The organism is Campylobacter porcelli (genome assembly GCF_002139855.1).
Classification (GTDB): Bacteria; Campylobacterota; Campylobacteria; order Campylobacterales; family Campylobacteraceae; genus Campylobacter; species Campylobacter porcelli.
The window spans coordinates 980,270-1,441,642 of record NZ_CP018789.1 but is presented as its reverse complement, the minus strand read 5'-3'; the positions used below and the strand labels follow the sequence as shown (position 1 = coordinate 1,441,642).

Here is a 461,373-nt window from a genome sequence, read left to right as displayed (position 1 = left end):
ATTATGGTTAAAAATATTGCTAAAGCCTTTGTGATATAGGGTAAAAATAGTAAGCTAAAAATAAAAACTACAAGAGAGAAAAATAGCACCGGCAAAGATAGTAATAAAATGGCATTATCTGTAAAGCCTACGCTATCAAAGGCAAATTCGAAAAATTTATAATTTAACGCTGTGATAAATAGTGCAAAATATATGATAAATTTATTTGAGCTCATTTAAATTTCCTTTAAAATAAAAGTTGGAATTATAAGCTTAGATTGTAATTTTATGATAAAGATATAGTTAATGATTGGAAAATATTTTAAATTTTGGATTATAATGGGATTAAAAAAGGGTGAAATGTGAAACTGATTTCGTGGAATGTAAATGGACTTAGGGCGGTTATAAATAAAGATGCTTTTTCGTGGCTTAGTGAGTATAAGCCAGATTTTCTAGCTCTTCAAGAGATAAAGGCAAGCGAGGATAAAATCCCAGCTCAAATATACAATCTAGGATTTGAAAATATATCTGTAAATTCAGCCAAAAGGGCTGGGTATTCAGGCGTGATGAGCTTGTCGAATTTAAAATCAACTAATCTAAAATCGCAGTTTTTTGATGATGATGAGGGTAGGGTTTTAGAGCATAGATTTGATAATATCCATCTTTTTAATATATATTTTCCAAATGGTCAGCAAGGCGATGAGAGACTAGCGTATAAGATGGATTTTTATGATAAATTTCTAGCTTATATCAAGGCTTTGGTTGGTGATGGTAAGGGGGTGATATTTTGTGGCGATGTAAATACCGCTCACAGAGAAATTGATCTAAAAAACCCAAAGGCTAACTCTAAAACAAGCGGATTTTTGCCATGTGAAAGGGAGTGGATAGATAGGGTTTTAGACGCTGGATTTATCGATACTTTTAGGTTTATAAATGGCGATAAGAAGGATGTGTATTCTTGGTGGAGCTATAGGTTTAATTCAAGGGCTAAAAATGTAGGTTGGCGGATTGATTATTTTTTCATCAGTTCAAATTTAAAAGATAAGCTAAAAGATGCTTTTATACTTGATGGTATAGAGGGTAGCGATCACGCCCCTGTAGGCATCGAGATAGATTTGTAAAATAAAGGGGAATTTATGGATAGTGTAGTTGTAGTAATAGATATGCAAACTAAGCTTTTAAATGTGATGAGTGATAAAAATTTGGTGGCTAATAGCGTTAAATTTCTAAAAATAGCAAATGAATTAGGGCTAAAAATAATCGCTACGCAGCAGTATAAAAAAGGTCTTGGCGACAGTGATGAGCAGATACTAAATTTAATAAACTCTAAGATATTTGATAAGTTAGAATTCTCAGCTTTTAACTCTATAAAAGATGAAATCTTAGGCTATAAAAGTGTGATTTTAATCGGCGTAGAGGCTCATATCTGCGTGTATCAAACGGCTTTAGATCTTATCAAAAACGGCTTTAGCGTAACGCTGATTGATGAGTGTATAGGAAGTAGAGATCCGCAAAATAAGGTTTTAGCCTATTTGAATTTAAAAGAAGCCAAGGTAAAATCAATTGAGATGGTAGCCTTTGAATTACTCCAAAGTGCCACTCACCCAAGCTTTAAGGCTATTTCAAATTTAATAAAATAGCCTTACTCCATATCGTAGCTATCCTCTTCGTCCTCATCATCGTATGAGTAGTCGTTTTCATCATAGTTGTAGCTACGAGATCTATCCTTGTAGCTATCTTCGTAATCATCGTAATTGAGATTTTCATCTAGTTCATCATCATATATATCAGACACTTTTTTCTCCTTTGTGAATTTGAATTTCTGGTATGGATTCTATATATAAACTTCTGCTTGGGAAGGCAAAGCTCGCATCATCATATCGCTCTATTATCTCTATTATTTTAAGCATTACATCCTCTTTGGTGGCTAAGTATTCGCCCCAAATCACGCTTTTGCTAAAGCAGTATATCAAGATATTTATGGAGTTATCGCCAAATTCATCAAGCACGACAAAAAGATTACTTTTATACCCATCTAAGTCATCTACAGAGACCATATTTTGGCGATATTTTATCCGTGCGTCATTGCTATTTAAGGCACTATCTATACCGCTTTTAGCGATTCCTTCGTGGTTTAAAAGCATATTTCTTATATCATTTATGCAGTTTTGAATGCTTTGTTTGGAAGTTGTGTAGCTTAGACCTACTTGCATTTTGATCTGGCGGCCTATCTTTCTGCGATTCCAGTTTTTGATACTTTCGCTCATAATTTTGGAATTTGGCACAAATACTAAAGCATTGTCAAATGTCCTAATAGTTGTCTTTCTAAGCCCTATCTCAACCACCGTTCCTTCAATCCCACCACAAACAATCCAATCTCCTTGACTAAATGAGCTATCAAAAAGAAGCAAAATAGAGGCAAAAAAGTTGGCTATTATATCTTTTGTTGCTAATGCTACAGCTAGTCCGCCAATACCAAGAGAGGCGATAATCGTGCTAATATCAAAGCCAATTTTGCTTAAAATTACCAAAATTGTAATGATAATTACGATGAAATATAAGACTTTAATTATGAGATTTACCACCTCTTTGCGACCTGATTTTTGGGCGATTTTTGATAAGATGATAATCCCATACCCATCAAGTACTCCTATCACAAACCACGCTATAACCATGCTATAAGCAATATCAAAGTAGTTTTTCATCTCTATGCTTATGGTGGAAGGATAGTAGGCGATGATGAGAGATAAATTTAGTGCATATATGATAAAAAATATCACAACAGGTAGCTTGATGGCTGCTACGAATTGCTCTTTGAGCTCATTATTTGCATTTCTTGATCGAGATAAGATAGCGATAAGTATCCTATAAAGCAAAAGCGAAGCCACCCTTGGTAAGAGTATAAAAAATATACAAACTAAGGATATAATAGTGATTTTGCCTATATTTATGGATTTGGATTGTAAATTTACAGCCATATTTATCTTGTTGATTATATTTTGTAAATTTAGGCTAGTTAGCACAAAATTGCTATCAAAAAGCTCAGAATTATCTTTTAAATAATTTAGTATTTCGCTATATGTTTGACGCTTTATCTCAAGCGTGGTTAGCTCATTGGCGATATTTTGGCTATTTGGATCTTGGCTTATTGATTTTAACTCTTGATAGTTGGAGATTTGAATTTGAGTTATGGCATCGATTATGGCCTCATCTGGGGTTTTGCTATAATCTTTAAAAGCTTGAGATATTTGCGATAGCGACCAGTAGTAAATTTTATCTAAATTAGCAGAGGCTAGTGATATTTGCGTTTGAATGAAGTGAGTAGAGTTAGCTTGGTATCTTTTTAACTCCTCATTTAGTGCTCTTATGTATGAATTTATGTGGGTTTGATTAAAATCATTGCTACTAGTGATGAGTGCTGGCAAGCTTTTGATTAGGCTATTTTTCTCATTTTCTAGGATTGAAATCTCATCATTTGTGCTAGCATTTTGCTCTTTTATTATGGTTAATTGCGAATTTAGCGATATAATCTTATTGTTTACATCACTTAGCTGATTTGCAAGTAAAAGATTGCAAAATAAATTAAAAATCAGTAAAAATTTGAGAGTAAATTTCTTCATAGTTTATGCTCTTTTCTAATAGTTTAAAGCTTTTTGTAGCGTCATCGTAGTTGTATAATTCCCCAGTTTCTATGATATAGTGCCAGCCATATAGCTTTAACTCTTTAGCTTTTAGCTTATCTATCACGCCTGGGAAGGTCATAATATTTTGGAGTGAGTTTATGATATTTAGCCTTTCAGTTACCCAAGCTCTTTTGGCTGGAGTTATATCTTTATCTTTTAAAACCTCTTTTTTAATATCCTCAATTATCAAAAGCCACTTTTTAACAACTGGCGTACTCTTTAATTTATCATCGCTTTGATATAGTGCTTCGCAGCCACCGCAGTTGCTATGACCGCATACTATTATATTTTTAATCCCTAAAGTATTTATAGCATACTCAATGGCCGCTGTAGTGGCTAAAAACTCATCTACTAGCCTATATTGTGGGACGATATTTGCGATATTTCGCACGACAAATAGCTCACCTGGCAAGGTGTTGGTGATTAAATTTGGTACCACTCTAGAGTCAGAACATCCGATAAATAGCGTATGTGGCGTCTGCTTATTACCTAGATGTTCAAATAGCTCTTTATGCTCTATGAAGTTTTCTTCCATAAATTTAACTGCGCCATTTATTATATTATTATGCAAATTTACTCCTATTATTCTATATTATTTGGCAATACTGGTCTAGCTAGTAAGTAGCCTTGTGCGTAGTCTATACCAACTTCTTTGATAATGTCTAAGATTTGTGGAGTAGAGACAAACTCAGCCACGGTCTCATAGCCTTGCCTTTTGGCAAATTCGACAATGGTTGTTACGATACTTTTGGCATTTTTATCAAATGGCAATTTAGAGATGATAGAGCCATCAATTTTGATATAATCTATATTTAATTCAAGCATTCTATAGTAGTTTGAGTATCCACTACCAAAGTCATCAAGGCTAAGTTTGCAACCATAATTTTTAATCTCTTGGATAAATGGATTTATAGCATTATAGTCATCTATGCCTTCGCTTTCTAAGATTTCTATAGTGAGATTTTGCGGGTTTTGGCATAGGCTAAGCTTTTGTAAAAATAGATTTTTAATCGGCTCATTTAGTATATCTACACTTGAGAGATTTATAGAAAATCTCTTTTTATCGCCAAATCTCTCTAATAGCTCAAAAGCTCTATTAATAACTTGCTTTGTAAGTGCTAGATATAGCGAAGTTAGCTTGGCTACGCTTAAAAATTCATTTGGGTAGTGGATTTGATTTTGCTGGTCTAAAATACGGATTAAAATCTCATATGAGCTAATTGTAGGCTTGGAATTTCTAATATCAAAAATCCCTTGACACTCGACAATTACTCTATTTTCATTTAATGCATATTGGATTAATCTTGTTATTGTGGCGTTTTTTTGATAGCTTTTTTCTATTATATTATCATGGTTGTAAAAGCTAAAGCTTAGCTCTTTTTCTTTTGCTTCTTGTGCGGCTAGAATGCCTTGGGTTAGTCTGGTTAAATTTGGTTTATCGCTGTTAGAGCTTATACCCATTGTGATTGAGATATTTGGTAAGATTTCAAATCCACCATCTGTTTGGATTGTAATGTTTTTGGATTTAAAATACTCTAAAATATATTTTATATCTTTTTTGATATTATCGCCCTTATACCATATGCAAAACTCATCAAGTTGCATTCTATAGGCTATAGCGTCAATTTTATATGTGCTAATGGCAAGTTTTATAGAGTTTGCAATGGCTATAAATATCATATCGATAAAGTCTGAACGATAAAAAAATCTTAAATTTGCAAAGTCTGTAATCATCATATAAATCAATACACCATCTTGATTATTTTTGATAGCGTCATTTAGTGCAGAGAGGTTTTTTAATCCAGTTAGATTATCTATAATTGAGCTTTCTTGAAGCTGTGAATTTCTAAAATTTAGCTCTTTTTTTATCAGTCTTTCTTTGGTTATATCTTGTTTTAAAATTATAGCGCCATTTATATCATTAAATTCATCTAGCATTGGGATTGCGACTATATTTTCATAGATTAGTATCCCATCATTTGATTTGCTGACAAACTCATCATAGCATTTGATCTCTTTACTTTGGCTAACTTCATCAAATATATCAATCCCTTGCATATTCATATTTAGTGAGCTTAGCTCCTTGCCAATTATGCTTTGAGCACTAAAGCTAGAGGCATTTACAAATGCATTATTAACGCTAGAGATTTTGCCGAATTTATCTAGGATTATTACTTGATTTGGATTGCTATCAATTAGATGTCTTAGCTGTTTTAATTTGAGTTTATTCTCTTTATTTTGTAGGTTTAAAACCCCATTTTTAGCCACTGCGAGTATAACTATGATAAGTAAAAATACCGAGCTACCAATGAGAGCATATAAAGCAGAATTGAAATACTCAATTGAGATTTTTATAAGCTCTTGAATTTGTCTTTGAATATGCATATTATAATTTTGAATTTGTAAATTTGGAATGGTGATTAGATTATCATTGACATGTTGGATCATGCTTAAAAATTGATAATCAAATGGCGATTGCTCTTGAGCGATTAGTTTAGTTAGATATATATCAAACGAATCTCTATCAAATTCATCTATAAATCTTGAGTTCATCAGCAACGCGTAGGCATTACTCATCTCTTTGATATTTGTAGTTTTTGATAAATTTTGATTTAGCTCTATTAAGCATTTAGATATATCTTGACGGATTACATAGTAGTTTCTGATTATATCGGTTTGCTTTTTGATTTTGGCGTTTAAATTCTCTAAAAACAATATATGATCTAGCTTATAAAATAGTTTTGTGGTGATAAAATTTGAGCTGATTTTATCTAATATTGCATTGATTTTGGTAATGCTATCTTCGCTTTCTTCTATGGTTGTGTGAATGCTTTGTAGGTCAATTTGTAAAAATAGCTCTTGATTTAGCCTTTTAAGCTCGGCAAAATCATATAATCTCTCCTCTGTTTTGAGTAAAACTCTACCAGTTTCTATAATAAAATATAGACACGCAAGTGCGAAAAATAGCATTATAAATTTTAAAATATTTACCTTCAAAATACCATAACTTTCACGCAAGTAGTGATATTTTCAGTGATTTCATCACCATTTGCTAGGTTTTTTATCTTATTTTTTATCTCATCTTTTGTGTAATTTTGTCTGCTTATTTCTAAATGCCAAGCTAGATTTTCTACCATATCGTCTATGCTTCTTGTTACACTTCTATTTTCATTTATGATTTTGGATTTAAATTTAATATTTTTAGAGATTAAAAACTGCTCTAATATAGCCATAGGCGTTGCCATATCAGCTTTACAATCCATAAAAAGCTCTAATAAATTTGATCTTCTAGGCTTTAGCCAATTCATATATATATGCTTATTAGCAAGGTTATAAAATATCTCAAAATCCTCATAGCTTTTAAGTGCTGGGGACATAGTCAAAAATCCTATATCAAATTTACTATTTTTAATATCATTTATCGTGCCATTAAGGGTTTGAATATTGGATATATTATGCTCTTTAGCACTTAATATTAAAATCTCTAGCATCGCATCACTAATATCTAATGCCAAAACGCTTTTACACATTTTAGCTAAATGCAAGCTATACACTCCAGTTCCAGCACCTATATCTATAACGCTCTTGCTGCTAAAATCCACGCCACACTCATTTAAAAAGGCGAAAAATTCAGCCTCAAATGGACGCATAATAGGGCTAAACCTAGGATATGTTTTGGACTTTTTATTCCAAATATCTTGCATATATACTACCTTGGGATTATTTTACTAAATTCTATCAAGTTTTTCTTTAAATAAATTTAAGTCAAATCAGATATAATTTTAAACTCAAATTTCTAGGAGAAATGTAAAATTGCTTATCTTAAAAGTGCATTTATGAAAATCAAAATTGAAAACTTAAGCTTTGGCTATGATGATGGCTATATATTTGAGAATTTAAATTTTAGCTACGATAGTAAAGATTTTTTAGCTATTATTGGCCCTAATGGCGGTGGAAAAAGCACCCTTTTGCGTCTAATGCTTGGCATTTTAGAGCCTAAATCTGGCAAGATTAGCATAGATTCAAAGCCACCAAAATTAGCAAAAGAGCTAATAGGCTATGTCCCGCAATACATACCGGTAAATAAGAGCTTTCCGATGAGCGTTTTGGAGGTGGTATTAATGGGAAGGCTAAGTGGTGGATTGTTTAAATTTTACTCAAAAGCTGATAAAAATATGGCTATACAGGCTTTGGATATGGTCGGTATGAGGGAGTTTAGCTCTAGGGGCATTGGTGCATTAAGTGGGGGGCAAAGACAAAGAGTATATATAGCAAGAGCTTTGGTAAGTGGGGCTAGAATTTTAATGCTAGATGAGCCAACAGCTAGTATAGATACGCAAGGTCAGGCTCAAATTTACACCGCATTAAAAGAGATAAATCAAGCAAATGTCGGCGTTATCGCCATCAGCCACGATATTAATATGGCTATTAATTTTGCTTCTAAGGTCGCTTATATAAATAGCGGTAGCGTCGTGCTTCATGATATTTCAAATTTAGATAATAGAGATTTTATAAGCCATCTTAGCAAGGATCATACGCATTTTTGTGATGTTGAGCTAGCGCTTAATAGCTGTGGTTGTGCTTCGCATAAGGATTGATGGTGGAAATTTTAAGCTTTAGTTTTATGCAAAATGCCTTATGGGCTGGAGTTTTAGTTAGTGTAGCTTGTGGGGTGATTGGCTCATTAATTGTGATAAATAAGATGACATTTATCGCTGGAGGTGTGGCTCATGGGGCTTATGGCGGGATAGGTATCGCATTTTTCTTAGGTGCTTCTCCGCTTTTTGGTGCGGCTGGATTTGCTGTGGCTATAGGGCTTTTAATAGCCTTTATCAGCGGACAAAATCGTGATAGGATAGATAGCGTAATTGGTGCTATTTGGGCGTTTGGTATGGCTGTGGGGATTATTTTTGTAGATCTTAGCCCTGGGTATAATGCTGATTTGATGAGCTATTTGTTTGGTTCTATTTTGGCTGTAAGCACAGAAGATCTTATATTTATGAGTGTTTTGGATACTGTTTTTGTATTATTTGCACTGCTTTTTTATACTCAAATTTGTGCTTTTTGTTTTGATAGTGAATTTGCTAAGCTTCGTGGGGTAAATGTCAGCTTCTTATACTATTTGATGAGTGCTCTTATCGCACTTTGCGTGGTTAGTACTATTAGGGTTGTGGGGCTGATTTTGGTGATTGCTTTGCTTAGCATTCCGCCATATATAGCTGAGAAATTTAGCCCAAATTTGGCTATAATGATGATTTTATCAGCTATTTTATCAGCTATTTTTATATTTTGCGGATTGATACTTAGCTACTATTTTAACCTAACAAGTGGAGCTAGTATAATCGCAGTTGCTACCATAATATTTTTTATTGTGGAGCTTTGTAAAAGAAGATAGATTATATCTTCTCTATCATCTCTTTTAGTGATTTATCATCTAGCCACTGGGCGTTATTATCAGAGCGATACTCAAATTCGCTACTAACTCTATAGCCTTTTTCTCCAAGTTTATTAATAGCAAAATTAGCCTGTTTATCATAGAATTTAATAGAAGGCGTGATAACATAGTGATCGCTAAATTCCAAGCTATGCAAGGCATCATCAGCGCTTATCATCATCTCATGGAGCTTCTCTCCTGGTCTAATGCCAATTATATTAATTGGCAAATTTGGCGCTAAAGTGGCAGCTAAATCTGTGATTTTCATAGATGGAATTTTAGGGATAAATAGCTCCCCACCTTGCATTCTAGCAAAGTTTTTAAGGACAAATTTAACCCCATCTTCAAGCGTAATCCAAAATCTAGTCATTCTCTCATCAGTAATTGGCAGCTCTTTTGCCCCATTTGCTATTAATTTTTTAAATAGCGGCACCACCGAGCCTCTAGAGCCAACGACATTACCATATCTAACGACGCTAAATCTAGTTGGCCCTGGACCTACTATATTATTTGCCGCTATAAATAGCTTATCGCTAGCTAGTTTGGTAGCACCATATAAATTTACAGGATTACACGCTTTATCGGTGCTTAGTGCAATTACCTTTTCTACTCCATTTTTAAGGGCGGCATTTATGACATTTTGTGCGCCGTGGATATTGGTTTTTATACACTCCATTGGGTTATACTCAGCTATTGGCACATGCTTCATAGCAGCGGCATGGATTACAAAATCAACCCCATTCATAGCAGTGTTTAATCTACTCTCATCTCTTACATCGCCGATGAAATAACGCATGGATGGGCTATTAAATTCCTGAGCCATCTCATATTGTTTTAACTCATCTCGTGAGTAGATTATTATCTTATTTGGCTTGTAATTTTCTAATAAAATTTTAGTATATTTTTTGCCAAAACTGCCCGTTCCACCGGTTATTAGAATGTTTTTATTATTAAACACAGCTTAGCTCCAAATTAATGCATTTTAATAGGTATAACTTTTTTAACTGGGATATTTTTTAATTCATATGTTTTGCCATCGCTAAAAGTTAAATTTAAATCGACATTTCCATCATTTATATCTCTTTTTAAGCCCAAAAACATAACATGCAAACCACCTGGTTTTAGCTCAACTTTAGAGTTAGCTGGTATCTTAATGCTTGGGATTTGAATCATCTTTTTCATGCCATCTTCTGTGATATGAGTGTGAAGCTCGGTAGCTTTGCTTATATTGCTACTAGCTGAAATTAGCTCAATATCTTTTGAATCTTGATTTTCTATGCTCATAAAAGCGGCACTATTTTTCGCATTCGGCGGGGTATCTTTGATATATGAATTGGTAATTAAAATTTGAGCATTTACGCTAAGTGCAACTAGAGTTGAGGTAAATAAATATTTAAACATATTTTATCCTTTTTTGATTGAAGTGAGCTAAATTATACAAGAATTTAAATTAATTTTCAACCGATTTTGATATAATTTCAAGCTTAAAGATTTAATTAATTAAGGTTAAAATAGTGAAAAAATTACTCTTTTTATTGGTAGTATCAACATCTTTATTTAGCGGGGAGCTAGAGGAGTTATATCTTAAAGGTGGTATATCAGCAGTCCAAGATAAGATAGAGAAGAACTTACAAAGTGTGGAGTATTGGAGCGATAGCTTAAAAAATAAAGAGCTAAAATATGGCTATCACGATGATAAAAGCAGATTAATCATAGTAGCTGATAAAACTGCTAAGAATATATCTGTAAATCAATATGAAGATGGTAAATTAAAAGAGGTTAAAAATAGCGAGATAATCACTGGTTTAATGGGCGAAAAGCTATTAGAAGGGGATCTGAAAACCCCAGTTGGTGTATATGATATAACACGCAGATTTACTCCGCCTACTACATATTATGGGCCGGTTGCTTTTAGCTTATCTTACCCAAATTTATATGATAAACTTCGCAAAAGAACAGGCTATGGCATATGGATTCATGGCTATCCTATGGAGAGCGATGTAAGGGAAAATGAGCTAGAGACCAAAGGCTGTATCGCTATGAAAAATGATATTTTAGAATCTTTTGAAGATATAGTGCAAAATAATTCAGCTATCGTGATAATAAGCGAAGATGGCAAACCAAAATCTAGCAGTCTTGATATAGCTGTGATATTTGCCCAGCTTTTTGCGTGGAAAGATGCTTGGACTAAGAGCGATTTGGATAGATATATGAGCTTTTATCATAATGATTTTCGACGCTTTGATGGTATGAAAATTGCAGAATTTACGCAGATGAAAAAGAGAGTATTTAGCAAAAATGAGAGCAAAATAATTGAATTTAAAAATTTCAATATAACACCATATCCAAACATAGATGGCAAGAATATATATCGCGTAAATTTTGATGAGAAATATAGAGCAGCCTCATATAATTTTGATGGGGATAAAACCTTATATGTAGAAGTGGCTGATAATAAGATGAAAATTTTAGTAGAGGAGTAGCTATGAGTGATGAAAAAGAGCTTGTAAAAAAGCAAATTGAGGAGTTTTTGGCCGCTAGGGGGAGATTTTTTGATGTTTTAGATGCAAGTGTGCCAAAGCAAGGCAATAGCACAGCCTTTGACTTTGATGCTTGTAAAGAGCCAAGCTTAAAAGCCTTATATAAAGAGTTTTACGCATATGATTATGCAGTAAGAAAGATGCTACCACATATATATAAAAAATTTGATTTGAGCTTTAATGTCTGAGATTTTACTCTCAAAAAGTGCTTATGAGCATAATTTAACTCAAATAGCCAAAAAAGTAGGCTCTAAAAAGCGAATTATCGCCGTTTTAAAAGATAACGCATATGGTCATGGGGCGCTCCTAATGGGCAAGATCGCTAGTGAATTTGGCATTGAAATAGCGTGTGTTAAAAGTGAGCTTGAAGCAAGGGAACTATCTAGATTATTTAAGAGCATTATAGTGCTTTCGCATTTACCAACTGGTGCTGAGAATGGCGAGTTTATCTATGCTATTAATGAGCTTAGGGCTTTAGAAAAGATAAGACCAAATAGCCAAATTCATCTTGCCATCGATACTTTAATGCATAGAAATGGTATAGACATTACTGAGATTGAAACTGCTATTAATATTATTAAAAAACGAAATTTGATATTAAAGGGTGCTTTTACTCATTTTAGAGCTAGCGATGAGCATAGTGGGGATTACTTTGTTCAAAAAGAGAATTTCAAACAAGCTAAAGATAAGATTAAAGAATTTTTTGATGGCGAGCTTATATTTCACTCTCACAACTCAGCTGCGATTGAGAGAAGCTCAGATATAGGTGATGAGTATGTGCGTGCTGGTATGGCTCAATTTGGATATTTTGGGTTTAATGAGAGCCTAGAGCTTAAAAAAGTCTTAAAGCTTTATGCCGATCGTGTAAGCTCAAGAGTCTTATATGCTGGTCAAAGTGTAGGTTATGGTGGCGCATTTACTGCTAAATATGATATGAATATCGCTACATATGATCTTGGCTATGGCGATGGGTTATTGCGATATAATGGCAATGGAGAGCTAAAATTAGCCAATGGAAATCCAATTTTAGGCAAAATGTCTATGGATAGCTTTAGCTCAATTGATGGTGGAGAGCGGATATGTGTATTAGATAATGCTGATATTTGGGCTGAGTTTTTTGGGACTATTAATTATGATATTTTAGTTAAGCTTAGTCCTATAATTAGTAGAAGGGTAGTGGAGTAAAATTAAAAATAATTAAATTGATTAAATTCTAGCCGACATTAAGTCGGCTAAATTCTATTATACATATCCTTGATCTATCATTGCATCAGCAACTTTTCTAAATCCAGCGATATTTGCTCCTAGAACAAGATTGCCTGGCACTCCAAATTCAACAGAAGTCTCATAACTAGCTTCAAAGATATTTGTCATAATGCGGTGAAGTTTGCTATCTACTTCATCAAAAGTCCATTTTTGCATACTTGCGTTTTGTGCCATCTCTAGCCCACTAGTAGCCACGCCACCAGCGTTTGCAGCCTTAGCTGGACCAAATAAGAAGTCTTTTTTGCTTAGCATAAAATCAATAGCTTCAAGTGTGCTAGGCATATTAGCACCTTCGCAAACCAAGCGACAACCATTATTATAAAGCGTTTTAATATCTTCTAAATTTAGCTCATTTTGAGTAGCACTTGGGAAGGCAGCATCACATGGAACGCTCCAAATACCATTTGTTCCAGCTTTATACTCGCTAACTGGAGTAAATTTCGCACTTGGTTTAGCAGCCGCATACTCGATAAGACCTTTTCTCTCTACCTCTTTAATGCGTTTTAATAGCTCGACATCTATACCTTCGCTATCATATATAAAGCCAGTTGAATCGCTTACTGTTATAGGAAGTGCGCCAAGTTGATATAGCTTTTGAGCTGTGTATATAGCCACATTTCCAGCACCACTTATTGAGCATTTTTTGCCCTCTAGGCTGCTATTTTGTTTTTTAAGCATCTCTTGAGCAAAATATACTGAGCCATATCCAGTAGCCTCTACCCTTACTAAGCTACCGCCCCAGTCTAGACCTTTACCAGTCAAAGCACCATCAAAGCGATTTGTTAATTTTTTATATTGACCAAACATATAGCCGATCTCACGACCACCAACGCCAATATCGCCAGCTGGGACATCTTTTACATCGCCGATTAATTTATATAATTCATTCATAAAAGCTTGACAAAATCTCATAATCTCGCCATCGCTTTTGCCTTTAGGGTCGAAATTAGCACCACCTTTGCCGCCACCCATATTAAGTCCAGTAAGCGAATTTTTAAAAATTTGCTCAAAACCAAGAAATTTGATTATATCTAAGCATACTGAAGGATGAAATCTCAAACCACCTTTATACGGGCCAAGAGCAGAGTTAAACTCTACACGATACCCAAAGTGTGAGCAAGGTTCATTTTTGTCATTCATGTATGTTACACGAAACATCGTAGTTCTCTCAGGCATTACAATGCGATCTATAATTTTGTGATCAAGATACTTTTTTTCTTTTTCTAAAAGTGGCTCTAAAGTATGTAAAACCTCTGTTGCTGCTTGTAAAAATGTTGTTTGACCAGGACTTGACTTTTTGATATTTTCAAGTGTTTGGTTGATATACTCATGTACTGACATCGTAACTCCTATTGTGAAAATGTTTGTAGTTGGATTATATTTAATTTATCTTAAATTTAATCTTAATATAGAAAAAGTTAGGATATTTTTTGTCTGTATTGTTACAAATTTACTCACTTTATGGCTGAAAATTATACTTTTTTGCTAGTGAAATAAACTTTTTTAGTGCTCGTTTTTCCTTAAATTTTATATTATAGCTAATATGCTCTAAATACCATAAAATCATATTTGGAGCGATATTTCTACTTTTTGAATATTCGTTGAGTATGTATTTTGGTATCTTTATTTTTTGCTTTAAGAATTGATTAATAATTTTTTTATACAAATTTTGATTTTTATTACAACAAAATAGCCCAAAAACAAAAGGCAATCCAGTTTTTTGCTGCCAAATCTCACCCATATCATAAAATTTATCCCTACCATCTTTTATATATTGCCTTAATGCTTCATCGCCTATTATCACCTCTCCATCTAGCTCTAAAATTTTGCTTAGCATATTTGAGCTTTTTGAAGCTGGATCTAGCATTTTAGCGCTATTTTTACGCACCAAAACGGATTTTACCGCACCATTAGAGCATATACCTAAATTTAGCTTTTTATATTTTGGATTTCTGCTTTCTATACTTGAGATGATGGCTGCGTCAATCTGCCTTTTATTTAAGGCTTGAGAGAGTTTAGCGGGGGTTCCTTTTTTAAATTCAATTGATTTTTTTACTTGATTGCTTAATGGATAGCGTTTTAAAAATACATGAAATGGGAGTAAATTTAGATAATCAATCTTGCCAAATAGCATATTTATACCTTTTATAATTTCTTGTATCTCCAGTGTTTTAAGCTCTGGATATAGCCTTTATGGCTTAAATTTTTATTAAATATATTGATTATACTCTAAATTCGCTTAATTTTAGAGTTTTAATCAAATAACTTCATTATAAAATATACTAAAAATATATTAAAATAATTTAATAGTTGCCGATTTACAAACAATATCTAAAATTCAAAAATAGTAGATAATCTAATTACTAAAGTAAATGCTATGTAGGATTTTTGGGATTCTAAGATATATATTATCAATAGAGCTATGTATCAAAGTGATATGTCGCTTGTTATAGATGGAAATTTGATAAATAAAATACTTTCAGATCTGTCTGGTGCTACAAATTATTTTGATAATGGTGAACTTAGAGTTTATGTAGATGGCAATAATAATGTTATAGTTGCCGATATTAGGGCATATTAATTAACTTTGGGCGATTAATTCGCCTAAAGCTTAACGCAAGAAAGGTTATAAAATGAATATTAGCTCACTATCATCAAATACATTTCAAATTCAAATTAATCAAAAATTGCCAAAAATAGAGCTAAATTTCGCTCAAACAGAGCAAATAAAACAAGATGAAAACACTGATAGATTTGGTAGAAAAATAGAGTATTATGATTATCATGCAGGATCTTACGGAGACATAAATATAGTCCAAAAATATCACACAAAAACACATACCAAAGAAGCAGCATTAGATGAATTTATCGCTAGACAAACAAAGAGTATTTTAGATGGTGCTTTGTATAATTCAACATTTGGTGTGTCAGATATAAAAGGTATATCAGAAGCAAAAGAACACACTGCGACCATAGAGAATGTTGAGTATCCAACATTTGATAGTGGATATTTTTTTAATGATAATTATTATAGATATGGTAAAATCCCACAAGAGTACTACCTAAACTCCTACGCAAACTCAAATTTAATTGATACTAAATTTGGTAAAGCAGAGCTATTTTTAGATTTAGCTGGAGATAATGATAGATTAGGGGTTGGAAGCTTTAGCTCAAATTCACAACTTTTTAGATTTGATAGTGATGGAAATGGATTTGTAGATAAAAATGATGACTACTTCGATAAATTAAAAATAAGAGCTTATGATAAAGATGGAAATGAGATTATCAAAAAACTCAGCGAAGTAGTTGATAGTATAAATTTAAAAGATTTTATAGATAGCAAGAGCAATGCCTTAAAAAAACTTGAAGCTCAAAAAGATAATTATGGAACGATAGAAGGTTATGAACGCTCTTTAGAATTGCTAAAAGATTATAATCCATACTCTATTTTTAAAGCTGAAGTAAGATATGAGAGCCTTACTCAAAATGACTTAAACGAGCTTTCAAAACTAGCTGATGAAGATGGCTGGATAGATATAAATTCAAATTCAGGAGCTTTTAATGGATTACTTGGGATTGCTTATGCTAAGCAAGGGGTTGATGGGAATTATAGACTAGAAGAGTTATCTAGCTATCCACACACTACAAATTTTGGTTTTAATAATGTATTTGATAAAACAACCAAAGAGTACTATTGGCGAGATAGCGATAAAAACTCTTATCAAAATCAACAATACACTAGATTTATACAAAATAAGGATAATTTAATAGATGATAAAGATAAATTTTACCCAAAACCGCTTAGAATTTGGGCGTAAAATGGCTTTAGTATCTATTTACTATAAAAAAGTATTATTATAAAGATAAAAAATCCAAAAGGAAAAAAGATGAAAAAATATATATTTGCTCTTGCTTTGGCTCTACCTATGTTGGCACAAGATAAGGTAATTGATGTTTATAAGTCTCCAGTTTGTGGTTGTTGTGAGCTTTGGGAGAGCTATATGGAGAAAAATGGCTATAAAATCAACTCTTATGCTAAAGAGGATTTTATGAAAATCAAAGAGAGTCTAGATATCAAATCTCAGTATCAAAGTTGTCATACCGGCGTTATCGATGGCTATGCTATTGAGGGTCATGTGCCTAGTAGTGCTGTGGCTTGGCTACTAGAAAATAAACCTGATGGCGTGATAGGAATTTCAGCCCCTGGTATGCCTATGGGAAGTCCTGGAATGGAGCAAGGAGCACCAGAGAAATATCCAGTAATTTTAATGAAAAAAGATGGCTCAAGTGAGCTTTTTGGTTATTATATAGGCGATAAAAAGATTTAAATTTTTAGCAAATTTAAAGGCTTAAATATCAGTTATTTAAATGCTATTGATTTACTAAAAAGCCGATAAAAGCTATAAATTAGTAATTTAAATTGTATAAATTTGATTTTATTTTGAGTATAGCCATCAAATTTAGATGGCTATTATTAATTTTTTAATTAAAATAATTTTTTAAGCTTTTGTATGTAAGAGGCCTCATCAAACTCTTTTACCAATGCCACCCCATCTTCTACGGCAGCTTTTGCTACAGCTGGAGCAACTGTGAATAAAACTCTAGGATCAAATGGTTTTGGGATTATATAATCTTTGCCAAATTTAATTTCGCTTACATTATAGGCTTTACAAACTTCGCTAGAAACGCTCTCTTTAGCTAGTTTAGCTAGGGCTTGTGCGGCGGCAATTTTCATATTTTCAGTAATTTTTGTCGCTCTTACATCAAGTGCGCCACGAAAGATAAATGGAAAGCCTAAGACATTATTTACCTGATTTGGGTAGTCGCTTCTTCCTGTGCCTATTATAATATCATCTCTTATCGCATAGGCTACTTCTGGTCTAATTTCAGGTTCTGGATTAGCTAGAGCAAATATGATTGGGTTACTAGCCATGCTTTTTACCATATCGTGGCTTAGAAGTTTGGCTTTTGAAAGACCTAAAAACATATCAGCACCCCTTAATGCGTCGCTTAAAGTTCTATCATCTGTATCTATGGCAAATTCTCTTTTTTGCTCGGTTAAATCATCTCTTTTTGAGTGTATAACCCCCTTGCTATCGCACATAATTATATTTTTAACCCCTACGCTTTGATACATTTTCGCACACGCTATTCCGGCTGCTCCGCTACCGCTTACTACAACTTTAATCTTAGATATATCTTTTCCATTTATCTCTAAAGCATTAAGCAAGCCAGCAGTAGTGATGATGGCAGTGCCGTGCTGATCATCGTGCATAACTGGGATATTTACGCTCTCTTGGAGCTTTTTTTCTATATAAAAGCACTTTGGCGCAGCTATATCTTCTAAATTTATACCGCCAAAAGTTGGGGCTAGGGCTTTGCAGATTTCAACTATTTTATCTGGGTCTTTCTCACCAAGTTCAATATCAAAAGCATCTACATTGGCAAATTTTTTAAACAAAACAGATTTGCCCTCCATTACAGGCTTTCCAGCTACTGCACCGATATCGCCAAGGCCTAAAACCGCCGTGCTATCGGTGATTACTGCTACTAGGTTGCCTTTGTTTGTGTATTTATAGGATAGTTCGTTATCGTTATTTATCTCCATGCAAGGCTCAGCCACCCCTGGAGAGTATGCAAGGCTTAAATCTTCAGCGCTAACGCAAGGTTTTTTGACATTGATTTCTATCTTGCCACCTATATGATAGTCAAGAGCTTTTTGCTTTAAACTCATGGTATTTCCTTAAATTTAACTTTAAATTTTTAAATAATATTTAATTATAACCTAAATTTATTTGATAGGAGGTAAATACTTTAATAATAGATAAAATTTATTATTTAGGTGTTACTTTTTGTAAATTAAGCGGTAAATTTGGCTATTTTTAAAAAGCTAGAGCTTTTAACTCTAGCTTTGTCTATAGTGATTTTAGGAAGTTTTGTATTCTTAATTTTAACTCATCGAGTCCGATAAATTCAATAACTTCAAATATACTAGGGCTTACTGCACCGCCTGTTATTGCGATTCTGATTGGCTGGGCTAGATCTTTTAATTTTCTCTCTTTTTTGGCTAAAAATTCATTTACCATCTCTTCTATAGCCTTAGCGTCCATCTCTTGGCTTTTAATAAAATCAGCAAATTGGCTTAAAAGTAATTTATTATCATCATTTATAAATTTTTTCACAGCATTTTGGTCATAATCTGTTGGTTGATTGATGATAGCAAGAGCCGAAGCTTTTAGTTCTAAGAGAGTTTTTGAACGCTCCCTTAGCAAATCTAGGAGCATTTGACCTTTATCAATAGCTCTAAAATCTATCCCAAAATATAGCATATCATCTGCAAGTCTCTCAAATGGCAATGATTTTATATAGTGCGCATTTAGCCACTCTAATTTTGATTGATTGTATGTAGAGGCTGATTTGCTAAGATTATATGGGTCAAATAGCTCTATCATTTGGTGTAAGCTAAATATCTCATCATCGCCGTGGCTCCAGCCTAAACGCACAAGGAAATTTAAAAGTGCTTCAGGCAAATAACCCATATTTTTATACTCCATAACATCAGTAGCCCCGTGCCTTTTGCTTAGTTTAGCCCCATCACTTCCATTTATCATAGCCACATGGAAAAACTGCGGAATTTCAAACCCAAGAGCCTCATATAAGATAATTTGCTTTGGAGTGTTGCTTAGATGATCGTCCCCCCTAATGATATGCGAAACCCCCATAAGTGCATCATCTATAACTACACAAAAATTATATGTAGGCGACCCATCACTTCTAGCGATGATAAAATCATCTAGTATATCGCTACAATTAAATTTAATATCCCCTTTAACTCCATCTTTAAACTCAATCACTCCATCAAGCGGAGCCTTTATGCGAATTACAGGCTCAATTCCTTGTGGTGGAGTGCCAGTAAAATCTCTATATCTTCCATCATATTTTGGTCTTAATTTCTTAGCTTCAGCATCAGCTCTCATCTTTGCTAACTCATCTTGAGTTGTGTAGCATTTATAGGCTTTGCCACTTTCTAATAGTTGATTAATATATTTTTTATAAATATCAAATCTTTTTGATTGATACTCTACGCTTCCATCATAATCTAGCCCACACCAATTAAACGCCTCTCTAATAGCGATTGTAGCCTCTTGCGAGTTTCGCTTAAGATCGGTATCTTCAATGCGAAGAAGAAATTTGCCACCATTTTTACGAGCGTAAAGATAGTTATATAGTGCCGTTCTAAGTCCGCCAATGTGTAAAAATCCAGTTGGAGATGGAGCAAATCTTGTAGTTATCATTATGATTATCCTATTATTTATTGAAATTTGGATATAATTTTAGCTCAAATTTGCTTTAATAAAGGTTTGATTATGATAAAAAATTTAATTTTTGCTTTGCTATTTTTAGCCCTTAATGCTAGTGCTAGATATGTAGGTGGGCTAGTTGCGACTGTGGATAATGAGCCAATTACTACCTATGAGCTAAATAGCGTGATGAATAAAACAAAATTAAATAAAGATGAGGCGTTAAATTTATTAATAAGAGATAAGTTAGAGATAGCTCAAGTAAAAAAATTAAATATCACTGTGAGCGAATTTGAAATAGATCAAAAAATTGCTCAATTAGCCGCAGCTAATAATATGAGTGTTAATAGCTTTAAATCTGTGGTAAAATCAAGAGGCACGAGCGATGAGCAGCTTAGAGAGGATATGCAAATTTCGATAAAAAAAGAGAAGCTTTATGCGAGTATTTTAAATGCTCCAAACCAAAATATCACCCCACAAAACGCTAGGAGATTTTATGAGAATAATGCGGGGATGTTTTTGCGTTTTGATAGTATTAGCTTGATTCGCTATATCTCTAATGATAATGAAGCGTTAAATTTACAAGCTAAGGATTATAAAGCAGATATTAAAGGGGTGAAAAAGGAGCATTTAAATTTAAGCTCATCTAAGATCGCTCCAAATCTTATATATATCTTTAATAACACTCAAAATGGCGAATTTACCCCTATTTTAGAAAGCCCTGTTGGGTTAGAGAGATTTTATATCATATCTAAAAACGGATCAGTTTTACCGCCATTTGAAGCTGTGGAACAAGCCGTGGTAAATGCGATGATAGAGCAAGAAAGAGAGGCTGCTATGATGGATTATTTTAACAAGTTAAAGGCAAAAGCAAATATAAAATATATCCAAAAATAGTCTTAAATTTGTGTTTTCATTATATTTATTTTAGAGCTATTTTTGATCTTGCTATCATCTTTGAAAATAGCTCTTACTCTATCCATTCCAGTGTAAAACTCCTTCATCAAGCTAAGCCACAAATATCTGCCAAATTGGGTTGATTGGATTATATTATTTTGAATTTTAATAGCTTTAATTAGTTTTAATAATTTTAATTCTATATTTAGCATTTTTAAAAGATCTGTATTGTTTGTTTGATTAAATTTTGAAATATCGATAAAACCGCTAAAAATTTCAGTTAAAAATAGATATTTTATCCGCTCTTTTTTATTAAATTTACAATTTGCGATTATGGAGCTTTGGTGGTTTTGAATTTTGCTATTATACTCATTTAGGTTAAAAGCATTTATAAAAAGCTCCCCATTAAGAAAGCTAAATCCACCACTTCCTATCCCTAGATACTCGTGCTTTGAGCTGACATACTCATCATTTAAGGCTAATTTCTTTTTAGCATATGACCACGCATTACTCTTATAATAATCTTTAAAACTCTCTTCTATAATGGTGTAAAACTCATACTCATTGTCATTTTTACTTAGGCCAAGAGCAGAGGCGATTTTGTCTTTTGTAAGACTAGATTTCATCAGTGGGTAGAATGTGATTTGGTCTGCGTCAATGCTTTTGGCTAAATTTATATCATTAATTAACATATCTTTTGTTTGATTTGGGAAGTTAAATATCAGATCAATGCTAGTAATTGGCAATACATTAATAGCGTTTTTTAGCTTTGTGATTAGAGTTTGGCTTGAGCCAAATTTATCATACCTTCCAACTTTTTTTAAAATCTCATCATTAAAGCTTTGCACCCCAATACTTAGACGCTTAATTAACCCTTTAAAACGATTGAGATTTTGAATTTCAATGTGATTTGGGTCGCTTTCGCATGAAATTTCATCTATATTAAATAGCTTTTTGGCTAGCTCAAGTGTTTTTATAAGCTCACTTTCGTTTATTAAAGTTGTCCCGCCACCTACATACATAGAGTTGAATTTGTATCCTAATTTATAAATTTGCTCCATCTCTAAACGCAAATTTTTAAAATACTCCTTAGCCAAGCTCTCATCATAAGCGTATTTGTGAAATGAGCAATATGGACAAAAAGTATGGCAAAATGGCACATGAGCATATAGCATATAGTTTATATTTGGGTCTGGGGTTTTGGTCTGGTAATTTGGTAAAAGATCTAAATTTAGTTGAGATTTTAAGGATTTATTTAGAGAAAATTTAGCATATTTGATAGCTAAATTTTGGATTAAAAATAGAGATTTCATCTGCTATAACTCTTTAAATTTATTTAAACTGCAAATTATAGCAGAGATTTAAAAATTTAATACTATTTTAGCTTGATTATTTCAGAGATTATCTCTACTAGCTCCTCTTGACTATTTACATGTTCGATATTGATTAAGTATTTGCCATTTACTACAAAGCCTGGAGTTCCACTGATTTTAGCCACTTCTAGAGCTTGAGAGGTTAGCTTGGCATAGGCTTTGCCATCTTTTGAGTTAGCGTAGTCTATTATGGTTTTTACACTAGCATTTTGGACGCCATTTGCTTTTAGGATACTTGCGGCTCTTTGATAGAATTCTTCGCCATTTTTATATGATTTTTTATTTACAAAAGCATCTTCAAAAAAGCCTTTTAAAACTTGGTGAAAATTTGATTTTGCACTTAGAGTGCTTAGGTCATTTTTCTCATCTAGGCTTTTAGCATAGCCTAAAACATTGCTCATCTCAAAGCCAAATACACCCATTTGATGCACTTGCCACTCATCATATTTAAGATCTGGTAACATTTCAGATACAAATTTAAGCGTGCCATTTTTGAAGTGATTATAGCAGTGAATGCACCCATAGCTAAAGATCTCAATAACGCTATTTTGTGCATTATTAAATTCAGCCTGTTTTGGTAGTTTTATATACTCTTTGCCTTCAGTAATTGCGTTTGCACCAACAGCAAGTAGCAAAGAAAATGCTAAGAAAAGTTTTTTAAATTTCATTATTTACTCCTTTATTTTAGATTTTTAAAGCTTAGTGGAAGCTCTAAATTTAGCTCTTTTACAAGCTTAATTGTATTTTGTAACTCATCAATTGATTTGCTAACAACCCTAATCTCATCACCTCTAATAGACGCATTTACTTTGATTTTAGAATCTTTTATGGCTTTTGTGATCTTTTTAGCGTTATCGCTATCAAGGGTATCATTTAGCTTTAAAATAGATTTAATATTACCACCACTTGCGTTTTCTACGCTCTTTTGGCTTAGTGCAACTGGCGGAATTTCTCGCTTTATAAGTTTGCTTATTACAATATCTTTTAACGCTTCAATTTTAGAATCGCTTGAGCTAATGAGAGTTATGGTTTTATCCTTTTCATTTAGCTCAATTTCAGCCTTTAAACCCTTAAAGTCAAATCTATTAGCCACCTCTTTTTTAGCCGTTTCGAGGGCATTTTTGACTTCCATCATATTGACACTTGCACTTATATCAAAGCTATGCTCATCAGCCATTTTCACCCCTTTAAGAAATCTTCTATATTTTTAGCACTTAGCTCAATTAGTTTTTTTCTAGCCTCCACACTAGCCCAAGCAATATGCGGAGTAATCATCAATCTATCTTTATTTTTGACTTTTAATAAAGGGTGATTAGCTCTAATTGGCTCTTTTTCAAGCACATCAGTGATAAAATAAATCTTACGCTCATCGATTAAATTTGCGATTTTTTCCTCATCAACGATCCCGCCACGACCGCTATTTACGAGCATTGCTCCATCTTTTAACTCATCTAAAGCCTTAGCATTAAAAAGATTTTTTGTATTCTCATTAAGTGGTGCGTGAATGCTGATTATATCGCATTTTAAAACCTCTTCAAAGCTAACTCTTTTGAAATTTGGATTTGAGTTATTATTGCTTGTTGAGTAGTAGCAGACTTCACAACCAAAGGCTTGTGCTACCTTAGCCACTTCAAGACCAATCGTTCCAAGACCAACAACGCAAAATTTCTTATTACTAAGCTCAAATATCGGTCTATCTAAATTTACAAATATCGGACTTTTAGCCCAGCCATCGCTACTTTTACCATAATTTTCATAGTAGCTTGTGCTATTTCTAATGGCTAAAATATTAGCAAAAGTTTGTTGGACTACGCTATTAGTGGAGTAGCCAGCGACATTTTTTACTACTATATTTGCATTTTTAGCCGCTTCTAAATCTATATTATTTACACCAGTTGCCGTAACGCAAATTAATTTTAAATTTGTTTTTGCAATTACATCTTTTGTGATTAAAACCTTATTTGTTAGCACAATATCAGCACCTTGAAGTCTATCTATAGTCTGATTTTCATCAGTCATATCATAGCTGATAAACTCCCCAAATTTGCCAAATATGCTCTTTAAATCCACATCATTACCCAAGGTATTAGCATCTAAACATACTATTTTCATATTTTTCCTTTTAATGAGTTGGCATAAATATTAACATTTTTTTATTAATTAATAGCTATATTTATTGTTTAAATTTGCAAATATTATTAAATTTGCCGATTTACTTGGTAAAATATGCAAAATAAAAAAGGAAAATTATGGCAATCAGCCCCATCTCAAATGCGATTTATGTCAATCAAAATACTCCCGCAGCAGCTTCAGTTCAAAGTGATTTCCAATCAAAATTAGATATGCAAATGGCGATGAATGCCGCAGCTTCGGCTGAAAAGAAAAAAGAGGTAGAAGAGACTCGCCCCACTGAAGAGACCTATAAAATTGATCCAGAAAATGAGCATGAAAAGCAGACGCAAAAAGAGGATTTAAACGAGCAAAATCATAAGCGTAAACGCAGCGATGATGAGGTAGATGATGATAGCGAAGATGTTAAATTTCAAAAGCTTGATATAGTGGTGTGAGATGAGAATTTTTATTTTAGCGATTTTTTGTGTGGTTTTAAACGCAGGGAGTATCTCTAAGATTGATATAGTGGTCGCAAAGCGTGGAGCAATGGGGGCTTATATATATGGAAGTGATACAAATAGCGTTCAAGTAAGCTTTGAAGGGCAGATTATAAATAGTTGCCGTATAGATGGGATAAAAAACCCTTTAGATAGAGTGGTGCGTCAATGGGCGTTGCAGTGTAGGCTGCCAAATATGGCTGGAAAGGTGGAGATAAAATATTTTGATCTACATAATAAGCGTCAAAGTGTTTTTAAATTTATAGAATAAATTTGGTTTAATTTTAGCTAAAATTAGATAAAATCACAGCTTTTAAGGAAGGTTTTATGAGAAATAGAATTATGGTTGGCATAGCCTTATTTGTGGCGTTTTTGGTTATAGCGGTGCTAGATATTTTTTGGCTCAATTTCATAATTTTTGGTGCTATTTTAGCTTTAGCGGTGCTAGAGAGCTTAAATCTTTATAATCTTAAACAAAAATCTATAGTTGTGATTGCGGTGGTGTTTTTTACCTTACTTCCATTTGTTGGTGGGATACAAGATGTTTTTAAGATTATTATCTTAAATTTAGTTGTGGTAGCTAGTGTTTTAGCATATTCTAAAAATGAGAATTTAAAGCTTATTTTGCCTTTCATCTATCCAGTTGCGCCTATTTTTATACTATTTGCGATATATCAAAGTTATGGTGTTTCGGCGTTATTTTGGCTGATTTTTACTATTATTGCTAGTGATAGTGGGGCGTATTTTGTGGGAAAATTTTTTGGTAAGAGAAGTTTTAGCCCATCAAGCCCAAATAAGACGCTTGAGGGGGTATGTGGCGGATTGATTATAGGTATAATTTTTGGGATAATATCTGGGCTATTTTTAATGGATATTGCTTTTATTATCGTTGTTTTATGTAGTGTTGGGGTTGTGATTTTTGGTATATTTGGCGATCTGTTTGAGAGCTATTTAAAGCGTTTAGCTGGCGTTAAAGATAGCGGAGTGCTACTTGGAGAGCAAGGTGGAATTTTAGATAGAATTGATGGATATTTATTTGGCGTTTTAGCGATGTATATGGTGCTTATATGATAGTTCTTGGTAGTAGCGGGAGTATTGGTTTAAATGCTTTGAGATTAGCTAGAGAGCATAATTTAAAAGTAGAAGCCTTAGCTTGTAAAAGTAATTTAAAGGTTTTAAATTCGCAAATTAAAGAGTTTGCTCCAAAATTAGTATATATAGATGATGATAGCTTAAAACCTTTGGTTAATCATAAATTTGTCTTTAGCAAAAATGATGGAATAGAGAGCTTTTTAAAGGCGTGTAGTGATGAAATTGGAAGCACAAAGCTTATAAATGCTTTTGTAGGATTTGATGGATTAACTCCTAGTGTGCTAGGTTTAAAGCTTGGATTTGATTTAGCCTTAGCAAATAAAGAGAGCCTTGTAGTAGGTGGGCAATTTTTAGATTGTGCAAAAATCACTCCAATTGATAGTGAGCATTTTGGGCTTAAATTTCTATTAAAAGATCGCCCTAAAATCCATAGATTGATTATCACAGCAAGTGGTGGGGCGTTTTATAATCGCGATATTACTACCTTAAAAGATGTAAGTGTAGAAGATGCCCTAAAGCACCCAAATTGGAATATGGGGGCAAAGATTACCATCGATAGTGCCACGATGGTAAATAAGCTATTTGAGGTTATTGAGGCATTTTGGCTTTATGGATGTAAAAATATAGACGCCTATATAGAGACAAAATCTCTAATCCACGCATTAATCGAGTTCAAAGATGGCTCCACGACAGCTCATATCTCAAAGCCAGATATGAGATTAGCCATAGCTCATGCCATTGGTCTTGGCAATCAAAGGATAATTGAGAATTTAGATATTAAATTATTACAAAATATAACTTTTGAACTGGTTGATTTAGATAGATATAGGGCATTTAGCCTAAAAGATGAGTTATTAAAAAATCCTAAAATTGGTGCTATTATAAATGCGGCTAATGATGAGATTGTGGCTGGATTTTTGAGTAAGAAGGTTAAATTTAACTCCATTAGCGATGCGATTTTTGATGCTTTGGATAAATTTAGTAGCTTTAGATTAGATAGCTTAGAGAGCGTAGTTGAGATAAATAAAAAGGTAAAAGATTATATCAAAATTAGATATAATACCTAGATTTTACCAATTCTTAACAAAAAATTATTAAAATTATGAGAAAATTATAAGGAAATTGTATTGCGTAATCTTACTATATTTTTGACCATTTTTATCTTTTCTAGTTATGCTTATGGCGAGTTTTCTTTGATAAAACTTGGGGTTGATGATAATAATACCGTGCTTGTAACTGGCGGAATTCAAGGCGATGAGCCAGGTGGTTTTATGTCAGCGAATTTACTTGCTAGAAAATATGAGATTATATCTGGCTCTTTATATGTAGTCCCAAATTTAAATATGCCAAGTATTTTGAAAAAATCTCGCGGTGTAAATGGGGATATGAATAGAAAATTTGATAAAATTTCAGATAAAGATCCAGAAAAAGATGTTGTAGAGCAGATTAAATCCTTAGTCTTACAACCAAATATTAGTATGCTTGTGAATTTACATGATGGAAGTGGATTTTATCGCCCAAAATATATAAACCAAATGATGAATCCAAATCGCTGGGGAAATATAGTTATTATCGATCAATCTACCCTTGATGGTGCGTTATATGGCGATTTAGAACAAAATGCCAATAAAGTAGTAGATAGATTAAATAGCAAGATTTTAGACCCTAAGCATAAGTATCATCTTCGCAACACCCGCACCTCTGATGGGGATAAAGAGATGTTAAAGAGCTTATCATATTTTGCGATAAAAAATGGCAAATCCGCATATGCAAATGAGGCCAGTAAGAGCTTGCCAATTAATGAGAGGGTATATTATCATTTAATCGCAGTTGAGGAGTATTTAAAGTTAGCTGGGATAGAGTTTAAACGCGATTTTGAGCTAACCCCACAAGGAGTTAAAAAGGCCTTAGATGAGGATTTATCCGTGCTTGTGTGCGGTAAATTTCTATTTTATTTGCCAAAATCTAGGCTAGGATATATCCCGCTTTCTAGCGATGGTAAGCTTGATTTTGATTGTGATAATGCTCTTGTAGCACTTACAAAAACTCAAGGTATTTATAATATCCACTATGGCAATAATATTATCACTAGATTTACTCCTGAGTTTTTTGAATACTCAAATTTGATTGATGAGATTGGCATTAGAATTGATGATGATGAGCCTAAATTTGTTAAACTTGGTCAAAAAATTGTAGTCGATAGTAGTTTTATGATTATGCCAAAAGATGGAGTAAGGGCAAATATAATCGGATATGGCACCACTATATCAGATGAAAGCGGTATTAAAATAACCAAAGATATGATAAAATCACGCTTTTCAATGGATAAAAAGGAGCAAATTTATAGGGTTGAATTCTATGAAATGTGCGATGGTAAAGATAAATTTATTGGTATGATTTTAGTGGAGTTTGCTAAGTGATATTAGGGATTGAAAGTAGCTGTGATGATAGCTCTATAGCGCTTATGGGGTTGAATTTAGATCTTATTTATCATAAAAAGATAACCCAAGAGTTAGAACATAGCAAATATGGCGGTGTGGTTCCTGAATTAGCTGCAAGACTTCATACTGCTGCTTTACCAAATTTAATTAAAGAGATTAAGCCATATTTTAAGGATATTAAAGCCATTGCTGTAACAAATAGCCCAGGGCTTAGCGTTAGCCTTGTTAGCGGTGTTAGCGTGGCGAAGGCTTTAAGTATCGCTTTGAAGCTACCGCTTATTGAGATAAATCACCTAGTTGGTCATATATACTCGCTATTTTTAAACTCTCCTGCAAGGTTGCCTCTTGGAGTGCTTTTAGTAAGTGGTGGTCATACTATGGTTTTAGATATCAATGAAAATGGCGATATCGCTGTGCTTGTAGAAACTAGCGATGATAGTTTTGGCGAGAGCTTTGATAAGGTGGCTAAGATGATGGGGCTTGGCTATCCTGGTGGGGTGGCTATAGAGAATTTAGCTACAAAATCCACTAAAGATAGATATAAATTTACTATTCCATTAAAGGGGGATAGCCGTTTGGAATATAGCTTTTCTGGGTTGAAAAATCAAGTTAGAATAGAGATAGAAAAAAGCTTAACAAATGGCAATAAGGATTTTGCTGATATAGCATTTGGGTTTCAAAGGGCTGCTTGTGAGCATATAATAGATAAGCTTAGTAAGATTTGTAATCAAAGAAAATTTAGTAGCTTAGGCGTTGTAGGTGGGGCGAGTGCAAATAAATATTTAAGAGGTAGATTGCTTGAGATTTGTGATAAATTTGATATGAGTTTGCTCCTTGCTCCTATGGAGTTTTGTAGCGATAACGCAGTTATGATAGCAAGGGCTGGTGTAGAAAAATACCAAAAGGGAAATTTTATAAATTTAAATGATTTAAAAATCAGCCCACGCTCGAGTCTAAGCTCAATTTATTTATGATATAATTAAAGTTATGAGATATTTAGTTTTTTTCATATTTTTTTGCTCTTGTTTAAATGCCTTTACATTTAGCATTAATAGTGGAAAGCATAGTGGCAATCCCTACTATATAATACATCTTCAAGATGATAAGGAGATGATATGTGATGAGCGTAATAGCGAAGAGAATAAGATATATAGTTGTAAGGTATTTACTAAATTAAATCAGAATTTAAAAAACCAAGATTTGCCATTTGCTAAGATTAGCTTTCATCCTTTAGATGATGGATTTGTGGTAATAATTGAGCCTAAAATCACTTCTAGAATATTTAATGCTAATAATAGACTTTTTGACTCACAAAACTCTAAAGCCAATAAATCTAATCGCTCTAAGCACTTTACAATCAATATAAATAAGCAGTTAAATGAGCTAGATACAAGTTATATTAATGGGATTGAGTTTCCTATCAAATATCCAAATTTACTTCGCCCAAGCGTCGGTGCGTTGGATTTAAATAAAGAGCCAATTACTTATAATGAAAATGGGGATATGGGTATCTATCTTTTGATAAAGAGAAACTATGAACGGCAAAATTATAAAGAGGTGATATTTGAGAGTCAAAAAGCTATGAAATCCCACCCTGATAGTATATTTTTAGGGGAGTTTTTATTATACCAAATTCGCTCTATGGATAAGCTAATCAAAGAAGAAACCCAGTATCAAGCTATACAAAAGATGAACTCAAATATAATTGAATTAGCTAAGGTTTGGATGAGATTTAATGGCTCAGATAGGAATTATCCAGAAATTTTATATATTAATATGATGGCAAATCTTAGTAGCGATCTATTTGATGATGCGGAGTATATATTAGATATTTTAATAACCGAACACAGCAATGATACATGGACAAATCGTGCTATAATAGGCTATGCTGATCATCTAGTATCTCGTGGCAAATTAAATGACGCAATGAGATTTTACGAAGATGTTTTATATAGCTCAAATGATGTTGATGTGGCTAGTGAGGCATCATTTAAATTAGTTAAAATTTACCTATCGCAACAAAGATTTTCTGAAGCAGCCCAGTATATAGACAAGGTCGTAGTGGCAAATCCCAAATATATTATAAACGATAAGGGCTATAGTATGGAGGTTGCTGATGAGCTAAGGGTGAATAATCTATTTGATACAGCGGCTAAGATTTATAAAGTAGTTTTTGATGATTCTCATCTTCATGATGGATATTATGAGATTAGCCTTAGACGCCTTGGGACTACGCTAGTGCGTGGAGTAGAACCAGTAAGCTCATATGAGTATTTACAAAAGTATAAGCAAGAATTCCCAGATAATGAATTTAGTAGCGAGATAGAGTATGCACTTGATCGTCTGTTTTTTGATATGCCAGATATGAGTAGCGATGAGAAGCATGCGCATTATAATAAATTATTAGATAAATACCAAGGACAAGAACTAGCCAAAATAGCTCTCATCGCAGAAGTAAAGCTTAGCTTTGATGAGAAAAGATATAATGATATTTTAAATTTAAATAGCCTAATAGTTGATTTAAATCAAAGTGATATTACTGATATGATGAATACTTCTGCTTTAAATCTAGCAAATAGATATAACCAAAATTTGGATTGTTTAGATGTGGTTGGTTTAGTAGATAAGTATGAAATAGAGAATCAAATAGTAGATAAATTCAAATTATTTAACTGCTATTATAGAACAAAACGATACACGCAAGCCTATAACTTAGCTAATGAAAATATAAATGATCCAAATTTAAATAATAGAGTTGTTTGGCTAAATAATTTAACTAAGATTAATTATAAACTATCTCAATTTATTGCTGCTATAGATAGTAGTTTTAAGGCTGTAGAGCTTGCTAGTAAGGTGCCATATAGCGATCCAAGCGAGGCTATAATATATAGATTTTACTCACTTTTAAAATTAGATAGATTTGATGAAGCCACCTTGGCATTAAGGGCTGTGGAGGATAATAAGGGTATTGATATTATGCTGATTGAAGCTTATGACGCTGCTATGATTTATGCTAATGATAAGGGTAATAAACTAGCTAAAAACTACTCAAAAAAAGTTTTGGATCTACAAACTAAGTTAAATATCGATACATTTAGCCCAGAGGCAAATTTTATATATATTGATAATTTAGTGGCGGACTCGGAGCTATTAGAGGCTAAAAATATGGTTTTAGATCTCTTAAATAGAAATTTAAAACCACAAAATAGAGCTAGAGCCTTGCATACAATTGCGCAAATAGAGATCTCGCAAAACAACCCAAAAGCCGCTACCCCCTATATAAATGAGTGTTTAAATATCGCTCAAGATAGTCAGTGGAAAGCCCTATGTAATGAGCAAAAAAGATTAGTTGATGGAATTTGATATTTGAGCTAAAAAATTATCTAAATTTAAATTTTTACCATCAATTTTTATAGAGTTAAAGCTTTTATTAAAAGTTCTTTGTCGTTTGGCTAATTGCGTTGTGTGGATTGTGATTAAATTGCTAAGCTCATCTATATCTATTTTTCCATCAAGATACTCTTTAGTCTCTTTAAGACCTATGGAATTTAGCGGTTTTAACGCACTATTATAGCGTTTAAATAGATCCTTTGCCTCATCTATTAAGCCATTTTTAAGCATATTTTTGGTGCGAATTTTTATGCGTTCTATTAACTCAAATTTATCCCATACAAGCTCAAAAATAGTTAAATTTTTAATAACTGGCTCACCAGTATTAAGGCGTAGCCATTGAGATGGAATATTGCTAGTTTGAGCGTAAATTTGATACCATTTGCGTAGTCTAAATTTATCATTTTTGCTAAATTTAGCATAAAATTCCCCATCAATTTTCATTGCCAAATCCCAAATTTCATCATCACTTATCTCAATCTTTATTGGCTCAATTTTTGGTGCTAAGCCACTTAACATAGATTTGAGATAAAATCCACTTCCGCCGGTTATGATAAGTGGGATATTTTGGCTTTTTGCATAGGCTAAAGCGTGATTATACTCATTGATAAAATCCCCCACGCAAAACTCCATATCAGGGCTAACAAGATCAATCCCAAAGTGCCTTATAAGCTCTAATTCATCTTTTTTAGGCTTAGCACTTGCTATATCTATCTCTTTGTATAAACATAAAGAATCAAGGCTTAAAATCACCGCATTTAATCTCTGTGCTACATTGATAGCTAGGTCGCTTTTACCACTTGCGGTGGTGCCTATGATGGCAAATTGATAAAACATTTCACACTCTTTAATTTTTGATATTTTATCCAAACCAATGCCCTAATATGCTTAAAATCACTATTTTATCAATCAAAATTTAGATAAATTTCGCTAAAATACAAACCTTAAAAGGAAAAATATGGCAAAATTTATACAAATTTTAAAAGATATTAATGAATTAATCGTGTTTAAGCACTCTATTTTTGCCTTGCCGTTTATATTTGTAGCGATGATTGTGGCATCTAAAAGTGCGAATGACTCAATATGGTTTGGCTGGGAGCTATTGATTTTAGGTCTTTTGTGTGCTGTGAGTGCTAGGAATTTTGCTATGGCAGCAAACCGATATCTAGATAGAGATATTGATAAAGATAATCCCAGATGCGCCTCTCGCCCAAGCGTAGATGGTAGAATTGGTAGTGGGAATTTATTGATTTTTATCTGGATTAATGCTCTTATTTTTGTGATTGTGGCGTATTTTATCAATTCTCTTGCTTTTTGGCTTAGCTTTGTGATTTTAGCACTTCTTGGTGTTTATTCATATTTTAAGAGATTTTCAGCTTTAGCGCATATTATGCTTGGAGTTTGCCTTGGACTTTCGCCGATTGCTGGGGCGATTACTGTGTTGGCTGAAGTGCCTTTGTGGGCGCTTTTGATCTCATTTGGGGTTGTATTTTGGGTGGCTGGATTTGATATTTTATACTCACTTCAAGATATGGAGTATGATAAAAAGATGGGATTATTTAGCATTCCTAGCATTTATGGAGCAAAGGCCTCTATGTTTATTTGTGGGATTTTTCATTTTTTAACTATACTTTTTTGGTTGCTATTTGTAATTAGTGCTAATCTTGGATTTATAGCATTTTTAGGCGTGGTTGTAAGTGGGGTGATTTTATACTTTGAGCATAGGATTGTTAGGCGTGATTTTAGTAAGATAGATAGGGCATTTTTTACTCTTAATGGCTATTTGGGGATAATATTTTTTATTTTTGTATTGGTGAGTTTATGGTAGATTTTAGATTAATTAATGGGAGAGTTGAGATTAGCTTTGAGCCTGATGAAGAGTATGGATACGAGGCTGAATTTAACCAAAGTAGAAGTAGTATAGATGAGTGGCTTAGCCATGAAAAGGTGCGTGGAGAAGGTGAGAATAGCGATCCGCTTACAATAAAATTGCTTGTGGAGCTTTATAAAAAAGTAGATGAATTGTCAAATATTATTAAAAATCAGCATAATCCACCAAAGCCACTTAAATTTCACCACCAAACAAGCAAGATTGGGTATGAGGGATTTGAGTTTGATGATGAGTGTTTAGAAGTTGGGGTGATTTACTTCGCTAGAGTGAATTTACCACTATTTATAAAGCGTGAAGTTTTGATATATTTTAAAGCCGTTACGCCAAAATGTGCAAAAATTTTAAAAGTATCAAGAGGGAATGAAAAAGAGTGGAATGCCTTTGTGGCTGAGAGTGATAGATTAGAGATAAGAAAGGCAAAAAATAGTGAGCAATGAGATATTACTTTACATCGCTTTTATACTGCTTTTAGGCGTTTTTGGGGCAATTTTTTGGCTAAGGGATAAGCAGATAAATGCGAAATTTTCTAAATTTGAGTTGGCTATAGAGGGGCTTATTAAGGAGAATTATCAGCTAAAAAGGCAGATAAAAGAGATCCCAACCGCTGGGCCAATTATACAAAATGAGATAGATATGAATGAGATAAATAGCCAAATTGAGCTAAAAATCAGCGAAGGATTAACGCAGAAAATCTCCCCAATCTTACAAAATGTCCATATCATAGAACAAGCCGTAAATGAGATAAAAGATGAGCAACAAGAGAGACTTTATAGCTTAGAAGAACGCACTAAAAGCATAGGCAAGATCACTCCGCCAAGCTTTGAGGCAAATAATGAAAATAGGGTTGTTGAGATGTTTAGAGCTGGTAAGACTCCAGAGGCCATAGCTAGGGATTTGCAGCTTGGGGTAGGGCAGGTGACTATGATTTTGAAATTTAAAAAAGAGATATGATGTTAGTAGATAAATTTGGCAGAGTGATTGATTATTTGCGAATTTCAGTAACCCAGCTTTGTAATTTTAAGTGTAGATATTGTATGCCTGAAGATGGTGAGTTTAATAATATTGGAAGAAGCAATATTTTAAGCTATGAAGAGATGTTTGATTTTGTTAAAATTTGCCTTGATAATGGAGTTAAAAAGATTAGATTAACTGGCGGAGAGCCTTTAGTAAGAAGAGATATAGAGAAATTTGTAAAAATGATAAATGATTATAAGCCAGATCTTGATCTAGCAATGACGACAAATGGATACTATCTAAAACAAAAAGCTAAGGTGCTAAGAGAATCTGGATTAAAAAGATTAAATATCTCTCTTGATACTTTAGATGAGAAAAAGGCAAATTTCATAGCTAGAAAAGATGTTTTAAATCAAGTTTTAGATGGAATTAATGAGGCTGTAAAAGAGGGGTTTGGGATAAAGCTAAATAGCGTTGTGCTTAAAGGGATAAATGATAATGAGATTATAGATCTTTTGGAGTTTGCTAGGAGTAAAAACGCACAAATTAGATATATTGAATTTATGGAAAATACTCACGCAAGTAGTGATTTAAAAGGGCTTAGAAAGGATGATATTTTAGATATTTTATCTAAAAAATATAGCATAAAAGAGATCACCAAAAGCCCAAATAGCCCATCAAGCCTATTTGAGACTAGCGATGGGTATAAATTTGGCATTATAGATCCGCATAAGCATGATTTTTGTGCTAGTTGTAATAGGCTTAGATTAAGTGCTGATGGGCTTTTGATACCATGTTTATACTATGAAGATGGAAAGAGTATAAAAGAGGCTATGAGAAGTGGAGATTATGATAAGGCTAAGCAAATTTTAAAAGATGTCTTAGAGGCAAAGCCAGAGAAGAATAAATGGGAAAATGATGGCAAAGGTGAGATCTCAAGTAGGGCATTTTATCAAACTGGTGGTTAGAGATGGTTGAGGTTGTCGAGTATTTTAACTCTATTCAAGGAGAGGGTAAATTCCAAGGCAAAAACGCCTTTTTTATCCGTCTTGGTGGTTGTAATCTAAAATGTCAAGGCTTTGGCTCTAAGCTTATATCGCCTAAGAGTGGAGAGATTTTGCTAGGTTGTGATACCATTAGAGCAGCGCAATCATCGCATTTTGATTATGAGAAATTTGATTTTGAGCGTTTAAGTAGTCTTCTTTTTAGCCTAAAGCATAAGCCTTTGATCGTTATAACTGGCGGAGAGCCACTTTTATACCATAGTGATAGAGATCTGCTAAAATTTCTTGAATATGCTTTTAGCGTTGGATTTAGCATTCAGTTTGAGACAAATGGCACGATTGAGATTGATTTTACTAAATTTCCAATTTATAAAAAATGCACCTTCGCAGTGAGCGTAAAGCTATCTATAAGCGGTGAGCCACTACACAAAAGGGTTAATAAAAAGGCATTAAAATCGCTATTTAATAATGCTGATTGCTTTTATAAATTTGTAAGCACATCTAGGGATTTAGCTGAGATTAAAGATATTTTATCTATTCAAAATGGCGAAGTTTGGTGTATGCCACTGGCTAAAAACCAAGATGAATTAAACCAAAATGCCAAAAGTGTGGCGAGTTTTGCCATAGAAAATGGATTTAACTATAGCGATAGGTTGCATATTAGAATTTGGAATGATTTAGATGGAGTTTAGAGTATGATAATTAGGAAAATTTATGATTTTGAAAATGCTCATATAGTTAGATTTTGCAGCTCCAAGCGGTGCAAAGAGAGTATCCACGGCCATAGCTACAGGTGCGAGGTACTGCTTAAATCTGACTATTTAGACGCTGCTGGAATGGTGTATGATTTTGGTCTGATGAAGCAGCATATTAGAATGATTATTGATAGCTTTGATCATACTACCACGCTTTATGCTAATGATAATACTCAGTATAAAAATGATATGAAAAGGCACTCTAAGCGTTGGATAGAACTACCTTATAATCCAAGTGCTGAACATTTTAGCCGTGTGTTTTTTGTGCTTATTGATAGATTGCTTAATCAGTGCGTAATGCAAAATGGCGAAAAAGGCGTGGAGCTATATAGCATTATCGTTCATGAGACCGCTACAGGCTACGCACAATGCTTTAAAGAGGATGCTTATAGCCATAAAATGGGGATAATAAATTTAGATGATATAATCTTTAGCGATGGGATTAAGGCTGAATGGAGTGATTTTGACTTTTACGAAAAGCTCAAAAATGGTAGCAAATTTATAAATCCAAAGGAGTGCTAGTGAGAAGATTGGCTTTAATATCTTTGATAATTTTTAGTTTTTATGGTTGTGACAAAAAAGAGGTAAAAGAGAATTCAAATAACGCAATAGAGATCCCGCCACCAGATGTCCCAATAGCCAAAAGCGATGGCAACGCAAGTATAGATAGTGATTTCCCCCCTATGCCGGTGGTAGAATGATAGAGACATATGATATGAGCATTAGCTTGCATCTTGGATTTATCAAGATACTTTTGGGGCTATTGGTGCTTCATTTTGGGCTTGTATTTATCGGCGATACGACTAAATTTAGCTATATTAAGCGGCTTATGTATTTTTTACCCACATACTATCTATTTATGGCGTCTATATTTTTTACAGGTATGCTTAATTTGGCATTTTTACACTTTTCTATGAGCTTATCAATTTGGATAATGATTATCTGCTGGATAGCGCTCATTCCACTTGGGGCGATTGGATTTAGGAGATTAAAAGCAGTTAGGATAAGCAAGGAATTTGGTAAATTTAAGAGATTTATGGCTATTAAAATAGTTTGCGAGATAGTAATTGTTAGCTTTGGAACTTATATTGGGATTGTGCTATGAAATTTATCTATCACAAGGGTGCTGGGAGCGAAAATCTTAAGATTGATGGCGATGGATTTAGCCATTTAAAGGCTCTTAGATTGAGCGAGGGCAAGAGAGTTGATGTTAGAAATTTAAAAGATGGCTATAGCTATATCTATGAAATTTCTACTATAGATAGGCATGTGGCTACTCTCTTGCTGATTTTTAAATCTCTTATTTTGCCTATGGAGCATAAATTTGAACTAGCCTGGGCTGTTGTCGATAGTAGCGTGATAGAAAAGAGTTTGCCAAGCTTAAATGAGCTAGGTGTGGGGCGATTGAATTTAGTATATTGTGAGTTTTCTCAAAGAAATATTAAGTTAAATTTGGAGCGATTTGAGCGGATTTTAATCAGTAGCTCACAGCAGTGCGGTAGAAACTATTTGATGGAAATTTCAATTTTTCATAGCGTTGATGAGCTTTTGAGTTATAAAAAAGATATTGCGTTGATTGATTTTGGTGGGGAAAATTTAGATAATTATAAGATGGATTATATGCTTTTTGTAGGGCCTGAGGGTGGATTTAGCCAAAGCGAAAGGGAGAAAATAACTATGAAATTCGCATTAAATTCTCCATATATTCTTCGCTCAAATACCGCTATTGTTAGCGTTGCAAGTAGGTTTTTAATATAAATGGAAATTATAATAGTATTAATAATTAGTTTAGTGCGTGCCATTATCTGTGCTTTACTAGGCTTTATAATCGGGTTTTTTTATGATATACAAAGGTGGAAAAAGTGGATATTTTTAGTTTGTGCGACTATTTTTAGTATCTATCTACTATCTACAAGATCTAATGATATTGGATTTTGGGGGCTTGTGGTTGGATTTTTAGAGGATTTTGGCGGAATTTATATTGGTATTTTTATTCTAATTGGATTTAGAAATATGGCTCAAAGATTTGGAATTTGTAAAATTTGTGATAAATTTAGGAGAAAGCGTGAAGACTCTGACGATAATTGATACTTTTGGATTTTTTTTTCGTCTTTATTATGCGATGAGTGGGCTAAAAAACGCAGATGGCAAACCAAGTGGAATGGTGCATGGATTTGCTAATTTCATAGCAAATTTAAAGCAGGAATTTCATAGTGATTATATAGTTTTTGCCCTTGATAGCGGTGGGAAGACCTTTAGAAATGATATAGATCCAAACTACAAAGCCAACCGCACAGAAGCACCAAAGGAGCTTAAAGAGCAGCTACCAATCTGTATTGATATGATCGAAAAGATGGGATTGTGTAGCTTAAGGGTTGAAGGATATGAGGCTGATGATATAATAGCAAGCTTTATCAAAAATAACCCACAAGAAGATCTATTTATCAAAGTTGTAACTCATGATAAGGATCTATATCAGCTAATTAATAATAGAGTAAGCATATATAGCCCAGCTAAAAAGGAGCTATATGATAGAGATGGTTGCTATGAGAAATATGGCGTGTATCCAGAGCAAATTCGTGATTTCTTAGCTCTTACAGGAGATAGTGCTGATAATATCCCAGGGGTTAAGGGCATTGGCGATAAGGGGGCTAAAAAGCTCTTAGATGAGTTTGGTAATATTGAGAATTTATATGAAAATTTAAATCAAGTCCGCAATGAAAGAACTAAAAATTTGCTATTTGAGGGCAAGGAAAATGCCATTATATCTAAAAAATTAGCCACCTTATACGATGGCCTTGAGACTCCAAATTTACAAAATGCCAAATTCCCAGCAGATAATCCGCTAATTAAAATCCAAGATATATTAAAAGAGTATTCGCTAAATAGGCTTTTAGCCACTCTTGATATTGATAATACGCAAAAAAATTTAAGCTTTGAGCCTATTTTGATAACTGATGAGAGTAAGCTTGAAGAAATTTTACAAAATATCGATGGTGATACCATTATCGCATTTGATACTGAGACAACTAGCGTAAATGCAAGGGAGGCTAAGATAGTTGGATTTAGCTTTTGCTTTAATGAGCAAAAGAGCTATTATGTCCCTATAAACCATAGCTACTTAGGTGTCCCAAATATGGTAAGTCACAAGGCGGCTTTGTGGGCTATAAAGCGGATTTATTCAGCCTTTGTGATAGGCCATAATCTAAAATATGATTTTAAAATTGTATTAAATAATTTTAACTTAAATCCGCCAAAAAATTATGCTGATACGATGATAATGGCGTGGTTAGATAATCCTGTAGCTAGTGTGGGTATGGATACTTTAGCTAAAACGCTTTATGATTATGATACGATTAAATTTGAAAATGTGGTAAAAAAGGGAGATAATTTTGCTAGTGTGGAGCTAGAGAGTGCGGCAAAATATGCGGCTGAAGATGCTTGGATAACTTTGAAATTTTACAAAACGCTTAGTAAAAAACTAAGCAGCGATATGCTAAAAATTGCTTATGATGTGGAGTTTAAATTTATCCTGACCTTGCTTGATATGGAAGATAACGGCATAGCCATAAATAGAGCAAAATTAAGGGATTTAATAAACCAAAATGAGATCACGCTTGATATGATTAAAAGCGAAATTTATAAGCTTTGTGAGATGAAATTTAATATCAACTCCACAAAGCAACTTGGCGAAGTGCTATTTAATGAGTTAAAACTCCCAAGTAAAAAAAGTACCAAAACAGGATATAGCACCGATGAAAGCGTGCTTAAAGAGCTTATTGACGCTCACCCATCTATAGCTAAAATTTTAGAATACAGAGAGCTTTATAAGCTCCAAAGCACATATTGTGAGCCTATTTTAAATTTAGCCTTAAATGATGAAAATAGCAGGGTTTATACTAGTTTTATCCACACTGGCACAGCCACTGGACGCCTAGCTAGTAAAAATCCAAATTTACAAAATATCCCCGCTCGTGGAAATTACGCTAAGCTATTTAGATCTGTTTTTGAAGCAGCAGATGGATATACTCTTTTAAGCTTGGATTACTCTCAAATCGAGCTTAGACTTTTGGCTCATTTTAGTGGTGATAGTGCCTTAATATCGGCTTTTAAAAGTGGCAAGGATATACACGCCCAATCAGCAATCAATATATTTGGCGAGTTAAATGATACAAACCGAAGTATCGCAAAATCCATAAATTTTGGTTTGATTTATGGAATGGGGGTTAATAAATTAAGTGGTGATTTAGGTATAGATAAAAAGGCTGCTAAGGAGTATATCGCTAGATATTTTGAAGCTTTTAGTAGTGTTAAGGATTATTTACAAAGTATTAAAGATCAAGCCAAAAGCGATGGATTTGTCCAAACCTTGCTTGGCAGAAGAAGGTATTTTGACTTCTCTAGTGCTTCGGCCATGCAGCTTGCAATGTATGAAAGGGAGGCTGTGAATACTAAATTTCAAGGCAGTGCGGCTGATATTATCAAGCTTGCAATGCTAAAAATTATGGAAGTTTTAAATGAAGAGAAGTTGCTTTTACAAATTCATGATGAGTTAATCTTTGAGGTTAAAGATGAAAATGTAGATGAATTTAGCGCCAAGGTGGCAAATATTATGAGTAGTATAGTTAGCTTAAATGTGCCTTTGGTGGTAAATTATAATGCGGCTAAAAACTGGGGCGAACTTAAATAATTTGCCAAATTCAGTTAAATTTTGGTTACTTTATGTAATAATTTAATATTTTTTTTAAATGGGGTTTTTATGGATCTTTCTACTATTTTAGGAATGGTGCTTGCTATTACGAGTATATCTGTGGGCGATATTTTAGAAGGTGGCAATCCTTTACATGTTTTACATATTAGTTCTGTTCTTATCGTTATTCCTACGGCTCTATTCTCAGCTATGACTGCAACAAATAAGAAATATATCAAAGCAGCTTTTAAGGAGCTTAAAGTTGCTTTTAAAGGCTCTGGAGTGGATATGGGTGCTAGGATTACTGAGCTTGTGGAGTATAGCACTTTAGCTAGGAAAAATGGAATTCTCTCACTAGAGCAAAAAGCTGCTACAATAGATGATGAATTTTTAAAAACCGGTCTTAGCATGCTAGTAGATGGTCAGCCTATTGATGAGGTTAAGGAGCATTTGGAGCTATCTATTGAGACAACTGAGGAGTATTATCATGAGTGTGGGCACTTTTGGATACGCACAGGTGAGAGTTGTCCGACATTTGGGCTAGTTGGTGCGGTTATGGGGCTTATGCTTGCACTTCAATTATTAGATAATCCTGCAGCTATGGCAGCTGGTATCGCTGGGGCATTTACAGCGACCGTTACGGGAATTATGGGGGCATACGCATTTTTTGGGCCTTGGGGAATGAAGATAATGGGAAATGCAAAGGATATAGTAAAAGAAAAAGTTATGATTTTAGAAGCGTTAGTAGGCATTGCTGAAGGGGCAAATCCAAGGAGCTTAGAGGCAAAATTATTTAACTTTTTAGACAAAAACGAACCAAGAAATTCACAATTTAATTAAGGTAAAATATGGCGAAGAAGAAAAAATGTCCAGAGTGTCCAGCAGGTGAGAAGTGGGCTGTGCCTTATGCAGATTTTCTCTCTTTGCTTTTGGCTCTTTTCATCGCACTTTATGCGATTTCAGCGGTGAATAAGGCTAAGGTTGAAGCACTTAAAACAGAGTTTATAAAGATATTTGAATTTCCAGATACCAAATCTCTTAAAGAAAGCAGCAAAACATCAAATAGCAGCAAGGAGTTTGATAGCCCTAGTATAGCGGTGCAGGCGCAAAATCAAACATCTGTAAATGTAAATTTAAATAATGAAAGATATAAAGTTACGCTAGATCAAGCTGAAAATCAAGTGGCAATTGATTTGCCAGCGAGTATTAAATTTGATTACCAAAGCTCCAAAATTTATAATCCAGATATGATAAACTTTATCAATATTGTAGCTATGATTATTAATAAAATTCCAGAATCGGTAGTGGTGGATATTAGAGGATATGCTGATGATTTTGGCGATTATGAGACTGATTATAGGCTAGGAATCGAGCGTGCTTATAGCGTATTTACAATGCTTGCAAATGGTGGTGTGGAGAGCAAGAGAATGAGAATTACATCATTTGGAGATAGTGTAAATATAATAAATAGTGATTTAAAAATTGCTAAAATATATTTTAAAATAGATGTTAAAGATAAGGCTTTGCAAAAATCAGTTTTAGATATACTTAGTGAGCTTAAGTAATAATCATTATCATTTCATATTAAGTTATATATAAGTTTAAATTTGATAACCTACCGCCCAGATCTATTTAAATTTAAGGAGAGTAAGATGGCGGTAAAAATTACTGATATTTGTATTAGTTGTGGTTCTTGTATTGATGAGTGCCCAGTAGGTGCAATTGTAGATGATGCAGATAACCCAACTGGCGAAGATGCGTATTATGTATATGCTGATAAATGCGTTGAGTGTGTAGGTCATAATGATGAGCCAGCCTGTGCAAACGCCTGTCCAACTGATGGTTGTATCGTGTGGAGCGGGGTGGTTTCAGGACAGCCAAGCAGAAGTGATATCGGCGAAGAGTTAAGAGATGGCACAAACGCGGTAGTAGCTTAATTTAATTTAAATTATAAAGATTACTATTTTTTTAAGTTTAGTTTTGATATAATCACGCTTTTAAAAAACCTTATTGTAGGAGATCTATATGGAAAAAACTCTATCGATAATCAAGCCTGACGCAACCAAAAAGGGTGTAATAGGTAAAATTATAGATAGATTCGAAAGCAATGGGCTTAGAATCGCAGCAGTTAAAAAACTGCAATTAAGCGTAGAAAACGCTAAAAAATTTTATGAAGTGCATGCTAGCAGACCATTTTATAATGACTTAGTTGAGTTTATGACTAGTGGTCCAGTAGTTGTAATGGTGCTTGAGGGCGAAAATGCAGTGCTTAAAAATAGGGAATTAATGGGTGCTACAAACCCTAAAGAGGCTGCACCTGGGACTATTAGAGCTGATTTTGCAGATAGCATTGATGCAAATGCAGTTCATGGTAGCGATAGCTTAGAAAATGCTAAAATCGAAATTGCGTTTTTCTTTGCTAATACAGAGATCCTTTAAGGTTTAATATTGAAAATTCGCTTTGATAGGCTAAGCAATACACCTGTTAATTTTCAAAGCAGTATTGATATGGTTGAATTTAGTGGAAGTATCAAAAAATCTTCCCTAAATTTGGCTAAATGTAGCGGAAAACTCAGTGGTAAATTAGAGCATATTTGCGATCGTTGTGGAGCTGATATAGTTTTAAATTTAGATGAAGAGTTAAACCTAAATTTAAGCGATGGCATATATAAAGATATTGATAATGAACTAAGCAATACTATTGAATTTTACGACGGACAGATTGATACTGATGAAATTTTAATTAGTGAGTTAGAAGCCTTTAAAAGCGACTATTTTTATTGTGATAATTGTAAAATTTTAGAAGGAGAGTAAAATGGCAGTACCTAAGCGTAGAGTGAGTCATACTAGAGCAGCAAAACGCAGAACTCACTATAAAGTTACATTACCTATGCCTGTAAAAGACAAAGATGGCAGCTGGAAAATGCCTCATCGTGTAAATAGAACAACTGGCGAGTATTAATATAGATAATGACAAAAATAGCAATTGACGCTATGGGCGGGGATTTTGGTGCTGAGCCGATTATAGCTGGAGTGATTGAGGCTTTAAAGCTAAGAGAATTTCAAGCTTATTTAGTTGGAGATGAAGCTAAGCTAAGATCCCTTATACCACAGAAGTATTTGAAATTTATAACCTTTATTCAATCTAGTGAAATCTTTGCTATGGATGAGAGTGCAACTGATGTGCTAAAACGCAAAGATAGTAGCATATATAAGGCCGTTGAGTTAGTGCGAAATAGTGAGTGCAAAGCCGTTGTATCTGCTGGTCATAGTGGTGCTAGTATGAGCTTAGCTACTTTGCGTATAGGAAGGCTTAAAGGTATTAGCAGGCCTGCTATTGCTACTTTAATGCCTACAACACAAACTAATAAAAAAACTCTTGTTTTAGATGTGGGCGCAAATGTAGATTGCAAGGCGGAAAATTTATTTGAATTTGCTATTATGGGTTATGCTTATGCTAAGGAGATTATGAAAATCAATAATCCCAAAATAGGCCTACTTAGTAATGGCGAAGAGGATTGTAAAGGAAATGAGATCACAAAAGAGGCATTTGATATGCTTAAAAAACTCGATAGTTTCATCGGAAATGTAGAGGGTAATCAAATTTTTGATGGGAGTGTTGATGTTATTATATGTGATGGTTTTGTCGGTAATATACTATTAAAAACTAGCGAAGGCGTAGCTAGTGCGATTACTAAAATTATTAAGCAGAATATCAAAAAGTCGCTACTTGCTATTTTTGGTGCGACGCTTATGAAGGGCGTTTTTAAAAGGCTTAAAAATCAGATTGATTATGATGAATATGGTGGTGCACCACTTTTGGGGGTTAAGGAGTGTGTGATTATAAGTCATGGCAAATCTAACCCAAAAGCCATAAAAAATGCAATTTTTCAAGCCCTAAAATTCTCAGAATCAAATATAAATAAGGTAATTTTAGATGAGCTTACAAAGTTTGAAAAATGATTAAAGCTTCATTAATATCTATTGGAGCTTATGCTCCTGAGAATATTCTTACAAATTTCGATCTAGAAAAGATGGTAGATACTAGCGATGAGTGGATTAGAAAACGCACCGGTATCCAAGAGCGACGAATTGCTAAGGATGAATTTACAAGCGATCTTGGCTATAAAGCAGCTTTACAAGCTTTGGAGCGTTCAAATTTGGATAAAAGTGATATTGATGCTATTGTTTGTGCTACTATTACTCCAGATTATTTTTGTATGCCATCTACTGCGTGTGTGATTGCTAATAAGCTTGGATTAAAAGATATAACCGCATTTGATATAAGTGCGGCTTGTACGGGCTTTATCTATCTTTTAGACCTTGCTAAATCCATGATAGAAAGCGGCGCAAAGAAAAATATTTTAATAGTAGGTGCTGAAAAGACTAGCACTATTATGGATTGGAGCGATAGGAGTATTTGTATATTGTTTGGCGATGGTGCGGGGGCTGCTGTGATAAGTGCTTCTAACATTAATCCAATTATTGATGTTCATACCTCTAGCGATGGGAGTAAGGGAGATCTGCTTATAACTCCTGGGTGTGCTATAGTAAATCCAGCAAATAGCCATACTATTGATAATAAATTAAATTTTATGAAAATGTCTGGCAATGATGTCTTTAAAATTGCCGTAAATACCCTAACAAAAGATGTAGTTGATATTTTAGAAAAAAATCAAATTTCCCCTGATAGAGTTGATCTTTTTATTCCTCATCAAGCAAATTTAAGGATAATAGAAGCTGTGAAGCAAAGGTTAAATTTTAGTGATTCTAAGTGCGTTGTAACTGTGCAAAAATATGGCAATACAAGCTCGGCTTCTATACCTATGGCGATGAATGAGGCCTATGAGAGCGGTAGATTAAAAAATGGTTCATTAATGCTGCTTGATGCTTTTGGTGGTGGATTTACTTGGGGTTCAGCGTTACTTCATTTTGGTGGAGAGTAATATGAATGAGAATTTAATAGCCTATTTATTGGCTTATTTAATTGGGGCGGTGCCTTTTGGACTGCTTTTTGGACTGCTTTTTGGTGGTGTAAATATCAAAAAAAGCGGTAGTAAGAGCATAGGCGCGACAAATGTTTTAAGAGTGATAAAGCAAGATAACCCAACTTTAGCTAAAAAGCTTGCTATTTTGACTATTATTTGTGATGCTCTAAAGGGGATATTGCCGATTTTAATAGGGCAATTTGTATTTAATCTTGATATTTCTACTCTTTGGGCGATGGGGGTTTTGGCTGTTGTGGGCCACTGCTTTTCGCCTTATTTGATGTTTGAAGGTGGCAAGGGGATTGCTACTGGGGCTGGAGTTTTGGCATATTTTTTACCAGTTGAGCTTATAATCGCAGTTACTGTATGGTTTATAACTGGTAAAGTGCTTAAAATATCTAGCTTAGCCTCGCTTTTTGCCCTACTAGCTATGGTGGTTTCATCATTTATATTGCATTATGATATGCCACATATCAATACTCATGCTCCAGTTTTGATAATTGCGTTTGTAGTGGTTTATAAGCATTTGCCAAATATTAAGCGTCTTCTTAGCGGTGCTGAAAGTAAGGTTATTTGATTAGCGTTTTTGTTGATGAGCTTGAATTTGATACTATAATTGGTCTTTTGGATTTTGAAAGAGTAAGTTTACAAAAGATCTGCGTTAGTATGGAATTTCAAGCTAGTGAATTTGTGGATTATGCAGTTGTTTGTAAGATTACCCAAGAAGAGTTTAACCATCAAAAATTTTATAAGGTAGAAGATGCGCTTGAGTATTTTTCTACTAAATTTAAAGACCTTTATCCTACTTTAAAAAAATTTTATATGAAAATTTCAAAGATTAATATCATTTCAAATGCTGTAGTCGGAGCAAAAATAGTAAAGAATTATTAAAAATTGTTTAAATTTTCTTGAATTTTGGCTTAAATTTTGCTATAATTTCGCATTAAATTTTTTACTTTTAAGGAAAAGCTAATGAGAATTTTGATAGTAGAAGATGAGACAACGCTAGGTAAAACTATAGCTGAAGGCTTACAGGAGTTTGGTTATCAAACAGATAATTCAGAAAATTTTAATGACGCAGAGTATTTCATCGGTATTCGCAATTACGATCTTGTGCTTAGTGATCTTATGCTTCCAGATGGAGATGGTATTGATTTAATCAATGTTATTAAACAAAAATCTCCACGCACATCTGTGGTGATCATCTCAGCAAAAGATGATAAAGAGAGTGAAATCAAAGCATTTAAAGCTGGCGCTGATGACTATATCAAAAAGCCTTTTGATTTTGATATTTTAGTTGCTAGATTAGAAGCAAGACTTCGCTTTGGCGGGACAAATGTGATTAAAATAGACGACCTTACCATAGATCCAGATGAGGAAAAGATCACATATCAAGGAACAGAGATCGAGCTTAAAGGAAAGCCATTTGAGGTATTAACTCATCTAGCTAGACATAGCGATCAAATTGTGAGTAAAGAGCAGCTTTTGGATGCTATTTGGGAGGAGCCAGAGCTTGTAACTCCAAATGTAATTGAGGTAGCAATAAATCAAATTCGCCAAAAAATGGATAAACCGCTAAATATTTCGACAATAGAAACAGTAAGACGCCGCGGATATAGATTTTGTTTTCCCAAAAAAGCTTAAGAGCTAAATTCGCTCTGCAATTAGCATCTGCTTCTACGATGCTAATTGTCATATTTTCGGTAATGCTTTATCACTATATCAAGATTACAATTTTTGAAAATGTAGTTCAAAGCCTAACACTTGAGGCTAAAAATATTTCAGCAAGATTAGATATCTTTAGTCTAGAGTATAAAAATAAAAATTTTGATCTTATAGAGATTGTGCCTAATGATAGCAATCTAACTAGAGCTGAATTTATCACTACAAAAGATGATAATGCCACCTATCTTACTTTGTATTATCCATATCAAAGTCATCTTTTAATACTTACAAAAGATACTAGCGAGTATAGTTTGATTGTGGAGCAAATTTTGGTTGATATTTTGATTATTAATGCAACGGCGATATTCTTAATACTATTTTATGCTCTATTTTTATCTAGAATGCTACTTGCTCCACTCCGCTCTTTTTGCTTAAAGCTTGGAGAGTTAAATGAGAGATTTTTACAAGAGGTGGAGACTAGTGAATTGCCGATTGAATTTAAGCCTTTAGACGATGGGGTAAATAGGCTAATTGGCAGAATTTTGACATTTGTTCAGTATCAAAAAGAGCTTTTTATAGGAGTTGCGCATGAGCTTAAGACGCCACTTTCTGTGATGAAAACTAAAAATGAAGTTACGCTAATTAAAGAAAGAGACACTCAAAAATATATTGAAACGCTAAAAAATAATAATGAAGCCATCAATCAGATGAATAAGATGATTAGCTCTATTTTAGAAATTGGTAGGCAAGAGGGTGCACAGTTTGAGCAGCCGGTGATGACTGATATGATAGCTTATATTAATGAAATTGGCAATAACTTCTTGATTCTTGCAAAGGGCGATGATAAAAATATTAAGATGAGTTTAAGACCGCATAGTTTAAGGATAATGATTCAGCCTACTCTATTTTTACATGTATTGCAAAATTTTGTCCAAAATGCTATTAAATTCTCTCCAAAAGGAGCTACTATTGATATAAATTCTACGCTGATTAATGGGGAATTTATAGTTAAAGTGATTGATGAGGGCATAGGAATTGATGAGAGTAAGGATCTATTTGCGCCATTTAAGCGTTATGGCAATAGCAGTGGTGCTGGATTAGGGCTATTTCTAGCTAAGGGTGCTGCTCAGGCTCTTGGTGGTAATATAGAGCTTCGAAATCGCACAGATAGAAGTGGGACTATAGCTACATTTATCTTGCCAATTAGAAATAATAAGTATAAAAAATAAAAGAGATTTAATGTCAAAAAGAGTTGCAGTCATCGATTTGGGATCAAATTCAGCTAGAATGGCTATATTTGAGCGGACAAGTAGGCTTGGATTTTTCATACTTCGTGAGTATAAGGTTAAGGTTAGACTAGGGGAAGGTGCATATGAAAAAGGCGGAGTCTTACAAGATGAGGCTATGAGTAATGTCTTAAATGCTTTTAGGGAATTTAAATATTTTTTAAATATTTATAAGGTTAGCAAGATTTTATGCACTGGCACATCGGCCCTAAGAGACGCACCAAATTCAAATACATTTATAAATTTAGTAAAAAGAGAATTAGGCTTTAATCTACGCGTGATAAGTGGCGATATGGAGGCATTTTATGGCGGTATAGCTGCTTTGAATTTGCTTAGTCCGCTTGATGAGGCTACTACTATTGATATTGGCGGTGGCTCGACAGAGCTTGCTAAAATTAGTAATGGTAGGATTGTTGATCTTATATCTTTAGATGTGGGTACAGTAAGGCTTAAGGAGCTATTTTTTGATAAAGATGATATAGACGGGGCTTTGAGATTTACCCAAGATATAATTAATAAAATTCCACCGCATTTTGCTAGTAGGGATTTGATCGCTATAGGTGGAAGTCTAAGGGCGATATCTAGCTCAATTATGCAGCTACAAAATCATCAAATCAGATTAGTTCATAATTTTACCTATAAGTATAGTGATTACGCAAATTTAATTAGTAAAATAGCTACCGATAAAGAGCTGGATTTAAAGAGCATAGCCATTAAAAAAGATCGCTTTGATACCATTAGACAAGGTGCGATGATATTTTCTAATGCGGCTAAAATTTTAAAAGCTAAGACGATTTATACAAGTGGAGTAGGGATTAGAGAGGGTGTCTTTTTAGTTAATTTGCTTGGTCCAAATTTAAAATCTAAAGATTTAATCAAGATGCCTCAAGAGCATAAAATAGCTTTCCCAAAAGGTTTTAATCCAAGTCTTAGAAGTATTCAAGATAGATTTGCTAAACGAGATAATAGCACAACTACAAGGCACGCAAAGGCTCTATTTGAGGTTTTAGCCCCACTCCATAAGCTAAAACCGAGCTATTTAAATGAGCTTATAGTAGCCTCAAAGCTTTATAATATTGGGCGAAGTATTGGATTTTATTCAGAAAATGCCCATAGTGGGTATTTGGTTAAAAATGCGTTGAATTACGGCTACACTCACCAGCAAAAGGCCTTGATAGCTGCTATGATAGAGTATCAAGGCAAGGCTATAAACACTCTGGGAGAAAATTTACTTCCAGATATTGATACCCTTAGGTGGCTTAGCTTTTTGCTTGGTCTTGCTGGTGCTTTGAGTTTAAGTCCAAATATAAGCTTTGATTTCTTTTCTAACACGCTATATATAAAAGGTGCAAAAAATTTCTTTATGTTAAAAGATGAGATAAGAAAGTTGATTAAACCAGCGATTTTTGCTATTTCGTTTGAGTAGATTGAATTTGGCTAGAGCCAAATTCAACTAAAATCTCCTACCGATTGTAAATTCAAAGCTACTAGTATCATCTCCTTGTTTATCATCAAGAGCTTGAGCGTAGAATAGTTGTAGCGGCCCAATAGGCGTCATCCACTCTATCCCAGCCCCTGCACTAGAGCGCTTAATCTCATTTATATCGCTGTGACCTATCATACCATAATCATAAAATAAAACCCCACGCATTTTAAGGCGATTGATTATAGGAAAGCTTAGCTCAAATGAGTTATTAAAGCTGATTTTACCGCCAGTTTCTATGATTTTACAACCAGGTATTATCCCGCCACTATTTGATTTAGGATTACAAATATTTTTCTTAGGAGTAACAGATCTGCTATCGTAGCCTCTAATAGAGTTAATTCCACCTAAAAATAGCTTTTCGTTGATTGGAAGCTTGGAGCTATCATCATTAAATATATATCCAAATCCAGATTTATATCTAAAGATAAGATCCATATTTATATAATCTTGCAAGCCTTGATATATGTTAAATGTAGTTCTATTTTTAAAAAATTCCATATCTCCACCAAGCCCAGCATACTCTAGGCTAGTTGAAGCGATTATACCACTTCTTGGGATATAGTAATCATCTGTGTTATTAAATGATATGCTTGGAGTTATCGCACTTTTTATATTTATACCATTTTTGTATCCAGCATCTCTGTAAAATTCATCTAGTCCATCTATTTGGCTACGCTCTATTTGATAGCTTATATATGCATTGATGTATCTACCAATTTGCCTACCAGCTACGATATTAGCACCATAATTTCGCTCATCATACTCATCCCAGTTGTAATCATTAGCAAATATCCCTCCACCAAGGCTATATAAAGAGTCATTAACTCTTGGATTGGTTAAATTTATATTTCCGCTTAAGGTATCATCACTCTTATCTACCATAATGCTACCTTTATATCCAGTCCCAAAGATATTTGAGTCGCTCACTCCAGCATTTAATAAAAGCCCATCGCTACTTCCATATCCTATACCACCAACTATACTACCTGTATTCGTCTCTTTAACTGCTACTTCTAAATCTATTTGATCTTTGCTTACTCTTTTTTCTATTATTTGGACATCTTCGAAATATCCAGTTCGCTTAAGTGCATTTTTAGAATCCATTAAGTCAGTTTTATTATATAAATTTCCTTCAGTTAGGTATAATTCACGCCTAATAATGCGATCTGCTGTTCGGTCATTTCCACTGATTACAACCTCTCTTATATATACCTTTTCTTCAGGAATCACCTCATAGATTATATCTGCTGTATAGTCGCTATTTTTATTTGTTCTTGGATAGACTTTTGCATAAGCAAAACCTTTATTTGCCACTAAATCTTCAAGCTTTTGAGCGTCTAATTTCATCTTGGATGAATTTAAAATATCCCCTTTTTGCAGCTTAAAATCGCTAATTATATTTTCAGTATCAAGCTCTAAAAATTCAGGAGCATTAATTGAGATATTACCAGTTTTATAAATTTCACCCTCGCTAATATAATATGAGAGATCAGCCTTATAATTATCAAAATGGGTATTTAGGCTAGGTGCCGATACGATCGCATCTAAATAGCCCTTCTTTGAATACTCATCTTGGATTTTTTCGCTATCACTTGGGAGCTCATAAATTTTTGCTTTACCATCGTTTAATCCCCACATCCAGCCCATAAATTCACGGCTTTTATTTGCTACTACTGGTTCTATATCTGAGTAATCTAAAGCATTAGAGCCGATTAAATGGACATTTTCAATGGTAATATTCTCACCACGATTGACTATTAGAGTTATGTGAAGTGAGTTTTCATTCTCATTAATTGGAGATATATCTGTAGTTACTACGGTATCAAAATACCCACGAGCTTCATAGAATTGGCGAATTCTAATCTTAGTATTGTTTAGGGCAAACTCATCATACATTTGACCTTTTTTAATATCAATGATCTGCTCAATTGCCTTTTGGTCATTTGTAACAACGCCATTTATATCTATTTTTGCAATTACTGGCTTTTCTGTTAAATTTACTACGACATTACCATCATTTTCTTCTATATATATATTTTGAAAATAACCTTGTTTGTATAAATTTATAATAGCTCTATTGGCAATTTCATCGCTGAATTCACTACCAACCTTAAGTCCGCTAATCTCAGAGGCACTCTCATCTGATAGGTGTAAAAGACCATTAAATTTAACACTTTGGATTGGCATAGCATTTATCGAAGTGGCTATAATAAAGCTTGAAAGTATTGCTTTTTTCATATAAATTTACCTATTTATAAAATTATCGCCAAAATAGTATCATAAATTGATAAACATTTGAATTATTAAGTAGTATTTTTGGCTAAATTTGATATAATTCTGGGCTAAAAATCAAGGAAGTATTATGAATGTGGGTATTATTGGACTTGGGCTTATTGGTGGCTCTTTGGGTCTAGCCTTAAAAGATATGAAGTTAATCTCCAAAGTAAGTGGCTATGATCTAAATAAAGATAATGAAAAGGACGCCTTAGATCTAGGATTAGTAGATGAGATAATTAGCTTTGAGAGTATGAAAAAGAGCTGTGATATGATATTTTTAGCCATTCCAGTTGAGGCAATTATCAAGGTAATGCAAAATTTAAAAGATATACCATCAAGCACTACAATTGTAGATTTAGGATCTACAAAGGCTGAGATTCTCCGCTCGTGTCCGCTTGAAATTCGTAATAATTTTGTAGCGGCTCATCCGATGGCAGGGACTGAAAACTCAGGGCCAAAATCAGCTTTTAAAACCTTATTAAATGGTGCTGTGGTCGTGGTTTGCGATGATAAAAATGCTAGTGAATTTCATGTTAAAAGAGCTGTGGAGATCTTAAGCCATGCTGGAATGAAAATAGTATTTATGGATTCAAAAAGCCACGATCATCATGTAGGCATAATCTCTCATCTTCCCCATGTCATTAGCTATAGTTTGGTAAATTCAACCTTAAAAGAGGAGGATAAGCGAAATATCTTGCTTTTAGCTGGCGGGAGTTTTAGCGGTATGGCAAGGATAGCAAAATCCAATCCACAAATGTGGAGCGATATTTTCAAACAAAATAAAGATAATCTTTTGAGTGCAATTACCTCTTTTAAAAATGAGCTTGAAATTTGTGAAAATATGATTAAAAATGAGAAGTGGAATGAGCTAAAAGGGTGGATGGAAACCGCAAGTGGCTTAAGAGAGATATTATAAAATACCATTTATTGAATTTTTTTAGGTAGAATTCAAGCGTTTATTTAAATTTAAGGATAAAGCGTGAGAGACTCAAAGATTAAAACTTTTATATTTACTATCATTTTTATCGGATTGATATTTGGCGTTATAGGTCTGTTTAACTCCGATTCTATGGATAATCAAGCACCAACCATATCTATAAGCGATGAAATTTACTGGAATCAAAAAAGTCCAATTGATCTAAACATATCAGACAACTCATCTTTACAATCAATTAAGGCTATAATATCAGATTCTAATACATCTATTGTGATTTTAGATAAAAAAATTGATGAGCCAAAAAGTAGCTTGGAGCTGAGTTTAGAGCTACCAAAGGGTATGATTTTACAAAGAGATAAAAGCTATAAGCTCACCATTGAGGCTAGGGATTTTAGTCTATTTGGTGCAAATGTAGCCTCAAAGAGCGTGGATTTAATAATTGATAATAAAAATCCACAAATTCAAATAATAAATCAATCATATAAGATTACTAAAGGCGGCTCAGCCGTTGTAGTTTTTAAGGCTACTGATGAAAATTTACAAAATTTATATATAGAGAGCGATGGGTATATTTTTAAACCAACCAAATTTGTAAAAGATGGATATTGGGCGTCGCTTGTAGCGTGGGATATACAAAATCCAAATTTTAAAGCTAGGATTGTAGCTATAGATAAAGCTGGAAATAAAGCTGTATCAAATATCGGATTTTACCTACAAGATCGCAAATATAAAGAGTCAAGAATTACTTTAAGTGATAAATTTTTAGATGGCAAGATAGATGAGTTAGCTAGTCAATATGCAAAAAATTACTCCCAGCTTGATAGATTAGCAAAATTTAAATTTGTCAATGAAACGCTAAGAGCCTCAAATGAGGATATTATCCGCAAGGTTACTTCTACTGTGCCTGAAGAGATGATAGATAGCTTTTATATAGAGCCATTTTATCCGCTTAGAAATGGTGCTGCTGTAGCGAGCTTTGGCGATCATAGATTTTTTATTTATGATAATCAAGAAGTAAGCCAAAGCTGGCATATGGGGCTTGATCTAGCTAGCACGGCTATGGCTGTGATGACTACTAATAACCCTGCATTTGTGGCTTTTAATGATTTAAATGGAATATATGGAGAGAATATAATTTTATATCATGGATTTGGACTTTATACGCTTTATGGCCATTGTAATGAAACATCAGTAAAAGCTGGAGAGCATATCGGTCCAAAGCATATAATAGGCAAAACCGGAACAACCGGTCTAGCCTTAGGCGATCACTTGCATTTTGGGGTTTTAGTCCAAGGTATTGAGGTAAGACCTGAGGAGTGGATGGATAAAAAGTGGATGAAAGATAATATATATGATGTATTAAATTCAGCCAAAAAAGCGATAAAAGGTTAATTAAATTTAAGGAATATCGTGAAACAAAGAACTATAGGAAAAAGAGTAGAAGGGGTCGGTATAGGACTTCATAAAGGTGAGCCAATTAAACTAATTTTGGAGCCTTTAGAAGCTGATAGTGGTGTTGTTTTTTATAGAAGTGATAAGGCAACGAGTTTTAAGGCTGAGCCAAGTAGTGTGCTAAATACGCAGATGGCAACGGTAATTGGCAATGATAAAGCTACAGTATCTACTATAGAGCACTTAATGAGTGCGATAAATAGCTATGGAATTGATAATATTAGAATCACCCTTGATGCTAATGAAGTGCCAGTTATGGATGGTAGTGCTATTAGCTTTTGTATGATGCTTGATGAGGCCGGAGTAGTCGAGCTTGAAGCTGATAAAAAAGTAATAGTCGTAAAGCGTGAAGTGGAGGTAAGAGAAGGGGATAAATATGTCAAGCTTGCCCCATCGAGTAATCCTAAATTTCGCTATACGATTAAATTCGAAAATCCAGTAATTGGCTTACAAAGCTACACTTTTGAGTTTAGCAAGGAGAATTTTATAAATCAAATTGCAAGGGCTAGGACATTTGGCTTTTTAAAAGATGTCCAAAAGCTAAATTCAATGGGATTAGCTCTTGGTGGTAGCCTTGATAATGCAGTAGTGATCGATGGTGCTAAGATTTTAAATCCTGAAGGATTGAGATTTGATGATGAGTTTGTCCGCCACAAAATTTTAGATGCGATTGGGGATATTAGTCTGCTTGGATCGCCTATGGTTGGGGATTATGAGGCGTATGCTGGAAGCCATGATCTAAATCACAAGCTAACTTTAGCACTCTTAAGCGATGAGAGAAATTATGAGATAGTAACTCTAAGCCAAGAGGCGCAAAAAGAGTATGAAAAGGCATTTGCATAAAAAAGATTGATATATTGGTAATTTGCCTTAGTTCGCCATTAGTTATTGGTGTATATTTTGAAGGAAATTTGATTGAGAAGATAATCAGCGATGATAAGGCGAGTGAGGCTTTAGGGCAGATTATAAGCGATTTAGATAGTAGGTATGAGATTGATAGGATTATCTATGCTAATGGCCCTGGAAGCTTTATGGGATTAAAGGTTGCTTACCTTACTCTTTGCGTGTTTTGCGTAGTTCGTAATATCAAATTTTATGGTATTGATGGATTTAGCTTAAATGGCTTTAAGCCAATTAGAGCCAATAAAAATATGAGCTTTGTGCTTAAAGATGGTAAGATAAATTTAGAGAAAATCGAGCATTGTGAGCTTGAGCTACCATCAAATTTAGATGGATTTGATTTGATTGTTGATGCGTTGCCAAATTATGTTATAGATGCGGTTTAGGAGATTATGATGAGGATATTTACGCCTGCTACTAGTGCGAATTTAGGCCCTGGATTTGACTCTTTGGGTTTGGCACTGAAGCTTTATAATGAAGTTAGTATCACAGAGCAAAAGATCAGCTCTATTAACATAATAGGCGAAGGAAGCGATAAGATTGCCTTAAAGAAAAATAATACATTTGTAAATATTTTTAATGAGACAATAGCCTTATTAAATGGGAAAAATTTGAATTATAAATTTAATTTTGTTAATAATATTCCATTTTCAAGGGGGCTTGGTAGCTCTAGCTCGGTAATTGTAGGTGCTATTGCTGCGGCGTATCATATGGCTGGATTTAAGGTAGATCGTAGCGTGATCTTAGATAGGGCATTAAAGTATGAAAATCACCCTGATAATATATCACCAGCTGTTTGGGGTGGATTTACTGCTAATATTGTAAGTAACTCATCAGTCTATACCCAAAAGTGCGATATAGATCCAAATTTAAAAGCTGTGGTGGTGATACCAGATGAGCCGATGAATACCAAGCAAAGTCGTGGCAAATTACCTTTAAACTACACAATGAGCGAATGCGTAAGCAATCTTAGCCACGCAGCGTATCTAAGTAGCTGTTTTATTAAAAAAGATTATGATAATTTGCGTGTAGCTAGTATTGATATGATGCACGAAGAGCGTAGAATGAGTGCTTTGCCAGAGCTTTTTAGGGTTAGAGAGATTGCCTATGCTAATGGTGCCTTGATGAGCACACTCTCAGGGAGTGGCTCAAGCTTTCTAAATTTAACTTATCAAGATAGAGCCAAAAATTTAGCTGAAATTTTAGAAAAAGAGTTTCCAAAATTTAAGGTAAAAATTTTGGATATTGATAATGATGGATTTAGCATAAAAAGCTAAAAATAAAGAAAACTAAGATATAATAGTGAGAAAATTTCATAAACCTATTAGAATGTGTGTGGTTTGTAAGGGTAGATTTCATCAAAAAGAGCTTTATAAATTCCGATCATTAAATGGCGAAATAGTAAGAAATTTAGGCAGTGCTAGATCATTTTATATTTGCATAAATTGCATTAATAAAGATCCAAAAGATCTAAAAAAACCACTTGCAAAATTTGGCAAAAATAGTATAAATTTAAAGGAGATAATAGTCAATGGCAAAGATTAGAATTCACGAAATAGCAAAAGAGCTAGGCTCATCATCTAAAAAAATTTTAGAGAAGGCAAAAGAGCTAGGCTTTGCAGTGACTACGGTCTCAAGTGCTGTAAGCCCAGAAGATGCTGCAAAGCTATATGATTATGTCCAATCTGGCATAACCCCAGAGACAAAACCAGCTAAAAAATCCTCTCCAAAGCAACTAGTAAAAGAAGAAGCACCAGCATCTGTAGCTCAAGATGAGTCAGCTAAAATCTCTAAACCGCAGATAAAAGCTAAAGAGCCAGAGCCAAAAGAGCAGACTTTGGCAAATTCAAGTCTAAATAAACGAAGAGGGCTAGTGATTGTCAAAAAGAAAAAAGATGAACAACCACAACCAAAAGATGAAAAACCAAGCTCTTTAGTAGTTAATAATAAAACTTTAGAATCTATGTTTGGCAGTAGCGATGAGAGCTTAAAAAAGAAGAAAAAAGATAAAAAGCAGTTTCAAGCAACCAAGAAAGAGAGCTCATCAAAGCTTGATTTAATGGGGCTTAGCGAATTTGGTGATGATATTGTAATTGATGATGAGAATGTGGTTGTATTGCCTGATTTGACTCTAAAACCAATCGAAGTAGAGAGACAATCAACTACCAAAAAGCCATTAAATATCTATAAACAATCGCAAAATAGTGGATTTAATTTTGAAGGCGGAATTCAAAGAAGTAGCCGTAAAAAGCATAAAAAAGTGGTAAAAGATAGCCAAAATGAGAGCGTAACAAGCGTAGATATACCAAAAGAGATTAGGGTATATGAATTTGCTGATAAGATTAAAAAATCCCCAAGCGAGATTATCAGTAAGCTATTTATGCTTGGTAAAATGACTACTAAAAATGATTTTTTAGAAGAAGATGAGATTGAGATTTTGGGTGCTGAGTTTGATATTGAGATTAATATCGTAGATACTCAAGGGGAATTTGACTATGTCAAAGCCTATGAAGATGGCGATGATACGCATTTTGAGCCTAGGGCGCCTGTGGTTACTATTATGGGGCATGTCGATCATGGTAAGACAAGTTTGCTTGATTATATCCAAAATTCCAGAGTAGCAAGTGAAGAAGCTGGTGGCATCACTCAGCATGTTGGTGCTTATATGGTGGAAAAAAATGGCAAAAATATAACCTTTATAGATACTCCAGGGCATGAGGCATTTACGGCTATGCGTGCTAGGGGTGCTAGTGTTACTGATATTGTTATTATCGTAGTTGCCGCTGATGATGGTGTAAAACCACAAACCAAAGAGGCTATAGCTCACGCTAAAGCTGCTGGCGTGCCAATTATCATTGCTATAAATAAAATGGATAAAGAGAGTGCTAATCCTGATTTAGTAAAAACTGGACTTGCTGAGCTTGAGATTATGCCTACAGAGTGGGGTGGTAGTCATGAGTTTGTCCCAGTTTCAGCAAAGACTGGTATGGGTATAGAGGATTTGCTTGAGATAGTGCTTTTACAGGCTGAAATTTTAGAGCTAAAAGCAAACCCAAATAGAGAGGCCAAAGCTACAATTATCGAGAGTTCATTACAAAAGGGTCGAGGTCCAGTAGCTACTGTGATTGTTGAAAACGGCACATTAAAAGTAGGCGATACTATCGTAGCTGGCGTGGCATATGGCAAAGTAAGAGCTTTAAGTGATGATAAGGGTAGAAGCTTAAAGGCTATTAAGCCTGGAGAGTGTGGGGTGCTTATAGGTTTAAGCGAAGTGCCTGAGGCTGGAGAGACGCTAATTAGCGTAAAAAGCGATAAAGAAGCACGAGAATACGCACAGAAAAAATATGAGTATCTACGCCAAAAAGAGCTAAGCAAATCTACAAAGGTTACAATCGATGAATTAAGTGCTAAGATCGCAGAAGGGGAGTTAAAAAACCTACCTGTGATAATCAAAGCCGATGTCCAAGGCTCACTTGAGGCCATTAAAGCAAGTCTTGAGAAGCTTAGAAATGATGAGATTAAGGTTAATATCATACACTCAGGCGTAGGCGGCATAACTCAAAGTGATATATCACTAGCTAGTGCTAGTCAAAATTGCGTTATACTAGGATTTAATATCAGACCAACTGGAGAGATCAAAGAAAAAGCTAAAGAAAAAGGCGTAGAGATCAAAACCTATAATGTAATCTACAATCTTTTAGATGATGTTAAAGCACTATTAAGTGGTCTTATGAGTCCAGTTATCACTGAAGAAGATTTAGGTCAAGCAGTCATTAGACAAGTTATTAATGTTCCAAAAGTCGGTCAAATCGCTGGCTGTATGGTAACTGAAGGCATTATAAGCAGAGGTGCTAAAATTCGTGTTATTCGTGATGGCGTAGTGGTATTTGAAGGCAATATCAGCTCACTAAAACGCTTTAAAGATGATGCTAAAGAGGTTGCTAAAGGCTATGAGTGCGGTGTAGGAATAGAGGGTTATAATGATATGCGCCAGGGAGATTATATCGAAAGCTATAAAGAAGTAGAAAATAGGGCTCAGATATGAATCCAGCTGAGCTAAAAAGACTTCGCACTCAAAGCATATTAAAAGAGTTAATCCCAGAGGCCTTAAGCACTCTTGAAGATGAGTATTTAAAGGGGCTTTGCGTAACTGATGTAGAGTGTAAAAAGGGCAGATATGATGCCTTTGTCTATTTAGATAAGATGGGTTTTGATGAGAAAGAGCAGGCCTATATCCTCTCTCATCTTAAAAAAGTCAGTCGCCATATACAAAATCACTGCATGGCAGTTGAGGGCTGGTATAGGGCTCCAAATTTACATTTTATATTTGATGATAGATTAAAATACCAAAACCATATAGATGCCTTATTTGCTAAGGTTGCAGATGAGTTACAAAAGGGCAAGAAGTGAATTTAGAAGAGTTAGAAAAGTTATTACAAGGTTGTGGTGTATCCCTATATGATACAGAGATAGCAAACGAAAATGGGCGTCAAATTTATAGAGTTTATATAACTAAAAGCGGTGGAGTAAGCTTAGATGATTGCGAAGTAGTTAGTAAGCTTTTATCGCCTATTTATGATGTTATGCCGCCAGTTAGTTGGGATTGGGTTTTAGAAGTTTCTAGCCCAGGGCTTGAGAGAAAACTTAGTAAAATAGATCACTTTGCTAAAAGCATTGGCGAGATGGCAAAGATAACTTTAAATGATAAAAGTCAAATTATTGGTAAAATAACTAGCGTAAATGGCGATGATATAGCACTTAGTAGCGATGAAAGGAGCTTGAGTTTAAATTTTAATGATATTAAAAAAGCCAAAACTTTTATCCAGTGGTAGCCATGAGTGATGAGTTTTATCTATCCTTAGCTATTGATAAAGCGTGGAATTATCAGCTTTTAACCTATCCTAATCCAGCTGTTGGGGCTGTGATTTTAGATGAGAATGGCAAGATTTTATCTATTTGCGCTCATCAAAAAGCAGGGGAGGCTCACGCTGAGCTAAATGCGACTAAAGAGGCCTTAGTGGCTAAAGATTATAGGCTAAAATCGCTTTTTGATACTACAAAAGATCCAAATGAGCTATATAGCCTAATCATTCAAAATCATCAAAATTTACTTCGCAATTCTACTTATTATGTTACGCTAGAGCCTTGCGCTCATCAAGGCAAGACCCCAGCTTGTGCTAATTTACTCCTTGCTGTAGGGGCAAAACGGGTTGTGATTGGCTCAAGGGATTTTGGCGAGCATGCTAAGGGCGGAGCTAAGCTCTTATCGGATAATGGCTTGGAGGTAGTTTATGGAGTTTGCGCTAAGGAGTGCGATGAGCTACTTGAGCCATTTCTTAGGTGGCAAAGTGAGAATTTTACATTTTTTAAAATCGCCTTAACGCAAAACGCGGTAGCAACTGGTGGAGTAATATCAAATTTAGCCAGCCGCACTCATACTCATCAAATTCGCTCTTTAGTTGATCTTATGGTTGTTGGTGGTAATACAGTTCGCACAGACAGACCGATTTTAGATGCTAGATTAGCTAGTGATAAATCTCCAAATATCTTAATATACTCATCTAAAGATAAATTTGATAGTCAAATTCCGCTTTTTAATGTGCCAAACAGGGAGGTTTATATCTCAAATTCATTAGAATTTGCTTTTAAGCAAAGATTTGTAATGGTTGAAGGTGGGGAGAATTTCTTAAAAAATTTGGATTTTAGGATAGATTGGATTTTGATATATCGCTCAAATGAGTTTAAAATTGGTAGTAGTTTGAGTTTAAATTTAAAATTAAAAATTATACATAGAACTACTCTTGATGATGGGGAGTTGCTTTGGTGTAAAAGGGTAAATTGAGGATAATTGATGAAATATATAACAATTTTTGGCTCATCTAGAATTAGCAGTGATAGTGATTATTATAAAAAATCATATGAGATCGCCACTACTCTATCAAAGGCTGGTTATGGCATTATCACTGGCGGTGGTGGCGGTATTATGGAAGCGGCAAATAAAGGGGCATTTGAAGCTAAAGGGGAAAGTATAGGGATAAATGTGATTTTGCCTAATGAACAACGGCTAAATCCATATTGCACCAAATCATTAACTCTAACTAGCCTAAGTGAGCGTAAAAATGCTCTAATCAAAGATAGCTTTGCTTTTATTGTTTTACCTGGTGGATTTGGGACTTTAGATGAGGTTTTTGAGGTGATGACCTTAGCACAAGCTAGGGTAAAAAGATATAAAATTATATTTGTAGATAGTCAATTTTGGTCGCCACTTTTTGAATTTTTTAAGCAGTTGCTAGATGGTGGATTGATAGAGGCTAATAGCGATTTTTATAAATTATTAGATAGTATAGACGATATTCTAAACTTTTTAGATACTTAATAGCAAAGGCAGTGCCATGAATTTGGCTTGAAATATTTGAATTTAAAAGGATTAAAAATGACAAAAATAGGTAAAAATTATAAGATGATCTCATCGCAAAACGCTCCTAGAAGCGAGTTTCACGATGAGTTAAGCTTAACAGGCTGTGAAGTATCCATAAACCACTTAAAAGCTGGAGAGAGTGTGCCTTTTGTCCATTCTCATAAGCAAAATGAAGAAGTTTATGTGGTGATTGAAGGGAGTGGAGTTTTGTATATAGATGGCGAGGAGTTTGAAGTTAGCGCTGGTGATATTTTGCGTATAGATCCAGATGGTAAAAGATGCTTTAAAGCAAGTTCTAATAGCGATTTAAAATATATCTGTATCCAATGTAAAGCTAGTAGCCTAGAGCAATTTAGCGATGGTGATGGCATATTAAATACAGAAAAACCAAGCTGGCTTTAAATCAGTAGATCTCTTGCTTTTAACGCAAGAGATGATCCTAAATCACTCTTTTAAAAATTCACTAAAATCATTATATATACTTAGCAAGGTATACTATAAAATTTACACTAAATTTTATAGTATACTATTTTAATATACTATAAAAGAATTTTTCATTTTATTCTATTGTGTTAATAATTATCTTGTATAATTTGCTAAAAATATTGATAAAAGGATAATCGTGAAAGTTCTAATGGCATTAAGCGGTGGAGTAGATAGTTCAATGAGTGCGAAATTTCTACAAGATCAAGGCTATAGTGTAGTAGGTTGCTATATGATGTTACATGGCAGAGAGGATTATCATAAAAAAAATATTGAAAATGTAAAAAAGGTAGGCGAGTTTTTAGGTATTGATACCCATGTGCTTGATCTGCAAGATACATTTAAAAAAGAGGTTTATGATCTATTTGTAAATTCATATAAAGATGGAATCACCCCAAATCCTTGTGCTCATTGTAATAGGCTTATTAAATTTGGAGCCCTTTGGGAGTTTGCTAAGAGTCTTGGCTGCGATAAGATCGCTACTGGGCACTACGCTAGAATCGATAATGGCTTGATAAAATCAGCAGCCGATGAGAGTAAAGATCAAAGCTATTTTTTAGCCAATTTAGATCCAAAAATTCTATCTTATATAATATTTCCTCTTGGGGATAAATTTAAAGTTGATATAAAAGCCGCCGCTGCTCAAATACCGCAAATATCATCACTAGCTACGCAAAAAGAGAGTAGTGAAATATGCTTTGTTGAAACCACCTATATAGATGTATTAAAACAGCATTATAATACCAATTTACCAGGTATAGTGCGCAATGCAAATGGCGAAGCCATCGGTACGCATGAGGGCTATATGCACTATACGATTGGCAAACGAAAGGGCTTTAAAATCACAGGAGCACACGATCCACACTATGTAACAGCCATCAATGCTAGTGCTAATGAGATTATAGTAGGTAAAAAAGATGATTTAGAGTGCTATAGCTTTAAAACTCGCAATTTTAATAATTTTACGCAACAAAACGATTTTGACGCATTAGTCAAAATCAGATATAGATCTAAGCCGATACCATGTGTAGTCCATGAGAGCAATGGCGTTGCAACTGTGGAGCTAAAAGATAATGCTGGAGCCGTCGCAAGCGGTCAATTGGCAGTCTTTTATGATGATAATCAAAGAGTATTGGCAAGTGGATTTATAGCCTAATCCACTTTTATGCGTTAAATTTCAAAGATTTGCTAGATCACTTTTATTAGGAGTTTATCTCCTAATAATTTTTATCTTTTTACCGGTATGGAAAATAATTCATTTTAAAATATTGCTTGACTTTCTTATTAATATAAATTCACGCTTAGAAATATTAGATAAATTAAATTTAATTATATAAATATTACATTTTAATATCATAGCTAAATCATCTAAAATTTTTTAAATTCCAACTCAATATAAATCTATCGAATTTCCTTAAAATAAGTTAAATTTAATCTTATTTTTATAAAACAGCCTAAAAATTCCAAAATTTAACTAAAAAAATATCAAAATACCCCCCCCCACAATATAAACAAATTTAATATTCTATGCGATATAATAATGTTAGATAATCAAGGATCAAATTTAAGTAGTATTTGGCTTTTAAAGAGCAAAGATGAGTTTTAGGATTAATACCAATATAGCGGCTATGAATGCCCACGCCAACTCTATTGTCAATGATAGGAAGCTTACTAGCTCACTAGGTCGCCTTAGCTCTGGTCTTAGGATACAAAGTGCAGCTGATGACGCTTCAGGGCTAGTTATTGCTGATAATCTAAAGAGCCAAGCAAGCTCTCTAGGTCAAGCCATCTCTAATGGCAATGACGCTATCGGTATAGTCCAAACAGCCGATAAGGCTATGGATGAGCAGATTAAAATCCTTGATACTATTAAAACCAAAGCCATTCAAGCAGCCAATGATAGCCAAAACGCAGACTCAAGAAGAGCTATCCAAAATGATATTTCTAGGCTCGTTGATGAGCTTGATAATATCGCAAATACCACAAGCTTCAATGGTCAAAATCTACTAAATGGCAACTTCTCAAATAAAAATTTTCAAATCGGAGCTAGTAGTAATCAAACAGCTAAGGTAAGTATAGAAAATACCAACTCAAAAGCTATAGGCCACACTCACTATCTATCTACTACGCCAATAGTCCTTGATAATAAAAATTTTGGCACCGCCAAATTCGAAATGACACTAAACGCCGTGCCAAATCATATAAATGGGATTAAATTTGATACTATCTCTGGTCAAGAGATACTAGATAATGGGTTAGGAGTTATCGTTGATAAGATAAATTCTTATAGTGATGAGACTGGGGTAAAGGCTAGTGTGAAGAATGAATTTATTAGTGATGCTAGAATATTCGGAACAACTTTTTTTCCAGGAACTATTTCAAAATTAAGTATAAATGGAGTGGAAATAGGGACAAATATACATTTTAATGTAGGAGATCCATCAAATGTCTTAATAGACGCTATAAATTCTAAAAGCGATATAACTGGAGTTACGGCCTCTAATACTGGAGAGCGTCTATCAATGAGCTCAAGCAATGGTAGGCCAATGCTAATTGAAGTAGGAAGCGTGGATGATGCTAAGGCTATGGGTCTATCAATGAAAGATGGCAATGGGGCAGATAGCACAAGTGTATTGATTCTAGGTGAGTTATACCTACAATCAAACAACGGCTCACCACCATCTTTGGATCTGCAAGAAACTACTGGTAATATAAAAGGTGCTGAAGTTGGTGGCTTAAATGCTAAAGCAGCTGATTTAAAAGATATAATAGGCTCTCAAATAAGAGAACAAGTATCTCTTAGCTTAAGCGATATAGTAAGAAATAAGCTAGATGAGCGTATTTTAAGGGCTATGGGTAAGGTAGAACTATTAAATCCGATTTTGGAGTTGCCAGCTGGGGCAAATACCTATGTAGGCGCTCAAGCTTTGATAGATATATCCTTAAATGCACTTAAGAAACTAGATAAACTAAGAGCAGATCTAGGCTCAGTCCAAAACCAATTAGTAGCTACGATTAATAATATCACAGTTACCCAAGTCAATGTCAAATCAGCTGAAAGCCAGATAAGGGATGTGGATTTTGCTAGTGAGAGTGCGAATTTCTCTAAATTTAATATCCTAGCTCAAAGTGGTAGCTATGCTATGAGCCAAGCTAACGCCGTCCAACAAAATATATTAAGATTGTTACAATAGTTTAAGCTATTTTAATTTCTTGCAATGATACTGTGAATTATTTTCTTATAAACTTTTTTGTCATTAGTCTATGAATGGACGCATCATACCAGCTTCGCATATAGAGGCTCAAAGTGGGGCTATACAAAACGCTAAAAATATCGCCCAGAAAAAAGCAACTGCTACTTGGCGAAATGGTGCGTTTTATGGTAAAATTTTGCCTAAGAATTTTGGACTTCCGCCATATCATTTTAGATGCAAAACTGAGATTGCGCCTGTGTGGATTGATGAAGAGGTGATAGATGGTAAAATCACTAAAAATACAAGCCCAAAAGCAAAAGATGAGCTTTTTAGACATATTGATAGTATGGGTTATGAAAGAGTTGCTAAAAGCGATATTTACACGCACGGATAAAGCGGATATATTAAACCTAGTAAAACAGAGCTAATATCTGCTATGAATAACATCAGTGATATTAAAACTAGCATACATAATTCAGCAAGGCAAGTAGCAATAAGCGGTAAAACTATTATCATTTATCCAAGATGATAAGGTTTGGACTGTCATTAAAAAGCATAGCCAAAATTCGGCAAAACAATACTTTAAAAATAACACGGAGAATAAAATATGGAAAAGCGAAAATTATATATTTTCATCGATGAAAAAGGCTGGCATATTAGAGACGATAATGAAAAAATAGTTGGCTAAATGATGATGAGCTAGATACAAATTTTGCCGAAGTATTTGGCATAAATGGCAAAATAGGTTTTTTAGGAGAATGGACTTGGAGCGATAATTTCCTTAAGTTAAAGAGCGATAAATTAAATGAAATTTGCGACTTTGAAGTATTAGCAAATGGATATAAATTCACTGGCTCATTCATAGATGCACTAGAGTATATAAAAGCAAATTTTAAAGCGATTTAAATAGTCTTTAAAGCCATTTAAAAAAGCTTAATTTAAATAGATTGTGGTAGAATAAAGCTTAAAATATAAAAGGTTATTTATGTATAAAACATTTTTTAAGTTTATTGTTGATAAAATTTTTGCCACTGGGCTTAATAGCTACGGCTATTAAAGGGGTCTCTAAATTTTAGGGGCTCTCTTATTTAGAAAATTATTATATTATGCTACTTTGTGGTATAATGCGTAGCATATTAATAAAAGTAGATGTAATGATACAAAGCAATTTATCAAACAAAATTATAAGAAAAGCTGGGAATAATTTAAAGCTAAATCAAGCTAAAAAAGATGATTTAGATATTATCTCTACATTTAGATCAAATCATGTTCAGTTAATGAAAATGCTAGTTAAAACCATATCTAAAAAATTACCTAAACCACTTTTTATAGCCAGAAGGTTGAAGCGTTTAAGCTCTATACAAGCAAAACTGCAACGCTTTGATGGTATGTGTTTAGATAGGATGCAAGATATCGGCGGAGTTAGAGCTGTGTTTAAAAACAATAATGAAGTAAAGCAATTTGTAAAAAGAATTCAAAGTGTTTATTATGGTAAGAGAAGTGTTTTTAAGATAGTTAAGGAAAACGACTACATAAGCAATCCTAAAGATGATGGATATAGAAGCTATCATATTGTTTTTAAATATAATGGGAAAATAAATGAAGTAAATGGATATCATATTGAGCTGCAACTTAGAGACTCATTGCAACACTACTGGGCTACAGCAGTTGAAATTTTAGCACTACGAAGTAGCACAAATATTAAAGCAGGTTATGGCGATGAATGCTTTAAACGCTTTTTTTGGCTATGCGCTGAACTTTTAGCTGGTAATAACAACTATAAAGAAGAGATTAAAAAACTTGATGAAAAATATCAAATTCTAGCCTTGCTAAGCGGTTTAAATGTAGTGTGCGACAATATAGAGAAAAAAGAAAAAGCTGATAATTTGTATCTTATGGTGCTAGATACAAAAGATGGAATATTGAAACTATCTGCCTTTGGCAAAGGTCAGCTTGAATTGGCTAAAAACATATACCAAAGCTTAGAGACTAATGATAGCACCCAAAGCGTTTTAGTAAGTGTAGATAGTGTTAAAAAACTTAAAAGAGCTTATCCAAACTATTTTTTAGATGCTAAACATTTTATTAAAGAAGTAAGAGAAAGAACAAAATAGCTAATTAATCACCAGTTAAAATCCCTTTAAATAGGCTTTTGATACTTTTTAATAATACTTAAAAGCTCATCTAAGGTTTTGCCTTCAAATTTGAAACAACAGCAAACTCGCATGATTTTTTGGTAAAAATTTGGAGAGTATAAAGCACGAGAGATAAGGCAAAAAAGAGTGAGAGTGGCTACATTTTAGCCACTATTTATAATTAGTTTAATTGATACATATAAGCATCATCATACACCCCTTTTAAGCGAGCAGTTATGCTATCTTTCCACGCATCTCGTATCTGTGTATTTTGAAGTTTGGGGATTAGATTTAAATTTTCTTTTGGAGCCAAAAATAGCATATTTAGCTCCATTATACTTAGCTTATTAGGATTACAATTAGTAATTTTGATGGTATCACCGCTATTAATTATCCCAGGCTTTAAAACCTTATAATACCACCCACTAAGCCCACTTTCAAAGATAAATTTAGTCATACCAGCGGCTATAATTTTGCTTAGTTTCACACAAGGCTTTCTAGGCTCACTTACTTGTAAAATCGCAGAGCCTATATGATGAATATCGCCTATATACACGCTTTTTTCATCAAGGTCTAAAATGCTTAAATTCTCCCCCATTTGACCTAGCTTTAAATCCTTATTAGCAAATTTGCTAAATGCCAAGTAGTTGCTAACAGCATTAGCAAAAACTGCCTTATATTCGCCGCCATGGTGGATTGTATCGCTTATACTATCCCCATTTATCCCATTAAAATCGCAAAATCCGCTATCGATATGCCCCTTATCCATAGCGCTACAAAATCCACCATAATCCTTTATAACGCCTATATTTAGGGACTTTACCACTGCCATAATATATTCTTTTGATTTAGTGAGTTTATGATTAAATTTGAGCTTTGCTTAGCAATCCCACTCATAAAACGCTCTATTACTGGGGCTTCATACCACATCTCTATCTCCACTTGGCTAAGCTCTTTTAGCCTAGATTTTGCTTCATCGTAGGTTGAAATCTTATCTATTAGACCTAAATCTAGAGCTTCACTGGCTAAAAATATTCTAGCATTTGCCCATATGCTGGCTTGATTTATATCTAAATTTCTAGCATTTGCCACATCTGTGGTAAATAGCTCATAGCTCTTATCTACCAATCTTTGTAGTTCATCTCTTTCGCTTTGGCTCCACTTTCTAGTATAAGTGCCAGACTCTTTATACTCTCCAGCCTTAACCACTTGAGAGCTAATGCCTATTTTATCCGCTAACTTCTCTATATTAGGGGCTTGTAAAATAACGCCAATTGAGCCTATGAAACTTCCACGATTAGCATAAATTTCATCTGCACCAATGGCTGCGTAGTAGCCACCACTAGTCATTGTCCCACTAGCATAAGCTAGCACCGGCTTTAATTCATTAAGTGATTTTATAGCATCGCTAATTGCCACGCTTGAGCTCATATCCCCACCAGGGCTATTGATATTGATTAGCACCCCTTTTATGGCTGGATCTTTGGCTAATTCTATTTGAGATAAGAGATCTTTTTCATCTGTGATAGCCCCATTTAGCGATATTTCCATTAAATTTGCTCTATTTGTGCTAGAGCCACTTAAGATAATCAAAACTACAATAAGCACAAAAATCATACTCTTAAAGTAGGTATTGATAAAATTTAAAAGCCCTTTAATAGGCGACAAAAGTAAATTTAAAATTCGCATTTTTCTCCTTTAATATATAGTGATTTAGCAGTTTTAGTATGAAGTATCATTTGAGTGCAAAGCTGATTAATATCACTGATATTAAATCCATCAAAGATAGCTATATCAGCGATATTTCCAGCTTTTAACTCACCTAAATTTAGGTTTAGTGCTTTGGCTGGATTAGATGTGATGGATTTTATGGCAAATTTAGCAAATTCATTTAAATCCATATAGCTATGAGCCATCATAGCAGCCCTTAGCTCGTCCCAAATATTTAGACTTATATTTGAGCTTAATCCATCTGTGGCTATAGATATATTTATGCCGTTTTCAAGGGCATTTGCTAGGTCAAATCTAGCACTTAATAATCTATTAGATACCGGACAAGTAGCGATAGAGTGAAGCGATTTATCCATTAAATTTAGATAATTTTTAGCAAAAATAGAGTGGATAAATAGAGTGCGAACCCCACTAAAAAGCTCTATAAATGAGCTTGGGGAGTAAAATGGCTTGGAGTTTTTATTAAATTCTTTAAAAAACTCACTAAATCCACCGCTACCATCTTCTAGCCACCGCTTTTCATCTAGGCTCTCCATAAAATGCGTAGAGAGCATCATATCTGATTTTTTGGCTAGATTTATAGCACTTTTAGCTAATTCTATATGGGTAGAGTATGGAGAATGCACACTAATAGCTGGGATAAATAGATCGCTTTTTAATTCATTTGCAGCATTAAAACGCTTTAAAAATCCGCTCCATTGCTCTTCTAAAATGGCTGAATTTGAGCCTAAAATTTCGCTAAAATATATCGTTCTAATAGGGGAATTAGCGCACAAATTAGCGCTAAGCCCAAAGCTAGAAATCTCTCCAATAGTGCTTACTCCAGCTCTTAATTGCTCATAGATGGCTTGATTTATCGCACTATTTTTATCGCTATTTTTAAATTTAGCACCATTTGCGATTACGCTTTTTAACCATAGTAAAAAATCCCCATAACTAAATGTAGTTTTATTGCTACTATACTCAAGATGGATATGGGAATTTATAAGAGCTGGCATAGCGATACTATCGCTAAAATCTAAAATTTGAGCCTCTTTAAATTCGGTTATAAGCTCATCAAATTTGGCTATTTTTTCAATTTTATGATCAAAAGCGATGGCTTGATTTTGTAAAATATCAAAATTGTCATTACATAAAATGATAAATTTAGCTTTTAATATTTTCATAAATTTCCTTAAAAAGCAGATATTATAGCCAAAATTTAGCCAATATTTTGTAAAATATTTGCTAAATAATTTTTTATCGGAGAAAAATATGAAAATAATGGTAATCCAAGGCCCAAATATCAATATGCTTGGCAAGAGAGAACGCAGAATATATGGCGTGATGACTATGAGCGATATACATGAGCAGATGAAGGCAGTAGCCGATCAAGCTGAGGTTGGGATTGAGTTTTTTCAAAGCAATTTTGAAGGCGAGATAGTTGATAAAATTCAAGAGTGCTTGGGTGAATTTGATGGCATTATCATCAATCCAGCTGCTTATACTCACACTTCAATTGCGATTAGAGATGCGATTGCGTCTGTGAGGCTGCCTACTATTGAGGTACATATTAGTAATATTTATCAAAGAGAGGAGTTTCGCCATAAGAGCTTAGTTGCTCCAGTTTGTTCTGGCCATATCGCTGGATTTGGACCCATTGGCTATCATTTAGCGATCATTGGAATGCTTCAAATTTTTGATCAGATAAAGCGTATGGAGACAGCTTCTAAAGATGCTTAATTATATCTTAAAAGATGAAAATGCCGTATATTTTGAGTGCGGTTATAGCTGTGATAATGAGATTTTTATCAAGTTTAAAGATGAGAGCTTTTTTATTACTGATGCTAGATATGCTATTGAGGCTAAGAGCGTTATCAAAAATAGCCAAGTGATTGAGTCAAAGGATATAAATAAAAGCGCAAGATTGCTATTAAGAAGTCTTGGGGTGCGTGATATAATCTTTAATCCAAGCGATTTTAGCTACTTTGATTTTCAAAGCTTAAGCCGAGATTTACATATAAATTTTGTAGCAAAAAATGAATTTTCAAAGCTTAAAAGGCAGATAAAAAGTAGTTTTGAGATCGAAATTTTAAAAGAAGCAGCAAGGCTTGGGGCGAGTAAATTTGATGAGTTATCAAGTGTTATAAGCGATGGTATGAGCGAGAAAATGATAAATTTCAAGGCTGAAAATATCCTAAGAGATGGTGGAAATTTAGCCCTAAGTTTTGATCCAATCACAGCTATAAATGCAAACGCTGCTAAGGCTCATGCTTTGCCACTTGATGAGCGTATAAAGAGCGCAGATTTGCTACTAGTAGATGCTGGGGTAAAATATCAAAGATACTGCTCAGATCGCACTAGAACGGCGGAATTTCAAGATGGATTTAAATTCACTAAAGAGCAGAAATTTTCAAATTCAAAGCAAAATGAGATCTATCAAATAGTAAAAGAGGCGCAAAATCTAGCCATAAAAGCAGTCAAGCCAGGAGTTAGGGCTTGTGATATAGACTCAGCAGCTAGGGATTTCATAGCTAAAAATGGATATGGGGATAAATTCTTTCACTCCACCGGTCATGGAGTAGGGCTTGATATACATGAATTTCCGATAATTAGCCCAAGAAGCACGACTATTATAGAGCCTGGAATGGTATTTAGCATTGAGCCTGGAATTTACTTAGAGAATGAATTTGGCATAAGAATAGAAGATGTTGTGGTGGTAACTAATAGCGGGTGCGAAGTGCTTTGATGGAGAGAATTTATATTAACGGGGCTAGAATGCTACTTAGAAGTAGGTATTTCCCAAAAGAATTTAGACTAAAAGCTAAGCATAAATATACCGCTATTATCGGTCTTGGGGGAAATATCGGCAATACTGCAAGGCTCTTTGATAGGTTTTTAAATTTAATTTTAAAAGATAGGAGATTTGCTATTATGCAAAGTTCGCCAATGCTTGTAAATAAGGCGTTTGGTTATGCTAGTAGGGATTATATAAATGCTGTGATAATCCTTAAAACCTCTTTGTATGCTAAGGAAATTTTAAAAATTATGCAGCATTTTGAGAAGAGATTTAAGCGAGTTAGAGAGTTTAGGAATTCGCCTAGAACTTTGGATTTGGATATACTATATTTTAGTGCTAAAAGTTATAATGATAATGTTTTAACCCTGCCTCATCCAGGGGCTAATATCAGACCAAGTGTATTTATCCCATTAGGTCTTATGAAAGGAGTGTGATGGCTACAGTTTTAAAGACTTTTACAGGAGAGAGTGCGATAGAAGCACTAAAAAAAGCCAAAGAGGAGTGCGGTGAGAGTGCAATGCTAGTAACTACTAAGCAAATTCAGCCTAAAACCTTAAATAAAAAACCGCTATATGAAATTTTAGTAAGCGTAGAAGAAAATAGTGCCACGCAAAATCCAGCATCGCAAAATAAGCAAACTCAAATAAATCAAATTCAAAAGCAAATTTCAGCCTATACACTAGGCTCAACGTCAAATACCAAACCAAGCACATTTAACTCAGATAGTGATAATAAAGATAGCAATGATATACTACTTAATATCTCACAAGCTGCAAAGGAGATTAGCAAAGTAGCTGGCATTAGTAGTGAAATAAGCGAATTTAAGAGCGTGGAGTATGATAAAAAGATAGATGAGGTGGCAAAAGAGGTAAATAAACTCAATCAAAAAATATCCATGATAGCTGATATGATTTGGGATGATAGGTCTGAAAATCGTGATGATATTATCATTCCGCCTGAATTTTCTACCATATATAAATTAGCCAAGCAAAGCGGTATGAAAAGCGAACATTTAAAAGGAATAATGCAAGCTACAATCGAAAATATGCCCTCATCTATGAAGAGCAATCCAGCTACAGTTAAGCGATATTTCTACTCACTTTTGCGTAATATGCTACCTTGTAGAAGTGAGAGCTTTGATAGTAAAAAGCAAAGAATTATGATGCTTGTAGGGCCTACTGGTGTAGGCAAGACTACAACGCTTTCAAAATTAGCTTATAAATTTGCTCACGGGGATCAAATCAGATATAAAACTGGGATTATAACCCTTGATACATATAGGCTTGGTGCGGTTGAGCAGCTATTTCAATATGCTAAGATTATGAATATACCGATACTTGATGCAATTGAGCCTGATGATTTTAGATCTGCTATTAAGAGCTTATCAAATTGCGATTTAATCTTGGTTGATACGATGGGAAGCAGTCAGTATGATAGGGAGAAGCTCATTCGTCTTCATACATTTTTAAAAGAGTGTGGTAGTAAGGTGGATGTGAGCTTGGTAGTATCAGCTGGGTCAAAGATTGAAGATTTGCTAGAGATTTATAATAACTTTTCAGCTTTGGATATTGATACTTTGATAATTACCAAATTTGATGAGACAAAGATATTTGGTAATATTTTTTCTCTTATTTATGAAACTGGCGTTCCAGTTAGTTTCTTTTCAACCGGACAAAATGTCCCAGATGATATTATGGAGGCTAAAAGCGAGTTTTTAGTCAGCTGTGTTTTAGATGGATTTAAAGGAGATGAGTGATGGATCAAGCAGATAAATTAAGAGAGCTAATGATAGCTCAAAAGATCAAAAAATCAACCCATTTCATAGCCATCACTAGCGGTAAAGGAGGCGTGGGTAAATCCACAGTTAGTGCGAATTTAGCCAATCTTTTATCATCTAATGGCTATAAAATTGTGCTATTTGATGCTGATATTGGACTTGCAAATTTAGATGTTTTATTAAATGTTAAAATCAATAAAAATATGCTAGATGTATTAAAAGGAGAGTGTCCGCTTGAGGAGATTTTGATTAAAGTTAAGCCAAATTTAACCCTAATTCCAGGTGAGAGCGGAGATGAGATTTTTAAATTTAATGACCAATTTTTATATGAGAAGTTTTTAAATCAAGCATCAATTTTAAAAGATGTTGATTTTGTCATCATTGATACTGGGGCTGGGATTGGCTCTAGCACTCAAGTTTTTTTAGAAGCGTGTGATGAGATTATCGTTGTTACCGTGCCTGATCCTGCTGCTATTACTGATGCTTATGCTACGATTAAGGTTATCTCAAAGATGAAAAGCGATGTTTTTATGCTTATTAACCAAGCAAAAGGCGAAGATGAAGCACAAAAGATATTTCAAACCATCAAAACCGTAGCTGATAAAAATATCACTCATCAGCTAAATTTAAGTCTATTAGGCTGGCTTCCAAGCGATAAGGTAGTTTCAAGAAGCATTAAGCAAAGAACGCTATTTACTAGTGATGCACCACACTCTCTTGCTACGCTACAGCTTAAAAAGGCTGCGAACAACCTTCTTGAGAAATTGGAACAAAAAGTGCTTGACACCAGCGAAGATAGAAGTTTTGCTGGCTTTTTCAAGCGTTTAATAGAGCAGTTTTAAAGGAATATTGTGAGAGCAGATAATTATATAGCATTTTTTACAGTATGTGGGTTTTTTGTGGGTCTTATGTTTGTTATAATAAAGATTGAAGAGCCTGTGGAGATTGTTATATATACTTTGCTTATTACATTTTTTTTCTATATTGTTATTCATATTGTTGTGATGAATTATATAGATGCTAAAAAAATTGGTCTAAGGATATTTAACAAAGAGCATTATGAAGAGATAAATGACTATCTTGTTACCGAGCTTGCTATTAGGGAGCGTAAGCTTGATGGTATTATCCAGCATTTAGACCAAAAGCTCAAAAAATCAGGTAAAAAGCATGAATTACGCAAAGCAAAAGCAGCTTGATAGCTATAAATCTCAGATAAAAAAAGAGCAAGATGATTTAGTGATCGCCTATATGCCAGCTTTGAAAGCTATGGCTCATAGGCTTAGATCTCGCTTACCAAGCTCAGTAGAAGTGGGCGATTTAATCAGCGTAGGAACTGAAGCTATGGTAAGACTTAGCCATACCTATGATAAGAGCCAAAATGACAATTTTTGGGGTTATGTTAAACAAAGAGTATATGGCTCAATGCTTGATTATTTGCGTAGTCTTGATACTATAAGTAGAAATAGTCGCAAATTAGTCAAAGATGTAGATCGTTTGATAGATGAGTATTACAATAAACATCAGTGTGAGCCAAGTGATGAGTATTTAGCAAAAGAGCTAAATGAAGATATAAATAGAATTAAAGAGGCGAAGAATTTAAGTGAGATAACATCAGTTTTACGCTTAGAAGATCAATATGAGTTATTAAGTGAGTATAGCACCGAAGAGCAGATAGAAAAAGATGAATTAATAGAGCATATTAAGCATATTTTATCCCAATTCAATCAGCGTGATCAGCTGATAATCCAGCTTTATTATTATGAAGAGTTAAATTTAAAAGAGATAAGTGAAATTTTAAATATCACAGAGTCTAGAATTAGTCAAATTCACAAAAGACTTATAACTAAAATCAGAGAAAGGCTAGGCTTTTAATGGCAGATATTTTAAGTCAAGAAGAGATAGATGCACTTTTACAAGTTGTAGATGATGATGGAGCTGGGCAGGTCGCTGATCTCCCAGAGCATATAGAAGAGCCAAAGCAAGTTGTCATATATGACTTTAAGCGTCCAAATAGGGTTAGCAAAGAGCAGCTAAGAGCCGTTAAGGGAATTCACGATAAATTAGCCAGAAATCTTGCTTCTCAAATTTCAAGTATTATGCGTAGTATCGTTGAGATTAGACTTCACTCAGTTGATCAGATGACCTATGGTGAGTTTTTGATGAGTTTGCCAAGTCCAACTAGCTTTAATGTATTTTCTATCAAGCCACTTGATGGAAACTGCGTCTTAGAGATCAATCCTAGTATCGCATTTCCTATGATAGATAGACTTCTTGGTGGCAATGGCGATGGATTTGATAGTAATAATAGAGAGCTAACTGATATTGAGGTTAATCTTTTGGATGCGATTTTGCGTATTATTATGCAACGGCTTAAAGAGTCGTGGTCTATGATTACAGATATGTATCCAAATGTAGAGGCTAAGGAGTCTAGCCCAAATGTCGTCCAAATCGTTAGCCAAAACGAGATTGTTATTATGGTTGTTATGGAGATTATTATTGGAAATTCGAGTGGTATGATAAATTTATGCTATCCAGTCATATATCTTGAGCCGATTTTAAGTCGCCTTGCTAATCGTGATATTATGTTAGGTGAAACCAGTGCTAAAAAGAGCCGTAATAAGGAGCTCAAAACCTTAATTGGTCGTGCTGAGGTGCTTTATGAAGCGATTTTAGGTAAGACCATAATTAGTGTAAATGAGTTTTTAAATTTAGAAGTTGGCGATATATTAAGACTTGATCGCAATGCTGATGATAGGGCTATAGTTTGTATAGATAAAAAAGAGGTATTCTTAGCTCAAATTGGCATTCATCGCTTTAGCAAATCAATTAAGCTAGAAGAGCTTATCAAAACTGATCGTGATGAGATAAAAGCGATTTTAGAGCAGTATGAAGAGGATAGAAAAGCTAAACTAATGGCATATGAAGAGCCTAAAGACGATAATGAAGAAGAAAGTGATGATGAGGAAGAATACGATGACTAGATTTTTTGAACTTTTTAAAAACGAGCTAAGTGCAACTATAGAGGGATTAACTGGTGCTACACCGCAAATATCAGATGCGGCTGAATATGATGCTCCAACTCAAAATGGCATAAAAACCCCCGTTATAATGGCTAGTTTGACATTAAGTGGGGATATAAATGGCAAGATGAATATTGTCTCTTCTGTGCTTTTGATTACAGCTATTAATGATTTAATGCTAGGAGAAGAAGAGCCAACTGGCAATACCACAATCAGCGATGATGAGCTAGATGCGAGCAAGGAGATATTCTCAAATTTGCTAAGTGCGGTTAGCACATCTTTGGGTGCGGCTAAAGATATGCCAAAGGTGAATTTCGCTATTAATACAGTAAAGTATATTGATGAAAATCAAATTTTGGATTTTACCTCATTTGAGAAGTTATTTTTATATCAAATTGGCATTGCGAATTTAAATGAGTTGCTTGGCGTTTGTATTGATTATCCATTTTATAAATTTTTCAATAAAACCACAGAGAGTAATACTAATAAAGAAAGCAAATCATCTGAAAAGCACGATATTAGCGATGAAATTAGAAATATCGGGCTTATTATGGATGTCAGGCTGCCAATCCGTGTGCGTATTGGCTCTAAAAAAATGCTATTAAAAGATGTATTATCTATGGATATTGGCTCGGTTATTGAACTAAATCAACTAGCCAATGATCCGTTAGAAGTCTTAATAGGAGATAAACCAGTCGCACTTGGTGAAGTGGTTATCGTAGATGGAAATTTCGGCGTGCAAATCACTGAAATCGGCACCAAAAAAGAGCGTCTAGAGCAACTTAAATAACCATTATTTAAATTTTAATTTATAATAACAAATTTACACTACCTATAGAGTATTAATTTTTATTATTATGATAAATTAATATGGCATAGAGTTAAGAGAAATAATTATAAATAAACTAAATAAAAAGTGGAGATTGCCACTTTTTATTAAAAATATAAGATGAGTAGATAAAATTTAAACTAAATAAACTAACTAAATAAATAAAAATAAACTAAACTGAAAAATATAAACCAACTAAGCCAGATAATAACAGTCAAATAACAACATCTGCTTTTATAGATTTGATCAGTATCAAATCTAATCAAGCGGTTGTAAAATAGCAGCCTCTCTAATCTCAGGCATTATAGCCCAAAGCTTTGGCAAATCTACACCAAATCCCTCTCTTAATTCACATTTTAATATTCCCACTCTTTGCCATGGCTCTAAATTAGGATTAAAAAATGTGCTTATACACTCCTTACCACCTAAGACTAAAGATCTTATCTCCACAGCATCACTTAAAAGTGGTATTAACTGAAATACGGTCTCAAATTTCTTTTTATTTAAATCTGCAAAGCAGTTTTTTAGCATAAAAAATCCACTCTCATCAATTCCTAAGCACTCATTTATATCATTAGCTGATACAAACTGAATATACTCAAGGCTTAAATGTGCAAAGCTATCAACCCTTTTAATATCACTAATTACACTTGGTTCAAATGCTTTAACCTCTCTTAGGTTATAATTAAAGGTCTCATCTGATTTACCTAAATTTACCACCAAAGGCATACCTGTATCAAGGGATCTTAGGCTTAAAGGCAAAGTAAATGGATCAAAGCCATCTTGATTATTTGATGAGCTAGTTAAGATTGGTGTTTTTATTTTATCATTTAATAATGGAGCTCTATCTGGGGCTCTTTTTTCATCTGGGGCTTTGCTTATATCTCCAGCAAAGCCTTGTGAGCCATCAAGCTTTAAAAATGTCTTATTTGGCGTTGAGGCACAACTAACGATAAATATAGATATTAGAGTTATTAAAGATAGAGTTTTTATCATGGAAATCTCCTAAATGTTACAGGGAAGTGGTCACTTGCTATGTGAGTTCTAAATCCACTAAAGAATGTGCTAGCTGATATTGGTGGTAATGGAGCTGGAAACACTGCACGATTGGAGTTACCTACTACAGCGTAATCTAGAGTTCTTCTAGCACTTATTTGAGTGATGGCGTTATTTGTAATTATTCTAGTTCTAAGTCTTAACTCAAGCTCAAATGAGCTAAGTAGCTCTCCTGGCTCTCTATTAAAATCTCCCATTATAATCCAGTTAGTGCTAGCTAGAGTTGGGGATCTTTGAAAGAATAGATCTATATTATGAACTATAGCTGAAGCATCAGCTCCACCATTTGCTAAAGCGTGAATGCTAAAGAAAGCATCATTATTTATCCTAATGCCAATCATAGGTCTTGAGACTGTAGTTGGAGGTGGAAGTAAGAATACTTCATCAGCCTGTCTTCTACTAGCTAGAGCTAAATTTACTCTATTACCACCCTCATCAGTCCTAGCAAAATATACAAATATTAGATCTGGTCTAAGCCTAGAGCCTATATTCCACACATGCTCAGTTACTACTACACTAGTGCCAAATGCTCTAAACTCCCTTCCAGTTGGCTCAGCTGTGGCTGGGAGAGTGCCAGCTTCTTGAATAGCTAAGACATCAATGGAGTTTTGACCAGAGAACATTTGAGTTACGCTAATGCTCCATTTAGCCTCACTACTAGCACTTGAGCCTTGCATATTCCAAGTAGCTGTTTTAAAGTCATCTATATTAGCAAATAGGCTTATAAAGCTAAATAATAAGATTAATATATTTTTCATTGTTGGTATCCTAATAGTACTTCAGTTGGTAAAGCTTTAGGGATAAATACCCATTGTTGATTAAAATTTGGCTTAAAATTACAATCTCTCATAGCAAGACTATAGTAGCTACCAGTTTGGACTAGCGAGCCAAGATCTGTTGTTATACATTTATTTGAAGCTGTGGATTTAAGCTGAATGGCTCCATTATCCATAGCAAAGAGCTGCCATTGCTGGGATTTATTATTTGGGTCGCATCTGCGGTGAGTTATACCACTGCCTTCATCGTGAATGCATGTATTTGTAAGGAAATTTGATATTAAAGCTATATCATTACCTAGATTTATAACTTGCCAAAATCTAGCCGCTCCAAAATCCTTTGAGTTATCTAAGGTGTAGCCCCATAGCCAATTTCCCTCAGCTAAAGCCCAAATGGTTATAGATGAGCCGCCCATTGGGTTTATTATAGTTAGTGCAGCTGATTTAGAACCAAGGCTTGGAGATGCGGATAGATTTAATAGCGGGGCACCATTTGGAGTGCTTAAGTTACTATCTACATCAGCTCTATTAGATACTAAAGATTTCATAGGGTTTGTAGTTAAATTATCATCTATTACAGGTGGTGCGTATGGGGATTTACCAGAACCACAAGATATAAAAAATAGAGATATTATAAGTGGAAATATCACTCTTTTCATCTAATTCCTTTTAATAAGTAGTTTAGTGGATTAATATTGATAATTAATCTTAATTATCTTAGCATAATTTTACTTAATGGGGTATTAATAATAAACTTAAAAAATAATTTAAATCTATACCAAAATCCTTTTTTAACTAAATTATTACTTAATAAGCTAAAATAATAAGAAAAAGCATAATCTTTACATTCTAAATAATCCAAAAAAAAGTTAATTATATTTAAATCTTCTATATTTATATTATCTTTATTTAACGATTTTAAACACATAGCTTTACCTGTATTTAAAAATGGCAATCCTCTATATTTATTTTTTTCTAATTTTAATATATTATTATTACTAGTATTATCAAGGTGGATGCGGTATTGAACTAATGGTTCATTTAATGTAATTCTTTTTCCGTATATTTCATTAATAACTGCCAAGTAATAGTCGTGAAATTCTATATTAGCACTAAAAGGTAAAGCAATATTTTTTAAATTCTTATTCATTAAAATTGTATTTCCCATTACTCCACATGGTCCTAAAATTTGCCCTAAATCTTTGCTATGAGAAAGACTATAACCCTTTTTTTTTAAAAATGATTTACAAATTTGATTTTCATCTGAGTCAATTATTTCTAAATCGCTATGAACCATAATAGCCAAATTTGGATTATCTTTTTCTATCTCCATCATAGCTTTTAATTCTTTTTCTAATTTATTTGGCTTCCAAATATCATCTTGGTCGCTAATGGCTATATAATCATAATCCACTTCACTCAATAAAAGCTCAAAATTTTTTACAAAACCTAAATTTTGTTTATTTTTATTTATAATAAACTTATGGCTGTATTTCTGTTTATATTTACTTATAATATCCATAGTATTATCACTAGAACAATCATCTCTAATATAAATTACAATATTAGAATAAGTTTGAGCCAATATAGAATCTAGTTGTTTAGATATATATTTTTGACCATTATAGGTTGCCATTATAACAGCAATAGTTGGCGTATGCATTATAAGCTATACCTTTTTAAATACCAGTCTATAGTCTTTATAATTCCACTATCAAAATTCTCATCAGCCTTCCAGCCAAGCTTAGTTTCTATTTTAGTAGCATCAATTGCATATCGTCTATCATGTCCTGCGCGGTCTAAGACAAAAGTGATTTGATTTTTATAGCTAGTGGGTTTTGGTAATTTAAATATAAAAATTAATAGGTACATTTATTAGATTGCTTAGGAGAATCAAGATATAATATTGCTATTAAATATTAAAGGAGAAAAAAATGACAGTTATAAAAAGAGATTTTGTACCGGAGAATACAAAATCATATTATTATACTCGACCGTTGAGTTCAGGAAAAGCTTACTTCTTAGAAGATGCAAATGGAAAAATTTTTTATGCAAGTAAAAATTATATCGATGAACATTTAAAAGTAGATTTATCAAAGATACCGGACTTTACAATTTCTTTAATATCTATGCGATCATATGAAAATTCTAGAAATAGATCTTGTTCTAAAAATAAAACTCATATCAACTATGATAAGTCATATGCTATTGCATATATAACTCTTAGGGAAGAAAAGCTTATTGAATACAAAAATATATCCTATGAGCCACTTAAGAATTATTATGATAAATATATGAGAGATAGAGATCTTGCGGATGAAGATATAAAACGCATAATCAATATAGAGCAAAGCTAAGGAACGCAATATTAGACTATCTTTAAATAACCTGTTAACGTGTTATGCTTATGAGTTTAAATTGAAGCGGATATTAAACTGCTTAAAACAAAATAAAGAAGGAATTGATTTTATTAATAGCCTATTATCTTATTTGAAAAACAATTATATGTTAAGTGACAAACAGATTAAAGGATTAGCAAAATGGACACAATATTTGCCACAAAAAGATTTAAGAGAATCAAAAATAATGAAATTTAAAAACTAAATAAATCATATAAGTAAGACTAAACCTTGAAATATTTTAGAAGTCAGTCTCATTTTATATAATTGTTGCTAATCTCCATAAACCACATTTCAATTCTCTTTAGTATGTTTTTGCATCTTTCGCCTTTGAGAAAATCTTTGGCGGTAGATTATCAAAAAAATGAAATTATAATAAATATAGATTTCTTTAGTCTATAAAATTTTATAGACTAAATATGCTTTTGACTATTGATCTCTTAATTTTTTAAGCGTTTCATTTAAGATTGTAGAGCTAGTGCCTTTGGTATATGGAAAATATACAACCCTAACGCCAACTTCATTGAATTTCGTCTCCATTTCTCTCCAGCTTGGCGCATTAAACCAATCATCACCTACAAATAACACATCAAAATTTAGCTTTTCCCACATTTTAAATTTATCCAGCTCCTCTTGCGGTATAGCAGCATCTACATATTTTATATTTCTTACTATTTCTATCCTTTCTTCAAAAGGAATTACTGATCGTTTATTTTTATACTCCACTAGCTTATCTACAGTTACGCCTACGACTAATTTATCGCACAAACCTTTGGCATTTTTAAGTAAATTTAGATGTCCGATATGAAATAAATCATAAACTCCAGTAGTATATCCTATAACCATTTTTGGCATTACAGCTCTCCTTTATCATGCATATTTAAAAACTGCTCTAAACACCAGCAAAGCCACTTTTGATCACCTGTCATATCTTGAGCGCAATTTTCGATAAATTCTGATCTTGTTGGAATATATTCTTTCAGCCATTGATTCATTGCTCTTGGCATTGGAATTTTGGTTGGGGTTTCAATATTTGGATATCGCTTGGCAAATAACTCTCTCACCATATATTTAGGTTCGCCATTTCTAACTCTATTTAAATTTAGTGGTCGTGCCATTTTCATAAATGAGTATGGATCTAAATATTCTACTCCTCCTAGCTCAAAGGCGTGCATATAAGATGTATATGATTCAATATCCATATAATCTTTTAAAAAGGCTTGAAAATCTATCAAGTCTAAACTTTTGCGATATGGCTCATAGATCTCTTTTACACTGATTGAATTTTTCAAAACTTTGCTTGGCTCGATAGAATTATATCTTTCAACAAATTCGTCAAATTTCCAAGTCTTAGATAAAATCTTATCCATCCCACCAAAAACATAATCAGCAGCATCGCCATATATGATTTTTTCAATACCTTGAGATTTTGCGTGCTTTGCAGCTTTTAATAATTGAACTTCAATCGAATGAAAAGGGACTCCATCTGCTTTAAGAATTTCAGGAGTTAATTCTTCAAAATCTGACCAATTCATCTCAATTATTTCGTGGTCTAGCCCATAAATATCACAATATTTTTTAGCTTGGGCTGTTTCATCTATGGCATTAGGAGCAATACACTTAAAAGTATATGCTTTTGTACCTTTTGGCAAATACGAAGCTAAAATGGCACTATCTATACCACCAGATAATAAAATAGCAGTTTTATTTGGAACATAAAATTCGCTAATCTTATCTTTAATAATTCTATCCATCTCGTCTATGGTAGATACGGGCGTAATCTCCTTTTCATCGCGAGGCTTAAACACAGTATGATTAAGTCCATCAAAGAAATTAATATTTTCATCTTTAATAAACCTAAAGGCTAAGTAGTGGCTCATGCAATATAGTTTGTCAGTCATTAGTTCTCCTTTAATAAATTTGTTATATACTCATATATATTTTTTGCCGAAGTTTTATTATTTGGCGATCTTAGATAATTATTAATAAATATCGCCCTATCTGACTTTTTATAATCATTTTCATTTAAAACAATATCTTCTATAAAATTAATAATATCTTTTTTTAAATCAAATGTATGGTATAAATTGGCATAAACTTTATTGCCAAATTCATCAAAATCTAAAATATTTTTTTTACCTTTTGTAAATAATGCTGGCTTTCCAGTAACCATATATTCAGCCATGAATGATATTGAATCAAATATCATCGCATCAGATGTCAAGAATAAATCTTCAAATCTATTATTTTCAAATTGACAATTTTCTATTGTTGACCATTTTTGATAATATTCATTAATTTGTTTTATTGTCCACTTTTGTCCATTAACTGGTCTAGACTGCAAAGCTTTATAAAGCATTGGGTGAGGCTTAAAAGCAAATTGAATTTCATCTTTATATTTATCTGCAACATATAACATAAAATCATAAATTTCAGCAAATGTGCTAGTAGAATATAATGTCGCTGCATCATATAGCCAGTGTGGTGCCCAAATAACTTTCTTTTTAGATTTATTTTGTTTCTTCCAGACATCTTTTGGTTGATAATTTTGATCAAAAAAAATATCTAACTTAGGATATCCTAAAAAAACACAATTTTTACCTTTTATTTTTGAAATTTCACGAGCCATCTTTAAATGTTCTATAGATGGCACAAAATATGTATCGCAAAGCCAATGACTATCTAAATTAAAGTGACCATCCGGATTTTTGGCGCCAGAAATTCCATATTCAATTAAGTAGTTAAGCGACTGTGGGAAATTCGTTAAATGGTACTGTTGTGGTAAATGCTTCCACCAAGATTTATTATGAAAAATAATATCAGGTTTAAGTTCTTTTCTAATATCTAAATATGTGTCAGTTGTTTCATTGTATGCCTTAATAACATCGTACCCTAATTTCCTTAATTGTTCATATGCCGTTGTGGAATATTTAATCATTTCTTCTTTGCCTGTGTAACAAAATGGAACTACACAAATTTTGACATTAAAAATTGGATTTTCTCTAAAAATTTTGTATAAATTTTCCCAAATAAAACAACTAATTCTTGAAACAAAAAATAAAACTACTATTTTTTCATTATTTTTATATTTTCTTCGAACTTTTCTTAATGTATTAAAATGTTTTAACCTAAAAAAGTTTGATTTGGGATTTAAAATTTCATATGGAACATCTCTACATTCAATTTTTAAGAATGGAAGTATATAAAAAAGTTTAATATATAAATTGTCATATATATTATTAATCTTAAAAAAGTACTTTAAAAAAATAAATTTATTAAAATATTTTTTATTTAAAGTTAATAATTTTAATTTAAATATATAAATATATATTTTTTCTTTTATCAATTCAAAATTAAATATTTTTATTTTATAAAATAAAAATACCCTATTATATTTTTTTATTTGCATAGTGCACCTTTTTACCCATAGAATTTGGAAATTTATATGGTATATATTCTTTATATGAAATAATTTTTATTCCAAATAAATAATATTTATTAATTCCATTTCGTCTATTTATCCTAAAATATCTAATGCCAAATATATAAAAATCCGTTCTTACAACAAAATCTATTTTTTTAAATAGCTTTAATCCTAATATAGATAGCCTGATAACTTTTATAAGAGAATAAGGTGTATATCTTATAACTCTCTTTAACTTATCAAAAGTTAAAGAACTATTAATTATCTGTTCTAAAAAAATAGAGGCTAACTTGTTAATATTGCCATGATTATTTTTATAATATTGATAGCACTTATTACCAATATTTCTTTTACCATTTTTTAATAAAATAGTTTCTACGCTATTAGCAATTGAGATATATTTTATATTAAAATCTTTTTTTTGATCAACTGTAATCCCAGTACAATAGCAATTCGTGTCAAAATACCAATACACTTGATTATCTTGAATTTCGTTAGTGTTCATTAATAAAACTGCCGAAGGTATTCTAAGAGCTGATGCTTCAATGACGCAAGTACCAACTCCATATAATAGATCTATATTGTTAATTAAATATTCATCTAATTGATTATATGCTATAGATCCGGTATATAAAATATCTATTTTATCACCATATTTCATTAATTCTTGTTCAACTTTTTTTCTATATACTCCATCGCCAATAATATGAAGTCTAATTTTTTTACTAATATTAATTTCGTATAGATTTTTTGCCAAATAAAATAAACTTTGTATTTTATCTGCTGATAATCTAGATAGAAAACCAATATTGATATAATCTATATCTAATAATTCTTTAGGAGCTTTAAGAGTTTTATTTGGTACTGTTAAATAATAAAAATCATTATTATAAATATTTGCATTACTATACCTATTTATCGAATCCATGCTAGACCAATCATGAAACATTATAGCTCTAGAATGTTTAATTAAATTAAAAAATTTTAATGTTTCATTGTTTAAAAACAACAAATCCCAAGCACAAGGATTAGTTTCATTATGCCAAAAAATAATTTTATTATCTTTATGCATATTTTTAAGTAATATTACTCTTGTGCTTGTAGCAAATATAACACACTTTTTATTCAATGGGAACAATTCCGAATTTGGATCATATGGTATAAAATTTATATTTTTAATATTTTTTATAAGCGTTCTAGGGTGTCCATCTATTAAATCGCAAAAATATATATTTAAATTTGTATTATTAGCTAAATATTCAGCCATTTGAACCTTGCAAGTTGTAGCGCCAGTTATAGCATGAACCGGTTGAAAAAAACATATATTTTCATATCCTTGTGATTTTATAATTTCCGTTAGCTTTAATAATCTAGAATGCATATATTTATCCACCTTAACTTTTTCAATTAATAATTTATATTTTTATGATTTGCTTTCAATCAATTCTATTATAAACATGTTATTTAAAACCACAAAGCAAATTCTTTTACCAAAAAATTGAGATATTTTCATTGGAGATATAATTTTTGCTCCTAGCTTAACTGTAAAAATTTCAAATGCTTTATCAATATCGCTAACCATATATCCAAAATGATATAACTTAATACCTTGTTTTAGCCAATAATCCAATGTGCTTGAACCTTCTAAATTTTCCAATAATTCCAATCTTGGTTGATTTTTTGCCGTTATAAAAAGACCTTTTACCCCTTGATTAATATCACCATCAAAGAAGGCTTCTTTGGTATATCCAAGCATAGCATAAGTTTTGAATTCCTTTTCAATATTTTTAGTTGCTATGCCTATATGGTGAAATTCAAAATTTCCTAATGCTACTTTTAAATTTCTTTGAAATATTTTTATAGATTTCTCTTCTAAGCCAAAACTAACACATGAAAAATAATTATCTCTATCAATAAATTGCCATACTGCATTATAGCTTTGCCCATCTATTTCGAATTCATTAATTAAAATTTTTCTAGTTTTAGCTCCAATTGATTTATGAAATTCTACAACCAATACATTATCTTCTATTGTTTTGGTGTATATTTCCGCTAAATTTAATCTTTTAAAAGCAAATTTATATGCCAATTGTATACTTTCAATTGTAGCCATTGAACCTTTTTTTACAACCCAACGACCTAATTCTGCAACTCTATCCTTTATATTATAAATACCAATTAAACCTTCTTTTTCTCCAGTTAAGTTATTTTCAACTACAAAATAATAATCATCAGGTGATTTAAAATATTTGTTTAGCCAATTAATTTGTAATTTTAAATCTCTAGAGATTTTATGTATATATTTATTACGCTCAGAATCTTCTAGTCTTATATCAATAATAAACTGAGCATCATCTAGTGTCACTGGTCTAATAGAATATGCAAAACCTTTCTCTTTAAAGCTATGAAACATCTATTGTGCTTTCGTTTTTATTAAGTCAATAATTTTTCTAACGGTAGTTGTATCACCAATCTCTTCTTGGGTAAAGACAATATCAAATTCTTCTTCTAAAGCTATAATAATCTCAACATGAACTATTGACTCCCACAATTTCTCAATATCTATTTTTTCTATTAATTGATCTCTATTAATTTTCGCAATTGTAGAAATTATTTCAATAATTTTATTGTCCATATTTACTCCTCTATTATAATTGACACTAAATCTTGATTAATGTCTTTATTAAATTTAGAACTAGCATTAATAAAATCAAATAAATTTTCTACTAAAAAATTCTCAGCAGGTTTATTTCTTTCACCCTTTATAAAATTAATTTTAAACTCAGAACGACCAAATTTATCAAGAGCTAATTGTATAGGATAAAGTACAATGCTATTATCAATACCTCTACCTAATGCTCGGCAACTAATAAAACACTCTTCCATTTCTAAATATCTATTTTTATCTCTAAATACACAAACTCCAATGATGCCGCTATTAGATAACTTATCTTCCAATTTAATAGTGATTACCATACAATTCTTATCGTTCATTAATTCCTTAACTTCAGTTTCGCTATATCTCTTATATCCACAAATAAATTGGTTAGTTTTATTAGCTAATTCAGAAATTCTAGGAATTTGCTTATTGTTATTTATTGAATATGTCAATTTAATATCTAAACTTTTTATATAATCTGCTTTAGATAAAGTTTTTTGTAAAAACTCTCTTTGCTTATTAGCTTGAGTATCTTTAGAGCGTATTTTATCTTCATCTTTTATATTTAACTTCAACATTCTAGGATAATTTTTTAAAACATTAAGCGTTATATCTGCTTTATTTTTAGCCACGATATATTTTATACTTGGATAATCATTTAACATAGAAATTATTTCACCCATATTATCATCAATAAATAAAACGCTATCAATGCCAATATTGAGAAATTTAATAATTTCACTTACTGCTTTGGATTTTTCTTTCCAAGATATATAGTATTTTGTAATATGCTCTAGTTGGAGTGGAAAATCTTTTCTAGTTTTAAACATTTCAATAACATCTTGCTCTTCATTTTTAGATGCTAAACAAATAAAAAAACCCTGTTTAGATAATTCTACAATATGTTCTTGAAGTAATTTATGAGCATTAGTTAGTTCTAACCCATATATTTTATCTTCCCCCAATACGCCTTTATATAGCGTATTATCTAAATCAAAAATCAATGCCTTAATATTAGGTAAAAGTATAGAAGGTATATAATTTAACCCTAAATCTTTAGAAATCTCAATTAAAGCTTTGGAACTTAGCTTGGTTCCAGAAAATTTTTCCAATCTTAGATCTAAATAGTCATCATTTAAAAAATGCTTAATTTTATTAAGATTATAAACAACTACGCTACTGTTTTCAATAGTTAAATTTGTTTCAAAAGGAATAATAAGTATTTTTTTAGAATAAATTTTGGTTAAATATTCAATTCTGTCAATAATAAATTTATTAAAATCAATATTTTGATATCTTGTAGAATCTATCCAAAGTATCAATAAATCAGAATTTTGATCTAAATTTAAAAAGGATAACGAATCATCATAATCACTATAGCTAAATTCTATACTGATTTGAGCATAATCTAAAAAAGGCTTTAATGAATTTTCTATAAGCTCAAAAGAGTGGTTTCTATAAACATTAATTCTAAACCTTGCAAGATTTGCTAGTGAAGACGAATAAGATAATATTTTACTTCTAGTTAATTTATTTTCAAATATAAAATCTTGTAAATCACTTATCATAAATAACAAACCTCTTTCAAATTTTATTTGAAATAATAATTTTGTTTTGAAGATTATAGTTTTCAATACTAGTTGGATGGTTGTGTGGTTTGGTGTTGTTAAATTTGTATTTGTTTTTAGCTGAATAAATTTAAATTTTATATATTTTTTATATTTTATTTAAATAAATTGTGATATGATTTCAAATCAGATTTTATTTAGGATTTTAAGAAAAATATGAGTGGCAAGAGTGTTGGTGTGATTATCCCTATTTATAATACTAGCAAATATTTGGATAAGTGTTTAAACTATATTTATTCGCAGACCTATCAAAATATCAAGATAATGCTTATAAATGATGGCAGCACCGATAAAAAAGTGGATGAAGTTATGGAAGATTATGCAAATTATGATGATTATATAGAAGCAAACCATCCAACTAGTATTGAAAACTATAATCTTCAAAACAAAATTATTATTTCAAATAAAGAGTGGTCAGAGTTAAGTTTAAAGCAGAGCAATACTCTCTTAGTCGATACAAACTTGCAAACTATAAGTATTTTAACGCAAAAATTTTTATCAATTAGACACTTGCTAAGGTATTGGTAAATTTATGGAAGAATTATTCAAAGGTAAAGTAGATGATTAGAATTCTATTTCTTTCAGCTGGAACTAATGCGGCTTACCATTGTATAAAAATATTAAAGGAAAAATTTAGTAATAATTTTTATATAGTTGGAGTAGATATTAATGAAAAATATTTAGTAGCATCTTGTAATTATTTAGATAATTTTTATAAAGTGCCAAGGTCGGATTCTATGGGCTATTATGATATAATTTTAGAAATTTTAGCACAAGAAAATATAGATTTTTTATTTACAATCTTAGATGTTGATCAAGGTTTTTTTAGTTCCGATAATAAAGACTTAGAAAATATAGGAGTTAGAACTTTTTCTGTGGATTCAAAGCTTTGGCGTAGCTACAAATCAAAAGATACAATGAATAATCTTTTAAATTTACATGGCTTTTTAACTCCAAAACTATATAATTTGAATGAAATAGAACTAAATAGAAAATATTTTATAAAGTCTAAAAAAGGTTTTGGATCTATAGGAGCAAGAATTGCTACGGGCAAAGATATTCACAACATAAATAATGTAGATGATTATTTAATACAAGAGATTTGTATAGGGCCTGAGTATACTGTTGAGTGCTTTAAATATCATAATACAATAAGAACCGTAACTAGAGAAAGAATTGAAACAAAAGCTGGGGTATGCACAAAAACTAAAGTTTTTAATAATCTAGAACTTGAACATATAGCAAGAGAATTTGCGAAAAAAATTGATTGTCCACATTGCTTCAATTTACAATTTATGAAAAATTCTATAGATCAATTTGTTATAACAGATGTTAATTTTAGATTTGCCGGCGGAATGAGTTTAGCATATGCTGCTGGTTGGGATGAAGTATCGGCATTAGCTGAAATAATGCTTAATAAATCAGAAAATGAAATTTTGGCCACTGTACCAGATAAAATTCAACCCCAATACATAGTAAGAGCTTATAATGATGTAGTGACTAAGATTGATAGATCTATTGTTGCTTTTGATTTTGATGGAACACTTTTAGATAGCAGAAAAAGGCATATTGTTGTTCTCGATGATATTTTAAAACAATTTGATATTAATTTAGATACAACGGATTTAATTGATTTCAAACGAAACAACAAAAACAATGTTGATTATTTAATTTCAAAAGGCATAAATGAAAATCTTGCAAAAGAAATTCAAGCAAAATGGATTGAAAACATTGAAAAAGAAGAATATTTGGCACTTGACACATTATACTCTGCAACAATCAAAGTACTTGAAGAATATTCTAAAGAAAATGATTTAATCTTAGTTACTGCAAGAAATAATAAAGTTGGTTTGCAAAATCAAATTGATAGATTTGATTTAAGAAAATATTTTAAAGAAATTTATGTTGTAAATTCTAACAAAGATATATCAACAAATAAAGCACAAATTTTAAAAAATGAAAATGTGGCTAAATTTTTTGGAGATACATTAAGCGATAAAAAAGCTGCTGATTTGGCTGGGATAGAATTTATTTATTGTGAAAATGGATTCTATAAATTAATACAATAAGGGGAATAAGTGAATTTACACGAAGAAATTAGAAAAATAATAAATGAAATAAAATTACAAGGTTATAATAATATTTGCATATGGGCACCAGCACTAAATGTTGGTGGCGGTACATATGTATATTGTAATTTTGTTAATTATTTAACTCAAAATACAGATTTAAATGTTTATTATATGGATTATTTAGATAGTTATGCTAGGCATCTTTTAAAGAATAATAAAAAGGTTAAATTTTTAACTTATGATGAAAAAAATCCTAATTTCCCTTTAAAAGATAAAACTATAATTTTAGTCAATAGTACTAGAATAGTGCAACTAACCAATATGAATCCGGATAATAAAGTACTTTTTTGGCATTATGAGACTATAAAATGTGGTTGGGATTTAGTATTGATTGATAATGAAACTAAAAAATATTTTAAACTTGCTAAAGATAATAATGCTATGATATATCATGATTGGTCTGGTAGATATAGTCTTAATATGACTTATAATGTTGGATTTAAAAATAAGGATTATTTTTATATAACCTTACCACCAGTTAGTACATTTTGTGATAAAAAATATACAGATCAAAATAGTATAAATATTGCTTTTTTAAGCAGATTGTATCCAGATAAAATTCAAAGTTTATTTTATTTGATAGATAATTTTTCCAAGTATCAATCTGATAAAAAAAGACGATTACATATTATAGGTGATGGTAAATCAAAAAAAGATGTACTAGAATTTTGCAAAAAATATGAAGATAATATAGAGTTTATATTTACTGGGACAATTTCAAGGAATAATTTAGATTCTTATCTTATTGATAATATTGATATTTTATTTGCGATTGGAACCAGTGTGCTAGAGGGTGCCAAACTAAAACTTCCTTCTGTAATGTTATTTACTGGTATTAATAAACCAATTAAAAGTAACGAGGCTATATGGATATATAATTCAAAAGAACATACTGTAGCAATAGTAGAAGAATCAAAGCAAGCATTTGGCGTTAAATGTGATACATTCAATGATATTATTGATTCGGTATATCAAAATAAAAATGGAAAAAGAGACCAAGGCAGAAAATGTTATAAATATTATTTAGATAACCATAGCAGTTATGATGAAATGGTCATAGGACTTTTAAATGCACTTAAAAATACTACTTTAACATTTAGAAAAATACAAAAATGCATTCGGTATATTCCTTATACTTGTATGAAGATAACTATTTATAGATTTTTTGGATTTAATTTGATTAAAAAATATAGCATATTAAATAGAGTAAAAGTTAAATTGTTAATGTGGTCTATCTATAGAAGCAAGATAAAACCAAATTTAGAAATATATCATATTTTGGGAATTAAGTTTTTAGAAAAAAGAATTATGAATGTTAATTTGGTGACATATCATATTTTGGGAATTAAGGTTTTTAGTAGGCAAATAAAATCAGTATTTAAATTTCCAGCGACTTTATTTAAAGATGATTATAAATAAAAATTAAAAAATAAACCAGGAGATATTATGGAAAATCAAGAATCTATATTAGAGATATTTGGTATAAAAATATTGACAATTAGAAATATAAATATTGGTGCCAAGAACATTTATTTATTTTTCATTCCATTTTTATCTATTAGAAAATCAAACAATATTACAAAGATAAATTTACTTATATTGCATAGACTGCATATAAAAATTAAAAATAACTATACTTTATGGTCTAAAAAAAGAACAGTAGATAATATTATAAAAAGAAATAAGAAAAAACGAAAAGATATTATAAAAAGATTTAAAAAAGGTGAAAAGATTAAAATTTGTTTAATGGTTCAAAGACCTGGTATTTGGCATTTTGACGATTTATATAATATATTTAATAAAAATTCTCAATTTGAATTTTTTGCTTTTATTGCTCCCGAAAAATCATATACTCGCCTTATTCAAGAAAAGTATATGACAGAAATTGAAAATGAACTTAAAAGTAGAAATATTGTTTATTATAAAGGATATGATTATAATAGAAATAAATTTATAGATCTAAAAACAGAGTATAATCCAGATATTATCATAAATACTGATTTTTGCAAGTTTCATTTTCATGAAAAATATTATATTGATAATTTTCAAGATAAAATTAATTGCTTAAATGAATATGGATTTTCAGTAATGCAAGATGAAATGACTTCAGATTTTGATTTAAATAATAGAGTAGATTTATATTTTAGACCTACATATATTCATTATAATATGGCTAAACAATATATGAAGAATAAAGCAATTAATGTTAAAGTTACTGGTAGTCCAAAACTAGATAAAAGATTTGAAGCAGATTTTAAGCCAGTAGATATATGGAAGTTACAAGATAGGCCTAAAAAAAGAATTATATGGGCCCCACATAGATCTGATAGATATCCAAAAAATATGTATCAATATAATGGGTTTTATATTTTGTATGATTTTATGCTTAAATTAGCACAAAAATATAAAGATGAAGTACAGTTTGCCTTTAGACCGCATCCTGTATTAAAATCAGATTTATATCATATACGATGGGGTATCAAGCAAACTGAAGAATACTATAAAAAATGGGACGAGTTGGATAATACACAATTATTTGAAGGTAATTTTATTGATTTATTTGCTACTTCCGACGCAATGATAACTGATTCATGTTCATTTTTGGCAGAATATACATCTTTTAATAAACCTATTTTTCATACCGTTACTCCAACATCTAGAACAAAATTAAACGAGTTCGGAGAAGAATTATATAATTTTTTTTATAGACCAAGCGGCACTAAAAATGGGGATCTAGAAAAAGCTGTAGAAGATTATATTGTTAATATTATTATAAAAAATAATGATTATAAAAAAGAGCAACGAACAGAATTTGTAAAGCAGTATTTTGGAAAAATTAATGGCAAAACCGCTTCGGAAAATATATATGATGAGATTATAAAATTTTTAAAAAAAGGAGATGTTTAATATGGCAATCATAGGGTTAATTATAGCAGGTGGAGTAGGTGCTAGAATGCAACAAGCAATTCCTAAGCAATTTTTGACAGTTTATGATAAGCCAATCATTGCATACACTATGGAAAAATTCGAAAATCATCCCGCAGTAGATATTATAGCTGTTGTATGTCTTGATGGATGGGAACATATATTAGAAAGCTACGCTAAGCAATATAAAATTACAAAGTTAAAACATATATTTCCAGCTGGTGCAGTGGGTCAAGAATCTATCAAAAATGGTATTATGGGTTTGACAGAATTTTATAATGATGATTCAATTGTGTTAATTCATGATGCTATTAGACCAAATTTATCTGAAGATATTATTTCAGATTGTATTTGCTCAATTAAAAAGAATGGTTTTACGGTTGTTGTTGTTCCTTGCAATGAGGCAATGATGGAGACTTATAATTTTGAAAGTTCAGAAAAATCCTTCCCAAGAGATAATTTAAAACGAACTCAAACCCCGCAAGGTGCAAGACTAGGTCAACTTGTTGAATTGCATAAAAAAGCAAAAGAAAAAGGAATAATAAATTCAGTTGCAACATGCACATTAGTAACTGAAACTGGAAGCACAATATACTTTTCGACCGGTTCTAGTAAAAACATTAAAATTACAACACAAGAAGATATAGATATCTTTAAAGCACTATTAAAACAAGGTAAATGATGTATATTAATAATAAACTTTATCAAGAGGATATAAAAAAAATCATTATTGAAGATTTTATTTTTTTAAAAAATAAATCAATATTAATTACTGGAGCAAGCGGACTTATAGGCTCATGTATTGTTGATATTTTAATGTTTTTAAATAAAAAATTTGATTTTAATATAAACATTTTTGCAATTTTTTCCAATATTGAAAACTTCGAAAAAAGATTTCCAAGCTATAAAAACAATAAACATTTTAATATCCTAGTTCAAGATATTGCAAATTTATTTGATTATAATTTTTATGTTGATTATATAATTCATGCAGCAAGCAATACTCATCCGCATTTATACGGGACAAAGCCCGTTGAAACAATTAAATTAAATATTATAGGAACTTTAAATGTTTTTAATTTTGCAAAGAAAAATAAAAATTCAAAAAGTATATTTTTATCTACAATGGAAGTTTATGGTTCTAATTATAATATAAAAGCCTTTAAAGAGAATGATATTGGTTTTGTAAATTTTATGAAATCGAGAGCTTGTTATCCTGAAAGTAAAAGAACTTGTGAAACTTTATGCCATTCATATATTGAAGAATATGATCTAGACATTGTAATTGCTAGGCTTGGTTATATTTATGGTCCAACAGTAAAAATGGATAGCACAAAAGCAGATGTTCAGTTTTTAGCTAAAGCATTAAATAACGAAAATATTATTATAAAAAGTGAGGGACTTCAAAAACGCTCTTATTTGTATGTTTTAGATGCCGCTGCGGGATTATTAACAATTCTTTTAAAAGGTAAAAAGGGTGAAACATACAATGTCGCAGCAAAATCTGGAAATGTTTTATTAAGAGATTATGCCAAACAATTAGCTCAAATTGCCAATGTTAGAATTGTTTTTGAGAACGCTACAGAACAAGAACAAAAAGGATTTTCGACTGTTTTAAATTCGACTTTAAATGATGAAAAAATTAAATCTTTAGGTTGGAATGAAAAATTCACATTTAATGAGGCAATAGAACATACCTTTAAAATAAAAAAGGAGCTAATAAATGCTTAAAGAGCTTAAAGAACAAGTTTTTAAAGCCAACTTAGAACTTGTGAAATATAATCTTGTAATATTTACTTGGGGAAATGTATCAGCTAGAGATGGAGATTACATTATTATTAAGCCTTCTGGTGTAGAGTATGATAAAATGAAAGCCGATGATATGGTTGTTTTAGATTTAGATGGAAATAAAATTGATGGGAAATATAATCCATCTTCTGATACTTTGACTCATTTAGAATTATATAAGGCTTTTCCAAATATTAAAGGCATCACGCACACACACTCCAACTATGCTACCTCATTTGCCCAAGCTGGTTGCGAAATAGTAGCCCTAGGCACCACTCATGCTGATTATTTTTATGGAGCAATCCCCATTACACGTCATTTAGATGAAATAGAAGTAGTAGAAAATTACGAAAAAAATACTGGAAAAGTAATAATAGAAGCTTTTAAAGGTATTGATTATATGGCAATTCCAGGAGTATTGGTAAGAAGTCATGGGGTGTTTGCTTGGGGTAAGAGTGCTGGCGACTCTATACATAATGCTGTCGTGATAGAGGAGCTAGCTAAAATGAATTATCAATCTATACAATTAAATCCAGATATAAAAAATTTTCCAAAATATATCTTGGATAAGCATTATAGCAGAAAACATGGTAAAAATGCGTATTATGGACAAAAGCATATTTAGTCTATAAAATTTTATAGACTAAACTATATTTATTATAATTTCATTTTTTTTTTTTTTGATAATCTACCGCCAAAGATTTTCTCAAAGGCGAAAGATGCAAAAACATACTAAAGAGAATGGAAATGTGGTTTATGGAGATCTTTCTAGGCAGGTAAATTTAAAACTAGATTTTAAAGGTAAGAATAATATTATATTTTTTGCTGGAGGTAGTAAAAATATAAATATTTGCTTTTATGGAAACAATGCGCTGGCATTCATAGGTAATAATACAATTATTTCAGGTCAACAAACCGCCATGAGTAGTGATAGTGTTTTATTTGTTGATGACAATTCTAGTTTTGGTGGAGTGACAATAAGACCTTTTGAAGCAAAAAACATAATATTTGGCAGAGATTGTATGTTTTCTTGGAGTACAGTAGTTACATCCACAGATCATCATTTGATTATGGATTGCAATACAAATAATAGAGTTAATTATTCTAAAAGTGTATATATTGGAGATCATGTTTGGTGTGGAATGGAGGCGACGATTTATAAAGGTTCATTTGTAGCATCTGGAGCCATTATAGGTACTAAAAGTTTAGCTACTAAGATATTCTATTCTAATACTGCAAATGCTGGCATTCCGGCTAAAGAGATAAAAAATGAGCTATTTTGGCTTAGGGATAGTCCATTTGCTGGTCAATGGACAAAAGAACAAACTTTAAAACATTCAAATATACCAAATGATGATTTTAAATTTACCTATAACAAAGCCGAGTTTTTATCCCCAAAAGCTATTGAAGAAAAACTTGATAGTCTTAAAACCGCATTTGAAAAGCTTGAATTTATCTATGATGCGATTTATTGTAATAAAAATAAAAATCGCTTTGCCTATTTTAAAGATATGCCTTATGATATTCCATTGCCAAAATATGAAAACAAATTTAAACTTTTAAAATTTGAAGAGATAAAACCTACTTTAACTACCCAATCAAAGTCAGTTGCTTCGCAACCTTCTCAGCCATCTTCATTAGAATTAGAAATAAAAATTCTAAAAGACAAACTTATATCTAAAGAACAAGAAATTAAAAATATGAAAGATAAAATTGAGAAACAAAATGCAAATATGCACAATTTAGAGAATAATTATCAAAAAGCTTTAAGAGCTAAAAGTCATCTAAGTTATAAACTCGGTCAAGCTCTTATAAAAGCTGATAAAAATCGTTATAAAGGCGGGTATATTAAATTTATTTTTGAAGCTATGAAAATCAAGAGAGAACATAAATATAACTAGCAATAGCAAAATCATATTTATAAAAAATCTTAATATTTGAGATAAGTAGTTGCATATAATTCTTAAAGTTAAGATTGTTACGGTGTTTATTGATATTAATTATGGCAAGGTTATTAAATAAATTTTTACAAAAAGTATAGTATAATTCCATAGCTTAAGTTATTTTTAGGTAGGAGATTATCCATTATGAAAGGTATCATATTAGCAGGTGGTAGTGGAACTAGGTTATATCCAATCACAAAAGGTGCAAGTAAGCAAATTTTACCTGTTTATGATAAACCTATGATATATTATCCGCTTTCTGTGCTAATGTTAGCAGGCATTAGAGATATGCTTATAATTTCCACGCCACGAGATTTGCCTAGATTTGAAGAGTTATTGGGTAATGGGGCAAATTTGGGAATAAAGCTTTCTTATGCTGCTCAGCCAAGTCCAGATGGATTAGCTCAAGCTTTTTTGATTGGTGAAGAATTTTTAGACGGAAGTAGTGCTTGTTTGATTTTAGGTGATAACATATATTATGGTCATGGGCTAAGAAATTTATTATTCAAAGCCAAAGAGGCTATCAAACAAAATTATGCTACAGTATTTGGGTATTATGTTAATGATCCTGAGAGATATGGCGTTGTTGAATTCGATAAAAATGGCAAAGCAGTAAGCATAGAAGAAAAACCAGCTAATCCAAAAAGTTACTATGCAGTTACAGGATTGTATTTTTATCCAAATGATGTGGTAGAAAAAGCCAAATTGGTTAGACCATCCAATAGAGGAGAATTAGAGATTACCACGCTTAATCAATTTTATTTAGATGAAAACAGGTTAAATGTGGAAGTTATGAACAGAGGATTTGCTTGGCTAGATACTGGAACCCATAGCTCTCTTTTAGAAGCAAGTATTTTTGTTAAAACAATTGAAGATAGACAATCTTTAAAAATAGCATGTTTAGAAGAGATAGCTTATGATTTAGGATATATTAATAAACAGCAGTTGTTAAAAATGGCTGAACCTTTGAAAAAAAATCAATATGGTCAGTATTTGCTTAAACGAGCTAATGAAATTTCTGAAAAATAAAATGAAATTTACTAGATTATCAATACCAGATATTGTCTTAATCGAACCAAATATATATCAAGATGATAGAGGTTATTTTTTAGAAAGTTTTAGATTGGATAAAATTAGGGAATTTCTAGGCTATAATATTGACTTTGTTCAAGATAATGAAAGTAAATCAAATTTGTGGGTATTTAGAGGGTTACATTATCAAAAACCTCCATTTACTCAAGCAAAATTAGTAAGAGTTATTTCTGGTTCAATATGTGATATAGTTGTGGATATTCGTAAGAATAGCCCAAATTTTGGACAATATCTAAAAATAAATTTAGATGGAATATCAAAGAAGATGCTTTTTATACCAAAGGGTTTTGCTCATGGTTTTTTAACCTTAGAAAACAATACAATCATTAGTTATAAAACTGACAACTATTATAGTTTTGAACATGATAGTGGAATTGCTTATAACGATCCACAAATCGGAATTGATCTGGAATTTGATGAAAATAAATTGATTTTAAGCGATAAAGATAAGACTCAGCCGATGTTATCAGATATAATTAGTCCATTTGATTTTTAAGTATAAAACTATGGAAAGAATTTTAGTTTTTGGTGCTTATGGGCAGCTTGGTAGCGAGTTTCGATATTTGTCAAATAGGTACTCAAATTTTTCTTTTATGTTTCTTGGCAAAAATGATATTGATATTATAAACTTTAATGAAACTAAAGAATTTATCAAATCTAAGAGTTTTACTGTTATTATAAATTGTGCCGCATATACTAATGTAGATAAGGCTGAGGAAGAATTTGAATATGCTAAATTAGTTAATTATAAAGCTGTAGAAAATTTAGGTAAAATAGCTCATGATAATAATATTAAATTTATACATATCTCTACTGATTATGTTTTTAATGGTAATCATTGTTCTCCATATTGCGAATTTGATCAAGCCTTTCCAATTAATAAATATGGTCTTAGTAAATTAATGGGAGAACAAATACTTATTAATATGCAAATAAAAAAATGCATAATCATAAGAACATCATGGCTATATGGATATTATGGTAAAAATTTTGTATATACTATATTAAATGCTATTAAAGCCAATAATCCATTATCAGTGGTATCTGATCAAATAGGAACTCCAACAAATTCTAGAGATTTAGCTACTACAATTTTAAATATAGTTCCATTAATTAACAACGATAAACCGCAAATATATCATTATAGCAATGAAGGAGTAGCTAGTTGGTATGATTTTGCCAATGCTATAACTAGTATTAGTAAGATAAAGTGTCAAATATTTCCCATTGAGAGCAAGGATTACCCTACAATTGCAGTTAGACCATTATATTCTGTATTAAATAAATCTAAAATAAAGCAAGATTTTGGAGTAGCTATCCCATATTGGAGAGATAGCTTAGTAGAATTTATAAAAAGTATTAAGGAGTTATAATAATGAAATCAATACTACTTACTGGCACAGCTGGTTTTATAGGTTCAAATTTTGTAGAATATTTTTTAAATAAATATGAAAATTACATATTAATCAATCTTGATTTATTAACATACGCTGGAAATCTAAATAATCTTAATAAATGTTTTAATAATCATAGATTTAAATTTATTAAAGGCGATATTTGCAATAGAGAATTAGTGGAGTTTATATTTAAAGAGTATGATATTAAAGGGGTTATACACTTTGCAGCAGAATCTCATGTGGATAATTCGATTAAAAATCCGGGCGTATTTATTCATACCAATGTTAATGGTACCTTTACTTTAGTTGATGTGGCATATAAATATTGGATGGATAGCCCATTTAATTATAAAAATAAATATGATGGTTGTAGATTTCATCATATTAGCACAGATGAAGTATATGGAACACTAGGAGATATAGGATTATTTACCGAAACAACTCCATACGCACCAAATTCGCCATACTCGGCAAGCAAGGCAAGTTCTGATATGATTATTAGAGCTTATGTGGAGACTTATGGGTTAAATGCAGTTATTACAAATTGCTCAAATAACTATGGCCCAAAACAACACGATGAAAAGTTAATTCCTACTATAATTCGCAATGCCTTGCAAGGAAAAAATATTCCCATATATGGCGATGGTAAAAATATTCGCGATTGGCTATATGTACTAGATCACTGCAAAGGCATAGATTTAGTTTATCATAATGGAGTAAGAGGCAATACTTATAATATTGGCGGCCGAAATGAAAGAACAAATTTAGAGATAGCTAACACAATTTGTGAAATATTGGATAAGAGATTACCAAAACCCACTAGCTATAAAAATCAAATCACTTTTGTCTTAGACCGCGCAGGACATGATAGACGATATGCAATTGATGCTACTAAAATAGAAACTAAGCTTGGCTGGAAGGCTGATGAGAATTTTGATAGTGGAATTATAAAGACTATAGACTGGTATTTAAAAAGGTATAGCTTATAATGCATACGCCAACTATTGCTGTTATAATGGCAACCTATAATGGTCAAAAATATATATCTAAACAACTAGATTCTATATTGGCTCAAACTTATTCTAATATTGTAATTTATATTAGAGATGATTGTTCTAGTGATAATACTATGGATATTATAAGTAAATATAAACAGAAATACAGCCATAAGTTTATTATAAATAAAAATAAACAAAATTTAGGTTTTGTAAAAAATTTTGAGCTTTTATTGAGTGAAGTGGATTATGATTATATAGCCATTAGCGACCAAGATGATATTTGGAAGCCAAATAAATTAGAAAAAGAATTAAAAGCTATGATGGAGATAGAAAAAGATAATCCAAATTTGGCTATTATGGTTCATAGCGATTTAGAAATAATTGACTCAGATGAAAATCAAATTTGTAAATCATTTTTAAAAAAAAAGGGTTATAGTCTTTCTCATAGCAAAGATTTAGGGCAAATTTTAGGACCATGTGGAGTAATGGGAAATACAATTTTAATGAATAAGAATTTAAAAAATATTGCTTTACCTTTTAGTGCTAATATAGAATTTCACGACTATTACTTGGCAGTTATTAATGAAATATACGGAAAAAGAATTACATTAAATGAACCATTAGTTCAATACCGCATCCACCTTGATAATACTAGTAATAATAATATATTAAAATTAGAAAAAAATAAATATAGAGGATTGCCATTTTTAAATACAGGTAAAGCTATGTGTTTAAAATCGTTAAATAAAGATAATATAAATATAGAAGATTTAAATATAATTAACTTTTTTTTGGATTATTTAGAATGTAAAGATTATGCTTTTTCTTATTATTTTAGCTTATTAAGTAATAATTTAGTTAAAAAAGGATTTTGGTATAGATTTAAATTATTTTTTAAGTTTATTATTAATACCCCATTAAGTAAAATTATGCTAAGATAATTAAGATTAATTATCAATATTAATCCACTAAACTACTTATTAAAAGGAATTAGATGAAAAGAGTGATATTTCCACTTATAATATCTCTATTTTTTATATCTTGTGGTTCTGGTAAATCCCCATACGCACCACCTGTAATAGATGATAATTTAACTACAAACCCTATGAAATCTTTAGTATCTAATAGAGCTGATGTAGATAGTAACTTAAGCACTCCAAATGGTGCCCCGCTATTAAATCTATCCGCATCTCCAAGCCTTGGTTCTAAATCAGCTGCACTAACTATAATAAACCCAATGGGCGGCTCATCTATAACCATTTGGGCTTTAGCTGAGGGAAATTGGCTATGGGGCTACACCTTAGATAACTCAAAGGATTTTGGAGCGGCTAGATTTTGGCAAGTTATAAATCTAGGTAATGATATAGCTTTAATATCAAATTTCCTTACAAATACATGCATTCACGATGAAGGCAGTGGTATAACTCACCGCAGATGCGACCCAAATAATAAATCCCAGCAATGGCAGCTCTTTGCTATGGATAATGGAGCCATTCAGCTTAAATCCACAGCTTCAAATAAATGTATAACAACAGATCTTGGCTCGCTAGTCCAAACTGGTAGCTACTATAGTCTTGCTATGAGAGATTGTAATTTTAAGCCAAATTTTAATCAACAATGGGTATTTATCCCTAAAGCTTTACCAACTGAAGTACTATTAGGATACCAACAATGAAAAATATATTAATCTTATTATTTAGCTTTATAAGCCTATTTGCTAATATAGATGACTTTAAAACAGCTACTTGGAATATGCAAGGCTCAAGTGCTAGTAGTGAGGCTAAATGGAGCATTAGCGTAACTCAAATGTTCTCTGGTCAAAACTCCATTGATGTCTTAGCTATTCAAGAAGCTGGCACTCTCCCAGCCACAGCTGAGCCAACTGGAAGGGAGTTTAGAGCATTTGGCACTAGTGTAGTAGTAACTGAGCATGTGTGGAATATAGGCTCTAGGCTTAGACCAGATCTAATATTTGTATATTTTGCTAGGACTGATGAGGGTGGTAATAGAGTAAATTTAGCTCTAGCTAGTAGAAGACAGGCTGATGAAGTATTCTTACTTCCACCTCCAACTACAGTCTCAAGACCTATGATTGGCATTAGGATAAATAATGATGCTTTCTTTAGCATTCACGCTTTAGCAAATGGTGGAGCTGATGCTTCAGCTATAGTTCATAATATAGATCTATTCTTTCAAAGATCCCCAACTCTAGCTAGCACTAACTGGATTATAATGGGAGATTTTAATAGAGAGCCAGGAGAGCTACTTAGCTCATTTGAGCTTGAGTTAAGACTTAGAACTAGAATAATTACAAATAACGCCATCACTCAAATAAGTGCTAGAAGAACTCTAGATTACGCTGTAGTAGGTAACTCCAATCGTGCAGTGTTTCCAGCTCCATTACCACCAATATCAGCTAGCACATTCTTTAGTGGATTTAGAACTCACATAGCAAGTGACCACTTCCCTGTAACATTTAGGAGATTTCCATGATAAAAACTCTATCTTTAATAACTCTAATATCTATATTTATCGTTAGTTGTGCCTCAACGCCAAATAAGACATTTTTAAAGCTTGATGGCTCACAAGGCTTTGCTGGAGATATAAGCAAAGCCCCAGATGAAAAAAGAGCCCCAGATAGAGCTCCATTATTAAATGATAAAATAAAAACACCAATCTTAACTAGCTCATCAAATAATCAAGATGGCTTTGATCCATTTACTTTGCCTTTAAGCCTAAGATCCCTTGATACAGGTATGCCTTTGGTGGTAAATTTAGGTAAATCAGATGAGACCTTTAATTATAACCTAAGAGAGGTTAAAGCATTTGAACCAAGTGTAATTAGTGATATTAAAAGGGTTGATAGCTTTGCACATTTAAGCCTTGAGTATATTCAGTTTGTATCAGCTAATGATATAAATGAGTGCTTAGGAATTGATGAGAGTGGATTTTTTATGCTAAAAAACTGCTTTGCAGATTTAAATAAAAAGAAATTTGAGACCGTATTTCAGTTAATACCACTTTTAAGTGATGCTGTGGAGATAAGATCTTTAGTCTTAGGTGGTAAGGAGTGTATAAGCACATTTTTTAATCCTAATTTAGAGCCATGGCAAAGAGTGGGAATATTAAAATGTGAATTAAGAGAGGGATTTGGTGTAGATTTGCCAAAGCTTTGGGCTATAATGCCTGAGATTAGAGAGGCTGCTATTTTACAACCGCTTGATTAGATTTGATACTGATCAAATCTATAAAAGCAGATGTTGTTATTTGACTGTTATTATCTGGCTTAGTTGGTTTATATTTTTCAGTTTAGTTTATTTTTATTTATTTAGTTAGTTTATTTAGTTTAAATTTTATCTACTCATCTTATATTTTTAATAAAAAGTGGCAATCTCCACTTTTTATTTAGTTTATTTATAATTATTTCTCTTAACTCTATGCCATATTAATTTATCATAATAATAAAAATTAATACTCTATAGGTAGTGTAAATTTGTTATTATAAATTAAAATTTAAATAATGGTTATTTAAGTTGCTCTAGACGCTCTTTTTTGGTGCCGATTTCAGTGATTTGCACGCCGAAATTTCCATCTACGATAACCACTTCACCAAGTGCGACTGGTTTATCTCCTATTAAGACTTCTAACGGATCATTGGCTAGTTGATTTAGTTCAATAACCGAGCCAATATCCATAGATAATACATCTTTTAATAGCATTTTTTTAGAGCCAAATTTTTATAATTTAAAAATATTAAACATAATCTATTTTTTTAAAAATATATAGTTTTTTATTATAAATTTAATTCTTTGGTAAAACTCATATCTTTTTGTCTTTATAACTTTAATTCTATTTAATTTTTTATTCTTTATTGTATTATATGAATGCCAACGATAAGAAAATAACACCTCGTCTATAAATTTATATTTACCCATCTTAGAAAGCTGTAAATGCATATACCAATCCTCTAATGGAGCTTTATTTGTAAACCGATCAATATTTTTAAGTGCGTCACTTCTTATTAGAGCCCCATTAGGGATATAATTTCCTTTTAATAATGTTCTATAAGCACCAAAAAAATCTAAATTTTTATCTATTGCTCTTAGTCTTGGATGTTTAGCTACGAAATATTGCCAAAATGTTACATATCCCTTGTCTAGATCAACTGGATTTTGAGCAATATCCCATGCTATTTGATTTGAATTATCATCAATTATCTCACTATCTCCTACGGCTACCACTAAATTATAATCGCTTTCTAATTTAGTACATAATATTTCTATAGAATTTGGCTTAGCTATATCATCAGAGGCAATGAAATATATATACTTTCCGCTTGATAAACTTACAAGTTTATTAAGCGTGTCATATATACCTCGATTTATTTGTGTTGCAAGTTTAACTTCTACAAATCTACCTATACACTTCTTTTCTAAGCTTTTAATTACTTCCCAAGTATTATCTTTAGATCCATCATTAATAATTATAAATTCTATGTTTTTATATGTTTGATTAATTATAGATTCTATGCTTTGTGCAATATATCTCTCATGATTATAAGCAGGCATTAAAACAGATACTAATGGCTTCATTTATGGCTATTTATTATCTCTACTACTTTTCTCATTTCATCATCACTCATCACAGGTGAAATCGGAATGCTAATAATATCATTGTGAATTTGCTCGGTTATTTTAAAGCTAAGATGATTTAGCTCTTTATAACACTCTTGCTTGTGTGGCGGGATTGGGTAGTGGATTATGGTTTGGATATCATTATCATCTAAATATCGTTTAAATCTTTCACGCTCTTTAACCCTAATAGCAAAAACATGCCACACATGGGAATTTTCGCTGTAAGTTTGCGGCAATTTAATTAATGAATTTTTAATATTTGTTAAATAATATTGAGCTATCTCTTTGCGTCTAGCATTATCATTATCTAAATATTTTAATTTTACATCTAAAACAGCCGCTTGGATCTCATCTAGCCTAGAATTTAAGCCTTGATAGATATTTTCATACTTTTTATGCGAACCATAGTTAGCTAAGGCTCGAATTTTTTGCGCTAACTCTTCATCATTTGTAGTCACAGCACCACCATCGCCTAATGCGCCTAAATTCTTACCAGGATAGAATGAAAATCCACTAGCATCGCCTAAATTCCCAACTCTTTTATCATTATAATAGGCACCATGAGCTTGAGCTGAGTCTTCGATGATTTTGAGATTATATTTTTTAGCTAAAGCCCAGATTTTTTCCATCTTAACAGCCTGTCCATATAGATGAACGACCAAAATAGCTTTAGTTTTATCAGTTATTTTGGCTTCTATTAAATCTGGATTTATGTTATATGTATTTAAATCTGGCTCTACTAGCACGGGAGTGCATTCATTATCAGTAATAGCTAAAATGCTGGCTATATAGGTATTTGCCGGAGCTATAATCTCATCTCCTTTGCCAAATCCATAAGCTTTGATAATCAGTCTTAAAGCGTCCAAGCCATTAGCGCAACCTACGCAATATTTCGCTCCACAATACGCAGCAAAATTGCTCTCAAACTGCTTATTTTGTTCACCTAGCAAATACCAACCACTATCTAGTACCTTATCAATTCTAGCTTTTATCTCATCTTTATATTTAGCATTTATTGCTTTTAAATCTAAAAATTTAATCACTTTACCACCTTTAAAAACTCATTATAATCTCTTATATACTCACTCTCGTTATAATAATCACTAGCTAAAACCATTAGCCTACAATTATTAGAAAAATTACGCATAATCCGCCATATATTTACCCCGATGTATAAACCAACATTAGGCGAATTTAGCTTAATTATCTCCTTATTCTTTCCATCATCTAGCTCAAATTCACAACTCCCAGCAAGTGCCACCACAACTTGCTCAAGTCTAGTATGAGCGTGAAAGCCCCTAGGCTCAGCATTTGTATCATAGATATAATAGACTCTTTTAATATCAAATGGAATATTTTTAAAAGACTCCAAGCTTACTAATTTACCACGCTCATCGCCTATTACATTAAAATTTAAGATTTTATAGTTCATTATGCCGCTAAAAGGGCATTTTTATAATCCCCCCCCCATACATAATTTTGCAATATTCATCATAATTATCAATATATTCATTTTTATCATAATAGCAATCGCTTAAAACAAGCAACACGCAATCTGGTGAAAAATCATACATTTTTTTCCATATCATCTTATCTAGATATAAGCCTTGTTTGGGATCTTTAAGCGTAAATTCTGTTTGTGTAAAAGAGTTATCTAGCATAATTTTACAACTCCCGCTTAAAGCTATAAATAGAAATTTAGAATTTTTATTTGCGTGATTGCCTCTTATCGTGCCGCTTGGAACATTAAAAATATAAAATGCCCTTTTAATATCAAATGGAGAGTTAGCTTGATTTTCTAAAGCCACTAAAGTAGAACTCTTATCATCAAAATATTTAAAATTAATTAATTTATGCATACGGTTGCCTATATTTATCATATATCTTTAGAAAAATAAAATTTCTAGAGTATTATAGCAAATATTAAAAAATATTTACTTAAATTTAATATAAAACATATAAATATTAATCTATTTATAAAATATTTAATACCCCATTAAGTAAAATTATGCTAAGATAATTAAGATTAATTATCAATATTAATCCACTAAACTACTTATTAAAAGGAATTAGATGAAAAGAGTGATATTTCCACTTATAATATCTCTATTTTTTATATCTTGTGGTTCTGGTAAATCCCCATACGCACCACCTGTAATAGATGATAATTTAACTACAAACCCTATGAAATCTTTAGTATCTAATAGAGCTGATGTAGATAGTAACTTAAGCACTCCAAATGGTGCCCCGCTATTAAATCTATCCGCATCTCCAAGCCTTGGTTCTAAATCAGCTGCACTAACTATAATAAACCCAATGGGCGGCTCATCTATAACCATTTGGGCTTTAGCTGAGGGAAATTGGCTATGGGGCTACACCTTAGATAACTCAAAGGATTTTGGAGCGGCTAGATTTTGGCAAGTTATAAATCTAGGTAATGATATAGCTTTAATATCAAATTTCCTTACAAATACATGCATTCACGATGAAGGCAGTGGTATAACTCACCGCAGATGCGACCCAAATAATAAATCCCAGCAATGGCAGCTCTTTGCTATGGATAATGGAGCCATTCAGCTTAAATCCACAGCTTCAAATAAATGTATAACAACAGATCTTGGCTCGCTAGTCCAAACTGGTAGCTACTATAGTCTTGCTATGAGAGATTGTAATTTTAAGCCAAATTTTAATCAACAATGGGTATTTATCCCTAAAGCTTTACCAACTGAAGTACTATTAGGATACCAACAATGAAAAATATATTAATCTTATTATTTAGCTTTATAAGCCTATTTGCTAATATAGATGACTTTAAAACAGCTACTTGGAATATGCAAGGCTCAAGTGCTAGTAGTGAGGCTAAATGGAGCATTAGCGTAACTCAAATGTTCTCTGGTCAAAACTCCATTGATGTCTTAGCTATTCAAGAAGCTGGCACTCTCCCAGCCACAGCTGAGCCAACTGGAAGGGAGTTTAGAGCATTTGGCACTAGTGTAGTAGTAACTGAGCATGTGTGGAATATAGGCTCTAGGCTTAGACCAGATCTAATATTTGTATATTTTGCTAGGACTGATGAGGGTGGTAATAGAGTAAATTTAGCTCTAGCTAGTAGAAGACAGGCTGATGAAGTATTCTTACTTCCACCTCCAACTACAGTCTCAAGACCTATGATTGGCATTAGGATAAATAATGATGCTTTCTTTAGCATTCACGCTTTAGCAAATGGTGGAGCTGATGCTTCAGCTATAGTTCATAATATAGATCTATTCTTTCAAAGATCCCCAACTCTAGCTAGCACTAACTGGATTATAATGGGAGATTTTAATAGAGAGCCAGGAGAGCTACTTAGCTCATTTGAGCTTGAGTTAAGACTTAGAACTAGAATAATTACAAATAACGCCATCACTCAAATAAGTGCTAGAAGAACTCTAGATTACGCTGTAGTAGGTAACTCCAATCGTGCAGTGTTTCCAGCTCCATTACCACCAATATCAGCTAGCACATTCTTTAGTGGATTTAGAACTCACATAGCAAGTGACCACTTCCCTGTAACATTTAGGAGATTTCCATGATAAAAACTCTATCTTTAATAACTCTAATATCTATATTTATCGTTAGTTGTGCCTCAACGCCAAATAAGACATTTTTAAAGCTTGATGGCTCACAAGGCTTTGCTGGAGATATAAGCAAAGCCCCAGATGAAAAAAGAGCCCCAGATAGAGCTCCATTATTAAATGATAAAATAAAAACACCAATCTTAACTAGCTCATCAAATAATCAAGATGGCTTTGATCCATTTACTTTGCCTTTAAGCCTAAGATCCCTTGATACAGGTATGCCTTTGGTGGTAAATTTAGGTAAATCAGATGAGACCTTTAATTATAACCTAAGAGAGGTTAAAGCATTTGAACCAAGTGTAATTAGTGATATTAAAAGGGTTGATAGCTTTGCACATTTAAGCCTTGAGTATATTCAGTTTGTATCAGCTAATGATATAAATGAGTGCTTAGGAATTGATGAGAGTGGATTTTTTATGCTAAAAAACTGCTTTGCAGATTTAAATAAAAAGAAATTTGAGACCGTATTTCAGTTAATACCACTTTTAAGTGATGCTGTGGAGATAAGATCTTTAGTCTTAGGTGGTAAGGAGTGTATAAGCACATTTTTTAATCCTAATTTAGAGCCATGGCAAAGAGTGGGAATATTAAAATGTGAATTAAGAGAGGGATTTGGTGTAGATTTGCCAAAGCTTTGGGCTATAATGCCTGAGATTAGAGAGGCTGCTATTTTACAACCGCTTGATTAGATTTGATACTGATCAAATCTATAAAAGCAGATGTTGTTATTTGACTGTTATTATCTGGCTTAGTTGGTTTATATTTTTCAGTTTAGTTTATTTTTATTTATTTAGTTAGTTTATTTAGTTTAAATTTTATCTACTCATCTTATATTTTTAATAAAAAGTGGCAATCTCCACTTTTTATTTAGTTTATTTATAATTATTTCTCTTAACTCTATGCCATATTAATTTATCATAATAATAAAAATTAATACTCTATAGGTAGTGTAAATTTGTTATTATAAATTAAAATTTAAATAATGGTTATTTAAGTTGCTTTTGTTAAATAATTAGATATAATAAACCATAGTATTAACTGTTTAAATTTAGACTATAAATTGGATTTTTATGAAAATAGCTTTAATTGCCGATAAGTTTACTATGAGTTCTTTGATGGCAGAGGATAATATTAGCGTAACCAATATAACAAAATATAATTATAAAAATGTACTTCGACAGTGGAAGCCAGATATTTTATTTGTAGAGTCTGCCTGGAATGGTTATAATGATTTATGGAAATATAAAATAGCCTCATATTCCAATTCCTTAAAATACAATAAGATACAATTACGATTTATTCTAAACTATATTAAAAAAAGAATAGTGCGCAATAATAAGCAGTTAAAGGCGGTGTACAATATGCTAAAGATTTAAAAATTTCTACTGTTTTTTGGAATAAAGAAGATGGAGTGCATTTTGATAGATTTATAGATAGTGCAAAATTATTTGATCATATTTTTACTGTAGATCAAAATTGTATTCCAAAATATAGGGCTGTTGTAGATAGTAATGTTGCTGTTAATACTTTAATATTTGCAGTTCAATCTAAGTTTCATAATTTCTCTGGATTTGAATATAAATTCAAAAAAGCAAATTTTGTAGGAAGCTATTCTACTCATATACATGATAAACGGAGATATTGGCAAGATATGATGTTTAAGCTATCATCTCAAATATTAGGTCTAGATATTTATGATAGAAATTCAGAAAGAAAATCTGATATGTATAGATACCCAAATATCTATTGTGCCAATATTTTTCCATCTATAGAATATCATAAAACTGCAGATGTCTATAAAAACTATTTAGTATCTTTAAATGTAAATACTATTGAGAATTCTCCTACTATGTTTTCAAGGAGATTAATTGAGATATTAGCATGTGGCAGAATAGCAGTTACTAATGATACACCGGCTATTAAAAATTACTTTAAGGATTATCTATACTCTTTTAGAGATGAATATGAATTAGAGGATATATTGTATAAGATTAATAAATTTGGTATGGATAAAATTACTAAGGATAAGTTAAAATCTGCAGCAGAATATATAGCCAATAATCATACTTGGTCGCATAGAATTGAGTATATAAAAGAGATTGTTGGTATAAAATAATATTAATATATTTGGTATAAGTTTAATGTTTGAAGCTCTATATCTCAAAATAAATCAGTATTAATTATTTTATCTGCTTATGTAAAAGCATCAACCTAGGATAGACCTAGGGTTATTGTATTATTTTTTACCGATAAATATAAAATGTCGTGAGCTACCTTCAAAATTGTATAGATTAATTGGTGTGTAATCTCCCCAATAAAGTGGCTCAAATAGCTTAAAATCATCTTTTAACTGCTCTATATCATCAGTAAATCTTATATATGAGTTTTCACTCATTCTTCCTGTTGGAGTTCCTTGGATATGGGTCAGGCCATTTGAGAGTGGTTTGGATTTTTGATACATATCATAGCATTCACTAGCCATCATAGTTGCAAAGATTATAGCCCCATCATTACAAAGATCATAAAGCTCTTTTAAAGTGGTATTAAAATCATTTTTAGTAAGATAATATAAGCTTTGATTAGCAAATATAAAATCCATTTTTTGACTAAATAGATGAGAAAATGAGCTATTAGGCTCGATGATGTGAAAATTCTCTTGGCAAATTAGCGGGTCGTTATGCCAAATTTGCTTTAAGCTTGGCACAATATCTATGCCAAATGGCCTTATACCCCCCCCTGAACGCTTAGCAAAATATTTAGAATGAACCCCATTACCACAACCAAAATCTAATAGATTTCCACTAGTTTTATTAAGAGCGAAATTTAAAATTCTCTCATAAAATCTAATCACATGCCCATCTGGAAAATGTAGCCCATAGCCTTGTTTGTCATACTTTGTGATGTATGCTGATAGTGAATTATCCATTTTTCTCCTTTTAAATTTGTTTAATTATAGCTAAATTTAACTCTATAAGCAAAAGCCATCATCAATTATGATATTTTGCCCGTTTATAAACTGACTATAATCACTAAGCAAAAATATCAAAGCTCCGCAAATATCGCTAGGATCGAGCATTCCCTTGCTTAGGCAGACATCTTTATATTGTTTTAAGAATATCTCATTTTGATTATCCAAAATTCCCCCTGGGCTTATACAATTGACCCTAATGTTGCTCCCTTTTAGGTATTTAGCTAGGTAGCGGCTTAGGTGTAATACCCCAGCTTTAATAGCGCTATAAGCTACTGGTGAGCTCATTTGTGTGCCTTCATATGTTTGGAATTTAGGAGCTACCACGCCTTGTATAGATGAGAGTGTGATTATATTGCCATAACCTTGAGTTTTAAAGTATTTAGCAAATCTTTGCATTACTAAAAATGCCCCGCCAAGCTGGAGATTTGTATTGATACAAAAATCATCATAATCCACATCAAAAAAGTGATTTGAAAAGCTTTTGGTTCTAGGATAGGCTGAATTTACCACAGCATCTATCTTGCCATATTTTTGGCTAACTTGCTCTATGAGGCTATCAAGCGAGTTTTGCTTGGTTATATCTGTATTTATAAATTCGCATTTTTGCTCTATATTTGGCTTTGTTAAATCAGCATTGATCGCTATAGCGTGATTTTTGATGGTGGAATTTATAAAAGCTTTACCGATTAATCCTGAGCCTCCAATGATGATAACTACCTTATCTTTAAGCATTTTGACTCCTTAAAATATGCTCTACAATCATAAAATCCAGCTCATCATCAATATCAATGCTACGATTTTGAGGCATTATATATAGTCCAGTTTTAGGCAAAAATAGCTCATCGTGATTTAATAAAATTTGAGATTTCCATATATAGATTGAGGCGTTCATATCGTAGGTTTGGGGTGCGTCTTGTCTGCGTAGTATCGCCTTTGGCAATGGTTTGCTTAAATTTATTGAGCCATCGCTTTGTCTTTCTATAAGGTTAAAGTATGGGCTGCGGCGACTAGGTGTGGCTGTGATTAAAATATCATTATCATCATCTATAAACTGCTTAAAAGCTGCTTTGATATCACTAGCTAATCTAAGTGGCGAAGTGGCATCAAGGTCTATTATATAAGGAAATTCACGCTTATAATGCTCTTGCGATCTAATGAGCGCATCACGGATAGCAGGGATCTTGCCGGCGCTATCGCTAGCTAGGCTTGATTCTCGCTTGAAAAATACTTCACCGCCATAATTTTGAGCCACACTAGCTATCTCATCGCTATCTGTGCTGATAACTATGTGATCAAATAGTCCACACTCTCTAGCTTGATTTATCGTGTGAGCAATTAGCGCAAGACCAGCAATTTGGCGGATATTTTTATTCTTAACTCCCTTGCTACCGCCCCTAGCACAGATGGTACATAGTATATCACTCATCTATTATCCTTTTGAATTTGATCTATTAATCTCATTGTATCTAGAGCTTCACTCAATTTACATATATATTTTTGCAGGCCCAAAGCATCGGCGTGCATAGCCATAAATAGAGCATTTCTATCTAAATTTGGCTCATTGATTAGCGTGGTTAATCTATCTTTATTAGTGATTTTAAGCTCATTTGCTATAAGATCAAGATGATAGCTATTATCATTTGTTTCAACGAAAATTTGGCGATTAGGCATTTTGCTTAGGTAGTTTAGGCTAATATTGATTAAAGCACCATTAGAGCGAGCTAATATCATTGATATATCATCGCTTGTGATGTTTAAATTTGAAATTTTATCTTGAACGCCTTTGATTAATTCTAGCTTAAATCCACATAAAAATCTGATATAATCAATCTCGTGGCTAAGATCTAGCAAAACCCCACCACCACGCTCTTTATAAGCACTATATGATTTGGTATAATCCCTTTTTCGCCAAGAAGGTAGATATTGACCGCATCGTGCCTCAATGGATAGAATTTTTTCATTTTTTAGCATATCTTTTAGCTTTAATATCAAAGGGTGAAATCTAAGATTATAGCCAATTAGAATTTGATTATTTGGGCTAAATGGCTTCAATTTATCAAATAACGGCTTTTCGCAAAGTATGATTTTGCCAGATGCTTTAGAGTCAATATAGCTTAAATGCTCATAGTGCAGATGCGTCGCAGAAGCGATGATAAAATAGTCATATATCTCTAAATTTACCTCATGTAAATCTTTGTAAATAGTGATATTTTCTATATTTTGCGATGATATGGCGTGGGCTTTTATCCCCATTTTGCTTAGCACTTCATAGTGTCTAAGCCCGATTGAACCCATAGAGATGATGAGTGCTTTCATGAGAAAAACTCATTATAAATTTCATTTGCGGTATTATACTCCTCGATTCTACCTATATCTAGCCACTTTTCGCTAATTGGATAGGCCTTTGGGTTAAGGCCTTTAGCGGCTAGTTGATTAAATAGATCTGGCATATCAAGATAGCTATTTTTATCTATTAAATCCAAAATTTGTGGCTTTAGCATATATATTCCAGCACTTACATGAAATTTGGATTTTGGCTTTTCTGTGATGGATTTTATGGTGTTATCATCTAAATTTACAACCCCATAAGGCACTTGCATCTCATACTCTCGCACGCACATTGTGGCTATGGATTTATGAGCGTTGTGATAGTCGTGAAGCTTGCTAAAATCAGCGTTAGTTAGCAGATCAGCATTCATCACGAAAAACTCATCTTGTGGTCTATCAATAAGGCTTAAAGCCCCAGCCGTTCCTAGCCGTTTGCTCTCGTGAATGTAGCTGATATTTATACCAAATTTATCCCCATTGCCAAAATACTCTTTGATAATCTCTGAGCGGTAATTAACGCATATTGTAAAATTTAGGTATCCATAAGAAGTAAAGCTTTCGATTATGGTTTGTAAAATGGGCTTTGGCCCTACATGGAGCATTGGCTTTGGGATTTTGCTAGTAAGTGGGCGAAGTCTCATACCAAGTCCGCCTGCCATCAATACCACTTGATTTGGCTTTGTTTTGTTTGATTCATAGATATTTTTGATCGCTATTGCTATGCCATTTTGATCTATAATTGGTATGTAGCGGATATTTTTGGCTTTTGCTTTTGTTAGGATAGAAGCTGGGATTATGGGGGAATTTGAGATGATCGGCGTGCGGTAGTATAGGCTCTCAATGCTACTAGTAAGCTCCATTGAATTTAGTAGTCCACGCCTGATATCTCCATCGCTTATCGTGCCTAGGAGCGCTCCATTTTCATCTACGACCAAAGCCATTTGTAAAGCACCATTGTTTATTATCTTTAATGCCTCTTTGATCGTGCTATTTGGGCTTAGTTTTATAGAGTTTATATCCATAATATACCCTTTTTGCTCATAGGGCAATACCCCCCCCAATCTCTCATACTATATCCTTAAATTTTTTTACTGTTATGCCTTTTAAATTTATATTTTTTAGCACCTTTATTATGGCTTTGCTAGGTTTTGAGTTGCCATATGGATTTTGCTTTTTTTGGACTATTTTTTGAAATTTTGAAGTGTAGGCTAGTTTTATCGCTTTTAAAATTTGAGATTTAATCGGCTTAGTATCGATGACGCTTAAAGCCTTTAATCTACCATCTTGCCTAGAGCCTACATTTATAGTAGCAACCCCTAAGCTTGGGGCTTCTAAAAGACCGCTTGAGCTATTGCCTAAGATTATATCTACATATTTTAAAGCACTTAAATACCTTAAGCTACCCAAAGAGGCAAAGGCGATGGAGTTTGGGTGGGATTTGACATACTCATCTATCATTTTATTTATAGCCATTCCACCAGCATCGCTATTGGCTTTGGTAAAGATGATATTTGTATCTTTTAGCTCACTTAGGGCTTTTAAAATCTCTTTAAAGTCATCTTGACTATCCTTTTTTGTAGTGAGTGGATGGTATGTAACTAAGATATTTTTCTTATTTAATTTAAATTTGATTGAGTCTTGAAATTTTCTTTTGCTTAAAAGCTTTAATCTTTTGATATTTTCAATCCCCATTCCACCGACATTAAATATAAATTTAGGATCCTCTCCTAGCTGAGCCACCCTTTTAGCATACTCTTTGGTTGCGGTAAAATGGATATTTGCCATCTTAGTAATGCTATGTCTAAACGCTTCATCTATCGCTCCAGCACTTAGCTCACCACCATGAATATGAGCTATAGGAATTCCAAGTACCAAAGCAGCCGCCGCAGCACAAAATATCTCATATCTATCACCCAAAACAACCACAATATCAGGGCTAAGCTCACTTAAGGCTTTGCCAATTTTGCTAATAGCTTCACCCATTGATTTACACACGCCAAGAGCGTCATTGGAGAAATTTAATATATCTACTTTTTTATCGATATTAAACTCATTTTGAATTTCTAAATATGTATTGCCATATTCGCTTCTTAGATGGCTACCTGTAACTACTAGCTGAAGTCTTAGACTATCACTAATGCTAAGCTCACTAATAAGCCAATATAATAGCCCATACTCAGCCCTAGAGCCTGTAATTACACAAATTTTTCTCATATTATCTCATCTTTTTTATAATCTTTTTTAGCTATTTGCCCTATGACTTTATCCCATTTCATCGGACTTATGCCAATTAGAAGGCTTCTTTTGGTGGTGATATTTTGCTCATTTAAAATTTCCCCCTTAATAATATCACGCTTTGCTACTATGGATTTTCTAACGATATTGATATTTTCAATCTCGCTTGGGCTTGGACGCTTGATACCATCGCCTAAAGAGGCCTCCATAGCCCTAATCCCATCTACCATCATTTTTAGCTCATTTGGCTCTGAACTAGCTTTGTGATCTGGGCCATTTTGAGTTTTATCAAGTGTGAAGTGCTTCTCTATCACGCTAGCGCCAAGGGCAACAGCCCCAATAGGCACATAAATCCCCAAAGTGTGATCGCTATAGCCAAATTTAACCCCAAATTCCGCCCCAATGCTATTCATCGCTTTTAAATTCACATCACAAAATGGGGTTGGATACTGCGTATTGGCGTGTAAAATCGTGATATTTTCTAGCTTTGTATATTGCGTAAGAATGCTTAAAGCATCGCCTATTTCACTCATTGTCGCCATACCAGTTGAGAGAATTATCGGTTTTTGAAATTTAGCTATGGTGCGAAGTAGGGGTAAATTTGTAATCTCCCCACTTGGAATTTTAAAACTCTTAATCCCAAGCTCATAGAGCATATTAGCTGAGTCTATATCAAAAGCCGTAGATAAAAAGTCAATCCCAAGGCTTTTAGCGTGTGAGATTAGCTCAACATGGTCATCATAGCTTAGCTCAAGGGCTTTTAGCATATCATATTGACTTTGGTTGGCATTTGTAGTTTGCTTTTGATAACTAGCTTTTAAAGCCGTTTTACTAGCTAAATTCTCAGCCTTAAAAGTTTGAAATTTCACCGCATCTGCTCCAGCCCTGTAAGCCTCATCTATCAAGGCTTTAGCGATATCTAAACTGCCATTGTGATTTACCCCTGCTTCAGCTATTATATATACTTTTTGCATAGTTTTACTCAAAATCGCTAAATTCTAAAGGCTTGGCAAATTTAAGATCTTTTGTGGCTCTTTTGCCTATTACTTCATCATAATATTTAGGGTGTAAGCCTTGAGCTGGGCGAATGGAGCGTATATTTTGTGGGGTTAAAATTTCCCCTTTTTTAATATCTTTTGTTACAAAAAGCGATCTAGCATATTTGCGATTTTTCTCATCAAAGCTATAATCTACCTTGCCTAGAGCCTTATAGGCATTTTTGACTGCTTTTGCCATGGCGCTAAACTCATCATAATTAAGAGAAAATCCGCTATCTTCACCGCCTAAGGCTCTATCAAGTGTGAAGTGCTTCTCTATCACACTAGCCCCAAGGGCAACAGCGCAAATTGGCACCTCTAGGCTCATTGAGTGATCGCTTAGACCAACTTTAACGCCAAGTGGGCTAAATCTAGCTACCATATCAGCTATGGTGGCAATATTCATATCCTCTATCTTAGCTGGATAATCAGAAGTGCATTTAAGAATGGTTATATCATTGTTTCCGACACTTTTACAAGCTTCAATTGCCTCATAAATTTCTTCAATTTCAGATACCCCAGTTGAGATAATCATAGGCTTTTTATGCTTTGCTGCGTAGCGAATAAGCGGATAATCCATCGCTTCAAATGAGGCTATTTTATACCTACTTACATTGATACTTTCTAAAAAATCAACAGCACTAAAATCAAATGGAGTGCTAAAAAACTCAATCCCAATCTCATCAGCATAAGCCTTAAGCTCGCCTTGCCACTCCCAAGGGGTATAGGCCTTTTGATAAAGCTCATACAGGCTCTGCCCAGCCCAAAGCTCATCATCTCTAGTCATGAAAATCTCATCCCTAGAATCAATCGTGATGGTATCGGCGGTGTAGGTTTGAACTTTGATAGCATCGGCACCTGCATCTTTAGCGGCTTTTATGATTTTAAAGGCTAAATTCTTATCACCGCAGTGGTTTGCTGACATTTCAGCTATAACAAATGGATTCATATCAACTCCAAATTTAATTTTATAGATTTTATCCAAAAAATCCAAAATTATAGCTTGTAAGCCAAAATAATACCAAATTTAAATAGTATTTTGATTTTTGGCTATTTGGATGGGAGTTTAGGGGTGAATTTATGATATTTTATAGACTAATGGAATTTGAATTTCTATGGTTTTATCATATTTTGGAAAGTGCTTTGACGCATCTAAAATAGTGGTTAATGCGGCGTCGTTTAATATCTCATATGGTGAGCCTTTTATAATTTTAAGAAATTTAAGCTTCATATCCTTAGTCCATGTGAATTTCACCACAACTTCGCCTTGCTGTCTTAATTTTCTAGCCATTCTAGGATATCTATGCTCTTTATCAATTGCCGATTTTATCGCAGCTAAGAATGGATGATTGGTTGAATTTGAGATATTAAAGCTCTCTATTTGCTCGGCTGAATTAACTTGAGCCAAAGGGGCTTGAGAGTTAGCACTTGTCGTAGCCATCTGTGCTACTTGCTCTGGTATTGGCTGTGTAGCTGGTTTTATAGCTTGTTTTGGTCTGTGTCTTGGCTTTTTTATTGGTGGCTTTTTGATTGCTTCAAGTGGCTTAGTAATTGGCTCTATTATAGGCTTGATATTGTGAGTTGGGGCGGGACTGGCTTGTTTGGATGGGGCTTGGATAATCTGGCTTAAAGATATGCTATTATCATTGCTAATAGATGGAGTAATGGGCTTTAATAGATTTAACCCAAGCCAAAGAAACGGCAAAAACAGTATAGTAGTTAGACAAAATGATTGTGTTTTGGTTGAATTTAAGATATATCTCATTATTGCGCTCTTTCTGTGATGATAGCGAAATTTTCGTGATGATTTAATTTTAATATATCTATGACTTTGACAAAACTATCAAATTTCGCCTCTTTATCGCTTTTTAGCTCTACTATTGTATCCTTTGGCGTGATTGATATTTTATTGCTTAGTTCATCAATGCTAATTTGCGTATCATCAATATAAAATTTATCATCTTGGTCTATTATGATGGTTAATTTCTCCTTAGACTCAAGCGGTTTAGCAGAGCTAGCACTTGGCAAATCTACTTTGATTTTACCACTTGCGATAAAGGTTGAGATGCTTAAAACCATCGCTAAGACAACTAAGATAATATCGATAAATGGGATGATATTTAGCCCTTCGTTTTTAGGTAATTTAATCAAGATTCTATCCTATTTTGATATTTGCTAGATATCAAATTCACACCTCGCAAAAGATAGTTATAAGCTATCAAGCTAGGAATTGCTACTAATAGTCCAAGCGCAGTTGCTTTAAGCGCTAACGAAAGACCCAAAACCACACTTTTAACATCAATAGTAGCTGAAATGCTCATATCATAAAAGCTAATCATAATCCCAATAACGGTGCCTAAAAGTCCGACATATGGGGCATTTGAGTAGATTATATATAGAGTAGTGAGATTGTAGCTTAGGGCGTTATCTAGCTCGGTTTGATTTTGATAATTATCTATATCAACTCTTTTTAAAAACAAAACTCTCTCAATAACACACCAACACGCCACAAAAGCCATAATCCCAAGCGTGGCAAATATTATATGATCTATATACTCTTTTAAAAATTCCATTTAAATCTCCAATTTTTTTGATAATTATACTCAAAATAACTTTAAATTAATATTATAAAAATAGGAGATTTAAGCGATAAGATATATAAAAAATATTAAAAATTTTCTTTAATTATTTAATAATTATTATCAAATATTTACTACTTCTAAATTTAATATCATTGCTTAATAGCTACCAAATCACTATTTAATCGCATCTCTAGCAACTTTTAATATAATAAAAATTATAAAGAGCGGATTATTTTAATAAATTTTGATAATATGAAATTAACCAAGGAGTATTTAAAATCTTATGAGCCTTTTACAAGCAGAGCAACACATATGAGTATGGACTTTAAAAGATGGAGCGACATTATGGTTTGAATAGATATTTTAAATCAAATTCAAACTTTTGTATAATTTCTCCATAAAAGGAGATATTATATATTTAAGAATTGTATTTATCGTAATTATACTACTTTGTATCATTGCTATAACGCCTTGTCATTAAAATTCGCAATAATATTTTTTAAATAGTTTGAATCTTTGATGAAATCATCTAAATTCTCTTTACTATCTTTGATTGTCTCAATGGCTAAAAACTCCCCACCAACCAAAAGAGATAAAACCCTATCAAGCTCGATATTTCCATCTCCAAAATGCAAATGAGCATCAAATTTAGACTTCACATCATTATCGCTAATATGATAAATTCTAGGCTTTAGCTCGTTTAATTTAGCGATATAATCATATGGATTTAACCCTTGAAAATTCGCACTACAAAGCGCATGTCCCGCATCAAGACAAAAATCACACCCAACTTCATCTAAAATACGCTTAATACTATCAAAATCCGCCCCAACGCAAAAGGCAGTTCCACCCTCCATTGGCACGATATATGGTTTATTTTCTATAGCAAATTTGAGATCTTTTATCATTTTCATCTGCCTTATACTCTCTAAAAGCTCTCCACCAATACCTGGATGAAATATCGTATATAGGGCTTCAAGCTCATTACTATATATCTTGACCTCTTCGCATAAATTTAAATTATAATTAAGCTTATTAGGATTAGAAAAATCAAGCCCACTACTAAAATGCGGAGCGTGAATGGCAAATTTAACCCCACAATTCCTAGCTAGGCTCTTCCACTTTGCTATCATATCAAGGCTATTTGGCACAGCGTAAAGCTCGATATAATCATATACTCCACGCTCAAATAGCTCTTTGGCTGGTGATATATAATTCTCATTTAAACTCCAAAGTTTTAAGCCGATTTTATAACTCATTTTTAACCTTAAATTTGATTTGTGCCATATTCCAATCCTCCATTGTATCAATATCTTGAGCTAGGGATTCATCTATTATGTATGGCATGATATTATCGCTATTAATATTTGAAGTTTTATGGAAATAAAACATACCCGCATCGTGATACATAGGCTCTAAATCCTGACTTCTTTTTAAAGCATTTTGTGGCTCATTATAGCGTAAAAAGCCATCTACAATTCTAAATGCCCTTTGGATAGGAAAGCTAAATTTAACCACTGGAGTAAGCCCATCAGCACCGCTAGATATAAATTTATCATACGCATCACGCAAAATATCCCCATTTAAAAATGGCACACAAGGATAGACGCAGCATATCACGCTTGGATTTTTGCCAAGACTCCTATACTTATCAACCACCTCTATTAAGACATCATTTGTAGTGGCGTAATCATCTGAGTTTTTAATCGATCTCATAAATGGCACTTTAGCACCAAGATTTTTGGCTATACTTGCTATCTCATCATCATCTGTTGAGACCATAATCTCATCGAAGATATTTGCTTTTATACAAGCATCTATGGCATAAGCTATCATTGGCTTACCCATAAATTCCTTAATATTCTTGCGTGGAATTCGCTTTGAGCCGCCTCGTGCGGTAATTATGGCTAGATTTTTCATTTTCTTTCTTTTATATAAATTTTTGATTTATAGCCCTAAATCTTTTTCATCTATTAGCGTAGGCACGCCACGCACAGCACCAGTAGCATAAATTTTATCTACTTGAGATTTAAATTGGCTCACCCTTTTATCGCTGATATTTTGTGGCTCTTTTGCATCAGGCAAGAAGTATTTTCTTAATATTGCGATCTTGCTTGCGTCATCTTTAGCATCTTTAACTTCATCTAAGATAGCGATTGATTTTTTAATAGCTGGTATCCCATGCGATGCTACCGGTGCTAGAATAACTTTTAAATTTGAGTTTTTAAGTTTATTTTCTATTAATTCTAAATCTTGACGACAATATGGACAATCAGGATCGGTAAATAGATATTTAACTTCTTTATCTTTATCATTTCCAAGAGTGATAATGCTATCTTTTGGCAGTGATTTTATCACTTTTCCAAGAGATTTGCTAGCCTCTTTTAGAGCGATTTTATTTTGTTCGTTTTCAAAATTTGCCAGATAACTAAACCTATTTTTGACATCTATAATATCAGGAAAAATATATTTTCCATCGCTATAAAGTGCCGTATAAACGCTATTTTTTCCATCGCTCATTTTAATTTTGATCTCTTCGTAATTTGTATTTGGTAGATTTTTGCGTGATTCAATAGAGTATTTTAAATTGCTATTGCCGCCTTTGACAATCTCTAAAATTTCAGACTCGCTTAAAGCACCAAATAGCAAACTAGAGCTTAAAACCGATGTTATGGCTATCTTTTTCATTGTGATATATCCTTATATAAAATTGATAATAATTATATGGTTAAATTTTAAATAAAAATCAACAATTTTTAGCATAATTTTTTAAGAATTAACTCTTCATAATGTGAAATTTTATTACTTTTTGTAACACTTATTTAAAATTTTTTTGGAATTTTTATATAAAATTTTATTATAAATTTAACTATTTATATTAATCATATTTTCGTTTAAATAGCTTTTAAACCCCATTCTATCATTTAAAAAAGATTAAAATTATCTTAAATAAAATAAGTAAATTTTATATTTAATAAAAATAATTGTAAATGAGTGATTTTATCAAGTTAAAAAATTTATTTTTTATTTACTTTCAATTACTATATTACTCATCGCAAACTAAATTTTGTAAGGAGTTTTTTATGAAAGGTACATTACTTTTAGGTTCTGTATTAGTTGCTACATCTGTATTTGCAGCTAGCGATGCTGATCTTTTAAAAGCTGCTAAGGATGCTGGTTTAAGAGCACTTCCAACCACACAAGCGCAAGTTGATGAGTTGCTAAAAGAGATAGGTGTAAAGCCAAATAAATTTAGCGAAGCAAAAGCTGAACTTGGTAAAAAGCTATATTTTGAACCACGCCTATCAAAAAGCGGTATAATCAGCTGTAATACATGCCACAACCTAGGTCTAGGTGGAACTGATGGTATTGCTGCTGCTGTAGGCCACAAATGGACGATAAATCCGCATCATCTAAATAGCCCAACAGTTTATAACTCTGTGCTAAATACAACTCAATTTTGGGATGGTCGTGCTATGACTTTAGTAGATCAAGCCAAAGGTCCTATCGAGGCTGAACCAGAGATGGCAACTCCAGCTAAATTAGCTGTAGAGAGAATTAGCTCACTTCCTGAATATCAAGCTGAATTTAAAAAAATATACAAAGATGGTATAACATTTGATAATATAGCTGATGCGATTGCAAGTTTTGAAAGAACCCTTCTTACTCCATCTAAATTTGATAAATTTATGAATGGCAACTTAAAAGCTCTAAATAAAGCTGAAAAACAAGGCTTACAAACTTTCATTGATAAAGGCTGTGTTACTTGTCATACTGGCGTAAATCTAGGTGGCTCTATGCAAGCATTTGAAGTAGCTGGTAAATATAAATTTGCTAATGTTGGCGACTTTAAAGGTGATGCAAATGGTATGGTTAAAACTCCTACTTTAAGAAATGTAACAGAGACTGCTCCATACTTCCACAATGGTGCTATTTGGAAGCTTGAAGAGGCTGTAAAAGAGATGGGAAGCGTCCAATTGGGTATAGAAATTAGCGATGCTGAAGCAAAAAGCATTATTACTTTCTTAAATGCTCTAACAGGCGAAAAACCAAAAGTTATCTATCCACAATTCCCAGCAAGCACAGAAGCTACTCCAAAACCAGAGCTATAAATAATTCATTCGCTCCATATTTTGGAGCGAACCATATAAATTTACCTCTTATTATTAAAATTTTGTAATTTAATTAATTTATTGTTTATATATTAAAAAATTTAATTAATTTTTTAATATATAAACAATTAAGTTTATTATAGATATAATCAAAATCACTTTAATATTTTAGGAGAATTTACCATGTATAAAAAACTATTTTTGGCTACAGTTATGAGCGTTGCTACAACACTTTGTGCTCATCAGGTTGTTACTCAAAATGTAGGCACAAATAAATTTGAAGTAAAATTTTGGGCTCACGGAGATTTCTCTCCATATAAATCAAATCAGCTAATAGATGCTAAAGCATATGATGAGAGCTTAAAAGAGATTAAAACTGGTATTAATTATCATTTTGGAGAAAATAAAACTCCAGAAGTACTTACCGCTGCAAAGCCAGCTATAATAGCAAGTGCATTTGATGCTGGATACTGGGTGGAAAGTGATAAAGGCGGAGACTTTATAGATGGTGGAAAAAACTCAGTAAAAGGCGTAGTATTTTCAACTTCTAGGAGTGTTAAATTAGGTAAAACATATTTTTCATGGAATCAAAATTTAGTATCCCCAATTGGGTTAAAATTAGAAGTTATAGCTTTAAGCAATCCATTTAAATTAAAAATTGGAGATTATCTTCCTGTGCTTGTATTAAAAAATGGAGAGCCTATAGAGGGTATTGGTTTTGAAGTTGGCAAAGAGAAGAGCAAGAGTGTTACGAATAAATTTGGCATAGCTCAAATCGAGATAAAAGAAAAAGGACTAAATGTAATTGCAGCTATAGATAGCGAACAAGAGTTAAATGATCCAAATGCAAATACCTTGCTTTTACAAAGTTCTATATCCTTTGAGTTAAAATAATGAAATTTATATTATTAATATTTCTATGTGTTATTTTTGGCTTTGCCCACGGTGTTAGTTATACTGTTAATGATGGTAAAGCCATCATAATATCAGCAAATTTTACTCAAAATACTCCAGTTGCGTATGGTAAAATAGATATTTACGAAGGTGATTCGGCTATAGCCTTACTTCATGGTCAAACTGATTCTTATGGCAAATTTGCATTTTTACCACCAAAATCTGGGATTTATCGTATAGAACTTACTGCTTTTAGTGATCATGGCGAACATAAGAGTGAGTTTAGTGTGACTGTGAATGATGATTTTAGTGTGGAAAAATACGATGAATTAGCTTATGTAAAATATCAAGGAGTATTAAGCGTTATAGGGGTTTTGTTTGGCATATTTGGAATTTTAGTATTGGTAAAACATAGAAAATTTAAAAAATTAGATAAAGTTAATATTTCTTGATTAACCAATGAGTAGGTTTTGATTTTAAATTTATTTTTCAGCTTGAATTTATATAGTTTAAAGTATAATCACGCCTTACAACCAAATAAGCCCCATAAATTTCTTTAGCAAATTTAGCCTAAGAATGCTTATTGGTCTTACCAAAATATAAAGGATAGTTTGATGTATGCAATTATCAAACACGGCTCAAAACAGTATAAAGTTAGTGAAGGCGACTTCCTAAATTTAGATCATTTTGAAGCTGAAGCAAAGTCAATTGTTGAAATCACTGAGGTTTTAGCAGTTAATGATGGCAATTTAAAGGTAGGTGCGCCGTTTGTAAGTGGTGCAAAAGTTGTTTTAGAAGTAGTATGCGAAGGTAAAGATAAAAAAGTTGTTATCTATAAAAAACGCAGAAGAAAAGACTCAAAATTAAAACGCGGTTTTAGAAGAGAATATACTCGCGTAAAAGTTACAAGTATCAAAGCCTAAGGAGTAAAGTATGGCACACAAAAAAGGTCAAGGCTCAACCCAAAATAACCGTGATAGTATCGGTCGTCGTTTAGGTGTTAAAAAATTTGGTGGCGAGTTCGTAAGAGCTGGAAATATCATCATTCGCCAAAGAGGCACTGCTACTCATCCAGGCAATAATGTAGGTATGGGTAAAGATCACACTATATTTGCATTAGTTGATGGCTTTGTAAAATTTGAAAGAAAAGATAAAGATAGAAAAAAAGTTTCTGTCTATCCAGCCGCATAATTTAAGCCCCAAATTTGGGGCTTTTCTTTTTAATTTTCTTCTTATTAACCTTGAAATAAAGGGATATTCAAATGTTTATAGATAGCGTAAATTTTAGCGTAAGTAGTGGCAAAGGTGGTGCTGGATGTGCTAGTTTTCGCCGTGAAAAGCATGTTTTATTAGGTGGGCCAGATGGTGGCGATGGCGGAAATGGTGGAGATGTATATTTCATAGTTGATAATAATACCCACACACTAGCTAATTATAAGGGCAAAAGGGTTTTAAAAGCTCAAAATGGTCAGCCTGGACTTCCTAGAAATATGAGTGGTAAAAAGGGGCAAAGCCTTGAATTAATCGTTCCACCTGGGACTATTGTCTATGATAATGATAGTGGCGAGATGTTGCTAGATTTAACAACGCAAGGTCAAAAAGAGCTATTTTTGGTAGGTGGAAAGGGCGGACTTGGAAATGTTCATTTTAAAACAAGCGTAAATCAAGCTCCGACAAAGGCTCAGCCAGGACTTGCAGGTCAGATGAGAAATATCCGCTTAGAGCTAAAGCTAATAGCCGATGTTGGTTTAGTAGGATTTCCAAATGTAGGCAAATCTACGCTAATCTCAACCATATCAAATGCAAAACCGCAAGTAGCAAATTATGAATTTACCACCCTTACTCCAAAGCTAGGTCTTGTAGAAGTTGATGAATTTAATGGATTTGTGATGGCTGATATACCAGGGATTATAGAGGGTGCTAGCGATGGTAGAGGGCTTGGGATACAATTTTTAAAGCATATTGAAAGAACAAAAATTTTGCTTTATATGATAGATTTAGCAAATTATCGCTCACTCAAAGAGCAGTTTGAAACCCTAAGAGCTGAAATAGAGAAATTCTCACCACTTCTAGCTAAAAAAAGCTACGCCATAGCCTTGACAAGGGCTGATGTGGCCTACGATATTGATGAGAAAATTCAAGATTTTATGAGTGAGTTTGGTTTTATGGCTAAGCAAGATGGCTATAAAATCGATATTTCTCTTCCATATTTTGTAATGCCAATTTCAAGTGTGAGTAATGAGAATATAAAAGAGCTTAAATTTAGGCTTTTAGAGATGCTTGATTTGAAATTTAGTTAATTTTATTCTAAAAAATAGTAGTGATAAATTTGTTTTAGTAAATTTTGTATTTTGTAAAGAAATATAAAATATGATATTTTGGTATAAAAGCGGTATTTACTGCTTTTATTCTCTAACCAAATTTTTAAGCCAAAAATAGTATAATCACGAAATTTATTTTTGAATTTAAGGCAATAATTGATGAAAAGAGTGGTTATAAAAGTAGGCTCCCATGTCTTAAGCGATGAGGGTTCAATCAATCAAAATAGGATAGATAATCTTTGCCAATTTCTAAGCGATTTAAGTGATAAATTTGAGGTAATACTAGTTAGTAGCGGTGCAATTAGTGCTGGTCAAGCTAAATTTAATCTACCAAGAACAAGTGTTGTAAATAAGCAAATTTTGTCTAGTTTAGGGCAGCCATATCTAATGGAAATTTACTCTAAATCGCTATCAAAATATGGTAAAATGGCGGCTCAAATTTTGCTTACTGCTGGGGATTTTGACTCTAGAAAGATTACAAATCATGCCAAAAATGTCATCAATGGCTTGCTTGAAAATAAAATTTTACCAATTATAAATGAGAATGACTCCACAGGGATTAGCGAGATAGTTTATGGCGATAATGATAGGCTCTCAAGTGCGGTGGCGTATTATTTTGACGCTGATTTATTGGTGATATTAAGCGATATAGATGGATATTATACAGCCGATCCAAGCATGGATAAGAGTGCGACAATTCGCCAAGTTGTAAATAATATAGATGAATCAGAGCTAATCAAAATTTCTCAAACAGGCTCAAAGCACGGCACCGGTGGGATAACCACAAAGCTTTTAGCGGCTGATTTTTTGATGAAAAATGGAAAAGATATGTTTTTAGCTAGTGGATTTGATCTTAGCGTGGCTAGGGAGTTTCTTTTAAATTCAAATCAAATTGGTGGGACAATTTTTAAGGCAAAAATATGAAAAATATCGTTTTTATGGGAACCCCAAGTTATGCTAGTAGAATTTTAAATGAAATTTATAAAGCTAGATTTAATATCCTTGCTATCTATACTCAACCAGATAAGCCAGTTGGTAGAAGTGGGAGCTTAACTCCGCCAGATGTGAAAAAATTGGCTATAAATTTAGGGCTTGATAGCGTAGTTTATCAGCCAAATTCGCTTAGAGATGATGGGGTAAAAGAGCATATTGAGTCGCTAAAGCCAGATTTTATAGTTGTAGCAGCTTATGGGCAGATTTTGCCAAAAGAAATTTTAGATATTTCGCCTTGTATAAATCTTCACGCTTCTTTACTTCCAGATTATCGTGGTGCCTCGCCTATACAATCAGCAATTTTAAACAAGCAAAGCCTAAGTGGCGTAACGGCTATGAAGATGGATATAGGGCTTGATAGTGGGGATATTTTGGCCTATAGTATTCTTGATATAGGGCAGATGAACTCATATGAATTGTTTGAAAAATTAAGCGATATGGCAGCAAATTTAACTATTAAAGTATTAAATGAGTATGATAATATCAAACCAATTAGCCAGTTTAATGCCCTTAGTTCGAAGTGTAAAAAGATCAAAAAAGATGATGGATTAGTAAATTTAGAGGTTGAAACTGCTAGTGAGATTTGGGCAAAATTTTTAGCATATTATGGTTGGCCAGGAATTTTTACTAAAGATGGAGTTAAGATTTTAGATATGGAAATTTCTAGCTTAAATGGTGAAGTTGGAGAAATTTTAAGCTTAAATGATGATGGATTTGTGCTTGGGGTAAATGGCGGTAGCATATTTATCAAGACTTTACAAGCTGCTAGTAAGAAGCCAGTAAATGCAAGAAGCTATTTAAATGGTAAAAGGATTGGTCTTGGAGATAGAGTATCTTTGTGAGTGTGAATCTACTCAAACTTATTTAATTGATGGGATAAAATCGCTTAAAATATCTCCACCATATGCTATTGTCGCAGATAGACAAAGCCAAGGTATAGGCAGTAGGGCAAATAGCTGGGAGAGTCCAAAGGGCAATTTATATCTAAGTTTTGCTATAGATGAGAGTGAGCTTGTAGATGATCTAGAGCCTGCATCAGCTAGTATATATTTTGCTTTTATTTTAGTTTTAGCCCTAAGGGATAGAGGCTCAAAGCTTTGGCTAAAGTGGCCAAATGATATTTACCTTGGTAGTCGCAAAATAGCAGGTATCATCACTACTAAGATTAATAGCATCTACATATGCGGTATAGGTTTAAATTTAAAATACTCTCCACACTACGCAGATTGCCTAGATATAGCACTTGATAGAGATGATATAATAGATTTATACTTTAAATTTTTAAGTGCCAAGCCAAAATGGAAGCAAATTTTTAGCAAATATTTGGTAGAATTTGAGTTATCAAAGAGTTTTTACATACATTTAGATGATAAGCAAGTAAGCTTAAGTGAGGCCAAGCTACAAAGTGATGGCTCAATAATAATAAATGATAAAAAGGTATATTCAGCAAGATGAGTGAGATTATAACCATTGCTAATCAAAAAGGCGGGGTAGGTAAAACTACTACTGCTGTGAATTTGGCGGCCTCTTTGGCTGTAGCCGAAAAGAGAGTTTTGCTACTTGATATTGACCCACAAGCCAATGCGACAACTGGCTTGGGATTTAAAAGAAGTGATTATGAGTTTAATATCTACCATGTATTAACAGGTAGAAAAAATATAAATGATATAGTTTTAAAAACAGAGCTAAAAATGCTTGATATCGCCCCATCAAATATTGGTTTAGTAGGGATTGAGCAAGAATTTAGCGAACAAAATAGAGATTATAAAACCATATTAAAAAATAAGCTTGCCGCAATCCGTGATAGCTATGATTATATAATAATTGATAGCCCGCCAACTCTTGGGATTTTGACTATTAATGCGCTTACTGCAAGTGATAGCGTTATTATCCCAATTCAGTGTGAATTCTACGCTATGGAGGGCTTAGCTCAAATTTTTAACACCGTAAAAGTAATAAAAGAGACGATAAATCCAAAGCTAACAATAAAAGGATTTTTGCCTACAATGTATAGCGCGCAAAATAATCTCTCTAAGGAGACTGTGGCTGATCTTAAAAAGCACTTTAGAAATAAATTATTTAAGGCTGAAAATTGCGAAGATGGGTTTGTCATTATCCCTAGAAATGTCAAATTAGCCGAGAGCCCAAGCTTTGGTAAGCCAGTGATTTTGTATGATATTAAATCAAGTGGCTCACAAGCTTATCAAAATTTAGCTCACTCTATAATGGGGTAGATTATGGCACTTGGTAGGGGACTAGATTCTATTTTAGGTGATGTAGAACAGGCGTATAATAAGGAGTTAAATAAAGAGTTAGTAGCTGAGATTGATATTGATAAAATCAAGCCAAATCCATTTCAGCCTAGAAAAAACTTTAGCGATGAAGCCTTAAAAGAGCTTAGCCAAAGCATTGAAAGACATGGATTAATACAGCCTATAATCGTCATTAGAGATGGTGATGATTTTACGCTAATTGCTGGGGAGAGACGCCTAAGGGCTAGCAAGTTACTTGGACTTAGCAAGATTAAGGCAATTGTAGCTAGTATTGCAGATAAAAATTTAAGAGAATTAGCACTAATTGAGAATATCCAAAGAGAAAATCTAAGCCCAATAGAGTTAGCCAACTCATATCAAGAGCTAATTAATGATTATAAAATCACTCAAGAGGCACTTTCAACTATAGTTAAAAAGAGCCGAACGCAAATTACAAATACTCTTAGACTTTTAGGGCTTGATGAATATACAAAAAAATTGATAGATGATGGCAAAATCACTCAAGGTCACGCTAAGATAATGGTAGGCCTTAATAGCGATAATCAAAAGCTAGTTGCTGATACTATCATGGGACAAAAATTAAGCGTAAGAGATACTGAAAATTTAGTAAAACGACTAAAAACAACCACTCAAAACAAAAAGATAAAAAGCGATTTAAAAGATGTAGAAAATTTAAATTTACTCAAAGATTTAATAGAAAATTTTGGTATAAAATGTAAGATAAATGGTCAAAAATTGATATTAAATTTAAATGATAGTAAAAAAATAGATAATATGATAAAAATAATTCAAAAAATTCAGTAGAATTTATTTTTTAATATTGTAAAATATCGGACTAGTTTTAATGAAATTACATAAGGAGAAGTGATGCTACAGATAGATCCGCCGTTGTTGCTGATTACTTTAGTAATCTTTTTAGGGCTTATCTTTGTGCTAAATTCTATTCTCTACAAGCCATTGCTTGGTTTCATTGATGATAGAAATAGATCTATCAAAAATGATGAAGAGAGCGTTAGTAAAAATGCTAGCGATGTTGGAAATTATGAAGCTCAGATAGATAAGATACTAAATGACGCTAGGGCAGAAGCACAAGCCAAAAAGCATGCTGCTTTAAGCGAAGCTAAAGAGAAAGCTGCTACAAAAATCGCTATCAAAAAAGAGAGCTTAGAAGCTGATTATAATAGCTTTATAGCAGGATTGATTGATAGAAAGGCTGAGTTAAAATCAAATTTAACTACCAAAATACCAGAGTTAAAAAGTGCCCTTGCTGGTTCTTTATCAAAAATATAGGAGTTTTATATGAATATTAAATTTATTCTATTATTAATAGCTCCGATATTTGCCTTTGGTGCTAGTAGCGGAAGTGGAGAATATGATATTGTCCCTAGAGTAATTAACTTTGTTATATTCTTTTCTATTCTATATTACTTGATAGCTAAACCTATAAAAGCTGCGTATAATGCTAGGATTAACTCTATTGCAAATAGATTAAATGCTATTCAAGAGAAGCTAAAAGCATCAAATGCTAAAAGAGAAGAAGCCGCTAAAAGGGTAGAAAATGCTAAAGTTATGGCAAGCGAGCTTTCTGAAGCTATCAAAAAAGAGATAGAGATTATGCTTGCTAAGATAGAAAAAGATACTCAAAATGAGATCCATATCTTAGAAAAGAGTTATGAAGAGCAAAAAGAATTTGAAGAGAGAAAGCTTGTTAGAGCAGTAGTGAGCGAAGTTTTAGATGAGCTATTTGCAAGTGAAGCTATAAAAATTGATCAAAACGAGCTTGTTAATCTTATTATTAAGAAGGTGAGTTAATGAGAGAAGTAGTAGCTAAAAAATATGTAAAAGCATTGATTCTTACTTTAGATGCTAATGAATTTGATAAAGCAAGTGTGGAATTTAGAAAATTAGCATCTGCATTTTCTATATCTAAATTTAACTTTATAATAGACTCTCCTATGATTGATGCAAAGTCTAAATCTGATTTTCTACTATCTTTAATAGATGATAATTCAAATAGCAAATTGGGTAGATTTCTAATGCTTTTAAGTCAAAAACATAGATTGCATTTAATACCAGAAATTTCAAAAGAATTTGAGTATCAAAAGGCTATAAGAGATTCTAAATTTAAAGGCTTAATATCTGGAAATATAGATATAACTCCAGCACAAAAAAGTGAGTTAGAGAGTAAATTTTCTAATAAGTTTGATGTGAAGGTTGAATTTGAGACTATTAAAAATGATTTTAATGGTATTAAAATTGAGCTTGATGATTTAGGTGTGGAAGTTAGTTTTTCAATTGATAGATTAAGGGCTCAAATGAGCGAATATATATTAAAAGCAATTTAATAAGGAGTAAAAGCGTGAGTGTTAAGTTAAAAGCTGATGAGATTAGCAGTATCATCAAAGAACGCATAGAAAACTTTGATCTTAGCGTTAATATTGAAGAGACTGGCAAAGTTATATCAGTCGCAGATGGTGTGGCAAATGTTTATGGTCTTAAGAATGTCATGGCTGGCGAGATGGTTGAATTTGAAAATGGTCAAAAAGGTATGGCATTAAACCTAGAAGAGAGCAGTGTAGGGGTTGTTGTCTTAGGTAGTTGTAATGATATTAAAGAAGGAAGTAGCGTAAAGAGACTTGCTAGACTTCTTAGAGTGCCAGTTGGTGATGCGTTAATTGGTCGTGTTGTAAATGCTCTTGGCGAACCAATAGATGGCAAAGGTGCTATCGATGCTACAGAAAGTAGATTTATCGAAGAAAAAGCCAAAGGAATTATGGCTAGAAAATCTGTCCATGAGCCGCTACAAACAGGTATTAAAGCTATTGATGGTCTTGTGCCAATTGGTAGAGGTCAAAGGGAGCTTATTATTGGAGACCGCCAAACTGGTAAAACTACAGTCGCTACTGATACAATCATTAATCAAAAAGGTCAAGATGTTATATGTATTTATGTAGCTATCGGTCAAAAGCAATCAACCGTAGCACAAGTTGTCAAAAAGCTTGAAGAGTATGGTGCTATGGATTATACAATTGTTGTAAATGCAAGTGCAAGCGATGCAGCAGCCTTACAATATCTAGCTCCATATGCAGGTGTAACAATGGGAGAGTATTTCCGTGATAACTCTCGCCACGCTCTTATCATCTATGATGATTTAAGCAAACACGCTGTGGCTTATCGTGAGATGTCGCTTATCCTTCGCCGCCCACCAGGTCGCGAGGCTTATCCAGGAGATGTATTTTATCTACACTCAAGACTACTTGAAAGAGCAAGTAAGCTAAGTGATAAGCTAGGAGCAGGAAGCTTAACAGCTTTACCTATTATCGAAACTCAAGCAGGCGATGTTTCGGCTTATATCCCAACAAATGTTATCTCCATTACAGATGGTCAAATTTTCCTTGAGAGCGATCTATTTAACTCAGGTATCCGCCCAGCTATCAATGTTGGTCTATCTGTATCCCGTGTTGGCGGTGCAGCACAGATAAAAGCTATCAAAAAAGTCTCTGGAACGCTAAGACTTGATCTAGCTCAATATAGGGAACTTCAAGCATTTGCTCAATTTGCAAGTGATCTTGATGAGAGCAGTAGAAAGCAACTTGAAAGAGGTCAAAGAATGGTTGAAGTGTTAAAACAACCACCATATAGCCCACTTCCAGTTGAAAATCAAGTTGTTATTATATTTGCAGGTAGTAATGGATATTTAGATGATATTCCAGTATCGGCAGTTACTAAATTTGAAGCTGAGCTCTATCCGTATATTGAGGCTAAATACCCAGATATTTTTGAGCAAATTCGTAACAAAAAAGCACTTGATAAAGATATTGAAGAAGCACTAGATAAAGCATTAAATGAATTTAAAGCAATATTTAGCGCTGAATAAGGCTAAAATATGTCAAATTTAAAGGATATTAAAAGAAAGATTAAGAGCGTTCAAAATACGCAAAAGACTACAAAGGCGATGAAGCTAGTCTCTACTGCTAAACTCAAAAAAGCAGAAGAGGCAGCTCGCCATTCGCGTGTTTATGCTCTAAAGATCAATGAGGTCTTAAGCGAGATTGCTTACGAAATTAATAAATTTAAGATCGTTGGTGAAGGAAATAAATTTTTTGACACAGAGGCCAAGCTAGAGAAAGTTGATATAATTTTTGTTACTGCTGATAAGGGTCTTTGTGGTGGTTTTAATATCGCAACTATCAAAACAATAAGAAATATGATAGATGAGTATAAGGCTAAAAAAATCAAAGTTCGCTTAAGGGCTGTGGGTAAAAAAGGTATTGAATTTTTCAATTTTCAAGGTATTGAAATTTTAGAAAGTTATCGCGGTGTTAGCTCAGCACCTACATATGAAAAAGCTCAAGAGGTGATAAGAGCAGCTATTAATGATTTTACATCTGGTGTAACTGATAAGGTTGTATTAGTTCATAATGGTTATAAAAATATGATCTCTCAAGAGATTAGGGTTAATACCATAGTGCCAGTTGAACCTCCAAAAATTCAAGATGATAATCAAAATGACTCATTGATGGATTTTGAGCCAGAGCATGATGATAGAATACTTGATGAGCTTATGAGAAAATATTTTGAGTATAGTATGTATTATGCTCTTATAGACTCTTTGGCTGCTGAACATAGTGCTAGAATGCAAGCTATGGATAATGCCACAAATAACGCAAAAGAGAGAGTAAGAGAGTTAAATCTTGCTTATAATAAGGCAAGACAAGAAAGCATTACAACAGAGCTTATAGAGATTATAAGTGGCGTTGAGAGTATGAAGTAAATTTATAAGGAGTGATGATGAAAGGTGTAATTAGCCAAGTTATGGGTCCTGTAGTTGATGTTGATTTCACAGACTACTTGCCTAAAATTAACGAAGCTATTGAAGTAAATTTTACTGTTGAAGGCAATAGACATAGATTAGTATTAGAGACTGCTGCACATCTTGGCGATAATAGAGTAAGAACAATTGCTATGGATATGAGCGAAGGTCTTACTCGCGGTTTAGAAGCTACAGCTCTTGGTACGCCTATTAGTGTTCCAGTTGGCGAAAAGGTTTTGGGTAGAATTTTTAATGTTGTAGGCGACTTAATAGATGAGGGTACTGAAGAAAATTTTGATAAAAAATGGTCTATTCATAGAGATCCACCACCATTTGAAGAGCAAAGCACAAAGAGTGAAATTTTTGAAACTGGTATTAAAGTAGTTGATCTTTTAGCCCCATATGCAAAAGGTGGTAAAGTAGGGCTATTTGGTGGTGCTGGTGTTGGCAAAACGGTTATTATAATGGAGCTTATCCATAATGTAGCGTTTAAACATAGCGGTTACTCTGTATTTGCTGGTGTTGGTGAAAGAACAAGAGAGGGTAATGACCTTTATAATGAGATGAAAGAATCTGGTGTTTTAGATAAAGTTGCCCTATGCTATGGACAGATGAATGAGCCACCAGGGGCAAGAAATCGTATAGCACTTACTGGTCTTACAATGGCTGAGTATTTCCGTGATGAGATGGGGCTAGATGTTCTTATGTTTATTGATAATATCTTTAGATTTTCTCAATCAGGCTCAGAGATGTCAGCACTTCTTGGGCGTATTCCTAGTGCTGTTGGTTATCAGCCTACGCTAGCTAGTGAGATGGGGAAACTTCAAGAGAGAATTACATCGACTAAAAAAGGCTCAATCACATCTGTTCAAGCTGTATATGTGCCAGCTGATGACCTTACTGACCCAGCACCGGCTACTGTTTTTGCTCACCTTGATGCCACAACAGTTCTTAATCGTGCCATTGCTGAAAAAGGTATCTATCCAGCGGTTGATCCACTAGATTCAACTTCAAGAATGCTTGATCCGCAAATTTTAGGCGAAGAGCACTATAAAATTGCTCGTGGTGTTCAAGCTGTGCTTCAAAAATACAAAGATTTACAAGATATTATTGCGATTCTTGGTATGGATGAGCTTAGCGAAGAAGATAAACTTACAGTTGATAGAGCTAGAAAGATAGAAAAATACCTATCTCAACCATTCTTCGTAGCTGAAGTTTTCACAGGTAGCCCTGGTAAATATGTAAGCCTTGAAGAGACAATTGCAGGGTTTAAAGGTATTTTAGAGGGTAAATATGACCACCTACCAGAAAATGCGTTCTATATGGTAGGAAATATTGATGAGGCGATCGCTAAAGCTGAAAAAATGAAAGCGTAAGCCAAAAGGAAGCTATATGAATACAATACATTTAGAAATAGTCACCCCAGAAGGGCTAATATTTTCTAATGATGCTAAAATGGTAGTCCTTCCTGGTAGCGATGGTGAATTTGGTGTTTTGCCAGGTCATGCTTCTTTAGTTTCACTACTTCAAATTGGAGTAGTGGATATTGAGAATTTAGATGGAAGTCATGATGCCGTTGCTATTGATTGGGGTTATGCTAAGATTGATAAGAATAAAATTACTATTTTGGTTGATGGTGCTGTGTATGTAAGCGGTAATAGTGAGAGCGATATTGCCAAATCTATAGAAAATGCTAAAAATCTTGTTAGAAAAATGCATGATAGTAATGGAATTTTAGCTACTGCATTGGCTAAGATAGAGAACTCTGCAAGGGTTAGATAAGTGGAATCTATAGAGCTTTTTATAAGTTATCTATCTAAAAGTAGTTTAGTGACAATCATTGTCCTTTCATGGTTGTCGCTATATTTTATTATTAGTTTTACAATTTTATTCTCACGATATAGTGGCCTTAATAACTGGATTAAGAGAGAAAAACAAGCTTTAGAAGCTATCTTGCTTGGCAAAAGGCTTGAGACTACTGACTCATCTTTAAACAAGTGTTCGCAAGACAATTTAAGTAAAGAGCGTTTAGAGGTTTTTATCTCATTAGCTCAAACCAATTCTACTAGCGGCTTAACAACTCTATCTATAATAGCATCTACCTCGCCATTTATTGGTTTGTTTGGAACGGTTATTAGCATACTAGAGACATTTGCAGCACTTGGTCAAGGTGGAGGCTCGGCCTCTTTATCTGTGATTGCACCAGCAATTTCTGAAGCTCTTGTCGCTACTGGTTGTGGAATTTTTGTAGCGATTCCTGCTTATAGTTTTAATCTCTTAATAAAGCGTAAAGCTTATGAGCTAATAAGCCTTATTCAAAGAGAATCAAATTTATTGCTTAGTAGTAAATAGATGATAAATTTTGATGAAAATCCAGAGCTAAATATAACACCTTTGGTTGATATTATGCTGGTTTTGTTAGCTATTTTGATGGTTACAACTCCAGCTATTATCTATGAAGAGCAAATTACTTTACCAGATGGCTCAAAGTCTAAAGCACTATCTCAAGAGATTAAGAGCTTAACAGTTAGAATAGATCACCAAAGACAGGTATATATAGATCAGTCTAAAATGTCTTTAAATGAGTTAGGCGATAATCTAATCTTAATATCTAAAAAATATGATAAAAATTCTCCAGTATATATCAAGGCTGATAAGAGACTAATTTATGATGATGTGATGTTTGTTTTAAAGAGTATGAAAAATGCAGGTTTTTCTAAGGTTGCTTTAGAGACAAATGGCTGATGAGTAGTAAATTTGGTATCTCATATAATACTACAACTGCTTTTTGGCTTTCAGTAGTTTTATATCTTTTTATTATATTTTTTATATTTTTCAAGCTTAGTAGATATGAAGAGAGTATAAAATATACAAATGATTTAGATGCTTTTATGGATGTTTATGTAGTTGATACAAATTTAGCTCAAAATATAGTATCGCCAGAGCAAAAAGATAAAAAAATAGATGAGAAAAAAGTAGAAGATGAGATGCAATCTCCTACACAAATAGCACAAAAAACAACAAATAAAGATCTCCCACCCCCAGAGCCAGATAAGCCAAATTTAAATTTCAGCGATCTTTTTAGCCAAGCTGCACCTATAGAAATTACACCAAATACAACCCAAGCTATCCAAAGTAATGCTAAAAGCGATTTAGAAACAAATTTAAAAACCGCAGCTGATATTATCGCTTCTTTACAAAAAGATATAAATACTAAAGCTCCAAAATCATCTATGACAGGGGTGTATAATAAATATATGGGAGATATAGTTGAGATTATCCAAAGCAGATGGATTGCATATAGAGCCGATACAAATAATCAAGCAAAAGTAAAAGTCATTATAGATGAATTTGGAAAATTAAGCTATAGTATCGATGAGTATTCACTAAATAGTGCTTTTAATAGTAAGGTGCGAGAGTATTTAGAACGCCTAAAGGATTTGGAATTTCCAATCCCGCCTAGTAAAAACAGCATAGTGATAAATGTAAATTTAATTGATCAAATAGAAACGGAGTTAGAGTGAAAAAGCTATTTTTGTTGTTAATTATCTGCTTGGGATTATCCGCTGCAGATGCTACCATAGATGTAGTAAATAAGGGGCTTGTGCTACCTAAGATTATAGTCCAAGATGCTACAACTGATTTTGCTAATAGAGCAATGCAAGATAAATTTTTTAAGCTTGTTGTTGGTGATTTAAAGGTTGGATCGGCATTTGAGGTATCTGATAGGTATTATACTAGCAAATTTGATGATAGTGCGATAATAAGTGCTGATGAGAGAGCTGATCTTATATATAGATATGCTTTGACACAGCTAGGAGATAGGGTAAATTTAAAGCTTAAAGTCCTTAATGTAAAGACAAATAAGGAACATTTTAGCAGTGAATATACCCAAAGTGCTGATAAATTTGTATTTTTAGCACACAAAAGTATGGTTGATATGGCTAGAAATTTAAATTTACCACCTATAGATTGGATGGATAAATCCATAATATTCTCTCAATACACAGCCCCTGGAAAGAGTAATATTGTGGTTGCTGATTACACGCTTACATATCAAAAAGTCGTAGTAAGCGGCGGATTAAATATATTTCCTAAATGGGCCAATAAAGACCAAAGTGCATTCTACTACACTTCATATATCAAATCAGTCCCAACCTTATATAAATTTGATCTAAAAAGCAACAACAAGAGCAAAATTCTTCAAAGTGGCGGAATGATAGTAGCAAGCGATGTTAGCCAAGATGGCACTAAACTCCTTCTAACCATGGCTCCAAATGACCAAAGTGACATATATCTATATGATATTATAAGCAAAAATTTAAAAAGAATTACCACATTTAGCGGAATTGATGTCAATGGTAATTTTGTAGATAATGATACAAAAGTGGTATTTGTAAGTGATAGATTGGGGTATCCTAACATATTTGCTACTAGTATAGATGGTGGGGCGGTTGAACAGATGGTATTTCATGGCAAGAATAACAACTCAATTAGCACTTTTGAAAACTATGTAGTCTATTCTAGTCGAGAAAGTATTAATGAGTATGCTCAAAAAACATTTAATCTCTATTTAATCTCTACTAAAAGTGACTATGTAAGACAGCTTACTGCTGGCGGAGTAAATACATATCCTAGATTTTCTAGCGATGGGGGGAGTATTATTTTTATCAAAAGCCTAGGGGTTAGTAGTGCAGTTGGGATTATAAGAGTTAATGAAAATCGTAGTTTTCAGTTTCCATTAAGAATTGGAAAGCTTCAATCAATTGATTGGTAAAAACCATTATTTTATATCTTAAATTCCAAATAATTATGATATAATATAGCCCAAATTTTCAATAAAAGGAATAAAATGAAAAAGTTAGTTTTAGTTTCGACTGTTGCTGCGGCTCTATTTATGGCTGGTTGTAGCTCAAAATCTCCAGAGGTAGATATGAGTGCAGATGCAAATAAGGCTGGCCAACAAGGCGCTATGAGCGATGCTGAGAGATTAAACTCGCTACAAGCTCAAGTTCAAAATGTATATTTTGATTTCGATAAATTTAATATCCGCCCAGATATGCAAAGTAGAATTAATCAAAACGCTTCTATATTTAATCAAGCTGGTAATTTTAAAATCATGATAGAAGGCAACTGCGATGAATGGGGTAGCGATGAGTATAACTATGCTCTAGGTGTAAAAAGAGCAAAAGCTGGAAAAGATGCTCTAATAGCTCAAGGTATAGCAGCTGATAGAATCGAAATCACAAGTAATGGCGAGAGCAAACCTGTATGTACTGACAAAACAAAAGATTGCGATGCTCAAAATCGTCGTGATGAATTTAGATTGCTTCCATAATTTAAAATCAATATATGAAAAAAATATTTTATTTTGCAGCCATTGTGGCTGCAACTTCTATGTTTGCTGAAGTTTCAGTATTTGATGCAGGTAATATAAATAAAGAGAATCCATATGGTCTTACTGAGAATGAAAAAGTCTTGCTAAATAATAAAAAAAAAGTAGATAGACTAGACCAAAATATCGGCTCTATGCAATCTGATGTATCATTAGTCCAAGAGAATATTGAGGGCGTTAAGAGTCTTTTAGATGGTATAAATAAGAGAATTTTGGCTATAGAGACTAGGGTAAATGAGTTAGAAAATAATCTAAATTTACAAAAGACTACAAGCACTAAAGATATTGCAAATTTAAAATCACAGATTAAGGCAAATCAAGCCCAACAAGATAAAGATATTAAAAAGATCACAACAGCACTTAGTGAGCTAACTTCTCTTATTAGTAGTAAGAGTGTTGAAACCACAGATGCTAAATCTACAAATTCAGAGTCTAATGATAAAAAGAGTGATACTAAAGAAAAGAGATCAGATAGTCTTAAACTAGATGATATGCCTGGGGCTGAAGTGCTTGCTATGGCAGATAAAGCCTATAAATCTAAAGAGTATTTAAAGGCTAGTGAGTGCTTTGAGCATTTGATTAAAAAGAACTATAAACCAGCTTATTCAAATTTTATGCTTGGGGAGATTTCATATTTTAATAAAGATTACAAATCTGCCATACCATATTATGAAAAGAGTGTTGCGATAAGCCAAAAGGGCAATTATATGCCAAAGCTTTTATATCATACGGCTATTAGTTTTGATAAGATAGGGGATACCAAAAGTGCTAATAAATTTTATAAAGCACTAAAACAAGCATACCCAGATAGCCAAGAAGCTAAGACGGCACCTGATAGAAAATAAATTTTAGGAGAGAGTTATGTCAAAAGTTATAAAGATGTTTTACGAGCTTAAAGATGCTAGTAGTGGCGAGATTTTAGAGTCAAATATCGGCGGTCAAGAGATCGCTTTTGTAAGTGGTAAAAACCAAGTTTTAGAAGCTTTAGAAAGCGGAGTTATAAATTTAAGCGTAGGCCAGAAGGCTACTATTAAAATCCTAGCTAGTGAGGGTGTGGGCGAGTATGATGAAAACGCTCTTCAAACCTTGCCTAAAGAGCAGTTTGCTGGTATTGATTTAAAAGTCGGTATGGAGCTTTTTGGCGAGGGTGAAGATGGCAGCACTGTTAGAGTAAGCGTCAAAGCCATTGGCGAAAATGATGTTACTGTGGATTTTAACCACCCATATGCTGGTAGGGATTTGGAATTTAATGTTCAAATTACAGAAAATAGGGACGCTGATGCTGATGAGGAGCTAACAGGCGTTGTAGCTATGCCTCATGTGTGTGGTTGCGGTGGTCATGATCATGGACATGGACATCACCATAGCCATGGTGGTTGCGGTAGTCATGGCGGTGGCTGTGGTAGCCATCATCACGATGATAGCGATGAGTGTTGTAATGGTGCTCACCACGATGAAAATGGTGGCGGCTGCTGCGGCAAACACCACTAAGAGTTTGATATGAGAGTTGGGTTTATTTTTCCAGGTCAAGGCTCACAAAGCGTTGGTATGGGGCAAGAGATATATGGCGAGTTTAAGGCTGCTAAAGAGCTATTAGATAGTGCTAGTGAGTATTGTGATATTGATTTTAAATCACTGTTATTTGAAGAAAATGATAAGCTAGGTCAGTCTGAATTTACTCAACCAGCTATCGTGCTAAATTCGCTAATGTGCTTTGAAGCACTTAAACATAGCTTGGATTTACAAGCACAAATTAGCTTTGGTCACTCTTTGGGTGAGTTTAGCGCTCTTAGCGTAAGTGGCGCTATTAAGCCACTTGAAGTTATTAAATTGGTAAATTTGCGTGGTAAATTTATGATGCAAGATTGTTTAGGCATTGGTGCTGGAATGATGGTTGTGCTAGGTCTTAGCAATGAAAAAGTAGAAGAGATTTGTAAAAATAGCAATAGACAAATTTGGCCAGCAAACTACAATTGCGATGGTCAAATCGTGGTAGCTGGTATTAGAAGTGATCTTGAGTTAAGTGCGGGTGAGTTTAAATCTGCTGGGGCTAAGAGAGCTATGCTGCTTGATATGAGCGTAGCAAGCCATTGCCCACTTCTTCAAAATGCTAGCATTAAGCTTGCTAATGAGCTAGAGGGTCTATTGAGTGATGAGTTTTCGCCGGTGGTTTCAAATGTAACTGCTAAGATCTACTCTACTAAAAAAGAGGCCTTAGAGCTATTAAAGCTACAATTAGTTAGTCCAGTGCTATATCAAAATAGTGTTGAAAATTATGCTAATAGCGTTGATTGTTTTATTGAATTTGGTGCGAGTGTGCTAAAGGGAATGAATAAAAAAATCTGCGATAAACCAACATACAGCATTACGAATTTAAGCTCACTTAAGGAAACTTTAGAGGCTTTAAGATGAAGATTGCCATACTTGGAGCTATGAGCGAGGAGATCGAGCTTTTGCTAGGAGCAGTTGGCGAATATGATAAGATTGATTATGCTAAAAATCTATTTTATAAAGTTAATTATTTTGGTCATGATCTCGTGATAGCCTACTCTAAAATTGGCAAAGTAAATGCGGCCTTAACTGCTGCTATTTTGATAGAGAAATTTGGCTGTGAGAAGCTGATATTTACCGGTGTGGCTGGGGCTTTAAATGAGAATTTAAAAATAGGGGATATGCTCTATACCACCAGCACCGCTCAGCATGATTTGGATATAACGGCTTTTGGTCATCCGCATGGGTATGTGCCTGGGATTAATATTTTTGAAAATAGCGATGATATGCTAAATGATGTCGCTAAAAAGGTAGCTGACTCTTTGGGTGTGAATTTGCTTAGTGGGGTGGTGGCTACTGGGGATCAATTTATCTGTAATGATGATAAAAAAGAGTGGATAAAATCAACCTTTCAAGCTGACGCAGTAGAGATGGAAGGAGCTAGTGTAGCTCAGGTTTGTGCTGCTCTTGGGGTTGGATTTTGCATGCTTAGGGCTATTAGCGATGAAGCTGGTGGCAAAGCGGAGATTGACTTTGATAAATTTCTAATAGAAGCTGCTGATAAATCTGCTAAATTTGTCTTAGAAATGGTAAAAAATATATGATAGAATTAAGCAAAAAGCTAATTAGACAAGTCGGTCAAACTAATGCTAAGTATAAAATGTTTGAAAAGGGCGATAGAATTTTGCTAGGTTTAAGCGGTGGTAAAGATAGTTTAAGCTTAGCTCACATTCTTAAGCATTTTCAAAATGTTACACCAGATAAATTTGAATTCCAAGCAGTAACCCTTAGCTATGGAATGGGTGAGAATTACGACTATCTTACTAGGCATTGCGAGGATCATGGGATTAAGCATAGTGTGATTGATAGCTCTATATTTGAAATTAGCAAGGATAAAATTCGTAAAAACTCAAGCTTTTGTAGCTTTTTTAGTCGTATGAGGCGTGGGTATCTATATACTTATGCTTTGGCTAATGGGTTTAATAAGCTTGCTATTGGTCATCATTTAGATGATGCGGTTGAGAGCTTTTTTATGAATTTTACATATAATGGAGCATTAAGAACCTTAGCGCCAAAATACACGGCTAAAAATGGCTTAGTGGTTATAAGACCGCTTATTAATGTGCGTGAGCGTCAATTGCGTGATAATGCTATTAGAAATGAGCTTAAAGTAATTGGCGATGAGGCTTGTCCGGCTATGAGATTTGATGTCAAAATGCCACACGCTAGAGCTGAGACTAAAGAGCTTTTAGCATCCCTTGAAAAGCAAAATCCAAAGCTATTTGTGAGTTTGCAAGCGGCTTTTGAAAATATACATTTGGATACATTTTTTAAGGTTGATTAATTTAGTCAAATAGCCAAATGGCTATTTGGTCTATTAGGTTAAAATCAGATTTTAAGATTAAAATCTATATAAATTCCAAGTTGCTTATCCCCATCATATAACTCCAATCTATAATTCATAACTTCAACTACGCATGAGCTTAGCACCACTGAGCCTATGTAGAGACTACCTCTATTTTCTAAATTTGCCTTTATCGTTCCCATATCCATATTTAGCCCATAAATTCGAGCATTTAAATTTTTATAATTATGCTTTAATCCATCTACTTTTAGCGTAAGTGGCACCATAGCCTCAAGTGGTCTTGGATAAAATGAGAAGCTAATTTGATCTCCATTATGCTCTATGGAGCAGTTTTGAGTGTTTAAATCACAAGTTATATTTGATTGGTCTGATATTTTTTGTGTATTATCACTTGGAAGATTCATTAAAAAAGCAAGTAAGCCACCAGCGATAATTGCAATTAAAATATATAAAATTTTTTTCATTTTTAGACCTTAATTTAAGTAATCAATCAATTTTTTATTAATTTTGCTAAATTCAAAAATCCTACTAGCTGAAGTTTTATCAGCAAATTCCTTAGCATCATCATAACTTCTAAATGGTATAAGGTCATCACCGCTAAAGCTTACTATACGACTACCAAATACATAAAACGCATCAGTTGCCTCTATTAGCTCCTTGGTTTTGTAATCAGTAACATATAGCTTTTTAAGGGGGACTACCTCCTTTGGCTTACTAGTATAAATATAGTAAAACATCTGTTTAGCCGAGCTAAAAAGCACTTTTTTGCCATTTTTGTATTCAACTGCTGCTATCCAATCAGGATATTTAAAGACATCTATAAATTTAATAGGGCAGGTTGAATTTACATCTTTAAAAAATTGGCTATTTTTTAGATTTTGGCTAAAGCCAACGCACACACAAAGAGCTAAAAATATTAGCCTTCTCATACTAAATCTCTCCTAGAAAATGATATATACCCAGCTACTAGGCATATTATACCAAGTAAAGTTGGATACACCGCTGAATATATCAAAAAATTAACCCTACCAAAACCATCTAAAATAAAATAAGCAGCAGGCCCAATCACGGCTAAATTTGGATCAAATAAGCTAATGGCCGCTATCCTAAATATCTGTATGGGGTTAGCTAGTGATATGGCGTAGATGATGTTTTCATTTACTAAGCTTTGCATCATTATGCCTATTAATGCTAGGTCTAAAAATGCCAATAAAAATAGCCAAAATAAGAATGAAAATCCAAGCCCAAGCTCACTATTTTTAATAATACTTGAGATTAAAAATCCAAATGATAAAAATACAAAAGATAATACTAAAAGCAGTAAAGTATAGTAAAAAAATAGCCCCCAAGGTATGGCAGTATCCTTAAATATCGCTATAAAAAGTGATAATATAAGAGCTAAGAGTATGGGTAAAAATATAGTAAAAGCCCTACCCAAAGCCTTGCCAAAATAGTATTCTTTAAGCGAAATTGGAAAGCTAAGTAGATACTCTAATGCTCCAACTTCTCTATTGGAATTTATACTTCGCACGGTTGTGATGAGAATGAATATTGGTAAAATTATTATACAAATTTGTATAAATAGCAATAGCATTCTAGTAAGACCGCTAAATCCAGCAACTCTACTATCTACAACACCTGTAACAAAAAATATCGCAATAAGCCCAGCAAACGTAATTAAATAAAATAAAAACCATTTTGAAGCGAAGGTCTCTTTTATATCAATTTTTGCTATTAAGATTAAATTACTCATTATTTGCCTTATTATCTTTAATTATATTGCCTAAATCCATCTCTACAATGCGATTTACTATACCCTTAACTTCGCTTACTCTGTGAGAGATGAAAATTAGCGTATGGGATTGAAATTTGGAATTTAAAATATCCATAAATTTTTCTCTAGCCTTAGGGTCGAGATTAGCAGTTGGCTCATCAAACATTATAGTTTTTGACTCTCTTGCTAGTGCTAGAGCTATTAATACCTTTTGTTTCATACCGCCTGATAGCTTATAAAATGGCTTTTTATACTCTTTTTTATACTCTAAATCTAGCTCTTTTAAATATGATATTATATCATTTAAGTTAGCTTTTGTTGAGCTAACGCAGTAGTGGCACAAATCGCTTACGCTAAGTCTAAGTGGTGGCGGGGTTTGTGGGACGAAGCTTAGATATTTTAGGGCGTTTTTTCTATCTTTGATTGGGTCAATGCCATCTATGGATATAGAGCCATTATCACAGATTATTTCGCCTAAAATTACCTTCATCAAGGTGGATTTACCAGCTCCATTTTGCCCCATTATTAGGAGTTTTTGGCTATCTTGGATATTTAAATTTATATTATTTAATATGATTTGAGAGCCAAATTTTTTAGTAATATTTTCTATTTTTATCAATATTAAATCCTTATAAAAGTTTTTTTAGCATATTATCATAGCTTAAAGCATCTTGATGGCATACATCAATGCACCTACCGCACATGGTGCAATCTCCACTTACTATGCTAAATTTATCATTTGGCTTATCTATATTTTTAGCTTTTGTGATCTCTAGAACTTTTGGAGTGATACAGACATCCATGCATACAGCACAGTGATCGCATCTATTTTTATCCCAGCTGACTTTTATAGCTCTAAATCTAGATAGCAATGAGTATAGAGTTCCAATAGGGCAGATATATCTACACCAAAATCTCCTACTAAAGAATACTTCGGCCAAAAATACTAAAATCACCCACCATATAGCAGCACTATAGCCATAGATTATAAATCTTGATACTATACCTACAACATTGAAAATTTCAAATATCAAATACCCACTAACAAGGCTTAAAATAGCAAAAAATAGCAAAAATATATATCTGATTTTTGTATCAAATTCTCTTTTTTTAATTATCTTTTTGCTAATTAATTTAGCATTTAATCTCTCAGCAAATTCGCTAAAAAAGTTATACGGGCAGACCCAAGAGCAAAAGGCACGCCCAGCAAAAAATATATAAAATGCCAAAATTGTAAAAGCACCAATGAGTAAATTTATCGGCAGTTCGCCCCTACTAAGCGTGATTTGAGCGGTGATAAATGGATCAGCTAGATGAAATCCTACCATTCTAGACCCAGTAATATCGCCTTCAATTATCTGAATATCTGCTATAAATGATAGCACAAATAAAAGATGGATTAGCACCATAGAGCAATATCTATAAAATCTTATACTAGGACGCTTTTTACCACTTTTTGTAATGGTTATAAAGGTAGAGAAAAAACCAGCATTAGCGATGGTTTGACGGCTTTTATATTTATCCATAATGCTATTTAAATTTAGATATTTCTTCAGCTAAAATTGTTAAATTTTCATCGCTGACATTATCTAAAAGTCCTTTCATCAAGCTATTTGGTATATTTCCAGATTTATACTCATTTAATCTAGCTAAAATTTCAGCCTTGCTCTTTCCGATTATTGATGGGGCGATAATTCCAGAGCCATCTTTAGCGTGGCATGGAGCACAGCTTTGTAAGTATATTTTGCTTACGCCATCACTGCTGATTGATACGCTTTGTTTGAGCTCTTTAATCTTATTTAACTCATCGTTTGTTTGAAATTCACTTTTTGAGCTAAAAATATTTTGCGTTTGCTTTGAGGTGGTTGCTACCATCTCTTGTGTTTGTAAATTATCAGAGCTAAAAGCCATAAAAAGCATTAAAATTACAATTAAACAGCTTAATAATAGGGCTAAAATTTTGCCTAAATTCATTTTTGACTCCTAAATTGTTTATTAAATTCACTAATCTCATTAGCAATATCCTTTATCTCTTTATCGCTCATGGCTTTTACAAGGTCGCTCATTAGGATATTTGTCTTGGTTTTGGTGCGATAAGCAATTATCATATTATATATTTGCTCGTTTGATTTATCTAGCAAAGATGGCCCGATAATTCCATTAGCATAATCATCATGACAAGCTGAGCATTTGGTGATAAAATTCTTACTCAATTGCCCTTTTAATAGAGCTTTATTAATGCTTTGCAGCGGGGCTCTAGTAAGAGCAATGGCACCAATTGATTTGGTAGTTTGGTTTGATTCACCAACTCCAAATTTGATATTTTTAGCCCCATCTATATCATAGACTACCCAATTATCAGCTCTGTTTTGAGCAGTTTTATCTCCTTTTTTGATTGTGATTGAGGTTGTACTTTGCTCTTGTGGTTGATTTTTAGGATTTTGCTCGTTTTGACACCCTAAAAATATCATAGCACTAAGTAGTAGTATAATTGATTTTTGCATTTTAATCTCCATATATATCCTTATAGCTTTTATTTGGTAAAATTTCTATTACATTAGCAAAGCAGACTTCTTGGCAAACGCCACATCCAACGCAATTTGGCTCTATTTTTATAGCTGGTTTATCGCTGATTTTTACAAGGCTTATAGCACCTTGAACTGGGCATGAGCTGATGCATAGATGGCAGGTTTTAGAGATATTATCTTCTATAATTTTTTTAGCTTCATTCTCTCTTTGATTGTAGGTTTTACGCTTTAGCAAGGTGCTAACATCGCTTTTGCTTACGCTTTTATCTAGGGTTGCGTAGCATTTTTGCATATCTTTGATGATGGCAACTCCCATTTTGACATCTTTGATTGAATTTATATTGTGATCTAATGCCCCGCTAGGACAGGCTAGAACGCAAGGGAAGAGATCGCATAGATAGCACCCTCTTTTGCTTGGGTCTATGTAGGCTGTGGCTAGATTTATCCCATCATCAAAGCCAAGTAAATTTATACTATGATATGGGCAGACTTGGACGCATTGACCGCATTTGATACATAAAGACTCGAAATTTTTAGCACTTCCTGGCGGTCTAAGATGGAGCTTTGGCTTATAAAATTTATTTATCACTATCCCACCACCAATGGCACCCCCAAGCGTAATAAGGCTAAAAATGCTAAATTCTCTCCTATTCATGATATGGCTCCATTTTTGGGTTTGGGTCTGTTATTAAGAGTTGTGGCTCAGAAAATGGGGCGAGTTTAGAGATGAAATTTAATATACTCATAATTGCACTTCCATAAAATAGTCTTAAATTTGGATAGTATTGCCATAGTGAGTCAAGATAGGTAAAATTCTTATACTCTATATCGCCAATTCCATCTTTATCTCTATCAAATCCAGCATAGTCATCAAAATAATTTTGGCTCCAATCATTTATATCTATTTTTGACCCAGGGGTATCATTAATGGCTACTTCCATATTTCCTATGAAATTATTGTGATTAAATATGCTTTTGTGTAAGGTAGCGTGAAATTGAACTCCAATTGTGTTATATAATATCTTATTATTTTCATATATATTTGTGGTGCCTGGCTGAAATGGGGATTGGTCAAGGTATAATCCCCTAGCGTTGTAGGCTAGAGTGTTATTTTCAATGATAAAATCACTTGTATCTTTCATACCAATACCTACCCCAAAAGCTCCAGTAGAGCTTAGAATTTGATTTCTCCTAGCAGTTGTCCCAGAAGAGAACATAAAAAATATACCAACGGAGTTGTATTTAAAAATATTATCTTCGACCAAATTTTTACCAGCATACATAAAGTGAAGTGAGTATCTACCATATTCTCCATAGTTTTTGCGAATTTGGTTATTACTAGAGTACCATACTACCATATCTCGGCTCTTGTGTAGATGGTTGTTTTCTACTATATTATCATGGCTATACCATAGGCGAATTCCATCTCCCCTAAGACCTAAATCAATAGGCTTTGAAGTGATAAAATTATTAACTATCTTAGAGTCATTACACTGCTTGAAATTTACCCCAAAAAGTGAGTTTTGAATAGTGTTATTGATGATTTCAACTCTACTTGCTCCATCGCAGCTTATGGCTGAATCAATGGTATTATGAGAGTTTCCGCTATTTTCGATGGTTAAATTTAAAAGCCTTACGCCAGAGCTATTTATCTTTATCACATCGCCTGTGCCATTGCCTTTTATAATGGCACTTCTATCTTTGCCATCAATGGTTATTGGCTTATTTATAGTGATATTGCCACTGTAAATTCCACTACCAAGCTCTATTATATCACCGCTATTTGCGCTATCTATAGCATTTTGAAGCTCATTGGCAAAAATATAGCTAGATATTAGGGCAATTAAGCAGAGTTTTCTCACGCATTTTCCTTAAGGTGTTTATTTTTAGAAAATATCGCCAAAATAGATAAAATACTCATAGCAATCATCACCCAAAAGCCTATGGCTGGATATGAATGGGTGGTAAATTGAGCCACTTTACCATCGCCTAGAGCTGTTGGCATAAATGGCTTTATTTTAAATGCACCCCACTCTTGCATATTGTGTCCATACCAGTATAGCCACCCTACAAATGCACTCATAAATAAAATAGGCGCTATAATCGTAGGGATTAATAAAAGTGAATTTCCCTTGCCGTTATAATAAAGATATAAAAGCATAAAGATTGTAGCAATAAGCAAATAGTATGGTGCGATGGCTCTTTCTACATTGCCGCCATACTCCATAGGATACATTCCGATATAGTGATTTATGGTATTCATCTCATGGACATCACCACTATAGCCATCTACATGAAAATATACTGGAATTCCATCTGGAAAGGCCTCTTTAGGGTAGTTTGGAGCCTCAAGTGAGACATACCAAACAGGCAGACTTGGCACTCCGATTTCAGCCCTTGTCTCAATCATTTTAGCTAGATTATCTCTAACTTCTGGTGCCATTAGATGATTTTTGTATTGAATTTTTGTATAAAGATTGTATATTGGATATACATAGCTTGGGATTTGTGCGTTATTTTTAATCTTATTAGCTACCCCATGATATGCAATAACAGGAATAGTAAATCCTATAGTCATTAAAATCAAAGCCAGTAAAGTGTAGAGTTGGTATTTTTTCATCTTTATCCTTTAATTAAATTTAATATCAGTCCATTTGGGCGGATATTAAATTTAATCAGCGAGGCGGAAATCTCCGCCCCATTTATTTTAATACAACCCAGCGTTCTCATCAATCCATTTTAGATACTCTATAATATCTTTGATCTCTTGATCGCTCATATGTTGATTTGGCATTCTTAGATTAAAGAAGTTAATCATAGCTTTTACATAATCCTCTTCATATTTACTAGCTGGATCTTTAATGAATTCAAATACCCATTTTTCGGCATTTTCATGTCTTAGTAAAACTCCAGTTAGATCTGGACCTGAGCTTACTTGACCGATTACATGGCAGCCATTACATCCGCCTTTTAGATACGCCTCTTCCCCGCGAGCTTGCACGGCAGTCATAGGCGTAGCTAGTGCTTTTGTCAGATTATTTTTAGCTCTTAAGCCAACATCGGCAGTTTTAACCATATATTGCCATACTTGATACTCCCAAAGGATAGCACCATTTATATCGCCTTTTTTGTAGGCTTCATCGGCTTTTGCTTTAACTTCAGGGATTTTGCCATATTGATCTAGGGCATCTTCGACAAGTTGTTTGACTTTTGGATACTTCTCAAAGTGTTTCTCTTTTAGAAATTTAACAACACTTTGGATAACATCATCTGTAGCCTTGTTTGTAGCAATAACCTTATTATACTCAGCTTGTAGCTGGGCTGGGCTAAGCTCTTTTAATTTAGCTTGTTTGATGGCTTCATACTTTTTCTTTGGATCTTTGACATATAGATACCCCATCATCTCAAGGTGTAAAGCAGAGCAAAACTCAGTACAATAATAAGGGAATACACCCTCCATATCAGCTATGAAATTTACACTAGCAGTCTTGCCAGGCTCAATTGAGGCATGGACATTGTATAGATCTATAGCAAAGCCGTGAGTCTCATCTTGGGCTCTTTCAAGGTTGGTTAGATAGATAGTTACATTATCATCTTTATTTACCTCTATATGCTCTGGATTTATGTGGCTTCTTACTAAAGTTGCATATACGGTTACATTTTTGCCATTTCTCTCAACCCTCTCTTGACCAGCTAGAGTCATACCCACTGATTGCTGGCCTGTTCTTGAGTTGGTTCCCATTTTGTATGTCATGGCTGGTTTTAACTTACTAGCACTGATTGAGACAACATCGTGAGGCTCACCTAAAGGTATAGGCATATCATAGATAAGCTCCATTTTTGCCCCAGTTATATCTATAAGCTGATGATTTTGTGGATGAAGTGGGCCAACAGGATTAAATCTATCAATTGAGAGTTTATCAAGTGCTAGGGCATATTTGCCAATAGGTTTAGCTGATTTACCCTCCATAGTATCAAGGTGGCCTATATTATAATGGACATTTACTCTATCTAGGGTTTTTAAATTTTTGTAATCCCATTTTACGATTTGACTATCTACATATAGCGAGGTATAAACCACTCCATCTTTAGCATCAAAAGCGTTGTGAAGTGGCCCAAGACCTAACTCTACTTGTCCGTGAAGGGATTTTTGCATATCTAGGATTGGAATTCCAAATGGATCTTTACTTGCAAATTCCTTTTTATCTATTAATGCTTTTATCTTTTTAAAGTCATAGACACTAGCGTGGGTATCTAGCTTACCACCTACTAGGATATATCTACCATCTGGGCTAACATCTACGCCGTGTGGGGATTTTGGCTCAGGGATCAAAAATAGAGCGTTATTAGCCACAGCTACGCTAATAGGGATAACTTTGTGGTTATTGATTATCTTGTAGTTTTTAGGATCTTTTGCTAATTTTTCTAAAATTTGCCAGTTATACATATGCAAATAATCAGTATCATTTCTACTCATACCAGCTTCAAATGGTGGAAGACCCTTTTCTATCCCACCAGTATACATCTCTGAGTTAAAGCTATTTGTAAATGCCCAACCCATAGACTCGCCTTTACCAGCATCACTTAGATCTTGCATATATGGAGGGAGTTCTAGTGAGAATGAGGCTTTCTCATCTATTTTGCCTTTTGGATAATCAAATTTCCAAAATGTAATTGCCCCTCTATAGACAGATTCATACTCTTCAATTGGGTGGTAGTTATTATCTAGCGGAGCTGCGTATTGACTAGCTTCGATGATATACTCGGTATTTGGGGTTACAAAGCTACCGCCGTGTTCGCTTTTCATAATTGGATTTACCACAATTTGAGTAGTTTCAAAGTCGCTAAGGTTGATTACAGCCGTTCTTGGATTGGCTTTATCATTGATAAATAGATAATCCCCCACATATTCGCCATTTTTTTCGGTGAAATTTGGGTGGTGAGTATCGCCCCAGCTTATCTCCTTACCCCTTATAGCACCGCTTTTTAATATCGCCTTACTCTCACTATCATAGCCATAGCCTTGCCACGGCTCGGGAGTAAATACACCTATGTATTTGTAAATTCTCATCGATGGAACGCCATAGACGATTACTTGACCGCTTTGACCGCCAGAACTAAAGACGATATACTCATCTTTACGACCGCTTGGTTGATAGGTTTTAGCCGCAGCTAAGACATCTTTTTCGCTTAAGTTACGCTCTTTCATGATAGTTTCAAGCTCGCTAGCACCAAAAAGGCTAGATAGGCTTAAGCATAAGCCAGCACTAAAGAGTAGTGGCTTTTTGATAAAACTATACATAAAACTCTCCTTTTATAAAATTTGTATCAATTACTCAATACCAAAATTACAAGAAAAAATAGCAGAATTCCATAAAATTATTTGGCTATTTTTATCAATAAACATATCCAAAATTGCATCATTGCCAACTTTTATGCTATTTTTTAAATTTAGATTTAAATCATAAATATATAGATTTGAACTCCAATCGCTAATATAAATAGTATTTTTGTATATTTTTATTTTGCTTATTTGGTTGTTTGAAATTTGATAAATTTGATTTTTGTATATTATTTTGCCATCGATTAATCCAATTATTATCTCATCATCTATGCTGCTAATGGCAGTTGGGATATTTGGCATTTGTGAAATTTTATTTAATTTAAAGTTATCTAGATTTAATTCATAAAGATTTCTATTAAAAGTGGTTATGTAGAGTATATTATTGATTATATGTGTATTTGTGATTTTGGAATTTAGATTTAAATTTGATTTTTTATATATGCTATTTATCGTATCGTATATTACTATATATTTGGTGCTAAGAGTAAATATTATCTTATCTTTTATGATATTTATAGAAGTTATGCCATCTATGATTTTTGTCTTTACTGGATCTAATAAAATTTGCTTATCGCCTTTTGGGTTGATTTGTATAGCATATCCGCTATCTAATCCAGCTATGAGATTTGAATTATGAAATTTAATTATATTGATTTTATCTGATTTTGCCTCTATAGTGGATGTGATTTTATAATTTTTATCCATTAGATATAGGTTTTTACCATCGCTATATGAGATTTTATCTTGGCTAAAATCTGCAATATTTATATTTATATTTGAATTTAGCATTGGTTGGCACTTAGCAAAAACCATCAAAACAAATGAAAAAATACAAAGCAAAAACTTCATATCTAAATCTCTTTATATATTATTTCTTATAATTGATATTATTTATATAATGTTTAATTATACCATATTATCTTTTTATTTAATATTAAAATTAAAATAATTTTATTAAATTTCTAAATTTATTAATTTTTAAAATAGTAAGTTGCGAATGGATTAGCTAGGCGAAATTGCCTAGCTAAGGTTTTATAAGCTTATTTTAAATACTGCAGTTGTAAGGAATATGACTGTTAGCGTGATTAAGAATATACCAATGATATTTAGCCATAAACCAGCTTTAATCATATTATTGATTTTTACATATCCAGAGCCATAAGCAATAGCATTTGGCGGAGTGGCAACTGGTAGCATAAACGCACAAGTTGCCGCAAGAGCTACAGGAATTGTAAATATCATTATATTTTGACCCTCATATCCTAAGCCAATTGCCACCCCAGCTATAACTGGTAAGAATGCGGCTGCGGTAGCTGTATTTGATGTGATCTCTGTTAGGAATATTACTAGAGCAGTTACAATCAATATAATAAGTATAATTGGCATAAATCCAAGTGCTGATACTTGGTGTCCTATCCATAGTGATAAGCCAGTTTTGCTAAATTGAGCTGAAAGTGCAAGACCGCCACCAAATAAGATTAGAATATCCCATGGGAGTTTTTTAGCCGTATCCCAATCAATTAGTCTTTCGCCATTTGAATTTGCTGGAATTATAAATAACAACACAGCAACGCTCATCGCAATAACTGAATCTAAGCTAGCGACCTTGATTCCATAGTGTTTAAAGATAAATCCAAGGAATATCCAACAAAGTGCCGCTAAAACAAACACGCCACCCACTAGCCACTCAGCTCTACTCATTGAACCTAGCTTTTTATACTCATTATGAATAACCTCTTTGCCACCTGGAATTTCACTAATTTCAGGCTTAAATAGCACATAAACTAAAAGTGCCCAACAAGCAATTAGCATAACAATCGATAGCGGAACGCCCATTAACATCCACTCACCAAATCCAATCTCAATACCAAATTCATTTTTCATATGAGCTACTAAAAGTGCATTTGGCGGGGTCCCAATGATAGTCCCAAGAGAGCCTACAGAAGCAGCATATGCGATACCAAGCATTAGAGCGATGCCGAAATTTGAGGTGTAGGCTTTGGTTTTATCTTTGATTTCGCTTACTACATCTTTGCCTTTATGGATAACGGCACTTGCAAATCCGCCTTGAGTGCCTTGACGACTGATTTCATCCATATGATTTGTATCGACTTGCTTTAGCTCATTATCTTTGCCAGTTAATTTGCTAACTAGATGAAGCACAGATAGGCCAACTGGTAGCATCATAACCGCAGTTGCGGTATTGCTAACCCACATAGACATAAAGCCAGTAGCTATCATAAATCCAGCTACAAGCCTTCTAGGACTAGTGCCTACAAGAAGGACAATCCCAAGGGCTATGCGAGTGTGGAGATTCCATTTTTGCATAGCAAGGGCTAGAACGAAGCCACCCATAAATAGATATATAGTATCACTAGCGTATGGAGTAGCGGCATTTTTAAATGTATCCACGCCAAGAATAGGGAATAAAACCATAGGAAGTAAAGCCGTAGCTAGTAGGGCTATTGCTTCAGTCATCCACCATATACCCATAAGAACCGCAACAGCAGCTACTATGGGAAGAGCATTAACATTTAGAGTTTTACCATTTGCAGCTGCGGTGGCTATCTCACCAGCATTGCTTGGCATAATGTAATAAACAAGCATAGCTGCCAAAATACCGCCAAAAAGACCGATGATTTGAACAGCATTTGTCTGTTTATCAACAGGAATATTTGGATTTGCCATTTATTAACCTTTATTGTAGAATTATTTAAGATTACATTATATCAGTAATTTTTTGAATTTGACAAAATTTATTTTAAATTTGGTAAAATTTTTATAAATATGTGTAAATATGTAACATATTATTATAATTTAAATTTAAAATTCTCTTTTTAAATTTATTTAAATTTATCTATTTAAAAATGGTAAATTTAGTAGATTAATAGAAATTAATAACCATTATCATTTATTTATCATTTACTTTATGTCGCTATTATTTCGCAATCAAAATTATAAAATTTAGGAGAAAATATGAGAAAGGTTATCATCACTGCACTGCTTAGTGCATCGGCTTTGATAGGTGCTGAGCTTAATATATATTCAGCTAGACACTATGATGCAGATTTTGAGATATATAAAAAATTCGAAGCTCAAACTGGTATCAAAATAAACCACACAACAGCAAAAGCTCCAGAGCTTATAAAAAGACTTCAACTAGAGGGCAAAAACTCTCCAGCTGATATATTTATCACTGCCGATGTATCAAATTTAACTGAAGCTAAAAATGCAAATGTATTAGCCCCTGTGAATTCTAAGGTTTTAAAAGATATAATTCCAGCAAATTTAAGAGATAAAGATGATATGTGGTTTGCCATTACTAAAAGGGCTAGGATTATAGCTTATAATAAAAATGCTAATGTTGATTTAAATTTAGTTAAAAATTATGAAGATTTAGCTAAGCCAGAGCTAAAGGGTAAGGTATTAATGAGAAGTGCGACTGCACCATACTCTAAAACACTTCTAGCCTCAATAATTGCAAATGATGGCAAAGATGAGGCTAAAAAATGGGCAAAAGGGGTGCTAGATAATCTAGCTATGGCTCCAAAAGGTGGCGATAGAGATCAAGCAAGACAGATGATAGCTGGAGTGGCTCCGTATGCTGTTATGAATACATATTATATAGGACTTCTTAGAACTTCTAAAAATCCAAAAGATGTAGAAGTAGGCAACTCAATTGGAGTGATATTCCCAAATCAAGATGGTCGTGGAGCTCATATAAATGTAAGCGGTATAGCTATGACTGCATCTAGCAAAAACCAAGACGCAGCTAAGAAATTTATGGAGTTTATGCTTAGCAAAGAGGTGCAAACAATGCTTACAAATATCAATTATGAATTTCCAGTTCGCCTAGATGTAGAACCTTCAGATATTGTAAAGGATTTTGGCAAATTTAAAGAAGATAGTATAGCCGTATCGAAGATTGCTGATAATGTCAAAGACGCTGTGCTTATATATGATGAAGTAGGATTTAGATGAGAAAACGCACAAAAGCTATAAAATTCCTAGGGATTTTACTAGCTTTTTTGGTGATTATCCCTGTTATTAGTATTTTTATTGAATTTGGCACATATCTATATCAAGCCTTTGCTGGTAGTGATCTAGCAAGGCTTGAAGAGGTCTCTAAAAATTTAAATCACTTTTTTGATTTTCTATTTTTAAGATTTGTCAAAGATACATTTATAGTAGCATTTTTTGTGCTTGTGATTTGCTATATTTTGGGTGTTTCTACGGCTTATTTGGTTAGTAATTATAACTTTTATCTATCTAAAATTTTAGAAAATTTACTTATATTGCCACTTGCTATTCCAGCTTATATTTTAGCTTTTGTCTATGTGGGGATTATGGATTATGGTGGGGAATTTCAAAGCATTTTTGGCTTTAGGATTGATATTTTTAATATTTATGGCGTTATTTTTGTGCTTAGCATATCTTTATACCCATATGTATATTTATTAGCCAAATCAGCCTTTAAGAGCGAATCTATGGCGATTTATGAGGTTGGTAAAATTCACGGCTATAGCGAATTTAGTATATTTTTTAAAGTTAGCATTAAGATAGCTATGCCAAGTATTATTGCTGGGCTTATGCTAGTTTTAATGGAGGTTTTAAGCGACTATGGAGCTAGTGCGTATCTTGGTGTTGATACTTTTAGTGCTGGAATTTTTAAGACTTGGTATGACCTTGGAGATCCATACTCATCAAGTGCGTTATCTGCGATTTTGATGTTTTGTGTTTTTGGACTTATGTATGTAGAGTATAGGGAGCGTCAAAAGAGTAAATTTAGCTTCAATCAAGATATTAGCGATTTTATCAAAAAAAGAGATTTGAGTAAATTTAAATCTACAATGGCTACGCTTTATTGCCTTATAATCTTATTTGTTGGCTTTATATTGCCACTTTTATGGCTTGGATATTGGGGTTTAAGGGATTATAAGCTTTTTGAGATTGAGTTTTATATGCTTAGTTTAAATTCGCTTATTTTAGCTGGGGTTACTGGGGTTATCACAACTATTTTGGCATTTGTTTTATGCTTTGTAGCTAGGGTTAGTAAGGATAGTAAATTTAGCTTTTGGATACTTAAGGCTAGCTCTATTGGATATGCTATTCCTGGGGCTGCTATTGGGGTGAGCTTGATGATAGCAGCGGCGTTTATCGGTAATATATTTGGTGTGGCTATTTTGGGGGTATCATTTAGCGTATTGATATTTGCTTATGTAGTTAGATTTTTAGCTACTGCTATATACTCAATTGATGGGGGATTTGCTAAAATTCACTCATCAATTGATGAGGTTGGATATATGCTAAGACCAAGCTATTTTATATTGATGATTAAGCTATATATGCCACTTTTAAAGCAGTTTTTCTTGCTTTCATTTTTAGTAGTTTTTATAGATACTATAAAGGAGTTGCCGCTTACTAGAATGCTATCGCCATTTAGCTTTGAGACCTTAAGCGTAAAGGCGTTTTGGTATGCTACTGATGAGAGAATTTATGATAGTGCGTTGCCATCTTTGATGATTGTGATATTATCGCTATTTGTATTGATTTTTACCCATATATTTATAAAGGCAAAAAATGCTAAAGATTAAAAATTTGCGTAAAAAATTTGGTCAAAATGAAGTTTTAAAAGGGATTGATTTAACGCTTAAAGATAATGAAATTCTATCTATTTTAGGTAGTAGTGGTAGTGGTAAAAGCACACTTTTGCGTTGTATCGCTGGCTTAGAAAGTAGTCAATATGATGAGCTTAGTTGCGATTTAAATATTGGATTTATGTTTCAAAATTATGCTCTTTTTCCTCATCTTAGTGTATATGATAATATAGCTTTTGCTCTAAATAAATTAAATAAAAATGAGATGAATTTAAGGATAAAAGAGCTTTTGGTTAAATTTGGCATAGAGGAGCTAAAGGATAAAAAGCCAGATCAAATCTCAGGCGGACAGGCTCAAAGGGTGGCTTTTGCTAGGGCTATTGCAGCTGGTGCGAAACTCTTGCTTTTAGATGAGCCATTTTCAAATTTAGATCAAGGATTAAAAGAGAGCTTAAGAGCGGAGTTAAAAGATATGATTTTAAAGGAGGGTTTATCAGCTATTTTGGTAACTCATGATATTGATGATGCCTATTATTTAAGTGATAAAATTGCTCTGTTTGATGGGGGCGAGATATTAGATATTGGGGCTCCTAAGGAGCTATTTTATAGCGTAAAAAATCCAAAAAGCATTCAAATGCTAGGCAATCTAAATCATATTAATTTAAATTTACCAAGTGGAGATAAATTTTTTGATTGGATTAAATCACGCAATAATATATTTGCCTATTCTGAAATTTATATGGGTGGGGAGTTTGAAGCAGATGTGATTGATAAGAGCTTTATTGGGCTATTTTATAAGGTTGAATTAGAGTATAAAGGGGTTAGATTTTATGCTCTTTGGCCATCATGCCTTAGGGTTGAAAATAGGGTTAAATTTGGATTTTACGATTAATCTTATATCTCATTATTAAATTTTAGATATAATCCAAGATTTTATTAAAAGTATGGATTGGATATGAGTGAGATTATTAAAATTCGAGGTGCTAAAGAGCATAATCTAAAAAATATTAATTTAGATATTCCAAAGAATAAATTAGTTGTATTTACAGGTCTTAGCGGTAGTGGTAAGAGCACTTTGGCTTTTGATACTTTATATGCTGAAGGGCAAAGAAGATATATAGAATCGCTCTCAAGCTATGCTAGGCAATTTCTTGATAGGGTAGCAAAGCCTGATGTAGATCATATCGATGGGCTTACTCCAGCTATTGCAATTGACCAAAAAAGCACTAGTAAAAATCCACGCTCCACAGTGGGGACGATAACTGAAATTTATGATTATTTAAGATTATTATATGCTAGGATTGGTATTCAGCACTGCCCAAAATGCAATCAAGTAGTATCTAAAATGAGTGCAAATGATATAATAGAGCAAATTTTAAAACTCCCACAAGGTGCTAAAATCACGATTTTATCCCCAATTGTAAGAGAGAAAAAAGGTAGCTTTGCTGATACATTAGAGAGCCTAGCAAATAAGGGTTTTATAAGAGCGATGATAGATGGCGTGATGGTGCGTTTAGATGAAGATATAGAGCTATCAAAGACCAAAAAGCACACCATAAAAGCCATTATAGATAGGGTTGTAGTAAATAGTGATAATGCCTCTAGAATCGCTGATGATGTCCAAAAGGCTCTTCATGAGAGTTTTGGTGAGCTTGAGATTGAGATAGCAAATGCCAATGAGCTTGGTATAGATAATTCACATATACACTTTAGCGAACATAATGCTTGTTTTGATTGTAAAATTAGTTTTAATACCCTTGAGCCACTTAGCTTTAGCTTTAACTCTCCTAAGGGCGCTTGTCCTAGCTGCGATGGGCTTGGAATTCGCTTTAGCTTGGATTTAAATAAGATAATTGATGATAGCTTAAGCATTGAAGATGGAGCTATAAAGGTTATGTATGGCTTTAATAAGAGTTATTATTATAAATTTTTAATCGCATTTTGCGAACAAAATGGTATTAATATCAAAACTCCATACTCACAGCTTGATGATGATGCTAAAAGGCTTATACTATATGGCAATGCTAAGGGGATTGAGTTTTTATGGAAGCGACATAGGATTAATAAGCATTTTGAAGGGGTTTTAAAAGTCGCATATGAAATTTTAAAAGATGATAAAGATTTTGGCGAGTATATGATTGAGAAGGTTTGTGAGAGTTGCGGGGGCGATAGATTGTGTAGCGATAGCTTAGCTGTTAGAGTAGCCTCTAAATCAATTGGTGATATTATTAATATGAGTATAGAAGATGCTACTAAATTCTTTAGCGATAAAGATAAATTTGAATATTTAAATAGCCAACAAACCTTAATCGCAACGCCGATTTTAAAAGAGATTAATGAGAGATTATTTTTCTTATATGATGTAGGGCTTGGATATATTAGCCTTGGTAGGGATGCTAGGACTATTAGCGGTGGAGAAGCTCAACGCATAAGGATTGCTAGTCAGATAGGGAGTGGATTAAGCGGGGTAATGTATGTGCTAGATGAGCCAAGCATTGGATTACATGAAAGGGATACTCTAAAGCTTATTAAAACCTTAAGAAATTTACAAGAAAAGGGCAATACCGTAATTGTCGTAGAGCATGATAAAAAGACCATTGAAGCAGCTGATTATATAGTAGATATTGGTCCTGGGGCTGGGGTTTATGGCGGTGAAGTGGTATTTAAAGGCACATATAAGGAGCTATTAAATTCCAAAACCCAAACAGCACAATATCTAAATGGTAAAAAAGAGATTAACTACTATCAAGGCAGAAAGCAAAAAAAATGGCTAAATTTAAGCGGTATAACAATAAATAATATCTCAAATTTAAGCGTTAAATTCCCACTTAGCAATCTTGTAGGCGTTACTGGTGTAAGTGGAAGTGGTAAAAGCTCATTAGTGCTTAAAGCGCTACTTCCAGCAGCTGAAATAGAGCTAAATAGAGCTAGAAAATTCCAAACACTAAAAGGGGCAAAGATAGAAGGATTAGAGCAGTTAGATAAGGTTATATACCTAGATCAAAGCCCAATAGGTAGAACCCCACGCTCAAATCCAGCTACTTATACAGGGGTAATGGATGAGATAAGAGCTCTATTTGCCGCAACTAAAGAGGCTCAAATAAGAGGGTATAAAATCGGACGCTTTAGCTTTAATGTCAAAGGCGGTAGATGCGAAAAGTGTAGCGGAGAAGGGGAGATAAAGGTTGAAATGCACTTTTTGCCTGATATTAGCGTGGTTTGTGATGCGTGTAAGGGAACTCGCTATAATTCTCAAACTCTAGAGGTAAGATATAAAGGCAAGAATATATCTGAAGTATTATCGATGAGCGCTGATGATGCTTTGGAATTTTTTGCTAAGGTGCCTAAAATTCACTCTAAGCTTAAAACTATTTGCTCAGTTGGTCTTGGCTATCTTACGCTAGGGCAGCCAGCTACTACGCTAAGTGGTGGGGAAGCTCAACGCATCAAACTAGCCAAAGAGCTTAGTCGCACTGATACTGGCTCTACGCTTTATATCTTAGATGAGCCTACAACTGGATTGCATTTTAGCGATGTAGATAGGCTAACTGGCGTATTACACCATCTGGTGGAGCTAGGAAATTCAGTCGTGGTAATAGAGCATAATTTAGATGTGATTAAAAATTGCGATTATATCATAGATATGGGGCCAGAAGGTGGAGCAGGTGGTGGAAAAGTAGTCGCCAAAGGTAGCCCAGTAGAACTAGCTAAAGGCTATAAAAAAAGCAGATCGCATACAGGAAAATTTCTAGCTTTAGAGTTTGGTATGGAGTGAAATTTAGTTAAATTTTAAGATTTTTACAAGCCTTATTTCAAGGCTTGTAACTTCATCAAAGATCTCCAAATAGGGCTTTTAGATTTTTTAATCCCTCTTCGTTATTTATCTGATTTGATTGGCTTGTAGCGCTTAACTCTTGTAATTCAATCTCATATTTTGTTAGCATGCTTGCTAGTCTAATATTTATACCACTAGCACCAATTGCTTTTGATTTTTGCTCTGGCACTAAAGAGACAATGGCCTTTTCTCCATCTATTTTCACAGAGCTTACTATGGCTGGAGCTAATGCACGAGCTACGAAGATGGCTGGCTCATTGCTATACTCAATTGCATCGATATTTTCGCCATTTAACTCATTGCTAACAGCATTAATCCTTACGCCCTTTACCCCTACTGTGGCACCGACTGCATCGATATTTGGAGTGGTTGAGTATAGGGCGATTTTAGCTTTTTTGCCTGGAATTCTAGCACTATTTTGAATGATTACTCCGCCATCTTTTATCTCAGGGACTTCAGCTTTTAAGAGTGCTTCAAGAAATTTAGGTGAGGTGCGAGATAGCTCGACTTTAATGCCATCTTTTTTATCCAATTTTACGCTTTTTATAACGCATTTTACCACATCGCCTACTTTAAATTTCTCATCTTTAATGCGATTTTTCATACTCATCACAGCTCTAATCTCATCAATCTCTATAAAGGTATTTTCATCATTATCAACCCTTGTAACAGAGCCAAAGACAAGTGAGCCGACCTTGGCATTGTATTTTTCAAAAATTTTCTCCTCTATAAGGCGTTGAATGTGATACTCTATCTCACGCCCCAATACCCCAGCCGCACTGCGACCTAAATCCTCAATATTTATCTCATAATTTAAGCTATCTCCTATCTCAAGGCTCTTATCAAACTCATGAGCCTTAGCAAGACTTATAAAATGCTCATCATCTAAACGCTTATCATCATCTTCTACAACTAAAATTTTTTGGTATAAAACTATATTTTTAGTAGTTGGATTTATCGTTGCTTCATACTCACACTGGGTGCCATATAGCTTCTTAGCAGCTGATTCGAAAGCCTTTAAAATTCTAGCTTTCACATCTTCGATGCTTAAATTTTTCTCATGAGCGATTGACTCGATTATATCTGATATTTTCTCCATAAAATTGCCTTCTTGTGATTATTTATTAAATAATATTAGGATTTGAATTGTAAGGTTGGTATTTTATCTTATATTAGCTTTTATAATCTTTAAATTTATTTATATTTAGTAATTTAAACGAAATTTTATAGCAAATTTGATATACTCATCGGTTAAAATCACTCAAAAAGGATAGATTATGGAGTTAAAACTAGCTAGGGCTGAATTGGACGCAAAACCAAAAACAATTAGCTTAGAAAAGATCGAAAGCGCTGCATTAAAAGATGGTGGAAAGATATTTTACTTTGATCGTGATAACTCACATAAGCAACTTATTGCTTTAGTTGAATATTTCGAAAATAAGGGTTTGAGCGTATATCATCGCACCGTTAAATATGGCTTAGATGAGAATGATTATATGTATGAGGTGCATATACTTTGAGTGCTGAATTTAACAAAAAAAAGCTCTTTATAGAGACTTTAGGATGCGCTATGAATGTCCGTGATAGCGAGCATATCATAGCTGAACTTAGTGATGAGTATGAGGCTACTAGTAAAATTGATGAAGCGGATTTGATACTTATAAATACTTGCTCAGTGCGTGAAAAGCCAGTCCATAAGCTTTTTAGCGAGGTTGGTGGATTTGAGAAGGTCAAAAAGCCAGGGGCTAAAATTGGGGTATGTGGATGTACGGCTAGTCATTTAGGATCAGATGTATTTAAGCGTGCGCCGTATGTGGATTTTGTCCTTGGTGCTAGAAATGTATCAAAGATTAAAACCGCGGTTAAAACGCCTAAATTTGTAAGTGTGGATATAAATCATGATGAGAGCCAGTATGCATTTGGCGAGTTTCGCACCAGTCCATATAAGAGCTTTGTAAATATCATGATAGGGTGCGACAAGAAATGCACCTACTGCATTGTCCCACACACTAGGGGCGATGAGCTAAGCATTCCAAAAGATATAATTTTAAATGAGATTAAAAAAGCCGCTAATAATGGAGCTAAAGAGATATTTTTGCTCGGGCAAAATGTCAATAACTATGGCAAAAGATTTAGCAATTCTAATGGCCAAAAGATAGATTTTAGTGATCTTTTAAATATGATTAGCCAGATTGATGGCGTGGAGAGAATTCGCTTTACTAGTCCGCATCCACTTCATATGGATGATAAATTTTTAAATGAATTTAGCTCAAATTCTAAAATTTGTAAATCCATGCATATGCCTTTACAAAGCGGAAGTAGTGCGATCTTAAAGGCTATGAAGCGTGGATATACTAAAGAGTGGTTTTTAGATAGGGCAAACAAGCTTAGATCGCTCTGTCCTAGCGTGAGTATATCTACTGATATTATAGTTGGATTTCCTGGTGAGAGTGAAGCTGATTTTGAAGATACGATGGATGTTTTAGAAAAAGTTAGATTTGAGCAAGTTTTTTCGTTTAAATACTCGGCCCGCCCGCTAACTCCAGCAGCAACTATGCCAAATCAGATTGATGATGCTATAGCCGGTGCTAGACTTACTAGATTACAAAATAGACATAATGAAATTTTAGATGAGATTGTAGCTACCAAGATGGGTGAAATATATAGGGTATATTTCGAAGAGCTTAGGGCTGATGGGATGATAGCGGGTCGCACGGATAATAACTTTTTAGTCCAAATTAAAGGTAGCGAGGAGCTACTAGGCAAATTTGCTAAAGTTCAGATCACTCAGCCAAGACGAATGGTATTAAATGGGCAGATTGTTTAAGTCTAAATTTATTATTAAAATCATAGAGAATTTATTAGTTTTTTTAATGAGGCTTATATATCTAACTTGCAAGAAAGAATTTATTAACAATACCTTGTCAAATAAGCCAGTTATTATTCTTTTTTGGCACGAAAAACTTGCATTTATGCCATTTATATTTAGCAAGTGTTGGCAAGGTAGAAAAGCAAATGTGATAATATCAGATCACAAAGATGGTCAAATAATATCTGATATTATCTCTCATTTTGGCATTGGCTCTATTAGAGGAAGTTCATCAAAGGGTGCTTTAAAGGCATTTTTATCTGCTATAAAATCAATAAATAATGGAGTAGATGTAGCCATAACTCCAGATGGTCCAAGGGGTCCAAGGCATAGTATTAGCGATGGTTCAGTTACAATATCACAAAAAACTGGGGCAAATATAGTTATTTTAAGCTATACAGCTACTAGATTTTGGCAGTTTAATAGCTGGGATAAGATGATTTTGCCAAAGCCTTTTAGCAAAATAACCTATTATGTAAGTAGGGAATTTAACCTTGAAGGATTAGATATGCAAGAGGCTAAAGCTTTGATAGCAAGAAAATTTGATGAGGTGGATGGTATAATCTAAATTTAAAGCTAATTTGGCTAAAATTTTTAAAATTTAAGGTTTGATATGTCTGGTTTAATCTCTTGGATTCGTGGATTTTTAACTACTTTATACATTAGTGTTATCATAAAAGATAATAAATGCCATCTTTTTTCTCGTGCTATTAAAGGTGATAAGATTATAAATAGCGGCGAGGCTGTATTTGATATAAATAATGGAGTGGTTGATTCTAAATTTACAGATTATCTTAAAAAAAGAGCTAGGCAGTATCACACCATCTATTTAGCCGCTATGCTAAATAGCCCTAAGCAGTGGGCTTTACCAGCGGTAGGGGCTAGTGAATTTGAGAAGTTTAATATAGAGTATAATTTGGTTGATAAGGTTAAACTAGATGGCTGGAGTATTGTAGTGCCAGATAATGAGTTGGAGCTTTTTGAAAATTCTTTATCTGTAAAGCCAGATTTAATTTATTCTCCATTTGCCATTTTACACTCTTTGATAAAAGAATCCCCAAGTGATGGTAAAATTCTATATCTATTAAATATGGAAGATAGCAATACTATTATGATATTTGATGGGGATAAGATGAAATTTGGTGCCTATTTTGATAATAGAAAAGAGATTGATACTTTTGACTATTATGATAAAGCTGTAACCAAAGAGGAGAGTGCGGATTTAGATAATGTAATCGAAGAGGAGGAAGATAGATTAAGCCAACTTGATAATTTAGGCGATATTGGCTCATTTGATTCTTTTGATGATGGAGATTTAGATAAGAGTGATTTTGAGGATATTCGCCAAGAGAATATAGGTGGAATTGATAAGAAATTAGAAGATAGTGTAAGGGATATTGGCGAGGAGATTACGCTTATTAGTAATATCAAACTTGCAATTAATGAGTATTATCATAATGAAATTTATGGTGGGGATTTTATCAAAGAGGTAGTGATATTTGATGGGCTTAGCTTGGATAATGAGTTTTTAGTGATGGCTGAAAATGACTTGATGATAGAGTGTAAGGTCGTAAAATACGATATTGATAAGATATTAAATAATATAATGATAAAAGAGATTTGCGATGAGTTATAGTTTTATACAGCCAAAAATCAAGCCGTTACTATCTATTTTTACCAAAATTTGGCTTTGGGCTATGCTTATTCTTACGCTTTTATTTATTATTGGGGCTATGCTACTTAGTGTGAAAATTTATCTTATAAACTCTAACTCTATAGAGTTACAAGAGAAGTATAATGAGACATTTCAAGCTATTAAAAACATAGAGGATAAAACTAAAACCACTTTGATAAAAAGAGATATGACTTTAGATATTTATAATAAAAATTTGATTTTAAATCAGAGTTTGATGAATTTATTTAATCTTGTGCCAGATGGTGTTACTTTAACTAGCATATATTTAGAAGATGGCTCTTTGAAAATCAAGGGTATAACGCCTACTAAAGATCACTTTAAATTGCTCTTTGAAGCACCGCTAAAATCTATATTTGCTATATCTAACACTACATTTTACCAACTTCCAAATGGGTGGTATAATTTTGTTAGTATTAATAAGATAGATATTGCACAGATGGAGAGCTTGAGCGATGAGAACAGATAGAAGTTTAGATAGTATTGATTTAACAAAATTAACAATTTTTAGTATGATTTTTATCTTTTTTATGCTTGTTATGGTGTTTTTTGTAGCGCTCCCAGTCATTGATAGATACAAGCAAGCTGTAGAGATAAATAACGAAAAAGATGTAAATTTAGCCAAGATAGAGCAGATTTATAATGAGAATTTAGCTACATATGAGAATTTAAATTTACAAAATAAAAAGGCTTTGGATTCATTAAAAAATAGTTTTAATGAGATGAAATTTATCAGTTTAGCTGGGAAATATTTTAGCAATTTATATCTCTCAAGGGCTAATATCATTGATAGTGATCCTAGATATATCATTAGCCAAATAAACCTTACTGCTACAATGAAAAGCCCACAAAATCTATATGATTTTATAATGGATAGTAAGAATTATGATAATCTTATTAAGATTGATTTTCCTATAGAGATGAGCTCAAAAGATGATTATATAGAGACTAGCTTTATGATAAAAATTTATCAAGAGCGTTGAGTTTATGCGAATTTAGCGATAGATACGGGCGAAGTAGGGCTGGTATTTTAAGAATTCTAAATTTATCCTTGATATTCTTATCCATTTTGGTTTTAATGTATGGAGCGATGAAGTAGTAGCTTTGATTTGATGTGATGGTAACTTTATGCGAGACTACGCAATCATTTTGAACACACAGCTCTCTTGTTTTTTGACTCATCAAAACTCCTAGCTTTTTACAGGCTTGGTCTATTAGATTTATTGAATTTGGCAGTTTTTTAACGATAAAAAGCTCCCCATCTTCATACTCAAACTCTCCTAGTAAGATGATCGCATCACCCCTTAAAAGCTCAAAGCTTCTCTTTACTCCACTAGCAAATTGCGATATAAATTTATCGCTAAATTCCGCTCTAATCCTATTGCGTTTAAATTTAATATCTTGATTGGATAAATCAACGAAATACTCTATATTTTGACTTTGTAAATACTTTAAAATTTCATCTTTACTCACTCCTAGAAGTGGGCGAAATATCTCTATATTTTTAGTTATATTTTGAAATTTAATCCTTTTTTTGCTTCTAGGCATCATTCCAGCTAGTCCCACAGCGCCACTACCTTTGCTTAGTTGCATTAGTAGCCACTCTAGTGCGTCATTTAGCTGATGAGCTAAAATAAGTGCGTCATAATCATACTCACACATAATCTTATCAAAAAACTCATATCTAATATCTCGAGCAATTTTTTCAAAATTTGAGTTAGATAGATTTAAATTGGCTTTATGGATAAATATTTTTTTGTTAAATTTTTTACAAAGCTCCCTTGCACTTATCTCCTCTGCTAAGGAGCTTGGGCGAGTTTGGTAATTTACCATAGCACAATCAAAGCTCACCCCAGCACTATTTAAAAGATAAAAAAGTGCCGTGCTATCTACTCCGTGCGAGAATGCTAGTAGGGATTTTTTGTTTTTTAGATAGTCAAGCTTTAGTTGCAAACAATCTGCCCAATCAATTTATCTTTGGCGTATTTGGTGATTTGACAATCATAAATTTGCCCAACTTTAGGATTTTGGATTTGGCTATCATTTATTAGAATTTCCCCATCAATATCCCTATCCCAAACCACAGCCTTAGCACCATAAAACATCTCCCCTTCGCTACTAACGCCATTAATTTGAGCTTTAATAGACTTTCCAACTAAGCTTTTAAAGCTCTCATCAATTGTAGATTTTATGATTTTTTCAATCTTATTTAGTCTTTGAGTGATGATTTTTGGCTCTATTTGTTCCATATCGTAAGCTAGAGTATCCTCTTCTTTAGAGTATGCAAAAGCACTAATTCTATCAAATTTAAACTCACGCAAAAATTCACAAAGCTCATCAAAATAGCTATATTTTTCGCCTGGATGACCTATTATAATCCCCGTTCGTAAAAAGCTATTTGGCGCATCTCTCATCATCTTTAAAAGTTGGATAATCTTATCTTTATTAGCTCCCCTTCGCATTATCTTTAGCATCTCATCATTTATATGCTGAATAGGCATATCAAAGTAATTAGCAAATACCTTTGAATCTATAATTTTTTGTATCAATTTTGCATTGGTACTAGTAGGGTATAGGTATAAAATTCTAGCGACATCTACGCCATCTATCTTTTCAACTGCGTCAATTAAAGAGATTAAGCCATCGCTCTTGCCACAATCACGCAAAAATGAGCTACTATCTTGAGCGATAAAGCTAAAATCCCTATAGCCTACGCTTACTAACTCTTTAATCTCATCTACTATGCTATCTATATCTCTGCTTTTTAATTTACCTTTAAAGCTTGGAATAGCGCAAAAGCTACATTTTTGATTACACCCTTCAGAGATTTTGATATAGGCGTGGTAGCTTGAGCCAGTAATCACTCTTTTGGTATTTTTAGGTTGTAAATATGTATCTGGGCTAAATAAATTTTGCTTTTTAAGGATTATCTCATCGATCTTATCATAATCCCCAACACCAGTAAATATATCAACCTCAGGAAGCTCTCGCATAAGCTCATCACGGTATCTTTGCATTAAGCACCCTGTGACTACTAGGACTGAATTTGGCTTTTTAAAACTAGCTAATTCTAAAATCGCACTTATGCTCTCGCTCTTTGCATCTTCTATAAATCCACAGGTATTTACTATCATCACATCAGCAATTGATGGATCATCTACTATATCATACGCACCAAGCCTACCAAGCATAATCTCGCTATCGACTAGATTTTTATTACATCCAAGTGAAACTAAATATAAATTTGCCACATTACACCCACAAATTATCAATTAAACGCGTATTTTTGACATACACAGCGACTAAAATAATGCTATTGCCAAGCTCGATTTTATCAACCGGATTTAAATTCTTATCCACAATGGCTATATAATCAACCCTTAAAGGCTCTAAGATACTACTCATCGCTTTTTTGATCTCTATTGAGCTTAGCTCGCCAGCTTTTATAAGATTACTAGCTTTCATTAGCGACCTTGAAATTTTAAGAGCTTGAGCTAGCTCATCATCATTTAGATATGAATTTCGGCTTGATAGAGCTAGTCCATCGCTAGATCTTACTATATCAATTGGCACTATATTGACATTCATAAATAGCGATTTTACCATATTTTCAATGATTATAAGCTGCTGAGCGTCCTTTTTACCAAAATAGGCATTTGTAGGATTTATAATGTTAAAAAATTTAGTTAAAATAGTACAAACCCCATCAAAATGCCCCGGTCTAGTAACGCCTTCTAGAGTGTTAGATAGCTCCTTAGGTGCTAGAATTTTAATCTCATTTTGATTATAAATTTCATCAACTTCAGGCATAAATACCGCATCAGCTTGACACAACTGGCAAATTTTAATATCAGCCTCAGGCGTTCTTGGGTATCGGCTTAGGTCTTCTCCTGGTAAAAATTGCGTTGGATTGACAAAAATGCTTACTATTGTATGATTATTTTGTGATACAGAGGATTTGATTAGTTGGGCATGACCTGCGTGTAAAGCCCCCATCGTCGCTACAAAGCCTACATCGCCACTGCATTTAGCACGAAAATCTCGTAGCTCTTGTATGGTTTTTAATATCTGCATTATACTCTCTTTTTGGAATTTTTAATCTGTAATTTTAGCATAAATTTCTAAAAATATTTACTTTAAATAATTAAATTTTAACCATATTTTAGATAATATTTTGCTAAAAATTTACGAGGTAGAACTTTGGATAATTATGAATATAGCGAACTTTTAAAGGGTTTAAAAATCAAAATTGACAATATTGCTAAGGTTATAAATCCAGAATTTATACAAACTAGGCTTAAAGAGATTGAATATCTAGAGCAAGACCCTAGCTTTTGGTCTAATGTGCAAATGAGTAGCCAAATAGGAAAAGAAAAAACCAAGCTAAACTCTATGCTAAGCAAATTTAAAAACGCTCAAAATGCCCTAAATGACGCTGTGGAGCTATTTGATTTAGCAAATTTAGAAAATGATATTGATACTATAAATTCGCTATTTGAAGATTCAGAGAATTTAGAAGAGGTCATTACAAATTTAGAGGTCTCTATGATGCTTAGCGGTGAAGATGATAGCAAAAACGCCATTATTAGCATTCATCCAGGAGCTGGTGGGACTGAGAGTAATGACTGGGCGAGTATGCTTTATAGAATGTATCTAAGATTTTGCGAAAGAGAGGGGTTTAAAGTTGAGACTTTAGACTTCCAAGAGGGCGATGAAGCTGGATTAAAAGATGTAAGCTTTATTGTAAAAGGTGAGAATGCTTATGGATACTTAAAGGCTGAAAATGGCATTCATCGCCTTGTTAGAACTAGTCCATTTGATAGTGCTGGTAGGCGTCATACGAGCTTTTCAAGCGTGATGGTAAGCCCTGAAGTTGATGATGATATTGAGATAGAGATAGAAGATAAGGATTTAAGATTAGATTATTACAGAGCTAGTGGGGCAGGCGGACAACATGTAAATAAAACTGAGAGTGCAGTAAGGATAACTCACATACCAACAGGCATTGTAGTGCAGTGTCAAAATGACAGAAGTCAGCATAAAAACAAAGCCACAGCAATGAAAATGCTAAAATCAAGATTATATGAGCTAGAATTAGACAGACAAAGAGCCGCTAGCGACTCAGTAGAAAAGAGCCAAATGGGTTGGGGGCATCAAATTCGCTCATATGTCTTATTCCCATATAAACAAGTAAAGGATAATAGAAGCAATATCGCATACTCACAAGCTGATGCTGTGCTAGATGGGGATATTAAAAAGATTATAGAAGCGGTTTTAATCAGTCAAAAATCAAATAATCAGGAGTGATAATGAGTTTAGAATTAGTATTAACAGGGCTTGGATACAATGTGAATAATTCGCTTTTAGAGCAGGTTAAAAGGGTCTTATCGGCCTGCGATTTTGATGAGAAAGAGATAGAGCATATCATAAATTTACATGAAAAGATCAAGCATCTTGATGGATTTGTGGCTTTATCAAATAGCGAAGATAAATTTAAAATCAAATGCGAAAGCCAAATACCGCAAATAATAGATGAATTTAATGAAATTGTGCCATTATGGGCTAGTAAATATAAAATTATAATAGAAAAATTACCAAATAAACAAACCTATTATATAGTAAGGAGAGAGAGTTGAGATCAGCAGTTGTAGCCATTTTGGCTGGGTTTATCCTAGCTGGTTGTTTGCAAAAATTCCCAGCTCCAATCACCACAAAACCAGATCAAATAGAGGTAACTCAAGATGAGATAGAGGCTAAAATTAATATTTTTTATAATGATTGCACCAACTTAAAAGAGCCATCAAAATGTAAAAGACTCGCTGATGGAATTTATAAAAGTGGGGATTTTAAGAGTGCGGCTATAGCTTATGATATGATATGCTATGGATTTCAGTATATCCCTGCGTGTAAGCAGCTTGCGGATATGTTCGTATATGGTGATGGAGTTACAAAAGATATAGATACGGCTATTACAATCTATCAAATCGCTTGTAATAATGGAGATAATAACTCTTGTGATTTAGCCAAAAATCTAAGAGTGCAAAATGGCAAAAAGTGAATTTAGGCGATTTATTTGATTAATGATTTTACCGGTAGAGCTTTTTAAGCAAGGCTATTTAATGCTTTGCTTGAAAAGATTAATACCCTTGGCGAGCCCTTGATAACTTATAGTGTAGTAAATTTCGTATGAAATGAGTATAGTGTAATTAATCAAACTGATTAGAAAAACACACCTACCTTACCCTTCCTTACTTTTTTACATTCTAAATTTATAATAATAATTTTTTAGAAAATTTAAATATCAAAAAATTCTTTTTTCTTTTTAAGTGGGAAGAGGGACTCTTTTTGCAGATGAGTAGTGCAAACTTTTTTTAAATTCTTTTCTTTAAGGGACAGGAGAAACTATTTTGGCTTTCTCTTATTTTTTAAACCTCCAAACTAGCTAGAAAGAAATTATCTTTAATTTCTTTCTAGTAATTTTTAGAATCTATACTTGATTCCCACATTTCCACTTAAGTAAGTTTCATTTTTAGAATCTACTTTTCCTGCTAAGATCTGTTTAGCTCCAATCCCTACATCTAAACTTAGGCTATCATTGAAAGAGATATTTCCTCCTACAATTAATTGTCCATAAGTCTTTTTCTTATCTTCTCCTTTAATAGAAAAAGAGGTATTAGAACCTACAAAGCTAGCTACATAATCATCTCCATTATTAACTACATATTGTTCAATCTTTGGAGTTATAAATAAATAAGAACTTTCATCAAAATATTTTCTAGCTTCTAATCCTGATTCTAAACTCAAAGAGTTATTAGTATTAGATTCTACCTTTCTTGCTAAGCTACCTTTTTCATCATAGCTTGGTGTATGGCTATAATAATAATTCACTCCTACAAAGGGCTTTAAAAATAGATCACTTTCTAAATTAAATACTTTACCTATACTTGTATTTAATCCTACAAATCTTCTATTAAAATCAGCATTATTTAAACTTCCTGCTAAATTAATATCTTGCTTTGTATCTCCTATTTGTCCATAGAGTTTAGAATTTAATTCCCAAGAATAATTAAATCTATAAGAGCTATAAATACCTATTTGATAATTATCTGATTCTTGAACGCTTAGCTTATCTTTGATTTTAGAATTTGCATAAGTGGCATAGATTCCTAAAAGTAAATTTTCATTAACTTCTTTATCTGCACCTATGCTTATTCCATACAATCCTCCACTTTCTCCATCGATTATATTTGCTCCACCAAAAGTATTTGCCCATACACTATTTTTATAAGTTTTTGTGCCATAATAGTCATAGATAGCGTCACTTGCTATATTTGTGCTGTTTGCCAAAAGGCTAGATTTAAGCACATTAGCAAATCTTACTTCACTATATGGATTATTAATTCTAGCTATTCTGTCACCTAGAGCCATATCATTAGAGATATTTATAGCACCATTTGCAGAACTAGTGTTATTTAGAATATCTGTGCTATTTTTTGCACTTTCTCTTACATCTTTAAAGAAGTCTTTATTTGTGATTGCATCTATACCCACTTTAGCATTAATATTAGAGTTAATCAAACTATCAAAGATACCTTGTGCTTCGTTTAGGTTGCCAGAAGTTTGCATAGAATCTGCTGTTTTAGCAGTGTTTGTAGCACCACCCATAATGCCTGTTGTGAGAAGAAATTTATAGTTATCTGCTTGTGCGCCGTTAAGGTTGGATACTTTTTCAAAAATGTGTTTGGTAGTATTTGTAATTTCAATACCCATTGCACCCATTTTATCTTCAGTGCTTAGCGATTCTTCGTCACTAGAATTAATCTTATTAAGAATTTCCTCTCTTTTTGCAATTTGTGCTTGTAAATCTTTTAAGATAGCTTGTTTAACCGGATTTTGTGAGTTTGCTAAATCTTCTATTCGTATGATTTTCTCTAAATGTTCTTTTTCAAATGCTGAAATTTCTCTTGCGCTGTTGATTTTTGTAGAATTTACTCCACCATTTACAATTAAGTATTCTTTGTCGCTACCTTTTTCCACGCTTAATTTGTAATTTACAAAATCTCCCACATCCATAGGGGTAAGGTAAACATTTCCCTCTATTTCTATGAATTGGTTTGCAAGATTCTCATCACTCACGATATCGTAAATGCTGTTAAGAATGCTTGCACCTGCGGTATTGCTAGTGGTTACATCGCTATTAAAGCTATTTGCACTTGCAAAAACAAATCTATCTAAAATGAGATTATTAAAGCTTGTAGAAATCACAGAAAAATTCGATTCTTTAATATTTGCATTGCCTTTAATATCAAAGTTTAAGGAACCATTGCCAACACCTTCAAATCTAGTTTTAGTTGCCTCCAAATTCCCCCAAATTGTTAAGCCACCATTATAATCAACTTTGTCAAGCCCACCGCTAACAATCCGTACAGTAGAGCCAAAATCATCAGAATCAGCTGGTAATCGTGTTCCTGTTAGTTTTACATTTCCGCTTAATGTGCTTTCTTGCCTAAAATATTCTAAATTCATATCAGCCACATTGATTTGTGAGGCAGTAATATCTGCATTGATTAAATGGGAATTTTTCTCAATTCCATTGCCATTTTGAACATTTATTAAATCAAGCACTCCATTACCTAAATCAATAGTTACAAATGTATTTTCTCTATTTACGCTATTTGGAACAAAATCTTCTAAAGCACTATTAATTTGTAAATTTGTATCTTTGTATCCCTCTTTAAAAACGAGATTTGCAGCATCGCGGCTTGAATCTATTTCTATATCAAAGTAGTCTTTCAATTGGCTTTCATAAGAAATTGCGATTGGGTTGTTATTTTGTGATACTTGTCCCGCATTAATTTCTTGTGTTTGTGTTGTTAGCTCTTGTGCGCAAATACTCACACTCCCTAAAATTCCTAAACCTAATATTGCTCTTGATGCAATAAGAGATAATTTCATTTTGTCTCCTTAAAAATTAAATAAACCGCCTATTTTACCCCCCCCCTTTTTTTTTTATTTTTTGCTTAAATATGATTTTATTAAAGATAATAAGGATTATTTGGTGCTTTTTGTCGCTTTAAATTTGATTTTTACTCCAAATTTTCGCCATAAAACAACCATTTAGGTTGTTTTACTTTTGCGAAAATTTTCCCGTGTGAAGTGAAAAATAGCAATAATTTTGCTTTTAAGATATGTATAAACCTCAATATATGCAAGAATAAATCTTGCATATATTTAAGGAGTAAAATGTGAGTGTGAAATTAGAATTTTTTCTTTTTAACTTCAGCTACTACAGCATCAGCTATGCTATCAACTTCATTAGCTACTATATTGCTGTTTTGAGCGATTTGTGTGTTTTGTCTCGTTAAGCCATCTACATTTACTATAGCTTCATTTATCTGATTTATAGCTTGAGTTTGCTCGCTTATGCTTTGGCTCATCTCATTTATACTTTGGCTTAGGATATTTACATTTGCCTCTATTTCGCCTAGTGATTTTTGAGTTCTCTCAGCTAGCTTTCTGACCTCATCAGCCACCACGGCAAATCCCCTACCATGCTCTCCAGCACGAGCCGCTTCAATAGCTGCATTTAGTGCTAGTAGATTTGTTTGGTCTGCTATATCTCTGATTATTGTAATTATGTTTTTAATATCTTCGCTTTGTTTGATTACTTCACTAGCTCTATCATTTATAGAGTTCATTGAGCTACTCATCTCTTCTACGGCTGCGGCGCTTTCTTGAAGTGATTCGCTTTGAGATTTGGCACCTTCATTTAGTGAAGTTACAAAGCCTTTTAGCTCATCGGCTTTATTTTGTAGGTTACTAGCTTGTTCTAAATTTGCTTTTAGCATTTTAGTTACTTCATCGCCTAGAAGGTTAGTTACCATCTCTACTTCACCTTTTGGATTATCTATCCTTACGGTGAAATCTAGCTGTTTGAATTTATCAAATACACCTTGGATAGCATTTATATCGCTACCTACTTTTTGCTCTAGGACATCAAGCATTTTATTTAGGACATTTTTGAGCTGTAGTAGCTCTGGAGAAGCTGGGTTTAAAGTGATTCTAGCAGTTAGATTGCCTTTTTCTACTTCGTTTGCTTTTTGGAGTGATTCTTCAACGGCCTTTGAGTCTTTATCTAAATTTGATTTTATGATTATGATATTATCATTTATAGCCTTTGCCATTTGGCTGATTTCATCATTATTTGTAATAACCGCAAGGCGTGCATCTGCTCTTTTGTGATTTAAAAAATCAAAAAATTCTGATAGTAAAATTCTAATATTTTCAATTCTGTGAATTAACATATTTGTAGCAAAGAATAGGAAAAATCCGCCGATTATAGCTACGACTATGCCTACGATTATTAGCCCATTTCTAGCTGATGCTACTTGAGTAAATATCTCATTGGTTGGCACAAGTGTGGCAAGACTCCAAGGCTCATTTATATAATTTATATTAACTTTAGCTAAATTAAAATGGACATTTTGATTTAGAGTTTTGCTATCAGCTGTTACTGTGGCATAGCTATTTTGATTGCTATTAATTACTGGGAATAATTGGGCTAAATTTGGATTTACTTGTTGGACTGGTAGGCCTCTTATTTCTGGATTGGAGTTGGCTACCATTATACCTTTATTTGATAGCAAAAAGCTTGTATCTGTTTTATATAGTTTGATCTCTTTTAGTCTATCAATAAAGAAATTTTCTATGTTTAAATCAGCACCGATTATACCTATAGTTTTTCCTTTATATTTTACTGGGAAGGTCATTGAAGACATAACTATTTGATTGCCCTCTATATGGTCTTTAAATGGCTCAGATAGTCTAGGCTTCTCAAGACCATTTATATAGTAGTCTTTGCTTTTGTAGTTGTCCTCGATACGCTCAAGTCTGCCATGATAATTTACATAGATTGCTAAATCCCCAGCATTAGTATATCGTGGGTCGTTGGAATTTGGATTTTTAGCGTAGATACTATCATCTGTAGTATAAAAGAATATACCAGCGGCTAATTTACTCTCTTTTAGGGCATCATCTAGCATATTGCTTATGATATTAACAGGCATAGCTATATTAGAATCTAGTGTTGATTCCATAGCGATTTTATAGGCATGTAAGCTATCAGCTAGTCTATTAAACTCAGCCGCAACTAAATTTGCATTTGATTTAGAGCTAGCCTCCATAAAGGCATTAGCATTATCTTCAGCCATACTTGAGGCTCGGTAAATGGCGATACCAGCAACTATGGCAACTATAAACCCGGTAAATATAAAACCTACAATCGCAAGTTTTACAGAGAGTTTCATATTTTTCAACATATTTATCCTTTGTTTTAGAATTATTTTATTAATATTTTATCCTATTATATATTTATAATAACTTAAAATATAAAAAGTAGAATTATAAGTAAATTATATAATTTGAATAAGCTAAATTTAGCTTATTTGCAATCTAGTGTATATTTTGTGCTGTGATTATTGAAGTGGGCTGGGTATGGCATAGTAAAGCCAAAGCTTTTTTGGTCGCCACTTGGTAGGTCTTTGACTATTAAAAATTCAGCCTTTATCGAGCTTTTTTGGTTATTTGAGCTACCTAGGTAGGTCTGGAAAAATCCACGCTCTTCAAAGGCACTAGCCTCTAGCTTTTTAACTGGAGCATTGATGAGTTCTATCTCCATAGTACATGAATTGATATAGCCATATCCGATATTTCTAACTACGCCTGTGTAGGTGATGGTCTCATTGATTAGAGTTCTTTTGCCTTGGAAGCTCTCTATAACTGCCACTTTGGTGTATCTATCGATAAGCATCATGGAGATGATGGCAATACAGCTCATAATAGTAACATTAGCTATCAAAAGGCTGATGGCAGCTTTTACTCTTTTTTCTTTTAGTATGATAAAGTAGGTAAAACCACCAAAAAGGGCTATGATGATAATGATGGCTAGAATGTGAAATAGGTTAAAATAGCTCATTAGAAACACTCCGAATTCAATATAGTATTATAATTTTGCGGACGAAAATCTTTTATAGTAAATTTAATCTCTTTTGTTTGACCTGGCTCAACTCCTTGTATTATGGCTATTTGGGTGCGAAAAGGGGTCAATCTAAATTTGAGATTTTGAATGCTGTTTTTGCCAATATTATGAAAGCTTAGCTTTACTCTACATTTTTTAAAAATCTTTTTAGAAGTATTGGTGATATTGATATCAGCTATCATAATATCGGCGTAGTATAGCTGTCTAAGCGGAGCCATAATTAGCTCCCTTGGGCGTATGGTATTATCTATAAATTTAAGTGAATAAAATAGCCCCGCACCAAGTCCGCCAAAGTCAAAAAAAAGTATAAATAGAGCAAGCATAGGTTTTTTAAATAGCATATAAAGTGCCAAAACCAGTAGAGCAAAAAATAGCAAAACCACCCACGAAATAGCTATATAGTCATAAAATCCAAAGTTATTAATATAGAATTTAATGGTATCTAAAATACTATTTATCACGGGAGTTTTTCTCTACTATTCCGCTTATGCCTTCTCGGCGTTTTAACTCATCTAGGATTGCGCTTGGATGAATATCATAATCAGCCAACGCTACAATCATATGAAAGATCACATCAGCAGCCTCATATATGACATCGTATTTTGGCTCATTCTCTCTATGCTCTCCAAAATTCTCAAGATTTAAATTTGAGTATAGCTTAAATCTTTGAAGATCTTTTATAGCCAAATTTAGTTCGCAACTCTCTTCGGCTATCTTTTTTAGGTAGTTATTAGGCGATTTGGAGTAGAGTTTGGATATGTATGAGTCTTTGCTTGGGTTTAGCTTTCTATCTAGGGCTATATGGTATAGATGGTCTAATATATCATATTTAATGGTTTTTTCAAGATCTAAATCATCTTTTTTTTCTAAATTTAAATGGTTAAAAAAGCACGATTTTGCCCCTGTATGACAAGCGGCGTTGCCTATTTGCTCGACTTTTAATAGTAAGGCATCGTTATCGCAATCTAAGGATATAGATTTTACTATTTGAAAATTACCGCTCTCTTGACCTTTTTTCCAAATTTGAGATTTTGTGCGTGAGTAGTAGTGGGCAAGACTGCTACTTTGAGTTAGCTCAAAGGCCTCTTTATTCATATATGCTAGCATTAGCACATCGCCACTTTCATACTCTTGGACTACTACTGGAAGTAATCCATCGATCTTATCCCAATTCACACTCACGCCCATTTAATACCCCTAATTTTGTGCTGAAATTTGCTTTTGTTTATCTTTGGTATCAACCCAGATATTTGGGACAGCCCCGCCAGGAGTTAAGAAAATTTTCGCATCTTGATTGGTTTTTAAAGCTTCATTAAACCCTTTTTGAGTCTCAATTTGTTTGAGTTCTAAAAGATTATTTGTTAAGCTTCTTGCGATTTGCGAATTTGAGTAAGCTTGTGCATCAGCTTCGATTTTAACGGCATCTGCTCTACCTTGAGCTTCGATTTTAACAGCTTCGGCTGTTCCTTTAGCAAGGGCTGCTTTTTTAAGTGCTTCTTGATTTGCTCTTTCAACCTCATATTTAGTTCTTTCGGCTTCTTGTTTGGCTATTTGGACTCTTTCTATTTGCTCTTTTACCTTTGGTGGAAGGATAATCTCTCTAAGCTGCACGCTAGCAAGCTCTACAGGCTGGTTTGGTTGCTTATCAATATCAGAGCGAATTCCCATATCGATAGCTGCAGCAATATCATTTCTACGCTCTGGTAGCTCTTCTGCTGTGTATTTACCTGTTACATTCCTAACAACATTTCTAACTACTGGGTCAATTATCTTGTTTTCCCAGCTAAATCCCCATGCGGCTATGGTTTGCGGTGCGTTTTGTGGATTTAGGCGGTATTGGACGGTAATGTCCATGCTAACTGGAAGTCCGCGTGAGTCAAGGACTGAAATTGTATCTTTGGTCTCTATACCGCTACCACGATAGTTTGCTTCGTTTCTACCCTCGCTTGAAGTGTAGTTGATTTGACGCACTTTGGTATCAACTACTCTAACTTCTTGTATGAAAGGCAAGAAGAAGTGAAAGCCAGGTTGAAGTGGATTTGGGTCAAATTTACCAGCAGTGGATTTGATGCCCACTTCACCAGAGTTTATCACTACAAAAGGCTTAGCAACGGCTAAAACTACAATTATCGCTATCAAAGCGTAGATTATACCACTAAATTTACCTAATCCTCCACTGAAATTTGGCACATTTGGCTTTTTAAAATTGAAATTTGGCTTTTTCTCATCGCTATTTGAGTTGCCATTTTTTTTATTAAAATAGTCGTTTAAATCTGCAGGCAATTTCTATCCTTTAATTTATGTAAGTAATTAGATTTTCATATTTTACATTTCTACCCATCACAACCTCAAAATATGCGTCTTGAAGTTCTTTTGAGACCTTGCCTCTTTTGCCACTACCTATAATGCGGCTATCTATTTGGCTAATTGGAGTAACCTCCGCAGCAGTGCCAGTAAAGAAAGCTTCATCGGCGTTATAAGCCTCATCTCTTGTGATTCTTTGGCGTAGGACTTCGTATCCTAAATCTTTTGCGATTTGGATTACATTTTTTTGTGTGATACTCTCTAGGCTAGTATCATTTGGTGGGGTGATTATTACGCCATCTTTTACTATAAAGAAGCATTCGCCACTTCCTTCAGCTATAAAACCTTGTGGATCAAGAAGTAGGGCTTCATCGCAACCAGCTTCGTGTGCTTCGAAATTTGCCATTTGAGAGTTGAAGTAGTTTGCACTTGCTTTGGCCTTTGCCATCATGGAAAATGGAGCTGGCTTCATCCAAGAAGCGATCTTGACTTTTATCCCATTTTGGAGTGCTTCTTCACCCATATATGCACCCCATTGCCATGCTGCTATAGCTACATTTACAGGGCAGCCAATGTGGCTTACACCCATCTTGCCATATCCTAAGAATACAAGCGGGCGGATATAGACATTATCTGTGTAGGTATTGCTTTTTAGTAAATCTATGTGAGCTTGATTTATCTCTTCTTGAGTAAATGGAATTTTAATCCCGCAAGCCTTAGCTGATTCAAATAGCCTTTTAGTATGAGCTTTAAGGCAAAATATCGCTAGTCCCTTTGGTGTCATATATGCTCTAACGCCTTCAAATACGGCATTTCCGTAGTGTAGTGAGTGGGTTAAAACATGAGTCGTAGCCTCGTGCCATTTGACTAATTTACCATCATACCATATATGTTCTGCTTCTGGTAGTGCCATAGTAACCTCTTTGTGAAAAATTTTTAGGCAATATTTTAGCTAAATTTACTTAATATCTTTTGAATAGTGTAAAATTTAATCCATACTTTAAAACCTAGTAATTTAATATAGCTTAAATTTAAAGCTTTTGATATTTTGTGAATATGGTTTAAGAAATTGCAGTTTTACCCAATATAATTTATAGTTTCAATTTATTGATATATAAATTTATTTTTAAGAATATGAGAATTTATATAAATTTTTTATTTATATTTGGTAAATTTATCCCATTTTTATAATAGATAAATTCTATTATTCATCTATGAAATACCTACATAAGCACTCTTAAAATTTAATTATTTTGATAGTGATTTTAAAGGTGTTTTAATATTAAAAATTTATTAAATTAACTTTTAAAGATAGGTTAGGGTACTACAAAGGATAAAATTAACATTTTAAGCATTGTAAAGAGATAAATTTAATGAAATTTAGCCAATAGATTTGGCTAAAATATTGATTATTCGTAAGCCCCAATTGAGAGAATTTTTTCCATTCTAGCACTTACAACTTCATCTATTGATAATCTGTCTAGCTCATCTAATTTAGTTCTAATATACTCACCAACTGCTGATATAGCGCCATCTTTGTCTCTGTGAGCACCCATTATAGGCTCATCTATAACATCATCAATTAAATTTAACTCTTTTAAGTCATCAGCTGTAATTTTCATAGCCTTTGTTGCAGCTTCGCTTTTGCTAGGGTCATTCCATAAGATGGCAGCACAACCCTCTGGCGAAATAACAGAGAATACAGAGTTTTTCATCATTGCCAATTTGTCAGCTACACCAATGGCGAGTGCCCCACCACTACCACCTTCGCCGATAACTATGGCAATTGTACGTGTTTTAAGCTCACTAAGCTCAAACAGATTTCTTGCAATTGCTTCGCTTTGACCGCGTTCTTCAGCTCCAACTCCTGGATAAGCTCCTGGAGTATCTATCAAAAATATCACTGGAATTTCAAATTTCTCAGCAAGTCTAGCTACACGCAAAGCCTTTCTATAGCCTTCAGGATGTGGCATACCGAAATTTCTCATAATTTTATACTTTGTTCCACGACCCTTTTGCTCGGCTATAACTATAACTTTTTTATTGCCTATATAGCCACTATAGCAGACTATCGATGGATCATCGGCATAGGCTCTATCGCCGTGAATCTCATAACTATTAGTCAGAAGTGCTCTGATATAATCAAGCGCATAAGGTCGATCTGGATGTCTGGCTAAATTTAAGCGTTGAAATTCATTTAAATTCTTATATGTTTTGCTTATCTCTTTTTCTAAATTTTTACTTAAGATCTCTATAGCATGTTCATCGCCTCTAATCTTAGCATTAGCTATATCTTCATCGATTTGCTGAATACCTTTTTCAAAATCAAGATAGCTAGCCATTATTTTAGCCTTTTAAAGATTACTGAGCCATTTGTCCCACCAAAACCAAATGAGTTACTCATAACAGCGTTTAATTCGCAATTTCTAGCAGAATTTGGAGTATAGTCTAAATCGCACTCAGGAGCTCTATCGGTTTGGTTAATAGTAGGTGGAATAATGCCTTGTTGCATTGCCATTACTGAGATTACGGCTTCTATAGCACCAGCAGCACCTAGGCAGTGACCTGTCTGACCTTTTGTAGAGCTTATCGCTGGAATATCACTGCCAAATACGGCTTTTATGGCTGCCGTTTCATTGGCGTCGTTTGCCGCTGTTGATGTGCCATGAGCATTGATATAATCAATTTTAATATTTCCTGCCATTTCTAGGGCCTTACTCATTGCTCTTTGTGGGCCATCTAAGCTAGGACTTGTGATATGATGAGCGTCACTACTTTCGCCAAATCCGACTATTTCAGCATAGATTCTAGCTCCTCTAGCCACTGCACTTTCATACTCTTCTAATATTAATGCTCCAGCACCTTCACCCATTACAAATCCATCTCTATTTGCATCAAATGGTCTTGAAGCGGCCGCTGGATCATCGTTTCTTGTAGATAGTGCTTTCATAGCAGCAAATCCACCTATACCCACAGGGCAAATAGCAGATTCAGCACCGACTACTAGCATAGCTTTTGCTTCGCCAATCATAATGCTTTTGACAGCTTCGCATATGGCGTGAGTTGAGGCGGCACAAGCTGTAACGCTAGATACATTTGGACCTTTTAGATTGTGAGCTATGCTGACTAATCCACCTAGCATATTTACCAAAGCAGAAGGGATAAAAAACGGAGATATTTTTCTAGGGCCTTTTTCTAAACATATATTTGAGTTTTTCTCGATATTAGGTAGGCCACCAATACCAGCTGCTGAGCTAACGCCAAATTCGTTTGGATCAAAATCTTTAAAATTCGCATCAATCATGGCATCTTTAGCGGCTTTTAGTCCTAATTGAATAAATCTATCTACCTTTTTTATCTCTTTTGCTTCCATTACACTAGCTGGGTCAAAATCATCTATTTGAGCCGCTATTTGCACTGGAAAATCAGTAGCATCAAATAGGGTTATCTTTTTTACTCCTGTTTTGCCATCGCAAATATTTTTAAAAGATATATCTTTATCAAGACCTAGTGCATTTATCATGCCTAAACCAGTTACTACCACTCTTTTCAATGCTACTTCTCCTAAAATTTAAATTTTTAACCATTATGGCTAATTATTTTTTTAAACCTTCAACATAATTTACAACATCTGCAATGCTAATTAATTTTTCAGCTTCACTATCTGGAATTTCAACATCAAATTTCTCTTCTAAAGCCATAACTAGCTCAACAACATCTAATGAATCAGCACCTAAATCTTCAATAATTTTTGACTCCATTTTTACAGCATCAGCTGCAACGCTTAGTTGTTCTACAACAACATCTCTAACTTCGTCAAATACTGCCATAATTTTCTCCTAAAATAAAAATGAGTGTAATCTTACTATAATTTGCCTTAAAGTTTGCTACATATATAATCCGCCGTTGATTTTAAGCGTATCACCTGTGATGTAGCTTGAATAATCGCTTAATAAAAACGCCACCGCTGTAGCTACTTCTTTTGCTTCGCCTAATCTTTTAAGTGGGATATTTGCCAAATAATTTGCCTTAATTTCATCGCTTAATGAATCTGTCATATCTGTAGCTATAAAGCCAGGAGTTACGCTATTAAAGCGGATATTTCTACTAGCTCCTTCTTTGGCAAAGCTCTTACTCATAGCTATCATACCGCCTTTGCTTGCAGCATAGTTTGTTTGACCTGCGTTACCCATTTCGCCTACGATTGAAGCGACATTTACCACTGAGCCAAAGCGTTTTTTGCTCATTACTTTTAATGCTTCACGAGAGCCTATAAATGCACTTTTTAAATTTGCGTCTATTACGCTATTAAAGTCATCTAGGCTCATTCTAATTGCTAATTTATCATTTGTAATTCCAGCATTATTTACAAGATAGCTTAGCTCTCCATCGCTTTGGACTATTAAATTTATAGCTTCGGCAAATTCTGCCTCATTTGTAGCGTCAAATTTAATCACAGCAGCGTTGTCGCCATCATTTTGTATTTGAGCTTTTAGAGCATCAGCAAGATCTGGATTTGATCTATAATTTATCCAAACTTTAAGCCCAAAATTAGCCAAAACTTTGCAAATTTCAGCTCCAATTCCACGGCTACCGCCAGTAACTAAAACATTTTTTCCGCTAAATTTCATTATTTATCCTTTTAAAATAGTGGTTTATCCATAACTTTTGGAATTTCTATATCCATTAGTTTTAATATTGTTGGGGCTACATTGCTTAACCCACCATACTCTATATTGGTTACTCCATCAGCAATTAGATAGCTGAATACATCAAATGTAGTGTGATTTGTAAGAAGTTCGCCACTACTATCTTGCATAGCTTCGCAGTTGCCGTGGTCGCTGATTTGCATATATGAGTATCCATTTTCTAAGGCTTTTTTAATCACCTTACCAAGGCACTCATCTACAGCTTCAACTGCTCTTATAGCGGCATTATAATTGCCAGTATGGCCGACCATATCGCCATTAGCGTAATTGACAACGATAAAATCAACCCCATTTTCAATCCCTTTAAGCACAGCTTGAGTAACTTCATATGCGCTCATTTGTGGCTTTTCATCATATGTTTTTACCTTTGGGCTAGGGATTAAAATCCTAGTTTCATTCTCCACTAAATCCTCTTTTCCGCCATTGAAAAAGAATGTAACATGGGCGTATTTTTCAGTCTCAGCAGTGTGGAGCTGACTAAGACCATTTTTGGCTATTACTTCAGCTAAAGTATCCTTAATATCATCATTTTCAAACATTATAGGAAAGTTAAATTTATCATCGTAATTTGTCATTGTGACTAGATTTTCGCAGATATTTTCACGATCAAATTCATTAAAATCCTTACTGGCTAAAGCAGCACAAATCTCCCTTGCTCTATCATTTCTAAAGTTGATAAATACTATACCATCACTAGCTTGAATTCCGCCAAAATCCATAAAGCTAGCTGGCTCTATAAACTCATCAAAAACGCCATTATTATATGAATTTTGTATATATTCATCTGGCTTTATACTTTGGATATTTTGGTTTTTGGCTATTACTTCATATGCTTTTTGAACTCTCTCCCATCTATTATCCCTATCCATAGCATAAAATCTACCGCTTATGGTGGCGATATTAAATTTATCTTGTAAGGATTTAATGAAATTTAAGCCACTTTTTGGGCTTACATCTCGTCCATCTATTATTGGGTGAGTATAGACGATTTTGCCTTCATCTAGGCAAATTTGAGCCACAGCGTCAAAATGATTTAGGTGAGAATGCACGCCACCATCGCTATATAATCCTATTATATGCACCCTTTTTACTCTATTTAATAGCTCTTTTAATGCTTTATTATCTTTTAACTCATTGCTATTTATAGCTTTATCAATTTTAACCAAATTTTGATATAAAATTCTACCGCTTCCTATAGTCATATGTCCAACTTCGCTATTTCCCATCTGGCCATCTGGTAATCCAACTGCTAAGCCGCTAGTTTTTAGATAATTTTTAGCCGCATTTTTCTCTAGCCACTCATATGTAGGCTTTTTGGCTGCGTTAAAAGCGTTAAATTTATCACTAGGATTATATCCGATTCCATCGGTTATAACCAATATAGATTTTTTACCCATTAACTTTAACTCCTCGGTATTTTAAGGCAAATATATAAATTTACTCGCAATTTTATCAGTAAATTATAAATATATATAAATTTTTATTTTTTTATCCATGATTTACCGATTTTTTATCAAAAAATTTATATAATTTTATCCTTAAAAATTAATATGGAATTTAGGAAAATTTAGTGCTTTACTATATTTATGATTTTTTCGGTGTGAATTTTTTTAGCTATTTGACCGTTCGTGCTCAAATAAGCTTCTTTTTAGCTTTTATTCTTACTCTTATTTTTATGCCTAAATTTATAGCTTGGGCTAGGGCTAAAAATGCCAATCAGCCAATTTATGAATTAGCCCCACAAGCTCATCAGCAAAAAAGGAAAACCCCTACAATGGGTGGCGTGGTTTTTATAATTTGTGCCATTGTAGCTACCATATTTAGCGCAAATTTAAATAACGCTTTTGTTTTGATTGGGCTTTTTGTTTTGGGTGGATTTTGTCTGCTTGGATTTTATGATGATTATAGCAAGATAGTAGGTAAGCAAAATCACGCAGGGCTTAGTGCTAGAGTGAAGTTTGTATTTCAAATTTTATTAGGAGTGGCTACTGCTGTTTTTTTATATTTTTTTAGCTCACTAGATGCGATGTTTTATATACCATTTTATAAATATCCTATTTGCGATATATCCATATTTGCCGTTGTTTTGTGGATTTTGGTGCTTACTTCTGCTTCTAATGCTGTGAATTTAACCGATGGATTAGATGGTCTTGCTAGTGTGCCTTCAATTTTAGGGCTTTTGACTTTGGGGATTTTTGCTTATTTGATGGGGCATGCGGTTTATAGCTCATATTTACTGCTACCAAAGGTGGTAAATTTGGGCGAGATAGTTATTTTAGTTACGGCTTTAATAGGTGCTTTGCTTGGATTTTTGTGGTTTAATTGCTATCCAGCTGAAGTCTTTATGGGAGATAGCGGAAGCCTTAGCATTGGGGCGTTTATCGGCTATATGGGGATTGTGACTAAAAATGAGCTTTTGCTTATCATAATAGGCTTTGTATTTGTGGTGGAGACTCTATCTGTGATTTTGCAAGTTAGTAGCTTTAAAATCAGGAAAAAGCGTATATTTTTAATGGCTCCTTTACACCATCATTTTGAGATGAAAGGGTGGAGTGAAAATAAGATTATCGTGCGGTTTTGGATGATAGCTTTGGTGGCAAATTTGATTGCTTTAATAGCATTAAAACTAAGGTAAAACTATGATAAAATCACTATTTGGTTACGCAGGAACGACAAAATCAATCGCTAGAAGTGGCGGCTGGAATATTTATGATGATAAATTTGAAGTAGTTAGTAGCGACGAGCATGGAAATGCTTTGTTGCCAGTAGATAAATTTAATCCTAATCTAAGTAAGCTTGAGATTCCAAGTCCTGGATTTCCGCCATACCATAAGCTTATAAAATCAGCTAAAAATATAATTAGTGAGTATGATTATTTTAGAAATTATACGCCAAAGAGTATTTGGATTAGCGGTACAAATGGCAAGACTACAACGACTAAAATGACAGAGCATCTCTTAAGAAATAGGGGCGCTATAATGGGTGGCAATGTGGGAATTCCGCTTGGGGATTTGGTGGATAAAAAGGCTAAAATTTGGATCTTAGAAACTAGCTCTTTTACTATGCATTATACTAAATTCGCAAGTCCTGATATATATGTGCTTTTACCTATTAGCGATGATCATATAAGTTGGCATGGTAGTGCTAAAGAGTATGAAAAGGCTAAGCTAAAACCACTATCTATGATGAGAGAAGGGGGCGTGGCTATAGTGCCAAAATGCTATGAAAATATCAGATCTAATGCTAAAATTATAGGCTATGAAGATGAGATTGATCTGGCTAATAAATTTAGTATTGATATTGGTAGGATTGATTTTAGGGTGCCATTTTTGATGGATGCGATTATGGCATTAGCTATTGAGAATATCATATTTAGCTCATTGAGTATAGATCTGCTTAATAAATTTATAATTGAGCCTCATAAACTTGAGGAGTTAAGAGATGGTAAAGGCAGATTGTGGGTAAATGATACTAAGGCTACAAATATTGATGCGACGCTTCAAGCTTTAGCAAGATATAGTGGCTTAAAAATACATATTATACTTGGTGGAGATGATAAGGGTGTAAGCATTCAAAAGGCCGTTGCTACTGCGGCTAGGCAAGGTGCTTTAATCTATGCTATAGGCTCAAATTGCGATGAGATAACCAAGATGGCTTGTGGGCTAAATGCAGATGTGTATAATGCCAAAACATTAGAGAATGCTGTAAATTTGATAGATAAGGCTATGGGTAGAGATGATGTGGCTTTGCTTAGTCCAGCTTGTGCTAGTTTAGATCAATTTAGCTCATATGCCCAGCGTGGGGATAAGTTTAAAGAGTATATATCGCAGATTTTGTAATTTTGATTTTTGAGTTGAATTTTATTTGATTTTAAGCTTTATTTTAATATAATTTCAACTCCTTTTTAAGGTGGTTGGATAGCTCAGTCGGTAGAGCAGCAGACTGAAAATCTGCGTGTCGGCAGTTCGATTCTGCCTCTAACCACCATTTTTATTCTATATATCATTTTGTGTATTCAAATAATGCGTGTCTTGATTATATTGCTTTTTAATATTAATTGATATAAATTTTTTAATTTAAGCCTTTTAAATTATTAATTTGGAGAAATAATGTCAAGACAAAATAAGAACATCTTGTGGTGGTGGCGTAAATAGGTAATATAAATACACTTCTAGCTAAGACTTTGGGAATTGTGTATTTTATACTATATTCTAATATAAATAAAAATATTTTGAATATGGAGATGAAATTGGTGCGATAATATAGCAAAAATTAATGACTAGATACTATAATATGCAAGCTTTAAAAAAAGTCATACTAAGGATTATTTGCGTATAAAACATAACTCGATTATAGAAAAGATTGTATTATGGTTAGGTTTGATTGTATCTGTAATAAATAGGGCTTCTTAGTATAAGAACTTTTAGTGTCGGAACATTTTTTCTTGGTTTGTTTCTTATTTTAGTTATAATACTTTGTATTTGGATCTTACCAAAAATTAAAGCATTTACAAAACTTCTTAAATTCATAGATAAATACAAAAGTGATTTACCTATAAATAATTATTAAATATAAAAATATTTGAATTAAGAGGATTTTCTTACATAAATTTCAGAAAACTTAATTGGGTATTAAATATTTTATAAATAGATTAATATTTATATGTTTTATATTAAATTTAATTATGTTAGCTATATTTTATAATGATATTTAAGTAGCATAAGGCTACTTAAATGAGGGTTGATTTACATCAATACTAAATTTACAAAATCAAAGCTAAGTTATTTATCATTAATTTTACAATTTTTATGCTCTTTGGTGATTTGTTTGCATTTAAACCATAACCATAGATAACCAAGCTTAAATTTAGATTTATCAGCATTTATTAAGGCTTCTCCAAGCTTATAGCTTAAATGATTTTTACATTTTATAGCTTCTTTATAATCAGGATAGGTTTCAAGAGGTGGAAGCTTAAGGCTTGGATTATTTTTAATCTTTTCTTGATAGATTTTTTGCTCTTTTTGGTGGGTATCTTTGATATAGCTTAGGATAAATGGCATTTTAATATAGCCTAATAAGCTTTTAGAATTATCGATTATAGCTTGACCTAATTTACAAGAAAGCTGGTTTTTAATGCGGAATTTGGCGGTTAGGTTGGTGGAGGTATTATCGCCAATTTTTATAATTTTATCAATTTTTATTTTTTGTTTTTGACAATATCTATCTATATGCCTAGCTTCATTTGATGGTTGTGGATAATTTGCTTTTATTAATTTAAAAAAATCTATAATTTTATAAACGATATCTTTAGTTAATATATTATTTATTTCTAAATTTTTACAATCTAAAATTACTTCTTCTGATACATCTGGAACACAAAATCCAGTAGATGCAGTAGTATGATGTATCTGATCAGAGGTTATTGGCTCCGTGATGCGATATCCAAGGAGAGTTATATATTTATAAGCTATTTCATGCGGATCAGCCCAATTAAAAATAAATTTATTATTTTTCAGTTGATCTAAATTTTCATATAGACTTGTATAATTTTTTACAGCTTCTCTGTATCCTGCAAAACAAGTTCTTCCACTCCCCCATGTAGTGTAATATTCTGTAATTTCATCATGTCTAATGTTTGTTATCTTACGATAGTCAACAGGATATGGTTTAATATCAACTCTACTCATTATTACAATATCATATAGTGACTTAACTTGATGTTCGTAAGCCTCCATTACTTTAAAAGTCCTATTTTGACTGTAGTGTAATTTAGAACAACCAATATTTTCTCCAAAAGATTCCTGATTTTCTAATTCATAACGTTTGATATTTGGATTTGATTTAATAAAAGCATTAAAATCATCTAAGTTAATTTTTATATTGTATTCATAATTTAATTTTTCATATGTTAAAGGCATATATTTTGCTAATGATTCTTTTAATTGTATCTCTTTTGGTGCAACATTAAGAAAATTAGGTGTTAGCAATCTTTTTACCCAATTATGACCACCGGTCAATGATGGCCATTCTTGATATTCATCCCATGAAAATAAAAAGCAATCAGCATTAAGAGGTTTTGCCATTACATCTATAATTTCTTGCAAATTTTCCTTCCAGGCTCCACGTAATATTCCAAAGAAACATATTGCAATTTTTTTAGGTGCTATATTAAGCGATTTTGTTAAAATATTTTGAGATATAAAATGATATTTATCCCAATAATATCTATTACCAATTGATTTAATTTTTGAATGTAAAAAATATAAGAATATATAATGATAGTTATTTTGATATCTGTTAAGAGAGATAAAAAATTTCTCTTTTTCCTCTTCATCTGTTAAGGCAAAGTAGTCAATGATTAATGCTGCTATATAACTTTTCAATATAATATTTTGACTACTAAATATATGATCTTTAAATGTTTGTAAGGCAAATTCGGATTTTAAAGTGCCACTATTTACTTCTTGAAGTATAATAAAAGCATAAGCTATATCGTTGGCAAATAATTCTTTTACACTGCTTTTTTTATCATCTGAACTCATTAGACTGCATAAATTATCTTTTAAAATTTTAAAGGATATATCTAAATCTAGCCACCAATTAGGTTTATCATTATAATTATCTAATATATTATATAATTTCTCAAGCTGACTAGTGTTATATAAAAAGTTTATATATTCCATCTTTATATCATCAAAAATATCAAAATTATTTTGATATAATCTTTCAGCCATTGAAAAATTCCACATATCTATTGCTTTTTGTATTTGATTTTTAATTGATAGTAATTGCATGTTATCTCCCAATATACTTTTCTAGGTCAGATGGCGTACCAATACCATGCATCTCATCAAATTCCATCAAAAAGCAACCAATTTTAGCTCCATTTTTAATAGCATAGTTATATGCTAGAGCTGTGTAAAACTCATTATTTACCCTATCATTTCTAGCGATCATATCTATTGCTGAATCTACAAATAATCTCCCCTTGGAAAATAGGTAAATTCCAACTGTAGCAATATCCGATATAACCTCTTTTTCTTTTACTTCTACGATTAGATCGCCATTCATTTTTACAAAAGACCATTTTGGGTTTTCTTCTTTATCTTTAAAACATAAAATTGAGCCATCTAGATGCCTATTTTTACAATCATTTATAAAATTGGCTATATCAATATCGACAATTTGATCGGAGTTTGCTATCATTAGTGGAGTATCATTATTTATAAGCTCTCTAGCATGTAATACTGAACAAGCAGTCCCTTCTGTAAGAGATTCTACACCAACGAAGCTAACATTGTAATCTTTGGCTATTACATTACATAACTCTTTTTCTTTTTCTAAATGGGCTTTTTGTAATATAATTATATAGTGTGCATCATCAACGCTTAAATTTTCCAAAACTCTTACTATCATAGGCTTACCAAGAACATCAATAAATGGTTTTGGCTTAGCATATCCCTCTTTAGCAAAGCGACTTCCAGCGCCTGCTGCTGGTATTAAAATATTTATTTTACTCATTATTTTCTCCATATTTTCCTAAATATTTATCATTTTTTGCTGCAGGAATTTTGACTACAACATTTTGCGAGTCTTCCAAAGCCTCAAAATCCGTATCTTCAAATGGGGCTATAGTGATAATATCTCCTTCTTTATAGACTACGCCATTCATTTTAACCACTCCTTTAGTAATCACCGTAATTTCAGTAGCGATTTTATGATAATGCCTTTCTTCATAATCGCCTTTTTTATAGCTTTTAACACCTACTTCTACTTGTTCTGTTTTAAATATATTTGGTTCAAAATCTCCTACAAACCAACCACGAATCATATCTTTTAAATTACCAATTTTCATTTTTTTGCCTTTTTAAATTCTTTTATTATGCGTCTAATTTCAAATAGCAGCCATATACCCCCCCCAGATATAAAGCCGATATTATTAGCTTTTATTAGAGCTTCTCCAAGTTTATAGCTTAGATCATTTTTTATTTTGATGGCTTCATTGTAATCAGGGTAGGATTCAAGTGGAGCTAGTTTTAAATTTGGATGTTGTTTGATAATTTTTTCATAAGATTTTTGTTCATTAATATGCTCTTTTTTAATTGAATACAATTTAAAAGGCATTTTTACATATCCAAAGATGCTTTTTGAGTTTTCTATCATAGCTTGACCCAATTTATAAGAAAGCTGGTACTTTATTATTTGAGTAGCTATATTGGATTGTATATATCTAAAATTATGCATCCTATCTAAATGTATTAGGCAAAATACGCTATTTCTATTTTTTATGTGCAAGGAATTTGGATTACTATGATAAAATTTTATAGAAAATACTTTTTTACTATATGGAGCTATGGTATTATGCTCTATCGCACCCCAATCGGCTAAGCACTCTAAATCTAAAATTTTAAATTTTTGATATGCAATAAGATAAAATCCAAATACCATATAATCAAAACTACAATAGCTAATTTTAGAAAAGTCATTTCTAGCAAAATCGTTATCTAATCCACTTTTATCAAAAAAATCTTCAAGAAATTGGCAAGGATAGATACATAACTGATTAAACCAAAAATATAGTTCTTGCGGGGGCTTTTTATCAAAAAATTTTACAGATTCTTGATATATACCACTCCAATCAGCCTGTGTTTGATTACCATATAGTAGTTTATTTTTTTGAAATTCCTTACACATTTTCATTAAGTTGATATTTTTTATAATCACAGACTCATCATCTAGTATAATAATATACTCATAATCCTTTTGTAAAAGCCATAAACTATATAGTTTCTTAATATTAATTATGCCGTCGCTTAAATTTTTTAATTCATTTTCTAAAACAATACTTCTAAATTCTCCACCATATCTTGCAAGGAAAGCAATCTCATCGTTATAGCTGCTAAATACAAAACACAAATCTGCTTGTTTATTTAATTCACAATCTATAAAGCTACGCATAAATTTGTATGCGTTTTCAAATCTAGGAAGATGTGTGGGTATTAAAAAACAAATTTTATTCATCTTTTGTTCCCTTTGTGTCTAGATACGCCCTAAGCTCGACTATCTTTTCACCTTTCCACTCTATAATATCTACACCTTCTAGTTTTAAACCATCTAAAATTAAGATGAATTCGATAAAAGTTGCATTTTTATCTTGATATATATTTTTTGCGTTAAAACTTAACTTATTTGCACTTTTAAATATATCTTCTATAGCATTTAAACACTTATTTTTGCCAGATATTTTTCTTACCACTGGATCTTGTAGGATAAAGCTCTCATCAAGCAATTTGGCTATTTCATCTAAATTTTTATTATTAAAAGCTTTAATATACTGCTTTGTTAGCATTTTAATCATTTTTTATCCTTTCATATTCGCTGATTTTAGCGTGTGAGTAAAATGTAAAATATCTATCTTTATCAATTTGTAAATTTTTAACAACTTTACCTTGCAAAATAAGCTCATTTAAAACAGGGGCCACATAAAATTTACCATCTAAATTAATATCTTTTTTATCATATTTTTTGCTGCAAGTATAAAATCACTCCCTTTTTTAAAATAGTAAAATCCAGCAATTGCATTTTTACTAATTTGCTTTTTCTCAGAAGCTTGTACAATATTGTCAAATTCATCGCATTTAATATATGAAAATCTTGGATGTATATTTTCAAAACTCAAAACACCAGCGTCAAAATTTGATAATCTTTCAATATCTAAATTTAAATCAAGTTCAAAAATTTGATCCATATTGGCAATGATTAATGGCGTATCATTATCTATAAACTCAGTTGCCATTAGGGCAGAACAAGCCATTCCCGCCGTTTGATTTTTCAAAACAAGCACTTGGCTTTTATTATTTGTAAGCACATTTATCGCATCTTCTAAACCAAATTTTCTATTTTCATCATCTTGAATTATAAATATGAAGCGTTTGTTATCTATATTTTGATAGTTTAAAATAAAATGTTCAAGCATTGTTTTACCGCAAATTTCAATAAACGGCTTAGGAAATCCATCTTGTTTATCATCAAAAAAATAGCTCTTACCAGCCATAGGCACAAGGATATTTATCATTTATCTTCCTTTTTATATAGATCTATATGGGCTTTTATATTGTCGTAATTTACTTCGCTTACTATCATAACATTAGCTCCACTTGCTCTTGCTGCTTTTATGCCATTTTCATTATCTTCAACGATCAAACACTCTTTTGGGCTTAAACCAAATCTTGCTATAGCTTTGTTATACATTTCTGGATCTGGTTTGCCTTTTGTAACATCTTGATTAGATATATAAAAATCCAAGTAGCCATCTAATGCTGCTTTTTGCATCATTACTTCGATTGTGTTTTTTATCGAATTTGAGCAAACTGCCATTTTGTAACCTTCGCTTTTTAGCTTTGAAAGTGCGTATTCATGGCAAAATGTAGGCTTACAAAGAGTATGAACTAGCTCCATTGTGTAAAGTTGCTTTAGCTCATTTAAAAACGAGTGTAATCCCTGCGGCAAGCCTTTTGTGATTGTTAGCATTTTTAGTTTATCTTTTGTTGGAAGTCCATCAAATGTAGTTAAATGCTCATAGCGTGAAATTTCCATACCAAAAATCTTTAAAGCCTTATTTAATGCTTCATAATGCCAATCTTTAGCTTCTATTAAAACTCCATCCATATCAAAAATTACTGCTTTTATTTTACTCATTAAAAAACCTCCTAGCTTCTTCTACTTTATCAGTGCAAAGCATTAAATTTGAATTGTTTAATTTAGCTTCAATTTGCTTATACTCTTGCCACTCTTTTAGATAATCTCTACTATGTAAATCAGGAGAGACAATACAAATTTGTTTATTATTTTCCAAATGCGTTTTTATGATTTTTTCATCTATCCAATGTGTGTTAAATTCATCTAGCCAAACACCTATAGCTTCTTGATAAAATGATGGAGTAGTCTCATATTCACTTTGGCGTGTAAATACATTTAATCCATATTTTATATATCCCAAGGCATCTGGAACTGACATATCAAAGAAAAAATAATTAGATATTTTATATTTTTGAAGTATTGATTTAAGCTCTATTTGTAAGCCATCTGATTTGATATTTAGAGCTAGGGTTGAATTTGAATAGATATTACAATTAGAATATAAGGATAAAAGCTCATCTAAGCTTAAAGAGTCTTTTGTAGGAATATCATGAGAGATTACGAGATGACCATTATAATCTCTAATATCAGTCTCTACCCCCCCCCATATATTTGCCGATTTGTTCATTTAAAGCTTTTTGGCAAAACTTGAATTCTCTTTGAAATGCTATCATTTGATTCTTTTCACTGCTATCTTGCCACCAGCCACGATGAGATAATATATGCATAAGTTATCCTTTTTAAATAGTTTGTTGGTTATTAATATGCTCCATTATAAATATTTACAATAAAACATATTAAAATTTATAACTTACGCCCAGATATGCTGATGTATCAAGCTGTTTTAGCCTAAATGGCTTATTTTCTATCTCGTAGGTTGCGCCACCATAATCAAAGCTCAAATTTAAATCTTTACTTTTATACATTGTGTGCATAATTCTCGCACCAAATTCTATATTCCATTTATCATCTACTTCATACAAGGCACCTAATTTAGCTCCATAGCTAAATCCATCAAGAAAGTTAGGAATAGCTGGGGCTATATCTTGTATTAAGCTATTTTCTACATCAAATTCGCCCAAAGAGTATCCTACAAATACGCCTATATCAGCCCTTAAATTTGGTTGTATTAATGGAGTGTAGTCATATCCTAATAAAAATCTATGAGAGGTAAATTTATATTTTTCCCACTCATTTGCTATAACTACGCCGCCTATTTCGATATTGTAGCTTCTGCTGCCGATTGATTTGCCACCATATTCATATGATAGAGAGTATCTATGCGTATCATCTACTTGATAGCCAAATTTAGGTGATAATAAGAGATTATTATCTGATATTAAGTCATAGTTATCCTCATCTACTGAGCTATGATTAAATCCACCACTAAATCCGATAAAATACCCATCAGCTAGAGCAAATGTGGCGCTTAAAGATAGTATGAGAACTGTAGATTTTAATTTAAACATATTTATCCTATTTATTTTTGATTTAAAGAATTATAGTGATGCTTTTATAAAATATTGCTTAATTTGGTTAGCAAATCTAGATAATTGGATATATTTTGTATTAAATTTATTTATATTTATTTTATCCTTTATTGGGTATAATCTTCGGATTTTATTGGCTGGGTTTAAAATGAGATTTGATGGTTATAGTAAATCTATAAAATTGATAAAAAATATAAAATATTTTTATAAGCTTAGGCGATATTTTAAATTTGCATTCATAGGTGAAAATAGCAAATTTTATGGCTGGGGGCGTAAAAAATCTGGCTATGATGCTATCGATTTAGCAGATAAATTAAGTGGTGAGTTTCGCCTTTTAGAAGATGGTTTTATCCGCTCGGTTGGGCTAGGGGTTGATGGTGCTAGATTGCTTAGTGTAGTTGAAGATGATATAGGGATATACTATGATGCCACTAGACCAAGCAGATTAGAGATGATTTTATCAAATTATGAATTTAGCGATGAGCTATTACAAGATGCTAGGTGGTGCATGGATTACATCATCACGCATAATATTTCAAAATACAATAACGCCCCAAATATCACTCAAGAATTGGTAGAAAAATATGAGCTAAATAGAGGCAAAAATATCCTTATAATAGCTCAAACTAGTGGCGATGCGTCGTTAGTTTATAGTTTTAGTGATAAATTTAGCACCAATGAGATTGTAAGTTTAGCTATAGATGAAAATCCTGGCGCAAATGTGCTTTTAAAAATCCATCCAGATGCCCTAAGTGGCAAGAAAAAATCCGATATAGATATATCAAATTTACCCCCGCAAATCAAAATCATCACTCAAGATATAAATCCAATCTCGCTTTTAAAACACATAGATAAAGTCTATACCAAAAGCTCTGGCATGGGATTTGAAGCTTTGATATGTGGGTGTGAGTGCGTGTGTTTTGGGGTGCCATTTTATGCTGGCTGGGGGCTAAGTGATGATAGGGTAAAAGCACCAAATAGACGCAATAAAAAGCTAGCCATAGAGCAGTTATTTGCTGGGGCGTATATGATTTATGCTAAGTATATAGACCCATACACAGGGCAAAATACCACGCTAAAAAGGCTATTGCCACAGATTAATACTATAAAAAATGCTAGGTTAAATGAGAGCGATAAAGTAAAATTTTTATTTGGATTTTCTATTTGGAAGCGTAAATTTATACTTCCATTTTTGGGTAAAAATTTGAAATTCATAAGCACATTTAGTAAAGATCCGCTTAAAATAGCCTTAAAAAATGGGTTAGATAATAATTCGCTAGTTTATATCTGGGGTAAAAAAGAGTATCCAAAACTGCAAAAATGGTGCGATGAAAACGGAGTTTTGATAACTAGAGTAGAAGATGGCTTTATCCGCTCAGTTGGGCTTGGGAGTGATCTTACAAGACCATACTCTTTGGTCTTTGATGATTTGGGGATATACTTTGATACTAGGTTTGAAAGTAGGCTAGAGCACATACTAAACTACCATAAATTTAGTCAGTATGAGCTTGAATTTGCGAAAAAGTTAAGGGAAATTTTAATAAATAGTAAAATTTCGAAGTATAATGATGATAAAGATGGTATAATTGCGTCTCAAAATGGCAAAAAAATTGCTCTAGTTATCGGTCAAGTCGAAGATGACGCTAGTGTAAAAATCGGTGCTGATGGAATGAAAAATATAGAGCTAATCAAACAAGCAAGGTTAAACTCGCCTAAGGCTCATATCATCTATAAGCCTCACCCAGATGTGCTAAGTGGTAATAGAATAGGCAAAGTAGATGAAAAAGAGGCGTTAAAATATTGCGATGAGATAGTAGCTGGAGTGAGTATGCCTGTGCTACTTGATTTAGCTGATGAGATACATACGATGACATCTACTAGCGGATTGGAAGCTATTTTGCGTGGTAAAAAAGTCATTTGCTATGGTAGGCCATTTTGGGCTGGCTGGGGACTAAGTGATGATAAAAAATCACTTCCTAGGCGTTATAGAAATTTAAGTATAGATGAGTTAATAGCTGGGGCGTATATAATCTATCCAAGATATATTCATCCTGTAAATTTAGAGCCTTGCAATGCTAGTGATTTAATATTTGCTTTGCAAAAGCAAAAAGTGATATTAAATAATAATAATATGGTAATGAAATTTAAATATAAAATTTATTTAATTTTAATTAGAGTTGGACAAAAGATATTGCGCAACTATTTGGTAAAAAAATGAGATTAGAAGATAGAATTACTGATATTAAAGGCAAAAATATCTTGCTTTTACAAGGTCCTATGGGGGATTTTTTCAATAAGCTTGATAATATTTGCACGCAAAATGGTGCTTTTGTTACAAGAATTGGCTTTAATGCTGGCGATGCGTATTTTTCTAAAACCAAGAGTTATTTTGCCTATAAAGGCAGACCAAAGCAGTGGGCTAAATTTATTAATAAATTCTATCAAGATAATAATATTGATATTGTTTTTTTATTTGGGGATTGTAGATTTTATCACAAGATTGCTATTAAGATAGCAAAGGGGTTGGGAATTGATGTTTATGTATTTGAAGAGGGGTATTTGCGTCCTGGATTTATCACAATGGAGTATTATGGGGTAAATAACCACTCTAGAATGCCTAGAGATAGGGAGTTTTATGATAATTATAACCCAAAGACCAAGCCATTTTCAGCCAAATCAACCTCTACTTATGGCTTGATGGCGTGGTGGGCGACGCAGTATTATTTGGTATCAAATATTTTCTATTTTCTATACCCACATTATATCCATCATCGTGATTTTTCACCTATTAAAGAGGGTTTTTATGGAATAAGAAATTTAATTAGAAAGATTAAATATAAATTTACTGAAAGAGATTTAAATGGGCGTTTCGAAGGGGAGTTAAGCGAAAAATACTATTTTGTAGCACTTCAAACTCACGATGATTTCCAAGTTAGAACGCACTCTAGATTTAGAACTATGGAGAGTTTTATTGAGTATATTATCTCATCATTTTCTAGATACGCCCCTAAGGATACAATCTTGATTTTTAAGCACCATCCTATGGATAGAGGCAAGAAAAATTATAGCTCATACATTAGATATTTAGCCAAAATTTATAGGGTTGATGGCCGCATAATGGCTGTGTTTGATGCTCATCTGCCTACAATTATTAAAAATTCAAAAGCCGTAATACTCATAAATAGCACTGTTGGATTAAATGCTCTAAGCTACTCTAAGCCCGTAATTTGCCTTGGCAAATCTATGTATGATATTAAGGGACTTACTACTAAGGATTTAAATTTGGATAAATTTTGGAGCATTCAATCCCCAGTAGATAAGGAGCTTTATTCTAAATTTAGAGCCTATCTAATAGACAATACGCAAATAACTGGAAGCTACTATTTAAAAGATGGAGTAGAATTTAAATAGATTTTGAGTTGATTTGTAACCTTATTTTGATATAATTTTTTAAAACAGCTTTGTGGAGGATATAGTGCTAAATGTTATAAGAGCGCTATTTTTTAGAGAGTTAAAGACTAGATTTGGTAAAAATAGGCATCTAGGTTACTTTTGGGTAGTTGGAGAGCCTTTAATACAGATATTAGTAATTACCACTGTAGTAACCTTAATTCGCGAGAATATCACTCATTTAGTTGTCCCTGGTGGCACCCCTGTTTTTATGTTTTTAGCTTGTGGGGTTATCCCATTTTTTATGTTTAGAAATATTGTTACGCAGCTTATGGGTGGGATAGCTGGAAATTTATCTTTATTTTTTTATAAGCCCGTTAGACCAATTCATGTATTTTTAGCTAGAGCTTTGCTTGAGTTTTATATGCACTCTTTGATATTTTTATGCGTGATGATTTTGGCTGGGTGGTTTATAGGTTATAATGTAGTGCCTAGGGATTTTTTAGCTATGTTTATTAGCGTTCTATTGATGGTGCTATCTGGATTTAGCCTTGGTGTGATTTTTGCGATTATTACGCATTTTATTGAGCCGCTTAAGACTATTTTTACATATTTTACAGTTGCTTTATATATACTATCTTGCGTTGTTTTTCCTATTTGGATTATCCCATCTGATATATTAAAATATATGCTTTATAATCCTATGCTACATATTTGTGAGAGTATAAAGCACTACTATTTTGATGGTTATCCGCTAGTTGATGGGGTAAATTTAGCATATCCTTTGGTTTGTAATATCATAATGCTATTTATAGGATTTTGGTTTTACTACTATAAACGAAGAGAACTTGTAGCGAGCAGACCATGATAAAATTAGATAATTTAACTAAATTTTACCCACTAAGCAATGGCGATAAGCACTTTGTATTTCGTGAATTTACCTTTACTTTTCCAGATGATTGTAGTATAGGCTTAATTGGTAGAAATGGAGCTGGTAAATCCACTCTTATGCGATTATTAAGTGGGGCTGATATTCCAAATGCTGGTAGAGTCATCACTGATAAGAAAATCTCATGGCCTGTTGGTCTAGCTGGGGGATTTCAACACGCACTTTCAGCTAGGGATAATGTCAAATTTGTAGCTAGAGTTTATGGATATAAAGGCGAGGCTTTAGAAGAAAAAGTGCGATATATAGAGGAGTTTGCAGAGATTGGCAAATACTTTGATGAGCCGATGAATACATACTCTTCAGGTATGAGATCGCGAATTGGTTTTGGGCTTAGTATGGCTTTTGATTTTGATTATTATCTCATAGATGAAGCTGGTGCTGTGGGAGATGCTAAATTTAAGCAAAAAAGCGATGCAATTTATAAAGAAAAATTAAGCAATTCTAAGGTAATAATGGTCTCTCACGATATGAGCGAGATAGAGCAGTGGTGCGATAAGGTGATCTTGGTAAATTGTGGTATGACTACGGTTTATGATGATGTCAAAGAGGGGATTGAGATGTATAAAAGGATATGCAGTTGAATAAAAGAGCTATGATTTTAAGATCAATTAAGGATATAAAACAGCATAAAGAGTGTCTAAATAGACTTGATAGTTTTAAAACTGTGATTTATATAATGGTCGTGGTAATATTTTATTATGTATTTATTGCAGCTGATAGATATGTAAGCGAGGTATCATTGACCGTTAAATCTACAGATGGAAGCTCCCAGGTTGCACTTAGTGGGATAGAGAGTTTAGTTGGCATTCCATCTAGTTCAACTGAGGATATTAAGCATTTACAAGAGTATATTAAATCCCTTGATATGCTCCAAAAACTTGATGAAAAGATAAATTTAAGATCGCTTTATGAGAAGCAAAAGCTAGATCTATTTTTCCGTATCTATTCATCAACTAGCAAAGAGAGTTATTTACAGTATTATAGAAATAGAATTCACATACTATTTGATGATGCTACTGGGCTTTTAAATGTTGCTGTGGAGGGCTTTAGCCCTGAAGATGCTCGCACTATTTCAGCTGCTATTTTAGAAGAGTGTGAGAGATTTATAAATGAAATTTCACACAATATTGCTAGAGAGCAGTTACGATTTGCTCAAGGTGAGTTAGAAAATGCTAAGCAAAAATATAAAGATGCTAAAAATGAGCTTTTAGCTTTTCAAAATCAATATGGTATCTTCGATCCGCAAAGTTTGGTACAAACCAAGGCTGGATTTATCACAGATATAGAGTTGCAAATTTCTAAAAAAGAGACCGAGCTAAATACAATGAGAAGCTATCTAAATGAGAATGCGCCTGAAATTTTAGCGTTGAAAGCTGAATTAAGAGCGCATAAAGAGCAGTTAGAAAAAGAAAAACGCAAGGTAGCATCAAATGTATCGCAAAATCGATTAAATGATGTTGTGGCACAATTTGAAGCTTTATATCTAAATTTAAACTTTGCTGAAGATGTCTATAAAACGGCTATTAAGGCAGTTGAGACAACTAGAATTGGGATAGGCAGAAAGGCTAAGCAACTAGTGGTAATCCAAAGTCCATATGAGCCACAAAGTGCCAAATATCCAGATAAAATGTATAATATTATCACAATTTTTATAATTTTGACATTGATATTTGGTATTGTTAGGCTTATTCGTGCTATTATCGATGAGCATAGATATTAATCTATGAAAAAACCATATAAAAGCGGTATTTTATTAGCAGCAACTAATAATTCCGCCTTTGCCATTGGGGCAATGGTAGCTAATATCACTGAGGTGATGAGTGGCGAGGTGGATGTATTTTATATTGTTCATGATGGATTTACTCAAAGTGAGATGGAGGCATTTTGTAGGCTTTGCGATGGTATAAAAATCAAATTTATTAGCTTTACTAAGGATGATTTCATCACTAAAATTCAAGCTTTTGGCGATAAAAATAGCGCTAATTTAAATTCCCCATTTCTCTCTCGTTGGACGCATATGGCTTATGGAATGTTTGAGCCGCTTTTGCTACTTGATGAGTGTGAGTGTATAATATATCTTGATTTTGATATTATGCTGCTTAAGGGGATTGGCAAGCTTTTTAAATTTAAAAATTACCATTTTGGAGCGCACCGAGGCAAAAGCTTATTAAACCCAACGCTTAAAGATTATAATGGTAAATTTAGAAGCTATAGGGTCTATAGAAGCGGTATTGTAGCCTACTATGATACAATACCAAATCCAAAAGAGTGTTATAAGCAAATTTATAATTACAGCACCAAATATGGAGTAAATGACCAAGGGGTGCTTAGTCTATTAATATTAAATAGTAATTTTAAAGTCAAAGAGCTAGGCTATGAATATACAGGTAGCACATATTGGCGTAAAAGTATCGGATATAGTATTATTCACGCTTGGGGAAGAGATGGGAGATTTTGGAATAATGAGCTAGTTTATCAATTTTGGGGAGAAATTTGGAATAGCTATTATCAAAAATGGTTAAAATATGGCGGTAGCGAGTATAAAGGTGGCTTTATTTGCAAGGCAAATTACGCTATAGAGCGAATAAGATATCATCTAGCTTACAAGCTTGGGTATGCAATGGTACAAAATTACTATAGTATATTTGGAAAATTTAAACTACCTTTTATTTTATTAGCTATTTATTTAAGGCATAGATGCGAACAAAAAGAGTATTTTAAGATAATCCAAAACAAACCACACCTCAAAGTCCCACCGATAGAGCATTATGAGGATTATAAATCCGCCTTAAAAGAAAGGCAAAGCATACCATATAAACTTGGCTTAGCCTTGATAAAAGCTACTAAAAACTGGCATAAAGGTGGATTTGTAAAATTATATTTTGATATTAAAAATATTAAAAATGAGTATAATCAGTAAGATTAGTGAATGATATAAGCAAATAAATAGCTGATTTTAGGGCTAAATTTAGCAGTGTAGTTATAAGCTAGTATGAATGATTTAAAAGAGGCAGTTTGCTCATACTCTCAATACTACAAAATTAGCTAGATAATTTCATCTGTATAAGCCAAGTAGCCCAGCACTATCCCCATTAAAACAAATCCAAATAATATTGAAGTTATGTTTATAGAAGATGAGTAAGATAGTTAAAATTTATTAGCTAGAAAAAGAGTTATATTTAGAGCAAATGCGGTTCATATCCCTAAAATTTATCAAGATATTTTTAAAGCTTTTAAGGCTAAAAATGAGATTTATAGCGTAATTTTAAGCTTGAATTTACTAAGGCGTTATTTGGCTTTAGTAAGGCGTATGATATTAATGAAGATTAGATCACTCTAGCAGTGGCTAATTATAGATGAGTTGAGCTTAAAGTGTTACTAAATTATAGCAACACTTTAATATATTAATAAAACAAGCTATTTACGCTCTCATCGTGATATACTCTACGGATTACTTCGCCAAATAGCGGAGCAGTGCTTAAAACCTTGATATACGGGCTTTGCTCTTTAAGTGGGATGGTATCAGTCGTTACTAGCTCATCTAATGCCCCGCTATTTATCCTATCATATGCTGGGCCACTTAAAACAGGATGAGTACAAAATGCCATTACGCTTGTGGCGCCATTTTTCTTAAATACCTCAGCAGCCTTTACTATAGTTCCAGCTGTATCTATCATATCATCTATTAAAATCACATCCTTGCCATTTACATCGCCTATTATATTCATAACTTCGCTTTCATTGGCCTTTTCTCGGCGTTTATCTACTATTACCATATCTAAATTTAAGCTCTTAGCAAGACTTCTAGCACGAGCTACGCCACCTACATCAGGGCTTGCGACAATAGGATTTTTAAGATTTTTACTTTTTACATAGTCTAAAAATACGATCGTTCCATATAGATTATCAACTGGAATATCAAAAAAGCCTTGAATTTGCCCAGCGTGAAGATCCATAGTAACTACTCTATCGATCCCAGCAGTTTGCATCATATTTGCTACTAGTTTGGCTGTGATTGGTACTCTTGGAGCGGCTTTTCTATCTTGTCTAGCATAGCCAAAATATGGCACAACCGCAGTTATAGAGCTAGCACTTGAGCGTTTTAGAGCGTCTGTTAAGATTAAAAGCTCCATCAAATTTATATTAGCTGGCGCACAGGTTGGCTGAATGATAAAGACATCTTTACCACGCACACTCTCACCGATTTGGACACTAATCTCACCATCGCTAAAACGCTTTATACTTGCTTCACTTAATGGAATTCCCAAATATTTTGCTACCATTTTAGAAAATTCCACATTTGCTGTCCCAGAAAAAATCTTATATCCACGCATTTTTATCCCTTAAAATAGTTAAAAAATTTAATTCTATCCTAAATTTGCTTAAAAATTTAAATATTAATCGCAAAATAAATTTAAGTTTCTGAGCCATATGTAAGCAAATTTATTATAAAATCCTATAAAAATTTAGGGTTGGTATGGGAAATTTTATCTGTTTGCACTGCAAGGGCGAGTTTGACAAAAGTGCGATAATCACTGATGAGAGCGGACATGAGTTTTGCTGTAATGGGTGTAAGAGCGTATATAATTTTTTAAATTCCCATAATTTAGGCGAATTTTATGATAAATTAGGCAATCAAAAACACTTCAAAGCACCAAATTTGGCCAAAATTGATAGCGAGGCATTTTATAAAAATTATGTTAGAAATAGCGATGGATTTTGCGAAATTTATCTTATAATTGATGGAATTCACTGCTCAGCTTGCGTATGGCTAAATGAAAAGGTGCTTATATCAAGCGATGGGGTTGTTGATTTTAGCTTAAATTCAGCTACACATAAGGCCTATATAAAGTGGGATGATAGCGTAATAAAATTAGATGAAATCCTACGCAAAATTAACTCCATAGGCTACATACCAATCCCATACGATCCTAAAAAAGCAGATTTAAGAGCGAGTCAAAAACGGCGAGAATTTTACTCTAAGATGCTTGTTGGGCTCTTTTGTACTATGAATATTATGTGGGTGGCGGTGGCTTTGTATGGTGGGTATTTCAGCGGAATGAGCGATGATATCAAGGATATTTTACATTTTGCTGAGTTTGTTTTGGCCTCTCCTGTGCTGTTTTATACAGGAAGTGAGTTTTACAAAGGGGCGTATCTTGCCATTAAAAATCGCCAAGCTAATATGGATTTAAGCATTTGTGCTGGAGCTAGTATAGCGTATTTTTACTCAGTTTATGCGATGTTAAGCAGGAGTGGCGAAGTATATTTTGACTCTGTGGCTATGATTATTACCTTTGTATTTATAGGCAAATTTCTTGAAGTAATTAGCAAGAAAAAATCCATTGATACTATTGACTCTCTTGGAACTCTTTTGGTAAATCAAATTTATGTAAAATCCAAAGATAAATTTGAGCTAAAAGATGTAAATGATATTAAGCCAGGAGAGATTATCAAGGTGCGTAGTGGTGAGCGAGTGATGATAGATGGGGTCGTGGCTAGTGGGGCTGGGAGCTTTGATCTATCTAGCATTACAGGGGAGAGCTTACCAGTTACAATTAGCAGCGGTCAAAGCATTATAAGTGGAGCTGTGTGCGTAGATGGAAGTGTGGAATATAGGGCTAGCGAGATATTTAAAAGCTCAATTCTTAGCAAAATAATTGATCTATTAAATAAAGCAAGTTTTAAGAAGCCAAAAATTGAGCTTTTAGCTAATCAAATTTCAGCTAAATTCTCTCTAACTATCCTCTTGCTAGGGATTTTGACATTTGCGATTTGGCTTTTTAATAGCGGAGAGATTAGCAAAGGGGTGATAGTAGCTGTAAGCGTGATTATAATCGCTTGTCCGTGTGCTTTAAGCCTTGCTACTCCGGTGGCTACGCTAATAGCCTTAGGTAGTGCGATGCGTGGCGGGATAATATTTAAAGAAGCTAGGATAATTGAGAATTTAGCTAAGTGCGGTTGCGTGGTATTTGATAAAACTGGCACACTATCAAAATCCAAGCTTAAGGTGGTTAAAGCTACAAAATTTAAAGAGTATAATCAAGATTTATTATACTCATTAGCCATCTCTTCCATCCATCCAGTAAGCGTGGCAATTAGGGATTTTAGCCTAGGAGAGCAGCTAAATTTAAGCGATATAACCAATCACAATGGACTAGGAATGAGCGCAAAATATGGTGATTTAAATATTTATGGCGGTAGTGCGAAATTTATGAATTATATGGGGTTTGGAGAGTTTGAGGCTAGTGGGCTTAGCTACTATTTTGCTGTGGATAAAGAGGTGGTGGCTAAATTTGAGCTTGAAGATGAGCTAAGAGAGGAATCCAAAGCTATAATTAATGAGCTAAAAAATGATGGATATAAGGTAGTAATGCTAACAGGCGATAATGAACTCACGGCCTCTAAAATCGCTAACACTCTTGGAATTAGTGAATTTTATGCTAGTCAAAATCCTATTGAAAAATCGCAAATAATACAGAGACTAAACTCAAAAACCCCAGTTGTGATGGTAGGCGATGGCATTAATGACGCAGTGGCGTTAAGTATGGCAAGTGTGGGGATATGTATGGGAAGTGGAGCACAAATTAGCATAGAAAAAAGCGATGTGGTGCTATTAAATGATGATTTAAATTCGCTCCTAAAAGCGTTAAAATTATCAAAGCTTACATTTAGGACTATTAAGCAAAATTTAGGATTTACTCTATTTTATAATGCTTTAACCATACCACTTGCTATGATGGGCTATATAATACCGCTATTTGCAGCAATTTCTATGTCTTTAAGCTCTATAATTGTGGTTTTAAACTCAACCAAAATACGATTAAAAGGATAAAAATGGGTGGCGTAATAGCTATAATGCTTGGAATATCAACTTTACTTGGTGCGTTGGCACTTTTTGGGCTTTTATGGGGTGTAAAAACCAAGCAATTTGATGACTATTCTAAGTTTTTAGATGGGACTAAATTTGATAGTGAAGATGCACTAAATGACGCTGTAAATTTAGAAAATCGTAAAAAAGAGCTAATGAAAAATAAGGGATATAGACCGCCAGATTAAGAAGATCTAGCTAGGAAAACCTAGCTAGAAGTGGGGTTATTTAAGAGTTGAGATGTAGTTGCTTACAGCTTCCATATCAGCATCGCTTAGAGTTGCCATTTGACCTTTCATGATAGCACCCATATTGATTTTACCTTTACCATCATTTAATGTACCAGCTTTGTAAGCTTTCATATCAGCTAATCTTTGAACTGGATCTGTATCAACTAGAGCTGGAACTTTATTTAAATATTTTTTTTCAGCTTTAGCACCATGACAAACTGCACATTTTTTGTATATTGCAGCACCATCAGCAGCGAATGCACCAACACAGGCTAATGCAACCAATAGAACTATTTTTTTCATTTTTTATCCTTTTGAAAGATTTAATATGAGTATTATAGTGCCAATATTCTGAAATTTAGATTAAATATTATAATTAAATTTTAATTTAGAGATATTAATTATCCAAAAATTTATGATTATTAAGTGAATTTAAACTAAAATATAGATAAAATCAGCCTATGGAAAAGATTAAAGCACTATTTTTAGATCGTGATGGGGTGATAAATAAAGACCCAGGATATGTTTATCGCATAGAGGATTTTGAGTTTATGCCTGGAATTTTTGAGGCTTTAAGTGGTTTTATGGCACTTGGATTTGAAATTTTTGTAGTTACAAATCAGTCAGGAATAGGTCGTAAATACTATACCCAAGCTGATTTTGATAATCTTAGTTACTATATGATTAGTGAGTTTAAAAAAAGAGGCGTAAGTATCAAAAAGATATATTATTGCCCTCACACTCCAGATGATAATTGTAGTTGTAGAAAGCCAAAATCTGGTATGTTTTTACAAGCTTTGAGTGAGTTTGATATAGATATGAAAAGCTCAATTATGATAGGGGATAAAAAAAGCGATATAGAGGCTGCTAGCGGTGCTGGAGTTGGCAAGAGCTTTTTGATTGATGGGGATAAATTTAGTAGTGTTTTAGATATTTTAGAGTGTGTAAAGGGATATGAATGAGAGTATTGATAACTGGCGGAGCGGGATTTATAGGCTCGAATTTGGCTAAGCATTTTATGAGTGAGAATGAGGTTTTGGTGGTGGATAAATTCCGCTCTAATGAGACTTTTAGCAATGGAAATTTAAAAAGCTTTGGCCATTATAAAAATTTAATTGGCTTTAGGGGCCAAATTCATTGCGGAGATATATGCGATAGAGATACTATTAAAAAAATGCGTGATTTTGCTCCAGATGTGATATATCATCAGGCCGCTATCTCTGATACTACGGTGGCTGAACAAGATGAGATTATGAGAGTGAATTTAAATTCATTTAAAAGCATTCTTGATATAGCATATGAAAATGGCTCTAAAGTGATATACGCTAGTAGCGGTGCGACATATGGAAATGCTCCAAGCCCACAAAGCGTAGGCGTGGGCGAAAATCCTGGTAATGTCTATGGATTTAGTAAGCTTATGATGGACGAAATGGGGCGTGAGTATCATGCTAAAACAAGGCTTCATATAGTTGGGCTTAGATATTTTAATGTATATGGAGATGGGGAGTTTTTTAAAAACAAAACCGCTTCTATGGTTTTACAATTTGGCTTACAAATTTTAAGCGGCAACGCCCCAAGACTCTTTGAAGAAAGTGATAAGATAAAAAGGGATTTTGTATATATAAAAGATATAATCTTAGCCAATGAACTAGCTATAAATGGCGATAGCGGAGTCTATAATGTCGGCACAGGCAATGCTAGAAGCTTTCAAGATATCGCTGATATCTTACAGCGAGAAATCGGCGTAAGCTTAGGCAATGAATATATCAAAAATCCATTTGCATCACAATATCAATACTTCACTCAAGCTGATATATCGCTTACAAAAATTGGCTTAAAATATGAGCCAAAATATAGCCTTGAAGATGGGATAAGAGAGTATTTGCCAGCGATAAAGCGAATTTATAATAGCGAGTTTAGAAAATGAGTAGAGTGTTGGTAGTTGGGGATTTGATGATTGATCACTATATATGGGGGAGTTGTGATCGCATAAGCCCAGAAGCCCCAGTTCAAGTAGTAAATATAAAAAATGAGACCAAAAGATTAGGCGGTTGTGGGAATGTAGTTTCGAATTTAATCGCTCTTGGGGCTGAAGTTGGCGTAATAAGCGTAGTTGGCGATGATGAGTTAGGTAGTGAAATTTTAAAGCTTTTAAAAGATCGTGGCGCAAAAGCTGAGCTAGTGATCGCACAAAAAGGACGCAAATCTAGCCAAAAAAGCCGTGTAATGGTAACTCATCAACAGGTTCTTAGGCTAGATACAGAGAGCACTAGCGATATTGATTGTGCTGATGAGATAGTGGGTAAATTCCAAGGCATTTTGGATAGTTATGATATTGTTTTGTTAAGTGATTATGGCAAGGGGGTTTTGAGTGATTATCTAACAAAACAGATAATCTCAATTACCAAAAACAGCTCCAAAATGGTCTTAGTAGATCCTAAAGGGAAAGATTATAGCAAATACAAGGGCGCAACACTTCTAACGCCGAATAAAAAAGAGGCAAGCGAGGCTTTGGGGTTTGTGATTGATAGTGATGAGAAATTGGAATTAGCTCTAAAAACTATGAAGATGAATTACGAGCTTGAGTATTCTTTGATCACTTTAAGCGAAGATGGGATAGGGCTTTTGGCTCAAAAGATGGTTAAATTCCCAGCTTTAGCAAAAGAGGTTTTTGATGTTACGGGTGCGGGGGATAGTGTCTTGGCTACTTTGGGGTATTGCCTAGCTAGTAAGATGAGTATCGAAGATGCTATAGATAATGCGAATTTAGCCGCAGCCGTGGTGGTAGGAAAGGTAGGAAGTGCGGACGCTAGTTGGGGAGAGATAGAGAGCTTAAAGAGCAAAAAGATAGGTTTTGAGCGAAAATTAGTAAAACTTGATGAGCTTTTGAAAGTTGATAGAAGTGGCAAGAGCTTGGTATTTACAAATGGGTGCTTTGATATTTTACATTTTGGGCATATTAGCTATTTACAAAAGGCTAAGATGCTTGGCGATATATTGGTTGTTGGGTTGAATTCAGATAGTTCAGTTAGGGGCTTAAAAGGTGATAGCAGACCGGTAAATACGCAGTTTGATAGGGCGGCTATGCTGTGTGCTATGGAATTTGTGGATTTTGTAGTGATATTTGATGATGATACGCCTTATGAGATGATTAAGGCTATTGGGCCTGATGTGCTAGTTAAGGGTGCTGATTATGAAGGCAAGGTGGTTGTAGGTAGTGATTTTGCTAAAAGAGTTGAGTTGATTGAATTTGTAGAGGGCAAGAGTACTACAAATATAATAGAAAAAATAAGAAATTAAAGGGTGATTATGAGTATATTTAGTGATGAGTTAAGGTCGCATTTAGAGGTGGCGAATTCGGTTTTGTCTGTGGAAGAGCAAGTGATGAAGGTGGCAAATATCGTTACAGATACGCTTAAAAATGGTAATAAAATAATCATTTGTGGCAATGGTGGAAGTGCAGCTGATGCTCAACATTTTGCCGCTGAGCTTACAGGTAGATACAAAAGCGAGAGAGCTTCTCTAGGGGCTATAGCACTTAGTACCGATACATCTGCGATTACTGCTATTGGCAATGACTATGGATATGATATGGTATTTTCAAGGCAACTTAGCGGAGTTGGTAGGGCTGGGGATTTGCTAGTTGCGATTAGCACTAGTGGAAATAGTCAAAATGTCTTAAAAGCTATCCAAGTAGCTAAGGAAAATGGGATAAAAAGCGTTGGATTAAGTGGCAAGGGCGGTGGAGCGATGAATGATGCGTGTGATATAAATATCGTAGTTCCATCTAATGACACGGCTAGAATTCAAGAGATGCATATTTTGATAATTCATACGATTTGCGCAGCTGTGGATGGGGCGTTTAGTTAAGCTCATTAATTAAATTTAAAACCACATCAGGTTTTAGTGCCTTCATACACTCATGAGTGCCAAGAGGGCATACTCTTTTCATACATGGCATACAATCTAAGCTTAGATGAGCTAGTCTAGCATTTGGGTTATTATATGGGCTAGTGCGAGTAAAATTAGTCGGCCCAAATAGTGCTATGGTAGGAGTTTTGAAAGCTGCGGCTATATGCATGGGGCCACTATCATTAGTGATAAAGAGCTTAAGCCCAGCTATATAACTAGCTAGTTCGCTGATAGTTGTCTTGCCACAGAGATTTTGGTGGGGGACGCTATTTGTAGATAGAATTTCACTAATTTGATGGCAAATTTCACTTTCTCCGATCCCGCCAAATATCACAATATCAAATTTATCGCTTAATTCAGTCGCCACCTCGGCAAAGTAGCTTGGATACCATCTTTTGGCACTTCCATAGGTAGCACCTGGATTTATACCTAGGGTTGGCTTAGGGTATTTAACTGGGGTAAAATCAAGCTCTAATTTATTAGTTAAAATATCTATATTTAGGGCTTTGGAGCTGAAATTTAAATAGTCAATTACAAGATGATCTTTTGGATTTATTGTTTTATAGATGGCGCTTTTTTTAGCGCCTATAAAAAACGCTAAAGCCTTAGAGGCAAGGTGGCTTCTAAAACTGATGAAAGCATCAAATTTCGGTAGGGATTTGGCGAATTTATATAGATAGAGTAGGCGGAATTTGGATTTTTTGGATCTGTCTATGATGATATTTCCGCTCTTTTCAAATAGAGCCGTTGAGGCGTGTGAGCCAAAAAATGTAAAATCCACATCTTTGAAATTCGCTCTTATATTGGCTATTGCAGCACTACTCATAACTCCATCGCCAAGCCAAGTTGGCAACTCAATGAATATTTTCACTAATGACCTTTATTATTTGATTTAGGCTTTTATCTGTTGTAAAATCCTTGGCTAATTCAATATTTTTAGCTGATATTTCAACCATTAAATCGTGATTATTTAAAAGCTCATCAATATATTTTGCTGTATCATCAGTAGATTTTATGATAAACTCATCGCCTAATATCTCACTAGCTCCGTTATTAGCAGTAGTAAAACATATGGAGCCATAGCTTAACGCTTCTAAAATTTGGGTGCTAAATGGGTTATAAAGCGATGGTAAAACAAATATATCAGCTGCTTCGTAGTATCGATTTAGCGTTTTTGGTGGTTGCTTGAAAATTGCTCTAACTCCAAGCTTTTTAGCCATTTTTCTATATTTTGGAGCGGATTTATCGCTACTTATGATTATAGCATTTATCTTGTTTTGAATTTGGCTTAATAGCTTGATAAACTCAGCCACTCCATCGTTTTTTAAATTATTAGATATAAATAGGATAATTGAGAACTCCATATCCAGGCTAAGCTCTTTGCATAGTTGCATTTTAGCACTGCCTTTTTGCACCTGGGTTGGTAGGTTAATTCCAGGGTAGATTGTGCTAATTTTATTTGGTTTTATATCATAAATCGTCTCTAATTGATAGCGTGTTAGGTTTGAGTTTGTTATGATTTTTGCGGAGTTGTTTATGCAGTTTTTCTCAATTTTACTTCTAATAAGACTTAATGGATTTAAAAACCAAAATTTATCTAGTCTTTTATATATCTTTTGTACTCCATCACTAGCTAGATATATATCAGCACTATCAAATCTATCTAAGCATACATATAGCTCATCACTCTTTTGCTTTTTGGCAAGTTTGTTTATTTTTAATAGTTTTATGATGGGATTTTTACCCTTTATATTATCATAATTTCTACTTGTGGGATTAAAGCCTTTTGAGCTTAAAGCTGATTTTAACCTCTCTAAAAATCTTTGGTTTTTATTTGTAGAGTTTATTTCTAGGATTGTTATATTTTTCATATTTTCATTTTATCATATTTAGGCTTATAAATTGGTTTAATTAGTTTGAATTTGTATTATAAAGCTATTTTTTATCTCATTTTTAATCCAGTTTATATCAAGAGTGTTTAAGCAATCGCTAATTTGTGAGCCATTACACCCTTCATTTCCGCATGGGACGCACTTTAGAGTGCTTTGAATGACTGTGTGCTTACCCATTTTTTGAATTCCATTTGTATCTTTATAGTAGCTTTTGGATTTGGAGTTATCCCACGGCCCCCAAGCACTAGTATAGCTAGGGCCAAATAACGCTATACAAGGCACATCATTTGCTGCTGCTATGTGCATTATGGCTGTATCTGTGCCTATGTAGAGTTGTGATTTTGAGCTTAAAAATGCCACTTGATCTAGAGTTAAATTCCCCATAAATACAATTGGCTTAGATTTGCAAAGAGATAGGATATTTTTCATTTTATCAATCTCATTTTGACTCTTATCACAGGTTAGAACCACTCTTTTATCAAGCTCAATCTCGCAAAAGTCAATTATTTTAGCCATTATCTCATCGCTTACACATTTATAATTAAATCTAGCCATTGGGTGAATATGGATAAAATTATTTGGCAAATTTAGATTATACTCATTAAAATATAGGCTAACTTTCGTGCTTTTAATCTCCTTATTTAGGGCGTTTATAGCAGATAAATTTTGCATTACTATATGGCCGCTTGGTTTTGAGATATGGGTTATAAATTTATTTAAAATTCCATTTTTCCCTTTAGGTGATACTATGGTTTTAGCTCCGATAAATTTGGCTAAAAATAGCCCCCTATCGCTCATTTCTGTATTTATCACAATATCAAATTTCTCTTTTTTTAATCCCAAGGCATACCTTAGCTCTAGATAAATTTTTTTAAATATATTTGCTTTTTTGATTATCCCACGCTCATAAATGTGAATTTTCTCAATTTGCGGATTATTTTGTAGTGGTGCTTGTGTGCCGCTATTTACCGCATAATGTATAGAGGCATTAGGATAGTGAGCCTTAAGATTTGAGATTAGCGGTGTAGTTAGTAATACATCGCCGATAAATCTAAATTTTATAATTAATATTTTCATTTATATATCTCTGGGTAGAAGTGTTTAAATTTCTTATGCATCCAAAAATACTCATCTGGTTTGGAGCTTATAACCATCTGCGTAGCGTCGCTTTGAAGCTGGGTGGCTATCTTAATCTTATCGCCATTTATTAAGTTAATATCAATTGGATCATAAAAGCTAATTAAATTTTTACTACCAACTCTTTGGATAAAAGCTGGGATTATCACCGCATTTAGCTTAGAGGCAAATATACTAGCTGCGTGCGTGTGAGCTATTTTATTAGAGAAAAACTCACACTCTAGCCCATCTTTAATATCTATATTTTGATCGACTAAAATCCCAAGAAGACGCCTTTTTTGTAGTGCTTTGATAATCATCTTTGCTCCACCGCTTTTTGGTATTACTTTGATATTAAATTGACTTCGATTTTTGCTTAAAATTTTATCCATCACAGGGCTATCAAGATTTCTGCCTACTATGCTTACAGGGCCAAATTTCGCCGCCATCGCAAGGCTAAAAAGCTCCCAATTCCCATAATGTGCTGTGGTGATTATGATGGGGCGATCTTTAAATTTATCCAAAATTTTTTCATTTTTAAAATCAACTTTAGCTAAAATCTGCTCTTTTGTGCTATTTTGATTACGCAAAAACTCCATACCAAAATATGCAAAATTTCGGTAAGTGTTTAAGATAATCTCCTCTATATTATCAAATTTACACATTTTAAGGTTAATTCTCATTATATTAGTGTGCTTTTTATCAAATTTATAAAATAGCTTTGCAAGCGCGTTTAAAAATGGCCGTTGGAGATTTTGCGGGGTGTAAATCGCAATAGCTCTAAAAATATAATAAAGCCCCAAATATAGATAATCAACCATTTAAATTCTCCAAATTTAAAATCTCTCTTGCCAAATTTGCTACGCTAATTGCTGGTATATCATGGATACAATAATCACTCTTATTGATATTTCTAGCATCAATTTTCTTGCCTGTATCAATGGTGCGATTTATGGGCGTAGCAAAGCTATTTCTATGGCTTGGGCGGTTGCCAAATAGCGTGATACTAGCTACATTTTGTGCCCAAGCAAGATGAGTAATACCGCTATCATTGCCAATTACCAATCCAACTTTACAAATAAAATTTACAACTTCAGCTAAGCTCATTGGATTTAGCACCTTAGCGTGGGTATTTTGTGCGATTAATCTTGCTTGTTGTAGCTCTTTTTGGTTGCCAGAAATTATATTTATCTCATAATCTTTTAGCAAATTTATAAGATCTTTAAATTTATTATAGCACTTGCTTGGTTCGCTTGCAAATGGTGCTATTAAGATGGTTTGTGATGGTTTTGGCTCTTTAGTTGAGCTAAAACAAGCAGATTTGTGGGTAATCTCATCATCGCTAAAATTAAAGCCTAAAGCCTTGCTAGCAAGAGTTAGATTTCTTCTTATAATATTTTCATTATAATCAATACTAAATTTGCTTTTATAAAATATTGAAGCTAGTGGCTCTTTTATGCTATTTTTATCAAATCCAGCGATATTTTTGCCTAAAATTCTAGCTATAATTGCTGATTTTATAAGCCCTTGAAAGTCAATGATAATATCAAATTTACCGCTAAATTGCCTAAGAATTTTATAACTTTTATAAAATTTTTTACTCTTTAAAGGCACAGAAACGACATTAATATTATCTATAAGCTCTAAAATTGAGCTAAATTTCTCATCGACAAACCAAGTAATATCTGCGTTTTTAAAATGCTTTTTAATGAATTGTATCACGATGCTAGTATGAATTATATCCCCAAGGGCTGATAATCTAATAATTGCTATTTTCAACTAATTTTCCAAGATTTTTTGCTATTATTCTATCCAAATTTGATTAAAAGTTGGTAATCTATGAGCGGATATATCTGTGTTTTTGATTGTGAAACTGTGCCAGATAGCGACTCTTTAAGGGCAGCTTATGGCTATGAAGGCGATGATGAGAGCGTGGCAAAGATAGCACTAAAAGCGCAAAAAGAGCAAAGTGGGAATGAGTTTTTACCTGTTTGCTTTCATAAAGTTGTTACAATTAGTGCGGTAATTGCTGATGAATTTGGTAGATTTAAGCGAGTATCTACAATTGCAGGTAGTAGCGAAAAAGAGAAAATATCTGAATTTATCAAATTTATCAACGAGCATAATCCAAGATTGATTAGCTATAATGGCAGGGGATTTGACCTACCTATGCTGATGATTAGAGCTATGCGGTATAATATCGATGCTAGCGAGTATTTTAGCACTAATGATAGAGTTAGTGGCAAGGATAAGTGGTGTAATTATAGAAGTCGTTATGATGGGGTTTTTCACCTAGATTTGCTAGATCACATTAGTGATTTTAAGGCTGTAAGTGGGCTAAAGCTTGATCTGCTTTGTGCTAGTTTAAATTTGCCCGGTAAATATGATGTTTGTGGCGATGAGGTGATGAGCTTGTATTATGGCAATAAGCAAGATAAGATTGATGAGTATTGTGAGTCTGATACGCTAAATACATATTGGCTGTTTTTGAAGTATGAGTTACTCCGAGGAAAGCTAAATATAGATGATTATATAGATTATTTAAGCATAATGAGCCACTATCTAAACACACAAAAACCGGATATGAGCTATACTTCTGTATTTTGTGAATATATAGAAAATGAACTTAATAGAATGAGGTAGAGTTGATTAGATTTTTAATACTATTTTGGCTATTTTGTGCTATCTCTTTTGGGGAGGTTATGCTACTTAAAGAGTATAAAGATGAGAATTTAAGTGGTTGGGTAATGAGCCAAAAGTATGATGGTGTGCGTGCTATTTGGGATGGCAAAGAGCTAAAAAGCCGTAATGGAAACACTATCAATGCTCCAGATAAATTTATAAAAGCTCTACCAGATTTTGCCCTTGATGGAGAGCTGTGGAGTGGGGTGGGTGAATTTGAGTTTATCGCCTCAGCTGTATTGGATGAAATCCCAGATGATAAGGCATGGGAGAGAATTAAATATATGGTATTTGATCTGCCTAGATTTGATGGGAATTTATATCAAAAAATGGATTATTTAAATAGCTTTTTAAGCTCAAACCCAAGTGAGTTTATAAGCGCTATTAAGCAGATTGAAATTAAGGATAATAATCACGCTTTTGCCTTTTTGGATATGGTAGTAGCAAATGGTGGAGAGGGTATAGTGGTGCGTGATCCAAATGCTAAATATACTAGCGGTCGTAGCTCATCAATCTTAAAGATAAAAAAATGGCGTGATAGCGAGTGCGAAATAGTAGCTATAAATGGCGGAAAAGGGAGATTAGAAGGCAAGATGGGATCTCTTGAATGCGTGGATATATTTAGTAAGGTTGCGTTTAAAATCGGCTCTGGATTTAGCGATGAAATAAGAACAAATCCGCCAAAGATAGGCACCATAATCACATATAAATTTCAAAATTTAACTAAAAATAATAAACCAAGATTTCCAATATTTCTAAGGGTTAAAAGGGGCGAATAGATGAGAAAAATAGCGATATTATGCCTAATATCAGTAGCATTAAATGCGATAATTTTTCACAAACCAAAGACAAAAGAGCAAAAAGAGAGCTATAGATATGGCAAGACAATGCGAATGCTGGGCATGGAAAAATGGGAGTGTAATAAATTTAAAAATATCGATGATATTAAATTTGAGTGGTGCGAGTATGGCTGGATCGATAAAAGTGAGGAGATAGATGCTAGAAAAGAGCGTGATTAATAAAGTAGAGTTATTAAATTTCAAAGATTTTAATAACTCTCAAATAGAGCTAGTATATAAGTGGAGAAATGATCCTAAAATCGCACAATATATGATAAATAAAAGCATAAAATGGGACGAACATCTAAATTTCATAAATTCATTAAAAAATAGTAGCGATAAACTATATTTTTTGGTATATCAAGATAGTGAGCCAATCGGAGTTATCTCATTTATAAATATAGATAGTCGAAAATGCGAATTTGGCCTTTATGCTAACCCAAATTTACGCAAAATGGGGGATATTTTGATGAGTAGTATAGTTGATTACGCTTTTAATCATTTAAAGGTTAAAGAGATTTTAGCTAAAGCTTATGCTAATAACCCAAAAGCTATTAATTTATACCAAAAATTTGGATTTGAGATATATAAAAAGAGCGATTTGATGATATATTTTAGTCGTAAATTTTAGAATTTAGCTATTTTGGCGAAGTAATCTGTAGAGTATATCACGATGAGAGTGTAAATAGCTTGTTTTATTAAGCTTTTTACTCTTGATAGATTTTATAAACTCTTAAAGTGGTTATATGTTCTTTTAAGAGTTTAATTTTACAGAAACTATATATAAATTTATCAAAGATTTTTATCTTGCTTTTTAAATTTTTTTACTATAATTTATAATCAAATTTAAAAGGCATAAAATGGCAAAAAGCATAGAAGAAAAAATCGAAGACCACGCAAAAGCTGAGCTTAAAAAGCTAAATTTAAAATACTACACAAAAACTGAAATCATAAATGAAAGCATTGATGAAGCTTTAAATAAAGCCCCAAGCAAAAAAGGTGGCGATGGCGTAAATCGCCCAGATATTAAGCTTTTTATCCAGACAGCAACGCTCAAAAATCTACCTGTAATGATAGAAGTCAAAGGCACAAAAGGCGACCTTGCAAAATTTGACGATGAAGGAAATATCGCAAACCAAAACTCAAAAAACGAGCCAAATTACTCAAATATAAGCAAATACGCACTAAATGGCGCTATTCATTACGCAGATGCCGTAACTTTTTATAGCGATTTTGCAGATTGTATCGCTATTGGTATAAATGGCTATGAAAATTCAGGAAAAATCACCATAGAATACGCCGTTTATCTCGTCTCAAACCCAAAAATTTACAAAAAGCTTGGCGATTTTAGTGATTTAAGCTTTTTAGCAAGTAGCGATTTAGATGATCTTATTAAAAACTGCGAACTCTCACAAGAAGAGATCGAAGCCAAAACTGCCCAGATAGAAAACGAAATGGAAGTTCGCCTTAAAAATTTAAATGAGACCATACACCACACTTATGGCGTTGCTGTTCAATATAGAGTAGAAATAGTAGTCGGTATAATCATGGCAAATTTAGGCATTGCTAATCACATTTCACCACTTGCCTTAAATGACTTAAAAGGCGAAAATACCCCAAATTCAAACGATGGCAAAATTATTCTTAACAAAATTAGCGACTACCTAGAACACAAAAATCTAAACTCAACTAAAAAAGATATGATTTTACGCGAACTTACAAAAGTTTTTATAGATACAAATTTATGGAAAAGCCAAAACGGCCAAAGCAGATTAAAGCAAATTTATAAAATCGTGCTTGAAAATGTAATGCCATATCTTAAAAACAACAAATACCATTTGGATTTTACCGGTCAGCTTTTCAATGTCTTAAACCGCTATGTAGATATCCCAGATGGCGAGAAAAACGATGTTGTCCTAACTCCACGCTATGTAACCGATCTCATGGCAAAACTTTGTGAAGTAAATAAAGATAGCTTTGTTTGGGACTATGCGATGGGAAGTGGTGGATTTTTGATTTCGTCTTTGAAATTAATGTTAGCCGATGCGAAAAATAGCATAAATTCAAGCAGTGAGCTTGAGGATAAGCTTTTTCATATCAAGTCTAAACAGCTTTTAGGTGTTGAGCTTCGCCCTGATATTTGTCTTCTTGCTATTTTAAATATGATTTTAATGGGCGATGGCTCAGCAAATGTGATAAATACAGATAGTTTGATAAACTACGAAGGGAATTACCAAGACCAATCCACCCCATTCCCAGCAAATGTATTTTTGCTAAATCCGCCTTATTCAGCAGACGGAAAAGGCTTTAACTTTGTAGAAAAAGCCCTAAGCAAAATGAAAAGCGGAAAAGCAGCCGTCTTGATACAAGAAAACGCAGGAAGCGGAAACGGCTTGCCATATACAAAAGAAATTTTAAAACACTCAACACTAAAAGCAAGTATAAAAATGAGCGATATTTTCTGCGGAAAAGCTGGAGTTCAGACTGCTATTTATCTTTTTGAAGTAGGCAGACCACACAATGAAAAATCCATAGTAAAATTTATCGATTTTAGTAATGACGGCTACTCTCGCCAAAACCGCAAAAAAAGCGGTCTAAATGTAAATTTAAAAGACGCTGACAACGCTGAATTAAGATACGCCGAAATCGTAGATATAGTCTTAGACCGCAAAAAATCAAGCGATTTTTATAACGAAGCTAATGGCACTTTGATTTTAGATACGATTAGTTTAAATGGCAAGGATTGGACCTTTGGACAGCATAAAAAGATAGATACCAAGCCAACTTTAAACGACTTTAAAAAATGCGTGAGTGATTATCTAGCGTGGGAAGTAGCTCAAATTCTTAAAAAGGATAGTCCCAGTAGCGTAAATTCTATGCTTATTAATAAACATAATTCTATAAAATGGCAAGAATTTGAAATTAAAAAATTATTTGAAAGCTTTAATGGCAATTTTGATATTAAAAAAGAGCATATTAATGGACTTGGAGAATATGTTATAACAGCAGGACTTGGCGAAAATGGGATTTTGGGAAAAACCGATATAAAAGCTAAAATTTTTGATGAAAATACAATTACGATTGATATGTTTGGAAACGCTTTTTATCGCAATTTTAAATATAAAATGGTAACACACGCAAGAGTTTTTTGTTTAAAACCGCTATTTGAAATAACACCAAAACAAGGACTTTTTATAGCAAATTCATTTCACTTTTTAAAGTATAAATTTGGCTACGAAAATATGTGTTCTTGGGCTAAAATCAAAAACGAAAAAATCCTTTTACCAACCAAAAATGGCGAGATAGATTTTGATTTTATGGAGAATTTTATAGCGGAGCTAGAAGCGGAGCGTGTGCGTGAGCTAGAAGCCTATCTAAAAGCCACTGGCTTAAAAGATTATGAGCTAACCCAAAACGAAAAGGACGCCCTAGCTAAATTTGATGAATTTAGCAAATGGGGGGGGGTAGAGCGTGAATTTAAAATCGGCGATTTGTTTGATAAATTATCAGCAAAATTTTTAGGTAAAGGCGATAAATTCAAAGCAGTTTCAAAAATAAAAACAACTGAGTTTTTTGTGCCAGTAGTTTATTGTAAATTTGGAGATAATGGCATAATGTATTGGGCTAAAAAAGATGATTTTGAAACTTATAAAAATGTTATCTCAATAGTGTATAATGGTGTTATTGCTACTGGTAAGGTTTATGCTCAACAACACGAAACTGGGATATTGGCTGAAAGTTATTTTATAAAATTTAAAAATTGTGAAATAGATTTTAAGATCAATTTATTTTTTCAATGTGTTTTAGAAAAAGTTCTTTATCCTAAATATTCTAGGGATTTTTTGGCTACCTGGAACGACAAAGTAGAAAATGATGTTATTTCACTACCAATAACCGCTAACGGTGAAATAGATTTTGATTTTATGGAGAATTTTATTAAAGCCATTCAAAAGCTAATTATAAAAGATCTTGTGATATGGAGTCAAAAAAAGATAGAAGCCACAAAGCAAGTAGTAGGCTTATAAATTAAATTTAACTTTATTTGAGCTATTAATACTAAGTTTATTCTAACTTTGATAAAATATCGCTACTAATTATCAAGGGAAAGATTATGGCTAGAGTCTTTTTAAGCGCACCTTATATGGGTGGTAATGAGCAGAAGTATGTCAATGAAGCATTTAAAAGTAATTATATAGCACCACTTGGAGAATTTGTAGATAGGTTTGAAAATAGCATTAAAGAGTATTGTAAGGTTTCAAATGCTCTAGCGTTAAATTCAGCCACAGCAGGACTTCATCTAGCACTTCGCACATTTGGGATTAAAGATGGCGATATAGTGCTAGCCTCTACCTTTACATTTGCAGCAAGCGTAAATCCTATAATGTATGAAAGATGCCAGCCACTCTTTATAGATAGCGATGAGAGCTGGAATTTAAGCCCAAGATTATTAAAAGAAGCGATTTTTAAAAGTGATAAAAAGCCAAAAGCCCTTATCTTAACCCATCTTTATGGACAGGCTGCTAAGATAGATGAAATTTTAGAAATTTGCAAAAATGAGAGTATAAAAGTTATAGAAGATGCGGCTGAAGCTCTTGGTGGATTTTATAGTGATAAGGCTCTTGGGACATTTGGCGATGCTGGAGTTTATAGCTTTAATGGTAATAAAATAATAACTACAAGTGGCGGGGGAATGCTAGTAAGTAGCGATTCTGATTTTATCGCAAAAGCAAGGTATTATAGCACTCAAGCAAGGGAGCCGCTACTTCATTATGAGCATTTAGATTATGGGTATAACTATAGATTAAGCAATGTCTTAGGTGCTATTGGTGTAGGGCAGATGGAGGTCTTACAAAGTAGAGTAGAGCGAAAAAGGCAGATATTTAAAATATACTCAAATTTACTTGGTGATGTGGCTGAATTTATGCCTGAAATTCCAAATTCAAAAGGAAATCGCTGGCTAACTACGCTTTTATTTAAAGAGAAAAATAGCCACTTGAAAGTTATAGAAGCCTTAAATAAAAATGATATAGAGAGCAGACCGCTATGGAAGCCTATGCATATTCAACCTGTGTTTAAAGGTGCTAAATGCTTTATTGATGGCACGAGTGAAGAGTATTTTTCAAGGGGAATTTGCCTTCCTAGTGGGGCTGATATGAGTGATGAGCTGGTTGAAAAAATTGCTAGTATCGTTAGGAGTGCGTTGTGATTAGGGCGACTAAAAGGCGTAGAGTAGCCTTTTTTCTCTTATGCGATATTTTTATATTTACCCTTAGCATATATTTTGCTTTTTTGCTTAGATTTAGCGGGGATATTCCAGAGATTTTTATCCCTGGAATGATATATAGTGGGATTATTTTAGCTATTATAAAAATCGCATTATTGTGGGCATTTCGAATTTACCGCGTTCCGTGGAGATTTTTTGGTTTAAATGAGTCTAGGAAGATTACTTTGGCTTGTCTGCTTTGTGCTGGGATATTTTTTTGTATATTTTTATCTTATGAGGAGATTTTTGCTCCATTTCCAAGAAGTGTTATTATCATAGATGCACTTCTATCAGCTATAATGGTTGGTAGCTTAAGGATTTCAAAGCGAGTTTTACTAGATTTTAAAAAGAGCAAAAATGGCAATCCGTGCGTGATTATTGGCTCTACTTCTAAGACTTTACAAATTTTAAAAGGATTAAAAAGCGGTTATGCTAACTACTATGCAGTTGGGGTCGTAGATGGTAGGAAGGATTTAGTAGGGACATATTGCGATGGGTATAAAGTAGGTCATAAAGATGAGTTAAAAAGCTATGTAGATGATGGCGTAAAGAGTGCTATAATCGCTTTAAAACTTATGCCAAATGAGCTTAAAGAGCTATATGATGAGCTAGATGCTTTAGGCTTTAAGGATATTAAGATATTTTCTCTAATTGGGCAAAATAATCAAGGAATTACTGATATTAGCATTGAAGACTTACTAGCTAGAAAGCCAAAAGACCTTGATAGTAGCGTGGTTGAGAGTTTTATCGGTGGTAAGAGCGTTATGGTTACTGGTGCTGGTGGAACTATAGGTAGTGAGATATGTAAGCAGTGTTTGAAATTTGGTGCGAAAGAGATAATAATGGTAGATCACAGCGAGTATAATCTCTACCAAATAAATGAAGCTACAAACGCCGATGATCGTAACCGCTTAGTGATGTTAAATATCACGCATAAAAGCGAATTTGAGAGCGTATTCGCTAAGTTTAAGCCATATATTGTCATTCACGCCGCGGCGTATAAGCATGTGCCACTATGCGAGTTTAACCCCTTAGTTGCAGTGCAAAATAATATCTTAGGGACTAAAAATGTGGTAGATTTAGCTAAAAAATATAATACCCAAAAAGTAGTATTGATCTCTACAGATAAGGCCGTTAGACCAACTAACATTATGGGCGCTACTAAAAGAGTATGTGAGTTATATGCGTTAAATTCAAATACCAGCTCCACTGAGATAGTGGCAGTAAGATTTGGTAATGTGCTTGGTAGTAGCGGTAGCGTAATCCCTAAATTCAAAGCCCAAATCGCAGCCAATGAGCCATTAAGTGTAACTCACCCTGAGATCACAAGATATTTTATGCTAGTTAGCGAGGCTTGTCAGCTAGTACTTCAAGCAGCTAGTATAGCTAAGGGCGGGGAGCTTTTTGTTTTAAATATGGGCAAGCCAGTCAAAATAGCTGATATGGCACAAAGAATGTTAAAATTAAGCTCCAAAGAGCATTTGGGTATTAAATTTGTAGGTCTTCGACCAGGTGAGAAGCTATATGAGGAGCTACTAATTGACCCAAGCGATGTAGCGACTAAATTTGAGAGTATATTTGTAACTAAGAGTAAGCCATATGATATTGATAAATTAAATTTACAAATTTCAAATTTATTAAATAGTCAAAGCCAGCAAGATATAGAGGATAATCTAAAAGCTATAGTTACAGAATTTAACCATAATAAAAATAGGAATTAATGTGACATTTAAAGAGATTGAAGAATTTAGCCAAATACGCTATAAAGCTAGAGCCTATCTATGTTATCTATTTAATAGAAATATCCCAAATAATCTACCAGGAGTTAGTGCTCAAAATATCAAAGATGGTTTTGATAAGATCGCTCATGAAGTTGATGGATTTGATGCTTTTTATATACTAGATAAAAATGGAATTCAGCTAGAAGACACCATAAGCTTAGATCCTAAAAATACAATTGGCAAAGGTGCTAATAGAAGTAATAAGGCTTATTATTATAGAAGTGTGCGTGAGAGGCGTTGTGTATTAACAGATCCATACCCTTCAAGCCTTACTAATCGTCTTTGCGTTACAGCATCTATGCCTATTTATAATGAGAATAAAGAGCTAGTTTATGTAGCTTGTATGGATATTGGTCTAAGTGAGCTTTTAGCTATTATTAGCCCTGGGTCGGTTGATGGTATATTTGGTAAATTTACAAAGCTTATATACTCAGTTTTCTCCATTGCGTTATTTGTAATTTCGCTTGTTTTATTTATTTATGGGATAAAGGGCTTTGTGCTAAAGAGCTTTAATGAGATTAATATTAGCGAGGTTTTTGAATCCACTATTGTGCTGACTTTAGCACTTGCGATATTTGATCTTGTTAAGGCTATTTTTGAATCTGAAGTTTTAGGCAGACCAAATCATCATCAAAATGGCGGAAGCAGAACGATGGTAAGATTTATAGGTAGCATTATTATAGCCTTAGCTATTGAGTCATTAATGCTTGTTTTTAAATTTGCTATTACCGATCCAAGCCAGATATTTTATGCTATCTATCTCATTGGTGGGGTTGGATTTTTGATGATTGCGCTTAGTTGCTATTTGTTTGTTTTAAGAAGGAGTAGTATTGATAGGGATTATTGATTATGGTGCTGGGAATATTAGAAGTGTGCAAAATGCGCTTGAGTTTGTAGGTGCTAAGAGTGAGCTAGTTAGCGATGCTGATCGTTTAAAGGAGTATGATAGACTTCTTTTACCTGGAGTTGGTGCTTTTGGCAAGGCGATGGAAGAGCTAAAATCTCGTGGCTTAGATAGTGCGATTTTAGAGTTTATATCCAGTGGTAAGCCATTTCTTGGGATATGCCTTGGAATGCAACTTTTGTTTGATAAAAGCTATGAATTTGGTGAGCATAGTGGTTTAGGTGTGATTAAAGGGAGCATTGTAGAGTTTGACAAAACTAAATTTAAAGAGCCATTAAAAGTTCCGCATATGGGCTGGAATATGGCTAAATTTACAAAACAAAGCAAGATTATAAAAGGTCTTAAAGATAGTGCTTATCTATATTTTGTGCATTCATATCATGCTATTTGTGATAGCAAATTTGCACTAGCTTATACAGATTATGGATATGAATTTGTCAGTGCTGTAGAGTATGAAAATGTCTATGGCTTTCAGCCTCATCCTGAGAAATCTCACGATAATGGGCTAAGAATTATTAAGAATTTTATGGAGCTATAATGGAAAAATATATGGCAATAGACCTAAAAGATGGCAAGGTAGTAAGGCTATCAAAGGGGGTTATGGATAGTGCGAAAATTTACTCTAATGAGCCTTGGGAGCTAGCTAAGAGATTTAGCGATGCTGGGGCAAAGTGGCTACATATTGTAGATTTAGATGGGGCTTTTGCTGGAGATGCGTTAAATTTAAAAACCATAGAAAAGATAGTGAGTGCGACGAATTTAAATATACAAATTGGCGGTGGAGTTCGTAATGAAGAGCGTATAAAGAGCTATTTAAGCTCAGGTGTAACTAGATTGATCTTAGGCTCAGTGGCACTTAAAAATCCTGAATTTGTAAAAGAGATGGCAAAAAAGTATAGAATAGTTGTAGGCATTGATGCTAAAGATGGCTTTGTAGCGGTTGAAGGCTGGGCTGAAGTTAGCAAGATGGAGGCCACTCATTTAGCTAAATTATACGCAGATGCTGGAGTAGAGGCGATAATAGCTACTGATATTAATAATGATGGTATGCTTTGTGGGTTAAATTTAGATTTTACCACTTCTATCGCAAAGGCTAGTGGCATTGCCACAATCGCAAGTGGAGGAGTAGCAAATTTAGCTGATTTAGAGGCTGCAAGCAAGGCTAAAGGGGTATCTGGAGTTATAATCGGAAAGGCGTATTATGAAGGCAAAATAGGGCTTAATGATATTTTTGGAAATAATTTTTAGTTATTAAAGTTATTTTAAAAGTAATTTTAGATAAAATACCGCCAAAGTTGTGAAAGGATAGTTATTGAAGTTATTAGTTGTTGATGATAGCTCTACTATGAGAAGAATTATAAAAAATACATTAGAAAGACTTGGTCACAAAGATGTATTACAAGCAGAGCACGGCGTGGAAGCTTGGGATTTACTTTGCCAAAATCCAGATATTGGTGTTTTGATTACTGATTGGAATATGCCTGAAATGAATGGTTTGGAGCTTGTCAAAAAGGTAAGAGCAGAGTCAAAATATGAAAATATGCCTATTATAATGGTAACTACAGAAGGTGGTAAAGCTGAGGTTATCACAGCGTTAAAAGCTGGCGTAAATAACTATATAGTCAAGCCATTCACCCCTCAAGTTCTTAAAGAGAAGCTTGAAGATGTCCTTGGGTAATGAAAGATAAATATTACGAATTAAAAGTCTTATCTTCGCAAATAGAGCTATTAAAAGATCTTGTATTTGAATTTGGATTTACCTGTATAGAAGAGATCGATAATGGCTTTATCATTAGAGATGAACATAATTTAAATGATATTAAATGGGGACTTGAAGAGTTTGCTAATCGCCTTGAGTATGATATAAAGAGCGATTTGCAGCTTAAAGATAATAAAGATTGGATTGATGAGTATAAAAAGGGTGTAGCCCCTATCGTGGCTGGTGATTTTTATATTAGACCTAGTTGGGAGCAGCCAAAAGATGGGTTGATAGACATTATCATTGACCCAGCTCTTGCCTTTGGATCAGGGCATCATGAGAGCACAAATTCATGCCTAAAGCTAATCTCAAAATATGCTAAAGATTATAATGAAGCCTTAGATGTAGGCTGTGGTAGCGGTATTTTAAGCATAGCTATGGCAAAGCTAGGTTTGAGCGTGGATAGCTGTGATACAGATGAATTGGCAGTTAAAAGCACGATTGATAACGCTCAAAAAAATAGCATAAATATACACAAGGTCTGGACTGGCTCAGTGATAAATAGCGACCAATGCTACGATTTAGTGGTGGCTAATATTATCGCTGATGTTATACTATTTCTTGCAAATGACCTAAAATCTAAAGTCAAAAATAGTGGTATTATCATACTATCTGGAATTCTAACAAAATATAAAAGCAGAGTTATCAACGCCTTTAGTGAATTTGAGTTAGTGGAAAATTTAACTCAAAATGAGTGGGAGAGCTTTGTATTTAAAAATCAAGGAAAATAATGGAAAATAAAAATCAATCAAATGGAAATAATAATAGTTTTTTTAACAAAAATCCTATTTTAGTATTTGCGATTTTTGCTGTGGTGATGGTGCTTATATTTCGCAGTATAAGCCCTGATGAGATGGGGATTTCTAGTGGAAATTCTAAAAATATCAGCTACTCAGAGTTAAAATCACTCATTAAATCAAAGCAGATAAATGAAGTTGTGATTGGTCAAACCACAATCAAAGCAAGTGGAAATTCTCAAACATATGTGGTTAAAAAGGTTGCAAACGACCAGACTTTAGTTCCGCTTTTAGAAGAGAATAATATCAGTTATGGTGCATATAGCGAGAGTAATTGGCTAAGCGATATGCTATTTTCTTGGGTTATTCCTGTGTTTATATTTTTTGCTATTTGGATGTTTCTTGCTAGTAGAATGCAAAAAAATATGGGTAGCGGAATTTTGGGTATGGGAAGCAGTAAAAAGCTAATTAATAGCGAAAAGCCAAAGGTTAAATTTGATGATGTTGCTGGAGTTGAAGAGGCTAAAGATGAGGTTAAGGAGATTGTAGATTTTCTTAAAAATCCTGAGCGATATATCCGCCTTGGGGCTAAGATACCAAAAGGGGTATTATTAGTAGGGCCTCCAGGAACTGGTAAAACCTTACTTGCTAAAGCTGTGGCCGGTGAAGCTGAAGTGCCATTTTTTTCAGTTTCAGGATCTAGCTTTATAGAGATGTTTGTTGGCGTTGGTGCAAGTAGGGTTAGAGATCTTTTTGAAAATGCTAAAAAAGAAGCCCCAGCTATTGTCTTTATCGATGAGATTGACGCCATTGGTAAAAGTAGAGCCGCTGGATCTATGATGGGCGGCAATGATGAGAGAGAGCAGACTTTAAATCAGCTTTTGGCTGAAATGGATGGCTTTGATAGTGATAAAAGTCCGGTAATTGTCCTAGCAGCGACTAACCGCCCAGAGGTTTTAGATGCGGCACTTTTAAGACCAGGTAGATTTGATCGCCAAGTTTTGGTTGATAAACCTGATTTTAAAGGTCGTGTGGATATATTAAAGGTGCATAGTAAAGAGGTTAAACTCTCAAATGATGTCAATATGGATGAGATTGGTCGTTTGACTGCTGGGCTTGCTGGGGCGGATTTAGCTAATATTATAAATGAAGCCGCTCTTTTGGCTGGTCGATCTAATAAGGCTAAGATTGACCAACAAGATTTAGTTGAAGCGGTTGAGAGAGCTATTGCAGGGCTTGAGAAAAAATCTCGCCGAATAAATCCAAAAGAGAAAAAGATAGTTACATATCACGAGTGCGGACATGCCCTTATAGCTGAAACTACTAAAGGTGCTGATAAGGTTACTAAGGTTTCAGTTATCCCAAGGGGGATAGCAGCTTTGGGCTATACTCTAAATGCCCCAGAAGAGAATAAATTCTTAATGCAAAAGCATGAGCTTATAGCAAAAGTTGATGTTCTCTTAGGTGGTAGGGCAGCAGAGCAAGTATTTATCAAAGAGATTAGCACAGGTGCTAGTAACGACCTTGAGCGTGCTACTGATATTATTAAAGCTATGGTTTCAATGTATGGAATGACTGATGTAGCAGGGCTTATGGTGCTTGAAAAGCAAAGAAATGTATTCTTAAATGGTGGTCAAACCTTAAAAGATTATAGTGATGATATGGCAAAAAAATTAGATGAATTTGTAAAAAATTTCTTAAATGAGAGATTTGAAGCAGTTGTAGCTACACTTGAGCTATATCGTGGTGCTATAGAGAAGATGGTAGAGTCTTTATATGAAGAAGAGACTATAGAAGGAGCTAAGGTAAGGGCAATTATTAGGGAGTTTGAAGAGGCTAATGGATTGCCTACTCGTTTGGTTGATATCGAAGATGAGAATTCAGATATTAAAAAGGCAAAAGAGAATTAAAATAGATGGATAATCTAGGAATTATAAGCAAATATGGCTATAAATGCGTTTTAATATCGGGATTGATTTTTATACTATCTTGGATTTTTGATATTTGGTTTTGGCTTTTTGCTGCTTTATTTATTGCTACTTTATGGGTATATAGAAACCCTGAGAGACTACCACAAAGTGAAGAAGCAAAGGCCATTTTATCACCAATTGATGGGATCGTAGATAGTATAAAAAAGTGTAATTATAATGGACGAAGCTATAGCCAAATTGTGATTCGCAATAGAATTTTTGATTCTGGGGTTTTGCGTGCCGTTTGCGATGTTGATGAGTTGATTATCAAAAAACGAAGCGGTCTTAATATACATAGTAGCGATTCAAATCTAAATTTACTTAGTAACCGAGTTACTATAATGTCAAAAAAAGAGGATATTATAATCCGTATTAGCACTTCAGCGTTTAGCTCTAAAATATATTTAGAAAATTTCACTCATATGAAATCTGGTCGTAGAATTGGTTTTTTAAAAGATGGCAAAGTCGTAGTTTTAATGCCGTTAAATACGAGAATATCTTATTCCAAAGGGGATAAAATTAAAGCTTGTAATGTTATAGGTTATATAGATGAATAATAATAAATTTATATACATACTTCCAAATTTATTTACAGCCGGTAGTGCATTTACGGGTATTATTAGTATTTTAGCAAGTGCAAATGGTGAGTTTGGTAAGGCTATTTTTTATATTGTAGTCTCACTTGTGCTTGATGGTTTAGATGGTAGAGTGGCAAGACTTACAAAGACTACTTCTAAATTCGGGGTAGAATTTGATAGTTTGGCTGATTTAGTAGCTTTTGGAGTGGCTCCTGCTATGCTATTTTATTTTAGTATTGCAGATGAATTTGGTAGATTTGGCTCACTTATTACGGCGATGTTTGTGGTATTTGGTGCGATTAGACTAGCTAGATTTAATGTTACAACCAATGAAAATGAGCCAAATATATTTATCGGTTTGCCTATTCCAACTGCTGCTATAGTGGCTGGATTTTGGATTGGAATTTATAATAAATATGAGATTATGCAAGGATATGAGTTTGCGTTTCTTATTTTAATGTGTCTGCTTTCTATATTGATGGTTTCTAATGTGAGGTATCCAAGCTTTAAAAAAGTGGATTTTAGTCGCGCAAATTACATTAAAGCTCTTGTTATATTGGTAATTATATTCTCTTTTTTATATTTATACCCATTAGAATCAGCCACTGCTTTGATTTCTATTTATACTATATATGGTATAATTCGCGCTATTTGGGCAATGTTTTTTGCCAAAAATATAAAGATAAAGGAGCAAAAATGATAGCAAATGGTAAAAAAATTTATATATTTATTTATAAACTCTCTTTGTTAAATCTGCTCTGTAGCTCTTTTTAATTCAAATTCATGCGTAATACGCTATAAAATATTTTAAATTTAAGGATAATAAAATGGATAAGATTATAATTTTTGATACGACTTTAAGAGATGGTGAGCAAAGCCCTGGTGCATCTATGAATACTGAAGAGAAAATTCAAATAGCACTTCAGTTGGAGCGTCTTGGGGTTAATGTTATGGAGGCTGGATTTGCCGCTGCTAGTCCTGGGGATTTTGATGCGATTAATCAGATTGCTAAACAGGTAGAAAATATTAAGGTAGCTAGCCTTTCAAGAGCTCTTGAGCGCGATATTAAGGCGGCTGCAGATGCCATTGCACCGGCTAAAAATAAAAGAATTCACACATTTATAGCCACTAGCCCAATCCATATGGAACACAAGCTTAAAATGAAGCCAGATGAAGTTATCAAAAGAGCAGTTGAAGCGGTTAAATACGCTAAAAGCTTTGTAGATGATGTTGAATTTAGCTGTGAAGATGCTGGAAGAAGCGATATATCATTCTTAAAAGAGATTTGCGATGCGGTGGTAAATGCTGGAGCTAGAACCTTAAATTTACCTGATACGGTGGGTTTTAGATTGCCTTATGAGATAGCTGATATGGTTAGAATCATGAGTGAATATATCGGCAATAGAGCTATTATCTCAGTTCATAATCACAACGATCTTGGCCTAGCTGTAGCAAATACTTTAGCAAGTATAAAAGCTGGAGCTAGACAGGTGGAATGCACCATAAATGGACTTGGAGAGAGAGCAGGTAATGCTGCTTTAGAAGAGATCGTTATGGCGATTAAAACAAGAAGCGATGAATTTAGTGGATTATATACTGATATTGTTACAAAAGAGATCTACCCTACAAGTCGCCTAGTAGCTAGTATCACTGGTATTGAGCCTCAGCCAAATAAGGCAATTGTAGGTAAAAACGCCTTTGCTCACGAAAGTGGCATTCATCAAGATGGTATATTAAAATGTGCTCAAACATATGAAATAATCAAAGCTGAAGATATAGGTGCTAAGAGAAATACTCTAGTTTTAGGTAAGCATAGTGGCAGACACGCTTTTAAAGATAAGCTTATAAATTTGGGTTTTGATCTTGATGATGATGAGATTAATGAAGCTTTTGGTAAATTTAAAATACTTTGCGATAAGAAAAAAGAGATTTTTGATGATGATATTAGAGCGCTTGTAAGCGATGAGATTATTAAAATTCCTGAAATTTATACTATTGAGGCCTTAAGCACCAACTCTTGTAATTTAGGCCACGCAAGTGCGGCAATTAGTATTAAATTTAATGATGATATTATCAGTGATGCAGCTCTTGGCAATGGCACAGCCGATGCGATATTTAAAGTGATAGATAGAATTAGCAAGGTTGCTGGTGAGTTAAAAGATTATAAGGTCTCAGCAGTATCACAGGGCAAAGACGCTCTTGCGAAAGTTACGGTTAAAGTGGCATTTGGCTCTGGTGAGCCTCCATTTATCGGGCATGGGCTTGATATAGATACTATGATGGCAAGTGCAAAAGCATATGTAAGTGCGTTAAATAGCTATTTAAGTATGAAAAAATAATAATATGAATTTGGCTATTTATAGCCAAATTTGCTTAGCACATTTTACACTCATAAGGTCAAAATATTTTTTTAAAAAATCCGATATATGGATAAAGGAGATAAAATGCAAGTAAATAACACAAATAGCTTAGATTTTCTAAGTATCAATCCAAATTCCCAAACCAATATCGACAAAATCAAAGAGTCTGCAAGCAAAGTAAATGCAAACGAGCTAACAAGAGGCTATTATATGCAGTTTATGCAGCAAACTCTTGATTATTCAAATGGCAATTTTAATATGCAAATAGGTCTTACTAGCCTTAGCTTTACTAATCAGGGTAGTAGCGCAAGCGATTTCACTCAAGGATTAAAAGATCTATTAAACCAAAATATAAATATCACTGGCTACAATGGCAAACCAATTGGCGATCTAAGCTCGCAAGAAGCAAGTAATCTAATAAGTGATAATGGATACTTTGGTATTAATAATACCGCAAATCGCATAGCTGATTTTGTCATAAATGGAGCTGGTGGCGATGTAGATAAGCTAAGAAGCGGTCTAGAAGGGGTCAAAAATGGCTTTTCTCAAGCTGAAGCCCTATGGGGACAATCCTTGCCAGATATATCGCAACAAACAATGGGAAAAACGCTAGATAGATTAAATCAAGCTATTATGGAGCTTAGCGGTAATGCTATCAATGTTACTGCATAGTGTATTTTTGATTATTTTTACGCTTTTAGTGGCTGGGTGCGTAGCTACTAAAAGCACACAAGAATTAGTTAAAAATAACTATATAAAAGGCACTATAACCTCCATTAGTAAGGTAAATGGTGGCTATGTCTATACCATCACATCAACTGATACAAGCAATGGTAAGCTCTCATCAGCACAAGGATTTAGCACGAAACCTTGCAATGTAGGGGATTTAGTTTATGCGAGATTAAATGGAGCTAAATTTGATTATTTTGCTATTTTAATCCAAGGCTATGAAAGCATAAAAGAGCCAGCCATAATCAAAAGTTACCATCGCAGCAAGAAAAATCTCACAGCAGATAAAATTCCAGTAGCCGAAAGCATAGAGTTTTAATATCATAATAAGAAATTTATTTACGCTTTTTATACAGATATATAAGATATATATAAATACTAGCTTTGTATATAAAATTTGGCTAAACAAGGCTAAATTTTACTATTTTTCTTTTTAGCCACTTCGCTTTATTATAATTCACCATATTTTTTGGCTTACGGTTAAATTGAATAATTATAATTTCATAATAAAATTTCGCTCCACTTCTTACGCGGAATTTTTACTAATCCATTGGCGAAAATTTAAAATGCAACCATTGACCCTTCATTCTTGTGCTTTGCACTCTCTTTGAGAAAGTCCCTATTTTTAACTTCGCAGACTAGCCAAGCTAGTCTTTTCGACCAAAGGGGAGCCTTTGGAAACCCCTAAAGTCTCTACTCCGTAGGGTGACCCTATTAAAATCTGAGCTAACGCTCAGCTTTTATAAAATAAAAAAGCCAAACTGGGAAGGGGTTGGGATTTTAAGGGATAGGGGAACCCATTTTTACCTACTTTTAACGCACGAACAAAGTCCGTGCTAAAGTAGCAAATACTAAAGCCCCATAAATGGGGTACCCCACTTGTGGGGGCTTTAGGTGGGTCAAGGGAGTGTAGCTCCTTGTCGCAAAGGTCGGCTTTGCTGACCTGCGAAGTTAAAAATGGACAGGGGAAACTGTTTTGGCTTTCAAATTTTAGTTTCCCCTGTCCCTTAAAGAAAAGAATTTAAAAAATCTTTTATCGCAAAGAAATTCTTTTTCTTTTAAGGGGGAAGGGGGACGCTTTTTTGGCAGATGAGTGGTGCAATAGTCAAACGATACTAACTATCGTTTGACGGCACTACGAAACATAAGAGCAAAGCTACCTTACCCTCCCCCCCCCCTTTTTTTTAACAACCCCCAACCCCTTGAAAAAGCCTTTCAAGGTTGTCAAGCTATCGCTTGACTATTTTTACTATTTTATTTTTCATCACTATTAGTAATGCTTTTAATCAAACTCCCAACTTAAAATAAAATTCACCTTCCCAAATTTAATTATAAAACCATTACAAATTTATCTCACAGCCTAAATTTATAAATTTTCTTAAATTTTCATCTGGTTAATATCTAGAGTAATTTATTAAATTTAAGCCAAATTTAATGAAAATTTGAAAAATTTATATTAAATTTGCACTTTTTTTAAAAAAAGTGTTAAATTCCCCCCCCCCCATATAAACAATTTAATCTACCTTGCGATATAATCAAATAAGCCTAAGCAAAGGATTAAGCTTAAGGCAAATTTCTTTTAAAAGGATATAATATGAGTTTTAGAATAAACACCAACATAGCAGCTATGAATGCTCATGCTAACTCAGTAGTAAATGATAGAGCTCTTAGTAGCTCACTAGGTCGCCTTAGCTCTGGTCTTAGGATACAAACAGCAGCTGATGATGCCTCAGGGCTTGTTATAGCTGATAGCTTAAAATCTCAAGCAAATTCTCTAGGTCAGGCTATATCTAATGGTAATGACGCTATAGGTATAGTCCAAACAGCTGATAAGGCTATGGATGAGCAGATTAAAATACTTGATACTATTAAAACTAAAGCTATCCAAGCAGCTCAAGATGGACAAAATAGTGATTCAAGAAGAGCTTTACAAAACGATATATCAAGACTACTTGAAGAGCTTGATATGATAGCTACTACTACAAGCTTTAATGGACAACAACTATTAAATGGTAACTTCTCAAACAAAAACTTCCAAATAGGTGCTTATAGCAATGAGACTGCTAAGGTAAGTATAGGGGCTACAAATTCAAATACTATAGGGCATACGAGGTTTGAGACTACGAATAATGGTATATTCTCTGTCGTTTCTGGTGCGTTTTCAGATGGCGTTCAAGTAAAATTAAGCGGTATAGATGGTTTTCCTAATGGTTATGAATTTCAAAAAATAGAAGCCAGTACTTTATACACTGATGGCTACAAAGCCGTAGCTGAAATGATGAATGGAGTTTCAGATAAAACTGGTGTAAAAGTAAATGTAAACAATACTCAAATTATGTCTACTGCAGTTCAAGCTGGAACAGTAAAAGGACTTCAAATAAATGGTGTTATTATAGGAAATATAGAAGTTAAAGCCAACGATAGCGATAACACACTAATTGGAGCTATCAATGCTAAAAAAGATGAAACTGGTGTAGAAGCAAGTTTAGATAATGGTCGTTTAGTATTAGCTGCTAAAGATGGTAGAGCTATTAGAATAGGAACAATATCTACAAGTTACAGCAAATTAGGTGGTAGATTGTCTGGAGCCTCAGCTGCTTCTGGTCAAGGTGCTGCTTCTTTAGGTGTTGTATTAATGGGTCAGATAACCTTTGTTCGCCAAGACGCTAGAGATATTAAAGTAGGATTAAATGGTATGTCAGCTATTAGCGGTATGACGGCAGCAGCCATTACTGAGGCTTCAATTGCTACGGCAACTTATAATCAAGCTTCAATTAACCTTAAATATATGAATTCAGGAACAATTGATTTTTCAATTGCTAAAGCAATGGGGTATTTCGATGGCGGTTTCTCAAATGTATATAGCGAAGCAGATCAAGCCGGTGGCGTAAATACCTATGGTGGAGCTCAAGCTATGGTAGATGTAGCTGAGAGTGCTAGAAAAACACTAGATAAACTAAGAGCAGATCTAGGCTCAGTCCAAAACCAATTAGTAGCTACGATAAACAATATCACAGTTACTCAAGTCAATGTCAAATCAGCTGAAAGCCAGATAAGGGATGTGGATTTTGCTAGTGAGAGTGCGAATTTCTCTAAATTTAATATCCTAGCTCAAAGTGGTAGTTATGCTATGAGCCAAGCTAATGCAGTTCAACAAAATATATTAAGATTGTTACAGTAAATTAAATTTTAAACTTCTATAAAAGCTGAGCTACGCTCAGATTTTATAAGGGGAACAACCCCACGAAGTGGGGACTTTAGGGGTTTCCAAAACCAGCGAATGCGACGGCTTTAGCCGAGGTTTCTGTGAAAGGCTCCCCCCCCCCCTTTTTTTTTTGGTCGCAAAGTGGAGCTTAGCTCCACTGCGAAGTAAAAAATAATACAAAACAACCATATAATTATTGATAACAAATATATTTTTATTAAATTGATTTTTTAATAATAAATATTTATTCAATGATTATGATAGTGCTTTATTAGAAATATTAATTTATGTTATGCTTTATTGCTAATTTAAGTAGAGTGATTTATGATTAAATGGATAAATTTATGAAAGATTAAACCAAATTTATATATAATTCCGAGTTTTGAATTTTAAGTAGGGATTTTATCCGAACTAGTTCAAACAATAATTTTTTAAGGAAATTTTATGAAAAAAATTCTTTTTCTACTTGTAGCCTTAACAGGCTTGGCATTTGGTGCTGATGGCGAACAAATCAAAGCATTCTCAGTTGTAGCTGCTGGTATCGGTCTTGGTGTGGCTGCTCTTGGTGGAGCTATCGGTATGGGTCATACTGCTGCTGCTACTATTTTAGGTACAGCTAGAAATCCAGGTCTTGGCGGAAAACTTCTTACTACAATGTTTATCGCTCTTGCGATGATCGAAGCACAAGTTATTTACGCACTTGTTATCGCTCTTATCGCACTTTATGCTAACCCATTTTTAGGTTAATTTTCAGCCCCTAAATGGGGCTTTGCGATCATGGTGGAATGGTAGACACGCTATCTTGAGGGGGTAGTGCCGCTACGGTGTGCGAGTTCAAGTCTCGCTGATCGCACCATTGAAGTAAAATATGGCTTTTATCTAGTTTAATTTTTAATATTAGTTCATACTTTTTGAAAAATCTGTTTTTAAATATAATTATTTTCGAAATATATTGTTGATAAAATTTTATAAAATACTTAAAAATTTAGCTGTTTTAATTAATAAGCTAAATTTATCATTTAGTAGATATAATTTTAAAAGGTTAAGATAGAGATGAGAGTTATATTTTTATTTATTTTTTGCGTGATGAGTTTGGTGGCAGATTGTGATATATCCAAGGTTATTACCATAGAGCATAATGGTGACGATATTAATACATCAATTGTAAGTCAAAATACAAAAGAACATTATAAGATTAAATCAACCAAAATTGAAGCAAATAAGCAAGTTGCGATATCGATAACGGCGCAATTTGATACCTTAGTTAGCGTTAGTTTTGCTAGTGCCACAATGGCGAAATTTAGTTTTCAAATCTCAAATTCTAAGCAAAATAGCCATCTTATTTGTAATAATTCTTATTTAATCGATGGTTATGAGTATCAAGATATTAGGCTAAAAAGCGGTCAAAATCTATTAATAATCTTTGGTGTGGCTGATATCGGAGCTGATAAATATGAGTTTGAGTCTAATATTGTATTTGAGAGAGTTTTGTTAAATTCCAATCAAAATATAGATATTGGTTTTGGAGATATTTATACGCAGATTATTGGGCGTGAGTTTGATATTGAGTTTTATAGTAATGAGATGATAAGCGATCTTGAGATAAGGCTAAATAATGGTTATGAAATTTATAGATCTAGTAACTTTGATGGAGGGAAAATCAAAGCGATAATCCCAAATTTAGCTAATTTAAACTATAAAAATTTATATTTTTTAGCTAGATTTAAGGATCAAAAAGGTGCGCTAAGAGAGGTAAAATCGCAAAATTTCAATGCCAGAGTGGCTGAGTTTAAGCTAGAAAAAGTTTTGCAAAATCCAAAAGGCGGGGTGAAATATAAGGATTTTAGACTTCTTGCGCTTGATTATAGTGGTGCTAGGATTGTTGGGTATAATGCTAGTTTTAGTGGAGATTTTATAAAGCACACTTTGCCAAGTTGCTTAGCAAATATGGCTGATGAGACTATAGAATTTAGAGGTGGGGTAGGCGAGATTAGAACAGATCAAGATGGATTTGTTTATCCTGATATGGGAGTGGCTAGGCTTGAATTTGCTGATTTTGATAATAGCGATAAGGGTCGTGATGCTTGTTTGATAAATAGCTTTACAAATGAGCCAAATAAAGATGGTAAAATCGGCTGCTATACTAAAATCGCTCAAGATATTGGATATTTTGATTATGATAAAATCGCTCATATAAAGAGCGATTTTCACTCTAAATTTGGATTATTTGGCGTAGTTGAAGTTAATATTACTCAAGCTCAATATGATGATTTTATGGGAGTTGAGGCTGGGCTGGAGTTTGAAGCTAAGCTATTTGATAATAGCACGGCTAAGCTTTTTAGTGCTAATTGCTACGCTAATAGTGTAAGCTTTAGCAATTCTAGTAAGCTAATTATGAGTGCTCCAAATGAGCCAAAAGATCAAAATGGAATTTATCAAAGCGGTATTAATACCTATATTATCAGTAAAAATAGCTTTAAAAATGGCGTTGGTAAGGGTCTTGTAAAGCTATCATTGCCAAGAGATAGAGCACAAAATCCTTATAAAATCACACCAAATGATATAGATACAAATTTAACAATAAAATCAAATTTAGATCAAAATAAAAATTATAGCTATTTATATTATGCTAAGGCGTATGGTCAAAAGCTAACTCAAGCAACGAGCTATCCGCATATGGCTAATATTTATTTTGCTATTTATTGTGATAATGAGTGTCAAAATATAGCTAGAAATAGCGGCGAATATAGCCCTATTTTAGATAATAATATGAGCGTTATACCTGAGCTAAAAGAGCATTTTATCTTTAAAGATTTTAACGCTTCAAGCAAGATTGTGGAGTTAAAATCTAGTCTAAATTCTCCTAGCGATGTGATTGGTGGGGTGATGGATGTGCAAGTAGATAATGAGCAAAAGATTGAGTTTGAGATTAAAAATACGCATTTTTATGGCAGTGATTTTATTTTGGTTAGATTATTTAGGGATACTCCTTGGGTTGGGGTGGGGGATTATGGCGAGGTGATGGGGATACAAAAAGGTCAAAAAATTCGCTATAATCGTGCCATTGAGTGGTAAATATTAATTATTTTGAAATACAATTACTTAAATTTAGCCAAAGGATAGTAATGAAAAAAGTTGTGATTTTACTAAATATGGGGGGCGTAGATGAGCTAAGCCAAGTCAAGATATTTTTGACAAATATGTTTAATGACCCATATATTTTAGGGATTAAAAATCGTTATTTAAGGGCTTTTGTGGCATGGATAATAACAATGATGAGATTAAAACCAGCTACACAAAATTATATTAAACTAGGCGGAAAGTCCGCTCTAGGCGATATCACACGCTCATTAATAAATAAGCTAAATACTAAATTTGGCTCAGATAGCTTGGTTTTTGATTATGCTATGAATTACACTCCGCCTTTTGCTATTGATACTTTATCTAAGTATAAAGATGCTGATGAGATAGTGCTATTTCCGCTATACCCACACCATTCAGCAACGACAATTACTTCTAGTTTAGAAGGGGCAAATAAGGCGATTAAACAGCTTGGGATTGGCGCTAAAGTGAGAGTTGTAGAGCATTTTTATAGTAATATTGAATTTAATAATATCATATCCAATCATATCTCTAAATGTTTGGGTGATGATGATGCTAGTAAGATTGATTTGATATTTTCAGCTCACTCACTTCCGCAAAAGATTATTGATAATGGGGATTTGTATGAGAGGCATTTAAAGGGGCATTTGGAGATTTTAAAGGATATTTTAAGCAAAGATGGAATGAAATTTAAAAGCTTAACTTTAGCATATCAGTCTCGTCTTGGGCCTGTGAAGTGGCTAGAGCCAAATTTAAGCGAAGTATTGCCAAATTTAACTAGCAAAAGGGCGATGATATATCCAATTAGTTTTTGTATTGATAATTCTGAGACTGATTTTGAGCTAGCAATTGAGTATAAGCATATCGCAGATGAGAATAAATTTGAGTATTACAAGGTAGTTAAAGCCCCAAATGATAGCGATGAATTTGCTGATTTCATCGCTAATAATATTTAGTTTAACTCTGGATAGGTGCGCAGTAGCAGCGTGTAGGCGTGTAGGACGCTTTGAGCTCTTATGTAGTCTCTATCGCCACTTAGTAGTAGTCTAGATGAGATAGTGCCGCTAGTGGAAGCAACTGCTATAAATACCGTTCCTACGGGCTTTTGCTCGCTACCACCATCTGGACCAGCTATCCCGCTAATAGCAATGGCATAATCAGCACCATTTAGCTTCATAGCGCCATTTGCCATCGCTTCTACGCATTGAGCGCTAACGGCTCCAAAGCTATCTAATATCTCGTTATCGACCTTTATCCAGTGGTTTTTAATATTATTTGAGTATGTTACAAGTGAGCCATCAAAGATAGCACTAACCCCAGGAGTATTGCCAAGTGTCGCAGCACACATTCCAGCGGTACAAGACTCTGCAAATGTTATTTTTTTATTATTTTGGATTAGCTTTTTAGCGATAAATTCAACTATATTGTCTGAAGGAATAATTTTACCGATAAATAAATTTGCCACACTATCAATAAAGCTATCTATATGGCCGTATTTGCTGGTGCTAACCTTAATTTTAGTTAAGCCATCTATGACTTGAGTAAGGGCGATATTGACATTATAAGTGGTGGTAAGTGGCTCTAGCAGTATTTGAGCGCTCTCTTTATCAATATCAATTATATGAAATACCTTTGAGTTGTGGTTATCTTGGGTGAGAATTTCTGGCAACTCTTTGGTTGGCTCAGCTTTGATTAAGTTTATTTTGGAGTTATTTATATCTATTAAGAAGCTATTTTTGCTAAATTTAACTACTTGAGATGGCATAAGCGTGTCAGATTTAAGCTCTATTGTATCAGTTGTAAGCGTGGCTAGGATTCTACTAAGCGTATAAAATCCATTTTCATTAGCACATATTGTTATATTATCATAATTTTTAGTGGCATTTTCTATATAAAATGGTAGCTCTTTGTTATTATTTTGTATGTATTTTATAGAGGCAAGTGAGTCAAATTTCTTTTTATAGCAAGAGAAAAAATAGTCTAAAAATGGGTGATTTATCTGTAAATCTTCACCTAGAATTATAATTAAATTTTTCATATCGACCCTTTAGTAGTTGATTTTAAATTTAGTATAAAAATTATCGCTACTTTGAGTATTATAAAGCGATAAATCTATATGTATATTTTTATAAATTTGGGTATTTATGTAGTAATTTGCATTGTATTTGCTACTATCATCTTGGTAGAGTAGGGTGCCAATTTTGGTGTTTTTAAATATTTGAGCACTAATATCAGATGAGTGCGTACATGTGGTTTTGCTCTTAATATCATATATTGTGTTTATGGAGTTGGTGAATGTGAATATGTTTAAATTTAGATTATGCGATGCTGAATATATACCATATAAATTATAATCTTTATCATTTTTATTTAGCGTTTGGGTTATATTAAAACTAATATCTTTTGTAGTCCAGTGGTTAAATTTAAGCGATTCAATATCAATAAAATCAATATTGTTTAGCCCATTGTTGTCTTTATTATTAAGGGTGTAATGCGATGTTAATATTTTGAATTTTTGTGTATTTAAGTTTTTAATCATATCATCATTTAAATTTACTGGCGAAAGTGAGAGCTTAGTGCTATCCCTATCTATTTGCTCGCTACTAAGCTCAAAGCTATTTAAGAGCATATAGAATAAAGAAAGTAGGATAATTACTCTCAAATTTAATCCTTAATTTTAAATATTTTAATAAATTTAAAACCTTAACGATATGGCGTAAGAGAGCTTTATACTCTCTTATGGATACTAATTTGTAGATCTAGACTTAGATAGTATCATCGCGTCAAATATATCAAATAGCTTGAGTGAATACTCTTCTGAAGTTTTAAATTCTTTAACAATCATTGAAGCGTTGCTGGTGAAATCTTTACCCGCAAGGCTGATGGCAGAATTGATATATTTATGAACCATACTATGAGGCTCAAGTATTTGACCAAATTCAGGAAGATTGCCAAATATAGCCTTACCGCGATCTTCGCACCATTTGCCAAGACGACACATTGTGTGATCTAGCATTTGCTCATAATTTTTAGTATAGATTTGGTTATATCCATTTGTTTTAAATAGCATATGATCGATCTTAACAAGGCTTGTAAATATATCATATGAAATTAATTTAGCATTATCTTCTATATCTTTTGTATTGCTTATTAGTAGATCAAATTTGGTTATAAAGCCTTCGATATGTTTATTTGATTCGATTGAAATATTCTCTACTTCTTCGCTTTGAGCAAACATATCGCTAGCATTTTGTTTTAATAGATTTATATTCATCTCTACTTCTGCTGTGGCTTTTTGTGTTCTTTCAGCTAGTTTTCTTACCTCATCTGCGACAACAGCAAATCCCCTACCATGCTCTCCAGCTCTAGCTGCTTCAATGGCGGCATTGAGCGCTAGAAGGTTTGTTTGGTCTGATATATCTTTAATTAGGTTGATTACATTTGTGATCTCATCGACACTTTTGTGTAGATTTTCAGCTGCTATGCGAGTTTTATTACTTGAGCTTGTAATCTCATTTAGAGAGTCGATTAGCTTATTGCTAGATTGGCTTAGTTCAGCTATGTTATTTAGATTGAATTCGATTTTATCGATAGAGGCACGAGATAGCTCTAAATTCTTTTCAATGCCAGATTGGATATTTTTTGAATTTGCTTTGACGCCTTCAATCATATTTTTGGCTATTTCAGTTATTATTTCGCACTCTTTTAGGTTGCTTTGAGAAGATGATAGCTCCTTTATTTCAGCACGAAGTTTGCTATTTTCAGCATTTCTTGCTTCTAGCTCTTTTTTTAGAGCGACGATTTGTTCCTCATAATGAGAGATTTTTTTAGATGAACTAAACATATATTTTCCTTTTTAAATATTAACTATATCCAAACTTATATAATTTACAAGCCAAGATAAATAATTTGATTTTTCTATTCATTATTATATTATAAAAAGATTTAAATATAGATAAAAAATTGAATTTGAATGAAGTAATATTATGATAAGAGAAATTAAGTATATTATTTATTAAAATTTTTTATAGGTAACTTTGGGCTTTAAGCCCAAAAATTTACTCACTCTCTTTTGATTTTTTGTATTCCATTAAAATGTGATAAGCTTCATCTTTGAGTCTTAATTTCTCTTTTTTAAGAGTTTCTAGCTCAAATTGATCCATATGCTCACGACCCTCTTCTACATCTAAAATTTTTTGGTCTAAGTCATTGTGTTTGTTAAATACAGCATCAAAGTGGGCGTTTTTGCCTTTTAATTCTGTGATTAGATCTCTATATTCATGTAGCATTTATACTCCTTTTGAATTTAAAATTTCGACATTATACAAAAAAGATACTTAAAACAAGCCAACTATGATCTATAATCAGCATTGATTTTTACATATGTATGCCCTAAATCGCATCCATAAGCGGTAAATTCGCCATTGCCAATACCTAAATCACAAGTGATATGGTAGCTATCTTGTTGCATTACTTTGTGTGCTTTTTGCTCTCTAATTTCATCAAGTTCAGGATGATCTATATCATAGACTAGCACATCATCATAGTGTATAATAAGCTTGTTAGCATCACAACTAACTCCGCTAGCACCTATTGTAGAGGCGATTCTACCCCAGTTTGGATCCTCGCCAAAAATTGCCGTTTTGACTAGGAGCGAATTTGAAAGAGCTTTTGCGGCTTTGATGGCTTCATCGGTATTTAAAGCACCTTTAACCTTAAAAGCTACAACCTTAGTGCTACCTTCACCATCTTTTACCAAATTTAATGCCATTTCTAAGGTTATTTTATCAAGTGCGAATTTAAAAGCCTCTTTATCATATACGCCACTTTTGGCTGAGCTAAGTAGCATTAGAGTATCATTAGTGCTAGTATCGCCATCAACGCTAATGGCATCAAAGCTATTTTTAGTAGTAGAATTTAGTAGTTTATCCATATCATCTTGAGGGATATCAGCATCAGTAAGAATAAAGCAAAGCATGGTAGCAAACGCTGGATTTATCATACCTGCACCCTTACAAATAGCAGCGATATTAAAGCTTTTATTATTATCTAGCTCAACCCTAAAAGCGATCTCTTTTTTAAAGCTATCAGTTGTCATAATTGCCCTAGCAACGCCATCGCTATCTCTTTGGTTTAGATTAAATTTATCAAATCCTAATTTTATCTTCTCTTGATTTAATCTATAGCCAATTACGCCAGTGGAACTCATAATAGGATTTATTAGATGGGTTTTAGAGTTTAGAGTTTTAAATATCTCATCAATATCATTTACGCCATTTTGTCCTGTCATGGCGTTGGCATTTTTGGAATTTAGTAGTAAGAAATTTGATTTAAAAGCCTTTGGATAGCGTTTGAAATGAAGAATCGGTGCGGCTTGAAATTTATTTGATGTAAATTTAGCCGAGAGCATAAACGGCTCATTTGACCTTATAAATCCCAAATCATTATCGCCATTTGCCTTTAGTCCAGTGCTAACACCGCCAAAGAAAAATCCGTTTACATTCTCAAGGCCATTTTTAAGGCTTATTAGATTAAACATATTTTAACTCCTCTGGTTTGTATTTGCTAAAGATTAGGCGTTTTGTAGATCTAATACTCTCAGCTGTGCCGATAACTAGGAGCTTTGAGCCAGTTCCGATTAGCGTATCGCCATTTGGCATTGGGCTAAATTTACCATTTTGATCTGTTATACCTACAATATCAGCATTTGTTAATTTTCTCAAATGCGTCTCTTTGATCCGCTTAAACCTAATCCAAGAAGCCTCTGGAACCTTGATCTCTTCTATGTCTATTGGGGAATTTTTCTTATACAAAAATTGCTCTAGTATATTCTCCATATCTGGTCGCACACTTATAGCAGATATTCTTTGTGCTACTAGCTTAGATGGGCTTACGACAGAGTCAGCACCTAGCTTGATGAGTTTATCAGTATCGCTATCATTATCTGAGTTTGTCATAATGAAATATGGCTTTACTCTACCAAGCTCTTTTTCATATAATCTAACAGTGGCTATCAAAGCGATATTATCAGCAATATTTGGGCTAAGGGTGATTAATCCTTTAGCGCTTGAGAGATGAGATTTTAAAATAGCTGATTGTGTGTGTGGCTCATCAATTATGTAGTATGGATATTTATATGTTTCAGCTATTTGAGCTAAATTCTCATTGCTATCTATAACCACAAATGGAATATGATTTTCTCTAAATTGCCTTGATAGCTCAATAGTATAGAGATTGTGGTAGCAGATAACGAAGTGATTTTTAAGTCTTGCGATCTTATATATCATGCTTCTCTCCTTTAATATCCTAGTTAAAACACCTTTTTTGACAACTTCAATTATAAGACCCAAAGAGAATGTAAATAATCCAAATCCTATGAGTATAAATAATATGGTAAAAAGGCGTCCGGCGGTATTTATATGTGAAACTTCGGTAAAGCCAACTGTGGTAAATGTCATTCCAGCTTGATATATTGCATCAACAAGCGTAAATCCAGTAGTAATCATATAGCCAAGTGTGCCAAATAGCATCATTAAAACTACAAAGATAATTGGAAGACGAAAGGCTTTTAATTGTTGGTATAATTCAGTATTTAAATCATATTCAGGTTTGGACTCATCAGTCCAATTGAGGAATTTTTTAATCTTTTTTATCAAAGACATAAATCCCTCTTTATATGGTTATTTTGATTGTTTTTTCATTGTTCTTAAAGTAGAAGCTGCGACTTTAATTTTTCTAGTTGTGCCATCTTCTAGTGTTACTCTTACAGTGCGAAGGTTTGGCATAAATCTTCTTTTTGTTTTGTTGTTAGCGTGGCTTACATTGTTTCCGACCATAGGGCCTTTGCCAGTAATTGCACATTTTTTTGACATTTTATATCCTTAGTTTATAAAAATTTGGGGTTAATTATATCTAAAATAACCCCAAAATTAGCTTAAAAACAAATTTAGAATGCTGGAACTATAGAGCCTTTATATTTGTTGGCTATAAAATCTTTAACAGCTTGACTTTGAAGTGCTTTTCCAAGAGCTTTTATCTCATCTTTATCTTGATTGCCATCTTTAACAACTAAGATATTTACATATGGACTCTCCTTAGATTCTATAATCAAAGCATCTTGAGTAGGATTTAAATTAGCATTCATTGCAAAATTTGTATTTATAACCGCAATATCAACATCGTTTAAAGTGCGTGGCAAAGTGGCCGCTTCTATCTCTTTAAATTTTAGATTTTTAGGATTTTTGGTAATATCTAATGGAGTGCGTAGTTGTGCGTTTGGATCTAACTCAATTAACTTAGCAGAAGCTAACACATCTAGGGCACGGCTCTCATTTGTAGGGTCGTTTGGAATGCTTACTATAGCGCCGTTTTTTAGCTCATTTATGGATTTTATCTTTTTGCTATATACTCCCATTGGCTCTAAATGCACGCCAATAGTTTTTACTAGATGAGTGCCTTTATTTTTGTTAAATTCATTTAAATAAGGGATATGTTGGAAGAAATTAGCATCTAGATCGCCATCTTCAACGGCAATATTTGGGATAACATAATCATTAAATATTTTAATCTCTAAATTTATTCCAGATTTTTTTAGCTCTGGTGCGATGAATTCGAGTATCTCAGCGTGTGGAACTGGAGTGGCGCCAACTTTTAGAGTTTGTGCAAAAGCAGAGGTGATAAGCCCAGCAGCGACTATACTTAAAGCTAGTAGTTTTTTCATATTTTATCCTTAAGTGTTAAATTTGATCTGCTATTATACAAAATAGATTATAAATTTAAAATAATAAGGAAAAATATAATGAAAAAAGTGCTATCCATAGCAGGTTCTGATCCATCTGGTGGGGCTGGAATTCAAGCTGATATTAAAACCATAACCGCCCATAAGCTTTATGCGATGGCTGTTATAGTCTCCTTGACTGCACAAAATACAAAAGAAGTAAGCGGGGTTTTTGATTGTCCAATTGAGTTTATTAAAGCACAGATGGATTCTGTATTAAGCGATATTACTCCAGATTCAATCAAGCTAGGAATGCTTTCAAATTCTAATATAATGCGTATAATAGCAAAGGCGTTAAGGCAATATGATTGTAAAAATATAGTTTTAGACCCAGTGATGGTAGCTACAAGCGGTACTAGGCTCATGGATAAAGACGCTTTAAATGTTTATATTGATGAGCTTTTTGGTATGGCAAAAATCGTAACGCCAAATTTACCCGAGGCTAGTATATTAAGTGGTATAAAGATAAAAAATATAGATGATATGGAGCGAGCAGCTATCAAGATTAGTAGCTATGGGTGCGATAGTGTGCTTATCAAAGGTGGGCATTTTTCTAGTGATGCTACTGATTTGCTCTATAAAGATGGAGAAATCAGCCTATTTCATGCTACTAGAATAGATACTAAAAATACCCATGGCACGGGATGTACTCTCTCATCTGCTATTGCGTGTAATATCGCTAATGGATTAAGTATAGAAGATTCAATCCAAAAAGCAAAAGATTATGTAAGAAATGCTATCAATAGCAATTTATCCATAGGGCATGGAAATGGACCGATCAATCACTGCTGGAATTTATAAATTTAGTTTAAAGAGATTTTATCAAGAGGCTAAAGCCCCTTGATGATTAAGCGTATATATCTAATCTACCGGCTTTAGCGGCTTCATTTTGAACAAATTGCGTAGGATTAGTAACCGCTAAAGGTGCGTTGCTAGCTGGTGTTTGCATATTTGCACCGACTATGCCATTTAGGATATTACTCATCGCAGTTTTCTCTACATCCATTGATTTTTTAAGCGCCATAGTGCTTGCTGCTAATTGGGCATCGGCATTTACACTTGATACCATATCAAACTCCTTGATTTATTTATAAATAAAATCGGCTAAAATTTAAATTTAATTACTTTTTAACAATTTTATATAGTAAATTTCCGCTACTTTGTATTATTTGAACCATTATGATTAAAATAATAACAGTATAAGCCATAATATCTGGGCGAAATCTTTGGAAGCCATATCTCATAGCTACATCGCCAAGTCCGCCACCGCCAACCGCACCAGCCATCGCTGTAAAGCCAACAACTACTATTAATGTAAGGGTTATGGCATTTATGATGCTTGGCAGTGCCTCTACAAATATAACCTTAAATATTATTTGAGTTTTAGTGGCTCCATAGCTTAGCGCAGCTTCAATTATACCGCTATCTACTTCATTCATTGCATTTTCAATTAGCCTAGCTATAAAGGGTGCTGAACCAATAGTAAGCGGAACGATAGCCGCTGTGGTGCCAATACTTGTCCCAACAATAAATTTGGTAAATGGAAATAATACAATTATAAGAATAATAAATGGAAAACTTCTAAGAGTATTTACTATTATATCTAATGAATTGTAGATTGCTCTATTTGGTTTTAGGCCATTTTTGCTAGTTATGACTAATATAATGGCTAAGACTAATCCAATGATAAAGGCTAAAAATGTAGAGACAAAGCTCATATATAAAGTGTCTAAAGTCGCTTCAAAAAGTAGTTTTGCTATCATTTTTTCTCCTTTAAAATTTCATATAAAGCCCCTTGACTTTTTATAAATTCCTCCACTCTAAGCTCATCTTTTGGCTTTACATTTATAACTAGACTTCCAAGGACGCTACCACCTAGCTTTTCTAATTTGCCCCAAACTATGTTAAAATCAATATCAAGCCTTCTAGCCATAGATGTGATAATGCTATTCATCGCTACATTTGGTGGGAAAAATATCTTTATATTTACCCCAGTATCTGGTAAAATTTCATCTTCTCCAAGGAAGTTTTTCATATTTTCATCTGGATTTAAAAATAGCTCTACAATTGATCCGAAGTTGGTTATCACGCCACTTTGGAGTAAAATAGCTCTATTTGCTATGTTTTTTACCACCTCCATTTCGTGTGTGACTAGCACTATTGTGATACCAAGCTTCTCATTTATCTCTTTAAGTAGGCTTAAAATTTGCTTTGTTGTGTTTGGATCAAGCGCGCTCGTAGCCTCATCGCTAAGTAAGATTTTAGGATTAAGTGCTAGAGCCCTAGCAATGGCAACTCTCTGCTTTTGACCCCCACTTAGCTGACTTGGGTAACTTCTAGCCTTATCTTTTAATCCTACAAGCTCTAAAAGCTCATCAACACGGGCTTTTATAGCCTTTTCATCATAGCCCCACACACGCAAAGGCATAGCGATATTTTCAAAAGCTGTTTTTCTACTCATTAAAGCAAAATGCTGAAATATCATGCCTATATCTCGCCTAAGATCTCTTAATCCATTTTCATTTAACGATTTTATCTCACGCCCTAGCACTTTTAGACTGCCATTTTGATAGCTTTCAAGCCCATTTATACAGCGTAAAAGCGTGCTTTTACCAGCACCACTGTGACCAACGATAGCAAATATTTCACCCTTATTTATCTCGCAACTAACATTATTTATGATGAGATTTTTGCCATAATATTTTTTTAAATTTGAGATTTTTATCATATTTTAACCTATTTTTTTGAAAAAATCGAGATCTAACTCAATACAACCATTGTTATCACATTCCACTTCTTTTGGTATTAAGGAAGAATTTTTTGTATCCATATTTGTTGGAGATTTTTCAGAGATTGCTCTTTTTGGATATAGATAAATGAATTGTTTATTTTCAAAATTTAAATTTGCTGATTTGTGTAAATTATAAGCACTATATAAATAATCGAATAGAAGTTGACTATTTTTGCATTGTTTTAAAGCTTTATCACGTGGATTTTCATCATTATTATATATTGTATCGCCTGAGGTGGATTTTAGCTCTACAAAATATACTTTATCATAACTAACTACTATAAAATCGCAAGATGGAATAGCATCTTTAAATAGTTCAGCTTTAAATTGATCTTTTTGTTTTAGAACAAAAAAACTTCCATTTTTTTCTATACTAACTTTCTTGATATAACTTTTATTATTTATTTCTTCTATTATATAATATTTCCCATCCCCGCATTTTAAATTATCGCTTAAAAAACTATAAAAATTTTGTAATTCTTTTTTCATAATCGGCTCTTTAAAATTTGCTCATAAATTTTATCTTGAGCTATGTTTTGCATATTTATCACTTCATTAAAAGTTTTCATAAAAATACCATCATCTTGAGTAATTTTAACACTTTCAGTAGTTATTTCATCTCTAATTTTTATAGTTTGATAAGCTCTTACTTTATTAGCGTCTAATTGCATTTGTTTTGAATACTCTTCTAAATTTTTCAAATTTTCATCGCTAATATTTTTTAGGCAAATACATGAACTAAACTCACGCAAAATATAATCGCTATGAGTGCTGATAAACACCTTTATGCCGATATTTACCAACATAACTAAAAGCCTAGCTAGTAGAATTTGATTTTTTGGATGCAGGTTTAATTCTGGTTCATCTATAATTAAAATATCATTTTTTTGTGCTTGAAATCTAATATATAAATCTAATAAAAATAAAGATTTAACAGAGCTAGAAGTTTGCTGGATATTTATAGTTTTGTGTTTTTGGAGTATTTTTTGTTTTGCACCAGTCGCAAATTGTAATCCATAATCATTTATTATATATTTTCCGCCAACTATCTGCCAAAGCAAATCTAAAATTTCATTATTTTTACTTTCAGCGATAAAGCTTTTTTGATTAGTAACATTTGATATATCATTTATAAGAGATATATTGTCAGTAATTGGCAAAGGATAGCGAGAGGTAGCTTTTTGTATATAGTTATTTATATTATCGATGATATCTCCTTGATTATTTTGGGTTAGACCTGCTAGGATGTTATTTCTGCTTATATTTAACTCACTATAAAACATAGCAATACCTGTGCGTTCTACACTAATAATATTTATTTGATGTCTATAAAATAATCTGCTTATTATAAGATAAACTAAAAATAAATGTATATTTTGAGATGATAAATCATCTCTATCAAAAAATTCAAATATTATATTTTCATCTGCTTTATAAACATTAAAGAAAGAATTTTGCTGTTTAAAAATCTTTTCGTAATTTAAAATTTCAAAACTTAATTCAAATTTAGCATCTTTGTAAATATCTGCATTGCCTCCTAAAACTTTTACAAGTTTATTTTTGTATAGCTTATTCATTTCGTTTTTTAGATTTGCGTGAATTTGGATAAATTTTGTTTCTTCAATAGCGATAATATTTTTTTCTTTTTGTATAAAACTATCTTTATGCCTTAAAATAAGCTCATTAATATTTTCAGGTAATAATCTCCAAAAACCATAAAAAGCATAAACAGCATAGGTTTTACCACTATTATTTTCACCGCAAAGAATGGTTAAGTCGCCAATTTCTATCTCCGCTTGATTTAAAAGTCCTAGATTTTTAACCTTAAAATTCATTATTTATCCTTATATTTCTCCAAAATTTCTCAGCTCACTACACACTTTTTCAAATTTCTCCTTAGCAGTTACTAGACCATCTTTATTGGTTTGTAGCACGGCTTGTGGAGCATTTGCTACAAATTTTTCATTATTTAGCATATTTTCAAGCTTAGCTATCTCTTTTTCAAGCTTGGTTTTTTGCGAATTTAGCCGTGCGATGATGGCAGTCGTATCCACTCCTGAAAGCGGGATAAAGCTCTCTAAATTCTTACTTACATCTCTAGCTGAGTTTGGCACTATCTCATCTGTAAGCTCTATCTCTTCGCATTTGGCTAGGAGTTTGATGAAATTTAGATATTGGTTTATATTTAAGTTTTTGTTTATCCTTATGAAGGCTTTTGAAATTTTAGCATTTCCTTGGTCGATTGTAGCCTTAGCACGGCGAATGCTTATAATGGCTTCGATAATTAGCTCAAATTTAGCTACGATCTCCTCATCTATTGAGCTAGATTTTGGGTATTTCATCACCATTATGGAGGTAGAATTCTCTAAATTTGTGCCACTTAACTCGTGATACAAATACTCGCTTATAAAAGGCATAAACGGACTTAATAGCTTCATACTCTCTTTAAAAATAGAGCCAAGCTCGATAATCGCACTCTTATTAGCTTTTGATAGTTCAATTCCCCAATCACAAAACTCATCCCACAAAAATTTATACACCCTATCTGCTGCATCATTAAATCTATAGCTATCAAGAGCCTTTCTAGTCTCATTTGTAGCTATTTTAAATCGGCTTAGTATGTATTTTCCAAGCTCTGAATGCACAGCATTTTCATCAAAATCTGGGAATTTATCTGCATTTAGCATTAGGAATTTACTTGCGTTGTAAAGCTTGTTTGTAAAATTCCTTACTAGCACCATCTTCTCTTCACTTAGCCTTATATCTCGACCAGCAACGCAAAGTAAAGTAAGGGTAAAACGCAAAATATCAGCTGAATATTCATCTATTTTTTCTAGTGGGTCTATCACATTTCCACTTGATTTACTCATCTTTTTGCCATCTTTATCCTTTACAAGTGCGTGAAGATAAATATCTTTAAAAGGTAGTTTTTCTGTGGCATTTTCGCACTGAAACATCATTCTAGCAACCCAGAAAAAGAGTATATCAAAGCCAGTAATTAGCATAGTATTTGGGTAAAATTCGCTCAAATCGCCATCAAACCATTTATCATTTTTCAGCGCATCTCCATTTCCCCAGCCAAGCGTAGAAATAGGCCAAAGCCCACTAGAAAACCAAGTATCAAGCACATCAGGATCTTGAGTGAATTTAACTCCACCACATTTTGGACATTTTAGCGATTTTTCACTCTCATCAGCCCACTCATATCCGCACTCGCAGTAAAATACTGGAATTTGATGCCCCCACCATAGTTGGCGACTAATACACCAATCTTTTAGCTCTCTCATCCACGCATTAAAGCTATTTATCCAGTGCGATGGGTAGAATTTAGCTCCGCCATCATTTACATCTTCTATGGCTTGTTTTGCGATATTGGCTTTTACAAACCACTGCTTACTTATATATGGCTCAACTACATTTTTACAGCGGTAGCAATATCCTACTTGATTTTCATAATCTTCGATTTTTTCTACAAAGCCCTTGCTTTCTAGCTCATTTATGATTTTTTCTCTAGCTTCTAATCTCTCTAATCCTTGAAATTCCCCACAATGCTCGTTTAAAATTCCCTTTTCATCAAAGATAGTTATAAATTCCAAATTATGCCGTTTACCCACTTCGTAGTCGTTTGTATCGTGAGCTGGAGTTACTTTCACCACGCCAGTTCCAAAGCTTATATCAACATGACTATCAGCAATAATCTTGATTTTACGATTTAGTAGCGGTAGCTCTACGCTTTTACCAATTAAGCTTTTATATCTCTCATCATCTGGATTTACCATCACAGCAGTATCGCCAAAGTAGGTTTCAGGTCTAGTAGTAGCCACCACGATATAGGGACGCTTGCTCGCATCTTTAGCGGAGCTTGAATTTTGCTCGCTTGATGAATTATTTATTCTATCTGCACTCGCAAAATTCTGCGCAACCCCCAAATCCGCTTCGCAATCGCCACCTATCTGGCTATGGTTTGAACAACTATTTTCACATAAAAAATATCTCAAATGATATAATTTGCCTTTATTTGCCCTATGCTCGACCTCTACATCGCTTAAGGCTCCATCGTGAGTACACCAATTTACCATATAGTTTCCGCGGACTATCAAGCCCTTATTATATAAATTTACAAAGGCTTTTCGCACGGCGTTTTTTAGCCCCTCATCCATAGTAAATCGCTCTCTACTCCACGCTGGAGTTATACCAAGGCGACGCATTTGGTGGAGTATTATGCCACCGCTTTTTTCCTTCCATTCCCAAGTTTTTTTAAGGAATTCATCTCTTCCAATTTGCTCTTTTGTAAGCCCACTAGCTAAAAGTTGTTTTTCAACCACATTTTGAGTAGCAATTCCAGCGTGATCAAGCCCTGGTTGCCATAGAGTTTTATACCCATCCATTCTTTTATATCTTGTTATTATATCTTGTAAGGTAAAGGTAAGCGCATGCCCTATATGAAGCACTCCAGTAACATTTGGGGGCGGCATCATAATGCAAAAAGTTTTATTGTCTTCTTGAATATTTTTGTTTCCATCTATCTCAAAATATCCACGATTTTCACAAATTTTATAAAATTTCTCTTCTACCATTTTCGCATCATAAAATTCAGCCATTTTTTGCCTTTAATGAAATATAAAAAATATGCGATTTTAGCTAAATTTATATAAATAAATAATAAAATTTATGAAGCTGTAAGCCATTTTAATGGATAATAGCGACTTTAGACTTCTAAATTATGAAAGGATTAAAATGGATTTTCGTATAGAAAAAGACACAATGGGCGAGATTAAGGTGCCAAATGATAAGTATTGGGGAGCTCAAACTGAAAGAAGTTTAGAGAACTTTAAGATCGGTAAAGGCACTATGCCAAGTGAGGTTATAGAGGGTTTTGCGTATCTTAAAAAGGCTTGCGCTATCGTAAATAATAAGCTTGGTCGCTTAGATGAAGCTAAGACAAAAGCTATTTCTCAAGCTTGCGATGAGGTATTAGCTGGTAAATTAGATGGAAATTTCCCACTTGTAGTATGGCAAACAGGTAGCGGAACTCAGTCAAATATGAACTTAAATGAGGTTATAGCTAACCGAGCTACTGAGATTTTGGGCGAGGATTTTAGAAGTAAAAAGCTAATCCATCCAAATGATGATGTAAATAAGGGTCAAAGCTCAAATGATACCTATCCAACTGCTATGAGAATTGCTTTTGTCTTAGAGATTGCTAAGCAGCTACTTCCAGCTATTGATAAGCTTTTATCTACGCTTGAAGCAAAGAGCAAAGAGTTTGCAAATATCGTAAAAATCGGTCGCACTCACTTACAAGATGCTACACCTTTAACCTTAGGTCAAGAGTTTAGTGGATATGCCCATATGCTAAAAGCTAGTAAAAATCAAATTCTAGCTACAATTCCATTTTTAGAAGAGCTTGCTATCGGTGGGACAGCTGTGGGAACTGGATTAAATAGCCATCCTGATTTTAGCCCTATGGTTAGTGAGGTCTTAAATGAGATAACTAAAACTGAGTTTAAATTTAAATCTCATCCAAATAAATTCCACGGATTAACAAGCCATGACGCTGAAGTTTTCTTAAGCGGTGCTTTAAATGGTCTTGGATCAAATTTAATGAAAATAGCAAATGATATAAGATGGTTAGCAAGCGGTCCAAGATGTGGTATTGGCGAGATAAATATCCCTGAAAATGAACCAGGAAGCTCTATTATGCCAGGTAAGGTAAATCCTACTCAATGCGAAGCCGTAACAATGGTAGCTGTCCAAGTAGCAGGCAACCATGTAAGTGTGGCTATGGGGGCATCTCAAGGAAATTTTGAGCTAAATGTATTTAAGCCAGTTATAGCTCACAATATTTTAGAGAGCATTAGATTATTAAGCGATTCTATGATTAGCTTTAATGACCATTGCGCGGTGGGAATTACTGCAAATGAAGCTAAAATCGATAAACTTCTTCACGAAAGCCTTATGCTTGTAACTGCTTTAAATCCACATATTGGATATGAAAATGCAGCAAAAATAGCAAAAACAGCTCATAAAAATGGCACAACCTTAAAAGAAGAAGCTATAAATTTAGGTCTTTTGACAGCGGCTCAGTTTGATGAGTGGGTAAAACCTGAAGATATGACCGCTCCTAAAAAGTAAATTTTTAAAATCGCATTGCCTATTTTGGCAGTGCGTTTGACTTATGAATCTTAAATTTAAAATATTTCAATCCACAATTGCTGTTATGATGGGTTACGCATCACTTGGCTTTGCCTTTGGGCTATATGGTGCTAGTATGGGTATGCCAAGCTGGATAATGGGCATTACAAGCGTGATGGTTTATGCTGGTAGTGTGGAGTTTTTGTTTGTTGCTTTTATCGTAAGTGGAGCGAATTTGTGGGGAGTATTTTTTATCTCATTTTTGCTAAATTTTAGACATTTTTTCTACACTTTAGGACTTTTAGAGGAGATTAAAAAGCTTAAATTTAGATATTATTTTATCTATGCTTTAAGCGATGAGACTTATGCTTTGATTAAATCACGCAATGATATTGATGACACAAATAGGGATTTGATATTTAATTTTACCGCTTTTTTAAACCAAATTTACTGGGTATTTAGCGTAATCTTAGGTAGTATTTTGGGCTCAAATTTAAATTTAAATTATAAGGGGATTGAGTTTAGCTTGGCTGCTTTGTTTGGTGTGCTTTCATATGAGGTTTTTAAACGAGATAAAAATAATCGTGTGGCTATGCTTGGATTTGGCGTGGGGATTTTGGGGCTATTTTTATTTCCTTTGCACTACTATCTATTTTGCTCACTTATTTTGGTTATGCTTATTTTGATAATTTTTAAAAGGCTGTTTTAATGGAGTATTTGCCATATATTTTAGCTGGTTGTGTAGCAACCTTACTTTGTAGATTTTTGCCTTATTTTTTGTTTAAAAAACGAAGTAATGGGGAGGTGCTTAAATATTTAGAGCGTAGAAGCACTTTAGTGATTATGATTATTTTGACGATTTATGCAATCGCTAGTATGAAATTTGATAATATTTGGCTTGGTGCGTGTGCGGTGGCTTGTCTATTTTTGGCTATTACTTTACAAATTTGGAGAAAAAATAGCCTAATAAGCATAGCTGTGCCTACGATTTTATATATTTATATTGCTAATTTTAGCGGTTTGTAATTTTTAAATAAATTAATTTTTTTGCTTAAATTTAACTAAGATAAAATAAGTATTATTAATCTTTTATTTTTAAAATTTATTCTAATAATTTAAATTTAATAAAACAAATATAACATAATATCGGTTTATAGTAGCTTATAATTAAAATATCTTTAAAATATAAATTTAATTTTTATTTATCAATTTTATCAAGTTAAATGATAGTAAAATAACGGGTAAAGAATTTATTTTAAGATAAATTTAATCTCAATTAAGGAGAAATTATGGTAGATAATCACAATGTAACCACCATACAAAATAGACTATCAGAGTTAGCCAAGCTTCCAAAAATGAAGTCAAATAGCTCTATTATGGAGGTTTTAAATGAGCATGGATTTACTCGCCGTGACTTTATGAAGTGGGCTGGAGCGATGACGGCTCTTATGGCTTTGCCAGCTAGTTTTGCACCTATGGTGGCTCAAGCTGCTGAGCTTAGCGATAGATTGCCTGTGATTTGGCTACATATGGCTGAATGTACTGGCTGTAGCGAAAGTCTTTTAAGGAGCGATACGCCTACAATTGATAGCTTGATATTTGATTATATTAGCTTAGAATATCACGAGACAGTTATGGCCGCTTCTGGCTGGCAAGCTGAAGAGAATTTAGAACAAGCCATAGAAAAATATAAAGGCAAATATGTTTTAATGGTAGAAGGTGGAATTCCAGATGGCGATAGTGCATTTTATCTAACAGTAGGACCAAAGGGCACAACAGGTAGAGAACACGCCATTCATGCTAGTGATAATGCTCTTGCTATCTTTGCCATAGGGACTTGCTCTAGCTTTGGCGGTATTCAAGCTGCAGCACCAAATCCTACAAACGCTCAGCCACTTCACAAAATTACCAATAAACCAGTAATAAATGTCCCAGGCTGTCCTCCAAGTGAGAAAAATATCGTTGGAAATGTTTTAAATTTCTTACTATTTGGCACACTTCCAGCTCTTGATGTTTATAATAGACCAAAGTGGGCTTATGGGCTTAGAATTCACGATCTTTGCGAAAGACGCGGTCGTTTTGACGCTGGTGAGTTCGTGCAAGAATTTGGCGATGAAGGTGCTAAAAAGGGCTATTGCTTATATAAAGTTGGCTGTAAAGGGCCATATACATTTAATAACTGCTCTAGAGAGAGATTTAATCAACATACTAGCTGGCCTATTCAAGCTGGACATGGATGTATTGGCTGCTCTGAGCCGGATTTTTGGGATCAGATGGGGCCATTTGAGGTGCCACTAGGCGATAGATTGTATAATACCGTATTTGATGGGCTTGGAGCGGACGCTATAAGCGATAAGATCGGTATAGGTGTATTAGCCATCACAGGTGTAGCTGTAGCGGCTCATGCACTTATCGCTACTGCAACAAAAGAGAAGGAGTAAAATATGAGCGGACAAAGAATAGTAGTTGATCCTATTACAAGAATCGAAGGTCACCTTCGTGTGGAGGTAGTTGTAGATGAGAATAATGTAGTTAAAGAGGCTTATAGTGGCTCAACTCTTTGGCGTGGTATTGAAGTGATTGTAAAGGGTAGAGATCCAAGAGATGCTGGATTTATGACTCAAAGAATTTGTGGAGTGTGTACATTTTCTCACTATAGAGCAGGTATTGAAGCTGTAGAAAATGCTCTTGGTATCGTTCCTCCACTTAATGCAAAATTAACTAGAACTCTTATGAATGCAGCTCTATTTTTACACGATCATCCGGTGCATTTTTATCAACTCCACGCACTTGACTTTGTCGATGTGGTAAGTGCTCTTAGTGCTGATCCTAAAAAGGCTAGTGAAGAAGCATTTAAATACTGCGATACCCCATATGCTTGTGGTGCAGACCAGCTAAAATTAGTCCAAGATAAGGTGAAAAAATTTGTAGAAAAAGGCAATCTTGGGCCATTTGCTAATGCCTATTGGGGGCACTCTACTTATAAATTTACTCCAGAGCAAAATCTAATAGCCCTTAGCCACTATCTAGAGTGCTTAAGACTTCAAAGAACAATTGCTCAAGCTATGGCGGTATTTGGTGCTAAACAGCCTCATCCGCAAAGCCTTACAGTTGGTGGGGTAACTTGTGTAATGGATTTACAAAGTCCAGCAAGACTTGGCGAATATATGGTTAAATTCCAAGAGATGGCTGATTTTGTCAATCGTGCTTACTGGCCTGATCTTGTAATGGCAGCTAAGGCTTATGCTAATGAGCCAAGCGTGGTAAATGATGTTGGAACTCCAAATTTACTAACATATCAAGATTTTCAAATTGGTGCTAATGAGTATCTATTTGATGGTGGATATATATTAAATTGCGATATATCTAAGGTGTTTGAAGTAGATGAGAGCAAAATTACTGAAGAGGCTACTCGCTCATGGTATAAAAATAATTCTCCACTTCACCCATACGATGGCGATACTACGCCAAATTATACAGGCTTTAAAGATGCTAAAACTCTTAATGCTAAAGGGGAGATGGAAGATACAAAAGTATTTGATATAGATGGCAAATATAGCTGGATTAAAGCTCCAAGGTATGACTCGCTTCCAATGCAAGTTGGCCCACTAGCAAATATAGTTGTAAATTATGTAAAAGGCAATAAAAATGTAGTGCCAGTAGTGGATAAATTCCTAGCTGAGACTGGACTACCTGTGAGTGCTGTATTATCAACTTTAGGTAGAACTGCGTGCAGAATGATCGAAGCAAAAATTATCGCTGATAATACCTTAAAAGCTCTAAATAATCTAATTGAGAATTTAAAAATAGATGATAGCACATGTGCTAAATACCAAATAGATCCAACAAAAGAGTATAAAGGTAGATTTATCGGTAATGTGCCTCGTGGTATGCTAAGCCACTGGTGTAGGATCAAAAATGGCGTTATAGAAAACTGGCAAGCAGTCGTCCCATCTACTTGGAATGCAAGTCCAAAAGATGCTAAAGGTCAAATGGGTAGCTATGAGGCTTGTTTAATAGGGTTAAAAATCGCTGATTTAAAACAGCCTTTAGAGATAATACGCAAAATTCACTCATATGATCCTTGTATAGCTTGTGCAGTTCATGTGATGGATACAAAAGGCAATGAATTAAGTAGCTATAAAGTCAATCCGAATTTAATCTAAGGGAGCAGATATGAAAAGTAGTAAAAAACATATCGCTGAGTATGAATTTAGCATAGGCTTACGCCTTACACATTGGATTAGAGCTATATCTATTGTGGTTTTAAGTATAAGTGGATTTTATATCGCTTATGTTTTTGTAAGTCCAGCTATCACAGGTGAGCCTATAAATTTTATGAATGCTAAATGGCGTGCCGTGCATCAGGTGGCTGGATTTATATTAATAGGTTGTTTTATATTTAAGACATATCTATTTTTCTTTGATAAACAAAGCCATATAGAAAGGGTGAGTGTAAAAAATGTTTTAAGCCCAAAAATTTGGATAGAGCAGATCAAATACTATCTATTTTTAGGTAAGCACCCACATATACAAGGGACATATAATCCACTCCAATTTGCCTCTTATATATTCTTTTATATTGTGCTTTTTGTTATATGCCTTACTGGCTTGATTTTATATGTAAATGTATATCACGAAGGGCTTGGTGGGTTGCTTTATACGCCTATGAGAGCTATCGAGGCTTGGATGGGTGGGCTTGCTAATGTGCGTCAAATTCACCACATTGCTATGTGGATTATCTTTATCTTTATGGTAGTTCATATATATATGGCTATATTTAATGCTATAAAAGGCAAAGATGGTGCTATGGATGCTATAATTAGTGGCTATAAATTCCCAAAAGAGAAGTAGATGCGTGTCCTAGTTTTAGGCATAGGAAATGTAATGTTCGCCGATGAGGGAGTCGGCGTTCATTTTGTTAAGATGATAGAGAATAACTTTAAATTCACTTCAGATAAGCATAGCTTAAAATTTATAGATGGTGGCACCTTGGCTAATTATCTAACGCCGATAATGGCTGATAGTGATTATCTTATTGTTGTTGATTGTATCGATGCTGATGGAGGGCAGATTGGCGATGTATATTTTTTTGATTTTGAGGATATGCCAAAAAGTATAAATTGGTCTGGATCAGCCCATGAAGTAGAGATGCTTCAAACTATAGAAATGATGGATTTAGTGGGCGATAGACCAAAAACTAAGATAATTGGGGTGGTGCCAAAAAGGATTGAGCCAATGAGTTTTGAGCTAAGTAGTGAGATTTTAGCCTCATCTGATTTGATGAGTAAGATAATCTTAAAAGAGTTAAAATCAATTGGTTTTGAGTATAATCAAATAGATAATAAAAATTTACAAGATATAGCAAATGAGTGGAAGAAGGAGCAGTTTTGATACTTTGCTTTGAATTTAGCTGCTCAAATGATGGGGCTATATTAGCATTTTTTTTAGATTTTTGGGCTAAAAAAAGTGCTTTAAAATACTCCATAACAAAAGAGCAAAAATATATTAAGCTATACATAGAAGGCGACGAAAATGAGCTTGGCAAATTTAGTGATGAGTTTATATCCAAGGTTCCTAGCTCGATTTTTATCGAAGAAACCAAGGTTGTGCTAGGTGAGAAGCTGCCTATTAATAGTGAGTTTGAGTTTAATTTTAGCTATAAAAATATCACGCCATATACTTTAGAAAGTGGGATAAATGAGTTTGGATTTACTATAGATAATGAGCTTATAAATAGAGGTATAAAAGATATTTTAGATGGCAAAAAATTCATTTATGATGGCTATGAGATAACTAAATTTGATGGTTTTAATGCTGATTATTTAGTGCCTACTAATCTTAAAAATGCTGCGAAAATTTTTGTTTGCGATGAGAAGAGTTTGATCGCTTTGGCTAGTTTTGAAAAGCCTATAATGAGTCTTAGAGTTAATGCGATATACCGCACAAATCATAAAGACGCACCACTATATTTTGATCTTAGAAGTGCTTGGGATATTAATATTTATGAGATTGCTAAGGGTTTAAATGAAAAAGGGGTTAAATTTTTAGCTGTGAAAAGCTCTAAGAGTGATATGAAAATTTCAATCTTAGATGAGAGAATTTTGATTATTAATAGCGGAGAGTTTTTAGGTGCGAAAAGTAGTGAGTTTATAAACTCTTTTAGTGATAAAAATTATGCTCTTTTTGGGCTTTGTGTAAGTGAGTTTGGTCTAGCAAATTCCACCATAACAAGGGTATTTTTAAGCAAAAAAAATAGCGATTTTATCAAAGTGTATAAAGAAAATGATGAGTTTGATATGTTTAAAATAGAGCTACCAAAAAGCTTTGAAGAGATTTGGGATAAGATTGCTGAATTTGATGGCGGGGATAGATTATTAGCAAATTTCCAAAAAGAAAATAGATTGCCACAAGGCAGGATTGATCTGCCTAATAACTTCTATAGCCTATTTATGATTATTGATAAGATATTAGGCTACAATACTCAAATTCTAAATTATGCTAGAGATTATAGCGGACTTAAGGGCGTTAGGATTGATTTTAAGATGAGTAGTAAAAGTGAATTTGACTGGGCTAGAGCCATTAGAAGCACTATGAGCTTTAAACTAGCTGGAGCTGATCCTAAGAATATTTCTTTTGGGTGCTTGGAGAGCTTGGCATTTTTCTTAAGCGATTTTGGCGATATACTCAAAGATGAGCTAGGCGCTACAAATATGATTTTTAGCGGTGCCTTATTTGAAAATCCAGTAATTGCAAATTTGGCCTTAAAGTTTTGTAACTCTAATTATCAAAGCAGATTTAGCGGATGTTATCCACTTGAGATTAGTTAAGATTGAAATTTATGGATTAGTTCAAGGGGTTGGTTTTCGCCCTTTTGTATATCAGCTTGCTACAAATTTAGGCTTAAATGGCATTGTATTAAATGATTCTAGCGGTGTAAAAATAGAGCTAAGTGGCGAGTTAGGCTTAATTGATGAGTTTATAAAATCCCTTAAAACTAAGCTACCTCCACTTGCTAGAATTGATAAAATTGTAGTGAGTGATGGCTGTAATATATATAGTGATTTTAAGATTATTAGCTCTAAAGATAGTTATAAATTCTCACCCATTTTACCTGATTTTGCAATTTGTGATGAGTGTAAAAATGAGCTTTTAGATAGTAGCAATTATAGATATAACCATCCATTTATTAACTGCACAAATTGCGGACCAAGATTTTCTTTGATTAAAGGCTTACCTTATGATAGGGCAAATACCACGATGGGTAAATTTAAAATGTGTAATAAGTGTAAAGCTGAGTATAAAGATCCGCTTAATCGCCGCTATCACGCTCAGCCCATAGCTTGTAAGAATTGTGGGCCAAGTCTAAGCTATAAAGATATGAGTGGTAATATTTTAAGCACCTACGAAAATGGGCTAAAAGATTGTGTAAATGCGATTAAAGATGGTAAAATCGTAGCGATTAAGGGAGTTGGCGGATTTCATCTAGTATGCGATGCCTTAAATCATCAAGCCATATCTACTCTAAGAGCTAGAAAAAACCGCCCTGATAAGCCATTTGCCATAATGTGTAAAGATATGGATATGGCAAAAAAATATGCCTATATAGATGAGAGTGAAGCTAGGATTTTAAACTCAAATTTAAAGCCAATAGTTTTATTAAATTCCAAAGATAAACTCCCAGATATAATCGCTAAAGATATCGGTAAAATAGGGATATTCTTGCCACCAACTCCGCTACATATCCTGCTTTTAAATATGCTAAATTCCCCAGTAATAGCCACAAGTGCAAATTTAAGCAAAGAGCCAATTATAAAAGATTATGAAACGCTTAAAGATAAATTGCGTAGGGTGTGTGATTTTGCTTTGGATAATGATAGGCAAATAGTAAATCCAAGCGATGATAGCATATGCTTTGCCCTAGATGAAAAGGCGATATATCTGCGAACTTCAAGAGGGTTAAAGCCATCTATTTTGCCACTAAATTTAAATGGCGACGCCCCTAAGGGCTGCTTTTTAGCACTTGGTGCCTTGATGAAAAATCAATTTGCTATTTATAAAAATGGATTGATATTTAGCTCTGTTTATATCGGCGATATGGGAAGTGTAGCGACAAAATTAAGATTTGATGAGTTACTAGAGAGCTTTAAGAGTATATATGGGTTTGAGTTTGATTTTGTTTTAGGGGACGCTCATCCGCATTTTGGATTTATAGATGATTTTGCGAAAAGTTATGAAATTCACAGAGTCTATCACCATCATGCTCACGCCTTAAGCGTTATGCTAGAAAATGGCATTAGTAACGATGTGATAGCGCTTAGCTTTGATGGGACTGGGTATGGGAGGGACTCTACGATTTGGGGCGGAGAGATTTTGAGATGCTCTAAGGGCGAATTTGATAGGATAATGCATTTTGATAGCTTTGATCTAATTGGCGGGGATAAGGCTATTAAAAATATATACTACCTAGCCTACGCAATAGCTAAAAAATACTCTTTAAATTCGCCAAAATTGGATAGATTAATACCTGAAATTCAAAAAGATAATCTAGATAAGATATTAAAAAATCAGATAAATACCATAAAATGTAGCTCTTTGGGTAGGATTTTTGACGCTTTTGCTTCTATAATTTTTGGGCTAAAATCTGTAAGCTATGACGCACAAGCTCCTATGATGGTTGAGGCTTTGTATGATGAGAGCTTGGATTTGGCTTATGAATTTAGTATAAATGATGGGATTATCAGTTATGAAAATGCCTTTAAAAAAGCCTTGGTAGATGAGCCTAGAATCGCAGCTACGGCATTTATAAATGGCTTAGCAAATTTATCCTTAGAGATAGCTAGTAGCTATAATCTACCTATTGTGCTTTGTGGTGGAGTATGGCAAAATAGGGCTTTACTTAAAAAAACAATAGATAAATTTAAAGTAAATCAGATAGAGTATTATCTACCTATTAATGAGCCTATGAATGATTCAGCCATAGCGATGGGGCAAATTTACTTTGGTTTAAATATGCTTAGATATAATGATAAATTCTAAAATCAAAAGGAGAGAATATGTGTAAAGATTGCGGTTGTAGTATGGGTGGATCGCATCATCATAGTCACGATGATCATCATAATCATCACCATCACGGTCATCACGACCATCCTGTTTTAAATGAAAAAAAGACGATAGAAGTAGTAGAAAAGATATTAAAAGATAATGATTATGAAGCAGAGCATAATAGGGCTCACTTAGATGAATGTGGGTTGCTTTGTATAAATTTGATGAGTAGCCCAGGTGCTGGAAAGACTACGCTTTTAGAGGCTACTATAAAGGCAAGTGGGCTTAGGATTGGTGTGGTTGAAGGGGATTTAGAGACTAATATGGACGCTAATCGCATTATAAATGCCGGTGGTAAGGCGTATCAGATCAGCACAGGGCAAACTTGTCATTTAGATGCTTTTATGGTTCATAATGGCTTACATCACTTGCCACTTAAAGAGCTTGATTTGGTATTTGTAGAAAATGTAGGTAATCTTGTTTGCCCAGCAAGTTATGATGTCGGTGCCCACATAAATGCTGTTTTAATCAGCGTGCCAGAAGGGAGCGATAAAATAGCAAAATATCCTGTTATGTTTAGGGCTGCTGATATAGTTATTATCACTAAAACTTCGCTTTTAGAGCATTTTGATTTTAATATTGACGAGGTTAAAAAAGAAGCTAGAAAGCTAAATCCAAAGGTTGATATTATAGAAGTAGATAGCAAGAGCGGGGCTGGAGTTGATAAATGGATAAATTATATTAAATTTAAAAAAGAGATTAGATAATGTGTCTTAGCATACCATCAAAAGTAATATCAATAGATGAGAATAATTTTGCCATAGTTGATACTATGGGAGTTAGGCGTGGAGTGAGTTTGGACTTGATAGCTGAGCCTGTATCGGTGGGGGATTATGTGCTTATACATGTGGGATTTGCGATGGAAAAGATCGATACTAAATATGCTTTAGAGAGCTTGGAGATTTATAAACAAATCGCAGATGATATGAGTAGTGGTAAAATATCAGCCGATGAAGGCGATATGGGCTTAGCAGCGTTGAAAGATTAAATTTAATAATTAGGCAGATAATGGATTTAATAAATAGTTTTAGAGATAAAGATAAGATTTTAGCCTTAAGCAAGATAATTAAACAAAGAAGTAAAAAGCCATTAAATATTATGGAGATTTGTGGCGGTCATACTCATAGTATAATGAAATTTGGTTTGCCTCAATTAGTAGGAGAGCATATCAATTTCATTCACGGCCCAGGATGTCCGGTGTGTATAATGCCTAGAAGTCGCATTGATGAGGCTATAGCAATTGCTAGTATAGATGGGGTGATATTTTGCACTTTAGCTGATATGTTAAGAGTGCCCGGAAGTAAGGGCTCTTTAGCTGAGCTTAGGGCTGGTGGGGCTGATATTAGGGCTTTATACTCTCCACTTGATACAATCACAATAGCCAAAGAAAACCTAGATAAAAAAGTTGTATTTTTTGCTATTGGATTTGAGACTACTACTCCTATGAGTGCTGTGGTGGTAGAACAAGCCATAAATTTAAATTTACAAAATCTATTTATACATTTAAATCATGTAACAGTCCCAGCTCCAGTAAGGGCTATAATGAGCGATAAAGATGTGAAAATTGATGCATTTTTAGGGCCAAGCCATGTAAGCGTGATTACTGGTAGTAAGATATATGAAGAGCTTGCTAATGAGTTTAAGACCCCAATTGCCGTAAGTGGCTTTGAGCCTTTAGATTTGATGGATAGTATATTAAATTTAGTAAATCAACACCAAAACGGCACCTATAAAGTCTATAATGAGTATGCTAGAGTAGTTACCAAAGATGGTAATCAAAAGGCTAAAGAGCTGATAAATAGGTATTTTGAGCCGTGTGATTTTGAGTGGAGAGGGCTAGGCGTTATCAAAGATAGTGGATTAAGGTTAAGAGATGAGTTTGATTATTTAGATGCTAAAAAATATTTTAATATAGAAGTAGGCGAGTCTAAAGAATCCAAAGCCTGTATTTGTGGTGAAATTTTGCGTGGTAAGGCTAAGCCATATGATTGTAAGGTCTTTGGCAAGGTGTGTAATCCGCAAAATCCTATTGGTAGCTGTATGGTAAGCGGCGAGGGTGCTTGTGCGGCGTATTATAAATATAGTAAAAGAGGGTAGATGCAAAAGATAATGTTAGCTCATGGTGGTGGTGGGCAAGAGATGAATGATCTTATTAATGGGTTGATTTTTAAGATTTTTAATAATGAAATTTTATCGCAAAATAATGATAGTGCGATTTTAAATTTAAGCGGAAAACTAGCATTTAGCACTGATAGCTTTGTGGTAAGTCCTACTAAATTTTCAGGTGGAGATATTGGTAAAATTGCAGTTTGCGGGACGGCAAATGACCTAGCTATGGTAGGAGCCAAGCCTAGATATATTAGTTGTGCTTTAATCATAGAAGAGGGGCTTGATATAAATGAGCTTAAAGATATTTTATCTAGTATGAAAAGCACAGCTGATGAGGCTGGAGTAGCTATAGTTTGTGGCGATACTAAGGTTGTTAGCAAGGGAAGTTGTGATAAAATTTTTATCAATACCTCAGGCGTGGGAGAGATAATCAAAGAAGTTAGAATAGAGAATTTAAAAAGTGGCGCTAGAGTTCTATTAAGTGGCGATGTCGGCAGACATGGTGCGGTGGTATTAGCAAGTAGAAATGAGCTAAGATTACAAAGCCATTTACAAAGCGATTGTAAGCCTTTATACAAAATTGTAGAAGCACTTTTAAATGCTGGTATCACCCCTCTTGCTATGAGAGATGCTACTCGTGGCGGACTCTCGGCTGTATTAAATGAGTGGGCGAAGGCTTGTAAGCGAGATATTAAAATTAGCGAAGATAGTATCGCTGTGAGTGATGAGGTGATGGGGATTTGCGAAATTCTTGGCTTTGAGCCTTATGAGCTAGCTAATGAGGGAACCTTTGTTTTAGCTGTTGAGCCTAAAGATGAGATTAAAGCGGTTGAGATTTTAAGAGAATTTAACTCAAACGCAAATAGCATTGGCGAGATTTTAGATAGTAATAAATCAAATGTAATTATACAAAATAGCTATGGAGCCACTAGATTTATGGAGCCACCAAAGGGCGAGTTGCTACCTAGAATTTGCTAAAGGAGATATTATGCATGAATTAGCCATAGTTCAAGATCTGTTTAAGCTTTGCGAGACAAATGCGATGAAACATAATGCTACAAAGATAAGTAAAGTAGAGGTTGAGATAGGTAGATTAAGTGGAGTAGAAGCCCACTATTTACAAAGTGCGTTTGATGCTTTTAAAGCTGATACGATATGCTCAGGTGCCACACTCATAATCCATCCTAAAGATATTACCGTTAAATGTAATGAGTGTAGTGCTCAAAGTATCCTTGTAGAAAATGAATTTCTCTGTCCTAAATGCGGATCAAACTCCTTAGAGGTCATTAGTGGGGAGGATATGTATCTTATGCGTTTGGAGATGGAGTAGGGGGGGGTATTTTATAATCTCAAATAACTCATCGGCAGTATAAGGCTGATGTAAGGTCGCATCGCCAAGACTACTAGCTATTTTATCATAATTAGAATTATCGCTTATGGTGATAATCTTAAATTTTTTGATTTTTTGCCACTCTTTGATTAAATTTATCTCACTATATGGCAGATTTTTGACTATTTTTGCTTGAATAAATAGAAAATCTGGCTTATATAGCATATCCATTATATGGTTTTTTACGCTCTCCCAGCTAGGATTTGGCTGGGTGGAGATACCATAAACACTAAGCTCTGCTACAAGCGTGAAAAATTCAGTTTGGCTCTCATATGCTATTAGGGCATTTTTTTGCATTACTGATTTTATATTTAATGGATTATTTAATTTATGCATTGTTATATTAAATGAAAAAATAGAGCTATTTGGCTTTGAGCTAAATTCAATCTTAGATCCAATTAAATTGGCATAATTTGAGGCGATATGGAGATATTTGTAGTTTATATTTTTATTATTATCATCAAGTGCGGTTTGGATTTCGTTGCTATTTATATTGGCTGATGTTTTGATTGAAATTTGATATTCATCTTTTGTTTTGGTTGGTTTTATGGATAATAAAATCGAGCTATTACTTACACTTTTATTGACAAAGCATATGAGATTGTGCGTTATATTGGTGATGGCTTTAAAATTTGCACTAAAATATCTAGCCTGTCTTGGAGAGTAATTAAAGATTATTGAGTTATTATTTTGTGCGGCTTTTGTGTGAAGCACTTTAAAAAACAGCCCCAAACGCTTTATTATATCCCCGTTTTCTACCTTATTTTGGAAAAATACTAAATTTAATTTAGCTAAGTTTTTATTTTGTGTGTAGATTAGTTTTTGATTTCTATTTTTTACAGGGCGTCTATTGATAACTATTAATATTATGATTAATAAAAGTAAAATGCTAAAGGCTATATGCTCATTTGTCCCAATTGTCTGACTTGCCATTAAAATATCTGCTATAAAAAGTATAAATAATCTCATCATATCACCAACATTGCATCGCCATAAGAGTAGAATTTATATCCCCTATCTATGGCTTGTTTATAAATTTCTTTGACATTTTCTAAACCGACGAAACTCGCTACTAACATAATTAGCGTTGATTTTGGTAAATGGAAATTTGTTAGTAGATAGTTTTGTCTTTGCGGTGGATTTGCTGGATGTAAAAATAGATCGCACAAACCATCTTTTATACCGCTTTTATAAAAATACTCAACGCACCTAGTAACCGTAGTCCCAACGCCAAGAATTGCTCTATGGCTATTTATGGATTTTATAGCTTGATCGCTTATGGAGTAAATTTCACTATGAATTTTATGATCTCTGATATCGCTAGTTTCAACTGATTTAAATGTCCCAGCACCAACATGGAGAGTGATATATGAGATGTTGTGTTTGGTTTGTAGATTTTGTATCATCTCATCACTAAAATGCAAGCTCGCAGTAGGAGCGGCTACGGCGCCATCATTTTTGGCAAATACGCTTTGATACCATACTTCATCACTTTTTTCATCATCTCTTTTGATATAAGGTGGCAAGGGGATATGACCTATTTGATTTAGAATTTTATATAGTTTTGGGGTGTCTAAAAGCTCTTGATTTTGATAAAATTTGACAATTCTATACTCATCTAAAATCTCTATAACTTCACAGCTTAATCCCTTGTCAAATTCCAAAATTGCCCCAACTTTTATGCGACCTTTGATTAGAGTGCTAAATTTGCCATCACCCAAAGGCTGATTAAGTAGCAATTCTACGGCTCCACCACTGCTTTTTTTGCCATAAATTCTAGCTTTTACCACCTTTGTATCATTAAATATAATATCGCAATCTGGCAAAAAGTCCATCAAATCACCAAATTTAGCATGGGTTATTTTAGAGTTGTTTCGCTCATAAACAAGCAGATTCGCACTCTCTTTTGGCTTAGTAGGAGAGGTGGCGATGAGATGAGATGGTAGCTCGTAATCATAGCTACTTAACGCAAATATATCACTCATCATCGCTATTTTCTTCATCATCGGATTTTGGCGCTGGATTTACTAATTTGGCAATTAAAATTGATAAAGAGTAAAGCCCGATTAAAGGGATAGCAAGCATAAATTGGCTAAGCACATCAGGCGGGGTCATAATGGCTGCAAAAACGAATATCCCAACTATAGCGTATCTAAAAAATCTCTTCAAGCTATCATCTGTGATAACTCCGATTTTAGCTAGGAAAAATGTAACAACTGGAAGCTCAAAGCTAATCCCAAATGCCACTACAATTTTTGTAAAAAATCCCACATAATCCCCTATGCTAGGAAGTGCTTGAAATAGCGTTCCACCGAAATTTATAAGAAACGCAAAGCCAACAGGCACCACAAAATAGTAGCAAAATGCAGCCCCTACAATAAACATAATTGTAGCGCTTAAAACAAATGGAATTACATATTTTTTCTCATTTTCATATAGTCCTGGAGCGACAAATAGCCAAAATTGCCAAAAGATAATAGGTAAAGCAAGCAAAAGTCCAGCAAAAAATGCCACCTTCATCGCTGTAAAAAATGGCTCCGCAACTTGAGTGAAGATAATATTGCTACCATTTGGCAGTGCAGCCTTAAGCGGTGCGGTCATAAAATCAAGCAAAGGAGCCCAAAAGTTAAAACATATAATAAAGCAGATTATTACAGATATAGCACTAATTAATAGGCGTTTTCTAAGCTCGATTAAATGTGGTCTTAAATCTTCAAACATTATGCCTCTTTTGCTTTTTGAATTTCATCTGGTTTATCTATTTTATTATCTATATCATCTGGGTTATTTGCTACTATATTTTTGGGCGGTTGTGAAGAGCTATCTTGATCTAGCTCCAATCCGGCATTTAATTTATTAATCGGATTGAGATTTGAGATTTCATTTTGAATATCAGCTAGGGATTTTTGCGTTGAGTTGTTAATGCTATTTATATTGCTTTTTAGCTCATCAAGCTCTTCAAATGTGAGCTTTTTCCTTACTCCATCTATACCGTTAGCTAGGCTATCTTTATATTTTTTGGCATCTTCTTTTAGTTCAGCGATCTTTATCTCTTGCTCAAAAGTGCTTTTAGCTCCGTTAATAGTCTGTTTAAAAACCTTAAAAAATTTAGCTATATTTACCATTGCACTTGGTAGTTTATCAGGACCTAAGACTATGACAGCGACAACGGCGATTATTATTATTTCGCTGATTCCCATTCCAAACATAAAAATTCCTAAATTTAAATTTGGCGAGTATTTTACAATTTTTTTGCTTAATAGATATTGATTTTATTTGGATGGATAGTAAAGCCCCTTTGGGGCTTTGGATTATTTATCTCTTAGACCTAGCTCAGCTATTAGCTTAGTGTAAGTTTCATATTTAGTAGCTTTAAGATATTTTAGTAATCTCTTGCGGCGACCAACTAATTTTAATAGACCTAGTCTTGAGCTAAAATCTTTTTTATTTACTTTTAGATGTTCTGTAAGCTCTGCTATTCTTGTAGTAAGAAGTGCTATTTGAACTTCTGAAGAGCCTGTATCTCCACTTTTTCTAGCAAATTTTGCAACTATTTGAGCTTTCTTAGCCGTATCTAAAGCCATATTTGACCTCCTGAGCGGTATATAAAATTGAGTGGCAATTATAGCATAATAACCCAAAAATTTGCTTAAAAATCATTTTTGATTTATAAATTAAAATTATGAAATTTAGCTATATTAAATTTTGAAATTTTTACTTAAGTTTTATTTATTTTTTGCTAAAATCAAAAAATTTTTATCACTAAAGGTATTATTATGGATTATAAAGATACTCTTTTATTACCAGTAACTGAATTTGCTATGCGGGGTAATTTACCGCAAAATGAGCCAAAAAGATATGCTAAATGGGATGAGAATAGAGTCTATGAAAAGATGAAAAAATCTAGACAAAACGCCCCTATAAACTTCAATATCCACGATGGTCCTCCATATGCTAATGGTCATCTTCATATCGGTCATGCTTTAAATAAAATTTTAAAAGATATAATAGTCAAAACTCACTATTTTTTTGGAGAGAGTGTCAGATTTACTCCAGGATGGGATTGTCATGGATTGCCAATAGAACAGCAAGTAGAGATAAAGCTTGGGGATAAAAAAAAGAGTATGGATACAGCCGCTATTAGAAGTGAATGTAGGAAGTGGGCTGCTGAATTTATAGATATTCAAAGGGCTGAGTTTAAATCTCTTGGGGTAGTTGGGGATTGGGAAAATCCATATATGACTATGAAGTATAAATTTGAAGCTAATATATATAGAACCCTGTGCGAAGTGGCTAAAAAGGGGCTTTTAATAGAAAGAGGTAAGCCGGTATTTTGGAGCTGGGCAGCTAGGAGTGCTCTTGCTGAGGCTGAAGTGGAGTATGCTAATAAGGAAGATTATAGCTTATATCTAGCATTTAAATTAAGCCAAGAAGCCGCTAAAGCAATTGGGGTTGAAGATGCAAAGGCAGTTATATGGACTACCACTCCATGGACACTAGTGGCTAATCAAGCAATTAGTTTAAATCCAAATGAAATTTATTGCGTTACTAGCGAAAAGCTTATTTTTGCTAAGCCTTTGCTTGAAGCATTAGTAGCTCAAGGCATTACAAATGGGGAGATAATCAAAGAATTTAAGCCACAAATACTAGAGAATTTAACCGCTATAAATCCGCTAAATGGTAGAAAATCCATATTTATCCTTGGAGAGCATGTCTTGATGGATGGCGGGACTGGGCTAGTTCATACCGCACCTGGTCATGGCGAGGATGACTATTTTGCTAGTCTTAGATATGGTATAGAGGTTATTATGCCTGTTGATGAGGCTGGACTTTATGATGAGACTTTAAGACATAAAGGATTATTACCAAAAGATATAGTAGATGAGTTTGTAGGTTTGCATATCTTTAAAGCAAATGATAAGATTATCGAGCTTTTGGGTGATTGGGTTATAAAAGTTAGTAAATTTACCCATAGTTATCCATTTTGTTGGAGAACTCACAAGCCTGTAATTTATAGAGCAACTAAGCAGTGGTTTATAGCTATGGATGAGCCAAAATTAGGCGGTAAAACCTTGCGTCAGATCGCACTTGAGGCTTTAAATAGCGTTAAATTTTATCCAGAAGCTGGTATAAAAAGAATAACTTCAATGATAGAAAATCGCCCAGATTGGTGCATTTCTCGTCAAAGAGATTGGGGTGTGCCGATTGCATTTTTTAGGCTTAAATCTACTAAAGAGGTTATTTTTGATAGTGAAATTTTAGAGCATATTGCTAAGATTTTTGATGAAAATGGAGCCGATGCTTGGTGGAGTATGAGTATTGATGAGTTGCTACCAAGTGGAGCTAAATTTAAGGCTGATGAGCTAGAGAAAGTTAGCGATATTTTAGATGTTTGGTTTGATAGTGGCTCTACTTGGAATGCTGTGCTAAATAGCGATGATTACGACGCTGGAGAGTATAGTGCTAATATGTATCTAGAAGGTAGCGATCAGCATCGTGGGTGGTTTCAAAGCTCTTTATTGCTAAGTTGTGCAGTAAATGAAAAAGCCCCATATAGAAGTGTTTTAACGCATGGATTTACTGTGGATAAAAATGGTGAAAAGATGAGTAAATCCAAAGGCAATGTCATAGCCCCGGATGCGGTAGCCAAGGAATTTGGGGTGGAAATTTTGCGTTTATGGGTAAGTTTAAGTGATTACTCAAGCGATTTAAAAATTGGCAATGATATATTAAAGCAAGTTGCTGAGCAGTATAGAAAAATTCGAAATACCATAAGATTTTTACTAGCAAATGTGAGTGATTTAAAAGAGTTAAATTACGAATTTGGCTTACTTGATAGATGGATTTTAGGCAAAGCTAGTAGCTGTTTTAAAGAAGTAAGTAGCTGTTTTAAAAACTATGAATACTCTAAAGGATTTAATATTTTATTAAATTTCTTAAGTGGTGATTTGAGTGGAATTTACCTAGATGTCTGTAAAGATAGATTATATTGCGATTCTTTAAATAGCACTAAAAGAGCTAGCTCACAAACTGCTATGGTGATTATTACTAAGGCGCTTTTACCGCTGATTGCACCGACTCTTACATATACAGTTGATGAGGTTATGGAGTATGCACCTAGCATTATAAAAGCTCAAGCTAATGATGTTTTTGATCTAGTTTATGAAGAGCTTGAATTTGAGCTTGAAGTAGATGATGAGCTATTAAAACAGAGCAAAGAGAAATTTAATGAGATAATAGATAATCTCAAAAAAGATAAACTCATAAAATCAACTCTAGAGTTAGAAATCCAAACTAATAGCGACTATATTTTGTCTTTAAATAGCGATGAAGTTGCGGATTGGTATATGGTAAGCAAGGTTGGAGGCTTTAGGATTGGTAGTGAGATTTTGGCTGAATTTATAGTAGGAGACCATAGATTTATCATAGCCAAATCAGATGGATATAAATGTCCAAGATGCTGGAAATTTAGCGCTATTAGCGATAATTGCTTGTGTGATAGATGTTCTGAGGTGATGAGTGTTAAGTGAGCCAGTAGGAGCGGTAACTATAGTTGCTACTATAGCGGTTTTGCTGATTATCACAGCAGTTGGGGTAGTTTTGGTTAATAAGTATAAGGAGAAAGAGTGATAAGTTTAAAAGAGGCTATAAAATTAAATTCTAACGAGCTAAATACACTTCGTAAAGAGCTGATTGAAAAGATAAAAGCAACCAAAGAGATAGGTGCTTATATCGAGCAGCTCACAAATAGCGATATTGATGAGAGCTTTGCTGGTGTGCCAATTGCTATAAAGGATAATATACAAGTTAAAAATTGGAGCATTACTAGCTGCTCAAAGATCTTACAAGGGTATAAAGCGCCATATAACGCAACGGTTATAAATAAGCTAATTGCTTCTAGTCTAGCGCCATTTGGTAGGACTAATATGGATGAATTTGCCATGGGTAGCACTACTGAAAGCTCATATTATGGTAAAACGCTAAATCCGCTTGATCACACTAGAGTACCAGGTGGAAGTAGTGGCGGGAGTGCGGCTGCTGTGGCTGCTGGAATAGCGATAGCAGCGCTTGGTAGCGATACTGGTGGTAGCATACGCCAGCCGGCTGCGTTTTGTGGTTGCGTGGGATTTAAGCCTACATATGGTAGGGTAAGTAGATATGGTTTGGCTGCTTACTCTAGTAGCTTAGATCAGATTGGGCCAATTACACAAAATGTAGAAGATGCTGCGATTTTGTATGATATTATCGCTGGATATGATAAATTAGATAGCACAAGTGCGAATTTGGATTTTAGTCCAGTTACGCCAAATTTAAATCCAAATAGAAAATTAAAAATCGCAGTGATTAAAAATTATATAGATGAGGCTAGTAAGCCTGTGAGAGATGCTTTAAATTTGACTATAGAGAAGCTTAAAAACGCTGGTCATGATATATGCTATAAGGATTTAGCAAATTCCAAGTATAATATAGCAGCATACTATATAATTGCTACGGCTGAAGCTAGTGCGAATTTAAGTCGCTATGATGGCGTAAGATATGGCAATAGAGCCTCGGCTGATACTTTAGGGCAGATGTATGCTAATACTAGAGGCGAGGGCTTTGGTGTTGAAGTTCAGCGAAGAATGCTACTTGGGACATTTGTTTTAAGTAGTGGGTATTATGATGCTTACTATATCAAAGCACAAAAGGCAAGGGCTTTTATCAAGCGTGAATATGATGAGATTTTAAGCGAGGCAGATATAATCTTAATGCCAGTAGCTCCATCTGTAGCATATAAATTTGGCGAATTAAAAAACCCTTTGAGTGCGTATCTAAGCGATATATATACAATTGGAGTAAATTTAGCAGGGTTGCCAGCTATTACTGTGCCAGTAGCAAGTGATGAAAATGGGCTAAATATATCAGCTCAATTAATAGGCGCAGCGTGGCAAGAGCAGGTGGTTTTAGATGCGGCTTTAAATTTAGAGAATATAGTAAAAGGAAATTAAGATGAAAATCATAAAAAGAGCCTTGACATTTGAAGATGTTTTGTTAGTGCCTCAATACTCAGATATTTTACCAAAACAAGTAGATATAAAATCTAAATTTAGCAAAAATATTGAGCTAAACATACCTGTAGTTTCAGCTGCGATGGATACGGTTACTGAGCATAGAACGGCTATTATGATGGCTAGGCTTGGGGGCATTGGGGTTATACATAAAAATATGGATTTAGAGTCTCAAGTAAAAGAGGTTAAAAAGGTCAAAAAAAGCGAAAGTGGCGTTATCATGGATCCTATATCCATCACAGCTGAAGCTAGTATTAAAGAGGCTTTGGAGCTAATGAGTGATTATAGAATTTCAGGTGTGCCAGTAATTGATGAAAATAGGGTATTAATAGGGATTTTGACAAATCGTGATTTAAGATTTGAGAATGACTATAGTAAAAAAGTAGGCGAGGTCATGACTAAAGCCCCGCTCATCACAGCACCATCAGGATGCACGCTAGATGATGCACAAAAGATATTTTCAACCAACAAAGTAGAAAAGCTCCCTATAGTTGATGATAGCGGTAAATTAGAGGGTTTAATAACCATTAAAGATCTTAAAAAACGAAAAGAGTATCCAAATGCTAATAAAGATAAATTTGGTCGCCTTAGAGTAGCTGCGGCCATTGGAGTTGGGCAGATAGATAGAGCAAAAGCTTTAGCTGAAGCTGGAGTTGATGCTTTAGTAATGGACTCAGCTCATGGTCATAGCAAAGGGATTATAGATACTCTAAAAGAGATTAAATCCCTAATAAGTGGAGTAGATATAGTAGTAGGCAATGTAGCTAACCCAAAAGCGGTAATTGATCTGATAAAAGCTGGAGCTGATGGGGTAAAAGTTGGCATAGGTCCAGGCTCGATATGCACTACTAGAATTGTAGCTGGAGTTGGGGTGCCTCAAATTACGGCTATTAGTGATTGTGCTGATGCGGCTAAGGAATTTAATATCCCAATCATCGCTGATGGTGGTATAAAATATAGTGGCGATTTTGCCAAGGCTTTAGCAGCTGGTGCTAGCTGCATTATGGTAGGAAGCTTGCTTGCAGGGTGCGATGAGAGTCCAGGTGAGTTAGTAACCTTCCAAGGGCGTCAATATAAGAGCTATAGAGGTATGGGAAGTATCGGAGCTATGACAAGAGGAAGTAGCGATAGATATTTTCAAGAAGGCACCGCTCAAGATAAGCTAGTGCCAGAAGGGATAGAGGGTCGTGTGCCATATGCTGGGACAATCCGTGATGTGATCCATCAGTTAATTGGTGGGCTAAGAAGCTCAATGGGGTATTGTGGTAGTAAGGATATTAAAACCTTTCAAGATAAGGCTGAGTTCGTAGAGATCACAAGTGCAGGGCTAAAAGAGAGCCACGCTCATGATGTTATAATAACTCAAGAAGCACCAAATTATAGAGTAAATTAGTGGAAATATATAGAGCTGTAGAGCATTTTGATGAGCCGTTGCATTTAGAGAGTGGGCGAATTTTAAGTGAATTTGATCTAGCTTATGAGTGCTATGGCAAGTTAAATGATGATAAGGGCAATGTTATAGTAGTTTGCCACGCACTTACTGGATCAGCTCACGCTGCTGGTATCCATAAGGGAGATAGAAAGCCTGGTTGGTGGGATGGCGTAATAGGCGATAATAAGACGATTGATACTACTAAATATTTTGTGATTTGTGTAAATATTTTGGGTAGTTCATTTGGCTCTACTAATCCTTTAAGCATAGAGCCAAGCACAAAAAAAGAGTATAGACTTCGCTTTCCTGTCCTTGTAATTAGCGATGTGGTTAGGGCGCAGATGAGGTTATTTGATAGGCTAGGAATTAAAGAGGTGTATGCGGTTATAGGTGGGAGCCTTGGGGGTATGCAAGCTTTGTGCTTTGCTATAGAGTTTCCAAATTTTGCCAAAAGAGTAATAATGCTAGCGACTACTTATGCTACTAAGGCTTGGGCTATTGCTTTTAATAAAATTGCGATTGAAGGCATAGTAAAAGATCCAAATTTTAAAGGCGGATACTATGATAAAGATGATATAGAGGCAAATGGCTTAATAGGAATGGCACTTGGTAGAATGGCTGGGCATATTAGCTTTTTAAGTCCTGCTACGATGGATAAAAAATTTGGTAGAAAATATGTAGAAACAGATGGATTATATGAGCTTTTAGGAAGGTTTGAAGTCGATAGATACATGGAGTATAATGGCAATAACTTCCCTAAAAGATTTGATCCACTATCATATCTATATGTTATAAAGATGATGAATAACTTTGATTGCACTAGGCATTATGGCTCACTTAATGAGGCTTTAATGCTTACTCGTGCTAGACTTACATTTATCTCATTTAGCGGAGATATTTTATTTCCACCAAATTTAATGCTTGAGATGTATGAGGCTTTAGTTAGTATAGGACAAGGGCATAGAGGTAGATATATATGCGTTGAGAGTGATTATGGGCATGATTCATTTTTAGTAGAGATAGATAAGATAGAAGAGCATATTAAAAGGGCGTTAGATGAGTGAAAATTTTGAAAGTAAGATTGAGAAAATTGAGAAGCTTTTAGAGAGTTTAAATGATGAGAATTTAACTCTTAGCGATAGCGTGAAGTTATATAAAGATGGATTGAAATTAGTTAATGAAGCAAGGGCTATGCTAGAAAATGCTAAGCTTGAGATTACTCAAATAGGAGAAGAGAGTGAGTAGGGTTGCGGCTTTACAGCTACACACTTTGGCTATGAGTGATTCTAGGATTGATCACTACTTAAGCTTAGCGGCAAAGGGTGGGGCTAGTGTGGTTGTGCTTGGTGAGTATGTGATAAATTCATTTTTTAATGATATTATCAAAATGCCTAAATCTATGATAAAAGAGCAAAGTGAGCAAAAAAAGAGTAGTCTTCTAGCTATGGCAAATAGATATAATCTAACGATAATCGCTCCACTTTTACAAGTTAAAGGCAAAGAGTGTAAAAAGGTAGTAGCGAAATTTAGCCCACAAAGCACAAAATATGAAGAGCAAAATATCTTAATAGATTATCCGCACTGGAATGAAGCGAAATTTTATTCTAAAAAAGAGAGTTTTGGGATAATGAGCTTTAGCGTTGATAGGATTAAATTTGGCGTTATTTTTGGATTTGAGGCGCATTTTGATCGTATTTGGGCTGAGATTGTGGCTAAAAAGATTGATTGCGTTTTATTACCAAGTGCTTGTGCTTTAAACTCAAGTAGTCGCTGGAATGAGCTTTTAAAGATGAGAGCATTTACAAATAATGTATATATTGTCCGTGTAAATAGACTAGGTAAGACTAAATTTGATGATATTGAGAGTGAGTTTTATGGGCAAAGTATGCTTATCAATCCGCATGGAGAGATTGAAAATAGCTTAGATTCAAATGAGGGAATGCTAATGTGTGATATTGATAAAAAGCTGATTTTACAAGCTCGTTCAATATGGAAATTTAGACAAAAAGCTGAAGCTTTATTAGGATTAAATATATGAAAAAGGTGCATTTTATCGGTATTGGTGGGATTGGGATTTCAGCTATTGCTAGATTTTTAAAAGAGCGTAATTTTATAATTAGTGGCTCTGATATAGCTGATAGTCCCACTACTAAAGAGCTTAGAGCTAGTGGTATGAAGATTACCGTCCCACACTGCGAAAGTGCTATAGATGATCCTGATTTTGTCGTTTATAGTGCAGCTATTAAAAGTGATAATGTGGAGCTTGTAGAGGCTAGGAAGCGTGGTATTGAGTGCTTATCTAGAAAGGAGGCTTTGCCATTTATTTTAGAGGGCAAAAGAGTATTTGCCGTAGCTGGAGCGCATGGTAAAAGCACCACTTCAGCTATGCTAGCTTCTCTTATGAAAGGTAGCGCTATAATAGGTGCTATAAGTAAAGAATTTGGCTCAAATATGAAGTATGAAGCTAGTGAGGATCTGATATTTGAAGCTGATGAGAGCGATAGTAGCTTTTTAAATTCAAATCCATTTTTAGCCGTTGTTACGAATGCTGAGCCAGAGCATATGGAGCATTATGATAATGATATGGATAAATTTTACGCTGCTTATAAGGGCTTTTTAGAGCGTGCTAAGATTAGGGTTATTAATGCTGAAGATAGCTTTTTAAGCACGATTAAGATGGACGCAATTAGATTAGAAAAAGGCGATATAACCAATCTTCAAATGGTGCTTAGAAATTATGAGCCATATACTAGTTTTCATCTTAAAGGTCTTGGTAAATTTGAAGCTTGGGGTATGGGGGAGCATATTGCTATTGATGCTAGTCTTGCTATTTTGGCTGCTAATTCTATAATTGGTCTTGAAGAGATTAGAGAAAATCTTAAGAAATTTAAAGGGATTAAAAAGCGATTTGATATATTAGTAGCTAATGAGAAATTCGCTCTAATAGATGACTATGGTCATCATCCAACCGAGATTAAAGCGACTTTAAAGAGTGCTAAGGAGTATGCGAAACTACTTGGGCTTGAGAGTATCACAGCGATATTTCAGCCACATAGATACTCAAGGTTATTAGCAAATTTAGATGGATTTAAAGAGTGTTTTGATGAAGTTGATGAGCTTGTGGTATTGCCTGTTTATGCTGCTGGAGAGGAACCAAATAATATAGATTTAAAGAGCGAATTTAAGGGTGCTTTATTTGCTGATACTATCAAACGAAATGGCGATAGTATCGAGTTTTTTGATAATTTTGGTGTAAAGCATAGTTTAGCTAGTGGGTTGGTTATTGGATTTGGTGCTGGTGATATCAGCTATCAGCTTAGGGGAGACAGATGAGAATTTTACTTTTTTTAGTGCTTATCATTGCTATTTTAATTCTTCTTGCTATATCTAATGATAAATTAAATTTAAAATCCAAAATATCTATTTTAGTAGTTTGTGTAGTTGTATTTTTAGCTGGTTTTATATATAACCAAAATGATAATAAAAGAAGCAATGATATAAAGGAGCTTTTGTATAAATTCAACGCAAATGAGAGTATAAAATGTGGGGATTATAATATCACTAATTCTAAATTTAATTATGAATTTGGCACTAGTAGCTTTGTCTCAAAAGAGCAAAATGGTATCATAATACCTATAGAAAAATGTTTAAAGGAGAACTAATGTCTATTTTATTTGAACCTATTAAAGTTGGGAATTTTACACTACCAAATCGTATAGCTATGCCACCAATGTGCGTTTATAAAGCAAGGGATTATAGCGGATTGCCACGATGTTTTCATAGATTACACTATCCGGCTAGATCGCTTGGCGGAGTGGGATTTATCATAGTTGAGGCTACGGCTGTATCGCCAGAGGGTTGTATATCTAAAAATGATTTAGGTCTATGGAGTGATAATCAGATAGAAGCACACGCTAAATTAAACTATGAAATTAAAAAATATACCACTCAAACCACAGCCATTCAGCTAGGACACGCTGGAGCTAAGGGAACTTGCGATAATATACTAAGCCCTAGCGGTATATGCTTTAGCCCTGAATATGACCGCCCAAAGGAGCTAACTACTCAAGAGATTTATGAGATTGTAACGAAATTTAAAGATGCTGCCATAAGGGCTAAGGCTGCTAATTATGATATTGTGGAGATTCACGCAGCTCATGGGTATTTGATTAGCGAGTTTTTAAGCCCATTAACCAATAAAAGAGATGATGACTTTGGTGGAAGTATTGAAAATAGAATGCGACTTTTAAGCCTAATTTCTCAAGAGATAGCTCCTATTATCCCATTTGGCGTGCGCATTAGTGCTGATGATTGGGAAGTAGGTGGTAATACTATAGAAGATAGCAAAATAGTAGCTAAAAAGTGTGCTGATTTAGGTGCGTGCTATATCAGCGTATCAGCTGGTGGAGTGGTATCTAAGCCAAGTTTATTGCCAGAGATTAAGCCCCTTTATCAGGCTAATTACGCTAAGGCTATTAAAGAGGTTGTGGGTATCCCTGTTATTGGAGTGGGGTTGATTACCACAAAAGAGCAAGGCGAGGAGATGATCGAGGGTGGATATTGTGATATTGTAGCTTATGGTAGAGAGCTTTTACGCAATCCAAATTTCGCACTATACGCAGCTGCTAGTGAGGGCAAAAGTGAGCTTATAGACTTCTCATACCAAAGGGCATTTTAAAATTAAGTTTTGTCAAATTTATCCAAATTTGACAAAACTATTTAAATAGACAATACAAATTAAATAGACAATACAAAAAGGAAAACAATGGAAAACCACCTAATAAACGATATTAAAGAGCATTTTAGCACTCTTATAACTGCTAGAAGTCTAGCAGTGAGTAATGATAAGAGAGTTTTGGAGTTTTTGCTAGAAAAATCAAGCTTTAAAGATGAGTATAAAAAGAGATTTTTTGACTCTGCGTATGGGGCTTTAATCTTTAAAAAAGATGATTTTTTAAATTTTTTAGATTTGAGATTGCTTAGTGCTAGTTATACAAGTTTTTCAAATAAAATTGGTCTTGGGGTAGCAGAGAAAAAATTTCTTAAAAATAGCCAAGATATCGTGCTAAATTTCCCTTTTAAAGATTGTGTATTAAAAGGCGGACAAAGCAAAGATGAGGATAAAAGCACGGAGCTATTTTTTAATAATATCTTAGCTAAAAGTGAGATTGATGTGTTATTTAGCCCAAAAGTGTTAAATAACTTTGAGCTTATAGGGGGGGGGCAGAACGATACCTTAGAAAATGTGCTTAAAAACAAGCCAAATTTACTTATAAAAGGCAATAATCTAATCGCCCTACACACTCTAAAAGAGTATTTTCGCCACCAAAGCGAACAAAACAAAGTAAAACTAATCTACATAGACCCACCTTATAACACTGGAAACGACAGCTTTAACTATAACGATAGATTTAATCACAGCACTTATTTAACTTTTATGAAAAACCGCCTAGAAATTGCAAGAGAGCTTTTAAGAGATGATGGGGTGATATTCGTCCAATGCGATGATAACGAACAAGCCTATTTAAAAGTGCTAATGGATGAGATTTTTGGGCGGGAGAATTTTGTTTGTAATGTAGTTTATGAAAAAAAATATTCTCCACAAAATGACGCAAAATGGTTAAGCGATAATCACGACTTTATAGTTATATATGCGAAAAATAAAACTATTTGGAGACCAAATTTATTACCACGCACAAAAGAAATGAACGCTAGATATAAAAACCCAGACAATGACCCAAGAGGCGACTGGAAAAATAGTGATTGCCTTGTAAAAACTTATTCAGCAAATTATGACTATCCTATACAAACTCCAAGCGGTAGAATTGTTAATTCGCCAAAAGGTCGTTGCTGGATGACTTCAAAAGAGAATTTTCAAAAACTTATAGACGATAATAGAATATATTTTGGTAAAGATGGCGATAATGTCCCTTGTTTAAAAAGATTTTTATCAGAAGTTAAACAAGGAGTTACACCACTAACTATATGGAAATATACAGAAGTTGGGCACAATCAAGATGCCCTAAGAGAAGTTTTAGCTTTGTTTGGCAATGAAAAAGTTTTTGCTACACCAAAGGGAGAAAAATTACTTCAAAGAATTCTAGAAATCTCTACAAACGAAAACGACTTAGTCTTAGATTTTTTTGCTGGAAGTGGGACGACTCTAGCAGTAGCGCATAAGATGAAAAGACGCTATATAGGCATAGAGCAAATGGAGTATATAGAGAGTATCACAAAAGAGAGATTAAAAAAGGTGATTGAGGGCGAACAAGGCGGTATAAGCAAAGCTGTAAATTGGCAAGGCGGTGGAAATTTAATTTACTGTGAATTAGCTAGTTTAAATGCTAAATTTATAGAAAAAATAGAAAATTCAAGCGATGAAAATGAGCTAAATCAAATTTATGAAAATTTACAAAAATTAGCTTTTATTGATTATAGAGTGGATATAAAAAATGATTTAAAAGATATGGAATTTTCAAATTTAGATTTTATAGACAAAAAGAGAATTCTAAAAAACTGCCTAGATAGAAATATGGATTATATCCCTTATGCTGATATAGATGATGGAGAGTATAAAATAGATGAGCAAACTAGAATTCTAAATGGCATTTTCTACAAAGGTGGCAATGATGAGTAAGCTATATGAAGAAATAATCGCCGAATTTGGCAAAAAGCCTTTAAGAGATATGGAAATTCCTATACATATAACGCAAAATCTAAGCAAAGAGCTAAGAGAGTATCAAGTAGATGCCATAAAATACTATCTAGCAAACAAAGAGACATTAAAGAAAAATCATCTAATGTTTAACATGGCTACAGGCAGTGGCAAAACGCTTGTAATGGCAGCTTTAATGCTTGAGTGCTATAAAAGTGGGTATAGGAATTTTATATTTTTTGTAAATAGCACGGCGATTTTAGAAAAGACAAAAGCGAATTTTTGCGATACTTTCTCATCTAAATATCTCTTTGCTAATGAGATAAACATTGATGGCAAAAGGGTGGAGATAAAAGCGGTTAGTAGCTTTGGTGGGAGCGATGAAAATGCTATAAATATATATTTTAGCACTATTCAAGGGCTTTTTTCTTTGTTTAAAGAAGAAAAAGAGAACTCACTAACGCTTGAAGATTTACAAAATCATAAGATAGTATTTTTAGCAGATGAAGCTCACCACTTAAATAGCGAAACCAAAAAGAGTTTAAACAAAAGCGAACAAGATGATAAAGATGGTTGGGAGAGCATTATAAATAAAGCCTTTAATAGCCATGTAGATAATCTAATGCTTGAATTTAGTGCTACAATTCCAAATGACAAAAAAGTCTTAGCAAAATATGAAGATAAGATTGTCTATGAGTATGCTTTAAGAAAGTTTTGCTTAGATGGATACTCAAAGAGAATTTTTCTAGTCAAATATGATGATACAGAGCTAAAAGCAAGATTTTTAGGGGCTTGTTTGCTTAGTGTCTATAGAGAAGTTTTAGCAAGGGAAAATGATATAGAGCTAAAGCCAGTAGTGCTATTTAAAAGCGAAAGTATAAATCTCTCAAAAGAAAATCAGAATTTATTTAATGAGATACTTCAAGAGTTAAATGGTGATGATATAAGTGAATTTTATAATAATATAGATGATGGCGATGAGCTATTTAAATATAGCTTGGAGTTTTTTATAAGGCAGTTTGGAGAAAACTACACAAATGTTTTAGCAGAGCATATAAAAAATGCTTTTAAAGAGATTTATCAGCTAAACGCAAACGATAATAAAGAAGTAGAAGACTATCAAATAAAGCTAAATACACTTGAAGATAAAGAAAATGTAATAAGAGTAATTTTTGCGGTAGATAAGCTAAATGAGGGCTGGGATGTGCTAAATCTATTTGATATAGTAAGGCTTAGCTCAGCAGTAGCTAAAAATACAGCAAAAACAACTACAAAAGAAGCTCAGTTAATAGGTCGTGGTGCTAGATATTTTCCATTTGGCTGTGGAGATGAAAAATATAAGCGCAAATATGATAGGGGGATTTCAAATCAGCTTACAATGCTAGAACGCCTTAGCTATCACGCATTAAATGATGTAGAGTATATTAGCAATATAAAAAAAGAGCTAAAAGACCAAGGTGCATTATTTGATGAAGCAGAAGGTATTTTAGAGCTTAATCCTAGCCAAAAAGCCAAAGAAATTACAAACAAAAACGAGATTTTTTATGTAAGCAACAAAAAGATAATGCTAGGCAAAGATTATATTTTTGATGCTAGTAAAACAAAAAGAGCTTTGGAGTGTATAGAAATACCATACACAGAGCATAAAATAAGCAATAGCGAAGAAAAATTTGATGATGAAAATAGCTCAAATATAGCTTATAAAACATTATATAAAGTGGGTGAAAAAATAGAATACAAAATCTTTGCTAAGGCTATGAATATCTTAAAAATCAACATAGATAAAATAAAAATCTATAATGAAGAGTTAGAAAGCAAAAAAGATTTTTATGATAAAGTTATTGCGCCACTAAATTTGCTATTTCATAAAAATCAAAAATTTAACGACCCAGTAATAAGGCTAGATATAGCAAAATATATCCTTACTCATTACAAAGAACAGCTAAATAAAGATAGTGTAAAATTTGAAGTTACTGATTTTACAACCAAAAAGCTAGTTGATATAGGCAGCAGAAAAATCATCAAAAATGGCAATTGTAGTGAAGATGGGGAGCTTATCTTTAAAGGCGTAGAAAATAGTCCTTATGAGTGGCTGTATTATGATAAATTTTCTACCGATAGCGGTTTAGAAAAAGAGTTTTTAGATTTTATAGAGGAAAATAAAGAGATAATTGATAGGAAATTTAGCGAGTGGATAATTATGCGAAATGAGGGTTTTAGTGAGTTTAAAATTTATGATAATAGAAAAGTGGCGACTTATGGCGAGGGTTTTGAGCCAGATTTTATATTTTTTGGTAAGCCAAAAGAAGGGGCGGATTTAGGTTATTTATCAGTGGAAATGATAATAGAAAGCAAGGGAGCGGGATTTTATCTAAAAGATGAGTGGAAAGAAGATTTGATTTTAGATGAGAGTATTTTAAATAAAAAAGTATTTACATGCACTAGCAGCAAAAACATAGATGAAAAAATCGAATTTAATCTATATGCCTTGCCGTTTTTCTTTGGTAAAAATGAAGCAAATAGCCAAGAATTCAAAAAGCAATTTTATGAATTTTTTTAAATTGAGATATTAAATTTAATTAAAAATATTTATATTTTATTTAATTATTATAGGGGGCAATGAATATAAATAAAAAATAGTAATTTTAGTTGTAGCTACTATATTTTTGTATTGCTAATAACTCAAACACAAAAATAAAAATAGATAAAATTACTGATAAAATGAGTGATAAGGTTATTAAAAAGAGCTATCTAGATAGAGTTTCTTATAAGCTATTTGATTAATTTTATAAATAGACTTTTTTAGCCTATTTATCTCTCTATTTAAAAATCCTAGATAAATTACTTCAAGTTTAAATTTACTTTAAATGTAAGCTCCCTAAGAAGAAACTCTTAGGGAGTATATAATTATTTTATAGTAGCTAATTTGCGTCTCATATATGCGATTTTGCTTTGAAGTGGTAAATGTTTAGGGCAGTTATCCTCACAACCTAGTAAGCTCATACAACCAAAGACGCCATTATCATCGCCTACAAGCTCATAGAAATCTTCATCGCTTCTATTATCTAGTGGATCAACCTTAAACCTAGCTACGCGGTTTAGACCTACAGCACCGATAAAATCAGGTCTCATAAGAGCCGTTCCGCAACTTGCTACACATATACCGCACTCGATACAACGATCAAGTTCAAAAGTCTCTTGAGCCGCATCTGGATCTACCTTCTCTTCAATCTTACTAATATCTGTAGTGTGATTTGAGTGTATCCAGCTCTCAACTCTTTTGCTCATATTATTCATCCAATTACCAGTATCAACGCTTAAATCTTTAAGCAGTTTAAAAGCTGGCATAGGCATAAGCTCTATAACGCCACTTGGATAGTCTTTTGTAAGAGTTCTACAAGCTAGTTGCGGGCGACCATTTACGATCATACCGCAGCTTCCGCAGATCCCCGCACGACATACAAAGTCAAAGCTAAGACCCGGATCAAATCTTTCGCGAATTTGATTTAATGCGATGAAAAGCGTCATTCCATCAGTTTCTTCTAGCTCATATTCAGCAAAGTGCGGTTTGCTAACCTTGCTTAGTGGATTATATTTAAATGCTCTAATTTTTATCTTTCTACTCATAGCCAATTCCTGCTCTTTCGTTTAATGCTTTATATTTTGGTTGAAGTTCATAGTGCATTAATGCATCTTGAATTTCATGTCTATTTTTGCCTTCAGCTTCTAGTTTTGCTCTAATGGCATCAACCTCTTCTTGGCGTTTAGCTGATAGTGGATTTTCTATGATATTGCCTTTAGCGCCATATCCACGAAATGCTGGTGGCATCTCCATTTTCATAATATCAAGCTCTTCATACTCTAAAGTTGGTAGAGTATCTCCTTCTTTCCAAAATGCTAAAGTTCTTTTACACCAGTTAAGGTCATCTCTTTTTGGATAATCCTCTCTATAGTGTGCGCCACGGCTCTCTGTTCTTTGAAGTGCGCCATAAGCTACACATAGAGCTAGTTTAAGCATTTTAGGCACACGATAAGCCTCTTCTAGCTCAGGGTTGCCAAATAGCTCTTTATTCTCTAGTTTGACATTTGTGCTCTCTTTATATAGCTCTTCTAGCTCTTTTACAGCTTTAGCTAAGCCATCGCCAGTTCTAAAGATAGCGACATGCTCCCACATTATATCTTTCATCTTATTTTTGATCTCAAATACATTGTATTTTCCATCTTTATTTATAAGTTCGTTTAGATAATCTTTGCTTTTATTGATAAAGCTCTCAACGGTTTTTGTTTGAATATCTATCTCATTATTGCTACAATACTCAGCAAAATAATCCCCGATAATCATACCGCTTACCACGGTTTCAGCGACGCTATTTCCACCAAGGCGGTTAAATCCGTGCATATCCCAGCACGCTGCTTCACCACAGCTAAATAGACCTTTTAGAGTTTGGCTCTCGCCAGTTGGTTTTACACGAATTCCGCCCATTGAGTAGTGTTGCATAGGAAGTATCGGAGCCCAGCCTTTTGGACCCTCATCAGCTGGATCTATGCCATTGAAAATTTTACAAATTTCTTGGACATCACGCAAGTTTTTCTCTATATGCTCTCTACCAAGAATGCTAATATCTAGCCAAACATGCTCACCATAAGGGCTTTTTACACCTTTACCATTTCTGATATGCTCCATTATACGGCGACTAACGACATCACGGCTAGCTAGCTCTTTTTTCTCTGGTTCATAATCAGGCATAAAGCGGTATCCATCAACATCACGAAGTATTCCGCCATCTCCACGACAACCTTCAGTTAGCAAAATTCCGCTTGGGACGATTGGAGTTGGGTGGAATTGGACTGCTTCCATATTGCCAAGTCTAGCAATACCAGTCTCAAGAGCGATCGCAGCACCAGTTCCTTCACAGATTACAGCATTTGTAGTGTGTTTGTAAATTCTACCATAGCCACCTGTTGCGATTAGTGTGCCTTTTGATACATAGGCTGAAATTTCGCCAGTTACTAAATCACGGACGATCGCACCATAACAGCGGTTATTCTCATGGATAAGAGCTATAGCCTCTTTTCTATCGTGAATTTCAACATCTCTTTTTAGGGCTTCATTTGCAACGCCAAATAGCATTGTGTGGCCTGTAGCATCGGCTGTAAAGCAAGTTCTCCATTTTTTAGTTCCACCAAAGTCACGGCTATGAATTAGACCATGAACCTCTTCTTTTTCATCAATTGTAGTTTTTTGAGCGTTGATGATAGCGCTTCTTTTGCCTTTTGTAATCCTAGTCCAAGGCACACCCCAACTAGCTAACTCACGAATAGCTTTTGGTGCTGTTTGGACAAACATTCTAGCAACTTCTTGATCACAACCCCAGTCGCTACCTTTTACAGTATCTGCAAAGTGAATATCCTCATTATCGCCTTCACTCATTTTTGAGTTACCAAGACTTGCTTGCATACCGCCTTGAGCAGCAGCAGAGTGGCTTCTTTTTACAGGACAAAGACTTAAAACTACAGTGCTAAGACCCTTATCAGCAGCAGCTACAGCAGCTCTTAGACCAGCTAGACCACCGCCTATTACTAATGCGTCATAATATTTTACCTTCATATATACTCCTAGTTCATAGCGATTTTAAGAAATGCCCCAAGGCTTAATAGTCCAAGAGCGATAAAGAATACGCTTAAAATCCATTTAGCTTTTTTAAGCTTTTTACGAGTTGCTTTAGCATCTTTACCTTCAAACCAACCCCATTTTACGCATAGTCTGTATAGACCGATGCTACCATGAAGTTCAACAGCAAAAAGCAATACTAAATAAAATAACCACATAAAATGGCTATAAACACGCTCAGCTGAACCAAGTGTGCCATCTGATAGCAATGCGATTTGATCTGAATTTGTGATTATGATGATTAGGTGCGCTGAACCAAGGAAAAACATAATAAACCCAGTACAAGCCTGAATCCACCAAAGCGTTGTATCTTCGTGCTTCATACGAACAGCATGAGAGCGATAAATTTGCCACTGACGGAAGTTGATTGGCATTTTTCTCATACCAAGTGCAGCATGGACGAAAAATATAACAAGCACACAAGCTGCTAAAAAGCTAGTAACATAGCTCATATTAGGGCTATCATACATAAATCTAAGCTCTAAGATATGCACCACTTGATTATAGACCTCTTCGCCAAATAAAATGGTAGATACAAATATCATATGTGCCCACATAAATATTCCTAGGAATAACCCAGTTCCACTCTGAATAAGATCGAGTTTTGCAGGAATTCTACTCTTCTTGCGATCCTCGCTTATACCAAGAAACCCTTCGATTTGCTTACTCATAAGCTCCCCTTACATTTTGAAATTTAAACGGATAATTTGTAATTATACATTAGCTTAACTTGATATAAAATTAAATTTATCCATTAAATTATAATTCTAAATTATCTATATTTTGGGCTTTTGAGACTATTTTCATTAACTATTATAATAAATTAGATTAATTAAATATTAAATTTTATTTTTTAGTAGATTTAAATTTATTTTAATAATTATTATCATATAATCACCGCATTAAATTTATTTCAAGGTGGTCTTATGAATAGAAAATATCTACTTTCTGTTGTAGCTATAGCATATTTGTCTAATAGCGTTATAGCCGATGATAGCTATAGATTAGATCAGGTGGTAGTGAGTGCTTCAGGTTTTTCTCAAGAGATACAAGAAGCACCAGCGACAATGAATGTCATTACCAAAAAAGAGCTAGAAAGAAAGCCATATAGAGATGTGGCTGAGGCTATATCTGATATACCTGGAGTTGATCTTTATGCTTCAAAGGGTAAGAGTGGGGCGTATAATATAACTATGCGTGGTATTACTGGATATACCTTGGTTTTAGTAGATGGCAGACGCCAAGGGATTGGCGGAGAGATAGGACCTAATGGGTTTGGTGAGGTGATGAATGCGTTTTTACCACCACTTTCTAGTATTGAGAGAATTGAGGTTATTAAAGGACCTATGAGCACTTTATATGGTTCTGAAGCACTTGGTGGTGTGGTGAATATCATTACAAAGAAGGTTAGCGATGAGTGGGGCGTATCAGTAGGCTTTAACTCTATATTAAATCAAGATACCCAGTGGGGCAATACCTATGGATATAATATCTATGCTGATGGTCCAGTGATAGATAATAAATTGGGTGCTGTATTTAGATATGCTCAAAGCTATAGAGCCCAATCAGAGGTAACTCACCTAAATTCAAGAGGTCAAGAAGTTCCAGCCACGCAAGCTCAAAGTCCGACAAAGGCAAATAATTACAATGTTGGTGCGAGATTAAACTATTTGTATGATGAAGCTAATAGATTTACATTTGATATAGATTATGCTAAAAATCACTTTGATAATCGCAAAAGCCAAATAGGCACAGTAGGTGCGATTGGTGGGTATGAGCCGACTATGGATATAGATAAGCTTGTTACTTATCTAATTCATGAGGGGATTTATGATGGATTTAGCTTAAATTCAGGTATTCAATATAACCGCGTAGGTAATGATAGTAGATTAGTAGTGGCTAATAATCCATATAAGGGGCAAAATAGGGATATTTTGGCTCAAGATTATATAGTTGATACTAAGGCTGTGGTGCCAGTGGGTCAAAGCCATATTTTAAGCGTGGGGGCTGAGTATAAGCTAGAAAAAATGCAAGATAAGATAGCAAGTCCAAGTAGATTTAGTCAATATACCATAGCTGCGTTTGGGGAAGATGAGTATTCTATATTGAATAATTTGCGATTAACCTTAGGTGCTAGATATAATCATCATGAGACATTTGGTAATAATCTATCCCCAAGGGCGTATCTAGTTTATAATCTAAATGATAATTTAACCTTTAAAGGCGGGGTATCAACGGGATTTAAAGCACCATATGTCAATAAGCTAATAGCTGGTGAGTATAACTATAGCGGTCAAGGAAGGATACCAGTATATGGTAATCCAAATTTAACTGAAGAGACATCTATTAATTATGAATTAGGTGCAGGATATAGAGATAGTGTATTTAACGCTTCAATTACTGGATTTGTAACTGAATTTAAAGATAAAATATCATCAGTAAGCTATAATAGTGGAGCTAATATCCCTAGTATAGGGGTTTGTAATAGCTCATTTACTAGATGTATACAAGCTATAAATCATGGAAAGGTGGAGTATAAAGGTCTAGAAGTAAGTGCTGGAGCGATGGCTACTGATAAATTAAATTTAAATCTATCCTATACATTCTTAGATAGCAAGATAAAAGATAGTAGTAGCACAACATCAATTGGCAAACCAGAAAATGGCTCATTAAAGCATAATATCGTAGCTAAAGCTGATTATAATATTAATCGCACCTTTACTCCTTGGATAAAGGGTGAGTGGCAAATAGATAGATATATGGGTGATACAAATATAAATAGAGAGTATTACAAAGATATATTCTTAGCTTCTATTGGTATAGCTATGGAGATCAATAAAAATTGGAATTTAAACGCTGCTATATATAATCTATTTGATAAAGATTTTACAGACTCTTATGAGACATACTCTAATCGTGGCGCCTTAACCTATGTAAATACATATAATAGGATAGAAGAAGGTAGAAGGCTATATCTATCATTAAATGGTAGATTTTAAAGAGTAGGGCTAGTCCCTACTCATCTAGTGTCCGCACTATTAGGCTATCTGGTAGATTAAATTCGTTTATAATTTCTATCTCTTTTCTTCTCATTTGTCCATCATCATTTTCATGATCATATCCTAATATATGTAGCAAACCATGAGTAAATAGTAGAGCTATTTCATCATCTATACTATGACCTAATTCGCTAGCTTTAGATAGTGCTAAATCTGTATTTATCACGATTGAACCAATAGGAAAATGCGGAATATAGTGAAGTGGAAAGCTCAAAACATCTGTAGTTTTATCAATTTTACGCTCTTTTAAATTTATTTGGTGCATGGTTTTAGTATCTACTAGTAGTAGCTCTATATCCGCATTTGTGAGCTTTTGTGCGATGGTATCTAGAATTTGAGGATAGTTATCTTCGCAAATTATCATTAGTAGCCTTTTGTGGATTGTTTAGCAAGTGGGTGAAGAAAACTCTCCACCGCAAAATTATTTATAAGCTTTTATAGCTGCGTCTAAAATATCTTTAGCCTTATTAGCGTCTTCAAAGCCTTTGACTTTTACCCACTTATTTGGCTCTAGCATTTTGTAGGTTTCAAAGAAATTTTTAATCTTATCAAGTGTAGCCTTTGGTAGATCATCTATGCTTTTGATGTCTTCATATCTAGGGTCAATTTTACTAACTGGCACAGCTAGTAGCTTCTCATCCATACCGCTTTCATCTTCCATTACTAATACACCAATTAAACGGCAAGGTATTACGCTACCAGCTTGAAGTGGATACTCATTAAGCACTAAAACATCAGCAGGATCGCCATCATCGGCTAATGTTGATGGGATAAATCCGTAATTAGCTGGATAAAACATAGCTGAGTATAATACACGATCTACTACTACAGCACCGCTATCTTTGTCTATTTCGTATTTAATATTTGAGCCATAAGGGATCTCAATAACTGCGTTTAATTTATCTGGATTGCTACCAGCTTTGATTTTACTAATATCCATATTTTACTCCTTTATCATAGTATTTAATAAATTTGTCATATCGCTTACTATCTCTTCTATAGTGCGTTCGCCATTGATATTGCGAAGTAGTGATTTTGAGCTGTAAAAATCTCTAATCTCTTTAAGCGGAGCTAGATAAACCTTCATTCTATTATTAAAGACTTCATCATTGTCATCAGCTCCCCTAGCTCTGCCTAATACCCTCTCTCTTGCTACTTGTTCGCTTACATCTACTTCTATAACGCCACTTAGTTTGACATCACTACTATTTGATAGGACTTTGTCTAACTCCATCATCTGCTCTACACTTCTTGGATAGCCATCTATCAAGATATAGTCTGTGTGGCTAGATTTAATAGCTGAGATTATGGTATTTACCACTACATCTAGTGGTACTAGATTGCCTTTAGAGATGAAGCTATCTATCAAGCGACCAAGATCGCTACCACTAGCTACTTCAGCTCTTAAAAGATCGCCAGTAGAGTAGTGGCTAAATTTGGTATCATTTTTAGCAATTATACTAGCATCGGTTGTTTTGCCGCTGCCTGGAGCACCGATTATTAAAAATAGTTTTTTCATTACTTATCCTTTTCTCTTAATCTTAGTCCTAAATCTCTTAGCTGATGAGTATCTACGCTACTTGGAGCCTGAGTCATTAGACATGAGGCTTTTTGAGTTTTAGGGAAGGCTATTACATCACGAATGCTTGATGAGCCAGTAGCTAACATAATTAACCTATCTAAGCCTATGGCAAATCCACCATGAGCTGGCGCACCAAAGCTAAGAGCATCAAGTAAAAATCCGAATTTCTCTCTTTGCTCTTCTTCATCTATTTTAAGCAGTTTAAATACCTTTTGTTGAATATCGTTTTTGTGAATTCTAATACTTCCCCCACCAAGCTCAACGCCATTTAATACAACATCATAAGCGATACTTGTGATATCTTCTAAATTTGGCTCATCTGGATTGTTTGGCATTGTAAATGGATGGTGCATAGCTGAGTAGCTACCATCATCGTTTTGCTCAAACATAGGAAAATCTACAACCCATAAAAATTCCAAAGCCTTCTCATCTATAATGCCAAGCTCACCAGCTAAGAAAATTCTAAATCGCCCCATATAGTCTAAAACTGTCTTTTTATCCCCAACACCAAAGAATACGACATCTCCGACTTTGAGTTTTGTGCGAGAAACTAGCTCTTTTAGTTCGCTTGGTTCAAAAAATTTAACTAGCGGACCTTTTAAGCTAATTCCATCAAAATCTACGCAGTTATCTTGTCCGGCTGTATCTTTTGGATCTTTTATTTGGATAAATGCTAAGCCTTTAGCCCCAAATTTACGCACAAATTCCTCAAATCTTTGCATTTGGCGTTTGCTAAATATATTATCTCCATTAGGCACTTTTATAGCTTTGGCTCTATTTTTGCGTGGATCCTTTGCTGGAGTGCTGAAAATTTCATTATTTGATTTAGCAAAAATATCAATCACATCAATCATAGCTAGATCAAATCTAAGATCTGGCTTATCGCTACCATAAAGCTCCATAGCGTCTTTATAGCTCAATCTTTTAAATGGAATTTGGATATTATGCCCACAAGCTGCAAATATCTCTTTTAAAACCTCTTCGCCGACTTTCATCACATCTTCTTGATCGCAAAAGCTCATCTCTACATCGATTTGGGTAAATTCAGGCTGACGATCAGCTCTTAAATCCTCATCTCTAAAGCACCTTGCAATTTGAAAATACCTATCAAATCCAGCGCACATTAGTAGCTGTTTAAATAGCTGAGGGCTTTGAGGCAAGGCGTAGAATTCGCCAGGATGAACACGGCTAGGCACTAGATAATCCCTTGCGCCCTCAGGTGTAGCACGAGTTAGCATAGGGGTTTCAACCTCTAAAAATCCTAATCTATCAAGGGCATTTCTACACGCTATACTAGCCTTGGAGCGAAGTTGAAATTTGCTTAAATTATCTGGATTTCTTAAGTCTAAGAAGCGGTATTTAAGCCTAATATCTTCGCCAACATTGCTATCTGTAATGACAAAAGGTAGTGGCGCACTCTCATTTTCGATGATTAGCTCATCTATTACTACCTCAATTTCACCAGTTTTTAGCTTTGGATTAACCAAGCCTTCGCCTCTAGCTCTAATCTTTCCCTTAGCTCTTAATACATACTCATCTCTAACTTTTGAGGCGATTTCGTGGGCTGATTTACTATCTGCTGGATCGCATACAAGCTGTATAATTCCACTTCTATCACGCAAATCTATAAATATAACGCCTCCGTGGTCTCTGTATGAATTTACCCAACCACATAGATTAACATTTTTACCAATATCTTTTGCGTCTAAGTCGGTGCAGTAATGACTACGCATATTAATCCTTTCGTTTATAAAAAGCCGCCATTATACATTAAAATTTATAAAAATTTTATTAGAAATTTTGACTAGTAATTGGTTAAAGTTAAATTTAGGTTTTAAAATATAGTTTATATTTATGTTTTTTTGTGTAAAATTTGGATTACGGAGAGTGTAATGTCTAAAATTCATAAAAATCTAAATATTATAGCGATCACAACAAGGGATCCAATAGAGCAAAAAGACGCTCTAGTTAAGATTGTAAAGATTATAAAAAGTCGCTCAATTGATGTGATATTTGAGTCGCATGTGGCTAAAATAATTGGCGTAGATGGCTTTGAATTTAAAGATTTAATATCAAAAGCTAAGGTGATAATATCCCTTGGAGGAGATGGTAATTTCATAGCTACATGCAGACGAGTAGCACAAAGTGAAATTTATGTATATGGGGTTCATACTGGACATTTGGGCTTCTTGACAGATTCTACTTTGGATAAATTTGGGGAATTTTTGGATCAATTTTTAAGCGGAATTTATGATATTGAGCGTCCATATATGCTTAGGGCAAATTTCAATAAAAATGGCAAGATAACTACAAAATTAGCCTTTAATGATATTGTTTTAATGCGTAAAAAGATTGATACTACTTCTCATATTGATGCTTTTTTAAACTCAAAGCACTTTAACTCATACTTTGGCGATGGGGTGATAATCAGCTCTGCGATGGGCTCGACTGCTTATAATATGAGTGCTGGAGGGCCAATTATCCATCCTTTATGTGATGCTTATAGCGTTACGCCGATTTGTTCGCATAGTCTTACTCAAAGACCGCTTGTCTTACCTAGAGAGTTTAGATTGGAGTTTAGAAGTAATGATGATATAGTGGTTTTAATAGATGGTCAAGATAGATTGGATTTGATTGAATTTGATAGCGTGGATATTGGTGTGAGCGATATTAGAGTTAATCTGCTTAGGCATCAAGGGCGGGACTATTTTGGTGTTTTAAAAGAGAAATTAAGATGGGGTCAGCAGTGATAGAGAGAATTTATCTTAAAGATTATTTAAGTTTTGATGAATTAGAGCTTAAATTTGGCTCTGGGCTTAGCGTATTTACTGGTGTTAGTGGTGCGGGTAAAAGCGTTTTAATGGGGGCAATTTTAAGCGTTTTTGGCTATAAAGATAGCGATGCTAGGCTTATTGAAGCTGATGTGGAGTGTAAGCTTGGGCTTGATGAGTTTGGGATTGAAGAAGATAGTATAAACTGCTTTAAACTTCTAAAAGATAAGAGCACAAGATACTTTATAAATAACCAATCAATATCGAAAAAAAATCTAAATTTGATCGCTAATCGCCATTTAAAATATCTAAGTGCTAAGGATATTGAGGAGTTTGAAAATTCTAGATTGATTGGAATTTTAGATATTTTAGCTAGTAAAAAATCTAAAAATTATAGTGAAAATTTGGCTAAATTTAAGGAAAAATTTAATGAATTTTTAACTCTTAAAAAGGAGCTTGATAAGATAAATGAAGAAGAGAAAAAGATCGATGAGCTTAAAGAATTTGCTAAATTCGAGATAGAAAAGATCGAGCAGATAAATCCGAAAATAGGCGAATTTGATGAACTTAACTCTATAAAGAAGCGACTTAGCAAAAAAGATAAGATACAAGAGGCGTGGAGCAAGGCTGAGATGATATTTGCTTATGAAAAAGCAGTGATTGATGCTTTAAATATTAGCGATATTGATAGCGGGTTTTTTAGCGATGCTTTAAATGAGCTTAAAATTGCTAAAAGTAGCGTGGATTTTGATGAATTTGAAGGGTTCGATATAGAAGAGCTTTTAGATCGCATTGAGAGTTTAAATGGGTTGATTAAGCGGTATGGGAGTATAGAAGAGTGCCTAGAGATCTTACAAAAGAGAAAGGCCGAACTAGCTCATTATGAAAATATCGAGTTTCAAAAATCTGATTTGAGTATGAAATTTACTAGGCTTTTAAGCGAATTAGAAAATATCTCAAATACCATCACAAAAGAGCGAAGCAAGTCTGTAAAAGAGCTAGAAACTATGGTAAATGGATACTTAAAAGATCTATATATGGATAGGGTGGATATAAATTTAAATAGCAAGAATATGGATATAAATGGTGCTGATTTGGTAGATATAAATTTAAATAGCTCAAATTTAAAAACTCTAAGTAGCGGAGAGATAAACCGCTTAAGACTTGCATTTATCGCCAGTGAAGCTAAGATTAGCGGTCTTGGGGGCGGGGTTTTGATACTTGATGAGATAGATGCGAATTTAAGCGGGAAGGAGGCTATGAGTATAGCAAATGTGCTTATAGAACTATCAAATTTATATCAAATTTTTGCCATCTCTCATCAGCCACAGCTAAGCTCTAAGGCTCATCATCACTTCTTAGTCCAAAAAGACGCTAAAGGCTCTAGCGTAAAAGAGCTTAATATAGATGAAAGAGTGATGGAGTTATCTCGTATGATAAGTGGAGAGAGTATCACGCAAGAGGCTACTGAATTTGCTAAAAAGCTACTTATTTAATGAGCTTTAAAGTCAAATTTGAGTATAATCGGCGACAAAAATTATTAATTATGGGGTTGTAATGCGCGAGAGAGTCTTGATAGTTGAGGATAATAAATCCTTAGCCAAACTAATAGCTAAAAAGATGAATGCCAATGTAGATATGGATGTTGTAGTGGCACATAGTTACGCACAGGCCGTAGATGCTATTGAGGATAATGATGACTTTTTTATCGCTTTGCTTGATCTAAATTTACCCGATGCACCAGATGGGGAGATTGTAGATTATGTCTTATCTAAAAATATTTTAGCCATTATCCTTACTGGTAGCGTAGATGAGAATTTAAAAAAAATCTTTACTCAAAAAAATATAGTTGATTATGTATTAAAAGATAGCTTAGATGCTATTAATTATATATTTGATACCATAAATAGACTATGTAAAAACCGCAATCACAAAGTTATGATAGTTGAGCCATCTATGGGGGTGAGAAATCAGCTAAAAGAGATCTTAAATTCACAGCTTTATAAGGTCTTTACCGCAGCTCATGGCGAAGAGGCGTTAAACTACTTAAATGATAATCCAGATATTAAGCTTATATTAACAGCATATAATATGCCAGTTATTGATGGCTTTGAGCTAATGCGTCAAATTCGCCAAACTAAGAATAAAAATAGCCTAGGATTAATAGCAGTAGCTAGTAGTGATAATGATGTAGCGGCTAAATTTTTGAAAAATGGCGCTAATGATTTTATATCTATTCCTTTTAGCAAAGAGGAGATAATATATAGAGTTGATAGCAATCTTAAGGCTATGCAAGATGAGATAGATATTCAAATGTATAAAAAATATGACCCATCAACTAAGCTATTTAATAGAAGATATTTCTTTGCTTATGCTAAGAGCTTAGCAGCAAGAAGTGGTGAATTTGGCATTGCTATTATCGATATAGATGGATTAAGAGCGATTAATGCTAAGTTTGGCTTTGAGCTTTGTGATAGGGTTATTATGCATGTTGCATCTATATTAAAAAGCGAGTTAAAAGGTATGGTGGTAGCTAGGCTTAGCGGTGGCGAATTTGGAGTGATATTTGATAAAATTGGCTTTGATGAGGCTATAAAAGTTATGGCGCATATTAGATCAAAGATTGCTAATCTTGCTATATCTTCAGTAACGCCTACAATATCAGTTGGCATTTGTAGTTTTGATACTAATATTAAATTTGACCAAGCAATAATGAATGGCTACAAAGCCTTACAAAAAGCCAAAAAAAATGGCAAGAATAGGGTGGAGATTTTATGATTATAGATACACATTGCCATTTAGATGATGCTAGGTATGATGATGATATAAGTAGCGTGATAAAAAACGCTTTTGATAATAAAGTAGGCAAGATTATCATCCCTGGGGCCGATATAAAGGATTTGCCAAAGGCTGCAAAAATAGCAAATTCATATGAAAATATCTACTTCGCAGCTGGAGTTCATCCATATGAGATAGATGGATATGATGAGAGTGTAATTTATGAATTTGCTAAGGATAAAAAGTGCGTTGCTATCGGCGAGTGTGGGCTGGATTATTTTAGACTTCCTGAAGTTGATGTAGAGCAATATAAGGCTAGACAAAAAGATATTTTCATCACTCAAATCAAACTAGCAATTGAGTTAAAGCTTCCACTTATTGTGCATATTAGAGATGCGAATGAAGATAGCTTAAAAATATTAAAAGAGTATAAAAATGAGCTAGTTGGCGGAGTTTTACACTGCTTTAATGCTAGTCCTATTTTGCTTGAGCTTAGTAGCAAATTTTACTATGGCATTGGTGGGGTTTTAACCTTTAAAAATGGCAAGAAATTAACCCAAATTTTACCAAAAATCCCGCTAAATAGGCTTTTAATAGAAACTGACGCTCCATATCTTACTCCTGAGCCTTATAGGGGCAAGAGAAATGAGCCAGCATTTACCACCTTTGTAGCTGATAAGATGGCTGAAATTTTATCTATGAATAAAGATGAGATTGTGGATTTAACTACGCAAAACGCAAGTAGATTATTTGGAATTTAAGGAGAGAAATGAGAGTAGTATTAGTAGTTTTATCTATATTTTTTACCTGTAATTACTCATTTGGATTTATGGTCTCAAGCGATAATTTTAAAAAAGAGATTAAGATATTAAAAGAGCTTGATATTGATCCAAAATATATTAATGATGAGTATTTTTTGCAGTTAAAAAATAGCAGAATGGACACAACAAAACAAGAATTTATAAACACAATAACAAAAGAGTATAAACACGCTGCTATAATCAAAGATGTATTAAAGCAAAGAGGTGCTCCAAATTCACTATTGTATCTTGCTATAGTGGAGTCTAAGCTATCAAATAGAGCCACATCTGGAGCTAAGGCAGCTGGAATTTGGCAGTTTATCCCAAGCACGGCTAAATTGCATAATTTAAATATAGATAAATATGTAGATGAAAGGCGAGATCCTCTTCAAGCTACCAATGCTGCGATTGATTATTTGCAAAGATTAAAAGATAGATTTGGCAAGTGGTATTTAGCAATTTTGGCTTATAATGCTGGAGAGGGCAAGTTAAGCAGAGCTATAAAAATAGCTGGTAGTGATGATATTAAGGTTTTGCTTGACCCAAAACAAAAATATCTCTCACTTGAGACAAGAAATTATCTTCGTAAAATTATAATGATGGCATATGTGGCAAATGATAGAGATTTTTTGATCTCTACAGATAGCTCTATGTTAAATTCAGCCACATATATAGGCATTGAAAGGGTTGAAATCCCAGGTGGAATCAGCCTTCATGATGTGGCCTCAACCATAGGATTTAGCGTAGATAAATTAAGTAAATATAATACTCATTTAAGATATAGCTTTACTCCGCCAAATAGAGATAAATACTATATCTATATCCCAACGATAAAAAAAGAGGAGTTTTTAGCCAGATATAAAGCTGGTGAGAAGACTAAAATTTACAATACCAAAAAGGGCGATACATTTGAGATAATTGCCAAAAAATTAGATATTAAAACAAGCGATATTAAAAGATATAATAATATAAAACAGATAAAAGCAAACTACAAACTAGCACTCCCAGCAAACGCTAAGACCATTTATGAATATCAGGTCAAAAAAGGGGATACGCTAGGAGCTATATCTCGTAAATTCGGGGTAGAAGTATCAGATATAATAAAGGCAAATAGTAAAACAAATATGAAATTAGCAATAGGAGAAAACCTTGTCATACCACATTAAAATATCACTAGCCACATTAGCGGCGTTAGTTTTTGCTGGTTGTTCTACAATGAGCATTCCATACTACTCAAGCTCAGACTTTGAGAGCACACCAAATACGAGTAAAAGCACTCAAGAAGCCACTATGAGGCCTTATACCATCAATGGCAAAACATACTACCCAACGGTTGTAGAAGTAGGCGATAGCGCTACTGGAATTGCGAGTTGGTATGGGCCAAATTTCCATGGCAAAAAGACAAGTAACGGAGAGATATATAATATGCACTCTCTAACAGCAGCTCACAAAACCCTTCCTATGAATACTATGGTTAAAGTAACAAGCCTAAAAAATGGCAAAACAACGATAGTAAGAATCAACGATAGAGGTCCATTTGTATCTGGTAGGATAATAGATCTATCAAAAGCAGCCGCTACTGAGATTAGTATGATAGCTGATGGGACAGCACCGGTTAGACTTGAGGTTGTTGGATTTTATGGTCAAGTTGAGACCCCAGCTAATAAAACAGCTAAAACTCACACATATACAGGCGGAAATTTTATAGTCCAAATTGGTGCATTTAGACGATTAGCTGGAGCTAATACTTATAAAACTCAATTTGATAATACAAATGGAATTTACAAAACTGCAGTTCGTGAATATACTTTGAATGGAGAGCCTATTTATAGGGTATTTTTAACTGGATTTAGAAGTGAGGCTGAGGCTCGTGATTTCATATCTAGCGGACAATTTAAGGGTGCGTTTATAGCTAGAGATTAGGAAATAAAATGATTAAAAAACAAAGAGCAACAAAAGAGACTAATATCAGCTTAGAGCTTGAAATTTATGGTAGTGGCAATAGCGATATAAGCACTGGAGTTGGCTTTTTTGACCATATGTTAAACGCACTTGCTAAGCACTCATTAATGGATATTAAACTTCATTGTAAAGGGGATTTATATATTGATGATCACCATAGCGTAGAAGATTGTGGTATTGTGCTTGGTCAAGCTTTAAAAGAGGCTTTATATCCGCTTGGAAGCGTGGAGAGATACGGCAATTCTGTTGTGGTGATGGATGAAGCAGCTGTGGAGTGTGCTTTGGATCTATCTAATCGTGCTTTTTTAATTTATAAATCTAAGATGAAGCCAAAAATAGGCAACTTTGATAGTGAGCTTGTTGAGGAGTTTTTTAGAGCTTTGGCGATGAATGCTAATATAACTTTACACATTATAAAGCAAAGAGGTAGCAACTCTCATCACATAGCTGAAGCGACATTTAAGGCTTTTGCGGTAGCATTTCGCAGGGCTGTGGCTAAAAATGATAGAGTTGGAATTCCTAGCACCAAAGGCGTTTTATGATAGAGATAATATTTTTAGATGTTGATGGATGCCTTAGCGATGGGGGGATTTATAAAACTAATTGCGGCGATGAATTTAAAAGATTTGATGTCAAAGATGGATTTGCCATACAGCAGTGGAATCGCATGGGTAAAATTTCAGCCATAATCACAGGCAAAAGCTCACAAATTGTGGCTGATAGGGCTAAAGAGCTGGAGATAAAATACTGCTTTCAAGGCGTAAGTGATAAGCTATCTAAGGCTAAAGAGATTTTAGCTTTAGAGGGGTTAAATTTAGAAAACGCCGCAGCTATAGGTGATGATTTAAATGATATTAAGCTTTTAAAAAGTGTATCTATCAGCTTTGCTCCAAATGATGCTTTTGAGGCAGTTTGCCCTGATATAAAACTTACCAAAAATGGTGGTTATGGTGCTGTTAGAGAGATGATAGAGATTATCATTGATAGAGAAAATTTGCGTAGTGAGTGGATGAAGCGTTGGCTATAAGGATATTTTATTTTGCTGTTGCTATTTTTAGTATAAGCGTGGTAGTATTAATGCTACAAAGTCCATATGATATTAAAGCTAATATTAACAATATTAAAGTAGCCAATATGCAAGCTGATGAAGTGATAAGCTATGAGATGAATGCTACTGATATATATGCTAATTTTATCTCTAGTAGCGTTATAGCCTATGATGATTATAATAAATTTATTAATCCCAATGTAACCTTCATACATAAAGATAAACACAATATAAACGCCAAAGAAGCTATATATAAAGATAATAATATAACATTTATTAACGAAGTAAAATATATAAATTTAATTACTAATCTAAGATATAATTCTAATGAGATTATATATGATAATTCTACAAAAATACTACTAAGCAATCTCCCATTTGAACTATTACAAAATAGTGATAAAATACTAGGAAATAGCGTTATTTATGAGCTAGATAATAATTATATAACCGCAAAAGGAGTTAGGGGTTGGTTTTACAAATAGTTAGAGCTTTTATATTGGTGGCTATGATTTTTACTATGGCAAATTCAGACCAGATAGAAGTAAGTGCTGATAGCTTTTATGCCGATGAAAAAGCAGGTCTTGGGGAGCTTGTGGGAAATGTGGTTATAAAAAAGGGTAAAAGTGATACGCTAAGGGCAAATAGAGTTAAAATTTACTTTGATAAAAATCGCCAACCATACAAATATGAAGCCATTAGCAACGCTAAATTTGCTATATTATTAAATGGTAAAAATTATAATGGTAGTGGAGATTTGCTAACATATGATCCAAAAACTCAAATTTACACCCTAAAAGGCAATGCATTTTTACATGAGATTGATAGCGATAAGAAGATATTTGGCGATGAGATAGTTGTCAATCAATTAAATGGGGTTTATAATGTCAAAAGCAAGGATAAAGAGCCAGTTAAATTTATATTTCAGGTAGAAGAAAGATGAGAATTATTAACGCTAAGTTTTTACTCTCAGCCCAAGGGATTGATGGATTGCCTGAATTTGGCATTAGTGAGGTGGCATTTTTAGGTCGTAGTAATGTCGGTAAAAGCTCAATTATAAATGCTTTAACCAATCATAATAGCTTAGCAAAATCTAGCTCCACTCCAGGCAAAACTCAGCTAATAAACTGCTTTGAAGTTATAATTGATAATGAAGAAGAGAAAATTCCATTGATATTTGTCGATTTACCAGGATTTGGCTATGCTAAAGTAAGCAAGAGTATGCATAGTATTTGGCAGGAGAATTTAGATAGATATCTTAGGCAAAGGCTTAGCATTAAGGCGTTTATCCATCTTATAGACTCTAGACACGCAGGACTTCAAAAAGATGAGAATTTGGGACTATATCTTAGTGAATTTGCTAGAGCTGACCAAAGAGTATTAAATATTTATACAAAATCAGATAAGCTAAATCAAAGCCAAAAAGCACAACTTTTAAAGATTGATCCAAATGCTATTTTGGTCTCTAGTAGCAAAAAAACAGGTATAGATAAAGCGACAAAAGCGATATATAATGCAGTATTTGGTGTGAAATGATAGAGTATAAAAAAGCAAGATTAAAAGATATAAAAAGTATGCAAAATTTAGTTCGCCCCGAGGTAGAAAGTGGTGTAATTTTGCCTAGGAGCGATGATGAGATAGCTACAAATATCCGCTCATACACACTTGCCTTTGACGATGATAGGCTAATTGGATATAGCGCACTTCATATACACGCTGCTAATTTGGCTGAGATTAGAAGTTTGATAGTTGATCTTGACTATAGGGGTAAGAGCGTTGGTAGCAATATAGTAAAGGCTCTTTTAGATGAGGCTAAATCTATGGAGATAACGCAAGTTTTTACTCTTACTTATAGGAGTAGGTTTTTTGAGAATTTAGGATTTATCCAAATTCCCAAAGAGAGATTACCAGCGCAAAAGATTTGGGCTGATTGCATTAAATGTAAGCACTTTCTAGTATGCAACGAAATAGCATTAATTCGCAATCTCTAAGATTTAATTTATTTTGTATATCTATTGTAGTATATGAAATATTTAGCATTACTTCTGTGTTTTTGCCATCATTAATTGGGGTATTTTTTGCCTATTTGGTAATACTTAAAGATGAGCTAGATCGCACACTTGGGGTAAAAGATAAGAGATGGTATCTAAGTTTAGCCTTTTTGATATTTGCTGAGCAGTTAAATGGCTTTGAGTTTTGCTCCGTGATTTTGGCGTGGCTATTTTTTTACTATCTTATTAATGATTGGTTAAAGACAAATATAAAATGGAGAAAACTACTAATAACCATATATGTATTTTCAGGATATATCATTACTCTTGCTATGAGTAATATCGTGCTATATGTATTAAACCAGCCTAGAATGAAGCTAGATTATGAGTATTTGCTCTATGCTATTATAGAGTCATTGATTGCTCTTGTGATTTTTAGGGGGCGGATATTATGAGAATGACGATTGTTTATGGGATTATCATTTTTGTTTGGATTATCTTGCTTACAAGGGTGTATTATTTAAGCATTAAATCTAATGAATATTATGAGCAAATCGCTGAAAAAAACGCTATAAAAACAGAGTATATCGCTCCAGTTAGAGGGCAAATTCTAGATAGAAATGGTAATCCACTAGCTGTTAATAAACTTGGATTTGAAATATCGATTAGACCGCACCTTAGGCGAAATATTAACACTTTAGATGATGAGATAAATTTTATTATATCGATATTCCCAGACCTAAATGCCACAAAACTCAAAAGAGAGTATATAAAAAATGACTCGCCATATTCGCAAGATTTTGTAAATGTTGTGAATTTTTTGGCTTATGATAGGGTTTTGCCGCATTTTGCTAGATTAAATTTGCGTGATAATATAGAGGTAAATCCAGTATCCATTCGCCACTATCCATTTGGGGATTTAGCTAGTCATGTAATAGGATATGTGGGTAGAGCAAATTTAAAAGATATAGATATTAATCCAATCTCAAAGCTTACAAATTACACTGGTAGGAGTGGAGTTGAGAGGTATTATAATGAGATTTTACAAGGGGTAGAGGGGCAAAGGGTTACTAAGGTAACGGCTCTAAATAAGATTGTAGAAGAGGTTGGATATACTAAGCCAAGTAGCCTTGATATTACTCTTACTATAGATTTGGAGTTGCAAAAATATCTATATGAGGCCTTTGATAGACCAGCTGGAGCGGTGATCGTGATGGATGCTTTAGATGGATCTATTTTGGCTGCGGCTAGCCTTCCTGAGTATGATTTAAATAAATTTGTAACAGGAATTAGCCAAAGCGATTGGAATGAGATGATGAATAGTCCAGACCATCCATTTACAAATAAGCTTGTAAATGCTCTTTATCCGCCTGGAAGTGTTGTCAAAATGGCTATGGGTATGGCGTTTTTTGAAAGTGGGAAAATCTCTCCTACTACAAGATTGCTTTGTGATCCATATTTTGAGCTAGGTGATAGGAAATTTAGAAATTGGAAAAATTATGGCTCTGAGATGATGACTATAGTAGAGGCTTTGCGTGATAGTTGTGATACATATTTTTATCGTGGTGCTTATAATGTAGGCATAGATGTTATAGCGCCAGTGTTAAGAAGGTATGGTTTTGGGGTAAAATCTGGTGTGGATTTGCCAAATGAGTATATAGGTATAGTCCCAGATATGCAATGGAAAAAGAGTAGATTAAATCAGCCATGGTATCAAGGCGATACTATAAATACTAGCATAGGTCAAGGTAGCTTTTTAGCCACACCAATGCAAGTAGCTAGGGATACGGCGATATTTGCTATGGGATATGATGTAACTCCGCATTTTCTTAATAGTGTTGATAAGGTAGAGCAAGAGTGGATAGGTAGTGATATTTTAACACAGAAGGAAAAATCAGCCCTAAAATATATAAGAGAAGGAATGCACGCAGTAGCTAATATCCCAGGTGGGACTGGCTTTAGAGTATTAAGCCCTTCTAAGGTTATTATCGCAGCTAAATCAGGAACGGCTCAAGTAGTGGGGATTAGCCAAGAGGATAAAGAGCGGATTAAAGAAGCTGATATGGAGTATTATGAACGCTCACACGCATGGATGACAGGATATGCTCCATATGAAAATCCTAGATATGTCGTAACTGTATTAGTAGAGCATGGTGCAAGTGGTGGTGGAGCAGCAGGGCCGATACTATCTAGAATTTTTGATAAGCTTGCTGATATGGGCTATATAGATGAAAAATATCTAAAAAAACGAAAATAATATAAAGGAGATGAGTTGGACTTTACTACATATTTAGCCATTGGATTATATTTTGGGGTGCTTTTGGTAATTGGGCGTTTAGCGTATAATAAAAAGTCAAATTTAAATGAGTACTTGCTAGATAACCGCTCCTTAGGGCCATTTATAACCGCACTTAGTGCTGGGGCTAGTGATATGAGTGGATGGATGTTGCTTGGGCTTCCTGGGGCTTTATATCTTAGTGGGATTTGTAATGCTTGGATAGCTATTGGACTTAGCGTTGGTGCGTGGGCGAATTACAAATATCTTGCTAGTAGGCTTAGAGTATATACTGAAATTTCAGGCGATAGCATTACTATTCCAGATTATTTAGAGAATAGATTTAAAGATAGAACTAAGGTTTTACGCATTATTTCTGGTATTTTTATCCTTGTATTTTATACGCTTTATGTCAGTAGTGGGATTATTGCTGGCGGCAAGACATTTGAGAGCTTTTTTGGTTTGAATTTTGCTTTTGGGGCTGGAGTTACACTTTTTATAGTTGTATTTTATACATTTTTTGGTGGATTTAAGGCAGTTTGTCTTACAGATGCGTTTCAAGGGATTTTAATGTTTTTAGTGCTTGTGCTTATCCCTTTGGTGGCCTATTTTAGTATTGAAATTCCACAAAATTCAAGCTTCTTATCCCTTTTAAATCAGTATAGCAAAGAGGCAAATTCAAACCACTTAGATATATTTGCAGGGCAGACATTTTTAGGTATTTTGGGATTGCTTGCTTGGGGATTTGGCTACTTTGGACAGCCACATATAATTGTCAGATTTATGGCTATTAGAGATGCAAAAGAGCTTGTTTTAGCCAGAAGAATTGGGATTTCGTGGATGGTAATTGGCTTGGTTGGGGCTATGGCTAGTGGTCTTATAGGTTTTGTATATTTTTCTCAAAATGGCAATCCTTTATCTGATCCAGAAACTGTGTTTTTAAAGCTTGGCGATACTCTATTTCACCCTTTTATCGTAGGAGTTATTATATCAGCTGTTCTTGCGGCTATTATGAGTACTATCTCATCGCAACTTTTAGTTAGTGCTAGTTCGGTTACTAGGGATTTTATATTTGCATTTTATAAGCACGAAGTAAGCCCTAAAGCACAAGTATTAACAGGTAGAATTTCAGTTGTATTAGTAGCGGTGATTGCTACATTTATCGGGTTTAACTCTAGTGATACGGTTCTTGGAGTGGTGGGTAATGCTTGGGCTGGATTTGGTGCGAGTTTTGGGCCAGTTTTGCTATTTAGCTTATATTCAAGGCATATGAGTGCGCTTTCTGCTTTAGCTGGTATAATCACTGGAGGCGTAACGGTGCTGCTATGGATACTTTTTGGGCTATCAAGCGTGGTTTATGAGCTATTGCCTGGATTTTTACTATCATCTCTTGTAATATGGCTGGTAAATCGCTATAATAATATGCTCAAAAAGATGTCGCAAGAGCCGAATTTATCAGTGATTGATGATGAATTTAATAAAATGAAAGATAGGCAAATTTAAATTTATACTTTGGAGTTGTTTTATATAGATTTAAGGAATTATTTTATATAATTCCAACTCCAATTCAAGTGGGTTTATAGCTCAGTTGGTTAGAGCATCCGGCTCATAACCGGATGGTCCCAGGTTCGAGTCCTGGTAAACCCACCATTTAGATTTCTTTTTTAAATTTTTAATATCTTTTTAATTTTTTAAATTTTCTTTAATTTTTAAAATCTCTTTTTATACCAAAATTTTCACTTATCTTTTTTCTAAAATATCATAAATATTATCTATAAGTGGTGTGAAAATTTCATTTATATAAGTTTTATTTTTTAATAGTTGGCCATATAATGCACCAAATTGCATATCATTATAATTATCTGTCAAAATATTAGCTATTTCATCATTATAAAGCTTTGTAAAATCATTTTTACTATTATTTTTTGCTCCGCTTTGTAGCTTGGTACTATTTAGTAGTTGCTCAGAGATATTTATAATAGCTTGAATTTGCGAGTTTTTTTCCATATTTAGACTAAGATTATCATTGATTTTTTTTATAATTTCTGAGAGCTTCTCTAGCTTGTTAGAGCCAATCTTCATTGAGCCAAAGTCACTCATCTCCATAACTGGGTCTGGCACTACTTTTACTCCTTTGTGAGTTTCATCTTTTAATACCTGAACATTTATCACGCCTATATCTATATCTATATTTTCGCTACTTCTATTTACATTTATAAGCTGTTTGAGCAAAATTTCTATAAAAATATATCTATTATTTAGCTTATCGCTAAAATTATCACCAAAAATGATTTTCAAATGTAAAAAGATCTTTTTGTAGTTTGTCAGCAACCCTTTGAACTCTATTTTATGCTTATCATCTAAATTATTTATTTGTGTTATTGCTTTTGTGAAATATGGTCTTACCATCTTTTGAGTATTATCATCTTTATTAAAAATAGCATCTGCTACCATCTTTTCTTCAAGTGGCATTAAGATATTATATCCATCTATTTTTGCGTCGATATCAAGTAAATCAGCCATATCAATGCCATCTTTTAGCATAGTTTGCGTATAATATGGCTCAAAACTCTTCATAATATCATCAAATTTATTTACAAAATCAAGCACAAAAGTAGTTTTATGTGGGAATTCTGGGCAAATTCTATTTAGCCTTGATAGTGTTTGAACGGCGGTTATTCCGCTAAGGGCTTTGATTACATACATTATACAAAGCTTATTTTGGTCAAATCCTGTTTGGTATTTATTCGCCACAAAAAGCACCCTTCGCTCATCTTTATTAAACTCACTAGGCAAAGATACTTCGCTTATGCCATTTATCTCGCTTTCGCTATACTCTGCGCCATCAATCTCTTTTTGACCGCTAAAAGCTATTAAAGGCTTAAAATCATATCCATGTGACTTACAATACTCGCAAAAAGCATAATAATATCTTATCACGCTTTCTATATCCTCACACACTACCATAGCCTTAGCTTTACTGCCCAGCAAAGCTGACCCACTACTAGCAAAATGCTCAGCTATCACAGCTACACGACTTTTTATTATATCAGTATTATGTCTGATTATATCTCTTATTTTGCGTTTTGCTTGGTTTTGTTCTACCTCTTTATCACTGCTTTTTAATACTATATTATAAAGAGTGTTATATGTTGTATAGTTATCAAGTACATTTAGTATATATCCTTCTTCTATCGCTTGTTTCATAGAGTATAGATGAAAAGGTACAAACATGCCATTTATCTCTTTACCAAATATTTGTAAAGTACTTTCCTTTGGTGTAGCTGTAAAGCCAAAAAGGCTTATATTTTTAGGTTTATTCTTTGCGCTAAATTCAGAACTAAGAGTATCTATCAAAGCCTCCATATTAGACCCGCTGGTGCTAGAGTGCGCTTCATCTATTATCACGGCGCATTTGGTGTCAAAATTTTTTAATTCATCTTTGATATAAGAGAATTTTTGGATTGTAGAAATTATGATTTTTACACTATTTTTTATAGCATCTTTTAAATCTCTTGAGCTATTTTCATCGCCAAGAGCTTTTATAAATCCTTCTTGATGCTTGATCTTGTTTATCTCATTTTGTAATTGTCTATCTACTACTATTCTATCGGTTACGATTATCACGCTTTCATATCTTACAGAGCCATTTTTATACAAAGATGCTAGCATATATGCCAGCCAAGCTATGCTTTTAGTCTTGCCAGATCCTGCGCTATGCTGGATTAAGTAGTTTTTATACTCTGAATTTTTCAAAATATCGCTTTTTACTTTATGTACTAGATCCATCTGATGATAGCGTGGGAAAATCATAACCCCCTTATCATCAAATATAAAATTTTTAATCAAATCAATTATATTATCCCTTACTAACACCTCTTCCCATAGATACCATACATTGCTTATTTTGCCTTCTATATCATCATTTCCAGCGCCCATGCCCTTGCCGCTGCCTTTGCCTTTGTTAAAAGGTAGAAATTTAGTCTTGAATTTTTCTAGCTTTGTAGTCATATAGCATTCATATAGATCCAAAGCAAAAAACACAATCGCACCAAGCCTATTATCAAATAGCCTATTTTGCGGATTTCTATCCTCTTTATACTGCCTTATAGCATCTTTATAATCCTGCCCTGAATAGTTGCTTTTAATCTCCATACAAGCAAACGCCACACCATTGACAAAAACCACTAAATCCACACGCTCTTTATTCTCATTATCGGCATTTACTTCTTGTATTATTGTGATTTTATTTTTTTCATATTTCTAGGCTAAATCAGCATTAAAGCCAGAGCTTTCTTTGTTATAAACTAGCTCTAAGTTTGTATTATTTATCATTACGCCATTTTTTAAGCACTCTAGAATTCCATTTTTGATTATATAGTCATTAATTTTAGAGATTATCTCATCGCCCTTTAGCCCAAGTGCGTTAAGCTCCTTTTCTTGCGTAGATTTTAAAAACTCTAGTAGTATCTCTTTATCCATTGCTAAATTTTTATCATAGTATTTTGCGCTTCGCTCTACAACTCCATTTTTAGCAAATTCTTTTATTATATCAGCTTGATACTGGCTTTTTTCAGCATATATAGTTTTAGCCATTTTTGTCCTTTAGAATTATATTTAAGTAACTCTTTTAGTTTAGTTTTGATTTTTTTAATAGCAATGCTGATTACTATTAAATTTCTAAGCTTTTTGCTTCTACTAAATTTTTCATTTTGTTTAATGTTAAACTCATGTAAATATTCATTCTAATTGAAATCCAAAATGATGGACTTTTCCCAAAAATAGTACCATATTTTGCAGCATCCATAAAAAATTTGTAACCCCAATTATCTACTATATTAAGTTTTTTTATAATTTCATTTTCCCAGAGTTTTTGAGCGATTTTTATATATGCTTCTTCGGTACTTGTCACTTCATCTATCCTATTTTTTTTATAATAAACTACTGCTTCATTATTATTTATAACTGGAATATCAATTCTAGGAATCCAACCCCTGGCCTTCATGTCGTATCTTATAGGATAAGTACAGCCATAATCACCATAACAATATTTGCTAGATAAATTTTTAATATAATACTCTTGCTCGTTTAGCTTAATCTTTCCCTCATTCTCAGGCAAAGTTTTTGGAAAGCTTGAAGCAAGATAAATTAGACCTTTAAAATGTTTTATATCATTAGCTGTATTTAATTCATTATATTTATCCAAGCAGTCTAAAATTAAAATAATCTTTTTGCGATCATCAATAATCTTTAAATACTCATTTAAATTTTCATCACCAGGTAGTCTTAAAGCAAGCGTTTCAAATTCATCTAAATTTAAAATTTGTTTTTTTACATCATCTATATTATCAGGAGCAAAGTGGATACAAGGAATTAAATTTTTAAAATCTTTTTTATATTTTTTTACAAATTCAACCCATTTTTTAAAACCATTATTTGGGGATAGAAAATCTCTAATTTCGTTGTTAATCAAATTTTCTTCCGTGGAAACATCTAAAATAAAATGAATATCCTTAAAATCTTCTTTTAACTCATTCATTTTTTTATCAATACTTCCAGTAAGATTATTTTTACTTATGCGTGACTTTGTAAGTGCTAAAATAGGTAAAATTTCATTTTTATTTTCTAATTTTGAAAAAGCTCTCAATTCTGAACTTCTAGTTTTTAACGCTGGAAAATAAAAATATTTCATCAATACTCCTTTATTAAACCAAGCCTATAAGCTCTATATTTTGCCGCCGCTGCCGAAACACCAAAATGTTCTGCGATATCTCCTAGCCTAGTTTTGCCATTTTTAATAATATTCAAAAAATCATCTTTTGGCATTAAAAGTTTTGCCGCAAAATCGTTTGCTTCAAATTCTTTTTGGTCTTTTGTGTTTTCACTTCTAAATAGTGCCACATCTTTTATGCTTTTATTATTTATTAAATATTCTCTATGCATACAATAATGCCCAAACTCGTGAGCCAATGTAAATCTTCTACGTTCATAAGAATGGTATTTGTTTATTGTAATTATAAATCCATCACTGATATATTCAATCATACCACTAATTTCTGAACTTAAATCATCATCAATAACCTCAATATTATCAAAAGTATTAACATAAGTATAAATATCAAATGGTGTTAATGTTATGTTCTTATCTTTTGCATCTAAAAGCAACATATCCCAAGTTATTATTTTTGTTTCTTTTTTCTCTTTTTTACTTGATATAAATGCCATATTTTTATCCTTTAATCTGATTGTTGTCAATCTCTATATATTCATCTCTATGAGAACCTTCTTGGTTTTCTTCTAGTAAAGACAATCTTCGCTCTATATCATCATATTTACTATCCACAATGCGTTTAATTTCTTGAGTTATAAGTTCATTTTTTATATCCTTAAATTCATTAGATTTAAAATATTCATCTATTCTATCATTCATTTGATCATTAATTTTGCTCCTTATATACACAAAAGACAATAGTGCAAAAATTCCCAAAAGTGCAACTGTAATCATTAAGATATTTGAATAAGTGCTAGTATAAATTCCAAAATAATCTTTTGGAGAAATAATTTTATTTTGTGTAATCAATGTTTCTAGTGTTGAATTTAAGTCCATTGTTGCATTCATTTCATTGCTAACAAAATAAACATCAGAAATTTCTTTACTTAAAAAATGCCAATGCATGCAAAAGCATATAATAGTATAAATAAACAAAATTAAAAAACTTATCCAATTTAAACTTATCACATTTAATTTTGTCACGCTAATTCCTTTAAGTAAAATCTATTTTTTAAAAGAAAAAAATCTCTTTCATTTTTAAATGCTTCAAAACACTCCAAATAAGCTTCTTTTAAATCTTCGATTAGTTTCTTTTTAATTTCTTTTTGTGAAAAATTCTTAGATATAAAATTATACATTTCAAACACATTTTTTTTATTTTTTGCTAATTTTTGAGCACTACTCCTAGAAAGCAAAAGTGCTCTACAAAAAGAGCTTGGTTTATTTTTTAATGGTTTTTTTATTAAAGCAAATTTACCGCAATCATATAAAATAATTCCTATTCTTTTATCTTCAAATCTAGCTATTTCTTTTTTAAATTTTTTATCCAAAACCAAGTAAAAATAATCAAATGTTAATAAATAATCCGTAATCTGTCCGTCAATTCTGCGCAAATTATCTCTAGCTGTCTTAATTTCATAAGCAATCAAATTATCCCCATTTAACGATATTAAATCAGCAATTCTTTTTGCCTTTAAAAAAGGAAATCCACTAGCCATCAAATTAATACTTCTATATTTCTTTAGTAACCAATATGAAAATTTTTCGCAAAGATCGTACTCATAATCAACCACAAGACCGCCTTTTGCATATCCAAATAAAATAAATTCCGTTATTATATATCAATTTTATCAATCCTTACTTAATGATATATCTATAAAATAACCACAACTATCATATACTTTATATTATTTTTATATTTTAGAATTTCAAAATTTTACTCATTCCACTCATTTTCTTGATAAATACCAAGAATGCTTATTTCATTATTATTTATAGTATAGGTTATCACATAGCCTTTATAAATAAGCTTATCGCTTCTTATTCTGCCGATATATGTAAAAATTAAAAGATTTTTGATTTTTGCTGATAAATTTAAGTGAAATTTTTTACCCTTTCTATCTGGTGCGATAAAATTAAAAATATCTTGCATTTTATTTTCATATCGTGGTATGGTTGTTATTACCATTTTTCCATCTCTTTTTCAAACTCGCTAAAAGGTCTTGCTTTTATCTCTCCTCTTTTTACTGCTAAGGCATCAGTTTCATAGCTTTGATATCTTTCATCGTTAAAGCTTTGTATTTTTATCTCTTTGCCATCTCTGTGTTAGGTTTTCAGCGATACTTTTGATTTGTTCTAGTAACGCATTATCAGCTTTTATCATTAAACTTGTCACTCTATCACCTTGAATTTTAGAATTCTAGCAGATTTTTAGTTCCTTTTTACCTGTTACGCATTCATAAATCAAAGATTTTTTATACTCTTTTAAAGTAGAAATTTGCTTTGTGTAATTCTTATTTAATCTATCTATTATCTCGCACTTACTATTCAAAAATTTCGCGATTTTTTCTTGCTTATCAAGCGGTGGATATAAAATTCTTAAATCCATAAATTCGTTAGTTCCCAGTGTAAAACGAATATTTTTAGAATATTGTTTGAATTTTCTATTAGTAAAAACAAAATCAAAAAATATCCTATATATTTAGAATTTAAATTTGATTTTGGATTACAAAATTTTATAAGCAGGAGAAATAATTTCGCTATATTTTGAAATACTAGAAAAAACAGCCGAAACATCAAGGTCAAAAAGACACATTATAATATCATCTTTTTTCACAATTTGATAAGTTTTAAAACTATCAGGAATTTTACCTTTCTGTTCGTTTTTTGTAATTGTTTTAACACCATTTTTTGTAAGTGATAAAATATCAAAATTTTTAAATTTATAACCTACAATTTCTTTTCTATGCGTAAAAACATAATTTATTGCGTATCACTTCCCAGTGTTTTGAAATTCTTCCTATCCAAGGAATTTGCTATCTTTAAATTCTAGAATTTGCTTACTCAACAAAAACCCCACTTTCTAGCTCTTTTACCTGCTGTTCTAAGCTTTTAAACTCCGCTTTTATCTCAGTTGTGCTTTTTGGGTTTTGGTATTTGTAGAAATAGCGAGCAAATGGAATTTCAGCGCCGATTTTGCCATCATCAAAGGCTTTGGCCACAGACAAATGTAGCAAAACTTCGCTTCTCATATACTTATCAATGTTTGCGTTTATATTTAGTATTTCAGTGTCGTGGCTATCTTTATCATAGATAATCTCGCCGTTTTTATCTCTTTGGATTTGTGCCTGCTTATCATCTTGGCTACATACTTTAGCGATTTTTCTAGCGTTTTGCTATCTAGTTTTAAAATTTTTTCTAAGCTCTTTTAGATCAAATTTGCTTGTGTTATAAAATTGATATCCGCTTAATCTTTCTAGCACCGTTGTTGGGGTGTCTTTGTCTTTATTATACTCTTCTAGCACCGCTTTTTTGGTATCAGCTAAGGCGCACTCAAATCTGCGTAAAATAACCATGGGGATAATTACATCTTTATATTTATCACTAGTGTAGGCTCCACGAAGTTTATCGGCAATATTCCAAATAAAATTTACCTCTTTGCTAATATCCATTTTTGCCCTTTTAATTGTTGATTATTGTCAAATATTATAGCATAAATTTACATATTATTAACAACCATAGAATTGTAAAATATATCAAATAATCTTAATTTATTGATATTATAAAATCGATATAATTTTATTTAAGAATTTTGGAATTTATTCGCAGATTTAGTAAGGTTAAATAGCATTAATCTGCGAATTTATAGCATTAATAAAGATAGTTTAACCCTAGTCTATCTCTTATAAGCGCTCTCGCCGTGTAAGCTCGCATCTAGCCCCATACTTTCGTGTTCGCTATCTACTCGAAGTGGAGTGAAGTAAGATATGGCTTTAAATATTATAAAGCTAATTATAGCTGATACGCTAAAGCATACCACAACCCCAAGAATCTGCTCTAAAAGTAAATGCGGATTAAAGCTTATAAACAACCCTTCAAATTCAATACTAGGATTTGTCTGCTTACTAGCAAAAAGCCCCACACACAAAGCCCCCCATATACCGCCAAATCCATGTAGAGAAAAGGCGTCTAATGAGTCGTCTAATTTTAGTTTGTATTTTATGATTATCAAGCCCCAAAAGCATACTATAGAAGCACTAATACCTATGATAATACTAGCTGCTATACCCACATATCCGCATCCTGGCGTGATACCCACAAGCCCAGCTACTAAGCCACTTAAAGAGCCTAGAATGCTAGGTTTTTGTCTATTTAAAATCTCTAGACAAATCCAAGCTATATATCCGCTAGAAGCTGAGATAATAGTCACTATAAAGGCATTTACGGCGATTTCATCTACCTTTCCAGCACTTCCAGCGTTAAATCCAAGCCAACCAATAAATAGCAAAATTCCACCCAAAAACGCATAAGGTATAGAGTGGGCTTGCTCGCTAATGTGTGCTATCTCTTTTCTAGCGCCCACCATTAAAACACCAATTAACCCAGCTGTTCCAGCACTGATATGGACCACTCCACCACCGGCAAAATCCAGCCCACCACGGGTTAATAAAAATCCTTGATCATCCCAAATCATATGAGCCAAACTAGCATAAACTAAAATACTCCAAAAAATCAAAAATATAGCCAAAACGCTAAGTTTCACACGCCCAACAAGCGATCCAGTGATAACGGCACTTGCGATTAGTGCAAACATCATTTGATATATCACGCTTAGAATTTGTGGTACTCCATTGTCATTTACGCCGTTGATACCATTTAAGAATGCAGCTGATAAATTTCCTATGATACCAAAGTAATCCCCTTCATAAGCTAATGAAAAGCCAACGATTATCCAAGTAAATGATACTAATCCAAATACTATGAAGCAATTCATTATAGTATTTAGTGCATTTTTAGCTTGGACTAATCCAGAGTAAAACATAGCTAACGATGGAGTCATTAGCAACACTAATAAAGAACAAAGCATTATAAATAGGGTGTTTATCGCATCCATTTATACTCCTTTTTGAAAAATATTTCGCATAATATCGAAAACTCTATAAAAATTTACTTAATTAAGAATAATTTAATATAAATTTTATGAGATATTTTAAATTTTACTCCAAAAATAAATTTTTATCATATATTTATGATCGATCTAAAAGTTGGAACACCATTTGCTTAACCACTATCAACTTTTTAATTTTTAAGATAAAGGACTTAAAGATGAGTTTTAGAATAAACACCAACATAGCAGCTATGAATGCTCATGCTAACTCAGTAGTAAATGATAGAGCTCTTAGTAGCTCACTAGGTCGCCTTAGCTCTGGTCTTAGGATCCAAACAGCAGCTGATGATGCCTCTGGTATGTCGATTGCTGATAGTTTGCGTAGTCAGGCTAACTCTCTTACCCAAGCCATATCTAACGCAAATGACGCTGTGGGTATCATCCAAACAGCTGATAAGGCTATGGATGAGCAGATTAAAATACTTGATACTATTAAAACTAAAGCTATCCAAGCAGCTCAAGATGGACAAAATAGTGACTCAAGAAGAGCTTTACAAAACGATATATCAAGACTTCTTGAAGAGCTAGATATGATAGCTACTACTACAAGCTTTAATGGACAACAACTATTAAATGGTAACTTCTCAAACAAAAACTTCCAAATAGGTGCTTATAGCAATGAGACTGCTAAGGTAAGTATAGGGGCTACAAATTCAAATACTATAGGGCATACGAGGTTTGAGACTGTATGTAATGTCGTAATATCTCATTTTTCAGCTATTAGTAAATTTTCTATAAAACTTAGCGGTATTGATGGCTATCCAAATGGATATGTTTTTCAACAAATTGTTTCAGATACAATGCAAACAGAGGGTTTTAAAGCAATTGCTGAGATGATGAATGGGGTAAGTGATTTAACTGGTGTAAAAGTTAAGGTTAATAATACTCAAATTTTTAGTGATGCTGTATCAACTGGCTCTATTAAAAACCTTACAATCAACGGAGTAACAATCGGGGATGTTGCGATTAAAGCTAATGATAGCGATAATGTATTAATCGGAGCTATCAACGCTAAAAAAGATGAAACTGGAGTAGAGGCAAGTATAGAAAATGGTCATTTGGTTTTAGCCGCTAAAGATGGTAGAGCTATTAGGATTGGAGCTCTATCTGGAGCAAGCTTTATGGGTGGCGATACTACCGGTTATTCTAATGGTTCTGCTGGTGGTGGCGTGGCATTTATGGGTTCTCTTACATTTATTCGCCAAGATGCTAGAGATATTAAGATAGGTATAGATGGATTATCTACTATGTCTGGATTTACAGATGGTGGAGCTATGATAAGTGCAGCTTCTATAGCTTCAAATGCTTATAATCAAGCTAGTGTAAATTTAAAATATATGAACTCTGGAACAATAAGTGCAACTTTGGCTAAAGCAATGGGGTATTTTAATGGTGGAGCTTCGGCAGCTGGTGGTGGCTGGGGCGATCAAGCTGGTGGTGTAAATACTTATGGTGGAGCTCAAGCTATGGCAGATGTGGCTGAGAGTGCTAGAAAGACTTTAGATAAGATTAGAGCTGATCTAGGATCAGTCCAAAATCAATTAATCGCTACTATTAACAATATCACAGTTACCCAAGTCAATGTCAAATCAGCTGAAAGTCAGATAAGAGATGTGGATTTTGCTAGTGAAAGTGCGAATTTCTCTAAATTCAATATCCTAGCTCAAAGTGGTAGCTACGCTATGAGCCAAGCTAATGCTGTTCAACAAAATATATTAAAACTACTACAATAAATAGTGGTTTAAAAGCTTTTAAATTTACTTTATTTAGTATTAAAAGCATAAATAGCAATAAGATTTAACTCTGCTTGCGGTGTGCGGTCGTTAGGAGAGTGATTAAGATAAACTCGCACAAAACTCATTAAACTTTACAAGTCCTTTTTATCCCTAGGAGACTAGGGGTAAAATACACTTCTAAAATTTTTTAAATTCAGCTATAATTAAAATAACACAATCAAAAAGAGTTAGCAATGATAGATATATTAAGCCTTATAGGTAGAGATGAGCCACTTTTTAGCTCTGATATGGCAAATTTAGATAATGAGCTAAGGAGCATTATAAGTAGATCTAAATTCTTAGTAGTAGGTGGTGCTGGAAGTATCGGTCAAGCGGTGGTAAAAGAGATTTTTGCTAGAGAGCCAAAAGCCCTTGATGTGGTGGATATCAGCGAGAATAATCTAGTAGAGCTAGTGCGTGATATTAGAAGTAGCTATGGGTATATTAGCGGTGGATTTGCTACATATGCTATTGATGCTGGGTCGCAGATATTTGCTGAGTTTATGAGATCAAATGAGTATGATTATGTATTAAATTTAAGTGCTTTAAAGCATGTAAGGAGTGAAAAGGATCCATACACGCTAATGAGATTAATCCAGACAAATATATTTAATAGCGATGAGATAATGAGACGCTCCAAGCGATATTTTACAGTTAGTAGTGATAAGGCTGCTAATCCTGTTAATATGATGGGGGCTAGTAAGAGAATTATGGAGATGTTTGCTTTTATGCGATCAAGCTTAACTCCTGTTAGTATGGCTAGATTTGCTAATGTAGCATTTAGTGATGGGAGTTTGCTTTATGGGTTTGAGCAAAGGATTAAAAAGCTCCAGCCAATTGTCGCTCCAAATGATGTCCGCAGATACTTCATAACGCCTAAAGAGAGTGGGGAGCTATGCTTATTAAGTGCGGTTTTTGGGGGTAATAGGGAGATATTTTTCCCTAAATTAGATGAGAGACTAAATTTGATTAAATTTAGTGATATAGCTGTGAAATATCTGAGATTTAAAGGCTATGAGCCATATATTTGCCAAGATGAGAGCGAGGCTAGAGCTAAGGCTAGAAAGCTATCTAGAAGTGGCAAGTGGGCGTGTCTATTTAGTAGTAGTGATACGACTGGGGAGAAGGATTATGAGGAGTTTTATACCGGTGATGAGAGATTGAATTTAGATAAGTTCAAAAGCATTGGCGTGATAGAAAATGATATGGATATAAGTAGCGATAGATTGCGTGAGTTTGAGCTAAATATCAAAGATATGATGGATAATTCTAAATTTGATAAAAGTGCGATAATGGCGGAATTTATGAGAGTTTTGCCTGAGTTTAATCATATAGAGAAGGGTAGATACTTAGATGGAAAGATGTAAGATATATGAAAAGATAATTAAATTTATAAAAGATGAGTATAAAGCCCAAAGCGTCGCCTTACACGAGCCAAAATTCATTGGCAATGAGATGAGATATTTAAAGCAGTGTATAGATAGTGGATTTGTCTCTAGTGTGGGGCAGTTTGTAACTGATATAGAGATGGATATGGCTAGGATAACAGGGGCTAAATATGCTGTGGCTATGAGTAGTGGCACGGCGGCTTTACATATAGCTTTGATATGTGCTGGGGTAAGGGCTGGTGATGAGGTTATAACTCAGCCTTTGAGTTTTGTAGCTACGGCAAATGCGATTAGCTATACTGGTGCTAGTGCGGTATTTGTAGATGTAGATATGGATACGATGGGAATGAGCCCAAGTAGCTTAAGTAAATTTTTAGATAAAAATTGTGGCAAAAAAGATGGCAAATGCTACAATAAAATTAGTAACAAATTTATATCAGCTTGCGTGCCTATGCATACATTTGGTATGATGTGTAAGATAGATGAGATAGCTCAAATTTGTGATATTTGGGGGATAAATTTGGTTGAAGATAGTGCTGAAAGCTTAGGTAGTTTGTATAAGGGCACTCATAGTGGGAGATTTGGCCTTGCGGGGGTGTTTTCGTTTAATGGTAATAAGATAGCTACAAGCGGCGGCGGTGGGGTGCTAATAAGCGATGATGAGAATGTAGCTAAAATGGCTAAGCACCTAAGCACCACAGCCAAAGTCCCCCACCCATATGAGTATAATCACGATTATATCGCATATAATTACAGAATGCCAAATTTAAACGCTGGATTGCTAAAAGCTCAACTTGAAAATCTAGATATATATTTAAAAGACAAAAGAGAGTTAGCTCAAAAATATGCTAAATTTTTTGATAACTTGGGGATAAAATTTATTAATGAGCCTAAGGATTGCCTTAGTAATTACTGGCTAATGGGTATTATCTTAGATGATAAAAATAGTCGTGATGAACTGCTAAAATATGCTAATGAAAAATCAGTGATGATGCGTCCAGCGTGGAGATTAATAAGTGAGCTAGATATGTATAAAAACTGCATAAAAGATGAGAATAAAAATGCCAAATATCTAGCTGATAGGATAGTAAATATCCCAAGCGGAGTTAGGTTAAATTTGGCTTGATGGCTAAGCTAATGTAACGCATTATTTAAAATTTAAATTTATTTTTCTATTTTTAGCTAAAAAATAACCAAATTTAGCTAGAATTGATCAAAATTTTTAAAAGGGTAACTTTATGATATATAAAATTTTAATTGCCAATCGTGGCGAAATAGCTGTTAGAATCGTTAGGGCGTGTAAGGATTTACATATTAAAAATGTAGCTATTTACACAGAGCCAGATAAAGACTCACTCCATGTCAAGGTCGCTGATGAGGCGTATGAGATAGGCAAAGATCCGATAAAAGGCTACTTAGACGCTAGTAGAATTGTAGAAGTGGCTAAGGCTTGTGGGGCTGATGCGATACACCCAGGGTATGGATTTTTAAGTGAAAATTATGAATTTGCTAAGTTGGTTGAAGATGCGGGACTTACATTTATAGGGCCAAAATCTGAAGTCATTTTAAAGATGGGAAATAAAAATATCGCTAGAAATTTAATGCATAAAAATGGCATTCCAGTCGTGCCAGGGACTGAGGCGTTAAATAAAGAAAGTATAGAAACCATAAAATTAGAAGCTGAAAAAATTGGCTATCCAGTTATCTTAAAAGCAAGCGGCGGCGGCGGTGGTCGTGGCATTAGAGAGGTGTGGGATCCAGCTGAACTTGAAAGTAGCTATGAGAGTTGTAAAAGGGAGGCTAAGGCGTTTTTCAATAACGATGAGGTCTTTATGGAGAAATTAATTGTCAAGCCTAGACATATTGAGTTTCAAATTTTAGGTGATAATTATGGCAATCTAATCCACCTTTGTGAGCGTGATTGCTCTATCCAAAGACGCCATCAAAAGGTTATCGAGATAGCACCTTGTCCTACTATCAGCGAGGATTTACGCAAAAGAATGGGGGTAGCAGCAGTAGCAGCAGCTAAGGCTGTGGGATATACTAATGCGGGGACGATTGAGTTTTTATTAGATGATTATAATAATTTTTATTTTATGGAGATGAATACTAGAATTCAAGTCGAACACGGCGTAACTGAAGAGATAGTAGGAGTAGATCTCATCTCTAGACAAATTCGCATTGCTGCAGGCGAGATACTAGATATAGACCAAACCGAGGTTAAACCACAAGGGGTGGCTATAGAAGCTAGGATTACGGCTGAGAATGTGTGGAAAAACTTTATCCCAAGCCCTGGTAAGATAACTGGCTACTTCCCAGCCTTAGGGCCTGGCGTAAGGGTAGATAGCCATATGTATCAAGGATACTCTATACCGCCATTTTATGACTCACTTGTGGCTAAGCTAATTGTAAAAGCTAGAAGTTATGATTTAGCTGTAAGCAAGCTTGAGAGAGCCTTAGATGAATTTACTATTGAAGGCGTTAGAACTACGCTACCATTTTTATTGGCAATATCTAAAAGAAGGCACTTTAGACGCGGATTTTTTGATACTAGCTATATCGAAGAGAGACTTCAAGATATATTAGAAAATACCCACGATAGCAACCAAGAGAACAAAGAAGAGGTAATCGCAGCCATAGCCGCAGCGATCCAAAAGGTAAAATCTAGTAGAGAAAATGGATAATTGATGGATTTTTTAGATAGTTTAAAAGAGATAAAAGGCAAGATGGTAAAAGAGCAAAAAGCCACGCCAAAGCAGTCAAATCCAAATAAAGATGAGATTAAGGATATATTTGATGAAGCCCATAAGGAGGCTAAGCTAAGGGATGAATTTATGGAATTCATCAAATATTCGGATATTAAAAAGCTTGACTGAGATTGAGTTTAGCACCCTTGATACGCCATGTGCGTATCTGAATGGGAAAATGGCTAGGAGTAGTTATAAATATATATTTAATGCTTCGTATGATTATAACTCCGCTTTGGTAGAGCATGGATATAGGAGATTTGGCAAATACTTCTCCAAGCCAATTTGCGATGGATGCAGTGAGTGTAAAAGCCTAAGAATTGATGCTGAAAAATTCAAATTCACCAAAAGCCTAAGGCGAGTAATCAGTAAAAATGAAGAGGCTAAAATAGAAGCTATCATAACTCGCCCACACATAAGCCAAAAGCATATAAATTTATATGAAAAATATCATAAATTTATGGAAAATAAGCGTGGTTGGAAGTATCATCAGATGGATTATGAGCGATATTTTGATGTCTATGTAGATGGTGCTGGGGAGTTTGGCTTTGAGGTGGATTATTATGATGGAGATAGCTTGATTTGTGTTGATCTTATCGATATTACCGCTGATGGCATTAGCTCAATTTACTGCTTTTGGGACATAGATTATGCATATTTGAGCCTTGGGAAATACTCGCTTTTAAATCAAATTTTAATAGCAAAAGCACATAAATTGCCATGGATATATCTAGGATTTTATGTTAAAGGTTGTGAAAGCTTGGAGTATAAAAGCGACTATAAACCATATCAAATTTTACAAGATTACTCTGAGCTTGATGAGATGGCGATTTGGATTTAGTGGAACATAATTTGCTTTAATAACCTTAAAATAAATTTATAGGGCTTGAAATGGAGATTACACAGACATTAGAGTCAATTACTATTGTAACTGATGATTGTGATTTATATCTAAATCTTATCTATAAAATACGCCAAAGCTTTGCTAATGTGATTGGAACTCGTGATAGAATTATTATATTTTATAATGAAAATGAACTAATCCAGCGTAAATATCTACTTAAATTTATAGCAAATTTATATAGAAAAACCGTTGGAAGTGGGGTTGAGTTTTGGCTTACTCATCATAAAAATATTAAGCTAATATATAAAAATCCAACTTCACTACAAATATTAATAGATATAGATATTAAATTTGAAGATTCTAAAGTTTTATTTGATCTTAAAAATAGCGAAGAGCTATTTGCAAAATATCTAATGCGTGGATTTAATGATGCTAATTGCGACTATTTCCCGCGACAAAATTGGCTATTTTTTACCCCAAAAAGCCAAAAAGATATAGATACCCTTTCAAATATAATAAACATAAAAGAGCATTTAAAATATACGGTAAATTTCAACTATAATAAAGATGAATTTGAGCTTTTCAAACGCAGATTTAACGCATTAAACTCTAAAGAGTATAAACGCAAATTTACTATGCTAGCTACGCTTTTAGAAGACCACTTTCACACTCTTGGGTGCGAAGTGGGCGATGATTATGATACAGTTCGAGCTAGTTATTTAAATTTAATTAAAATTTACCACCCAGATCGCAATGCGATCAAATCAGATGAGATTAAAAAGAGCTACACAGATAAATTTCAAAAAATCGGCTTAGCTTATGAGGCCTTAAAACCATATTTTCAAGAGCAAAAAAATTTTATAAAATCACAAGGATAGATATGAAATTAGGTGTAAATATAGATCACATAGCTATACTTAGACAAGCAAGGCAGGTAAATGACCCAGATATATTAAATGCGATGTATTTAGCCATTGGTGCTAGGGCCGATCAGATCACAATCCATCTTCGTGAAGATCGCAGACATATAGATGATATAGATGCGAAAAATATTATAAATTTTTGCTCAATTCCAGTAAATTTAGAGTGCGCAACTGCGATTACAGATATAGTCTTAAGCTTGCGACCTAACCGCGCTACCATAGTGCCAGAAAAGCGTCAAGAGCTAACCACAGAGGGGGGATTAAACCTTAGTAGCCCTGAGCTACCTTCAGCGATTAAGGCTATGATGGGTGCTAATATCGATGTATCTTTGTTTATAGATCCAAATTTAGATGATATAAAAGCAGCTAAAGAGCTAGGCGTAAGCACGATTGAGCTACATACTGGGAGCTTTGCTAATGCTTATTTAATGGCATTTTCTAATATCTCTAAGACCAAATTTAGCATTAAATCTTTAGAGAATATGGATATTAAAGAGGCTTTAGAAGCTGAGCTTGATAGGATTAGGGTTGGGGCTAAATTTGCTAAAAATATAGGGCTAAAAGTCGCAGCCGGTCATGGGCTAAACTACCAAAATGTAGGGCTTATCGCTAAAATTCCAGAAATTTTTGAGCTAAATATAGGTCAAAGCATAGTAGCACGATCGGTATTTGTAGGTTTAGATCAAGCTATAAAAGAGATGAAAAGGCTGATTGATGAGGCCTAAAATTGCAATTAGCGTAGGGGATATAAATGGCGTTGGCATTGAGATTGCCCTAAAAAGTCATAAAGATATAATTCAAATTTGCAAACCAATATATTTTATAAATTCCAAGCTATTAAGCCGTGCTGCAAAGCTCTTAAATAGCTATATTCCGCCTGAATTTGATATATATGAGTGTGGCGATGATTTTGAGATAAAGCCAGGCGAGGTAAGCAAAAAAAGCGGTAAATTCTCATTTATTAGCTTTGAAAACGCCTTAAATTTCACCGCCAAAGGCAAAGCAGACGCACTTGTAACCTTGCCAATAAATAAAGAGAGTTGGAAAAGAGCCAAAATCCCATATAAAGGGCATACTGACGCACTTAGTAGCTACTTTAATCGTGATGCGATTATGATGCTTGGGTGTGATGAGCTTTATGTAGCGTTATTTAGCGATCATATAGCATTAAAAGATGTTAGCAAAAAGATTAAATTTAAATCTCTTAAGCGATTTTTGCTCGATTTTTACACCTCTACGAAATTTGAAAAAGTAGGGGTCTTAGGCTTTAATCCCCACGCTAGTGATAATGGAACTATCGGCGGAAAAGAGGAGATTGAGATCAAAAGAGCTATAAAAGAGGTAAATAATATACTAAATAAGCCTATTTTTATAGGTCCGCTTGTGCCTGATGCGGCATTTACACCAAATTCTCTAAAATCAACTAATCGCCTAATCGCCCTTTATCACGATGTTGGCTTAGCACCGCTAAAGGCGTTATATTTTGACCGCTCTATTAATATAAGCTTAAATTTACCAATCATTCGCACAAGTGTCGATCACGGCACCGCTTTTGATATAGCCTATCAGTCTAAAGCTGATAATAAAAGTTATATACAATCCATTAAATTTGCATTAAATTCAGTAAAAATTTAAGCCGAAAAAGATAAAATAAAATCATAATAAAAGAGATTAGAGGGGGTTTGCTTGGGTCGAGATAATCTTTTTGCTGCTTTGCTTTTTATCATTTCGTTAGTGGTTTTTTTTACTTGGGGTTATGGATATATAGATGGCCATCATCTACTGCTTTTTATCTTAGCTAGTATTTTTGGTCTATTTATGGCGTTTAATATCGGTGGCAATGATGTCGCTAACGCCTTTGGCACAAGTGTGGGAGCGAAAACTCTTACTATTAAACAAGCACTTATAATAGCTGCTGTATTTGAGCTAAGCGGTGCTGTGTTTGCTGGAGCGGAGGTTACAAATACTATTAGAAGTGGGATCGTAACCTTGCCAAATAGCGGTAATGTCAATCCTATGATTTTTGCTGCGGTTATGCTCTCAGCCCTTATGAGCTCTGGAATTTGGCTCTTTATCGCTACTAAAAAGGGTTTGCCAGTATCTACTACTCATGCTATTGTAGGTGGTATCGTGGGGTCTAGCTTGATAATGGGATATATATATTATAATGATGGCAATACTCTAGATATGGTAAAATGGAGCTCCATTGGTAGTATCGCACTTAGCTGGGTAGTATCTCCTGTGATGGGTGGGGTGATTGCTTATATGGTATTTGGCTACATTAAAACCAAGATTATCACTCCAAGCACAGAGCTACAATCACAAATCAAAGCTATTAAAGCTCAAAAACGAAGCTTTAAAGAGAGCTATATAAAAGAGCTATCAAATAAGAGTGAAGCCGAGCAAATTCAAGAGCTTAGAAATATCGCTATTAGCGATGATGAAGATGTAGTAAGTAGTAGTCCATTTAGAGAGAAGATTAAGGAATTTAAAAAGCAAGAAAAGCTAATAGATGCGATGAAATATATGAGAATTCATATACCGATTTTAGCCGCAACTGCTGCGATGATTATCTCATCTACGCTTTTGTTTAAGGGGCTAAAGCATATGAATTTGAAATTTAGCACCATTGAGACTATTTGGATACTATTTGTTATTGGCACAGCGGCGTATTTGGTTAGCTTTTCTATTGTTAATATGATGAAAAAGGACAATCCACAAAAGGGCATTAATAGAATTTTTGGCTGGTTTCAGATATTTACCGCCTCATCATTTGCATTCTCTCATGGGGCAAATGATATAGCAAACGCCATTGGTCCGTTCGCTGCGATTTTAGATGTTTTAAAAAATAACGCCATAAATAGCACTGCGGCAATCCCAGCAATTGCGATGGTAACTTTTGGCGTGGCACTTGTGGTAGGGCTATGGTTTTTAGGTAAAGAGGTTATCACTACAGTTGGGACTAAGCTTACAGAGATTTTGCCTACGACTGGATTTAGTGCTGAGCTATCAGCGAGTATAGTTATATTAATCGCTACTAAGATGGGGCTACCTATTAGCTCAACCCATGTTTTGATAGGAGCGGTGCTTGGCATTGGGCTATATAATCGCAATGCTAATTGGGGAATGCTAAAGCCAATTGGTCTAGCGTGGGTGATAACGCTTCCAGTATCTATGATAGGTTCAGCCGTAGCTTTCTTAATTATTGTAAATATTTTAGGATTATAATAGTTGGCTTTGTTGCAATTAAATATTGATTTATTACAAATAGACCAAGCTATGCCATTGATGGTAGCATATATTTATAATGTTTAGAAAGGAATGTAAAAATGGCATTAAATGGTTTATCTTTATTTTCAAGTGCAGGTATAGCTGAAATGAACTTGGCTAATTGTAATATTAAAATGAAGTTGGCAAATGAGTTACTTCCCATAAGAGCAAAAACACACGAATTTTGGCATCCAAACTCAAAAATGATTTGTGGCGATATTACGCAAAGCGAAATTAAAAATGAAATTATAAAAGAAGCAAAAAAAGCTAAGATAGACTTTATTTTAGCTACCCCCCCTTGTCAAGGCGTATCTTTGATTGGTAAAAATAAAAGTAATGCAGATATGCTTAAAGATAAAAGAAATTTTTTGATTTTTGAAGCCTTTGATATTATAGATAGCATTAAGCCAAAAGTTGTAGTAATTGAAAATGTGGCTAGATTTTTAGATATGCTATTTCCATATGATAATGATTTTAAAAACATAGAGTTTATAATCCGTTCTCGGTATTCACTGCGGTATAATATTGATGTGAAAGTCTATAATTGTGCCGATTACGGTATTCCACAGAATAGACTTCGTGCGATAATTGTAATGACAAATAAAGATTATACCTATAATATTCCTAAAAAAAATAGTAGGTTTGTAAGTGTTAGGGAAGCGATAGGGCATTTGCCATCATTGGAAAGTGGTGAGCATTCAAAAATAAAAAATCACAATGCTAGAAAGCATATAGAATCCCACATTTTAGCTATGAGACATACACCAACAGGGCATTCTGCTTTTGAAAATGAAATATATTTCCCAAAAACTAAAGATGGCAAAAGAGCTAAAGGTTATATGGCTTCTTATAAACGCATTGAATGGGATAAACCTGCGCCTACAATAACAATGAGAAATGATTGCCTATCATCTCAAAGCAATGTCCATCCGGGTCGCTTACAAAGTGATGGCACATATAGTGATGCAAGAGTTTTGACATTAAGAGAAATTTTTATTTTAAGCTCTATAAATCCTGATTTAGATATTCCAAAATTTGCTAGTGATATTCAAATAAGACATATGGTTGGCGAGGGTGTTCCACCATTGCTAATTGAAAAAATCTGTAAAAATATTAATAGGGTTAGTGCGAAATGAAAGGTTTATCTTTATTTTCAAGTGCAGGTATAGCCGAAATGTATTTAAAGAATTTAGGAATCGAAATAGTAGTAGCAAATGAATTACTTCCTAAAAGAGCAGAACTCTATAAATGGTTATATCCAAAATGTGAGATGGTTGTAGGCGATATAAAAGAAAGTAATAATTTTACCAAAATTCAGCAATTAGTAAGAGAGAATGATTGTAAATTTTTACTTGCAACACCGCCTTGTCAGGGTATGAGTTCGCTTGGAAAAAAAGACTATGATAATGATGAAAGAAATTATCTAGTTTTTTATGTGTTTGATTTAATCGATAGTAGTAATTTCGATTATATTTTAATCGAAAATGTTCCAAAATTTTTAAAACTATATTTTCCACATAATGGCAAATTCAAACAGCTTATTGATATTGTTAAAGATAAATATAATGATAGGTATAGTATTGATAGTTTTGTATTGAATGCTAAAGATTTTGGTGTGCCACAATCTCGCCCAAGAGGCTTTATTAAAATTTGGAAAAAATCTCTAAAATGGGATAATCCAAAACCACAAAAAGAAATTTCTTTAAAAGAAGCGATAGGGCATTTGCCATCATTGGAAAGTGGCGAGAAAAGTGATTTAAAATGGCATTACGCAAAAAAACACAATAATAGAGATATATTAGCTTTAAAACACACAGCAGAGGGTAAATCTGCTATGAAAAATGAAATTTACTACCCTAAAAAAGAAAATGGAGATAGGATTATAGGATTTCATAACACTTATAAGCGTATGAAATGGAACGAACCTGCTCCTACAAGAGCAATAAATAGTGGAAATATAGGCGGTCATAACAATGTCCATCCGGGTCGCTTACAAAGTGATGGCACATATAGTGATGCAAGAGTTTTGACATTAAGAGAATTATTTATTGTTAGCTCACTCCCAGCAGATTGGGACTTACCTGATTTTGCAAGTGAAACGCTTATAAGAAGCGTAATAGGTGAAGCAATACCGCCTATGTTTTGTAAAAATATAATTAAAGGTATAAAATGATAAATCTCAATCGCTCAAAAGATAATAAATGGATTTTACAAAAAAATATCAGTTCAATAAAACTTATGGAGGCATATATTGATGCCTTAAAAAAGCAAAATAATGAAATAAATTGTCAAAATTTGCAAGATAATTTACGATATGATGGTCTTTATATGGGGCGGTCAGCAGATGGTTCATTAAGCACGATGGGTGTTAGATTTTCTCAAATGTGTTTTTATATGTTTGGGTATAAAAAAAATAATAAATTTATACCAAGTGCTACTACGCAATTATTACTAAAAAATAATAATGAAAAAGCAGAACTAATGCTTATAAATCTATTTTCCATGCAATTTCCACAACCATATAGCAAAACGCCAAGTAATTTTAAATTATATTTTGGCAGACTTATTTTAAAACTATTGCTAGATGAACGATTAGAAAAAAAGCTTTTTATTGATGAGTGTATATGGTTTTTACCGTTTATAGAAACTATAAATGACAAATTTTATAATGAGTTAGTGAATTCAATTCTTGAATATAGGATTTTAGGATATGCTAATAAATTAGAACTTTTTAAAAGCGTTGATAATTTTAACGATGTGTTTGCAAACGCTACACACGAACTAAAATATTACTTTTTTAATATTTTTGCAGAATTTGGTGTTTTAGAATTTGTTGAAGATAAAAACCATAATAGTGGACAACTTTTTGATTTTGCTCACGGCACAAATTCAAGACGCAATGATAGCTACGCTTCAAATAAAAAATATAGCGGGTTTATTAAGATAGTAGAAACATTAAAAGAAAAAGCTTCGTTGCTTTTAGATAAATATTCATTTGATGACGTCCCAAGCTCTCAAAGTGACTTTTTTCTAAAAAGTCAATGGCTAGAGGAGTTGTATGAATTAGCACCACTCAAATATATGGCTACATTAGAGTGTAGAAATTTTAATGCACTAGATATTATGAATACTGTTAATAAAATGTTGCATTTATCAAAATATGGAAGTAATGATGGTAAAGATTTTGAATTTGCACTTAAGGATAGCTTTGAGCTATTTAGAGAAATTAAAGAGTGTGAAATAATTAGTGGCTCTGGAGATACAGACATTATATGTGGCGTTTTAAATGAAAACGATACTATTCCTTACAAAATCAATGTAGATGCAAAGAAAAGTGGTAAAGCTACACAATCATTAAATGCAAAACGATTGATGTTGCATATTAAAAAAAATGGCTCAAAATATTGTATTGTTGTGTCACCAAAATTTGCAAGTGGTGTTAAAAATGATATTGTAGGAGATAAAATTGTAATCGTGGAAGCTGAAACACTTGGGCGTTATATATCAAAAGATTGTTTATCATCAAATGATGGCTTCTCTAATTTCACAATAATAGATAAAATCATAGAACAAAATTATGGGAAAGATATTACACCGCTTATTAACAAAAGGATCGATAGTATTTACTCATTAGATTTTCAATAAATATATATCTACAAAATAAACAAAAAACCGTTTTAAATTTTTGATTTGTATTAAACCAATGCTTTATTATAACAGAGCCTAATAGTTTATAAATATCCTTGCAGATATACTAAATTTCGGAACGATATTTGCTTTTTAACTTCCAAATTTTAGGAGAAGTGCAATGCGTATTACCAATCAGCTTATGAATTTCAATAATATCTACAACTACCAAAAAAACTCAACATCTTTATATCAATCCCAACAAGCCTTTAGCTCAGGGCTTAAAATCCAGCACTCATATGAAGGAAGTGCGATTTATGTTGATGCGGCTAGATTGGAGTATGAGGGCAACTTACTTCAACAAGTTCAAAGCACCACATTAAAAGCTACTGAATTTTCAAAAAATAGCGACCGAGCCTTAAATGATTTTGTCTCTAAATTAACCGAGTTTAAAACCAAATTGATCCAAGCTGCTAATGATATTCACGACTCCACTTCAAGAAACGCTATTGCCAACGACCTAGAAGGTATCAAGAAAAATTTAATCGATATAGCCAATACTACTATAAATGGTCAATATCTATTTTCTGGAACTGCACTTGATACTAAGCCTATAGATACTCTTGGCAATTACTATGGCAATGGCGAGACTATCCACGCTGTTATAGGGCCTAACCAAACAGCTAAATATAATATAGATGGCAAATCGCTATTTATAGGCTCAGATAATGACTATAATAAGATAATAACAACAAATGTAAATTTGATTAATCATTATAATAGATTAGAGCACCCAGATGAGCCTGTAAAATATGTAGAGCTTACAGATGATTTAAGGGATTTAATCGGCGAAAATTATAGAAGTCAGGAGTATAATAAGGTTAATAAGCCAGGCACCGATGACTTTAGTCTTGATAAATTAGGTGGTCAAGATACCACATTTTTCTTACAAGGTAGAAAGCCAGATGGGACTACATTTGCTACTAAGATTACTATGACCCCAAACTCATCTATCCAAAGCCTACTAGATAATATCGGCTACGCTCTTGGCAATGACAAAGATGGCAAGAATAAGCTAGTAGAAGTAACTATGAATAACAGTGGTCAAATCGAGATAAAAGATGTAAGAGATGGCAATCAAATGATCGAGCTTCATCTATTTGGGCTTACTCCACAGCAATCAACAGAAAAATACAATGTAGGTGGCTTTGAGATAAATATTGACCCAGCCACATCGGCAAATTATAAGGTAACTACCACAAGAGATGCTAATGGCAATATCACGGAGATTAGTGCGACAAATAATAACAACAATCAAGCCTATACTATAAGTGTAAATAATCAAGGTCAATTACAAGTAACTACAGGCAACAATACAACCGTAGTTCCAAATGTCAATAACCCATCTGCTCTAAATTTAAACGATTTAGGAAATAATGGTATTGACGCAAATGACTTTACCGCATTTGACCCAACTAACGCAGATCAAGTAAGAAATATGTCTAGCACCAAGGTAAGGGATAAGGATGGCTCATGGGTAGATGTGAGTGCTTTAAGCGATTTAGAGACTATAGAGAAAAATGTTAAAAACGGCAAGGTCTATCTAACTGAATTTATCAAAAGTAGCTTTAATGATATAGTTGGGGCTAAAAATGACGCCACAGACTATAATAAACTACAATTTGAGAAAAATGATAATATCCTTACAGGCTCAGTCTCACAAGTAGTCAAAGGCACAAACGAATTTGCCACAGATGCAACCAAGATAAAAGATGTCGCCGGAGCGGGATTACAAGATAATGAAGATAGTAATATCACAATGCAGATCAAATCTAAAAATGGTAAATATTATCAAGTTAAGATAGATTTTAGCGATCCGCTCTCAGCTAGTGATCCTAAGGCCACGCAACTTACCATCACCGAAACCAACGCCGATGGAACGCCTGTAATCCCACCAGTTTCGCCGGTCTATCAAGGTAATATAATGCTAGGCAAGTATAATGAAGCCACGAAAGCCACAGATGGAGTAGTAACTCAAGCCGATGATATAAGCTATAAACAGCTAAATGATATAGTAGCTATGGTAGCAGCGGGTAACTTGCCAGATGATAGAGTAGGTAATCAGGTAGCAAAAAATTTAAGTGATCAAAATTTATTTCCAGGTGTAACAATTAATAATGCTAATGATCTTAAAACAAGATTAAAAACCAATGTTAATGACCCCGCTACAGAAGCTATAATAGATCAAGCAGTAGATCAAGCAGTAGCCGGATTAAATTTTCCATTACAAGGAGATGTTAAACAAGAAGCCCTAGGCAAGGTAAAAGATCTTATAATTAATAACACAGATTATGCTACGGCTAGATTTGAAGCTTATAATAAAGCTGTAGATGCTGCTAATGCTAGTGTAAATGTAGAGCTAAACTACAGAGGCCAAATGCAAATCACAGACAAAAGCGCAACCGTATCAAATATAGAAATTTCTATTTTTGAGACTTTTAGTGCTAATAAACCTGAATTTGGTAAAGAGGCTAACTCCACAGTCGCAGGGTCGCTATTTAATTTTAATGCTAATAATATGATTAGTATCGATGAGCCAAGTGTGGATATATTTAAAGATTTAGATGATATGATCCAAGCTGTAAGAGATGGTAGCTACAGGGGAAATCCAGATGGTAACAATGCTAGAACTACCGGTATCCAAGGCGCTCTAAAAAGAATAGATCATATCCAAGACCATGTCAATAAACTCCACACACAAATTGGCTCATATACCAATGTCTTAGAGAGTTCAGGGACTAGAGCTAGTATGCTCTATGTCAATATAGAAAGCGTGAAAACTGATATTGTCGGTGCTGACTTGGGTGAGAGTATGCTGATTTATAAACAATATCTATTACAATTTGAAGCCATGCTACAAACTTCATCAATGATTGGTAAGATTAGTTTGCTTAATTATATGTAAGATTGCCCTATTAAAATCCGTGGCGTAAGCCACCACCTTGAAAGGCTTTTTCAAGGGGTTAGGGGTTGTTAAGGGGGAAGGGGTAGCGACTGCCAAAAAAGCGTCCCCCTTCCCACTTAAAAAGAAAATTAATATAGATTATTTTATTTTTAAGACTAGGTTAGGTTTAGAATAAAATCAAAAAAAAGGTTTAATACTCCAAATTTTAGCCAAAAACTCCTTTGAGTTTTTTATTGCTTTAAATTTGATTTTTACTCCAAATTTTCGCCGTAAAACAACCATTTAGGTTGTTTTACTATTGCGAAAATTTTGTTCAAACTTTTTTAAATTCTTTTTCTTTAAGGGACAGGGAAACTAGAATTTGAAAGCCAAAACAGTTTCCCCTATCCCTTAAGATCCCAACCCCTTCCCAGTTTGGCTTTTTTATTTTATAAATTTGCCGTGAAGTAAAAACATATGGTTATCCTATTTGCTTCAAATTTGTTTTATTAAATCTGAGCTTTAGCTCAGAAACATTGAAAGGCTTTTACAAGGGGTTAGGGGTTGTTAAGGGGGAAGGGCAAGGTAGCTTCGCTTTTATGTTTCGTAGTGCCGTCAAACGATAGTTAGTATCGTTTGACTATTACACTACTCATCTGCCAAAAAGTGTCCCCCTTCCTACTTAAAAAGAAAATTAATATAGATTACTTCGCTTAACATAAAAATCAAAAAATATTTAAAATTTCAAATTTTTTTTAAATTCTTTCTTTAAAGGACAGGGGAAACTAAAATTTGAAAGCCAAAACAGTTTCCCCTATCCCTTAAAATCCCAACCCCTTCCCAGTTTGGCATTTTTATTTTATAAATTTGCCGTGTGAAGTAAAAAATATATATAATACTACTTAAACTACATATAACCATAATTTTGCTATAATCTGCAGATTTTTATTAAGGAATTTGCGATTTTACGAGAGATTTTACTTATTATAGCTGTGTGTGTGCTTGTCTATATCGGTGTGGCGACTATCGTGCCTTATGCCTCCTTTGTGGGGAGCTATGGCGGTGCTTTAGGCTGGTATAATACAAGATTATTTGGTTATTTGTCATATTTTTATCCATTTATTTTGCTCTATCCTATCTATAATTTATATAGATCTTATACTAAATTTACTCTAAAAATAGCTGGAAATATCATTGGTGGGGTTATGCTATTTTACTCATTTTTGCTATTTTGTTCTATGTTTGAGCCGATGGCTGGAGGTGTTGTTGGTGGATTTAGCTTTGAAGCGCTTAAAAGCGTAATTGGTAGTGCTGGAGCGTTTATTTTTATTTTAATGATATTTATTATCGCTTGTGGGCTGACATTTGATGATAGATTAGATGTGATGATTAAAAAAGCCTTTATAACTAGATCTGAGCCTAAAACAACCACAAAAATAAAAGAGCCATCTATTAAAGTAGCAAAATCAGATAAGCTAGAAGATACCCCATCAAATATTGATAGCGTAGAAAATTTAGAAGATAAAATAGATAGCTTAGATGAAGTAGATGATGAGACAAAGCAAACTGATGAAAAAGAGGAGATAAAATCCACTCCAAGTGGTGCTATAATCCTTAATGAAGTGGCTGAAAATAAAGAGCTTTTAAACCAGATAGAAAAGGGCAAGGTAGAAAAGCCTAAAGATTTTAAACTTCCAACGCTTGATTTTTTAAAAGACCCTCCAAAAAGAAGCAAGAGTATAAATGAAGCTGAAATAGATCAAAAAATCGCTGATTTACTAGATAAATTAAGAAGATTTAAGATAGATGGAGATGTGGTGCGAACATACTCTGGGCCTGTGGTAACGACTTTTGAGTTTAAGCCCGCAGCTCATGTCAAAGTAAGTAAAATTTTGACCCTACAAGATGATTTGGCGATGGCTCTTAAAGCTCAAACTATTAGAATTCAAGCCCCAATTCCTGGTAAAGATGTAGTTGGGATAGAAATTCCAAATAAAAATATAGAGACTATATATCTAAAAGAGATATTACAAAGCGATATCTATAAAAATGCCAAAAGTGAGCTTACCTTAGCACTTGGCAAAGATATCGTAGGCGATCCATTTATAACTGACCTTAAAAAGTTACCACATCTTTTAATCGCTGGAACCACAGGAAGTGGCAAAAGTGTTGGGATCAATGCGATGGTTTTGAGCCTTTTGTATCGTAATTCACCTAAAACTCTGCGCCTTATAATGATAGATCCTAAGATGCTTGAGTTTAGTATGTATAATGATATACCGCACTTGCTAACTCCAGTTATAACTGAACCTAAAAAGGCTATAGCGGTCTTAGCGAATTTGGTTGCTGAAATGGAGCGTAGATATAGGATAATGAGCCAAACTCGCACAAAAAATATAGAGAGCTACAACGAAAAAATGAAAAAAGAAGGCGGTGAAACCTTGCCTTTTATAGTGGTTATCATAGATGAATTAGCTGATCTTATGATGACAAGCGGCAAGGATGTGGAGTTTCATATCGGTCGCTTGGCTCAAATGGCTAGAGCTAGTGGAATTCATCTAATAGTAGCAACACAACGCCCAAGCGTAGATGTAGTAACTGGGCTGATTAAAGCAAATTTACCAAGCCGAATTAGTTATAGAGTAGGGCAAAAAGTAGATAGCAAGGTTATACTAGATCAGATGGGAGCTGAGAGTTTGCTAGGGCGTGGAGATATGCTTTTTACGCCTCCTGGAAGCCCTGGAATAGTCAGACTTCACGCACCATTTGCTAGTGAAGAGGAGATTGATCATATAGCTGAGTTTTTAAAAGCTCAAGAGAGTGTGGTTTATCAAGAGAGCTTTTTAAAAGATGATAGCGGTGGAAGTGGGGGATCTTTGGAATTTAGTGGAGAGATTGATGAGCTTTATAATGAAGCTAAAGAGATAGTTTTAAGCGAAGAAAAGACCTCTATTAGCTACTTGCAAAGGCGGTTAAAGGTAGGCTACAATAGGGCTGCTAGCATAGTCGAGCAGTTAGAGCAAAATGGAGTTTTGACCCCACCAAATGCTAAAGGGCAAAGGGATATAATTCGTTAAATTTAATTAATGGAGTAGAAGTTGATATTTGATGATATTTTTGGTGGAGAGCCAAGGGATAAATTTTTTGATATAGTCTATAATGCAAATCGCAATATAGTAGAAAATGAGCTTGAAATTTTATTTAGTGAGCTTGTGGCTTTAAGAGAGTTAGCAGAAAGTAGCGGGATTACACAAACGCAAATAGACAGCTTTAAGGCGTTAAATCCTGATATTATGGAGAATGGACTAAATGATATTTATATAGATATAACAGGGAAAATTTTAACCCAAAATGAGTAGATTATCTCTTTGGTTGTTGCCATTTTTGTGCTTTAATCTACTTTTTGGCGTGGCACCAAAATGGACGCACCATAAGGAATTTATCCTTAAAAAAGATGAAAAAGCTAAGATTATATTTATAGATAGGCTCCATCTGATAAGAGATGAATTTGAGTTTTCATGGACGCTTTATGATAATACAAATTTGGTCGTTCATAATAAATTTAGAAACTATCCACGCCAGATAGTGCTTAGCCTTAGAAGGGGGCTAGAGATGTATCATCAACCTATTCTTGCTTTTATTAAAAATCCGCTTAATGATAGCGTGGATCTATATTTAAATTTTAGAGAGTATAGAGGTTATGATGGCACGGTGGTCTTTGATGCATATATAATGGATAAGGCCTCTAGAGTAGAGATAGAGTATATACCAGATAGATAAGGAAGTTGTATGGTTGATAAGATTTTGTATGAATTTGTCAAAGAGTGTGGCTATGAAAAAGCACTTGATATGTTTAAAAATATTAGTAGTGGCAAGAAATTACGAAGCAAATTGATACTAAAAATAGCTGGTGAAAATGAAATTTCGCTTAGGCTTTGTGCGGTAATAGAGCTTATCCATCTAGCTAGTTTATTACATGATGATGTGATAGATGACTCTACTATTAGACGTGGCAAACCTAGCATTAACGCACTTTTTGGCTCTAAGAATTCAATAATGCTAGGCGATATTTTATACTCTAAAGGCTTTTATGAGATTGTAAATTTAGATCCGCAAATTGCTAAAATCATATCTAAAGCCGTTTTGGATCTAAGCATTGGCGAGATGATGGATGTGGATCTAGGCTCTAGATTTAATCCAAATTTAGATGAGTATTTAAAAATGATTGAGCTAAAGACTGCGGTTTTGATAGAAGCTGCAGCAAGGAGTGCGGCCATACTAGCTAAATTAGATGATGAAGCCTACGCTGTGTATGGCAAGAATTTGGGTTTAGCATTTCAAATAGTTGATGATATTTTAGATATTATCTCTGATGAGAATAGGCTTGGCAAACCAGCCTTTAATGATTATAAAGAGGGCAAGACAACTCTTCCATATATCTTTTTATATAATGCCTTAAATTTAGATGATAAAGAGATTTTAAAAAGCCTATGGGGTAAAGAGCTTGATGAGAATCAAACAAGGTGGATTAAGGATAAATTTGATGAGTTTGATATTGTTAAAAAATCTAAAATATTTGCCAAAGAGCTTGGTAATAAAGCTATATCAGCAGTGAGTAATCATAGCCTACAAGAGATAGTTTCAAGCATGATAGATAGGGAGTTTTAATGTATTATATAAGCATTAGCTTTACGCATAAAAATACAGATATTAGTATCAGAGAGAAGCTATCTTTTAGCGATGATAGTAGAAAAAAAGAGATATTAAGATTATTAAGCACTAATGAGAATATCATTGAATCTATGGTGCTTAGCACCTGTAATAGGGTTGAGGTTTTTGCGTATGTGGCTGATATAAATGGATCTATTAAGCATATTTTAAACTCTATATCTATCTTAACTCTAGTGCCATATGAGGCCTTAGAGCTTAGGGCTGATATTTATGAAAATGATGGGGCTATCCACCATCTATTTGCTGTGGCTAGCTCACTTGATAGCCTTGTCATTGGCGAGACGCAAATAGCAGGCCAGTTAAAAGAGGCATTTAAATTTGCTTATGATAATGGCAACTGTGGCGATAATATCAGCTATGCTATTCACTTTGGTGCTAAGTGTGCTTCTAAGGTTAGATCTGCTACTACAATTAGCAAAAATCCAGTATCAGTCTCAAGTGTAGCTGTAGCAAAAGCTAAGGAGATATATGGAAATCTAGGTGGAATGAGTGCTGTGGTAGTAGGTGCTGGTCAGATGAGTGCTTTGGCGTGTAAGCACCTTATAAGCTCTAAGGTTAATGTAATCATAGTAAATAGGGATATAAATAGGGCTAGAAATTTAGCCAGTGAGCTAGGCGATCTTGCTAGTGTGGCTGAATTTAGTAGATTAAAAGAGCTTATAAATAGATACCAGCTAATATTTAGTGCTACTGGATCTAGTGAGCCTATAATAACTGATGAGCTTATAGAGCCTGTTGAATTTAATAGATATTTCTTTGATATTGCAGTGCCAAGAGATATTAATTTAAGCTATAAAGATAATATCTTAGTTTATGCTGTTGATGATTTAGAAAGTATAGTAAAAAGCAATATAATGCTAAGAGAGGAGCAAGCTAGCACGGCATATGCGATTGTAGGTGCGATGACTAGCGAATTTTTCAAATGGCGTTCATTGCAAAATAGCACTCCAGCTATAAAAGCGCTTAGATTTAAAGCTAAGAGCATAGCTGAGCGTGAGATAGAAAAAGCGATTAAAAAAGGCTATATTAAATACTGCGATGAGAGTGAGGCTAGAAAGCTCGTTCATCAAGTTTTTAAAGCATTTTTACACACTCCAACTATTAGATTAAAAGATAAAAATAGCGATGATGTGCTTGAAGTGCTTGAGTATCTATTTGATATTAAAATCGATAAAACAGAAGGAGTAGTAGATGAAATTTAGTAAATTATATATCCCAACACTAAAAGAGGCTCCAAAAGACGCAATCTTGCCTAGCCATCAGTTTTTGCTTAGGGCTGGATTTATCCAACAAATTGGAAGTGGGCTTTATAACTTCTTGCCACTTGGAAAAAGAGTGCTAAGAAAGATTGAAAATATAGTAAGAGATGAGATGGATAGAGCTGGGGCAAATGAAGTATCTATGAGCTTTGTAGTCCCTAGTGAGCTATGGAGGCAAAGTGGGAGATTTTTTAAATTTGGAAGCGAGCTTTTAAGATTAAATGATAGAAAGGGTAATGACTTTATATTAGGGCCAACTCATGAAGAGAGCGTGGTGGATATGGTGCGTGGGAGAGTTAGTAGCTATAAGCAACTGCCTTTGAATTTATATCAAATTGGATTAAAATTTAGAGATGAGGCTAGACCTAGATTTGGTCTTTTAAGATGTCGTGAGTTTATAATGAAAGATAGCTATAGCTTTCACTCAAGCTATGAGGATTTAAAGCGTGAGTTTGATTTGATGCAAGAGACATATAGTAAGATTTTTACTAGACTTGGGCTAAATTTCAGATGCGTTGAAGCTGATAGCGGAGCCATTGGCGGTAGTGGAAGTAAGGAATTTATGGTATTGGCTGATAATGGCGAAGATGATATATTAATAAGCGATAGCTCAGATTACGCAGCTAATGTAGAAGCGGCTAAAAGAGCTAAGCGAACTTGCGAGTCTGAACGCCCTAAGAGCAATGGAATGCTTAAATTTCATACCCCAGATTGCTCCACTATAGCAAAGGTGAGCGAGTTTTTTAAGGTTGATCCATTCTACACTATTAAGGCCGTTATTAAAAAAGCCATATATGAAGATAGAAGTGAAGTTGTGATATTTTTCTTGCGTGGTGATGATGAACTTCAAGAGACTAAGGCCTTGAATGCTTGTGGGGCTTTGGAGCTAATGGAAGCTGATGAGAAGGATATTAAAGAGGCTGGATTGGTGGCTGGATATTGTGGGCCAATTGGGCTACCTGAAGGGGTGAATTTCTATATTGATAGTGAGCTTGATGGCGAATATGAGATGATTTGTGGAGCAAATCAGAAAGATTATCACGCTATTGGCGTAAGCATTATAAATTTCAATAAAGATAGATTTAAGGATTTAGTAGCTATCAAAGATGGGGATAAAGCCCTTGATGGTGGGAGATTGAGCCTTACAAAAGGGATTGAAGTCGGCCATATATTTCAATTAGGCGATAGGTATTCAGCGGCGATGGATGCTACATTTTTAGATGAAAATGGCAAGGCAAAGCCGTTTATAATGGGTTGTTATGGTATCGGTGTGAGTAGGTTAGAAGCTGTGATTATAGAGTCTAGCCATGATGATAAGGGATGCGTATGGAAAAAAGAGTGCGCTCCATTTAGCGTCCATATCATAGTATCAAATTTCAAAGATGAGGCCCAAGCTAAATTTGCCCTAGAGCTTGAAAATAGCCTTGAAAATGCTAAAATAGATGTGCTTTTAGATGATAGGGATGAGAGATTTGGGGTTAAGATGGCTGATTTTGAGCTGATTGGAAATCCATTTGGTGTAGTTGTAGGTAAGGGGCTTGTAAATGGCGAAGTTGAGCTAATAATCCGTGATGGTCTAATAAAAGAAAAGGTCGCAAGTAGCGATATTTTAGCTAGATTAAAAGAGCTTATATGATTAGAATTTCACTACTTCCATATATCTTTTTAGAGATAGTTATGGTTGTTTTATATATATTAGAATTTGGATTTTTAAGCTTTTTTGCTGAGGTTTTTTTAAGTGCTATTATCGGTGTAATTTTGATATTAAACTATGGATTTTCAAATTTATTTAATAGCATAAATTACTTTAATATCAAAGATATTTTTGGTAGTTTAGGGATAGCAGTTGGTGGATTTGCCCTGATAATTCCTGGAGTGATAAGCGATATTTTTGGTATTATTTTGATTATAATTGCTATGTTTTGGAAGTTTAAATTTAAAACTACCAAATCCAGTCAAAGTCGCCAATATAGCGATGATGAGATAATAGATGTAGAGATTATAGAGGAGAGATGATGAATATAAGAATCGCAAGTAGAAATAGTGCCTTAGCACTTTGGCAGACATATCATATTAGAGATCTTTTACTAGCTCGTGGTCATAGCGTTGAGATTATCACGATGAAAACCAAAGGAGATGTGATCTTAGATACACCATTAGCTAAGATTGGTGGCAAGGGGCTATTTACTAAAGAGCTTGAAAATGCCATGCTAGAAGGGAGAGCAGATATTGCTGTGCATAGCTTAAAAGATGTTCCGACAACCTTCCCAGATGGCTTGAAACTAGCTTGTGTTTGCAGTAGAGAAGATGTCAGTGATGCGATACTAAGTATGAAATTTAAAAGCTTTGATGAGCTTTCAGCTAACGCAAGAGTTGGGACTACATCATTGCGTAGGCGAATGCAACTTCTAGCCCTTAGACCAGATCTAGATATAATTTCACTTAGGGGTAATGTAAATTCTAGAATTTCTAAGCTTAAGGCTGGGGAATTTGATGCTATTGTGTTAGCTATGGCTGGGATTAATCGCCTTGAGCTTTTTAAAGAGGTTGAGTATATATCTAGGCTTGATACTATAGCAGCGATGGGGCAGGGTGCTTTGGGTATTGAGGCTGTAGATAGGGGTGATATTTTAGAGGCTATTGAGTTTTTAAATGATGAAAAGAGCGTGATAGAGACGACTATTGAGAGGGCATTTGTGCATAAGCTAAATGGTGGATGTCAAGCTCCAATTGGGATTAATGCTAAATTAGATGGAGATAAAATCACTATTAGAGCTATTTTAGGCACTCCAGATGGCAAGGATATTTTAAAAGATGAAGTGGTGTTTAATAAGAGCGATTATAAGGTAGCAGGGGAGATTTTAGCAGATAAATTTATAAATAAAGGAGCAAAGGAGCTTTTAATCAAAGCTGAGAAAATAGCAGCTCAAATTTGAGTAGTTATATAACTTAAATTTAAGATAATATTTATTTTAAAAATGTTTATTTATATTTAATATAATCGCACTCTAAATTTTACTACAAGGCTGTTTATGGGTATTATTCATAAATTATTTTTTAGTATGGGCTCAGCTATTGTGTTTTTCTTAATTTTCGCTTTTGCTAGTGGTGCTGCTACCATTATTGAGAGCGTTTATAATACACAAACTGCTTGGGCTTTGGTCTATGGTGCTGGATGGTTTGCACTAATTCAGCTGATTTTAGGAGTAAATTTAGTCTATAATATCTATGAATATAGACTTTTTAACCTTAAAAAGCTCCCTGCTTTAATCTTTCATTTAAGCTTTTTATTTATCTTAGTTGGTGCTGGGATTACTAGATATTTTGGCTTTGAAGGTCATATGAATATCCGTGAGAATGATAGAAGCAACGAGATAAGCACAATGCAAAGCTATATCCAAATGATCTCAAGTGATGGCAATAACACCTATACAGTCTCTGAGCCAAAATATATATCTAGCACTATTGGGAATGATTTTAATCTAAGGCTAAATATTTATGATAAATTAGCCACTTTAAAATATAAAGATTTTATCCCAAATGCTACTCCAGCTTGGATCGATAGCCCAAATGGCGAAGCGGTTTTGGAGCTACTATTTTCTGATGAGAGCAATAGCGAGTCAGTTACTATGAAGCTTGGAGATAAATTTGAAGTTGGAGATATGAGTTTTAGCTTTGGTGCTGAGCCTACAAAGTCTAAATATATTCAAATTTATATAAAAGATAGTAAATTTTATATCAAAACAAATCAAGATATAAGCTATATGGTAATGAGCGATATGAGTAAGGGCGAGTTGCCAAAGGATAAAGAGGTGGAATTTGCTGGGCTTAGATTATATAGCATTGGTGGAGTGAATTTCGCACCTAGAACTATGAAAATAAGTGCTATAAAAGGGGTAAAACAAGCTGATAAAAATGTAGTTGGAGCTGATAGCATAGTAGCTACGCTAAGCTATAATAATGATAGCAAAGATGTAGCCATACTAAGCAACTATCCCCCTGAAGCTGTGGAAGTAGGAGGGCAAAAATTCTATGTAGCGTGGTCTCCTATGGCTATAACCTTGCCATTTAGTATCTATTTAAAAGATTTTGATTTGGCTAGATACCCAGGCTCAAATTCGCCAATGAGTTATAGTAGTGATGTAGTTGTAGAAGATGGAGAATTTAAGATGGATTATAGAATTTATATGAATAATGTTCTTGATTATAAAGGTTATAGATTTTTCCAAAGTAGCTATGATTCAGATGAGGGCGGCACGGTCTTATCAGTTAATAGCGACCCTGGCAAATGGCCTACATATTTTGGATATTTCTTACTAACTTTAGGACTTTTACTAAATGTATTTAATCCTAATTCTAGATTTAGAAAACTTGCTAAGGCTGTAAATGACGCTAATACCAAAGCAGCTTGCGCTATTTTGGTAGCTGGTATGGCTATTTTTGGTGCGAGTAAGGGCTATGCTTTTTCAATTCCGCAAATTCCGCAAAGCCATATAGATAATGTATCAACCCTAATAATCCAAGGCTCAGATGGTAGAATGAAGCCGTTTGATACTATGGCACATGAGATTTTAAATAAAATTTATCGCAGTGATAAATTTCAATCAATGAGTGCTAATGCCGTATTTTTATCGATGATGGCAAATTCAGAGAGTTGGCGTTCAGTGCCAATTATCAAAATTAGCGATGATGAGCTAAAAAAGATTTTAGGAATTCCAAAAAGCCAAAAATACGCTAGTTTTGATGACTTTTTTGGCCCTAATCAAGATGGTCAAATCGAGTATAAACTAATCAAATACACAGAGCTTGCTAACCGTAAATCTCCAGCTACAAGAGGGCTTTTTGATAAAGATGTTATCAAGGCTGATGAGAAATTAAATATACTTTATATGGTATTTATAGGTGAGATGTTTAGAGTGATACCTAAGCAAGATGATTATAATAACACCTGGCTAAGCCCTGGCGGAGCACTTATGGAGCTTAGCGGCGAGGAGGCTTCAAATGTAGCTATAATGCTACAAAGATATTTTACTTCCGTGCTTGAGGCTCAAGAGAGTAATGATTGGAGTAAGGCTGATGAAGCCATAGAGGCGATTAAAGATTATCAAGCTAAATATGGTGCGTCTGTAATGCTAGATAGTAATAGAGTAAATTTAGAATTAATATTTAATAAATATAAGATATTTCAAAATCTAACCCCAGTCTATCTCTTAGCTGGTTTTGTGCTTTTAGCAGTGGTATTTATAAAAATGCTACGACCTAAAATTAGGATAAATTTAATTTTTAAAATCGCATATTGGGTTAATATCTTAGCCTTTATAGCTCATACTATTGGTATGGGGCTTAGATGGTATATCGCAGGGCATGCGCCTTGGAGCGATGGGTATGAAAGCTTGGTATTTATAGCTTGGTGTCTAGCATTTAGCGGGACAATGTTTGCTAGGAGTTCGGCTATATCGCTAGCTTTGACATCGATTTTAGCTGGGGTAACTCTATTTGTAGCACATCTTAGTTGGCTTGATCCGCAAATTACAAATTTAGTCCCAGTGCTAAAGAGCTATTGGCTTACAATTCATGTAAGTGTAATTACGGCTAGTTATGGATTTTTAGGGCTTTGCTCACTTCTTGGACTATTTACTTTAGTTTTATTTGCCATTCAAGGTAAGAGTGAAAATAAAGAGCTAACAAGAAATATAGTCGAAGCTACTAGAATTAATGAAATGGCGATGATTTTAGGTCTTAGCTTGCTTGTTGTGGGTAACTTCTTAGGTGGCGTTTGGGCGAATGAGAGCTGGGGAAGATACTGGGGCTGGGATAGCAAGGAGACTTGGGCTTTAGTTAGTATCTTAGTCTATGCTGCTGTGGTTCATATGAGATTTATACCAAAATTAAATTCGCAATACGCATTTGCAGTGGCTTCTATGTTTGCTTATAGTGCGATTATAATGACATATTTTGGGGTAAATTTTTATTTAGTTGGAATGCATAGCTATGCAGCAGGAGATGCTGTGCCTGTGCCAAATTTCGTCTGGATCGGTGTGCTTGTGATGATTATTATAAGCTTACTTGCTTATCGTAATAGAAAATATAGCACTAGATTATAGACTATTTAGGAGGTTATGTTGAACGGGAGTATTATATTTAATGAGAGTTTTGTATTCATTGCGATGGTCGTTGTAGCCATCGTTTTGGGTATTGTAGGTGTGGTTGTCATTAAATCTTTAAAAAAAGAAAAGCAAATTCTAAAAACTACCACAACTCAAAGCAGTAGCGATACTAAGATTACTTTAGAGGATCTTATAATAATAGTCTCAGATAAAAAATCAAGCAAAGAAGAGGTGGCTAAGGCGGTGCTATATTTTATCCAGAAATTCCCTTTTCCGCCTAAAACTGGTGGTCGCGTACCATCTAATGCGATTGCGTATCTTAAATTCATCTCCCTTGTAGCTAGTCATAAAAAATCTGACGCAAAGCTAATCTCATATATGACAAATGAGCTTGATAAACTATATTTTGATTATGTTAGCGAGATCGAGCAGTATAAAAATATTGGACTTCGCTCACGCATTTAATCTATTTTTGACTGCTAAATTTATTATGAATTTGGCAGTTATTATTTATTCTAATTTAAAATTTAGATATATAGAAAATTTAAAATATACTAAAAGATAAAATCTAAGTTATTTTTTACTACTAAATTTTTAATTTTTTTGGTAGAATTATTGAAAATTTTTTTTAAAGGATATAAATGGGCTTTTTTGAACAATACAATAGTGCTAAAGCAGAACGCGCAAAACTTGGTATTCCACCACTTCCACTTAGCAAAGAGCAGACTCAAGAGGTGTGTGAATTATTAAAGACATCTCCAAGTGCTGAGCTTGTAGATTTATTAGCAAACCGCGTAAATCCAGGGGTTGATGAGGCAGCAAAGGTTAAAGCTGAGTTTTTAAATGAGATTATTAACCACGGCTTAACTTGTAGTTTAATTAGCAAAACTGATGCTGTAAAAATGCTTGAGCCAATGCTTGGCGGATATAGCGTAATCGTGCTTGTAGCTAGTTTAAGAAGTAGCGATGAGAGCGTGGCAAGTGTTGCAGCTGAAGTGCTAAAAAATACAATTTTTGTTCATGATTACTTTAGTGATGTGGCTCTTCTTGCTAAAGATGGTAATAAATTCGCTGCTGAAGTTATCAAAAGTTGGGCAAATGCTGAGTGGTTTAAATCTAGAGCTGATATTCCTCAAAAGATTGAAGCTATAGTATTTAAAGTCCCAGGCGAGACAAATACTGATGACTTAAGTCCAGCTAGCGAGGCATTTAGCCGCTCAGATATACCACTACATGCAAATGCTATGCTAATGAAACGCCAACCAGGTAGCTTAGAAAAAATTGCCGAGCTTAAAAAAAGCGGTCGTGAAGTTGTTTATGTAGGCGATGTAGTAGGAACAGGTAGCTCAAGAAAAAGTGGTATCAACTCTATTCAGTGGCATATAGGTCGTGATATTCCTGGAATTCCAAACAAAAAAACAGGTGGCGTAATCCTAGGTAGCATTATCGCTCCGATATTCTTTAATACAGCCGAAGATAGCGGTGCGTTACCAATTATAGTAAATGTAGATGGTTTAGAAACTGGCGATGAAATTGAAATTTATCCACACAAAGGCGAAATAGTAAAAGATGGAGAAGTGATAAAAAATTTCAAACTTGAGCCAAATACACTAAAAGATGAGGTAAAAGCAGGTGGCAGAATCCCGCTAATCATAGCTAGAAGCTTGTGTGCTAAGGCTAGAGCAGAGCTGAATTTAGGCAGTGAAGATATATTTACTAAACCAGCACAACCAGCAAGTGATGATAGTGTAGGCTATACTCTAGCACAAAAAATGGTTGGCCGTGCATGTGGTGTAGATGGTGTTCGTCCTGGCATGTATGTAGAGCCTATCACGCTAACTGTAGGTAGCCAAGATACAACTGGGCCAATGACAAGAGATGAGATTAAAGAGCTTGCAAGTCTTGGATTTTCAGCTGATTTTGTTTTACAAAGCTTCTGTCATACAGCAGCCTATCCAAAACCAATAGATGCTCTAATGCATAAGACATTGCCAGATTTTATGATTAGTCGTGGTGGTGTGAGTTTAAAGCCAGGTGATGGTGTTATCCACTCATGGTTAAATAGAATGGTTTTACCAGATAGCGTAGGAACTGGTGGTGACTCTCATACTCGTTTTCCAATTGGTATAAGCTTCCCTGCTGGTAGTGGTTTGGTTGCGTTTGCGGCGGTTTTAGGCTCAATGCCACTAAATATGCCTGAGTCAGTTTTAGTAAGATTTACAGGTAAAATGCAACCTGGTATAACTCTAAGAGACCTTGTAAATGCGATTCCATATTACGCTATTAAAAAAGGTCTTTTAACAGTAGAGAAAAAGGGCAAAGTAAATGTATTTGCTGGTAAGGTGCTTGAGATTGAGGGCTTACCTGATCTAAAAGTCGAACAAGCATTTGAGCTAAGCGATGCAAGTGCTGAAAGAAGTGCCGCAGCTTGTGCTATTGCTTTAAATAAAGAGCCGGTAATTGAGTATTTAAAATCAAATATAGCGTTAATTGATGCTATGATAGAAGCGGGATATGGCAGTGATAAAACTTTAGCTCGTCGTCGTGATAAGATGAAAAAATGGCTAGAAAATCCTACTCTTTTAGAAGCTGATAAAAATGCAAAATATCACACTATTATCGAAATAGATATGAATGAGATAACTGAGCCGATTTTGGCTTGTCCAAATGACCCAGATGATGTGGCAACTTTAAGTGAAATTTTAAACGATCCAAAACGCCCTAAAAATATAGATGAGGTATTCGTAGGTAGCTGTATGACAAATATCGGCCACTATAGAGCTTTAAGTGAAGTCTTAAAAGGCGAAGGTCAAGTGCCTACTAGATTATGGGTTGTCCCACCTACTAAGATGGATGAAGCTCAATTAAGAGCCGAGGGTAGATACTCACTATTTGGTGCTGCTGGTGCTAGGACAGAGGTACCAGGATGTTCGCTATGTATGGGTAACCAAGCTAGAGTAGCTGATAATGCTATAGTATTCTCAACTTCTACAAGAAACTTTGATAATCGTATGGGTATGGGCGCTCAAGTTTATCTAGGCTCTGCTGAGCTTGCAGCGGTATGTGCTATGCTAGGAAGATTACCAAGTGTAGAAGAGTATATGAAAATTGTCCCTGCAAAACTTGCCGGTAAAGAAGATGAAATTTATAAATATTTAAATTTCAATCTAATTGATAATTATAAATTAGAAAATTAATCACAAAGTCCGCTTTTAGCGGACTTTACTCTACAGATAATCCAAGCCTTAGAGCTAATACACTGTAGCTAAACTCTTCATAAAGTTTATGAAATTCAGCCTTATCATCGCTTAAATTAAATACTTCATCACTATTTTTTAATGTTGTATAATTTTGAAATTTATACCCATTGGGGCTTGAGTTTGGGTATATTCCATCTTTATTAGCCCATACATTTATATGCATAGCAAATTCTAATCTATCATCACTTGGCTTAGATAGCATATTTTTACCACCCATACTTAGGTATTTAGTCTTATTTAAGCTAAGGTTGTATAGGGTTGGAAATATATCTTTGTGTGAGCCAATTCTATATTTATCGTAGTAGATATTGTGTTGTAAATTTTGTGGAATATATAGATAAAACGGCACACTATGCCCAAAAGCTATCTCAGTTTTATAATCAAATTTATACTCTCTATTAGGGTGGTCGCCGGTGGCTGCTATTATTATATTATCTTTAAATTTACTATTTTTAACTCTATTTATATACTTTCCAAAAGAGTTATTAGCGTAGCTATAGGCATTTAATAGTGCCTTATAATCAGTAGCATAGCGATTAATCTCAGAGTTATTTAGATCTAAATTTAGCTCATTTTGCCCCTTATGTAAGTATGGCGGATGGTTTGATATCCCTAGTGAGATGACTATTGTTGGTGTTGTGGCGTTATTAAATATCTCAAATATTTTATTATACATATACTCATCTTTTATCCCATATGGGTGCTTTGATAATTTGGCATTTGGATATTGGCTTATAAGTATAGTCTCATCTATTATCTCATCTACGCCTTGAGCTTTTAAGAAGTAGTTGATATTATACCAAGCAGCATTTCCAGCATAAGCAAATACCACCTTATAACCAGCTTTTTTATATGTATCAATGGCGGTAAATGGTAGCTTTGTCTTTTGAAATTTGCTACTTGTAAGGTTGATTATAGGACTTTGAAATAGTATGCGATTTAAGCTATCTATAGTCCCACTAGTTGATGGTAAAAAACGCCTAAATACAAAATCGCTTTGAAAATGGCTATATAGTGAGCCTAAAAGCTCCTTTTCTAATCGCTCATCTTCTTGTAATAATCCAAGCCCAAAGCTCTCCATAAGATTAAAATGTATGTGGGTTTTGGCGTGATTTGCGTTTGGTGATGTTGTGCTAAATATCGGAAATAAAATCTCTTCAAGCTCTTTAATTCTACTCATTTTTACAGGTGGGAAGTGGGCTTGATTTTTATACTCTTTAATCGCCCAAGATAGTGCCATAATGGGATTAGTAGAGATCTCATTAAATGGTTTAAAAGAGCTAAATTGATATGTGGAAGCTCTAAGCGCGTTGTAGGTAGGGTGCCCACGAAGTGCGATGGCATAAATATAAAGCAAGATAAGATTACAAATTATTAATACCCAAAGCGGTTGATTGGTTTTTTTAAATTTAATTTTTAAAATTTTAGCATTTATCCATACGCAAAAAATAGTAAAAATTAACGCTAAGATTAGGATTAAAATCACTGGATAATCACTCCAAATAATAGATAATAAAGCAGTCGTATCATCATCTTTAAGCCCAAATATAAATATATCAATCTTGTTTTGATAAATTTGATAATAGTAGAAGTTGATAAATGCAAAAATAGCTACGATAAATGAGATAATGGCTAGATAAATGCTAGATAAAATTTGATAAGCTTTGGATAAATTTAATTTGATAAACCCACTAAAATAACTAAGAAATCCACATAAAAAAAGAGGTAAAAATATCGCACTAAATGTCCGTATATCATGCCCAAGCCCATATAGAAATACCCCCCCCCAATTGCTATTATTTGGCACTATTATGCTACTTAGCATAACTGCTCTCATAATGGCAAAAACCATCATATATAAGGCTGTGAATATAAGAATTTGGGTTAAAATTTTTCGCATATTTTTACCTTGAATTTAGAAAAATTACAATGAAACTGATAAATTATATTTAAAAATTTTAAATCCAACTTTAAAACTACTTTATTTATTAACTTTTACAATATTTTTATCAAATTTTAGCTAGACTTACTGATTTGAAATTAATTTGAGTAGATACAATGGAAAGATATAAAACAAGACAAATTCAAGTAGGTAGCGTAAAAATAGGTGGTAACGCACCAATAAGCGTGCAGTCAATGACATTTTCTAAAACAAGAGATGTCAAAGAGACCTTAGAACAGATCAATAGACTATATTTTGCTGGGTGCGATATAGTGAGGTGTGCTGTGTTTAATAAAGATGATATTGAAGGTCTTAGAGAGGTTAAAAAATCTAGCCCATTGCCAATCGTGGCTGATATTCATTTTAACCACTTATACGCCTTAGCTGTGGCTGAATTTGTAGATGCTATTAGGATAAATCCTGGTAATATCGGTGGCAAAGAGAAGATAAAAAAAGTCGTAAATGCTTGTAAAGAGCGAAATCTACCAATAAGAATTGGCGTAAATAGCGGTAGCTTAGAAGAGCAGTTTGAGCAAAAATATGGTAGAAGCGTTGAGGCGATGGTGCAAAGTGCTTTGTATAATATTAAGCTTTTAGAGGATTTTGACTTTAGAGATATTGCTGTGAGCCTAAAAAGTAGCGATACGGCAAATACAATGGCAGCTTATAGAAGCCTTCGTCCTATGGTGGATTATCCATTTCATCTAGGGGTTACTGAGGCTGGGACGGTATTTCACGCTACGATAAAATCAGCCATCGCACTTGGTGGGCTTTTGATGGAGGGGATTGGCGATACTATGAGAGTTAGCATTACTGGAGAGCTTGAAGAGGAGATAAAAGTAGCTAAGGCGATACTCCAAGATAGCGGAGTTCAAAGAAGCGGATTAAATATCATCTCATGTCCTACTTGCGGTAGGCTCCAAAGTGATTTAGTAAGTGCTATAAAGATAGTAGAAGAAAAAACTGCCCACATAACAGCACCGCTAAATATAAGCGTGATGGGCTGCATAGTAAATGCCATTGGAGAGGCTAAGGGGGCTGATGTGGCTATTGCTTTTGGTAAGGGAAATGGGCTGATAATGCGTCATGGAGAGGTGGTGGCTAGATTGCCTGAGTCGCAATTAGTAGATAGATTTTTACAAGAGATAGATGATGAGCTAAAGGTTAGAAATGGATAATGTAAGCTCAAATTTATATGATCTAGATATGGAACGCTCAATATTAAGTGCGATCTTATTTGAGCAAGATAATCTAGGAGAAATTTATGATATCATCACCCCAAAAGATTTCTATCTTAAAGGGCATGAGGATATATTTGCAGCTATGCAAAGCTGTTTAAACAGCGATGACCCAGTGGATATGGCTTTTGTCAAAAAGCATTTGGGGGCTAAATTTGATGAAGAGATTTTTAATGCCGTTTTAACTACAAATTCAATCTTGGATATTAAAAAATATGCCACAGAGCTTAGAGAATTTGCTATTAAAAGAGCCCTTGTCAAAGTAGCAAACCAAATCCCTGCTAAGGTGAGCGAGAATAAGCCTGGAAGGGATATGGTAGATGAGATTAGCAGCGAGATATACTCACTTGTAGATGGAGCTGGTAATGGGGTTATTAAAAATGCTAAAGAGATTATTGCTGAGTTAATCACTGAGTTAAGTAAGCAAAAACTAGCCAAAGATCACGAAGTAGTGGGGATTGATACTGGATTTAGAGGATTAAATGAGAAGACAAAAGGGTTTAAAAATGGAGACCTTATAGTTATCGCAGCTCGTCCTGGTATGGGGAAAACGGCATTTGTGCTAAATGTAGTCCAAAAGGTATTAGATCAAAATTTAGGTGTTGTATTTTTCTCTTTAGAGATGCCAGCTACTCAATTAATGCTAAGGATGCTAAGTGCGAAAACATCAGTAAATTTACAAAATATCATGACTTCTGATATGGATAATGATGAGATAGAAAAGCTCAATAACGCTTGTGAAATGATGAGCCAAAAAAAGCTATTTGTCTATGATAGCGGCAACGCTACAATACATCAAGTCAGAACTCAAATGAGAAAGCTAAAAAGCGCTCATCCAGAGATTAAATTATGCGTGATTGATTATATTGGGTTAATGACCAACTCATCGGCCTATAGTGATCGCCATTTGCAAATTGCAGAAATTTCACGCGGATTAAAGCTATTAGCTAGGGAGTTAAATTTGCCTGTTGTGGCACTTTCACAGCTTAATAGAAGCTTAGAATCAAGAGCTAATAAACGACCGATGCTAAGCGATTTAAGGGAGTCTGGAGCAATCGAGCAAGACGCTGATACGATACTTTTTGTCTATAGAAATGATGTCTATTTAGAGCAAGAAGAGCGTGAAAAAGAGCAAAAAGCAAAGCTAGAAGGCAAGGAGTATAAACCGCAATTTAGCAGAAATAAAACTGAAGAGAGTGCAGAGATAATAATTGGTAAAAATAGAAATGGACCTACTGGCACTATAGAATTAGTATTTCAATCTTCATATACTCGCTTTGTAGAAAAATCACACAATCATCCAGTGGAAATATCAACATTTGAAGGATAGATTAATTGGTTTATTCACATATTTATATAAATTCATAAATATGCTTAAAATAATATAAATTAAATTTCTTATTTTTTAAGCTTAAAGTGCGAATTTAAGGTATTTTAACCATATTTTCACGGCGTGAAAAAGCCGTGAATAACTTTTTAAATTTGACTTTTCTTAAATTAAAATAGTTGTAATACTTAAGATAAAATTTAGTATAATAGTAAAAAGCATAAAGGATATATAATGCAAGATTATGATAAAGATATTGAAGCGGCGGAATTTAGGGAGTTTCAAAAGGAGCTTGAGGCAAAATTTAAAACTGAAGGAGCTCCATCAAATTTTATGAAAAATATTGTAGCTTTAAGTGCTATAAATTTTAGATTAGCTAAGGCTATTTATAATTTGCAAACCAATAGCAAATTTGATGTCTTTGCAGGTAAGACAAATTTGGATATAAATATCATAAATACAGAGCTTAAAGAGCCTATCTACGCCCACTCTCCAGCTGAGCATACAAAGTCAATGCTAGATGAATTTAAAGATAAATACGCACTATATCCTTCGCTATTTTTCTTTGGTCTTGGCAATGGTAATTTTTATACTAAATTATTACAAAATCAAACTCACGAGAAGATTATAGTATTTGAGCCAGAGATTGAGATTATATATATTGCATTTAATCTATGTGATTTTGGTGCTGATATTTTCCACGAAAGATTTATAATAGTCCATCCAAGCTACTTTAGAGATGGGCAAATAGAGCTTATTTGTAATTATGAAGCAGTGATAGCTAATATTAGAAATTATGATTTTCACATATATAGCGATTACTATGCGAAAAATTATGGCGATATAGCCAAAAGAATAAATCAAAAAATTATAGAATTATCGTCTAAAATTATTCTAAATGCTGGCAATGACGCTTATGATAATCTACTTGGGATTAAGCATGTTATATACAATATGCCTAATGTCCATAGTAGTTTGCAACTACAAGATATAATTGATCTAAATATTCATAAAAATAAAACCGCCATTATAGCTTCAACTGGACCTAGTCTAAATAAGCAAATTGAGCTTTTAAGAAAGGTAGCTCCACACGCATTAATCCTTATCCCAGATGCCTCTTATCATGTGTTAAAATTAAATGGGATAAAGCCTGATTTCGTAACTACGATGGAGAGAGTTGAGAAGACTAGCGAATTTTTCCAAAGTCAGCCAAGCCAATTTGATGATGATATAATATTTATGGCAGCATCTCTAACCCACCCACAAACTAGCAAAAATTTAGAAGGTAGAAATCGCACCTACGCCCATAGGCCAATTAGATTTGAATTTCTTTTAAAAGATGATGTTCCATTTATGTGTAAAGGACCTAGCTCAGCACACTTTGCTTTTGATATGGCTCTTAGGCTTAAGTGCGAAAGAATTATATTTATAGGGCAAGACCTTGCCTTTGCTAAAGATGGCTCTAGCCACGCTAAGGGGAATATGTTTGAAAACTATATAAAAGAAGATGGAACTATAACGATAAATCCAAATGCTAGGCAAAGACCGCAAACGGCTATCGCATATGGCGGAGTTGGCGAGGTTAAAAGCACTGATGTGTGGAATTTTTTCCGTGGGTATTTTGAGTCGATGATGGAGCCAGCTCATTATGATTATAAATTCAAAGTCTATAACGCCACTGAAGGTGGAGCTAGAATTCACGGAATGATCGAAAAGCCATTTAGTGAGCTAGTAGATGAAATTTTAGCTGAAAATACCACAAAAAGCGTTATAAGACCTAAGCCAGTTGGCATAGAAGTAGCCAAATCTAAGGTAAAATCGCAAAAAGAGCTAGTAGAGAGCTTTATCAAATACGGTATAGAAAAGCAAAAGCTTTGCGAAGAGCTATTTAAAAAGATTAGTAAAGCTGTAGAGAATGCAAATAGAGAGATTAGTCGTGGTAAGGAGCCGCATTATCCTAAATTTTATGAGTTAAAAGAGAGAATTGATAGGTTTAAGCATAATTTAAAAAGTGATGAGATATTTGATGGGGCATACTATCATGTGACAAATAACTTTTGCTTACACCAAGAGATGGAATTTGGCGAGTTGATGGTGCGTCCTGAGAGAACTAAAAATGATAAAGATAAGAAAATTTTTGAGTATGTCAAGCAGCACGGATACTATTTTTTCAGTCTAGCTGGTATGATGGAAGCTACAAGAGATGCGATGACAGAATCGCTCAAAGCTTGGAATGAGGAGCTTATATCTTAGCTTTACAAAGCTCTTTTAAAAAGCACCCATCGCAATTTGGCTTTATAGCCTTACATGTGTAGCGACCATGTAATACCATGGCTTGGTGGAGTGTGTTTAGATTGGTTTTAAATGCTTTTACTAGGTCTATTTCTGTAGCTTGTGGAGTTTTAGCACTACTTAGTCCAAGTCTGTGAGATACCCGAAATACATGAGTATCAACCGCCATTAAATTTGCGTTTTGATACTCTATTAATACCACATGAGCGGTCTTTTGCCCTACGCCTGCAAGCTTTACTAAGCTCTTTTCATCAAGTGGAATTTCGCCATTAAAATCATTTATAACTGAATTTGCCATCTTGATTAAATTCTCAGCTTTATTATTAAAAAAGCTACAGCTATTTATAAGTAGCTTTAAGCTTGATAGATTAGCCTTTGCTAAGGAGCTAATATCTGGATACTCTTTAAAAAGTGCTGGAGTTATCAAATTTACTCTCTTATCAGTACATTGTGCTGATAGCATTACAGCTACTAAAAGCTCATACAAATTATTAAAATGTAGCTCCGTCTTAGCACCATTAAAATGCTCTAAAAATAGAGCCTTAATTTCATTTATATCTCTTTTACTTCTCATTTTTAAATTATAACAAAACATAAAAAATATAATCTAAATTCAATAACATATAATTAAATTTATTGTATAATACCCAACTTATCTTTAAAATTTAACAGAAGGAAAATAGATGAAAAAAGGTATATTTCTAGCTCCTATATTAGCAGCTAGTGTGAGTTTAAATGCAGCGGTACTTGCTACTGTAAATGGCAAAGAGATTAGTGATAAAGATTTAGCCCCTTTGCTTGGTGCACATGGTGCTGATTTTGATAAAATTCCAGAACAGATGAAAAAACAGCTATTAGAAATGGCTATTAATGGTGAATTAATCCTAGAACAAGCTAAAAAGGATGGCACTGATAAAACAAAAGAGTATCAAGAGGCTTTGAAATTTAGCCAAGATAATGTCTTAAGAAATGTTTGGACGCAAAATGAGTATAAAAAAATCAAAGTATCAAATGCCGATGTGAAGGCATTTTATGAAAAAAATAAAGAGACAATCTTTGTAAGTCCAGCCCAAGCAAAAGCAAAACATATCCTAGTAGAGACTCAAAAAGAAGCTGAGGATATAATCGCTCAATTAAAAGGGCTAAAAGGAGATGCTTTAACAGCTAAATTTAGCGAATTAGCTAAAACCAAATCGATAGATAGAGGTAGTGCTGCAAATGGCGGAGAGCTAGGCTGGTTTGATGAATCAAGAATGGTCCCAGCATTTAGCAAGGCCGCGTTTGGTTTAAAAAATGGAACAATCACTATAAAACCAGTTAAGAGCGAATTTGGCTATCATGTAATCTTAAAAGAGGACTCAAAAGCCAAAACCACAGTAGCTTATGATAAGGTTAAAAACAATATCGAAGAGCAGCTAAGAAGCGAACAATTTAAAACCGTAATGCAAGAAAAAATGGATAAGCTAAGACAGGGTGCAAAAGTAGAATATAAATAATAGGGGTATGATATGGGAGTATTAAATATCGTAAAACCTGGTGTAGTCTGGGGCGATGATCTTAGCAAATTATATGAGTATGCCAAGAGTGAGGGCTTTGCTATTCCTGCGGTTAATGTCGTAGGAAGCCACTCTATAAATGCTGTAATGGAAGCAGCTAAGATAGCAAATTCGCCTGTTATTATCCAATTTAGCAATGGCGGTGCGAGCTATTATGCTGGTAAGACTTGCCCTAATGGCGATGTTTTAGGTGCTATAGCTGGAGCCAAGCAAGTCCATTTACTAGCAAAATCTTATGGTGTTGCCGTGGTTTTACACACAGATCACGCCGCTAGAAAGCTCTTGCCTTGGATTGACGCTCTTATAGATGCTAGTCGTGAAAATATAAAAAGTTGTGGTATCCCTCTATTTAGCTCTCATATGCTAGATCTTAGCGAAGAGCCATTAGAGGAGAATATCGCAACTTGCCAAAAATATCTTAAAACACTAAGTGATCTTGGTATTGCTCTTGAGATTGAGCTTGGCGTGACTGGCGGCGAAGAAGATGGAGTGGATAATACAAATGTAGATAACGCTCTTTTATACACTCAGCCAGAAGATGTGGCTTTAGCTTATCAAACCCTTGGTGAAATTAGCGATAAATTTAGCATTGCAGCTAGCTTTGGTAATGTCCATGGAGTTTATAAACCAGGTAATGTGGTGCTTAGACCAGAAATATTAAAAAACTCTCAAGAGTATATTAAATCTAAATTTAACACAAACGATAATAAGCCAGTAAATTTCGTATTTCATGGCGGTAGCGGTAGTGAACTTGCTGATATTAAAGCAGCAGTAAGCTATGGTGTGATTAAGATGAATATAGATACTGATACTCAGTGGGCTTTTTGGGATGGTGTGCGTGAGTATGAGGCTAAAAATCATGGTTATCTTCAAGGGCAAATTGGAAATCCTGAAGGTAGCGATAAGCCAAATAAGAAGTATTATGATCCAAGAAAATGGCTAAGATGTGGTGAAGAGAGTATGGTAAAAAGGCTTTTAGAGGCTTACGAAAATCTTAATTGTATGAATAAAAACTAAGTCTATTTAGCCAAATTTTTGGCTAAATAGCATTAAGCTTAGCTATTTTTAATGGTTAAGCTTAGTGTAAATTAAAGGAAATTTAAATGGAAAAAGAGAGCGAACTTGGTGAAATATCTCTGCCTGAAGGTGGAAATAGACAGAGTAAATTTGTATATTTTAAGATAGTTTTATTACCAGTTTTAGTTTATATTGCTTGTTTGCTTTGTTATTTTGATGTGATAAAGCTTAATGTAGGACTTGATATTGTCATAATAATGGGAATTATGCTTGTGATAGCCTTAATCTTTGCTAGACATAGTGCTGAGCTTGGGTGCTGTTTATTTGAGCAAAAAAAGGATATTTTTAAAAAAGAGTTAAAAAATTATATTATAAAAACCCTTCTTACAATTGGCAAGGATAGAAAGTCAAATGGTAGCTTTGATGAGTTTTCGCTAAGATATTCAAAAGATGTTAGAAATGATAATTTCGCAACTATAGCAACTGGGGTTTTTCCTATGCTTGGTATCTTTGGGACATTTTTAAGTATTGCTATTTCTATGCCTACTCTTAGCTCGGCTGATATGCTTAGCTTGGAGAGTGAGATTACTAAGCTATTTGCTGGTATTGGGGCTTCATTTTATCTTTGTGCTTATGGGGTATTTTTAACACTTTGGTGGCTATTTTTTGAGAGATTTGGTATTAGTAGATTTGAAAAATTAATCGCTAGGCAAAAGAATGCTACAATAGCGTTTTTTTGGACAGATCAAGAGATACAGCAAAGATATATGCAAGAGACATTAGGAAGTTTTGAGAAGATTGGCGTAATATTTGACTATGTTAGTAAGCAAGAATTTTTTAAAGAGCTTGATAATGTGATAGAGAGAAAATTTGATAATTTTACTAAACTACTTAAAACAGAAGAAGATGCCGTCAAAGTAAGTAGTGAGCATATTAAGCAGACTATGGGAATGCTTATTAAGTCTCAAAGAGATCAAAAAGATATGATTAAAATTCACGCAGAGATCATTAATGTTTTAAATTTATTTAATAATAATATTAAAGAGTTGCAAATTAGGTGGAGTGAAAACTATACAAGATTGCAAAGCATTAGCGATGAGCGTGTAGCTAAACTTGATAAGAGTGTAAATGATCTTGGTATGAATATTATGAAATTTGAGCGTTCTTTAGAGGAATTTAGCATAAATATCCTTGAAAAACAACAACTCGCTCTTGATGGATTTAAAGTAGCTATGATAGATGGTATGCAGGCTTTTAGATATATTTTTGATGAAGAAAGCTCAACTAAAGATAATAGCTCAGCCATCGTAGAAGAGCTTAAAAAGAGCATTCAAGAGATTGATAATGAGGCAAATATAGCTCTTGAAAAATTAGAAAAAACAGATTATGAGAGCCTATCAAAATCCATTGATGAGAGTGCTGAAGTAGATAATAAATCAATTGATGAAAAGAATGATTAATGAAAATCGATATATCAAATGATGAAAAATCAAGCTTTTGGCTTAGTTTTGCTGGGCTTATGACTGGGCTGTTTTTTGTATTTGTGCTTATAGTTGGCGTAGTGGTTATTAGGTACTCTATTTTAGCTTCTGAATTAGTATATTTACAAAAGGATTTAAATGACAATATCGCTTCTTTAAATGCGGCAAATAAAGAGCTAAATAAAAAGCATGATAGTATCAAAAGCTTTATTGCTAAGCTAAAATCAAGCCCAGATGGCGTAAATATAGAAAAATATTATAATAATTTAAATTCAGAATTATCTAAATCATCTGCGATAATAAATAATAGCCTAGATGTAATTAGTCTAAAAAATGATGAATTAATCACACAAATTGATAGTCAAGATGAGGAGATTAGTAATTTAAAAATTGAAATTGAGCAAAAAGATAGCGAGATTGAGATACTTCAAAAAGATATTGAAACTACAAGAAAAAATTTAGAAAATTATGCAAAAATTAGAGAAAATATCGCACTTGCTTTGAAAAATAAACTTGGTAATATGGCACAAATAGATTTAAAAAGTGCCGATGTTAGTATGAGTGCGGCTAAGATTTTTAATATTAATTCTACAGCTATTAGAGATGATGCGAAATTTGATTTAAGACGCATATTTAAGGTATATTTGGACTATATTTTATCGCCTGATATTATAGAAAATATTAGCAATATTACCATTGAATGCCATACCGATAGCGATGGTGGGTATCTTCATAATCTTGATTTATCGCAAAAAAGAGCTTTGGAGATTATGAAATTTGCCTATGCAACCTATAAAGATTCAAATTTAAGTAAATATATGATTGCAGTTGGTAAAAGTAATAGTCAAATAGTATTAAAAGATGGCGTTGAAGACCCAGCGGCAAGCTTTAGAGTAAATATTAAATTTGATTTAAAAGACTCTAAATATTTTATCGATAAGGTTTTAAGTCATCGTGCAAATTGAGCCGATTTGTTTTAGGGGGCGTAGATTTTGGATTTTGCGTGATGACTTAATAGGCGGAGAATTTAATGGAAATAAAGCTAGGAAATTAGCCTACTTTTTAAACTCAAATTTAGCAAATCGCATTATCTCATATGGCTCAAGCCAGTCAAATGCTATGTATTCTATCAGTGTTTTGGCTAGGTTGCGTGGTATTAAATTTATATATTTTACTCACCATATTTGCGATTTTTTGCTTAATAATCCTTGTGGGAACTACGCTGCAGCACTAAAAAATGGTATGGATATTCGCATTAGCAAAAATCCGCTTAAATCAGCACAAAATGAGTGCAAAAGTAGGGATATTTTCATCCCAGAAGGGGTGGCTATGAGTGAAGCTGAGATGGGATTTGAGGATCAAGCTAGGATAATTGTAGATTTTGCTAAGAAAAATGATATAAAATTTGATATATTTTTGCCTAGTGGGACTGGGTGTAGTGCGGCATTTTTGGCTAAAAATTTAAGTGATATGAGCGTATGGACTACTCCTTGTGTAGGTGATAGCCATTATCTAAAAAAGCAGATTTTAGCACTTGATCCATTAAGCAAGGTTAATATCATAAATCCACCTAGAAAATATCACTTTGGTAAGCTTTATTCTGAAATTTATGAGATATATAAGGAGCTTTTATATAGCTGTGGTGTGGAGTTTGAGCTATTGTATGATGGCGTTGGGTGGCTTACTTTGATGGCAAATTTAAATGCGTTTAAAAATGATATTTTATATATTCATCAAGGAGGAATGTTAGGAAATATCACGCTTTTAGAGAGATATAAACGCAAATTTAATATATAAATTTATATTTAGTTATTTTATTTTGGATATACTTTTTGCGAGTAAATAATATAATTTAGCTCTTAATTAAATAAGATAGAATAAGGAGGAATAAGCTAGTATAATTGATACACTATATCAATTATAATTTCAGATAAATTCAATTTAAAGCTTTAAATGGTCTATAAATAAGCTTTTATAAAATTATTTTTGATAATTATAATCAAAATAAGCTTAAATTTATAATAGTTAGTTTATAATAACGATTATCAAAATATTATAAAGGTAAAATATGTCAGTCTTGGTAATAGGCGCAGATGAAATAGCACCAATTAAAGCAGTTTTACAAGGGTTAGGTGTCAGCAAGATAGAGCACTGGGATGCAAGAAATGAAAATAGAGTAAATCGCAAACCGATCCCACAAGAGGTGGAGTGCGTGGTTATGCTGACGAGTTTTTTAAATCATAACACGATGAAAAAGATAAAATCTGAAGCTAAAAAACGCAATATAAAGCTAGTTTGTGCTAAAAGAAGTGTGAGTTGTGTTTATTGCGAGTATTGTAAAGTTTTTGGTTTGGATCGTGAATTTAAGTGTGAAAGGTAAATATGACAGCAGTTATTTTTGGTAGTTCAATGGGAAATGCAGAGGAAGCAGCAAATAAAATCGCAGCAAATTTAGGTATAGATACAGTTTTAAATATATCTGAAACTTCAGCCGATGAGATTAATGGATTTGATAAATTGATAATTGGCTCATCTACTTGGGGAAGCGGTGATTTGCAAGATGATATGGATGCTTTTGACTTTTCTGAGTTAAATTTAAAAGGAAAAACGATAGCTCTATTTGGCATAGGCGATAGCTCTAGCTATGATGATACATATTGCGATGCTTTGGGAATTTTGTTTGATAAATGTAGTGAATTAGGTGCAAATATTGTAGGTGCTACAGAGGCTCCAAAATATGATTTTACAGAGTCAAGAGCAGCTAGAGATGGTGGATTTGTGGGCTTAGCGCTTGATTTTGATAACCATGGCGACGAAGTAGATTCTAGAATTGCTAATTGGTGTGAGCAAATAAGAGCAAATTTCAGCTAATTTTTGATACAATTACGCAAAAATTATAAAGGATAAATATGCCACTACTTGATAGTTTTTGCGTAGATCATACTATTATGAACGCACCTGGTGTTAGACTTGCTAAGATGATGAAAACTCCAAAAGGAGATGATATTAGCGTTTTTGATCTAAGATTTTGTAAGCCAAATTTAGATATTTTACCAGAAAAAGGGATTCATACCTTAGAGCATCTTTTTGCTGGTTTTATGAGAGATCATCTAAATTCAAATAGCGTTGAGATTATAGATATATCGCCGATGGGCTGTAGGACTGGGTTTTATATGAGTCTTATAGGAAGACCTAAAATTGATGAAGTGATAGAGGCGTGGAGACTATCTATGAGCGATGTATTATCTGTAAAAAGCCAAAGCAACATTCCAGAGCTAAATAAATATCAGTGCGGTACATACAAAATGCACTCGCTAGATGAGGCTAAGCATATAGCGCAAAATATTTTAAATTCAGGAATTGGCTATATTGATAATGAAGCCATAAAATTGGATTTTAATAAGATTAAATAATAAATCGCTTAATTAATGTAGTTAAGACTTTTATTAGCTATTTGTTTATGGCTTTTTGAATTTTTATTTGGTTATTTTCTTTTGCTATTTTTTGGTATTCTTTTGCAAAGCTCTTAAGATAAAGGCAACTGAAAATAATGAAATTTAAATTAATGTTAGATTGAAATTTTAGGGCTTTTGTGATTTTTAAGAATTTAAATAATAGGAAATTTATAAGCGGTGAGAGCTTTTTTTGTTTAGCTTTGCTAAGATTTAGTGAAGTTTTTTAATTATTTAAATGCTAAATTTTGCGTAATTTATATAGTCTGCTATATTTAATTATTTTTTCGTGCTGATACATAAGTAGCCAATTATACGCATTTTGCGTTAGTGCAGCGATATTTTTGCCGTATTTTTCTTTTATACGAGCTATCTTTGTGAGCTTTATTTGGTTTGTAATCTTTTATCATAATTCTACACTTATCATAAATCAAACGCATTTGCCTTAAATTTATTTAAAATTAGATTATGAGTCTAGTTGCTCACTACACATATATACAAAGCTAACTATTTGATATTTTTATTATTTTTAAGTTAAAATTTTCTTATATTTTTTTGGAATTCCATTTTATTGATTAGAAAATGAATTTAAGACTTATTTGATTATATCCTTTAGCATGGAAACAACTGAAATAGTCAAATGAAAGCTTAAATTAATGTTAGATTGCGTTTTTAAGGGCTTTTTTGTGATTTTTGAAAGCTTAGGAAAAGGACTAGTGGTACCTGAGGTCGGACTCGAACCGACACAGGGTTGCCCCTACCAGATTTTGAGTCTAGCGTGTCTACCATTTCACCACTCAGGCTTAAAAAGAGAAAAATTATATCTAAATTTAGATTAAAATATTATAAATCTTGGCTATAAATTCATCTGTATTTGTAAGCCTTAAGCTACAAAGTTTATAATAATCAAGTTATTTACCGCTCTAAATAGCATTTTTATTTGGTTTAAAATTCAAATTTATTTATCCAAATTTTCTACATCCACTCTAGAACTTGCGTTATCTCTTTGGCTACAAATGTTTTTATAGGGTAATTTTCTAATGGCTTATTTGGCGTGATAGCGTTTTTAAATTTTTGAAAGACAGCCTCTTTTAGCCTTGCATCAAGATTAAAAATCTCTCTAATCTCACCATTTAAGCTAAGCTCACCGATGAATATACTCTCTTTGGATATTGGACGATTGCGAAAGCTTGATATGATAGCAGCTACCACGGCTAAATCGCACGCAGTTTCATTTATCTTCACTCCGCCAGTAACATTGATAAACACATCATAATGCCCAAGCGGTATTTCTAATTTTCTCTCTAAAAGTGCTAAAATCATATCTAAGCGATTTTTATCAAAGCCAGTTGAGCTTCTTTTTGGATAGTTGCTTTCGCATACTAGGGCTTGAATTTCTACGATTAATGCACGACTTCCCTCCATCGTTACAGTGATAGCTGATCCACTAACGGCGTTACCGCGGGTAAAAAATTTACTGCTAATATCTTTAGCACTTATTAGTCCATTACTACGCATTTCAAAAATTCCAATTTCGCTTGTAGTGCCAAAGCGATTTTTAATCCCGCGAAGTATGCGAAGCTCCTTACTACTATCCCCTTCAAAATATAGCACCACATCAACCATATGCTCTAAAATTCTAGGTCCGGCGATAGAGCCTTCTTTAGTAATATGACCTATAATAAATATGGTAATATCATCTTTTTTAGCTAGTCGCATTAGCTCAAATGTGATCTCTCTAACTTGCGAAATTGAGCCTGGAGCTGAGCTAATCTTATCGCTATATAGGGTTTGGATAGAGTCTATAACTATGGTTTTATACTCATTTTTTGCCGCCTGGGCTAGTATAGATGAGAGATCGATTTCAGTTAGTAAAAATAGATTATCACTATTTGCACCTAAGCGATCGGCTCTTAGCTTGATTTGACTAGCGCTCTCTTCACCGCTTACATATAGCACTTTTTGGTTGTTGTCAGCTAAATTTGAAGCTATTTTAAGTAGTAGTGTAGATTTACCAATTCCTGGACTTCCGCCTATTAATATAAGAGAGCCACTTACCAAGCCTCCGCCTAATACTAGGTCTAACTCGCTATCTTTAGTTGATTTGCGATCTATTTTTTGAATTTGAATTTGGGATATTGGTGTGGCGCTTTTTGTGCTTTTGGTTAGTTTGGCTAACTCTTGAGAGATCTTAACTTGCTCGCTACTAAGCTCGATAAAGCTCTCCCAGGCTCCGCATTGTGGGCATTTACCCATCCATTTGCTTTGCTGATTACCACACGCTTCGCACTCAAAAATAATCTTTGATTTTGCCATTTTAATCTAAAAATATTGCATCGCAGATGGTATCTACGAACTCTTTTGGGCTAAATTTGATAAGATCATCTTTACTTTCGCCAACGCCAATATATAAAATAGGGAGCTCAAGCTCTCTAGCAATACCAAATAACGCACCGCCCTTTGCTGTGCCATCAAGCTTGGTAATTATAACTCCATCAACCTTTATAATCTCATTAAAAGCCTTAGCTTGAGCTACTCCAGCACTACCTTGTGTGCCATCTAGAATTAGAATTTTTTGGTGTGGAGCATCACTTAGGGCTTTACTGCTAATTCTTGAGATTTTCTCTAGTTCACTAGCTAAATTTTTTTGATTTTGTAACCTACCAGCCGTATCAATAATAGCATAATCCATATCTCTAGCCACAGCTGAGCTGATAGTATCATAGGCTACAGCGGCTGGGTCGTGACCTTGATTTGAGGCGATTATAGGGACTTCAAGCTTATTAGCCCATTGGCGTAGCTGCTCTATGGCTCCAGCTCTAAATGTATCGCTAGCGCCTAAAATTACGTTTTTTGAGCTGGATTTGAATAAATTTGCTAATTTTGCTATTGTGGTTGTTTTGCCCGCACCATTTACGCCTAAAATCATCATCACAAAAGGCTTTGCCTCCACACTTTTATTATCATACATAAAGTATGTTTGCATAACTCTAGCTAGATCGGCCCTATCTACTACATCTCTAGGAGGTAGATAGTAGATTATCTCTTGGGCTATTTCATATGGAACATCGGCTTCTAATAGAAGCTCTTCAAGAATATCTTTAGTTATTTTTTTATCTTTTGGTTTAGATTTTGTAAATGTATTAAGGGTCTTTTCAAGCCCTTTTTTAAGAAAGCTAAACATTACTCAATAACCTTTTTAATATCATTTTCTAGCATCTCAATCGGCACCAATCCGCTATAAGAAGTAGCAAATTTGCCATTTGGATAGTATAAAATGCTAAATGGAATTCCAACCACGCCGCCAAGCGATGAGATTAAATATTGATTTTCATCTGTGTATGCAATTGGGTAGTTGATATTTAGTAGCTCTTTAAATTCATTTGCTTGCTCTAGGCTTAAGGTCTCAACTGATACACCGATGATTTGAAGTTTATCTTTAAATTTCTCTTGAAGCGATACAAGATATGGGATCTCTACCTTACAAGGTGGGCACCAAGTGGCAAAGAAATTTAAAAATATAGCTTTATCCTTGATATTAAAGTCATAGCCGTTATCTTTTTTTTGCATTTTTAACTCACTGCCATCATTTAATGTAAGTTTAAATGGTTTTGAATAGTCTGCTTCTATTACTGAAGTTGGATTTGACTCTTCGTTTGAAGTGTTGTTGCAACCTGTTAAAATAGCTAATAAAGCTGCTGCTAGAAAGATTTTAAATTTCATTATATTTTCCTATATTTTTTGGTAAAATTGCCAAAATTATACTAAATAAAGATTAATATTATGGTTAAATTTGATAAACAAACTTGTAGAAAAGTAGCAAAATTGGCTCTGAATAAGGAGTCTAAAAGAGTGGCTAACTGCTATAAAAATAGGGTTAATTTGGATATTTTAAGGCTTATTAAGCTGTATAAAGTAAAGAATTTGCTTATTTTTACTCCTATGAAAATGGAGCCAAATTTAATTAAACTTAGACGAAAAATAGCAAAAAATTGCACAATATTTGTCCCATTTATGGTAGATAAAAGTTTAAAAATGGTAAAATTGCGTTTGCCCTTTAAAGTATCTGAATTTGGTATTAAAGAAGCGGCAAACTCAAATGCTTATAAAAAAGATATAGATATGGCTATAGTGCCAGTTATCGCAGTAGATGCTAATATGGGTAGAGTAGGGCACGGAGCTGGGTTTTATGATAGGTTTTTTGATAATCTAGGTTATAGACCGGTTATTGTGTTTGTAAGTATAAAAGATATGTATGTTGATTATAAAATTTGTGACGCACACGATGTTTGTGCCGACTTTTATCTTACACCTACTAAAAAATATATAAAAAAGGTATGTTATGATAGAGATGTCATTAATAGGGTTAGGAGGCTTGATTTTTGGAGCTGGAGGAGGTTGGCTAATATCTAAAAAGATAAATGATGCCAACTATAATATTTTAGTAGAGCAGGCAAAAGCAAAAGCAAAAGCGATTGAATTTGAGGCTGAAGGCATTTTAAAAGATGCTAAAGTTAAGGTTAGCGAGGCTGAATTTGAGGTTAAAAAAAGATATGAAGAAAAGGGGAGCAAACTCCAAAAAGAGTATAACCAAAAATTCGATGAAATAGCTAAAAAAGAGCAAAATTTGCTCTTTGAAAAAGAGAATTTAGATAGTGCTAAAAGTGATTTAGAATTAAGCCAAAATAGAGCCAAAGCGTTATATGAAGAGGGTTTAAATTTAAAAAATAGCTATCAAGAAAAGATTGATGAAATGCTAAAAACTATGGAGCGTATGGCTGGTTTAACCCAAGAAGAAGCAAGGGAGTTGGTGCTTAAAAAAGTTGAAGAAAAAAGCCGTGCCGATATAGCTCATATCGTTAGAAAATATGAAGAAGAGGCAAAAAGAGAGGCTAAGAAAAAGGCTAATTATATCCTAGCTCAAGCTACTAGTAGATTTGCTGGAGAGTTCGCTGCTGAGAGATTAATCAATGTAGTTGATATTAAAAATGATGAGTTAAAAGGTAGGATTATAGGCAAAGAGGGACGCAATATCAAAACCCTTGAGATGGTGCTTGGAGTTGATGTAATAATAGATGATACACCGCATGCTATTGTGCTTTCAAGCTTTAATTTATATCGTAGGGCCATTGCTACTAGGGTAATTGAACTATTAGTTGAAGATGGGAGAATCCAACCAGCTAGAATAGAGGAAATTCATCAAAAAGTTTGCGAGGAATTTGAGGCTAGTATTTTAGAAGAGGGCGAAAATATCTTAATTGATTTAGGAATTACCAAAGTTCATCCAGAGATTGTAAAACTAATTGGCAAGATGAAATTTAGAGCTAGTTATGGTCAAAATGCTCTAGCTCATAGCCTTGAGGTTGCTTATTTGGCTGGAATTATAGCTGCTGAAACTGGTGGAGATGAGAAGCTTGCTATTAGGGCTGGTATATTGCACGATATTGGCAAGGCATTAACGCATGAGTATCAAGGTAGCCATGTCGATTTAGGTGCCGAAATTTGTAAGCGTTATAAAGAGCATCCAGTTGTGATTAATGCTATTTATGCTCACCACGGACACGAAGAGGCTCTAAGCGTGGAGTGTGCGGCAGTTTGTGCTGCTGATGCGTTATCTGCAGCACGCCCTGGTGCTAGAAGAGAGGTGCTTGAGAGCTTTTTAAAAAGAGTTGAAGAGATAGAGAATATAGCAAATTCCAAAGAAGGTATTAAAAATGCCTACGCTATAAATGCTGGTCGCGAGATAAGGGTTATTGCTAATGCGGAGTTGGTCAATGATGATGAGGCTGTGCTTTTAGCTAAAGAGATTGCTGAAGAGATAGAGAGTAAAATGCAATATCCAGGGGAAATCAAAGTAAATGTAATACGAGAATTAAGGGCTGTAGAGTATGCGAAATAGAGTATTAATAAAGATTATTTATCTAATTTTTATTAGCCTAAGCTTACATGCTAGCGATGAGAGACTTTTAGATAGTGCAAATGCCTATAATTTAATTAATCGAACTAACAAAATACCGCAATCAATTATTATAAATTCATCTGCTATTATAGTTTTTCCTACTTTTGTTAAGGCTGGATTTATCCTTGGGGCGACGGTGGGTCGTGGGGTTATGCTTGTGCGTGATGAGGATTCAAAAGAGTTTATAGATGATAGAATTACATATCACCAAAATAGCGTTTGGAGCGTGGTGCCAGTAAGGCTAGGTGGTGCGACTATCGGATTGCAAGTAGGATATGAGAATAATTTTATTGTAATGTATCTAATGAATAGAGGGATAATAAAAGATATTTACGATAATAAATTTACATTAAATGCTAGCACATCAGTTAGCTTTATGGATCATAGTGCAAATATCGGAACTATGAGCGATATTGGGTTTAGCGATATTTATGCTTATACAAATAATACAGGCTTTTTCGCAGGTGCGAATCTTGGTGGGTCTGTAATCACGGTTGATGATAAGGTTAAATTTGACCCCAATTCATATGGCTATAGACAGCTATTACAAGCCGTATCGGTGGTGAAATAATGCAAGATATTTTAGCAAATCTTTCTACTTATGGATATTTGATACTATTTTTATATAGCCTTGGTGGGGGAATGGTGGCTATAATTGGTGCTGGATTGCTTAGCTTTGAAGGTAGTATGAGTTTAACTCTATCAATTATAATTGCCGCAGTGGCAAACTTCATCGGAGATATGATTTTAGTATATATGGGAAGATATAATAAAAGCTCTGTAATGCCATATTTTAAATCACATAAACGAAAACTTGCTTTAGCTCAAATTTTATTTAAAAAATATGGCGATAAGATTATTTTTATCAAAAAATATATTTACGGGCTAAAAACTTTAGTGCCTTTAGCTATTGGTCTAACCAAATATAGCTTGATTAAATTTGCTATCATTAACGCTATTTGCTCTGCTATATGGTCGATTAGCTTAGGATTGCTTAGCTATTATGCGGGAGAATTTATATCGAGATTTACATCATATTTTGGCGATCATGGCTATATCATTCCTATATTTTTGTTTATTTTGCTTGGTCTTATATGGCTATATTTTAGCTGGGCTACTAAAAAAAGATGAAAAAGCTGATATTTATAATATCTATTTTATTGATTGGATTATATGGGTTTGCTTATATATTTTCAAACCATATGCTAAATTCAGCACTAGCTAAGCTTCAAAATATCAAAGAATTTAAAATAGATAGTGTAAATAAAAATAGCTCCATACTTTCTAATAATTTAAATTTTAGACTTCAATATAAAGATTTTGATTTAGATATAGATATGAGTAGTAGCTATAACCCTCTTTTTATATTTAATGGATTTAAAATTAATGGAGATATTAAGGATTTATCACAAGATAGTGTTAATTTGGCTAAATTTAGTCTAAATATTCCGCTATATGGGGGCAAAATTCATATTCAAGCAGATATATCACCAATTCAAATTATTCAACATCATAGCTCTATTAAATTTTCAAATATCTCTATTAATAGCATTATGGATAGCAAAAAGCTATATTTCATAAAAGCAAATCTTGATAAAGCTAAATTTGAATTTGATAATATTAATGTTGATATGAGTGGTATTTTTAGCGAGATTGAGTATATTGATGGTGTTGATTTTGCAGATTTTAATCCATATGCTCTAAATCCTAGTAATTTAAAATTATTAATTGATAATTTAAGTTCAAATATAAATTTTATTAATCTAACAAGCGAAAATATTAGATTAAGCTCAAAAATAAACGCTTATAGCTTAGCAGATATTTTTACTGATTTAACGGCTAAATATATTATGGTAAATGGCATAGCTTTTGATGATATTAGCTCAAAAATTATATTAAAAAATATAAGCACAAGTAATTATAAAAATTTCATTATAAGTAAACCAGAGATAGTCGTGGATAATCTTACTATTAGAGATTTTTTGGAGCTAAAATTTGATATATTAATAGACAATCAAAGCTTCAATGGATTAAATTTAAATGGGGAATTTATAGCCTATAAGCCAATTTCTTATATAAAAGGATTAGAGTTTATATCCATATATGAAAAATTTTTAATTAGCAATGGAGTGTTAATACAAAATGGCAATGGCTATCTAAGCAAATTTAAATCCAATATCCAAAATAGCGAGATAATATTTAATAATTCAGTTAAATTTAGCGATATTTTGTCAGAATTTTAATAAATAAACAAAAAAATTTCAATAAATTCCATCCCCCTCCCCAATCATTCAGCAAACTTTAAGTATATCTCTTATATAATTCCAGCTCACGAATTGAGAAGCACCTTCTTATAGTTGGATAAATCATCTCTTTATCGTTTCTGTTTTTTAATTTTTATAATGTTAAACTATCATTTATAGTCAATCTTTGAAATCTAAACAAGTGATCGATTGAGCCAAAGGCAATTTTAATTATTTAAATTAAATAATTGCTAATTTAATAGTTACAAACAATTAAGTTTTTAGATTAAAACTTCATAATAAATTATTACTTTGCTAATTTGCGAAGTATTTTTATGGAGAGTTTGATCCTGGCTCAGAGTGAACGCTGGCGGCGTGCCTAATACATGCAAGTCGAACGGACAAGTAAGAGCTTGCTCTTATGAGTTAGTGGCGCACGGGTGAGTAATGTATAGTTAATCTGCCCTATGCTGGAGGACAACAGTTAGAAATGACTGCTAATACTCCATACTCCTTCTTAACACAAGTTAAGTTGGGAAAGTTTTTTCGGCATAGGATGAGACTATATTGTATCAGCTAGTTGGTGAGGTAATGGCTCACCAAGGCTATGACGCATAACTGGTCTGAGAGGATGATCAGTCACACTGGAACTGAGACACGGTCCAGACTCCTACGGGAGGCAGCAGTAGGGAATATTGCTCAATGGGGGAAACCCTGAAGCAGCAACGCCGCGTGGAGGATGACACTTTTCGGAGCGTAAACTCCTTTTGTTGGGGAAGAACCATGACGGTACCCAACGAATAAGCACCGGCTAACTCCGTGCCAGCAGCCGCGGTAATACGGAGGGTGCAAGCGTTACTCGGAATCACTGGGCGTAAAGGACGCGTAGGCGGATTATCAAGTCTTTTGTGAAATCTAATGGCTTAACCATTAAACTGCTTGAGAAACTGATAATCTAGAGTGAGGGAGAGGCAGATGGAATTGGTGGTGTAGGGGTAAAATCCGTAGAGATCACCAGGAATACCTATTGCGAAGGCGATCTGCTGGAACTTAACTGACGCTAATGCGTGAAAGCGTGGGGAGCAAACAGGATTAGATACCCTGGTAGTCCACGCCCTAAACGATGTATACTAGTTGTTGCTGTGCTAGTCATGGCAGTAATGCACCTAACGGATTAAGTATACCGCCTGGGGAGTACGGTCGCAAGATTAAAACTCAAAGGAATAGACGGGGACCCGCACAAGCGGTGGAGCATGTGGTTTAATTCGAAGATACGCGAAGAACCTTACCTGGGCTTGATATCCTAAGAACCTTGTAGAGATACGAGGGTGCTAGCTTGCTAGAACTTAGTGACAGGTGCTGCACGGCTGTCGTCAGCTCGTGTCGTGAGATGTTCGGTTAAGTCCGGCAACGAGCGCAACCCACGTATTTAGTTGCTAACAGTTAGGCTGAGCACTCTAAATATACTGCCTTCGTAAGGAGGAGGAAGGTGTGGACGACGTCAAGTCATCATGGCCCTTATGCCCAGGGCGACACACGTGCTACAATGGCATATACAATGAGACGCAATATCGCGAGATGGAGCAAATCTATAAAATATGTCCCAGTTCGGATTGTTCTCTGCAACTCGAGAGCATGAAGCCGGAATCGCTAGTAATCGTAGATCAGCCATGCTACGGTGAATACGTTCCCGGGTCTTGTACTCACCGCCCGTCACACCATGGGAGTTGATTTCACTCGAAGCCGGAATACTAAACTAGTTACCGTCCACAGTGGAATCAGCGACTGGGGTGAAGTCGTAACAAGGTAACCGTAGGAGAACCTGCGGTTGGATCACCTCCTTTCTAGAGTACAAAGTGATAATCTCACAATTATCACTTCAATATAGTCTCAATCAGCTTGTTTAGGTTTGAGAGATTGATTTATAAAGTAGTTATTTAAGGGCCTATAGCTCAGCTGGTTAGAGTGCACCCCTGATAAGGGTGAGGTCACAAGTTCAAGTCTTGTTAGGCCCACCATTTATATTTCGTCTACTGATGAATATTTTTATTATATTTCTTAATTTTTTTTAAATTTATTTTTGAATTTTATTTTCTATTTTTAATTTATTTTATATCTTATATAATTCCTATTTTTTAGGAGTTAAGAAATGAGTAAGATAGCTTTTCCTATTACTATTGTCGATTGCATTGACATTGGTTTGGATTTAGGAAAAATTCAAAATAAACTACAATCATATTATGATGAATATGAAGATGATTTATATTTGTTGCATAAAAATAAAATCGATTATATCTCTAAATTTATGAAAATTAATAACGATGAAATGTATAAAAATATTAATTTTGATTTTTCATCTATAAATTTGGATAGCAGTATTTTAAAAACAATTTCATTATTTATACCTAGTAGAAAACGACTTATTTCTAAATATATCATCGATATTAAAAATGAAAATTTTAAAATTGAAAGAATACCCGCAAATAATTTTCTCCAATCTCTCGCATTTATAGCAGATGAAAAGTTTGATTATAGAAAAAGTGAAAGAAAATTTAAAGAATTGCCTGATAATTTATTTGATGATGATTTAAGAACTATGCTTAAATTCGTCTCTTTTAAAATAGGTAGATATATAAAAAATCTAAATTTGCAATTACAGTTCATCATACTTTTATATCCTGTAAAGATGGTAAAAAATCTACAAATTCACCAGAAGGAATACACCAAGATGGAATGGATTTTATAATGTCTGCTTTTGTTATCGATAGACAAAATATCAATGGTGCAAAAAGTATAATCTATAAAAATGATAAAAAAACAAAAATATTTGAAACGATATTAAAAAATGGTCAAGGAATTATTCAGCCAGATTTAAATAGTGGATTATGGCATGAAGTAACAGAAATTTCTCAAATAAATATTAACGAAGTTGGTTATAGGTCTAGTGTAGGTTTTGATATAGAGGTTTTAGAATGAAATTAAAAATTCAAAGTGGGGAATTCGTAATAAAAAAAATAGATAAAAATGCCACAATAAATTTATCTGATGATTTATTTTGCGTAGTTAATGAGTTTGATTGTTATACAATTATAAAAAATAAATTAAAAAATTCATATAATACGCAAATTTTTAAAGCATTTTATATAGATGAAATTTTTGATTTTTCACAAAGTGGCATCTTGTTCGAGGTATTAAGACCGCTTAAAGAAGAATGTATAAGTGTATTAGTTGTATCAGCTTACGAAAGAGATTATATTTTTGTTAATAAAAATGATTTTGATAAAGTAAAGAAAATTATTGGATTATAGTTATGCAAAATTTTATTTTTTTAAAAGGATTTTTTCTATCACTTTCGTTGATTATGGCAATTGGAGCTCAAAATGCTTTTGTTTTGCGACAAGGTATAGCTAAAAATAATGTATTTTATGTTTGTCTTGTATGTTTTTTATGTGATTTTGTATTGATATTAGCTGGAATTTTCGGTGTTGGTGAAGTTATAGCAAAAAATGTGGTAGTAAATATATTAATCACAACTTTTGGAATTTTATTTGTTAGCTATTATGCTATAACAGCATTAATTTCAGCTTTTTCTAATAAAAATAGTATGAAATTTGAAATGGAGCATTCAAATTTTTCTATTAAAAAAACTATTATTTTAACCCTTTGTATTACACTTTTAAATCCCCATGTTTATTTAGATACTGTTTTTGTGGTAGGAGCTTCAGCTTTAACATTTGATATTAAAGAGAAGATACTTTTTGCATTTGGTAGTCTTTCTGCTTCGTTTATATGGTTTTTTTCATTAGGCTTTGGTGCTAAAAAATTTAGTCACTTCTTATCAAAACCAATAATTAACAGGATTATAGATATATTTATTGCTATTATTATGTTTTTTGTTGTTTTAACGCTAGTAAAATTTCTTTTAAAAATACTATATATTTAATAATTCTTTAAGCATTACTCTTGTATAATTCCAACTCACTTTTAAAGAATATCTTAAAAAGTGAAGTTATTTAATTTCCCTATTGTTAAAAGTCACAATCAAGTTTTAATATTTAAAACAATTTTACAGGACTTGTTAAAGCTTTAAATATGGACTTAGTTTAGCAAATAGTTAATTAAACAATCTGTTATCCCAATAACTAAATATATTAACTATCAAGTTTAACTTCACAATCTATTAAGTTTTAAAACTTACTTAATAGTAGTTAATGCTTTCCGTCTTATAAGTTAATATTTAAACACTATAAATTTAATAGTCATATCTTTAAATAAAATATCTTATTTTTAAAAAAGATTAACTAATTATATTTATCTTTAACAAGGAAGTGATGCGAATTAGAATATATAATAATCTAATAAAAAAGGTAAGCTACTAAGAGCAAATGGTGGATGCCTTGGCTAGTAGAGGCGATGAAAGACGTGCCAGGCTGCGATAAGTCTCGGGGAGCCGTCAAGGGGCTTTGATCCGGGAATTTCTGAATGGGGCAACCCAGTATATAGTGATATATACTACCGCAATGCGGAGCGAACGTTGGGAATTGAAACATCTTAGTACCAACAGGAAAAGAAATCAAACGAGATTACGCTAGTAGCGGCGAGCGAACGCGTAAGAGGGCAAACCACTAGCTTGCTAGTGGGGTTGTAGGACTGCAACATAGACTTAAACAATCTAATAGAATAAGCTGGAAAGCTTAAGCATAGAGGGTGATACTCCCGTATATGAAAGTGCGTTTATACTTAGCAGTATCCTGAGTAGGGCGGGACACGTGTAATCCTGTCTGAAGCTGGGTAGACCACTATCCAACCCTAAATACTACTACTAGACCGATAGTGCACAAGTACCGTGAGGGAAAGGTGAAAAGAACTGAGGTGATCAGAGTGAAATAGAACCTGAAACCATTTGCTTACAATCATTCAGAGCCCTATGATTTATCAGGGTGATGGACTGCCTTTTGCATAATGAGCCTGCGAGTTGTGGTGTCTGGCGAGGTTAAGGAAACCCGGAGCCGTAGCGAAAGCGAGTCTTAATAGGGCGTATAGTCAGATGCTGCAGACCCGAAACGATGTGATCTATCCATGAGCAGGTTGAAACTGGTGTAAGAGCCAGTGGAGGACCGAACAGACGGCCGTTGAAAAGGCTCCTGATGACTTGTGGATAGGGGTGAAAGGCCAATCAAACATCGTGATAGCTGGTTCTCTCCGAAATATATTTAGGTATAGCGTTGTGTAGTAACTTTGTGAGGTAGAGCACTGAATGGGCTAGGGCATACACCAATGTACCAAACCCTATCAAACTCCGAATGCGCAAAGTGTAATCACAGCAGTCAGGCGGCGAGTGATAAAATCCGTCGTCGAGAGGGGAACAACCCAGACTAACAGCTAAGGTCCCTAAATCTCATTTAAGTGGAAAACGATGTGGAGTTACTGAAACAACCAGGAGGTTGGCTTAGAAGCAGCCATCCTTTAAAGAAAGCGTAATAGCTCACTGGTCTAGTGATTCTGCGCGGAAAATATAACGGGGCTAAAATGAGTACCGAAGCTTTAGACTTGCACTTAATTCTAACTATAATTTAGAATTTTAAATAGATTAAGTTATGTTTCTCATAATTTAATTTAGCTCATAAATTAAATTATGAGAAAGTATCAATCTAAAAGTAGAGTAGTTAGAATTAAGTGCAAGTGGTAGGAGAGCGTTCTATTCAGCGTTGAAGGTATACCGGTAAGGAGTGCTGGAGCGGATAGAAGTGAGCATGCAGGCATGAGTAGCGATAAAAGGGGTGAGAATCCCCTTCGCCGTAAACCCAAGGTTTCCTACGCGATGCTCGTCATCGTAGGGTTAGTCGGGTCCTAAGCAAAGTCCGAAAGGGGTATGCGATGGAAAATTGGTTAATATTCCAATACCAATTATTATGTGCGATGGAAGGACGCTTAAAGTTAGTGGAGCTAGCGGATGGAAGTGCTAGTCTAAGGATGTAGATTGAGTGGTAGGCAAATCCGCCACTCTTTATTCGAGATCTTAAAGGCTCTTGACGCTCTTCGGAGTAGATGGAGAATCCATGATACTATCGAGCCAAGAAAAGTTTCTAAGTTTAGTAATAATTGCCCGTACCGTAAACCGACACAGGTGGGTGGGATGAGTATTCTAAGGCGCGTGGAAGAACTCTCTTTAAGGAACTCTGCAAAATAGCACCGTATCTTCGGTATAAGGTGTGCCTAACTTTGTATTAAGATTTACTCCCAAAGCAAAGAAGGTTACAACAAAGAGTCCCTCCCGACTGTTTACCATAAACACAGCACTCTGCTAACTCGTAAGAGGATGTATAGGGTGTGACGCCTGCCCGGTGCTCGAAGGTTAATTGATGGGGTTAGCATTAGCGAAGCTCTTGATCGAAGCCCGAGTAAACGGCGGCCGTAACTATAACGGTCCTAAGGTAGCGAAATTCCTTGTCGGTTAAATACCGACCTGCATGAATGGCGTAACGAGATGGGAGCTGTCTCAAAGAGGGATCCAGTGAAATTGTAGTGGAGGTGAAAATTCCTCCTACCCGCGGCAAGACGGAAAGACCCCGTGGACCTTTACTACAGCTTGACACTGCTATTTGGATAAAGATGCGCAGGATAGGTGGGAGGCTTTGATCCATAGATTCTGGTTTATGGTGAGCCATTGTTGAGATACCACTCTTCTTTATTTGGGTAGCTAACTAGCCTAAGTTATCCTTAGGTAGGACAATGTCTGGTGGGTAGTTTGACTGGGGCGGTCGCCTCCCAAAGTGTAACGGAGGCTTACAAAGGTTGGCTCAGAACGGTTGGAAATCGTTCGTAGAGTATAAAGGCATAAGCCAGCTTAACTGCGAGACATACAAGTCGAGCAGAGACGAAAGTCGGTCTTAGTGATCCGGTGGTTCTGTGTGGAAGGGCCATCGCTCAAAGGATAAAAGGTACCCCGGGGATAACAGGCTGATCTCCCCCAAGAGCTCACATCGACGGGGAGGTTTGGCACCTCGATGTCGGCTCATCGCATCCTGGGGCTGGAGCAGGTCCCAAGGGTATGGCTGTTCGCCATTTAAAGCGGTACGCGAGCTGGGTTCAGAACGTCGTGAGACAGTTCGGTCCCTATCTGCCGTGGGCGTAAGAAGATTGAGGAGAGTTGACCCTAGTACGAGAGGACCGGGTTGAACCAGCCACTGGTGTATCAGTTGTTCTGCCAAGAGCATCGCTGAGTAGCTAAGCTGGGATGTGATAAGAGCTGAAAGCATCTAAGCTCGAAGCCAACTCCAAGATGAATCTTCTTTTAAGAGCTCTAGTAGACTACTAGTTTGATAGGCTGGGTGTGTAATGGATGAAAGTCCTTTAGCTGACCAGTACTAATAGCTCGTTTGCTTATCTTAATAAGCATCACTTCCTTGTTAAGGATAAAATATAATCCTTTTAGGTTTTTAAAATATTTTTAGATATTAAACTTAGTGATTTTTAACTTTAATGCTTTAGCAGTGTTAAATAAGATATTACTCTTATTTAGATAATGTTTTATTTAACACTGCTCGTGGCTATACATGATTAGGAAACGCCTTGCTCCATCTCGAACCAAGAAGCTAAGCTTTTCATGGCCGATGATACTCTCCCTTACTGGGATGCTGGAAAAGTAGGTTGCTGCGAGCTTTGTTTTTATTCTCTATCTTTTTTATTTTAAATCAGCTTTTTATGATTGTTAGTGAGTGGTTTTTATACTTTTAATTATTTTTCAATTTATTAAATCATTTTACAATTATTAGAAATTTTAAAAGATTTATATTATTTCATATTATTTCATATTATTTCATATTATTTCATATTATTTCATATTATTTCATATTATTTCATATTATTTCATATTATTTCATATTATTATCAAAACAAAAATCAACTTATTAGAGTTAATTGGTTTTTTAAATTTAGTTTTTAGGTGTTATTTTATATGGATAACTTGTATTTTACATATTTTATATAGATTTATTTTTTAAATTTTTATTTTTCTAGTTATTAAATTTAGTTTTTAGGTGTTGTTGTTTTATATCGAGATTGAATTTATTATATTATCTTTATTCCTATTAAAATATAGATAGTATATGCTAGATTATAGTGTTTTTATTTGATTGTATGGTAAAGCTTATTTGGTTATATGGCTTATGCTATGGTATTTTTAGCTAGTTATGTTAAATTAAGGAATATGGATTGAATAATAAATGAGCTTTTATTTTATGGTGATTATGGTTATTATAATAGCGATTTATTAATATAACAAATTTAAATCAAAGTTGTAATATTAAGCAACTTGACATTTTTAAAAATAGATATTAAAATAGTATTGCAACCCATATAATATAATTAATTAGACTATGGATTAACTCTTAAAGCAATGAATGTATTTATAAATAAAAAGTTAAAATATTTTTAGATTTATAAAGAATTATTTAATATATAAAATAATAAAACCTTATTCTTTTTTATTTTATTTAAATAGTTAGGATTGATATTTGAATTTAATTTAGATACCATCTTATTATTAATTTTTATATTATTCAAATAATAATTATAAATTTTTAAAAATATTTTATATTTGGAAGTTGAATGCTTATTATAAAGTGAGTAATTTGGTAATTTATTAGATTAAACTTATAAAAGTTATAAGACTGCTTTTATTTATAATATTTAATATGGAATTAATAAGTCATTTTAAGTTTTACATTTTTGATTATGAGCTTAGTATATTATAATTAATTAAAATTTAAATTAATAAAAAAGCAAATTTGGCTATTTTAATTATGATAAGTTCATTATTTGTTACAAATTTAAATGCCTTAACTGGCGATAGAAAAACAGCTTGCGAAGTGTTGCTTTGCCTCTCAAGCGGAACACGCCCTAGTGAATGCAATCCACCACTTGCTAGATTTTTTTGCTATTAAAGCTAAGAAGCCTTGGAAAATTTTTAATCGTGCCTATGAGCTCATATCTATAACCATAGTATGATAAATTAAGTCCAAATGATAGGCATTGTGCAACAAGAAGTTACTCATATGAGCGTGGTGGTGGAAACTTGCTATATAATTATTACTATAAAAAGCAACAATTATAAAAATTTGCTGGAGTTATTAAAATTTAAGATAAAATAAAAGAAGCCATAGGGGGTTTGTATTTCCTCACTTTCGTGGGGCAAGACTAATAAGCCTTGACAACAATTATACAAAGTAGTATAATTACCGCAAATACAAATGGCATATACTTATCTCCTTTCTATAGAGACAAAATTTGCCATAGTGGTACCAGCCCTATGGCATATCCCCATAAGGGAGTTATAGCAAAATATAGTTTTAAATTCTTTTATATCGATACACAACTTTTTCTATGTGTAAAACTTAATTTATATCTCTTAAAAGTAAAATTAGTAGCCATACGCAATCCTTATTTTATTTAAATCTATTTTAATATTTTTAAATTTAAGTATATTTTTAGATAAAAAAAAGGGGGGGGGTAGAATTAGATTTTATGCTAGGAATATTAATAATATCACCAACTGGTATCTACACATTCATCATTTGTTTGATTTTTTTTGAGTGGATATTTTACGTATGAGCGACAAGTTTTATTTAAATTTTTATGTTTTATCATTTTAAAATCTACTATATAAGTCTTTTTTCTATAACTTAATATTGTCGATGCGAATTAATTCTAGTTATTGTAAAGTCTACGGTGTTCTGTAGGCTAATTTTTCTTGCAAATCATTAAATTTATCTTTATCATTGAACGAGAATGCTTAAAAATTCTCGCGTTTTTATCGCTAATATCTAACCTTATAAGCTCTTTACATATAATGTTAAGCATATCAATTTTGAGATTGCTTGTTTTTGTTTTGATGAATTTACAATACATACGCAAGAAAGTGTTTTATTAATGTGAATTTGTTTTTTAATCGAAATTGCCAAATGTAATAGCTAAAATATTAACAGCCCTAGCCAAGAAAACAACAATCAAAAATAAGTGAAGCTATCCATTATCTGTATTTTTATAAGCTCTAGAATCTATTCAAGGCTAAACGGCGTAAATTTTTTATTCTCGCTAGTATTGTATTGATGCTTAAATTTGGTGTACAAAACAGATTTTTTGAAATTAAATCATTACATAATGTATAGAGAAATAGTATCAAAAAAGAAATAATAGCCATTAATAGAACTATCTTTTAAGTTCTTATACTTGCAAAACCGTACAAACTAAACATTATGATATCTTTGAAAATTAGGCAGATAATAAATATATTAATACTCTAAAAAATCACTTACAGCATTGCTCATGATATATTATAAAGCTTAATAGTTTTACTTTTTAAAAACGACTTTTGTAAGTAATTTATCAATTACTCTAGCAAAACTAAATTTGCTATTATTTTTTACAGATTTTAAGTTTTATTCCTTCTTTTTAATTGGCGATCGATATGATTATTCTCAAGATCATAATAATTACGCCTAGCTTGTTCAAGTTTAGTTTTAGGGTCAATAAATCTACCGTAATTTTTACACATAAATCAAATGCAAGAGCTGACTTTTTAAGACCAGTATGGCGACGAATTCACTCGTTATCTTTTTGATGGTTGGTATAAAATCTGCTTTTTGAATATATTTCTATTTTTAGGTAAATTTTCATGGTTATATTTCAACAAAAAATCTCAATAAGTAAATTTGACACATGTAAATATTAAATCATTTAATATAAATCAATATTTTATTATTTTAAGTTTTGAAAATAAGATATAAATAATCTATGAAGCTTAAAGTAAATGATTAAGAGGATTATAAAACTAATAATGGTTTAAAAATAATCCAAATTTGGACTAAGTATTACAAAATATTCCGACTGCTTACTTAATAACATGAAAATACATAAAATATAAAAAAGGAAGGAATTATATTAATTAAAATTATATTTTTTAAATATATAAAATTTAGATTTTAAGTTAAATTTAAAAAATAAATTTTTAGATTTAGAGGGTTTTTATTTTTTTATTTGATGGAATTAGTTTATTTAAAGATTTTAAAATGGATTAGAGCTATGTAAAAGAAAAAATAATAAAGAAGACACTGGTCTTACGAGCTAAAATTGATTATATATTATATTAAAAGACAATTGTAAGCGTTTTATACTTTTTAAATAATTTATAAATATATTTTATTTTTATATATCACTTTTTAAAAGTTTTTTGAATTTTATAAACGATAAAATGTTCTAAAGTGTTTGTCTTAAATTAACGCTATGAATTTTAAATTAATATTGGGATTAGAAGATGAGTAACAAATTAATATAAGAGAAACTTAATAATTTAAAATCAAAAGAATATAAAAAAACATAAAAGAGTTAAAAAATGAAAATTTAAAGAAAAGCAACATTAACGAAAAAAAGAAAAAAAGAGAAAGAAAGCAACTTAGCCGATCAAAACGATTGAAACAAACGAGCCGATTGGTTTAAACTTCAATATGAAAAAGAGTTAGAATAGCTAAAAGATGAGCAATCACGACTCGAGATAAATTTTTACAAATCAATCAATAATTTAATGAATAGTGATGGAATTAATAGTGTCTCACATCACTTTAATAGATTGATATAAGCTTAGAAATTATAATACTACAGGGACAATAACGAAAGCTAAGCCAAAGATTACAAATGCAAAGAAAAACTTGAACTTACTTTAGATAGTCTAAATTTTTAGAGAAGCTGTGATTGATTTAGTTAAAGAAGTATATACGCAACGCAAAGAGATACAACATGTAAGCTATACAAAGTTAAAAACCACATAAGAAAAGAAAATTAAAAACAGACTAGATGTAAATAGGTATGAAAAATTAAGCAAAATGATGAGCGATATTGAAAAATATACGCCAAATTTTAAACATGCATATCCTAAATTTTATTAAAAAATTAGCAAAATACTAGATGAAATAAAAAACAAATTCTAAATAAAAATCAAGACCAAGGCAGAGAAATATAAATTAAAAGGAATAACTTCAATTATTAAATTTATTACTAGCCCAAAAGCGTAGCGTCGTAAAAAGCTTTAGATAAATTTGACAGAGTAGATAATTTGCATATTCAAGAATATTTAAGTGGTTTTAGCGATCAAAGAGATATATAAAACATTAAATGGAGTTTTATAAATTTTTTAACTAAACATAATCCACAAATTACTATTAAACATAGAAAAAATAGCTAAAAAATTAAGCAAATTTATAGATAACAAGACATAGGAGCTAGTTTTATAAAGAACGAATATACTGTTAAAACAAAGATGATAAAAAACTGCTATTTAAATAAACATTGCTATTGCGATATTTTTAACTAGCGCAAACGTTAGTGGTATACCAACAATATACATTGTTATAATATCTTAACAAGTAGAATGGTTTAAGTTATTAGCAAATATTAAAAGATTATGTTGAGCAGATCAAATAATATGAGTAAAGGGTGTGACGAACATGAAAAACAGATGCAATTTAAAGCATAAAGACTGAAAATCTTTTTAGCTATTTTCTTGTATTTAAAATGAGATTAATTAAAATATAAAAACTTTTTATCATCATTTTAAATGTAATTTAATTGCTATTATTATATAATACATTTTACTTGACATTTGGAGTTTTTTATAATGTTTCAATTAAAATTCAGCCCCGCTACAATTAAGCATTTAGGTCTAAGCATGTATAGTACTTTACCGCCAGTTCTATCAGAATTGATTACAAATTCTTATGATGCGGATGCCACAGAAGTCAAGATTTCAATGAGTCAAAATACTAGAGAAAAAACAATAGAAATCTTTGACAATGGTTGTGGTATGAGTATGGATGAGTTAAATAACAATTTTTTGCAAATTGGTAGAAATCGCAGAGAAACCGATAATGAAAAAGTAACTCAAAAATATAAAAGAAAAGTTACTGGCAAAAAAGGTATAGGCAAACTTTCTATGTTTGGCATTTGCAAAGAGGTGGAAGTAGAAAGTTGTAAAGATGGCAAAATAAACAGCTTTGTTATTAATTATGATGAATTAATGAGCAAGAGTGCTGATGAGTTATTAGAGTTGCCACCAAAAAAAGATAATGTAGAAACAAAAGAGAATAGTTATACAAAGATAATATTAAGACAGCTTACTAGAAAAACATCAATTAATATTCAAAATCTATCTGATTCTATATTATCTAGACTAAATTTATTTGATGATAATTTTATATGTAAAATCATTGGACAAGATCAAGAAGAAGTTTTGGATGCTGACGCAAGAAAAAAAATGTTATTAAAAGATATGCAATTTGAATGGCATATTCCAAATGATTTAAAAACTTTAAAAATAGATCAAAATATAATAGACTTTATAAGAGAAAAGAATATAAATGGTAGTATAATAACAACAAATAATACACTTAGCGACGATATAAAAGGTATAGCATTGTATGCAAGAGGCAAGTTGGCAAATAATAGGGAATTTTACAATGTTAAGTTAAGTAATTCACATGCTTTTTCATATATGAGTGGCGATATTAATGTAGATTATTTAGACGATAGTATTGAAGATGACAATATCTCTACTGCTAGAAATTCTCTTATTTGGGAAAATGATGATTTGGTAGAATTGCGAGAGGTATTATCCGAAATAATAAAAAAGATTGGTGCCGATTGGAGAGAGAAAAGACGAGAAGCAAAAGAAAAAATACTCAGAGAAAAACATCAAATTGATACTGCTTGGTATGAAAGAAAATTTAATAGTCAAGAAGATAAGATTTTGGCTAAAAAAATTACAGATATTGTGATATCATCAGATTTGGAAGAAGGTAGAATCAAAAGCTTATTGGAATATGTAAAAGGTGCTTTTGAATTTGATATTTTTAGAAAATATGCAAGTGAAATAAGTGGAAATGAAAATACTGATGCCATCATTAAACTAATGCAAGATTGGCAAATTATTGAAGCAAAAGAATATTATAGATTGGCAATAGGTAGAATAGAAACAATAAACAAATTTAAAGAAATGATAAAAGCAGACACCAAGGAAGTTGGAAAAGTGGATTCTATGCATGGTTTCTTAAATCAATTTCCATGGATACTAGAGCCTAGGCTTTCTAGCTTTGAAGATGAACAGGGATATAGACAAATTTTAATAAAACATTTTTGTGACTCAGCACTAGAAAATATTCAAGACCGTAGACTTGATTTCTTGTGTAAAGGTTTTGGTGATACTTTGTATGTTTTAGAAATAAAAAGAAGCCAAAAAATTATAGGAATAGAAGAATTAAAGCAAATGCAAGAATATTATGAATTTATAAAAGCCCACATAAATGAAAATAATTCAGATAGAAGTAAATATAGAAAAGTTAAAGCATATATAATAGGAAAAAAACTAAAAAACGATAGTATGGTAAGAACAAGACTAGAAACGCTTGAAAAAAGCGATATGTTTTTTATGAGTTATGAGGATATGTTGAGTCAAGCAGAACAATATCATAGGGACTTTATTAACACTTACGAAAAAACATATAATTTAACCAGCATAAATATTTCTAATCAAGAGAGTTAATAAAAATTTCTCCAATAGCTTTTGATAAATTAACTGGAACGGCATTACCTATTTGTCTAGCTATTTGGTAGTCTGTTCCAAAAAACATATAATCTTCTGGGAAAGATTGAATTAATGCACCCTCTCTTAAAGATAAAGCCCTGTCTTGCTCTGGATGTCCAAATCTACCACTATAATATTGATTAAATTTTGTTGTTATTGTCGAACTCGGTTTATCCCATGATAATCTTCCGTAGTTGTCTTTAAACACATTTTTTTTTGCATGACTTTTTGCCCTTAAAGAATCATGCCACCCAGCTCTTGTTCCACCATTGTGCCTAGTAGCTTGTATTCTTTTTAAATTTATATCATTTAGCCTTAAAGACCTGTGTAAATAATCTATTGCTGATGGGGTTTCGTGGGTTATTGGTTCTAGATTATATATAACATCTTTTAAAGTAATTTCTTTAGTTTTTTTTATTTTTAAAAAAGATAGTTTATTATTTTTTAGTCTTGTTGCTATTAAAAAAAGCCTTTTTCTGTTTTGTGCCACACCATAATCTTTAGCATTTAAAATTTTATATTCGTATTTATAATTATTAGTTGAAAGCATATTAATAAATTTTGAAAAATATTCATTTTTCTCCGTTAGCCCACTTACATTTTCCATTAAAACAAAGTGAGGTTTAACTCCTTTTATGATTCTAGCAAACTCATCTAATAAGGTTTTTCTATGATCATCAATCTTTTTTCTAGTATTTATGCTACTATATGGCTGACAAGGAGCACAACCAGTTATCATTGTGTATTCATTTTTTAACACATATTCCTTAAAAATTTGTTTGATTTCTTTTGCTTTTATATCAATAATGCTTTTGTTTATAAAAAGTGCATGTGTATTTTTTTGATATGTATTTTTACATGTCTTATCATAATCAACTCCAGCAAAAACATCAATACCAGCTAACTGCAAGCCTTTTGTCATACCTCCAGCACCACAAAAAAAATCAATCGCTTTTATTTTCTTTAGCATTGCAATAACCTTTTTAAATATAAGTGATAATTATACCACCTTCACCATAAATTTTATATCAATCATATAACTTGTAATGATTAGATTATGCGATATGATATTTGAATTAATTTTGCATTTTACACTAATGAATAACTAGAAAAATTTAAAAAATTATGGAGTTTTTATTTAGATTAATTTTTTATTTTAATTTAATAATATTTCCAATTTTTGTAGTTTTAGTTATTATAATTTTCATAGTAAAGGGTTGGAGATTATTTAGATGATGAATACATATGTTCAAGATATTTTAACACAAATTAAAACTTCAATTATATATGATAATGCTTATGATAAAATGATAGAATCAAAAATATATGCTGATAGTAGATTAAAAATTTTATTATAATTTTGTTATGCGGATTATGCAATTTGTATTCATCGTAGTTATGCTACTTTATGTAATTGTTATAAAGGTTTATTAGATTTGCCCTATACGAGCAAGAATGCAATTTTATAGCTTTTAGATAAACTTTTTATTTTATATTGTTTAAATTTTTAATTTAAGATTATATTTTATTATAATGAATTATAAAAAATAAATTAAAACAAAAGAGGTTAAAATATAGAGTTTTTAGCCATCGCAATTGATTTAATAAAAATAAAAGAAAAAGTATCATACAATTTTTCAAAAATTAAACCTATAATGTCATGTAAGAAAATTAAAGAAGCATATATAGACTTATCGTTTTCACCGCTTATTGGGTTATATAAATATTAGTAATAGCAACTCATCATATTTTAGTAACTTACTTAATAGGATCAATTTTTAGATAATTTGTATAAAATGATCTACAATTTAGATTTTATTTTTAATTACTTGAGAGCAAATGTTAATATATTAAATTTAACAAAATATTATAATTATATAATAAGATTAGATTTTTACAACATTTTAAAATTTGTTATTTATAGATAGCAAGATTAATAATAAAAGAAATAAAGCTGTATAAAATTGTAAAAAAGTATTTGTTATTTAATGGATAATATTTGAATTTTGATTTTTTAGTAATCGATTATTAAAAAATAAATTTTTAATTATATAAAATCACTCACAACATAGGCAACAAAAATTAATCAATATAATTCTTGATATTTTATATATTGTCTAATTAAAACTATTTATTGCTATATTTAATAGGAGTTTTAAAATTGTTTATCTTTAAGTAAGTATAGTTAGAGTGGTTATTTTTAGTGGTATTAATATTTTAGGATATAAAGAGAAGTTATTTTATAAGAGTTGATTTAGAAAAAACAGTATTAAATAATTGATAAATATAGCCTTATAGGATTATTACGTATATTAGTAACTATTTTAGTTATAATTTGATAGTATTGTAAGAGATAAAAAACTATTACAATATATTTATTAAAGTGTATAGTTTTAGTGGCTTGATGATCTCTAAGAACCGTTATATTATTTATATAGTGTATGCTTAAAGACTTTTAGTTTTGAGGTATGATTTGTTATGTTGATTGAGTATAATAATACCAAATTTACAATAAGTATTTTAAATCAAATCTCGCAACATAAAATATATACTCCTTGAGTATACAAACTATACTTAAATAATTATTTAATATAGGATTTACATATAGTGTTTAACTAAAATATTAATAAATTTAGATAGAATTTATGAAAATTAAAAAGGATTAAAATGTATTGGCAAGATACGCAAATAGCGGTTGTGGAGTATGATGGTAGATTTTTTGCTTTGAATGGTTGGAATGATGAGTGCTTTGATAGGTGTTGGGAGTGCTCTAGCAATGATGGTAAGAGATTTGATAGCATTGTAGGCGATAAGACATATAAAATTTGGAATGATGAAAATGGGGTAAGGCTAGAGGCAAATTGCTTTGAAGCAAAAGAGGGCATTGAGTATATGTATAAGGTCTTAGTGCCATACTCTGGAGCGGCAAATAGCCTAAATGGCGAGATTTTGCGTGCGGTTTTATCTATTGATAATTGCGAAGCTAGAATGAGTGGAGCTATCAAATTTTTACAATCCCATATCGATGATGAATATACCCTAAAGCTTTTAAATCATATCAAAGATGGCGATAGAGTTAAATTCAGTGAGTTTAAAAGTAGAGTTGAAAGCGATATTTATGCTAAATTTCTAGCGAATGAATTTGTAGATAATTTTGAGGATTTTGAGGATTTGGCAGATTAATTCTGCCAACTCTAAGACCAAGGCAAACTATTTTCTAACTCATTTAGATCGCTTTGATATTTTGATTTTAGTGAGTTTATATAGTTTTGGTTTTTACTCATTAGATCGGCCATTTGCGATTTGAGAGAGTTGATAAATTTAGTAATAAATGTCGCATTACCGCTAAATTCACTCTCAAATTCATAATAGCTAAGCTCATTTAAAATTCTCTCATTTATCTCACTTAATCTTGGATAATACAAGCTAAAAGCAACGGGGTCAGACTCATAGTCTTGGCTGCTTTTTTCGCACTTTTGAGCTATGAAATTCACGCTTAGTCTAATTGCGTTTTGGTAGTTAGCGCTAACTTTTATAAAAACTCTTTCAAAAAATAGCCCTAAATTCGCAAATTTAGCCAAAAATAGCGTCTCAATATGGCTTAAAAATAGAGAATAGACTTCGCTTGAGAATTTACGAATATCGGCAAAAAGTAGATCAGAGTGGAGTGGGTCTGATTTTCTAATGCTCTCATATTTGGCTTTATAGCGAAGTGTAAGCTCTTTTAACTCATCAAAGATTGATTGTAAATCGGCTAAAATTTCATTTTCAAATTCGCTTAAATCTCGTTTAAATTTCTTAAATATCTTAGCGAATTTATCATCATTATAGATGAGTTTGCCTAAGACTTCATCTCTATCTAGAGAGACTCTTTCATACTCTATCTTTTCAAAGCTATTTTTGTTTAAAAATCCGCTTTTTTCTTTATAATAGGCCGATTTTTCATTTTTTAAAGCACTATTAATTTCGTTTGCTATTAAGGCTGCATTTTGCTTGATTGCTTCAAAAAATATCTCAAATTTGGCATTATAACTATCATTTAGCTCGCTGAATTTAAGATTTGTTCTATCTTGAAATTTAGTAAAAATATCTGAAATTTCATCTAAAATATTTATAAAGCTTAAATTTTGATTTTGCGATGAGATTAATATGTCTTTACAAGCGGATTTTATAAAATTCTCTTTTGTATTAGCAATTTTATCTAAAAATTCAAATACCGCCTCAAAGCCACTATCACTTCTATTTTCTCTTTGCATTTTAGCTGAGATGGCTACCACTTGGCTAAAATGCTTGCTATATGTGGTGTTGGCGTGGGTTAAAACCCTATCTATCTCCTCGCCATTTAATTTATCTTTTTGGTTTAATAGGGCAATTGCGTTTTGCTTAATGCTATTTGGAATAAGATTTAGCTCATCAAGTTCGCTCTTTCTAGCGGCGTTGTCAATTAGGCTAATCCAGATGAGTGCCACAGCTTCATTTAGTATCATTTTTGTTTCATTAGTATCAGCGTCGCTTCTAGAGTTTAGCCCTGGAGTATCGATGAAACTAATCTTTTTAAGTAGTTCATTTGGAGCGTAGATTGTGAGATTTTTGACATCTTTTAAGGCGTGGCGTTGATCTACAAAGGCGCTAAGCTCATCAATATTTTTATACTCATCTCTTCCATCGTTGTGAAGGATTTTTAGCATATAATTTGGTGCGTATTTGATAAATGTGGGCTTAGCCGTTACTGGCACAACTCCAGTAGGCAAAATATCTAATCCCAAAAGTGCATTTAAAAAGCTAGATTTCCCACTGCTAAACTGCCCGACAATGGCTACAAGTGGTGGCTCGTGGCTTAGCAGGCTAAGGAAATTTAATCTATCAATTAGCTCCTTGCTTGGGTGAAATTTAGGCTCACTAATAAGAGCGCAAAATCTTTCAAATTCTCCTAAAAATCCATCATCAAAGCTGATTTGATATACTCTTTGATACTCTTTTATAAACTCTTTTAGCATAGTTCTATCCTATTTTTAATCTCTTGGCATTGTGCTATTTTGCTATCAATATTAGCTATTAATCTCTCTTTGTCCTTGATATTATCAAAATTTGATTTGGCTATTGTATTTATTTGTGCTTCTTTGGTTTTTAGATGCTCTTGCATGGAGTTTAGCTCTGATTTTATGCTGGTTATAAACTCATTCGTACAAGAAAGAGCTAGGGTGCTAAGCTTATTGGTTAAGTTTAAATTTATTATAAAATCATCAAAAATTGTAGTCAAATTCGCCCCTAATAACTCTATATTTTTCTGATTTTTTATAGCCTTATTGACATCGCTATTTAGGATTTCGTAGTTGATTTTGGGTAGATGCTCATCTATATAAGCTCTAATATCTGGCAAGGTTAAATTCGCATTTTTTGCCCCTAGCTTTAACTCTAAAATTTTACTAGCTGAGTCGATATCTTTGCTAATTTGCTGCTTAAAATCTCTGAAAAAATCTATAAAAGAGTCATTAAATCCACTCTCTATAATCACCCCAAGTCGCATAATATCAAGCTTGATTTTTTTATCAGTGGCGTATTTTACATCGCTGATTACTCTATCTTTGATTTTAGCGCTTATGGATTTTAGGGTTGCGTTGCTATTTTCATTATCATAATTCAATCTTTTAAGCAGATTTTCAAGTTCGCTATTTATGCTATTTGCGGCATTGCTTATCTCATCTATCTCATTTTGGAGTGATTTAGCAAGCTCTTTAGCTGTGGCGGTATCTGATGTTAGGGCTGTTTTTTGTGCTTTTAGGTCATCAGATATTAATTGCGTGATATTTAAAAGCTCTTTTTTATAGTTGTCTATAATTAGTGTTGCTTTTTTAGAATTTGAGCCAAAAAAGCTCTCATAAAGATAGTTTCTTAGCTCATCAATTCCGATATTTTTAATTGCTGAAATGGTAAAAAATTTGGTCTCATCAGCTAAACTCTCATCAAATCCGCACTCACTAAGCTCGGTTTTAATACTATTTTTTGTGTAGTTTAGCACCTCTTTTATATCATTTTGACTAAGCTTATCAATGTGCGTAAGAGCGATTATAAGTCCGCCACTTTTGCCATTTTTTAAGGTATTTACGATAAATGCCATATCTTTTTTAGTAGCACTTTGACTAGCATTCATCAGATGAAGTGTAAAGTCGCTTTGGCTCATATAATTTGCCGTTAAAATCTCACGCAATACCACAGCATCATCAAGCCCTGGAGTATCTACTATATCAATACCATCTTTTAAAATATCTAGCTTAATACCTAAAATCACCTCTTTTACCATTTTGCTAATCTCATTAGCAGCGGTTGTGTATAGTTTTAGCTCACTTATTGGGACTACTTTATCTTTCATCTCTTTTGGCTCTAAATTCATCGATTTTAGCTCTTCAGGCGACCAGAAGCAGACTTTAGCAAATTCATCTTTGCTATAGGTTAGAATGCTTAAATTCGCTGTTTCTGGGATATTTGAAGCGCCCAAAATATTTTGATTCATCAGTGCGTTTAAAGTGCTACTTTTTCCAGCATTTATCACCCCAGTAACTGCTATTTTAAATTTAGAGTTATTAGCACTATCGTAGGCGTTAATCAGTCTTTGGCTAACTTCTTTAAATTCAAATTCGCTTAAAATTTGATGAATTTCATTTAGCGTGTGGAGATTTTTATGAAATGGCTGAGCTTTGGCGCTATCTACTTTAGTAAAATCAAGCTCAAGGCTATTTATAAACTCACTTATCAAAGAGTAGCCAGCAAAATCTATAATATCATTTTTAGCTATCTCATTTAATCCATTTAAAACCCCGTTTATATCTATTTGCAAGGCCTTTATAGCGTTTATTATGCCAATTTGACTAAGCTGGACGCTATACTCATTTAGACTTAAATTCGCCCTTGCAAAAATCCCCCTTAAACTCTCTAATCTAATTAGCCTATCATAATTTCTTGGTGTGATGCAAAGGATTATCGCCGCTTCATCACTACTGAATTTGCTTATATGATTTTCATCGACATATAGGGTTTTGATCCCCCAAATTTGCTCTAATATCTTAATCATTTTCTACCTTTTACTCTTAATATTAATGAAACCAAACCCAAAATCAAAGCTATGCTAAATATAATGATTGAAATTTGTGCCATATTAATTAGCTTTAAAGGCGGTATGAGATACCAGCCATCTTGATATAGCTCTATGAAATATGCTTGAATTGGGTCAAATTTAACATCAAGCGGCACTACTGGCATATCTAGTCCGCATTGACCTGTGGCTTTAAATATAGATGGCAAAATCTCATCCCACGCTATATTTAGCTCAAATATTGGCTTATCAAGGCAGCCTTTTACGCCAAATGGATTAGAGCTTAATATCGCTTTATGGATTGCATTTAGCTTTAAAGCCTCTAAAATTCCGCAAATTATGCCATATATAAATAGCAAAAAACCAGCCATAAATATCCAAATTTGCCTATAAAATATCAATATTAATATAGAAGCAAATCCTAAAATTATCATATAATACCTTATATACACGCATTGAACGCAAGGACGCATATAAAGGTAATTTTGTAAGATAAAATGTGCCACCGCTACACAAAAAAGCGTAAAAAAACCATTATAAAGCCATAATTTTCTGCCACTCATAATATACCTTTGGGTTGTTTTGGCTCTATTATAACCAAAACTTGCTATAATTTTGTAAATTTAAAGGCTAGGGTGATTTGGATACCATAAAATATTTGCAATTTTATTTCGTTTTTGATAGGGTTGTAAGTAGATATGATGATATTTTTGTAGCTATTGAGTCTGAAATTTTAGCTAAATATCAGAGTTTAAAAGGTGAGTTTTACTTTGAATATGATGAGGCTAAAAGATTTTTAATGCGTCTTTCTAAGGGCGATAGAAAGAGATTTGTAGCTAGTAAATATCTATCTAGGTCGCTAAGTAGTGCGATAATAAATGAGCTTTTAAATAAAAATTTTATCAAAATTGAGCAATCAAAAGAGATTAAACTGCCTAAAATTCGCCATCAAAAGCTAAAAAAGGAGCTTAGAAGGTATCAAATTCAAGATAAAATTCACTTCACAAAACGATTTTATAGATTTTGGTTTAGATTTATTGAGCCAAATTTAAAACTGATAGAAAATAATCAAAATGATATGGTTATGGAGGAGATTCGGCGTGAGTTTGATCACTATTGCTCACTTGAGTTTGAACTAGCGTGTATTGAGCTTTTATCTAAGAGTTTAAATATCCCAAAAGAGCAGATCTCAAGTTATTGGGATAGGGAAAATGAGATTGATATATATGCTAATTATGATGGATTTACCATCGTAGCTGAAGCAAAGTATAAAGAGAGAAAAGTGTGTAAAAATATCTTAAATTTACTAATTCAAAAGTGCGAAAAATCCAAAATAAATTGGGATAAAATAGCGTTATTTTCAAAATCAGGCTTTAGCAATGAGCTTTTAGGGCTTAGAGATGATAGGGTGATTTTGTTTGGGCTTGATGATTTTAAGGATTTATATGAATGAGAAGACTAAAAATATAGAAGATGGGTTAAAAAGTCTAATAGAACAGACTTATCTAATAGAAAAAGAGTATAAAATTTTAGGTGAGTCATATGCGAATTTACAAAAATTTACCCAAGGGATTGTAGAGAGCCTAGGTGCGTCATTGTGGGCGATTAGCTCAAGTGGGGAAGTGGTGCTTAGCAATGATAAGGCTAAGCAGATTATGGGAATTTTAGATGAAATTAATATCCAAAAAAGCACACAAGAGATTGAATTTCAAAATAGAGTTTATGCCATTAAAATCACTAATAGTATGCAAAATCAAATAATCCTAGCTACTGATATAACTGATGAGAAAAGATCAGCTAGACTAGTTTCTATGGGAGCTGTAGCGGCACATTTATCGCATGAAATTCGCAATCCCATAGGCTCAATTTCTTTGCTAACTAGCACTCTTTTAAAGCGAATTGATGACAAAAATCGCCCATTAATTGAAGAGATCCAAAAAGCCATTTATAGGGTTGAGAGGATTATTAAAGCCACGCTTTTATTTACCAAAGGCGTGCATATAAATTCTAATAAATTTGATCTAAGCAAACTAGAGATTATATGCCGTGAAGCTATCAATCAATATGCTTTTAGCAAGGATATTGAGTTTAAATTTAGCGGATTTGATGGGGAGATATGTGGAGATATTAATCTGCTTGATTTGGTATTTACTAATTTTATATTTAATGCTATTGATGCCATTGAAGAGAGCGATGATGAGAGTGGGATTGTGAGCTTAGAGCATAAATTTGAAGATGGTTTGCATAATTTTTATATTAGTGATAGCGGGGTTAATTTGCCTAGTGGGGCGATATTTGAGCCATTTAAAACTACAAAATTAAAAGGCAATGGTCTTGGCCTAGCCCTAAGCTTAGAGATTATAAACGCTCATAAAGGCTCTGTATCAGTCCAAAATAGCCCTAAGCTTTTTACAATAACTCTGCCTTAAAATTATATTTTAAGTAAATTTAGTGTAAATTTAGCAAATTTAATTTACCAAAGGAATATTGATGATACAGACTTGCCTTTTCCCTGCTGCTGGGTATGGAACGAGATTTTTACCAGCGACTAAAAGCTTACCAAAAGAGATGCTCCCTATCCTTACTAAACCCTTAATTCACTATGGTGTAGATGAAGCTAGAGAGGCTGGTATGAGTAATATGGCGTTTGTTACGGGTCGTGGCAAGAGAGCTTTAGAAGATTACTTTGATATAAGTTATGAGTTAGAACATCAAATTTCAGGCACAAATAAAGAGTATATGCTAAATGACATTAGGCAGCTTATGGATCAATGCACATTTACCTTTACTCGCCAGATGCATATGAGAGGGCTAGGCGATGCTATTTATAGCGGAAAAAGGCTTGTTGGAGATGAGGCCTTTGGGGTGATTTTGGCCGATGATTTGTGTATTAATGAAGATGGCGAAAATGTAATGTCTCAAATGGTAAAAATATATGAGAAGTATCGTTGTAGTATCGTTGCTGTGATGGAAGTCTCTAAAGATAGCGTTAGCAGCTATGGAGTTGTCGATGGTAGATTTATAGAAGATGATCTAATAATGGTAAATGATATGATAGAAAAGCCAGACCCAAGCGATGCACCTACAAATTTGGCTATTATAGGTAGATATATTTTAACTCCAGATATTTTTGAGATTATAGAAAATACAAATCCAGGCAAAAATGGCGAAATTCAAATTACTGATGCACTTTTAAAACAGGCTCAAAATGGTATGGTTTTAGCATATAAATTCAAAGGTAGAAGATTTGATTGTGGTAGTGTAAGCGGATTTGTCGAAGCTACAAATTTCTTTTACGAGTATGAAAATGGTAGAAAATAGTCTTAAATTTCATAAGCAAAACATCAGCAGCATTAATAGCTATACAAGACGCATTAATGATGAGATAAATGATGGCCAAATAGGCTATTATCACTTGCCAAGCTTTGAGATAGATGGATTAATAAATGCTATTTCATCTATTAAGAATATGGATTTTGATAGTGTTGTGCTTGTGGGCGTTGGTGGTAGCTCACTTGGCGTTAAGGCTCTTTATGATATGCTAAATTTAAAAAAAGAGCTTATATTTTTAGATAATCTTGATCCATTTAGCATAGAGCAAAAATCAGCTAAAATCAACCCACAAAAATCGATTTTTATAGTATCTAGCAAATCAGGCACAACGATAGAGACTATATCGATATATAAATATATATTGGATAAATTTGATATTAAAGATTATAGCAATTTTATATTTATAACAGACCCAAATAGTCCGCTTGAAAATTACGCTAAAAAGATAAATGCTACGATATTTAATATACCAAAAAATGTAGGCGGTAGATTTAGCGTTCTTTCTGCGATTGGATTAGTTCCGCTTGGGCTTTGTGGTGCTGATATTAAAGCCTTGCTTGATGGGGCTAATAGCGTAAAAGAGCAGTATTTGCAAAATGGCGATGATACAATTTTACAAAAAGCTTATCACTACGCAACCCATAAGAGTGCTAAGATAAATGTTTTATTTAGTTATAGCGATAGATTGACTAGTTTTAATGAGTGGTATATTCAGCTATGGGCTGAGAGCTTGGGCAAAAAGCGTGGATATAAAAGGGTTGGCCTAACTCCAGTTGGTCTAGTAGGTAGTAAAGACCAGCACTCATTTTTACAGCTTATAATGGAAGGCATAAAGGATAAAACCGTAACATTTATAACCATAAAAGACCATGGAAGCGATATAGTGGTGCCAAATTTAAATTTAGATTTTTTAAGCGGATGTGATTTTGTAAATTCTAAACCGATTAGCGATGTATTTAATGCTCAAGCTCACTCAACCATGCAAGCCCTAGCCAGCGAGCTAATAAGCATTGATGAGATAGCTTTAGATAGGATAGATGAGTGGCATTGCGGGTGGCTTATATATTATTATGAGTTGCTTACTAGTGCTATAGGGGTTATGTTTGGTATTAATACCTATGATCAACCAGGAGTTGAAATGGGTAAGAGAATACTTAAAAAGCTTTTAGATGATGGTGATTAATAGATTAAAATTTATACTAAATAATAAAAATTATTATTTATTTTATTATATTTTAAGTTTTAACTCTGTATAATTACACAACTTAAACATAAAGGATTTAAAATGAAAAAAGTAGTAGAGCAGTTAAACCAACTTCAAGCTGACGCACACAGCTTATTTGTTACATTTCATGATTATCACTGGAATGTAAAGGGATTGCAATTTTTCTCAATTCATGAATATACAGAAAAAGAGTATGATGAGTTGGCTGAGCTTTTTGATGAGATGGCTGAAAGAGCTATCCAAATAGGTGGCAAAGCTATTACTAAAGCTGATGAGCTACTAAAAGTTGCTAAAGCACCAAAAATTAGCAAAGATAGCTATACACCAATAGAAGTTATAGAAGCCTTAAAAGCTGCATTTGAGTATCTAGTAGTTGAGTTTAAAAAGCTTGAAGATGTAGCTCAAAAAGCTGATGATAATACAACTGTAGCAATAGCTCAAGAGAACTATGCCAAATTAGAAAAGAAAATTTGGATGCTTAATGCGACTTTAGCATAATTAGATAAAGCGGCTTAAAAACCGCTTTATCTAATTAATTACTTCTTAAATGCTTCAATCTCTATATTTAGTTTGATCTCATCACCAAGTGCTACTGTGCTAGACTCTGGAGCGAAGTTAAAATCACTTCTTTTAATCTTGCCTTCTAGGCTAAATCCTACTATCTCAGCACCTTGTCTATTTTTACTTACTCCACCAAATTCATAATCAAGCACTACTGGTCTAGTAACATCTCTTATTGTTAAATCGCCTTTAATTTTGCCTTGGCCATCTCCACTATTTTCAAAACTTTTCATTATAAATTTGATTTGTGGGAATTTAGCAGTATCAAAGAAATCAGCCTTTTTAAGGTGTGCGTCACGACCTTCATTATTTGTATTGATTGAATCTACTTCGATTGTAGCTGTAAGATTAGATGGAATTTTATTAGTAATATCAAGCTCACCATTAAATTTGCTAAATGTCCCTGTAACATTGCTTACTTGAAGGTGTTTGATTTTAAAAGCTGTGCTAGAATGAACAGCATCAACGCTATAAACGGCTGCATTTGCTACGCTAAAAAGTAGGCCTAGAGCCGCAACTGAAGTTAGAATTTGTTTTTTCATATTTTCTCCTTTTGAGTTTGTAAAATGATTATAATTATCTAAAAATAACATATCTTAAATAATTGAAAATTAATTAAAAACTTTGTTTAATTTATTATTTAAATATATAGCAAATTCATCTATTTTAATATCTCTTGGCACACTATCTCTTTGCTTTTTGCCCCATAATGATTCAGGAAAAAACTCATCATCTTCAAATCTAGCTTGAATATGTATATGAACTCTAGGCACATAGTTAGCAAAACTCGCCCAATTGATTTTTGTAGGGTTATAGAACTCTATCATAGCCTTTTCGCACTCTAAAGCAGCATCAAATAGCCTTTTTCTAGTATTCTCATCGCAGTGGCTAATCTCTTTAAAATTGCTTTTTGTAAAGATTTTTATCCACGGCAAGGCATTTGGCTCGATCTCTATATATATAAAATCATCGCTATAAATCATCATTTAACCTTTATAAAATTTATCAAATTATACCAAATTTATGGCTATTTTATAGGAGTTTTGATAATATGGCGCCATCAAAATAGTAAGGTTAAATATGAAAAGCTGTATAGTGGTCTATGATGGGGTAAATCTTTTAAATTTTGCTAGAATTTATGATATTTTTGCTAGGTGTGGGATTGAGTTTGTGGTGGTTGGATTTAGGGGCGATGCGACTGATGAGATGGGGATTAGTCTTCCTATGCATTTAAGCTGTGAGTCCTTATACGGATATGATATTGTAGCTATCCCAGGTGGCAAGGGTGCTGAGATTTGGGCTGATGATTCTATATTTTTAAGCTGGATGAAAAGTAGTGAAGAATCAAAATATATAATCTCACTAGATAATGGCGATAAGATTTTAGATGGAGCAGAGCTAAATGGGTATAAATTTAGCTCAGATGAGGCGATTTTAGAGTGGATAAAGAGCAAAGTATAATATCAAATTTCGCTAATAAATTAAATGGCGATGATGGTGCGGTTATTGGTAATGTAGTTTATAGCAAGGATATGTTTGTTGAAGATATTCACTTTAAATCACACTGGCTTAGCCCAAGGCAGATAGGCATAAAGGCAATGATGGTAAATTTAAGCGACGCAGTAGCTATGAATGCCACGCCAAGATATGCACTTTTGGGTCTTGGATTGCCTAGGAATTTAAGTAGCAAATATATTAAAGAGCTAAGCAATGGTTTAAAAGAAGCAGCATCGCAGTTTGATACACAAATCATCGGTGGCGATACAATCTCAAGTGATAAATTAATCATTAGCTTAACCATAATCTCATATCTTAACGCTAAAAATCCATTAAGCAGATATGGGGCAAAAGTAGGGGATATAGTGTGCTATACTGGGGATTTAGGCAGTTCGCTAAAGGGGCTTAGGACGCTTTTAAATAATGGCAAGATAGGGGCTAATTCTCGTTTTGTAAGACCAAATTTGAGATTTGAGTTTATTAAACGCAGTGCTAAATGGCTAAGGGCTGGTATGGATATTAGCGATGGATTGGCTAGTGATTTGGCTAAAATTACGCAAAATAGGGGAGTTAAATTTAATAAAAAGTTATCTAAAATCGAATTTATCAGCGCAGAAGAGTATGAGATGCTTATAGCGGTGCCACCTAGAAATATAAAAAGGGTGTTAAATCAAGCCAAAATGTGTAGAGTAAAGCTAAATTTACTAGGTAAAATTATAAACGAAAGGGCAAAATTTCATGGAAAGTTCACCCATTTTTAAACCATTATTAACAACAACACATACGCCAATCAATGCGCATTTTAGCAAAAATGCTAGTGATTTTGTGGTGCGTGAGATTCCACTATATGAGTTTAGTGGAAATGGCGAGCATTTAGTTATGCAAATTCAAAAAAAAGGCCTAAGCACATCTGAGGCATTGAGTATTTTAGCATCAGCTACTGGTGCTAAGGTTAGAGATTTTGGCTATGCTGGATTAAAAGATAAAGAGGGTATGACTACGCAATATATCTCAATTCCAGCTAAATTTCAGAGTGCTATAGCGAATTTCTCTTATGATAATATTAAAATTTTAAATACTACTCGCCATAATAATAAGCTTAGAATTGGTCATTTGAAGGGTAATCACTTTTTTATTCGCCTTAAAAAAGTGCTTCCAAGCGAGGCTCAAAAGCTAAAAAATGCTATAAATTTGATTGATAGTCGTGGTTTTGCTAATTACTTTGGCTATCAAAGATTTGGTAAATTTGCTAATAATTATCAAAATGCTAAAGAGCTACTAACTGCTATGGCAAACGGGGATAAAAAAATTCTTAAAAAATATAATCCAAAGCTTAGAGATTTTTTAATTAGTGCGTATCAGGGTGAGCTTTTTAATCGCTATCTTAGCAAGCGTGTGGAGATTAGCCGATTTTGCGATAGTTTTAGCATTAAGGAGTTAGCTGAAATTTATAAATTTGATATGGATACAATCAAAGATTTAAAATCCCAAAAGCAGTTTTTTAAGCTAATTCGTGGCGAAGTGATGGGGCATTATCCATTTGGTAGGCTATTTTTGTGTGAAGATTTAAGCTGTGAAGTTGAGAAATTTATCCAAAGGGATCGCACTAGCTGTGGATTGCTTCTAGGCTCTAAAGCGTATGAGGCTAGTGGCGTGGCTATGCAGATTGAAAGAGATATTATAGGGACTGAGTTTATCAAATTTATGAATGGCTCAAGGAGGTTTAACTGGGTTTGGGCTGATGAGATGAGGTATAGCTACAATGAAGAAGAGGCTCAATTTAGCCTTAGTTTTACACTACAAAAGGGCTCTTATGCTACTACTTTATTGCGTGAGATTTTAGGTAGGGAGATATTTGATTTTGCGGATTTGTAGTTTAGAGCTACAAATCCAAATTTAATCTGTTTATTTAAAGCTTATTAATTTATTATTTAGCTTAACCGCACTATCTAAGATCTCATCAGATACTTGCTCGATATGGGTCGCAAGCTCAGTAAGCTCGGTGGCAGCGGTGCTGACTTTTTCTATATTATTGCTTAGCATTGCCATTCTCTCTTTGGCATCGTTTGATTTATCCTCTACGGTTTTAGTGGATTTAATACCAGAGTCTAGTGTGCTAATCGAATTTGCTATCTCATCTTTTAGATCAGCAGCTTTTTCTGAAGTGTTACTCATTGATAGATGAATATCATCCATTAGAGATTTATTGTTATTTACTTGTTGGACTATGGTTTGGACTATGATATTGATATCACCTAGTGATTTGCTAGTTTTTTCAGCTAAGGCACGGACTTCATCAGCCACAACGGCAAAGCCTCTACCATGCTCACCAGCCCTAGCTGCTTCTATAGCGGCATTTAGGGCTAGTAGATTTGTCTGATCGGCAATATCTTTAATCTGGTTAGTAACGCCATATATAGTATCTGCACTTTGGACTAGTTGATCCATATTAGCTACTATTTCATTCTCTTGTTGGCTACTTACTTCTATCAATTCTATTAACTCTAAAAGAGTTTGCTCTGCTGTATTCATCAGAGTTTTTAGATCTTGCATATTTATAGTAGCGTCATTGGCAAGCTGTTTATTTAAATTTATAGTGTCGTTTAGTAAGATTGTCAATTTTTGTACGCTTGCTACTTGTTCGTGTTGGTGAAGTGAGTTCTCTTTTAATTTATGTGCGTTTTGTTGTAAAGAGATTGAGTTTTTATGACTGCTATTTGCACTATCGATCGCTTCTAGGACGGAGTTTTGGACTATTTGGATAAATTTGTTTATATATCCAGCACTAGTGGCTAATTCGCTTTTTGGGTCTATTTTTAAGCGAGAGTTAAGATTTGCTTTGTTGCTTGCTAAATTTGAGCTAAGCGATTCTAGATTTTTAGTTGGGATAACTACTTTGACAAGTGTCAAATATATAAATAACGCAAATATAAGCAAGGTTACACCAAATACTATAATTGAGATATATAGTTGGTTTTTGTTGTTTTCTTCTATTTGATTTGCGATTATGGTTTCAAATTTGGTTAATTTTTTGTTTAGCTCTTGATTTAGGTATAGGGTAGAGTTATCTTGCATTACGCTGATTTGGCTTAACATCATAGAGTAGTGCTTTTTAAATAAATTTAATAGCTCACTATCATCTAATCTAGCTTGATCTACCTTTTTAACAAGCTCATTAAGCGTATCTAAAACATCTTTAGCCAATATATTTTGAGTTGATACAATGGCTAAGATTTGATCCATTGCCTCTAATAGAGCTAGGTTTTCTGGAGTTGGGTTTGCCACTACTAATTTATCTATATCGTGGCTTAGAGTGAATAGATATGCTTTTGAGTTTATAGCGATTGAATTTGCTGATTTAAATCTCTCTAATTGTATCTGCTTATCCTCAAATGATTTAGATATTGAGCTTAGCATATTAGCATCTACATCCAAAGTGGCTAAATATTTTAAAGTTTCTCTAAATTTATTGCTATTGATTACGCTTTGGTCGTAGTTTATGAAATTAAATCTAGTTTTGAATACATGATCGATTTGTAGATCATAAATTTGTAGATGTTGCGTAGCCATTGTTATCTTTTCATTTTTTAGAGCGGATCTATAATTATTAAAAATAAATACCAAAAGAATAAAAATAAATACCAACACAAGCACAGTAAGTGCGATAAACTGCTTTAAAAAAGTGATTTTTCTAGAATTGTTCATTATATTCCCCTGTTAAACTCTCTAAAAATGCGACTATATCTTCTACTGTTTGCTGATCTAGGAATTTGCCTAATTGATAATAAGCCATAAATTGCACGCACGCATCAAGTGTAGGAATGCTACCATCGTGATAGTATGGGGCTGTTTTGGCTACATTTCTTAGACTTGGAACTTTAAAGACCATTTTATCAGATTCTACCTTTGTAATTTCATAGCGACCCAAATTCTCTTGATTTGGATATGGCTTGAAAATTCCGATCTTTTGATACATTGTCCCACCGATATTTTGACCTTGATGACAAGCTACGCAACCATTAGTTTTAAAGGCATTCCAGCCTCTTTTTGCTGCTTCACTAATGGCATTTTCATCACCTTTTTGGTATCTATCAAATGGAGCATTTGGGGTGATTAATGTCTTTTCAAACTCAGCTATAGCATCGGTGATATTATCCATATTTATTTCACCATAAATTTTATTAAATTTAGCTTTATAATCAGGATTTTGCTCTATTATCTTTATAACTTCAGCTTCATCATTTAGTCCCATCTCTTGCGGATTAGTAAAAGGCGCTCTAGCTTGATCAGCTAAATCTTTAGCTCTGCCATTCCAAAATTGAACGAAATTAAATGCCGCATTGAATGTAGTTGGCGAGTTAAAAGGAGTATCCATAACTCCATTTATACCAGTTGAAAATACTTGATTATCCACACCAAAGGTCTTTGTATCGTGGCAGGTATTACACGAAACTTTCCCATCTGCTGATAGTGTAGTATCCATATATAGCTGCTTTCCTAGCATTGCTTTTTCTTTGTTATATGGGATACTATCAGGAATAGGCGTAATCATCTGATTTTGATTTATCTCAGTTTGAGCATTACATATTGTCAAGGCTGATAAAGCTATGATTATCGCTCTTTTCATTTATTCTCCTTAATATTTTCTACAAGATAAATAATTTAAAGGTATAATTATGCTATAAATTCTATTAAAAACTTATAAAATATTGTAAAATAAATTTAAATTGTAAATTTAAGCTATTTTTGGCTAGAATTACGCTTGGTGCGATGGATGGTCGCAAGGTAAAAGCCTTGAGGAAAGTCCGAGCTGCAATAAGACAGAGTTCCACCTAACGGGTGGCTGGGGTAACCCAAGGGAAAGTGCAACAGAAAGGAAACTACCGTTTAAGCGGTGATGGTGAAACGGTGGAGTAAGAGCCCACCAGTGCTAGTAGAGATATTAGTAGCTATGCAAACCCAACTCGCAGCAAGAAGGGGTGGTTTGGAGTCTTATATTCAACCCTTCGCTTGAATTTGGTTTAAAATCAAATCTAGATAAATGACCATCATAACAGAACTCGGCTTATAGTCGCACCATTTTAAATTTATTTGATTTAAAAATCATATTTTTTGGCTTTTTTGACCTTTTTTAGCTCTACTTCAAGCTCTTTTTGTCTATTTCTAAAAAGCTGAGTTGCACTCTTTAACAGCTCGGCTGTGCATTCTAGCTCTTCTGGGCTTAGCTTTGGTGGGTAGTTGTTTATTAGATATTCTATCCTATCTAAATTTTCACTTACCAAAGCGGCTTTAAACTCATTAAGCCAATTCATTTTCGCCCTTTGTAGCATCTTTCCACGCTTCTAAAAGCTCTCTAGTTACATGAACGACTTCATCTAGTTTGTTTTGGTCATTGTCGATATTGGCCTCTGATATTAGCTGAATTTGCCTACTATATAGACCTTGTAGGTAGTGGCTGATTTGACCTTGACTCATATCAAGTGAGTTTATAAGCTCAAAAAATATGGCATTAGTCTTGTTTAAAAATAGCACCTTACTCTCTATATCTCCAGCGTCCATTGATTTTTTAGCTCTATATATAAAGCGTAAAATCCCCTCATATAGCATTGTAATTAGCTTTTGCGGGGAGTCAATCCCCATATTATTTTGATTATAGGCTGCGTATGCAGCATTAGATGATGCCATCTTAGCTCCTTTATTTATTAGCATTGGCAGCAGCCTCAATCATACTATTTACGGTTTTACTTTGGTTTTCTAATTTTGCTATGATGCTATCATATTGAACCCATTTTTCAGCCATTTGAGTATATTTAGTATCTAGCTCTTTTTGTCTTCTCTCTTTGGTTTCAGTTAGGGATTTTTGAGAGCTAGTTAGGTTTTTTTCGTAGGCTGTGAGTGTGCCATTTTTGCCGATTAGACCAGTTAGCGTATCATTTAACTCTTTGAAAAATCCACCCACAATCTCAGTTTTGCCATCTAGCTTTTGCTCTTTTAGACCTAGTTTTTCTAAAAATGTTTTATCGCCTTTTATCTCTATATCTGTGCCACCAGAGCCTTTTATGACTAGTTTGCCATCTTTGTCAAATGATACTGATACATCGCTTAGATTTTTGGCATTTGCTATGGCTTTTAGTAGGGCGTTTTTCTTATCTTTTTCATTTCCAGTGCCATTAGTTCCGCTTGTGCTACTACTACCAGCGGTGTAATCTTTTGGGATATTTATATCTATCTCTACGCCATTGATGGTTAATTTACCTTTTATCTCATCATTCCATTCTACCTTTTTATCCCCTTTTAGGGTAACATTGGTAAATTTAGTCTCTGAGCTAAAGAAGTTTTTAAACTCACTAAATTTAGTATTTATCATATCACTTGCTACTGATGAGTCTAGTTTCAATATCCCATCTTTAGTAAGGGTTACGCCAAAATCAGCTAGGGATTTACCATCTTTGCTTAGTCCATTTATGGTTTTATTTAGCTCTGTTACTATCGATGTTATCTCTCTTACGCCTTGGAATGTCCCTGCTATTTTATTCTCGCTATCATATTTAGTAGCTTCGTTTATATTATTTATTATGGAGTTATAGGATTCTACCATTGATTTTAGGTCTTCTAGTATCCCTTCTGTGCTTTGAGTGATGGATACATTAGTATTCTCATCTGGTTTATCAACCTTATTTAGAGTTAAGCTAACGCCTAAAATCAGATCTTCAACTTTATTTGAGCTTCTGGTTATATCTATGCCATTATATTGGAATTTAGCATCTTGAGCTTTTAGGATTTGGGTGCCGGCGTTTTTCTTTTGATCATCGCTTAATTGGCTAGGGTCTTTTAGGGTTAATCTATTAATCTCGTTACCATAGCTATCTTTTGTTGTTGTTCCGCCAGTATTACTTGCCTTATCAAAATAAAATCCCAAAGCCTCTAGCGTAGTATCTGAGCTAGTATTACCACTACCAGCTGGTTTTGTAATGCTATAAAATTCAATCTTATTTGCCTCTCCGGTTTCAGCTGATTGGATAATTAATCTATATGGCTCATTACCACCTACATTTAGGATTTTGGCTTGGACTTTTTTATCCGTGGATTCATTTATCTTTTCAGCTAATTGCTCTAAAGTGGTAGTGGAGTCAGCATTAATCACATAATCCTTACCACCAATACTAATCCCAAAGCTCACATCTTGACTAAAGACACTATCTGTTCTTGACCCAAAGGTCTTAGACTGAAATGAGTCTTGACTAGCTAGTTGCTGGACGCTTAAATTCATAGTTTGCTCAGCTACACCAGTGCTTGCTGATACGGTTACGCTACCACTTCCTGTAGCTTTGGTATCTCGCTTTAGATAGGTATTATCGCCAGTTAAATTTGAGACACTACTTTTAAAGGTATTAAGTAGTGTTGTAATGGCGGTTAGATCTTTTTGTTTAGTTAGATTGCTTTGGATCTCTTTCTCTAAAGGCTTGATTAGAGCCTTGGTATCTGCTTCTTTTAGTTTATCTATAGTATCCCAGCTTAGGACATTGCCACTACCTAAGCCTAGTTGTGATTTTTCAGTATTGATTGCCATTTTTATTCCTTTTTATCAAATATTATACCGATTATATCTTTGAAGTGTTCTGTAAGCTTCATCGCTTGTTCGGTTGGAATTTTGCGGATTATGGTGCCAGTATCTTTCTCCATAACATTTATAAACATACTATCAATCTTATCATTGTAGCCAAATCTAATATTTGTGCTAAGTAGGCTAAGGTTGTCATTAGCTTGAGATAGAATATTTTGAATTTGCTCGTTTGTTAGACGCTCATTAGTGCCATTTTGTGAATTTTGGTTTTGCTGTGAATTTGAGTTTTCTACCGCTGTAGATTGCGTATTCAATCTTTGAGTTGCGTTTGCAGCGTTAGACATATCCATTTGTTGCTGTTGTGCGGCTACTTTGAAAATTTCCATTTGGCATCCTTTTAAATAAAATTAAATCAGTTTGATTAAGCATTAAATCGGCTTAAATAGAATAAAAATTTATAGTATGCCTATATATTTATCGCATATATGAAGCAAATTTTATACCAAATTTATAGATATTTTGATAATATTTATCCCAATTAAAGGAGTATGAGTATGAGAGTTTGTATAGATTGTGAATGTCTGCTTTTGGCTGAGAGTTTAAGGCTATTTTTAGGCTCTAGTGCGACAACTAGGAAAGATTGTGATTTTATAGTAAGCGATAGGGCAACCAAAGGGAGTAAGCCAGTCTTTGTAATAGATAGTAATTCGCCATATCTTAAGGTTCCTTTTAATAAAGAAACGCTACTAAATACTCTAGGGGAGTTCTACTCAGCTATGCAAATTAGTGGCAAAATTCAGTCAAGTGAGCTTACTAGTTTGGAGCGTAGAGTAGGTGATTTGGTGGATAAATTTAAATCTGATTTGATTAGAATAATAAAAGATGAGTATGAAAAATAATCTATTTGCGACTATTTCAAGCGGTAAATATAAGGGCAAGAGACTGAATTTACCATCTCTATCCACAACTAGAAGCACCAAATCAATAGTAAAAGAGTCAGTATTTAATAGCTTACAAAATGATATTTATAACTCTGTGTTTATAGAGCTATTTGGTGGTAGCGGATTGATGGCAGCAACTGCAGTTAGCAACTATGCTAAGAAAGGCTATGCCATAGAGCTTGATAAACTAGCATTTAATAGCTTAAAATCCAATTATGATAAAATCGGCGATAGCGATTTAATAGCACTTTATGGCGATACATTTAAGCTAACTCCTAAGATAGTTGATGAGAATATAACGCAAAAAATCATACTCTATGTAGATCCGCCATTTGATATTAGAGATGGTTTTGATGGGATATATGATAGAATTTATGAGCTACTAGCTAAACTAAAGGTGGATATAGTGGTGATAGAGCATATATCTAGCCATAATGCTTTAGATAAAATAGGCGAACTAATCCTATATAAAAGCCGTAAATTTGGTAATACAAGCTTGAGTTATTATACAAAATGTATTTCGTAAAAGAGTGCTATAGCCACGAGCAAGATATTAAAAAATCAAATTTTGCTAGTTATATCTGTCCTTTTAGCGAATTTGATAGCTTAAGAGCAAAATTAAAAGATGAAAATCCAAAGGCAGCACACATAGTCTGGGCATATCGCTACTATAATAAATATTTTCAAATTGTAGAAAACTCCAGCGATGATGGAGAGCCAAAGGGAAGCTCTGGGCCGCCTTGCTTAGATGCTTTGCGTGGGGCGAATTTGATTGATACGGCTGTGATAGTGGTGCGATATTTTGGCGGAGTAAAGCTTGGGGTTGGGGGCTTGGTTAGAGCGTATGGGAGTAGTGCAAACCTAGCTATAAACAAGGCTCAATTAATAAAATATGTAAGTCGCAATATAGCTAGTTTATTTGTGCCATTTTCGCTACTTTCTAGGTTTGATTACTATGATGATAAGAATGGATTAAACGCAGATAAAAGCTATAGCCAATCTGGGTGCGTGTATGAGTTTAATCTAAGCTTAGATGAGTTTGCGAATTTACATAAATTCGTGCTTGGCTATGAGATGGCTGGAGTGGAGTATTATGCTGTGCCATTAGAGGCTAAAAATTTGTTTATTAAAATCTAAGTTTTAGCTCAGCGACATTGAAAGGCTTTTATAAAATAAAAATGCCAAACTGGGAAGGGACCCTGATTTTTAAGGAATAGGGGAAACTATTTTGGCTTTCAAAAATTTAGTCCGCGTTAGTCGGACGGATAACTTTAGTGTTTGGTTCTTTAGCACGGATTTATTCGTGCGTTAAAAGAACATAGAGATAGTTTCTCCTATCCCTTAAAGAAAAGAATTTAAAAAACTTTGGTCGCAAAGAAATTCTTTTTCTTAAGTGGGAAGGGGGACGCTTTTTGGCAGATGAGTAGCGTGATAGTTAAATGATGGCTATCCATCATTTAACGACGCTACGAAACATAAGAGCGAAGCTACCTTACCCTTCCCCCTTAATTTATACTCCAAATTTTCGCCAAAAACTCCTGCGAGTTTTTTGTTGCGAAAATTTTGAAAAAGCCTTTCAATGTTGCTGAGCTTTCGCTCAGATTTTATAAAACAAATTTGAAGCAAATAGGGGAACCCCACGAAGTGGGGCTTTATGTGGGTCAAGGATTACACTCCAAATTTTCGCCAAAAACTCCTTCGAGTTTTTTATTGCGAAAATTTTATAAAATAAAAATGCCAAACTGGGAAGGGGTTGGGATTTTTAAGGGATAGGGGAAACTGTTTTGGCTTTCAAATTATAGTTTCCCCTGTCCCTTAAAGAAAAGAATTTAAAAAAACTTTGGTCGCAAAGGTCACAAAAATAAAACAACCATTTAGGTTATTTTGCTTTTGCGAAAATTTTGTCGCAAACGGCGACTTGTTGCCGTGCGAAGTTAAAAATGGTCGGCTTAGCTCTAGCGAAGTAAATATTTAAGCAAGAAGGGTTATTATTAGAATACTAGTTATTTCTTATAATGATTTATAAATATTTATCGTGAAATTTAATATCAAATTCCAGTATAAATATAATCACTCATAACCGGCGTTAAACCAGCATTTTTAATGGCTGTTTTCATCTGATTTACATCTCTATTATCGCTGATTTCAAACTGACCATCGCCTTTATCTTTATCATCTTTGCCGCCGTGTTCGCCGATACCGACACTTACTCCAGCTGATACTTTAGTAATGCCAAGAGCCATAGCATTATCCCTAAAATACGCACTCTCACGACTACTAAGCGTGATATTAGCATATGGCAAAAATAGTCTATAAGCAGCGATTACTTGGAGCAAGGCGCGCTCGGTTACATCTTTTGGATTGATTTTGTTATTATTTATAATCGGTCTTAGGCGTGGGACGGAGATAGAGATCTCTGCGTGTGGGTATTTGGATTGGATTAATGAGGCGTGAAGGGCAGTTGCCATAGCATCTTTACGCCAATCATCAATCCCAAGAAGTGCTGCAAATGCTACTCCACGCATACCGCCTATTAATGCTCTTTCTTGAGCGTTAAATCTATATGGAAAGACCCTTTTATTGCCGTAAAGATGAATTTTGCCATATTTTATAGGATTATAAGTCTCTTGGAAAACTGTGACAAAATCCACGCCGTTATCGTGTAAAATGGCGTATTCATCGCTATTTAATGGGTAAATTTCAACCCCAACTATATCAAAATACTCTTTGGCTAATTTACAAGCGTTTGCGATATAATTTAGCGGTGTTTTGGTTTGGGATTCGCCAGTTAAGATAAGTATCTCTTTTAATCCAGTTTTAGCGATATTTTTTAGCTCTTTAATGATGTCATTCTCATCTAATTGAGCCCTTTTAATATCATTACCCACCTTAAAACCGCAATAAACGCAGTTATTATCGCAGTGATTTGCTATGTATTGCGGGGTAAAAAGGTATATATTTTTACCAAAATATCGCTCTTTTATAGCCTTAGATTTTGCTACCATCTCTTCAAGGAAATTCGCAGCTACAGGGCTTAATAGAGCTTGGAGATCTCTTAAATTCAGATTATCTTTATCTAGGGCTTTTTGGACATCAAAAGCGTTAAATTCATCGAAATTTACATTTTTGTGCGCATTTAAAACTTTTAGCATTATATCGCTATCAATTCGCTCTTGCGATGGTAGATACTCCATTGGGTCTGTTTTTTGTATAAATTTCATCTATTATCCCAAAAATCCAGTCAGTGGCGAGCTAGCTTGAGCGGTATTTAAAACTCTTCCAAATCCGGCTAAATAGGCATCTCTACCGGCTTTGACGGCATTTTTAAATGCTCTTGCCATAGATCTTATATCTGTAGCAGTGGCAATGGCGGTATTTACCATCACAGCAGCACACCCCATCTCCATAGCCTCACACGCTTGACTAGGGCGACCAATCCCAGCATCTACGATTATAGGTAGGTCTATTTCATCTATTAAAATTTGAATCATATCTTTATTGCTTAGACCCTTATTTGACCCAATTGGTGCAGCTAGTGGCATAATGGCGGCCGCTCCGGCATTTGCCATATCACGAGCAACGACAAGATCTGGCATCATATAAGCAAGTGGGATAAATCCATCACTAGCTAAAAGCTCTATGGCTTTTAGTGTTTGATAGTTATCTGGTAATAGAAATTTGCTATCTTTGATTACTTCTATTTTTATCATATCTTCACACCCAAGCTCTCTGCCTAGACGGGCGATTCTTAGGGCTTCACTAGCGTCCCTTGCACCGCTTGTATTTGGTAGTAGGGTGATATTTTTGGGGATAAATTTAGTTATGCTTATATCGCTATCTTTATTTACTCTACGAATTGCTAGGGTGATGATTTGAGCGTCTGCTTCTTCTATACAAGCAGTAATTAGCTCTGGGTCAAACTTCCCGCTACCCATAATAAATCTAGAATCAAATAGCCTTCCACCTAAATTTAACCTATCCATTATCTACTACTCTCTTTATTAAAATATCCAAAATTTGATTTGCTTGTTGCATAGCGCAAATTCCAACTCTAGGTGCCATTAGCCCATTGCCTATACTAGCAGCACTTTTTAGATCTCCGCAAATATAGAGATTTTTTGCCATTTGAATTGTCTTTATCTCATCACTTCTGCCATATCCTGCCATACCGCTTGCTGCTACTATTGTTTTGTTTTTAAGATTATTTATTAGCATAGCTTTGGATTTGGGATTATCGAAGCATTCAGCTACTATATCGTAGTTTTGAAATACCAAATTTACATTATTTTCATCTAGCCTTATAGTCTCTATCTCTACACTAACAAATGGATTAATCTTAGCGATTATATCTGCTAGGGCTGTGGTTTTGTATTTGCCAATATCATCAATGAAATATTGTTGGCGATTTAAATTTGATGGATCAATGGTATCAAAATCAACTAATTTTAAAGAGCTTACCCCAACCCTAGCTAAAGCTATAGCCACGCTACTGCCAAGCCCCCCAAGCCCAGCTACTCCTACTTTAGCATTTTGCAATGCTATATTTACCTCAGGGCTATTTCTAGCTGCCATCATCTCTTTTAAACACTCTTTTGATGGGAACTCACCTTTGTTTATAAAGACTACACTATCGCCATCATTTAGCTCTAAATCATCATTAGTAGCAAAGCCTTTATATATGGTTATCACACTATCATCAAAGCCAAGCTCGGTGCGTAGTTTAGAAAGGGTGTTTGAATTTACATCTTTTATGATTGAATTTACTTTTATCTTTTTCATAAGCGTGATTATAGCCTAAAAAGGCAAAATAGCTATTAAATGCGTATTAAAATTTTGTAAAATTAAACTAATGATTATAAAAATTTGGCTAAAATTCTGGTCTTATATATAGATTTAAGGCTTAATGTATGTTTGATACGATATTTAGAGAGTATGATATACGAGGGATCTATCCAAAAGATTTGAATGAAAAAAGCGTAAAAGCTATTGGTATATGCCTTGGGCGAGTGATGAAAAGTCGTGGGGTAAAGAGCGTAAGCGTTGGATATGATGCTAGAGTTTCGGCTAATGCGTTGTTTGGCCATTTAGTAAGTGGATTTAACGCGGCTAAAATAGAAGTTTATGATATAGGAATGTTGCCTACGCCAGTTGGGTATTTTAGCGTTTTTACAGATAAATTTGATGCTAATGTGATGATTACAGGTAGTCATAACCCAAAAGAGTATAATGGATTTAAGATCACAATTAAAAAAGATAGCTATTTTGGCGATGATTTACAGTCTTTAAAAAATGAAGTGAATAAATTTATAGCTAGTGGCGAGGTGGTTGAAGATAATTTTAAGGCTACTAAATTTGATATTTTAAGCTCATATGTGGATTTTTATGCTAAGGAATTTTCCCACCTTAAAGGGCTAAAGACAAAGATTATTTGCGATGCTGGAAATGGCGTGGCTGGTATAACTCTAAAGCCGATTGCTAAAGCACTTGGCTTGAAATTTAATCTATTATATCCAGAGCCTAATGGTGAGTTTCCAAATCATCATCCAGATCCAAGCGAAGAGGAGAATATAAAAGAGCTAAAACAGGCTTTAAAAAATGGCTATGATATTGGATTTGGCTTTGATGGGGACGCTGATAGGATCGCAGTTTTAACTCCAAAACGCACTATAAAAGGCGATGATTTGGCATATTTATATGCTAAAAATATGAAAAATCCTAGAGTCTTAGGCGAGGTCAAATGTAGCCAAAATATGTATGATGAGATAGATAAAATCGGCAAAAGCTTCATGGGAAAAACTGGTCATAGCAATATCAAAAAAGCGATGAAAGAGCTAAATATCGATATGGCAGCTGAGGTTAGCGGACATATATTTTTTAAAGAGAGATTTTTTGGTTTTGATGATGCTGTGTATGCTATGATAAGGGTGCTTGAGCTAATAGCAAATGGATTTGATCTAGATGCTGAGCTAGATAGATTGCCTAAATTATACTCAACTGATGAGATGAAGATAAAAACAGATGATAGTAGTAAATTTAAGATTATAGAGGCTTTAAAAGTTGAGCTAAATAGAGATGGTAATGGACTTCCAAAGATTATTGATATTATAGATATAGATGGAGTTAGGATCAAATTTCAAAATGGCTGGGGACTAGTAAGGGCGTCTAATACAACTCCAGTTATTGTAACTAGATTTGAGGCAAATTCGCTAAAAAATATGCAAGAAATTCAAGATGGCGTGATCGCTTTGGTAAATAAAATTATGGTAGATTGTAATGCGTAAGGCCTTGTGTATCATTAGCGGTGGCATGGATAGTGCGGTGGCGGCTGCTACTGCTAAGAGCGATGGGTATGAGATCGTAGGGTTGCATTTTGATTACTCTCAAAGGACAATGCAAAAAGAGCGTGAGTGCTTTGAGAAAATTTGCGATGATTTGGGGGTTATTGATAGATTTGTGATTAATGCGGATTTTATAGCTGATGTAGGTGGCAATGCTTTAACTGATAGAAGCGTTGAAATACCAAAAAATTCGCTAAATTCTACTGATATGCCAGTTACTTATGTGCCTTTTAGAAATGGAGTATTTTTATCTATCGCAGCTAGCATGGCTCAAGTGCAAAAATGCGAGGCTATATATATAGGATTAGTTGAAGCTGATGGGAGTGGCTATCCTGATTGCAAGCTTGAGTTTTTAGAAGCTATGAATAAAGCGGTGAATTTAGGCACTAATTGCGAATTTATTTTCAAAGCGCCGCTAATTGGCTTATCAAAAGCACAGATTGTGGTTAAGGCTTATAAATTAGGCGTTGATCTATCTAATACTTGGAGTTGCTATGAGAGTGGCGATTTGGCTTGTGGAGAGTGCGATAGCTGTCTGCTAAGGCTTAAGGGATTTAAAGAGAGTAATTTAAACGACTCTATAGAGTATAAAAAAAATTAAATTTAAGGATTAAAATATGTATCGTTTTGCACCATCGCCAACTGGAGATATGCATATTGGGAATTTAAGAGTTGCGATATTAAACTATATATCTTCACTTCAAGATAAAAGTGGCTTTATACTTCGTATAGAAGATACTGATAAACAAAGAAATATAGATGGTAAAGACAAAGAGATAATGGAGCTTTTAAAGAAATTTGGAATTAAATGGGATACTCTTTATTATCAAAGTAAAAATCTCAAATTTCATCAAGAATTTGCCTCTAAGCTTTTGATAGATAAGAAAGCTTTTTTATGCTTTTGCGATGATGAGACATTGGATAAAAAAAGACAAGAAGCAGTAGAAAATGGGGTGGCATATAGATATGATGGGAGTTGTGAAAACTTAAGCGATGAAGAGATTTTAAACAATCCACACCCAGCAGCCATAAGGCTAAAATCGCCTAAAACTACACAAAAATTTGTTGATAAGATTAAAGGCGAGATCGTATTTGAGCCTGAAAATATCGATAGTTTTGTGCTTTTAAGAGCAGATAAAACCCCTACATATAACTTTGCTTGTGCGATTGATGATATGCTTGAGGGTGTAACGATGATTATTAGAGGCGAAGATCATGTAAGCAATACTCCAAAGCAAAATTTGATTAGAGAAGCATTAGGATATACTCAAGAGATAAGCTACGCCCACTTACCTATAATATTAAATAGCGAAGGCAAAAAGATGAGTAAAAGGGATAATAGCTCTTCTGTTAATTACCTTTTAAAGAAGGGTTATATGCCTGAGGCGATAGCCAATTATCTTATATTAATAGGCAATAAAACTCCGTGTGAAATTTTCACTTTAGAGCAAGCAGCTAGTTGGTTTGATATAACTAATATTTCACACTCGCCAGCTAAATTTAGCGAAGAGAAACTAGCTCAAATAAATAGAGAGCATATCAAACTTGCTAGTGATGATAGGCTAATTGAGCTTGGATTTAGCTCACCTGATTTGGCTAGATTTTATACTCAAGAAAGCAGCCTAATCCCTGAAATAATAGCTAAAATTGATGCTATTAATTTAGCAAAGATAATCCCACCGCAGTGGCAAAAAGAGGCAGATGAGATACGCAAAGTGATATTAAATATGCAAATTCCAAACAGCTTTGATGAGTTTAAAATTGTTATCTCTGATGAGACAAATTTAAAAGGCAAATCGCTATTTATGCCTCTTAGGCTACTTTTAACAGGCGCTCAGCACGGTCCTGAGCTTAAAGATCTATACCCATTAATCAAATCAGATATTAAGGAGATTGTAGCCAAATGAATGTTTTAACATATTTTATTATCTCTGTAGTTGATATTTTAGATATAGTTATTAAGGCCTATATGTTTGTCATTATCGCAGCAGCCCTTATAAGCTGGGTTAGACCTGATCCTTTTAATCCAATTGTCCAGCTACTATATCGCCTTAGCGCTCCAGCTTATGGGCTTATTAGAAAGCTTAAAATTCCAACGGCTTTTGGTGGAATCGATATAGCACCAATTATTATCTTGCTTAGTTTGGAGTTTATAAGTAGATTTGTATTAGGATATATTCGTGTTGTTGCTTATCAAATTTAGTCTATTTTTACTCTTTTTGGCTATGCCACTTTGGGCTGGAGTGCCAAGCTATGAGAAGTTAAAATCCTCTCCAAAAGGGCTGGTAAAAGACTATTATATATATAGATTTGCTAAAGAGAGTAAGGCTAGTAAGGCTGAGCTAAAAAAGCTTAGAACACAAATTTACCGCTATCAAGGTAGCATTAAGACGCTATTTGATAATAAATTAGGTGCTATACAAAAAAGTATAAATAACTGCTCTAAATATAATCTATCAAATATCGATAAAGCCGATGAAATGTGCCAAAATATGCTCCTTAGTATTAATTTTGTCAAATCCCTAAATCCTACGCAAAGAGCTGATTTATTTGAAAGATTAAAGATGGCAAATTCGAAATTTTTAAATTTCGTCCAAGGATTTAGCAAGGATGACCCACTAGCATACTATATTAAGATTGGTGATACTACTGGATATTTTAAATACTATTTTAACGCCAAGGATAAAGATGAATTTCTAAATAGATATAAATTGAGCCAAAAATTAATCGCAAATAGCATAAATCATTGGCAGTTTAAATCAATAGTTCAAGAATCTATAATTGGCAAGAAAAATGAAAAATTTAGAAGAGTATTACTAGAGGCTAATCCAAATTCTCTTAGTGGGGATATGGCGTTTTTGTTTGGATTAAATGCTATATTACTTTATGAAGATGAGAAGGCGGTTAAATTTTTTGAAGTGGCAGCTAAGAGATCAAAATTTGCTAGTAATAAAGATAATGCTAATTTTTGGATATATTTAATCACAAAAGATAAGGAGCTATTAAAAAGCATAGCAAATAGTGCTGATATAAATATTTATAGCCTTTTTGCTAGGGAATTTAGTAGCGATGAAAAGATCAAAATCGCAGTGCCAAAACCACCCACTAAAGAGCTATTAAAATATGATTACACAGATCCATTTACATGGCAAAGGACTAGAGAAAAAGTGGCAAATATGCCTAGCTCAGAGCTGATCTCATATGCTTCAAGATTTTATACTCAAAGCACCCTTGGAGAGTATAGCTATATAATGGAGCGAGCACATAATCATAAAATTCACTTCTATCCAATGCCATTTATGGAGTATATCGGCACTGATGATGTAAAGCGTCAAGCGTTGATTTTGGCTCTTGCTAGGCAAGAGAGTAGATTTGTCCCTAGTGCTATATCTACCTCATATGCACTTGGTATGATGCAGTTTATGCCATTTTTGGCTATAGACATTGCAGCTAAGCTTGGTATGAGCGGATTTGATATAGATGATATGTTTAAGCCGCAAATTGCCTATAAATTTGCTAATTTCCACTTAGATTACCTAGAGAAATATCTATACAATCCGCTATTTATAGCATATGCTTATAATGGTGGCATTGGCTTTACTAAGCGTATGTTGCTTCGTGGAGATCTATTTAATCGCAAGGGTGAGTATAGCAAATATGAGCCGTTTTTATCTATGGATTTAGTCCCATATGCTGAGAGTAGAATATATGGCAAGAAGGTCTTAGCAAACTATATAATCTACCTAGCAGCCTTAGGTAAAAGCACTAAAATATCGCACTTTTTTGACGCTACTTTGATTCCTGAGCTAAGCGATGGATTTAGGGATAAGCTAAGCTTTTAAACTTGCCTTATTTGGTATTCCAATAAAGCGATCTAGCTATTTTTTGAAATTTGAGCCTAGCTGTGGAGTTGTCATCTAGGGATATTTCTAGATTTAAAATATCTATATTTTGAGATGGGGTTGTGATTTTATAGTGATTGCTCCAAGGCAAATTTATAGATGTTAGATTAGTTAGGTTATCATCTGCGTTTAATTTTTGGAATTTTGAATTTACCGCATTGATATTTATATAATTTGGCGATATATTGGTTGGATAGATGGAGAGGATAAATACCTCGCTTCCTTCAAAATCGCTTACAAACTCGCCTTGATATATAGGATTTAGGTATGTAGCTACTAGCAAAATTCCATCTTTATCATACTTTTGCGTGTAGGCTAAAAGCTCATTTTTAAGATTTGCTTGTGAGTGTAAAGAGCTCTTGCCCCAGCACCCAGCAAAAACTAAAGCTATAAAAATTAGAGATAAATTTTTAATCATATTTTTGCCTTTTTTATTAAATTATACCATTTATATTTTTGATCTTTAAATTGTATTATATATATTTTACTAAAATATATTTTGAATTTATCTAAAAATTTACTTTTAAAAATCAATAATAATTTAAGTTGAATTTAGATATATTTTTTATCTAAAATATTTATGTCTTAAAAATATAATAATATGGAGAAAAATATGGAAAATTTATATGATGTAGTAGTCATCGGTGGTGGGCCATTTGGTATAGCTTCAGTAGTTGAGGCTAAAAGAGCAGGATTTGCTAATGTTTTATTACTAGAAAAAGGGGATAACCACTCTCAAACAATTCGCAAATTCTACAAAGATGGCAAACGGGTAGATAAGGTCTATAAAGGTCTTGATAGTGAGACAAAGGGTAGTGTAGAGTTCTTTGATGGGACTAAGGAGAGCACGCTAAACTATTTTGATAAACTTTTAGATGAAGGTGAGATTGAAGCTATATTTAACGCTGAGGTTGAAGGGGTTAAAAGAGATGGTGAAAATTTGGCAGTTACTACGGCAAAAGGCGTATTTAAGGCTAAAAATGTGATGATAGGTATAGGTAGAATGGGTAAGCCAAATAAGCCAGATTATAAAATTCCACCATCACTAATCCAAGTTGTAAATTATAATCTAAATAGCTGTAATTGCGGCGAAAAGATTATCGTAGTAGGTGGGGGAAACTCAGCAGCTGAGTATGCTGTGGATTTAAGCGGCTGTAATGATGTAACTCTAAATTATAGACGCCCGACTTTTACAAGATTAAACGATATAAATTTAGCCGCAGTAGAAGATAGTGCTAGAGATGGCAAATTGACCTTAAAATTAGGCGTAGATATTACTGGAATAGAAAATGATAATGGTAAGGTGTCAGTAAGCTATAGTGATGGAAGTGTCGTGGTTTATGATAGGATTATATATGCAATTGGTGGCTCAACTCCGGTTGATTTCTTACAAAAATGCGGCATAGAGTTAGATAACGATACCAAACCAGTTGTAGATGAGAATTTACAAACAAATGTCAAAGGACTGTATGTAGGTGGCGATATAGCTAGTAAAAATGGTGCTAGTATCGTCTCAGCACTAAATAATGCGCATAAAATTATCAATTATATAGTAAATAATAAGGCGTAGTAGTGAGTAAGATTTGGTATTTTCTAGTTGGTGCGTTGCTGGTTGGATGTGGTGATGAAAGGGCAATTAGCTTTAGTGATTTAAACTCTAGCGAGCAAGATAAATATATTTTAAAATCTAAATATGAGGCACTTTCTGATTATTTTTCGTGGTTGGAGCTTCGTGATTTTAATATTCAAAGTGATATGCTAGAGATACCAAATGATATAGATACCCTTAAAAAGAATTTAGAAGTCGCCATAACGGATAATAGAGTATTGCTTAGTGATAATGCTCAGTTAGTTAGGCAAAATTTGGAATTAGCCAAAGAGATAGAGAGCCAAAAAATAGCTATATCAAATGCCAATGAGAGCTCTAAAAATGCCTATAATGAGGCGATTAAGTCATCTCAAGCTCAGCACTATGATAATATAACTGAGCTAACAAAGAGAATTAATGAGCTTGAAGTTGATAGTGTTGAGAGCATTAAGAGATATGAGCAAAAGATAGTAGATTTAGAAAACAATATCGATAAGCTAAAATCGGAGTTAGAAAAAACCAAAACTATAGCTGATGAGAGGGTTAAAAATAGTGCTAATAAAGCTACTCAAGAGAGTATAAATCTACAAAATATCAATAAAAAATTAAGCGATGAATTAAATGCTTTAAAGGCTCAAAATTCTAAATTTAATGCTGAATTTAGTAGTAATTTAAATGCTAAAGATAAGGAGATAGAGAGCTTAAAATCTCAAATAAATAGTAAAAATGATGAGCTAAGCAAATTAATGCACTCTCAAACCTTAGCATTAATAGAGTTGCAAAACAAGAGTGCTAAGAATGTAGATGAGCTAAAATCAGAGATTGATAGACAAAGAAATGAGTATTTTGCCGAAATAAATAGCAAAAATGATCAGATAAAAAAGCTAAATTTAACTATTCAAAATTTAAATAATCAAAGAGATAAAGAGATAAAAAATATCGAAAATCAGATATTAAACAACTATAAAAAGAGTCAAGAAAATAGGGATAAACAGCTTAAAGATAGGTATGAAAACAGCCTAAAAGAGCAAAATATGACTATAGCTGGGCTTAATGCTAAATTAATAAATCAAGAGATAAATTATAAAAAAGAGTTAAAAAATAGAGAAAAAGAGTATAAAGACTCTATTTTGGATTTAAGAAAAATGGTTGAATTTAGTGCTATTGACGCAAATAAAAGTATGCAAAAAATCAGCAATCTACAAAGAGATGGGGCTATTAAAGATAAAGAGATAAAGGAGTTAAAAGATCAAATTTTAACTCTAAAAAGCGATATGAATAATAGCAAAAAGTTGGCAAATTATGAGCTATTAAATTCCAAAATCACAGAATTAGAAGTTCAAAATAGCCAGTTAAATTCCAAAATATTTGCCATAATCCAAAGTGCCAAAGAGGGCTTAGAATCAACTAAACAAACATACATAAAAGAGTTAGAAAACCAAAAAAAATATTATGAAGAGATGATAAAAAATATCAAAACCCAAGAGATAAATAGAGATAGCAATGGATCAGCTTGAGCTTTATCAGCTTAAAGATGGGTATAGATATAATAGCGATACTCTATTTTTATATGATTTTATAGGTAATAAACTAAAGGGCGAGATCTTAGATGTTGGTTGTGGATGTGGTATCTTAGGGTTTTTGGTTGCTCGTGATAATAAAATAAGCTTAAGTGGGATTGATATTGAGCCTTTAAATATTGAGATTAGTAGGCATAACTCTAGGATAAATGGTATTAAAGCAAATTTTATAGTTGGCGATTTTGCCGAGTTTAGAAGTGAGGTTAAATTTGATTTTATCATATCTAATCCCCCATTTTATCACGCAAATGTGATTAAGAGTCAAAATAGCCATATAGCAAGATCTAGATACTCAAATTCTCTTAACTTGGAGCAATTTTTGGCTAGTTGTAATCGCAATTTAAAGCCAAAAGGGGTTTTATATTTTTGTTATGATGCTAAGCAGATTAGAGAGATTTTTGCTCTATTTGATAAATTTAAGATGAATGCTACTAAGCTTAAATTTATCCATTCTAAGCATAATCAAAGTGCCAAATTAGTGCTAATTGAGAGTAAAAAAAGTAGCCGCTCTATGTGCGAGGTGGTGCCACCTTTGGTTGTTTTTGATAAAGATGAGTTTAGCATAGGGGCAAAAGAGATTTTTAAAAAAGCAAATACTATAAGCAAGGTTTATGAGTGATAAAGCAAGATGGGTTTGATTATGAGTTTAATCCTAGCAAGTGCGATGAGTGTGGTGGCAGGTGCTGCACTGGAGAGAGCGGATATATATGGATTGATGAGGGCGAGATAGATGAGCTTAGCAGATATTTAGGGTATAAATCAGAGCTAGTTAAAGAGATATTTTTAGAGAAATTTGGCAATAGATATAGCATTAAAGAAAAGCCATACCAAAATGGCTTTGCTTGTATGTTTTTTGATGAAAAAAACAAAAATTGCTCCATATATGAGTATCGGCCAAAGCAGTGTAGGAGCTTCCCATTTTGGGAGCATTTTAAGAGTAATTTTAAAGAGCTGGAGATGGAATGTATTGGCGTAAAGCGATTGTAGCTTTAGCATTTGTATTGTATGGTTGTGGCGGTATAGAGCCAAATTTTGGCCCTATTTATCAAGCTAAGCCAAATGGTGATTTGGATATAATGAATGCTTATTTTATGATAGAAAATGGCGATACAAGCAAAGCTAGTGAGATATTTTATACTCTTTATAAAAATAGCGGTAATGAGCTATTTTTAAAAGAAGCAGCTAGATTGGCTTTGAGTGCTAGATCAAATTTATTATATCAGATAATGGGTGAATTAAATGGAAATGACGCTCAAACTTTAAGGCTAAAGATTAGCTATGCTATATTAATTTATGAGCTAGATGAGGCTAAAAAATTAGCTTTAAAGCTCATAAAAATGGATAAAAGTAGCCAAAATTATATATTATTAGCCAATATATATGCTTTTGAAGATGATATAAATAAATCAATTGAGTTATACAAAAAGGCTTATGAAATCGATAAAAGCGAAGATAATATGATACGAGTTATCACTATTTTTAATGATTTTTTAGGCGATAGCAAGAGTGCTATAAGGATAGCTGATGATTGGGTTAGGCAAAATGGCTGTTCTAGTAGGGCTTGTTATATTTTATTAGATTTATACTCAAATTCATCTGATTTTGATAATATGGTGCGAATATATGAGAAGTTGTATTTAGAAAATGAATCTACTCAATATTTAGTAAATGCCCTTGAAGTGCATCTTTATCAAGGGGATTATCAAGGGGCTAAGAGATTGCTTAAAAAGTATGAATTTAACGATGATTTGCTATCTCAAATTTACGCTCAACTTGGTGAGTATAATGAGGCTTATGAGGTTGCTAAAAGGCTATTTGAGCTTACAAATAGTGTTGAATATAAAGCCAAAATGGCAATATATAAGTATGAATTAAGCAAAACAAAAGAGCTAAAGCTTATAATTAATCTCTTTGAAGAGTCTGTTTATAAGCTTGAAAATCCCGTGTATTATAACTATTATGGCTACTTGCTAATAGATCATAATATTGATGTGAAAAAGGGATTAGAGCTAGTTTTAAAGGCTCATTTTCTTGATTTTAAATCTGCTTATATTATAGACTCTGTGGCGTGGGGGTATTATAAGCTTGGGAATTGCGATATGGCTATGGAGTGGATAGAGAAAATCGGCGCTAAAGATTTAGAGCAAGGGGAGTTTAAAATTCATTATGATAAGATTAAAAAGTGTATAAAAGGCAAAAGATGATATTAAAGCAAATTATAGATAAAACCAAATTTGAGCTTCAAAACCAAAAACAAAAGCTCCCTTTTGATATTTTACAAAGAGCCATAAGTTACTCACGCACTCCGCTAGATCCATTTAAAATGCTTAAAGATGGGATAAATATCATAGCTGAAGTCAAAAAGGCAAGCCCTAGCAAAGGGGTTATAAGAGATGATTTTGATCCGTTAAAAATAGCCTTAGAGTATGAAAGAGCCGGAGCGTGGGCGATAAGCGTTTTAACTGAGCCATACTATTTTTTAGGAAATATTGAGTATTTGGGATTGGTGCGTAGATTTGTGAATTTACCTTTGCTTAGAAAAGATTTTATCATAGATAAATATCAGATCGCTCAAGCTAGAATTTATGGTGCTGATATGATTTTATTAATCGCTAAGGCTTTGGATATAAAGAGTTTAAAAGAGCTATCAGATTATGCTAATGAGCTAAATTTAACAGTATTGATGGAGATTCATGACGAAGAAGATTTAGAAAAAGCTCTACAAACTAATGCTAAGCTAATAGGGATAAATCATAGAAATTTAGAGACATTTAAGATGGATATGGAACTTAGCTTAAGGCTAAAAGAGCAGATTAAAGATGATAGAATTGTGGTGGCTGAGAGTGGATTATACTCATATGAGCAAATTTTAAATTTAAATCAAAATGGCATTAAAGGCTTTTTAATTGGTGAGCATTTTATGCGTCAAGATGATATTTATCAAGCTGTAATGGATATAAGGGGCGCTAGATGAGAGATGAGTTTGCTCCTTGGAGGGCGCAGTATTTTGCTCGTCCAAAAGATAGCCAGTGCGTATTTTGCAAGATTGCTAGTGAGAATAGAGATAGTGAGAATTTCGTGCTATTTAGGGCTAAAAACTGTTTTGGCGTGATGAATAGATACCCATATACTTTGGGTGAGTTTATGGTAATTCCTTATAAGCATATAGATAATATCGAGAGCTTAGATACTCAAATTTGGCTAGAGATGAGCCAAATAGTCCAAATCGGCGTAGCGGTTTTAAAAAGAGTTTTAAATGCTAGTGGCGTTAATATCGGTATGAATTTAGGAGCAGCCGCTGGTGCTGGTATAGCTGAGCATATACATTATCATCTTGTGCCAAGGTGGGAGAGGGATACAAATTTCATAACAACCATAGGATATACTAGAGTTCATGGCGTTCCATTTATGGAGCAATTTGAGAGTTTAAGAGATGAATTTAAAAGGCTAAGTAGTGAAAATTCTATTTTCTCCAAGTGAGAGTAAAAAGCCAACCCCAAATCCACTTGATCTTGCTTCATTATCGATAAATTGCGATAGAGATGAGATTTTAAAGAGTTATTATGATATATTAAATAGTGGTGATGAGACTACTTTAAGCAAGATATTTGGGGTAAAAAGCAGCAAAGATATTGCTAATATAGTAGATCTATCTAGTAAAAAACTCTATCACAAAGCTATACAAATGTATGATGGCGTGGCATATGATGCTTTGGATTATCTAAATTTAGATGAAAAATCAGCTAAATATATAGATGAGAATTTATTGATATTTTCTAATTTATATGGTGTTTTAAGAGCTGGGGATTATGCTAGGTTTTATAAGCTAAAGCAAGGTCAGATGGTTGCTAATATAGATAGCATAAAATATTATAAAGGTCGCCTTGATAGGGCTTTAGATGAGTTTTTAGATGGTGATGATATAGTGGATCTTAGGGCTGGATATTATGATAAATTTTACACTATTAAATCTCCATATATGACTATGAAATTTCTAAAAAGTGGTAGAGTTGTTAGCCATTTTGCTAAGTATTATAGGGGGCTTGTTTTGCGTCATTTGGCACTAAATGGGGCTGGTAGCTTTAATGATTTGATGCAGATTAAATTCCCAAATCTAAGCTTAGTTAGCATTATAAAAACTAAATTAAAAAGTGAATTAATCTTTGAAATTAATAGCGATTAGATCAAAATTATTCAAAATAGGGTATAATTTTAGTTTAAGGAGATATTTATGAAAATTTTATATAGTAATCAAGCAAATTTTAAAGATGAATTTGACGCATTAGTAAATCGCTCAAATATGGATATACAAGGCGTAATGCCTATTGTAAATGGTATTATTGATGATATTAAAAAGCATGGAGATGAGGCTTTAAAAGAGCAAATCGCTAAATTTGATAGGTGGGAAGTAAATAATAATCTAGCTATAACTACTGATGAGATGAAAAGTGCTTATGAGGCTTTAGATAGTGAGTTAAAAAGTGCTTTAGAAATAGCGTATAAAAGAGTTAAGAGCTATCACCAAAAGCAAGTAGAAAAATCTTGGATAGATTTTGAGCCTAGTGGCGCACTACTTGGTCAAAAGGTCACCCCAGTAGATAGAGCAGGGCTATATATCCCAGGTGGCAAAGCAGCCTATCCTAGCTCTTTAATAATGAACGCAGTCCCAGCAATAGTAGCTGGAGTTAAAGATATAGTAGTTTGTACTCCAGCTGTTGGCGGGGTGGTAAATTCACTACTACTTGGGGCTATGCATCTTTTGGGTATTAAAGAGGCTTATAAAGTAGGCGGTGCTAGTGCGATTGCTACTATGGCGTATGGGACTAATAGTATTAAAAAAGTAGATGTAATTACTGGGCCAGGAAATATCTATGTAGCAACGGCTAAAAAGATGGTTTATGGTGATGTAAATATAGATATGATAGCAGGGCCAAGCGAAATAGGCGTAATAGCCGATGATAGTGCTAATCCTGCCCACATAGCCATTGATTTGCTAAGTCAAGCTGAGCATGATGAGATAGCAAGTAGCTTTTTAATCACTTTTAGCGATGAGTTTGCTACTAAGGTTAATAGTGAAATTCAAAGATTATTGCCAAATTTAAAAAGATATGAAATAGCAAAAGCAAGTATAGAAAATAAAGCCGCCATAATCGTAGCTCGCGATATGAATGAGTGTGTGGAGCTGATGAATGAGCTAGCTGTGGAGCATTTAGAGATAGCTTGTGATAATGCGTATGATTATTTACCACACATTAGACACGCTGGGGCGATATTTTTAGGTCATTATACTCCTGAGGCTATAGGGGATTATTTAGCTGGTCCAAACCACACGCTACCAACTGGGGGTAGTGCTAGATTTTTCTCCCCTTTAAGCGTGAGTAATTTTATCAAAAAAAGCTCTATAATCTCTATGAATAAATGTGCTATTAGTGAGCTTAGCAAGGCTTGTATGGCTCTAGCTGATGCTGAGGGGCTAGAGGCTCATAAGCTTTCAGTTGAGTTTAGAATTTGATTTTATCTATCATGCGTGGCTTGGATATTGATATAGTCATGCTTGATAGCTCCACCATCTAGCCAGTAGTGATTTTTCTCTATGGCTAGTATCTTTAGACCAGCTTTTTGCATAAGCTCTTTAATCATATCTAGATTATAAAATGTAAAAATCAACCCCTTATGGGTATGCTCTGTAATCTCATATAAATTCTCGCCAATTAGCTTTGCATCGCTCTTTAGGCTATCATCTGTGGATATGAAATTTATTAATATTTTGCCATTTGGATTTAGATGGGGTTTTAGTGATTTTAATAGATTTAAAGCAACATTTGGAGTATATAAATAGGCTATCTCCCAAGCTACTATCGCATCAACTTTAATATCTTTTAAAATTTCATTAATATCTCTATTTTTATTGCTATATAGCTCTAGTGTGCCACCACGACTATTTATGATATGCTCTAATCTTGATTTGGCTAAATCAAGTGGCTTTTGGTTAAGATCAACTCCTATTAATTTAGTAGCCCCAGCCTTGCTAAAGCACTCTAAATGCCTACCATTAGCACAGCCAAAGTCTAGCACACTTTTAAATTTATTCTTAAAGGCAAAACGAACAACAAACTCACTAGGGTAAATTCTATCCCCGCTTAATACCAAATCCTCCCATAATTCAAAGTGCTCTTTATAGTCATTTACGCTATTTATCATTAAATTTCCTTTATACTTTCTTAGCTTCTATAATATGCCATGAGTTTATAATCTTGCCATTATCAGTAGTAAATCTCTCACTATCTATGCTTATAATCTCTAAATTCGCACTCTTATAAATTGCCTTTATATCATCTAAATTTGGGATATAGTATAGCATTCCTTTGTGGCTATCTCTTTGTATTATGAATGTATCTTTTTGTATCTCTTTGCCATCGCCATATAAGGAGTCATCTTGCGCTCTCCAGTTAGCTATAATTTTGCCACCGCTTTTTAATATATCTGCAAATTGCTTAAATATACTACTTGTTACATAATTAGCATTTATTAGAGTTATTCCCCAGCAGACTACGCAGTCTAGATCATCTCTTTTAATTAGCTCTTTTAAATTTATATTTTGATTATTTTGGTGTAAGGTTATATTATATTTTTCGCATCTTTGATTAGCTATTTTTAGTGCTGAGGCGTTACAATCTACGCCGATTATCTCCTTAATCCCAGCCCTAGCTATCATCTCTAAATGCCTACCATCGCCACAGCCAAAATCCAGTATGCTATTAAATTTACTTCTATTAGCATAGATATATCTAGTTAGATACTCATTAGGATATAGTAGCATTGAGTTTGATATGTGTTTTTCCCATAGTTTATAGGAGTGTTCTTGAGCTTTTTGTATCTCATTCATTGATTTTCCTTTTAAAATTTGATATTAATTCTTGAGCGTTTATTAGACATTGCTCTTTTGAGTTTGCTTCTATTATAGCATAGCCTCTACTCATTATACTAGCACCATCTACGACCTTAGTAAGAGTAGAGCTGATATTACACTCATACTCTATAATTCCTAAGCTATCTTTAAGCAAGGCAAAATCAGCCTCTATCCAATCCCCTTCAAAATCAAAATATCGTATTATTGTATTTTTCCTAAATTTTGGTTTAAGGCTATATGGTAGATTTAAGCTATGATTTATCCACTCTTTAGTAGGATTTATCCCAGTTGTAATCTCTATAAATTTGCTTAGATAGTGTCCGCTTGGACGAGTAGCTATCTCAATTATAAATGGCTTACCATCTTTAGTGATGATAATGTCAGCGTGTATCAAGGTACTATCTATATTTAATTTATCTATAATCTCTTGCATATACTCACTTACGCTAGGGATCTCATCTGTGCTGATATAGGCTATAGCTTGTCTATATGGTATAGGCGTTATGAGCTTTTCTCTTAGTAAAATGTGATTAAATTTACCATCCATTACGGCTGCGTCGATACCATACTCTACGCCATCTATAAACTCCTCTATCAAAAAATCCTCTTGTTTGAATTTCTCATTTTTTAAAATATTTTTAAGTTGATTTTTTGTAGAAATAACCAAGGTATCTCTACTACCGCTACCAAATCTTGGTTTTATAATAATGGGAAATTTAAACTCATTTAGATCTAAATCAGGCTTAAATAGGGAGAAATTAATCTCTCTTAAATTTCTCATATTTAAGCTTACCCCCCCCCAATTTTTAGGCGAGTTAAGGGCGTGAGCAAATTTGAGTTTATCAGTGCATATATCGGCTATATCGTAGCTAAAGCCACTTAAATTATAGTAATCATTCAACGCTCCAATGCTAATTAGACAGCGACCAATTAGCGTTGGCAAGATTAAATTTGGGATAAATCCATCGCTATTTAGCTTAGAGATTATAAGTTTTGGCTGTGATATATCAACTATATAGGAAATATCAGCTTCTCTAAGCCCCAAAGCAGACGCATCTCCATCAAATGCTATGACCTTTAGACCAAGTTTTTTGGCATATCTTATAGCTATTAAACTCTCACTACCAGCTCCAATTGCTAAAGCGATTTTGCTTTTATCCACATTTTGCCTTAAATTTTTGTTGAATTATAGCTAAAATCGGTTAAATTTAGAATTCTTACGCATTAATTGACTATTTTTTGCTATATTTTATTGTAAATTTAAGTGATATTAAATGTAGTAAATTTCTAGTTTTGATAATATTAGTAATGATTATCAAAATTTATAATAAATTAATATTTCTTTTGTTATTATTTTGCTTTTAATAATTATTATTAAGGATAAACTTATGTTTAACAGACTTTTTTTGTAGCTGTAGCTACTGCTTTAGGGGGGGGGTAGCACTACAAGCTAATGATGTGGCAGTGCTGGATAAATCTGTAGTTTCAGATAGCGGATTTGCTCAAAGCATCAAAGACGCCCCAGCTACAATTAGCATTATAGGTGGCGATGAAATTCAAAATCGCCCCATAAGAGATCTAGGCGATATAGTCCAAGATATTCCAGGCGTTAGCACCGAGATTAGCAAGACGGGCTCTTCTTCTATAAAGATGCGTGGTATGGCTAGTAAATATACCCTTATACTAGTAGATGGTAAGCGAATTAATATGGATGCTGCCTTTGATGGTAATGGATTTGACTCTACTAGTGGATTTTTGCCTCCGGTTTCTATGATAGAAAAAGTTGAGGTAATTCGCGGCCCAGCATCGCTTATTTATGGTTCAGATGCTATGGGTGGAGTTATAAATATAATTACTAAGAAAAACGCTGATAAAGCATCAGCAACAATATCTTTAGAGACAAGATTACAAGAGCATCACAATACTTGGGGTAATATGTATGGCTTAAATGGTAATGTATTTGCTCCACTTGGGTATGGATTTACCCTTAGTTTGCGTGGTAAGTATTATGATAGCGGTCAAAATAAATTTTATAAAAAAGATATTCCAGGATATGTAGATACTAGGTCAAACAACCCATACACTTCACATAGTCCAACTGGATATGTAAATTACTCATTAGGCGGTAAGCTTAATTATGATATTGATGGGGCAAATTCAGTATATTTAGATAGCGAGTATGGATTTCAACGCCTAGGCAGCTTAAATACAAGTAGTAGCCAAATCACAGCTGTGCGTGAATACCATAAATATGATAACTCAATCGGGCATAGTGGTGAGTATCAATGGGGCAAAACTAACTCATATATCCAATACGCCCTAACAGAAAAAATCCCACACATAGTATCAAATGTCGGAGATGAAAAAGGGGTGAAAAACAGAGCCAATAGGGTAGTGCATGATAATTTCATAATAAGCAATCAAAATATGATGAATTTTGATTATAACAATTATGGCTCATTGATTTTAAATTTTGGACCATATTTATCATTTGAAAATTTAGATAACCACCAAACAAACTATAGTGCCAATCAATACACAATCGCTGGCTATGCTGAGGGAGAGTATCTATTTAATGAGTATATTAGCACTACTTTAGGCGGTAGGGTTAATCATATAAGAACTTATGGGACATTTTTTAACCCAAGAGCATATTTGAATGTATATCCAACTGATTTGCTTACTTTGAAATTTGGTATTAGTAGCGGTTTGAAAGCTCCAGATTTAGGTAGTAGATATGATAGATATTACTCTACTGATACCACAACAGATAGATATGGCAATAATGGACTAGATGTAGAAAGAACATTAAGCTATGAATTAAGTGCTATATATGAGTGGCTTTGGGCTGATATTAGTGCTACTGCGTATTATACTCAATTTAACGATGCTATATCAACTCAAACATATCAAAGCGGTCAGCAACTACCAAATGGATATGGAATTTGTGGAGCTTATGGTGGAAGCACATGCTCAATATATGAAAATGTGGATGAGGCCGTGTCAAAAGGCTTTGAGCTAGGGATTAAGTCTAAACCTCTTTTTGAAAATATAATCCCAAGGGGAATTTACGCTGATTTCTCATATGGATATACTAAAACAGAGAAAAAAGCGGACAAAACAAAGGAAAAGCTCTAAATGATATTCCACTTCATAACCTATCTACTAAGCTATCATATAAGGCAAAAAGCTGGGATGCATATCTTAGATGGAGTGCAAAGCTAAAAACTCTAACAGATAACGCAAATATCGCTAACTCTGGCGTGGGTGATTATTTTAAAGATATGCATGTGGTTGATTTGGGGGCAAATTATAAATTTAGCAATGGAATTACCATTGGTGCGGTTATTAATAACTTGCTTGATGAGAATTTTGTAGATTATGTTACATATACTAGCGGTAGAGGACTATCATACACAAATCAATATCAAAGAATAATTCCTGGTAGAAATTTCTGGCTAAATGTTAGAGCTGATTTTTAATTAAGGCAAATTTTAATACTTTAGTAGTAAAATTCAGCAAATAACAAAATAAAGGAGTATGAGATGAAGATAAATGACTACTCAAATAGTATGCAAAATTACTATCTAAATAACGCTCAAAATAGTGCAAATAAGGCTTTAGATAATATCTCTGCAAATCGTGCTATAAGCGGTAGTGATAGTGCTAATATGGTTATAGCAAATGCACTTTTAAGCAATGCAAATGCCATCTCTCAAGGCGTTAGCAATGCAAATGACGCAATTGGGGTATTACAGATTGCTGATGGTGCGTTGCAAAATTTAACAAGTGGTGCTGATAGATTAAACGAGCTTTCAATTCGCTCAACTAGTCTAGCAATGGATAGCAATGCAAGATCAGCCATCACAAGTGAGGCTGAAGCACTAAAAACCTCTATGCAAGATACCTTAAATTCAACTAGCTTTAATGGCAATAATATCTTTGGTTCAACTTTAAATTTTCAAACTGGAAACTCTGAGACTAGAATTTCATTAAACGCTCCAAATATCAGCTCAATCGATATTAATTCTCAAGATAGCATAGCTGCTTTTAGAGATAGTGTTAATGCTATGAGAACTGATATAGGAAGCACCCAGCAAGGTCTTTTGAGCAACATTAATTCTAGTATCACAGCGGCAAATTCAGCCAGAGCTAGTGAATCACAACTTCAAAACAATGATGTGGTAAAAAATTTAAGTGATTTAAATAGATCAAATTTACAAATCAATAGCACAACTTTAGCTGCTGCTCATAATATGAGCCTTTTAGCACAGCAAGTCTCATCACTTCTAAGATAAGTAAGATAGCCATCTTGGCTATCTTATATCATATATTCTATATTATCTACTTCGCCGTTTATTAGCTTGTATATTACTGATTTTAGCTCAAAATATTTTGGAGTATTTGGGGTAAATTTGGGATTTTTAATCTCTTTTATTATCTTGCCATTATGTAAAACGACAATCTTATCACCCAAAAGTATAGCCTCATCTATATCGTGAGTTACAAATATTACTTGCTTGTTTTTAGTTAGATCCTTAAGCTCATTTTGTAAATTTGCTCTAACTACTGGATCTAAAGCACTAAATGGCTCATCTAAAAATAGCACTTGCGGATCTAATGCTAAAGCCCTAGCTATAGCTACTCTTTGGCATTGACCGCCACTTAGTGAGTGGGGATATTTTTTAGATATATTTCCCAACCCAACTAGGCTAAGATACTTTTTAGATATATTTTCTAGTTTATTTTTATCCTTTATCCCAGAGCATTTTAGAGCAAATTTGATATTGTCTTCTGCGTTTAGCCACGGCATTAGCGAGTAGTGTTGCATTATGATTTGTCTATCTTTAGAGCTTGGGATTTGATTTTTAAACTCAGAATTATCAAATTTAATACTCCCACTATCAAAACTCTCAAGTGAGCTTAATATCTTTAAAATTGTGCTTTTGCCACTTCCACTAGCCCCTAAAAGAACGCAAAACTCACCATCATCAACACGCAAATTTATATCATGAAGAACGCAAATATCTTTAAAAGATTTTTTTAAATTACTAATTTCTATCATAGCCATACTTCCTTGATACTACTTTTTCTATATAGCCAAATATAGCATTTATCGCCATTCCTATAACGCCAATTGTGATGATAGTAGCTATTAAAATATCAATTCTAAGCTGATTTCTACTATCTATGATGATATATCCAAGCCCAGTTTGAGCCCCTAGCATTTCGCCAACGACTAAATTTATCCACGCTAGAGCTGCTGCTAATCTAAGGCTAGATATAAGGGATAAAAAGCTAGATGGAAATATCACGCTTTTTAAAATTTGCCACCTTGATGCGCCAAAGTTTTTAGCCACTATAATCAGCTCACTAGGAACATCTTTAATGGCTTTTGTAGAGAGCAAAACCATAGGGAAAAAGACAGAGTAGGCTATGATAAATATAGTTGGCAAATCTCCAATCCCAAAGATGATTAATATCATAGGAACCCACGCTATAGGAGAAATGGGACGCAAAAGGTTAAATAATGGATCAAATGCCTTAGCGAATTTGGGATTAAACCCAAATATAAAGCCAATTAAAATACCAAAACCCACACCAAATATTAGCCCCAAAACATATCTATATAAAGAGTCGATTATCCCTATTTGAAGGCTATTATTAGCTATTATTAGCCTAAATGCCTCTATAGTTTGAGCTGGTGATGCGACAAGATCTGAGCTTAAAAAATGCCACAACAATATCACTATAATCAAAACTAATATTTGATAGATATATCTCATATTTGCTCCACCAAATAGCTATCTATATCTAGATTTTTTAGCCCATCATTAGCTAAATTTTGTGATATTAAAAACTCTTTTAAGGCTATTAAATCCTCTTTTTTAACCCTTAAATCATTATAAGATACTATATTTTCTTCTACAATTTTGCTGATGATATTAGCATCTTGGGCTAGGATTTTTGAGCCTATTATGGCAGCTTCTTTTTGGTTTTTTTCTATGAAATTCGCAGCTAATTTAAATGCCTTAGTTAGCTGGTCTGCTATATTGGAATTTGCTAACTCACTAGAGTAGTTTAGTAAGCAGCAAATATGATCTGGCGTAATATCCTTGCTTAATATCAAATTTCTAGCTCCTCTTTGGACACCAAGCTGTCCAAAAGGCTCAGCGACGATATATCCATCAATTCTATTTGTCAGCAAGGCAAAAGGCATTTCAGTAGGTGCCATATCTACTAAATTTACCTCTATATTGTGCTTGCTTAAAAGCTTGTGTAAGATATAGTAGTGGCTAGAAAATCTCGATGGAATCGCTATATTTTTGCCTTTTAAATCATCAATTGTTTTAATGCTCTTATTTACCACTAAAGATGAGCCGTTTTTGTGAGCGGCCATAATGGCTTTTATATCCACACCGCTACCCTTTAGCATAAGTCCAAGTGGAGCTAGTAAAAAGGCCGCATCAATCGCCCCAGCCCTTAAAGCCTCGCTTAAATCAGCCCAACTAGCAAATTTAATAGGAGTTATACTAAACTCATCACTGCTAAAAATATCTTTAGCAATTATGATTAAGTGGTCGCAAATCGGCAGATATCCTATCTTAATACCTTTTTTAAATTTAGAATTTGCCACACTCTTAGTGGTGCTAAGAGCCAAAAAACCAGCTAAAAATCCAAGTGCGTATCTTCTATTCATATCTTATCCTTTTTATAATTTATCTCGCCATGATTTTATGCAGCCAAAACCAGCTTTTATTTGAGCTATCTCTTTTAAAAGGTGCTTTATGCTAGGCGTTACTATAAGAACGAAGTTGCCCTCTCTTTGAAGTCTTGCTACATGGGATTTCTCAAAATACCCCTTAGTCCCGCAAAACAGGACCGCCGCATTTGTGACCTTTTGAGTTAGAAGTGAGCCTTCAAGCCTTGCTTTTAAAATTTCAATTGGCTCTATACCATTTACATCTTTTGATATAAGCTTAATTTTATCTAAAAGATTGCTAAATTCGCCCTTTAGCTCATCTAAATTTATATTTAAATATGAGTTTATATCGGCGTGAGTTTTGTTTGATTTTTCTATCTCATCTAGAGCAGCTGATATTATCCCAGCGGCTATGCCTGTTTGTAAGATTATAAATCCTGGCGTTATTTTGATTAGATACTCATATATATTTGTGGCTAAAATATCGCTATGGCTTAAAAAATAATCTTTAATAACCACGCTTTTAGTAGCTGAGCCCTCAAGTGCGGCGTATTTGATATTTGATTTTAAGGTGGCGTTTTTACCAACTCTTATCACACCCATTACAGGATTATTATCTTCATCTATGGCTATAGCGCCAAATATGCTATCTTCAGTGATATTTGAGACCCAAGGAAGGGTGCCATTGATGATATATCCGCCTTCAACTTTTTTAGCACTTAGATGGTTTTTCTCTATCCCAGCAAAGGCCTTCATAGGATTTGATAGTGCAGTACCGCCTAAAATTTCACCACTATATAGCTTTGGTAATAGCTCGTTTTTTAGCTCTTGATTATCACTATTTATCAAGTAGTAGATGATTGCAAATTGGCACCACATGCAAAATCCACTTGTCCCACAAATATTTGAAATTTTAGCTATATTTTCAATAGCTTGATATATATCAGCTCTAGATTTCAAAACGGCAAAATCGCCATTTTGAGCTATTTGCTTTAATAACTCTTTTGGGTAAATTCCATCTTTATCTATGGAGTGTGCTAATTTTTCTAATTGTTGTAGTGCCATTTTGCATCCTTTTATTTAACTTCTAAATTTACATTTCTAAGCAAGGTATTTGCAACCGGTGAGTATTTTAAAGCGTGTGCTATTAGTGCGTCTTGTTTAGCCTTATCAGCGTTGCTTTCTAATATCACATTTACTCTTACATCTGTAAATCCAAGTGGCTTCTCGCTTAGATCGCCAGTTCCCCAAACAGCAGTTATATTTAGATCACCTTCAAGCTCAACTTCAAGCTTTGTGATAACTATATTTTGAGCGATCGCATTTGCGTGAATTCCTACTGCTATACAACTTCCAAGAGCGGCTAAAACAGCTTCGCTAGGATTTGGTGCGGTATCTTCTCCAAGAAGTGTTGGCGGCTCATCTACGATATATGCAGGTAGATTTCTTATATAGTTTGCATGGCGGAATTTTCCCTCTGCGACTGTGCGACATTTAAGTGTCTTTATAACATCTGGATTCTCTTTTCCAGCTTTGATTAAAGCCTCTAAACCAGCCTTATCAATTGGGTCTAGTCTAGTGCAAGCATTTATAGCACAATTTGCCATTTTGTCTCCTTTATTTTAAAATATAGTAAAAAGATATATTTATCTTTTAATATAGCAATTATATCAATAAACTAGATATTTGTCAATATAAAGTAATTAAATATATATTTAAATTATATAAATTAAATTTAATTTAAAAAATCAAATTTACCACTAAAAGCCCCTTAAAATGGATAGATTTAAGGCAAAATTAGTATAATTGAGCTTTAAATTATTTTTGTGAGAATTTATGGAAGAGCTATTTGAAAAGTTAGATTTAACCGAGTATTTGAGTGCGTATAATGGATTTTTAGCTAGACCTAAGCCGCTTTTTATCAGTGGCGATAGTAAGGCAAATTATGAGAAAATAGAGGAGATTTCCCAGCTTAATCTAAAGAGTCCAAAAGAGGTAGCAAATTTAGATGAAGCGCTAATGCGAATATCCAAACAAGCTATTTTACACATTAGCGAGATATATGAATTTAGCAAGATTATAGAGTATTTTAACTATCTAAAATCTCAAAATTTTGCTCCTAAGATGCGTGGTTATTTAGATAAGATTGAAATTCCATCTAGCATTGATAAAATTTGTGAGTATTTTGATGAAAATGGGGAATTTAAAGAGAGCATTGATGAGCGTTTAATATCGATAAATGAGGCCTACAAAAATAAAAAACAGCAAATAGATGAGAGTTTAAAAAGGCTAATTTATACAAAAAGCATAAGCCCATATCTAGTAGATACGCAAATTCACTATGTAAATTCAAATGAGGCTCTTTTAGTTCGTGGTGGATTTAACCACGCTTTAAAAGGTGCGGTAATAGCTAGAAGTAGTAGTGGATACTTCTATATTTTGCCTGATATTGTAAGCAAATTAAAGAGCGAACAGAGCGATTTATTAGATAAAAAAGAGGAAATTTTATTTGAATATGCTAAGGCAATTAGTGCGATTTTTAATAAAAATTTGCCATTTTTAAAATTTATAAATTCAGCCTTTGATTATGTAGACAGCTTGATTGCTAGGGTGAGCTTTGCTAAGAGTAGGGATTATAGCTTTATCTTAGCTAACTCTAGTAAAGATATAATTTTAAGCGAATTTGCCCATCCAGCGCTTAAAAATCCAAAGCGAGTAAGCGTGGATTTTCGTGGGAAAATTCTCTTAATCACTGGGGTTAATGCTGGCGGTAAAAGTATGCTATTAAAGAGCATAATGAGTGCTGCAATGCTAGCTAAATACCTACTTCCAATGAGTATAAATAGTGCTAAATCTAGCATTGGTAGCTTTAAGGAATTTCAAGCAATAATCGAAGATCCGCAAAATTCTAAAAATGATATATCAACTTTTGCTGGTAGAATGCTTGGATTTGCTAAGGTTTTATCTAAAAAACAGATATTAATTGGAGTTGATGAGATAGAGCTAGGAACGGACTTTGAAGAGGCTGCTAGTCTATATAGTGTATTGCTTCAGACAATGATGAAAAATGATATAAAGATGGTTATCACCACTCACCACAAACGACTTGCTATGTTGCTAGCTAAAAATAGCGAAGTTGAGCTAATAGCCGCACTTTATGATGAGACAAACTCACGCCCAAAATATGAATTTTTAAAAGGCATTATAGGCAAATCTTACGCTTTTGAGACTGCTAGTAGATATGGAATTCCAGCAAATATCGTAGCTAGTGCAAAGAGTGCTTATGGCGATGATAAAGAGAATTTAAATGAGATGATTTCTAAGGCTATAAATTTAGAATTAGAGTTAAAATTAAAGCTTAAAAGCACAGAAGAAAAAGAGTTAAGATTAGATGAGTTATTAAATGAGGCTAAAGAGGCTAAAATCAGAGCTGATGAGACGCTAAGAGCTAGATTAAGCTCATTAGAAAATGAGTTTTATAAGGCTATAAATGAAGCTAAAAGAGGCATAAATCTCAAAGATATAAAAGATAAACAAAGAAGCTTAAATAGCGCAAATTCCATAGCAAAGGCTATCCAAAAGCCTGAGATTATAAGCCAGCCTTTAGAGTTAAAAGTAGGCGATAGGGTAAAATATGATAAGATTAAAGGGGTGGTTTTAAGCCTTAGTAAAAATCATGCAATTATAGATAGCAATGGGGTTAGCTTTAGAGTGCCAATATCGCTTTTAAAGCTTACAAATCAACCACTTAATAACCCAAAAAGTGTAAATATAAGCTTGTCTAGCCCTAAATCAGCTAGTGTGATGATTGACCTTCATGGTCTTAGGAGTGATGAGGCTACTGATAGATTGGATAAATTTATCTCTGATGCGTTAATAGCGGGATTTGATGAGGTTTTAATAAAGCATGGCATTGGCACAGGAAAATTAGCTTATGCGGTAAAAGAATTTCTAAAATCCCACCCAAGCGTTAAAGCTTTTAGAGATGGGACGCCAAGTGAAGGTGGGTTTGGCTCAAAGGTAGTAAAATTATGACAGAAAATATCCAAGGATTTATACAAGGGGCTATATTAGGCTTTGGTGCGGCGGTGCCTATTGGGCCTGTGAGTATTTTGATTATGAGTTATGCTTTGGTTAAATTTCGCCTTGGTTTAGGAGTGGGGCTTGGAGCGATGGCTGCGGATATTATATATTTGTTTGCTATTAGCTTTGGCGTTTTGAAATTTAGTCAAAATGAGCTACTAACGCAAATTCTAGCTATTTTTGGGGCGATTTTTTTATTATATATTGCGTATTTGACCTTGATTGGGGCTAAAAGATTGATTAGTCAAAAGCAGGGCTTAGATGGCTCATTTTGGAGCTGTTTTATCAAAGGTGCGTTTATGAATATTGTAAATCCATATATAATTGGCTTTTGGGTTTCAGTTAGTGGTGTTGTGGCGGTTTTGCCTAGTGCTATGATGGGTATTGCTGGGCTTTTTGTAGCTATTTTTGTTTGGGTGGTTTTCTTATCATTTATAGTTAGTCGCTCACGCAAATTTATAAGCCAAAAAGCTCAAATAGCATTTGCTTATATCTCAGCAATTTTGATGGCTGGATTTGCTATTATTCTTATATTTAATACATTTTTAAAGGGTTAAAATGGAAGTTATAAAGCTTTTAAAAGAGTTGCTTAAATTTAGGAGTATCACGCCAGATGATGATGGTGCGATGAGCTATATTGAGCGATATATGAGTGGGTTTGAAGCTAAGCTTTTAGAGATTAATGGGGTAAAAAATCTCATTCTTACTAAAAAATTTGGCGATGGGGTAAATTTATGCTTTGGGGGTCATATAGATGTAGTTCCGCCAGGAGATGGGTGGAGTAGCGATCCATTTAAGCCAGTTGATAAAGATGGATATATTTACGCTCGTGGCGCTCAAGATATGAAAAGCGGAGTAGCAGCTATGCTACAAGCTTGTAAGGATAGTAAGAATTTTAATGGAACTTTAAGCTTGATTATAACAAGCGATGAAGAGGGCGATGGAATTTATGGGACTAAAGAGGCGTTAAGATATTTAAAAGATAATAATGCTTTGCCAGATTTTGCTATAGTAGCTGAGCCTACATCTACTAATGAGATTGGCGATATGATAAAGATAGGTCGCCGTGGCTCTATCAATGGTGTTATCACTATTAAGGGCGTCCAAGGCCACGCAGCCTATCCATCTAAATGCGTAAATCCAATCCATCAAGTAAGCCAAATTTTGCCTAAATTTGCTGGATATGATATGGATGCTGGAAGTAGATATTTTGACCCTTCAAAGATAGTAATCACTGATATTAGAGGTGGTATGGAGGTATGTAATGTAACTCCAAGTGAGCTTAAAATAATGTTTAATATCAGAAATTCAGACCAAACTAGCTATGAAGATGTAAAGGGGTATTGTGATGAAATCTTTAACGGACTTAGATATGAGCTAAGCCTAAAAGAGAGCTCAAAGCCATTTTTAACTGATGATAACTCTAAGATTGCTATAAATTTAAAAAATAGCATTGAGAGAGTTTGCGGGATAAGCCCTGAGCTTAGCACTACTGGCGGGACAAGCGATGCTAGATATTTTGCTGCTTTTGGCATTCCTGTGGTGGAGTGTGGAGTTGTAAATGATAGAATTCACGCAGTAGATGAGAGAGTAAGCGTAAGTGAAATAAAGAAGCTTTATGAGATTTTTAGCGATTTGATTTTACATTTTAAATGATTTCGTTTTTTAAGATTTTTTTGGCTAAAATTATGGGAAATTCAAAAAGGAAATATCATTAAAAGATTAGCTGTAGCCTTCAGTGGGGCTAGTGGAAGTGGCAAGACAACGCTCATATCTAAGGTGGCAAAGGAGCTTATATCTCGTGGATTTAAAGTAGCAATAACCAAGCACGATCCAGGCGATAAGGCGAAATTTGATTATCCTGGCAAGGATAGCTATATCTATAGTAGCATTGGTGCAGATGTAGCAGTAGTAAGCCCAAATAGAACATCGATTTTTTTAAAAAGTGGGCTTTTTGGCGGTAGTGATAGGATAAATTCGCAATTACACAAAGATAAAAATGAGAAATTTGAGCCAAATTTAGATAATTTTGGTAGTGAATTAGAGATTTTGGCGGCTTACTTTGGTGAGTTTGACTATTTGTTAATTGAGGGGTTAAAGAGCTTAAAACTTCCTAGAATTACGATTTTTAGAGATGAGGTTATAGATGATTTTATTCCATTTAGTGATGCATTTGCGACTAATATAGCAGAGTTTAGTGCTGATGGGGATAAATTTGGTCTTGATGATATAGATGATATTATAAAATGGATAGATAAAAACGCAAAAAGGGTATAAAATGCAAGAGATTATAAAAGCAGTACAAGATATAGCTATTAAGATTAGCGAAGTATTAAAATATGGGGATTTAGGCTATGCGACAAGCTCAAATGCTACTGGCGATACTCAGCTAAAGCTTGATATTTTAAGTGATGAGATAATAGAAAATAGGTTAAAAGAGCTTAGCAGCATAAAAGCTATAATTAGCGAAGAAAAAGATGCTCCTTTGAGCGTAAATGATGGCGGTGAGTATATCATCGCTTATGATCCGCTTGATGGAAGTAGCTTAGTGGATGTAAATTTCGCTGTTGGATCGATATTTGGGGTTTATAAAGGCTCTTTGGAGGCTAGGAATTTAGTAGTTGCTTTATATAGTGTTTATGGGCCAAGAGTGGAGCTAGTAGTGTGCGATGATAGCGTGAAATTATTTAGGTTAAATAGAGATAATGAGTTTAAATTTATTAAGAATTTAGAGTTAAATCAAAAGGGCAAGATAAACGCTACAGGTGGCACTCAAAAAGGTTGGAGCGACTCTCATAGAGCTATGATAAAATCGCTGTTTGATGATGGATATAGGCTTAGATATAGCGGTGCTATGGTAAGTGATTTACATCAAGTTTTATTAAAAGGTGGGGGATTATTTAGCTATCCAGCTACGACTGATGCGCCAAATGGCAAGCTTAGAGTTGCCTTTGAGGTTTTGCCATTTGCCTATATATATGAAAAAGCTGGTGGAGCTACGACTAATGGGGTAAATGATAGTTTATTGGATATTAAAATTGAGCAAACTCATCAGACTACGCCTTGCTATTTTGGTTCTAAATTTGAGATTGATAGAGTAAAAAATGGCTAAGATTGCTGAATTTAAAGGTGTTGATGAGCTTGAGAATAAAAAAATAGCACTAAATAACTGTATAGCTCAAAACTCATCTGGGGATAGCTGTGCAAAATGCCAAAGAGTCTTTGGTTGTGATATGATTAAGGAGTTTGTAGTTTTGCAATTTGATATTGCCATAGCTAGGCTTAAAGAGTGTCAAAAAGCAAACAATCTAAGTAGTTGTATGGATTGTGATATGATTTTTGAGTGTAATATAAGGGATAATTATGTCAAATCTACATATGAAAAGATGAATGAAGGCCGTGGAGGTCAGTTTGATTTTTAGTAAATTTAAAGGAAAATGATGAAGAAATTTATAACCACACCAATATATTATGTAAATGATGTCCCGCATATCGGACACGCTTATACTACGATAATTTGCGATACCTTAGCTAGATTTTATCGCTTAAGGGGCGATGATGTCTTTTTTTTAACAGGCACAGATGAGCATGGCCAAAAGATAGAAGAGGCTGCCAAAGCTAGAGGTAAAAGCCCAAAAGAGTACGCAGATGAGGTAAGTGCTAAATTTAGGGCTTTATGGGATGAATTTGGCATTAGCTATGATTATTTTATCCGCACTACTGATGATTATCATAAGATAACTAGCCAAAATGTTTTTTCTAAAATGCTTAAAAAAGGGGATATTTATAAAGGGGAGTATGAAGGTAGCTACTGCGTAAGCTGTGAGAGTTTCTTTGCTACTAATCAACTAATAGATGATGAGTGCTGTCCTGATTGTGGTAAAAAGACTAGGTTGGTAAAAGAAGAGAGCTACTTTTTTGCTCTTTCAAAATATCAAGATAGATTATTAAAATGGTATGAAGATGATAAATGCGTCCTTCCAAAAGGCAAAAAAAATGAGGTAATAAGCTTTGTCAAAGGCGGACTTAAGGATTTATCTATTACTAGGACTAGCTTTGAGTGGGGGATTAAACTACCAAAAGAGCTAAATGAGCCAAAGCATGTAATGTATGTGTGGCTAGATGCGCTAGTTAATTATCTCTCAGCCTTAGGATATACTAGGGGTGAGGAGAAGATGGAGTATTGGGGAAATACCTTGCATATGGTTGGTAAGGATATTTTGCGTTTTCATGCGGTTTATTGGCCGGCGTTTTTGATGAGTCTTGATCTGCCTATGCCAGTTAGCGTAGCAGCACATGGCTGGTGGACTAGAGATGGGGTTAAGATGAGTAAGAGTCTTGGCAATGTCGTAAATCCAAAAGAGGTAGCCGATGCGTATGGTCTAGAGGCGTTTAGATATTTTCTATTAAGAGAGGTGCCATTTGGTCAAGATGGGGATTTTTCTCAAAAGGCTTTAATAGATCGCATAAATAGCGAATTAAGCAATGATTTAGGCAATTTATTAAGTAGAATAGTAGGTATGAGCTCCAAATATTCAGATAATATTATTAATTCAGCTGATGTTAAGAAATTCTATTTAAGTGAGCTTGAAGCGGCTAAAATACATATAGATCAAGCAGTTGCTAGTCTAGATGAGATCGCTCCAAATAGATATTTAGAAGAGCTTTGGAAAGTTTTAAATATGGCAAATGCTTTAGTGGCTAAGTATGAGCCTTGGAATTTGATTAAGAATAATAAATTTGATGAGGCAAATGCCTTGGTGGCCTTGGTGGCAAATCTTTTGGCTAAGGTTGCTATTTTGCTAAGTCCAGCAATGCCAAATACAGCTCAAAAAATAGCTGATACTTTGGAGTTTAAAATTGATACTAATAGCTATAATGAGCTTATAATAAACTCAAATTTAAGCAATTTTAAAGCTAACTCTACCACTCCTTTATTTGCTAAAATAGAGCATGAATTAATGTCTCCAGCCCCAGTGGCAAAGATTGGTGAGGCTAAATCTAAAGATGAAGAGATTAAAATAGATGATTTTAAAAAGTGCGTTATCAAAGTTGGCACTATTTTAGAGTGTGATAATATCGAAGGTAGTGATAAATTGCTTAAATTTAAAATTGATTTAGGCGAGGAAAATCCAAGGCAAATTATCAGCGGTATAGCAAAATATTATGAGCCAAAAAGCTTAATAGGCAAGCAAGTTTGCGTCTTGGCTAATTTAAAACCAGCTAAGATATTTAAGCATTTAAGCGAGGGTATGATACTGAGCGCAGAAGATGGAAGCTTAACTCTTTTAGGCACTCATGCTAATGTAAAAAATGGAGCGATTGTCGGATAAATGAGAATAGAAAACCTAACCACGCTAGTAAATGGCGAACTAAAAAACAACCCTAAAATCAGTATGATAAATGGATTTTGCCTAGATCCAAATTTAATAAAAGTCGGTATGGCATATCTAGCTTTAAATGCTACGATAGATGACGCTCTCCTTGCTATTAAGAGTGGGGCTTATGCGATTATAACTGATTTGAGTTTAAATAGCAAAGATGATGAGATAGCTATAATTAGGGTTGATAGTGTGGTTATGGCTATGATAAGATTGATGAGGTTTTTCTCAGCACAAAAAGAGCTTAAATTTATCCATCTTACAAGACTAGAAGGCTCAATTTTAGAGTGTTTGTATCTACCTAGATCTCTATGTTTGCTTAGTTGTGAGCTTAGCCAGGCATTTATGCAGATTATGGAAGCTGATGATAATGCCTATATAATGAGCTATGATGAGGTGATGATAGATAAATTAAGCTTTTCTTACTCTAGTTTAAATGATGATAGCTTAAGCGATTTACACTATAGTTTAATAGAGAGTGGCTCGCTATTTTACACTACAATTTTATTTAAGGATAACTACTATAGTGAGCTTAAATTCCCAAATATTTTCATTAAAGATTTAGTTAATATTATGAGCTTTTTTGATAAATGTGGTGTGGGATTTAGGATTAATAGCTTTGATAAATTTAGCCATTTTAGGGCTATTTTTGTGGATAGATTTTTTAATATTCAAGAATTTGGGCAAAGCCATAGGGCTATAATTTGCGAGAGCGATGAGGAGCTTTTTAAGATTGAAGCAAGCAGCCTAAGGGCGAAATTCAGCGACGCACTCATATGCGCTAAGGCTGGTAGTAGCGTGGCTTTTATGGCTGATTTTATATATAGTGATATTGGCGATATTAAGAAGCTAGATGAGTTTAGATATGCTTTGATTTTAGAAGATTATCAAGATGTGGAGATGGCATTAAATCAAGGCTTAGTAGAGCCAACGCTATTTTAATTATTAAATTTACAAAAAGGAGATGGGTATGCAAATTCCGATATTGGATCTAAATGAGCTTGATAGTAATAGGGATAAATTTATATCTGATTTAAAATCTATATTTACTACTTTTGGGACTTGTTATTTGATAAATCACGGCATTGATTTAGAGCTTTGTAAGGAGCTACAAAGGCTTAGTAAGGAGTTTTTTGCTCTAAGCTTAGAAGAAAAAGAAGAAATTTCAATGCTAAAATCACCGCAATTTAGGGGTTACTCGCAAGAAGGTGGCGAATATACAGCCGGCGGTAAGGATTATAGAGAGCAAATAGACGCTGGTAGTGATAAAGAGGCTCTAGATTGGGATGAAAACTCACCTATTTGGATGAGAATTCAAGGTCCAAATCTATTTCCAAAGCAGATCCCGCAGCTAAGAGATAAATTTAATGCTTGGTTTGACCAAACTAGCCTAGCTACGCTAAAACTCCTTAAAGGCTTTGCTATGGCACTTGAGTTGCCTGAGGATTCTTTTGATAAGCTTTATGGGGAGAATTCATACGCACATGCTAAATTACTTCGTTATCCAGCGGCATTTGATGGAAATACTCAAGGCGTTGGGGCGCATAAAGATGGTGGATTGATTACTTTTGTGTTTCAAGATAGGGAGTCTGGCTTACAAGGTTTGCTAAACTCAGAGTGGATAGATGTGCCACCAATGGATGGATCTGTGGTTGTAAATATAGGCGAATTTTTAGAACTTGCTACAAATGGCTATCTAAAAGCTACAATACATAGAGTAAATTTAACCCCTAATGAGAGATTTTCTATAGCATATTTTTTAGGCGTTCAGCTTGATAAGGATATACCAATTTTAGAGCTTCCAGAGCATCTTAAAAAAGAGAGCACAGGAGTAGATACAGATCCTAAAAATCCACTTCTTAGAAATGTGGCTCAAAACTACTTTAAAAGAATGATAAGATCTCATCCAGATGTGGCTAAAGTCCATCATAGCGATCTTGTGGATAAATTTAGTTTTTAAATTTCAAAGGCGTGGTTTAGCCTTTGAAATTCTATTGCTATATTAATCAATATGTCATATTAAATAATAAAAATTATTATTTAAAGCTAAAATTCAGCTAATTTATTGTTTAATAATAAAAATTATTATTTAGGTGTTTAAATGGAATTTCAATTTAGTCAGATATTTTATGCGTTTTTGCTTACGCTTTTTGCTGGATTTTCCACTTCTATTGGTGCGATTATTGCATTTTTTAGCAAAAAAGATGATTTTAGGCTACTTAGTGTGGGGCTAGGATTTAGTGCTGGGGTTATGATTTATATATCATTTATGGAGATTTTGCCTGATTCTATGAGTGAATTTGCTAGAATTTATGATAGCAAAAATGCTGAATTTATAGGGCTTTTAGCATTTTTTGGTGGGATTATATTTACTGCTTTGATAGATAAGTTTATACCAAGTGATTTAAATCCGCATGAGCCAAAAGATAGCCTTGATGAGCTTAAATTCTGCCCTTTGCCTAGCCATAATGAGCCTCGCCCCACCTATCACCCTGGTATAAGCAATATAGGGCTAAAACGCCTAAAGCGAACAGGGATTATGACCGCTTTTGCCATTACTTTACACAATTTTCCAGAAGGTTTTGCGACATTTATTAGTAGTATTGACTCTCTTAGTTTTGGACTAGCAATTGCTATAGCCGTAGCACTGCATAATATACCTGAAGGCTTGGCTGTATCACTACCTATATATCACGCTACTAATGATAAAAAACGAGCCTTTGCCTACTCATGTCTGTCTGGACTTGCTGAACCAATTGGGGCTATTGTGGGAGCAATTATTTTAATGCCATTTTTAAATGAAACATTAATGGCTATTATATTTGGTGTGGTAGCTGGAATTATGGTATTTATCAGCTTTGATGAGTTGCTCCCTGCTGCTAGAAGTTATGATAAAGCACACGATAGTTTATATGGGTTAGTTGGCGGTATGGCTGTGATGGCTGTAAGCCTTATTTTACTTGGAATTTAGTGCTTTAGCTTTGTAGTGCGATATAAGAAGCTAAAGACCTCTGCAACTGCCTTATAGAGATTTGGCGGGATCTCTTGGTTTATATCTACCTTGCTTAGGATCTCGACTAAATCGCTATCTTCTTTGATTGGTATTTTATATATTTTGGCAGCTTCTATTATCTTTTGAGCGACTTCGCCTTTGCCACTAGCTAGGACTTTTGGAGCATTGTCTCTATCTTTATTATATCCTAAAGCAACGGCTTTTTTAATCTTTTTTGCCATATTTACGCCTTTTTATTAAAGCCAAAATCAAATGCTCTATCTATTTGGCTATATGGAGTTTTTTTAGGTTTGTGAGCTAGGGTAAAGCTACTTACTATAAGTCCAAGAGATGTAATTGCTGTTTTTAGCTCCTTACTAGAGCTTAAGATTAGATCTTTAAATTCCGCTGTTCCAGTTGCAATGCTAATATCTATATATTTATTATCACTTAGAGCAATTACTATATCTACATTTCCAAAATGGGTAAAATTTAGATCGATTTTAGCATAAAATCTCTTTTTTTTGCCTTGTTTAAAGGCTATATTACTACTTTCTAAAGCGTCCCACGAGTATGGTAAGTAGGTTTGAATTGAGTTTTGTGCGTAGCTAATTAGCTGGTGCATCTCAATTTGAGTTAGAAGTCTATTTATATTTTGATTTAATGCAGCTTGGTTTGACTGGTTAGCCGTAGCGTCTTTTAGGGCTAAAAGCGTGGCTTTAAGATCGTTTTGTAGTGATTGGGCTGAGATATTATTATCATTTGGAGTTATATTTGATATTTCACTCTTAGCTAAATTTGTAGCTTTAATCAAGCTTTTTAGCTCTGTTAAATTTTTTTTAGCTTCTAAGCTATTTTTATCAAAAAAGTTAATAATATTTGAGAGCTTTCTAGCAGCCATTGATAGCTTATCTTGTAAATTTAGATTATTAGCATCGGTGTTTATATATTGGATAAAATTATTTAAATTTATGCTATTTTGGTTTGGATTTATAGCGTTTGTTAGGCTTTGTATATCTGGTATGCTTTGAGATGTTTGCTGTATAGATATGCTATTTGGCTCTTGATTTAGTAGGTTGATTTGGGATTTGCTATTTTGGAGATTTTGGCTTAGCTTTGCTGATATTGCTGGGTCTAAATTTTTTATAATATCTATTGCTTGATTGTTGCTTGGAGTGGCTTTGATTGGTGTGGTAAGCTGAGATTTTATATTTGATAGAGTATCTTTAATATCTGTAATTATCTGATTTAGTTGATTATTTAGCGGTTTTATGCTTTTTAAATTTGCATTATTAAAATTAATTTGCGATAGATTTGCCTCCATATTTTTTATTATGTTTTGAATTTGATTTATAGCTCGTGAAATGTTTTGCTCTATTGAGATTGGATTTTTGGGGTTGGTTTGAATTTGATTGGCGATTTTGTCTAAAAATTTAGCCGTATATTCAAGCTTTGTATTAGCGTCTAAAAGAGGCTTGAAATTTGAATTTTTCAATATTTGGCTATTTTTTAATCTATTTTGTTGCAAAATATCTAAAAGGGCATTAAGGCTCTGCTCTGGGTCGCTTTGGGTATTAGCTAGTGCCATAAAAGCTATGGATAGATCCTTATTTGCTGTGTTTTTCATCTGCGATAGTAGTGATTTGATGTTGGCTGGGAGCACCTCTGGGCTTAGGGTTTGAGCTAGTTTAGCCTCCAGTAAAACGCCTGTATCTTTGATAGTTTGAGCGATATTTGTCGCTTTGATATGCTCAACTGGCTTAATGAAATTTTCAAGCTTAGCACCTAACTCATTTAAAGATGGGTCGGATTTTATAGATTTTAATATGGCGGTTAGATCTTTGGCTAAATTTGGAGCTACTTGAGAGGATTTGATCTGCGATAGGGCATTTTGCTTATATGAGCCATCATCTAAATTTGATTTTAGAGCATTTAATAGCTTTGATGAAAATTTATTTAGCTCCAAATCAAGCTTGGTTTGTTCGATTGCTATATTTGGCTTTTTTAAGATGGTTTTGCCATCATTTAGAGCTGTTGTTGAGCTATTTTCTTTAGAAGTGGTCTTTTTCTCATCTTTATTTTGAGATGGTTGCTGGGTTGGGGTATTATTTACTATTATCATTATTTAACTCATCAAATATTATGCTATGACCGCTATGACGGGCAAATGCCACCTCTTGAGCTTTTGGCACACTTTTTTGAAAAATAGCAAAGATTATCAAAAAAGTTAGTAAAGTAATGTAGTAAAAAATAAAGGCTATAAAACCAAATTGATTTATCAAAAATCCTATTATAATAGTGGATAAGAATGAGCCAATCAAGTAGCTAAATAGCAAGGCTCTTACCACCTCTACATAGGCGTTTTTATCAGTTAGAACATCATTTGCTCTAGCTAGGGCTAAAGCGTATAACACAAATATACCAAACCCTAAAAAAAATACTATAATATACTGCATTATTATAGAAGGATTGATAAGCACAAAAGCGCTAGAGGCTAAAAATGCTATACTAGAGGCTAAAATTATGGCTAATTTTCTACCAAATTTATCTGAAATCACTCCAAAAATAGTGTGAGCTATAAAGCCTCCGCACATTCCAACTATGATAAATATCCCAGCTTGAGCCGTAGTGTAGCCTTGCGTTATTATAAATAGCGATGCCATTGAGAAAAATCCATTCATACTAAGACCGGCAATTATACTAGTAGCAAGCGCTAATGGGGCGATATTATATATTTTAGGTAGGCTTATATTTATGGATTTTGGAATTTTGGGGGATTTGATTTTAAGAAAATTTAGCGGAATTGAGCCAATTATAATTGATATAGTTCCAATGATAAATACCTTTGTAACGCTTAAATTCATACTCATAATCACCGCACCAATAGCAAAAGCTGTGTAAAATACAATCTCATAAAACCCCAAAACTCTTGATCTGATGGAATTTGGCGTTTTCTCATTTAACCAGCTCTCTACAATTAATACAATACTATAGTAGCAAAAACCAAGCATAAATCTTAAAATTGCCCAAAATATGAGATTATCACTCATATCATGAAGCAACGCGCAAATAGCAAAAAGAGCCGTAAAAATCGCATAAGCTCTCATATGACCGACCTTAGAAATAAGCCTATGAGAGACTATGGTACAAGTAAGTGCGCCAAGGAAAAATAAAGATGTAATAAAGCCAATTTGCGTCTTTGAAGCACCCATATCATTGAGTAAAACCCCACCTGAGCTAACTACTAAGCCACTAGCGATAAATATAAAGCTAACGCCGATAAATAAGGCGCTTAGGGATATTATGGCTCTTTTACTTCCTCGCATAAAATACCCCCGCACAAAACACCCCAAGTGGCATTAAAGCAAGTCCCATTAAAAATGATATAGGCTCGAAAATCCCAGCTCTAAGCAGGGCAAAAAACGCTACAATCAATATAAGATAGCTAATTAATCTAAGTGGTTTAAAAGCACCTAAAATATCGATTTTACGAAATTTAATGCTATTTTTATCATCTTTGATATTTTGATTATTCTCATTTTCTTCATCTTCG

455 protein-coding genes, 5 tRNA genes, 3 rRNA genes, 1 other RNA gene and 7 pseudogenes (2 of these 471 only partly in view) are annotated in these 461,373 nt (G+C 33.6%); 301 read left to right on the top strand and 170 right to left on the bottom strand.

Features of this window, described 5'->3' with window-relative positions; all coding sequences use genetic code 11:
• On the bottom strand, positions 1 to 215 hold the start of the coding sequence (locus CSUIS_RS07310; RefSeq protein WP_086293169.1) for a phosphoethanolamine transferase. It extends 1,297 nt beyond the left edge of the window; only the first 215 of its 1,512 coding nucleotides appear in the window; its start codon is at positions 213 to 215; the stop codon falls past the left edge of the window.
• Between the two features lie 126 nt (positions 216 to 341).
• On the opposite strand from CSUIS_RS07310, the gene CSUIS_RS07305 reads away from it, so the two are divergent.
• Positions 342 to 1,100, top strand: a complete 759-nt coding sequence (locus CSUIS_RS07305) for an exodeoxyribonuclease III (protein ID WP_086298290.1) — start codon at positions 342 to 344, stop codon at positions 1,098 to 1,100.
• Between the two features lie 15 nt (positions 1,101 to 1,115).
• Complete coding sequence (locus tag CSUIS_RS07300; RefSeq protein ID WP_086298285.1) at positions 1,116 to 1,619, top strand: isochorismatase family protein; 504 nt, start codon at positions 1,116 to 1,118, stop codon at positions 1,617 to 1,619.
• A gap of 2 nt (positions 1,620 to 1,621) precedes the next feature.
• Here CSUIS_RS07300 and CSUIS_RS08515 read toward each other — a convergent pair whose 3' ends face one another.
• Genes CSUIS_RS08515 through CSUIS_RS07280 form a run of 5 tightly spaced genes read right to left on the bottom strand, consistent with a single transcriptional unit; the run spans position 1,622 to position 7,366 of the window.
• Positions 1,622 to 1,774: a hypothetical protein gene (locus CSUIS_RS08515; protein WP_180379389.1), complete on the bottom strand. Its 153-nt coding sequence runs from the start codon at positions 1,772 to 1,774 to the stop codon at positions 1,622 to 1,624.
• Positions 1,767 to 3,599: a mechanosensitive ion channel family protein gene (locus tag CSUIS_RS07295; RefSeq protein WP_086298282.1), complete on the bottom strand. Its 1,833-nt coding sequence runs from the start codon at positions 3,597 to 3,599 to the stop codon at positions 1,767 to 1,769. The genes CSUIS_RS08515 and CSUIS_RS07295 overlap by 8 nt, the downstream gene beginning before the upstream one ends.
• Complete coding sequence (locus tag CSUIS_RS07290; RefSeq protein WP_086298618.1) at positions 3,562 to 4,197, bottom strand: carbonic anhydrase; 636 nt, start codon at positions 4,195 to 4,197, stop codon at positions 3,562 to 3,564. Before CSUIS_RS07290 ends, CSUIS_RS07295 begins: the two co-directional genes overlap by 38 nt.
• A 47-nt stretch (positions 4,198 to 4,244) precedes the next feature.
• Positions 4,245 to 6,659: a sensor domain-containing phosphodiesterase gene (locus CSUIS_RS07285; RefSeq protein ID WP_086298279.1), complete on the bottom strand. Its 2,415-nt coding sequence runs from the start codon at positions 6,657 to 6,659 to the stop codon at positions 4,245 to 4,247.
• Positions 6,656 to 7,366, bottom strand: a complete 711-nt coding sequence (locus CSUIS_RS07280) for a class I SAM-dependent methyltransferase (protein ID WP_086298276.1) — start codon at positions 7,364 to 7,366, stop codon at positions 6,656 to 6,658. Before CSUIS_RS07280 ends, CSUIS_RS07285 begins: the two co-directional genes overlap by 4 nt.
• Positions 7,367 to 7,498: 132 nt before the next feature.
• Here CSUIS_RS07280 and CSUIS_RS07275 point away from each other — a divergent pair, with 132 nt between their 5' ends.
• Both CSUIS_RS07275 and CSUIS_RS07270 read left to right on the top strand, forming a co-directional pair.
• Positions 7,499 to 8,260, top strand: coding sequence for a metal ABC transporter ATP-binding protein (locus tag CSUIS_RS07275; RefSeq protein WP_086298273.1), 762 nt, complete (start codon positions 7,499 to 7,501; stop codon positions 8,258 to 8,260).
• Complete coding sequence (locus tag CSUIS_RS07270) at positions 8,260 to 9,057, top strand: metal ABC transporter permease (protein WP_086237446.1); 798 nt, start codon at positions 8,260 to 8,262, stop codon at positions 9,055 to 9,057. The genes CSUIS_RS07275 and CSUIS_RS07270 overlap by 1 nt, the downstream gene beginning before the upstream one ends.
• A 1-nt stretch (position 9,058) precedes the next feature.
• On the opposite strand, the gene pseB is transcribed toward CSUIS_RS07270, so the two are convergent.
• Positions 9,059 to 10,054, bottom strand: coding sequence for a UDP-N-acetylglucosamine 4,6-dehydratase (inverting) (gene pseB / locus CSUIS_RS07265; protein WP_086298270.1), 996 nt, complete (start codon positions 10,052 to 10,054; stop codon positions 9,059 to 9,061).
• A gap of 14 nt (positions 10,055 to 10,068) precedes the next feature.
• Complete coding sequence (locus tag CSUIS_RS07260; RefSeq protein ID WP_086237358.1) at positions 10,069 to 10,497, bottom strand: copper chaperone PCu(A)C; 429 nt, start codon at positions 10,495 to 10,497, stop codon at positions 10,069 to 10,071.
• A 113-nt stretch (positions 10,498 to 10,610) separates the two neighbouring features.
• On the opposite strand from CSUIS_RS07260, the gene CSUIS_RS07255 reads away from it, so the two are divergent.
• The 3 genes from CSUIS_RS07255 to CSUIS_RS07245 are packed head-to-tail and all read left to right on the top strand — an operon-like array spanning position 10,611 to position 12,821.
• Positions 10,611 to 11,579, top strand: coding sequence for a L,D-transpeptidase family protein (locus tag CSUIS_RS07255; protein ID WP_086298267.1), 969 nt, complete (start codon positions 10,611 to 10,613; stop codon positions 11,577 to 11,579).
• A 2-nt stretch (positions 11,580 to 11,581) separates the two neighbouring features.
• Positions 11,582 to 11,824: a CmeU family protein gene (gene cmeU, locus CSUIS_RS07250; protein WP_086237360.1), complete on the top strand. Its 243-nt coding sequence runs from the start codon at positions 11,582 to 11,584 to the stop codon at positions 11,822 to 11,824.
• Complete coding sequence (locus CSUIS_RS07245) at positions 11,817 to 12,821, top strand: alanine racemase (RefSeq protein WP_086237361.1); 1,005 nt, start codon at positions 11,817 to 11,819, stop codon at positions 12,819 to 12,821. Before cmeU ends, CSUIS_RS07245 begins: the two co-directional genes overlap by 8 nt.
• 57 nt (positions 12,822 to 12,878) lie before the next feature.
• On the opposite strand, the gene gdhA is transcribed toward CSUIS_RS07245, so the two are convergent.
• Positions 12,879 to 14,243, bottom strand: coding sequence for an NADP-specific glutamate dehydrogenase (gdhA, locus tag CSUIS_RS07240; RefSeq protein WP_086298264.1), 1,365 nt, complete (start codon positions 14,241 to 14,243; stop codon positions 12,879 to 12,881).
• A gap of 118 nt (positions 14,244 to 14,361) precedes the next feature.
• A complete protein-coding gene (locus tag CSUIS_RS07235; RefSeq protein ID WP_086298261.1) occupies positions 14,362 to 15,036 on the bottom strand; it encodes an MqnA/MqnD/SBP family protein in 675 nt (224 codons plus the stop codon).
• 288 nt (positions 15,037 to 15,324) lie between these two features.
• Between CSUIS_RS07235 and CSUIS_RS08510 the strand changes: the two genes are divergently transcribed.
• From CSUIS_RS08510 to CSUIS_RS07225, 3 genes are all read left to right on the top strand, one after another.
• Positions 15,325 to 15,483: a hypothetical protein gene (locus tag CSUIS_RS08510; RefSeq protein WP_192940178.1), complete on the top strand. Its 159-nt coding sequence runs from the start codon at positions 15,325 to 15,327 to the stop codon at positions 15,481 to 15,483.
• A 52-nt stretch (positions 15,484 to 15,535) separates the two neighbouring features.
• Positions 15,536 to 16,720 carry a hypothetical protein gene (locus CSUIS_RS07230; RefSeq protein WP_086298258.1) on the top strand — a complete coding sequence of 395 codons (1,185 nt, stop codon included), beginning with the start codon at positions 15,536 to 15,538 and terminating at the stop codon, positions 16,718 to 16,720.
• Between the two features lie 69 nt (positions 16,721 to 16,789).
• Positions 16,790 to 17,230, top strand: a complete 441-nt coding sequence (locus CSUIS_RS07225; RefSeq protein ID WP_086298256.1) for a DUF411 domain-containing protein — start codon at positions 16,790 to 16,792, stop codon at positions 17,228 to 17,230.
• Positions 17,231 to 17,388: 158 nt separating this feature from the next.
• Here CSUIS_RS07225 and CSUIS_RS07220 read toward each other — a convergent pair whose 3' ends face one another.
• A complete protein-coding gene (locus CSUIS_RS07220) occupies positions 17,389 to 18,636 on the bottom strand; it encodes a malic enzyme-like NAD(P)-binding protein (RefSeq protein ID WP_086298254.1) in 1,248 nt (415 codons plus the stop codon).
• A gap of 181 nt (positions 18,637 to 18,817) precedes the next feature.
• Positions 18,818 to 20,197, bottom strand: a complete 1,380-nt coding sequence (gene gltX / locus CSUIS_RS07215; RefSeq protein ID WP_086298252.1) for a glutamate--tRNA ligase — start codon at positions 20,195 to 20,197, stop codon at positions 18,818 to 18,820.
• A gap of 72 nt (positions 20,198 to 20,269) precedes the next feature.
• Between gltX (CSUIS_RS07215) and CSUIS_RS07210 the strand changes: the two genes are divergently transcribed.
• Entirely contained in the window at positions 20,270 to 21,100 is an 831-nt protein-coding gene (locus tag CSUIS_RS07210) for a SurA N-terminal domain-containing protein (RefSeq protein WP_086298250.1), read from the top strand.
• A gap of 2 nt (positions 21,101 to 21,102) precedes the next feature.
• Here CSUIS_RS07210 and CSUIS_RS07205 read toward each other — a convergent pair whose 3' ends face one another.
• The 4 genes from CSUIS_RS07205 to CSUIS_RS07190 all read right to left on the bottom strand — a co-directional run bounded on the left by CSUIS_RS07205 (position 21,103) and on the right by CSUIS_RS07190 (position 24,585).
• Positions 21,103 to 22,413 (bottom strand): coproporphyrinogen III oxidase family protein, encoded by a 1,311-nt coding sequence (locus CSUIS_RS07205; protein WP_086298248.1) that lies wholly within the window; start codon positions 22,411 to 22,413, stop codon positions 21,103 to 21,105.
• 62 nt (positions 22,414 to 22,475) lie between these two features.
• Complete coding sequence (locus CSUIS_RS07200; RefSeq protein WP_086298246.1) at positions 22,476 to 23,141, bottom strand: thioredoxin domain-containing protein; 666 nt, start codon at positions 23,139 to 23,141, stop codon at positions 22,476 to 22,478.
• A gap of 11 nt (positions 23,142 to 23,152) precedes the next feature.
• Complete coding sequence (locus CSUIS_RS07195; RefSeq protein ID WP_086237371.1) at positions 23,153 to 23,650, bottom strand: YajQ family cyclic di-GMP-binding protein; 498 nt, start codon at positions 23,648 to 23,650, stop codon at positions 23,153 to 23,155.
• A gap of 2 nt (positions 23,651 to 23,652) precedes the next feature.
• Positions 23,653 to 24,585 (bottom strand): D-2-hydroxyacid dehydrogenase, encoded by a 933-nt coding sequence (locus CSUIS_RS07190; RefSeq protein WP_086242459.1) that lies wholly within the window; start codon positions 24,583 to 24,585, stop codon positions 23,653 to 23,655.
• Positions 24,586 to 24,722: 137 nt separating this feature from the next.
• Here CSUIS_RS07190 and CSUIS_RS07185 point away from each other — a divergent pair, with 137 nt between their 5' ends.
• From CSUIS_RS07185 to CSUIS_RS07155, 7 genes are read left to right on the top strand one after another with little or no spacing between them, the layout of a single operon-like run.
• Complete coding sequence (locus CSUIS_RS07185) at positions 24,723 to 25,040, top strand: hypothetical protein (protein WP_086298244.1); 318 nt, start codon at positions 24,723 to 24,725, stop codon at positions 25,038 to 25,040.
• Between the two features lies 1 nt (position 25,041).
• Entirely contained in the window at positions 25,042 to 25,353 is a 312-nt protein-coding gene (locus CSUIS_RS07180) for a hypothetical protein (RefSeq protein WP_086298242.1), read from the top strand.
• A gap of 56 nt (positions 25,354 to 25,409) precedes the next feature.
• Complete coding sequence (locus CSUIS_RS07175; RefSeq protein WP_086237375.1) at positions 25,410 to 26,153, top strand: phosphatidate cytidylyltransferase; 744 nt, start codon at positions 25,410 to 25,412, stop codon at positions 26,151 to 26,153.
• Positions 26,150 to 27,241 (top strand): 1-deoxy-D-xylulose-5-phosphate reductoisomerase, encoded by a 1,092-nt coding sequence (locus CSUIS_RS07170; protein WP_086237376.1) that lies wholly within the window; start codon positions 26,150 to 26,152, stop codon positions 27,239 to 27,241. The genes CSUIS_RS07175 and CSUIS_RS07170 overlap by 4 nt, the downstream gene beginning before the upstream one ends.
• Before the next feature lie 60 nt (positions 27,242 to 27,301).
• Positions 27,302 to 28,594: a M99 family carboxypeptidase catalytic domain-containing protein gene (locus CSUIS_RS07165; protein WP_236845296.1), complete on the top strand. Its 1,293-nt coding sequence runs from the start codon at positions 27,302 to 27,304 to the stop codon at positions 28,592 to 28,594.
• Entirely contained in the window at positions 28,591 to 29,589 is a 999-nt protein-coding gene (tsaD, locus tag CSUIS_RS07160) for a tRNA (adenosine(37)-N6)-threonylcarbamoyltransferase complex transferase subunit TsaD (RefSeq protein ID WP_086298240.1), read from the top strand. The genes CSUIS_RS07165 and tsaD overlap by 4 nt, the downstream gene beginning before the upstream one ends.
• Positions 29,590 to 29,602: 13 nt before the next feature.
• Positions 29,603 to 31,978 carry a tetratricopeptide repeat protein gene (locus tag CSUIS_RS07155; RefSeq protein ID WP_086298238.1) on the top strand — a complete coding sequence of 792 codons (2,376 nt, stop codon included), beginning with the start codon at positions 29,603 to 29,605 and terminating at the stop codon, positions 31,976 to 31,978.
• On the opposite strand, the gene miaA is transcribed toward CSUIS_RS07155, so the two are convergent.
• Positions 31,961 to 32,842 (bottom strand): tRNA (adenosine(37)-N6)-dimethylallyltransferase MiaA, encoded by an 882-nt coding sequence (gene miaA / locus CSUIS_RS07150; RefSeq protein ID WP_086298236.1) that lies wholly within the window; start codon positions 32,840 to 32,842, stop codon positions 31,961 to 31,963. The two genes, CSUIS_RS07155 and miaA, sit on opposite strands and share 18 nt — an antisense overlap.
• A gap of 121 nt (positions 32,843 to 32,963) precedes the next feature.
• Between miaA and mqnP the strand changes: the two genes are divergently transcribed.
• From mqnP to CSUIS_RS07030, 24 genes are all read left to right on the top strand, one after another.
• Positions 32,964 to 33,833 carry a menaquinone biosynthesis prenyltransferase MqnP gene (gene mqnP, locus CSUIS_RS07145; RefSeq protein ID WP_086298234.1) on the top strand — a complete coding sequence of 290 codons (870 nt, stop codon included), beginning with the start codon at positions 32,964 to 32,966 and terminating at the stop codon, positions 33,831 to 33,833.
• Positions 33,827 to 34,333: a hypothetical protein gene (locus tag CSUIS_RS07140; protein ID WP_086237381.1), complete on the top strand. Its 507-nt coding sequence runs from the start codon at positions 33,827 to 33,829 to the stop codon at positions 34,331 to 34,333. Before mqnP ends, CSUIS_RS07140 begins: the two co-directional genes overlap by 7 nt.
• A complete protein-coding gene (locus tag CSUIS_RS07135; protein ID WP_086237382.1) occupies positions 34,323 to 34,847 on the top strand; it encodes a DUF6115 domain-containing protein in 525 nt (174 codons plus the stop codon). Before CSUIS_RS07140 ends, CSUIS_RS07135 begins: the two co-directional genes overlap by 11 nt.
• On the top strand, positions 34,847 to 35,818 hold the full coding sequence (moaA, locus tag CSUIS_RS07130; RefSeq protein ID WP_086293138.1) for a GTP 3',8-cyclase MoaA: 972 nt from the start codon (positions 34,847 to 34,849) through the stop codon (positions 35,816 to 35,818). Before CSUIS_RS07135 ends, moaA begins: the two co-directional genes overlap by 1 nt.
• Positions 35,819 to 35,820: 2 nt before the next feature.
• Positions 35,821 to 36,546 carry a 7-carboxy-7-deazaguanine synthase QueE gene (locus tag CSUIS_RS07125; RefSeq protein WP_086237384.1) on the top strand — a complete coding sequence of 242 codons (726 nt, stop codon included), beginning with the start codon at positions 35,821 to 35,823 and terminating at the stop codon, positions 36,544 to 36,546.
• 3 nt (positions 36,547 to 36,549) lie between these two features.
• A complete protein-coding gene (locus CSUIS_RS07120; protein ID WP_086298232.1) occupies positions 36,550 to 37,131 on the top strand; it encodes a 6-pyruvoyl trahydropterin synthase family protein in 582 nt (193 codons plus the stop codon).
• Positions 37,131 to 37,310, top strand: coding sequence for a hypothetical protein (locus CSUIS_RS07115; RefSeq protein ID WP_086237386.1), 180 nt, complete (start codon positions 37,131 to 37,133; stop codon positions 37,308 to 37,310). The genes CSUIS_RS07120 and CSUIS_RS07115 overlap by 1 nt, the downstream gene beginning before the upstream one ends.
• Entirely contained in the window at positions 37,307 to 37,714 is a 408-nt protein-coding gene (locus CSUIS_RS07110; RefSeq protein WP_086242468.1) for a hypothetical protein, read from the top strand. The genes CSUIS_RS07115 and CSUIS_RS07110 overlap by 4 nt, the downstream gene beginning before the upstream one ends.
• Complete coding sequence (locus tag CSUIS_RS07105) at positions 37,711 to 38,367, top strand: 16S rRNA (uracil(1498)-N(3))-methyltransferase (protein ID WP_086298230.1); 657 nt, start codon at positions 37,711 to 37,713, stop codon at positions 38,365 to 38,367. Before CSUIS_RS07110 ends, CSUIS_RS07105 begins: the two co-directional genes overlap by 4 nt.
• Positions 38,368 to 38,697, top strand: coding sequence for a hypothetical protein (locus CSUIS_RS07100; RefSeq protein WP_086298228.1), 330 nt, complete (start codon positions 38,368 to 38,370; stop codon positions 38,695 to 38,697).
• Entirely contained in the window at positions 38,675 to 41,299 is a 2,625-nt protein-coding gene (gene polA, locus CSUIS_RS07095; protein ID WP_086298227.1) for a DNA polymerase I, read from the top strand. The genes CSUIS_RS07100 and polA overlap by 23 nt, the downstream gene beginning before the upstream one ends.
• A 69-nt stretch (positions 41,300 to 41,368) precedes the next feature.
• Positions 41,369 to 42,139, top strand: a complete 771-nt coding sequence (gene motA / locus CSUIS_RS07090) for a flagellar motor stator protein MotA (protein ID WP_086293132.1) — start codon at positions 41,369 to 41,371, stop codon at positions 42,137 to 42,139.
• Positions 42,140 to 42,147: 8 nt separating this feature from the next.
• Positions 42,148 to 42,864: a flagellar motor protein MotB gene (gene motB, locus CSUIS_RS07085; protein WP_086237392.1), complete on the top strand. Its 717-nt coding sequence runs from the start codon at positions 42,148 to 42,150 to the stop codon at positions 42,862 to 42,864.
• An 87-nt stretch (positions 42,865 to 42,951) separates the two neighbouring features.
• Positions 42,952 to 43,236: a DUF362 domain-containing protein gene (locus CSUIS_RS07080; RefSeq protein WP_086237393.1), complete on the top strand. Its 285-nt coding sequence runs from the start codon at positions 42,952 to 42,954 to the stop codon at positions 43,234 to 43,236.
• A gap of 88 nt (positions 43,237 to 43,324) precedes the next feature.
• Positions 43,325 to 43,738 (top strand): nucleoside-diphosphate kinase, encoded by a 414-nt coding sequence (ndk, locus tag CSUIS_RS07075; protein WP_086237394.1) that lies wholly within the window; start codon positions 43,325 to 43,327, stop codon positions 43,736 to 43,738.
• 9 nt (positions 43,739 to 43,747) lie between these two features.
• Positions 43,748 to 44,113 (top strand): DUF177 domain-containing protein, encoded by a 366-nt coding sequence (locus CSUIS_RS07070; RefSeq protein WP_086237395.1) that lies wholly within the window; start codon positions 43,748 to 43,750, stop codon positions 44,111 to 44,113.
• 1 nt (position 44,114) lies between these two features.
• Positions 44,115 to 44,261 (top strand): 50S ribosomal protein L32, encoded by a 147-nt coding sequence (gene rpmF, locus CSUIS_RS07065; RefSeq protein ID WP_086225358.1) that lies wholly within the window; start codon positions 44,115 to 44,117, stop codon positions 44,259 to 44,261.
• An 8-nt stretch (positions 44,262 to 44,269) separates the two neighbouring features.
• On the top strand, positions 44,270 to 45,262 hold the full coding sequence (gene plsX / locus CSUIS_RS07060) for a phosphate acyltransferase PlsX (protein WP_086298224.1): 993 nt from the start codon (positions 44,270 to 44,272) through the stop codon (positions 45,260 to 45,262).
• A complete protein-coding gene (locus CSUIS_RS07055; RefSeq protein WP_086242472.1) occupies positions 45,259 to 46,245 on the top strand; it encodes a beta-ketoacyl-ACP synthase III in 987 nt (328 codons plus the stop codon). Before plsX ends, CSUIS_RS07055 begins: the two co-directional genes overlap by 4 nt.
• Before the next feature lies 1 nt (position 46,246).
• Positions 46,247 to 46,864, top strand: a complete 618-nt coding sequence (gene plsY, locus CSUIS_RS07050; RefSeq protein WP_086242473.1) for a glycerol-3-phosphate 1-O-acyltransferase PlsY — start codon at positions 46,247 to 46,249, stop codon at positions 46,862 to 46,864.
• Positions 46,861 to 47,178 (top strand): dihydroneopterin aldolase, encoded by a 318-nt coding sequence (locus CSUIS_RS07045; protein ID WP_086242474.1) that lies wholly within the window; start codon positions 46,861 to 46,863, stop codon positions 47,176 to 47,178. Before plsY ends, CSUIS_RS07045 begins: the two co-directional genes overlap by 4 nt.
• 81 nt (positions 47,179 to 47,259) lie before the next feature.
• Entirely contained in the window at positions 47,260 to 47,931 is a 672-nt protein-coding gene (gene hsrA, locus CSUIS_RS07040; protein ID WP_086237400.1) for a homeostatic response regulator transcription factor HsrA, read from the top strand.
• Positions 47,932 to 47,969: 38 nt separating this feature from the next.
• Positions 47,970 to 49,181, top strand: coding sequence for a sensor histidine kinase (locus CSUIS_RS07035; RefSeq protein ID WP_192940177.1), 1,212 nt, complete (start codon positions 47,970 to 47,972; stop codon positions 49,179 to 49,181).
• Between the two features lie 10 nt (positions 49,182 to 49,191).
• Positions 49,192 to 50,664, top strand: coding sequence for a Ppx/GppA phosphatase family protein (locus tag CSUIS_RS07030; protein ID WP_086242475.1), 1,473 nt, complete (start codon positions 49,192 to 49,194; stop codon positions 50,662 to 50,664).
• A gap of 27 nt (positions 50,665 to 50,691) precedes the next feature.
• On the opposite strand, the gene bamA is transcribed toward CSUIS_RS07030, so the two are convergent.
• A complete protein-coding gene (gene bamA / locus CSUIS_RS07025) occupies positions 50,692 to 52,962 on the bottom strand; it encodes an outer membrane protein assembly factor BamA (protein ID WP_086298222.1) in 2,271 nt (756 codons plus the stop codon).
• Between the two features lie 124 nt (positions 52,963 to 53,086).
• Here bamA and CSUIS_RS07020 point away from each other — a divergent pair, with 124 nt between their 5' ends.
• From CSUIS_RS07020 to CSUIS_RS06945, 16 genes are all read left to right on the top strand, one after another.
• The gene (locus CSUIS_RS07020; protein ID WP_086237403.1) at positions 53,087 to 53,917 is read left to right on the top strand and encodes a prephenate dehydrogenase; all 831 of its coding nucleotides are present in this window, start codon (positions 53,087 to 53,089) and stop codon (positions 53,915 to 53,917) included.
• Between the two features lie 63 nt (positions 53,918 to 53,980).
• Positions 53,981 to 55,330, top strand: a complete 1,350-nt coding sequence (gene pgp6 / locus CSUIS_RS07015; protein ID WP_236860779.1) for a peptidoglycan metallopeptidase Pgp6 — start codon at positions 53,981 to 53,983, stop codon at positions 55,328 to 55,330.
• Positions 55,331 to 55,348: 18 nt separating this feature from the next.
• The gene (lpxC, locus tag CSUIS_RS07010; RefSeq protein ID WP_086298220.1) at positions 55,349 to 56,233 is read left to right on the top strand and encodes a UDP-3-O-acyl-N-acetylglucosamine deacetylase; all 885 of its coding nucleotides are present in this window, start codon (positions 55,349 to 55,351) and stop codon (positions 56,231 to 56,233) included.
• Positions 56,234 to 56,247: 14 nt separating this feature from the next.
• Positions 56,248 to 56,676: a glycoprotease gene (locus CSUIS_RS07005; protein ID WP_236845298.1), complete on the top strand. Its 429-nt coding sequence runs from the start codon at positions 56,248 to 56,250 to the stop codon at positions 56,674 to 56,676.
• A gap of 9 nt (positions 56,677 to 56,685) precedes the next feature.
• On the top strand, positions 56,686 to 57,567 hold the full coding sequence (thrB, locus tag CSUIS_RS07000; protein WP_086237405.1) for a homoserine kinase: 882 nt from the start codon (positions 56,686 to 56,688) through the stop codon (positions 57,565 to 57,567).
• A 25-nt stretch (positions 57,568 to 57,592) separates the two neighbouring features.
• Positions 57,593 to 57,835, top strand: coding sequence for a YlxR family protein (locus CSUIS_RS06995; RefSeq protein ID WP_201789982.1), 243 nt, complete (start codon positions 57,593 to 57,595; stop codon positions 57,833 to 57,835).
• The gene (gene infB, locus CSUIS_RS06990; protein ID WP_086298218.1) at positions 57,822 to 60,335 is read left to right on the top strand and encodes a translation initiation factor IF-2; all 2,514 of its coding nucleotides are present in this window, start codon (positions 57,822 to 57,824) and stop codon (positions 60,333 to 60,335) included. The genes CSUIS_RS06995 and infB overlap by 14 nt, the downstream gene beginning before the upstream one ends.
• Positions 60,332 to 60,700, top strand: a complete 369-nt coding sequence (rbfA, locus tag CSUIS_RS06985; RefSeq protein WP_086237407.1) for a 30S ribosome-binding factor RbfA — start codon at positions 60,332 to 60,334, stop codon at positions 60,698 to 60,700. Before infB ends, rbfA begins: the two co-directional genes overlap by 4 nt.
• The gene (gene rimP / locus CSUIS_RS06980; protein WP_086298216.1) at positions 60,697 to 61,122 is read left to right on the top strand and encodes a ribosome maturation factor RimP; all 426 of its coding nucleotides are present in this window, start codon (positions 60,697 to 60,699) and stop codon (positions 61,120 to 61,122) included. The genes rbfA and rimP overlap by 4 nt, the downstream gene beginning before the upstream one ends.
• Positions 61,123 to 61,124: 2 nt before the next feature.
• Positions 61,125 to 62,132: a bifunctional diaminohydroxyphosphoribosylaminopyrimidine deaminase/5-amino-6-(5-phosphoribosylamino)uracil reductase RibD gene (gene ribD / locus CSUIS_RS06975; RefSeq protein WP_086298215.1), complete on the top strand. Its 1,008-nt coding sequence runs from the start codon at positions 61,125 to 61,127 to the stop codon at positions 62,130 to 62,132.
• A 9-nt stretch (positions 62,133 to 62,141) separates the two neighbouring features.
• Positions 62,142 to 62,666 (top strand): LOG family protein, encoded by a 525-nt coding sequence (locus CSUIS_RS06970; protein ID WP_086298213.1) that lies wholly within the window; start codon positions 62,142 to 62,144, stop codon positions 62,664 to 62,666.
• 57 nt (positions 62,667 to 62,723) lie between these two features.
• Positions 62,724 to 63,110, top strand: a complete 387-nt coding sequence (locus CSUIS_RS06965; protein ID WP_086298209.1) for a cupin domain-containing protein — start codon at positions 62,724 to 62,726, stop codon at positions 63,108 to 63,110.
• 220 nt (positions 63,111 to 63,330) lie between these two features.
• Positions 63,331 to 64,347 (top strand): tRNA 2-thiouridine(34) synthase MnmA, encoded by a 1,017-nt coding sequence (gene mnmA, locus CSUIS_RS06960; protein ID WP_086298206.1) that lies wholly within the window; start codon positions 63,331 to 63,333, stop codon positions 64,345 to 64,347.
• 439 nt (positions 64,348 to 64,786) lie between these two features.
• Positions 64,787 to 66,385 carry a flagellin B gene (locus CSUIS_RS06955; protein ID WP_086298203.1) on the top strand — a complete coding sequence of 533 codons (1,599 nt, stop codon included), beginning with the start codon at positions 64,787 to 64,789 and terminating at the stop codon, positions 66,383 to 66,385.
• Positions 66,386 to 66,455: 70 nt separating this feature from the next.
• Positions 66,456 to 66,779, top strand: coding sequence for a hypothetical protein (locus CSUIS_RS06950; protein WP_086242483.1), 324 nt, complete (start codon positions 66,456 to 66,458; stop codon positions 66,777 to 66,779).
• Positions 66,780 to 67,509: 730 nt separating this feature from the next.
• Positions 67,510 to 68,499, top strand: a complete 990-nt coding sequence (locus tag CSUIS_RS06945; protein WP_180379391.1) for a RelA/SpoT domain-containing protein — start codon at positions 67,510 to 67,512, stop codon at positions 68,497 to 68,499.
• Between the two features lie 202 nt (positions 68,500 to 68,701).
• On the opposite strand, the gene CSUIS_RS06940 is transcribed toward CSUIS_RS06945, so the two are convergent.
• From CSUIS_RS06940 to mqnF, 3 genes are read right to left on the bottom strand one after another with little or no spacing between them, the layout of a single operon-like run.
• Entirely contained in the window at positions 68,702 to 69,352 is a 651-nt protein-coding gene (locus CSUIS_RS06940; RefSeq protein ID WP_086242485.1) for an MOSC domain-containing protein, read from the bottom strand.
• Entirely contained in the window at positions 69,340 to 70,209 is an 870-nt protein-coding gene (gene sppA / locus CSUIS_RS06935) for a signal peptide peptidase SppA (protein ID WP_086242486.1), read from the bottom strand. Before sppA ends, CSUIS_RS06940 begins: the two co-directional genes overlap by 13 nt.
• Complete coding sequence (gene mqnF, locus CSUIS_RS06930; RefSeq protein ID WP_086298200.1) at positions 70,197 to 71,417, bottom strand: aminofutalosine deaminase family hydrolase; 1,221 nt, start codon at positions 71,415 to 71,417, stop codon at positions 70,197 to 70,199. Before mqnF ends, sppA begins: the two co-directional genes overlap by 13 nt.
• Positions 71,418 to 71,505: 88 nt before the next feature.
• Here mqnF and aroQ point away from each other — a divergent pair, with 88 nt between their 5' ends.
• The 9 genes from aroQ to fliY are packed head-to-tail and all read left to right on the top strand — an operon-like array spanning position 71,506 to position 78,617.
• A complete protein-coding gene (aroQ, locus tag CSUIS_RS06925; protein WP_086298197.1) occupies positions 71,506 to 71,973 on the top strand; it encodes a type II 3-dehydroquinate dehydratase in 468 nt (155 codons plus the stop codon).
• Positions 71,966 to 72,979, top strand: a complete 1,014-nt coding sequence (locus CSUIS_RS06920) for a M24 family metallopeptidase (RefSeq protein ID WP_086298194.1) — start codon at positions 71,966 to 71,968, stop codon at positions 72,977 to 72,979. Before aroQ ends, CSUIS_RS06920 begins: the two co-directional genes overlap by 8 nt.
• The gene (gene folK / locus CSUIS_RS06915) at positions 72,979 to 73,464 is read left to right on the top strand and encodes a 2-amino-4-hydroxy-6-hydroxymethyldihydropteridine diphosphokinase (RefSeq protein ID WP_086237419.1); all 486 of its coding nucleotides are present in this window, start codon (positions 72,979 to 72,981) and stop codon (positions 73,462 to 73,464) included. Before CSUIS_RS06920 ends, folK begins: the two co-directional genes overlap by 1 nt.
• The gene (gene flhF, locus CSUIS_RS06910; RefSeq protein ID WP_086298191.1) at positions 73,464 to 74,786 is read left to right on the top strand and encodes a flagellar biosynthesis protein FlhF; all 1,323 of its coding nucleotides are present in this window, start codon (positions 73,464 to 73,466) and stop codon (positions 74,784 to 74,786) included. Before folK ends, flhF begins: the two co-directional genes overlap by 1 nt.
• Positions 74,786 to 75,649 carry a P-loop NTPase gene (locus tag CSUIS_RS06905; protein WP_269466749.1) on the top strand — a complete coding sequence of 288 codons (864 nt, stop codon included), beginning with the start codon at positions 74,786 to 74,788 and terminating at the stop codon, positions 75,647 to 75,649. The genes flhF and CSUIS_RS06905 overlap by 1 nt, the downstream gene beginning before the upstream one ends.
• A gap of 9 nt (positions 75,650 to 75,658) precedes the next feature.
• Positions 75,659 to 76,003 (top strand): hypothetical protein, encoded by a 345-nt coding sequence (locus tag CSUIS_RS06900; protein ID WP_086237422.1) that lies wholly within the window; start codon positions 75,659 to 75,661, stop codon positions 76,001 to 76,003.
• Positions 75,975 to 76,679, top strand: a complete 705-nt coding sequence (locus CSUIS_RS06895) for an RNA polymerase sigma factor FliA (protein WP_086293119.1) — start codon at positions 75,975 to 75,977, stop codon at positions 76,677 to 76,679. Before CSUIS_RS06900 ends, CSUIS_RS06895 begins: the two co-directional genes overlap by 29 nt.
• On the top strand, positions 76,679 to 77,788 hold the full coding sequence (fliM, locus tag CSUIS_RS06890) for a flagellar motor switch protein FliM (protein ID WP_086237424.1): 1,110 nt from the start codon (positions 76,679 to 76,681) through the stop codon (positions 77,786 to 77,788). The genes CSUIS_RS06895 and fliM overlap by 1 nt, the downstream gene beginning before the upstream one ends.
• Positions 77,781 to 78,617, top strand: coding sequence for a flagellar motor switch protein FliY (fliY, locus tag CSUIS_RS06885; RefSeq protein WP_086298188.1), 837 nt, complete (start codon positions 77,781 to 77,783; stop codon positions 78,615 to 78,617). The genes fliM and fliY overlap by 8 nt, the downstream gene beginning before the upstream one ends.
• Positions 78,618 to 78,914: 297 nt before the next feature.
• On the opposite strand, the gene CSUIS_RS06880 is transcribed toward fliY, so the two are convergent.
• The 5 genes and pseudogenes from CSUIS_RS06880 to CSUIS_RS06860 all read right to left on the bottom strand — a co-directional run.
• Positions 78,915 to 79,652 carry an RICIN domain-containing protein gene (locus CSUIS_RS06880; RefSeq protein WP_086298130.1) on the bottom strand — a complete coding sequence of 246 codons (738 nt, stop codon included), beginning with the start codon at positions 79,650 to 79,652 and terminating at the stop codon, positions 78,915 to 78,917.
• Positions 79,649 to 80,470: a cytolethal distending toxin subunit B family protein gene (locus CSUIS_RS06875; RefSeq protein ID WP_086237427.1), complete on the bottom strand. Its 822-nt coding sequence runs from the start codon at positions 80,468 to 80,470 to the stop codon at positions 79,649 to 79,651. Before CSUIS_RS06875 ends, CSUIS_RS06880 begins: the two co-directional genes overlap by 4 nt.
• Complete coding sequence (locus tag CSUIS_RS06870) at positions 80,467 to 81,147, bottom strand: RICIN domain-containing protein (protein WP_086298133.1); 681 nt, start codon at positions 81,145 to 81,147, stop codon at positions 80,467 to 80,469. Before CSUIS_RS06870 ends, CSUIS_RS06875 begins: the two co-directional genes overlap by 4 nt.
• A gap of 53 nt (positions 81,148 to 81,200) precedes the next feature.
• Positions 81,201 to 82,151, bottom strand: a complete 951-nt coding sequence (locus tag CSUIS_RS06865; protein ID WP_086298150.1) for a glycosyltransferase family 2 protein — start codon at positions 82,149 to 82,151, stop codon at positions 81,201 to 81,203.
• A pseudogene (locus CSUIS_RS06860) lies at positions 82,151 to 82,336 on the bottom strand (GDP-mannose 4,6-dehydratase); the annotation flags it as partial. The gene CSUIS_RS06865 and the pseudogene CSUIS_RS06860, both read right to left, overlap by 1 nt.
• A gap of 149 nt (positions 82,337 to 82,485) precedes the next feature.
• Between CSUIS_RS06860 and CSUIS_RS06855 the strand changes: the two are divergent.
• Positions 82,486 to 82,845, top strand: coding sequence for a hypothetical protein (locus tag CSUIS_RS06855; protein WP_236860778.1), 360 nt, complete (start codon positions 82,486 to 82,488; stop codon positions 82,843 to 82,845).
• A 471-nt stretch (positions 82,846 to 83,316) separates the two neighbouring features.
• Here CSUIS_RS06855 and CSUIS_RS06850 read toward each other — a convergent pair whose 3' ends face one another.
• Genes CSUIS_RS06850 through CSUIS_RS06820 form a run of 7 tightly spaced genes read right to left on the bottom strand, consistent with a single transcriptional unit; the run spans position 83,317 to position 90,538 of the window.
• Positions 83,317 to 83,742, bottom strand: coding sequence for an FAD synthase family protein (locus CSUIS_RS06850; RefSeq protein ID WP_236845318.1), 426 nt, complete (start codon positions 83,740 to 83,742; stop codon positions 83,317 to 83,319).
• Positions 83,742 to 84,788 (bottom strand): asparagine synthase-related protein, encoded by a 1,047-nt coding sequence (locus tag CSUIS_RS06845; RefSeq protein ID WP_086242684.1) that lies wholly within the window; start codon positions 84,786 to 84,788, stop codon positions 83,742 to 83,744. The genes CSUIS_RS06850 and CSUIS_RS06845 overlap by 1 nt, the downstream gene beginning before the upstream one ends.
• Complete coding sequence (locus CSUIS_RS06840; protein WP_086242683.1) at positions 84,788 to 86,296, bottom strand: CDP-glycerol glycerophosphotransferase family protein; 1,509 nt, start codon at positions 86,294 to 86,296, stop codon at positions 84,788 to 84,790. The genes CSUIS_RS06845 and CSUIS_RS06840 overlap by 1 nt, the downstream gene beginning before the upstream one ends.
• A complete protein-coding gene (locus tag CSUIS_RS06835; RefSeq protein ID WP_086242682.1) occupies positions 86,277 to 87,692 on the bottom strand; it encodes a glycosyltransferase family 4 protein in 1,416 nt (471 codons plus the stop codon). The genes CSUIS_RS06840 and CSUIS_RS06835 overlap by 20 nt, the downstream gene beginning before the upstream one ends.
• Positions 87,693 to 87,734: 42 nt before the next feature.
• Complete coding sequence (locus CSUIS_RS06830) at positions 87,735 to 88,724, bottom strand: GNAT family N-acetyltransferase (RefSeq protein WP_086298185.1); 990 nt, start codon at positions 88,722 to 88,724, stop codon at positions 87,735 to 87,737.
• Positions 88,725 to 88,946: an acyl carrier protein gene (locus CSUIS_RS06825; RefSeq protein ID WP_086298182.1), complete on the bottom strand. Its 222-nt coding sequence runs from the start codon at positions 88,944 to 88,946 to the stop codon at positions 88,725 to 88,727.
• A gap of 2 nt (positions 88,947 to 88,948) precedes the next feature.
• A complete protein-coding gene (locus CSUIS_RS06820) occupies positions 88,949 to 90,538 on the bottom strand; it encodes an HAD-IIIC family phosphatase (RefSeq protein ID WP_086298179.1) in 1,590 nt (529 codons plus the stop codon).
• A 216-nt stretch (positions 90,539 to 90,754) separates the two neighbouring features.
• Between CSUIS_RS06820 and CSUIS_RS06815 the strand changes: the two genes are divergently transcribed.
• The 16 genes from CSUIS_RS06815 to CSUIS_RS06740 all read left to right on the top strand — a co-directional run bounded on the left by CSUIS_RS06815 (position 90,755) and on the right by CSUIS_RS06740 (position 106,100).
• Entirely contained in the window at positions 90,755 to 91,126 is a 372-nt protein-coding gene (locus tag CSUIS_RS06815; protein WP_086298176.1) for a glycosyltransferase family A protein, read from the top strand.
• A gap of 32 nt (positions 91,127 to 91,158) precedes the next feature.
• Positions 91,159 to 92,667 carry an ATP-grasp domain-containing protein gene (locus tag CSUIS_RS06810; RefSeq protein WP_086298173.1) on the top strand — a complete coding sequence of 503 codons (1,509 nt, stop codon included), beginning with the start codon at positions 91,159 to 91,161 and terminating at the stop codon, positions 92,665 to 92,667.
• Positions 92,668 to 92,676: 9 nt separating this feature from the next.
• Entirely contained in the window at positions 92,677 to 94,149 is a 1,473-nt protein-coding gene (locus CSUIS_RS06805; protein WP_086298170.1) for a glycosyltransferase, read from the top strand.
• A gap of 27 nt (positions 94,150 to 94,176) precedes the next feature.
• Positions 94,177 to 95,637 (top strand): CDP-glycerol glycerophosphotransferase family protein, encoded by a 1,461-nt coding sequence (locus CSUIS_RS06800; RefSeq protein WP_086298165.1) that lies wholly within the window; start codon positions 94,177 to 94,179, stop codon positions 95,635 to 95,637.
• Between the two features lies 1 nt (position 95,638).
• On the top strand, positions 95,639 to 96,337 hold the full coding sequence (locus tag CSUIS_RS06795) for an IspD/TarI family cytidylyltransferase (protein WP_086298612.1): 699 nt from the start codon (positions 95,639 to 95,641) through the stop codon (positions 96,335 to 96,337).
• A complete protein-coding gene (locus tag CSUIS_RS06790; protein WP_192940176.1) occupies positions 96,337 to 97,386 on the top strand; it encodes an NAD-dependent epimerase/dehydratase family protein in 1,050 nt (349 codons plus the stop codon). The genes CSUIS_RS06795 and CSUIS_RS06790 overlap by 1 nt, the downstream gene beginning before the upstream one ends.
• On the top strand, positions 97,379 to 98,068 hold the full coding sequence (locus tag CSUIS_RS06785) for an L-ribulose-5-phosphate 4-epimerase (protein ID WP_086298159.1): 690 nt from the start codon (positions 97,379 to 97,381) through the stop codon (positions 98,066 to 98,068). Before CSUIS_RS06790 ends, CSUIS_RS06785 begins: the two co-directional genes overlap by 8 nt.
• Before the next feature lie 94 nt (positions 98,069 to 98,162).
• The gene (locus tag CSUIS_RS06780; protein WP_086242666.1) at positions 98,163 to 99,344 is read left to right on the top strand and encodes an acyltransferase; all 1,182 of its coding nucleotides are present in this window, start codon (positions 98,163 to 98,165) and stop codon (positions 99,342 to 99,344) included.
• 186 nt (positions 99,345 to 99,530) lie between these two features.
• A complete protein-coding gene (rfbA, locus tag CSUIS_RS06775) occupies positions 99,531 to 100,415 on the top strand; it encodes a glucose-1-phosphate thymidylyltransferase RfbA (protein ID WP_086298156.1) in 885 nt (294 codons plus the stop codon).
• 1 nt (position 100,416) lies between these two features.
• Positions 100,417 to 100,974, top strand: coding sequence for a dTDP-4-dehydrorhamnose 3,5-epimerase (gene rfbC, locus CSUIS_RS06770; RefSeq protein ID WP_086242678.1), 558 nt, complete (start codon positions 100,417 to 100,419; stop codon positions 100,972 to 100,974).
• Between the two features lie 10 nt (positions 100,975 to 100,984).
• Complete coding sequence (gene rfbD / locus CSUIS_RS06765) at positions 100,985 to 101,851, top strand: dTDP-4-dehydrorhamnose reductase (RefSeq protein WP_086242668.1); 867 nt, start codon at positions 100,985 to 100,987, stop codon at positions 101,849 to 101,851.
• A gap of 2 nt (positions 101,852 to 101,853) precedes the next feature.
• Entirely contained in the window at positions 101,854 to 102,864 is a 1,011-nt protein-coding gene (gene rfbB, locus CSUIS_RS06760; protein WP_192940175.1) for a dTDP-glucose 4,6-dehydratase, read from the top strand.
• Entirely contained in the window at positions 102,864 to 103,814 is a 951-nt protein-coding gene (locus CSUIS_RS06755; RefSeq protein ID WP_086298150.1) for a glycosyltransferase family 2 protein, read from the top strand. Before rfbB ends, CSUIS_RS06755 begins: the two co-directional genes overlap by 1 nt.
• 53 nt (positions 103,815 to 103,867) lie before the next feature.
• Positions 103,868 to 104,548, top strand: a complete 681-nt coding sequence (locus CSUIS_RS06750) for an RICIN domain-containing protein (RefSeq protein ID WP_086298133.1) — start codon at positions 103,868 to 103,870, stop codon at positions 104,546 to 104,548.
• Positions 104,545 to 105,366, top strand: a complete 822-nt coding sequence (locus tag CSUIS_RS06745) for a cytolethal distending toxin subunit B family protein (protein ID WP_086237427.1) — start codon at positions 104,545 to 104,547, stop codon at positions 105,364 to 105,366. The genes CSUIS_RS06750 and CSUIS_RS06745 overlap by 4 nt, the downstream gene beginning before the upstream one ends.
• Positions 105,363 to 106,100 (top strand): RICIN domain-containing protein, encoded by a 738-nt coding sequence (locus CSUIS_RS06740; RefSeq protein ID WP_086298130.1) that lies wholly within the window; start codon positions 105,363 to 105,365, stop codon positions 106,098 to 106,100. The genes CSUIS_RS06745 and CSUIS_RS06740 overlap by 4 nt, the downstream gene beginning before the upstream one ends.
• A gap of 297 nt (positions 106,101 to 106,397) precedes the next feature.
• Here CSUIS_RS06740 and CSUIS_RS06735 read toward each other — a convergent pair.
• The 5 genes and pseudogenes from CSUIS_RS06735 to CSUIS_RS06715 form a co-directional block, all read right to left on the bottom strand.
• A pseudogene (locus CSUIS_RS06735) lies at positions 106,398 to 106,610 on the bottom strand (FliM/FliN family flagellar motor switch protein); the annotation flags it as partial.
• Positions 106,611 to 106,637: 27 nt separating this feature from the next.
• A complete protein-coding gene (locus CSUIS_RS06730; RefSeq protein WP_086298146.1) occupies positions 106,638 to 107,465 on the bottom strand; it encodes a glycosyltransferase in 828 nt (275 codons plus the stop codon).
• Positions 107,462 to 108,550: a DegT/DnrJ/EryC1/StrS family aminotransferase gene (locus CSUIS_RS06725; protein ID WP_086298143.1), complete on the bottom strand. Its 1,089-nt coding sequence runs from the start codon at positions 108,548 to 108,550 to the stop codon at positions 107,462 to 107,464. The genes CSUIS_RS06730 and CSUIS_RS06725 overlap by 4 nt, the downstream gene beginning before the upstream one ends.
• Positions 108,547 to 108,939: a sugar 3,4-ketoisomerase gene (locus tag CSUIS_RS06720; protein ID WP_086298140.1), complete on the bottom strand. Its 393-nt coding sequence runs from the start codon at positions 108,937 to 108,939 to the stop codon at positions 108,547 to 108,549. The genes CSUIS_RS06725 and CSUIS_RS06720 overlap by 4 nt, the downstream gene beginning before the upstream one ends.
• 7 nt (positions 108,940 to 108,946) lie before the next feature.
• Positions 108,947 to 109,366, bottom strand: coding sequence for a sugar 3,4-ketoisomerase (locus CSUIS_RS06715; RefSeq protein ID WP_236860777.1), 420 nt, complete (start codon positions 109,364 to 109,366; stop codon positions 108,947 to 108,949).
• A 214-nt stretch (positions 109,367 to 109,580) separates the two neighbouring features.
• On the opposite strand from CSUIS_RS06715, the gene CSUIS_RS06710 reads away from it, so the two are divergent.
• The 4 genes from CSUIS_RS06710 to CSUIS_RS06695 all read left to right on the top strand — a co-directional run bounded on the left by CSUIS_RS06710 (position 109,581) and on the right by CSUIS_RS06695 (position 113,240).
• A complete protein-coding gene (locus CSUIS_RS06710; protein ID WP_086298133.1) occupies positions 109,581 to 110,261 on the top strand; it encodes an RICIN domain-containing protein in 681 nt (226 codons plus the stop codon).
• Positions 110,258 to 111,079 carry a cytolethal distending toxin subunit B family protein gene (locus tag CSUIS_RS06705; protein WP_086237427.1) on the top strand — a complete coding sequence of 274 codons (822 nt, stop codon included), beginning with the start codon at positions 110,258 to 110,260 and terminating at the stop codon, positions 111,077 to 111,079. Before CSUIS_RS06710 ends, CSUIS_RS06705 begins: the two co-directional genes overlap by 4 nt.
• A complete protein-coding gene (locus CSUIS_RS06700) occupies positions 111,076 to 111,813 on the top strand; it encodes an RICIN domain-containing protein (protein WP_086298130.1) in 738 nt (245 codons plus the stop codon). Before CSUIS_RS06705 ends, CSUIS_RS06700 begins: the two co-directional genes overlap by 4 nt.
• A gap of 722 nt (positions 111,814 to 112,535) precedes the next feature.
• On the top strand, positions 112,536 to 113,240 hold the full coding sequence (locus CSUIS_RS06695) for a CgeB family protein (protein WP_202819628.1): 705 nt from the start codon (positions 112,536 to 112,538) through the stop codon (positions 113,238 to 113,240).
• Positions 113,241 to 113,360: 120 nt separating this feature from the next.
• Here CSUIS_RS06695 and CSUIS_RS06690 read toward each other — a convergent pair whose 3' ends face one another.
• The 14 genes from CSUIS_RS06690 to CSUIS_RS06625 form a co-directional block, all read right to left on the bottom strand.
• Complete coding sequence (locus CSUIS_RS06690; protein WP_086298127.1) at positions 113,361 to 114,050, bottom strand: class I SAM-dependent methyltransferase; 690 nt, start codon at positions 114,048 to 114,050, stop codon at positions 113,361 to 113,363.
• Between the two features lie 42 nt (positions 114,051 to 114,092).
• Positions 114,093 to 114,827: an oxidoreductase gene (locus CSUIS_RS06685; RefSeq protein ID WP_086298124.1), complete on the bottom strand. Its 735-nt coding sequence runs from the start codon at positions 114,825 to 114,827 to the stop codon at positions 114,093 to 114,095.
• Positions 114,820 to 115,521: an acylneuraminate cytidylyltransferase family protein gene (locus CSUIS_RS06680; RefSeq protein ID WP_086298122.1), complete on the bottom strand. Its 702-nt coding sequence runs from the start codon at positions 115,519 to 115,521 to the stop codon at positions 114,820 to 114,822. Before CSUIS_RS06680 ends, CSUIS_RS06685 begins: the two co-directional genes overlap by 8 nt.
• The gene (locus CSUIS_RS06675) at positions 115,518 to 116,411 is read right to left on the bottom strand and encodes a Gfo/Idh/MocA family protein (RefSeq protein WP_086298119.1); all 894 of its coding nucleotides are present in this window, start codon (positions 116,409 to 116,411) and stop codon (positions 115,518 to 115,520) included. Before CSUIS_RS06675 ends, CSUIS_RS06680 begins: the two co-directional genes overlap by 4 nt.
• Positions 116,408 to 117,445: a nucleotidyltransferase family protein gene (locus CSUIS_RS06670; protein ID WP_086293582.1), complete on the bottom strand. Its 1,038-nt coding sequence runs from the start codon at positions 117,443 to 117,445 to the stop codon at positions 116,408 to 116,410. Before CSUIS_RS06670 ends, CSUIS_RS06675 begins: the two co-directional genes overlap by 4 nt.
• 43 nt (positions 117,446 to 117,488) lie before the next feature.
• Positions 117,489 to 118,637 carry a UDP-N-acetylglucosamine 2-epimerase gene (neuC, locus tag CSUIS_RS06665; protein ID WP_086298116.1) on the bottom strand — a complete coding sequence of 383 codons (1,149 nt, stop codon included), beginning with the start codon at positions 118,635 to 118,637 and terminating at the stop codon, positions 117,489 to 117,491.
• Positions 118,634 to 119,632: an N-acetylneuraminate synthase gene (gene neuB / locus CSUIS_RS06660; RefSeq protein ID WP_086298610.1), complete on the bottom strand. Its 999-nt coding sequence runs from the start codon at positions 119,630 to 119,632 to the stop codon at positions 118,634 to 118,636. Before neuB ends, neuC begins: the two co-directional genes overlap by 4 nt.
• A 4-nt stretch (positions 119,633 to 119,636) precedes the next feature.
• The gene (pseI, locus tag CSUIS_RS06655; protein WP_086298608.1) at positions 119,637 to 120,644 is read right to left on the bottom strand and encodes a pseudaminic acid synthase; all 1,008 of its coding nucleotides are present in this window, start codon (positions 120,642 to 120,644) and stop codon (positions 119,637 to 119,639) included.
• A 129-nt stretch (positions 120,645 to 120,773) separates the two neighbouring features.
• Entirely contained in the window at positions 120,774 to 121,460 is a 687-nt protein-coding gene (locus tag CSUIS_RS06650; RefSeq protein ID WP_086298113.1) for an energy transducer TonB, read from the bottom strand.
• On the bottom strand, positions 121,460 to 121,846 hold the full coding sequence (gene exbD / locus CSUIS_RS06645; RefSeq protein WP_086298109.1) for a TonB system transport protein ExbD: 387 nt from the start codon (positions 121,844 to 121,846) through the stop codon (positions 121,460 to 121,462). Before exbD ends, CSUIS_RS06650 begins: the two co-directional genes overlap by 1 nt.
• On the bottom strand, positions 121,843 to 122,268 hold the full coding sequence (gene exbB / locus CSUIS_RS06640; RefSeq protein WP_086298105.1) for a TonB-system energizer ExbB: 426 nt from the start codon (positions 122,266 to 122,268) through the stop codon (positions 121,843 to 121,845). Before exbB ends, exbD begins: the two co-directional genes overlap by 4 nt.
• Before the next feature lie 470 nt (positions 122,269 to 122,738).
• Positions 122,739 to 123,536 (bottom strand): sugar phosphate isomerase/epimerase family protein, encoded by a 798-nt coding sequence (locus CSUIS_RS06635; RefSeq protein WP_086242545.1) that lies wholly within the window; start codon positions 123,534 to 123,536, stop codon positions 122,739 to 122,741.
• On the bottom strand, positions 123,526 to 124,197 hold the full coding sequence (gene pseF / locus CSUIS_RS06630) for a pseudaminic acid cytidylyltransferase (RefSeq protein ID WP_086298102.1): 672 nt from the start codon (positions 124,195 to 124,197) through the stop codon (positions 123,526 to 123,528). Before pseF ends, CSUIS_RS06635 begins: the two co-directional genes overlap by 11 nt.
• A 27-nt stretch (positions 124,198 to 124,224) precedes the next feature.
• Positions 124,225 to 124,965 carry a thioredoxin domain-containing protein gene (locus CSUIS_RS06625; protein WP_086298099.1) on the bottom strand — a complete coding sequence of 247 codons (741 nt, stop codon included), beginning with the start codon at positions 124,963 to 124,965 and terminating at the stop codon, positions 124,225 to 124,227.
• 395 nt (positions 124,966 to 125,360) lie between these two features.
• On the opposite strand from CSUIS_RS06625, the gene CSUIS_RS06620 reads away from it, so the two are divergent.
• The 28 genes from CSUIS_RS06620 to CSUIS_RS06485 all read left to right on the top strand — a co-directional run bounded on the left by CSUIS_RS06620 (position 125,361) and on the right by CSUIS_RS06485 (position 146,913).
• Positions 125,361 to 126,389 carry a cytochrome-c peroxidase gene (locus tag CSUIS_RS06620; RefSeq protein ID WP_086237880.1) on the top strand — a complete coding sequence of 343 codons (1,029 nt, stop codon included), beginning with the start codon at positions 125,361 to 125,363 and terminating at the stop codon, positions 126,387 to 126,389.
• Positions 126,390 to 126,572: 183 nt separating this feature from the next.
• On the top strand, positions 126,573 to 127,283 hold the full coding sequence (locus CSUIS_RS06615; RefSeq protein ID WP_086237881.1) for a DUF4198 domain-containing protein: 711 nt from the start codon (positions 126,573 to 126,575) through the stop codon (positions 127,281 to 127,283).
• Positions 127,283 to 127,735 carry a hypothetical protein gene (locus CSUIS_RS06610; protein WP_086237882.1) on the top strand — a complete coding sequence of 151 codons (453 nt, stop codon included), beginning with the start codon at positions 127,283 to 127,285 and terminating at the stop codon, positions 127,733 to 127,735. Before CSUIS_RS06615 ends, CSUIS_RS06610 begins: the two co-directional genes overlap by 1 nt.
• A gap of 162 nt (positions 127,736 to 127,897) precedes the next feature.
• Entirely contained in the window at positions 127,898 to 128,206 is a 309-nt protein-coding gene (rplU, locus tag CSUIS_RS06605; RefSeq protein ID WP_086237883.1) for a 50S ribosomal protein L21, read from the top strand.
• 10 nt (positions 128,207 to 128,216) lie between these two features.
• Complete coding sequence (gene rpmA, locus CSUIS_RS06600; protein WP_038455086.1) at positions 128,217 to 128,474, top strand: 50S ribosomal protein L27; 258 nt, start codon at positions 128,217 to 128,219, stop codon at positions 128,472 to 128,474.
• Positions 128,475 to 128,545: 71 nt separating this feature from the next.
• On the top strand, positions 128,546 to 129,583 hold the full coding sequence (obgE, locus tag CSUIS_RS06595) for a GTPase ObgE (protein WP_086298097.1): 1,038 nt from the start codon (positions 128,546 to 128,548) through the stop codon (positions 129,581 to 129,583).
• A 180-nt stretch (positions 129,584 to 129,763) separates the two neighbouring features.
• Positions 129,764 to 130,528: a glutamate 5-kinase gene (gene proB, locus CSUIS_RS06590; RefSeq protein ID WP_086237886.1), complete on the top strand. Its 765-nt coding sequence runs from the start codon at positions 129,764 to 129,766 to the stop codon at positions 130,526 to 130,528.
• Positions 130,525 to 131,439, top strand: a complete 915-nt coding sequence (gene fmt / locus CSUIS_RS06585; protein ID WP_086298095.1) for a methionyl-tRNA formyltransferase — start codon at positions 130,525 to 130,527, stop codon at positions 131,437 to 131,439. Before proB ends, fmt begins: the two co-directional genes overlap by 4 nt.
• On the top strand, positions 131,399 to 132,052 hold the full coding sequence (locus tag CSUIS_RS06580) for a biotin--[acetyl-CoA-carboxylase] ligase (RefSeq protein ID WP_236845304.1): 654 nt from the start codon (positions 131,399 to 131,401) through the stop codon (positions 132,050 to 132,052). Before fmt ends, CSUIS_RS06580 begins: the two co-directional genes overlap by 41 nt.
• The gene (locus CSUIS_RS06575) at positions 132,049 to 132,831 is read left to right on the top strand and encodes a ParA family protein (protein WP_086298093.1); all 783 of its coding nucleotides are present in this window, start codon (positions 132,049 to 132,051) and stop codon (positions 132,829 to 132,831) included. Before CSUIS_RS06580 ends, CSUIS_RS06575 begins: the two co-directional genes overlap by 4 nt.
• A gap of 3 nt (positions 132,832 to 132,834) precedes the next feature.
• Positions 132,835 to 133,674 (top strand): ParB/RepB/Spo0J family partition protein, encoded by an 840-nt coding sequence (locus tag CSUIS_RS06570; RefSeq protein ID WP_086298091.1) that lies wholly within the window; start codon positions 132,835 to 132,837, stop codon positions 133,672 to 133,674.
• Positions 133,675 to 133,737: 63 nt separating this feature from the next.
• A complete protein-coding gene (locus CSUIS_RS06565) occupies positions 133,738 to 134,160 on the top strand; it encodes a FoF1 ATP synthase subunit B' (protein WP_086237891.1) in 423 nt (140 codons plus the stop codon).
• Between the two features lie 9 nt (positions 134,161 to 134,169).
• Complete coding sequence (locus CSUIS_RS06560; RefSeq protein WP_086237892.1) at positions 134,170 to 134,682, top strand: F0F1 ATP synthase subunit B; 513 nt, start codon at positions 134,170 to 134,172, stop codon at positions 134,680 to 134,682.
• Positions 134,682 to 135,215, top strand: coding sequence for a F0F1 ATP synthase subunit delta (locus CSUIS_RS06555; RefSeq protein WP_086298089.1), 534 nt, complete (start codon positions 134,682 to 134,684; stop codon positions 135,213 to 135,215). Before CSUIS_RS06560 ends, CSUIS_RS06555 begins: the two co-directional genes overlap by 1 nt.
• Before the next feature lie 14 nt (positions 135,216 to 135,229).
• Positions 135,230 to 136,747 (top strand): F0F1 ATP synthase subunit alpha, encoded by a 1,518-nt coding sequence (atpA, locus tag CSUIS_RS06550; RefSeq protein WP_086237894.1) that lies wholly within the window; start codon positions 135,230 to 135,232, stop codon positions 136,745 to 136,747.
• A 9-nt stretch (positions 136,748 to 136,756) separates the two neighbouring features.
• On the top strand, positions 136,757 to 137,644 hold the full coding sequence (gene atpG, locus CSUIS_RS06545) for an ATP synthase F1 subunit gamma (protein ID WP_086237895.1): 888 nt from the start codon (positions 136,757 to 136,759) through the stop codon (positions 137,642 to 137,644).
• 17 nt (positions 137,645 to 137,661) lie between these two features.
• Positions 137,662 to 139,059, top strand: coding sequence for a F0F1 ATP synthase subunit beta (gene atpD / locus CSUIS_RS06540; RefSeq protein ID WP_086298061.1), 1,398 nt, complete (start codon positions 137,662 to 137,664; stop codon positions 139,057 to 139,059).
• Positions 139,060 to 139,075: 16 nt separating this feature from the next.
• Positions 139,076 to 139,465, top strand: coding sequence for an ATP synthase F1 subunit epsilon (gene atpC, locus CSUIS_RS06535; protein WP_086237897.1), 390 nt, complete (start codon positions 139,076 to 139,078; stop codon positions 139,463 to 139,465).
• Complete coding sequence (locus tag CSUIS_RS06530; protein ID WP_086237898.1) at positions 139,466 to 140,035, top strand: MotA/TolQ/ExbB proton channel family protein; 570 nt, start codon at positions 139,466 to 139,468, stop codon at positions 140,033 to 140,035.
• Positions 140,036 to 140,428 carry a biopolymer transporter ExbD gene (locus CSUIS_RS06525; protein WP_086237899.1) on the top strand — a complete coding sequence of 131 codons (393 nt, stop codon included), beginning with the start codon at positions 140,036 to 140,038 and terminating at the stop codon, positions 140,426 to 140,428.
• Positions 140,428 to 141,207 (top strand): TonB C-terminal domain-containing protein, encoded by a 780-nt coding sequence (locus CSUIS_RS06520; RefSeq protein WP_086298058.1) that lies wholly within the window; start codon positions 140,428 to 140,430, stop codon positions 141,205 to 141,207. The genes CSUIS_RS06525 and CSUIS_RS06520 overlap by 1 nt, the downstream gene beginning before the upstream one ends.
• Positions 141,204 to 142,460: a Tol-Pal system protein TolB gene (gene tolB / locus CSUIS_RS06515; protein ID WP_086298055.1), complete on the top strand. Its 1,257-nt coding sequence runs from the start codon at positions 141,204 to 141,206 to the stop codon at positions 142,458 to 142,460. The genes CSUIS_RS06520 and tolB overlap by 4 nt, the downstream gene beginning before the upstream one ends.
• Before the next feature lie 75 nt (positions 142,461 to 142,535).
• A complete protein-coding gene (locus tag CSUIS_RS06510; protein ID WP_086237902.1) occupies positions 142,536 to 143,021 on the top strand; it encodes an OmpA family protein in 486 nt (161 codons plus the stop codon).
• 14 nt (positions 143,022 to 143,035) lie between these two features.
• Positions 143,036 to 143,923 (top strand): tetratricopeptide repeat protein, encoded by an 888-nt coding sequence (locus CSUIS_RS06505; RefSeq protein ID WP_086237903.1) that lies wholly within the window; start codon positions 143,036 to 143,038, stop codon positions 143,921 to 143,923.
• Between the two features lie 16 nt (positions 143,924 to 143,939).
• On the top strand, positions 143,940 to 144,569 hold the full coding sequence (locus CSUIS_RS06500) for an FKBP-type peptidyl-prolyl cis-trans isomerase (RefSeq protein ID WP_086237904.1): 630 nt from the start codon (positions 143,940 to 143,942) through the stop codon (positions 144,567 to 144,569).
• Positions 144,570 to 144,578: 9 nt separating this feature from the next.
• Positions 144,579 to 145,490 (top strand): ACP S-malonyltransferase, encoded by a 912-nt coding sequence (gene fabD / locus CSUIS_RS06495; RefSeq protein ID WP_086298050.1) that lies wholly within the window; start codon positions 144,579 to 144,581, stop codon positions 145,488 to 145,490.
• Entirely contained in the window at positions 145,487 to 146,173 is a 687-nt protein-coding gene (locus tag CSUIS_RS06490; RefSeq protein WP_086242554.1) for a 5'-methylthioadenosine/adenosylhomocysteine nucleosidase, read from the top strand. The genes fabD and CSUIS_RS06490 overlap by 4 nt, the downstream gene beginning before the upstream one ends.
• The gene (locus CSUIS_RS06485; protein WP_086237907.1) at positions 146,170 to 146,913 is read left to right on the top strand and encodes a tRNA 2-thiocytidine biosynthesis TtcA family protein; all 744 of its coding nucleotides are present in this window, start codon (positions 146,170 to 146,172) and stop codon (positions 146,911 to 146,913) included. Before CSUIS_RS06490 ends, CSUIS_RS06485 begins: the two co-directional genes overlap by 4 nt.
• 44 nt (positions 146,914 to 146,957) lie before the next feature.
• Here CSUIS_RS06485 and CSUIS_RS06480 read toward each other — a convergent pair whose 3' ends face one another.
• The 13 genes from CSUIS_RS06480 to CSUIS_RS06420 form a co-directional block, all read right to left on the bottom strand.
• Positions 146,958 to 147,338, bottom strand: a complete 381-nt coding sequence (locus CSUIS_RS06480; RefSeq protein ID WP_152023649.1) for a hypothetical protein — start codon at positions 147,336 to 147,338, stop codon at positions 146,958 to 146,960.
• Positions 147,339 to 147,407: 69 nt separating this feature from the next.
• A complete protein-coding gene (locus tag CSUIS_RS06475) occupies positions 147,408 to 147,863 on the bottom strand; it encodes a nitrous oxide reductase accessory protein NosL (RefSeq protein WP_086237909.1) in 456 nt (151 codons plus the stop codon).
• Positions 147,860 to 148,687 carry an ABC transporter permease subunit gene (locus CSUIS_RS06470; protein ID WP_086237910.1) on the bottom strand — a complete coding sequence of 276 codons (828 nt, stop codon included), beginning with the start codon at positions 148,685 to 148,687 and terminating at the stop codon, positions 147,860 to 147,862. The genes CSUIS_RS06475 and CSUIS_RS06470 overlap by 4 nt, the downstream gene beginning before the upstream one ends.
• The gene (locus CSUIS_RS06465; RefSeq protein ID WP_086237911.1) at positions 148,680 to 149,327 is read right to left on the bottom strand and encodes an ATP-binding cassette domain-containing protein; all 648 of its coding nucleotides are present in this window, start codon (positions 149,325 to 149,327) and stop codon (positions 148,680 to 148,682) included. The genes CSUIS_RS06470 and CSUIS_RS06465 overlap by 8 nt, the downstream gene beginning before the upstream one ends.
• A gap of 10 nt (positions 149,328 to 149,337) precedes the next feature.
• Complete coding sequence (locus CSUIS_RS06460; RefSeq protein WP_086237912.1) at positions 149,338 to 150,234, bottom strand: NapH/MauN family ferredoxin-type protein; 897 nt, start codon at positions 150,232 to 150,234, stop codon at positions 149,338 to 149,340.
• Positions 150,235 to 150,238: 4 nt separating this feature from the next.
• Positions 150,239 to 150,682, bottom strand: coding sequence for a c-type cytochrome (locus CSUIS_RS06455; protein ID WP_086237913.1), 444 nt, complete (start codon positions 150,680 to 150,682; stop codon positions 150,239 to 150,241).
• On the bottom strand, positions 150,679 to 151,224 hold the full coding sequence (locus CSUIS_RS06450) for a c-type cytochrome (protein ID WP_236845305.1): 546 nt from the start codon (positions 151,222 to 151,224) through the stop codon (positions 150,679 to 150,681). The genes CSUIS_RS06455 and CSUIS_RS06450 overlap by 4 nt, the downstream gene beginning before the upstream one ends.
• On the bottom strand, positions 151,214 to 151,891 hold the full coding sequence (locus CSUIS_RS06445; RefSeq protein WP_086298047.1) for a 4Fe-4S dicluster domain-containing protein: 678 nt from the start codon (positions 151,889 to 151,891) through the stop codon (positions 151,214 to 151,216). Before CSUIS_RS06445 ends, CSUIS_RS06450 begins: the two co-directional genes overlap by 11 nt.
• Positions 151,884 to 153,098: a nitrous oxide reductase family maturation protein NosD gene (locus CSUIS_RS06440; RefSeq protein WP_086298044.1), complete on the bottom strand. Its 1,215-nt coding sequence runs from the start codon at positions 153,096 to 153,098 to the stop codon at positions 151,884 to 151,886. The genes CSUIS_RS06445 and CSUIS_RS06440 overlap by 8 nt, the downstream gene beginning before the upstream one ends.
• Entirely contained in the window at positions 153,095 to 153,856 is a 762-nt protein-coding gene (locus CSUIS_RS06435) for a cytochrome C (protein WP_086237916.1), read from the bottom strand. Before CSUIS_RS06435 ends, CSUIS_RS06440 begins: the two co-directional genes overlap by 4 nt.
• Before the next feature lie 87 nt (positions 153,857 to 153,943).
• A complete protein-coding gene (nosZ, locus tag CSUIS_RS06430; protein ID WP_086237917.1) occupies positions 153,944 to 156,538 on the bottom strand; it encodes a Sec-dependent nitrous-oxide reductase in 2,595 nt (864 codons plus the stop codon).
• Between the two features lie 30 nt (positions 156,539 to 156,568).
• Positions 156,569 to 157,429 carry a hypothetical protein gene (locus CSUIS_RS06425; RefSeq protein ID WP_086237918.1) on the bottom strand — a complete coding sequence of 287 codons (861 nt, stop codon included), beginning with the start codon at positions 157,427 to 157,429 and terminating at the stop codon, positions 156,569 to 156,571.
• Between the two features lie 183 nt (positions 157,430 to 157,612).
• A complete protein-coding gene (locus tag CSUIS_RS06420) occupies positions 157,613 to 159,268 on the bottom strand; it encodes an SLC13 family permease (RefSeq protein WP_086298041.1) in 1,656 nt (551 codons plus the stop codon).
• Positions 159,269 to 159,556: 288 nt separating this feature from the next.
• Here CSUIS_RS06420 and CSUIS_RS06415 point away from each other — a divergent pair, with 288 nt between their 5' ends.
• From CSUIS_RS06415 to uvrA, 4 genes are all read left to right on the top strand, one after another.
• Complete coding sequence (locus CSUIS_RS06415; RefSeq protein WP_086237920.1) at positions 159,557 to 160,561, top strand: Fe(3+) ABC transporter substrate-binding protein; 1,005 nt, start codon at positions 159,557 to 159,559, stop codon at positions 160,559 to 160,561.
• The gene (locus CSUIS_RS06410) at positions 160,558 to 162,174 is read left to right on the top strand and encodes an ABC transporter permease (RefSeq protein WP_086242558.1); all 1,617 of its coding nucleotides are present in this window, start codon (positions 160,558 to 160,560) and stop codon (positions 162,172 to 162,174) included. Before CSUIS_RS06415 ends, CSUIS_RS06410 begins: the two co-directional genes overlap by 4 nt.
• On the top strand, positions 162,161 to 163,069 hold the full coding sequence (locus CSUIS_RS06405; RefSeq protein ID WP_086298038.1) for an ABC transporter ATP-binding protein: 909 nt from the start codon (positions 162,161 to 162,163) through the stop codon (positions 163,067 to 163,069). The genes CSUIS_RS06410 and CSUIS_RS06405 overlap by 14 nt, the downstream gene beginning before the upstream one ends.
• A 63-nt stretch (positions 163,070 to 163,132) precedes the next feature.
• The gene (gene uvrA, locus CSUIS_RS06400; protein WP_086298035.1) at positions 163,133 to 165,952 is read left to right on the top strand and encodes an excinuclease ABC subunit UvrA; all 2,820 of its coding nucleotides are present in this window, start codon (positions 163,133 to 163,135) and stop codon (positions 165,950 to 165,952) included.
• A 55-nt stretch (positions 165,953 to 166,007) separates the two neighbouring features.
• Here the strand turns inward: uvrA and nusA are convergent, their stop codons facing one another.
• Complete coding sequence (gene nusA, locus CSUIS_RS06395; RefSeq protein WP_086298032.1) at positions 166,008 to 167,111, bottom strand: transcription termination factor NusA; 1,104 nt, start codon at positions 167,109 to 167,111, stop codon at positions 166,008 to 166,010.
• A 178-nt stretch (positions 167,112 to 167,289) separates the two neighbouring features.
• On the opposite strand from nusA, the gene CSUIS_RS06390 reads away from it, so the two are divergent.
• The 6 genes from CSUIS_RS06390 to CSUIS_RS06365 all read left to right on the top strand — a co-directional run bounded on the left by CSUIS_RS06390 (position 167,290) and on the right by CSUIS_RS06365 (position 171,557).
• The gene (locus CSUIS_RS06390) at positions 167,290 to 167,532 is read left to right on the top strand and encodes an HP0268 family nuclease (RefSeq protein WP_086237925.1); all 243 of its coding nucleotides are present in this window, start codon (positions 167,290 to 167,292) and stop codon (positions 167,530 to 167,532) included.
• Complete coding sequence (miaB, locus tag CSUIS_RS06385) at positions 167,529 to 168,839, top strand: tRNA (N6-isopentenyl adenosine(37)-C2)-methylthiotransferase MiaB (RefSeq protein WP_086298029.1); 1,311 nt, start codon at positions 167,529 to 167,531, stop codon at positions 168,837 to 168,839. Before CSUIS_RS06390 ends, miaB begins: the two co-directional genes overlap by 4 nt.
• 145 nt (positions 168,840 to 168,984) lie before the next feature.
• Positions 168,985 to 169,449, top strand: a complete 465-nt coding sequence (locus CSUIS_RS06380) for a DUF374 domain-containing protein (protein WP_236860776.1) — start codon at positions 168,985 to 168,987, stop codon at positions 169,447 to 169,449.
• 45 nt (positions 169,450 to 169,494) lie between these two features.
• Positions 169,495 to 170,517, top strand: a complete 1,023-nt coding sequence (locus tag CSUIS_RS06375; RefSeq protein ID WP_086242561.1) for a hypothetical protein — start codon at positions 169,495 to 169,497, stop codon at positions 170,515 to 170,517.
• Positions 170,507 to 171,043 (top strand): hypothetical protein, encoded by a 537-nt coding sequence (locus CSUIS_RS06370; protein WP_086237929.1) that lies wholly within the window; start codon positions 170,507 to 170,509, stop codon positions 171,041 to 171,043. Before CSUIS_RS06375 ends, CSUIS_RS06370 begins: the two co-directional genes overlap by 11 nt.
• Positions 171,030 to 171,557, top strand: coding sequence for a hypothetical protein (locus tag CSUIS_RS06365; RefSeq protein ID WP_086298023.1), 528 nt, complete (start codon positions 171,030 to 171,032; stop codon positions 171,555 to 171,557). Before CSUIS_RS06370 ends, CSUIS_RS06365 begins: the two co-directional genes overlap by 14 nt.
• Here CSUIS_RS06365 and tilS read toward each other — a convergent pair.
• Genes tilS through panC form a run of 3 tightly spaced genes read right to left on the bottom strand, consistent with a single transcriptional unit; the run spans position 171,529 to position 174,648 of the window.
• Complete coding sequence (gene tilS, locus CSUIS_RS06360) at positions 171,529 to 172,527, bottom strand: tRNA lysidine(34) synthetase TilS (protein WP_086298020.1); 999 nt, start codon at positions 172,525 to 172,527, stop codon at positions 171,529 to 171,531. The two genes, CSUIS_RS06365 and tilS, sit on opposite strands and share 29 nt — an antisense overlap.
• On the bottom strand, positions 172,518 to 173,825 hold the full coding sequence (rimO, locus tag CSUIS_RS06355; protein WP_086298017.1) for a 30S ribosomal protein S12 methylthiotransferase RimO: 1,308 nt from the start codon (positions 173,823 to 173,825) through the stop codon (positions 172,518 to 172,520). The genes tilS and rimO overlap by 10 nt, the downstream gene beginning before the upstream one ends.
• Before the next feature lies 1 nt (position 173,826).
• Complete coding sequence (gene panC, locus CSUIS_RS06350) at positions 173,827 to 174,648, bottom strand: pantoate--beta-alanine ligase (RefSeq protein ID WP_086237933.1); 822 nt, start codon at positions 174,646 to 174,648, stop codon at positions 173,827 to 173,829.
• Positions 174,649 to 174,774: 126 nt separating this feature from the next.
• On the opposite strand from panC, the gene prfB reads away from it, so the two are divergent.
• From prfB to CSUIS_RS06335, 3 genes are read left to right on the top strand one after another with little or no spacing between them, the layout of a single operon-like run.
• Positions 174,775 to 175,881: a peptide chain release factor 2 gene (prfB, locus tag CSUIS_RS06345; protein WP_086298014.1), complete on the top strand. Its 1,107-nt coding sequence runs from the start codon at positions 174,775 to 174,777 to the stop codon at positions 175,879 to 175,881.
• A 2-nt stretch (positions 175,882 to 175,883) separates the two neighbouring features.
• Positions 175,884 to 176,210: a type II secretion system protein gene (locus tag CSUIS_RS06340; protein ID WP_086237935.1), complete on the top strand. Its 327-nt coding sequence runs from the start codon at positions 175,884 to 175,886 to the stop codon at positions 176,208 to 176,210.
• A complete protein-coding gene (locus CSUIS_RS06335; RefSeq protein WP_086298011.1) occupies positions 176,207 to 176,632 on the top strand; it encodes an SEL1-like repeat protein in 426 nt (141 codons plus the stop codon). Before CSUIS_RS06340 ends, CSUIS_RS06335 begins: the two co-directional genes overlap by 4 nt.
• 422 nt (positions 176,633 to 177,054) lie before the next feature.
• Here the strand turns inward: CSUIS_RS06335 and CSUIS_RS08610 are convergent, their stop codons facing one another.
• The 13 genes and pseudogenes from CSUIS_RS08610 to gpmI all read right to left on the bottom strand — a co-directional run bounded on the left by CSUIS_RS08610 (position 177,055) and on the right by gpmI (position 191,021).
• Positions 177,055 to 179,529, bottom strand: coding sequence for an autotransporter outer membrane beta-barrel domain-containing protein (locus CSUIS_RS08610; RefSeq protein ID WP_236860775.1), 2,475 nt, complete (start codon positions 179,527 to 179,529; stop codon positions 177,055 to 177,057).
• Between the two features lie 302 nt (positions 179,530 to 179,831).
• Positions 179,832 to 180,842: pseudogene (locus CSUIS_RS08730) on the bottom strand (methyl-accepting chemotaxis protein); the annotation flags it as partial.
• Between the two features lie 444 nt (positions 180,843 to 181,286).
• Positions 181,287 to 181,616: pseudogene (locus CSUIS_RS08725) on the bottom strand (PDC sensor domain-containing protein); the annotation flags it as partial.
• Positions 181,617 to 182,014: 398 nt separating this feature from the next.
• Positions 182,015 to 182,548 carry a DUF2393 family protein gene (locus CSUIS_RS06320; protein WP_086238021.1) on the bottom strand — a complete coding sequence of 178 codons (534 nt, stop codon included), beginning with the start codon at positions 182,546 to 182,548 and terminating at the stop codon, positions 182,015 to 182,017.
• Positions 182,548 to 183,072, bottom strand: coding sequence for a DUF2393 family protein (locus tag CSUIS_RS06315; protein WP_086238019.1), 525 nt, complete (start codon positions 183,070 to 183,072; stop codon positions 182,548 to 182,550). The genes CSUIS_RS06320 and CSUIS_RS06315 overlap by 1 nt, the downstream gene beginning before the upstream one ends.
• A complete protein-coding gene (gene hisIE / locus CSUIS_RS06310) occupies positions 183,062 to 183,787 on the bottom strand; it encodes a bifunctional phosphoribosyl-AMP cyclohydrolase/phosphoribosyl-ATP diphosphatase HisIE (protein ID WP_418228973.1) in 726 nt (241 codons plus the stop codon). The genes CSUIS_RS06315 and hisIE overlap by 11 nt, the downstream gene beginning before the upstream one ends.
• Positions 183,788 to 183,808: 21 nt before the next feature.
• Positions 183,809 to 184,894 (bottom strand): SPFH domain-containing protein, encoded by a 1,086-nt coding sequence (locus CSUIS_RS06305; protein ID WP_086298003.1) that lies wholly within the window; start codon positions 184,892 to 184,894, stop codon positions 183,809 to 183,811.
• 10 nt (positions 184,895 to 184,904) lie between these two features.
• Positions 184,905 to 185,828 (bottom strand): branched-chain amino acid transaminase, encoded by a 924-nt coding sequence (locus tag CSUIS_RS06300; RefSeq protein WP_086298000.1) that lies wholly within the window; start codon positions 185,826 to 185,828, stop codon positions 184,905 to 184,907.
• Between the two features lie 496 nt (positions 185,829 to 186,324).
• Positions 186,325 to 187,257 (bottom strand): acetyl-CoA carboxylase carboxyl transferase subunit alpha, encoded by a 933-nt coding sequence (gene accA / locus CSUIS_RS06295; protein WP_086238015.1) that lies wholly within the window; start codon positions 187,255 to 187,257, stop codon positions 186,325 to 186,327.
• The gene (locus tag CSUIS_RS06290; RefSeq protein ID WP_086297997.1) at positions 187,257 to 188,468 is read right to left on the bottom strand and encodes a beta-ketoacyl-ACP synthase II; all 1,212 of its coding nucleotides are present in this window, start codon (positions 188,466 to 188,468) and stop codon (positions 187,257 to 187,259) included. Before CSUIS_RS06290 ends, accA begins: the two co-directional genes overlap by 1 nt.
• A 43-nt stretch (positions 188,469 to 188,511) precedes the next feature.
• A complete protein-coding gene (acpP, locus tag CSUIS_RS06285) occupies positions 188,512 to 188,745 on the bottom strand; it encodes an acyl carrier protein (RefSeq protein WP_086238013.1) in 234 nt (77 codons plus the stop codon).
• Positions 188,746 to 188,802: 57 nt separating this feature from the next.
• Complete coding sequence (gene fabG, locus CSUIS_RS06280; RefSeq protein WP_086297995.1) at positions 188,803 to 189,546, bottom strand: 3-oxoacyl-ACP reductase FabG; 744 nt, start codon at positions 189,544 to 189,546, stop codon at positions 188,803 to 188,805.
• Between the two features lie 11 nt (positions 189,547 to 189,557).
• Positions 189,558 to 191,021, bottom strand: a complete 1,464-nt coding sequence (gene gpmI / locus CSUIS_RS06275; RefSeq protein ID WP_086297992.1) for a 2,3-bisphosphoglycerate-independent phosphoglycerate mutase — start codon at positions 191,019 to 191,021, stop codon at positions 189,558 to 189,560.
• Between the two features lie 173 nt (positions 191,022 to 191,194).
• Between gpmI and mraY the strand changes: the two genes are divergently transcribed.
• From mraY to CSUIS_RS06260, 3 genes are all read left to right on the top strand, one after another.
• Positions 191,195 to 192,259, top strand: a complete 1,065-nt coding sequence (gene mraY / locus CSUIS_RS06270; RefSeq protein WP_086297990.1) for a phospho-N-acetylmuramoyl-pentapeptide-transferase — start codon at positions 191,195 to 191,197, stop codon at positions 192,257 to 192,259.
• Positions 192,260 to 192,263: 4 nt separating this feature from the next.
• On the top strand, positions 192,264 to 193,463 hold the full coding sequence (gene murD / locus CSUIS_RS06265; protein WP_086297987.1) for a UDP-N-acetylmuramoyl-L-alanine--D-glutamate ligase: 1,200 nt from the start codon (positions 192,264 to 192,266) through the stop codon (positions 193,461 to 193,463).
• 72 nt (positions 193,464 to 193,535) lie between these two features.
• Positions 193,536 to 193,611: transfer RNA gene (locus tag CSUIS_RS06260), tRNA-Phe, on the top strand.
• A gap of 794 nt (positions 193,612 to 194,405) precedes the next feature.
• On the opposite strand, the gene CSUIS_RS06255 is transcribed toward CSUIS_RS06260, so the two are convergent.
• The 9 genes from CSUIS_RS06255 to CSUIS_RS06215 all read right to left on the bottom strand — a co-directional run bounded on the left by CSUIS_RS06255 (position 194,406) and on the right by CSUIS_RS06215 (position 201,731).
• Positions 194,406 to 196,418: a hypothetical protein gene (locus CSUIS_RS06255; protein WP_086297985.1), complete on the bottom strand. Its 2,013-nt coding sequence runs from the start codon at positions 196,416 to 196,418 to the stop codon at positions 194,406 to 194,408.
• A 1-nt stretch (position 196,419) separates the two neighbouring features.
• Positions 196,420 to 197,136, bottom strand: coding sequence for a glycosyltransferase family 2 protein (locus CSUIS_RS06250; RefSeq protein WP_086298604.1), 717 nt, complete (start codon positions 197,134 to 197,136; stop codon positions 196,420 to 196,422).
• A 1-nt stretch (position 197,137) separates the two neighbouring features.
• Positions 197,138 to 197,479 (bottom strand): hypothetical protein, encoded by a 342-nt coding sequence (locus tag CSUIS_RS06245; protein WP_086242298.1) that lies wholly within the window; start codon positions 197,477 to 197,479, stop codon positions 197,138 to 197,140.
• Positions 197,476 to 198,645, bottom strand: coding sequence for a hypothetical protein (locus CSUIS_RS06240; protein ID WP_086297982.1), 1,170 nt, complete (start codon positions 198,643 to 198,645; stop codon positions 197,476 to 197,478). The genes CSUIS_RS06245 and CSUIS_RS06240 overlap by 4 nt, the downstream gene beginning before the upstream one ends.
• The gene (locus CSUIS_RS06235; protein ID WP_086242296.1) at positions 198,638 to 198,982 is read right to left on the bottom strand and encodes a nuclear transport factor 2 family protein; all 345 of its coding nucleotides are present in this window, start codon (positions 198,980 to 198,982) and stop codon (positions 198,638 to 198,640) included. Before CSUIS_RS06235 ends, CSUIS_RS06240 begins: the two co-directional genes overlap by 8 nt.
• Before the next feature lie 138 nt (positions 198,983 to 199,120).
• Positions 199,121 to 199,699 carry a sugar phosphate nucleotidyltransferase gene (locus CSUIS_RS06230; protein ID WP_236860773.1) on the bottom strand — a complete coding sequence of 193 codons (579 nt, stop codon included), beginning with the start codon at positions 199,697 to 199,699 and terminating at the stop codon, positions 199,121 to 199,123.
• Positions 199,696 to 200,322 (bottom strand): HAD family hydrolase, encoded by a 627-nt coding sequence (locus CSUIS_RS06225; protein WP_086297979.1) that lies wholly within the window; start codon positions 200,320 to 200,322, stop codon positions 199,696 to 199,698. The genes CSUIS_RS06230 and CSUIS_RS06225 overlap by 4 nt, the downstream gene beginning before the upstream one ends.
• Positions 200,315 to 200,890 (bottom strand): PI-PLC domain-containing protein, encoded by a 576-nt coding sequence (locus tag CSUIS_RS06220; RefSeq protein WP_236860772.1) that lies wholly within the window; start codon positions 200,888 to 200,890, stop codon positions 200,315 to 200,317. Before CSUIS_RS06220 ends, CSUIS_RS06225 begins: the two co-directional genes overlap by 8 nt.
• A 169-nt stretch (positions 200,891 to 201,059) precedes the next feature.
• Entirely contained in the window at positions 201,060 to 201,731 is a 672-nt protein-coding gene (locus CSUIS_RS06215; RefSeq protein ID WP_086242293.1) for an outer membrane beta-barrel protein, read from the bottom strand.
• A 169-nt stretch (positions 201,732 to 201,900) separates the two neighbouring features.
• On the opposite strand from CSUIS_RS06215, the gene CSUIS_RS06210 reads away from it, so the two are divergent.
• From CSUIS_RS06210 to CSUIS_RS06185, 6 genes are all read left to right on the top strand, one after another.
• Positions 201,901 to 203,970 (top strand): capsular polysaccharide biosynthesis protein, encoded by a 2,070-nt coding sequence (locus CSUIS_RS06210; protein ID WP_192940173.1) that lies wholly within the window; start codon positions 201,901 to 201,903, stop codon positions 203,968 to 203,970.
• Complete coding sequence (locus CSUIS_RS06205; RefSeq protein WP_086297973.1) at positions 203,967 to 205,163, top strand: capsule biosynthesis protein; 1,197 nt, start codon at positions 203,967 to 203,969, stop codon at positions 205,161 to 205,163. Before CSUIS_RS06210 ends, CSUIS_RS06205 begins: the two co-directional genes overlap by 4 nt.
• Positions 205,164 to 205,227: 64 nt before the next feature.
• Positions 205,228 to 206,010, top strand: a complete 783-nt coding sequence (kpsM, locus tag CSUIS_RS06200; protein WP_086297970.1) for a capsule polysaccharide transporter KpsM — start codon at positions 205,228 to 205,230, stop codon at positions 206,008 to 206,010.
• Positions 206,007 to 206,672, top strand: coding sequence for an ABC transporter ATP-binding protein (locus CSUIS_RS06195; RefSeq protein ID WP_086297967.1), 666 nt, complete (start codon positions 206,007 to 206,009; stop codon positions 206,670 to 206,672). Before kpsM ends, CSUIS_RS06195 begins: the two co-directional genes overlap by 4 nt.
• Positions 206,669 to 207,811 (top strand): KpsE/RkpR family capsule polysaccharide export protein, encoded by a 1,143-nt coding sequence (locus CSUIS_RS06190; protein ID WP_418228972.1) that lies wholly within the window; start codon positions 206,669 to 206,671, stop codon positions 207,809 to 207,811. The genes CSUIS_RS06195 and CSUIS_RS06190 overlap by 4 nt, the downstream gene beginning before the upstream one ends.
• 3 nt (positions 207,812 to 207,814) lie before the next feature.
• Entirely contained in the window at positions 207,815 to 209,011 is a 1,197-nt protein-coding gene (locus tag CSUIS_RS06185; RefSeq protein WP_086297964.1) for a glycosyltransferase, read from the top strand.
• Between the two features lie 484 nt (positions 209,012 to 209,495).
• Here the strand turns inward: CSUIS_RS06185 and CSUIS_RS06180 are convergent, their stop codons facing one another.
• Entirely contained in the window at positions 209,496 to 210,425 is a 930-nt protein-coding gene (locus CSUIS_RS06180) for a ribose-phosphate pyrophosphokinase (protein ID WP_086237982.1), read from the bottom strand.
• 143 nt (positions 210,426 to 210,568) lie between these two features.
• Between CSUIS_RS06180 and CSUIS_RS06175 the strand changes: the two genes are divergently transcribed.
• Positions 210,569 to 212,926, top strand: a complete 2,358-nt coding sequence (locus tag CSUIS_RS06175; protein WP_086297961.1) for a heavy metal translocating P-type ATPase — start codon at positions 210,569 to 210,571, stop codon at positions 212,924 to 212,926.
• 2 nt (positions 212,927 to 212,928) lie between these two features.
• Complete coding sequence (gene ccoS, locus CSUIS_RS06170; protein WP_086237980.1) at positions 212,929 to 213,150, top strand: cbb3-type cytochrome oxidase assembly protein CcoS; 222 nt, start codon at positions 212,929 to 212,931, stop codon at positions 213,148 to 213,150.
• A 36-nt stretch (positions 213,151 to 213,186) separates the two neighbouring features.
• On the opposite strand, the gene CSUIS_RS06165 is transcribed toward ccoS, so the two are convergent.
• The gene (locus CSUIS_RS06165) at positions 213,187 to 213,495 is read right to left on the bottom strand and encodes a c-type cytochrome (RefSeq protein ID WP_086297958.1); all 309 of its coding nucleotides are present in this window, start codon (positions 213,493 to 213,495) and stop codon (positions 213,187 to 213,189) included.
• Between the two features lie 158 nt (positions 213,496 to 213,653).
• Between CSUIS_RS06165 and gmhB the strand changes: the two genes are divergently transcribed.
• From gmhB to gmhA, 4 genes are read left to right on the top strand one after another with little or no spacing between them, the layout of a single operon-like run.
• A complete protein-coding gene (gmhB, locus tag CSUIS_RS06160; protein ID WP_086297955.1) occupies positions 213,654 to 214,154 on the top strand; it encodes a D-glycero-beta-D-manno-heptose 1,7-bisphosphate 7-phosphatase in 501 nt (166 codons plus the stop codon).
• On the top strand, positions 214,151 to 215,119 hold the full coding sequence (gene rfaD / locus CSUIS_RS06155; protein WP_086297952.1) for an ADP-glyceromanno-heptose 6-epimerase: 969 nt from the start codon (positions 214,151 to 214,153) through the stop codon (positions 215,117 to 215,119). The genes gmhB and rfaD overlap by 4 nt, the downstream gene beginning before the upstream one ends.
• The gene (gene rfaE1 / locus CSUIS_RS06150) at positions 215,116 to 216,492 is read left to right on the top strand and encodes a D-glycero-beta-D-manno-heptose-7-phosphate kinase (protein WP_086297949.1); all 1,377 of its coding nucleotides are present in this window, start codon (positions 215,116 to 215,118) and stop codon (positions 216,490 to 216,492) included. Before rfaD ends, rfaE1 begins: the two co-directional genes overlap by 4 nt.
• 6 nt (positions 216,493 to 216,498) lie before the next feature.
• Entirely contained in the window at positions 216,499 to 217,062 is a 564-nt protein-coding gene (gene gmhA, locus CSUIS_RS06145; protein WP_418229011.1) for a D-sedoheptulose 7-phosphate isomerase, read from the top strand.
• Here gmhA and waaF read toward each other — a convergent pair.
• The 5 genes from waaF to waaC are packed head-to-tail and all read right to left on the bottom strand — an operon-like array spanning position 217,055 to position 221,891.
• A complete protein-coding gene (waaF, locus tag CSUIS_RS06140) occupies positions 217,055 to 217,975 on the bottom strand; it encodes a lipopolysaccharide heptosyltransferase II (protein WP_086297944.1) in 921 nt (306 codons plus the stop codon). The genes gmhA and waaF overlap by 8 nt on opposite strands.
• Complete coding sequence (locus CSUIS_RS06135; RefSeq protein WP_086242284.1) at positions 217,959 to 218,975, bottom strand: glycosyltransferase family 4 protein; 1,017 nt, start codon at positions 218,973 to 218,975, stop codon at positions 217,959 to 217,961. Before CSUIS_RS06135 ends, waaF begins: the two co-directional genes overlap by 17 nt.
• Positions 218,976 to 219,011: 36 nt before the next feature.
• Positions 219,012 to 220,073, bottom strand: a complete 1,062-nt coding sequence (locus tag CSUIS_RS06130) for a glycosyltransferase family 9 protein (protein ID WP_086297941.1) — start codon at positions 220,071 to 220,073, stop codon at positions 219,012 to 219,014.
• The gene (locus CSUIS_RS06125; protein WP_086297936.1) at positions 220,070 to 220,933 is read right to left on the bottom strand and encodes a lipid A biosynthesis lauroyl acyltransferase; all 864 of its coding nucleotides are present in this window, start codon (positions 220,931 to 220,933) and stop codon (positions 220,070 to 220,072) included. Before CSUIS_RS06125 ends, CSUIS_RS06130 begins: the two co-directional genes overlap by 4 nt.
• Positions 220,926 to 221,891, bottom strand: a complete 966-nt coding sequence (gene waaC / locus CSUIS_RS06120; protein WP_086297933.1) for a lipopolysaccharide heptosyltransferase I — start codon at positions 221,889 to 221,891, stop codon at positions 220,926 to 220,928. The genes CSUIS_RS06125 and waaC overlap by 8 nt, the downstream gene beginning before the upstream one ends.
• Positions 221,892 to 221,951: 60 nt before the next feature.
• On the opposite strand from waaC, the gene CSUIS_RS06115 reads away from it, so the two are divergent.
• From CSUIS_RS06115 to hemH, 23 genes are all read left to right on the top strand, one after another.
• Complete coding sequence (locus CSUIS_RS06115; RefSeq protein ID WP_086297930.1) at positions 221,952 to 222,755, top strand: 3'-5' exonuclease; 804 nt, start codon at positions 221,952 to 221,954, stop codon at positions 222,753 to 222,755.
• Positions 222,756 to 222,757: 2 nt separating this feature from the next.
• Complete coding sequence (locus CSUIS_RS06110) at positions 222,758 to 223,573, top strand: DNA ligase (RefSeq protein ID WP_236860770.1); 816 nt, start codon at positions 222,758 to 222,760, stop codon at positions 223,571 to 223,573.
• Positions 223,574 to 223,813: a hypothetical protein gene (locus tag CSUIS_RS06105; protein ID WP_086297927.1), complete on the top strand. Its 240-nt coding sequence runs from the start codon at positions 223,574 to 223,576 to the stop codon at positions 223,811 to 223,813.
• Positions 223,791 to 224,264, top strand: coding sequence for a UDP-4-amino-4,6-dideoxy-N-acetyl-beta-L-altrosamine N-acetyltransferase (gene pseH / locus CSUIS_RS06100; protein ID WP_086297924.1), 474 nt, complete (start codon positions 223,791 to 223,793; stop codon positions 224,262 to 224,264). The genes CSUIS_RS06105 and pseH overlap by 23 nt, the downstream gene beginning before the upstream one ends.
• Positions 224,265 to 224,493: 229 nt before the next feature.
• A complete protein-coding gene (locus CSUIS_RS08600; RefSeq protein WP_086297921.1) occupies positions 224,494 to 227,658 on the top strand; it encodes a restriction endonuclease subunit S in 3,165 nt (1,054 codons plus the stop codon).
• Between the two features lie 86 nt (positions 227,659 to 227,744).
• The gene (gene pglE, locus CSUIS_RS06090; protein ID WP_086297917.1) at positions 227,745 to 228,839 is read left to right on the top strand and encodes a UDP-N-acetylbacillosamine transaminase; all 1,095 of its coding nucleotides are present in this window, start codon (positions 227,745 to 227,747) and stop codon (positions 228,837 to 228,839) included.
• Positions 228,836 to 230,617 carry a UDP-N-acetylglucosamine 4,6-dehydratase (configuration-retaining) gene (gene pglF, locus CSUIS_RS06085; protein ID WP_086297914.1) on the top strand — a complete coding sequence of 594 codons (1,782 nt, stop codon included), beginning with the start codon at positions 228,836 to 228,838 and terminating at the stop codon, positions 230,615 to 230,617. The genes pglE and pglF overlap by 4 nt, the downstream gene beginning before the upstream one ends.
• 1 nt (position 230,618) lies before the next feature.
• Entirely contained in the window at positions 230,619 to 231,524 is a 906-nt protein-coding gene (locus CSUIS_RS06080; protein WP_086237961.1) for a PDC sensor domain-containing protein, read from the top strand.
• Positions 231,508 to 232,119 (top strand): imidazole glycerol phosphate synthase subunit HisH, encoded by a 612-nt coding sequence (gene hisH / locus CSUIS_RS06075; RefSeq protein WP_086237960.1) that lies wholly within the window; start codon positions 231,508 to 231,510, stop codon positions 232,117 to 232,119. Before CSUIS_RS06080 ends, hisH begins: the two co-directional genes overlap by 17 nt.
• Positions 232,119 to 232,829, top strand: coding sequence for a 1-(5-phosphoribosyl)-5-[(5-phosphoribosylamino)methylideneamino]imidazole-4-carboxamide isomerase (hisA, locus tag CSUIS_RS06070; RefSeq protein ID WP_086297911.1), 711 nt, complete (start codon positions 232,119 to 232,121; stop codon positions 232,827 to 232,829). The genes hisH and hisA overlap by 1 nt, the downstream gene beginning before the upstream one ends.
• A gap of 64 nt (positions 232,830 to 232,893) precedes the next feature.
• Entirely contained in the window at positions 232,894 to 233,259 is a 366-nt protein-coding gene (locus CSUIS_RS06065) for a chemotaxis response regulator CheY (RefSeq protein WP_086237958.1), read from the top strand.
• Positions 233,259 to 234,071: a 50S ribosomal protein L11 methyltransferase gene (locus tag CSUIS_RS06060; RefSeq protein WP_086297908.1), complete on the top strand. Its 813-nt coding sequence runs from the start codon at positions 233,259 to 233,261 to the stop codon at positions 234,069 to 234,071. Before CSUIS_RS06065 ends, CSUIS_RS06060 begins: the two co-directional genes overlap by 1 nt.
• Positions 234,071 to 235,987, top strand: a complete 1,917-nt coding sequence (gene ftsH, locus CSUIS_RS06055) for an ATP-dependent zinc metalloprotease FtsH (protein WP_086242280.1) — start codon at positions 234,071 to 234,073, stop codon at positions 235,985 to 235,987. Before CSUIS_RS06060 ends, ftsH begins: the two co-directional genes overlap by 1 nt.
• Positions 235,988 to 235,992: 5 nt before the next feature.
• Positions 235,993 to 236,604 carry a phosphatidylserine decarboxylase gene (locus CSUIS_RS06050; RefSeq protein ID WP_086297905.1) on the top strand — a complete coding sequence of 204 codons (612 nt, stop codon included), beginning with the start codon at positions 235,993 to 235,995 and terminating at the stop codon, positions 236,602 to 236,604.
• Entirely contained in the window at positions 236,597 to 237,325 is a 729-nt protein-coding gene (gene pssA / locus CSUIS_RS06045; RefSeq protein WP_086297902.1) for a CDP-diacylglycerol--serine O-phosphatidyltransferase, read from the top strand. Before CSUIS_RS06050 ends, pssA begins: the two co-directional genes overlap by 8 nt.
• Positions 237,326 to 237,452: 127 nt before the next feature.
• A complete protein-coding gene (locus CSUIS_RS06040) occupies positions 237,453 to 238,964 on the top strand; it encodes a 2-isopropylmalate synthase (protein WP_086297899.1) in 1,512 nt (503 codons plus the stop codon).
• A 105-nt stretch (positions 238,965 to 239,069) separates the two neighbouring features.
• Positions 239,070 to 239,657, top strand: coding sequence for a hypothetical protein (locus tag CSUIS_RS06035; RefSeq protein WP_086297896.1), 588 nt, complete (start codon positions 239,070 to 239,072; stop codon positions 239,655 to 239,657).
• A complete protein-coding gene (locus CSUIS_RS06030; protein WP_086297893.1) occupies positions 239,644 to 240,033 on the top strand; it encodes a hypothetical protein in 390 nt (129 codons plus the stop codon). Before CSUIS_RS06035 ends, CSUIS_RS06030 begins: the two co-directional genes overlap by 14 nt.
• Positions 240,034 to 241,308: 1,275 nt before the next feature.
• Entirely contained in the window at positions 241,309 to 242,895 is a 1,587-nt protein-coding gene (locus CSUIS_RS06025; protein WP_086297888.1) for a flagellin B, read from the top strand.
• 468 nt (positions 242,896 to 243,363) lie between these two features.
• Complete coding sequence (locus CSUIS_RS06020) at positions 243,364 to 243,666, top strand: F0F1 ATP synthase subunit C (protein ID WP_086224097.1); 303 nt, start codon at positions 243,364 to 243,366, stop codon at positions 243,664 to 243,666.
• Positions 243,667 to 243,690: 24 nt separating this feature from the next.
• Positions 243,691 to 243,775 (top strand) — tRNA-Leu (locus CSUIS_RS06015).
• 197 nt (positions 243,776 to 243,972) lie between these two features.
• Entirely contained in the window at positions 243,973 to 245,994 is a 2,022-nt protein-coding gene (locus CSUIS_RS06010) for a hypothetical protein (RefSeq protein ID WP_086297885.1), read from the top strand.
• Between the two features lie 50 nt (positions 245,995 to 246,044).
• On the top strand, positions 246,045 to 246,977 hold the full coding sequence (gene hemH / locus CSUIS_RS06005) for a ferrochelatase (RefSeq protein WP_086297882.1): 933 nt from the start codon (positions 246,045 to 246,047) through the stop codon (positions 246,975 to 246,977).
• On the opposite strand, the gene CSUIS_RS06000 is transcribed toward hemH, so the two are convergent.
• The 9 genes and pseudogenes from CSUIS_RS06000 to CSUIS_RS05965 form a co-directional block, all read right to left on the bottom strand.
• The gene (locus CSUIS_RS06000; RefSeq protein WP_086297879.1) at positions 246,974 to 248,059 is read right to left on the bottom strand and encodes a CinA family protein; all 1,086 of its coding nucleotides are present in this window, start codon (positions 248,057 to 248,059) and stop codon (positions 246,974 to 246,976) included. The two genes, hemH and CSUIS_RS06000, sit on opposite strands and share 4 nt — an antisense overlap.
• Before the next feature lie 9 nt (positions 248,060 to 248,068).
• A complete protein-coding gene (locus CSUIS_RS05995) occupies positions 248,069 to 248,683 on the bottom strand; it encodes a hypothetical protein (protein WP_086297876.1) in 615 nt (204 codons plus the stop codon).
• Between the two features lie 84 nt (positions 248,684 to 248,767).
• Positions 248,768 to 249,091 (bottom strand): CZB domain-containing protein, encoded by a 324-nt coding sequence (locus CSUIS_RS08720; RefSeq protein ID WP_257789246.1) that lies wholly within the window; start codon positions 249,089 to 249,091, stop codon positions 248,768 to 248,770.
• A 117-nt stretch (positions 249,092 to 249,208) separates the two neighbouring features.
• Positions 249,209 to 249,448 (bottom strand): annotated as a pseudogene (locus CSUIS_RS08715) (methyl-accepting chemotaxis protein); the annotation flags it as partial.
• A gap of 631 nt (positions 249,449 to 250,079) precedes the next feature.
• Entirely contained in the window at positions 250,080 to 250,310 is a 231-nt protein-coding gene (locus tag CSUIS_RS05985) for a YdcH family protein (protein WP_086297873.1), read from the bottom strand.
• 62 nt (positions 250,311 to 250,372) lie between these two features.
• Positions 250,373 to 251,560: a bifunctional glutamate N-acetyltransferase/amino-acid acetyltransferase ArgJ gene (argJ, locus tag CSUIS_RS05980; RefSeq protein ID WP_086297870.1), complete on the bottom strand. Its 1,188-nt coding sequence runs from the start codon at positions 251,558 to 251,560 to the stop codon at positions 250,373 to 250,375.
• A complete protein-coding gene (locus CSUIS_RS05975; RefSeq protein ID WP_086297867.1) occupies positions 251,553 to 252,683 on the bottom strand; it encodes a potassium channel family protein in 1,131 nt (376 codons plus the stop codon). The genes argJ and CSUIS_RS05975 overlap by 8 nt, the downstream gene beginning before the upstream one ends.
• Before the next feature lie 18 nt (positions 252,684 to 252,701).
• The gene (gene rpmB, locus CSUIS_RS05970) at positions 252,702 to 252,893 is read right to left on the bottom strand and encodes a 50S ribosomal protein L28 (protein WP_086237260.1); all 192 of its coding nucleotides are present in this window, start codon (positions 252,891 to 252,893) and stop codon (positions 252,702 to 252,704) included.
• Between the two features lie 74 nt (positions 252,894 to 252,967).
• Complete coding sequence (locus CSUIS_RS05965; protein ID WP_086237259.1) at positions 252,968 to 253,741, bottom strand: MetQ/NlpA family ABC transporter substrate-binding protein; 774 nt, start codon at positions 253,739 to 253,741, stop codon at positions 252,968 to 252,970.
• Positions 253,742 to 253,819: 78 nt separating this feature from the next.
• Here CSUIS_RS05965 and thiD point away from each other — a divergent pair, with 78 nt between their 5' ends.
• Complete coding sequence (gene thiD / locus CSUIS_RS05960; RefSeq protein WP_086237258.1) at positions 253,820 to 254,599, top strand: bifunctional hydroxymethylpyrimidine kinase/phosphomethylpyrimidine kinase; 780 nt, start codon at positions 253,820 to 253,822, stop codon at positions 254,597 to 254,599.
• A 46-nt stretch (positions 254,600 to 254,645) separates the two neighbouring features.
• Here the strand turns inward: thiD and CSUIS_RS05955 are convergent, their stop codons facing one another.
• From CSUIS_RS05955 to CSUIS_RS05930, 6 genes are read right to left on the bottom strand one after another with little or no spacing between them, the layout of a single operon-like run.
• Complete coding sequence (locus CSUIS_RS05955) at positions 254,646 to 254,867, bottom strand: hypothetical protein (protein WP_086237257.1); 222 nt, start codon at positions 254,865 to 254,867, stop codon at positions 254,646 to 254,648.
• A 52-nt stretch (positions 254,868 to 254,919) separates the two neighbouring features.
• Positions 254,920 to 255,561 (bottom strand): methionine ABC transporter permease, encoded by a 642-nt coding sequence (locus CSUIS_RS05950; RefSeq protein WP_086237256.1) that lies wholly within the window; start codon positions 255,559 to 255,561, stop codon positions 254,920 to 254,922.
• Positions 255,558 to 256,526, bottom strand: coding sequence for a methionine ABC transporter ATP-binding protein (locus tag CSUIS_RS05945; RefSeq protein WP_086242273.1), 969 nt, complete (start codon positions 256,524 to 256,526; stop codon positions 255,558 to 255,560). The genes CSUIS_RS05950 and CSUIS_RS05945 overlap by 4 nt, the downstream gene beginning before the upstream one ends.
• A gap of 3 nt (positions 256,527 to 256,529) precedes the next feature.
• On the bottom strand, positions 256,530 to 257,078 hold the full coding sequence (locus CSUIS_RS05940; protein ID WP_086297865.1) for a hypothetical protein: 549 nt from the start codon (positions 257,076 to 257,078) through the stop codon (positions 256,530 to 256,532).
• Positions 257,075 to 258,424: an AAA family ATPase gene (locus CSUIS_RS05935; RefSeq protein WP_086297863.1), complete on the bottom strand. Its 1,350-nt coding sequence runs from the start codon at positions 258,422 to 258,424 to the stop codon at positions 257,075 to 257,077. The genes CSUIS_RS05940 and CSUIS_RS05935 overlap by 4 nt, the downstream gene beginning before the upstream one ends.
• 9 nt (positions 258,425 to 258,433) lie before the next feature.
• Positions 258,434 to 261,190 carry a valine--tRNA ligase gene (locus CSUIS_RS05930; protein ID WP_086297860.1) on the bottom strand — a complete coding sequence of 919 codons (2,757 nt, stop codon included), beginning with the start codon at positions 261,188 to 261,190 and terminating at the stop codon, positions 258,434 to 258,436.
• Between the two features lie 136 nt (positions 261,191 to 261,326).
• On the opposite strand from CSUIS_RS05930, the gene fumC reads away from it, so the two are divergent.
• The 14 genes from fumC to hypA all read left to right on the top strand — a co-directional run bounded on the left by fumC (position 261,327) and on the right by hypA (position 275,268).
• A complete protein-coding gene (fumC, locus tag CSUIS_RS05925) occupies positions 261,327 to 262,724 on the top strand; it encodes a class II fumarate hydratase (protein WP_086237251.1) in 1,398 nt (465 codons plus the stop codon).
• A 43-nt stretch (positions 262,725 to 262,767) separates the two neighbouring features.
• Positions 262,768 to 263,433 carry an AzlC family ABC transporter permease gene (locus CSUIS_RS05920; protein ID WP_086297858.1) on the top strand — a complete coding sequence of 222 codons (666 nt, stop codon included), beginning with the start codon at positions 262,768 to 262,770 and terminating at the stop codon, positions 263,431 to 263,433.
• Positions 263,433 to 263,750 (top strand): AzlD domain-containing protein, encoded by a 318-nt coding sequence (locus CSUIS_RS05915; RefSeq protein ID WP_086237248.1) that lies wholly within the window; start codon positions 263,433 to 263,435, stop codon positions 263,748 to 263,750. The genes CSUIS_RS05920 and CSUIS_RS05915 overlap by 1 nt, the downstream gene beginning before the upstream one ends.
• A gap of 263 nt (positions 263,751 to 264,013) precedes the next feature.
• The gene (locus CSUIS_RS05910; protein ID WP_086297856.1) at positions 264,014 to 265,165 is read left to right on the top strand and encodes a hydrogenase small subunit; all 1,152 of its coding nucleotides are present in this window, start codon (positions 264,014 to 264,016) and stop codon (positions 265,163 to 265,165) included.
• Between the two features lie 3 nt (positions 265,166 to 265,168).
• Positions 265,169 to 266,890, top strand: a complete 1,722-nt coding sequence (locus CSUIS_RS05905) for a nickel-dependent hydrogenase large subunit (protein ID WP_086297854.1) — start codon at positions 265,169 to 265,171, stop codon at positions 266,888 to 266,890.
• Between the two features lie 10 nt (positions 266,891 to 266,900).
• Positions 266,901 to 267,578: a Ni/Fe-hydrogenase, b-type cytochrome subunit gene (cybH, locus tag CSUIS_RS05900; RefSeq protein WP_086237245.1), complete on the top strand. Its 678-nt coding sequence runs from the start codon at positions 266,901 to 266,903 to the stop codon at positions 267,576 to 267,578.
• Positions 267,579 to 268,118, top strand: a complete 540-nt coding sequence (locus CSUIS_RS05895; protein ID WP_086297851.1) for a HyaD/HybD family hydrogenase maturation endopeptidase — start codon at positions 267,579 to 267,581, stop codon at positions 268,116 to 268,118.
• Positions 268,115 to 269,554, top strand: coding sequence for a hypothetical protein (locus CSUIS_RS05890; protein WP_086297848.1), 1,440 nt, complete (start codon positions 268,115 to 268,117; stop codon positions 269,552 to 269,554). The genes CSUIS_RS05895 and CSUIS_RS05890 overlap by 4 nt, the downstream gene beginning before the upstream one ends.
• Positions 269,541 to 271,763: a carbamoyltransferase HypF gene (gene hypF, locus CSUIS_RS05885; RefSeq protein ID WP_086297845.1), complete on the top strand. Its 2,223-nt coding sequence runs from the start codon at positions 269,541 to 269,543 to the stop codon at positions 271,761 to 271,763. The genes CSUIS_RS05890 and hypF overlap by 14 nt, the downstream gene beginning before the upstream one ends.
• A gap of 17 nt (positions 271,764 to 271,780) precedes the next feature.
• Complete coding sequence (gene hypB, locus CSUIS_RS05880; protein ID WP_086297842.1) at positions 271,781 to 272,536, top strand: hydrogenase nickel incorporation protein HypB; 756 nt, start codon at positions 271,781 to 271,783, stop codon at positions 272,534 to 272,536.
• The gene (locus CSUIS_RS05875) at positions 272,536 to 272,817 is read left to right on the top strand and encodes a HypC/HybG/HupF family hydrogenase formation chaperone (RefSeq protein ID WP_034961189.1); all 282 of its coding nucleotides are present in this window, start codon (positions 272,536 to 272,538) and stop codon (positions 272,815 to 272,817) included. The genes hypB and CSUIS_RS05875 overlap by 1 nt, the downstream gene beginning before the upstream one ends.
• A 20-nt stretch (positions 272,818 to 272,837) precedes the next feature.
• Positions 272,838 to 273,926 carry a hydrogenase formation protein HypD gene (gene hypD / locus CSUIS_RS05870; RefSeq protein WP_086297839.1) on the top strand — a complete coding sequence of 363 codons (1,089 nt, stop codon included), beginning with the start codon at positions 272,838 to 272,840 and terminating at the stop codon, positions 273,924 to 273,926.
• Positions 273,927 to 274,916, top strand: a complete 990-nt coding sequence (gene hypE / locus CSUIS_RS05865) for a hydrogenase expression/formation protein HypE (protein ID WP_086297836.1) — start codon at positions 273,927 to 273,929, stop codon at positions 274,914 to 274,916.
• A 10-nt stretch (positions 274,917 to 274,926) separates the two neighbouring features.
• The gene (hypA, locus tag CSUIS_RS05860) at positions 274,927 to 275,268 is read left to right on the top strand and encodes a hydrogenase maturation nickel metallochaperone HypA (RefSeq protein WP_086242263.1); all 342 of its coding nucleotides are present in this window, start codon (positions 274,927 to 274,929) and stop codon (positions 275,266 to 275,268) included.
• Here hypA and CSUIS_RS05855 read toward each other — a convergent pair.
• The 5 genes from CSUIS_RS05855 to rpsO form a co-directional block, all read right to left on the bottom strand.
• Positions 275,215 to 276,297: a hypothetical protein gene (locus CSUIS_RS05855; protein WP_086297833.1), complete on the bottom strand. Its 1,083-nt coding sequence runs from the start codon at positions 276,295 to 276,297 to the stop codon at positions 275,215 to 275,217. The genes hypA and CSUIS_RS05855 overlap by 54 nt on opposite strands.
• Positions 276,297 to 277,313, bottom strand: coding sequence for a tRNA preQ1(34) S-adenosylmethionine ribosyltransferase-isomerase QueA (gene queA, locus CSUIS_RS05850; protein ID WP_086298596.1), 1,017 nt, complete (start codon positions 277,311 to 277,313; stop codon positions 276,297 to 276,299). The genes CSUIS_RS05855 and queA overlap by 1 nt, the downstream gene beginning before the upstream one ends.
• Positions 277,306 to 278,049 carry a twin-arginine translocase subunit TatC gene (gene tatC, locus CSUIS_RS05845; protein WP_086237235.1) on the bottom strand — a complete coding sequence of 248 codons (744 nt, stop codon included), beginning with the start codon at positions 278,047 to 278,049 and terminating at the stop codon, positions 277,306 to 277,308. Before tatC ends, queA begins: the two co-directional genes overlap by 8 nt.
• On the bottom strand, positions 278,049 to 278,537 hold the full coding sequence (gene tatB, locus CSUIS_RS05840; RefSeq protein ID WP_086237234.1) for a Sec-independent protein translocase protein TatB: 489 nt from the start codon (positions 278,535 to 278,537) through the stop codon (positions 278,049 to 278,051). The genes tatC and tatB overlap by 1 nt, the downstream gene beginning before the upstream one ends.
• A 102-nt stretch (positions 278,538 to 278,639) precedes the next feature.
• Positions 278,640 to 278,912: a 30S ribosomal protein S15 gene (gene rpsO, locus CSUIS_RS05835; RefSeq protein WP_086237233.1), complete on the bottom strand. Its 273-nt coding sequence runs from the start codon at positions 278,910 to 278,912 to the stop codon at positions 278,640 to 278,642.
• A gap of 192 nt (positions 278,913 to 279,104) precedes the next feature.
• Here rpsO and ileS point away from each other — a divergent pair, with 192 nt between their 5' ends.
• The 11 genes from ileS to CSUIS_RS05780 all read left to right on the top strand — a co-directional run bounded on the left by ileS (position 279,105) and on the right by CSUIS_RS05780 (position 294,023).
• The gene (gene ileS, locus CSUIS_RS05830; RefSeq protein WP_086297830.1) at positions 279,105 to 281,858 is read left to right on the top strand and encodes an isoleucine--tRNA ligase; all 2,754 of its coding nucleotides are present in this window, start codon (positions 279,105 to 279,107) and stop codon (positions 281,856 to 281,858) included.
• Positions 281,859 to 281,954: 96 nt separating this feature from the next.
• Positions 281,955 to 283,316: an Asp-tRNA(Asn)/Glu-tRNA(Gln) amidotransferase subunit GatA gene (gatA, locus tag CSUIS_RS05825; protein ID WP_086297826.1), complete on the top strand. Its 1,362-nt coding sequence runs from the start codon at positions 281,955 to 281,957 to the stop codon at positions 283,314 to 283,316.
• A 1-nt stretch (position 283,317) separates the two neighbouring features.
• A complete protein-coding gene (gene guaB, locus CSUIS_RS05820; protein WP_086297823.1) occupies positions 283,318 to 284,769 on the top strand; it encodes an IMP dehydrogenase in 1,452 nt (483 codons plus the stop codon).
• Positions 284,769 to 285,872 carry a homoserine O-acetyltransferase MetX gene (gene metX / locus CSUIS_RS05815; RefSeq protein ID WP_086297820.1) on the top strand — a complete coding sequence of 368 codons (1,104 nt, stop codon included), beginning with the start codon at positions 284,769 to 284,771 and terminating at the stop codon, positions 285,870 to 285,872. The genes guaB and metX overlap by 1 nt, the downstream gene beginning before the upstream one ends.
• A complete protein-coding gene (gene xseB / locus CSUIS_RS05810) occupies positions 285,865 to 286,053 on the top strand; it encodes an exodeoxyribonuclease VII small subunit (RefSeq protein ID WP_086237228.1) in 189 nt (62 codons plus the stop codon). The genes metX and xseB overlap by 8 nt, the downstream gene beginning before the upstream one ends.
• Complete coding sequence (locus CSUIS_RS05805) at positions 286,046 to 286,846, top strand: carbon-nitrogen hydrolase family protein (protein WP_086242259.1); 801 nt, start codon at positions 286,046 to 286,048, stop codon at positions 286,844 to 286,846. The genes xseB and CSUIS_RS05805 overlap by 8 nt, the downstream gene beginning before the upstream one ends.
• On the top strand, positions 286,843 to 288,141 hold the full coding sequence (murC, locus tag CSUIS_RS05800) for a UDP-N-acetylmuramate--L-alanine ligase (protein WP_086297817.1): 1,299 nt from the start codon (positions 286,843 to 286,845) through the stop codon (positions 288,139 to 288,141). Before CSUIS_RS05805 ends, murC begins: the two co-directional genes overlap by 4 nt.
• Complete coding sequence (locus CSUIS_RS05795) at positions 288,138 to 288,470, top strand: hypothetical protein (protein WP_086297814.1); 333 nt, start codon at positions 288,138 to 288,140, stop codon at positions 288,468 to 288,470. Before murC ends, CSUIS_RS05795 begins: the two co-directional genes overlap by 4 nt.
• Positions 288,470 to 289,486: an oxidoreductase gene (locus tag CSUIS_RS05790; protein ID WP_086237224.1), complete on the top strand. Its 1,017-nt coding sequence runs from the start codon at positions 288,470 to 288,472 to the stop codon at positions 289,484 to 289,486. Before CSUIS_RS05795 ends, CSUIS_RS05790 begins: the two co-directional genes overlap by 1 nt.
• An 87-nt stretch (positions 289,487 to 289,573) precedes the next feature.
• Positions 289,574 to 291,445 carry a site-specific DNA-methyltransferase gene (locus CSUIS_RS05785; RefSeq protein WP_086297811.1) on the top strand — a complete coding sequence of 624 codons (1,872 nt, stop codon included), beginning with the start codon at positions 289,574 to 289,576 and terminating at the stop codon, positions 291,443 to 291,445.
• Positions 291,411 to 294,023: a DEAD/DEAH box helicase family protein gene (locus CSUIS_RS05780; protein ID WP_236860769.1), complete on the top strand. Its 2,613-nt coding sequence runs from the start codon at positions 291,411 to 291,413 to the stop codon at positions 294,021 to 294,023. The genes CSUIS_RS05785 and CSUIS_RS05780 overlap by 35 nt, the downstream gene beginning before the upstream one ends.
• Before the next feature lie 347 nt (positions 294,024 to 294,370).
• Here CSUIS_RS05780 and CSUIS_RS05775 read toward each other — a convergent pair whose 3' ends face one another.
• The 3 genes from CSUIS_RS05775 to CSUIS_RS05765 are packed head-to-tail and all read right to left on the bottom strand — an operon-like array spanning position 294,371 to position 297,805.
• Positions 294,371 to 295,090 carry a fumarate reductase iron-sulfur subunit gene (locus CSUIS_RS05775; RefSeq protein WP_086237283.1) on the bottom strand — a complete coding sequence of 240 codons (720 nt, stop codon included), beginning with the start codon at positions 295,088 to 295,090 and terminating at the stop codon, positions 294,371 to 294,373.
• Complete coding sequence (locus CSUIS_RS05770) at positions 295,083 to 297,071, bottom strand: fumarate reductase flavoprotein subunit (RefSeq protein WP_086297805.1); 1,989 nt, start codon at positions 297,069 to 297,071, stop codon at positions 295,083 to 295,085. Before CSUIS_RS05770 ends, CSUIS_RS05775 begins: the two co-directional genes overlap by 8 nt.
• Positions 297,072 to 297,079: 8 nt before the next feature.
• On the bottom strand, positions 297,080 to 297,805 hold the full coding sequence (locus CSUIS_RS05765; protein WP_086297802.1) for a fumarate reductase cytochrome b subunit: 726 nt from the start codon (positions 297,803 to 297,805) through the stop codon (positions 297,080 to 297,082).
• A gap of 255 nt (positions 297,806 to 298,060) precedes the next feature.
• Between CSUIS_RS05765 and cfrA the strand changes: the two genes are divergently transcribed.
• Positions 298,061 to 300,133 carry a TonB-dependent ferric enterobactin receptor CfrA gene (gene cfrA / locus CSUIS_RS05760; RefSeq protein ID WP_086297798.1) on the top strand — a complete coding sequence of 691 codons (2,073 nt, stop codon included), beginning with the start codon at positions 298,061 to 298,063 and terminating at the stop codon, positions 300,131 to 300,133.
• A 16-nt stretch (positions 300,134 to 300,149) separates the two neighbouring features.
• Here cfrA and ybeY read toward each other — a convergent pair whose 3' ends face one another.
• Genes ybeY through aspS form a run of 4 tightly spaced genes read right to left on the bottom strand, consistent with a single transcriptional unit; the run spans position 300,150 to position 303,508 of the window.
• Positions 300,150 to 300,557, bottom strand: coding sequence for an rRNA maturation RNase YbeY (gene ybeY, locus CSUIS_RS05755; RefSeq protein WP_086237218.1), 408 nt, complete (start codon positions 300,555 to 300,557; stop codon positions 300,150 to 300,152).
• Positions 300,558 to 300,614: 57 nt separating this feature from the next.
• Positions 300,615 to 301,133: an inorganic diphosphatase gene (gene ppa, locus CSUIS_RS05750; RefSeq protein WP_086297795.1), complete on the bottom strand. Its 519-nt coding sequence runs from the start codon at positions 301,131 to 301,133 to the stop codon at positions 300,615 to 300,617.
• A gap of 3 nt (positions 301,134 to 301,136) precedes the next feature.
• Entirely contained in the window at positions 301,137 to 301,712 is a 576-nt protein-coding gene (locus CSUIS_RS05745) for an adenylate kinase (RefSeq protein WP_086293327.1), read from the bottom strand.
• Positions 301,712 to 303,508 carry an aspartate--tRNA ligase gene (aspS, locus tag CSUIS_RS05740; protein ID WP_086293325.1) on the bottom strand — a complete coding sequence of 599 codons (1,797 nt, stop codon included), beginning with the start codon at positions 303,506 to 303,508 and terminating at the stop codon, positions 301,712 to 301,714. Before aspS ends, CSUIS_RS05745 begins: the two co-directional genes overlap by 1 nt.
• Positions 303,509 to 303,667: 159 nt before the next feature.
• Between aspS and CSUIS_RS05735 the strand changes: the two genes are divergently transcribed.
• The 16 genes from CSUIS_RS05735 (at position 303,668) to CSUIS_RS05660 (ending at position 317,050) form a co-directional block, all read left to right on the top strand.
• The gene (locus CSUIS_RS05735; protein ID WP_086293323.1) at positions 303,668 to 304,525 is read left to right on the top strand and encodes an NAD(+) kinase; all 858 of its coding nucleotides are present in this window, start codon (positions 303,668 to 303,670) and stop codon (positions 304,523 to 304,525) included.
• Positions 304,522 to 306,042 (top strand): AAA family ATPase, encoded by a 1,521-nt coding sequence (locus tag CSUIS_RS05730; protein WP_086297792.1) that lies wholly within the window; start codon positions 304,522 to 304,524, stop codon positions 306,040 to 306,042. Before CSUIS_RS05735 ends, CSUIS_RS05730 begins: the two co-directional genes overlap by 4 nt.
• Before the next feature lie 61 nt (positions 306,043 to 306,103).
• On the top strand, positions 306,104 to 307,324 hold the full coding sequence (locus CSUIS_RS05725) for a GGDEF domain-containing response regulator (RefSeq protein ID WP_086237212.1): 1,221 nt from the start codon (positions 306,104 to 306,106) through the stop codon (positions 307,322 to 307,324).
• Positions 307,321 to 308,085 carry a TatD family hydrolase gene (locus CSUIS_RS05720; RefSeq protein ID WP_086297789.1) on the top strand — a complete coding sequence of 255 codons (765 nt, stop codon included), beginning with the start codon at positions 307,321 to 307,323 and terminating at the stop codon, positions 308,083 to 308,085. Before CSUIS_RS05725 ends, CSUIS_RS05720 begins: the two co-directional genes overlap by 4 nt.
• A gap of 8 nt (positions 308,086 to 308,093) precedes the next feature.
• Positions 308,094 to 309,290 (top strand): transglycosylase SLT domain-containing protein, encoded by a 1,197-nt coding sequence (locus CSUIS_RS05715; RefSeq protein ID WP_086237210.1) that lies wholly within the window; start codon positions 308,094 to 308,096, stop codon positions 309,288 to 309,290.
• A 49-nt stretch (positions 309,291 to 309,339) separates the two neighbouring features.
• On the top strand, positions 309,340 to 310,047 hold the full coding sequence (locus CSUIS_RS05710; RefSeq protein ID WP_086237282.1) for a septal ring lytic transglycosylase RlpA family protein: 708 nt from the start codon (positions 309,340 to 309,342) through the stop codon (positions 310,045 to 310,047).
• Between the two features lie 8 nt (positions 310,048 to 310,055).
• Positions 310,056 to 310,628, top strand: coding sequence for an imidazoleglycerol-phosphate dehydratase HisB (hisB, locus tag CSUIS_RS05705; protein WP_086297786.1), 573 nt, complete (start codon positions 310,056 to 310,058; stop codon positions 310,626 to 310,628).
• Entirely contained in the window at positions 310,625 to 311,113 is a 489-nt protein-coding gene (locus tag CSUIS_RS05700; protein ID WP_086237208.1) for a KdsC family phosphatase, read from the top strand. Before hisB ends, CSUIS_RS05700 begins: the two co-directional genes overlap by 4 nt.
• Positions 311,092 to 311,619, top strand: coding sequence for a hypothetical protein (locus CSUIS_RS05695; protein ID WP_141082456.1), 528 nt, complete (start codon positions 311,092 to 311,094; stop codon positions 311,617 to 311,619). Before CSUIS_RS05700 ends, CSUIS_RS05695 begins: the two co-directional genes overlap by 22 nt.
• Entirely contained in the window at positions 311,604 to 312,077 is a 474-nt protein-coding gene (lptA, locus tag CSUIS_RS05690) for a lipopolysaccharide transport periplasmic protein LptA (RefSeq protein WP_236847916.1), read from the top strand. The genes CSUIS_RS05695 and lptA overlap by 16 nt, the downstream gene beginning before the upstream one ends.
• Positions 312,074 to 312,670, top strand: coding sequence for a ribosome biogenesis GTP-binding protein YihA/YsxC (gene yihA, locus CSUIS_RS05685; protein ID WP_086297783.1), 597 nt, complete (start codon positions 312,074 to 312,076; stop codon positions 312,668 to 312,670). Before lptA ends, yihA begins: the two co-directional genes overlap by 4 nt.
• Entirely contained in the window at positions 312,667 to 313,125 is a 459-nt protein-coding gene (locus CSUIS_RS05680) for an N-acetyltransferase (protein ID WP_086297780.1), read from the top strand. The genes yihA and CSUIS_RS05680 overlap by 4 nt, the downstream gene beginning before the upstream one ends.
• Positions 313,092 to 313,580: a hypothetical protein gene (locus CSUIS_RS05675; RefSeq protein ID WP_086237204.1), complete on the top strand. Its 489-nt coding sequence runs from the start codon at positions 313,092 to 313,094 to the stop codon at positions 313,578 to 313,580. Before CSUIS_RS05680 ends, CSUIS_RS05675 begins: the two co-directional genes overlap by 34 nt.
• The gene (mrdA, locus tag CSUIS_RS05670; RefSeq protein WP_086297777.1) at positions 313,577 to 315,382 is read left to right on the top strand and encodes a penicillin-binding protein 2; all 1,806 of its coding nucleotides are present in this window, start codon (positions 313,577 to 313,579) and stop codon (positions 315,380 to 315,382) included. The genes CSUIS_RS05675 and mrdA overlap by 4 nt, the downstream gene beginning before the upstream one ends.
• Positions 315,383 to 315,397: 15 nt before the next feature.
• Complete coding sequence (putP, locus tag CSUIS_RS05665; RefSeq protein ID WP_086297774.1) at positions 315,398 to 316,903, top strand: sodium/proline symporter PutP; 1,506 nt, start codon at positions 315,398 to 315,400, stop codon at positions 316,901 to 316,903.
• A 70-nt stretch (positions 316,904 to 316,973) separates the two neighbouring features.
• Positions 316,974 to 317,050 (top strand) — tRNA-Ile (locus CSUIS_RS05660).
• Positions 317,051 to 317,140: 90 nt separating this feature from the next.
• Here the strand turns inward: CSUIS_RS05660 and CSUIS_RS05655 are convergent.
• From CSUIS_RS05655 to CSUIS_RS05605, 11 genes are all read right to left on the bottom strand, one after another.
• Entirely contained in the window at positions 317,141 to 319,645 is a 2,505-nt protein-coding gene (locus CSUIS_RS05655; RefSeq protein WP_257789245.1) for a DEAD/DEAH box helicase family protein, read from the bottom strand.
• Between the two features lie 18 nt (positions 319,646 to 319,663).
• Complete coding sequence (locus CSUIS_RS05650) at positions 319,664 to 319,996, bottom strand: hypothetical protein (protein WP_086297768.1); 333 nt, start codon at positions 319,994 to 319,996, stop codon at positions 319,664 to 319,666.
• A gap of 76 nt (positions 319,997 to 320,072) precedes the next feature.
• Positions 320,073 to 321,092, bottom strand: coding sequence for a beta family protein (locus tag CSUIS_RS05645; RefSeq protein WP_086297764.1), 1,020 nt, complete (start codon positions 321,090 to 321,092; stop codon positions 320,073 to 320,075).
• Positions 321,092 to 321,625, bottom strand: a complete 534-nt coding sequence (locus CSUIS_RS05640; protein WP_086297761.1) for an ImmA/IrrE family metallo-endopeptidase — start codon at positions 321,623 to 321,625, stop codon at positions 321,092 to 321,094. The genes CSUIS_RS05645 and CSUIS_RS05640 overlap by 1 nt, the downstream gene beginning before the upstream one ends.
• Positions 321,626 to 321,629: 4 nt before the next feature.
• The gene (locus CSUIS_RS05635; protein WP_086297758.1) at positions 321,630 to 322,154 is read right to left on the bottom strand and encodes a hypothetical protein; all 525 of its coding nucleotides are present in this window, start codon (positions 322,152 to 322,154) and stop codon (positions 321,630 to 321,632) included.
• Positions 322,151 to 322,744 carry a sce7726 family protein gene (locus CSUIS_RS05630; protein ID WP_086297755.1) on the bottom strand — a complete coding sequence of 198 codons (594 nt, stop codon included), beginning with the start codon at positions 322,742 to 322,744 and terminating at the stop codon, positions 322,151 to 322,153. The genes CSUIS_RS05635 and CSUIS_RS05630 overlap by 4 nt, the downstream gene beginning before the upstream one ends.
• Before the next feature lie 143 nt (positions 322,745 to 322,887).
• Entirely contained in the window at positions 322,888 to 323,139 is a 252-nt protein-coding gene (locus CSUIS_RS05625; protein WP_086297752.1) for a type II toxin-antitoxin system RelE/ParE family toxin, read from the bottom strand.
• A 231-nt stretch (positions 323,140 to 323,370) separates the two neighbouring features.
• The gene (locus CSUIS_RS08640) at positions 323,371 to 323,502 is read right to left on the bottom strand and encodes a hypothetical protein (protein ID WP_257789239.1); all 132 of its coding nucleotides are present in this window, start codon (positions 323,500 to 323,502) and stop codon (positions 323,371 to 323,373) included.
• A gap of 508 nt (positions 323,503 to 324,010) precedes the next feature.
• Entirely contained in the window at positions 324,011 to 324,202 is a 192-nt protein-coding gene (locus tag CSUIS_RS05615) for a hypothetical protein (protein ID WP_086297746.1), read from the bottom strand.
• A 144-nt stretch (positions 324,203 to 324,346) separates the two neighbouring features.
• Positions 324,347 to 324,622: a type I restriction-modification system subunit M N-terminal domain-containing protein gene (locus CSUIS_RS05610; protein WP_086297743.1), complete on the bottom strand. Its 276-nt coding sequence runs from the start codon at positions 324,620 to 324,622 to the stop codon at positions 324,347 to 324,349.
• 224 nt (positions 324,623 to 324,846) lie between these two features.
• Positions 324,847 to 326,064, bottom strand: a complete 1,218-nt coding sequence (locus CSUIS_RS05605; protein WP_086297740.1) for an ammonium transporter — start codon at positions 326,062 to 326,064, stop codon at positions 324,847 to 324,849.
• 212 nt (positions 326,065 to 326,276) lie between these two features.
• On the opposite strand from CSUIS_RS05605, the gene CSUIS_RS05600 reads away from it, so the two are divergent.
• The 25 genes and pseudogenes from CSUIS_RS05600 to CSUIS_RS05480 all read left to right on the top strand — a co-directional run bounded on the left by CSUIS_RS05600 (position 326,277) and on the right by CSUIS_RS05480 (position 358,930).
• A complete protein-coding gene (locus tag CSUIS_RS05600; protein ID WP_086297737.1) occupies positions 326,277 to 327,851 on the top strand; it encodes a flagellin B in 1,575 nt (524 codons plus the stop codon).
• A 236-nt stretch (positions 327,852 to 328,087) separates the two neighbouring features.
• Positions 328,088 to 329,260, top strand: a complete 1,173-nt coding sequence (locus tag CSUIS_RS05595; protein WP_086297734.1) for a polysaccharide biosynthesis protein — start codon at positions 328,088 to 328,090, stop codon at positions 329,258 to 329,260.
• On the top strand, positions 329,247 to 330,407 hold the full coding sequence (locus CSUIS_RS05590) for a LegC family aminotransferase (RefSeq protein ID WP_086297731.1): 1,161 nt from the start codon (positions 329,247 to 329,249) through the stop codon (positions 330,405 to 330,407). The genes CSUIS_RS05595 and CSUIS_RS05590 overlap by 14 nt, the downstream gene beginning before the upstream one ends.
• A gap of 112 nt (positions 330,408 to 330,519) precedes the next feature.
• Positions 330,520 to 331,965, top strand: coding sequence for an acetyl-CoA carboxylase subunit A (locus tag CSUIS_RS05585; protein ID WP_086297728.1), 1,446 nt, complete (start codon positions 330,520 to 330,522; stop codon positions 331,963 to 331,965).
• A 3-nt stretch (positions 331,966 to 331,968) separates the two neighbouring features.
• Positions 331,969 to 332,157, top strand: coding sequence for a hypothetical protein (locus tag CSUIS_RS05580; protein WP_236860768.1), 189 nt, complete (start codon positions 331,969 to 331,971; stop codon positions 332,155 to 332,157).
• Complete coding sequence (locus tag CSUIS_RS05575) at positions 332,150 to 332,869, top strand: arginyltransferase (protein ID WP_086297723.1); 720 nt, start codon at positions 332,150 to 332,152, stop codon at positions 332,867 to 332,869. Before CSUIS_RS05580 ends, CSUIS_RS05575 begins: the two co-directional genes overlap by 8 nt.
• A gap of 50 nt (positions 332,870 to 332,919) precedes the next feature.
• Positions 332,920 to 333,750 carry an adenylosuccinate lyase gene (locus tag CSUIS_RS05570; protein ID WP_086297721.1) on the top strand — a complete coding sequence of 277 codons (831 nt, stop codon included), beginning with the start codon at positions 332,920 to 332,922 and terminating at the stop codon, positions 333,748 to 333,750.
• A gap of 2 nt (positions 333,751 to 333,752) precedes the next feature.
• Positions 333,753 to 334,520, top strand: coding sequence for a pyridoxine 5'-phosphate synthase (locus tag CSUIS_RS05565; RefSeq protein WP_086297718.1), 768 nt, complete (start codon positions 333,753 to 333,755; stop codon positions 334,518 to 334,520).
• Positions 334,507 to 335,430 (top strand): 4-hydroxythreonine-4-phosphate dehydrogenase, encoded by a 924-nt coding sequence (pdxA, locus tag CSUIS_RS05560; RefSeq protein ID WP_086297715.1) that lies wholly within the window; start codon positions 334,507 to 334,509, stop codon positions 335,428 to 335,430. The genes CSUIS_RS05565 and pdxA overlap by 14 nt, the downstream gene beginning before the upstream one ends.
• Positions 335,431 to 335,481: 51 nt before the next feature.
• Complete coding sequence (locus CSUIS_RS05555; RefSeq protein WP_086293283.1) at positions 335,482 to 337,023, top strand: inorganic phosphate transporter; 1,542 nt, start codon at positions 335,482 to 335,484, stop codon at positions 337,021 to 337,023.
• Between the two features lie 101 nt (positions 337,024 to 337,124).
• The gene (locus tag CSUIS_RS05550) at positions 337,125 to 338,201 is read left to right on the top strand and encodes a DNA cytosine methyltransferase (protein ID WP_086297713.1); all 1,077 of its coding nucleotides are present in this window, start codon (positions 337,125 to 337,127) and stop codon (positions 338,199 to 338,201) included.
• A complete protein-coding gene (locus CSUIS_RS05545) occupies positions 338,198 to 339,238 on the top strand; it encodes a DNA cytosine methyltransferase (protein WP_086237182.1) in 1,041 nt (346 codons plus the stop codon). Before CSUIS_RS05550 ends, CSUIS_RS05545 begins: the two co-directional genes overlap by 4 nt.
• Positions 339,235 to 340,710 carry a hypothetical protein gene (locus CSUIS_RS05540; RefSeq protein WP_086297710.1) on the top strand — a complete coding sequence of 492 codons (1,476 nt, stop codon included), beginning with the start codon at positions 339,235 to 339,237 and terminating at the stop codon, positions 340,708 to 340,710. The genes CSUIS_RS05545 and CSUIS_RS05540 overlap by 4 nt, the downstream gene beginning before the upstream one ends.
• Before the next feature lie 163 nt (positions 340,711 to 340,873).
• Positions 340,874 to 343,657: a flagellin N-terminal helical domain-containing protein gene (locus CSUIS_RS05535; protein WP_086297707.1), complete on the top strand. Its 2,784-nt coding sequence runs from the start codon at positions 340,874 to 340,876 to the stop codon at positions 343,655 to 343,657.
• A 1,598-nt stretch (positions 343,658 to 345,255) separates the two neighbouring features.
• Positions 345,256 to 346,713 (top strand): annotated as a pseudogene (locus tag CSUIS_RS05530) (DNA translocase FtsK); the annotation flags it as partial.
• 21 nt (positions 346,714 to 346,734) lie between these two features.
• Positions 346,735 to 346,995, top strand: coding sequence for a DUF2018 family protein (locus CSUIS_RS05525; RefSeq protein WP_086242239.1), 261 nt, complete (start codon positions 346,735 to 346,737; stop codon positions 346,993 to 346,995).
• Positions 346,988 to 347,416 carry a PIN domain-containing protein gene (locus tag CSUIS_RS05520; protein WP_086242238.1) on the top strand — a complete coding sequence of 143 codons (429 nt, stop codon included), beginning with the start codon at positions 346,988 to 346,990 and terminating at the stop codon, positions 347,414 to 347,416. The genes CSUIS_RS05525 and CSUIS_RS05520 overlap by 8 nt, the downstream gene beginning before the upstream one ends.
• A 9-nt stretch (positions 347,417 to 347,425) precedes the next feature.
• The gene (locus tag CSUIS_RS05515; RefSeq protein WP_086297704.1) at positions 347,426 to 348,304 is read left to right on the top strand and encodes a polyprenyl synthetase family protein; all 879 of its coding nucleotides are present in this window, start codon (positions 347,426 to 347,428) and stop codon (positions 348,302 to 348,304) included.
• Positions 348,304 to 349,569 (top strand): glutamyl-tRNA reductase, encoded by a 1,266-nt coding sequence (hemA, locus tag CSUIS_RS05510; RefSeq protein WP_086297701.1) that lies wholly within the window; start codon positions 348,304 to 348,306, stop codon positions 349,567 to 349,569. The genes CSUIS_RS05515 and hemA overlap by 1 nt, the downstream gene beginning before the upstream one ends.
• Positions 349,559 to 351,262 carry a proline--tRNA ligase gene (locus CSUIS_RS05505; RefSeq protein ID WP_086297699.1) on the top strand — a complete coding sequence of 568 codons (1,704 nt, stop codon included), beginning with the start codon at positions 349,559 to 349,561 and terminating at the stop codon, positions 351,260 to 351,262. The genes hemA and CSUIS_RS05505 overlap by 11 nt, the downstream gene beginning before the upstream one ends.
• Entirely contained in the window at positions 351,259 to 351,642 is a 384-nt protein-coding gene (locus CSUIS_RS05500) for an FxsA family protein (protein WP_086237173.1), read from the top strand. The genes CSUIS_RS05505 and CSUIS_RS05500 overlap by 4 nt, the downstream gene beginning before the upstream one ends.
• Positions 351,639 to 352,562: a hydroxymethylbilane synthase gene (gene hemC, locus CSUIS_RS05495; protein WP_192940171.1), complete on the top strand. Its 924-nt coding sequence runs from the start codon at positions 351,639 to 351,641 to the stop codon at positions 352,560 to 352,562. The genes CSUIS_RS05500 and hemC overlap by 4 nt, the downstream gene beginning before the upstream one ends.
• A gap of 96 nt (positions 352,563 to 352,658) precedes the next feature.
• Positions 352,659 to 355,730, top strand: a complete 3,072-nt coding sequence (locus CSUIS_RS05490) for a cytochrome c biogenesis protein CcsA (RefSeq protein ID WP_086297693.1) — start codon at positions 352,659 to 352,661, stop codon at positions 355,728 to 355,730.
• Between the two features lie 18 nt (positions 355,731 to 355,748).
• Positions 355,749 to 356,198, top strand: a complete 450-nt coding sequence (locus CSUIS_RS05485) for a hypothetical protein (RefSeq protein ID WP_086242233.1) — start codon at positions 355,749 to 355,751, stop codon at positions 356,196 to 356,198.
• Positions 356,199 to 356,374: 176 nt separating this feature from the next.
• Positions 356,375 to 358,930: a bifunctional aconitate hydratase 2/2-methylisocitrate dehydratase gene (locus CSUIS_RS05480; RefSeq protein WP_086297690.1), complete on the top strand. Its 2,556-nt coding sequence runs from the start codon at positions 356,375 to 356,377 to the stop codon at positions 358,928 to 358,930.
• A 25-nt stretch (positions 358,931 to 358,955) separates the two neighbouring features.
• Here CSUIS_RS05480 and CSUIS_RS05475 read toward each other — a convergent pair whose 3' ends face one another.
• A complete protein-coding gene (locus CSUIS_RS05475) occupies positions 358,956 to 360,893 on the bottom strand; it encodes an LTA synthase family protein (protein WP_086297688.1) in 1,938 nt (645 codons plus the stop codon).
• A 158-nt stretch (positions 360,894 to 361,051) separates the two neighbouring features.
• Between CSUIS_RS05475 and ispG the strand changes: the two genes are divergently transcribed.
• The 3 genes from ispG to CSUIS_RS05460 all read left to right on the top strand — a co-directional run bounded on the left by ispG (position 361,052) and on the right by CSUIS_RS05460 (position 365,753).
• Positions 361,052 to 362,113: a flavodoxin-dependent (E)-4-hydroxy-3-methylbut-2-enyl-diphosphate synthase gene (gene ispG / locus CSUIS_RS05470; RefSeq protein WP_086297685.1), complete on the top strand. Its 1,062-nt coding sequence runs from the start codon at positions 361,052 to 361,054 to the stop codon at positions 362,111 to 362,113.
• Positions 362,106 to 363,503, top strand: a complete 1,398-nt coding sequence (locus CSUIS_RS05465) for a replicative DNA helicase (protein WP_086297682.1) — start codon at positions 362,106 to 362,108, stop codon at positions 363,501 to 363,503. Before ispG ends, CSUIS_RS05465 begins: the two co-directional genes overlap by 8 nt.
• Before the next feature lie 231 nt (positions 363,504 to 363,734).
• Positions 363,735 to 365,753 (top strand): motility associated factor glycosyltransferase family protein, encoded by a 2,019-nt coding sequence (locus tag CSUIS_RS05460; RefSeq protein WP_086297677.1) that lies wholly within the window; start codon positions 363,735 to 363,737, stop codon positions 365,751 to 365,753.
• On the opposite strand, the gene nth is transcribed toward CSUIS_RS05460, so the two are convergent.
• Positions 365,743 to 366,366 (bottom strand): endonuclease III, encoded by a 624-nt coding sequence (gene nth, locus CSUIS_RS05455; protein WP_086237164.1) that lies wholly within the window; start codon positions 366,364 to 366,366, stop codon positions 365,743 to 365,745. The genes CSUIS_RS05460 and nth overlap by 11 nt on opposite strands.
• Before the next feature lie 109 nt (positions 366,367 to 366,475).
• On the opposite strand from nth, the gene CSUIS_RS05450 reads away from it, so the two are divergent.
• The 8 genes from CSUIS_RS05450 to luxS all read left to right on the top strand — a co-directional run bounded on the left by CSUIS_RS05450 (position 366,476) and on the right by luxS (position 373,259).
• Positions 366,476 to 367,288, top strand: coding sequence for a peptidylprolyl isomerase (locus CSUIS_RS05450; protein ID WP_086237163.1), 813 nt, complete (start codon positions 366,476 to 366,478; stop codon positions 367,286 to 367,288).
• A 12-nt stretch (positions 367,289 to 367,300) separates the two neighbouring features.
• On the top strand, positions 367,301 to 368,365 hold the full coding sequence (fbaA, locus tag CSUIS_RS05445) for a class II fructose-bisphosphate aldolase (protein WP_086237162.1): 1,065 nt from the start codon (positions 367,301 to 367,303) through the stop codon (positions 368,363 to 368,365).
• Between the two features lie 86 nt (positions 368,366 to 368,451).
• On the top strand, positions 368,452 to 369,825 hold the full coding sequence (locus CSUIS_RS05440) for a MotA/TolQ/ExbB proton channel family protein (RefSeq protein WP_086297674.1): 1,374 nt from the start codon (positions 368,452 to 368,454) through the stop codon (positions 369,823 to 369,825).
• Positions 369,825 to 370,811 carry an OmpA family protein gene (locus CSUIS_RS05435; RefSeq protein ID WP_086237160.1) on the top strand — a complete coding sequence of 329 codons (987 nt, stop codon included), beginning with the start codon at positions 369,825 to 369,827 and terminating at the stop codon, positions 370,809 to 370,811. The genes CSUIS_RS05440 and CSUIS_RS05435 overlap by 1 nt, the downstream gene beginning before the upstream one ends.
• Positions 370,801 to 371,643, top strand: a complete 843-nt coding sequence (locus tag CSUIS_RS05430) for a 1-aminocyclopropane-1-carboxylate deaminase/D-cysteine desulfhydrase (protein WP_086297671.1) — start codon at positions 370,801 to 370,803, stop codon at positions 371,641 to 371,643. Before CSUIS_RS05435 ends, CSUIS_RS05430 begins: the two co-directional genes overlap by 11 nt.
• 271 nt (positions 371,644 to 371,914) lie before the next feature.
• The gene (locus tag CSUIS_RS05425; protein WP_086237158.1) at positions 371,915 to 372,226 is read left to right on the top strand and encodes a DUF2325 domain-containing protein; all 312 of its coding nucleotides are present in this window, start codon (positions 371,915 to 371,917) and stop codon (positions 372,224 to 372,226) included.
• 2 nt (positions 372,227 to 372,228) lie between these two features.
• Positions 372,229 to 372,717 carry a flavodoxin gene (locus tag CSUIS_RS05420; RefSeq protein ID WP_086237157.1) on the top strand — a complete coding sequence of 163 codons (489 nt, stop codon included), beginning with the start codon at positions 372,229 to 372,231 and terminating at the stop codon, positions 372,715 to 372,717.
• Positions 372,718 to 372,755: 38 nt separating this feature from the next.
• The gene (luxS, locus tag CSUIS_RS05415; protein ID WP_086297668.1) at positions 372,756 to 373,259 is read left to right on the top strand and encodes an S-ribosylhomocysteine lyase; all 504 of its coding nucleotides are present in this window, start codon (positions 372,756 to 372,758) and stop codon (positions 373,257 to 373,259) included.
• 756 nt (positions 373,260 to 374,015) lie between these two features.
• Here the strand turns inward: luxS and CSUIS_RS05410 are convergent.
• The 4 genes from CSUIS_RS05410 to CSUIS_RS05395 form a co-directional block, all read right to left on the bottom strand.
• Positions 374,016 to 374,101: transfer RNA gene (locus CSUIS_RS05410), tRNA-Leu, on the bottom strand.
• 172 nt (positions 374,102 to 374,273) lie between these two features.
• A complete protein-coding gene (gene radA / locus CSUIS_RS05405) occupies positions 374,274 to 375,614 on the bottom strand; it encodes a DNA repair protein RadA (protein WP_086297665.1) in 1,341 nt (446 codons plus the stop codon).
• Between the two features lies 1 nt (position 375,615).
• Complete coding sequence (gene ftsY / locus CSUIS_RS05400) at positions 375,616 to 376,482, bottom strand: signal recognition particle-docking protein FtsY (RefSeq protein WP_086237154.1); 867 nt, start codon at positions 376,480 to 376,482, stop codon at positions 375,616 to 375,618.
• Positions 376,482 to 377,021, bottom strand: coding sequence for a TlpA family protein disulfide reductase (locus CSUIS_RS05395; RefSeq protein WP_086297662.1), 540 nt, complete (start codon positions 377,019 to 377,021; stop codon positions 376,482 to 376,484). The genes ftsY and CSUIS_RS05395 overlap by 1 nt, the downstream gene beginning before the upstream one ends.
• Before the next feature lie 60 nt (positions 377,022 to 377,081).
• On the opposite strand from CSUIS_RS05395, the gene CSUIS_RS05390 reads away from it, so the two are divergent.
• The 15 genes from CSUIS_RS05390 (at position 377,082) to CSUIS_RS05320 (ending at position 396,090) form a co-directional block, all read left to right on the top strand.
• Positions 377,082 to 377,711 (top strand): 5-formyltetrahydrofolate cyclo-ligase, encoded by a 630-nt coding sequence (locus tag CSUIS_RS05390; protein ID WP_236860767.1) that lies wholly within the window; start codon positions 377,082 to 377,084, stop codon positions 377,709 to 377,711.
• Positions 377,641 to 379,197, top strand: coding sequence for a ribonuclease Y (gene rny, locus CSUIS_RS05385; RefSeq protein WP_086297656.1), 1,557 nt, complete (start codon positions 377,641 to 377,643; stop codon positions 379,195 to 379,197). The genes CSUIS_RS05390 and rny overlap by 71 nt, the downstream gene beginning before the upstream one ends.
• Positions 379,187 to 379,828, top strand: coding sequence for a lipid-binding SYLF domain-containing protein (locus CSUIS_RS05380; RefSeq protein WP_086297653.1), 642 nt, complete (start codon positions 379,187 to 379,189; stop codon positions 379,826 to 379,828). The genes rny and CSUIS_RS05380 overlap by 11 nt, the downstream gene beginning before the upstream one ends.
• Complete coding sequence (locus CSUIS_RS05375; RefSeq protein ID WP_086237149.1) at positions 379,828 to 380,388, top strand: DedA family protein; 561 nt, start codon at positions 379,828 to 379,830, stop codon at positions 380,386 to 380,388. The genes CSUIS_RS05380 and CSUIS_RS05375 overlap by 1 nt, the downstream gene beginning before the upstream one ends.
• Positions 380,385 to 381,500, top strand: coding sequence for a hypothetical protein (locus CSUIS_RS05370; protein WP_086297650.1), 1,116 nt, complete (start codon positions 380,385 to 380,387; stop codon positions 381,498 to 381,500). The genes CSUIS_RS05375 and CSUIS_RS05370 overlap by 4 nt, the downstream gene beginning before the upstream one ends.
• Before the next feature lie 332 nt (positions 381,501 to 381,832).
• Positions 381,833 to 383,344 (top strand): 16S ribosomal RNA (locus tag CSUIS_RS05365).
• Between the two features lie 97 nt (positions 383,345 to 383,441).
• Positions 383,442 to 383,518 (top strand) — tRNA-Ile (locus tag CSUIS_RS05360).
• A 131-nt stretch (positions 383,519 to 383,649) separates the two neighbouring features.
• Positions 383,650 to 384,246, top strand: coding sequence for a hypothetical protein (locus CSUIS_RS08400; protein ID WP_152023645.1), 597 nt, complete (start codon positions 383,650 to 383,652; stop codon positions 384,244 to 384,246).
• Positions 384,129 to 384,476, top strand: a complete 348-nt coding sequence (locus CSUIS_RS05355; protein ID WP_086297647.1) for a 2OG-Fe dioxygenase family protein — start codon at positions 384,129 to 384,131, stop codon at positions 384,474 to 384,476. Before CSUIS_RS08400 ends, CSUIS_RS05355 begins: the two co-directional genes overlap by 118 nt.
• Positions 384,473 to 384,808, top strand: coding sequence for an ACT domain-containing protein (locus CSUIS_RS05350; RefSeq protein WP_086297644.1), 336 nt, complete (start codon positions 384,473 to 384,475; stop codon positions 384,806 to 384,808). Before CSUIS_RS05355 ends, CSUIS_RS05350 begins: the two co-directional genes overlap by 4 nt.
• A 53-nt stretch (positions 384,809 to 384,861) precedes the next feature.
• On the top strand, positions 384,862 to 385,443 hold the full coding sequence (locus CSUIS_RS05345; protein ID WP_236860766.1) for a LysE/ArgO family amino acid transporter: 582 nt from the start codon (positions 384,862 to 384,864) through the stop codon (positions 385,441 to 385,443).
• Between the two features lie 422 nt (positions 385,444 to 385,865).
• Positions 385,866 to 388,891: ribosomal RNA gene (locus CSUIS_RS05340) — 23S ribosomal RNA — on the top strand.
• Positions 388,892 to 389,042: 151 nt separating this feature from the next.
• Positions 389,043 to 389,162: ribosomal RNA gene (gene rrf, locus CSUIS_RS05335) — 5S ribosomal RNA — on the top strand.
• Positions 389,163 to 390,304: 1,142 nt separating this feature from the next.
• Complete coding sequence (locus tag CSUIS_RS05330; RefSeq protein WP_086298592.1) at positions 390,305 to 390,445, top strand: TrbM/KikA/MpfK family conjugal transfer protein; 141 nt, start codon at positions 390,305 to 390,307, stop codon at positions 390,443 to 390,445.
• A gap of 3,776 nt (positions 390,446 to 394,221) precedes the next feature.
• On the top strand, positions 394,222 to 396,090 hold the full coding sequence (locus CSUIS_RS05320; RefSeq protein ID WP_180379410.1) for an ATP-binding protein: 1,869 nt from the start codon (positions 394,222 to 394,224) through the stop codon (positions 396,088 to 396,090).
• On the opposite strand, the gene CSUIS_RS05315 is transcribed toward CSUIS_RS05320, so the two are convergent.
• Positions 396,074 to 397,102: a DNA cytosine methyltransferase gene (locus CSUIS_RS05315; protein ID WP_086242608.1), complete on the bottom strand. Its 1,029-nt coding sequence runs from the start codon at positions 397,100 to 397,102 to the stop codon at positions 396,074 to 396,076. The two genes, CSUIS_RS05320 and CSUIS_RS05315, sit on opposite strands and share 17 nt — an antisense overlap.
• Positions 397,103 to 397,364: 262 nt before the next feature.
• On the opposite strand from CSUIS_RS05315, the gene CSUIS_RS08635 reads away from it, so the two are divergent.
• Positions 397,365 to 397,490, top strand: a complete 126-nt coding sequence (locus tag CSUIS_RS08635) for a hypothetical protein (RefSeq protein ID WP_257789238.1) — start codon at positions 397,365 to 397,367, stop codon at positions 397,488 to 397,490.
• Positions 397,491 to 398,799: 1,309 nt separating this feature from the next.
• Positions 398,800 to 399,315 carry a hypothetical protein gene (locus tag CSUIS_RS05310; RefSeq protein ID WP_086297641.1) on the top strand — a complete coding sequence of 172 codons (516 nt, stop codon included), beginning with the start codon at positions 398,800 to 398,802 and terminating at the stop codon, positions 399,313 to 399,315.
• 11 nt (positions 399,316 to 399,326) lie between these two features.
• On the opposite strand, the gene CSUIS_RS05305 is transcribed toward CSUIS_RS05310, so the two are convergent.
• From CSUIS_RS05305 to CSUIS_RS05295, 3 genes are read right to left on the bottom strand one after another with little or no spacing between them, the layout of a single operon-like run.
• Positions 399,327 to 401,129, bottom strand: a complete 1,803-nt coding sequence (locus CSUIS_RS05305) for a dynamin family protein (RefSeq protein ID WP_086297636.1) — start codon at positions 401,127 to 401,129, stop codon at positions 399,327 to 399,329.
• Positions 401,123 to 403,201 carry a dynamin family protein gene (locus CSUIS_RS05300; RefSeq protein WP_086297633.1) on the bottom strand — a complete coding sequence of 693 codons (2,079 nt, stop codon included), beginning with the start codon at positions 403,199 to 403,201 and terminating at the stop codon, positions 401,123 to 401,125. The genes CSUIS_RS05305 and CSUIS_RS05300 overlap by 7 nt, the downstream gene beginning before the upstream one ends.
• The gene (locus CSUIS_RS05295) at positions 403,198 to 403,785 is read right to left on the bottom strand and encodes a disulfide bond formation protein B (RefSeq protein ID WP_086297630.1); all 588 of its coding nucleotides are present in this window, start codon (positions 403,783 to 403,785) and stop codon (positions 403,198 to 403,200) included. The genes CSUIS_RS05300 and CSUIS_RS05295 overlap by 4 nt, the downstream gene beginning before the upstream one ends.
• Positions 403,786 to 403,880: 95 nt before the next feature.
• On the opposite strand from CSUIS_RS05295, the gene CSUIS_RS05290 reads away from it, so the two are divergent.
• The 5 genes from CSUIS_RS05290 to CSUIS_RS05270 all read left to right on the top strand — a co-directional run bounded on the left by CSUIS_RS05290 (position 403,881) and on the right by CSUIS_RS05270 (position 408,278).
• Positions 403,881 to 404,675: a DUF234 domain-containing protein gene (locus CSUIS_RS05290; RefSeq protein WP_086298590.1), complete on the top strand. Its 795-nt coding sequence runs from the start codon at positions 403,881 to 403,883 to the stop codon at positions 404,673 to 404,675.
• On the top strand, positions 404,668 to 405,651 hold the full coding sequence (locus CSUIS_RS05285) for a sensor histidine kinase (protein WP_086242611.1): 984 nt from the start codon (positions 404,668 to 404,670) through the stop codon (positions 405,649 to 405,651). Before CSUIS_RS05290 ends, CSUIS_RS05285 begins: the two co-directional genes overlap by 8 nt.
• A 61-nt stretch (positions 405,652 to 405,712) precedes the next feature.
• On the top strand, positions 405,713 to 406,543 hold the full coding sequence (gene galU, locus CSUIS_RS05280) for a UTP--glucose-1-phosphate uridylyltransferase GalU (RefSeq protein WP_086236508.1): 831 nt from the start codon (positions 405,713 to 405,715) through the stop codon (positions 406,541 to 406,543).
• Positions 406,530 to 407,738, top strand: coding sequence for a glucose-6-phosphate isomerase (locus tag CSUIS_RS05275; RefSeq protein WP_086298588.1), 1,209 nt, complete (start codon positions 406,530 to 406,532; stop codon positions 407,736 to 407,738). The genes galU and CSUIS_RS05275 overlap by 14 nt, the downstream gene beginning before the upstream one ends.
• Before the next feature lie 102 nt (positions 407,739 to 407,840).
• Positions 407,841 to 408,278, top strand: a complete 438-nt coding sequence (locus CSUIS_RS05270) for a Dps family protein (RefSeq protein ID WP_086236509.1) — start codon at positions 407,841 to 407,843, stop codon at positions 408,276 to 408,278.
• A gap of 38 nt (positions 408,279 to 408,316) precedes the next feature.
• Here CSUIS_RS05270 and CSUIS_RS05265 read toward each other — a convergent pair whose 3' ends face one another.
• A complete protein-coding gene (locus CSUIS_RS05265) occupies positions 408,317 to 408,883 on the bottom strand; it encodes a YceI family protein (protein WP_086242612.1) in 567 nt (188 codons plus the stop codon).
• A 69-nt stretch (positions 408,884 to 408,952) separates the two neighbouring features.
• Positions 408,953 to 409,324: an HIT family protein gene (locus CSUIS_RS05260; RefSeq protein ID WP_086236511.1), complete on the bottom strand. Its 372-nt coding sequence runs from the start codon at positions 409,322 to 409,324 to the stop codon at positions 408,953 to 408,955.
• A 97-nt stretch (positions 409,325 to 409,421) separates the two neighbouring features.
• Between CSUIS_RS05260 and CSUIS_RS05255 the strand changes: the two genes are divergently transcribed.
• Genes CSUIS_RS05255 through truD form a run of 3 tightly spaced genes read left to right on the top strand, consistent with a single transcriptional unit; the run spans position 409,422 to position 411,713 of the window.
• Complete coding sequence (locus CSUIS_RS05255) at positions 409,422 to 409,802, top strand: DJ-1/PfpI family protein (RefSeq protein WP_086236512.1); 381 nt, start codon at positions 409,422 to 409,424, stop codon at positions 409,800 to 409,802.
• Positions 409,781 to 410,599: a thiamine-phosphate kinase gene (locus tag CSUIS_RS05250; protein ID WP_086297628.1), complete on the top strand. Its 819-nt coding sequence runs from the start codon at positions 409,781 to 409,783 to the stop codon at positions 410,597 to 410,599. The genes CSUIS_RS05255 and CSUIS_RS05250 overlap by 22 nt, the downstream gene beginning before the upstream one ends.
• Complete coding sequence (gene truD / locus CSUIS_RS05245; protein ID WP_086297625.1) at positions 410,577 to 411,713, top strand: tRNA pseudouridine(13) synthase TruD; 1,137 nt, start codon at positions 410,577 to 410,579, stop codon at positions 411,711 to 411,713. Before CSUIS_RS05250 ends, truD begins: the two co-directional genes overlap by 23 nt.
• Positions 411,714 to 411,743: 30 nt before the next feature.
• Here the strand turns inward: truD and CSUIS_RS05240 are convergent, their stop codons facing one another.
• Entirely contained in the window at positions 411,744 to 413,543 is a 1,800-nt protein-coding gene (locus CSUIS_RS05240; protein ID WP_086297622.1) for a methyl-accepting chemotaxis protein, read from the bottom strand.
• The gene (locus CSUIS_RS05235) at positions 413,530 to 414,465 is read right to left on the bottom strand and encodes a cytochrome-c peroxidase (protein ID WP_086297619.1); all 936 of its coding nucleotides are present in this window, start codon (positions 414,463 to 414,465) and stop codon (positions 413,530 to 413,532) included. Before CSUIS_RS05235 ends, CSUIS_RS05240 begins: the two co-directional genes overlap by 14 nt.
• Before the next feature lie 135 nt (positions 414,466 to 414,600).
• On the opposite strand from CSUIS_RS05235, the gene rnpB reads away from it, so the two are divergent.
• Positions 414,601 to 414,922, top strand: an RNA gene (gene rnpB / locus CSUIS_RS05230) — RNase P RNA component class A.
• Between the two features lie 12 nt (positions 414,923 to 414,934).
• Here the strand turns inward: rnpB and CSUIS_RS05225 are convergent.
• The 4 genes from CSUIS_RS05225 to CSUIS_RS05210 are packed head-to-tail and all read right to left on the bottom strand — an operon-like array spanning position 414,935 to position 417,788.
• Complete coding sequence (locus CSUIS_RS05225) at positions 414,935 to 415,150, bottom strand: hypothetical protein (protein WP_192940170.1); 216 nt, start codon at positions 415,148 to 415,150, stop codon at positions 414,935 to 414,937.
• Positions 415,137 to 415,523, bottom strand: a complete 387-nt coding sequence (gene fliS / locus CSUIS_RS05220) for a flagellar export chaperone FliS (RefSeq protein ID WP_086236931.1) — start codon at positions 415,521 to 415,523, stop codon at positions 415,137 to 415,139. Before fliS ends, CSUIS_RS05225 begins: the two co-directional genes overlap by 14 nt.
• A 10-nt stretch (positions 415,524 to 415,533) precedes the next feature.
• Complete coding sequence (gene fliD / locus CSUIS_RS05215; RefSeq protein ID WP_086297616.1) at positions 415,534 to 417,408, bottom strand: flagellar filament capping protein FliD; 1,875 nt, start codon at positions 417,406 to 417,408, stop codon at positions 415,534 to 415,536.
• Positions 417,409 to 417,410: 2 nt separating this feature from the next.
• Positions 417,411 to 417,788, bottom strand: a complete 378-nt coding sequence (locus tag CSUIS_RS05210; RefSeq protein WP_086297613.1) for a flagellar protein FlaG — start codon at positions 417,786 to 417,788, stop codon at positions 417,411 to 417,413.
• 168 nt (positions 417,789 to 417,956) lie between these two features.
• Here CSUIS_RS05210 and CSUIS_RS05205 point away from each other — a divergent pair, with 168 nt between their 5' ends.
• The 3 genes from CSUIS_RS05205 to CSUIS_RS05195 are packed head-to-tail and all read left to right on the top strand — an operon-like array spanning position 417,957 to position 419,480.
• A complete protein-coding gene (locus CSUIS_RS05205; protein ID WP_086292810.1) occupies positions 417,957 to 418,301 on the top strand; it encodes an ornithine carbamoyltransferase in 345 nt (114 codons plus the stop codon).
• The gene (rsmD, locus tag CSUIS_RS05200) at positions 418,291 to 418,869 is read left to right on the top strand and encodes a 16S rRNA (guanine(966)-N(2))-methyltransferase RsmD (RefSeq protein WP_236860765.1); all 579 of its coding nucleotides are present in this window, start codon (positions 418,291 to 418,293) and stop codon (positions 418,867 to 418,869) included. The genes CSUIS_RS05205 and rsmD overlap by 11 nt, the downstream gene beginning before the upstream one ends.
• Complete coding sequence (locus CSUIS_RS05195) at positions 418,857 to 419,480, top strand: YigZ family protein (RefSeq protein WP_086297608.1); 624 nt, start codon at positions 418,857 to 418,859, stop codon at positions 419,478 to 419,480. The genes rsmD and CSUIS_RS05195 overlap by 13 nt, the downstream gene beginning before the upstream one ends.
• A 911-nt stretch (positions 419,481 to 420,391) precedes the next feature.
• On the opposite strand, the gene thiH is transcribed toward CSUIS_RS05195, so the two are convergent.
• The 3 genes from thiH to thiF are packed head-to-tail and all read right to left on the bottom strand — an operon-like array spanning position 420,392 to position 423,122.
• Entirely contained in the window at positions 420,392 to 421,564 is a 1,173-nt protein-coding gene (gene thiH / locus CSUIS_RS05190; RefSeq protein ID WP_086297605.1) for a 2-iminoacetate synthase ThiH, read from the bottom strand.
• A gap of 3 nt (positions 421,565 to 421,567) precedes the next feature.
• Entirely contained in the window at positions 421,568 to 422,326 is a 759-nt protein-coding gene (locus CSUIS_RS05185) for a thiazole synthase (RefSeq protein WP_086297602.1), read from the bottom strand.
• The gene (thiF, locus tag CSUIS_RS05180) at positions 422,319 to 423,122 is read right to left on the bottom strand and encodes a sulfur carrier protein ThiS adenylyltransferase ThiF (protein ID WP_086242042.1); all 804 of its coding nucleotides are present in this window, start codon (positions 423,120 to 423,122) and stop codon (positions 422,319 to 422,321) included. The genes CSUIS_RS05185 and thiF overlap by 8 nt, the downstream gene beginning before the upstream one ends.
• A gap of 128 nt (positions 423,123 to 423,250) precedes the next feature.
• On the opposite strand from thiF, the gene CSUIS_RS05175 reads away from it, so the two are divergent.
• Genes CSUIS_RS05175 through CSUIS_RS05155 form a run of 5 tightly spaced genes read left to right on the top strand, consistent with a single transcriptional unit; the run spans position 423,251 to position 428,523 of the window.
• Complete coding sequence (locus CSUIS_RS05175; RefSeq protein ID WP_086297600.1) at positions 423,251 to 424,624, top strand: phosphomannomutase/phosphoglucomutase; 1,374 nt, start codon at positions 423,251 to 423,253, stop codon at positions 424,622 to 424,624.
• Positions 424,617 to 425,282, top strand: coding sequence for a 7-cyano-7-deazaguanine synthase QueC (queC, locus tag CSUIS_RS05170; RefSeq protein ID WP_086297598.1), 666 nt, complete (start codon positions 424,617 to 424,619; stop codon positions 425,280 to 425,282). The genes CSUIS_RS05175 and queC overlap by 8 nt, the downstream gene beginning before the upstream one ends.
• A gap of 16 nt (positions 425,283 to 425,298) precedes the next feature.
• Positions 425,299 to 426,588: a glutamate--tRNA ligase gene (gltX, locus tag CSUIS_RS05165; RefSeq protein WP_086297595.1), complete on the top strand. Its 1,290-nt coding sequence runs from the start codon at positions 425,299 to 425,301 to the stop codon at positions 426,586 to 426,588.
• Positions 426,585 to 426,884, top strand: a complete 300-nt coding sequence (locus CSUIS_RS05160) for a YggT family protein (RefSeq protein WP_086236528.1) — start codon at positions 426,585 to 426,587, stop codon at positions 426,882 to 426,884. Before gltX (CSUIS_RS05165) ends, CSUIS_RS05160 begins: the two co-directional genes overlap by 4 nt.
• A complete protein-coding gene (locus CSUIS_RS05155) occupies positions 426,868 to 428,523 on the top strand; it encodes a lytic transglycosylase domain-containing protein (RefSeq protein ID WP_192940169.1) in 1,656 nt (551 codons plus the stop codon). The genes CSUIS_RS05160 and CSUIS_RS05155 overlap by 17 nt, the downstream gene beginning before the upstream one ends.
• Positions 428,524 to 428,530: 7 nt before the next feature.
• Here the strand turns inward: CSUIS_RS05155 and CSUIS_RS05150 are convergent, their stop codons facing one another.
• Positions 428,531 to 429,001 carry a hypothetical protein gene (locus CSUIS_RS05150; RefSeq protein WP_086236529.1) on the bottom strand — a complete coding sequence of 157 codons (471 nt, stop codon included), beginning with the start codon at positions 428,999 to 429,001 and terminating at the stop codon, positions 428,531 to 428,533.
• Positions 429,002 to 429,196: 195 nt separating this feature from the next.
• Between CSUIS_RS05150 and CSUIS_RS05145 the strand changes: the two genes are divergently transcribed.
• Genes CSUIS_RS05145 through hisD form a run of 9 tightly spaced genes read left to right on the top strand, consistent with a single transcriptional unit; the run spans position 429,197 to position 437,263 of the window.
• Entirely contained in the window at positions 429,197 to 430,153 is a 957-nt protein-coding gene (locus CSUIS_RS05145) for an NAD(P)-binding domain-containing protein (protein ID WP_086242046.1), read from the top strand.
• Between the two features lie 2 nt (positions 430,154 to 430,155).
• Positions 430,156 to 431,688 (top strand): coiled-coil domain-containing protein, encoded by a 1,533-nt coding sequence (locus tag CSUIS_RS05140; RefSeq protein ID WP_086297593.1) that lies wholly within the window; start codon positions 430,156 to 430,158, stop codon positions 431,686 to 431,688.
• Positions 431,675 to 432,370, top strand: coding sequence for a tRNA1(Val) (adenine(37)-N6)-methyltransferase (locus tag CSUIS_RS05135; RefSeq protein WP_086236532.1), 696 nt, complete (start codon positions 431,675 to 431,677; stop codon positions 432,368 to 432,370). Before CSUIS_RS05140 ends, CSUIS_RS05135 begins: the two co-directional genes overlap by 14 nt.
• Positions 432,370 to 432,738, top strand: a complete 369-nt coding sequence (locus tag CSUIS_RS05130; protein WP_086242222.1) for a YkgJ family cysteine cluster protein — start codon at positions 432,370 to 432,372, stop codon at positions 432,736 to 432,738. Before CSUIS_RS05135 ends, CSUIS_RS05130 begins: the two co-directional genes overlap by 1 nt.
• The gene (locus CSUIS_RS05125) at positions 432,714 to 433,955 is read left to right on the top strand and encodes a tetratricopeptide repeat protein (RefSeq protein WP_086297591.1); all 1,242 of its coding nucleotides are present in this window, start codon (positions 432,714 to 432,716) and stop codon (positions 433,953 to 433,955) included. Before CSUIS_RS05130 ends, CSUIS_RS05125 begins: the two co-directional genes overlap by 25 nt.
• Positions 433,952 to 434,725, top strand: a complete 774-nt coding sequence (gene trpC, locus CSUIS_RS05120) for an indole-3-glycerol phosphate synthase TrpC (protein WP_086297589.1) — start codon at positions 433,952 to 433,954, stop codon at positions 434,723 to 434,725. The genes CSUIS_RS05125 and trpC overlap by 4 nt, the downstream gene beginning before the upstream one ends.
• Positions 434,722 to 435,231, top strand: coding sequence for an HIT family protein (locus tag CSUIS_RS05115; RefSeq protein ID WP_086236535.1), 510 nt, complete (start codon positions 434,722 to 434,724; stop codon positions 435,229 to 435,231). Before trpC ends, CSUIS_RS05115 begins: the two co-directional genes overlap by 4 nt.
• On the top strand, positions 435,206 to 435,934 hold the full coding sequence (locus CSUIS_RS05110; RefSeq protein ID WP_086236536.1) for a YaaA family protein: 729 nt from the start codon (positions 435,206 to 435,208) through the stop codon (positions 435,932 to 435,934). Before CSUIS_RS05115 ends, CSUIS_RS05110 begins: the two co-directional genes overlap by 26 nt.
• A gap of 48 nt (positions 435,935 to 435,982) precedes the next feature.
• Positions 435,983 to 437,263: a histidinol dehydrogenase gene (hisD, locus tag CSUIS_RS05105; protein WP_086297587.1), complete on the top strand. Its 1,281-nt coding sequence runs from the start codon at positions 435,983 to 435,985 to the stop codon at positions 437,261 to 437,263.
• Positions 437,264 to 437,265: 2 nt separating this feature from the next.
• Here the strand turns inward: hisD and CSUIS_RS05100 are convergent, their stop codons facing one another.
• The 3 genes from CSUIS_RS05100 to CSUIS_RS05090 are packed head-to-tail and all read right to left on the bottom strand — an operon-like array spanning position 437,266 to position 439,823.
• A complete protein-coding gene (locus CSUIS_RS05100) occupies positions 437,266 to 437,952 on the bottom strand; it encodes a class I SAM-dependent methyltransferase (protein WP_086297584.1) in 687 nt (228 codons plus the stop codon).
• 10 nt (positions 437,953 to 437,962) lie between these two features.
• Positions 437,963 to 438,637, bottom strand: a complete 675-nt coding sequence (locus CSUIS_RS05095; RefSeq protein ID WP_086236539.1) for a class I SAM-dependent methyltransferase — start codon at positions 438,635 to 438,637, stop codon at positions 437,963 to 437,965.
• Entirely contained in the window at positions 438,630 to 439,823 is a 1,194-nt protein-coding gene (locus CSUIS_RS05090) for an ATP-grasp domain-containing protein (RefSeq protein WP_192940168.1), read from the bottom strand. Before CSUIS_RS05090 ends, CSUIS_RS05095 begins: the two co-directional genes overlap by 8 nt.
• A gap of 296 nt (positions 439,824 to 440,119) precedes the next feature.
• Between CSUIS_RS05090 and CSUIS_RS05085 the strand changes: the two are divergent.
• A pseudogene (locus tag CSUIS_RS05085) lies at positions 440,120 to 442,143 on the top strand (TonB-dependent receptor domain-containing protein).
• Positions 442,144 to 442,206: 63 nt separating this feature from the next.
• Positions 442,207 to 442,959 (top strand): flagellin, encoded by a 753-nt coding sequence (locus CSUIS_RS05075; RefSeq protein ID WP_086236543.1) that lies wholly within the window; start codon positions 442,207 to 442,209, stop codon positions 442,957 to 442,959.
• Positions 442,960 to 442,982: 23 nt separating this feature from the next.
• Here CSUIS_RS05075 and CSUIS_RS05070 read toward each other — a convergent pair whose 3' ends face one another.
• The 5 genes from CSUIS_RS05070 to CSUIS_RS05050 are packed head-to-tail and all read right to left on the bottom strand — an operon-like array spanning position 442,983 to position 446,971.
• The gene (locus tag CSUIS_RS05070; RefSeq protein WP_086236936.1) at positions 442,983 to 443,726 is read right to left on the bottom strand and encodes an ABC transporter ATP-binding protein; all 744 of its coding nucleotides are present in this window, start codon (positions 443,724 to 443,726) and stop codon (positions 442,983 to 442,985) included.
• Positions 443,713 to 444,447: an ABC transporter permease gene (locus CSUIS_RS05065; RefSeq protein WP_086297575.1), complete on the bottom strand. Its 735-nt coding sequence runs from the start codon at positions 444,445 to 444,447 to the stop codon at positions 443,713 to 443,715. The genes CSUIS_RS05070 and CSUIS_RS05065 overlap by 14 nt, the downstream gene beginning before the upstream one ends.
• Positions 444,444 to 445,361 (bottom strand): ABC transporter substrate-binding protein, encoded by a 918-nt coding sequence (locus tag CSUIS_RS05060; protein ID WP_086297572.1) that lies wholly within the window; start codon positions 445,359 to 445,361, stop codon positions 444,444 to 444,446. Before CSUIS_RS05060 ends, CSUIS_RS05065 begins: the two co-directional genes overlap by 4 nt.
• 12 nt (positions 445,362 to 445,373) lie before the next feature.
• Positions 445,374 to 446,429 carry an acyl-CoA dehydrogenase family protein gene (locus CSUIS_RS05055; protein ID WP_086297569.1) on the bottom strand — a complete coding sequence of 352 codons (1,056 nt, stop codon included), beginning with the start codon at positions 446,427 to 446,429 and terminating at the stop codon, positions 445,374 to 445,376.
• A gap of 11 nt (positions 446,430 to 446,440) precedes the next feature.
• Positions 446,441 to 446,971: an OsmC family protein gene (locus CSUIS_RS05050; protein WP_086292786.1), complete on the bottom strand. Its 531-nt coding sequence runs from the start codon at positions 446,969 to 446,971 to the stop codon at positions 446,441 to 446,443.
• Between the two features lie 229 nt (positions 446,972 to 447,200).
• Here CSUIS_RS05050 and CSUIS_RS05045 point away from each other — a divergent pair, with 229 nt between their 5' ends.
• The 10 genes from CSUIS_RS05045 to zupT all read left to right on the top strand — a co-directional run bounded on the left by CSUIS_RS05045 (position 447,201) and on the right by zupT (position 457,799).
• Positions 447,201 to 449,399, top strand: a complete 2,199-nt coding sequence (locus CSUIS_RS05045; protein ID WP_086297566.1) for an endonuclease MutS2 — start codon at positions 447,201 to 447,203, stop codon at positions 449,397 to 449,399.
• Positions 449,396 to 450,004 carry a LysE family translocator gene (locus tag CSUIS_RS05040; protein ID WP_086297563.1) on the top strand — a complete coding sequence of 203 codons (609 nt, stop codon included), beginning with the start codon at positions 449,396 to 449,398 and terminating at the stop codon, positions 450,002 to 450,004. The genes CSUIS_RS05045 and CSUIS_RS05040 overlap by 4 nt, the downstream gene beginning before the upstream one ends.
• Before the next feature lies 1 nt (position 450,005).
• The gene (dapE, locus tag CSUIS_RS05035) at positions 450,006 to 451,103 is read left to right on the top strand and encodes a succinyl-diaminopimelate desuccinylase (protein WP_086297561.1); all 1,098 of its coding nucleotides are present in this window, start codon (positions 450,006 to 450,008) and stop codon (positions 451,101 to 451,103) included.
• Positions 451,104 to 451,160: 57 nt separating this feature from the next.
• On the top strand, positions 451,161 to 451,724 hold the full coding sequence (locus CSUIS_RS05030; protein ID WP_086236551.1) for a molybdopterin-guanine dinucleotide biosynthesis protein B: 564 nt from the start codon (positions 451,161 to 451,163) through the stop codon (positions 451,722 to 451,724).
• 1 nt (position 451,725) lies between these two features.
• The gene (locus CSUIS_RS05025; RefSeq protein WP_086292780.1) at positions 451,726 to 452,559 is read left to right on the top strand and encodes a class 1 fructose-bisphosphatase; all 834 of its coding nucleotides are present in this window, start codon (positions 451,726 to 451,728) and stop codon (positions 452,557 to 452,559) included.
• Positions 452,552 to 452,869: a hypothetical protein gene (locus CSUIS_RS08585; protein ID WP_236845247.1), complete on the top strand. Its 318-nt coding sequence runs from the start codon at positions 452,552 to 452,554 to the stop codon at positions 452,867 to 452,869. The genes CSUIS_RS05025 and CSUIS_RS08585 overlap by 8 nt, the downstream gene beginning before the upstream one ends.
• A gap of 15 nt (positions 452,870 to 452,884) precedes the next feature.
• Positions 452,885 to 454,780: a methionine--tRNA ligase gene (gene metG, locus CSUIS_RS05015; RefSeq protein ID WP_418228971.1), complete on the top strand. Its 1,896-nt coding sequence runs from the start codon at positions 452,885 to 452,887 to the stop codon at positions 454,778 to 454,780.
• Positions 454,781 to 455,770 (top strand): hypothetical protein, encoded by a 990-nt coding sequence (locus CSUIS_RS05010; protein WP_086297557.1) that lies wholly within the window; start codon positions 454,781 to 454,783, stop codon positions 455,768 to 455,770.
• Between the two features lie 28 nt (positions 455,771 to 455,798).
• Positions 455,799 to 456,788, top strand: a complete 990-nt coding sequence (locus tag CSUIS_RS05005; RefSeq protein WP_086297555.1) for an isopenicillin N synthase family dioxygenase — start codon at positions 455,799 to 455,801, stop codon at positions 456,786 to 456,788.
• A gap of 141 nt (positions 456,789 to 456,929) precedes the next feature.
• The gene (gene zupT, locus CSUIS_RS05000; protein ID WP_086236556.1) at positions 456,930 to 457,799 is read left to right on the top strand and encodes a zinc transporter ZupT; all 870 of its coding nucleotides are present in this window, start codon (positions 456,930 to 456,932) and stop codon (positions 457,797 to 457,799) included.
• Here zupT and CSUIS_RS04995 read toward each other — a convergent pair.
• The 4 genes in view from CSUIS_RS04995 to CSUIS_RS04980 are tightly spaced (at most 2 nt apart) and all read right to left on the bottom strand, a layout consistent with a single transcriptional unit that may run on beyond the window.
• Positions 457,796 to 458,062, bottom strand: a complete 267-nt coding sequence (locus CSUIS_RS04995) for a FlhB-like flagellar biosynthesis protein (RefSeq protein ID WP_086236557.1) — start codon at positions 458,060 to 458,062, stop codon at positions 457,796 to 457,798. The two genes, zupT and CSUIS_RS04995, sit on opposite strands and share 4 nt — an antisense overlap.
• Positions 458,063 to 458,064: 2 nt before the next feature.
• Complete coding sequence (gene fliK / locus CSUIS_RS04990; RefSeq protein ID WP_086292774.1) at positions 458,065 to 459,942, bottom strand: flagellar hook-length control protein FliK; 1,878 nt, start codon at positions 459,940 to 459,942, stop codon at positions 458,065 to 458,067.
• Positions 459,926 to 461,146, bottom strand: a complete 1,221-nt coding sequence (locus tag CSUIS_RS04985) for an MFS transporter (protein ID WP_086297553.1) — start codon at positions 461,144 to 461,146, stop codon at positions 459,926 to 459,928. The genes fliK and CSUIS_RS04985 overlap by 17 nt, the downstream gene beginning before the upstream one ends.
• Positions 461,133 to 461,373 carry the 3' portion of a hypothetical protein gene (locus CSUIS_RS04980; protein ID WP_086297551.1) on the bottom strand. Its footprint extends 212 nt past the window's final position, so the window shows 241 of its 453 coding nt (coding positions 213–453); its start codon lies beyond the right edge, outside the window; the stop codon is at positions 461,133 to 461,135. The genes CSUIS_RS04985 and CSUIS_RS04980 overlap by 14 nt, the downstream gene beginning before the upstream one ends.

Bases quoted from the DNA above. Each gene is read 5' to 3' on its own strand.
- CSUIS_RS07300 (WP_086298285.1), top strand. From the start codon at position 1,116: ATGGATAGTGTAGTTGTAGTAATAGATATGCAAACTAAGCTTTTAAAT.
- CSUIS_RS07295 (WP_086298282.1), bottom strand. From the start codon at position 3,599: ATGAAGAAATTTACTCTCAAATTTTTACTGATTTTTAATTTATTTTGC.
- CSUIS_RS07290 (WP_086298618.1), bottom strand. From the start codon at position 4,197: ATGGAAGAAAACTTCATAGAGCATAAAGAGCTATTTGAACATCTAGGT.
- CSUIS_RS07280 (WP_086298276.1), bottom strand. From the start codon at position 7,366: ATGCAAGATATTTGGAATAAAAAGTCCAAAACATATCCTAGGTTTAGC.
- CSUIS_RS07275 (WP_086298273.1), top strand. From the start codon at position 7,499: ATGAAAATCAAAATTGAAAACTTAAGCTTTGGCTATGATGATGGCTAT.
- CSUIS_RS07270 (WP_086237446.1), top strand. From the start codon at position 8,260: ATGGTGGAAATTTTAAGCTTTAGTTTTATGCAAAATGCCTTATGGGCT.
- CSUIS_RS07260 (WP_086237358.1), bottom strand. From the start codon at position 10,497: ATGTTTAAATATTTATTTACCTCAACTCTAGTTGCACTTAGCGTAAAT.
- cmeU (WP_086237360.1), top strand. From the start codon at position 11,582: ATGAGTGATGAAAAAGAGCTTGTAAAAAAGCAAATTGAGGAGTTTTTG.
- CSUIS_RS07245 (WP_086237361.1), top strand. From the start codon at position 11,817: ATGTCTGAGATTTTACTCTCAAAAAGTGCTTATGAGCATAATTTAACT.
- gdhA (WP_086298264.1), bottom strand. From the start codon at position 14,243: ATGTCAGTACATGAGTATATCAACCAAACACTTGAAAATATCAAAAAG.
- CSUIS_RS07235 (WP_086298261.1), bottom strand. From the start codon at position 15,036: ATGCTATTTGGCAAGATTGATTATCTAAATTTACTCCCATTTCATGTA.
- CSUIS_RS08510 (WP_192940178.1), top strand. From the start codon at position 15,325: ATGTATCAAAGTGATATGTCGCTTGTTATAGATGGAAATTTGATAAAT.
- CSUIS_RS07230 (WP_086298258.1), top strand. From the start codon at position 15,536: ATGAATATTAGCTCACTATCATCAAATACATTTCAAATTCAAATTAAT.
- CSUIS_RS07225 (WP_086298256.1), top strand. From the start codon at position 16,790: ATGAAAAAATATATATTTGCTCTTGCTTTGGCTCTACCTATGTTGGCA.
- CSUIS_RS07220 (WP_086298254.1), bottom strand. From the start codon at position 18,636: ATGAGTTTAAAGCAAAAAGCTCTTGACTATCATATAGGTGGCAAGATA.
- gltX (WP_086298252.1), bottom strand. From the start codon at position 20,197: ATGATAACTACAAGATTTGCTCCATCTCCAACTGGATTTTTACACATT.
- CSUIS_RS07210 (WP_086298250.1), top strand. From the start codon at position 20,270: ATGATAAAAAATTTAATTTTTGCTTTGCTATTTTTAGCCCTTAATGCT.
- CSUIS_RS07205 (WP_086298248.1), bottom strand. From the start codon at position 22,413: ATGAAATCTCTATTTTTAATCCAAAATTTAGCTATCAAATATGCTAAA.
- CSUIS_RS07200 (WP_086298246.1), bottom strand. From the start codon at position 23,141: ATGAAATTTAAAAAACTTTTCTTAGCATTTTCTTTGCTACTTGCTGTT.
- CSUIS_RS07195 (WP_086237371.1), bottom strand. From the start codon at position 23,650: ATGGCTGATGAGCATAGCTTTGATATAAGTGCAAGTGTCAATATGATG.
- CSUIS_RS07190 (WP_086242459.1), bottom strand. From the start codon at position 24,585: ATGAAAATAGTATGTTTAGATGCTAATACCTTGGGTAATGATGTGGAT.
- CSUIS_RS07185 (WP_086298244.1), top strand. From the start codon at position 24,723: ATGGCAATCAGCCCCATCTCAAATGCGATTTATGTCAATCAAAATACT.
- CSUIS_RS07180 (WP_086298242.1), top strand. From the start codon at position 25,042: ATGAGAATTTTTATTTTAGCGATTTTTTGTGTGGTTTTAAACGCAGGG.
- CSUIS_RS07175 (WP_086237375.1), top strand. From the start codon at position 25,410: ATGAGAAATAGAATTATGGTTGGCATAGCCTTATTTGTGGCGTTTTTG.
- CSUIS_RS07170 (WP_086237376.1), top strand. From the start codon at position 26,150: ATGATAGTTCTTGGTAGTAGCGGGAGTATTGGTTTAAATGCTTTGAGA.
- CSUIS_RS07155 (WP_086298238.1), top strand. From the start codon at position 29,603: ATGAGATATTTAGTTTTTTTCATATTTTTTTGCTCTTGTTTAAATGCC.
- miaA (WP_086298236.1), bottom strand. From the start codon at position 32,842: ATGTTTTATCAATTTGCCATCATAGGCACCACCGCAAGTGGTAAAAGC.
- mqnP (WP_086298234.1), top strand. From the start codon at position 32,964: ATGGCAAAATTTATACAAATTTTAAAAGATATTAATGAATTAATCGTG.
- CSUIS_RS07140 (WP_086237381.1), top strand. From the start codon at position 33,827: ATGGTAGATTTTAGATTAATTAATGGGAGAGTTGAGATTAGCTTTGAG.
- moaA (WP_086293138.1), top strand. From the start codon at position 34,847: ATGTTAGTAGATAAATTTGGCAGAGTGATTGATTATTTGCGAATTTCA.
- CSUIS_RS07125 (WP_086237384.1), top strand. From the start codon at position 35,821: ATGGTTGAGGTTGTCGAGTATTTTAACTCTATTCAAGGAGAGGGTAAA.
- CSUIS_RS07120 (WP_086298232.1), top strand. From the start codon at position 36,550: ATGATAATTAGGAAAATTTATGATTTTGAAAATGCTCATATAGTTAGA.
- CSUIS_RS07110 (WP_086242468.1), top strand. From the start codon at position 37,307: ATGATAGAGACATATGATATGAGCATTAGCTTGCATCTTGGATTTATC.
- CSUIS_RS07105 (WP_086298230.1), top strand. From the start codon at position 37,711: ATGAAATTTATCTATCACAAGGGTGCTGGGAGCGAAAATCTTAAGATT.
- CSUIS_RS07100 (WP_086298228.1), top strand. From the start codon at position 38,368: ATGGAAATTATAATAGTATTAATAATTAGTTTAGTGCGTGCCATTATC.
- motA (WP_086293132.1), top strand. From the start codon at position 41,369: ATGGATCTTTCTACTATTTTAGGAATGGTGCTTGCTATTACGAGTATA.
- motB (WP_086237392.1), top strand. From the start codon at position 42,148: ATGGCGAAGAAGAAAAAATGTCCAGAGTGTCCAGCAGGTGAGAAGTGG.
- CSUIS_RS07080 (WP_086237393.1), top strand. From the start codon at position 42,952: ATGGCGGTAAAAATTACTGATATTTGTATTAGTTGTGGTTCTTGTATT.
- ndk (WP_086237394.1), top strand. From the start codon at position 43,325: ATGGAAAAAACTCTATCGATAATCAAGCCTGACGCAACCAAAAAGGGT.
- rpmF (WP_086225358.1), top strand. From the start codon at position 44,115: ATGGCAGTACCTAAGCGTAGAGTGAGTCATACTAGAGCAGCAAAACGC.
- plsX (WP_086298224.1), top strand. From the start codon at position 44,270: ATGACAAAAATAGCAATTGACGCTATGGGCGGGGATTTTGGTGCTGAG.
- CSUIS_RS07055 (WP_086242472.1), top strand. From the start codon at position 45,259: ATGATTAAAGCTTCATTAATATCTATTGGAGCTTATGCTCCTGAGAAT.
- plsY (WP_086242473.1), top strand. From the start codon at position 46,247: ATGAATGAGAATTTAATAGCCTATTTATTGGCTTATTTAATTGGGGCG.
- hsrA (WP_086237400.1), top strand. From the start codon at position 47,260: ATGAGAATTTTGATAGTAGAAGATGAGACAACGCTAGGTAAAACTATA.
- CSUIS_RS07035 (WP_192940177.1), top strand. From the start codon at position 47,970: ATGCTAATTGTCATATTTTCGGTAATGCTTTATCACTATATCAAGATT.
- CSUIS_RS07030 (WP_086242475.1), top strand. From the start codon at position 49,192: ATGTCAAAAAGAGTTGCAGTCATCGATTTGGGATCAAATTCAGCTAGA.
- bamA (WP_086298222.1), bottom strand. From the start codon at position 52,962: ATGAAAAAAGCAATACTTTCAAGCTTTATTATAGCCACTTCGATAAAT.
- CSUIS_RS07020 (WP_086237403.1), top strand. From the start codon at position 53,087: ATGAATGTGGGTATTATTGGACTTGGGCTTATTGGTGGCTCTTTGGGT.
- thrB (WP_086237405.1), top strand. From the start codon at position 56,686: ATGAGGATATTTACGCCTGCTACTAGTGCGAATTTAGGCCCTGGATTT.
- infB (WP_086298218.1), top strand. From the start codon at position 57,822: ATGGCAAAGATTAGAATTCACGAAATAGCAAAAGAGCTAGGCTCATCA.
- rbfA (WP_086237407.1), top strand. From the start codon at position 60,332: ATGAATCCAGCTGAGCTAAAAAGACTTCGCACTCAAAGCATATTAAAA.
- ribD (WP_086298215.1), top strand. From the start codon at position 61,125: ATGAGTGATGAGTTTTATCTATCCTTAGCTATTGATAAAGCGTGGAAT.
- CSUIS_RS06970 (WP_086298213.1), top strand. From the start codon at position 62,142: ATGAAATATATAACAATTTTTGGCTCATCTAGAATTAGCAGTGATAGT.
- CSUIS_RS06965 (WP_086298209.1), top strand. From the start codon at position 62,724: ATGACAAAAATAGGTAAAAATTATAAGATGATCTCATCGCAAAACGCT.
- CSUIS_RS06955 (WP_086298203.1), top strand. From the start codon at position 64,787: ATGAGTTTTAGGATTAATACCAATATAGCGGCTATGAATGCCCACGCC.
- CSUIS_RS06950 (WP_086242483.1), top strand. From the start codon at position 66,456: ATGAATGGACGCATCATACCAGCTTCGCATATAGAGGCTCAAAGTGGG.
- CSUIS_RS06945 (WP_180379391.1), top strand. From the start codon at position 67,510: ATGCGTAGCATATTAATAAAAGTAGATGTAATGATACAAAGCAATTTA.
- CSUIS_RS06940 (WP_086242485.1), bottom strand. From the start codon at position 69,352: ATGGCAGTGGTAAAGTCCCTAAATATAGGCGTTATAAAGGATTATGGT.
- sppA (WP_086242486.1), bottom strand. From the start codon at position 70,209: ATGCGAATTTTAAATTTACTTTTGTCGCCTATTAAAGGGCTTTTAAAT.
- mqnF (WP_086298200.1), bottom strand. From the start codon at position 71,417: ATGAAAATATTAAAAGCTAAATTTATCATTTTATGTAATGACAATTTT.
- aroQ (WP_086298197.1), top strand. From the start codon at position 71,506: ATGAAAATAATGGTAATCCAAGGCCCAAATATCAATATGCTTGGCAAG.
- CSUIS_RS06920 (WP_086298194.1), top strand. From the start codon at position 71,966: ATGCTTAATTATATCTTAAAAGATGAAAATGCCGTATATTTTGAGTGC.
- folK (WP_086237419.1), top strand. From the start codon at position 72,979: ATGGAGAGAATTTATATTAACGGGGCTAGAATGCTACTTAGAAGTAGG.
- flhF (WP_086298191.1), top strand. From the start codon at position 73,464: ATGGCTACAGTTTTAAAGACTTTTACAGGAGAGAGTGCGATAGAAGCA.
- CSUIS_RS06905 (WP_269466749.1), top strand. From the start codon at position 74,786: ATGGATCAAGCAGATAAATTAAGAGAGCTAATGATAGCTCAAAAGATC.
- CSUIS_RS06895 (WP_086293119.1), top strand. From the start codon at position 75,975: ATGAATTACGCAAAGCAAAAGCAGCTTGATAGCTATAAATCTCAGATA.
- fliM (WP_086237424.1), top strand. From the start codon at position 76,679: ATGGCAGATATTTTAAGTCAAGAAGAGATAGATGCACTTTTACAAGTT.
- fliY (WP_086298188.1), top strand. From the start codon at position 77,781: ATGACTAGATTTTTTGAACTTTTTAAAAACGAGCTAAGTGCAACTATA.
- CSUIS_RS06880 (WP_086298130.1), bottom strand. From the start codon at position 79,652: ATGATAAAAACTCTATCTTTAATAACTCTAATATCTATATTTATCGTT.
- CSUIS_RS06875 (WP_086237427.1), bottom strand. From the start codon at position 80,470: ATGAAAAATATATTAATCTTATTATTTAGCTTTATAAGCCTATTTGCT.
- CSUIS_RS06870 (WP_086298133.1), bottom strand. From the start codon at position 81,147: ATGAAAAGAGTGATATTTCCACTTATAATATCTCTATTTTTTATATCT.
- CSUIS_RS06865 (WP_086298150.1), bottom strand. From the start codon at position 82,151: ATGCATACGCCAACTATTGCTGTTATAATGGCAACCTATAATGGTCAA.
- CSUIS_RS06850 (WP_236845318.1), bottom strand. From the start codon at position 83,742: ATGCCAAAAATGGTTATAGGATATACTACTGGAGTTTATGATTTATTT.
- CSUIS_RS06845 (WP_086242684.1), bottom strand. From the start codon at position 84,788: ATGACTGACAAACTATATTGCATGAGCCACTACTTAGCCTTTAGGTTT.
- CSUIS_RS06840 (WP_086242683.1), bottom strand. From the start codon at position 86,296: ATGCAAATAAAAAAATATAATAGGGTATTTTTATTTTATAAAATAAAA.
- CSUIS_RS06835 (WP_086242682.1), bottom strand. From the start codon at position 87,692: ATGCATTCTAGATTATTAAAGCTAACGGAAATTATAAAATCACAAGGA.
- CSUIS_RS06830 (WP_086298185.1), bottom strand. From the start codon at position 88,724: ATGTTTCATAGCTTTAAAGAGAAAGGTTTTGCATATTCTATTAGACCA.
- CSUIS_RS06825 (WP_086298182.1), bottom strand. From the start codon at position 88,946: ATGGACAATAAAATTATTGAAATAATTTCTACAATTGCGAAAATTAAT.
- CSUIS_RS06820 (WP_086298179.1), bottom strand. From the start codon at position 90,538: ATGATAAGTGATTTACAAGATTTTATATTTGAAAATAAATTAACTAGA.
- CSUIS_RS06815 (WP_086298176.1), top strand. From the start codon at position 90,755: ATGAGTGGCAAGAGTGTTGGTGTGATTATCCCTATTTATAATACTAGC.
- CSUIS_RS06810 (WP_086298173.1), top strand. From the start codon at position 91,159: ATGATTAGAATTCTATTTCTTTCAGCTGGAACTAATGCGGCTTACCAT.
- CSUIS_RS06800 (WP_086298165.1), top strand. From the start codon at position 94,177: ATGGAAAATCAAGAATCTATATTAGAGATATTTGGTATAAAAATATTG.
- CSUIS_RS06795 (WP_086298612.1), top strand. From the start codon at position 95,639: ATGGCAATCATAGGGTTAATTATAGCAGGTGGAGTAGGTGCTAGAATG.
- CSUIS_RS06790 (WP_192940176.1), top strand. From the start codon at position 96,337: ATGTATATTAATAATAAACTTTATCAAGAGGATATAAAAAAAATCATT.
- CSUIS_RS06785 (WP_086298159.1), top strand. From the start codon at position 97,379: ATGCTTAAAGAGCTTAAAGAACAAGTTTTTAAAGCCAACTTAGAACTT.
- CSUIS_RS06780 (WP_086242666.1), top strand. From the start codon at position 98,163: ATGCAAAAACATACTAAAGAGAATGGAAATGTGGTTTATGGAGATCTT.
- rfbA (WP_086298156.1), top strand. From the start codon at position 99,531: ATGAAAGGTATCATATTAGCAGGTGGTAGTGGAACTAGGTTATATCCA.
- rfbC (WP_086242678.1), top strand. From the start codon at position 100,417: ATGAAATTTACTAGATTATCAATACCAGATATTGTCTTAATCGAACCA.
- rfbD (WP_086242668.1), top strand. From the start codon at position 100,985: ATGGAAAGAATTTTAGTTTTTGGTGCTTATGGGCAGCTTGGTAGCGAG.
- rfbB (WP_192940175.1), top strand. From the start codon at position 101,854: ATGAAATCAATACTACTTACTGGCACAGCTGGTTTTATAGGTTCAAAT.
- CSUIS_RS06755 (WP_086298150.1), top strand. From the start codon at position 102,864: ATGCATACGCCAACTATTGCTGTTATAATGGCAACCTATAATGGTCAA.
- CSUIS_RS06750 (WP_086298133.1), top strand. From the start codon at position 103,868: ATGAAAAGAGTGATATTTCCACTTATAATATCTCTATTTTTTATATCT.
- CSUIS_RS06745 (WP_086237427.1), top strand. From the start codon at position 104,545: ATGAAAAATATATTAATCTTATTATTTAGCTTTATAAGCCTATTTGCT.
- CSUIS_RS06740 (WP_086298130.1), top strand. From the start codon at position 105,363: ATGATAAAAACTCTATCTTTAATAACTCTAATATCTATATTTATCGTT.
- CSUIS_RS06730 (WP_086298146.1), bottom strand. From the start codon at position 107,465: ATGAAGCCATTAGTATCTGTTTTAATGCCTGCTTATAATCATGAGAGA.
- CSUIS_RS06720 (WP_086298140.1), bottom strand. From the start codon at position 108,939: ATGAACTATAAAATCTTAAATTTTAATGTAATAGGCGATGAGCGTGGT.
- CSUIS_RS06715 (WP_236860777.1), bottom strand. From the start codon at position 109,366: ATGCATAAATTAATTAATTTTAAATATTTTGATGATAAGAGTTCTACT.
- CSUIS_RS06710 (WP_086298133.1), top strand. From the start codon at position 109,581: ATGAAAAGAGTGATATTTCCACTTATAATATCTCTATTTTTTATATCT.
- CSUIS_RS06705 (WP_086237427.1), top strand. From the start codon at position 110,258: ATGAAAAATATATTAATCTTATTATTTAGCTTTATAAGCCTATTTGCT.
- CSUIS_RS06700 (WP_086298130.1), top strand. From the start codon at position 111,076: ATGATAAAAACTCTATCTTTAATAACTCTAATATCTATATTTATCGTT.
- CSUIS_RS06690 (WP_086298127.1), bottom strand. From the start codon at position 114,050: ATGGATAATTCACTATCAGCATACATCACAAAGTATGACAAACAAGGC.
- CSUIS_RS06685 (WP_086298124.1), bottom strand. From the start codon at position 114,827: ATGCTTAAAGATAAGGTAGTTATCATCATTGGAGGCTCAGGATTAATC.
- CSUIS_RS06680 (WP_086298122.1), bottom strand. From the start codon at position 115,521: ATGAGTGATATACTATGTACCATCTGTGCTAGGGGCGGTAGCAAGGGA.
- CSUIS_RS06675 (WP_086298119.1), bottom strand. From the start codon at position 116,411: ATGAAAGCACTCATCATCTCTATGGGTTCAATCGGGCTTAGACACTAT.
- CSUIS_RS06670 (WP_086293582.1), bottom strand. From the start codon at position 117,445: ATGGATATAAACTCTATAAAACTAAGCCCAAATAGCACGATCAAAGAG.
- neuC (WP_086298116.1), bottom strand. From the start codon at position 118,637: ATGAGAAAAATTTGTGTAATTACAGGCTCTAGGGCTGAGTATGGGCTA.
- neuB (WP_086298610.1), bottom strand. From the start codon at position 119,632: ATGCAAAAAGTATATATAATAGCTGAAGCAGGGGTAAATCACAATGGC.
- pseI (WP_086298608.1), bottom strand. From the start codon at position 120,644: ATGAATCCATTTGTTATAGCTGAAATGTCAGCAAACCACTGCGGTGAT.
- CSUIS_RS06650 (WP_086298113.1), bottom strand. From the start codon at position 121,460: ATGAGATATATCTTAAATTCAACCAAAACACAATCATTTTGTCTAACT.
- exbB (WP_086298105.1), bottom strand. From the start codon at position 122,268: ATGGAATTTTTAAAAGAGTATATAGATCATATAATATTTGCCACGCTT.
- CSUIS_RS06635 (WP_086242545.1), bottom strand. From the start codon at position 123,536: ATGAGTTATAAAATCGGCTTAAAACTTTGGAGTTTAAATGAGAATTAT.
- pseF (WP_086298102.1), bottom strand. From the start codon at position 124,197: ATGAAAAATCTAGCCATAATTACCGCACGAGGCGGCTCAAAGCGAATT.
- CSUIS_RS06625 (WP_086298099.1), bottom strand. From the start codon at position 124,965: ATGAAAAAGATAGCCATAACATCGGTTTTAAGCTCTAGTTTGCTATTT.
- CSUIS_RS06620 (WP_086237880.1), top strand. From the start codon at position 125,361: ATGAAAGGTACATTACTTTTAGGTTCTGTATTAGTTGCTACATCTGTA.
- CSUIS_RS06615 (WP_086237881.1), top strand. From the start codon at position 126,573: ATGTATAAAAAACTATTTTTGGCTACAGTTATGAGCGTTGCTACAACA.
- CSUIS_RS06610 (WP_086237882.1), top strand. From the start codon at position 127,283: ATGAAATTTATATTATTAATATTTCTATGTGTTATTTTTGGCTTTGCC.
- rplU (WP_086237883.1), top strand. From the start codon at position 127,898: ATGTATGCAATTATCAAACACGGCTCAAAACAGTATAAAGTTAGTGAA.
- rpmA (WP_038455086.1), top strand. From the start codon at position 128,217: ATGGCACACAAAAAAGGTCAAGGCTCAACCCAAAATAACCGTGATAGT.
- obgE (WP_086298097.1), top strand. From the start codon at position 128,546: ATGTTTATAGATAGCGTAAATTTTAGCGTAAGTAGTGGCAAAGGTGGT.
- proB (WP_086237886.1), top strand. From the start codon at position 129,764: ATGAAAAGAGTGGTTATAAAAGTAGGCTCCCATGTCTTAAGCGATGAG.
- fmt (WP_086298095.1), top strand. From the start codon at position 130,525: ATGAAAAATATCGTTTTTATGGGAACCCCAAGTTATGCTAGTAGAATT.
- CSUIS_RS06580 (WP_236845304.1), top strand. From the start codon at position 131,399: ATGGTAAAAGGATTGGTCTTGGAGATAGAGTATCTTTGTGAGTGTGAA.
- CSUIS_RS06575 (WP_086298093.1), top strand. From the start codon at position 132,049: ATGAGTGAGATTATAACCATTGCTAATCAAAAAGGCGGGGTAGGTAAA.
- CSUIS_RS06570 (WP_086298091.1), top strand. From the start codon at position 132,835: ATGGCACTTGGTAGGGGACTAGATTCTATTTTAGGTGATGTAGAACAG.
- CSUIS_RS06565 (WP_086237891.1), top strand. From the start codon at position 133,738: ATGCTACAGATAGATCCGCCGTTGTTGCTGATTACTTTAGTAATCTTT.
- CSUIS_RS06560 (WP_086237892.1), top strand. From the start codon at position 134,170: ATGAATATTAAATTTATTCTATTATTAATAGCTCCGATATTTGCCTTT.
- CSUIS_RS06555 (WP_086298089.1), top strand. From the start codon at position 134,682: ATGAGAGAAGTAGTAGCTAAAAAATATGTAAAAGCATTGATTCTTACT.
- atpG (WP_086237895.1), top strand. From the start codon at position 136,757: ATGTCAAATTTAAAGGATATTAAAAGAAAGATTAAGAGCGTTCAAAAT.
- atpD (WP_086298061.1), top strand. From the start codon at position 137,662: ATGAAAGGTGTAATTAGCCAAGTTATGGGTCCTGTAGTTGATGTTGAT.
- atpC (WP_086237897.1), top strand. From the start codon at position 139,076: ATGAATACAATACATTTAGAAATAGTCACCCCAGAAGGGCTAATATTT.
- CSUIS_RS06525 (WP_086237899.1), top strand. From the start codon at position 140,036: ATGATAAATTTTGATGAAAATCCAGAGCTAAATATAACACCTTTGGTT.
- CSUIS_RS06520 (WP_086298058.1), top strand. From the start codon at position 140,428: ATGAGTAGTAAATTTGGTATCTCATATAATACTACAACTGCTTTTTGG.
- CSUIS_RS06510 (WP_086237902.1), top strand. From the start codon at position 142,536: ATGAAAAAGTTAGTTTTAGTTTCGACTGTTGCTGCGGCTCTATTTATG.
- CSUIS_RS06505 (WP_086237903.1), top strand. From the start codon at position 143,036: ATGAAAAAAATATTTTATTTTGCAGCCATTGTGGCTGCAACTTCTATG.
- CSUIS_RS06500 (WP_086237904.1), top strand. From the start codon at position 143,940: ATGTCAAAAGTTATAAAGATGTTTTACGAGCTTAAAGATGCTAGTAGT.
- fabD (WP_086298050.1), top strand. From the start codon at position 144,579: ATGAGAGTTGGGTTTATTTTTCCAGGTCAAGGCTCACAAAGCGTTGGT.
- CSUIS_RS06490 (WP_086242554.1), top strand. From the start codon at position 145,487: ATGAAGATTGCCATACTTGGAGCTATGAGCGAGGAGATCGAGCTTTTG.
- CSUIS_RS06485 (WP_086237907.1), top strand. From the start codon at position 146,170: ATGATAGAATTAAGCAAAAAGCTAATTAGACAAGTCGGTCAAACTAAT.
- CSUIS_RS06480 (WP_152023649.1), bottom strand. From the start codon at position 147,338: ATGAATCTTCCAAGTGATAATACACAAAAAATATCAGACCAATCAAAT.
- CSUIS_RS06475 (WP_086237909.1), bottom strand. From the start codon at position 147,863: ATGAGAAGGCTAATATTTTTAGCTCTTTGTGTGTGCGTTGGCTTTAGC.
- CSUIS_RS06470 (WP_086237910.1), bottom strand. From the start codon at position 148,687: ATGAGTAATTTAATCTTAATAGCAAAAATTGATATAAAAGAGACCTTC.
- CSUIS_RS06460 (WP_086237912.1), bottom strand. From the start codon at position 150,234: ATGGATAAATATAAAAGCCGTCAAACCATCGCTAATGCTGGTTTTTTC.
- CSUIS_RS06455 (WP_086237913.1), bottom strand. From the start codon at position 150,682: ATGAATTTAGGCAAAATTTTAGCCCTATTATTAAGCTGTTTAATTGTA.
- CSUIS_RS06450 (WP_236845305.1), bottom strand. From the start codon at position 151,224: ATGGAGATTAAAATGCAAAAATCAATTATACTACTACTTAGTGCTATG.
- CSUIS_RS06445 (WP_086298047.1), bottom strand. From the start codon at position 151,891: ATGAATAGGAGAGAATTTAGCATTTTTAGCCTTATTACGCTTGGGGGT.
- CSUIS_RS06435 (WP_086237916.1), bottom strand. From the start codon at position 153,856: ATGAAAAAATACCAACTCTACACTTTACTGGCTTTGATTTTAATGACT.
- nosZ (WP_086237917.1), bottom strand. From the start codon at position 156,538: ATGTATAGTTTTATCAAAAAGCCACTACTCTTTAGTGCTGGCTTATGC.
- CSUIS_RS06425 (WP_086237918.1), bottom strand. From the start codon at position 157,429: ATGAAGTTTTTGCTTTGTATTTTTTCATTTGTTTTGATGGTTTTTGCT.
- CSUIS_RS06420 (WP_086298041.1), bottom strand. From the start codon at position 159,268: ATGGCAAATCCAAATATTCCTGTTGATAAACAGACAAATGCTGTTCAA.
- CSUIS_RS06415 (WP_086237920.1), top strand. From the start codon at position 159,557: ATGAGAAAGGTTATCATCACTGCACTGCTTAGTGCATCGGCTTTGATA.
- CSUIS_RS06410 (WP_086242558.1), top strand. From the start codon at position 160,558: ATGAGAAAACGCACAAAAGCTATAAAATTCCTAGGGATTTTACTAGCT.
- CSUIS_RS06405 (WP_086298038.1), top strand. From the start codon at position 162,161: ATGCTAAAGATTAAAAATTTGCGTAAAAAATTTGGTCAAAATGAAGTT.
- uvrA (WP_086298035.1), top strand. From the start codon at position 163,133: ATGAGTGAGATTATTAAAATTCGAGGTGCTAAAGAGCATAATCTAAAA.
- nusA (WP_086298032.1), bottom strand. From the start codon at position 167,111: ATGGAGAAAATATCAGATATAATCGAGTCAATCGCTCATGAGAAAAAT.
- CSUIS_RS06390 (WP_086237925.1), top strand. From the start codon at position 167,290: ATGGAGTTAAAACTAGCTAGGGCTGAATTGGACGCAAAACCAAAAACA.
- CSUIS_RS06380 (WP_236860776.1), top strand. From the start codon at position 168,985: ATGCCATTTATATTTAGCAAGTGTTGGCAAGGTAGAAAAGCAAATGTG.
- CSUIS_RS06375 (WP_086242561.1), top strand. From the start codon at position 169,495: ATGTCTGGTTTAATCTCTTGGATTCGTGGATTTTTAACTACTTTATAC.
- CSUIS_RS06370 (WP_086237929.1), top strand. From the start codon at position 170,507: ATGAGTTATAGTTTTATACAGCCAAAAATCAAGCCGTTACTATCTATT.
- CSUIS_RS06365 (WP_086298023.1), top strand. From the start codon at position 171,030: ATGAGAACAGATAGAAGTTTAGATAGTATTGATTTAACAAAATTAACA.
- panC (WP_086237933.1), bottom strand. From the start codon at position 174,648: ATGCAGATATTAAAAACCATACAAGAGCTACGAGATTTTCGTGCTAAA.
- CSUIS_RS06340 (WP_086237935.1), top strand. From the start codon at position 175,884: ATGAGTTTAGAATTAGTATTAACAGGGCTTGGATACAATGTGAATAAT.
- CSUIS_RS08610 (WP_236860775.1), bottom strand. From the start codon at position 179,529: ATGAAATTATCTCTTATTGCATCAAGAGCAATATTAGGTTTAGGAATT.
- CSUIS_RS06320 (WP_086238021.1), bottom strand. From the start codon at position 182,548: ATGAGCTATTTTAACCTATTTCACATTCTAGCCATCATTATCATCATA.
- CSUIS_RS06300 (WP_086298000.1), bottom strand. From the start codon at position 185,828: ATGGCACTACCAGAAGCAGAACATATATGGTATGATGGTAAATTAGTC.
- accA (WP_086238015.1), bottom strand. From the start codon at position 187,257: ATGGCTAGCTATCTTGATTTTGAAAAAGGTATTCAGCAAATCGATGAA.
- acpP (WP_086238013.1), bottom strand. From the start codon at position 188,745: ATGGCAGTATTTGACGAAGTTAGAGATGTTGTTGTAGAACAACTAAGC.
- fabG (WP_086297995.1), bottom strand. From the start codon at position 189,546: ATGAAATTTAGCGGAAAAAATGTTTTAGTTACTGGCGGTAGCCGTGGA.
- gpmI (WP_086297992.1), bottom strand. From the start codon at position 191,021: ATGGGTAAAAAATCTATATTGGTTATAACCGATGGAATCGGATATAAT.
- murD (WP_086297987.1), top strand. From the start codon at position 192,264: ATGATAAAATCACTATTTGGTTACGCAGGAACGACAAAATCAATCGCT.
- CSUIS_RS06255 (WP_086297985.1), bottom strand. From the start codon at position 196,418: ATGCAATTACTATCAATTAAAAATCAAATACAAAAAGCAATAGATATG.
- CSUIS_RS06245 (WP_086242298.1), bottom strand. From the start codon at position 197,479: ATGAAAATTGGTAATTTAAAAGATATGATTCGTGGTTGGTTTGTAGGA.
- CSUIS_RS06240 (WP_086297982.1), bottom strand. From the start codon at position 198,645: ATGAATAAAATTTGTTTTTTAATACCCACACATCTTCCTAGATTTGAA.
- CSUIS_RS06235 (WP_086242296.1), bottom strand. From the start codon at position 198,982: ATGATTAAAATGCTAACAAAGCAGTATATTAAAGCTTTTAATAATAAA.
- CSUIS_RS06230 (WP_236860773.1), bottom strand. From the start codon at position 199,699: ATGATAAATATCCTTGTGCCTATGGCTGGTAAGAGCTATTTTTTTGAT.
- CSUIS_RS06225 (WP_086297979.1), bottom strand. From the start codon at position 200,322: ATGAGTAAAATAAAAGCAGTAATTTTTGATATGGATGGAGTTTTAATA.
- CSUIS_RS06220 (WP_236860772.1), bottom strand. From the start codon at position 200,890: ATGAACAAATCGGCAAATATATGGGGGGGGGTAGAGACTGATATTAGA.
- CSUIS_RS06215 (WP_086242293.1), bottom strand. From the start codon at position 201,731: ATGTTTAAATTAAAATCTACAGTTCTCATACTATCTTTAAGCGCCACA.
- CSUIS_RS06210 (WP_192940173.1), top strand. From the start codon at position 201,901: ATGAGATTTGATGGTTATAGTAAATCTATAAAATTGATAAAAAATATA.
- CSUIS_RS06205 (WP_086297973.1), top strand. From the start codon at position 203,967: ATGAGATTAGAAGATAGAATTACTGATATTAAAGGCAAAAATATCTTG.
- CSUIS_RS06195 (WP_086297967.1), top strand. From the start codon at position 206,007: ATGATAAAATTAGATAATTTAACTAAATTTTACCCACTAAGCAATGGC.
- CSUIS_RS06185 (WP_086297964.1), top strand. From the start codon at position 207,815: ATGAAAAAACCATATAAAAGCGGTATTTTATTAGCAGCAACTAATAAT.
- CSUIS_RS06180 (WP_086237982.1), bottom strand. From the start codon at position 210,425: ATGCGTGGATATAAGATTTTTTCTGGGACAGCAAATGTGGAATTTTCT.
- CSUIS_RS06175 (WP_086297961.1), top strand. From the start codon at position 210,569: ATGGGAAATTTTATCTGTTTGCACTGCAAGGGCGAGTTTGACAAAAGT.
- ccoS (WP_086237980.1), top strand. From the start codon at position 212,929: ATGGGTGGCGTAATAGCTATAATGCTTGGAATATCAACTTTACTTGGT.
- CSUIS_RS06165 (WP_086297958.1), bottom strand. From the start codon at position 213,495: ATGAAAAAAATAGTTCTATTGGTTGCATTAGCCTGTGTTGGTGCATTC.
- gmhB (WP_086297955.1), top strand. From the start codon at position 213,654: ATGGAAAAGATTAAAGCACTATTTTTAGATCGTGATGGGGTGATAAAT.
- rfaD (WP_086297952.1), top strand. From the start codon at position 214,151: ATGAGAGTATTGATAACTGGCGGAGCGGGATTTATAGGCTCGAATTTG.
- rfaE1 (WP_086297949.1), top strand. From the start codon at position 215,116: ATGAGTAGAGTGTTGGTAGTTGGGGATTTGATGATTGATCACTATATA.
- CSUIS_RS06135 (WP_086242284.1), bottom strand. From the start codon at position 218,975: ATGAAAAATATAACAATCCTAGAAATAAACTCTACAAATAAAAACCAA.
- CSUIS_RS06130 (WP_086297941.1), bottom strand. From the start codon at position 220,073: ATGAAAATATTAATTATAAAATTTAGATTTATCGGCGATGTATTACTA.
- CSUIS_RS06125 (WP_086297936.1), bottom strand. From the start codon at position 220,933: ATGGTTGATTATCTATATTTGGGGCTTTATTATATTTTTAGAGCTATT.
- CSUIS_RS06115 (WP_086297930.1), top strand. From the start codon at position 221,952: ATGAGCGGATATATCTGTGTTTTTGATTGTGAAACTGTGCCAGATAGC.
- CSUIS_RS06105 (WP_086297927.1), top strand. From the start codon at position 223,574: ATGAGAAAAATAGCGATATTATGCCTAATATCAGTAGCATTAAATGCG.
- pseH (WP_086297924.1), top strand. From the start codon at position 223,791: ATGCTAGAAAAGAGCGTGATTAATAAAGTAGAGTTATTAAATTTCAAA.
- CSUIS_RS08600 (WP_086297921.1), top strand. From the start codon at position 224,494: ATGGCAAAAAGCATAGAAGAAAAAATCGAAGACCACGCAAAAGCTGAG.
- pglE (WP_086297917.1), top strand. From the start codon at position 227,745: ATGGCTAGAGTCTTTTTAAGCGCACCTTATATGGGTGGTAATGAGCAG.
- hisA (WP_086297911.1), top strand. From the start codon at position 232,119: ATGGAAAAATATATGGCAATAGACCTAAAAGATGGCAAGGTAGTAAGG.
- CSUIS_RS06060 (WP_086297908.1), top strand. From the start codon at position 233,259: ATGAAAGATAAATATTACGAATTAAAAGTCTTATCTTCGCAAATAGAG.
- ftsH (WP_086242280.1), top strand. From the start codon at position 234,071: ATGGAAAATAAAAATCAATCAAATGGAAATAATAATAGTTTTTTTAAC.
- CSUIS_RS06050 (WP_086297905.1), top strand. From the start codon at position 235,993: ATGGATAATCTAGGAATTATAAGCAAATATGGCTATAAATGCGTTTTA.
- pssA (WP_086297902.1), top strand. From the start codon at position 236,597: ATGAATAATAATAAATTTATATACATACTTCCAAATTTATTTACAGCC.
- CSUIS_RS06040 (WP_086297899.1), top strand. From the start codon at position 237,453: ATGGATAAGATTATAATTTTTGATACGACTTTAAGAGATGGTGAGCAA.
- CSUIS_RS06035 (WP_086297896.1), top strand. From the start codon at position 239,070: ATGCAAGTAAATAACACAAATAGCTTAGATTTTCTAAGTATCAATCCA.
- CSUIS_RS06030 (WP_086297893.1), top strand. From the start codon at position 239,644: ATGTTACTGCATAGTGTATTTTTGATTATTTTTACGCTTTTAGTGGCT.
- CSUIS_RS06025 (WP_086297888.1), top strand. From the start codon at position 241,309: ATGAGTTTTAGAATAAACACCAACATAGCAGCTATGAATGCTCATGCT.
- CSUIS_RS06020 (WP_086224097.1), top strand. From the start codon at position 243,364: ATGAAAAAAATTCTTTTTCTACTTGTAGCCTTAACAGGCTTGGCATTT.
- CSUIS_RS06010 (WP_086297885.1), top strand. From the start codon at position 243,973: ATGAGAGTTATATTTTTATTTATTTTTTGCGTGATGAGTTTGGTGGCA.
- hemH (WP_086297882.1), top strand. From the start codon at position 246,045: ATGAAAAAAGTTGTGATTTTACTAAATATGGGGGGCGTAGATGAGCTA.
- CSUIS_RS06000 (WP_086297879.1), bottom strand. From the start codon at position 248,059: ATGAAAAATTTAATTATAATTCTAGGTGAAGATTTACAGATAAATCAC.
- CSUIS_RS08720 (WP_257789246.1), bottom strand. From the start codon at position 249,091: ATGCTATTTAAAACAAATGGATATAACCAAATCTATACTAAAAATTAT.
- CSUIS_RS05985 (WP_086297873.1), bottom strand. From the start codon at position 250,310: ATGCTACATGAATATAGAGATCTAATCACAGAATTAAAAGGCAAAAAC.
- argJ (WP_086297870.1), bottom strand. From the start codon at position 251,560: ATGTTTAATCTAATAAGCCTTAAAAATGGCCTTGAGAATGTAAACGGA.
- CSUIS_RS05975 (WP_086297867.1), bottom strand. From the start codon at position 252,683: ATGTCTTTGATAAAAAAGATTAAAAAATTCCTCAATTGGACTGATGAG.
- rpmB (WP_086237260.1), bottom strand. From the start codon at position 252,893: ATGTCAAAAAAATGTGCAATTACTGGCAAAGGCCCTATGGTCGGAAAC.
- CSUIS_RS05965 (WP_086237259.1), bottom strand. From the start codon at position 253,741: ATGAAAAAACTACTAGCTTTAAGTATAGTCGCTGCTGGGCTTATCACC.
- thiD (WP_086237258.1), top strand. From the start codon at position 253,820: ATGAAAAAAGTGCTATCCATAGCAGGTTCTGATCCATCTGGTGGGGCT.
- CSUIS_RS05955 (WP_086237257.1), bottom strand. From the start codon at position 254,867: ATGGTATCAAGTGTAAATGCCGATGCCCAATTAGCAGCAAGCACTATG.
- CSUIS_RS05950 (WP_086237256.1), bottom strand. From the start codon at position 255,561: ATGATAGCAAAACTACTTTTTGAAGCGACTTTAGACACTTTATATATG.
- CSUIS_RS05945 (WP_086242273.1), bottom strand. From the start codon at position 256,526: ATGATAAAAATCTCAAATTTAAAAAAATATTATGGCAAAAATCTCATC.
- CSUIS_RS05940 (WP_086297865.1), bottom strand. From the start codon at position 257,078: ATGAAAAAAGAATTACAAAATTTTTATAGTTTTTTAAGCGATAATTTA.
- CSUIS_RS05935 (WP_086297863.1), bottom strand. From the start codon at position 258,424: ATGAATTTTAAGGTTAAAAATCTAGGACTTTTAAATCAAGCGGAGATA.
- CSUIS_RS05930 (WP_086297860.1), bottom strand. From the start codon at position 261,190: ATGGCTGAATTTTATGATGCGAAAATGGTAGAAGAGAAATTTTATAAA.
- fumC (WP_086237251.1), top strand. From the start codon at position 261,327: ATGGATTTTCGTATAGAAAAAGACACAATGGGCGAGATTAAGGTGCCA.
- CSUIS_RS05920 (WP_086297858.1), top strand. From the start codon at position 262,768: ATGAATCTTAAATTTAAAATATTTCAATCCACAATTGCTGTTATGATG.
- CSUIS_RS05915 (WP_086237248.1), top strand. From the start codon at position 263,433: ATGGAGTATTTGCCATATATTTTAGCTGGTTGTGTAGCAACCTTACTT.
- CSUIS_RS05910 (WP_086297856.1), top strand. From the start codon at position 264,014: ATGGTAGATAATCACAATGTAACCACCATACAAAATAGACTATCAGAG.
- CSUIS_RS05905 (WP_086297854.1), top strand. From the start codon at position 265,169: ATGAGCGGACAAAGAATAGTAGTTGATCCTATTACAAGAATCGAAGGT.
- cybH (WP_086237245.1), top strand. From the start codon at position 266,901: ATGAAAAGTAGTAAAAAACATATCGCTGAGTATGAATTTAGCATAGGC.
- CSUIS_RS05895 (WP_086297851.1), top strand. From the start codon at position 267,579: ATGCGTGTCCTAGTTTTAGGCATAGGAAATGTAATGTTCGCCGATGAG.
- hypB (WP_086297842.1), top strand. From the start codon at position 271,781: ATGTGTAAAGATTGCGGTTGTAGTATGGGTGGATCGCATCATCATAGT.
- CSUIS_RS05875 (WP_034961189.1), top strand. From the start codon at position 272,536: ATGTGTCTTAGCATACCATCAAAAGTAATATCAATAGATGAGAATAAT.
- hypD (WP_086297839.1), top strand. From the start codon at position 272,838: ATGGATTTAATAAATAGTTTTAGAGATAAAGATAAGATTTTAGCCTTA.
- hypE (WP_086297836.1), top strand. From the start codon at position 273,927: ATGCAAAAGATAATGTTAGCTCATGGTGGTGGTGGGCAAGAGATGAAT.
- hypA (WP_086242263.1), top strand. From the start codon at position 274,927: ATGCATGAATTAGCCATAGTTCAAGATCTGTTTAAGCTTTGCGAGACA.
- CSUIS_RS05855 (WP_086297833.1), bottom strand. From the start codon at position 276,297: ATGAGATTATTTATACTTTTTATAGCAGATATTTTAATGGCAAGTCAG.
- queA (WP_086298596.1), bottom strand. From the start codon at position 277,313: ATGAGTGATATATTTGCGTTAAGTAGCTATGATTACGAGCTACCATCT.
- tatC (WP_086237235.1), bottom strand. From the start codon at position 278,049: ATGTTTGAAGATTTAAGACCACATTTAATCGAGCTTAGAAAACGCCTA.
- tatB (WP_086237234.1), bottom strand. From the start codon at position 278,537: ATGTTTGGAATGGGAATCAGCGAAATAATAATAATCGCCGTTGTCGCT.
- rpsO (WP_086237233.1), bottom strand. From the start codon at position 278,912: ATGGCTTTAGATACGGCTAAGAAAGCTCAAATAGTTGCAAAATTTGCT.
- ileS (WP_086297830.1), top strand. From the start codon at position 279,105: ATGGATTATAAAGATACTCTTTTATTACCAGTAACTGAATTTGCTATG.
- guaB (WP_086297823.1), top strand. From the start codon at position 283,318: ATGAAAATCATAAAAAGAGCCTTGACATTTGAAGATGTTTTGTTAGTG.
- xseB (WP_086237228.1), top strand. From the start codon at position 285,865: ATGAGTGAAAATTTTGAAAGTAAGATTGAGAAAATTGAGAAGCTTTTA.
- murC (WP_086297817.1), top strand. From the start codon at position 286,843: ATGAAAAAGGTGCATTTTATCGGTATTGGTGGGATTGGGATTTCAGCT.
- CSUIS_RS05795 (WP_086297814.1), top strand. From the start codon at position 288,138: ATGAGAATTTTACTTTTTTTAGTGCTTATCATTGCTATTTTAATTCTT.
- CSUIS_RS05790 (WP_086237224.1), top strand. From the start codon at position 288,470: ATGTCTATTTTATTTGAACCTATTAAAGTTGGGAATTTTACACTACCA.
- CSUIS_RS05785 (WP_086297811.1), top strand. From the start codon at position 289,574: ATGGAAAACCACCTAATAAACGATATTAAAGAGCATTTTAGCACTCTT.
- CSUIS_RS05780 (WP_236860769.1), top strand. From the start codon at position 291,411: ATGGCATTTTCTACAAAGGTGGCAATGATGAGTAAGCTATATGAAGAA.
- CSUIS_RS05775 (WP_086237283.1), bottom strand. From the start codon at position 295,090: ATGAGTAGAAAGATAAAAATTAGAGCATTTAAATATAATCCACTAAGC.
- CSUIS_RS05770 (WP_086297805.1), bottom strand. From the start codon at position 297,071: ATGAAGGTAAAATATTATGACGCATTAGTAATAGGCGGTGGTCTAGCT.
- CSUIS_RS05765 (WP_086297802.1), bottom strand. From the start codon at position 297,805: ATGAGTAAGCAAATCGAAGGGTTTCTTGGTATAAGCGAGGATCGCAAG.
- cfrA (WP_086297798.1), top strand. From the start codon at position 298,061: ATGAATAGAAAATATCTACTTTCTGTTGTAGCTATAGCATATTTGTCT.
- ybeY (WP_086237218.1), bottom strand. From the start codon at position 300,557: ATGATAATTTGCGAAGATAACTATCCTCAAATTCTAGATACCATCGCA.
- ppa (WP_086297795.1), bottom strand. From the start codon at position 301,133: ATGGATATTAGTAAAATCAAAGCTGGTAGCAATCCAGATAAATTAAAC.
- CSUIS_RS05745 (WP_086293327.1), bottom strand. From the start codon at position 301,712: ATGAAAAAACTATTTTTAATAATCGGTGCTCCAGGCAGCGGCAAAACA.
- aspS (WP_086293325.1), bottom strand. From the start codon at position 303,508: ATGCGTAGTCATTACTGCACCGACTTAGACGCAAAAGATATTGGTAAA.
- CSUIS_RS05735 (WP_086293323.1), top strand. From the start codon at position 303,668: ATGTCTAAAATTCATAAAAATCTAAATATTATAGCGATCACAACAAGG.
- CSUIS_RS05725 (WP_086237212.1), top strand. From the start codon at position 306,104: ATGCGCGAGAGAGTCTTGATAGTTGAGGATAATAAATCCTTAGCCAAA.
- CSUIS_RS05720 (WP_086297789.1), top strand. From the start codon at position 307,321: ATGATTATAGATACACATTGCCATTTAGATGATGCTAGGTATGATGAT.
- CSUIS_RS05715 (WP_086237210.1), top strand. From the start codon at position 308,094: ATGAGAGTAGTATTAGTAGTTTTATCTATATTTTTTACCTGTAATTAC.
- CSUIS_RS05710 (WP_086237282.1), top strand. From the start codon at position 309,340: ATGAGCATTCCATACTACTCAAGCTCAGACTTTGAGAGCACACCAAAT.
- hisB (WP_086297786.1), top strand. From the start codon at position 310,056: ATGATTAAAAAACAAAGAGCAACAAAAGAGACTAATATCAGCTTAGAG.
- CSUIS_RS05700 (WP_086237208.1), top strand. From the start codon at position 310,625: ATGATAGAGATAATATTTTTAGATGTTGATGGATGCCTTAGCGATGGG.
- yihA (WP_086297783.1), top strand. From the start codon at position 312,074: ATGAGAATTATTAACGCTAAGTTTTTACTCTCAGCCCAAGGGATTGAT.
- CSUIS_RS05680 (WP_086297780.1), top strand. From the start codon at position 312,667: ATGATAGAGTATAAAAAAGCAAGATTAAAAGATATAAAAAGTATGCAA.
- CSUIS_RS05675 (WP_086237204.1), top strand. From the start codon at position 313,092: ATGCAACGAAATAGCATTAATTCGCAATCTCTAAGATTTAATTTATTT.
- mrdA (WP_086297777.1), top strand. From the start codon at position 313,577: ATGAGAATGACGATTGTTTATGGGATTATCATTTTTGTTTGGATTATC.
- CSUIS_RS05650 (WP_086297768.1), bottom strand. From the start codon at position 319,996: ATGGCTAAAACTATATATGCTGAAAAAAGCCAGTATCAAGCTGATATA.
- CSUIS_RS05645 (WP_086297764.1), bottom strand. From the start codon at position 321,092: ATGAAATATTTTTATTTTCCAGCGTTAAAAACTAGAAGTTCAGAATTG.
- CSUIS_RS05640 (WP_086297761.1), bottom strand. From the start codon at position 321,625: ATGGCATTTATATCAAGTAAAAAAGAGAAAAAAGAAACAAAAATAATA.
- CSUIS_RS05625 (WP_086297752.1), bottom strand. From the start codon at position 323,139: ATGGTAATAACAACCATACCACGATATGAAAATAAAATGCAAGATATT.
- CSUIS_RS05615 (WP_086297746.1), bottom strand. From the start codon at position 324,202: ATGAGAAGCGAAGTTTTGCTACATTTGTCTGTGGCCAAAGCCTTTGAT.
- CSUIS_RS05610 (WP_086297743.1), bottom strand. From the start codon at position 324,622: ATGGATATTAGCAAAGAGGTAAATTTTATTTGGAATATTGCCGATAAA.
- CSUIS_RS05605 (WP_086297740.1), bottom strand. From the start codon at position 326,064: ATGGATGCGATAAACACCCTATTTATAATGCTTTGTTCTTTATTAGTG.
- CSUIS_RS05600 (WP_086297737.1), top strand. From the start codon at position 326,277: ATGAGTTTTAGAATAAACACCAACATAGCAGCTATGAATGCTCATGCT.
- CSUIS_RS05595 (WP_086297734.1), top strand. From the start codon at position 328,088: ATGATAGATATATTAAGCCTTATAGGTAGAGATGAGCCACTTTTTAGC.
- CSUIS_RS05590 (WP_086297731.1), top strand. From the start codon at position 329,247: ATGGAAAGATGTAAGATATATGAAAAGATAATTAAATTTATAAAAGAT.
- CSUIS_RS05585 (WP_086297728.1), top strand. From the start codon at position 330,520: ATGATATATAAAATTTTAATTGCCAATCGTGGCGAAATAGCTGTTAGA.
- CSUIS_RS05580 (WP_236860768.1), top strand. From the start codon at position 331,969: ATGGATTTTTTAGATAGTTTAAAAGAGATAAAAGGCAAGATGGTAAAA.
- CSUIS_RS05570 (WP_086297721.1), top strand. From the start codon at position 332,920: ATGGAGATTACACAGACATTAGAGTCAATTACTATTGTAACTGATGAT.
- CSUIS_RS05565 (WP_086297718.1), top strand. From the start codon at position 333,753: ATGAAATTAGGTGTAAATATAGATCACATAGCTATACTTAGACAAGCA.
- CSUIS_RS05550 (WP_086297713.1), top strand. From the start codon at position 337,125: ATGGCATTAAATGGTTTATCTTTATTTTCAAGTGCAGGTATAGCTGAA.
- CSUIS_RS05545 (WP_086237182.1), top strand. From the start codon at position 338,198: ATGAAAGGTTTATCTTTATTTTCAAGTGCAGGTATAGCCGAAATGTAT.
- CSUIS_RS05540 (WP_086297710.1), top strand. From the start codon at position 339,235: ATGATAAATCTCAATCGCTCAAAAGATAATAAATGGATTTTACAAAAA.
- CSUIS_RS05535 (WP_086297707.1), top strand. From the start codon at position 340,874: ATGCGTATTACCAATCAGCTTATGAATTTCAATAATATCTACAACTAC.
- CSUIS_RS05520 (WP_086242238.1), top strand. From the start codon at position 346,988: ATGAGTAGATTATCTCTTTGGTTGTTGCCATTTTTGTGCTTTAATCTA.
- CSUIS_RS05515 (WP_086297704.1), top strand. From the start codon at position 347,426: ATGGTTGATAAGATTTTGTATGAATTTGTCAAAGAGTGTGGCTATGAA.
- hemA (WP_086297701.1), top strand. From the start codon at position 348,304: ATGTATTATATAAGCATTAGCTTTACGCATAAAAATACAGATATTAGT.
- CSUIS_RS05505 (WP_086297699.1), top strand. From the start codon at position 349,559: ATGAAATTTAGTAAATTATATATCCCAACACTAAAAGAGGCTCCAAAA.
- CSUIS_RS05500 (WP_086237173.1), top strand. From the start codon at position 351,259: ATGATTAGAATTTCACTACTTCCATATATCTTTTTAGAGATAGTTATG.
- hemC (WP_192940171.1), top strand. From the start codon at position 351,639: ATGATGAATATAAGAATCGCAAGTAGAAATAGTGCCTTAGCACTTTGG.
- CSUIS_RS05490 (WP_086297693.1), top strand. From the start codon at position 352,659: ATGGGTATTATTCATAAATTATTTTTTAGTATGGGCTCAGCTATTGTG.
- CSUIS_RS05480 (WP_086297690.1), top strand. From the start codon at position 356,375: ATGGGCTTTTTTGAACAATACAATAGTGCTAAAGCAGAACGCGCAAAA.
- CSUIS_RS05475 (WP_086297688.1), bottom strand. From the start codon at position 360,893: ATGCGAAAAATTTTAACCCAAATTCTTATATTCACAGCCTTATATATG.
- ispG (WP_086297685.1), top strand. From the start codon at position 361,052: ATGGAAAGATATAAAACAAGACAAATTCAAGTAGGTAGCGTAAAAATA.
- CSUIS_RS05465 (WP_086297682.1), top strand. From the start codon at position 362,106: ATGGATAATGTAAGCTCAAATTTATATGATCTAGATATGGAACGCTCA.
- CSUIS_RS05460 (WP_086297677.1), top strand. From the start codon at position 363,735: ATGCAAGATTATGATAAAGATATTGAAGCGGCGGAATTTAGGGAGTTT.
- nth (WP_086237164.1), bottom strand. From the start codon at position 366,366: ATGAGAAGTAAAAGAGATATAAATGAAATTAAGGCTCTATTTTTAGAG.
- CSUIS_RS05450 (WP_086237163.1), top strand. From the start codon at position 366,476: ATGAAAAAAGGTATATTTCTAGCTCCTATATTAGCAGCTAGTGTGAGT.
- fbaA (WP_086237162.1), top strand. From the start codon at position 367,301: ATGGGAGTATTAAATATCGTAAAACCTGGTGTAGTCTGGGGCGATGAT.
- CSUIS_RS05440 (WP_086297674.1), top strand. From the start codon at position 368,452: ATGGAAAAAGAGAGCGAACTTGGTGAAATATCTCTGCCTGAAGGTGGA.
- CSUIS_RS05435 (WP_086237160.1), top strand. From the start codon at position 369,825: ATGAAAATCGATATATCAAATGATGAAAAATCAAGCTTTTGGCTTAGT.
- CSUIS_RS05425 (WP_086237158.1), top strand. From the start codon at position 371,915: ATGTCAGTCTTGGTAATAGGCGCAGATGAAATAGCACCAATTAAAGCA.
- CSUIS_RS05420 (WP_086237157.1), top strand. From the start codon at position 372,229: ATGACAGCAGTTATTTTTGGTAGTTCAATGGGAAATGCAGAGGAAGCA.
- luxS (WP_086297668.1), top strand. From the start codon at position 372,756: ATGCCACTACTTGATAGTTTTTGCGTAGATCATACTATTATGAACGCA.
- radA (WP_086297665.1), bottom strand. From the start codon at position 375,614: ATGGCAAAATCAAAGATTATTTTTGAGTGCGAAGCGTGTGGTAATCAG.
- ftsY (WP_086237154.1), bottom strand. From the start codon at position 376,482: ATGTTTAGCTTTCTTAAAAAAGGGCTTGAAAAGACCCTTAATACATTT.
- CSUIS_RS05395 (WP_086297662.1), bottom strand. From the start codon at position 377,021: ATGAAATTTAAAATCTTTCTAGCAGCAGCTTTATTAGCTATTTTAACA.
- CSUIS_RS05390 (WP_236860767.1), top strand. From the start codon at position 377,082: ATGGTTAAATTTGATAAACAAACTTGTAGAAAAGTAGCAAAATTGGCT.
- rny (WP_086297656.1), top strand. From the start codon at position 377,641: ATGATAGAGATGTCATTAATAGGGTTAGGAGGCTTGATTTTTGGAGCT.
- CSUIS_RS05380 (WP_086297653.1), top strand. From the start codon at position 379,187: ATGCGAAATAGAGTATTAATAAAGATTATTTATCTAATTTTTATTAGC.
- CSUIS_RS05375 (WP_086237149.1), top strand. From the start codon at position 379,828: ATGCAAGATATTTTAGCAAATCTTTCTACTTATGGATATTTGATACTA.
- CSUIS_RS05370 (WP_086297650.1), top strand. From the start codon at position 380,385: ATGAAAAAGCTGATATTTATAATATCTATTTTATTGATTGGATTATAT.
- CSUIS_RS08400 (WP_152023645.1), top strand. From the start codon at position 383,650: ATGAGTAAGATAGCTTTTCCTATTACTATTGTCGATTGCATTGACATT.
- CSUIS_RS05350 (WP_086297644.1), top strand. From the start codon at position 384,473: ATGAAATTAAAAATTCAAAGTGGGGAATTCGTAATAAAAAAAATAGAT.
- CSUIS_RS05345 (WP_236860766.1), top strand. From the start codon at position 384,862: ATGGCAATTGGAGCTCAAAATGCTTTTGTTTTGCGACAAGGTATAGCT.
- CSUIS_RS05330 (WP_086298592.1), top strand. From the start codon at position 390,305: ATGATAAGTTCATTATTTGTTACAAATTTAAATGCCTTAACTGGCGAT.
- CSUIS_RS05320 (WP_180379410.1), top strand. From the start codon at position 394,222: ATGTATAGTACTTTACCGCCAGTTCTATCAGAATTGATTACAAATTCT.
- CSUIS_RS05315 (WP_086242608.1), bottom strand. From the start codon at position 397,102: ATGCTAAAGAAAATAAAAGCGATTGATTTTTTTTGTGGTGCTGGAGGT.
- CSUIS_RS08635 (WP_257789238.1), top strand. From the start codon at position 397,365: ATGATGAATACATATGTTCAAGATATTTTAACACAAATTAAAACTTCA.
- CSUIS_RS05310 (WP_086297641.1), top strand. From the start codon at position 398,800: ATGTATTGGCAAGATACGCAAATAGCGGTTGTGGAGTATGATGGTAGA.
- CSUIS_RS05305 (WP_086297636.1), bottom strand. From the start codon at position 401,129: ATGCTAAAAGAGTTTATAAAAGAGTATCAAAGAGTATATCAAATCAGC.
- CSUIS_RS05300 (WP_086297633.1), bottom strand. From the start codon at position 403,201: ATGATTAAGATATTAGAGCAAATTTGGGGGATCAAAACCCTATATGTC.
- CSUIS_RS05295 (WP_086297630.1), bottom strand. From the start codon at position 403,785: ATGAGTGGCAGAAAATTATGGCTTTATAATGGTTTTTTTACGCTTTTT.
- CSUIS_RS05285 (WP_086242611.1), top strand. From the start codon at position 404,668: ATGAATGAGAAGACTAAAAATATAGAAGATGGGTTAAAAAGTCTAATA.
- galU (WP_086236508.1), top strand. From the start codon at position 405,713: ATGATACAGACTTGCCTTTTCCCTGCTGCTGGGTATGGAACGAGATTT.
- CSUIS_RS05275 (WP_086298588.1), top strand. From the start codon at position 406,530: ATGGTAGAAAATAGTCTTAAATTTCATAAGCAAAACATCAGCAGCATT.
- CSUIS_RS05270 (WP_086236509.1), top strand. From the start codon at position 407,841: ATGAAAAAAGTAGTAGAGCAGTTAAACCAACTTCAAGCTGACGCACAC.
- CSUIS_RS05265 (WP_086242612.1), bottom strand. From the start codon at position 408,883: ATGAAAAAACAAATTCTAACTTCAGTTGCGGCTCTAGGCCTACTTTTT.
- CSUIS_RS05260 (WP_086236511.1), bottom strand. From the start codon at position 409,324: ATGATTTATAGCGATGATTTTATATATATAGAGATCGAGCCAAATGCC.
- CSUIS_RS05255 (WP_086236512.1), top strand. From the start codon at position 409,422: ATGAAAAGCTGTATAGTGGTCTATGATGGGGTAAATCTTTTAAATTTT.
- truD (WP_086297625.1), top strand. From the start codon at position 410,577: ATGGAAAGTTCACCCATTTTTAAACCATTATTAACAACAACACATACG.
- CSUIS_RS05240 (WP_086297622.1), bottom strand. From the start codon at position 413,543: ATGAACAATTCTAGAAAAATCACTTTTTTAAAGCAGTTTATCGCACTT.
- CSUIS_RS05235 (WP_086297619.1), bottom strand. From the start codon at position 414,465: ATGAAAAGAGCGATAATCATAGCTTTATCAGCCTTGACAATATGTAAT.
- CSUIS_RS05225 (WP_192940170.1), bottom strand. From the start codon at position 415,150: ATGAATTGGCTTAATGAGTTTAAAGCCGCTTTGGTAAGTGAAAATTTA.
- fliS (WP_086236931.1), bottom strand. From the start codon at position 415,523: ATGGCATCATCTAATGCTGCATACGCAGCCTATAATCAAAATAATATG.
- fliD (WP_086297616.1), bottom strand. From the start codon at position 417,408: ATGGCAATCAATACTGAAAAATCACAACTAGGCTTAGGTAGTGGCAAT.
- CSUIS_RS05210 (WP_086297613.1), bottom strand. From the start codon at position 417,788: ATGGAAATTTTCAAAGTAGCCGCACAACAGCAACAAATGGATATGTCT.
- CSUIS_RS05205 (WP_086292810.1), top strand. From the start codon at position 417,957: ATGAGAGTTTGTATAGATTGTGAATGTCTGCTTTTGGCTGAGAGTTTA.
- rsmD (WP_236860765.1), top strand. From the start codon at position 418,291: ATGAAAAATAATCTATTTGCGACTATTTCAAGCGGTAAATATAAGGGC.
- CSUIS_RS05195 (WP_086297608.1), top strand. From the start codon at position 418,857: ATGTATTTCGTAAAAGAGTGCTATAGCCACGAGCAAGATATTAAAAAA.
- thiH (WP_086297605.1), bottom strand. From the start codon at position 421,564: ATGAAATTTATACAAAAAACAGACCCAATGGAGTATCTACCATCGCAA.
- CSUIS_RS05185 (WP_086297602.1), bottom strand. From the start codon at position 422,326: ATGGATAGGTTAAATTTAGGTGGAAGGCTATTTGATTCTAGATTTATT.
- thiF (WP_086242042.1), bottom strand. From the start codon at position 423,122: ATGAAAAAGATAAAAGTAAATTCAATCATAAAAGATGTAAATTCAAAC.
- CSUIS_RS05175 (WP_086297600.1), top strand. From the start codon at position 423,251: ATGTTTGATACGATATTTAGAGAGTATGATATACGAGGGATCTATCCA.
- queC (WP_086297598.1), top strand. From the start codon at position 424,617: ATGCGTAAGGCCTTGTGTATCATTAGCGGTGGCATGGATAGTGCGGTG.
- gltX (WP_086297595.1), top strand. From the start codon at position 425,299: ATGTATCGTTTTGCACCATCGCCAACTGGAGATATGCATATTGGGAAT.
- CSUIS_RS05160 (WP_086236528.1), top strand. From the start codon at position 426,585: ATGAATGTTTTAACATATTTTATTATCTCTGTAGTTGATATTTTAGAT.
- CSUIS_RS05150 (WP_086236529.1), bottom strand. From the start codon at position 429,001: ATGATTAAAAATTTATCTCTAATTTTTATAGCTTTAGTTTTTGCTGGG.
- CSUIS_RS05145 (WP_086242046.1), top strand. From the start codon at position 429,197: ATGGAAAATTTATATGATGTAGTAGTCATCGGTGGTGGGCCATTTGGT.
- CSUIS_RS05135 (WP_086236532.1), top strand. From the start codon at position 431,675: ATGGATCAGCTTGAGCTTTATCAGCTTAAAGATGGGTATAGATATAAT.
- CSUIS_RS05125 (WP_086297591.1), top strand. From the start codon at position 432,714: ATGTATTGGCGTAAAGCGATTGTAGCTTTAGCATTTGTATTGTATGGT.
- trpC (WP_086297589.1), top strand. From the start codon at position 433,952: ATGATATTAAAGCAAATTATAGATAAAACCAAATTTGAGCTTCAAAAC.
- CSUIS_RS05115 (WP_086236535.1), top strand. From the start codon at position 434,722: ATGAGAGATGAGTTTGCTCCTTGGAGGGCGCAGTATTTTGCTCGTCCA.
- hisD (WP_086297587.1), top strand. From the start codon at position 435,983: ATGAAAATTTTATATAGTAATCAAGCAAATTTTAAAGATGAATTTGAC.
- CSUIS_RS05100 (WP_086297584.1), bottom strand. From the start codon at position 437,952: ATGATAAATAGCGTAAATGACTATAAAGAGCACTTTGAATTATGGGAG.
- CSUIS_RS05095 (WP_086236539.1), bottom strand. From the start codon at position 438,637: ATGAATGAGATACAAAAAGCTCAAGAACACTCCTATAAACTATGGGAA.
- CSUIS_RS05075 (WP_086236543.1), top strand. From the start codon at position 442,207: ATGAAGATAAATGACTACTCAAATAGTATGCAAAATTACTATCTAAAT.
- CSUIS_RS05070 (WP_086236936.1), bottom strand. From the start codon at position 443,726: ATGATAGAAATTAGTAATTTAAAAAAATCTTTTAAAGATATTTGCGTT.
- CSUIS_RS05065 (WP_086297575.1), bottom strand. From the start codon at position 444,447: ATGAGATATATCTATCAAATATTAGTTTTGATTATAGTGATATTGTTG.
- CSUIS_RS05060 (WP_086297572.1), bottom strand. From the start codon at position 445,361: ATGAATAGAAGATACGCACTTGGATTTTTAGCTGGTTTTTTGGCTCTT.
- CSUIS_RS05055 (WP_086297569.1), bottom strand. From the start codon at position 446,429: ATGGCACTACAACAATTAGAAAAATTAGCACACTCCATAGATAAAGAT.
- CSUIS_RS05050 (WP_086292786.1), bottom strand. From the start codon at position 446,971: ATGGCAAATTGTGCTATAAATGCTTGCACTAGACTAGACCCAATTGAT.
- CSUIS_RS05045 (WP_086297566.1), top strand. From the start codon at position 447,201: ATGGAAGAGCTATTTGAAAAGTTAGATTTAACCGAGTATTTGAGTGCG.
- CSUIS_RS05040 (WP_086297563.1), top strand. From the start codon at position 449,396: ATGACAGAAAATATCCAAGGATTTATACAAGGGGCTATATTAGGCTTT.
- dapE (WP_086297561.1), top strand. From the start codon at position 450,006: ATGGAAGTTATAAAGCTTTTAAAAGAGTTGCTTAAATTTAGGAGTATC.
- CSUIS_RS05025 (WP_086292780.1), top strand. From the start codon at position 451,726: ATGCAAGAGATTATAAAAGCAGTACAAGATATAGCTATTAAGATTAGC.
- CSUIS_RS08585 (WP_236845247.1), top strand. From the start codon at position 452,552: ATGGCTAAGATTGCTGAATTTAAAGGTGTTGATGAGCTTGAGAATAAA.
- metG (WP_418228971.1), top strand. From the start codon at position 452,885: ATGATGAAGAAATTTATAACCACACCAATATATTATGTAAATGATGTC.
- CSUIS_RS05010 (WP_086297557.1), top strand. From the start codon at position 454,781: ATGAGAATAGAAAACCTAACCACGCTAGTAAATGGCGAACTAAAAAAC.
- CSUIS_RS05005 (WP_086297555.1), top strand. From the start codon at position 455,799: ATGCAAATTCCGATATTGGATCTAAATGAGCTTGATAGTAATAGGGAT.
- zupT (WP_086236556.1), top strand. From the start codon at position 456,930: ATGGAATTTCAATTTAGTCAGATATTTTATGCGTTTTTGCTTACGCTT.
- CSUIS_RS04995 (WP_086236557.1), bottom strand. From the start codon at position 458,062: ATGGCAAAAAAGATTAAAAAAGCCGTTGCTTTAGGATATAATAAAGAT.
- fliK (WP_086292774.1), bottom strand. From the start codon at position 459,942: ATGATAATAGTAAATAATACCCCAACCCAGCAACCATCTCAAAATAAA.
- CSUIS_RS04985 (WP_086297553.1), bottom strand. From the start codon at position 461,146: ATGCGAGGAAGTAAAAGAGCCATAATATCCCTAAGCGCCTTATTTATC.